The organism is Kineosporiaceae bacterium SCSIO 59966, from assembly GCA_020881835.1.
Classification (GTDB): Bacteria; Actinomycetota; Actinomycetes; order Actinomycetales; family SCSIO-59966; genus SCSIO-59966.
The window spans coordinates 2,011,124-2,472,496 of sequence record CP052876.1 but is presented as its reverse complement, the minus strand read 5'-3'; the positions used below and the strand labels follow the sequence as shown (position 1 = coordinate 2,472,496).

At 73.1% G+C, this 461,373-nt stretch carries 436 protein-coding genes, 9 tRNA genes, 1 other RNA gene, 5 pseudogenes and 1 CRISPR repeat array (2 of these 452 only partly in view); of the genes and pseudogenes, 280 read left to right on the top strand and 171 right to left on the bottom strand.

Features of this window, described 5'->3' with window-relative positions; genetic code table 11:
• Positions 1–444, top strand: partial view of a universal stress protein gene (locus tag HJG43_11570; GenBank protein ID UER55071.1) — the 3' portion only. It extends 24 nt beyond the left edge of the window; the window shows 444 of its 468 coding nt (coding positions 25–468); the start codon falls outside the window, past its left edge; the stop codon is at positions 442–444.
• A gap of 66 nt (positions 445–510) precedes the next feature.
• On the opposite strand, the gene HJG43_11565 is transcribed toward HJG43_11570, so the two are convergent.
• Complete coding sequence (locus HJG43_11565; GenBank protein UER55070.1) at positions 511–1,200, bottom strand: hemolysin III family protein; 690 nt, start codon at positions 1,198–1,200, stop codon at positions 511–513.
• 128 nt (positions 1,201–1,328) lie between these two features.
• Here HJG43_11565 and HJG43_11560 point away from each other — a divergent pair, with 128 nt between their 5' ends.
• Positions 1,329–2,090, top strand: coding sequence for an isoprenyl transferase (locus tag HJG43_11560; GenBank protein UER55069.1), 762 nt, complete (start codon positions 1,329–1,331; stop codon positions 2,088–2,090).
• 317 nt (positions 2,091–2,407) lie between these two features.
• On the opposite strand, the gene HJG43_11555 is transcribed toward HJG43_11560, so the two are convergent.
• Complete coding sequence (locus HJG43_11555) at positions 2,408–3,613, bottom strand: acetate kinase (protein UER55068.1); 1,206 nt, start codon at positions 3,611–3,613, stop codon at positions 2,408–2,410.
• Positions 3,610–5,691, bottom strand: a complete 2,082-nt coding sequence (pta, locus tag HJG43_11550) for a phosphate acetyltransferase (protein UER55067.1) — start codon at positions 5,689–5,691, stop codon at positions 3,610–3,612. Before pta ends, HJG43_11555 begins: the two co-directional genes overlap by 4 nt.
• 182 nt (positions 5,692–5,873) lie before the next feature.
• Between pta and HJG43_11545 the strand changes: the two genes are divergently transcribed.
• Positions 5,874–7,220 (top strand): PhoH family protein, encoded by a 1,347-nt coding sequence (locus HJG43_11545; GenBank protein ID UER55066.1) that lies wholly within the window; start codon positions 5,874–5,876, stop codon positions 7,218–7,220.
• Positions 7,221–7,530: 310 nt separating this feature from the next.
• Here HJG43_11545 and HJG43_11540 read toward each other — a convergent pair whose 3' ends face one another.
• From HJG43_11540 to HJG43_11505, 8 genes are all read right to left on the bottom strand, one after another.
• On the bottom strand, positions 7,531–8,064 hold the full coding sequence (locus HJG43_11540; protein UER55065.1) for a hypothetical protein: 534 nt from the start codon (positions 8,062–8,064) through the stop codon (positions 7,531–7,533).
• Entirely contained in the window at positions 8,061–9,173 is a 1,113-nt protein-coding gene (locus HJG43_11535) for an ABC transporter permease (GenBank protein UER55064.1), read from the bottom strand. Before HJG43_11535 ends, HJG43_11540 begins: the two co-directional genes overlap by 4 nt.
• The gene (locus HJG43_11530; GenBank protein UER55063.1) at positions 9,160–9,792 is read right to left on the bottom strand and encodes an ATP-binding cassette domain-containing protein; all 633 of its coding nucleotides are present in this window, start codon (positions 9,790–9,792) and stop codon (positions 9,160–9,162) included. The genes HJG43_11535 and HJG43_11530 overlap by 14 nt, the downstream gene beginning before the upstream one ends.
• Positions 9,789–10,847: a hypothetical protein gene (locus HJG43_11525; GenBank protein ID UER55062.1), complete on the bottom strand. Its 1,059-nt coding sequence runs from the start codon at positions 10,845–10,847 to the stop codon at positions 9,789–9,791. The genes HJG43_11530 and HJG43_11525 overlap by 4 nt, the downstream gene beginning before the upstream one ends.
• A 113-nt stretch (positions 10,848–10,960) precedes the next feature.
• The gene (locus HJG43_11520) at positions 10,961–11,350 is read right to left on the bottom strand and encodes a hypothetical protein (protein UER55061.1); all 390 of its coding nucleotides are present in this window, start codon (positions 11,348–11,350) and stop codon (positions 10,961–10,963) included.
• Positions 11,351–11,807: 457 nt separating this feature from the next.
• Positions 11,808–13,316, bottom strand: coding sequence for a class II fumarate hydratase (locus HJG43_11515; GenBank protein UER55060.1), 1,509 nt, complete (start codon positions 13,314–13,316; stop codon positions 11,808–11,810).
• Positions 13,313–14,704: a transposase gene (locus HJG43_11510; GenBank protein UER55059.1), complete on the bottom strand. Its 1,392-nt coding sequence runs from the start codon at positions 14,702–14,704 to the stop codon at positions 13,313–13,315. Before HJG43_11510 ends, HJG43_11515 begins: the two co-directional genes overlap by 4 nt.
• Positions 14,701–15,327 carry an IS607 family transposase gene (locus HJG43_11505; GenBank protein ID UER55058.1) on the bottom strand — a complete coding sequence of 209 codons (627 nt, stop codon included), beginning with the start codon at positions 15,325–15,327 and terminating at the stop codon, positions 14,701–14,703. The genes HJG43_11510 and HJG43_11505 overlap by 4 nt, the downstream gene beginning before the upstream one ends.
• Before the next feature lie 188 nt (positions 15,328–15,515).
• Between HJG43_11505 and HJG43_11500 the strand changes: the two genes are divergently transcribed.
• On the top strand, positions 15,516–15,734 hold the full coding sequence (locus HJG43_11500) for a hypothetical protein (protein UER55057.1): 219 nt from the start codon (positions 15,516–15,518) through the stop codon (positions 15,732–15,734).
• On the opposite strand, the gene HJG43_11495 is transcribed toward HJG43_11500, so the two are convergent.
• The 3 genes from HJG43_11495 to HJG43_11485 are packed head-to-tail and all read right to left on the bottom strand — an operon-like array spanning position 15,689 to position 19,048.
• The gene (locus tag HJG43_11495; GenBank protein UER55056.1) at positions 15,689–16,411 is read right to left on the bottom strand and encodes a hypothetical protein; all 723 of its coding nucleotides are present in this window, start codon (positions 16,409–16,411) and stop codon (positions 15,689–15,691) included. The two genes, HJG43_11500 and HJG43_11495, sit on opposite strands and share 46 nt — an antisense overlap.
• Positions 16,395–17,012 (bottom strand): carbonic anhydrase, encoded by a 618-nt coding sequence (locus HJG43_11490; protein ID UER55926.1) that lies wholly within the window; start codon positions 17,010–17,012, stop codon positions 16,395–16,397. The genes HJG43_11495 and HJG43_11490 overlap by 17 nt, the downstream gene beginning before the upstream one ends.
• Complete coding sequence (locus tag HJG43_11485; GenBank protein ID UER55925.1) at positions 17,012–19,048, bottom strand: alpha-amylase; 2,037 nt, start codon at positions 19,046–19,048, stop codon at positions 17,012–17,014. The genes HJG43_11490 and HJG43_11485 overlap by 1 nt, the downstream gene beginning before the upstream one ends.
• Positions 19,049–19,179: 131 nt before the next feature.
• On the opposite strand from HJG43_11485, the gene HJG43_11480 reads away from it, so the two are divergent.
• From HJG43_11480 to ugpC, 4 genes are all read left to right on the top strand, one after another.
• Entirely contained in the window at positions 19,180–20,484 is a 1,305-nt protein-coding gene (locus HJG43_11480) for an extracellular solute-binding protein (GenBank protein UER55055.1), read from the top strand.
• Between the two features lie 110 nt (positions 20,485–20,594).
• Positions 20,595–21,440, top strand: coding sequence for a sugar ABC transporter permease (locus HJG43_11475; protein UER55924.1), 846 nt, complete (start codon positions 20,595–20,597; stop codon positions 21,438–21,440).
• Positions 21,441–22,289 carry a carbohydrate ABC transporter permease gene (locus HJG43_11470; GenBank protein UER55054.1) on the top strand — a complete coding sequence of 283 codons (849 nt, stop codon included), beginning with the start codon at positions 21,441–21,443 and terminating at the stop codon, positions 22,287–22,289. It abuts the gene before it with no gap.
• A gap of 45 nt (positions 22,290–22,334) precedes the next feature.
• Positions 22,335–23,624 (top strand): sn-glycerol-3-phosphate ABC transporter ATP-binding protein UgpC, encoded by a 1,290-nt coding sequence (gene ugpC, locus HJG43_11465; GenBank protein UER55053.1) that lies wholly within the window; start codon positions 22,335–22,337, stop codon positions 23,622–23,624.
• A gap of 29 nt (positions 23,625–23,653) precedes the next feature.
• Here ugpC and HJG43_11460 read toward each other — a convergent pair whose 3' ends face one another.
• Together HJG43_11460 and glpX are read right to left on the bottom strand one after the other, a co-directional pair.
• The gene (locus HJG43_11460; protein ID UER55052.1) at positions 23,654–24,562 is read right to left on the bottom strand and encodes a carbohydrate kinase; all 909 of its coding nucleotides are present in this window, start codon (positions 24,560–24,562) and stop codon (positions 23,654–23,656) included.
• A 1-nt stretch (position 24,563) separates the two neighbouring features.
• Complete coding sequence (glpX, locus tag HJG43_11455; protein UER55051.1) at positions 24,564–25,595, bottom strand: class II fructose-bisphosphatase; 1,032 nt, start codon at positions 25,593–25,595, stop codon at positions 24,564–24,566.
• Between the two features lie 83 nt (positions 25,596–25,678).
• Here glpX and HJG43_11450 point away from each other — a divergent pair, with 83 nt between their 5' ends.
• Positions 25,679–26,266 (top strand): DUF4245 domain-containing protein, encoded by a 588-nt coding sequence (locus tag HJG43_11450; protein UER55050.1) that lies wholly within the window; start codon positions 25,679–25,681, stop codon positions 26,264–26,266.
• A 4-nt stretch (positions 26,267–26,270) separates the two neighbouring features.
• Here HJG43_11450 and HJG43_11445 read toward each other — a convergent pair whose 3' ends face one another.
• Together HJG43_11445 and HJG43_11440 are read right to left on the bottom strand one after the other, a co-directional pair.
• Positions 26,271–26,558, bottom strand: coding sequence for an exodeoxyribonuclease VII small subunit (locus HJG43_11445; protein UER55049.1), 288 nt, complete (start codon positions 26,556–26,558; stop codon positions 26,271–26,273).
• A gap of 10 nt (positions 26,559–26,568) precedes the next feature.
• Positions 26,569–27,804, bottom strand: a pseudogene (locus HJG43_11440) (exodeoxyribonuclease VII large subunit).
• Between HJG43_11440 and HJG43_11435 the strand changes: the two are divergent.
• From HJG43_11435 to HJG43_11350, 18 genes and pseudogenes are all read left to right on the top strand, one after another.
• A complete protein-coding gene (locus HJG43_11435) occupies positions 27,716–28,834 on the top strand; it encodes a 4-hydroxy-3-methylbut-2-enyl diphosphate reductase (GenBank protein ID UER55923.1) in 1,119 nt (372 codons plus the stop codon). The pseudogene HJG43_11440 and the gene HJG43_11435 overlap by 89 nt on opposite strands.
• 30 nt (positions 28,835–28,864) lie before the next feature.
• A complete protein-coding gene (gene ychF / locus HJG43_11430) occupies positions 28,865–29,944 on the top strand; it encodes a redox-regulated ATPase YchF (GenBank protein UER55048.1) in 1,080 nt (359 codons plus the stop codon).
• A gap of 125 nt (positions 29,945–30,069) precedes the next feature.
• Positions 30,070–30,647 (top strand): annotated as a pseudogene (locus tag HJG43_11425) (nucleotidyltransferase domain-containing protein).
• A gap of 132 nt (positions 30,648–30,779) precedes the next feature.
• Entirely contained in the window at positions 30,780–31,022 is a 243-nt protein-coding gene (locus HJG43_11420) for an addiction module protein (protein UER55047.1), read from the top strand.
• Positions 31,019–31,336 carry a type II toxin-antitoxin system RelE/ParE family toxin gene (locus HJG43_11415; GenBank protein ID UER55046.1) on the top strand — a complete coding sequence of 106 codons (318 nt, stop codon included), beginning with the start codon at positions 31,019–31,021 and terminating at the stop codon, positions 31,334–31,336. Before HJG43_11420 ends, HJG43_11415 begins: the two co-directional genes overlap by 4 nt.
• A gap of 254 nt (positions 31,337–31,590) precedes the next feature.
• Entirely contained in the window at positions 31,591–32,775 is a 1,185-nt protein-coding gene (locus tag HJG43_11410) for a DUF839 domain-containing protein (GenBank protein ID UER55922.1), read from the top strand.
• A gap of 368 nt (positions 32,776–33,143) precedes the next feature.
• Positions 33,144–34,922, top strand: a complete 1,779-nt coding sequence (locus HJG43_11405; protein UER55045.1) for an ABC transporter family substrate-binding protein — start codon at positions 33,144–33,146, stop codon at positions 34,920–34,922.
• 201 nt (positions 34,923–35,123) lie between these two features.
• Entirely contained in the window at positions 35,124–36,659 is a 1,536-nt protein-coding gene (locus HJG43_11400) for an ABC transporter permease (protein ID UER55044.1), read from the top strand.
• A gap of 64 nt (positions 36,660–36,723) precedes the next feature.
• Positions 36,724–37,746 carry an ABC transporter permease gene (locus tag HJG43_11395; protein UER55043.1) on the top strand — a complete coding sequence of 341 codons (1,023 nt, stop codon included), beginning with the start codon at positions 36,724–36,726 and terminating at the stop codon, positions 37,744–37,746.
• A complete protein-coding gene (locus tag HJG43_11390) occupies positions 37,746–38,849 on the top strand; it encodes an ABC transporter ATP-binding protein (GenBank protein UER55042.1) in 1,104 nt (367 codons plus the stop codon). Before HJG43_11395 ends, HJG43_11390 begins: the two co-directional genes overlap by 1 nt.
• Positions 38,846–39,904 (top strand): dipeptide ABC transporter ATP-binding protein, encoded by a 1,059-nt coding sequence (locus HJG43_11385; protein ID UER55041.1) that lies wholly within the window; start codon positions 38,846–38,848, stop codon positions 39,902–39,904. Before HJG43_11390 ends, HJG43_11385 begins: the two co-directional genes overlap by 4 nt.
• 40 nt (positions 39,905–39,944) lie before the next feature.
• On the top strand, positions 39,945–40,370 hold the full coding sequence (locus HJG43_11380; GenBank protein UER55921.1) for a (deoxy)nucleoside triphosphate pyrophosphohydrolase: 426 nt from the start codon (positions 39,945–39,947) through the stop codon (positions 40,368–40,370).
• Between the two features lie 91 nt (positions 40,371–40,461).
• A complete protein-coding gene (locus HJG43_11375; protein ID UER55040.1) occupies positions 40,462–42,105 on the top strand; it encodes a BCCT family transporter in 1,644 nt (547 codons plus the stop codon).
• Positions 42,106–42,172: 67 nt separating this feature from the next.
• Positions 42,173–44,053: a translational GTPase TypA gene (typA, locus tag HJG43_11370; GenBank protein ID UER55039.1), complete on the top strand. Its 1,881-nt coding sequence runs from the start codon at positions 42,173–42,175 to the stop codon at positions 44,051–44,053.
• Positions 44,054–44,069: 16 nt separating this feature from the next.
• Positions 44,070–45,023 carry an N-acetyl-1-D-myo-inositol-2-amino-2-deoxy-alpha-D-glucopyranoside deacetylase gene (gene mshB / locus HJG43_11365; protein ID UER55038.1) on the top strand — a complete coding sequence of 318 codons (954 nt, stop codon included), beginning with the start codon at positions 44,070–44,072 and terminating at the stop codon, positions 45,021–45,023.
• Between the two features lie 106 nt (positions 45,024–45,129).
• On the top strand, positions 45,130–47,076 hold the full coding sequence (locus HJG43_11360) for an AAA family ATPase (protein UER55920.1): 1,947 nt from the start codon (positions 45,130–45,132) through the stop codon (positions 47,074–47,076).
• Between the two features lie 23 nt (positions 47,077–47,099).
• Entirely contained in the window at positions 47,100–47,624 is a 525-nt protein-coding gene (locus HJG43_11355; GenBank protein UER55037.1) for a flavin reductase, read from the top strand.
• 63 nt (positions 47,625–47,687) lie between these two features.
• Positions 47,688–49,400 (top strand): hypothetical protein, encoded by a 1,713-nt coding sequence (locus tag HJG43_11350; GenBank protein UER55036.1) that lies wholly within the window; start codon positions 47,688–47,690, stop codon positions 49,398–49,400.
• A 48-nt stretch (positions 49,401–49,448) separates the two neighbouring features.
• On the opposite strand, the gene HJG43_11345 is transcribed toward HJG43_11350, so the two are convergent.
• Complete coding sequence (locus HJG43_11345) at positions 49,449–50,858, bottom strand: short-chain fatty acid transporter (GenBank protein ID UER55035.1); 1,410 nt, start codon at positions 50,856–50,858, stop codon at positions 49,449–49,451.
• A gap of 238 nt (positions 50,859–51,096) precedes the next feature.
• Between HJG43_11345 and HJG43_11340 the strand changes: the two genes are divergently transcribed.
• The 3 genes from HJG43_11340 (at position 51,097) to HJG43_11330 (ending at position 53,935) form a co-directional block, all read left to right on the top strand.
• The gene (locus tag HJG43_11340; GenBank protein UER55034.1) at positions 51,097–51,423 is read left to right on the top strand and encodes a ferredoxin family protein; all 327 of its coding nucleotides are present in this window, start codon (positions 51,097–51,099) and stop codon (positions 51,421–51,423) included.
• Between the two features lie 2 nt (positions 51,424–51,425).
• The gene (dapC, locus tag HJG43_11335) at positions 51,426–52,535 is read left to right on the top strand and encodes a succinyldiaminopimelate transaminase (protein UER55919.1); all 1,110 of its coding nucleotides are present in this window, start codon (positions 51,426–51,428) and stop codon (positions 52,533–52,535) included.
• Positions 52,536–52,648: 113 nt separating this feature from the next.
• Positions 52,649–53,935 (top strand): citrate synthase, encoded by a 1,287-nt coding sequence (locus HJG43_11330; protein ID UER55033.1) that lies wholly within the window; start codon positions 52,649–52,651, stop codon positions 53,933–53,935.
• A gap of 194 nt (positions 53,936–54,129) precedes the next feature.
• Here HJG43_11330 and dapD read toward each other — a convergent pair whose 3' ends face one another.
• Positions 54,130–55,080: a 2,3,4,5-tetrahydropyridine-2,6-dicarboxylate N-succinyltransferase gene (dapD, locus tag HJG43_11325; GenBank protein ID UER55032.1), complete on the bottom strand. Its 951-nt coding sequence runs from the start codon at positions 55,078–55,080 to the stop codon at positions 54,130–54,132.
• A gap of 36 nt (positions 55,081–55,116) precedes the next feature.
• Between dapD and HJG43_11320 the strand changes: the two genes are divergently transcribed.
• From HJG43_11320 to HJG43_11300, 5 genes are read left to right on the top strand one after another with little or no spacing between them, the layout of a single operon-like run.
• Positions 55,117–56,253 carry a succinyl-diaminopimelate desuccinylase gene (locus tag HJG43_11320; protein UER55031.1) on the top strand — a complete coding sequence of 379 codons (1,137 nt, stop codon included), beginning with the start codon at positions 55,117–55,119 and terminating at the stop codon, positions 56,251–56,253.
• Positions 56,254–56,263: 10 nt separating this feature from the next.
• Positions 56,264–57,121, top strand: coding sequence for a TIGR00730 family Rossman fold protein (locus HJG43_11315; GenBank protein ID UER55030.1), 858 nt, complete (start codon positions 56,264–56,266; stop codon positions 57,119–57,121).
• Positions 57,122–57,139: 18 nt separating this feature from the next.
• Complete coding sequence (locus HJG43_11310; GenBank protein UER55029.1) at positions 57,140–57,460, top strand: DivIVA domain-containing protein; 321 nt, start codon at positions 57,140–57,142, stop codon at positions 57,458–57,460.
• Between the two features lie 3 nt (positions 57,461–57,463).
• Positions 57,464–57,961, top strand: a complete 498-nt coding sequence (locus HJG43_11305; protein ID UER55028.1) for an SRPBCC family protein — start codon at positions 57,464–57,466, stop codon at positions 57,959–57,961.
• Between the two features lie 4 nt (positions 57,962–57,965).
• On the top strand, positions 57,966–58,556 hold the full coding sequence (locus tag HJG43_11300) for a DNA-3-methyladenine glycosylase I (GenBank protein UER55027.1): 591 nt from the start codon (positions 57,966–57,968) through the stop codon (positions 58,554–58,556).
• Here the strand turns inward: HJG43_11300 and HJG43_11295 are convergent.
• Positions 58,522–59,328: an enoyl-CoA hydratase gene (locus HJG43_11295; GenBank protein ID UER55026.1), complete on the bottom strand. Its 807-nt coding sequence runs from the start codon at positions 59,326–59,328 to the stop codon at positions 58,522–58,524. The two genes, HJG43_11300 and HJG43_11295, sit on opposite strands and share 35 nt — an antisense overlap.
• Positions 59,329–59,517: 189 nt before the next feature.
• Between HJG43_11295 and HJG43_11290 the strand changes: the two genes are divergently transcribed.
• Both HJG43_11290 and HJG43_11285 read left to right on the top strand, forming a co-directional pair.
• Complete coding sequence (locus HJG43_11290) at positions 59,518–59,685, top strand: DUF3117 domain-containing protein (protein ID UER55025.1); 168 nt, start codon at positions 59,518–59,520, stop codon at positions 59,683–59,685.
• Positions 59,682–61,220, top strand: a complete 1,539-nt coding sequence (locus HJG43_11285) for a leucyl aminopeptidase (protein UER55918.1) — start codon at positions 59,682–59,684, stop codon at positions 61,218–61,220. Before HJG43_11290 ends, HJG43_11285 begins: the two co-directional genes overlap by 4 nt.
• Here the strand turns inward: HJG43_11285 and HJG43_11280 are convergent.
• Positions 61,207–61,845 (bottom strand): O-methyltransferase, encoded by a 639-nt coding sequence (locus HJG43_11280; GenBank protein UER55917.1) that lies wholly within the window; start codon positions 61,843–61,845, stop codon positions 61,207–61,209. The two genes, HJG43_11285 and HJG43_11280, sit on opposite strands and share 14 nt — an antisense overlap.
• 130 nt (positions 61,846–61,975) lie before the next feature.
• Between HJG43_11280 and sigE the strand changes: the two genes are divergently transcribed.
• From sigE to HJG43_11260, 4 genes are read left to right on the top strand one after another with little or no spacing between them, the layout of a single operon-like run.
• The gene (sigE, locus tag HJG43_11275) at positions 61,976–62,533 is read left to right on the top strand and encodes an RNA polymerase sigma factor SigE (GenBank protein UER55024.1); all 558 of its coding nucleotides are present in this window, start codon (positions 61,976–61,978) and stop codon (positions 62,531–62,533) included.
• Entirely contained in the window at positions 62,530–63,498 is a 969-nt protein-coding gene (locus HJG43_11270; protein ID UER55023.1) for a zf-HC2 domain-containing protein, read from the top strand. Before sigE ends, HJG43_11270 begins: the two co-directional genes overlap by 4 nt.
• A 46-nt stretch (positions 63,499–63,544) precedes the next feature.
• The gene (locus HJG43_11265) at positions 63,545–64,774 is read left to right on the top strand and encodes a PDZ domain-containing protein (GenBank protein ID UER55022.1); all 1,230 of its coding nucleotides are present in this window, start codon (positions 63,545–63,547) and stop codon (positions 64,772–64,774) included.
• A 23-nt stretch (positions 64,775–64,797) separates the two neighbouring features.
• A complete protein-coding gene (locus HJG43_11260; protein ID UER55021.1) occupies positions 64,798–65,169 on the top strand; it encodes a Sec-independent protein translocase TatB in 372 nt (123 codons plus the stop codon).
• Between the two features lie 89 nt (positions 65,170–65,258).
• Here the strand turns inward: HJG43_11260 and HJG43_11255 are convergent, their stop codons facing one another.
• The 4 genes from HJG43_11255 to HJG43_11240 are packed head-to-tail and all read right to left on the bottom strand — an operon-like array spanning position 65,259 to position 70,179.
• Entirely contained in the window at positions 65,259–66,392 is a 1,134-nt protein-coding gene (locus HJG43_11255; GenBank protein ID UER55020.1) for an Mrp/NBP35 family ATP-binding protein, read from the bottom strand.
• Positions 66,393–66,420: 28 nt separating this feature from the next.
• Positions 66,421–68,283, bottom strand: a complete 1,863-nt coding sequence (tadA, locus tag HJG43_11250) for a Flp pilus assembly complex ATPase component TadA (protein ID UER55019.1) — start codon at positions 68,281–68,283, stop codon at positions 66,421–66,423.
• On the bottom strand, positions 68,280–68,852 hold the full coding sequence (locus tag HJG43_11245) for a DUF1003 domain-containing protein (GenBank protein UER55018.1): 573 nt from the start codon (positions 68,850–68,852) through the stop codon (positions 68,280–68,282). Before HJG43_11245 ends, tadA begins: the two co-directional genes overlap by 4 nt.
• Positions 68,845–70,179: a magnesium transporter gene (locus HJG43_11240; protein UER55017.1), complete on the bottom strand. Its 1,335-nt coding sequence runs from the start codon at positions 70,177–70,179 to the stop codon at positions 68,845–68,847. The genes HJG43_11245 and HJG43_11240 overlap by 8 nt, the downstream gene beginning before the upstream one ends.
• Before the next feature lie 48 nt (positions 70,180–70,227).
• Here HJG43_11240 and HJG43_11235 point away from each other — a divergent pair, with 48 nt between their 5' ends.
• On the top strand, positions 70,228–71,169 hold the full coding sequence (locus HJG43_11235; protein ID UER55916.1) for a PhzF family phenazine biosynthesis protein: 942 nt from the start codon (positions 70,228–70,230) through the stop codon (positions 71,167–71,169).
• Here HJG43_11235 and HJG43_11230 read toward each other — a convergent pair.
• Positions 71,117–71,623, bottom strand: a complete 507-nt coding sequence (locus tag HJG43_11230; protein UER55016.1) for a hypothetical protein — start codon at positions 71,621–71,623, stop codon at positions 71,117–71,119. The genes HJG43_11235 and HJG43_11230 overlap by 53 nt on opposite strands.
• A 74-nt stretch (positions 71,624–71,697) precedes the next feature.
• Here HJG43_11230 and HJG43_11225 point away from each other — a divergent pair, with 74 nt between their 5' ends.
• The 5 genes from HJG43_11225 (at position 71,698) to HJG43_11205 (ending at position 76,138) form a co-directional block, all read left to right on the top strand.
• Positions 71,698–72,672, top strand: a complete 975-nt coding sequence (locus HJG43_11225) for a CoA ester lyase (GenBank protein ID UER55015.1) — start codon at positions 71,698–71,700, stop codon at positions 72,670–72,672.
• A 69-nt stretch (positions 72,673–72,741) separates the two neighbouring features.
• On the top strand, positions 72,742–73,320 hold the full coding sequence (locus HJG43_11220; protein UER55014.1) for a DNA starvation/stationary phase protection protein: 579 nt from the start codon (positions 72,742–72,744) through the stop codon (positions 73,318–73,320).
• A gap of 127 nt (positions 73,321–73,447) precedes the next feature.
• Positions 73,448–74,647, top strand: a complete 1,200-nt coding sequence (locus HJG43_11215; GenBank protein UER55013.1) for an acyl-CoA dehydrogenase — start codon at positions 73,448–73,450, stop codon at positions 74,645–74,647.
• 7 nt (positions 74,648–74,654) lie between these two features.
• Positions 74,655–75,176 carry a magnesium transporter gene (locus HJG43_11210; GenBank protein ID UER55012.1) on the top strand — a complete coding sequence of 174 codons (522 nt, stop codon included), beginning with the start codon at positions 74,655–74,657 and terminating at the stop codon, positions 75,174–75,176.
• Positions 75,173–76,138: a serine/threonine dehydratase gene (locus tag HJG43_11205; protein UER55011.1), complete on the top strand. Its 966-nt coding sequence runs from the start codon at positions 75,173–75,175 to the stop codon at positions 76,136–76,138. The genes HJG43_11210 and HJG43_11205 overlap by 4 nt, the downstream gene beginning before the upstream one ends.
• A gap of 14 nt (positions 76,139–76,152) precedes the next feature.
• Here the strand turns inward: HJG43_11205 and HJG43_11200 are convergent, their stop codons facing one another.
• Genes HJG43_11200 through HJG43_11190 form a run of 3 tightly spaced genes read right to left on the bottom strand, consistent with a single transcriptional unit; the run spans position 76,153 to position 78,352 of the window.
• Positions 76,153–77,718, bottom strand: a complete 1,566-nt coding sequence (locus HJG43_11200; GenBank protein ID UER55010.1) for an aminopeptidase P family protein — start codon at positions 77,716–77,718, stop codon at positions 76,153–76,155.
• Positions 77,718–78,125 (bottom strand): PIN domain-containing protein, encoded by a 408-nt coding sequence (locus HJG43_11195; GenBank protein ID UER55009.1) that lies wholly within the window; start codon positions 78,123–78,125, stop codon positions 77,718–77,720. The genes HJG43_11200 and HJG43_11195 overlap by 1 nt, the downstream gene beginning before the upstream one ends.
• Positions 78,122–78,352, bottom strand: a complete 231-nt coding sequence (locus HJG43_11190) for an AbrB/MazE/SpoVT family DNA-binding domain-containing protein (protein UER55008.1) — start codon at positions 78,350–78,352, stop codon at positions 78,122–78,124. Before HJG43_11190 ends, HJG43_11195 begins: the two co-directional genes overlap by 4 nt.
• Positions 78,353–78,451: 99 nt before the next feature.
• Between HJG43_11190 and HJG43_11185 the strand changes: the two genes are divergently transcribed.
• Positions 78,452–78,958 carry a MaoC family dehydratase gene (locus tag HJG43_11185; protein ID UER55007.1) on the top strand — a complete coding sequence of 169 codons (507 nt, stop codon included), beginning with the start codon at positions 78,452–78,454 and terminating at the stop codon, positions 78,956–78,958.
• Positions 78,959–78,971: 13 nt separating this feature from the next.
• Here HJG43_11185 and HJG43_11180 read toward each other — a convergent pair whose 3' ends face one another.
• Complete coding sequence (locus tag HJG43_11180) at positions 78,972–79,385, bottom strand: NUDIX domain-containing protein (protein ID UER55915.1); 414 nt, start codon at positions 79,383–79,385, stop codon at positions 78,972–78,974.
• A 107-nt stretch (positions 79,386–79,492) separates the two neighbouring features.
• Between HJG43_11180 and HJG43_11175 the strand changes: the two genes are divergently transcribed.
• Together HJG43_11175 and HJG43_11170 are read left to right on the top strand one after the other, a co-directional pair.
• Positions 79,493–80,140, top strand: coding sequence for a hypothetical protein (locus HJG43_11175; GenBank protein UER55006.1), 648 nt, complete (start codon positions 79,493–79,495; stop codon positions 80,138–80,140).
• Between the two features lie 45 nt (positions 80,141–80,185).
• Positions 80,186–81,043 (top strand): PHP domain-containing protein, encoded by an 858-nt coding sequence (locus HJG43_11170; GenBank protein UER55005.1) that lies wholly within the window; start codon positions 80,186–80,188, stop codon positions 81,041–81,043.
• On the opposite strand, the gene HJG43_11165 is transcribed toward HJG43_11170, so the two are convergent.
• Positions 80,967–81,821 (bottom strand): DUF2236 domain-containing protein, encoded by an 855-nt coding sequence (locus tag HJG43_11165; GenBank protein ID UER55004.1) that lies wholly within the window; start codon positions 81,819–81,821, stop codon positions 80,967–80,969. The genes HJG43_11170 and HJG43_11165 overlap by 77 nt on opposite strands.
• Positions 81,822–81,887: 66 nt before the next feature.
• A complete protein-coding gene (locus tag HJG43_11160) occupies positions 81,888–82,199 on the bottom strand; it encodes an ATP-binding protein (protein ID UER55914.1) in 312 nt (103 codons plus the stop codon).
• 221 nt (positions 82,200–82,420) lie between these two features.
• Here HJG43_11160 and HJG43_11155 point away from each other — a divergent pair, with 221 nt between their 5' ends.
• Positions 82,421–83,215, top strand: a complete 795-nt coding sequence (locus HJG43_11155) for a ParA family protein (protein UER55913.1) — start codon at positions 82,421–82,423, stop codon at positions 83,213–83,215.
• Positions 83,216–83,240: 25 nt separating this feature from the next.
• Here the strand turns inward: HJG43_11155 and HJG43_11150 are convergent, their stop codons facing one another.
• Positions 83,241–84,953: a DEAD/DEAH box helicase gene (locus HJG43_11150; GenBank protein UER55912.1), complete on the bottom strand. Its 1,713-nt coding sequence runs from the start codon at positions 84,951–84,953 to the stop codon at positions 83,241–83,243.
• Positions 84,954–85,008: 55 nt separating this feature from the next.
• Between HJG43_11150 and HJG43_11145 the strand changes: the two genes are divergently transcribed.
• On the top strand, positions 85,009–85,923 hold the full coding sequence (locus HJG43_11145; GenBank protein UER55003.1) for a hypothetical protein: 915 nt from the start codon (positions 85,009–85,011) through the stop codon (positions 85,921–85,923).
• A 70-nt stretch (positions 85,924–85,993) separates the two neighbouring features.
• Here the strand turns inward: HJG43_11145 and HJG43_11140 are convergent, their stop codons facing one another.
• The 3 genes from HJG43_11140 to HJG43_11130 all read right to left on the bottom strand — a co-directional run bounded on the left by HJG43_11140 (position 85,994) and on the right by HJG43_11130 (position 87,343).
• Entirely contained in the window at positions 85,994–86,254 is a 261-nt protein-coding gene (locus HJG43_11140) for a GlsB/YeaQ/YmgE family stress response membrane protein (protein ID UER55002.1), read from the bottom strand.
• 105 nt (positions 86,255–86,359) lie between these two features.
• Complete coding sequence (locus tag HJG43_11135) at positions 86,360–86,584, bottom strand: DUF3107 domain-containing protein (protein UER55001.1); 225 nt, start codon at positions 86,582–86,584, stop codon at positions 86,360–86,362.
• 108 nt (positions 86,585–86,692) lie between these two features.
• Positions 86,693–87,343: a TetR/AcrR family transcriptional regulator gene (locus tag HJG43_11130; GenBank protein ID UER55000.1), complete on the bottom strand. Its 651-nt coding sequence runs from the start codon at positions 87,341–87,343 to the stop codon at positions 86,693–86,695.
• A 153-nt stretch (positions 87,344–87,496) separates the two neighbouring features.
• Here HJG43_11130 and HJG43_11125 point away from each other — a divergent pair, with 153 nt between their 5' ends.
• Genes HJG43_11125 through HJG43_11095 form a run of 7 tightly spaced genes read left to right on the top strand, consistent with a single transcriptional unit; the run spans position 87,497 to position 97,315 of the window.
• Entirely contained in the window at positions 87,497–87,961 is a 465-nt protein-coding gene (locus HJG43_11125) for a hypothetical protein (protein UER54999.1), read from the top strand.
• Between the two features lie 19 nt (positions 87,962–87,980).
• A complete protein-coding gene (locus tag HJG43_11120) occupies positions 87,981–88,799 on the top strand; it encodes a DUF3152 domain-containing protein (GenBank protein ID UER55911.1) in 819 nt (272 codons plus the stop codon).
• Positions 88,796–89,944 (top strand): molybdopterin-synthase adenylyltransferase MoeB, encoded by a 1,149-nt coding sequence (gene moeB / locus HJG43_11115; protein ID UER54998.1) that lies wholly within the window; start codon positions 88,796–88,798, stop codon positions 89,942–89,944. Before HJG43_11120 ends, moeB begins: the two co-directional genes overlap by 4 nt.
• Positions 89,945–89,972: 28 nt before the next feature.
• Complete coding sequence (gene idi / locus HJG43_11110; protein ID UER54997.1) at positions 89,973–90,536, top strand: isopentenyl-diphosphate Delta-isomerase; 564 nt, start codon at positions 89,973–89,975, stop codon at positions 90,534–90,536.
• A gap of 8 nt (positions 90,537–90,544) precedes the next feature.
• Positions 90,545–90,856, top strand: a complete 312-nt coding sequence (locus tag HJG43_11105) for a cysteine methyltransferase (GenBank protein UER54996.1) — start codon at positions 90,545–90,547, stop codon at positions 90,854–90,856.
• Positions 90,857–90,869: 13 nt separating this feature from the next.
• The gene (locus tag HJG43_11100; GenBank protein ID UER54995.1) at positions 90,870–94,025 is read left to right on the top strand and encodes an ATP-dependent helicase; all 3,156 of its coding nucleotides are present in this window, start codon (positions 90,870–90,872) and stop codon (positions 94,023–94,025) included.
• The gene (locus HJG43_11095) at positions 93,986–97,315 is read left to right on the top strand and encodes an ATP-dependent helicase (protein UER55910.1); all 3,330 of its coding nucleotides are present in this window, start codon (positions 93,986–93,988) and stop codon (positions 97,313–97,315) included. Before HJG43_11100 ends, HJG43_11095 begins: the two co-directional genes overlap by 40 nt.
• Here the strand turns inward: HJG43_11095 and HJG43_11090 are convergent.
• Together HJG43_11090 and HJG43_11085 are read right to left on the bottom strand one after the other, a co-directional pair.
• A complete protein-coding gene (locus HJG43_11090; GenBank protein ID UER55909.1) occupies positions 97,292–98,128 on the bottom strand; it encodes an endonuclease in 837 nt (278 codons plus the stop codon). The genes HJG43_11095 and HJG43_11090 overlap by 24 nt on opposite strands.
• Entirely contained in the window at positions 98,125–99,045 is a 921-nt protein-coding gene (locus HJG43_11085; GenBank protein ID UER54994.1) for a phosphotransferase, read from the bottom strand. The genes HJG43_11090 and HJG43_11085 overlap by 4 nt, the downstream gene beginning before the upstream one ends.
• Before the next feature lie 93 nt (positions 99,046–99,138).
• On the opposite strand from HJG43_11085, the gene nudC reads away from it, so the two are divergent.
• The gene (gene nudC, locus HJG43_11080; protein ID UER54993.1) at positions 99,139–100,035 is read left to right on the top strand and encodes an NAD(+) diphosphatase; all 897 of its coding nucleotides are present in this window, start codon (positions 99,139–99,141) and stop codon (positions 100,033–100,035) included.
• A gap of 18 nt (positions 100,036–100,053) precedes the next feature.
• Here the strand turns inward: nudC and HJG43_11075 are convergent, their stop codons facing one another.
• Together HJG43_11075 and HJG43_11070 are read right to left on the bottom strand one after the other, a co-directional pair.
• On the bottom strand, positions 100,054–100,689 hold the full coding sequence (locus tag HJG43_11075) for a uridine kinase (GenBank protein UER54992.1): 636 nt from the start codon (positions 100,687–100,689) through the stop codon (positions 100,054–100,056).
• A 26-nt stretch (positions 100,690–100,715) separates the two neighbouring features.
• Entirely contained in the window at positions 100,716–100,940 is a 225-nt protein-coding gene (locus HJG43_11070) for a mycoredoxin (GenBank protein ID UER55908.1), read from the bottom strand.
• 203 nt (positions 100,941–101,143) lie between these two features.
• Here HJG43_11070 and HJG43_11065 point away from each other — a divergent pair, with 203 nt between their 5' ends.
• The 15 genes from HJG43_11065 (at position 101,144) to HJG43_10995 (ending at position 113,869) form a co-directional block, all read left to right on the top strand.
• On the top strand, positions 101,144–103,243 hold the full coding sequence (locus tag HJG43_11065) for an ATP-dependent DNA helicase UvrD2 (GenBank protein ID UER54991.1): 2,100 nt from the start codon (positions 101,144–101,146) through the stop codon (positions 103,241–103,243).
• A gap of 114 nt (positions 103,244–103,357) precedes the next feature.
• A complete protein-coding gene (locus HJG43_11060) occupies positions 103,358–103,555 on the top strand; it encodes a hypothetical protein (protein UER54990.1) in 198 nt (65 codons plus the stop codon).
• A gap of 106 nt (positions 103,556–103,661) precedes the next feature.
• Entirely contained in the window at positions 103,662–103,967 is a 306-nt protein-coding gene (locus HJG43_11055; protein UER54989.1) for a WhiB family transcriptional regulator, read from the top strand.
• 29 nt (positions 103,968–103,996) lie between these two features.
• Positions 103,997–104,182, top strand: a complete 186-nt coding sequence (locus tag HJG43_11050; protein ID UER54988.1) for a hypothetical protein — start codon at positions 103,997–103,999, stop codon at positions 104,180–104,182.
• A 51-nt stretch (positions 104,183–104,233) separates the two neighbouring features.
• On the top strand, positions 104,234–105,745 hold the full coding sequence (locus HJG43_11045) for a nucleotide pyrophosphatase (GenBank protein ID UER54987.1): 1,512 nt from the start codon (positions 104,234–104,236) through the stop codon (positions 105,743–105,745).
• Positions 105,742–105,945: a hypothetical protein gene (locus HJG43_11040; GenBank protein UER55907.1), complete on the top strand. Its 204-nt coding sequence runs from the start codon at positions 105,742–105,744 to the stop codon at positions 105,943–105,945. The genes HJG43_11045 and HJG43_11040 overlap by 4 nt, the downstream gene beginning before the upstream one ends.
• Positions 105,946–105,957: 12 nt before the next feature.
• Positions 105,958–106,668: an AIM24 family protein gene (locus HJG43_11035; GenBank protein ID UER54986.1), complete on the top strand. Its 711-nt coding sequence runs from the start codon at positions 105,958–105,960 to the stop codon at positions 106,666–106,668.
• Between the two features lie 43 nt (positions 106,669–106,711).
• Positions 106,712–107,827 (top strand): peptide chain release factor 2, encoded by a 1,116-nt coding sequence (prfB, locus tag HJG43_11030; protein UER54985.1) that lies wholly within the window; start codon positions 106,712–106,714, stop codon positions 107,825–107,827.
• Positions 107,828–108,111: 284 nt separating this feature from the next.
• On the top strand, positions 108,112–109,419 hold the full coding sequence (locus HJG43_11025; protein ID UER54984.1) for an LPXTG cell wall anchor domain-containing protein: 1,308 nt from the start codon (positions 108,112–108,114) through the stop codon (positions 109,417–109,419).
• A 94-nt stretch (positions 109,420–109,513) separates the two neighbouring features.
• On the top strand, positions 109,514–110,203 hold the full coding sequence (gene ftsE / locus HJG43_11020; GenBank protein ID UER54983.1) for a cell division ATP-binding protein FtsE: 690 nt from the start codon (positions 109,514–109,516) through the stop codon (positions 110,201–110,203).
• Positions 110,204–110,221: 18 nt separating this feature from the next.
• Positions 110,222–111,133 (top strand): ABC transporter permease, encoded by a 912-nt coding sequence (locus HJG43_11015; GenBank protein UER54982.1) that lies wholly within the window; start codon positions 110,222–110,224, stop codon positions 111,131–111,133.
• Positions 111,134–111,182: 49 nt separating this feature from the next.
• Positions 111,183–112,565 carry a peptidoglycan DD-metalloendopeptidase family protein gene (locus tag HJG43_11010; GenBank protein UER54981.1) on the top strand — a complete coding sequence of 461 codons (1,383 nt, stop codon included), beginning with the start codon at positions 111,183–111,185 and terminating at the stop codon, positions 112,563–112,565.
• Between the two features lie 76 nt (positions 112,566–112,641).
• A complete protein-coding gene (gene smpB / locus HJG43_11005) occupies positions 112,642–113,124 on the top strand; it encodes an SsrA-binding protein SmpB (protein ID UER54980.1) in 483 nt (160 codons plus the stop codon).
• A 132-nt stretch (positions 113,125–113,256) separates the two neighbouring features.
• Positions 113,257–113,625, top strand: a transfer-messenger RNA (tmRNA) gene (ssrA, locus tag HJG43_11000).
• 46 nt (positions 113,626–113,671) lie between these two features.
• Positions 113,672–113,869: a hypothetical protein gene (locus HJG43_10995; GenBank protein UER53203.1), complete on the top strand. Its 198-nt coding sequence runs from the start codon at positions 113,672–113,674 to the stop codon at positions 113,867–113,869.
• A gap of 54 nt (positions 113,870–113,923) precedes the next feature.
• Here the strand turns inward: HJG43_10995 and HJG43_10990 are convergent, their stop codons facing one another.
• Positions 113,924–114,160 carry a hypothetical protein gene (locus tag HJG43_10990; protein UER54979.1) on the bottom strand — a complete coding sequence of 79 codons (237 nt, stop codon included), beginning with the start codon at positions 114,158–114,160 and terminating at the stop codon, positions 113,924–113,926.
• Positions 114,147–114,581 carry a universal stress protein gene (locus HJG43_10985; protein UER54978.1) on the bottom strand — a complete coding sequence of 145 codons (435 nt, stop codon included), beginning with the start codon at positions 114,579–114,581 and terminating at the stop codon, positions 114,147–114,149. The genes HJG43_10990 and HJG43_10985 overlap by 14 nt, the downstream gene beginning before the upstream one ends.
• Positions 114,582–114,799: 218 nt before the next feature.
• On the opposite strand from HJG43_10985, the gene HJG43_10980 reads away from it, so the two are divergent.
• Positions 114,800–115,732 (top strand): magnesium transporter, encoded by a 933-nt coding sequence (locus tag HJG43_10980; GenBank protein UER55906.1) that lies wholly within the window; start codon positions 114,800–114,802, stop codon positions 115,730–115,732.
• A 7-nt stretch (positions 115,733–115,739) separates the two neighbouring features.
• Here the strand turns inward: HJG43_10980 and HJG43_10975 are convergent, their stop codons facing one another.
• On the bottom strand, positions 115,740–117,140 hold the full coding sequence (locus HJG43_10975; protein UER55905.1) for an MBL fold metallo-hydrolase: 1,401 nt from the start codon (positions 117,138–117,140) through the stop codon (positions 115,740–115,742).
• A 34-nt stretch (positions 117,141–117,174) separates the two neighbouring features.
• Positions 117,175–117,954 carry a GntR family transcriptional regulator gene (locus tag HJG43_10970; GenBank protein ID UER54977.1) on the bottom strand — a complete coding sequence of 260 codons (780 nt, stop codon included), beginning with the start codon at positions 117,952–117,954 and terminating at the stop codon, positions 117,175–117,177.
• Between the two features lie 132 nt (positions 117,955–118,086).
• Here HJG43_10970 and HJG43_10965 point away from each other — a divergent pair, with 132 nt between their 5' ends.
• From HJG43_10965 to HJG43_10900, 14 genes are all read left to right on the top strand, one after another.
• Positions 118,087–119,514 carry a GGDEF domain-containing protein gene (locus tag HJG43_10965; protein UER54976.1) on the top strand — a complete coding sequence of 476 codons (1,428 nt, stop codon included), beginning with the start codon at positions 118,087–118,089 and terminating at the stop codon, positions 119,512–119,514.
• Positions 119,515–119,578: 64 nt separating this feature from the next.
• Positions 119,579–121,060, top strand: coding sequence for an NAD-dependent malic enzyme (locus HJG43_10960; GenBank protein UER54975.1), 1,482 nt, complete (start codon positions 119,579–119,581; stop codon positions 121,058–121,060).
• 126 nt (positions 121,061–121,186) lie between these two features.
• Entirely contained in the window at positions 121,187–122,191 is a 1,005-nt protein-coding gene (locus tag HJG43_10955) for an extracellular solute-binding protein (protein ID UER55904.1), read from the top strand.
• Between the two features lie 101 nt (positions 122,192–122,292).
• Complete coding sequence (locus tag HJG43_10950) at positions 122,293–123,792, top strand: iron ABC transporter permease (GenBank protein UER54974.1); 1,500 nt, start codon at positions 122,293–122,295, stop codon at positions 123,790–123,792.
• On the top strand, positions 123,789–124,838 hold the full coding sequence (locus tag HJG43_10945; GenBank protein ID UER54973.1) for an ABC transporter ATP-binding protein: 1,050 nt from the start codon (positions 123,789–123,791) through the stop codon (positions 124,836–124,838). Before HJG43_10950 ends, HJG43_10945 begins: the two co-directional genes overlap by 4 nt.
• Positions 124,835–125,209 (top strand): VanZ family protein, encoded by a 375-nt coding sequence (locus tag HJG43_10940; GenBank protein UER55903.1) that lies wholly within the window; start codon positions 124,835–124,837, stop codon positions 125,207–125,209. The genes HJG43_10945 and HJG43_10940 overlap by 4 nt, the downstream gene beginning before the upstream one ends.
• A 4-nt stretch (positions 125,210–125,213) precedes the next feature.
• Positions 125,214–125,777, top strand: coding sequence for a YqgE/AlgH family protein (locus tag HJG43_10935; GenBank protein UER54972.1), 564 nt, complete (start codon positions 125,214–125,216; stop codon positions 125,775–125,777).
• 33 nt (positions 125,778–125,810) lie between these two features.
• A complete protein-coding gene (locus tag HJG43_10930; GenBank protein ID UER54971.1) occupies positions 125,811–126,110 on the top strand; it encodes a DUF3039 domain-containing protein in 300 nt (99 codons plus the stop codon).
• Between the two features lie 64 nt (positions 126,111–126,174).
• Positions 126,175–126,372 (top strand): ribbon-helix-helix protein, CopG family, encoded by a 198-nt coding sequence (locus HJG43_10925; GenBank protein UER54970.1) that lies wholly within the window; start codon positions 126,175–126,177, stop codon positions 126,370–126,372.
• On the top strand, positions 126,369–126,758 hold the full coding sequence (locus HJG43_10920) for a type II toxin-antitoxin system death-on-curing family toxin (protein ID UER54969.1): 390 nt from the start codon (positions 126,369–126,371) through the stop codon (positions 126,756–126,758). The genes HJG43_10925 and HJG43_10920 overlap by 4 nt, the downstream gene beginning before the upstream one ends.
• 68 nt (positions 126,759–126,826) lie before the next feature.
• On the top strand, positions 126,827–128,614 hold the full coding sequence (locus HJG43_10915; GenBank protein UER54968.1) for a DEAD/DEAH box helicase: 1,788 nt from the start codon (positions 126,827–126,829) through the stop codon (positions 128,612–128,614).
• Between the two features lie 82 nt (positions 128,615–128,696).
• Positions 128,697–129,071 carry a thioredoxin gene (trxA, locus tag HJG43_10910; protein ID UER54967.1) on the top strand — a complete coding sequence of 125 codons (375 nt, stop codon included), beginning with the start codon at positions 128,697–128,699 and terminating at the stop codon, positions 129,069–129,071.
• Between the two features lie 272 nt (positions 129,072–129,343).
• Positions 129,344–131,725, top strand: a complete 2,382-nt coding sequence (locus HJG43_10905) for a pyruvate dehydrogenase (GenBank protein UER55902.1) — start codon at positions 129,344–129,346, stop codon at positions 131,723–131,725.
• Positions 131,726–131,736: 11 nt separating this feature from the next.
• A complete protein-coding gene (locus HJG43_10900) occupies positions 131,737–132,378 on the top strand; it encodes a helix-turn-helix domain-containing protein (protein ID UER54966.1) in 642 nt (213 codons plus the stop codon).
• A gap of 30 nt (positions 132,379–132,408) precedes the next feature.
• Here the strand turns inward: HJG43_10900 and HJG43_10895 are convergent, their stop codons facing one another.
• Positions 132,409–134,205, bottom strand: a complete 1,797-nt coding sequence (locus HJG43_10895; protein UER54965.1) for a diguanylate cyclase — start codon at positions 134,203–134,205, stop codon at positions 132,409–132,411.
• Positions 134,205–134,732 carry an Lrp/AsnC family transcriptional regulator gene (locus HJG43_10890; GenBank protein UER54964.1) on the bottom strand — a complete coding sequence of 176 codons (528 nt, stop codon included), beginning with the start codon at positions 134,730–134,732 and terminating at the stop codon, positions 134,205–134,207. The genes HJG43_10895 and HJG43_10890 overlap by 1 nt, the downstream gene beginning before the upstream one ends.
• 75 nt (positions 134,733–134,807) lie before the next feature.
• On the opposite strand from HJG43_10890, the gene hppD reads away from it, so the two are divergent.
• The 22 genes from hppD (at position 134,808) to HJG43_10780 (ending at position 154,928) form a co-directional block, all read left to right on the top strand.
• Entirely contained in the window at positions 134,808–136,118 is a 1,311-nt protein-coding gene (hppD, locus tag HJG43_10885; protein UER54963.1) for a 4-hydroxyphenylpyruvate dioxygenase, read from the top strand.
• 61 nt (positions 136,119–136,179) lie between these two features.
• The gene (locus tag HJG43_10880; GenBank protein ID UER54962.1) at positions 136,180–136,407 is read left to right on the top strand and encodes an Arc family DNA-binding protein; all 228 of its coding nucleotides are present in this window, start codon (positions 136,180–136,182) and stop codon (positions 136,405–136,407) included.
• Entirely contained in the window at positions 136,404–136,817 is a 414-nt protein-coding gene (locus tag HJG43_10875) for a type II toxin-antitoxin system VapC family toxin (protein ID UER54961.1), read from the top strand. The genes HJG43_10880 and HJG43_10875 overlap by 4 nt, the downstream gene beginning before the upstream one ends.
• A gap of 129 nt (positions 136,818–136,946) precedes the next feature.
• Entirely contained in the window at positions 136,947–138,299 is a 1,353-nt protein-coding gene (locus HJG43_10870) for a homoserine dehydrogenase (GenBank protein ID UER54960.1), read from the top strand.
• 89 nt (positions 138,300–138,388) lie between these two features.
• Positions 138,389–139,459, top strand: coding sequence for a threonine synthase (locus tag HJG43_10865; GenBank protein ID UER54959.1), 1,071 nt, complete (start codon positions 138,389–138,391; stop codon positions 139,457–139,459).
• Positions 139,460–139,467: 8 nt separating this feature from the next.
• Complete coding sequence (locus HJG43_10860) at positions 139,468–140,439, top strand: homoserine kinase (GenBank protein UER54958.1); 972 nt, start codon at positions 139,468–139,470, stop codon at positions 140,437–140,439.
• A gap of 189 nt (positions 140,440–140,628) precedes the next feature.
• A complete protein-coding gene (gene rho / locus HJG43_10855; GenBank protein ID UER54957.1) occupies positions 140,629–142,434 on the top strand; it encodes a transcription termination factor Rho in 1,806 nt (601 codons plus the stop codon).
• A 132-nt stretch (positions 142,435–142,566) separates the two neighbouring features.
• On the top strand, positions 142,567–142,797 hold the full coding sequence (gene rpmE, locus HJG43_10850; GenBank protein ID UER54956.1) for a 50S ribosomal protein L31: 231 nt from the start codon (positions 142,567–142,569) through the stop codon (positions 142,795–142,797).
• Between the two features lie 729 nt (positions 142,798–143,526).
• Complete coding sequence (gene prmC / locus HJG43_10845) at positions 143,527–144,870, top strand: peptide chain release factor N(5)-glutamine methyltransferase (protein ID UER55901.1); 1,344 nt, start codon at positions 143,527–143,529, stop codon at positions 144,868–144,870.
• Positions 144,867–145,520 (top strand): threonylcarbamoyl-AMP synthase, encoded by a 654-nt coding sequence (locus HJG43_10840; GenBank protein UER54955.1) that lies wholly within the window; start codon positions 144,867–144,869, stop codon positions 145,518–145,520. Before prmC ends, HJG43_10840 begins: the two co-directional genes overlap by 4 nt.
• Positions 145,521–145,530: 10 nt before the next feature.
• Positions 145,531–146,628 carry an undecaprenyl/decaprenyl-phosphate alpha-N-acetylglucosaminyl 1-phosphate transferase gene (locus tag HJG43_10835; protein ID UER54954.1) on the top strand — a complete coding sequence of 366 codons (1,098 nt, stop codon included), beginning with the start codon at positions 145,531–145,533 and terminating at the stop codon, positions 146,626–146,628.
• Positions 146,629–146,678: 50 nt separating this feature from the next.
• Positions 146,679–147,095 (top strand): hypothetical protein, encoded by a 417-nt coding sequence (locus HJG43_10830; GenBank protein ID UER54953.1) that lies wholly within the window; start codon positions 146,679–146,681, stop codon positions 147,093–147,095.
• Positions 147,096–147,125: 30 nt separating this feature from the next.
• Positions 147,126–147,362: an AtpZ/AtpI family protein gene (locus HJG43_10825; GenBank protein ID UER54952.1), complete on the top strand. Its 237-nt coding sequence runs from the start codon at positions 147,126–147,128 to the stop codon at positions 147,360–147,362.
• 76 nt (positions 147,363–147,438) lie between these two features.
• The gene (atpB, locus tag HJG43_10820) at positions 147,439–148,224 is read left to right on the top strand and encodes a F0F1 ATP synthase subunit A (protein ID UER54951.1); all 786 of its coding nucleotides are present in this window, start codon (positions 147,439–147,441) and stop codon (positions 148,222–148,224) included.
• A gap of 61 nt (positions 148,225–148,285) precedes the next feature.
• The gene (locus HJG43_10815; GenBank protein UER54950.1) at positions 148,286–148,489 is read left to right on the top strand and encodes an ATP synthase F0 subunit C; all 204 of its coding nucleotides are present in this window, start codon (positions 148,286–148,288) and stop codon (positions 148,487–148,489) included.
• Positions 148,490–148,518: 29 nt separating this feature from the next.
• The gene (locus HJG43_10810) at positions 148,519–149,112 is read left to right on the top strand and encodes a F0F1 ATP synthase subunit B (protein UER54949.1); all 594 of its coding nucleotides are present in this window, start codon (positions 148,519–148,521) and stop codon (positions 149,110–149,112) included.
• On the top strand, positions 149,112–149,930 hold the full coding sequence (locus tag HJG43_10805) for a F0F1 ATP synthase subunit delta (GenBank protein ID UER54948.1): 819 nt from the start codon (positions 149,112–149,114) through the stop codon (positions 149,928–149,930). Before HJG43_10810 ends, HJG43_10805 begins: the two co-directional genes overlap by 1 nt.
• 71 nt (positions 149,931–150,001) lie before the next feature.
• The gene (locus HJG43_10800; GenBank protein ID UER54947.1) at positions 150,002–151,639 is read left to right on the top strand and encodes a F0F1 ATP synthase subunit alpha; all 1,638 of its coding nucleotides are present in this window, start codon (positions 150,002–150,004) and stop codon (positions 151,637–151,639) included.
• 36 nt (positions 151,640–151,675) lie between these two features.
• Positions 151,676–152,584: a F0F1 ATP synthase subunit gamma gene (locus tag HJG43_10795; GenBank protein ID UER54946.1), complete on the top strand. Its 909-nt coding sequence runs from the start codon at positions 151,676–151,678 to the stop codon at positions 152,582–152,584.
• Positions 152,585–152,601: 17 nt separating this feature from the next.
• Entirely contained in the window at positions 152,602–154,059 is a 1,458-nt protein-coding gene (gene atpD, locus HJG43_10790; GenBank protein UER54945.1) for a F0F1 ATP synthase subunit beta, read from the top strand.
• Positions 154,060–154,200: 141 nt separating this feature from the next.
• The gene (locus tag HJG43_10785; GenBank protein UER54944.1) at positions 154,201–154,482 is read left to right on the top strand and encodes a F0F1 ATP synthase subunit epsilon; all 282 of its coding nucleotides are present in this window, start codon (positions 154,201–154,203) and stop codon (positions 154,480–154,482) included.
• Positions 154,483–154,496: 14 nt separating this feature from the next.
• Positions 154,497–154,928, top strand: a complete 432-nt coding sequence (locus HJG43_10780) for a DUF2550 domain-containing protein (protein UER54943.1) — start codon at positions 154,497–154,499, stop codon at positions 154,926–154,928.
• A 19-nt stretch (positions 154,929–154,947) separates the two neighbouring features.
• Here HJG43_10780 and HJG43_10775 read toward each other — a convergent pair whose 3' ends face one another.
• A complete protein-coding gene (locus HJG43_10775) occupies positions 154,948–155,583 on the bottom strand; it encodes a cob(I)yrinic acid a,c-diamide adenosyltransferase (protein UER54942.1) in 636 nt (211 codons plus the stop codon).
• Between the two features lie 39 nt (positions 155,584–155,622).
• On the opposite strand from HJG43_10775, the gene murA reads away from it, so the two are divergent.
• On the top strand, positions 155,623–156,912 hold the full coding sequence (murA, locus tag HJG43_10770; GenBank protein ID UER54941.1) for a UDP-N-acetylglucosamine 1-carboxyvinyltransferase: 1,290 nt from the start codon (positions 155,623–155,625) through the stop codon (positions 156,910–156,912).
• A 30-nt stretch (positions 156,913–156,942) separates the two neighbouring features.
• On the opposite strand, the gene HJG43_10765 is transcribed toward murA, so the two are convergent.
• Positions 156,943–157,227, bottom strand: a complete 285-nt coding sequence (locus HJG43_10765) for a hypothetical protein (GenBank protein UER55900.1) — start codon at positions 157,225–157,227, stop codon at positions 156,943–156,945.
• Between the two features lie 190 nt (positions 157,228–157,417).
• On the opposite strand from HJG43_10765, the gene HJG43_10760 reads away from it, so the two are divergent.
• Positions 157,418–159,532, top strand: a complete 2,115-nt coding sequence (locus tag HJG43_10760) for a protein meaA (GenBank protein ID UER54940.1) — start codon at positions 157,418–157,420, stop codon at positions 159,530–159,532.
• Here the strand turns inward: HJG43_10760 and HJG43_10755 are convergent.
• Entirely contained in the window at positions 159,521–160,699 is a 1,179-nt protein-coding gene (locus tag HJG43_10755; protein ID UER54939.1) for an aminotransferase class I/II-fold pyridoxal phosphate-dependent enzyme, read from the bottom strand. The genes HJG43_10760 and HJG43_10755 overlap by 12 nt on opposite strands.
• Before the next feature lie 17 nt (positions 160,700–160,716).
• Here HJG43_10755 and HJG43_10750 point away from each other — a divergent pair, with 17 nt between their 5' ends.
• The gene (locus HJG43_10750) at positions 160,717–160,962 is read left to right on the top strand and encodes a hypothetical protein (GenBank protein ID UER54938.1); all 246 of its coding nucleotides are present in this window, start codon (positions 160,717–160,719) and stop codon (positions 160,960–160,962) included.
• 25 nt (positions 160,963–160,987) lie between these two features.
• On the opposite strand, the gene HJG43_10745 is transcribed toward HJG43_10750, so the two are convergent.
• Entirely contained in the window at positions 160,988–161,944 is a 957-nt protein-coding gene (locus HJG43_10745) for an FAD-dependent oxidoreductase (GenBank protein UER54937.1), read from the bottom strand.
• Positions 161,945–161,989: 45 nt separating this feature from the next.
• Positions 161,990–162,685, bottom strand: a complete 696-nt coding sequence (gene nucS, locus HJG43_10740) for an endonuclease NucS (protein ID UER54936.1) — start codon at positions 162,683–162,685, stop codon at positions 161,990–161,992.
• Positions 162,686–162,824: 139 nt separating this feature from the next.
• On the opposite strand from nucS, the gene HJG43_10735 reads away from it, so the two are divergent.
• From HJG43_10735 to HJG43_10725, 3 genes are read left to right on the top strand one after another with little or no spacing between them, the layout of a single operon-like run.
• On the top strand, positions 162,825–164,603 hold the full coding sequence (locus HJG43_10735; GenBank protein UER54935.1) for a 3-hydroxyacyl-CoA dehydrogenase family protein: 1,779 nt from the start codon (positions 162,825–162,827) through the stop codon (positions 164,601–164,603).
• Between the two features lie 45 nt (positions 164,604–164,648).
• Positions 164,649–164,975: a hypothetical protein gene (locus HJG43_10730; protein UER54934.1), complete on the top strand. Its 327-nt coding sequence runs from the start codon at positions 164,649–164,651 to the stop codon at positions 164,973–164,975.
• A gap of 38 nt (positions 164,976–165,013) precedes the next feature.
• On the top strand, positions 165,014–165,781 hold the full coding sequence (locus HJG43_10725; GenBank protein ID UER54933.1) for an alpha/beta fold hydrolase: 768 nt from the start codon (positions 165,014–165,016) through the stop codon (positions 165,779–165,781).
• Here HJG43_10725 and HJG43_10720 read toward each other — a convergent pair.
• A complete protein-coding gene (locus HJG43_10720; GenBank protein ID UER55899.1) occupies positions 165,756–166,718 on the bottom strand; it encodes an AI-2E family transporter in 963 nt (320 codons plus the stop codon). The two genes, HJG43_10725 and HJG43_10720, sit on opposite strands and share 26 nt — an antisense overlap.
• A 471-nt stretch (positions 166,719–167,189) precedes the next feature.
• Complete coding sequence (gene ccrA / locus HJG43_10715) at positions 167,190–168,527, bottom strand: crotonyl-CoA carboxylase/reductase (GenBank protein ID UER54932.1); 1,338 nt, start codon at positions 168,525–168,527, stop codon at positions 167,190–167,192.
• A gap of 378 nt (positions 168,528–168,905) precedes the next feature.
• Between ccrA and HJG43_10710 the strand changes: the two genes are divergently transcribed.
• From HJG43_10710 to HJG43_10675, 8 genes and pseudogenes are all read left to right on the top strand, one after another.
• Complete coding sequence (locus tag HJG43_10710) at positions 168,906–170,132, top strand: CpaF family protein (GenBank protein ID UER54931.1); 1,227 nt, start codon at positions 168,906–168,908, stop codon at positions 170,130–170,132.
• 3 nt (positions 170,133–170,135) lie between these two features.
• Positions 170,136–170,993 (top strand): type II secretion system protein F, encoded by an 858-nt coding sequence (locus tag HJG43_10705; protein UER54930.1) that lies wholly within the window; start codon positions 170,136–170,138, stop codon positions 170,991–170,993.
• A 14-nt stretch (positions 170,994–171,007) separates the two neighbouring features.
• Positions 171,008–171,943: a pilus assembly protein TadB gene (locus HJG43_10700; GenBank protein UER55898.1), complete on the top strand. Its 936-nt coding sequence runs from the start codon at positions 171,008–171,010 to the stop codon at positions 171,941–171,943.
• A 48-nt stretch (positions 171,944–171,991) separates the two neighbouring features.
• Positions 171,992–172,183 carry a hypothetical protein gene (locus tag HJG43_10695; GenBank protein ID UER54929.1) on the top strand — a complete coding sequence of 64 codons (192 nt, stop codon included), beginning with the start codon at positions 171,992–171,994 and terminating at the stop codon, positions 172,181–172,183.
• A gap of 18 nt (positions 172,184–172,201) precedes the next feature.
• Entirely contained in the window at positions 172,202–172,600 is a 399-nt protein-coding gene (locus HJG43_10690) for a pilus assembly protein (GenBank protein ID UER54928.1), read from the top strand.
• A 74-nt stretch (positions 172,601–172,674) separates the two neighbouring features.
• The gene (locus HJG43_10685; GenBank protein ID UER54927.1) at positions 172,675–173,079 is read left to right on the top strand and encodes a pilus assembly protein; all 405 of its coding nucleotides are present in this window, start codon (positions 172,675–172,677) and stop codon (positions 173,077–173,079) included.
• On the top strand, positions 173,076–173,534 hold the full coding sequence (locus tag HJG43_10680) for a hypothetical protein (GenBank protein UER54926.1): 459 nt from the start codon (positions 173,076–173,078) through the stop codon (positions 173,532–173,534). Before HJG43_10685 ends, HJG43_10680 begins: the two co-directional genes overlap by 4 nt.
• A gap of 74 nt (positions 173,535–173,608) precedes the next feature.
• Positions 173,609–173,896 (top strand): annotated as a pseudogene (locus HJG43_10675) (CpaF family protein).
• Positions 173,897–174,039: 143 nt separating this feature from the next.
• Here the strand turns inward: HJG43_10675 and HJG43_10670 are convergent.
• Positions 174,040–175,412, bottom strand: a pseudogene (locus tag HJG43_10670) (IS1380 family transposase).
• A 1,117-nt stretch (positions 175,413–176,529) separates the two neighbouring features.
• Here HJG43_10670 and HJG43_10665 point away from each other — a divergent pair.
• A complete protein-coding gene (locus tag HJG43_10665) occupies positions 176,530–176,841 on the top strand; it encodes a hypothetical protein (GenBank protein ID UER54925.1) in 312 nt (103 codons plus the stop codon).
• A gap of 24 nt (positions 176,842–176,865) precedes the next feature.
• A complete protein-coding gene (locus HJG43_10660; protein UER54924.1) occupies positions 176,866–178,059 on the top strand; it encodes an MFS transporter in 1,194 nt (397 codons plus the stop codon).
• Here HJG43_10660 and HJG43_10655 read toward each other — a convergent pair.
• From HJG43_10655 to HJG43_10645, 3 genes are all read right to left on the bottom strand, one after another.
• Positions 178,031–179,359 carry an AarF/ABC1/UbiB kinase family protein gene (locus HJG43_10655; GenBank protein ID UER54923.1) on the bottom strand — a complete coding sequence of 443 codons (1,329 nt, stop codon included), beginning with the start codon at positions 179,357–179,359 and terminating at the stop codon, positions 178,031–178,033. The genes HJG43_10660 and HJG43_10655 overlap by 29 nt on opposite strands.
• Positions 179,356–180,447 carry a thiamine biosynthesis protein ThiF gene (locus tag HJG43_10650; protein UER54922.1) on the bottom strand — a complete coding sequence of 364 codons (1,092 nt, stop codon included), beginning with the start codon at positions 180,445–180,447 and terminating at the stop codon, positions 179,356–179,358. Before HJG43_10650 ends, HJG43_10655 begins: the two co-directional genes overlap by 4 nt.
• A 210-nt stretch (positions 180,448–180,657) precedes the next feature.
• Complete coding sequence (locus HJG43_10645) at positions 180,658–180,816, bottom strand: hypothetical protein (GenBank protein ID UER54921.1); 159 nt, start codon at positions 180,814–180,816, stop codon at positions 180,658–180,660.
• Positions 180,817–180,966: 150 nt separating this feature from the next.
• On the opposite strand from HJG43_10645, the gene HJG43_10640 reads away from it, so the two are divergent.
• Both HJG43_10640 and HJG43_10635 read left to right on the top strand, forming a co-directional pair.
• Positions 180,967–181,776, top strand: coding sequence for an enoyl-CoA hydratase/isomerase family protein (locus HJG43_10640; protein UER54920.1), 810 nt, complete (start codon positions 180,967–180,969; stop codon positions 181,774–181,776).
• 130 nt (positions 181,777–181,906) lie between these two features.
• Positions 181,907–182,449: a M48 family metallopeptidase gene (locus tag HJG43_10635; GenBank protein UER55897.1), complete on the top strand. Its 543-nt coding sequence runs from the start codon at positions 181,907–181,909 to the stop codon at positions 182,447–182,449.
• Here HJG43_10635 and HJG43_10630 read toward each other — a convergent pair.
• A complete protein-coding gene (locus HJG43_10630) occupies positions 182,439–182,951 on the bottom strand; it encodes an Lrp/AsnC family transcriptional regulator (protein UER54919.1) in 513 nt (170 codons plus the stop codon). The two genes, HJG43_10635 and HJG43_10630, sit on opposite strands and share 11 nt — an antisense overlap.
• A 107-nt stretch (positions 182,952–183,058) precedes the next feature.
• Between HJG43_10630 and HJG43_10625 the strand changes: the two genes are divergently transcribed.
• Positions 183,059–184,288 (top strand): PLP-dependent transferase, encoded by a 1,230-nt coding sequence (locus HJG43_10625; GenBank protein UER54918.1) that lies wholly within the window; start codon positions 183,059–183,061, stop codon positions 184,286–184,288.
• Here HJG43_10625 and HJG43_10620 read toward each other — a convergent pair.
• On the bottom strand, positions 184,225–184,833 hold the full coding sequence (locus HJG43_10620; protein UER54917.1) for an NUDIX domain-containing protein: 609 nt from the start codon (positions 184,831–184,833) through the stop codon (positions 184,225–184,227). The genes HJG43_10625 and HJG43_10620 overlap by 64 nt on opposite strands.
• Positions 184,830–186,254 (bottom strand): zinc-dependent metalloprotease, encoded by a 1,425-nt coding sequence (locus HJG43_10615; GenBank protein UER54916.1) that lies wholly within the window; start codon positions 186,252–186,254, stop codon positions 184,830–184,832. The genes HJG43_10620 and HJG43_10615 overlap by 4 nt, the downstream gene beginning before the upstream one ends.
• A gap of 144 nt (positions 186,255–186,398) precedes the next feature.
• On the opposite strand from HJG43_10615, the gene HJG43_10610 reads away from it, so the two are divergent.
• Positions 186,399–187,514 (top strand): NAD-dependent epimerase/dehydratase family protein, encoded by a 1,116-nt coding sequence (locus HJG43_10610; protein ID UER55896.1) that lies wholly within the window; start codon positions 186,399–186,401, stop codon positions 187,512–187,514.
• A gap of 95 nt (positions 187,515–187,609) precedes the next feature.
• Positions 187,610–188,716, top strand: a complete 1,107-nt coding sequence (locus HJG43_10605) for a PDZ domain-containing protein (GenBank protein ID UER54915.1) — start codon at positions 187,610–187,612, stop codon at positions 188,714–188,716.
• Positions 188,717–188,733: 17 nt separating this feature from the next.
• On the opposite strand, the gene HJG43_10600 is transcribed toward HJG43_10605, so the two are convergent.
• Positions 188,734–189,273 (bottom strand): hypothetical protein, encoded by a 540-nt coding sequence (locus tag HJG43_10600; protein UER55895.1) that lies wholly within the window; start codon positions 189,271–189,273, stop codon positions 188,734–188,736.
• Positions 189,274–189,439: 166 nt separating this feature from the next.
• Between HJG43_10600 and HJG43_10595 the strand changes: the two genes are divergently transcribed.
• Positions 189,440–192,451 (top strand): UPF0182 family protein, encoded by a 3,012-nt coding sequence (locus HJG43_10595; GenBank protein ID UER54914.1) that lies wholly within the window; start codon positions 189,440–189,442, stop codon positions 192,449–192,451.
• Positions 192,452–192,514: 63 nt separating this feature from the next.
• Positions 192,515–192,591: transfer RNA gene (locus tag HJG43_10590), tRNA-Met, on the top strand.
• A gap of 235 nt (positions 192,592–192,826) precedes the next feature.
• On the opposite strand, the gene HJG43_10585 is transcribed toward HJG43_10590, so the two are convergent.
• Positions 192,827–193,444 (bottom strand): TetR/AcrR family transcriptional regulator, encoded by a 618-nt coding sequence (locus HJG43_10585; GenBank protein ID UER54913.1) that lies wholly within the window; start codon positions 193,442–193,444, stop codon positions 192,827–192,829.
• 152 nt (positions 193,445–193,596) lie between these two features.
• Here HJG43_10585 and HJG43_10580 point away from each other — a divergent pair, with 152 nt between their 5' ends.
• The 4 genes from HJG43_10580 to HJG43_10565 all read left to right on the top strand — a co-directional run bounded on the left by HJG43_10580 (position 193,597) and on the right by HJG43_10565 (position 198,410).
• Positions 193,597–195,450: a GMC family oxidoreductase gene (locus tag HJG43_10580; GenBank protein UER54912.1), complete on the top strand. Its 1,854-nt coding sequence runs from the start codon at positions 193,597–193,599 to the stop codon at positions 195,448–195,450.
• Positions 195,447–196,652, top strand: a complete 1,206-nt coding sequence (locus HJG43_10575; GenBank protein UER54911.1) for an FAD-dependent oxidoreductase — start codon at positions 195,447–195,449, stop codon at positions 196,650–196,652. The genes HJG43_10580 and HJG43_10575 overlap by 4 nt, the downstream gene beginning before the upstream one ends.
• 100 nt (positions 196,653–196,752) lie before the next feature.
• A complete protein-coding gene (locus tag HJG43_10570; GenBank protein UER54910.1) occupies positions 196,753–198,219 on the top strand; it encodes an alkane 1-monooxygenase in 1,467 nt (488 codons plus the stop codon).
• Entirely contained in the window at positions 198,219–198,410 is a 192-nt protein-coding gene (locus HJG43_10565; protein UER54909.1) for a ferredoxin, read from the top strand. Before HJG43_10570 ends, HJG43_10565 begins: the two co-directional genes overlap by 1 nt.
• Positions 198,411–198,549: 139 nt before the next feature.
• On the opposite strand, the gene HJG43_10560 is transcribed toward HJG43_10565, so the two are convergent.
• Entirely contained in the window at positions 198,550–199,689 is a 1,140-nt protein-coding gene (locus tag HJG43_10560) for a TIGR04053 family radical SAM/SPASM domain-containing protein (GenBank protein UER54908.1), read from the bottom strand.
• Between the two features lie 148 nt (positions 199,690–199,837).
• On the opposite strand from HJG43_10560, the gene HJG43_10555 reads away from it, so the two are divergent.
• The gene (locus HJG43_10555) at positions 199,838–200,551 is read left to right on the top strand and encodes a haloacid dehalogenase type II (GenBank protein UER54907.1); all 714 of its coding nucleotides are present in this window, start codon (positions 199,838–199,840) and stop codon (positions 200,549–200,551) included.
• A 171-nt stretch (positions 200,552–200,722) separates the two neighbouring features.
• On the opposite strand, the gene HJG43_10550 is transcribed toward HJG43_10555, so the two are convergent.
• The 3 genes from HJG43_10550 to HJG43_10540 all read right to left on the bottom strand — a co-directional run bounded on the left by HJG43_10550 (position 200,723) and on the right by HJG43_10540 (position 203,399).
• Entirely contained in the window at positions 200,723–201,295 is a 573-nt protein-coding gene (locus tag HJG43_10550) for a hemerythrin domain-containing protein (GenBank protein UER55894.1), read from the bottom strand.
• 17 nt (positions 201,296–201,312) lie between these two features.
• The gene (locus tag HJG43_10545; GenBank protein UER54906.1) at positions 201,313–202,536 is read right to left on the bottom strand and encodes a hypothetical protein; all 1,224 of its coding nucleotides are present in this window, start codon (positions 202,534–202,536) and stop codon (positions 201,313–201,315) included.
• 227 nt (positions 202,537–202,763) lie between these two features.
• Entirely contained in the window at positions 202,764–203,399 is a 636-nt protein-coding gene (locus HJG43_10540; protein ID UER54905.1) for a TetR family transcriptional regulator, read from the bottom strand.
• A 130-nt stretch (positions 203,400–203,529) separates the two neighbouring features.
• On the opposite strand from HJG43_10540, the gene HJG43_10535 reads away from it, so the two are divergent.
• The 7 genes from HJG43_10535 to HJG43_10505 all read left to right on the top strand — a co-directional run bounded on the left by HJG43_10535 (position 203,530) and on the right by HJG43_10505 (position 210,459).
• Positions 203,530–204,426 (top strand): CoA transferase, encoded by an 897-nt coding sequence (locus tag HJG43_10535; GenBank protein ID UER55893.1) that lies wholly within the window; start codon positions 203,530–203,532, stop codon positions 204,424–204,426.
• On the top strand, positions 204,416–205,591 hold the full coding sequence (locus HJG43_10530) for a thiolase family protein (GenBank protein ID UER54904.1): 1,176 nt from the start codon (positions 204,416–204,418) through the stop codon (positions 205,589–205,591). Before HJG43_10535 ends, HJG43_10530 begins: the two co-directional genes overlap by 11 nt.
• Positions 205,592–205,600: 9 nt before the next feature.
• On the top strand, positions 205,601–206,344 hold the full coding sequence (locus tag HJG43_10525; protein ID UER54903.1) for an SDR family NAD(P)-dependent oxidoreductase: 744 nt from the start codon (positions 205,601–205,603) through the stop codon (positions 206,342–206,344).
• 64 nt (positions 206,345–206,408) lie between these two features.
• Positions 206,409–208,052, top strand: a complete 1,644-nt coding sequence (locus HJG43_10520) for a long-chain-fatty-acid--CoA ligase (protein UER55892.1) — start codon at positions 206,409–206,411, stop codon at positions 208,050–208,052.
• Positions 208,045–208,821 (top strand): 2,3-dehydroadipyl-CoA hydratase, encoded by a 777-nt coding sequence (locus tag HJG43_10515; GenBank protein UER54902.1) that lies wholly within the window; start codon positions 208,045–208,047, stop codon positions 208,819–208,821. The genes HJG43_10520 and HJG43_10515 overlap by 8 nt, the downstream gene beginning before the upstream one ends.
• Before the next feature lie 10 nt (positions 208,822–208,831).
• On the top strand, positions 208,832–209,986 hold the full coding sequence (locus HJG43_10510) for an acyl-CoA dehydrogenase (GenBank protein ID UER54901.1): 1,155 nt from the start codon (positions 208,832–208,834) through the stop codon (positions 209,984–209,986).
• 50 nt (positions 209,987–210,036) lie between these two features.
• Entirely contained in the window at positions 210,037–210,459 is a 423-nt protein-coding gene (locus tag HJG43_10505) for a dehydratase (GenBank protein UER55891.1), read from the top strand.
• 7 nt (positions 210,460–210,466) lie between these two features.
• On the opposite strand, the gene HJG43_10500 is transcribed toward HJG43_10505, so the two are convergent.
• Together HJG43_10500 and HJG43_10495 are read right to left on the bottom strand one after the other, a co-directional pair.
• On the bottom strand, positions 210,467–212,107 hold the full coding sequence (locus HJG43_10500) for an MFS transporter (protein ID UER54900.1): 1,641 nt from the start codon (positions 212,105–212,107) through the stop codon (positions 210,467–210,469).
• Entirely contained in the window at positions 212,104–212,592 is a 489-nt protein-coding gene (locus HJG43_10495; protein ID UER54899.1) for a MarR family transcriptional regulator, read from the bottom strand. The genes HJG43_10500 and HJG43_10495 overlap by 4 nt, the downstream gene beginning before the upstream one ends.
• A gap of 87 nt (positions 212,593–212,679) precedes the next feature.
• Between HJG43_10495 and HJG43_10490 the strand changes: the two genes are divergently transcribed.
• Both HJG43_10490 and HJG43_10485 read left to right on the top strand, forming a co-directional pair.
• Entirely contained in the window at positions 212,680–213,285 is a 606-nt protein-coding gene (locus HJG43_10490) for a TetR family transcriptional regulator (GenBank protein UER54898.1), read from the top strand.
• Between the two features lie 39 nt (positions 213,286–213,324).
• Complete coding sequence (locus HJG43_10485; protein UER54897.1) at positions 213,325–215,691, top strand: MMPL family transporter; 2,367 nt, start codon at positions 213,325–213,327, stop codon at positions 215,689–215,691.
• 38 nt (positions 215,692–215,729) lie between these two features.
• Here the strand turns inward: HJG43_10485 and HJG43_10480 are convergent, their stop codons facing one another.
• Entirely contained in the window at positions 215,730–216,068 is a 339-nt protein-coding gene (locus HJG43_10480; protein ID UER54896.1) for a carboxymuconolactone decarboxylase family protein, read from the bottom strand.
• Positions 216,069–216,259: 191 nt separating this feature from the next.
• On the opposite strand from HJG43_10480, the gene nrfD reads away from it, so the two are divergent.
• The 5 genes from nrfD (at position 216,260) to HJG43_10455 (ending at position 222,224) form a co-directional block, all read left to right on the top strand.
• Positions 216,260–217,219, top strand: coding sequence for a polysulfide reductase NrfD (nrfD, locus tag HJG43_10475; protein ID UER54895.1), 960 nt, complete (start codon positions 216,260–216,262; stop codon positions 217,217–217,219).
• A gap of 42 nt (positions 217,220–217,261) precedes the next feature.
• Positions 217,262–219,505 (top strand): molybdopterin-dependent oxidoreductase, encoded by a 2,244-nt coding sequence (locus tag HJG43_10470; protein UER54894.1) that lies wholly within the window; start codon positions 217,262–217,264, stop codon positions 219,503–219,505.
• Positions 219,506–219,694: 189 nt separating this feature from the next.
• On the top strand, positions 219,695–221,014 hold the full coding sequence (locus tag HJG43_10465) for an IS1380 family transposase (protein ID UER55890.1): 1,320 nt from the start codon (positions 219,695–219,697) through the stop codon (positions 221,012–221,014).
• Between the two features lie 209 nt (positions 221,015–221,223).
• Positions 221,224–221,493 (top strand): hypothetical protein, encoded by a 270-nt coding sequence (locus tag HJG43_10460; GenBank protein ID UER54893.1) that lies wholly within the window; start codon positions 221,224–221,226, stop codon positions 221,491–221,493.
• Positions 221,494–221,495: 2 nt separating this feature from the next.
• Complete coding sequence (locus HJG43_10455; protein ID UER54892.1) at positions 221,496–222,224, top strand: 4Fe-4S dicluster domain-containing protein; 729 nt, start codon at positions 221,496–221,498, stop codon at positions 222,222–222,224.
• A gap of 98 nt (positions 222,225–222,322) precedes the next feature.
• Here the strand turns inward: HJG43_10455 and HJG43_10450 are convergent, their stop codons facing one another.
• A complete protein-coding gene (locus HJG43_10450; GenBank protein UER54891.1) occupies positions 222,323–224,884 on the bottom strand; it encodes a DUF4173 domain-containing protein in 2,562 nt (853 codons plus the stop codon).
• Complete coding sequence (locus HJG43_10445) at positions 224,881–225,576, bottom strand: response regulator transcription factor (protein ID UER54890.1); 696 nt, start codon at positions 225,574–225,576, stop codon at positions 224,881–224,883. Before HJG43_10445 ends, HJG43_10450 begins: the two co-directional genes overlap by 4 nt.
• Before the next feature lie 42 nt (positions 225,577–225,618).
• On the opposite strand from HJG43_10445, the gene HJG43_10440 reads away from it, so the two are divergent.
• Positions 225,619–226,809, top strand: coding sequence for an NAD(P)/FAD-dependent oxidoreductase (locus tag HJG43_10440; GenBank protein UER54889.1), 1,191 nt, complete (start codon positions 225,619–225,621; stop codon positions 226,807–226,809).
• Between the two features lie 82 nt (positions 226,810–226,891).
• Here HJG43_10440 and HJG43_10435 read toward each other — a convergent pair whose 3' ends face one another.
• A complete protein-coding gene (locus tag HJG43_10435) occupies positions 226,892–227,533 on the bottom strand; it encodes a hypothetical protein (GenBank protein ID UER54888.1) in 642 nt (213 codons plus the stop codon).
• Positions 227,534–227,628: 95 nt separating this feature from the next.
• The gene (locus HJG43_10430) at positions 227,629–228,261 is read right to left on the bottom strand and encodes a class I SAM-dependent methyltransferase (GenBank protein UER54887.1); all 633 of its coding nucleotides are present in this window, start codon (positions 228,259–228,261) and stop codon (positions 227,629–227,631) included.
• Positions 228,262–228,294: 33 nt separating this feature from the next.
• Here HJG43_10430 and HJG43_10425 point away from each other — a divergent pair, with 33 nt between their 5' ends.
• The 4 genes from HJG43_10425 to HJG43_10410 all read left to right on the top strand — a co-directional run bounded on the left by HJG43_10425 (position 228,295) and on the right by HJG43_10410 (position 230,026).
• The gene (locus HJG43_10425) at positions 228,295–228,693 is read left to right on the top strand and encodes a rhodanese-like domain-containing protein (GenBank protein ID UER54886.1); all 399 of its coding nucleotides are present in this window, start codon (positions 228,295–228,297) and stop codon (positions 228,691–228,693) included.
• A 70-nt stretch (positions 228,694–228,763) separates the two neighbouring features.
• Complete coding sequence (trxA, locus tag HJG43_10420) at positions 228,764–229,138, top strand: thioredoxin (protein UER54885.1); 375 nt, start codon at positions 228,764–228,766, stop codon at positions 229,136–229,138.
• 42 nt (positions 229,139–229,180) lie between these two features.
• A complete protein-coding gene (locus tag HJG43_10415) occupies positions 229,181–229,570 on the top strand; it encodes a DUF302 domain-containing protein (protein UER54884.1) in 390 nt (129 codons plus the stop codon).
• Between the two features lie 78 nt (positions 229,571–229,648).
• Positions 229,649–230,026, top strand: a complete 378-nt coding sequence (locus HJG43_10410; GenBank protein ID UER55889.1) for a pyridoxamine 5'-phosphate oxidase family protein — start codon at positions 229,649–229,651, stop codon at positions 230,024–230,026.
• A 32-nt stretch (positions 230,027–230,058) separates the two neighbouring features.
• Here the strand turns inward: HJG43_10410 and HJG43_10405 are convergent, their stop codons facing one another.
• A complete protein-coding gene (locus tag HJG43_10405; GenBank protein UER54883.1) occupies positions 230,059–232,710 on the bottom strand; it encodes an ExeM/NucH family extracellular endonuclease in 2,652 nt (883 codons plus the stop codon).
• Positions 232,711–232,902: 192 nt separating this feature from the next.
• On the opposite strand from HJG43_10405, the gene acsA reads away from it, so the two are divergent.
• The 5 genes from acsA to HJG43_10380 are packed head-to-tail and all read left to right on the top strand — an operon-like array spanning position 232,903 to position 238,054.
• Positions 232,903–234,597: an acetate--CoA ligase gene (gene acsA / locus HJG43_10400; protein UER54882.1), complete on the top strand. Its 1,695-nt coding sequence runs from the start codon at positions 232,903–232,905 to the stop codon at positions 234,595–234,597.
• Between the two features lie 14 nt (positions 234,598–234,611).
• Positions 234,612–235,556: a pyruvate dehydrogenase (acetyl-transferring) E1 component subunit alpha gene (gene pdhA / locus HJG43_10395; GenBank protein ID UER55888.1), complete on the top strand. Its 945-nt coding sequence runs from the start codon at positions 234,612–234,614 to the stop codon at positions 235,554–235,556.
• Complete coding sequence (locus HJG43_10390) at positions 235,553–236,536, top strand: alpha-ketoacid dehydrogenase subunit beta (protein ID UER54881.1); 984 nt, start codon at positions 235,553–235,555, stop codon at positions 236,534–236,536. The genes pdhA and HJG43_10390 overlap by 4 nt, the downstream gene beginning before the upstream one ends.
• A 1-nt stretch (position 236,537) precedes the next feature.
• Positions 236,538–237,809, top strand: a complete 1,272-nt coding sequence (locus HJG43_10385) for a 2-oxo acid dehydrogenase subunit E2 (protein UER54880.1) — start codon at positions 236,538–236,540, stop codon at positions 237,807–237,809.
• Positions 237,810–237,811: 2 nt separating this feature from the next.
• Entirely contained in the window at positions 237,812–238,054 is a 243-nt protein-coding gene (locus tag HJG43_10380) for an acyl carrier protein (GenBank protein UER54879.1), read from the top strand.
• Here the strand turns inward: HJG43_10380 and HJG43_10375 are convergent.
• Together HJG43_10375 and HJG43_10370 are read right to left on the bottom strand one after the other, a co-directional pair.
• Positions 238,035–238,712 carry a hypothetical protein gene (locus tag HJG43_10375; GenBank protein UER54878.1) on the bottom strand — a complete coding sequence of 226 codons (678 nt, stop codon included), beginning with the start codon at positions 238,710–238,712 and terminating at the stop codon, positions 238,035–238,037. The genes HJG43_10380 and HJG43_10375 overlap by 20 nt on opposite strands.
• 70 nt (positions 238,713–238,782) lie before the next feature.
• Positions 238,783–238,959 carry a hypothetical protein gene (locus tag HJG43_10370; GenBank protein ID UER54877.1) on the bottom strand — a complete coding sequence of 59 codons (177 nt, stop codon included), beginning with the start codon at positions 238,957–238,959 and terminating at the stop codon, positions 238,783–238,785.
• Between the two features lie 205 nt (positions 238,960–239,164).
• Here HJG43_10370 and HJG43_10365 point away from each other — a divergent pair, with 205 nt between their 5' ends.
• From HJG43_10365 to HJG43_10350, 4 genes are all read left to right on the top strand, one after another.
• Positions 239,165–240,691, top strand: coding sequence for a DUF222 domain-containing protein (locus HJG43_10365; protein UER54876.1), 1,527 nt, complete (start codon positions 239,165–239,167; stop codon positions 240,689–240,691).
• A gap of 280 nt (positions 240,692–240,971) precedes the next feature.
• A complete protein-coding gene (locus tag HJG43_10360; protein ID UER54875.1) occupies positions 240,972–241,211 on the top strand; it encodes a type II toxin-antitoxin system VapB family antitoxin in 240 nt (79 codons plus the stop codon).
• Positions 241,208–241,645 carry a type II toxin-antitoxin system VapC family toxin gene (locus HJG43_10355; GenBank protein UER54874.1) on the top strand — a complete coding sequence of 146 codons (438 nt, stop codon included), beginning with the start codon at positions 241,208–241,210 and terminating at the stop codon, positions 241,643–241,645. Before HJG43_10360 ends, HJG43_10355 begins: the two co-directional genes overlap by 4 nt.
• A 149-nt stretch (positions 241,646–241,794) precedes the next feature.
• Positions 241,795–244,950, top strand: coding sequence for a beta-phosphoglucomutase family hydrolase (locus tag HJG43_10350; GenBank protein ID UER54873.1), 3,156 nt, complete (start codon positions 241,795–241,797; stop codon positions 244,948–244,950).
• Positions 244,951–244,988: 38 nt separating this feature from the next.
• On the opposite strand, the gene HJG43_10345 is transcribed toward HJG43_10350, so the two are convergent.
• The 6 genes from HJG43_10345 to HJG43_10320 form a co-directional block, all read right to left on the bottom strand.
• Positions 244,989–245,324, bottom strand: coding sequence for a LuxR family transcriptional regulator (locus HJG43_10345; protein ID UER54872.1), 336 nt, complete (start codon positions 245,322–245,324; stop codon positions 244,989–244,991).
• Positions 245,325–246,141: 817 nt separating this feature from the next.
• A complete protein-coding gene (hisN, locus tag HJG43_10340) occupies positions 246,142–246,984 on the bottom strand; it encodes a histidinol-phosphatase (GenBank protein UER54871.1) in 843 nt (280 codons plus the stop codon).
• Position 246,985: 1 nt separating this feature from the next.
• Positions 246,986–247,684 carry a CPBP family intramembrane metalloprotease gene (locus HJG43_10335; GenBank protein ID UER54870.1) on the bottom strand — a complete coding sequence of 233 codons (699 nt, stop codon included), beginning with the start codon at positions 247,682–247,684 and terminating at the stop codon, positions 246,986–246,988.
• Positions 247,681–248,712 carry a ribosome small subunit-dependent GTPase A gene (rsgA, locus tag HJG43_10330; GenBank protein ID UER54869.1) on the bottom strand — a complete coding sequence of 344 codons (1,032 nt, stop codon included), beginning with the start codon at positions 248,710–248,712 and terminating at the stop codon, positions 247,681–247,683. The genes HJG43_10335 and rsgA overlap by 4 nt, the downstream gene beginning before the upstream one ends.
• Positions 248,709–250,013 carry a 3-phosphoshikimate 1-carboxyvinyltransferase gene (gene aroA / locus HJG43_10325; GenBank protein UER54868.1) on the bottom strand — a complete coding sequence of 435 codons (1,305 nt, stop codon included), beginning with the start codon at positions 250,011–250,013 and terminating at the stop codon, positions 248,709–248,711. The genes rsgA and aroA overlap by 4 nt, the downstream gene beginning before the upstream one ends.
• Positions 250,014–250,103: 90 nt before the next feature.
• The gene (locus HJG43_10320) at positions 250,104–250,649 is read right to left on the bottom strand and encodes a DoxX family membrane protein (protein ID UER54867.1); all 546 of its coding nucleotides are present in this window, start codon (positions 250,647–250,649) and stop codon (positions 250,104–250,106) included.
• 72 nt (positions 250,650–250,721) lie between these two features.
• Between HJG43_10320 and HJG43_10315 the strand changes: the two genes are divergently transcribed.
• The 4 genes from HJG43_10315 (at position 250,722) to rsrA (ending at position 253,165) form a co-directional block, all read left to right on the top strand.
• Positions 250,722–251,525 (top strand): SOS response-associated peptidase, encoded by an 804-nt coding sequence (locus HJG43_10315; GenBank protein UER54866.1) that lies wholly within the window; start codon positions 250,722–250,724, stop codon positions 251,523–251,525.
• Complete coding sequence (locus HJG43_10310) at positions 251,500–252,162, top strand: hypothetical protein (GenBank protein UER54865.1); 663 nt, start codon at positions 251,500–251,502, stop codon at positions 252,160–252,162. Before HJG43_10315 ends, HJG43_10310 begins: the two co-directional genes overlap by 26 nt.
• Before the next feature lie 125 nt (positions 252,163–252,287).
• Positions 252,288–252,908 (top strand): sigma-70 family RNA polymerase sigma factor, encoded by a 621-nt coding sequence (locus HJG43_10305; protein UER54864.1) that lies wholly within the window; start codon positions 252,288–252,290, stop codon positions 252,906–252,908.
• Complete coding sequence (gene rsrA, locus HJG43_10300; GenBank protein ID UER54863.1) at positions 252,905–253,165, top strand: mycothiol system anti-sigma-R factor; 261 nt, start codon at positions 252,905–252,907, stop codon at positions 253,163–253,165. The genes HJG43_10305 and rsrA overlap by 4 nt, the downstream gene beginning before the upstream one ends.
• A gap of 151 nt (positions 253,166–253,316) precedes the next feature.
• Here the strand turns inward: rsrA and HJG43_10295 are convergent, their stop codons facing one another.
• Positions 253,317–253,979 (bottom strand): hypothetical protein, encoded by a 663-nt coding sequence (locus HJG43_10295; protein ID UER54862.1) that lies wholly within the window; start codon positions 253,977–253,979, stop codon positions 253,317–253,319.
• Between the two features lie 716 nt (positions 253,980–254,695).
• Between HJG43_10295 and HJG43_10290 the strand changes: the two genes are divergently transcribed.
• From HJG43_10290 to HJG43_10275, 4 genes are all read left to right on the top strand, one after another.
• Positions 254,696–255,883: an HD-GYP domain-containing protein gene (locus HJG43_10290; GenBank protein UER54861.1), complete on the top strand. Its 1,188-nt coding sequence runs from the start codon at positions 254,696–254,698 to the stop codon at positions 255,881–255,883.
• Positions 255,880–257,184, top strand: coding sequence for an HD domain-containing protein (locus HJG43_10285; protein ID UER54860.1), 1,305 nt, complete (start codon positions 255,880–255,882; stop codon positions 257,182–257,184). The genes HJG43_10290 and HJG43_10285 overlap by 4 nt, the downstream gene beginning before the upstream one ends.
• A 113-nt stretch (positions 257,185–257,297) precedes the next feature.
• Positions 257,298–258,371: a type IV pilus twitching motility protein PilT gene (locus HJG43_10280; protein ID UER55887.1), complete on the top strand. Its 1,074-nt coding sequence runs from the start codon at positions 257,298–257,300 to the stop codon at positions 258,369–258,371.
• 27 nt (positions 258,372–258,398) lie between these two features.
• The gene (locus HJG43_10275) at positions 258,399–258,785 is read left to right on the top strand and encodes a thioesterase (GenBank protein UER54859.1); all 387 of its coding nucleotides are present in this window, start codon (positions 258,399–258,401) and stop codon (positions 258,783–258,785) included.
• A 10-nt stretch (positions 258,786–258,795) separates the two neighbouring features.
• Here HJG43_10275 and HJG43_10270 read toward each other — a convergent pair whose 3' ends face one another.
• Positions 258,796–259,347, bottom strand: coding sequence for a GNAT family N-acetyltransferase (locus HJG43_10270; GenBank protein UER54858.1), 552 nt, complete (start codon positions 259,345–259,347; stop codon positions 258,796–258,798).
• A gap of 53 nt (positions 259,348–259,400) precedes the next feature.
• Here HJG43_10270 and HJG43_10265 point away from each other — a divergent pair, with 53 nt between their 5' ends.
• Positions 259,401–260,777, top strand: coding sequence for a glycosyltransferase family 2 protein (locus HJG43_10265; GenBank protein ID UER54857.1), 1,377 nt, complete (start codon positions 259,401–259,403; stop codon positions 260,775–260,777).
• Between the two features lie 15 nt (positions 260,778–260,792).
• Here the strand turns inward: HJG43_10265 and HJG43_10260 are convergent, their stop codons facing one another.
• The 3 genes from HJG43_10260 to HJG43_10250 are packed head-to-tail and all read right to left on the bottom strand — an operon-like array spanning position 260,793 to position 263,720.
• Positions 260,793–261,758 (bottom strand): ArsA family ATPase, encoded by a 966-nt coding sequence (locus tag HJG43_10260; protein UER54856.1) that lies wholly within the window; start codon positions 261,756–261,758, stop codon positions 260,793–260,795.
• A complete protein-coding gene (locus HJG43_10255; protein UER54855.1) occupies positions 261,745–262,005 on the bottom strand; it encodes a hypothetical protein in 261 nt (86 codons plus the stop codon). The genes HJG43_10260 and HJG43_10255 overlap by 14 nt, the downstream gene beginning before the upstream one ends.
• Positions 261,993–263,720, bottom strand: coding sequence for a carbon starvation protein A (locus HJG43_10250; protein ID UER54854.1), 1,728 nt, complete (start codon positions 263,718–263,720; stop codon positions 261,993–261,995). Before HJG43_10250 ends, HJG43_10255 begins: the two co-directional genes overlap by 13 nt.
• A 116-nt stretch (positions 263,721–263,836) precedes the next feature.
• Between HJG43_10250 and HJG43_10245 the strand changes: the two genes are divergently transcribed.
• Positions 263,837–264,631, top strand: coding sequence for a pyridoxamine 5'-phosphate oxidase family protein (locus tag HJG43_10245; protein UER54853.1), 795 nt, complete (start codon positions 263,837–263,839; stop codon positions 264,629–264,631).
• A 39-nt stretch (positions 264,632–264,670) separates the two neighbouring features.
• On the opposite strand, the gene sodN is transcribed toward HJG43_10245, so the two are convergent.
• Positions 264,671–265,072, bottom strand: a complete 402-nt coding sequence (gene sodN, locus HJG43_10240) for a superoxide dismutase, Ni (GenBank protein ID UER54852.1) — start codon at positions 265,070–265,072, stop codon at positions 264,671–264,673.
• A 15-nt stretch (positions 265,073–265,087) separates the two neighbouring features.
• Here sodN and HJG43_10235 point away from each other — a divergent pair, with 15 nt between their 5' ends.
• From HJG43_10235 to HJG43_10225, 3 genes are all read left to right on the top strand, one after another.
• A complete protein-coding gene (locus HJG43_10235) occupies positions 265,088–265,468 on the top strand; it encodes a S24 family peptidase (protein UER54851.1) in 381 nt (126 codons plus the stop codon).
• Positions 265,469–265,658: 190 nt separating this feature from the next.
• Positions 265,659–266,849: an NADP-dependent malic enzyme gene (locus tag HJG43_10230; GenBank protein ID UER54850.1), complete on the top strand. Its 1,191-nt coding sequence runs from the start codon at positions 265,659–265,661 to the stop codon at positions 266,847–266,849.
• 49 nt (positions 266,850–266,898) lie between these two features.
• On the top strand, positions 266,899–267,867 hold the full coding sequence (locus tag HJG43_10225; GenBank protein ID UER54849.1) for a zinc-binding dehydrogenase: 969 nt from the start codon (positions 266,899–266,901) through the stop codon (positions 267,865–267,867).
• Between the two features lie 4 nt (positions 267,868–267,871).
• On the opposite strand, the gene HJG43_10220 is transcribed toward HJG43_10225, so the two are convergent.
• The 5 genes from HJG43_10220 to HJG43_10200 form a co-directional block, all read right to left on the bottom strand.
• Positions 267,872–268,459 (bottom strand): lysophospholipase, encoded by a 588-nt coding sequence (locus HJG43_10220; GenBank protein UER55886.1) that lies wholly within the window; start codon positions 268,457–268,459, stop codon positions 267,872–267,874.
• A gap of 20 nt (positions 268,460–268,479) precedes the next feature.
• Positions 268,480–268,659, bottom strand: coding sequence for a hypothetical protein (locus HJG43_10215; protein UER54848.1), 180 nt, complete (start codon positions 268,657–268,659; stop codon positions 268,480–268,482).
• Between the two features lie 25 nt (positions 268,660–268,684).
• Complete coding sequence (locus HJG43_10210) at positions 268,685–272,521, bottom strand: multifunctional oxoglutarate decarboxylase/oxoglutarate dehydrogenase thiamine pyrophosphate-binding subunit/dihydrolipoyllysine-residue succinyltransferase subunit (protein ID UER54847.1); 3,837 nt, start codon at positions 272,519–272,521, stop codon at positions 268,685–268,687.
• A gap of 98 nt (positions 272,522–272,619) precedes the next feature.
• A complete protein-coding gene (locus tag HJG43_10205; protein ID UER55885.1) occupies positions 272,620–273,366 on the bottom strand; it encodes an ABC transporter permease subunit in 747 nt (248 codons plus the stop codon).
• 53 nt (positions 273,367–273,419) lie between these two features.
• Positions 273,420–274,346: an ABC transporter ATP-binding protein gene (locus HJG43_10200; GenBank protein ID UER54846.1), complete on the bottom strand. Its 927-nt coding sequence runs from the start codon at positions 274,344–274,346 to the stop codon at positions 273,420–273,422.
• A gap of 77 nt (positions 274,347–274,423) precedes the next feature.
• Between HJG43_10200 and HJG43_10195 the strand changes: the two genes are divergently transcribed.
• The 5 genes from HJG43_10195 to HJG43_10175 all read left to right on the top strand — a co-directional run bounded on the left by HJG43_10195 (position 274,424) and on the right by HJG43_10175 (position 279,691).
• Positions 274,424–275,875 carry a GuaB1 family IMP dehydrogenase-related protein gene (locus tag HJG43_10195; protein UER54845.1) on the top strand — a complete coding sequence of 484 codons (1,452 nt, stop codon included), beginning with the start codon at positions 274,424–274,426 and terminating at the stop codon, positions 275,873–275,875.
• Between the two features lie 105 nt (positions 275,876–275,980).
• Positions 275,981–277,294, top strand: a complete 1,314-nt coding sequence (locus HJG43_10190) for an HlyC/CorC family transporter (GenBank protein ID UER55884.1) — start codon at positions 275,981–275,983, stop codon at positions 277,292–277,294.
• Positions 277,291–278,340, top strand: coding sequence for an HlyC/CorC family transporter (locus tag HJG43_10185; protein ID UER54844.1), 1,050 nt, complete (start codon positions 277,291–277,293; stop codon positions 278,338–278,340). The genes HJG43_10190 and HJG43_10185 overlap by 4 nt, the downstream gene beginning before the upstream one ends.
• A 712-nt stretch (positions 278,341–279,052) precedes the next feature.
• On the top strand, positions 279,053–279,598 hold the full coding sequence (locus HJG43_10180; protein UER55883.1) for a hypothetical protein: 546 nt from the start codon (positions 279,053–279,055) through the stop codon (positions 279,596–279,598).
• 21 nt (positions 279,599–279,619) lie between these two features.
• A tRNA-Arg gene (locus HJG43_10175) sits at positions 279,620–279,691 on the top strand.
• A gap of 40 nt (positions 279,692–279,731) precedes the next feature.
• Here HJG43_10175 and HJG43_10170 read toward each other — a convergent pair.
• On the bottom strand, positions 279,732–280,178 hold the full coding sequence (locus tag HJG43_10170; GenBank protein UER55882.1) for a phospholipase: 447 nt from the start codon (positions 280,176–280,178) through the stop codon (positions 279,732–279,734).
• Positions 280,179–280,192: 14 nt separating this feature from the next.
• On the bottom strand, positions 280,193–280,615 hold the full coding sequence (locus tag HJG43_10165; protein ID UER54843.1) for a DoxX family protein: 423 nt from the start codon (positions 280,613–280,615) through the stop codon (positions 280,193–280,195).
• A 98-nt stretch (positions 280,616–280,713) separates the two neighbouring features.
• Here HJG43_10165 and HJG43_10160 point away from each other — a divergent pair, with 98 nt between their 5' ends.
• Positions 280,714–281,037 (top strand): helix-turn-helix transcriptional regulator, encoded by a 324-nt coding sequence (locus tag HJG43_10160; GenBank protein UER54842.1) that lies wholly within the window; start codon positions 280,714–280,716, stop codon positions 281,035–281,037.
• Positions 281,038–281,374: 337 nt separating this feature from the next.
• Positions 281,375–290,004: direct repeats of the CRISPR family, unit length 28 nt; unit sequence GGATGACCCCCGCGTGGGCGGGGACGAC.
• A gap of 18 nt (positions 290,005–290,022) precedes the next feature.
• On the opposite strand, the gene cas2e is transcribed toward HJG43_10160, so the two are convergent.
• The 9 genes from cas2e to HJG43_10115 form a co-directional block, all read right to left on the bottom strand.
• Positions 290,023–290,301: a type I-E CRISPR-associated endoribonuclease Cas2 gene (cas2e, locus tag HJG43_10155; protein ID UER54841.1), complete on the bottom strand. Its 279-nt coding sequence runs from the start codon at positions 290,299–290,301 to the stop codon at positions 290,023–290,025.
• Positions 290,298–291,290 carry a type I-E CRISPR-associated endonuclease Cas1 gene (gene cas1e / locus HJG43_10150; GenBank protein UER54840.1) on the bottom strand — a complete coding sequence of 331 codons (993 nt, stop codon included), beginning with the start codon at positions 291,288–291,290 and terminating at the stop codon, positions 290,298–290,300. The genes cas2e and cas1e overlap by 4 nt, the downstream gene beginning before the upstream one ends.
• A 1-nt stretch (position 291,291) precedes the next feature.
• Complete coding sequence (gene cas6e, locus HJG43_10145; GenBank protein ID UER54839.1) at positions 291,292–292,020, bottom strand: type I-E CRISPR-associated protein Cas6/Cse3/CasE; 729 nt, start codon at positions 292,018–292,020, stop codon at positions 291,292–291,294.
• Between the two features lie 6 nt (positions 292,021–292,026).
• Positions 292,027–292,842, bottom strand: coding sequence for a type I-E CRISPR-associated protein Cas5/CasD (gene cas5e, locus HJG43_10140; protein UER54838.1), 816 nt, complete (start codon positions 292,840–292,842; stop codon positions 292,027–292,029).
• Positions 292,842–293,978, bottom strand: coding sequence for a type I-E CRISPR-associated protein Cas7/Cse4/CasC (gene cas7e / locus HJG43_10135; protein ID UER54837.1), 1,137 nt, complete (start codon positions 293,976–293,978; stop codon positions 292,842–292,844). The genes cas5e and cas7e overlap by 1 nt, the downstream gene beginning before the upstream one ends.
• A gap of 28 nt (positions 293,979–294,006) precedes the next feature.
• Positions 294,007–294,618, bottom strand: a complete 612-nt coding sequence (gene casB, locus HJG43_10130) for a type I-E CRISPR-associated protein Cse2/CasB (GenBank protein ID UER54836.1) — start codon at positions 294,616–294,618, stop codon at positions 294,007–294,009.
• Entirely contained in the window at positions 294,615–296,243 is a 1,629-nt protein-coding gene (gene casA / locus HJG43_10125; GenBank protein UER53202.1) for a type I-E CRISPR-associated protein Cse1/CasA, read from the bottom strand. The genes casB and casA overlap by 4 nt, the downstream gene beginning before the upstream one ends.
• Entirely contained in the window at positions 296,240–299,011 is a 2,772-nt protein-coding gene (cas3, locus tag HJG43_10120; GenBank protein ID UER55881.1) for a CRISPR-associated helicase Cas3', read from the bottom strand. The genes casA and cas3 overlap by 4 nt, the downstream gene beginning before the upstream one ends.
• Before the next feature lie 150 nt (positions 299,012–299,161).
• The gene (locus HJG43_10115) at positions 299,162–299,860 is read right to left on the bottom strand and encodes a FadR family transcriptional regulator (protein UER54835.1); all 699 of its coding nucleotides are present in this window, start codon (positions 299,858–299,860) and stop codon (positions 299,162–299,164) included.
• Positions 299,861–299,896: 36 nt separating this feature from the next.
• On the opposite strand from HJG43_10115, the gene HJG43_10110 reads away from it, so the two are divergent.
• Genes HJG43_10110 through lysA form a run of 3 tightly spaced genes read left to right on the top strand, consistent with a single transcriptional unit; the run spans position 299,897 to position 304,223 of the window.
• Positions 299,897–301,147: an MFS transporter gene (locus HJG43_10110; GenBank protein UER54834.1), complete on the top strand. Its 1,251-nt coding sequence runs from the start codon at positions 299,897–299,899 to the stop codon at positions 301,145–301,147.
• Complete coding sequence (locus HJG43_10105) at positions 301,144–302,799, top strand: arginine--tRNA ligase (GenBank protein ID UER54833.1); 1,656 nt, start codon at positions 301,144–301,146, stop codon at positions 302,797–302,799. Before HJG43_10110 ends, HJG43_10105 begins: the two co-directional genes overlap by 4 nt.
• Positions 302,800–302,801: 2 nt before the next feature.
• The gene (lysA, locus tag HJG43_10100) at positions 302,802–304,223 is read left to right on the top strand and encodes a diaminopimelate decarboxylase (protein ID UER54832.1); all 1,422 of its coding nucleotides are present in this window, start codon (positions 302,802–302,804) and stop codon (positions 304,221–304,223) included.
• Here lysA and HJG43_10095 read toward each other — a convergent pair.
• From HJG43_10095 to HJG43_10075, 5 genes are all read right to left on the bottom strand, one after another.
• Positions 304,168–304,761 carry a NifU family protein gene (locus HJG43_10095; GenBank protein UER55880.1) on the bottom strand — a complete coding sequence of 198 codons (594 nt, stop codon included), beginning with the start codon at positions 304,759–304,761 and terminating at the stop codon, positions 304,168–304,170. The two genes, lysA and HJG43_10095, sit on opposite strands and share 56 nt — an antisense overlap.
• Positions 304,761–306,740, bottom strand: coding sequence for a ferrous iron transport protein B (gene feoB, locus HJG43_10090; protein UER54831.1), 1,980 nt, complete (start codon positions 306,738–306,740; stop codon positions 304,761–304,763). Before feoB ends, HJG43_10095 begins: the two co-directional genes overlap by 1 nt.
• Positions 306,737–306,985 (bottom strand): ferrous iron transport protein A, encoded by a 249-nt coding sequence (locus HJG43_10085; protein UER54830.1) that lies wholly within the window; start codon positions 306,983–306,985, stop codon positions 306,737–306,739. The genes feoB and HJG43_10085 overlap by 4 nt, the downstream gene beginning before the upstream one ends.
• A 126-nt stretch (positions 306,986–307,111) precedes the next feature.
• The gene (gene fahA / locus HJG43_10080) at positions 307,112–308,350 is read right to left on the bottom strand and encodes a fumarylacetoacetase (GenBank protein UER54829.1); all 1,239 of its coding nucleotides are present in this window, start codon (positions 308,348–308,350) and stop codon (positions 307,112–307,114) included.
• Positions 308,347–309,240: a hypothetical protein gene (locus HJG43_10075; protein UER54828.1), complete on the bottom strand. Its 894-nt coding sequence runs from the start codon at positions 309,238–309,240 to the stop codon at positions 308,347–308,349. The genes fahA and HJG43_10075 overlap by 4 nt, the downstream gene beginning before the upstream one ends.
• A gap of 81 nt (positions 309,241–309,321) precedes the next feature.
• Here HJG43_10075 and HJG43_10070 point away from each other — a divergent pair, with 81 nt between their 5' ends.
• Both HJG43_10070 and HJG43_10065 read left to right on the top strand, forming a co-directional pair.
• Positions 309,322–310,530 carry a homogentisate 1,2-dioxygenase gene (locus tag HJG43_10070; GenBank protein UER54827.1) on the top strand — a complete coding sequence of 403 codons (1,209 nt, stop codon included), beginning with the start codon at positions 309,322–309,324 and terminating at the stop codon, positions 310,528–310,530.
• 91 nt (positions 310,531–310,621) lie between these two features.
• Positions 310,622–310,771 (top strand): hypothetical protein, encoded by a 150-nt coding sequence (locus HJG43_10065; protein UER54826.1) that lies wholly within the window; start codon positions 310,622–310,624, stop codon positions 310,769–310,771.
• A gap of 85 nt (positions 310,772–310,856) precedes the next feature.
• Here the strand turns inward: HJG43_10065 and HJG43_10060 are convergent, their stop codons facing one another.
• The gene (locus tag HJG43_10060; protein UER55879.1) at positions 310,857–311,450 is read right to left on the bottom strand and encodes an isochorismatase family protein; all 594 of its coding nucleotides are present in this window, start codon (positions 311,448–311,450) and stop codon (positions 310,857–310,859) included.
• A gap of 54 nt (positions 311,451–311,504) precedes the next feature.
• Positions 311,505–312,803, bottom strand: a complete 1,299-nt coding sequence (locus HJG43_10055) for a nicotinate phosphoribosyltransferase (protein UER54825.1) — start codon at positions 312,801–312,803, stop codon at positions 311,505–311,507.
• 65 nt (positions 312,804–312,868) lie between these two features.
• On the opposite strand from HJG43_10055, the gene clpS reads away from it, so the two are divergent.
• The 7 genes from clpS to HJG43_10020 all read left to right on the top strand — a co-directional run bounded on the left by clpS (position 312,869) and on the right by HJG43_10020 (position 318,448).
• On the top strand, positions 312,869–313,168 hold the full coding sequence (gene clpS, locus HJG43_10050; GenBank protein ID UER55878.1) for an ATP-dependent Clp protease adapter ClpS: 300 nt from the start codon (positions 312,869–312,871) through the stop codon (positions 313,166–313,168).
• Positions 313,168–313,728, top strand: a complete 561-nt coding sequence (locus HJG43_10045) for a DUF2017 domain-containing protein (protein ID UER54824.1) — start codon at positions 313,168–313,170, stop codon at positions 313,726–313,728. Before clpS ends, HJG43_10045 begins: the two co-directional genes overlap by 1 nt.
• A gap of 71 nt (positions 313,729–313,799) precedes the next feature.
• On the top strand, positions 313,800–314,603 hold the full coding sequence (locus HJG43_10040) for a glutamate racemase (protein UER54823.1): 804 nt from the start codon (positions 313,800–313,802) through the stop codon (positions 314,601–314,603).
• Positions 314,600–315,385, top strand: a complete 786-nt coding sequence (locus HJG43_10035; protein UER54822.1) for an MBL fold metallo-hydrolase — start codon at positions 314,600–314,602, stop codon at positions 315,383–315,385. Before HJG43_10040 ends, HJG43_10035 begins: the two co-directional genes overlap by 4 nt.
• 117 nt (positions 315,386–315,502) lie before the next feature.
• Positions 315,503–316,222: a ribonuclease PH gene (gene rph, locus HJG43_10030; GenBank protein ID UER54821.1), complete on the top strand. Its 720-nt coding sequence runs from the start codon at positions 315,503–315,505 to the stop codon at positions 316,220–316,222.
• Positions 316,222–316,854, top strand: coding sequence for an RdgB/HAM1 family non-canonical purine NTP pyrophosphatase (gene rdgB, locus HJG43_10025; protein ID UER54820.1), 633 nt, complete (start codon positions 316,222–316,224; stop codon positions 316,852–316,854). Before rph ends, rdgB begins: the two co-directional genes overlap by 1 nt.
• A 43-nt stretch (positions 316,855–316,897) precedes the next feature.
• Positions 316,898–318,448, top strand: a complete 1,551-nt coding sequence (locus tag HJG43_10020) for a molybdopterin-dependent oxidoreductase (GenBank protein UER54819.1) — start codon at positions 316,898–316,900, stop codon at positions 318,446–318,448.
• A gap of 12 nt (positions 318,449–318,460) precedes the next feature.
• On the opposite strand, the gene HJG43_10015 is transcribed toward HJG43_10020, so the two are convergent.
• The 3 genes from HJG43_10015 to HJG43_10005 all read right to left on the bottom strand — a co-directional run bounded on the left by HJG43_10015 (position 318,461) and on the right by HJG43_10005 (position 319,430).
• A tRNA-Leu gene (locus HJG43_10015) sits at positions 318,461–318,542 on the bottom strand.
• Between the two features lie 19 nt (positions 318,543–318,561).
• Positions 318,562–319,032, bottom strand: coding sequence for a peroxiredoxin (locus tag HJG43_10010; GenBank protein UER54818.1), 471 nt, complete (start codon positions 319,030–319,032; stop codon positions 318,562–318,564).
• Positions 319,033–319,058: 26 nt separating this feature from the next.
• A complete protein-coding gene (locus tag HJG43_10005; GenBank protein UER54817.1) occupies positions 319,059–319,430 on the bottom strand; it encodes a hypothetical protein in 372 nt (123 codons plus the stop codon).
• 60 nt (positions 319,431–319,490) lie between these two features.
• On the opposite strand from HJG43_10005, the gene HJG43_10000 reads away from it, so the two are divergent.
• The 6 genes from HJG43_10000 to HJG43_09975 all read left to right on the top strand — a co-directional run bounded on the left by HJG43_10000 (position 319,491) and on the right by HJG43_09975 (position 324,153).
• Positions 319,491–320,543, top strand: a complete 1,053-nt coding sequence (locus tag HJG43_10000; protein UER54816.1) for a cobalt ABC transporter permease — start codon at positions 319,491–319,493, stop codon at positions 320,541–320,543.
• Positions 320,544–320,547: 4 nt separating this feature from the next.
• On the top strand, positions 320,548–321,309 hold the full coding sequence (cbiQ, locus tag HJG43_09995; protein ID UER54815.1) for a cobalt ECF transporter T component CbiQ: 762 nt from the start codon (positions 320,548–320,550) through the stop codon (positions 321,307–321,309).
• Positions 321,306–322,082: an ABC transporter ATP-binding protein gene (locus tag HJG43_09990; protein ID UER54814.1), complete on the top strand. Its 777-nt coding sequence runs from the start codon at positions 321,306–321,308 to the stop codon at positions 322,080–322,082. Before cbiQ ends, HJG43_09990 begins: the two co-directional genes overlap by 4 nt.
• Positions 322,083–322,106: 24 nt before the next feature.
• A complete protein-coding gene (locus tag HJG43_09985; protein UER54813.1) occupies positions 322,107–322,436 on the top strand; it encodes a DUF3618 domain-containing protein in 330 nt (109 codons plus the stop codon).
• A 50-nt stretch (positions 322,437–322,486) separates the two neighbouring features.
• Entirely contained in the window at positions 322,487–322,783 is a 297-nt protein-coding gene (locus tag HJG43_09980; protein UER55877.1) for a co-chaperone GroES, read from the top strand.
• Positions 322,784–322,851: 68 nt separating this feature from the next.
• Positions 322,852–324,153 (top strand): cytochrome P450, encoded by a 1,302-nt coding sequence (locus HJG43_09975; protein ID UER54812.1) that lies wholly within the window; start codon positions 322,852–322,854, stop codon positions 324,151–324,153.
• A gap of 53 nt (positions 324,154–324,206) precedes the next feature.
• On the opposite strand, the gene HJG43_09970 is transcribed toward HJG43_09975, so the two are convergent.
• The 11 genes from HJG43_09970 to HJG43_09920 form a co-directional block, all read right to left on the bottom strand.
• Positions 324,207–324,848, bottom strand: a complete 642-nt coding sequence (locus HJG43_09970) for a cation transporter (GenBank protein UER54811.1) — start codon at positions 324,846–324,848, stop codon at positions 324,207–324,209.
• A gap of 181 nt (positions 324,849–325,029) precedes the next feature.
• The gene (locus HJG43_09965) at positions 325,030–325,410 is read right to left on the bottom strand and encodes a PIN domain-containing protein (GenBank protein UER54810.1); all 381 of its coding nucleotides are present in this window, start codon (positions 325,408–325,410) and stop codon (positions 325,030–325,032) included.
• Entirely contained in the window at positions 325,407–325,652 is a 246-nt protein-coding gene (locus tag HJG43_09960) for a type II toxin-antitoxin system prevent-host-death family antitoxin (protein ID UER54809.1), read from the bottom strand. The genes HJG43_09965 and HJG43_09960 overlap by 4 nt, the downstream gene beginning before the upstream one ends.
• Positions 325,653–325,697: 45 nt before the next feature.
• A tRNA-Lys gene (locus tag HJG43_09955) sits at positions 325,698–325,770 on the bottom strand.
• 46 nt (positions 325,771–325,816) lie between these two features.
• A complete protein-coding gene (locus tag HJG43_09950) occupies positions 325,817–326,014 on the bottom strand; it encodes a hypothetical protein (GenBank protein ID UER54808.1) in 198 nt (65 codons plus the stop codon).
• Positions 326,015–326,115: 101 nt separating this feature from the next.
• Positions 326,116–327,180, bottom strand: a complete 1,065-nt coding sequence (locus tag HJG43_09945) for an ABC transporter ATP-binding protein (GenBank protein UER55876.1) — start codon at positions 327,178–327,180, stop codon at positions 326,116–326,118.
• 14 nt (positions 327,181–327,194) lie between these two features.
• The gene (gene modB, locus HJG43_09940; protein UER54807.1) at positions 327,195–327,872 is read right to left on the bottom strand and encodes a molybdate ABC transporter permease subunit; all 678 of its coding nucleotides are present in this window, start codon (positions 327,870–327,872) and stop codon (positions 327,195–327,197) included.
• Between the two features lies 1 nt (position 327,873).
• On the bottom strand, positions 327,874–328,686 hold the full coding sequence (gene modA, locus HJG43_09935) for a molybdate ABC transporter substrate-binding protein (GenBank protein UER54806.1): 813 nt from the start codon (positions 328,684–328,686) through the stop codon (positions 327,874–327,876).
• Entirely contained in the window at positions 328,683–329,081 is a 399-nt protein-coding gene (locus tag HJG43_09930; GenBank protein ID UER54805.1) for a TOBE domain-containing protein, read from the bottom strand. Before HJG43_09930 ends, modA begins: the two co-directional genes overlap by 4 nt.
• Before the next feature lie 61 nt (positions 329,082–329,142).
• Positions 329,143–330,261: a hypothetical protein gene (locus tag HJG43_09925; protein UER54804.1), complete on the bottom strand. Its 1,119-nt coding sequence runs from the start codon at positions 330,259–330,261 to the stop codon at positions 329,143–329,145.
• A gap of 14 nt (positions 330,262–330,275) precedes the next feature.
• Entirely contained in the window at positions 330,276–330,974 is a 699-nt protein-coding gene (locus HJG43_09920; GenBank protein UER54803.1) for a GNAT family N-acetyltransferase, read from the bottom strand.
• 597 nt (positions 330,975–331,571) lie between these two features.
• Here HJG43_09920 and HJG43_09915 point away from each other — a divergent pair.
• Both HJG43_09915 and HJG43_09910 read left to right on the top strand, forming a co-directional pair.
• Entirely contained in the window at positions 331,572–331,760 is a 189-nt protein-coding gene (locus tag HJG43_09915) for a hypothetical protein (GenBank protein UER54802.1), read from the top strand.
• Positions 331,761–332,131: 371 nt separating this feature from the next.
• Positions 332,132–332,629, top strand: coding sequence for a PKD domain-containing protein (locus HJG43_09910; protein ID UER54801.1), 498 nt, complete (start codon positions 332,132–332,134; stop codon positions 332,627–332,629).
• A 231-nt stretch (positions 332,630–332,860) separates the two neighbouring features.
• Here HJG43_09910 and HJG43_09905 read toward each other — a convergent pair whose 3' ends face one another.
• The 4 genes from HJG43_09905 to HJG43_09890 form a co-directional block, all read right to left on the bottom strand.
• Positions 332,861–334,258, bottom strand: a complete 1,398-nt coding sequence (locus HJG43_09905) for a DUF222 domain-containing protein (protein ID UER54800.1) — start codon at positions 334,256–334,258, stop codon at positions 332,861–332,863.
• Between the two features lie 91 nt (positions 334,259–334,349).
• Positions 334,350–334,425: transfer RNA gene (locus HJG43_09900), tRNA-His, on the bottom strand.
• A gap of 68 nt (positions 334,426–334,493) precedes the next feature.
• Positions 334,494–335,084 carry an oligoribonuclease gene (orn, locus tag HJG43_09895; GenBank protein ID UER55875.1) on the bottom strand — a complete coding sequence of 197 codons (591 nt, stop codon included), beginning with the start codon at positions 335,082–335,084 and terminating at the stop codon, positions 334,494–334,496.
• A 4-nt stretch (positions 335,085–335,088) separates the two neighbouring features.
• Positions 335,089–335,319, bottom strand: coding sequence for a hypothetical protein (locus HJG43_09890; GenBank protein ID UER54799.1), 231 nt, complete (start codon positions 335,317–335,319; stop codon positions 335,089–335,091).
• A gap of 58 nt (positions 335,320–335,377) precedes the next feature.
• On the opposite strand from HJG43_09890, the gene HJG43_09885 reads away from it, so the two are divergent.
• The 5 genes from HJG43_09885 (at position 335,378) to HJG43_09865 (ending at position 341,248) form a co-directional block, all read left to right on the top strand.
• A complete protein-coding gene (locus HJG43_09885) occupies positions 335,378–336,541 on the top strand; it encodes a PrsW family intramembrane metalloprotease (protein UER54798.1) in 1,164 nt (387 codons plus the stop codon).
• Between the two features lie 105 nt (positions 336,542–336,646).
• Positions 336,647–337,531 (top strand): DegV family protein, encoded by an 885-nt coding sequence (locus HJG43_09880; protein ID UER54797.1) that lies wholly within the window; start codon positions 336,647–336,649, stop codon positions 337,529–337,531.
• On the top strand, positions 337,528–339,168 hold the full coding sequence (locus HJG43_09875) for a DAK2 domain-containing protein (GenBank protein UER54796.1): 1,641 nt from the start codon (positions 337,528–337,530) through the stop codon (positions 339,166–339,168). Before HJG43_09880 ends, HJG43_09875 begins: the two co-directional genes overlap by 4 nt.
• Entirely contained in the window at positions 339,113–339,931 is an 819-nt protein-coding gene (locus HJG43_09870) for an alpha/beta fold hydrolase (protein ID UER54795.1), read from the top strand. Before HJG43_09875 ends, HJG43_09870 begins: the two co-directional genes overlap by 56 nt.
• A 39-nt stretch (positions 339,932–339,970) precedes the next feature.
• Positions 339,971–341,248: an MFS transporter gene (locus HJG43_09865; GenBank protein ID UER54794.1), complete on the top strand. Its 1,278-nt coding sequence runs from the start codon at positions 339,971–339,973 to the stop codon at positions 341,246–341,248.
• A 161-nt stretch (positions 341,249–341,409) separates the two neighbouring features.
• On the opposite strand, the gene HJG43_09860 is transcribed toward HJG43_09865, so the two are convergent.
• Both HJG43_09860 and HJG43_09855 read right to left on the bottom strand, forming a co-directional pair.
• Positions 341,410–341,859, bottom strand: a complete 450-nt coding sequence (locus tag HJG43_09860; protein UER54793.1) for a glycerol-3-phosphate acyltransferase — start codon at positions 341,857–341,859, stop codon at positions 341,410–341,412.
• Between the two features lie 161 nt (positions 341,860–342,020).
• Positions 342,021–342,094: transfer RNA gene (locus tag HJG43_09855), tRNA-Arg, on the bottom strand.
• A gap of 65 nt (positions 342,095–342,159) precedes the next feature.
• On the opposite strand from HJG43_09855, the gene HJG43_09850 reads away from it, so the two are divergent.
• From HJG43_09850 to HJG43_09830, 5 genes are all read left to right on the top strand, one after another.
• A complete protein-coding gene (locus tag HJG43_09850; protein ID UER54792.1) occupies positions 342,160–343,908 on the top strand; it encodes an ABC transporter in 1,749 nt (582 codons plus the stop codon).
• Entirely contained in the window at positions 343,905–345,521 is a 1,617-nt protein-coding gene (locus HJG43_09845) for a hypothetical protein (protein UER54791.1), read from the top strand. The genes HJG43_09850 and HJG43_09845 overlap by 4 nt, the downstream gene beginning before the upstream one ends.
• A gap of 136 nt (positions 345,522–345,657) precedes the next feature.
• Complete coding sequence (ssb, locus tag HJG43_09840; protein UER54790.1) at positions 345,658–346,200, top strand: single-stranded DNA-binding protein; 543 nt, start codon at positions 345,658–345,660, stop codon at positions 346,198–346,200.
• A 76-nt stretch (positions 346,201–346,276) separates the two neighbouring features.
• Positions 346,277–347,959 carry an energy-dependent translational throttle protein EttA gene (gene ettA, locus HJG43_09835; protein ID UER54789.1) on the top strand — a complete coding sequence of 561 codons (1,683 nt, stop codon included), beginning with the start codon at positions 346,277–346,279 and terminating at the stop codon, positions 347,957–347,959.
• Between the two features lie 25 nt (positions 347,960–347,984).
• Positions 347,985–349,370, top strand: a complete 1,386-nt coding sequence (locus HJG43_09830; protein ID UER54788.1) for a DUF2254 domain-containing protein — start codon at positions 347,985–347,987, stop codon at positions 349,368–349,370.
• Between the two features lie 675 nt (positions 349,371–350,045).
• Here the strand turns inward: HJG43_09830 and HJG43_09825 are convergent.
• Together HJG43_09825 and HJG43_09820 are read right to left on the bottom strand one after the other, a co-directional pair.
• Positions 350,046–350,942 carry an acyl-CoA thioesterase II gene (locus HJG43_09825; protein ID UER54787.1) on the bottom strand — a complete coding sequence of 299 codons (897 nt, stop codon included), beginning with the start codon at positions 350,940–350,942 and terminating at the stop codon, positions 350,046–350,048.
• A 45-nt stretch (positions 350,943–350,987) separates the two neighbouring features.
• Positions 350,988–352,064, bottom strand: a complete 1,077-nt coding sequence (locus HJG43_09820) for a phosphotransferase family protein (protein UER54786.1) — start codon at positions 352,062–352,064, stop codon at positions 350,988–350,990.
• A 114-nt stretch (positions 352,065–352,178) separates the two neighbouring features.
• Here HJG43_09820 and HJG43_09815 point away from each other — a divergent pair, with 114 nt between their 5' ends.
• The 3 genes from HJG43_09815 to HJG43_09805 are packed head-to-tail and all read left to right on the top strand — an operon-like array spanning position 352,179 to position 353,879.
• Positions 352,179–352,649 (top strand): acyl-CoA thioesterase, encoded by a 471-nt coding sequence (locus tag HJG43_09815; protein ID UER54785.1) that lies wholly within the window; start codon positions 352,179–352,181, stop codon positions 352,647–352,649.
• Between the two features lie 26 nt (positions 352,650–352,675).
• Entirely contained in the window at positions 352,676–353,317 is a 642-nt protein-coding gene (locus HJG43_09810; GenBank protein UER55874.1) for a hypothetical protein, read from the top strand.
• Positions 353,318–353,357: 40 nt separating this feature from the next.
• The gene (locus HJG43_09805; protein UER54784.1) at positions 353,358–353,879 is read left to right on the top strand and encodes a DUF664 domain-containing protein; all 522 of its coding nucleotides are present in this window, start codon (positions 353,358–353,360) and stop codon (positions 353,877–353,879) included.
• An 18-nt stretch (positions 353,880–353,897) separates the two neighbouring features.
• Here HJG43_09805 and HJG43_09800 read toward each other — a convergent pair whose 3' ends face one another.
• From HJG43_09800 to HJG43_09785, 4 genes are all read right to left on the bottom strand, one after another.
• Entirely contained in the window at positions 353,898–355,571 is a 1,674-nt protein-coding gene (locus HJG43_09800) for an alpha-amylase (protein ID UER55873.1), read from the bottom strand.
• Between the two features lie 45 nt (positions 355,572–355,616).
• A complete protein-coding gene (locus HJG43_09795) occupies positions 355,617–356,111 on the bottom strand; it encodes a globin (protein ID UER54783.1) in 495 nt (164 codons plus the stop codon).
• Positions 356,112–356,369: 258 nt separating this feature from the next.
• Positions 356,370–357,590 (bottom strand): mechanosensitive ion channel family protein, encoded by a 1,221-nt coding sequence (locus HJG43_09790; GenBank protein ID UER54782.1) that lies wholly within the window; start codon positions 357,588–357,590, stop codon positions 356,370–356,372.
• Between the two features lie 12 nt (positions 357,591–357,602).
• Positions 357,603–359,780 carry a S9 family peptidase gene (locus HJG43_09785; protein ID UER54781.1) on the bottom strand — a complete coding sequence of 726 codons (2,178 nt, stop codon included), beginning with the start codon at positions 359,778–359,780 and terminating at the stop codon, positions 357,603–357,605.
• Here HJG43_09785 and malQ point away from each other — a divergent pair.
• A complete protein-coding gene (gene malQ, locus HJG43_09780) occupies positions 359,779–362,010 on the top strand; it encodes a 4-alpha-glucanotransferase (protein UER54780.1) in 2,232 nt (743 codons plus the stop codon). The genes HJG43_09785 and malQ overlap by 2 nt on opposite strands.
• 19 nt (positions 362,011–362,029) lie before the next feature.
• Here the strand turns inward: malQ and pepN are convergent, their stop codons facing one another.
• Positions 362,030–364,615, bottom strand: coding sequence for an aminopeptidase N (pepN, locus tag HJG43_09775; protein UER54779.1), 2,586 nt, complete (start codon positions 364,613–364,615; stop codon positions 362,030–362,032).
• A gap of 166 nt (positions 364,616–364,781) precedes the next feature.
• On the opposite strand from pepN, the gene HJG43_09770 reads away from it, so the two are divergent.
• From HJG43_09770 to HJG43_09760, 3 genes are read left to right on the top strand one after another with little or no spacing between them, the layout of a single operon-like run.
• Positions 364,782–365,450, top strand: coding sequence for a disulfide bond formation protein DsbA (locus tag HJG43_09770; GenBank protein ID UER54778.1), 669 nt, complete (start codon positions 364,782–364,784; stop codon positions 365,448–365,450).
• 22 nt (positions 365,451–365,472) lie between these two features.
• The gene (locus HJG43_09765) at positions 365,473–365,943 is read left to right on the top strand and encodes a ribose-5-phosphate isomerase (GenBank protein UER54777.1); all 471 of its coding nucleotides are present in this window, start codon (positions 365,473–365,475) and stop codon (positions 365,941–365,943) included.
• A 1-nt stretch (position 365,944) separates the two neighbouring features.
• Entirely contained in the window at positions 365,945–366,745 is an 801-nt protein-coding gene (locus HJG43_09760) for an Fpg/Nei family DNA glycosylase (protein ID UER54776.1), read from the top strand.
• Positions 366,746–366,752: 7 nt separating this feature from the next.
• Here HJG43_09760 and HJG43_09755 read toward each other — a convergent pair whose 3' ends face one another.
• Entirely contained in the window at positions 366,753–368,000 is a 1,248-nt protein-coding gene (locus HJG43_09755; GenBank protein ID UER54775.1) for a GNAT family N-acetyltransferase, read from the bottom strand.
• Positions 368,001–368,008: 8 nt separating this feature from the next.
• Between HJG43_09755 and HJG43_09750 the strand changes: the two genes are divergently transcribed.
• On the top strand, positions 368,009–369,130 hold the full coding sequence (locus tag HJG43_09750; GenBank protein ID UER54774.1) for a serine/threonine-protein phosphatase: 1,122 nt from the start codon (positions 368,009–368,011) through the stop codon (positions 369,128–369,130).
• A 3-nt stretch (positions 369,131–369,133) separates the two neighbouring features.
• On the opposite strand, the gene HJG43_09745 is transcribed toward HJG43_09750, so the two are convergent.
• The gene (locus HJG43_09745) at positions 369,134–370,600 is read right to left on the bottom strand and encodes a bifunctional diguanylate cyclase/phosphodiesterase (GenBank protein ID UER54773.1); all 1,467 of its coding nucleotides are present in this window, start codon (positions 370,598–370,600) and stop codon (positions 369,134–369,136) included.
• Positions 370,601–370,811: 211 nt separating this feature from the next.
• Positions 370,812–370,882: transfer RNA gene (locus HJG43_09740), tRNA-Gly, on the bottom strand.
• Between the two features lie 99 nt (positions 370,883–370,981).
• Between HJG43_09740 and HJG43_09735 the strand changes: the two genes are divergently transcribed.
• From HJG43_09735 to clpX, 5 genes are all read left to right on the top strand, one after another.
• A tRNA-Pro gene (locus HJG43_09735) sits at positions 370,982–371,058 on the top strand.
• A gap of 119 nt (positions 371,059–371,177) precedes the next feature.
• Complete coding sequence (locus HJG43_09730) at positions 371,178–372,659, top strand: trigger factor (GenBank protein ID UER54772.1); 1,482 nt, start codon at positions 371,178–371,180, stop codon at positions 372,657–372,659.
• Between the two features lie 324 nt (positions 372,660–372,983).
• Positions 372,984–373,625, top strand: a complete 642-nt coding sequence (locus HJG43_09725; protein ID UER54771.1) for an ATP-dependent Clp protease proteolytic subunit — start codon at positions 372,984–372,986, stop codon at positions 373,623–373,625.
• A 34-nt stretch (positions 373,626–373,659) separates the two neighbouring features.
• The gene (locus HJG43_09720; protein ID UER54770.1) at positions 373,660–374,322 is read left to right on the top strand and encodes an ATP-dependent Clp protease proteolytic subunit; all 663 of its coding nucleotides are present in this window, start codon (positions 373,660–373,662) and stop codon (positions 374,320–374,322) included.
• Between the two features lie 146 nt (positions 374,323–374,468).
• Positions 374,469–375,752 carry an ATP-dependent Clp protease ATP-binding subunit ClpX gene (gene clpX / locus HJG43_09715; GenBank protein ID UER54769.1) on the top strand — a complete coding sequence of 428 codons (1,284 nt, stop codon included), beginning with the start codon at positions 374,469–374,471 and terminating at the stop codon, positions 375,750–375,752.
• A 63-nt stretch (positions 375,753–375,815) separates the two neighbouring features.
• Here the strand turns inward: clpX and HJG43_09710 are convergent, their stop codons facing one another.
• The 4 genes and pseudogenes from HJG43_09710 to HJG43_09695 form a co-directional block, all read right to left on the bottom strand.
• Entirely contained in the window at positions 375,816–376,757 is a 942-nt protein-coding gene (locus HJG43_09710; GenBank protein UER54768.1) for a hypothetical protein, read from the bottom strand.
• Positions 376,758–376,967: 210 nt separating this feature from the next.
• Positions 376,968–379,550, bottom strand: coding sequence for a valine--tRNA ligase (valS, locus tag HJG43_09705; protein ID UER54767.1), 2,583 nt, complete (start codon positions 379,548–379,550; stop codon positions 376,968–376,970).
• 74 nt (positions 379,551–379,624) lie between these two features.
• Positions 379,625–381,292 (bottom strand): DNA alkylation response protein, encoded by a 1,668-nt coding sequence (locus HJG43_09700; GenBank protein UER54766.1) that lies wholly within the window; start codon positions 381,290–381,292, stop codon positions 379,625–379,627.
• Positions 381,293–381,773: 481 nt separating this feature from the next.
• Positions 381,774–382,043, bottom strand: a pseudogene (locus HJG43_09695) (helix-turn-helix transcriptional regulator).
• A 37-nt stretch (positions 382,044–382,080) separates the two neighbouring features.
• On the opposite strand from HJG43_09695, the gene HJG43_09690 reads away from it, so the two are divergent.
• The 7 genes from HJG43_09690 (at position 382,081) to HJG43_09660 (ending at position 392,302) form a co-directional block, all read left to right on the top strand.
• Positions 382,081–383,598 carry an AMP-binding protein gene (locus HJG43_09690; protein UER54765.1) on the top strand — a complete coding sequence of 506 codons (1,518 nt, stop codon included), beginning with the start codon at positions 382,081–382,083 and terminating at the stop codon, positions 383,596–383,598.
• A 37-nt stretch (positions 383,599–383,635) separates the two neighbouring features.
• On the top strand, positions 383,636–384,391 hold the full coding sequence (locus HJG43_09685; GenBank protein UER54764.1) for an SDR family oxidoreductase: 756 nt from the start codon (positions 383,636–383,638) through the stop codon (positions 384,389–384,391).
• Between the two features lie 262 nt (positions 384,392–384,653).
• Positions 384,654–387,866 carry an isoleucine--tRNA ligase gene (locus tag HJG43_09680; protein ID UER54763.1) on the top strand — a complete coding sequence of 1,071 codons (3,213 nt, stop codon included), beginning with the start codon at positions 384,654–384,656 and terminating at the stop codon, positions 387,864–387,866.
• A gap of 74 nt (positions 387,867–387,940) precedes the next feature.
• A complete protein-coding gene (locus tag HJG43_09675; protein UER55872.1) occupies positions 387,941–389,230 on the top strand; it encodes a bifunctional folylpolyglutamate synthase/dihydrofolate synthase in 1,290 nt (429 codons plus the stop codon).
• A 26-nt stretch (positions 389,231–389,256) separates the two neighbouring features.
• Positions 389,257–389,601: a DUF4233 domain-containing protein gene (locus tag HJG43_09670; GenBank protein ID UER55871.1), complete on the top strand. Its 345-nt coding sequence runs from the start codon at positions 389,257–389,259 to the stop codon at positions 389,599–389,601.
• A 62-nt stretch (positions 389,602–389,663) separates the two neighbouring features.
• Positions 389,664–390,098: a nucleoside-diphosphate kinase gene (gene ndk, locus HJG43_09665; protein UER54762.1), complete on the top strand. Its 435-nt coding sequence runs from the start codon at positions 389,664–389,666 to the stop codon at positions 390,096–390,098.
• Positions 390,099–390,319: 221 nt separating this feature from the next.
• A complete protein-coding gene (locus tag HJG43_09660) occupies positions 390,320–392,302 on the top strand; it encodes a TIGR03960 family B12-binding radical SAM protein (protein ID UER54761.1) in 1,983 nt (660 codons plus the stop codon).
• Positions 392,303–392,418: 116 nt separating this feature from the next.
• Here HJG43_09660 and HJG43_09655 read toward each other — a convergent pair whose 3' ends face one another.
• The 4 genes from HJG43_09655 to HJG43_09640 all read right to left on the bottom strand — a co-directional run bounded on the left by HJG43_09655 (position 392,419) and on the right by HJG43_09640 (position 395,594).
• Positions 392,419–392,652, bottom strand: a complete 234-nt coding sequence (locus HJG43_09655; GenBank protein UER54760.1) for a biotin attachment protein — start codon at positions 392,650–392,652, stop codon at positions 392,419–392,421.
• The gene (locus tag HJG43_09650) at positions 392,649–393,695 is read right to left on the bottom strand and encodes an alpha-ketoacid dehydrogenase subunit beta (protein ID UER54759.1); all 1,047 of its coding nucleotides are present in this window, start codon (positions 393,693–393,695) and stop codon (positions 392,649–392,651) included. The genes HJG43_09655 and HJG43_09650 overlap by 4 nt, the downstream gene beginning before the upstream one ends.
• The gene (locus HJG43_09645) at positions 393,692–394,693 is read right to left on the bottom strand and encodes a thiamine pyrophosphate-dependent dehydrogenase E1 component subunit alpha (GenBank protein ID UER55870.1); all 1,002 of its coding nucleotides are present in this window, start codon (positions 394,691–394,693) and stop codon (positions 393,692–393,694) included. The genes HJG43_09650 and HJG43_09645 overlap by 4 nt, the downstream gene beginning before the upstream one ends.
• Before the next feature lie 154 nt (positions 394,694–394,847).
• Complete coding sequence (locus HJG43_09640) at positions 394,848–395,594, bottom strand: IclR family transcriptional regulator (GenBank protein ID UER54758.1); 747 nt, start codon at positions 395,592–395,594, stop codon at positions 394,848–394,850.
• Positions 395,595–395,748: 154 nt separating this feature from the next.
• On the opposite strand from HJG43_09640, the gene HJG43_09635 reads away from it, so the two are divergent.
• The 8 genes from HJG43_09635 to HJG43_09600 all read left to right on the top strand — a co-directional run bounded on the left by HJG43_09635 (position 395,749) and on the right by HJG43_09600 (position 403,878).
• Positions 395,749–396,249, top strand: coding sequence for an NYN domain-containing protein (locus HJG43_09635; GenBank protein UER55869.1), 501 nt, complete (start codon positions 395,749–395,751; stop codon positions 396,247–396,249).
• A 67-nt stretch (positions 396,250–396,316) separates the two neighbouring features.
• Entirely contained in the window at positions 396,317–397,063 is a 747-nt protein-coding gene (locus HJG43_09630; GenBank protein UER55868.1) for a DUF2344 domain-containing protein, read from the top strand.
• A gap of 117 nt (positions 397,064–397,180) precedes the next feature.
• On the top strand, positions 397,181–399,991 hold the full coding sequence (locus HJG43_09625; protein ID UER54757.1) for an Rne/Rng family ribonuclease: 2,811 nt from the start codon (positions 397,181–397,183) through the stop codon (positions 399,989–399,991).
• A gap of 127 nt (positions 399,992–400,118) precedes the next feature.
• Complete coding sequence (gene rplU / locus HJG43_09620) at positions 400,119–400,427, top strand: 50S ribosomal protein L21 (protein UER54756.1); 309 nt, start codon at positions 400,119–400,121, stop codon at positions 400,425–400,427.
• 28 nt (positions 400,428–400,455) lie between these two features.
• Entirely contained in the window at positions 400,456–400,713 is a 258-nt protein-coding gene (rpmA, locus tag HJG43_09615) for a 50S ribosomal protein L27 (protein ID UER54755.1), read from the top strand.
• A gap of 112 nt (positions 400,714–400,825) precedes the next feature.
• Entirely contained in the window at positions 400,826–402,379 is a 1,554-nt protein-coding gene (gene obgE / locus HJG43_09610) for a GTPase ObgE (GenBank protein ID UER54754.1), read from the top strand.
• Positions 402,376–403,512: a glutamate 5-kinase gene (locus tag HJG43_09605; GenBank protein UER54753.1), complete on the top strand. Its 1,137-nt coding sequence runs from the start codon at positions 402,376–402,378 to the stop codon at positions 403,510–403,512. Before obgE ends, HJG43_09605 begins: the two co-directional genes overlap by 4 nt.
• A 21-nt stretch (positions 403,513–403,533) precedes the next feature.
• Positions 403,534–403,878 carry a hypothetical protein gene (locus HJG43_09600; GenBank protein UER54752.1) on the top strand — a complete coding sequence of 115 codons (345 nt, stop codon included), beginning with the start codon at positions 403,534–403,536 and terminating at the stop codon, positions 403,876–403,878.
• A 16-nt stretch (positions 403,879–403,894) separates the two neighbouring features.
• Here the strand turns inward: HJG43_09600 and HJG43_09595 are convergent, their stop codons facing one another.
• Positions 403,895–404,497 (bottom strand): protein-L-isoaspartate O-methyltransferase, encoded by a 603-nt coding sequence (locus tag HJG43_09595; GenBank protein ID UER54751.1) that lies wholly within the window; start codon positions 404,495–404,497, stop codon positions 403,895–403,897.
• A 17-nt stretch (positions 404,498–404,514) separates the two neighbouring features.
• On the opposite strand from HJG43_09595, the gene HJG43_09590 reads away from it, so the two are divergent.
• The gene (locus HJG43_09590) at positions 404,515–405,792 is read left to right on the top strand and encodes a glutamate-5-semialdehyde dehydrogenase (protein ID UER54750.1); all 1,278 of its coding nucleotides are present in this window, start codon (positions 404,515–404,517) and stop codon (positions 405,790–405,792) included.
• 581 nt (positions 405,793–406,373) lie between these two features.
• On the opposite strand, the gene HJG43_09585 is transcribed toward HJG43_09590, so the two are convergent.
• Positions 406,374–407,720: an IS110 family transposase gene (locus tag HJG43_09585; protein UER54749.1), complete on the bottom strand. Its 1,347-nt coding sequence runs from the start codon at positions 407,718–407,720 to the stop codon at positions 406,374–406,376.
• Positions 407,721–407,871: 151 nt separating this feature from the next.
• Positions 407,872–408,300, bottom strand: a complete 429-nt coding sequence (locus HJG43_09580) for a Rieske (2Fe-2S) protein (protein UER54748.1) — start codon at positions 408,298–408,300, stop codon at positions 407,872–407,874.
• A 157-nt stretch (positions 408,301–408,457) separates the two neighbouring features.
• Between HJG43_09580 and HJG43_09575 the strand changes: the two genes are divergently transcribed.
• From HJG43_09575 to HJG43_09550, 6 genes are all read left to right on the top strand, one after another.
• Complete coding sequence (locus HJG43_09575) at positions 408,458–408,613, top strand: hypothetical protein (GenBank protein UER54747.1); 156 nt, start codon at positions 408,458–408,460, stop codon at positions 408,611–408,613.
• A 24-nt stretch (positions 408,614–408,637) separates the two neighbouring features.
• On the top strand, positions 408,638–409,222 hold the full coding sequence (locus tag HJG43_09570) for a nicotinate-nucleotide adenylyltransferase (protein ID UER54746.1): 585 nt from the start codon (positions 408,638–408,640) through the stop codon (positions 409,220–409,222).
• Entirely contained in the window at positions 409,219–410,511 is a 1,293-nt protein-coding gene (locus HJG43_09565; protein UER54745.1) for a LytR C-terminal domain-containing protein, read from the top strand. Before HJG43_09570 ends, HJG43_09565 begins: the two co-directional genes overlap by 4 nt.
• 44 nt (positions 410,512–410,555) lie before the next feature.
• Positions 410,556–410,972 (top strand): ribosome silencing factor, encoded by a 417-nt coding sequence (gene rsfS / locus HJG43_09560; GenBank protein ID UER54744.1) that lies wholly within the window; start codon positions 410,556–410,558, stop codon positions 410,970–410,972.
• On the top strand, positions 410,969–411,601 hold the full coding sequence (locus HJG43_09555) for a histidine phosphatase family protein (protein UER54743.1): 633 nt from the start codon (positions 410,969–410,971) through the stop codon (positions 411,599–411,601). The genes rsfS and HJG43_09555 overlap by 4 nt, the downstream gene beginning before the upstream one ends.
• An 81-nt stretch (positions 411,602–411,682) precedes the next feature.
• Positions 411,683–411,755, top strand: a tRNA-Ala gene (locus tag HJG43_09550).
• Between the two features lie 295 nt (positions 411,756–412,050).
• Here the strand turns inward: HJG43_09550 and nagB are convergent.
• The 6 genes from nagB to HJG43_09520 all read right to left on the bottom strand — a co-directional run bounded on the left by nagB (position 412,051) and on the right by HJG43_09520 (position 418,669).
• A complete protein-coding gene (nagB, locus tag HJG43_09545) occupies positions 412,051–412,833 on the bottom strand; it encodes a glucosamine-6-phosphate deaminase (protein ID UER54742.1) in 783 nt (260 codons plus the stop codon).
• Between the two features lie 21 nt (positions 412,834–412,854).
• Positions 412,855–413,739, bottom strand: a complete 885-nt coding sequence (locus HJG43_09540; protein UER54741.1) for a carbohydrate ABC transporter permease — start codon at positions 413,737–413,739, stop codon at positions 412,855–412,857.
• A complete protein-coding gene (locus HJG43_09535; GenBank protein UER55867.1) occupies positions 413,736–414,569 on the bottom strand; it encodes a sugar ABC transporter permease in 834 nt (277 codons plus the stop codon). Before HJG43_09535 ends, HJG43_09540 begins: the two co-directional genes overlap by 4 nt.
• A 146-nt stretch (positions 414,570–414,715) precedes the next feature.
• Entirely contained in the window at positions 414,716–415,984 is a 1,269-nt protein-coding gene (locus HJG43_09530; protein UER54740.1) for an ABC transporter substrate-binding protein, read from the bottom strand.
• Positions 415,985–416,031: 47 nt separating this feature from the next.
• Complete coding sequence (locus tag HJG43_09525; protein ID UER54739.1) at positions 416,032–417,600, bottom strand: Tat pathway signal sequence; 1,569 nt, start codon at positions 417,598–417,600, stop codon at positions 416,032–416,034.
• Positions 417,601–417,631: 31 nt separating this feature from the next.
• Entirely contained in the window at positions 417,632–418,669 is a 1,038-nt protein-coding gene (locus tag HJG43_09520; GenBank protein UER54738.1) for a carbohydrate kinase family protein, read from the bottom strand.
• A 109-nt stretch (positions 418,670–418,778) separates the two neighbouring features.
• Between HJG43_09520 and HJG43_09515 the strand changes: the two genes are divergently transcribed.
• The 9 genes from HJG43_09515 (at position 418,779) to HJG43_09475 (ending at position 430,982) form a co-directional block, all read left to right on the top strand.
• Entirely contained in the window at positions 418,779–419,531 is a 753-nt protein-coding gene (locus HJG43_09515; GenBank protein UER54737.1) for a DeoR/GlpR transcriptional regulator, read from the top strand.
• The gene (locus HJG43_09510; GenBank protein ID UER54736.1) at positions 419,528–420,883 is read left to right on the top strand and encodes a 6-phospho-beta-glucosidase; all 1,356 of its coding nucleotides are present in this window, start codon (positions 419,528–419,530) and stop codon (positions 420,881–420,883) included. The genes HJG43_09515 and HJG43_09510 overlap by 4 nt, the downstream gene beginning before the upstream one ends.
• 177 nt (positions 420,884–421,060) lie before the next feature.
• A complete protein-coding gene (locus HJG43_09505) occupies positions 421,061–421,513 on the top strand; it encodes an Hsp20/alpha crystallin family protein (GenBank protein UER55866.1) in 453 nt (150 codons plus the stop codon).
• A gap of 51 nt (positions 421,514–421,564) precedes the next feature.
• Positions 421,565–422,515 carry a UbiA family prenyltransferase gene (locus HJG43_09500; protein UER54735.1) on the top strand — a complete coding sequence of 317 codons (951 nt, stop codon included), beginning with the start codon at positions 421,565–421,567 and terminating at the stop codon, positions 422,513–422,515.
• Positions 422,516–422,686: 171 nt separating this feature from the next.
• Positions 422,687–425,545, top strand: coding sequence for a leucine--tRNA ligase (locus HJG43_09495; protein ID UER54734.1), 2,859 nt, complete (start codon positions 422,687–422,689; stop codon positions 425,543–425,545).
• Positions 425,546–425,563: 18 nt separating this feature from the next.
• Entirely contained in the window at positions 425,564–426,430 is an 867-nt protein-coding gene (locus HJG43_09490; GenBank protein UER54733.1) for a DegV family protein, read from the top strand.
• Between the two features lie 252 nt (positions 426,431–426,682).
• Positions 426,683–427,522, top strand: a complete 840-nt coding sequence (locus HJG43_09485; protein ID UER55865.1) for a ComEA family DNA-binding protein — start codon at positions 426,683–426,685, stop codon at positions 427,520–427,522.
• Positions 427,519–430,752, top strand: a complete 3,234-nt coding sequence (locus HJG43_09480) for an MBL fold metallo-hydrolase (protein UER54732.1) — start codon at positions 427,519–427,521, stop codon at positions 430,750–430,752. The genes HJG43_09485 and HJG43_09480 overlap by 4 nt, the downstream gene beginning before the upstream one ends.
• Positions 430,749–430,982, top strand: a complete 234-nt coding sequence (locus HJG43_09475) for a hypothetical protein (GenBank protein ID UER53201.1) — start codon at positions 430,749–430,751, stop codon at positions 430,980–430,982. The genes HJG43_09480 and HJG43_09475 overlap by 4 nt, the downstream gene beginning before the upstream one ends.
• A 165-nt stretch (positions 430,983–431,147) precedes the next feature.
• Here HJG43_09475 and rpsT read toward each other — a convergent pair whose 3' ends face one another.
• On the bottom strand, positions 431,148–431,408 hold the full coding sequence (gene rpsT, locus HJG43_09470; GenBank protein UER54731.1) for a 30S ribosomal protein S20: 261 nt from the start codon (positions 431,406–431,408) through the stop codon (positions 431,148–431,150).
• A 312-nt stretch (positions 431,409–431,720) separates the two neighbouring features.
• Here rpsT and lepA point away from each other — a divergent pair, with 312 nt between their 5' ends.
• Positions 431,721–433,625 (top strand): elongation factor 4, encoded by a 1,905-nt coding sequence (lepA, locus tag HJG43_09465; GenBank protein UER55864.1) that lies wholly within the window; start codon positions 431,721–431,723, stop codon positions 433,623–433,625.
• A 12-nt stretch (positions 433,626–433,637) separates the two neighbouring features.
• Here lepA and HJG43_09460 read toward each other — a convergent pair whose 3' ends face one another.
• Positions 433,638–434,150 (bottom strand): GNAT family N-acetyltransferase, encoded by a 513-nt coding sequence (locus tag HJG43_09460; protein UER54730.1) that lies wholly within the window; start codon positions 434,148–434,150, stop codon positions 433,638–433,640.
• Between the two features lie 30 nt (positions 434,151–434,180).
• On the opposite strand from HJG43_09460, the gene HJG43_09455 reads away from it, so the two are divergent.
• A complete protein-coding gene (locus tag HJG43_09455; GenBank protein ID UER54729.1) occupies positions 434,181–435,425 on the top strand; it encodes a coproporphyrinogen III oxidase in 1,245 nt (414 codons plus the stop codon).
• 15 nt (positions 435,426–435,440) lie between these two features.
• Here HJG43_09455 and HJG43_09450 read toward each other — a convergent pair whose 3' ends face one another.
• The 3 genes from HJG43_09450 to HJG43_09440 all read right to left on the bottom strand — a co-directional run bounded on the left by HJG43_09450 (position 435,441) and on the right by HJG43_09440 (position 437,328).
• On the bottom strand, positions 435,441–436,001 hold the full coding sequence (locus tag HJG43_09450; GenBank protein ID UER54728.1) for a DUF4870 domain-containing protein: 561 nt from the start codon (positions 435,999–436,001) through the stop codon (positions 435,441–435,443).
• A gap of 61 nt (positions 436,002–436,062) precedes the next feature.
• A complete protein-coding gene (locus tag HJG43_09445) occupies positions 436,063–436,398 on the bottom strand; it encodes a DUF4870 domain-containing protein (protein ID UER55863.1) in 336 nt (111 codons plus the stop codon).
• 69 nt (positions 436,399–436,467) lie between these two features.
• Positions 436,468–437,328: a DUF3097 domain-containing protein gene (locus HJG43_09440; GenBank protein ID UER54727.1), complete on the bottom strand. Its 861-nt coding sequence runs from the start codon at positions 437,326–437,328 to the stop codon at positions 436,468–436,470.
• A 193-nt stretch (positions 437,329–437,521) separates the two neighbouring features.
• On the opposite strand from HJG43_09440, the gene hrcA reads away from it, so the two are divergent.
• Together hrcA and dnaJ are read left to right on the top strand one after the other, a co-directional pair.
• Positions 437,522–438,553 carry a heat-inducible transcriptional repressor HrcA gene (hrcA, locus tag HJG43_09435; GenBank protein ID UER54726.1) on the top strand — a complete coding sequence of 344 codons (1,032 nt, stop codon included), beginning with the start codon at positions 437,522–437,524 and terminating at the stop codon, positions 438,551–438,553.
• A 45-nt stretch (positions 438,554–438,598) separates the two neighbouring features.
• Positions 438,599–439,711, top strand: a complete 1,113-nt coding sequence (dnaJ, locus tag HJG43_09430) for a molecular chaperone DnaJ (protein ID UER54725.1) — start codon at positions 438,599–438,601, stop codon at positions 439,709–439,711.
• A gap of 268 nt (positions 439,712–439,979) precedes the next feature.
• On the opposite strand, the gene HJG43_09425 is transcribed toward dnaJ, so the two are convergent.
• Entirely contained in the window at positions 439,980–441,086 is a 1,107-nt protein-coding gene (locus tag HJG43_09425) for a hypothetical protein (GenBank protein ID UER54724.1), read from the bottom strand.
• Positions 441,083–441,613 carry a SigE family RNA polymerase sigma factor gene (locus HJG43_09420; protein ID UER54723.1) on the bottom strand — a complete coding sequence of 177 codons (531 nt, stop codon included), beginning with the start codon at positions 441,611–441,613 and terminating at the stop codon, positions 441,083–441,085. Before HJG43_09420 ends, HJG43_09425 begins: the two co-directional genes overlap by 4 nt.
• Before the next feature lie 158 nt (positions 441,614–441,771).
• On the opposite strand from HJG43_09420, the gene HJG43_09415 reads away from it, so the two are divergent.
• From HJG43_09415 to HJG43_09370, 10 genes are all read left to right on the top strand, one after another.
• On the top strand, positions 441,772–442,128 hold the full coding sequence (locus tag HJG43_09415) for an HIT domain-containing protein (protein UER55862.1): 357 nt from the start codon (positions 441,772–441,774) through the stop codon (positions 442,126–442,128).
• A gap of 63 nt (positions 442,129–442,191) precedes the next feature.
• The gene (locus tag HJG43_09410) at positions 442,192–443,211 is read left to right on the top strand and encodes a PhoH family protein (GenBank protein UER54722.1); all 1,020 of its coding nucleotides are present in this window, start codon (positions 442,192–442,194) and stop codon (positions 443,209–443,211) included.
• Positions 443,208–443,663: an rRNA maturation RNase YbeY gene (gene ybeY / locus HJG43_09405; GenBank protein ID UER54721.1), complete on the top strand. Its 456-nt coding sequence runs from the start codon at positions 443,208–443,210 to the stop codon at positions 443,661–443,663. The genes HJG43_09410 and ybeY overlap by 4 nt, the downstream gene beginning before the upstream one ends.
• Positions 443,664–443,683: 20 nt before the next feature.
• On the top strand, positions 443,684–444,958 hold the full coding sequence (locus HJG43_09400) for an HlyC/CorC family transporter (protein UER55861.1): 1,275 nt from the start codon (positions 443,684–443,686) through the stop codon (positions 444,956–444,958).
• Positions 444,955–445,848 carry an EamA family transporter gene (locus HJG43_09395; protein UER54720.1) on the top strand — a complete coding sequence of 298 codons (894 nt, stop codon included), beginning with the start codon at positions 444,955–444,957 and terminating at the stop codon, positions 445,846–445,848. Before HJG43_09400 ends, HJG43_09395 begins: the two co-directional genes overlap by 4 nt.
• Positions 445,836–446,741 carry a GTPase Era gene (gene era, locus HJG43_09390; GenBank protein UER55860.1) on the top strand — a complete coding sequence of 302 codons (906 nt, stop codon included), beginning with the start codon at positions 445,836–445,838 and terminating at the stop codon, positions 446,739–446,741. The genes HJG43_09395 and era overlap by 13 nt, the downstream gene beginning before the upstream one ends.
• 212 nt (positions 446,742–446,953) lie before the next feature.
• Positions 446,954–448,684: a 2-isopropylmalate synthase gene (leuA, locus tag HJG43_09385; protein ID UER54719.1), complete on the top strand. Its 1,731-nt coding sequence runs from the start codon at positions 446,954–446,956 to the stop codon at positions 448,682–448,684.
• Between the two features lie 144 nt (positions 448,685–448,828).
• Positions 448,829–450,400, top strand: a complete 1,572-nt coding sequence (locus HJG43_09380; protein ID UER54718.1) for a GGDEF domain-containing protein — start codon at positions 448,829–448,831, stop codon at positions 450,398–450,400.
• 16 nt (positions 450,401–450,416) lie between these two features.
• Complete coding sequence (gene recO, locus HJG43_09375; GenBank protein ID UER54717.1) at positions 450,417–451,148, top strand: DNA repair protein RecO; 732 nt, start codon at positions 450,417–450,419, stop codon at positions 451,146–451,148.
• Positions 451,097–451,948 carry an isoprenyl transferase gene (locus HJG43_09370; GenBank protein UER54716.1) on the top strand — a complete coding sequence of 284 codons (852 nt, stop codon included), beginning with the start codon at positions 451,097–451,099 and terminating at the stop codon, positions 451,946–451,948. Before recO ends, HJG43_09370 begins: the two co-directional genes overlap by 52 nt.
• A 15-nt stretch (positions 451,949–451,963) precedes the next feature.
• Here the strand turns inward: HJG43_09370 and HJG43_09365 are convergent, their stop codons facing one another.
• From HJG43_09365 to HJG43_09345, 5 genes are read right to left on the bottom strand one after another with little or no spacing between them, the layout of a single operon-like run.
• Complete coding sequence (locus HJG43_09365) at positions 451,964–452,371, bottom strand: transcriptional repressor (protein ID UER54715.1); 408 nt, start codon at positions 452,369–452,371, stop codon at positions 451,964–451,966.
• Positions 452,368–453,339 (bottom strand): metal ABC transporter permease, encoded by a 972-nt coding sequence (locus tag HJG43_09360; GenBank protein ID UER55859.1) that lies wholly within the window; start codon positions 453,337–453,339, stop codon positions 452,368–452,370. Before HJG43_09360 ends, HJG43_09365 begins: the two co-directional genes overlap by 4 nt.
• A gap of 26 nt (positions 453,340–453,365) precedes the next feature.
• Positions 453,366–454,178, bottom strand: a complete 813-nt coding sequence (locus HJG43_09355; GenBank protein UER55858.1) for a metal ABC transporter ATP-binding protein — start codon at positions 454,176–454,178, stop codon at positions 453,366–453,368.
• 2 nt (positions 454,179–454,180) lie between these two features.
• Positions 454,181–455,182, bottom strand: a complete 1,002-nt coding sequence (locus HJG43_09350; GenBank protein UER54714.1) for a zinc ABC transporter substrate-binding protein — start codon at positions 455,180–455,182, stop codon at positions 454,181–454,183.
• A gap of 33 nt (positions 455,183–455,215) precedes the next feature.
• A complete protein-coding gene (locus tag HJG43_09345) occupies positions 455,216–455,515 on the bottom strand; it encodes a hypothetical protein (protein ID UER54713.1) in 300 nt (99 codons plus the stop codon).
• Positions 455,516–455,737: 222 nt separating this feature from the next.
• Between HJG43_09345 and HJG43_09340 the strand changes: the two genes are divergently transcribed.
• From HJG43_09340 to HJG43_09320, 5 genes are all read left to right on the top strand, one after another.
• Positions 455,738–457,123, top strand: coding sequence for a glycine--tRNA ligase (locus HJG43_09340; GenBank protein ID UER54712.1), 1,386 nt, complete (start codon positions 455,738–455,740; stop codon positions 457,121–457,123).
• A gap of 115 nt (positions 457,124–457,238) precedes the next feature.
• Positions 457,239–458,402, top strand: coding sequence for a tRNA dihydrouridine synthase DusB (gene dusB, locus HJG43_09335; GenBank protein UER54711.1), 1,164 nt, complete (start codon positions 457,239–457,241; stop codon positions 458,400–458,402).
• Positions 458,403–458,454: 52 nt separating this feature from the next.
• Complete coding sequence (locus tag HJG43_09330; protein ID UER54710.1) at positions 458,455–459,057, top strand: YdcF family protein; 603 nt, start codon at positions 458,455–458,457, stop codon at positions 459,055–459,057.
• Positions 459,030–460,298: a deoxyguanosinetriphosphate triphosphohydrolase gene (locus tag HJG43_09325; GenBank protein ID UER55857.1), complete on the top strand. Its 1,269-nt coding sequence runs from the start codon at positions 459,030–459,032 to the stop codon at positions 460,296–460,298. Before HJG43_09330 ends, HJG43_09325 begins: the two co-directional genes overlap by 28 nt.
• A 37-nt stretch (positions 460,299–460,335) precedes the next feature.
• On the top strand, positions 460,336–461,373 hold the 5' portion of the coding sequence (locus HJG43_09320) for an FAD-dependent oxidoreductase (protein ID UER54709.1). It continues 180 nt past the right edge of the window; 1,038 of the gene's 1,218 nt are visible here — the first part of the coding sequence; the start codon lies at positions 460,336–460,338; its stop codon lies beyond the right edge, outside the window.

Below are 461,373 nucleotides of genomic sequence, written 5' to 3'. Positions count from 1 at the left end.
TTCAGCCCCCCGATCCGCGGCATCGTCGTCGGGCACGACGGGTCGCCCGCCGCCGACGACGCCCTGAGGTGGGCGATCGAGGAGGCCCGGCTGCGGCACTGCCCGCTGCACGTCGTCCGGGCCTGGGTGCTCGCGACCGCGATCCGGGACACGGGTGTCCCCTACGGCACCGTCCCGTCGATGGAGGAGTGCCAGCGGGCCACCGAGCAGCACCTCGCCGAGGCCGTCGCGGCCGTCGACACCACCGGTGTCGAGGTGCACCAGCACGTCGTCCACGGGCCGTCGGCGCAGGCCCTGATGGCCGCGGCGGCCGACGCAGACCTTCTCGTCGTCGGTGAGCGCGGCGGCGGAGGGTTCGCCGGGCTGCGGCTGGGGTCGGTGGCCGAGCAGGTCAGCCGGCACGCCCCGTGCACCGTCGTCGTCGTCCGGGCCGCCGGGGGATGAGCGAAGCGGTGGCCTCGCCGCTGCTCGAGCCGGGCGACACCGAGCGCCCCGGGCGCCCCGGGCGCCTCAGCCGGGCTCGGCGAGCACCGCGAGCGACACCCCGGCCACGTGGGCGAGGAACGCCGCCACGGTGAGGGCGTGGAACACCTCGTGGAAGCCGAACCAGCGCGGGCTCGGGTTGGGCCGCTTGATGCCGTAGACGACGCCGCCGACGGTGTAGAGCAGCCCGCCCAGGACGACGAGAGCCAGCACGACCGGCCCGCCGCCGCGCAGGAAGTCCGGCACGAAGGCCACCGCCACCCATCCCATGGCGATGTACACCGGCACGTAGAGCCAGCGTGGGGCACCGACCCACAGCACCCGGAACAGCACCCCGGCGACCGCCGTCCCCCAGATCACCCACAGCAGCACCCGGCCGGAGCCCTCTGGCAGCAGCAGCACGGCGAACGGCGTGTACGTCCCGGCGATGATCAGGAAGATGTTGGAGTGGTCCAGCCGCTTGAGCAGCGCGTTGGTGCGCGGCGACCACGTGCCACGGTGGTAGAGCGCGCTGACGCCGAACAGCAGCGCCGCGGTGGTGCCGAAGATCCCGACGGCGACCCGGGTCCGGGTGTCCGGGGCGAGCGCCACGAGCACGATCGCCACGACCACGGCCACCGGGAACGTGCCGAGGTGCAACCAGCCGCGCAGGCGCGGCTTCACCGAGTCGGCGACGGCGTGGGCGACCTCGCCGGGGGAGCGGTGCTGGTGGTCCATGCTCCGACTCTAACCTACGGACCAGTAACCTACGAGCCCGTAGGTGTAGCGCGCGAGGGGCGTCGCGTGCGGCGCAGTAGGTTGAGGGTGTCACGCGCGAGCACGGCGAGCAGGAGGTCGGGACGGTCATGGCGCGACCCCACCCGCTGTACCGACTGTACGAGCGCCGGCTCGCTCGTTCACTGCCTGCGGACCGGGTGCCGCGCCACGTCGGAGTCATCCTCGACGGCAACCGGCGCTGGGCCCGCGCCTCCGGCGCCGACACCCGCAGCGGCCACGAGGCCGGTGCGGAGAAGGTGCTGGAGTTCCTCGAGTGGTGCGAGGAGGCCGGGGTCGAGGTCGTGACGCTGTGGATGCTCTCCACCGACAACCTCAACCGCCCCGCGGAGGAGCTTGCCGCGTTGCTCGAGGTGATCGAGGGGGTCGTCGGTCGGCTCGGGGCGGCGGCCCGCTGGCGGGTGCACCCGGTCGGGGCCCTGGACCTGCTGCCGGAGGCGACCGCCCGTCGGCTCAAGGAGGTCGCCGAGGCCACCCGCGACGTCCAGGGTCTGCACGTCAACGTCGCCGTCGGCTACGGCGGCCGCCGGGAGATCGCCGACGCGGTGCGAGCGCTGCTGCACGAGCACGCCAGCCGCGGCACCACGATCGAGGAGCTCGCCGGCCTGCTCGACGTCGAGCACATCGCCGAGCACCTCTACACCAAGGGTCAGCCGGACCCCGACCTCGTCATCCGGACCTCCGGCGAGCAGCGGCTGTCGGGGTTCCTGCTCTGGCAGAGCGCGCACACCGAGCTGTACTTCTGCGAGGCGCTGTGGCCCGACTTCCGCCGGGTCGACTTCCTGCGGGCGCTGCGCGCCTACGCCCACCGGGAGCGCCGGTTCGGCACCTGACCCCGCGACGCCCAGCCCCCCGTGATCATGCAATCCCGCCACCCCGCACACCTTGTCGTGATCATGCAATCCCGCCACCCCGCACGACACCTTTCGCGCTCGCAGAATGCTGGGTTGCTGGCGCGACACGCCGTGAAAGTGGCGTCGAACCCAGCATTCTGTGCCGGACGCGTGAGACCCCGCCCTCTCCTGTGACCCCGTCGCCGCCCTCGTGAGGGGTGGCGGGATTGCATGATCACGAGTTGGGGCGGGGGAGGGGGTGGCGGGATTGCATGATCACGAGTTGGGGCGGGGGAGGGGGTGGCGGGATTGCATGATCACGGAGTGAGGAGGGAGAGGGTCTGGCGGGCGATCTCGAGCTCCTCGTTCGTCGGGACGACGAGCACCGCGACCGGCGAGGACGCGGTGGAGATCCGCCGGGCACCCTTGTCGGGCCGGGCGTTCGCGTCCTGGTCGAGCTCGATGCCGAGCCCCTCGAGACCCCGCAGTGAGCGCTCCCGGACCACCTGGTCGTTCTCCCCGACCCCGCCGGTGAGCACGACGGCGTCCAGCCGACCGAGGACGGCGTAGTAGGCGCCGACGTACTTGCGGATCCGGTGGCAGTACACGTCGAGGGCGAGCTCGGCGGCGCGGGCCGGCTCGACGTCACCCGAGGCCGCCAGCCGGTGCACCTCGCGCAGGTCGCTCGCCCCGGCCAGGGCCAGCAGTCCGCTGCGGCGGTTGAGGGCCGCGTCGACCTCGTCGATGCCGAGGCCGGCCACCCGCTGCAGGTGCGCCGCCAGGGCCGGGTCGACGTCCCCGGAGCGGGTACCCATGACCAGGCCCTCGAGCGGGGTCAGCCCCATCGACGTCTCCACGCTGCGGCCACCGCGCACCGCGCACGCGCTGGCCCCGTTGCCGAGGTGCAGCACGATGAGGTCGACGTCCTCGGGCGGCCGGTCGAGCAGGCGCGCGGCCTCCCGCGAGACGTAGGCGTGCGAGGTGCCGTGGAACCCGTACCGGCGGACCCCGTGGTCGCGCTGCCACTCCCGCGGTACCGCGTAGGTGTACGCCGCGGGCGGCAGGGTCTGGTGGAAGGCGGTGTCGAACACGGCGACCTGCGGCACGTCGGGCAGCATCCGCAGCGCGACCTCGAGGCCCTCGACGTTCGCCGGGTTGTGCAGGGGGGCGAGCGGCACGAGCGAGCGGACGACGTCGACGAGCTCGGCGTCCACCCTCGCCGGGGCGGAGAACCGGTCCCCGCCGTGGACGACGCGGTGGCCCACGGCGACCAGCCCGGCTTCAGCGAGGCGGGGACCGTGAGTGGCGAAGGCCTCCAGGACGGCGGACAGCGCCGCCTCGTGGTCCGGCAGGTCCAGGTCGGTGACCGCCTCGCCGTCCGGCCCCCGGTGGGTGAGCCGCCCGCCGCCGACGCCGATCCGCTCGGCCAGCCCGGAGGCGTCGACGTGGCCGGAGCCGGGGTCGAGCAGGGAGTACTTCACCGACGACGACCCGGTGTTGAGCACGAGTACCCGGCCACTCACCGGTCCACCCCCACGGACTGCGCCTGGACGGCGGTGATGGCGATGGTGGCGACGATGTCTTGCACCGTGGCGCCCCGGGACAGGTCGTTCACGGGCTTGCGCAGTCCCTGCAGCACCGGACCGACGGCGACCGCGCCGGCGCTGCGCTGCACGGCCTTGTACGTGTTGTTACCGGTGTTGAGGTCCGGGAAGATAAACACGGTGGCCCGGCCGGCGACGGTGCTGTCCGGGAGCTTCGTGCGGGCGACACCGGCGTCGACCGCCGCGTCGTACTGGATGGGCCCCTCGACGTCCAGGCCAGGACTGCGCTCCCGGGCCAGCCGGGTCGCCTCCCGGACCTTCTCGACGTCCGCCCCGGAGCCGGACGTCCCGGTGGAGTACGACAGCATCGCCACCCGCGGCTCGACGCCGAACTGGCGGGCGGTGCGGGCCGAGGAGACGGCGATGTCGGCGAGCTGCTCGGCGGTCGGGTCCGGGACGATGGCGCAGTCCCCGTACACGAGCACCCGGTCCGCCAGCAGCATGAAGAACACGCTGGAGACGACGGAGACCCCCGGCGCGGTGCCGATCACCTCGAACGCCGGCCGGACCGTGTGCGCGGTGGTGTGCGAGGCGCCCGAGACCATCCCGTCGGCCATCCCCAGGTGGACCATCAGCGTGCCGCAGTAGGACACGTCCACGACGATGTCCCGAGCAGCCTCCAGGGTGAGGCCCTTGTGGGCGCGCAGCCGGGCGTACTCCTGTGCCAGCTTCTCCCGCAGCACCGGGTCCTGCGGGTCCTGTACCCGGGCCGCCGACAGGTCCAGACCGAGCCGGGCCGCCCGCGCCGCGACGTCCGAGGGGTCGCCGAGGACGACGAGGTCGGCGATCCCGCGGCGCAGCACCGTGTCCGCCGCCCGGAGCACCCGGTCGTCGTCTCCCTCGGGCAGCACGATGAGCCGGCGGTCCGAGCGGGCCCGTTCCATCAGGTCGTGGGAGAACATCAGCGGGGTGACGACGTCGCTGCGCAGGACGTCGACCCGGTCGAGCAGCCCCTCGCCGTCCATGTGCCGTTCGACGAGGGCCAGGGCCGTCTGCACCTTCCGGTCGCTGCCCGCGGTGATGGCGCCCCGGACGGCGGAGGCGCGCTGGGCGGTCACGAAGGTGTTCCCCGCGGTGGACAGCACTGGCAACGGGGACCCGACGCCCTCCACGAGGCGGCGGATCGGGTCGTCCAGGGGAATGCCGCCGGTGAGCAGGACGCCGCTGAGGCTCGGGAAGGTGTCGGCACGGTCGGCCATGAGCAGCCCGACGAGCACCTCCTCACGGTCGCCCGGGGTGATGACGACGGACTCCTCGGTGAGGTAGTCGAGCACCCGGGGCAGCGTCATCGCGGCGACGACGAAGCCCCGGGCCTCCCGGTGCAGCAGGTCCTCGTCCCCGAAGAGCAGCTCGGCGTCGCAGGCGGCGGCGACCTGGCCCACGGTGGGGGCGCTGAGCAACGGTTCCGCGGGCAGGACCCACACCGGCGCACCGTTCAGCTCGCCGTCGGCGAAGACCGCCCGGACGGCGTCGAGGTCCCGGGGCTCGACCCGGTTGACGACGACGCCGACGACGGACGCGTGCTCCGAGCGCAGCGTCCAGCAGGTGACCTCGGCGGCGGCGTGGACGTCCTCGGCGGAGCGGTCGCCACCGGGGACGACGGCCAGCACCGGAGAGCCGAGGTTGGCGGCGAGGCGGGCGTTGAACGCCAGCTCGGTCGGCGCGCCGACGTCGGTGAAGTCCGTGCCGACGACGAGGACCGCGTCGCTGTGCTTCTCCAGCTCCCGGTAGCGGGCCAGGACGTCGGCCACGGCGCGCTCGGGGTCGGCGTGCACGTCGTCGTAGGTGATCCCGACGCAGTCCTCGTAGGGCACGTCGAGCCGGTACCGGTCGCGCAGCAGCGTGACCACCGGGTCGGGGACGTCCCCGCCACGGACCACCGGCCGGAAGACGGCGGCCCGGCCGACCCGCCGGGTGATGAGGTCGAACAGGCCGAGGGCCACCGCGGACTTGCCGCTCTCGGCCTCCGACGCGGCGAGGTACAGGCTGCTGGCCACGGCGGACACGCTATCGGCGTGTTGCGCACCACACCGGTCCGGACCAGGGCTAGCGTCGGTGAGGTCGGGCGGTCCGGTGCCGCCCGAGCGGGAGGCCCATCGATGGAGCGATCTGTGCTCCGGGAGGCGGGCCGGACCCGGCCGCCGTCCCCGACGGCGGGCCGACCGGACCCCGACCGCGAGTGACCCGGCGCGTCCGCGCCGGACAGGGAGCCGCAGTGGCCACGACCCGCCGTCCTGAGCGCCGCACGTACGTCCTGGACACCTCCGTCCTGCTGTCCGACCCCCGCGCGATGCTGCGCTTCGCCGAGCACGAGGTCGTGCTGCCGGTCGTGGTGATCACCGAGCTGGAGGGCAAGCGCCACCACAGCGAGCTCGGTTACTTCGCCCGCGAGGCCCTGCGGCTGCTCGACGACCTGCGGGTGCAGCACGGTCGTCTCGACGCGCCCCTGCCGGTCGGGGACGACGGAGGCACCGTTCGGGTCGAGCTCAACCACACCGACCCGAACGGGCTGCCGGCCGGCTTCCGCCTCGGGGACAACGACAGTCGCATCCTCGCGGTCGCGAAGAACCTCGCGACCGAGGGACACGACGTCACCGTGGTGTCCAAGGACCTGCCGATGCGGGTCAAGGCGGCCGCGGTCGGCCTGGCGGCGGAGGAGTACCGCGCCGAGCTCGCGGTCGACTCCGGGTGGACGGGTACGGCCGAGCTCGACGTCACCGCCGAGCAGATGGCCGACCTGTACGAGCACGAGCGCCTGGACCTCCACGAGGCCCGTGACCTGCCCTGCCACACCGGCCTCGTGCTGCTCTCACCACGTGGTTCGGCCCTGGGACGGGTCGGCCCCGACAAGCAGGTCCGTCTCGTGCGCGGTGACCGGGGGGTCCTCGGGGTGCACGGACGCAGCGCCGAGCAGCGCATCGCCATCGACCTGCTCCTGGACCCCGACGTGGGGATCGTCTCGCTCGGCGGCCGCGCGGGCACCGGCAAGTCCGCGCTCGCGCTCTGCGCCGGCCTGGAGTCCGTGCTCGAGCGCCGCCAGCACCGCAAGGTCGTCGTCTTCCGCCCGCTGTACGCGGTGGGCGGTCAGGACCTCGGCTACCTCCCGGGCTCCGAGGCCGAGAAGATGAACCCGTGGGGGCAGGCCGTGTTCGACACCCTCGACGCCCTCGTTGGCCGCGAGGTGATCGAGGAGGTGCTCGACCGGGGGATGCTCGAGGTGCTGCCGCTCACCCACATCCGCGGCCGCAGCCTGCACGACGCGTTCGTCGTCGTCGACGAGGCGCAGTCCCTCGAGCGCAACGTGCTGCTCACCGTGCTGAGCCGGATCGGGCAGAACAGCAGGGTTGTCCTCACCCACGACGTCGCGCAGCGGGACAACCTGCGTGTCGGCCGGCACGACGGCGTCGCCGCGGTCATCGAGGCGCTCAAGGGACACCCGCTGTTCGCGCACGTCACGCTCACCCGCAGCGAGCGGTCCCCCGTCGCCGCCCTCGTCACGGAGATGCTAGAGGGCCTGAACCTGTGACAACGACCCTGCTTGCCCCGGTGCCATCCACGGCAGCGCAGTTTCGGAGGGTCAGCGTCACAGCTCGGTGAGTCGCGCCTGCCGCCGTGACAGCACCCAGATCGCTGCTCTTCCTTCTGCAGCCTTCTCCCAGACCACGTCCGCACAGAGTGAGCCAGTCGACGTCAGCGACGGCCTCATCTCCCGGCCTGCCGTAGTGCTCGACGAGTGTCGTCAGGAGCCAGCCCGCGTCCCGCAGAAGCTGTGGAAGCTGGACGGCTCCGAGGCTCCGGTCGACGAAGAAGTGAGGCGGTTCCAACGCATGGCTCCGTCAGCTCTTCTTGTCGCGGTTCCGAATGGCGTCCTCGACCTCCAGCCTGTCGAGACCAAACTCCTGTGCCACACTGGCGATCGACTCGCCAGCATCGAACAAGCTCAGGACGTCCTCCAGCCGTGCACCACCCCGAGCGAAGGTCGGTTGGCCGAACCCGCGTCGCACGTCGGCCACGACATGGGCCCGCGCGAACCCCGGGAGCGGAATCGCGACTGCGTAGCCGTCGGTGCCGAAGGTGATCCGCTGGAGATATTGCTCCACCACCTCGGCGAAGACCCGTTGGTTGTGTCGGACCACGATGAGGTCTCCGACGACCCCGGCCTGCTGGCCGTCGTTGCGCTGTGCGTAGTCGTAGAGCACCTCGGCAGCGTCGGTGTAGAGGCGCTGTGAGGCGAGGGCGTGGTCGATGCCCATCTCTTGGCTGAGTTGCTCCAGCGCCGGACGGATCCGCTGGAGCGGAACCCCTGCTCGCCGACAGACGCCGGATTCCGTCGGCCCGGCGCGCCAGTGGGCCGAGGAGCCGCCGGTCACGGGGTGCGCAGCACGGAGATGGGATCCCGCAGGGCGGCCGCGACCGCGGCGGGTACGGCGGCGCCGACAGCCCCGAGGACAGCGAGTACCGCTGTTCCCGCGACGAAGCTCCAGGCCGGAGCGTGACCTGTCACGCGCCAGGTGAAGATCAGGCCGGCGACGGCACCTACGACGGCGCCGCTCGCGGCGGCGTAGCCGCTCTGGACGACCACGAGGGCGACGATGGTCGACCTCGTCGCACCCAGTGCACGGCGTCTACCGAGGTCTCGTCGCCGGATCAGAACGTGACCCAGGGCAGTGATCCCGACCAGCACCAGTCCGGCGGCAAGGACGGCGACGAGCAGGCCCCGACCGTAGGAGCCGAGATCGCCTTCGACGGCGGCGCGTAGATCGGTCAACGCATGGGGCGACGACACACGCAGCCCGGCGGCGTCTGTCGGGGCGATGGTCTCGACGACTGCCGCGGTGAGCGCAGTGACCTCCGCGGCGCTGTCGGCGGCCACGACGATCCTCTGTACCTCGGTGTCGGCGGCAGAGTCGGCTATCACGATGCCGCCGTCGTTGAGGAAGGACAGGGAGTCCGTGGCCGAGAGCGTGCCCACTGCCGGTACCTGCCGTTGACCGGGCAGATCGACGGCGCCCAGGCCACCGACCCCGCCCCACTTCTCCAGCGCGCCGATACCCACTGCGGCCTGTCCTACCGCGGGACGGCGCGGCAGGCTCACCGAGTCCGGCAGGTCACCGACGACGGGCCAGAAGGCGAGCGGCTCGGCGCCTCCTCCCAGCGCGTGGTTGCGCCCGTCCTGGGGGACCCCCAAACCGATCACCCAGTCGGTGGAAGACATCTGCGCGATGACAGGCAGCACCCGAGAAGGGATAGCCGCCGCTCCAGCAGCGGCAGAGATCTCGATCGTTCGGCTTCCGGCGGAGTCGATCCGGTCGAGGACCTGCCGCTCCGCAGCCGCGGTCTGACCGGTTGTCGCGAGGATGACGGCGGTGACCGAGGCCACGATGATCGCTGTGACGGCGCTGACGGCGGGCTGGGAACGGGTGGCCCTGGCCGCCTCGGACAGCAAGGCGGCCAGTCTCGTGATCTCAGAGGTCGACACGGTTGTCGCACCGCTGGACGACGACAGGGTCGTGAGTTGCTATCACCACGGTTGCGCCGTCGGCAGCGCTGGCGGACAAGGCGGTCAGCACTACGTCTGCTGAGGATCGGTCGAGGTTTCCGGTGGGCTCGTCGGCGAGCACGAAAGGAGGCGAATGGAGTAGGGCGCGGCAGAGGGCGACACGTTGTGCCTGCCCGCCAGAGACCTGACCAGGCTTGTGGTCCCATCGGAGGTCGACGCCGAACTGGTGCAGCAGCTGCAGCGCGCGCTGTTCTGCGACTCGCCTGGGCAGACCCGTGTACAGGGCCGTCTCCGTGACGTTGTCGAGCACGGTGCGGGTTGGATCGAGCGCGGCGTCCTGGAAGACGAAGCCGATCCGGTGAGCGCGCAGCCACGACCGCTGGTCGTCGCGAAGGTTCTCGGTCATCGTCGGCCCCAGGCTGACGCGGCCGTCCGCCGGGCGGAGCAGCAGCCCAAGGATGTACAGCAGCGTCGACTTGCCTGTGCCAGAGGGACCGGTCAGGGCCGTCATGGCGCCGGGCGGAAGGACGAGGTCGAGGTCCGTGAAGAGCTCGGGAGAGCCGGGGTACCCGAACCGGAGACCCTTGACGGAGATCACGACGAACCCCCACTCGCGGTGGGCCTGGGGCTGAGGTCCTGCGCCGTTCGCAGGACGACGACGTCCCCGATGTCGAGGCCATCGACCACGGCAACACCGTCGGACGACGCCAGGACAGAGACCTCCACCACCGTCCCGGTGCTGAGAGTTGCCGTGACCTGGCCGTCAGGGCCGCTCGTCAGCGCGCCGACCGGCACCCCCGGCCCTGTGGTGTCCGGGGTGACCACCACCCGGGCGGGAAGCGACGTCGGTGCGCCGGCTGGAACGGCCGCCGCGCAGGCGGTGTCTGCGCAGACCGACGAGCCGTTCGGACCCTGCAGTGGGATGCGCAGGTCGCCGTCCGGAGCCTCGGTCGGGGTTCCCATGACTGCTCTGTGGTCCTGGCCGTCGACCACAACGACCACATCTGCATCCAGCGGGACGAGGTCCTTCTGCTCCGGGCCCAGGATCAGCGTGAACTGCGGTTGGGGGTCGACGGCTGCGACCGCGTCTTCGCCGCCAGCGACTTCCGCGCCCACCGTAATGGACTCCAGCAGCACGACGTCCGCGGGAAGGCGGGGAAGAGCCACCAGGTCAGCCCGCATCACGACGCCTGTCGGCTCAACGCCCATCTGCTTCTGCCAGGCCACGACGGCTCGTTCCGTCGCCGCCGTGAACTGAGCGCCCGAAGGGACCTCAGCGACGTCTGCGGCACGCAGGAACTCGTGCAGCTGGGCGACGTCTCTTCCGCGGGCGCCGACGGCCAGGTCACGGTAGAAGGGCACCGTGCCCGCAACGGCGACGACCGGACGCTCGTTCACCGAGTAGAGGACTGTCCCGGCCTCGACGGTCCGAATCCCCGGCTCCGCGGCCGTGACCACACCGGCAGCCCCGTTGCGCGCCATCAGCGTCTGCTCGCGTTCCGCTGTGACGGCCAGGTTGAGCGATCTCCCGACCGACACCTCGCGGACGGTGTACGTCAGTGTCTGGTCGCTGGAGACGACCTCGGCTTGGGGGGGCAGAGTCGCCCGAGCCGCCCACCACCCGAGAGCAAGTCCGGCGAGGGTCAGCGCCACGGTGATGAGGAACGGACCGAATCGACGTGACCGTGGGACCTCGGCCCCTTCCTCATCGGACTGGCGACGGCTGCCCGCCGCCTCCATGTGAACGCGGGAGTCTGCCTGCCCTCTCATTCCAGCAGTTCCGCTGCGTACAACTCGTCCGTCGCTGGCTGCTGCGGGCAGGTCTCCACCACCTGTGTCCACGAGCCTCCCACGCCGGCCTGGTTCTGCTCGTACGCCTCGAGGAAGGGACTCCACGACCCCTCGCCGCCGTACGTTTCGACAAATGTCTCCCGGGATGGTGCGACGATATCCGAGAAACCGAGCCGCTCGAGGCACGAAATGGATTCCAGGTAGAACTCGTAGAGGTACTCCCGTTGCGCCTGGGTCAGCGGCTGTTCAAACCTGGGATCGATGGGGTACTTGCGTTGACAGATCTCCGTGGCCTCAGTGACGGCCTCCGCCTGGCTCTCGGGCACGTTCTCGTAGGATATTCCGCCATCGGGCAGAGCGGTCACTGAAAATCCCTCGGCTCGGAGGCAGCCGATGGAGACCTCCTGCCATTCCTCAGGTTGGATGAAGCGCACGAAGTCCGGCGACTGGCCCTCTGTCGTGGCAGCGCTACCTCCTGTTGTGGCGCCGTTGTCACCTGTCAGAGAGCCACTGGACGTCGGGCCCGACGGACGAGGAGCCTGTTCAGCCCCTTCAGATGAGCAGGCGCTCACTAGGACTGCGAGCACGAGCAGGACCGTAGCGCTGACAGAGCGTACGTACGTCATTTTATGCGCCATGGGTTCTCGCTACATGCCGGCAGTTCTGTGAATGAGATCCCGGGCAGAAGGTGCTGGCGTCTGACATATCGAGCGTCCCCGTCGTTGAGATACCCTTGCATCTCGGTTGTGGACCGTACCACCGTGACCCGCATCACGACAACGCTTCGTCGCAGACTCCGCTCCCGCCAACGGCTGGTAGCCGCTACTGCGGTGGCCGCGTCATCGCCAGGACGTCGAGCGCGGCGTCCAGCTGCTCTTCGGTGATCTCACCCCGCTCGACGAAGCCGAGGTCGGCCACGGCCTCGCGGATCGTCGTCCCGGCGGCCACCGCGTGCTTGGCGATCTTGGCGGCGGCCTCGTAGCCGATGATCCGGTTCAGGGGAGTGACCACGGACGGCGACGCCTCGGCGTAGCGGCGGCAGCGCTCGACGTCCGCCTCCAGGCCGGCGACGGTGCGGTCGGCGAGCACGCGGGAGGCGTTGGCCAGCAGCCGCACCGACTCCAGCACGTTGCGCGCCATCACCGGGATCATGACGTTGAGTTCGAAGGACCCGGAGGCGCCGGCCCAGGCCACGGTGGCGTCGTTGCCGACGACCTGGGCGCACACCATGAGCACCGCCTCGGGGACCACCGGGTTCACCTTGCCGGGCATGATCGACGAGCCGGGCTGCAGGTCCGGGATGCGCAGCTCGGCGAGCCCGGTGTTCGGCCCCGAGCCCATCCAACGCAGGTCGTTGCACACCTTGGTAAGGCTCACGGCGATGACCCGCAGGACGCCGGACAGCTCGACCAGCCCGTCCCGGGCGCCCTGGGCCTCGAAGTGGTCACGGGCCTCGGTGATCGGCAGGCCGGTCTCCTGCGCCAGCAGCTCGATCACCCGCTGGGGGAAGCCGGCGGGGGTGTTGATGCCGGTGCCGACCGCGGTCCCGCCGAGCGGCACCTCGGCGACCCGCGGCAGTGCCGCGTGCAGTCGCTCGATGCCGTGCTCGACCGCGGCGGCGTAGCCACCGAGCTCCTGGCCCAGCGTGACCGGGGTGGCGTCCATGAGGTGGGTGCGCCCGGACTTGACCACGTCCTTGAACTCGTCGGCCTTGGCGCGCAGCGTGCTCGCGAGGTGCTCCAGGGCCGGGACGAGGTCGCGGACGACGCCCGCCGTGGCCGCCACGTGCACCGACGTCGGGAAGGTGTCGTTGCTCGACTGCGACGCGTTCACGTGGTCGTTGGGGTGGACGTCCCGGCCCAGCCGCCGGCTCGCCAGGGTGGCGATGACCTCGTTGACGTTCATGTTCGACGACGTCCCCGAGCCGGTCTGGAACACGTCGACGGGGAAGTGCTCGTCGTGCAGGCCCCGGGCCACCTCGTCCGCGGCCTGCGCCACGGCGTCCGCCAGGTCCGGCTCCAGGACGCCGAGCTCGGCGTTGGCTCGTGCGGCCGCCTTCTTCACCCGAGCCAGCGCCTCGATGAGCCCACGCTCCAGCCGGCTGCCGCTGATCGGGAAGTTCTCCACCGCCCGCTGGGTCTGCGCCCGGTACAGCGCCGATGCCGGCACCCGCACCTCGCCCATCGTGTCGTGCTCGATCCGGTACTCCTGCGCCTCAGGTGTCGCCTCGTTGGTCATGTGCTCATCGTGGCCGGTGCTCCGGCGGCGTGCCAGGGTGGGGGGTCCGTGGACTCCCGGTACCGTTGCCAGTGAGTGAGCAGTAGTGCTCATCCCACCAGCACCCCGTCTCGGGGTTGTTCAGCCACCGTGTGGCGGCTTCCCTTCCGCGCTTCACGGCCACCTGCCGGGCGAGGCCCGGTCTTACGGTCGGCTCCACGCTTGACGGCGGCCCCGACTGGGCCGACGGCGCTATCACCCGAAGATGCCTCGTAGCGCGCGAGGTTGATGGCTGCGTTGTCGTCCCGCTGATGCGCGGCACCGCAGCCGTGGCATCGCCAGTGCTCAGCCCACCCGATGTCCTGCACGTGCTGGCACTCGTGGCAGGTCTTCGAGGACGGGTACCAGCGGTCGGCGACCACCAGCGTTGAGCCGTACCAGCCAGTCTTGTAGGCCAGCTGGCGCCGGGCCTGGCCGAGGGCGGAGTCCGACAGGCCGCGCCTGCGTGCTCGTGCCCCGGACAGGCCCTTCTGGCGGAGCATCCCCGCCGCATCCAGTCCCTCGACCACGATCTCGCCGTGGGTCTTGGCAAGCCGTGTGGTCAGGACATGGATGTGATGGGCGCGGATGTCCGCGACCCGGCGCTGCAACCGGGTGATCTGGTGCTGGGTCTCGCGATGTCTGCGCGACCCGATGGTGCGGCGACTACGTTCTCGGCCCAGGTGCCGCAACTCTTTCAACGCCGACTCCAACGGACGCGGGTTCTCGATCCGCTCGACGACCCGGCCTTCGGAGGTGGCGACGGTCGCGAGCACACGCACGCCGACATCGACACCCACCCGCGAGCCGGGACTGGTCACGTTCGGCTGGATCGGGCGCTGAACGAGGACGCGGAAGGCGACCACCAGTCGGGCACCCTTGCGCGACACGGTGGCCGCGAGAATCCGGGCACGGCCCTTGCTGATGAGTCGTTCGAGTCGTCGGGTGTTCTCGTGCACCCGGACAGTTCCGATCCGGGGGAGGGTGACGTGCCTGCGGTCGGGTTCGACGCGGATGGCTCCGGTGGTGAAGGTGACCCGGTCCCGGTCGCGGCCCTTCTTCGCGAACCTCGGGAACCCGACCCGGCGACCGGCCCTCGCGCCTGCACGGGAGGTCTGCCAGTTCCAGTAGGCGTCCACAGCAGCCTTGATGCCGTCGGCGAAGGCTTCCTTGCTGATCTCCGGCCACCAGACCTCTCCGGTCTGAACGTCGCGGCACTCGGTGTCCTTGACCTGGTTCCACCGCTTCCGCAGACCCGGCAGGGACGGCTTCTCTGTCTCGACGCCGGTCTCCCGATAGGCGGTGAGGTCGGCCTTCAAGGTCGCCACGGCCCAGTTCCGGGCCTTCCTGCGACCACCGAACTGACGTCGGACACGGGCGGCCTGCTCGTCAGTGAGGTCGAGGGTGAAGCAGAACGCCTGCGCGGTCCAGCCAGCGGGGATCTCGAAGCGGTTCCTGCTCATGCCTGCTCACCCTGCCTCCCGCCACCGACGCCGGTGAGAACGGCTTGGGGGCCGATGTCCTGCTGGGCGCAGCCGACGGCCTTCAACGCTCGGTTACGCGCCGACCGGCGGCCATACAGGCGGGCGCAGAACGACGTCAGCACCTCCACCATGTCCCGCACCAGATCGTCATCGACCTCCCCGTCGTCAAGCACCACCAGCCTGCGGCCCTGGGCCGACAACGCCGCCTCCACGAGTTCGGTGTTCATCCGCCCGAGCCGGTCACGGTGCTCGACCACCACGGCGGTCACCTTCGGGTCCGCGAGCATCCGACGAACCTTGGTACGGGAACCGTTCATCCCGGACCCCACCTCGGCCTCAACCCGCACCACCTGACCGCCGGTGTCGGCGGCCCAGGACGTGAGGCGGGCGACCTGCCGGTCAAGGTCATCCCACTGATCGTGCGAGGACACCCGCGCATACAGTCCGAACGCGCTCGGGGCCTGGGCGGGTGCGTCCGGTGAGACGAGCACCGAGCGGGAGTTGATCCGCACCGCGGGCACCGGCAGCGTCCCCTCGCGGAACCACCGGTAGGCGGTCTGCGGGTGGATGCCCTGCTGGCGTGCCCACTCGGTCAGATTCACACCAGTGTCCACACTAGAACGTCTGTACGCACGCTATTACTCACTATTCCGTGAACTGCTACAGCCCCTCGCCGCCAGCCAGTTCACCGCGCTGGCCGTGCTCGCCTGGCCGGGCCGGCCGCGCTGGCGGCTGCCCGCCGCGGCCGCCGCCGAGGCAGGCCCGACTGCTCACCAGCGGCCCGTACGCAGTGAGCCGCAACCCGATCTACGCGGGCCTGCTCGTCGGCGGGCTCGGGGTCGCCGTGCTGCAGCGCGGGGTGCGACCGCTGGCCGCCTGGACGTCGCTCGCGGTCGTGCTGCACGTCAAGGCCGGCAAGGAGGAGCAGGCGCTGCTCGAGCGCTTCGGCGCCGAGTACGAGGCCTACCGGCGCCGCGTGCCGCGGCTTCTCGGCGTCCCGCCGAGGTAGAGCAGGTACTCCAGGTCGCGCCCGGACCGTCGCACCGTGAGCCGTTCGACGTCGCAGCGCCCGCAGACGCGCACCAGCCGGTCGGCCAGGTCGGGTGCCTCGTGGCCCGACCACACGGCGAGCAGCCCGCCCGGGCGCAGCGCCGCCCGGGCCACCTCGAGCACCCCGCTGCCGTAGACCCGCGCGTTGCCCGGGTGCACGAGGAAGTGCGGGCCGTTGTCGACGTCCAGCAGGACGGCGTCCAGGGACCCGGGGGGCACCTGGCCGAGGACGTCGGCGACGTCACCGACGAGGACGTCGACACGCGGGTGGGCGAGCAGGTCCGGGTGGTCGGGGACGAGTCCGGCGCCCACCCAGCGCACGACGTCCGGCTCGACCTCCACGACGGTGACCCGCACCGGTCGGGGATCGGCGAGGGCGGCGGCGACGGTGTACCCCAGCCCTAGCCCACCGACGAGCAGGTGCGGGGCCGGCGCGTCGACCCGGGCGAGCACCTCGGCCGCGAGGCGCCGCTCGGTGGAGGTGTCGGCGGAGTCCATCAGCAGGACGCCGTTGCTCACCAGCTCGACGGCGGCCCGCCCGTCGATCCGGCGACGGCGCAGGACGAGCTCGCCGAGGACGCCGTCGGCGCGGGCCAGCTCCACCGGCGCGGCCGGCTGGTCAGTCGGTGAGGTCACCGACGCCGTCGACGAGCCGGGTCCGTCCGTCGGCCAGGGCGTAGGTGAGGCCGATGACCGCGCAGCGCCTCGCCTCCAGGGCGTCGGAGAGCACCACGGACCGCTCCGCGAGGAGCCGGGCGGTGTGCCGGACGTGCTCGGCGACCAGGCCGTGCAGGTCGGTGGCGCCGCCGCGCCGGCCGGTCAGCACCGACGGCAGCACGCGTTCGACGACGTCCCGGACGTAGCCGCCGGGCAGGACACCGGACTCGACCGCCTCGACGGTCGCCGCCACCGCCCCGCAGCCGTCGTGGCCGAGGACGACGACGAGCGGGATGCCGAGCACGTCGACGCCGAACTCGACGGACCCCAGGACGCCGCTGTCGAGCACGTGCCCGGCCGTGCGGACGACGAACAGGTCACCCAGGCCCTGGTCGAAGACGGTCTCGGCGGCAACGCGGGAGTCCGAGCAGCCCAGCACGAGCGCCCAGGGCCGCTGGCCGTCGACGAGCTCGGCCCGTCGCGACGCGTCCTGCCGGGGGTGGGCCGGTTCGCCGTGGACGAACCTGGCGTTGCCCTCCTCGAGGGCCCGCCAGGCCTCGGTGGGTGTCCGGGGCGCGATCACGGCACCGCATCCTGCCGTACTCGAGCGCCGGCCACCCCTCGGCGGCCCGCGGCGCGGCCGCCCGGGGGGCGTTCCTCGTCACGCTCACCGAGCCACCACGCCGCGTACGGCGGCAGCGCCAGTTCGTCGCCGGAGGCGCCCGGCTCGGTGTGCGGGGCGAACCCCGAGACGTGCTCCCACAGCCGCTGGAGCCCGGCGGCGCGGACCCGTCCGGCAGGCACCCGCTGCCAGGCGGAGCTGACGTTGTAGAGCTGGACGAGGGTCCCGGCAGCGTGCCGTCGCAGCAGGGCCAGCACGGCGTCGTTGCCGACGTCCAGCGGTACCGACTCGACGGCCGCGTGCAGCGACGGCAGACCGGCGCGGACCGCGGCGAGGTGCCGCAGCCCGGCGAACACCCGGCCCGGGACCGTGGCGGGGTCGTGCCGCTGCTCGGCGAGCGCCCAGTCCATCTGCGGCCGGTGCACCCACCGGTTGTCCGCCGCGTGGCCGGGCTCGGCCGCCCAGTGCGGGTCGCCGAGGTGCGCGAGCTCGTCACCGCTGTAGAGCAGCGGGACGCCGCCGAAGCCGTAGACCGCGGCGTGCAGCAGGAACAGCCGGCCGAGGGCCAGGTCGACCTCCTCGGCGCTGTCGTGCTCGAGCGCCGCCGCCAGCCCGGCGAGGGCGGCCGCGGACCCGCTGATCCGCGCGTCGCCGGTGGCCGGGTTGTGCTGGAAGACCAGCCCGCGGGCGAAGGAGCCGGGGTACCGGCCGGAGTAGAACGCGGACAGGAACGACCGGTGCGCCCAGCCGGACAGTCCCACCGCGGCGGCGTCCGCGTCGTCCACCGCCCAGCCGATGTCGTCGTGGCACCGGACGTAGGTGGCCCACGCGGTCCCGACCGGCTTGGGCGGCCGTCCCGTCAACGACTGCCGGGCCAGGTCGGCCCGTCCCGTGGCGAGGGCCGACCACAGCTGGACCATGAACGAGTTGTGGTAGGCGAGGTCGCTCACCCGGCCGGCGCGCCGACCGGTGCCCAGGTAGGCGGTGAGCCGGTCCGGAGCCACGATCGCCTCGGCCTTGAACACGACGCTCGGGGCCGCCACCCGGGTCGCCGCCCGTAGCGCCTGGACGATCGCGTGGACCTCCGGCTGCCCCTGGCAGTCGGTGCCCATCCGCTTCCAGATGAAGGCGACCGCGTCCAGGCGCAGGACGTCGACGCCAAGGTTCGCCAGGTCCAGCACGACTCCCAGCATCTCCAGCAGCACCTCGGGGTTGGCCCAGTTGAGGTCCCACTGGAAGGAGTTGAACGTCGTCCACACCCAGCCGCCGCGGCCGCCGAGGAGATCAGGGTCGTGGGTGAAGGAGCCGGGGGCGAAGTCGGGGAACACCTCCGGCAGGGTCCGCTCATAGGCGGCCGGCATCGTCCGGTCGGCGAACACGTGGAAGAACCGGCTCAGCCGTTCGTCGCCTGCGCGGGCGCCGACCGCCCACTCGTGCTCGCGAGCGACGTGGTTGAGGACGAGGTCGACCGTCAGCGAGACGCCGGCCTCGTGGAGCCGGTCCGCGAGGTCGGCCAGGTCCTGCACCGTCCCCAGGTGCGGGCGCACCCGCCGGTAGTCGGCGACCGCGTAGCCGCCGTCGTCACCGCCCTCGGCGGACGGGTCGACGTCCGTGCGCGTCGCCAGCAGCGGCATGAGGTGCAGGTAGCCGACCCCGAGCTCGCGCAGGTAGCCGATCCGGTCGGCGACCCCGCGCAGGGTGCCGGCGAACCGGTCGGCGTAGGCGACGTAGCCGACGACGTCCGGCTGCTGGAACCAGTCAGGGCGCAGCAGCCGCTCGGCGTCCCGGTGACGCAGCGCCGGCCGTCGGGCGGCCGCGGCGGCCCCGACCCGGGCGGCTACCCGCACGGTGAGGTCCTCGGCGTCCGGGTAGACGTCGGCGAGGCCGTCGAGGACGTCCGAACCCCACCGGTGCCAGCGGTCGACGAGCTGCTCGACCACGTGCTCCGGCAGGTCCGAGGCGCTGTCGCGAAGCGCCACCAGCGCCCGCTCCAGCGGGGGGCTCGGGTCGTTCACCGGTGGGACGCTACCGGCGTCCGGGTGGCGCACGGACGCCGAGGGCGGTAGGACCGGGACACACGCCGGCGACGACGCCGGGTGGCCGACGGCTGGCGAGGAGGGGACTCGTGGCACGACGACCTTCGGGACGCAGCGGGGCGGGGGCGGCCGCGGTCGCCGTCGGTGCCCTGCTCACCCTCACGGCGTGCGGTGGTGAGGCGGGCGGTCCCCCGACGCTCACCTGGTACGTCAACCCGGACGCCGGCGGGCAGGAGCGGATCGCCGAGCAGTGCACCGAGGAGTCCGGCGGGGCGTACCAGATCGAGCTGCAGCGGCTGCCGCGGGACGCCCCCGGTCAGCGCGAGCAGCTCGTCCGGCGCCTGGCCGGCAACGACACCTCCGTCGACCTGATGAGCCTGGACCCGCCGTTCATCCCGGAGTTCGCCGCCGCCGGCTACCTCGCCGACGTCCCCCCGGACGTCGCCGACGAGGTGACCGAGGACGTCGTCGAGGGCGCCCTGGCGGGCGCCACCTGGAAGGACGAGCTCGTCACCCTGCCGTTCTGGGCGAACACGCAGCTGCTGTGGTACCGCCAGTCGGTCGCCGAGGAGGCCGGGCTGGACATGGAGCAGCCGGTCACCTGGGAGCAGGTCGTGGACGCCGCGGAGCAGACCGGGACGACGGTCGCCGTCCAGGGCACCCGGGCGGAGTCGATGACGGTGTGGGTCAACGCCCTCATCGAGTCAGCCGGCGGGCAGATCCTGGAGAACCCCGAGGCCGAGGCCACCGAGTACGAGCTCGGGATCGCCTCGGAGGCCGGACGCCGAGCCGCCGAGATCATCGAGGACATCGCCGACTCCGGTGTCGGCGGCCCGCAGCTCGCCACCGCGAACGAGGACATCAACGCCTCGATGTTCGAGAGCGAGGACGCCGGGTTCATGGTCAACTGGCCGTTCGTCTACCAGCGGGCGGCCGGGTACGTGGAGGCCGGCAACCTGGAGCGCTCCGAGTTCGAGGACTACGGCTGGGCCCTGTACCCGCGCGCGGTGGAGGGGGAGGAGTCGCGTCCCCCCTACGGCGGCATCAACATCGGGGTGAGCGCGCTGAGCGAGAACGTCGACCTGGCGTTCGAGGCGGGTCGCTGCATCGTCCAGGCGGAGCACCAGAAGCAGTACTTCCTGTCCGACGGCAACCCGCCCGCCAAGGCCTCCGTCTACGACGACCCGGAGGTCGTCGAGCAGTACCCGATGGCCGAGACCATCCGCGAGTCGCTGGAGAACGCCGCCCCGCGGCCGCAGACGCCGTACTACAACGAGATCTCCGTCGGGATCCAGCGCACGTGGCAGCCGCCGTCGTCGGTGGACCCGCAGACCACCCCGGAGCGCTCCGAGGAGCTCATCACCGACGTCCTGAGAGGGGAGGCGCTGCTGTGAGCACACTGGCCAAGCAGCCGCCGCACGGCGAGGCCGAGAGCGAGCAGGCCGACCGGACGGTGCGCAGGCTGCGCTCCGACCGTGCTCGCGGCGAGCGCCGGCTGGGCTGGATGCTCGCCGGCCCGGCGTTCGTCGTCATGCTCGCCGTCACCGCCTACCCGATCCTGCAGGCGACGTACGACTCGCTGTTCGCCTACCGGCTCACCGACCCGGAGTCCCGGCGGTTCGTCGGCCTCAACAACTACGCGGTCATCCTCACCGACCCGGTGTGGTGGAACGCGTTCGGGGTGACCGTGCTCATCACGGTGGTGACCGTGCTCGTCGAGCTGGTTCTCGGTTTCGCGCTCGCGCTGGTCATGATGAAGGCGCTGCGCACGATCCGGCCGGTGCTGCGCACCGCCATCCTCATCCCGTACGCGATCATCACCGTGGTCTCCGCGTTCGCGTGGTTCTTCGCGTTCGACATCACCAGCGGCTTCGTCAACCCGACCTTCGGCCTGGAGGGCACCGACTGGTTCGCCAGCTTCCCCACCGCGGTCTCGGTGATCATGATGTCGGAGATCTGGAAGACCACGCCGTTCATCTCCCTGCTCATCCTCTCCGGCCTGGCCCAGGTCCCGGAGGACCTGCAGGAGGCGGCCAAGGTCGACGGCGCGACGTGGTGGCAGCGGATGTGGAAGGTGACCATCCCGAACATGAAGGCAGCCATCATGGTCGCCCTGCTGTTCCGCACCCTGGACGCGTTCCGCATCTTCGACAACGTCTTCATCATGACCGGCGGTGCGGCTGGCACCGAGACGCTCTCGTTCGGCGCGTACCGGCAGACCATCTCCCGGCTGGAGATCGGGCTGGGCTCGGCCTACTCGGTGCTGCTGTTCCTCTCGGTGGTGGCCATCGCGCTGGGCTTCATCAAGATCTTCAAAGTGGACCTGTCCCAGGCGAGGGGGGAGAAGTAGATGGACTCGCAGAACTACTCCACGAGGGAGAAGGTCCTCTGGTGGGTGGTCGGTCTGCTGATCGTCGCCTACGCGCTCGTCCCCGTCGCCTGGATCGTCTCGCTGAGCCTCAAGCGCGGCGCGGACCTGTCCTCGCAGACGTTTCTGCCGCCCGACCCGACGACGGAGAACTACGAGCTCATCCTCAGCGGGTCGGCGTCCGACCTCTTCCTGCCGGCCCTGCGCAACTCGATCGGGATCTCGCTCATCGCCACGCTCATCGCGGTGGTCCTGGCGATGTTCGCGGCGTACGCGATCGCGCGGCTCGACTTCCCCGGCAAGAAGGTGATCCTCACCACCGCCCTGGCGGTCGCCATCTTCCCGGTGATCTCGATCGTGACCCCGCTGTTCAACGTGTGGCGGACGATCGGGCTCTACGACACCTGGCCGGGTCTGATCATCCCGTACATGTCGCTGACCCTGCCGATCTCGATCTGGACGCTGTCGGCGTTCTTCCGGGAGATCCCCTGGGAGATGGAGCAGGCGGCCCAGGTGGACGGCGCCACCTCGTGGCAGGCCTTCCGCAAGGTCATCGTCCCGCTCGCGGCGCCCGGCGTGTTCACCACCGCGATCATCGCCTTCTTCATCGCCTGGAACGACTTCGTCTACGGCATCTCGCTCACCTCGACCGAGGCATCCCGGCCGGTGCCCGCCGCGCTGGCGCTGTTCACCGGGGCGTCCCAGTTCGAGGAACCGACCGGCGCGATCTCGGCCGCGGCGGTGATCGTCACGATCCCCGTGGTCGTGCTCGTCCTCATCTTCCAGCGGCGCATCGTCGCCGGCCTGACCAACGGTGCGGTCAAGGGCTGACGCCCGACGCCCCGGGCGACACCCTCGGACAAGGAGAAGCGGACCATGGCAGCGATCGAGCTCAAGCACATCGAGAAGGTCTACGGCGACGGCTTCAAGGCCGTGAAGGACGTCAACCTCGACATCGCCGACGGCGAGTTCATGATCCTCGTCGGCCCGTCCGGCTGCGGGAAGTCCACCCTGCTGCGGATGATCGTCGGCCTGGAGGACATCAGCGACGGCGAGCTGCTCATCGACGGCAAGCGCGTCAACGAGAAGGCGCCGCGCGAGCGGAACCTGTCGATGGTGTTCCAGAACTACGCGCTGTACCCGCACCTGACCGTCTTCGAGAACATCGCCTTCCCGCTCCGACTGGCCAGGGGCAAGCACAGCGAGGAGGAGATCCGGGCCAAGGTGCAGCGCGCCGCCGACCTGCTCGAGCTCAACGAGCACCTCGACCGCAAGCCGGCCAACCTCTCCGGCGGCCAGCGCCAGCGGGTCGCGATGGGCCGGGCCATCGTGCGGGACGCCGACGCGTTCCTGTTCGACGAGCCGCTGTCGAACCTCGACGCCAAGCTGCGTGGGCAAATGCGCACCGAGATCGCCCGGATGCAGCGCCGGCTGGGGACCACGACCGTCTACGTCACCCACGACCAGACCGAGGCGATGACGCTCGGCGACCGGGTGGCCGTGCTGCGAGCCGGGGTCCTGCAGCAGGTCGCCAGTCCGCGGGAGCTGTACGAGCAGCCGGTGAACCTCTTCGTCGCCGGGTTCATCGGGTCCCCGCCGATGAACTTCATGCCCGGGCGGGTGGAGGGGCGAACCCTGCACCTGCCGTTCGTCGACGTCGAGCTCGCGCCGGACGTCGCCGAGCGCGTCGGTGGACGCGACCTCGTCATCGTCGGGGTCCGTCCCGAGCACTTCGAGGACGCCAGCGTCCTGGACGAGGACAAGCAGAGCCGGGGTGTCGTCTTCGAGGCGGACGTCGACGTCACCGAGTGGCTCGGGGACTCGCTGTACGCCTACCTGCCGTTCGAGCCGGACCCGCAGGTGCAGGACAAGCTCGAGGAGCTCGACCGTGAGCTCGACGGCGAGGGGATGCGCACCCAGCTCGTCGTCTCCCTCGACGGGATGAGCCGGGTCCGCGAGGGCGAGCGCGCCCGCCTGTGGTTCGACGCTCGCCGGATGCACCTGTTCGACCCGGAGACCGGCGAGAACCTGACCCGGGACGAGCAGGAGGCGGCTCGGATCAACGAGGAGAACGAACGGGCCCGCACGGAGGCGCTGGAGCGGGCACGGGAGGCCGAGCGGCGGGCCGAGGAGAAGAACGGGGGCGGCGAGCGGCAGAGCGCCTGAGGGCGGGTGCGGTTGCCCGGCCGGTCCCGTCAGGCGACCTCTTCCCGGCGCGGCGGGTCCGCGCCGGGACGGGACACCGTCACGGCGGCCACCCTCGCGGCGTGCTCGACGGCCTCGCGCAGCCGCTGGCAGCCGATCGCCGTCAGGTTCTCCCGCCGGTCCCCGCCGAGCAGTCCCGCCGTCCACAGCGCGTCGAGCAGCCCGGCGGTGAAGGAGTCCCCGGCGCCGACGGTGTCCGCCACGTCGACCGCCGGGCTCGGCACGTCCACCACGCCGTCCCGGCAGACCGCGATCGCGCCCGCGGCGCCGCGAGTCAGCACGACGAGCGCCGGCCCCGTGCCGAGCCACTGCTCGACGAGATGCTCCGGTCGGGTCCCCGGCGCCAGCCAGAGGGCGTCCTCCTCGCTGAGCTTGACGACGTCCGAGGCGGCGACCATGGCCTCGACCTGGGGCCGGACGGCGACCGGCGCGCCCATGAGGTCCGGGCGCAGGTTCGGGTCGTAGCTGACCGTGGCGTGGTGCCGGGCTCCCAGCACGATCCGCTCCACGGTGGCGGCACCCGGCTGGAGCACCGCGGCCACCGACCCGGTGTGCACGACGAGCGGGTCCGGCGGCAGCGGGACGCGCGGCAGCGACCACTGCAGGTCGAAGGTGTACGTCGCCACGCCGTCGGCGTCCAGGACCGCCCGGGCGACCGACGTCGGCGCGGCCGTGACGGAGCCCTCGACCACATGGACCCCGGAGCGGGTCAGGTGCTCGCGGACCAGCCGGCCCCGGTCGTCGTCCCCGAGCCGGGTCAGCAGGTGCGTGGGGCGGCCGAGCCGGGCCAGGCCGAGGGCGACGTTCGCGGGACTGCCGCCGGGGTGCTCGGTGAGCGTCCCGTCGGGCCGGGTGACGACGTCGACGAGCGCCTCCCCGACCACGAGGGCGTCGCCCACCTCAGCGCCACCCGCCGAAGTCCACCGAGGAGAAGGCCGCCAGCTTGCGCACCTGGTGCTCGGCCTCGACGAGCCGGGTCGTCCCGGACTTGGAGCGCATGACGATCGACTGGGTGGTGATCGTGCCGCGCCGGTAGCGCACGCCCTTGAGCAGGTTGCCGTCGGTGATGCCGGTGCCGACGAAGTAGCAGTTGTCGCCGCGGACGAGGTCGTCGGTGAGCAGGACCCGGTCGAGGTCGTGGCCGGCGTCCAGGGCCTTGCGCCGCTCGGCGTCGTCCCGCGGCCAGAGCCGGCCCTGGATCACCCCGCCCATGCACTTGAGCGCGCAGGCGGCGATGATCCCCTCGGGGGTGCCGCCGATCCCGAGCATGAGATCGACGCCGGTCCCCTCCCGGGCGGCCATGATCGCCCCCGCCACGTCCCCGTCGGTGATGAACTCGATCCGGGCGCCGGCGTCCCGGACCTCGCGGGCGAGCTGCTCGTGGCGGGGCCGGTCGAGCATGACGACCGTCACGTCGTCCGCGCTGCCGCCCTTGGCCTTGGCGAGCCGGCGGATGTTCTCCCCTACCGGCAGGCGGATGTCGACGACCTCGGCGCCCTCCGGTCCGGTGGCGAGCTTCTCCATGTAGAAGACCGCGCTCGGGTCGAACATCGAGCCGCGTTCGGAGACCGCCAGGACCGACAGCGCGTTGTTCATCCCCATCGCGGCGAGCCGGGTCCCGTCGATCGGGTCGACCGCGACGTCGCACTCCGGCCCGGTGCCGTCGCCGACCTGCTCACCGTTGAACAGCATCGGGGCGTCGTCCTTCTCGCCCTCGCCGATGACCACCGTGCCCCGCATCTCGACGGTGGCGATGAGGGCCCGCATCGCCTCGACCGCCGCGCCGTCCGCGCCGTTCTTGTCGCCCCGCCCGACCCAGCGGCCGGCGGCCATCGCGGCCGCCTCGGTCACCCGGACGAGCTCCAGGCCGAGGTTGCGGTCCGGCACCCGCGGGTCGACGGCCGGCTCGGCGGGGACGACGGTCTCGGGCATGCGCTGACTCCTCGGCTCGGTACCAGGTCGGCTCGGTGTCGGGTCCGTGGCGATGCTATCGGCGGCGGTGGCACCATGCCGGGGTGAACGAGTCGCCGACGGGTCAGGCCACGACGGGCCAGCCCACGACGGGCCAGCCCACGACGGGTACGGCAGCCCCGCCGCGGCGGGGCCGGCAGACCGTCGCCGACATGCTCCGGTCCCTGGCCGTCGTCGGCGTCGCCGTGGCGGCGCTCGTCCTGCTGCTGCCCCGGCCGGCCGAGCCGCTGCGCCAGCCGGTGGACGTCGCGGGCGCGGTCGAGGTCGCCCGGACCGCCGGCCTCGACGTCGCGGTCCCCGCGGTGCCCGAGGACTGGCGGCCCAACGACGCCCGCTACCGGGAGCGTGGCCCGGCCGAGGTGCCGACGTTCCACGTCGGCTACGTCACCGGCTCCGGGGAGTACGCGGGCCTGGAGGTCACCGACGCGGCGACGCCCCAGTGGCTGGAGGCGACGACCGCCCGCGGTACCGAGGTCGGCACCCAGGTGGTCACAGGTCGGACGTGGAGCGAGCGGCTGTCCGAGGACGGCCGCCGGCGCAGCCTCGTGCTGGAGGACGGGCAGCGCACGACGGTGGTCACCGGGACCGCGACGATGGACGAGCTGGTCCTGCTCGCCGGACTGGTCGGCTGAGCGGTCAGTCCTCTCGCGGGGCGCCGTCACCGGCCACGGTGTCGTCCTCCACAGTGTCGTCCGCGTCCCCAGCGGCGATGGCCGCGTCGAGCCGCCGCCGGGCGCCGTCCAGCCACTGCTCGCACCGGGCCGCCAGCGCCTCGCCGCGCTCCCACAGCGCCAGCGACTCCTCGAGCGTGCCGCCGCCGGCCTCTAGGCGACGGACCACCTCGACCAGCTCGTCGCGGGCCTGCTCGTAGCCGAGGTCGGCGACGTCGTCCGCGGCGTCCCCGGTGCCGGTGCGTTCGCTCACGGCGACCACCCTAGGACGCCTCTCCGGCCGGCTCGGTGACCTGGGCGCCGATCTCGCCCTCTGCCAGCCGGACCCGCAGCCGGTCCCCGGGGGAGACCTCGGCCGGGGAGCGGACGACGTGCCCGTCGGCGCGCTGCACCACCGCGTAGCCGCGCTGCAGCGTCGACGCCGGCGACAGCGTCCGCACGGCCCCCGCCAGGTGCCGCACCTCGTCGCCGGCCCGGTCGAGCCGGACCGACAGCGCCCGGCGGGCCCGCTCCCGCCCCGCGCGGACCTGCTCGGCGCGCTCGGTGACCCCCCGGTAGGGGTCGGCGAGGGCCGGGCGGCTGCGCAGCGCGGTGAGCCGGTCGCCCTCGACGTCCAGCCGGTGGCGCACGGCCTGGCGCAGCCGGTCGCGGGTGTGCGCCAGCCCGGCCAGCTCCTCGGCGACCGCGGGGACCACCCGGCGGCCGGCGTCCGTGGGGGTGGAGGCGCGCACGTCGGCGACGAGGTCGACCAGCGGGGAGTCCACCTCGTGGCCGATCGCGCTGACCACGGGGGTGCGGCAAGCGGACACCGCCCGGACCAGGGTCTCGTTGCTGAACGGCAGCAGGTCCTCCAGGGAGCCGCCGCCCCGGGCGAGCACGATGACGTCGACCTCGGGCAGCGCGTCGAGCTCGGCGAGCGCCGCGGTCACCTGCGGGACGGCGTCCGGGCCCTGGACGACGACCTGCCGGACCTCGAACCGCACCCCCGGCCAGCGGCGCCTGGCCGTGACCACCACGTCCCGCTCGGCGGCGCTGGCGCGGCCGCAGACCAGCCCGACGGCCCGGGGCAGGAACGGCAGCGGCCGGCGGCGGGCGGGGTCGAGGAGACCTTCGGCGGCCAGCACCCGCTTGAGGTACTCGATGCGGGCGAGCAGCTCACCGACCCCCACGGGGCGGATCTCCCCGGCGGTCAGCTGCAGCACGCCCCGCTTCGGCCAGAACTCCGGCTTGGCCCGCACCACGACCCGGGCGCCCGGCTCCAGCTGCACCGGCAGGGCGTCGAGCAGCCGGGTGCCCGCGGTCACCGGCAGGGACATGTCGACGTCGGTGTCCCGCAGGGTCAGGTAGCAGGTGCCCGCACCGGGACGACGAGTGAGCTGCACGACCTGCCCCTCGACCCACACCGGCGGCATCCGGTTGACGTACTCGGTCATCTTCGCCGTCAGCAGCCGGACCGGCCACGGGTGCTCCGCCGAGGTCTGGGCGGCGGTGGCGGGGACCCGGCGGGGCGCGTCGGGGCGGGGAGCGGTGCTCACCGGGTCAACCTACGATGGGTGGGTGACTGCCTCGAGCGACGGAACCACGCGACGGGTGCTGCTCGCGGCCCCCCGCGGCTACTGCGCCGGCGTGGACCGCGCCGTCGTCGCGGTCGAGAAGGCCCTGGAGCTGCACGGCGCCCCGGTGTACGTCCGCAAGGAGATCGTCCACAACAAGTACGTCGTGCAGACGCTCAGGGAACGCGGGGCGGTGTTCGTCGAGGAGACCGACCAGGTGCCCGAGGGGGCTCTGGTGATCTTCTCCGCGCACGGCGTGTCTCCGGCCGTCCACGCGCAGGCCGAGGCGCGCGGGCTGCGCACGATCGACGCCACCTGCCCGTTGGTGACGAAGGTGCACCGGGAGGCGGTCCGGTTCGCCCGGGACGACGTCGACATCCTGCTCATCGGCCACCAGGGGCACGAGGAGGTGGAGGGCACCGCGGGGGAGGCGCCCGAGCACGTCCAGCTCGTCGACGGCCCGGACGACGTCGACAAGGTCACGGTCCGCGACCCCGAGCGGGTGGTGTGGCTGTCCCAGACGACGTTGAGCGTCGACGAGACGATGGAGACCGTGCGGCGGTTGCGCGAGCGGTTCCCGGCGCTGCAGGACCCCCCGAGCGACGACATCTGCTACGCGACCCAGAACCGCCAGGTCGCCGTCAAGAAGATCGCGCCCGAGGCGGACCTCGTCATCGTCGTCGGCTCGGCGAACTCCTCGAACTCGGTGCGTCTGGTCGAGGTCGCCCTCGACCACGGGGCCCGAGCCGCCCGGCGCGTGGACCGGGCCGCGGAGCTCCAGGACGCCTGGCTGGAGGGGGTCAGCACCGTCGGGGTGACCTCCGGGGCGTCGGTGCCGGAGATCCTCGTCCGCGACGTCCTGGACTGGCTCGCCGCCCGCGGCTTCGGCGACGTCCACGAGGTGCGCACCGCCGAGGAGGACCTGCTGTTCTCGCTGCCGCGCGAGCTGCGACCGGCCCGGACCGCGGGCCGGTAGCCGCCCGTGGGCACGTAGGCTCTGCGTCCCGTGGCTCTCACCATCGGCATCGTCGGCCTGCCCAACGTCGGCAAGTCCACCCTGTTCAACGCGCTCACCCGCAACTCGGTGCTCGCCGCGAACTACCCGTTCGCGACGATCGAGCCGAACGTCGGCGTCGTCCCGCTGCCCGACCCCCGGCTCGACCGGCTCGCCGAGATCTTCGGCAGCGCCCGCGTCCTGCCGGCGACGGTGTCGTTCGTCGACATCGCCGGGATCGTCCGCGGCGCGAGCGAGGGGGAGGGGCTCGGCAACAAGTTCCTGGCGAACATCCGCGAGGCCGACGCCGTCTGCCAGGTGATCCGGGCGTTCGAGGACCCGGACGTCGTCCACGTCGAGGGCCGCGTCGACCCCCGGTCGGACATCGAGACCATCAACACCGAGCTCGTCCTCGCCGATCTGCAGACCCTGGAGAAGGCGCTGCCGCGGCTGGAGAAGGAGGTCAAGGGCAAGCGGACCGACCGGGCGGTGCTCGACGCGGCGCTCGCCGCCCAGCGCGTGCTCGAGGAGGGCCGGACCCTCGCCGCCGCGTCCGCCGAGCTCGACCTCGAGCCGCTGCGCGAGCTGTCCCTGCTGACCACGAAGCCGTTCATCTACGTCTTCAACGTCGACCAGGAGGGCCTGGCCGACCAGGCGCTGCGCGAGCGGCTGCAGGCGCTCGTCGCACCCGCCGAGGCGATCTTCCTCGACGCGAAGCTCGAGGCAGAGCTCACCGAGCTGGAGCCGCAGGAAGCCGCCGAGCTGCTCGCCAGCACCGGCCAGGAGGAGTCAGGGCTGGACCAGCTGGCCCGGGTCGGGTTCGCCACCCTCGGCCTGCAGACCTACCTCACCGCCGGCCCCAAGGAGGCCCGCGCCTGGACCATCCGGCGGGGCTGGACGGCGCCCCAGGCGGCCGGGGTGATCCACACCGACTTCCAGCGCGGGTTCATCAAGGCCGAGGTGGTCTCCTACGAGGACCTCGTCGAGGCCGGGTCGATGGCCGAGGCCCGGGCCCGCGGCAAGGTGCGCATCGAGGGCAAGGACTACGTCATGGCCGACGGCGACGTCGTGGAGTTCCGCTTCAACGTCTGAGCCGGCGCGTTGCGCAGCTGTCCAGGTGCTCCGCGACCACATCGGAACCAGCGGCGACCTCATCTTCTGGTGCTGAGCCGGAATGGCCGTTGACTATCTATTTAGTGGAGGATCATCTCGGGTATATGAGAACTGAGGCGCCGCTCCTCGCTCCGATCTCCCGGTCGGACGGTCAGGCGCGACTGCTGTCCACATTGTTGCTCCCGGCGACGAGCTGAGCGTCACCGATCTGGCCAAGCGGGCCGCCTACCCGACCGTGCACCGCGAGGTCGCGCACCTGGTGGCTGCCGGCATCCTGAGCGAGCGCCAGGTGGGCCGCGCGAGGCTCATCCGGGCCAACGACGAGAGCCCGATGGTGGGCCCCTTGCGCGAGATCCTCACGGTCGCGACGGGCCCGGTAGTGATGCTCGCCGACGAGCTCGGCCGCATCGACGGGATCGAGTCGGCGTTCCTCTACGGCTCCTCCGCTGCGCGGACGCTCGGGGATGCCGGTCCGGCACCGCACGACGTCGACGTCATGGTGCTCGGTGAGCCAGACGTGGACGCGGTCTACGAGGCGTGCACCCGGGTCGAGGCCGCTGTGCACCGTCCCGTGCACCCGGCGATCCTCACCTCTGAGGAGTTCGCCGCGCCCTCCGGCTTCCTGGACAACGTGCGCAGCGGCCCGGCGGTCCCCGTGATGGGGGAGCTGCCGTGGCGCTGACTCCGCTCGCCCGGTGTCAGCAGGCGACAGTGCTCGGCCTCCGTGGAGGCACGCCGCCACCACACTGTGCCCGCGGATCGTCTGCGCGGTCTGGTTCCTGCGCCAGCGTCACGGCTGGAGTAGTTTGAGGGCATGCCGCTGAGCGCATCGGAGTTCTACGAGGCGGGCCTTGCCCTACCTCCCTCGGTGCGCAAGGACATTGCCCTCCGGCTACTCGAGTCGGTCGAGGTCGTCGATGACGACTCGATCGAGGAGGCGTGGACGAACGAACTCTCGTCTCGCGTGGACGACATCGTGAGCGCCAAGGTCGCGGCCATTCCCGGTGAGCAGGTGTTCGCCGACATTGCGGCACGTCAGGTCGCGCACGACGCATGACCCTCGCCTTCAGCTTCCACCCGGAAGCCCGGGCCGAGTTCATGGCTGATGTCGAGTGGTACGACGCCCGTGAGGCTGGCGTAGGTGGCCGCTTTGCGGAAGCGGTCCGTGCTGCCATCGACGTCGCCGCGGATGACCCCGCGGCGTCGGCGACGTGGCCTGGTTGGCGGCGTGAGCCGGTGGTGCGGTCGAAGGGCGTGACCGGCTTTCCCTACCGGGTCGTGTACATCGTTGATCACGACGTGCTGACAATCGTGGCCGTGGCTCACGTCAAACGGCGACCCGGCTACTGGCGAGATCGAACCACCCCCTGACGCACCGATGCATCGCAGCGATCCTCTTGTCACTGCCCGGTGAGGTGGTCGGGCAAGGCCGCGGCGGGCTCGACGTGGTGGTGCTGCCGATTCGTCGACCGGAGCCAGCGCAGTCGCCACGCGTGGTTGTCCAGCGGTTCACCACGGCCTCCTAGCGTCCGGACCGTCCTGCTCATCCACCGCTCGACCTCCGTGGAGGAACCGTGTTCAAGCCCACCCTCGCCGCCGGTGTCGCCGGCGTCGCACTGCTCGGCATGGCCGCTCCGGCCGCCGCGAACGGCCCGTTCGACGTCGAACCGATCGCCGGCTCCGCCTACGCCCAGCAGACCGACGCATGGACCGAGCCGTTCGTCGTCCCGGACACCTGCACCCAGCGGCTGGTCGCCGACGAGACCGTTCTGGACATCTATCCAGGGGTCGACGACCTCACCGACATGAACACGCTCAACGAGACCGGCAAGCACGCCGGGCGCTACCTGTACCGCACGCACGAGGTCGGCAGCAACGGCTCGCTGTCGGTGGTGGACCTGCGGACCGGTGAGGCCAAGGTCATCGTCCAGGACGAGGGCTACCGCCGGCTGGACGGGCTGCGGTGGACCCCCTGGGGCACCCTGCTGTTCGCCGAGGAGACGGCCGGTGGCCGGCTGTTCGAGGCGTTCCTCGACCCCAAGGACCCCTCGCAGGTCCTCCGCGTCGAGGAGCGCCCTGAGGTCGGCATCATGCGGCACGAGGGCATCGGCGTCGACGAGCAGGGCACCGTGTACGTCATCGACGAGCTCAACGGCGGTTCGATCTACCGCTTCGTGCCGACCACTCGCGGCGACCTGTCCGACGGCCAGCTCTACGCCCTCCGGCTGACCGATCTCGCACCCGAGGACCAGGAGTACGACCAGGACACGGCGGTCCTCGCCGACCGCGTCGGACCGTACGAGTGGGTGCCGCTGGACATGGAGACCGTCGTGGTCGACGCCGAGCAGGCCGCGGACGACGTGAACGCCACCGGCTTCGGCCGCTCGGAGGACGTCGAGCTCATCGGCAACACCCTCTACGTCGCCAACACCACCGAGGACCGGGTCGTCGCGATCGACCTCAAGACCGAGGTGCTCACCACTTTCGTGGGAGCCGGAGTGAACGTGCCGGTCGAGGACCGCGCGACGGCGACCACCGGCTTCAACGGCCCGGACAACCTGGCCAGCAGCACCAACGGTCAGCTGTTCATCGTCGAGGACAACGTCCCCAGCGACATCTGGGTGGCGAGCAAGCACGACAAGAGCACGAGCGGCGTCGCCGACGACGTCGAGCCGTTCGCCTCGCTGAAGGACCCGGGAGCCGAGGGCACCGGGATCTACTTCGGCAAGGACCCGCGGACGCTCTACGTCAACGTCCAGCACCCCGCCAAGCCCGAGGCCGACGGCACCTGGGCGATCACCTGCCGCTGATCGAGTCGACCCGAAGGCCCGCCGCGGCGGCCCTTCCCCCACGTCGTGCGGGCGTGACGTGGGGTGGGGGGCCGCCGCGGCCACGTCGTGCGGGCGTGACGTGGGGTGGGGGGCCGGCGCGGCCACGTCGTGCGGGCATGACGTGGGGTGCGAGCCGCAGCGGCCAGCTGCGCCGTCTCGACTCGCGGACGCGTCTCGGGTCGGTCTCATCTCGGTAACACCCCCTCGCCGGTCCTTGCCGCTTGCGTCCGGATGGTGTTCGTTTAGGCCCGTCCCACAGCACGACGGCGCTCGAACGCGCGCCCTCGACCGCACCGAGGAGATCCCCGGGCCGGTCACGTGCGACTTCACGAGGGAGGACCCACACCTTGAGCACATCGCGCAAGGGCGCCAAGTTCCTGGCGCTGCTGGTCGGCGGATCGCTGGCGCTCTCCGCCTGCGCCACCGACGACGGCGACACCGGCACCGACACCGAGGCCACCGAGACCGCCACCGACGGCGACACCGGTGCCAGCGGCGAGACGAAGGACGCCACGATCACCGTGGCGCACGAGCAGGAGTTCGGCTCCTACAACAACAACACCGCCGAGGAGAACGCGGTCAAGAACACCGTCGTCCTCAACCAGGTCCTGCGGGGCTTCTGGTTCTTCGGTGAGGACGGCTCCGTCACCCCGGACACCGAGTTCGGCACCTACGAGCTCGTCTCCGAGGACCCGATGACGGTCCGCTACACCTTCGCCGACGAGGCCGTCTGGTCCGACGGCGAGCCGATCGACTGCGACGACTTCCTGCTCGTCTGGGCCGCCAACTCCGGGACCTACACGACCGGTGAGACCGACCCGGACACCGGCGAGGAGGGACTGCTGTTCTCCACCGCCGCCACCACCGGCTACGACATCCAGCAGAAGCCGCAGTGCGCCGACGGCGACAAGGAGATCGAGGTCGTCTACGACGAGCCGTTCGCCGACTGGCAGGGGAACTACGGCGGCAGCCTCATCATGCCTGCGCACGTCGTGGAGGAGCAGGCCGGTGGCATCGACCTCATCGACGCCATCCAGAACGACGACCAGGAGGCCCTGGCCGCCGCCGCCGAGTTCTACAACACCGGCTGGGTGTTCAACCCGGGCGAGATCGACCCGGCCATCACCCCGTCCGCGGGCCCCTACAAGCTGGACTCGTGGCAGGCCGGCCAGTCGCTGACCCTCACCGCCAACGAGAACTGGTGGGGCACCCCGCCCAAGGTCAAGAACATCGTCATCCGCTTCATCCCGCAGGAGGGCCAGGCCCAGGCGCTCGCCAACGGTGAGATCCAGGTGGCCGAGCCGCAGCCGAACCCCGACGTCGTCTCCCAGCTCGAGGGTCTCGGCGACCAGGTGACGATCCTCCAGGGTGACGAGTACACCTACGAGCACCTCGACCCGAACTTCGCCGGCGCCATGGCCGACGAGAACCTGCGTCGCGCGTTCGCCCTGTGCGTCCCGCGCCAGCTGATCGTCGACAACCTGATCAAGCCGGTGAACGCCAACGCCGTGGTGATGAACTCGCGGTACGAGTTCCCGTTCGGCCCGAACTACGAGGACGTCGTGAGCTCCTCGTACCCGGGCGGCTACGACGAGGCGAACGTCGAGGAGGCCCGCACCATCCTCGAGGAGAACGACCTCACCGGCACGACGGTCCGGATCGGCTACCAGACGCCGAACCAGCGTCGTACCAACGCGGTCGACCTCATCCGCTCCTCGTGCAACGAGGCGGGCTTCGACATCCAGGACGCCGGCCAGGAGGACTTCTTCGGCAACGGCCTGGCAGCGGGTAACTTCGACGTGGCCCTGTTCGCGTGGGCGGGCTCGCCGCTGGTCACCGGCTCCTCCTCCACCTTCGAGACCGGTGGCGGCAACAACAACGGCAAGTACTCCAACCCCGAGGTCGACGCGCTCATCGCCGAGCTCAACACGACCCCGGACCCCGACGCCCAGCTGGAGCTGATCAAGCAGATCGAGACGATCCTGTGGGAGGACCTGGCGACGATCCCGCTGTTCGCCTTCCCGGGTGTCGTGGCGCACTCCAGCGACGTCTCGGGCGTGAAGTTCCAGCCGTCGCAGACCCAGGTCACCTGGAACATGCACGAGTGGGACACCACCGCCGGCTGACGCAGCCGTAGTACGGTCGTCACCGACCAGTGACAGGGGGCCGGGAGCCCAGTCTCCCGGCCCCCTGTCCTACGGTCTGAGTCACCTCGTACGCTCTGTCCGCAGCGCCCGCCCACCGGCGGGCCGCACCCTTGGCAGCGCCCGTCACCCCGGGCCGGACCTGCGTCGCCCGCTCCCGGGCGTCACGACCAGGAGGAACGCGTGGTCGTCTTCATCGTGCGGAGGCTGATCGTCTCCTTCTTCGTGCTCCTCGTGGCGACGTTCATCATGTACACGCTGGTCTCCCTGTCCGGCGACCCGTTCGAGGACCTGTACGGCATCCAGAACGTCGCCGACCGCGAGGCCCGGATGGCTGCCCGCGCCGAGGTGCTCAACCTCGACCAGCCGATCCCGCAGCGGTACCTGACCTGGCTCGTCGGGGTGCTGGGCTACCTCGTGCCGTTCGCCGACGGGACCCTCGGCACCAACATCCAGGGCCAGGACGTCGAGGCCCTGCTCGGCCAGGCGCTCAGCGCCACGCTCCAGCTCGTCGTGGCCGCCACCCTGCTGGCGATCATCACCGGCGTCACCATCGGCATCGTCTCCGCGCTGCGCCAGTACACCGCGTTCGACTACTCGATCACCCTGGTGTCGTTCCTCTTCTTCTCCCTGCCCATCTTCTGGGTGGCGATCCTGCTCAAGGAGTACGGCGCCATCGAGCTCAACACCTGGCTCGGTGACCCGGTGATCGCCCCGTCCTGGCTGGTGGGTCTCTCGGTGCTGAGCGGCCTGTTCTGGACCGCCCTGCTCGGCGGCCGGCAGTGGCGACGCCGGCTCACCGTCTTCGGCGTCGCCGCCGTCGGGACCGGAGCCCTGCTGGCGTACCTGTCCGCGGTCCGCTGGTTCGCCCAGCCGTCGCTCGGCGTCCCGGTCATGCTCGTGCTGTCCGTCGCGGTGGCGGTGGGGCTCACCGCTCTCGCCGCCGGGCTCCAGCGCCGGTCGGTGCTGTACGCCGGCATGGCGGCCGGCGGAGTCGCTTTCGTCGTCTACCTGGTCACCCTGCCCATGCTCGAGGACCCGACGTGGCCGCTGCTGCTCGGCGTCATGGTGGTGAACCTGGCCCTGGCCGGTGGCGTCGGCTGGTTGCTCGGCGGGCTGGACCGCGACCAGGCCGTGCGGACCTCGGTGCTCGTCGCGTTCGTCGTCGGCGTCCTCGGGTTCGTCGACCACCTGCTGCGGGTCTTCCCGGACTACGCCGCCCGCCTCGGTGGCCGTCCGATCGCCACCATCGGGTCCAACACCCCCAACTTCGACGGCACGTTCTGGGAGACGTTCCTGGACTCGGCCACGCACATCGTCCTGCCCAGCCTGGCGCTGATCCTCATCTCGTTCGCCACCTACACGCGGTACACCCGGGCCAGCATGCTCGAGGTGATGAACCAGGACTACGTCCGGACGGCGCGCTCCAAGGGGCTCACCGAGCGCACCGTGGTGATGCGGCACGCCTTCCGCAACGCCCTCATCCCGGTGACGACGTTGATGGCCTTCGACTTCGCGAGCGTGCTCGGTGGCGCGGTGATCACCGAGACCGTGTTCGGCTGGCGGGGAATGGGCAACATGTTCCTCACCGGCCTCAACGCCGTGGACCCGGCGCCGGTGATGGGCTTCTTCCTCGTCGTCGGCACCGCGGTCGTCGTGTTCAACCTCATCGCCGACATCACCTACGCCTTCCTCGACCCGAGGATCCGGCTCAGCTGAGCCCTAGTCCGAGCCGGTTGACCGGGTCACCAGACCCGGTCCGACGACAGAGGGAAACCCCCTGATGGCACAAGAACCGGGACAGAACGTCCCCGACGAGCGGGCGGTCACCGTCGAGGACGGCGCCGCGCGGCGGACCTCCCGCGACGACGCGAGCGGTCTGCAGATCAAGGCCCGCTCCCAGGGCGAGCTCGTGCGACGGCGGTTCCTCCGCCACCGTGGCGCCCTCGTCGGCATGGTCATGCTGGCCTTCGTCCTGCTGCTCGCGTACACCTCCATCGGCTTCGCCGGCATCCCCGGCTGGTGGGACAAGGACTACATCAGCACCGCGCCGGTCGTGGACGGCGGACGGCCGACCCTCGACCTCGTCCCCTGGCTCGACGGTGACGGCGTGTCGATCGGGGAGTACCCCTTCGGGCAGGACAACGTCGGCAAGGACTACTTCGCCCTGACGATGCGGGGAGCGCAGCGCTCGATCACGGTGGCCATCGTCGTCGGCATCGTCGCCACCATCGTCGGCTCCGTCATCGGAGCGGTCGCCGGGTTCTTCCGGGGCTGGGTCGAGTCGCTGCTCATGCGGTTCACCGACGTCATGATCACGATCCCGACGCTGGTCATCGCCGCGGTCCTCGGGCGCCGGTTCGGCGAGCTGGGGCTGTACGTCTTCGCCACCGTGCTGGGACTCATCGTCTGGACGTCGCTCGCCCGCCTCGTCCGCGGGGAGTTCCTGTCCCTGCGGGAGAAGGAGTTCGTCGAGGCCGCCCGCGCCATGGGGGCGAGCAGCAGGCGGATCATCTTCCGGCACATCATGCCCAACACCCTCGGCGTCATCATCGTCAACGCGACCCTGACGGTCGCCTCGGCGATCCTGCTGGAGACCGCGCTGAGCTACCTCGGCTTCGGCGTCCGGCCCCCCGACACCTCCCTCGGCCTGCTCATCAGCGAGTACCAGACCGCGTTCACCACCCGGCCCTGGCTGTTCTGGTGGCCCGGCGTGTTCATCGTCCTCATCGCCCTGTCGGTGAACTTCATCGGCGACGGCCTGCGGGACGCCTTCGATCCTCGACAGACCAGGGTGCGTGCCTGATGACCGACTCCTACGAGACCCCCCTGGGCAGCGGCGTGGCCCACCTGTCCCGCACCTCCTCGGCGATCCGCCCGCCCACGGAGAACGAGCTGCTGCGGGTCGAGGACCTGTCGGTGTCGTTCCCCACCGAGGACGGCGTCGTCAAGGCCGTCCGCGGCGTCTCCTACTCGCTGCGCGAGCGGGAGGTGCTCGGCATCGTCGGCGAGTCCGGCTCCGGCAAGTCCGTGTCCTCGATGGCGGTCATGGGCCTGCTGCCGAAGTCCGCGCAGATCACCGGCCGCATCCTGTTCCGGGGGGACGACGTCCTGCAGATGTCGCCCAAGCAGCAGCGGGCCCTGCGGGGCCGGAAGATCGCGATGATCTTCCAGGACCCCATGACGGCGCTCAACCCCGTGTACAGCGTCGGTGACCAGCTCGCTGAGGCGGTGCGCTCGCACGAGGTGGTGTCGAAGAAGGCCGCCCTGCGCCGCGCCGAGGAGATGCTCGACCTCGTCGGGATCCCGCAGCCGAAGCAGCGGCTGCGCAACTACCCGCACGAGTTCTCCGGCGGCATGCGCCAGCGCGCGATGATCGCGATGGCGGTGATCAACAACCCTGACGTGATCATCGCTGACGAGCCGACGACCGCGCTCGACGTCACCGTGCAGGCGCAGATCCTCGAGAAGCTCATCGAGGTCAAGGACGCCGTCAACGCGGCCATCGTGCTCATCACCCACGACCTCGGCGTCGTCGCCGGGATGGCCCACCGGGTGCTCGTCATGTACGCCGGCCGCTCGGTCGAGCTCGGCAGCACGGACGACATCTTCTACCGGCCGCGGATGCCGTACACCGGCGGGCTGCTCGGCTCCATCCCCTCCCTGGAGGGCGACAGCGAACGGCTGCGCCCGATCAAGGGCGCCCCGCCGTCGCTGATCAACCTGCCGTCCGGCTGCCCCTTCCAGCCGCGCTGCCCGCTGGCGACCGACATCTGCCGCGAGGTCGAGCCACCGCTGGCGCCGACCGACGACCACGACCACGCGGCCGCCTGCCACCACTGGGACCAGATGGCCGAGGCCGAGGACCCGACCGCCTTCTTCCGCACCGAGAGCGAGGCGCAGCGATGAGCACTCCGGTCCAGGAGACCACGGGCACCTCCCCGCAGGCGGCCGGCGCCGACCCCGACCGGGACCACCTGCTCGACGTCCGGGACCTGGTGATGAACTTCCCGGTCAAGGGCGGCGGCCTGCTGCGGCGCACCGTCGGCTGGGTGCAGGCCGTCTCCGGGGTGACCTTCCACGTGGACGCCGGGGAGACCCTCGGCGTCGTCGGCGAGTCCGGCTGCGGCAAGTCGACCACCGGCCGGGCGGTGCTCCAGCTGCACACACCCACCTCGGGGTCCGTGCGCTACAACGGCACCGAGCTCGTCGGCCTCGGCGCGAAGGAGATGCGGGCGGTCCGCAAGGAGCTGCAGATCGTCTTCCAGGACCCGTACGCCTCGCTCAACCCGAAGATGCCGGTCAACGACATCGTCGGCGAGCCGCTGCGCATCCACGGCCGGTGGGACAACGACAAGCAGGGCAAGGCCAGGGTGGCCGAGCTCCTCGAGCTCGTCGGCCTCAACCCCGAGCACGGCAACCGCTACCCGCACGAGTTCTCCGGCGGCCAGCGCCAGCGCATCGGCATCGCCCGGGCGCTGGCCCTCGAGCCGCGGATGCTCGTCCTCGACGAGCCGGTCTCCGCCCTCGACGTCTCCGTCCAGGCGGGCGTGGTGAACCTGCTGGAGGACCTGCAGGACCAGCTCGGCCTCGCCTACATGTTCATCGCCCACGACCTGTCGGTCGTGCGGCACATCTCCGACCGGGTCGCGGTCATGTACCTGGGCAAGATCGTCGAGATCGGTGACCGGGACGACATCTACGAACGGCCGATGCACCCGTACACCCAGGCGCTGCTGTCGGCGGCGCCGACCGCCGACCCGCAGGAGGAGCGCCGCCGCGAGCGGGTGATCCTCACCGGCGACGTGCCCAGCCCGCTGAACCCGCCGTCCGGCTGCCGGTTCCGCACCCGGTGCTGGAAGGCGCAGGACATCTGCGCGACGCAGGAACCGGCGCTGGTCCAGCGCGGCGGTGAGCAGCGGGTGGCCTGCCACTTCGCGGAGGTGGACTCGAACGTCGTGTGAGCGCCCCGCCTACAGTGGCGTGGTGATCACCGACCCGCCGCTGCGGGCCGGGGTGCTCGTCGTCGGCGCCGCGATCCTCGACGACCTCACCCGGCCGACCCGGCTGCTCGCCGCCCGGCGCACCGCCCCACCCCGGCTGGCCGGCGGCTGGGAGCTGCCGGGCGGCAAGGTGGACCCCGGGGAGGACCCGGACCAGGCCCTGCACCGCGAGCTGCGCGAGGAGCTCGGTGTCACCGTCCGCCTGGGCCAGCAGGTGGCGCCTCCGGACGGCGGGGACTGGGCGCTGCCTCCGTCGGCGCTGCTGCGGGTCTGGACGGCGCAGGTGCTCGACGGCGAGCCGGCCACCCTCCAGGACCACGACCGGTTGCTGTGGCTCGACCTGGCGGACGCGGTGGACGCCGTCCGCTGGCTGCCCGCCGACGTCCCCGTCGTCCGCACCGTGTGCCGGCTCACCCTCCGCCGCTGAGGGCGGACGTCGCCCGTTTGCCACCGTCGACGAGGTGCGGCAGGGTCGACGACCGGCGACCACCGATCCCCGCGACCCAGGAGGTCCCCTGATGGCGTCCGCCACGGCCACCCCCCCGGGGTCCCGCCGTCGAGGCCCCTCGCTGGCCCCCCGCGTCTTCTACCCCTCCCTCGCCGTCATCGGCGCGTTCGTCCTGTTCGCGGTCGTCGCTCCCGAGGCCGCCAGTGCCGGGATCGGCGCCGTGCAGGGCGGCATCATCGACACCCTGGGCTGGTACTACGTCCTGCTCATCGCCGCCTTCGTCGCGTTCTCGCTGTGGATGGGCTTCAGCCGGTACGGCGACATCCGGCTCGGCCGCGACGACGAGGCGCCCGAGTTCGGCGTCCGCTCCTGGTTCGCGATGCTGTTCTCCGCCGGGATGGGCATCGGCCTGGTGTTCTGGGGCGTCGCCGAGCCGCTCAACCACTACGCCTCGCCCCGGCCGGGGTTCGAGGGCGGGGAGGTCGCCGCCGCCCGCCAGGCGATGACCCAGACGTACGTGCACTGGGGCGTCCACGCGTGGGCCATCTACGTCGTCGCCGGGCTGGCCATCGCCTACGCGGTGCACCGCCGCGGCCGCCCGGTGTCCATCCGCTGGGCGCTCGAGCCGCTGCTCGGCGACCGGGTCAAGGGCTGGCTCGGTGACCTCATCGACATCACCGCGATCGTCGGCACGCTCTTCGGGGTGGCCACCTCGCTGGGCTTCGGCGTCGCCCAGATCGCCGCCGGGCTCGACTTCACCGGCCTGGTCGAGGGCGGTTCCGGGTCCGTCGGGCTGCAGTCGCTGCTCATCGTCGTCATCACGGCGGTCGCGGTGGCCTCCGTGGTCAGTGGCGTCGGTCGCGGGATCAAGTGGCTCTCGAACGTCAACATGGGCCTGGCCGGGGTCGTCCTGCTGTTCGTCCTGCTCGCCGGGCCGACGCTGTTCCTGCTGCGAGAGTTCGTGCAGAACTTCGGGGACTACCTCACCAACGTGCTGCGGCTGACCTTCGACGTCAGCGCCTACCGCGGTGAGGAGGGCGAGGTCTGGCAGGCAGCCTGGACGACGTTCTACTGGGGCTGGTGGATCTCCTGGGCACCCTTCGTCGGGGTGTTCATCGCCCGGATCTCCCGCGGGCGCACCGTCCGTGAGTTCGTCGCCGGCGTCCTGCTCGTCCCGACGCTCATCACCTTCCTGTGGTTCTCCGTCCTCGGCGGCAGCGCCCTGTACCGGGAGCTGTTCGGCGGCGGCGGACTCGTCGGCGAGGACGGCTCGGTCGGTACCGAGTCCTCGCTGTTCACGCTGCTCGACGGCCTGCCGGGCGGGTCCGTCGTCATGGGCCTGGTGATCCTCCTCATCGTGACGTTCTTCGTCACCTCCTCGGACTCCGGCTCGCTCGTCGTCGACATGCTCGCCTCCGGCGGTGACATCGACCCGCCGACGTGGAGCCGGGTGATGTGGGCGGTGCTCGAGGGAGCGGTCGCGGCCGCCCTGCTCGTCGTCGGAGCCGGTGGGCTGGGGGCGCTGCAGACCGCGGCGGTGATCACCGCGCTGCCGTTCAGCCTCGTCATGGTCGCGATGGCGGTGGCCACCGTGCGCGCCTTCCACCGGGAGCACCACGCCCGGCTGCGCCGGGAGCAGGCGCTGCACCTGGAGACGGTCACCCAGCACGTCACCACCCGGCTCAGCGACGGCGCCCCCGCGGACCGTCGTTAGCGTGCTGGCGGTGCGCACCCGTTAGCCTGCGTGAGCACCCCTTCCCGACCGGAACGAGTCCTCCCGTATGCCGCTCCGCACCGATCTGCGCAACGTCGCCATCGTCGCCCACGTCGACCACGGCAAGACCACCCTCGTCGACGCCATGCTCTGGCAGTCCGGCGCCTTCGGCGAGCACCAGCACGTCCAGGAGCGGGCGATGGACTCCGGGGACCTGGAGCGGGAGAAGGGGATCACCATCCTCGCCAAGAACACCGCCGTCCGGTACCGCGGACCGGCGGCGGCTGCCGCGGGAGCCCCGGACGGCGTCACGATCAACATCATCGACACCCCCGGTCACGCCGACTTCGGTGGTGAGGTCGAGCGCGGCCTGTCGATGGTCGACGCCATCGCCCTGCTCGTCGACGCCAGCGAGGGGCCGCTGCCGCAGACCCGGTTCGTCCTGCGCAAGGCTCTCCTCGCGCACCTGCCCGTCATCGTCGTCATCAACAAGGTCGACCGGCCGGACGCCCGCATCGCCGAGGTGGTCGACGAGGTCTACGAGCTGTTCCTCGACCTCATGGACGAGGGCGACGACCAGGCCCTGGAGTTCCCCGTCGTGTACGCCTCCGCCAAGGCCGGCCGGGCCAGTCTCGAGCGTCCCGCGGACGGCGAGCTGCCCGACAGCGAGGACCTCGAGCCGCTGTTCCGCACCATCCTGGAGACGGTGCCGGCGTTCGAGTACGAGGAGGACGCCCCCCTGCAGGCGCACGTGACGAACCTCGACGCCTCGCCGTTCCTCGGCCGGCTCGCGCTGTGCCGGGTGCACGCCGGCAGGATCCACAAGGGTCAGCAGGTCGCCTGGTGCCGCCGGGACGGGTCCGTCGAGCGGGTGAAGGTCACCGAGCTCATGCTCACCGAGGCACTGGACCGGGTCCCCGCCGACAGCGCCGGACCCGGCGACATCATCGCGCTCGCCGGCATCCCGGAGATCACCATCGGGGAGACGCTCGCCGACCCCGAGCACCCGGTGCCGCTGCCGCTCATCACCGTCGACGAGCCGGCGATCTCGATGACCATCGGCACGAACACCTCTCCGCTCGCGGGGCGGACCAAGGGCGCCAAGGTCACTGCGCGGCTCGTCAAGGACCGCCTGGACCGCGAGCTCGTCGGCAACGTCTCGCTGCGGGTCCTGCCCACCGAGCGACCCGACACCTGGGAGGTGCAGGGCCGCGGCGAGCTCGCCCTGGCGATCCTCGTCGAGACCATGCGCCGGGAGGGCTTCGAGCTCACCGTGGGCAAGCCGGAGGTCGTCACCCGCGAGATCGACGGCCGGGTGCACGAGCCCGTCGAGCACCTCACCGTCGACTGTCCCGAGGAGTACCTCGGCGCCGTCACCCAGCTGCTCGCCGGCCGCAAGGGCCGGATGGAGCACATGGTGAACCACGGGACCGGCTGGGTCCGGATGGAGTTCCGGGTGCCGTCCCGAGGTCTCATCGGGTTCCGCACCGAGTTCCTCACCGAGACCCGCGGCACCGGTATCGCCCACCACGTCTTCGAGGGCTACGAGCCGTGGTCCGGCGAGCTGCGCACCCGCCGCAGCGGCTCGCTCGTGGCCGACCGTGCCGGGTTCGCCACGTCCTACGCGATCCTCAACCTGCAGGAGCGGGGCAGCCTGTTCGTCGGCCCGGGCACCGAGGTGTACGAGGGCATGGTCGTCGGGGAGAACTCCCGCGCCGACGACATGGACGTCAACGTCACCAAGGAGAAGAAGCTCACGAACGTGCGCTCCAACGCCGACGAGCTGGAGCGGCTCGTGCCGCCACGGGTGCTCTCCCTCGAGCAGTCGCTGGAGTTCTGCCGCGAGGACGAGTGCGTCGAGGTCACCGCGGACGCGATCCGGGTCCGCAAGGTCGTCCTGGACGCCACCCAGCGCGACAAGGCCCGGGCGCGGGCCCGGCGGGGATGACCTCCGCGGGGCACCGGTGACCAGCACCCGCCGCCTGCTGCTCGTGCACGCCCACCCGGACGACGAGTCGATCTCGACCGGGGCGACCATCGCCCGGTACGCCGCCGAGGGCGTCGAGGTCACCCTGGTCACGTGCACCCGCGGCGAACGGGGCGAGGTCATCCCGCCCGCGCTGGCCGCCCTCCAGGGCGACGGCCCGGCGCTGGCAGCGCACCGCACCGGCGAGCTCGCCGAGGCGGCACGGGTGCTCGGTGTCACCGAGCACCTCTTCCTCGGCGCAGACGCCGGCGTCCGGTACGAGGACAGCGGGATGGCGTGGGGGGCCGGCGGGCAGGCGGTCGCCGCCCCGGACACCGGTCCAGACGCCTTCGCCCGCGCGGACGTCGACGCGGCGGCCCGGCACCTGGCGCGGCTCCTGCGGCGGGTCCGGCCGCAGGTCGTGGTCAGCTACGAGCCGGACGGCGGGTACGGCCACCCCGACCACGTCCAGGCCCACCGGGTCACCGTGCGGGCCGTGGACCTGGCCGCCGCACCCGGACCTGGTGGGGCGCCGTGGCAGGTCGCCAAGGTGTACGAGGTGGTCGAGCCCGAGTCCGTCGTCCGCGCGACGCTGCGCCGGACCCAACCGGTCAACCCGTTCACCGCTCCGGACCCGGACGGACCGTTGCCGTCGGTCGTCGTCCCGGACGCCGAGGTGACGACCGTCATCGAGGCCGACGACCACCTGCCCACCAAGACCCAGGCACTGCGGGCCCACGCGACCCAGGTCATCCTGGAGGGCGGTTTCCTCGCGCTGAGCAACGGGATCGGCCGCCCGCTCACCGGCACCGAGTGGTTCCGCCTCGTCCGGGGCGTCGCGGCACCCGACCCGGCTCGGCCAGACGGCCGGGAGAGCGACCTGTTCGCCGGGACCGAGGTGCCGCCACCGTCAGTGACGGGCTTAGGCCGGACGGGCGACGCTGGCGTGTGACCGCGCGGCACGGGGGGTATGCCTGGCACATCCGTCTGAGTTGGCCTCACATCCCTCTGAGTCGGCCTGGAGGCTGGTCGTGCCCGTCGACGCTGCTGCCCCGCCCCTGCCGCTGCGTGAGCGCGCCGACGTCGGCCGCGTCCGGGAGCGCAACCGGCAGCGCCGCCTGCTGCGGATCGCCGTCCTGCTGTCCCCCTTCGCCATCTGGTTGTGGTGGCGGCTGCTGACCGGCGACCCGGTCGGGGCCCCCCGGCTGCCTGCGATCGACCCGCTGTACCTCATGGCGGGGCTGTTCTTCGTCGTCCTCATCGTCGTCCTGCTCAGCACCACGGTCGTCGCCGGCCGCTCACCGCACGTCACCTACCGGCCCGAGCAGATCGACGTCCGGATGGACGACGTCAAGGGGCTCGCCCCGGTCAAGGAGGACGTCCAGCGCTCGCTCGACCTGTTCCTCGCCGGGCGCACCTTCCGCCGCGACATGGGCGGCACGCCGCGGCGGGGCCTGCTGTTCGAGGGACCGCCCGGCACCGGCAAGACGCACATGGCCAAGGCGATGGCTGCCGAGGCCGGGGTGCCGTTCCTGTTCGTGTCCGGCACCTCGTTCCAGTCCATGTACTACGGCGCCACCGCCCGCAAGATCCGGTCGTACTTCAAGGCGCTGCGCAAGGCGGCCCGGACCGAGGGCGGCGCCATCGGGTTCATCGAGGAGATCGACGCCATCGCCACCGTCCGAGGGGGGATGAGCGCCGTCCCCGCCCCCGCCGGGCTCAGTCCCGCGGTCAGGCAGCTGTCGGTGACGCCGGGTTGCGGTGGCCTGGAGGGGCTGCCCTCGCTCGGTCTGCCGGCCGGGACCCTGGCTCTCGGCAGCCTGCCCGCCGGCACCCTGGTCCACCGGGCCGTCAGCGAGGGCGTCGGCGGAGTCGTCAACGAGCTGCTCGTCCAGATGCAGTCCTTCGACGAGCCGACCGGGTGGCAGAAGGTCCGGGGCCGGGCAACCGACGCGGTCAACCTCCTGCTCCCCGCCGCTCGCCAGGTCCGCCGGCCCCGGACCGAGCCGGTCGACGTCATGATCATCGCCGCGACGAACCGGGCCGACAGCCTCGATCCCGCGCTGCTGCGTCCGGGGCGGTTCGACCGCCGGCTCACCTTCGACCTGCCCGACAAGCGCGGCCGCCGGGAGATCGTCGACCACTTCCTCACCCGCAAGGCGCACGAGGCCGAGCTCGACACCGACGAGCGGCGCGACGCCCTCGCCGGGGTGACCCAGGGGTACAGCCCGGTGATGATCGAGCACCTCCTCGACGAGGCGCTCGTGAACGCCGTCCGCCGGGGCGCCGCGACGATGAGCTGGACCGACATCGAGCACGCCCGGCTCGTGGTGGAGGTCGGCCTCGGGCAGCCCGTCGGCTACACCGAGCACGAGACCCGGCTGATCGCCACGCACGAGGCCGGGCACGCCACCGTGGCGCACCTGCTGGCCCCGCACCGCCGCCTGGAGATCCTCACCATCGTCAAGCGGGCCGGTGCGCTCGGTCTGCTCGCCCACGGGGACACCGAGGACGTCTACACCCGCTCGCGCAGCGAGCTGCTCGCCCTGATCCGGATCGCCTTCGGCGGGCAGGTCGCCGAGGAGCTGTTCTTCGGGGACGTGTCCACCGGCCCCAGCGGTGACCTGCACTACGCCACGAACGTCGCCGCGCAGATGGTGGGCGCGGCCGGCATGTGCGACACACTGGTGTCGTTCGCCGCCATCGAGACCAGCGGCCTGTCCGGGGCCAACCTCGTCGCCCGGGTGCTCGGCGACGCCGGCGGCCGCCGGATGGTCGAGGAGCTGCTGCACGACCAGAAGCAGCACGTGCGCGAGCTGCTCGAGCAGAACCACCACCTCGTCGCGGCCCTGCGGGACGCGCTCGTGGAGCGGCACGAGCTCATCGGGCACGAGATCACCGACGTGCTGCGGGACGCCGCCGCCGCGGTCGCCGCTGTGGAGGGCGAACCGGCGCCGGAGGTCATCGACCTGCGGGAGCCGCAGGGACGTCCGGCGGCCGGCTGAACGGCCGCGCGTACGCTGACCGGGTGGCTGACCCGACCGCTGCCCCGAGCCCGGGGCCGAGTGACGTCGACGTCGCGGAGTTCCGCCGGGCCGTCGGCCGTTTCGTGACCGGGGTGTGCGTCGTGTCCACCTTCGCCGGGGCCCAGGACCATGCGATGACCGCGAACGCCTTCACCTCGGTGTCGCTGGACCCGCTGCTCGTGCTTGTCTGCGTCGAGCAGGACTCCCGGTTCCACGACGCCGTCCTGGACTCGGGCGTGTGGGGAGTCAGCGTGCTCGACGAGCGGGGTCGCGGCACCGCGGAGTGGCTGGCGACCCCGGGCCGGCCGCTGGTCGGCCAGCTCGACCCCGTCCCGCACCACCGCGGACCGGCCACTGGAGTCGCCCTCGTCGACACGTCGCTGGCCACGCTGGAGTGCCGCACCACGGCGGCGCACACCGCCGGGGACCACGTCATCGTCGTGGGCGAGGTACTGGACGTCGGTCTGGCCGCGGACGGGCACGGGCCGCTCGTGTACCACCGCAGCTCCTACCGTGCCCTGCGGTGACCACCGTGCCCTGCGGTGGCGCCGCGCGGACTGCCGGATGACCGTCCCTTTACCATTGCCCGTGTGATCACCGACGAGAGCCGAACGGTGCCTGCCGCCGGGAGGCGGCCGCGGTCCTGGCCCTGGGTGCTGCTCGGCGTGCTCGTCGTGCTCGCGGTCTCGTACGGGGCGGCCGCCTGGGCGCTCTCCGGGCGGGTTCCGGCCGGGGTGGAGGTCGCCGGCGTCCAGATCGGGCACATGTCCCGGGACACCGCCGTCGAGCGGCTCACCACCCGCCTGCACGACGAGCTCACCGCACCGGTCCCTGTGCGCGTCGGCACCGCGGAGACTGCCGTCGACCCGGCCCGCGCCGGGCTGCAGGCCGACCTGGAGGGCACCGTCGACCGGCTCGTCGGCTTCACCCTCGACCCCCGGCAGATGTGGCGGCACGTAGCCGGTGACAGCAGCGTCGAACCGCAGACGGTCGTTGACGAGGCCGCCCTGCAGGCGAGTGTCGACGCGCTCGCGGCCGAGGTCGACGCCGAGGTCGTCGAGGGCGCAGTCACCTTCGCCGACGGGGTGGCCGAGGCGACCCAGGCCCAGCAGGGCCGGGTGCTGGACCGGGACGGCGCGGCCGACGTCCTGGCCACCTCCTGGCTCGACGGTCCCCGACCGCTCGAGCTGCCGGCCGAGGTCACCGACCCGCAGGTGGGCTCCGACGCCGTTGCTGAGGCGATGAGCTCCTTCGCCGTGCCTGCAACGGCCGGCCCGCTGACCGTCCTCGCCGGGGACCGGTCGGTGCGGCTCGAACCCAGCGCGGTCACGCCGGCACTGAGCATGGTGCCCGTCGACGGGCGGCTGGAGCCGCAGGTGGACGGCGAGGTGCTGGCCGCTGCGGTGCTCGGCGCCGACGGCGACCTGGTCACTCCGGCCCAGGACGCGAGCATCCGGATCGAGGACGGCGCCCCCGTCGTCGTCCCCGCCGTCCCGGGCACGACGCTGGACCCGGAGGGTCTGGCCGAGGCCGCGCTCGCCGCCCTGCCGACGCCGGAGCGCACCGCCACCGTCGAGCTCGTGCCCGCCGAGCCTGACGTCACGACTGCCGAGGTCGAGGCGCTCGGTGTCACCGAGGTCATCTCCGAGTTCTCCACGCCGCACCCGCCCGACGCGGCTCGCACCGAGAACCTGCGCATCGCCACGTCGACGGTGAACGGCACCCTCCTGCTGCCCGGGGAGACGTTCAGCCTCAACGGCACCCTGGGGCAGCGCACCGCCGCCAAGGGCTACAACGAGGCCGGGGTCATCATCAACGGCCGGCTCGCAGAGGCGACCGGTGGCGGAGTGTCGCAGGTCGCGACGACCCTGTTCAACGGGATGTTCTTCGCCGGTCTCGAGGACGTCGAGCACAAGACGCACTCGTTCTACATCTCCCGCTACCCCGAGGGCCGCGAGGCGACGGTCAACTGGCCGAACATCGACCTGAAGTTCCGCAACAACACCTCGACCGGGGTGCTCATCGAGGCCTGGGTCGCCGGCGGGCGGGTGCACACCCGGTTCTGGGGGACCAAGGTGTGGGACGAGGTGCGGGCCACGAAGTCCGAGCGGCGCAACGTCACCGAGCCCGAGCGCATCGTCATCACCGACGAGGACTGCGTGCCCCAGTCCCCGGCGCCCGGGTTCGACGTCACCGTCACCCGTGAGCTCGTCAGGGACGGCGTCGTGCAGCGCACCGAGGAGTTCCGGACCCGGTACGTCCCGCAGGACGAGGTCGTCTGCGAGCCGGTCCCGTCGGAGTGACCCGACCCGGCCCCGGCGGACCTGGCGCAGGGCCCCTGGTGGAGCGCGTCAGCCCGCCCCGACGAGCAGCATCGTGCCGGCGAACACCACCCCGGTGACGAGCAGGGCGATCGTCGTGTAACCGAGGATGTCGCGGATCCCGAGCCGGGCGATGGCGAGAACCGGAAGAGCCCAGAACGGTTGGATCATGTTGGTCCACTGGTCCCCGTAGGCGATGCCCATCACTACCACCTCGGGTGCCACGCCGAGCTGCTCGGCCGCCTGCAGGAAGACCGGCGCCTGGACGGCGAACTGCCCGCCGCCGCTGGGGATGAACATGTTGACCAGCCCCCCGGACAGGAACGCCCACAGCCCCAGCGTGGTCGGGGAGGCCAGGTCGACGAAGAAGTCGCTGAACACGGTGATCAGCCCGCTCGTCGTCATGATCCCGAGGATCCCGGCGTACAGCGGGAACTGCAGGAGGATGTCCCCGACGTTGCGAGCTGCGTCCGCCACGAGCGCTCCGAGCTCCACCGGTGAGCGCACCAGCAGCAGGATCGCGGCCAGGAAGGTCCAGTTGACGATGTCCAGGGTCAGCGCGAAGCCCTCCTGGGCGAAGTACGCGACGAGGTAGGCAGCCAGGGCCAGGCCGGCCGCCGTCGTGATCACCCGGGAGCGGTCCACCCGGTCCGCGGGGGTCAGCGGGGTGGCGGCGTCGGCCGTCGCGGCGGTGACCGACCCGGTCGACGACGCGGCCGGTGACCCGGCTGTGGACTTGGCCGACCCGGTCGTGGCCGGTTCGTCGGCGTCCGCCGGCAGCTCGACGACGTCGTCCTCGGCCCGCGGGCGCAGCGACGCCATCGCGGCCACCACGACCACCACGGTGACCACGATCGCGACGAGGTTCCACGGCGCGAAGATCGTCTCGGTCACCGGGATCGTCCGGCCGATCTGCTCCTCGACGAACGAGCCCGGGGTGGCGGCCGCCAGCGGCCCCGAGCCGGAGTAACCCATGTGCCAGACCACGTAGCCGGCGTACCCGCAGGCCACCAGCAGCGGGAAGTGCAACCGCATCCCGCGGGCCCGACCCTGGCGGGCCACCTCCTTAGCCAGCAGCGCGCCGACCACCAGCCCGAGCCCCCAGGAGATCAGGGAGCCGAGGGCCGCGGCCAGGGTGACCCCTGCATACGCCTGTACCGGGGTGCGGGGCAGCGAGCCGGCCCGGACCAGGAGCCGGCCCACCTGACGGGTGTTCGCCAGCGTGTAGCCGAGCAGCAGGATCAGCGCCATCTGGGTCATGAAGGCGAGCAGTCCGGTCAGGCCGTCGCCCCACCCCCGCAGGACCTCTACCGGGGCTGCGTCGGTGAGAGCGAGGGCGAGCACGGCGACGACGCCGGTGAGGACCACCGCGAACACCAGCGCGCTCGGCAACCAGCGCTCCACACCGGCCACCAGAGGCCGCGACAACGTCCGAAGCATGACAAGTCCTCCCGGTTCCGGCGGAAACGACAGGGAGCATGATTGCTACCGGCCGGTAGCGGAAGGCCGGAGCCGTCCGGCGGCGTCGCGTCTCGCCGTCCGGCGGGCGACGACCGACGACACCGCCCCCCGGGGCACGACGGGAGCGGCCCCGTCGGGGATACTGGACGGGTTCCCCGGCCGGACAGCCGGGGCGCTGAGCACCGGAGCGGCCGCCAGGCCCGCGAGGAGGACTGCCGTGACCTACGTGATCGCCCAGCCGTGCGTCGACGTCAAGGACCGAGCCTGCGTCGAGGAGTGCCCGGTCGACTGCATCTACGAGGGTGAGCGCTCGCTGTACATCCACCCCGACGAGTGCGTCGACTGCGGGGCCTGCGAGCCGGTGTGCCCGGTCGAGGCGATCTACTACGAGGACGACGTCCCCGAGCAGTGGGCGGAGTACTACAAGGCCAACGTGGAGTTCTTCGACGACCTCGGCTCGCCCGGTGGTGCTGCCAAGCTCGGTGTCATCCCCAAGGACCACCCGATCATCGCGGCCCTGCCGCCGCAGGGCCAGGGCGCCTGACCATCGGGCCGCGCACCCTCCCTGACTTCCCGTGGGACGCCCTCGTCCCGTTCGGGCGGACGGCGCGCGCGCACCCGGACGGCGTCGTCGACCTGTCCGTCGGCACGCCCGTCGACCCCACCCCGGACGTCGTCCGCGAGGCGCTTCGGGAGGCCGCGGACGCCCCCGGGTACCCGCAGACCTGGGGGACGCCGCAACTGCGGGAGGCGGTGAGCGACTGGTTCACCCGGCGGCGCCGGGTACCGGCGCTGGACCCGGACGGCGTGCTGCCGACGATCGGCTCCAAGGAGCTCGTCGCGTGGCTGCCCACTCTCCTCGGCCTGGGTCCCGGAGACGTCGTCGTCCACCCGGAGGTCGCCTACCCGACCTACGACGTGGGCGCCCGGCTCGCCGGCGCCACCGCGCTTCCCGCTGACGGCACCGCCCGGATCGGACCACGACGGGTCCAGCTGATGTGGCTCAACACCCCGTCCAACCCGACCGGCCGCGTGCTCGGCGTCGACCACCTCGCCAAGGTCGTCGAGTGGGCCCGCGCCCGCGGCGTCGTGGTCGCCAGCGACGAGTGCTACGCCGAGCTGGGGTGGACCCCGCCCTATGACCGCGAGGTCGTGCCGAGCCTGCTCGATCCCCGGGTCACCGGCGGGTCGGTCGAGGGCCTGCTCGTCGTGTACTCGCTGTCCAAGCAGTCGAACCTGGCCGGCTACCGGGCCGGCTTCGTCGCCGGCGACCCGGCGATCGTCCGACGGCTGCTCGAGATCCGCCGGCACGCCGGGATGATCGTGCCCGCCCCGGTGCAGGCGGCCATGGTCGCCGCACTCGGCGACGACGCGTCCGTGCGGCGTCAGAAGGAGCGCTACCGGACCCGGCGGGCGCTGCTGCTGCCGGCCCTGGAGCGGGCGGGGTTCCGCGTGGACGACTCCGAGGCGGGCCTCTACCTGTGGGCCACCCGGGACGAGGACGCCTGGGCGTCCGTCGGCTGGCTCGCCGCGCGGGGCGTGCTCGTCGCGCCGGGGACGTTCTACGGCCCGAGCGGCGCCCGGCACGTACGGGTCGCGCTGACCGCCGCGGACGAGCGGGTCGCGGCGGCCGCGGAGCGTTTGACCAGCCCTTGACCCCGGTTGGCGGCGGGCTGAATCCGGCGGGTAGCGTCGGCGCAGGCCGACGACGTCCCACCACGACGTCGCGCACCGGAACCGCTACCGAGCCACCGCGAGGAGACCGCCCGATGTCCGACGCCGTGAAGCTGCAGCACCCCGGCGGTGAGCTTGAGCTCCCGACCGTCTCCGCCACCGACGGCAACGACGGCATCGACGTGTCGTCGCTGCTCAAGCAGACCGGCCTGGTGACCCTGGACCCGGGCTTCGTCAACACCGCGTCGTGCGAGTCCGCGATCACCTACATCGACGGCGACGCGGGCGTCCTGCGCTACCGCGGCTACCCGATCGAGCAGCTCGCCGAGAAGTCGACGTTCACCGAGGTCAGCTACCTGCTCATCTACGGCCACCTGCCGACCCGCAGCGAGCTCGAGGACTTCGAGGACCGGATCCGCCGGCACACGATGCTGCACGAGGACCTCAAGGGCTTCTTCGCCGGCTTCCCGCGGGACGCGCACCCGATGCCGGTGCTGTCCTCGGCGGTCAGTGCGCTGTCGACCTTCTACCAGGACTCGCTCAACCCGTTCGATCCCGAGCACGTCGAGATCAGCACGGTCCGGCTGCTCGCGAAGCTGCCGACGATCGCTGCGTACGCGTACAAGAAGAGCGTCGGCCAGCCGTTCCTCTACCCGGACAACTCCCTGGGCCTGGTGGAGAACTTCCTGCGGATGACCTTCGGCCTGCCTGCGGAGGAGTACGAGGTCGACGAGACGATGGCCAGGGCCCTCGACCTGCTGTTCGTCCTGCACGCCGACCACGAGCAGAACTGCTCCACGTCCACCGTCCGGCTCGTCGGGTCCAGCCAGGCCAACCTGTTCGCGTCGGTCTCCGCCGGCATCAACGCCCTGTTCGGCCCGCTGCACGGGGGGGCCAACCAGGCGGTGCTCGAGATGCTGCAGAACATCCGGGACTCCGACGACGACGTCGACACCTTCATGACGAAGGTGAAGAACAAGGAGCAGGGCGTCCGGCTCATGGGCTTCGGGCACCGGGTGTACAAGAACTACGACCCGCGCGCGGCGATCATCAAGAAGACGGCGGACGAGGTCCTGCGCAACCTCGGCGGCAACGACGAGCTGCTCGACATCGCGATGCGGCTCGAGGAGATCGCGCTCCACGACGAGTACTTCATCGAGCGCAAGCTCTACCCGAACGTCGACTTCTACACCGGGCTCATCTACAAGGCGATGGGCTTCCCGACGCCGATGTTCACCGTGCTGTTCGCCCTGGGCCGGCTGCCCGGCTGGATCGCACAGTGGCGCGAGATGATCAGCGACAAGCAGACGAAGATCGGCCGTCCGCGGCAGGTCTACGTCGGGGAGACCGAGCGGGACTACGTGCCGATGTCCCAGCGCTGAGCCCTGCCAGGCCTTCGCGCCGAGTCTTGCCCAACCCCACCACCCGCCCCCTCCGTGATCATGCAATCCCGCCACCCTTGGGCGCCCACCCCCCACGTGCAGAATGCTGGGTTGTTGGCGCGACACGCCGACGATGTGGTGCTGAATCCAGCATTCTGTGGTGGGGGGAGTGCCTTGGCGGGGTGCCGTCTCCCTCAGTTGGCGTGCAGGGCCGGGTTCAGCTCCACCCGCCGGCCGGCGCGGGGCCGCGCCTCGAGGGCGCCGGTCAGGGAGTTGCGCCACAGCTGCAGCCCGGAGGAGCCGGACAGCTCGGCAGCCCGGACCGTCCGCGGCTGCCCGCCGCCACCGTCGTGCAGGAGCACCTTCGAGCCGGCGGTGACGTAGCACCCCGCCTCGACGACGCAGTCGTCACCGAGGGAGATGCCGATGCCGCTGTTCGCGCCGAGCAGGCACCGGGCCCCCACGGAGATCACCTCCGTGCCGCCGCCGGACAGGGTGCCCATGATGGACGCGCCGCCGCCGACGTCCGTGCCGTCCCCGACGACGACGCCCGCGGAGATCCGGCCCTCGACCATCGACGTCCCCAGCGTGCCGGCGTTGAAGTTCACGAAACCCTCGTGCATGACGGTGGTGCCTTCGGCGAGGTGAGCGCCGAGGCGGACCCGGTCGGCGTCGGCGATCCGGACGCCGGAGGGCACGACGTAGTCCGTCATCCGCGGGAACTTGTCGACTCCGTGGACCTGCACCCTGGTCCTGGTGGCCGCTGTCAGGCGCAGCCGGGTCGCCTCGAAGTCCGCCGGCGCACAGGGGCCGTGGCTGGTCCACAGGACGTTCGCCAGGACGCCGAAGAGGCCGTCGAGGTTGAGCCCGTGCGGGCGGACCAGCCGGGCGGACAGCAGGTGCAGCCGCAGGTAGGCGTCGCTCGCGTCGGCGGGTGCGGCGTCCAGGTCGATGACGGTGCGCACGACGGTGGTCCGCACCCGCCGGTGCGGGTCGTGGCCCTCGAGCGCCGCGAGGTCGGCCGGGACCTCGAACGGGCCGGCCGCCTCGGGCTCGCCGAGCGCAGGCGAGGGGTACCAGGTGTCGAGCACCGTCCCGTCGTCCGTCGTCGTCGCCAGGCCGTGTCCCCAGGCAGTGCGGCTCATGGGCGGCAAGCGTAGGGCCGGGCTAGGGTCGCGGGCATGACGGGCCAGCCCGCGCCGCCGCACGCCGACCTCGCCGTGCACCACGACCTCGACCTGCACGGGGACGTCGTGGACCTCACCCGCTCGCTGTGCGACATCGAGTCGGTGAGCGGGCACGAGGCCACGCTCGCCGACGCCGTGGAACGGGCCCTGCGCGCACTGAGCCACCTCGAGGTGCTCCGCGACGGGAACGCCGTCGTCGCCCGCACCTCCCTCGGTCGCCCGGAGCGGGTCGTCGTCGCCGGCCACCTCGACACCGTCCCGGTGGCCACCCTCGACGGCCGGCGTAACCTGCCCACGTGGACCACCGGTGCCGGTGACGAGCTCGTCGTCCACGGTCGCGGAACGGTCGACATGAAGGGCGGCGTCGCCGTCCAGCTCGCGGTCGCGGCGGACGTCACCGACCCGGTGCGCGACGTCACCTGGGTGTTCTACGACTGCGAGGAGGTCGAGGCGGAGCGCAACGGCCTCGGCCGGCTCGCCCGCGACCACCCCGACTGGCTCGCCGGGGACTTCGCCGTGCTCTGCGAGCCGACGGACGGCACCGTCGAAGGCGGCTGCAACGGCACCATCCGGGTCGAGGTGCGGGTCACCGGTGTCGCCGCCCACTCGGCCCGGGCCTGGATGGGGGACAACGCCGTGCACCGCGCGGCCGCCGTCCTGGAGCGGCTCCGGGCCTACCAGGCGCAGGAGGTCGACGTCGACGGCCTGCGCTACCGGGAGAGCCTCGGCGCGGTCGGCATCCGCGGCGGTGTGGCCGGCAACGTCGTCCCGGACGAGTGCGTCGTCACCGTCAACTACCGGTTCGCGCCGAGCCGCACGCCGCAGGAGGCGGAGGAGCACCTGCGCGCCCTCTTCGAGGGGTTCGAGGTCACCGTCACCGACTGCAGTCCCGGGGCCCGGCCCGGCCTGGACCACCCGGCTGCGGCCGCCTTCGTCGCCGCCATCGGGCGCGAGCCGCAGCCCAAGCACGGGTGGACCGACGTCGCCCGGTTCTCGGCGATGGGTGTCCCGGCGGTGAACTTCGGCCCCGGTGACCCGTTGCTGGCCCACCGCGACGACGAGCGCTGCCCGGCCGTCCAGATCGTCGCCGCCCGCGACGCCCTGCGCGCATGGCTGGCCGGCGCCGTCTAGCGTGACCGGTATGGCCGCCGAGACACCCCGCCCCGCCGAGGCACCCCGCCCGGACGACGAGACGCCCGGCTACCCGATGGGCCCGGTCACCCTGCGGCGCGGGCAGGTCCCCCGCAGCACGACGGACCAGCGGCTGCTCGACAGCCGCGGCCGTTCCGACTGGCTGCACACCGACCCGTGGCGGGTGATGCGGATCCAGAGCGAGTTCGTCGAGGGGTTCAGCGCGCTGGCCGAGCTCGGGCCGGCGGTCAGCGTGTTCGGGTCCGCCCGGACCCCTCGCGACCACCCGCACTACGAGCTCGGCGTGCGGGTCGGCGCCGAGCTCGCCCGCGCCGGCTACGCCGTCGTCACCGGCGGCGGCCCCGGGGCGATGGAGGCGGCCAACCGCGGCGCGTGCGAGGTCGGCGGGGTGTCCGTCGGCCTGGGCATCGAGCTGCCGTTCGAGCACGGGATGAACGACTGGGTCGACATCGGCGTCAACTTCCGTTACTTCTTCGCCCGCAAGACGATGTTCGTCAAGTACGCCGAGGGGTTCGTCGTCCTGCCCGGCGGGTTCGGCACCTTCGACGAGCTGTTCGAGGCCCTGACCCTCGTGCAGACCCAGAAGGTCACCCAGTTCCCCATCGTGCTCCTCGGGTCCGGGTACTGGCAGGGGCTGCTCCACTGGCTGCGGGAGACCGTGCACGGCTACGGCGCCGTCGCCGAGGCCGACCTCGACCTCGTCACTGTCACGGACGACGTCGAGGAGGCCGTCGAGATCATCCGCTCGGCTCACGTCGAGCGAACCCGGGCCCGCGAGCAGCGGGAGGCCGAGCTGAGCGCGCTGCGCCGCCTCGAGCAGGATGCTGGCGACTCCGCGCCCAGCTGACCGTGGCACGATCGCCCGGTGAGCCTCGCTCTGCTGCTGCTCGCCGTCGTGCTCGTCGGCGTCGTCGCCGCGCTGGCCGCCGGGCGCATCCGCGGTGGGCTGGAGGAGCCGGTGACCAGCCGGCCGTACCGGGAGCCGTTGCCCGAGGGCCCGCTCAGTGCCGCGGACCTCGACGAGGTCACCTTCGCCCCGGCCCTGCGCGGCTACCGGATGGACGAGGTCGACGCCGTCCTCGAGCGGCTGCGCGAGGAGCTGGTCCGCCGGGACGTCGAGCGGGCCCGTTGCGAGGAGCAGCTGGCCGCCCTGCGCGCGGCCAGCCCGCCGAGCGAGCAGGGCTGAGCCGTGGCCACCGTCGTCCTGCGCCGTGACGTCCCCGCCCCGGCTGGAAGGGTCTGGCAGGTTGCCACCGACTGGCCGCGCCACGGCGCCTCCGTGCCGTTCACGGACGTCGTCGTGACTCACGACGCCGGCGGGACCGGGACCCGGTTCACCGGCCGGACCCGGCTCGGGCCCTGGACCGTCGACGACCCGATGGAGGTCGTGCTGTGGCGGCCCCCGACCGACGCCGACGCCGTCCAGCCCGGGCGCCCGGGCCGCTGCGTCGTGGAGAAGCGCGGCCGCGTCGTCCTCGGCTGGGCCGCCCTCGACGTCCTGCCGCTCGGACCACGGCGCTGCCGGATGGTGTGGACCGAGGACGTCGAGATCGCGCCGACCGCGTGGACCGGCTGGGCAGCGCCCGCCGTCCGGCTCGCCTCCCGGGCCGTCTTCGGCGCGCTGCTGCGCCGACTGGCCCAGGACGCCGTCCAGGAGGACGTCAGGTCCCGGGGCGACGGTTCCTGACCCCGTGGCCGAGCAGCGCACCGACGACCTCGTCGTGCCCGCGGACGGGCTGCCCCGGTGCGGCTGGGCCGGGCCGGCCGAGGACTACCGCACCTACCACGACACCGAGTGGGGGCGGCCGGTCCGCGGCGAGCGGGCGCTGTACGAGCGGATCACCCTCGAGGCGTTCCAGTCCGGGCTGTCCTGGCTGACGATCCTGCGCAAGCGGGAGGCCTTCCGCGCCGCCTTCGAGGGCTTCGACCCCGAGCGGGTCGCCCGCTACGGTGACGCGGACCGGGCCCGCCTGCTCGCCGACGCCGGCATCGTCCGCAACCGGGCCAAGGTGGACGCCGCCGTCCGCAACGCCCGCGCGGTCCTCGAGCTGCGGGACGCTGTCGACGGCGGGCTGGACGCGCTCGTGTGGTCCTACGCGGACGACGTCCGGCGGCCGCCGTCCCGGCTCGCGGACGTGCCGGCCCGCACGGCGGAGTCCGCCGCGCTGGCCGCGGAGCTGCGCCGGCACGGGTTCGTCCTCGTCGGGCCGACGACCGTCTACGCGGCGATGCAGGCCTGTGGAGTCGTCAACGACCACCTGGCCGGTTGCGCGTTCCGGTGAACACCGGCTCTCGCTTGGCGAGGAACGCCTCGACCGCCTCGCGGTGGTCGGTGGTGGCCCCGGTGGCCGCCATGTGCTCGGCCTCGTGGACCAGGGACGCCTCGAGGTCGTGGGTGGCGGAGAACGCCAGCGCCCGCCGGATCGCTCCGTAGGCGGCGGTCGGGCCGGCCGCCAGCCGGGCGGCGACCTCGCGGGCCCGGTCGGCCAGCTCGTCGTCCGGGACGACCTCGGTGGCCAGCCCGATCTCCAGCGCCTCCGGGGCTCGCACCGTCCGTGGGCGCAGCAGCAGGTCCCGGGCCCGAGTCATCCCGACGAGACGGGGCAGCCACCACGACGACCCGGTGTCACAGGACAGCGCGATCCCGGCGAAGGCGAGGTTGAACCCGGCGGACTCGGCGACGATCCGCAGGTCGGCGGCCATCGCGATGGCGGCACCGGCACCGGCTGCCACACCGTTGACGCCGGCGACGACGGGCTTGTCCATCGTGGCCAGGGTCAGCGCGATCGGCGAGTAGTGCTCGGTCACGGTGCGCCACAGTGCCGGGTCGCCGACACGCAGCATCTCGGCGTGCTCCCGCAGGTCCTGGCCGACGCAGAAGGCTCGACCGGTGCCGGTCAGCAGCACGCAGCGCACCGCGTCGTCCTCGGCGGCCTCGCGGACCGCGTCGCGCAGCGCCACCTTGGTGGCGGTGTCGAGGGCGTTCATCGCCTCCGGGCGGGTCAGGGTGATGGCCCCGACACCGTCGGTGAGGTCGTATCCGACGTCGCTCATGGGCCTCATCCTGCCCGAGTCCTGCCCGAGTCCTGCCCGAGTCGTGCCCGAGTCGTGCCCGACCGCTCGCGCTCCGGTTTCCCGACCGCTCGCCGACCGGCGATAATGGCCGACGATCACGTCCCGCGGTGCCGTGGGCGCACGCCCGAACGGTGGCAGGGACGCCGCTGACAGGAAGGGGATCGGCCCATGGCCGCGATGAAGCCGAGGACCGGTGACGGCCCGCTCGAGGTGACCAAAGAAGGTCGCGGCATCGTGCTGCGGATGCCTCTCGAGGGCGGTGGCCGGCTCGTCGTCGAGATGACGCCGGACGAGGCCAGCGACCTGGGCGAGGCCATCAGCTCGGTCGTCGGCTGACGGCCGCCGAGGAGGTGCCGACCGTCGCAGCCGACGAGCTGCCGCAGCTGTCCACCACGGCCGAGGTGTCCCCGCCGGCGGCCGACCTGACGGGTGCCGACGTCCTCGCCGTCCCGGTCCGCCGGGACGGCGAGTCGCCGTCCGCGGGGCCGGGCACCGCCGAGGTGCTCGCCGCCGCCGGGCTCGACCTGGGCGGGCTCGCCGACTCCTTCGGGGTCACCGGCAACCCCGGTCAGGTCACCGGTGTGCCCGTGCCCGCCGGCAGCGGCTTGCCGCAGCGGCTGCTGCTCGTCGGGACCGGCGACGGCGGGGCGGTGCACCTGCGCCGCGCCGGTGCCGCCCTGGCCCGCGCTGTGCGCGGCCGCAGCCGGCTGGCGACCTCCGTGGTCGCCGGTGCGGCGCCCGACGTCGTCCGAGCGTTCGCGGAGAGCCTGCTGCTGGCGTCCTACCGGCCACCGCGCACCGGTGTCACCAGCGGCCCCGAGGCCCCGGTGCGGCACGTGGTCCTGCTCGGGGCGCCCGCGGACGAGGACCTGCTGGACGCCGTCCGCACCGCAGCCGAGGCCACCTGGCTGGTCCGCGACCTGGCCAACACGCCGTCCTCGACGAAGACGCCGCAGTGGGTGGCGGACCGGGCCGCTGAGCTCGCCGCCGCCGTTCCAGGCCTGGAGGTGGAGGTGCTCGACGAGCGGCGGCTGGCTGCCGAGGGATTCGGTGGCCTCGTCGCCGTCGGCGGCGGGTCCGCCTCCCCGCCACGGCTGGTGCGTGTGAGCTGGAGCCCCAGAACCCGGCGCGCCGAGCACGTCGTCCTCGTCGGCAAGGGCATCACCTTCGACTCCGGCGGCCTGTCGATCAAGCCGCGTGAGGCGATGGTGCCGATGAAGACGGACATGGCCGGCTCCGCCGTGGTCCTGGCAGCGGTCGTCGCAGGGGCGCGCCGCCGGCTGCCGGTGCGGCTGACCGCGTTGCTGGCGCTGGCCGAGAACGCCGTGTCCGGGTCCTCCTACCGGCCCGGGGACGTCGTCCGGGTGTGGGGCGGCACGACCGTGGAGGTCGCGAACACCGACGCCGAGGGCCGGATGGTGCTCGCCGACGCCCTGGCCTTCGCCGACGCTCGGCTCGCCCCCGACGTCCTCGTCGACGTCGCCACGCTGACCGGGGCGGCCTCCCTCGGCCTGGGACGGCGGCACGCGGCTCTCTACACCGCCGACGACGACCTCGCCGGCGCGCTGCAGGCCGCGGCCGAGGCCACCGGTGAGCTGGTCTGGCGGATGCCGCTCGTCGAGGACTACCGGCCGGCGCTGGACTCGACCCTGGCGGATCTGCGGCACGTGCCGTCGGACCCCAAGGTCGGCGGCGGCTCGGTGACCGCGGCGCTGTTCCTACGCGAGTTCGTCGGCGGCCGGCGCTGGGTGCACCTTGACATCGCGGGGCCGGCCCGCGCCGACAAGGACGAGCACGAGGTGACGAAGGGTGCCAGCGGCTACGGTGCCCGTCTGCTGCTGAGGTGGCTCGAGGACCTCAGCCGGCGCTGACCACGGCGACGAGCAGGCCGTCGCCGCTGGGGAGCATCGCCGGCACGAGTCGCTCGTCGTCGCGGACCCGCTTGCCCAGCTCGCGGATGGCCGTGGTCGTCTCGTCCCGTTGCGCCGGGTCGGCGACCTTGTCGTGCCACAGGGCGTTGTCCACGGTGAGCACCCCACCGGGGCGCAGCAGCCGCAGCGCCTGCTCGAGGTAGGCGTCCAGGTCCTGCTTGTCGGCGTCCAGGAGCACGAGGTCGTAGGCGTGGTCGGTGAGCCGCGGCAGCACGTCCAGCGCCCGACCGGTGATCAGCCGGGTGCGGTTCGACCGGATCCCCGCCTCGGTGAACGTCTCGCGGGCGGCCCGGTGGTGCTCGGGCTCGACGTCGATCGTGGTCAGCACTCCGTCCGCCGGCATCCCGCGCAGCAGGTACAGCCCGGAGACCCCGGTGCCGGTGCCCACCTCGACGACGGAGCGGGCGGCGCAGGCAGCGGCCAGCACGCGCAGGGCGGCGCCCACCCCGGCCCCCACGGGGACGCACCCGAGCTCCTCGGCGCGGGCGCGGGCGCGCTCGGTCACCTCGTCCTCGGGGACGAACTGCTCGGCGTAGGCCCAGCTGGCGGGCTTGGCTGCGCTGATGACGCACCTCCTCGTCGTGGTGGTGACACCCTAGTTGGCGGGGCGGTCGCTCGGCCGCGGGAACCACCGGGCGCACCGCGGCGTTGCAGGAGGCGACACGCCGACCGGACCGACCGGGCCGACCGGGCCGATGACGACGAGGAGGGCCGAGGTGGCCGACGAGCCGTGGGTGCCGCCCACCTGGGAGCAGGTGGTCCGCGAGCACTCCGCCCGCGTCTACCGACTGGCCTACCGACTCACCGGCGACCGGCACGACGCCGAGGACCTCACCCAGGAGGTCTTCGTCCGGGTCTTCCGGTCCCTGTCGAGCTACACGCCCGGCACCTTCGAGGGCTGGCTGCACCGGATCACCGTGAACCTGTTCCTCGACACCGTCCGGCGCCGGCAGCGGATCCGCTTCGACCCGCTCGCGGACGACGCCGCCGACCGGTTGCCGGGCACGGACGTCGGTCCGGAGCGAGCGTTCGAGCACGCTCACCTCGACCACGACGTCCAGGAGGCGCTGAACCAGCTGCCCCCGGACTTCCGCGCCGCCGTCGTGCTGTGCGACGTCGAGGGCCTGTCCTACGAGGAGGTCGGCGCCGCCCTCGGGATCAAGCTCGGCACCGTCCGCTCGCGGATCCACCGCGGCCGGGCCCAGCTGCGCGCGCTGCTCGCCCACCGTGAGGCGGAGGTGAGGTCCCGGTGAACCACCTCGGCGACCGGGTCACCGACCTCGTCGACGGCCGGCTGTCCCCGGACGCCGCCGAGCGGGCCGTCGCTCACCTCGCCGGCTGTCAGGACTGCCGGGCCGAGGTGGCCGCCGAGCGTGCCGTGCGCAACCGGCTGGCCACCGCGGCCGCCCCCGCCCCGCCGGACGGGCTCGTCGACCGGCTCGTTCGGCTGGGCGGTCCTACCGGTCCGCTGCCGCCGCGTACCGACCGGGTGCCCGGGACCCCTGCCCCAGCGCCCGTGCCGTGGCCGCGCCGCGACCCGCGTCGCCGCTCGCTGGCCCTGGCCGGGGCCGGCGCGCTGTCCGCCGCCGTTCTCGGTCTCGTCGCGCTGACCGTGCTCGGCTCGGTGGCCGGAACCGCCCCCGAGCCGGTCGCCGTCCTGGCCGACATGCCTGGCCGGAGCGTGTCCGCCGGCAGCGCGCCCGCCGGGAGCATGCCCGCCGAGGATCTGGACGCCGAGATCCTGGACGCCGAGGATCTCGACGCCGAGGATCTCGACGCCGAGGATCTGGACGCGCTTCGGGCCGAGGGGTGGCCGTGCCCGCCGCGCCTGGACGACCGGCTCCACCTCGTCCAGGCCCGCAGCCTGCTCGTCGACGGCAACCCGGTGCTCCAGCTCACGTACTCCGACGGGCGCGCCACGGTGTCAGTGATCGAGGAGCGAGGCCGGATCGGCCCCGCCGACGCCGCGGCGCGGGTGGCCGTCCTCGACGAGGTGCTCGCCGCGGCGGCTCGGTCCGGCGGAGGGCACCACGTGCCCTGGCACGGGGTGTGGCAGAGCGGGGACGTCGTCGTCACCGTCGTCGCCGACGACGCCCCGCCCGAGGTGCTCGACCGGCTCGTCGAGATCCTGCCGCAGCGCCCGGCGGACGAGCCGGGCCTGTGGGAGCGGGTCGGTCAGGGCGCCGACGTCGTCGGCGCCCTGCTGAGCGGCTCCTGAGGCCGCCCGGCACACTGTGGCCCACGGACGCGGCGAAGGAGCAGGCATGGGCGAGCAGCCACCCCCCGGCGGGAGCACGCCGTCCTGGTGGGACCGACCCCAGGACGGTCCCCTCGTCGGTCACGACGGCCCCGACTTCCCCGACACCGACCCGGCGGGGCAGGGAGGCTCCGTCCCGGCGCACCGGCCACCCCGGCGGCGCGTCGTGCCCGCCCTGCTCGCCCTCACCGCCGTCCTGCTCACCTCGCTCGCGGCCGGGTACGCCGGCGCGTGGCTGCACGACCGGACCACCGGGTCGGCCCCTCGGCTCGAGCTCGCCGAGCCCGCCGACGTCGACCGGCCCGCGGACTCGGTCGCCGGGGTCGCCGCCCGGGTGCTGCCGAGCGTGGTGTCGATCGAGGTGGCGTTCCCCGGCGGGCAGGGCAGCGGCTCCGGCTTCGTCATCGGTGCGGACGGGTACGTCCTGACGAACAACCACGTCGTGGCGAACGGGGTCGACAGCGGCGACATCGTCGTCGTGTTCTCCGACGGGTCCCAGGAAGAGGCCGAGGTCGTCGGCCGCACCACCGGGTACGACCTCGCCGTGCTGCGCGTGGACCGCACCGGCCTGCCCGCCCTCGAGCTCGCCGACTCCGACGCGGTGGTCGTCGGCGACCCCGTCGTCGCAGTGGGCGCCCCGCTCGGGCTGGAGAGCACGGTGACCACCGGGATCGTCAGCGCGCTCAACCGACCGGTGTCGGCCGGCAACGGCGACGAGAGCGCGTTCATCAACGCGATCCAGACCGACGCGGCGATCAACCCGGGCAACTCCGGTGGCCCGCTCGTCGACCTGCAGGGCCGGGTGATCGGCGTCAACTCCGCGATCGCCCGCGCCCCGGGCAGCGGTCTGCAGGGCGCCGGGAACATCGGCCTCGGCTTCGCCATCCCGAGCACCCAGGCGGCCCGGACCGCGCAGGAGATCATCGACACCGGACGGGCCACGTACCCGGTGATCGGGGTGCTGCTCGACAGCAGCTACCGCGGCGAGGGGGTCAAGGTCGTCGAGGAGACCCCGGACGACCGCCCGGTCATCACACCGGGTGGGCCGGCGGACCGGGCCGGTATCCGGCCCGGAGACCTCATCGTCGCGTTCGAGGGTCGCCCGGTCACCGACCCCGACGAGCTCATCGTCGCGATCCGGGCGCAGCGCCCCGGCGACTCGGTCACCCTGACCGTGCGGCGTGACGGGCAGGACCGTGACGTCACCCTCGAGCTCGAGGAGGCCGAGAGTGACTGAGCCGCGCCGGATACGCTGCTGAGGTGTTCGGCATCAACGGCGGCGAGTTTCTCGTCCTGCTCGTCGTCGTGCTGCTCGTCGTCGGCCCCGAGCGGCTGCCGGACTACGCCGCCCAGCTCGGCTCGTTCGTGCGCCGGTTGCGACGGATGGCGCTCGATGCCCGTGAGCAGGTCCGCGAGGAGCTCGGTCCGGATTTCGACGAGGTGGACTGGCGCAAGCTCGACCCACGCCAGTACGACCCGCGGCGGATCGTCAAGGACGCGCTGAGCGAGGCGTGGGACGACGACCCCGGCGCGGCCTCCACCCGGTCGACGTCCTCGGGACGTCGCTACACCTCCGGACGACGTCCCGCGGTCCCCGGAGCGCCGCCACCCTTCGACGACGAGGCCACCTGACCCCCCGATCTCTGGAGGCCTTCCGGGGTCTCAGCCCGCTTCGAGACACCGGAAACCCTCCAGAGATCGCGTCTGGTGGGAGATCGGGGCTAGTGGGCGACGGGGGACAGGCCGAGTTTGCGACCGGCGAGGCCGCGGGCGCGACGGGAGAGCTGGCGCGCGACGCCGCGCAGCGCGACCGCTGCCGGGGAGTCCGGGTGGCCGAGGACGACCGGTGTGCCGGAGTCGCCGCCCTCGCGCAGTGCGACGTCCACCGGTACCTGCCCGAGCAGCGGGACCTCCGCGCCGATCGACCGGGTCAGCCGGGCAGCGACCTCCGCACCTCCGCCGGACCCGAACACGTCCATCCGACTGCCGTCGGGCAGCTCGAGCCAGGACATGTTCTCCACCACCCCGACGACGTGCTGGTGGGTCTGCACGGCGATCGAGCCGGCCCGCTCGGCCACCTCCGCCGCAGCCGTCTGCGGGGTGGTGACGACGAGCACCTCCGCCCCGGGCAGCAGCTGGGACGTGCTCAGGGCGATGTCGCCGGTCCCCGGCGGCAGGTCGAGCAGCAGCACGTCGAGATCGCCGAAGAACACGTCGGACAGGAACTGCTCGAGGGCGCGGTGCAGCATCGGCCCGCGCCAGACCACCGGCTGGTTGCCGGGCACGAACATGCCGATCGAGATGACCTTCACCCCGTGGGCGACCGGCGGCAGGATCATGTCGTCGACCTGGGTCGGTGCCTGCTGCACGCCGAGCATCCGGGGCACGGAGAACCCGTAGACGTCGGCGTCCACCACGCCGACCCGCAGTCCGTCGGCGGCCATCGCTGCGGCGAGGTTGACGGTCACCGAGGACTTGCCGACGCCGCCCTTGCCGGAGGCGATCGCGTAGACACGGGTGAGCGAGCCGGCCTTGGCGAACGGGATCTCCCGCGCCACCTGCCCGCCGCGCAGCTTCGTGCGCAGCGCCTCACGCTGGTCGTCGTCCATGACGTCGAGATCCACCCGCACCGCAGTGACGCCGGGCACCTCGCTCACCGCCCGGGTCACGTCCCGGGTGATCGTGTCTCGCATCGGGCAGCCCGCCACCGTGAGGTAGACGGCCACGTCGACCGAGCCGTCCTGCGCGATGTCCACCGACTTGACCATGTCGAGGTCGGTGATGGGACGGCGGATCTCCGGGTCGTCGACGCGGGCGAGGGCCTCGCGGACGGCGTCCATCGTCGGGGAGGGCATGTCCCCAGGGTAGGTGGTCACCAGCTGTTCAGGGGACGGCGGTCCGGCACCAGGGGCAGACCCGCCAGTCCGGCTCCAGGGCGCGGTTGCAGGAGCCGCAGTGGCCCCGGTCCAGCGTCGTCGTGCACCACGGGCAGACCAGCATGTCGTGGGCGACCGGGCGCTCGCACGCCGGGCAGTGCCGGCCCCCGCTCGCGTCGCTGTGGGTGACCCGGACGGCCTCCTCGAAGGTGGTCTCCCCACGCCGCGCCTTCTCGATCGCCGCCGCCCGCAAGGTCATCATCCCGGCAGCGCGGGCCTGGGCGCCGACCGCGTCCTCCGACGGGTTCTTCAGCAGCACGCTGCGCATACCGGCATCGACCTCGAGCACCTCGAACACCGCGGTGCGACCGCGGTAGCCGGTGCCGCCGCACTCCGGGCAGCCGGTGCCGCGCAGCGGCGTCGCGTCCAGGACGTCGTCGAGGCGCAGCCCGAGCAGGGCCAGGGTCCCCTCGTCCGGCACGTAGCTCTCGGCGCAGGTCGGGCACGGCCGGCGGACGAGCCGCTGAGCCAGCGACGCGGTCAGCGAGGACGCGACGAGGAACGGCTCGACACCCATGTCGACGAGCCGGGTGAGCGCGGCGACCGCCGAGTTCGTGTGCAGGGTGGTGAGCACGAGGTGCCCGGTCAGGGAGGCGCGCAGGGCGAGCTCGGCGGTCTCGGCGTCGCGGACCTCGCCGACGAGCACGATGTCCGGGTCCTGGCGCAGCACCGAGCGCAGCCCGGCCTGGAACGTCATCCCGGTCCGGGTGTTCACCTGCACCTGGGTGATCCCGGGCAGCTGCACCTCGACCGGGTCCTCGAGGGTGACGATGTTCTTCTCCGGAGTGAGGATCTCGGCGATCGCCGAGTACAGCGTGTTGGTCTTGCCCGAGCCGGTCGGCCCGGTGATCAGCACGAGCCCCTGAGGGACGGACAGCGCCGAGCGGAACACCGCGAGCTGGCCGGGCTCGAAACCGACCTCGGCGAGCGGGGTCACCTGGTCACCGCGGGTCAGCAGCCGGATGACGACCTTCTCGCCGTGCAGCCCGGGCAGGCTCGAGACGCGGCAGTCCACGGGGGTGCCGTCGACGACGATCCGGGTGCGCCCGTCCTGGGGCACCCGGCGCTCGGCGATGTCGAGACCGGACATGATCTTGAGTCGGCTGATCACCGAGGGTGCTACCCGGCGGCTCGTGGTCATCACGTCACGCAGCAGCCCGTCCACCCGGAAGCGCACCCGCAGCGCCTCCCGCTGGGTCTCCACGTGGATGTCCGAGGCTCCCAGCCGGACGGCGTCGGAGAGCACCCGGTTGACGAGCTGGACGATCGGGGCGTCGTCGTCCGGTCCGGCCCCCGGCTCGTCGGGGTCGTCGTCGACGGCGTCGCCGAGGATCGCGGTGACACCAGGGTCGTCCTGGCCCAGCGCCCACGCCCGGGTCAGGTGGTCGCGGATCTGCGACTGCCCCGCGACGACGACGGTGACGTCCGCGACCCCGGTGTGCAGCCGGACGTCGTCCAGGGCCATCACGTCGGTGGGGTCGGACATCGCCACGACGAGGGAGTCCCCGTCCCGGTCGACGACGACCGCCGAGCTCCGCTCGGCCACCTGCCGGGGGAGCAGCCGGACGACGTCCGGGGCGGGCGGCGTCCGGCCCAGGTCGATCGTGCCCAGCCCGAGGTGCGCGGCGAGGGCGAGGCTGATCATCCGCTCGTCGGCGTAGCCGAGCTCGACGAGGAGCTCGCCGAGCCGCTTGCGCGGCCCGGGCCGCTCCCGCTGCACGTTGAGAACGGTGTGCAGCTCCTCGACGGTCAGCAGACCGGCCTCGACCAGCACGTCACCGAGGCGCTTACGGACGGTGGGCTCGCTCACTCCTGCGACTTCGGCACGTCGGGCCCCGAGGTGTAGCGGTGGTGCTCCTCGAGCTCCTCGAGGAGGTTGCGCAGCTCCGAGCGCAGGAAGTCGCGGGTGGCCACCTCCCGCATCGCGATCCGCAGCGCGGCGACCTCGCGCGCCAGGTACTCGGTGTCGGCGAGGTTGCGTTCCGCCCGCTGCCGGTCCTGCTCGAAGGCGACCCGGTCCCGGTCGTCCTGCCGGTTCTGCGCGAGCAGGATCAGCGGGGCGGCGTAGGAGGCCTGCAGGGACAGGATGAGGGTCAGGAGGGTGTAGTTCAGCGCCCGCGGGTCGAACTGCAGCTCCGGCGGGGCGAAGGTGTTGTAGGCGAGCCACACCCCGACGAACGCGGTCATGTAGACGAGGAACCGCGGGGTCCCCATGAACCGGGCGATCCGTTCCGACCAGCGGCCGAACGCCTCGGGGTCCACCCGCGGGCGGCGCACCAGGCGACGGCGGGCCTCGCGCGGGGTGTCCAGGCCCTCGCCGCGACGGCGGTGGCCGCGGCGGTGCCGCTCCCGCTGGTCGCGCTCGCGCTCCTCAGCCACCGGAGCCCTCCTGCCCCGGCGCCTGCTCCGGCGCCTGGTCCGGCGCCTGGTCCGGTGGCGCGGTCTGCTCCTCGGCCTCGGCGTGCAGCTCGTCCTGCTCACGCCAGTCGTCGGGCAGGATGTGGTCGAGGACGTCGTCCACGGTGACGACGCCGAGCAGCCGGCCGTCGTCGTCGGTGACCGGCACCGACACGAGGTTGTAGGTGGCCAGGCGGCGGGTGACCAGGCCGAGCGGGGCGTCGACGCCCACCGGTTCGACGTCCGGGTCCAGGATGGCCCCGATCGGCTGGTGCGGCGGCTCCCGCAGCATCCGCTGGATGTGCACGACGCCGAGCAGCCGACCGGTGGGGGTCTCCAGCGGGGGCCGGCAGACGAACACCGCGGCGGCCAGCGCGGGGGAGAGCTCGGAGCGCCGGACGTGCGCCAGCGCCTCCGCGACGGTGGCCTCCGGGCCGAGGATGACCGGCTCGGTGGTCATCAGGCCGCCGGCGGTGTTCTCGCCGTAGGCGAGCAGGCGACGCACGTCCCGGGCCTCGTCCGGCTCCATCAGCAGCAGCAGCTGCTCCTGCTGGTCGGCGGGCAGCTCACCGAGCAGGTCCGCCGCGTCGTCCGGCTGCATCGCCTCCAGGACGTCGGCGGCCCGCTCCCGGCGCAGGGCGGAGAGGATCTCCACCTGGTCGTCCTCGGGCAGCTCCTCCAGGACGTCGGCCAGCCGCTCGTCGTCCAGGGCCGCGGCCAGCTCCAGGCGCCGCTTGTCGGACAGGTCGTGCAGCAGGTCGGCGATGTCGGCCGCCTTCATCTCCTCCAGGGATGCGGCCAGCATGGTCGCGCCCTGCTCGAGCTGGTGGCCGGCCAGGCCGGTGACCTCCTCGTAGTCGAGCAGCAGGGTCTCCCCGCGGCGGCGCAGCCCGCGGTGGGTGCCCTTGCGGACGAAGACCTTGGACAGCTCCCAGTCACGGGTCCGCAGCTGCTCGATCGCGACGTCCTCGACCGTGGCCTCCTCGCCGGTCTCGACGATCCGGACGGTCCGCTCGAGCATCTCGTGGATGACGAGGGTCTCCGTCGGCCGCTGCTCGAACCGGCGCATGTTGACCAGGCCCGTGCTGATCACCTGACCGGCGTCCATCGAGGTGACCCGCGTCATCGGCAGGAACACCCGCCGACGGCCCGGGACCTCGACGACGAGCCCGACCGCCCGCGGCCGACGGCGGCCTGGCCGGAACAGCACGACGGCGTCGCGCACCCGGCCGACCTCGTCCCCGAGGGGGTCCAGGACGCGTAAGCCGGCCAGGCGCGCCACGAACACCCTCGTCGGCGCACCGCTCACACGGGGCAGGCTATCGGCCGCCTCTAGAGTCCCCGTGTGAGCCACACCCTGGCCTTCGAGGTCGTCGACGTGTTCACCAGCGAACCCTTCCGCGGCAACCCGCTCGCGGTCGTGCTCGGCACCGAGGCGCTGGACAGCGCTCAGCTGCAGGCGATCGCCGTGGAGTTCGCGCTGTCCGAGACCGCCTTCCCGCTGGCGCCGACCGCGGCGGAGCGGGAGCGCGGCGTGGACTACCGGCTGCGGATCTTCACCCCGCGCACCGAGCTCCCCTTCGCCGGGCACCCGTCGGTCGGCACGGCGTGGCTGATGGCCCGGCGCGGGCACGTCCCTGCCGGGCGGGTCGTGCAGGCCTGCGGCGCCGGGGACCTGCCGCTGGAGGTGGCGGCCGACGGGGGCCGTGTCGTGCTGACCGGCGGGACGCCGTCACTGGGCCCGGAGGTGGACGCCCAGGCGGTGCTCGAGGCCGTGGGCCTGGCCGCCGCCGACCTGGCCGGTCCGGTTCCGCGGACCGCGGGCACCGGTATCGACTTCTGCTACCTGGCCGTGCGCGCGGACGCGCTCGCGCGGGCGGAGGCCGACGTGCGGGCCCTGCGCGGCGTCGGCAGCGTGCTGCTGTTCGACTGGAACGAGGGGGACCCGGTGCGCGCCCGCATGTTCGCCCCCGACCTCGGTGTCGCCGAGGACCCGGCGACCGGCTCGGCGGCGCTGGGCCTGGGCGTCTTCGCCGTCGCCTCGGGGCTGCTGCCCGCCGAGGGCACCAGCCGGTTCACCGTGCTGCAGGGGGTGGAGATGGGCCGGCCGTCCCACCTGCACGTCGAGGTGGACGCCGCGGGCGGGCGGGCGGTCGCGGCCCGGGTCGCCGGGGACGTCGTCCCGGTCTCCTCCGGGCGGATCGTCGTGCCGCCGCCGGCACCTGGCGGCCCGGTCCCTGCGGACGTCAGCGGCGGCGTCGCCGTCCGCCGAGGTGGAACGGACGCCGCCGGACGGTGACCGCCGGGGTCGGGACCGGAGGGGACGCGCCGGAGGTGTCGTCGTAGCCGCCCGGCTGCTCGGTCGGTGGACCGACCGGGACGAGGCGCAGCACCCGGGAGCCGGTCGCCCACCGCTGCGGCAGGGTCTCGGGGTCGGCGGCGTTGAGCCGCTCGGCCCGCAGCGCCTCCACCGTCGGCGCCCACACCGGGTCGCCCGGGTCGAGCACCTCCACCCTGGCCGGGAACGTCAGCAGCCGGGAGCCGGCCGCCTTGCTCCGGACGACGACCTCGACCTCGCGGACGTCGTCCGGGACCGGGTCCGGCTGCTCCTCGCCGCCCACCACCACGGCGACCGCACCCTCGTGCCACACCGACCACACCGGCCGGGCCGGGCGCCCCGCGGCGCGGACCCAGACCAGCGGGCTGCGGCGGCATGCCTCGGCGACCAGCGGATCCGGCGCCCTCTCGCTCACCCCGCGAGCCTGCCAGACCCGGGCGAGCAAGGTCACGGTGACACCGCCGGGTCCCGTCGGTAACGTCCGGCGCCATGCCGACCTCTGACGCCGCCCGCACGCTGCGCCCCCGCCGGTCCAACCTCGCCGTGCCCGGGTCGAGCACGAAGATGATCACGAAGGCGAAGGGGCTGCCGGCCGACCAGGTGTTCCTCGACATCGAGGACGCCGTCGCGCCGCTGGCGAAGCCGGAGGCCCGCCGGAACATCGTCGCCGCCCTCACCGAGGGGGGATGGGGCGAGAAGGTGCGCACGGTGCGGGTCAACGACTGGACGACGCAGTGGACGTACACCGACGTCGTCGAGGTGGTGAGCGGGGCCGGCGCCGACCTCGACTGCATCATGCTCCCGAAGGTGCAGAGCGCCGACCAGGTCGTCGCGCTGGACCTGCTGCTCACCCAGATCGAGAAGAGCGAGGGGCTCGAGGTCGGCCGGATCGGGATCGAGGCGCAGATCGAGAACGCCCGCGGCCTCATCGCGGTGGACGCGATCGCCGCGGCGAGCCCGCGGGTGGAGACCATCATCTTCGGGCCGGCGGACTTCATGGCGAGCATCAACATGAAGTCCCTCGTGGTCGGGGAGCAGCCGCCTGGTTACGACGTCGGGGACGCCTACCACTACATCCTCATGCGGATCCTCATGGCTGCCCGGGCCAACGACCAGCAGGCCATCGACGGCCCGTACCTGCAGATCCGGGACGTCGAGGGGTTCACCCGGGTGGCGAGGCGGTCGGCCGCGCTGGGTCTGGACGGCAAGTGGGTGCTGCACCCCGGTCAGATCGACGCCGCGAACGAGGTGTTCAGCCCGCGCCAGGAGGACTACGACCACGCCGAGAACATCCTCGACGCCTACGAGTGGTACACCTCCGAGGCCGGCGGCAAGCGCGGGGCGGCGATGCTCGGTGACGAGATGATCGACGAGGCGTCGCGGAAGATGGCGCTCGTCATCGCGGGCAAGGGCCGGGCCGCGGGGATGCAGCGCAGCGACCGCTGGAGCCCGCCGCAGGAGTGAGCACGTCGCGGGGAGCGTCACGCCGCGTCCGAGGTGCACGGTGCCTCGCCCCGGCATACGGTGCCCGGTATGGCTACGAAGAAGAGCGCCGCCGTCCCCGCGTACACCGTCCCCGGCCTGTCCACCGACGACGGAGGCCGCGTCGCCGAGCTCCTGCAGGACCGGCTCAACGCCCTGCAGGACCTGGCGATGACGCTCAAGCACGTGCACTGGAACGTCACGGGTCCGCAGTTCATCGGCGTCCACGAGATGCTCGACCCGCAGGTCGACGCCGTCCGGGCCATGGTCGACGAGACCGCCGAGCGGATCGCCACCCTCGGGGCCTCCCCGGTCGGCACCCCCGGTGCGCTCGTCGCCCAGCGCAGCTGGGACGACTACAGCATCGGCCGGGCCAGCGCGATCGAGCACCTGGGCGCCCTCGACGTCGTCTACACCGGGGTCATCGGCGCCCACCGCGAGGCGATCGAGACGGTCGGCGAGATCGACCCCGTCACCGAGGACATGCTCATCGGCCAGGTCGGCCAGCTCGAGATGTTCCACTGGTTCGTCCGGGCCCACCTGGAGAACTCCGGTGGCGAGCTGTCCACGCAGGGCGCGAGCACCGAGGGCGCGGCGGCGAAGAAGGCGTCCACCCGACGGACCGCGTAAGCGACGAACCGGTGCGGCAGGTCCCGTGCGGCGTGCGGGTGGCCCGCCTCACGTCGTTCCGGGGTCGCCGTTCGCCGGCCGGGCCGCAATACTCCGCGGTGACCGTCGGCGACACTCCGGAGGACGTATGGGCCGTCTGCAGCACACCGAGGGACTGACCGAGGACCAGCAGGAGCTGCTGGCCCTGGTCCGGCAGTTCGTCGACGAGCAGGTCCTGCCCGTCGCCACCGAGCTGGAGCACCGGGACGAGTACCCGACCGAGATCGTCGAGGCGATGAAGGAGATGGGGATCTTCGGCCTGACGATCCCCGAGGAGTACGGCGGACTCGGACAGTCGCTGCTCACCTACGCGCTGTGCGTGGAGGAGCTCGCCCGTGGGTGGATGAGCATCAGCGGCATCGTCAACACCCATTTCATCGTGGCGTACATGCTGCTCCAGCACGGCACCGAGGAGCAGAAGCGGCGCTACCTGCCGCGGATGGCGACCGGCGAGGTGCGCGGCGCGTTCTCGATGAGCGAGCCCGGCTGCGGCTCCGACGTCTCCGGCATCCGCTCCAAGGCCGTCCGCGGCCAGGACGGCGCCTGGACGCTGACCGGCCAGAAGATGTGGCTGACCAACGGTGCGTCGGCCAACCTCGTCGCCGTCCTCGTCCGCACGGACACCGGCGCGGACTCGGTGTACCGCAACATGTCGACGTTCCTGGTGGACAAGGAGCCCGGGTTCGGCGAGACCGCCCAGGGCATCGTCGTGCCGGGGAAGATCGACAAGATGGGCTACAAGGGCGTCGACACCACCGAGCTCGTGCTCGACGGCCACCGGAGCACCGACGACCAGATCCTCGGCGGGCAGCCGGGGCGGGGCTTCTACCAGATGATGGACGGCGTCGAGGTCGGCCGGGTCAACGTCGCCGCCCGCGGCTGCGGGGTGGCCATGCGCGCCTTCGAGCTCGGCGTCGCCTACGCCCAGCAGCGGGAGGCCTTCGGCAAGAAGATCGCCGACCACCAGGCGGTGCTGTTCCGCCTCGCGGAGATGGCCACCAAGGTCGAGGCCGCGCACCAGATGATGGTGATGGCGGCGCGGACCAAGGACGCGGGTGACCGCAACGACCTCGAGGCCGGGATGGCCAAGTACCTCGCCAGCGAGTACTGCGCCCAGGTCGTCGAGGACTCCTTCCGCATCCACGGCGGCTACGGCTACTCCAAGGAGTACGAGATCGAGCGGCTCTACCGCGAGGCGCCGATGCTGCTCATCGGCGAGGGCACCGCGGACATCCAGCGGATGATCATCGGCCGACGGTTGCTCGAGGCCTACCCGAGTAGGGGATGATGCCCGCATGTCGAACGTGAACCCGATGGGCCGCTCACCGCTCGCCGTCCCGACCCCGCCGAAGGGGGTCGAGATCGCGGACTACCCGACGTACCTCGAGGCCCAGAGGGCGGTCGACTACCTGTCGGACCACCAGTTCCCGGTCCAGCTCGTCACCATCGTCGGCGTCGACCTCAAGATGGTCGAGCGGGTCACCGGCCGGCTCAGCTACCCCCGCGTCGCCCTTGCCGGCGCGGCGTCGGGCGCGTGGTTCGGCCTGTTCGTCGGCCTCCTGCTGTCGCTGTTCACCCTTGGTGCGAGCCTGCTCGAGACGGTGCTGCCGGCGCTGCTCATCGGCGCCGGCTTCGGGATGCTCTTCGGGGTCATCTCCTACTCCTTCACCGGCGGCCGGCGGGACTTCACCTCCACCAGCCAGATCGTCGCCGGCCGGTACTCGGTGCTGTGCGCCGAGGAGGAGGCCGGACGGGCCCGCCAGATGCTCGCCGACCTGGCACAGGGCCGCCCGGCAGGCACGCACGACACACCGTGACGACCGGCGGTACCCGAACCGGTGGCACCACCCGCGCCGACGTCGAGGCTGCCCGCAGCCGGGTCGGCGGCACCGTGCGCCGCACCCCGGTGATCCGCGTCGAGCCAGCGGCACTCGGAGGCGCACCGGGTGCCGCGCCGGTCGCGCTGAAGCTCGAGATGCTGCAGCACACCGGCTCGTTCAAGGCCCGCGGCGCGCTGAACGCGCTGCTGGCCGCGGGTGAGCTGCCCGCTGCCGGTGTGGTCGCCGCCAGCGGCGGCAACCACGGCCTGGCGGTGGCCTGGGCGGCCGCCCGGCTCGGTGCGCCGGCGACGGTCTTCGTCCCCGAGACGGCGCCGGACGCCAAGGTCGCCGGGTTGCGTGCTCTCGGGGCCGACGTCCGGCTCGTGGGGAGCCGGTACGCCGAAGCCCTCACCGCGGCCCGGGAGCGCGTGCTGCAGACCGGAGCGCTCGCCGTCCACGCCTACGACGAGCCCGGAGTGGTCGCCGGCCAGGGCACCGTCGGCCTGGAGCTCGCCGAGGACGCCCCGGACGTCGACACGGTGCTCGTCGCGGTCGGGGGCGGTGGGCTGGCCGGAGGGATCGCCGCCGCGCTGCGCGGGGTGGCGCGCGTCGTGGGGGTCGAGCCCGTGGGCTGCCCGACGTGGCACCGGGCCCGTGCCGCCGGGGAGCCGGTGGACGTCGAGGTCGGCGGGGTCGCGGCCGACTCCCTCGGTGCGACCCGGCTGGGCGGACTGGGCTTCGCCGCGCTCACCGAGGCCGGCGCGGGCTCGGTGCTCGTGGACCCGGACGCGGTGCTCGCCGCACGACGCCTGCTGTGGCAGCGGCTGCGCCTCGCCGTCGAGCCCGGCGCGGCGGTGGCCGCCGCGGCCCTGCTGTCGGGGGTCTACCGGCCGCAGCCGCGGGAACGGGTCGCCGTCGTGCTGTGCGGCGCGAACAGCGACCCCGCCGACCTCGCCTGACCGGCGAGCGCCGGCTACCGGGCGCGCAGCGACGCCATCCAGGCCTCGACCTCCTCCGGGCGGCGGGGGAGCATCCCGCTGAGGTTCTCGCACCCGTCCTCGGTGACCAGCACGTCGTCCTCGATCCGGACGCCGATGCCGCGCAGCTCCTCGGGGACGGCGAGGTCGTCGGCCTTGAAGTACAGGCCCGGTTCGATGGTGAACACCATGCCCGGGCGCAGCTCGGCGTCCAGGTACATCTCCCGGCGTGCCTGGGCGCAGTCGTGCACGTCGATGCCGAGGTGGTGGGAGGTGCCGTGCACCATCCACCGCCGGTGGTACCCGCCGCGCTCGGGGTCGAGGGACTCCTCGGCGCTGACCGGCAGCAGTCCCCACTCGGCCAGCCGCTCGGCGATCACCCGCATCGCCGCGCCGTGCAGGTCACGGAACCGGGACCCCGGCCGGGCGACGGCGAACGCGGCGTCCGCCGCCTCGAGGACGGCCGAGTACACGCGGCGCTGGGCGTCGGTGAACCGCCCGTCCACCGGCAGGGTGCGGGTGACGTCGGCGGTGTAGAGCGAGTCCACCTCGACGCCGGCGTCGACGAGCACCAGCTCACCGGGGCGCACCGGGCCGTCGTTGCGGATCCAGTGCAGGGTGCAGGCGTGCTCCCCGGCGGCCGCGATCGTCTCGTAGCCGACGCCGTTGCCCTCCCGCCGTGCCCGGGACTCGAACGCGGTCTCCACCACCCGCTCGCCCCTGGGGTGCCCGACGGCCTCGGGCAGGGCCCGGACGATGTCGGCGAAGCCCCGGGCACTGGCCTCGACCGCGAGCCGCAGCTGGGCCACCTCCCAGTCGTCCTTGACCAGGCGCGACTCGGACAGCGCCTCGGCGAGGGCAGCGTCGAGGTCGGCGTACTCCTCCGCGGTGAGCCCGCTGCCCTGCCGGACGACGGCCACCTCACGCTCCACCGCCGGGTCGGCGTCGGGGACGACGCGGACCCGCACACCGCCCGGGCCGACGTCCTTGCGCAGGGCGTCGGGCAGCTCCTCGACGTGCCGGCAGCGCAGGCCGAGCTCGGCCTCGACCTCGGCCAGGCTGGGGCGGGCCCCCACCCACAGCTCGCCGTAGCGGGAGTCGGCGTAGAACTCCTCGGTGTCGCGGTCCGCGCGCGGCCGGAAGTAGAGCACCGCCTCGTGGCCGCCGCCGTCCGTCGGGTCGAGCACGAGGACGGCGTCCGGCTCACGGTCGGTGCCCAGGCCGGTGAGGTGCGCGAACGCCGAGTGCGGGCGGAAGCGGTAGTCGGTGTCGTTGCTGCGGACCTTCAGCGGGCCGGCCGGGACGACGAGCCGGTCGCCGGGGAAGGCGGCCGAGATGCGCTCGCGCCGGGCGGCGGCGTAGGGGGCGACCTCGCTCCGCGGGGGCAGCGTGTCCGGTCGGGGAGCCCAGTCGGCGGCGATGAAGCGCTTGAACGCCTCGGAGGTGGGTCGCTGGCTGCGGTTGGATCCCCGGTCGCTCAGCGGCTGCTCCGGCGGTGTCTCCGAGGTCTCCGGCGCGTCTGGGTTCTCCGGCGTGCCCGGCTCACGTGTCATACCGGCCATCATCGCGCACCCGGCTGCGCTCTGAGGTCCCTCCACCGCCACGACGAGCCGGGGACGAGAAGCTCCGGGTCGCCGGTCCACAGCATGGCCTCGTGGAGGACAGCAGTGGCGGCCGCGAACGCGTCGGCGTACGCCAGGGGGTGCCCGGCCTTGATGCGGGCGGCTTCGAGGACTGTGCGCTCGTCGGGCAGGACGCAGGTGACGAGCGCACGGAGGTCACGCGTCGCCTCGGCCGCTGCGTCTTCGCCGTGGGCGCGGAGCACGACGTAGTGGACCTCGCCCAGGTTGATCCAGCTCATCACCGGCCGTTGCTCCTCCAGGAGCTGGGCAACGGCGTCGGCGGCTGGTGGGGCGTCCTCGAGGAACCGCAGCACCGCCCACGAGTCGAGGACGACGCTGACGCTCACGGAGCCGACTCGCGGACGCGGTCGGCGGCGCGGTCGGCCTCGAGCTGTGCAGTCAGGTCGGAGCCACGGAACCTGCCACGAAGGTGCGGGCGGTGGACTGCCCGGTAGACCGCGACATGGTCACCGTGACGCGAGAAGCTGACTTCGTCGCCCGGCTGGATGCCGAGCTGGTCGCGCAGGGCCTTCGGGATCACCACCTGCCCCTTGGCCCCGACCCGGTGAGTCATACCTCGCAGTATAACTCTCGTGACTGAGGACACCCACCGCTGGCGCGGTCCCTCCGGCACGATGTGCCGCGGTCGGACCACCCGCGAGGAGGAGCAGCCATGCAGTTCGGTCGCACGTTCGAGGAGTTCGAGGTCGGCGCGGTCTACAAGCACTGGCCCGGTAAGACGGTGACGGAGTACGACGACCACCTGTTCTGCCTGCTGACGATGAACCACCACCCGCTGCACCTGGACGCGAACTACGCGGAGCACACGACGCAGTTCCGCCGGAACGTCGTCGTGGGCAACTACGTGTACTCGCTGCTGCTCGGGATGTCCGTGCCGGACGTCTCCGGCAAGGCGATCGCCAACCTCGAGGTGGAGTCGCTCAAGCACGTCGCCCCGACGTTCCACGGCGACACGATCTACGGGCAGACCGAGGTGCTCGACAAGCGGGAGTCGGCGAGCAAGGACGACCGCGGCATCGTCTCGGTCGAGACCCGGGGCTACAACCAGGACGGGACGCTGGTCTGCGTCTTCCGCCGCAAGGTGATGGTGCCCAAGCAGAGCTACCTCGACGCCCGGGGCGGGGAGCAGCCGGCCCGCCCCGAGCCGGCCGCTGGGTAGTCCGGCAGAGCGCTCAGACCCGAGGCAGCACGTCCCACGCGGTCAGCGCCTGCCGGAGGCCGTCGACCACGGTGAGGGCCTCGAGGCCTGCGGCGTCGACCCACTGGGCGTCCGTGGCGTCGTCCGCGGGCTGCGGGTCCGTGGCGCCGTCCACGGTGCACAGGTAGTCGCGGATCACGTACACGCCTCCGGTCGGGGCGTCCCGGCGGACGGCGCCCAGCAACGGCCCCACCCGGACCCGCAACCCGGTCTCCTCGGCCACCTCCCGGGCGACGGCCCGGACGTCGTCCTCGCCCGCCTCCACCCGTCCGCCGGGCACGGACCACAGCCCGGCGCCCGGCGGGTTCCGCCGCCGGACGAGCAGCAGCCGACCCGTCTCGTCGTGCACCACCGCGCCGACGCAGGGGATCTCGGCGCCAGGAGCCACCTCGTTCACGGCTGGCAGGGTAGGCGGCTGACAGGGGTCGGCGGCTGGCAGGTAAGCGGCACCGAGGTCCCTTGACCGGGGGCACCCGGGACGGGACCGTGACCTGCGTGCGGAACGAACCCTGCTGCCCCCGGTGCGCGGAGCCGGTGCGCCCGCCAGGCCTGCGGGCCAGCGGCTGGACCTGCCCCGCTCACGGCCAGGTCCCACCGTTCCAGCCGCCGCACCCACCGTCCGCCGCGTGGCTGGCCGACGTCGCCCGCCGGTCCACCGTCCCGGTCTGGGTGCCGTGGCCCCTGCCGCGCGGCTGGCTGCTCAGCGGCGTGGGCGAGGCCGGGACGGCGCGGCAGGGGCCGGTCGCCACCGTCGTGGCTGTGTCGGGTCCCAACCCGACACCCAACCCGGCCGTCCCCGCTGAGCATCCCGCCGACGTCCTCCTCGTCGCCGAGGGTCCCGGTGTCGGTCTCGGCGCGTCGCTGGCCGGGCTGGGTGACGTCGACCCCGGCGAGACGGTCGTGACCGGCCGCCCGGACGTCAAGGTCCACGCCCACGGCCAGCACACCCCGTTGTGGCACGTGGACGGCGCCGAGGACCGGGTGGCGTTCGTCGGCGAGTCCCGGGGTGTGTGGCTGTGGGTGCTGGTGTGGCCGGCGTCGGCGTCCGCGCTGCTGCTCGAGCCGCTCGAGCTCGTCGACGTCCGCGAGGGTGGACCGGCGCTGTTCCCGCCCACCGGGGCCGCGTGCCCGCGGTTGACCTGACCGGTGCCCGTCCTTGGTCGAGGGGCCCGGCCGTAGGCTCCGCGGGTGCGCATCGACCTCCACACGCACTCCACCGCCTCCGACGGCACCCAGCCGCCCGCCGAGGTGGTCCGCAGCGCCGTCGAGGCCGGTCTGGACGTCGTCGCGCTCACCGACCACGACACCACCGCCGGGTGGGCCGAGGCGGCCGAGGCCGCCCGTCGGTACGGGATCGTCCTGGTGCCGGGGACCGAGGTCTCGTGCTCCTACCACGGGGTGAGCGTCCACCTGCTGAGCTACCTGCAGGACCCTGCCGCGCCCGGGCTGCTGACCGAGACCGAACGCGCCCGGGAGTCCCGCCTGCACCGCGCCGAGCGCATGGTCGAGCTCGTGGCCGCCGACTACCCGCGCCTGACCTGGCAGGCCGTCCTGGACCACACCAGCGCAGGGACGACCGTCGGGCGCCCCCACCTGGCCGACGCGCTGGTCGACCTCGGCTACTTCCCGGACCGGGACACCGTCTTCCGTGACGTGCTCACCGAGCGGTCCCCGTACTACGTGCCGCACTACGCGCCCGACCCGGTCACGGCGGTGCGTCTGGTCCGCGAGGCCGGCGGCGTGCCGGTCTTCGCCCACCCGCTGGCCAGCCGGCGCGGGCGCACCGTCGGGGAGGACGTCGTCGAGGCCATGGTGGACGCCGGACTGGCCGGGCTGGAGGTCGACCACCGGGACCACGACCCCGAGCAGCGGGAGCACCTTCGGGCCCTGGCGCGCCGGTGGGACCTCATCGTCACCGGGTCCAGTGACTACCACGGGGACGGCAAGCCGAACCGGATCGGGGAGAACCTCACCGCCGAGGAGGAGTACCTGCGGATCCTCGAGCAGGCGACGGGCTCGGCGCCGGTGCGTCCAGGTCAGCCCTAGGCTCGGCCCGCCACGACCGGGGCCCGGTCAGCGTCGTGCGCACCATCCGCAGCGCCGTGTCGACCCCGGCCCCGACCAGGCCCGCGGCGCCGGGCAGCTCCGCCAGGGCGTACATCCGCCGCGCCCAGTCGGGCAGCGCCGCGAACGCCAGTCCGGACACCCCCGCCCAGACCGGCAGCTCGGTGAGGTCCTCGGCGGGGGACACCACCTCCTGGGCCAGGCGGTGGCTCGCCGGGCCGACCGCCAGCTCGGCGCGCGTGCGGTCCAGGTGCTCGGTGAGCGCCGCCACGGTCGAGGGGACGACGTCCGGCTCCAGCCCGCACAGCGCCGCCGCCCGGACCTGTTCGGCGACGTAGTCGTCGGCCTCCTGGTCGGTGAGCCGCAGCCCGCCGCGGCGCACCACGGTCAGGAACGAGTCGACCCGGCAGACGTGCTCCCACAGCAGCAGGTCCTCGTCGTCCCCCTGCCAGCGTCCGCCCACGCTGCGGGACCCGGTCAGCGTCCCGCTGAGGGCCCGGGCCCGGGCCGCCACGGTCAACGCCTCCGCCGCGTTGCCGAAGGTGGTGATCGCGACGGCGTCGGTGAGGTCCCGCAACCGCCCCCACGGGTCGTCCCGCAACCGGGCGCGGGTCAGGTAGTCACGCTGGGAGGTCGCGTCGTCGGCGACCGGGTGCAGGGCTCGTAGCAGCAGGGCACGCAGGCCGGCCAGGCCGACGAGCGGATCGGCGTGCACGCGCCACGTCACGCTCGCCGGCGAGAACAGCCCGGCGTCGGTCATACCCCTACCGTGACGGGGATCGACGAAGATCGCAGGTCGGCGGGCGGCGTCCCTGAGCCGGTCCGCTCAGCGCGCCGGCAGCTCGAACCAGACCCGCTTGCCGCCGTCCGCCGTCCGGTACCCCCACCGGTCGGAGAGGGTCTCCACCAGGTGCAGCCCGCGGCCGTCGACGTCGGTGGGCGCGGCGCGGCGGGGCGACAGGGTGCCGCCGGCGTCGTCGTCGACCTCGACCCGCAGACGCCGGTCGTCCACCCCGGCTCGCACCCGGATCGGGCCGCTGCCGTGCCGGATCGCGTTGGTCACCAGCTCGCTGGTCAGGAGCACCGCCACCTCGGCGGGCTCGCCGTCGATACCCCAGGTGGAGAGCGCCCTGGCCATGATGCGCCGAGCGCGCCCGACCTCACGGGGGCCTGTGCCCAGCTCGGCGATCAGCTCCACGACCGGGATTGTTCCGTATCGGCGGCCCGAGGCGAGAATGGGCCGGGCACCGGCGTGCCGCGTCACCGTCAGGCACCATCAGGCACCCCGAGGCGTCCGCACCGAGGAAGCGCACCGAGGAACCGCACTGAGGAGAGAGAGGCAGGCCCGTGACCCTGACGATGGCGGTGGCCAACCAGAAGGGCGGCGTGGCCAAGACGACGACCGTCGCCTCCCTGGGCGCGGCGTTCGCGGAGCTGGGCCTGCGTCCGCTGCTCGTCGACCTCGACCCGCAGGCCTGTCTGACGTTCTCCCTCGGCATCGACCCGGACGCCGTCGAGGTGTCCATGCACGAGGTGCTCACCGGTGCCGCGACCGCGGCCGAGGCGCTGCTCGAGGCCGACGACGGCGTCGACGTGCTGCCCGCGGCCATCGACCTGGCCGGCACAGAGGCCGTGCTGCTGCCCCGTCCGGGTCGGGAGTACGTGCTGCGGACGGTCCTGGAGCCGGTCGCGGGACGGTACGACGTCGTCCTGCTGGACTGCTCGCCCTCGCTGGGGGTGCTGACCCTGAACGCGCTGACCGCCGCCGACGAGCTTCTCGTGCCGTTGCAGGCCGAGATGCTCAGCCACCGCGGCGTGGGACAGCTGCTCGACACCGTCGCCGACGTCCAGCGCATCCTCAACCGCGACCTCGTCGTCCGCGGTCTGCTGCCGACGATGTTCGACGGCCGGACCGTCCACGCGCGGGCCGTGCTGGCCGACGTCCAGGAGCGCTACGGGCTGCCGGTGCTGAGCCCACCGATCCCCAAGTCGGTGCGGTTCGCCGAGGCACCCGCGGTCGGCCGTTCCATCCTGCGGACGTCGAGGGGCTCCAAGGGAGCCGAGGCCTACCGGGCGGTGGCCGCGGGGCTCGTCCATGCGTGGGGACTCCAGCCGCACGGCCCGGCGGCCGCCGAGGGGCAGGTGCGCCGCTAGCTCGCTCGGCGGCGGACCGGCTCGGTCAGCCCTCGGACTGCTCCCCGCCCGCGCCGCGGCCACCACGGCGACGGCGACGCCGGCGCGGTGCGCCGTCGCCGGTCGACGCACCGGCCGCCGACGGCTCCGCCCCGCCCTCTGCTCGGGCCGCGGCCTGCGGCTCCCCGGCCGACGTCCCCACGGGCTCGCCACTGCGGGTCCGGGTGCGGCTGCGACGGCGACGTGGGCGGTCCCCGGCCTCCTCGCCGTCACCGCCGTGCCGACTGGAGCGTTCGCCCCCGCGGGCACCCCCGCGGCCACGGGACCGGTCGCCGTCCCGGGACCGGCCGGCCCTGTCCCCGGACCGTCCGGCCCTGTCCCCGGACCGGCCGCCCGGGCGTCGCTGCCCGGTCTCCCCGAGGTCCTCGACCTGTTCGGCGTCCAGGCCCGGGCGGGTCCGCGCGGACCGGGGCAGCCGCCCGGTCGTCCCCTCGGGGATGTTGAGGTCGGCGTACAGGTGCGGCGAGGTCGAGTACGTCTCGACCGGCTCCGGGATCCCGAGGCCGAGCGTCCGGTCGATCATCGCCCAGCGGTGCAGGTCGTCCCAGTCCACGAAGGTCACCGCGGTCCCGGTGTTCCCGGCGCGGGCGGTGCGCCCGATCCGGTGCAGGTACATCTTCTCGTCCTCGGGGCACTGGTAGTTCACGACGTGGGTGACGTCGTCCACGTCGATACCACGGGCGGCGACGTCGGTCGCCACCAGGACGTCGATCTTGCCGTTCCGGAAGGCTCGCAGGGCCTGCTCACGAGCTCCCTGACCGAGGTCACCGTGCAGCGACCCGGCGGCGAAGCCGCGCTCGGCGAGCTGCTCGGCGACGTTGGCGGCGGTGCGCTTGGTCCGGGCGAACACGATCGTCAGGCCGCGGCCCTCCGCCTGCAGCAGCCGAGCCAGCACCTCGATCTTGTCCATCGCGTGCGCCCGGTAGACGACCTGGGTGACCGCGGCGACGGTGGCGCCGGTGTCCTCGGGGTCGGTGGCCCTGATGTGGGTGGGCTGGGTCATGTACCGGCGGGCCAGGGCCACGACCGGGCCGGGCATCGTCGCCGAGAAGAGCATGGTGTGCCGCCCGGCCGGGGTCAGGGAGAGCAGCCGCTCGACGTCCGGGAGGAACCCGAGGTCGAGCATCTCGTCGGCCTCGTCCAGGACGACGGCGCGGGCGTACCGCAGCTCGAGGTGACCCTGCTGAGCCAGGTCGAGCAGGCGCCCAGGGGTGCCGACGACGATCTCGACGCCGCGCTGCAGCGCCTCGACCTGCGGCTCGTAGGCGCGCCCGCCGTACACGGTGAGCACTCGCGCAGCCCGGCGCCGGCTCGCGACCTCCAGGTCTCCGGCCACCTGGACGGCGAGCTCGCGGGTGGGCACGACGACGAGGGCCTGCGGCTTGCCGGGCGCCTCGAGGTCGTCCCAGCCGGGCTCGCCCGGTCCGGCCACCCGCTGCAGCAGGGGGATGCCGAAGCCGAGCGTCTTGCCGGTCCCGGTCTTGGCCTGGCCGATGATGTCGTGGCCCTGCAGCGCCACCGGCAGCGTCATCGCCTGGATCGGGAAGGGGTAGGTGATGCCGACCTCGGCGAGCGCCTCGACGATCTCGGTCTGGACGCCGTAGTCGGCAAAGCTGCGCTCGGCCAGCTCGGTGCGGGTGGGCTCGACCGTCTCGGCGGTCTGGATGTCGTTCTCTGGTGTGATCTCGTCGACGGACAGGGGAGGACCTCACATCTCGGGGCGGGGGCCTCGCGCCGGGCGCCGTCTCGTGGGAATGGTCCCGGAGAACGTGGGCGGCGAACGGCCGGCGGGCCTCTCCGCGGTGGGTCGGCAGCCGATCGTGGCGTGCGACCGGTCAACCGAGGTACCCGCCCAGGGTAGCCGCTCGCGCCCCGGAGGGCACATCCGCCGCACCGTCCCGCCGGGACCGGAGCCCACTAGGCTGCCCGCCGTGCCCGCGACCAGCCACCCGCAGGACGCGACGAGTCACCCCGGCGACGTCGAGCCCGACACCGACCGGCCGGACTACACGACCGCCGTCGTCGACCTGCTCGGCGCCCTCGCCTACGGTGAGATCACCGCCTTCACGCGGATGGCCGAGGACGCCGAGCTCGCCCCGACGCTGCTGGACAAGGTCAAGCTCGGTCGGATGGCCGTCACCGAGTTCGGCCACTTCGAGCTGCTCGTCGACCGGCTCGAGCAGCTCGGCGCGGACCCGGAGGCGGCGATGACCCCGTTCGCCGCAGCCGTCGACGCCTTTCACGAGCGGACCGCCCCGAGCACCTGGCTCGAGGGCCTGGTCAAGGCCTACGTCGGTGACGGGATCGCGACCGACTTCTACCGGGAGGTGTCCCGGTACGTCGACGAGGAGACCCGTGCCCTGGTCGAGACCGTGCTGCAGGACGCCGGCCACGCCGACTTCGTGGCCACGACGGTCCGGTCCGCGATCGAGGCCGACCCACGGGTGGCCGGGCGGCTCGCCCTGTGGGGACGGCGCCTGGTCGGGGAGGCGCTCAGCCAGGCCCAGCGGGTCGCCGCTGACCGGGAGGCCCTCGCGGCCCTCTTGGTCGGCGGTCTGGCTGGGGCTCCGACGGTTGCCGGCGCCGACCTCGCGGAGGTGGGCCGGATGTTCACCCGGCTCACCGAGCGGCACACCCACCGGATGCGCCGGCTGGGGCTGACCGCCTGAGTCGGGTACGTCGCAGGCCGCCACCCAGGCGCGGGCAGCGGCCTGCGAGCGCGGCCAGGGGGCAGGGAGGTCACACCCGCCGGCGGCCCCGGACGCCGATGTAGATGCTGATGAACAGGACGGCGGCGACGGTGCTGATGATCCAGCGGATCCAGTCGATGCCGGGAGTGTCCTCCACCCCGAGGACGCCGCCCAGCCAGTAGCCGACCAGGGCACCGAGGACGCCGAGGATGATCGTCCAGAGGATGCCGAGGTTCTGGTCCCCCGGCATGACGAGGCGGGCGAGGGCGCCGATCACGCCACCGAAGATGATGAGCCCGATGAGCTCCATGGGTCTCCCTCCCTGCAGCACGGCTGCGAGTCCGCGTCAGGAACGTCTTTCCCGATCGCGGGGGGAGACTGCCACGGGGTGATCACGGCCGCACCTCGACACCTGTCAGAGCGTCCCGAAGCCCACCCGGCCACGCTCCTCGACGCCGATCTCGACGTAGGCGAGTGCCGGCACCGGGACGACGAGCAGCCGGCCCCGCTCGTCCCGCAGCTCCAGCACCGTGCCCTTCTCGAGTGCAGCGGCGACGACGGAGGCCACCTCGTCGGGGGCCTGCGAGGACTCCAGCACGATCTCGCGGGCCGCGTTCTGGATGCCGATCCGGACCTCCATGGGAGGCCACCTCCTGTGTCGTCGGGTGCTGCGGTGTCTCGTCGGTGGTGCGGTGTGCCGTCGGGTGGTGCGGTGGGCCCATCCCACCACGGCGCTCGGACGGTCCGCTCAGCCCCCGTCCCCACCCGGCTCCCCGTGCTTGGGGAACCCGCCGATCCCGCGCCAGGAGAGCTGCCCGGTCAGCCGCTCGGCCTCCTCGCGGGGGATCGCGCGACCGCACTGCAGCCAGTACCGCGCGGTCACCTGGGCCATCCCGGTCAGGGCGGTGCCGAGCAGCTCCGACTGTGCCCGGGGCAGTCCGGTGTCCTCGCCGATGACGTCGGCGATCGCCTCCGCGCACAGCTGTTCGAGGCGGTCCACCCGCTCGCGCACCGCCGGGTCGTTGGTCAGGTCCGACTCGAAGACCAGCCGGAAGGGGGCGTCCTGCCGGTCGACGAAGTCGAAGTAGGCGCTGATCGTCGCGGCCACCCGCTGCTTGTTGTCGGTGGTCGACTCCAGGGCCCGCCGGATCCCCGCCGTGAGGTCCTCGATGTGCTGGTCCAGGACGGCGAGGTAGAGGTCCAGCTTGCCGGGGAAGTGCTGGTAGAGCACGGGCTTGCTGACCCCGGCCCGGTCGGCGATGTCGTCCATCGCCGCCGCGTGGTAGCCGTTCTCGGCGAACACCTGCTGGGCGGCGACGAGCAGCTGGGCCCGCCGAGCGGTGCGGGGCAGCCGTCCGCCGCGCCTGGCAGGGGCGGCGTGCTGCGGGTCCACGGCCACGTCGGTACCTCGTCTCTTGCTGTCTCTTGCTCGCAGTGCCCGGGTGCTGGGGCCTCCCGGCGAGCCGGAATGGTACGCACCGGTCACTCCAACGGGTGACCTCAGCCCGCACGGCCTGTGCCGGTGTGGGTCCCAGGTGCCACACTCGGCGACGTGGCCAAGACGCTCCGTGACACCTCCGCCGGCAAGGCGGACGCCGAGCGTCCCGCCGCACCGGCGCTGCCGGTCCAACGGTCCCGGCTCGTGCTCGAGCGGGTGCAGCAGGTCACCGGGGCGCACACGGCGTCCTGCACGGTCGTCCTGCGGGCCGGGGAGGAGCACCACACCGGCATCGCGGAGGGCGCGGCCACGCCGGGCGGGGTGCGCCGGGCGCTCGCCACCGCGACGGTCCGGGCGGTGGAGTCCGCCTCGCTCGGTCGGCTCCGGCTGGACGTGGAGGCCGCGGACGTCGTCCCGGTCGCCGGCCAGGACACCGCGGTCGTCCTGGTCACACTGCTCACCACGCGCGGCCCCGAGCAGCTCGGCGGTGCGGTCCCGGTGGGCGCGGACCCGTCCCAGGCGCTCGTCAAGGCCGTCCTCGGCGCCTGCAACCGCCGGGTGGCGGCCGTCCTGCCCTGACCAGCGGGCGTCGTCGCGGCTGTGCCACCGCGCGTGTCATCCTGCTGCGGTGGGACCGACGGGACGGGTGAGGCGACTCCGGCGCAGGCGGTCGCGGCACGCGGTCGCCACGCTCGCCGCGGGTGTCCTCGTCACCGGTTGCGCGCAGGTGTCCGCGGACCCGGCCGCCCGGACCGACACGTCCCCGCCGCCACCACCGGTCTCGGCCCCGCCGACCGCCGCCGTCGCCCAGGACGCCCCCGTGGTCACCGCCGTGCCCCCGCCGTCCCCGGCGCAGCGCGCCGGGCTACGCTCCGACGAGGTCGTCGACCGGGGCACCGGTGGCACCGTGGTCGTCCCCGGCAGCGCCCCGGCCCCCACCGCGGGACGGGAGCGGCGGGTGCGGGTCGAGGTCGAAGGGGGTCTGGACGTCGACGGGGAGGCCTTCGCCGACTTCGTCCTGGACACCCTCAACGACCCCCGCGGGTGGCCGTCGGACGGCTGGACGTTCTCGCGCACCGACGGGCAGGCCGACGTCGTCGTCGTCCTGGCCAGCCCGCAGACCTCCGCGGCGATGTGCCGGCCGCTGCAGACCTTCGGCAAGCTGTCCTGCCGGCAGGGCCCGCGGGCCATCCTCACCATGTACCGCTGGGTGCACGGCACGGACGAGTACGCCCACGACCTCACCGCCTACCGGCAGTACCTGGTCAACCACGAGGTCGGCCACGTCCTGGGCCACGGGCACGTCACCTGCCCGGCCCCCGGCGCGCTGGCGCCGGTGATGCAGCAGCAGTCCAAGCAGGTCGCCCCCTGCGTGCCGAACGCGTGGGTGGAGCCGGACGCCGAGGCGGCGCCGTGAGCCTGCCGCCGCTCGTCGAGCCGGGCCCGCCGCTGCGTGCCGAGCAGGTCGAGCGGTACTCCCGGCACGTCCTGCTGCCCGGGATCGGCGAGCAGGGCCAGCGGCGCCTGGCCGCCGCCCGGGTGCTCGTCGTCGGCGCCGGTGGCCTCGGGGCGCCGGTCCTCACCTACCTGGCCGCCGCCGGCGTCGGGACCATCGGCGTCGTCGACGACGACGTCGTCGACACCTCGAACCTGCAGCGGCAGGTCGTCCACGGCACCGACGACGTCGGCCGGCCCAAGGTGGACAGCGCCGTGGACGCGCTGGCCCGGCTCAACCCGCTCGTCACCGTCGTCCCGCACCGTGAGCGGCTCACCGCCGACAACGCCCTGGCCGTCCTGGGCGGCTACGACCTCGTCGTCGACGGCGCCGACAACTTCCCCACCCGCTACCTGGTGTCCGACGCGTGCTCGCTGCTCGGCGTCCCGGAGGTCTGGGGCTCGGTGTTCCGGTTCGACGCCCAGGTCAGCGTGTTCTGGGCGGGTCACGGCCCGACCTACCGGGACCTGTTCCCCGAGCCGCCCCCGCCCGGGGCGGTGCCCTCCTGCGCGGAGGGCGGCGTGCTCGGCGCGATGGTCGGCGCGGTCGGCTCGGTGATGGCCACCGAGGCGGTCAAGCTCGTCACCGGGGCGGGCGAGCCGCTGCTCGGCCGGCTGCTCGTCCTCGACGCGCTGGCGATGACGTGGCGCACGGTCACCGTGCGGCCCGACCCGCACGCCGCGCCGGTCACCTCGCTGGCCGACGCCGCCGCGAGCTGCGCCCCGGCCCCGCCGGTACTGGGACCGGACGCGGTCGTCGACGCGCCGACCCTGGCCGGGTGGCTGCAGGCCGGTGACGTCGACCTCGTCGACGTCCGCGGCGAGGACGAGGCCGCGCTGGTGTCCATCCCGGGCTCGCGGCTCGTGCCGTTGCCGCGGATCCTGTCCGGCGAGGCGATCGGGGAGCTGCCCCGGGACCGTCGCACGGTGCTCTACTGCAAGTCCGGGGTGCGTTCCGCGCAGGCCCTGCAGGTCCTGCGCGGCCACGGGTACGACCAGGCGGTCCACCTGGACGGCGGGGTGCTGGCGTGGGTCCGGGACGTCGACCCGACCCTGCCCACCTACTGAGCCACCGGCTGCGGCAGCGCCGCCTACAGTGGCCCAGGTGAGCGGACCGGCGGTGGCGAGGCGACCGGAGCAGGTCGTGCTGCTCGACGAGAGCAGGAGACCGGTCGGGGTCGCCGACAAGGCCACGGTGCACACCGCCGACACCCCGCTGCACCTCGCCTTCTCCTGCTACGTCCTGGACGACGCGGGCCGGCTGCTCGTCACCCGCCGGGCCGTGGGGAAGCGCACCTGGCCCGGGGTGTGGACGAACTCCTGCTGCGGGCACCCGGCACCGGGGGAGGACCTGGCGGACGCCGTCCACCGCCGGGTCGCCCAGGAGCTCGGCCTCGTCCTCACCGACGTCCGGGAGGTGCTGCCCGACTTCGCCTACCGGGCCACCGACGCGGGCGGGGTGGTGGAGAACGAGGTCTGCCCGGTGTTCGTCGCCCGGGCCGCCGGTGACCCTCGCCCGGACCCGGCCGAGGTCGCCGAGTGGCGCTGGGTGGCCGTCGCGGACGTCCTCACCACCGCCCGCGCGACCCCGTGGGCGCTGTCGCCGTGGAGCGTGCTCCAGCTCGAGGAACTCGCGGCCGGCGGCCACCTGGTCGGCTGAGGACACCGGTGCGTCCGCTCACCCCGTTCGCCGCCGACGTCCTCGACGTCGTCGAGGCGATCCCGCCCGCCCGGGTGCTGTCCTACGGAGACGTCGCCGAGCTCCTCGGCGCCGGCGGGCCCCGGGCGGTGGGCGCGGTGCTGTCCCGGTACGGCGGTGGGGTGCCCTGGTGGCGGGTGCTGCGCGCCGACGGGACGCCGCCCCCGCAGCACGCCGCCGAGGCCCTCGTCCGCTACCGCGCCGAGGGCACCCCGCTGCGCGGGGACCGGGTCGACATGGCCCGGGCCCGCTGGGACGGCGGCGCTGTCGGACCCCTGTGATGGGATCGGCGGCATGTCGTCCGCCACGCCGGTGCTCGTCCGCCGGACGTCGCCGGCGGTGCTCGCGGCGCACGACCTGGACGCCGAGCAGCGCCGGGTCGTCGACGCACGCCGCGGCAGCGGACCGCTCGTCGTGCTCGGTGGCCCCGGCACCGGTCGGACGACGACGCTCGTCGAGGCGGTCGCCGCCCGGGTGGAGCGCGACGGCGTGGACCCCGAGGCGGTGCTGCTGCTGGCCCCGACGCGGCGGGCCGCGGCCGCCCTGCGGGAGCGGGTGAGCGCCCGGCTGGCCCGCACCGTGCGGTCCCCGCTGGCGCGCACCCCGCACTCGTTCGCGTTCGCGCTGCTCCACCGGCTCGCCGTGGACGCCGGGGAGCCGGCGCCGCGGCTGCTGTCCGGCCCGGAGCAGGACCGGATTCTCGCCGAGCTGCTCGCCGGGCACGAAGCCGGGCAGGGGCGCCCGCCGGACTGGCCCGACGAGGTGCGCCCCGCGCTGGGCCTGCGCGGTTTCCGTGACGAGCTGCGCGACCTGCTCATGCGCGCCCTGGAACGCGGGCTCGGCCCCGCCGACCTCGTCCATCTGGGGCGCGCTACCGGTCGGCCGGCCTGGCCGGCCGCGGCCCAGGTGCTCCAGGAGTACCTCGAGGTGACCGCTCTGTCCTCGCCGGGGGCGTTCGACCCGGCCGCGATCGTGGACACCGCGGCCCGGGCGCTCGCCGAGGACCCCGACCTCAACCGGCGGGTGCGCTCGCGCTGGCAGCTCGTCGCCGTGGACGATCACCACGAGTCCACGGAGGCCACCGGCCGCCTGCTCGACGAGGTCGCCGGCGGGGGCGCCGACCTGATCCTGCTCGGCGACCCCGACGCCACCACCCAGTCCTTCCGCGGCGCGGACCCGCGGGCGGTCACCGAGGCCGCCCGGCGCTACCGCCGCGCCGACGGGCAGCCCGCGGGCGCCGTCGTGCTGCGCACCCGGTGGCGTGCGGGCAGGCCGCTGTGCGCCGCAGCCGACCGGGTCGCCGCCGGCATCGGCACCTCCGGCACCGCAGAGCAGCGGCGCCCCGCCCCCGCGCCGCACGACGGCACGGTGGAGGGGCACGTGCTGCGCTCGGCCACCCAGGAGGCGGCGTTCGTCGCCGGCGTCCTGCGCCACGAGCACCTCGTCGGCCGGACGCCGTGGCGCGCGATGGCGGTGGTCGTCCGCAGCGCCGGACGCACCGGGGGACTGCGCCGCGCCCTGGCCGGCGCCGGGGTCCCGGTCGCGGTGCCGGCCGCGGAGGTCCCGGTGCGGGACGAGCCCGCGGTGCGTCCGCTGCGGCTGGCCCTGCGCGCCGTCCTGCACCCCGGCACGCTGGACGCCGACACCGCCGTCGACCTCGTGCTGTCCCCGCTCGGCGGCGCCGACGCCCTCGGCCTGCGCCGGTTGCGCCAGGTGCTGCGCGCCGAGGAGCGCGCCGGCGGCGGCGCCCGGCGCAGCGACGCGCTGCTCGTCGAGGCGCTCGGCGACCCCGCGCGGGTCGTGTCCCTGCCGCCGGCCGTCGCCGAGCCCGCCCGCCGGGTCGCCGCCGTGCTGGCCGCCGGCCGGGCCGCGGCCGCCGCGGACGGCGCCACCGCCGAGACCGTGCTGTGGGCGCTGTGGCAGGCGTCGGGCCTCGCCGACCCGTGGCGCCGCCGCGCCCTGGCCGGGGGACCGGACGGTGCCCGCGCCGACCGGGACCTGGACGCCGTCGTCGCGCTGTTCGACGCCGCGGCCCGGTTCGTCGACCGCCTCCCGCACGCCGGTCCGGCAGCCTTCCTCGCCCACCTCGACGCCCAGGACGTGCCGGCCGACACCCTCGCCGAGCGGGCACCGGACGACGACGCCGTCGCCCTCGTCACCGCCCAGGGCTCGGCCGGTCGGGAGTGGGACGTCGTCGTGGTCGCCGGGGTCCAGGACGGCGGCTGGCCGGACACCCGGCTGCGAGGGTCCCTGCTCGGCGCCCCCGACCTCGTCGACGTGCTGACCGGCCGCGCCGCCGGCGACCACGTCGCCGCCCGCCGGGAGGTGCTCGACGACGAGCGCCGGCTGCTGCACGTCGCGGTCACCCGGGCCCGGCGCCGGCTCGTCGTCACCGCGGTGCGCGACGAGGACCAGCGCCCCTCCCCGTTCCTCGACGTCGTGGCCCCGGCCCCCGAGGGGACCGGGCAGCGGCCCTTCACCGTGGTGCCGCGGGCGCTGACCCTGCCCGCCCTCGTCGCCGAGCTGCGCCAGACGCTGCTGGCCCGCGGCCCCGCCAGCCCGCAGGGCCGGGACGCCGCCGCCCAGCTCGCCCGGCTGGCCGCGGCCGGCGTGCCCGGAGCCGCCCCCCGGGACTGGTACGGCCTGGCCGGTCCCTCCGACGACGGCCCGCTGCGCGGCCCGGACCAGCAGGTCGTCGTCTCCCCCTCCCGGGTGGAGGCGTTCACCCGCTGCGGCCTGCGCTGGTTGCTGGAGACCAGCGGCGGCACGGCCGGCGACAGCACTTCCCAGGGGGTCGGCACCCTCGTCCACGAGGTCGTCGCCGAGCAGCCGGACGCCGACCTCGACCGGCTCACCGCGCGGCTGGACGAGCTGTGGCCGGGTATCGACCCGCCCCGCGGCTGGGCCGGGGAGCGGGAGCGTCGCCGCGCCCACGCGATGCTCGAGCGGTACGTCGCCTACGTCCGGTCCGCCGGCCGGGAGCTCGTCGCCGTGGAGCAGGACGTCGACGCCGTCGTCGGCCGGGCCCGGGTGGTCGGTCGCATCGACCGGCTCGAGCGCGACGCCGACGGTCGGCTCGTCGTCGTCGACCTCAAGACCGGTCGGACCTGCCCCAAGGACGAGGAGATCGCGGCCCACCCCCAGCTCGGCGTCTACCAGGTCGCCGTCGGCCAGACCGCCGTCGGCCAGGCCGCCGTCGACCCCGAGGGCCCGCGCGAGGTCGGTGGTGCCGCGCTGGTCCAGCTCGGGACCGGCAAGAAGCCCAAGGTGCAGCAGCAGCCCCCGCTGGCCGAGGCACCGGACCCGGACTGGGCGCACGACCTGCTCGCCGCGACGGCCGACGGCATGGCGGGGGCCCAGTTCACCGCGGTGCGCGGCCAGCACTGCCGGGTCTGCCCGGTGCAGCGCTCCTGCCCGGTGCACCCGCGTGGCGGCCAGGTGGTCCGGTGACCCTGTCCGCCCGCCGCATCGCCGAGCTGCTGGACCTGCGGGAGCCGACGGACGAGCAGGTGGCCGTCATCGAGGCCCCGCTCGAGCCGGTGCTGGTCGTCGCCGGCGCCGGCTCCGGCAAGACCGAGACGATGTCCGGCCGCGTCGTGTGGCTCGTCGCCAACGGGCACGTCCGCCCCGAGGAGGTCCTCGGGCTGACGTTCACCCGCAAGGCCGCCGGCGAGCTCGCCGACCGGGTCCGCGCCCGGCTCGCCGCGCTGCACCGGGCCGGGGTCCGGCCCCCGGGTCAGGAGCCGGCGGATGACCCGGACGACGTGGCAGCGGTCCTGGCTGACCCGACCGTCGCGACGTACCACTCCTACGCCGCCGGCGTGGTCGCCGACCACGGCCTGCGCCTCGGCGTGGAACCCGGCTCCCGGCTGCTCGGCGAGGCGGCGGCCTGGCAGCTCGCCACCGAGGTCGTCGAGGCTTGGGACGGTCCGCAGGACGGGTCCCCGGCGCCGGACAAGGCACCCGGCACCGTGGTGGACGCCGTGCTGTCCCTGGCCGCGGAGTGCGCCGAGCACCTCGTGGAGCCGGAGGAGGTGGCCGACCACCTCACCGCGGTCCTCGAGCGGGTCCCCACCCTGCCCAGGGACGACGTCGGTGACCCGCCGGCCGCGCCGTACGCCCCGGTCGCCGCCGTCCTGCGCACCCTGCGCGACCGGCGCGCCGTCGTCCCCCTCGTGCGCGACTACCTGGAGCGCAAGCGCGAGCTCGAGGTGCTCGACTTCGGCGACCAGGTGCGGCTGGCCGCGCAGATCGCCCGTGACGTGCCCGACGTCGGCGCCGGCGAGCGGGCCCGGTTCCGGGTGGTGCTCCTGGACGAGTACCAGGACACCAGCCACGCCCAGCTCGAGCTGCTGCGCCACCTGTTCGGCGGTGGTCACCCCGTGACCGCCGTCGGCGACCCGCACCAGTCCATCTACGGCTGGCGCGGTGCCAGCGCCGGCAACCTCGCCGCGTTCCCCGCGCAGTTCCCGGCCGCCCCCGGCCGCCCCGCGGCGGTGCTGCCGCTCACCACCGCCTGGCGCAACGACCGGGCCGTCCTCGCCGCCGCCAACGCCGTCTCCGCGCCGCTGCGGGAGGCGAGCACCGTCGAGGTGCTGCCGCTGGCCCCGCGCCGCACCGCGGGCGCCGGTGAGGTCCGCACCCGCTACCACGCCACCGTGGAGGAGGAGGCCGCCGCGGTCGCCGAGGACCTCGCCGCGCTGTGGCGCCAGGACACCGAGGTCGTCGCCCGCGGCGGGGTCCGTCGCTCGATGGCGGTGCTGTGCCGCAAGCGGTCCCAGTTCGAGGCGCTGGAGGCCGCCCTGCGCGCCCAGGACCTGCCCGTCGAGGTGGTCGGGCTGGGTGGCCTGCTGAGCCGGCCCGAGGTCGTCGACCTCGTCGCCGCTCTCCAGGTGGTCCACGACCCGCACCGCGGCGACGCCCTCATGCGCCTGCTCACCGGTCCCGGGTGGCAGATCGGCCCGCGGGACCTCGAGACGCTCGCGCAACTCGCCCGCGGCCTCGCCGCACAGGTTCCTGGGGTCCCCCAGGAGGCGGCCGAGGACCGCAGCGTCGTCGAGGCCCTCGACACGCTGCCCCCGCCCGGGTGGGTCGGCCGGCACGGGCGGGGCTTCTCCGCCGAGGGCCGGGCCCGGCTCGCCCGGCTGGCCGCCGTCCTGCGGCAGCTGCGCGGCCGGACCGGGCTCCCGCTGCCGGACCTCGTCGCCGAGGCGGAGCGAGCCCTGCTCCTCGACGTCGAGGTGGCCGCCCGACCCGGGGTGGCCCCCGGCGCCGCGCGGGCCCACCTCGACGCCTTCGCCGACGTCGCCGCGTCCTTCGCCGACGGCGCCGACCGCCCCACGCTCGGCGCCTTTCTCGCCTGGCTGGAGGCCGCCGACACCCGGGAGCGGGGACTGCAGCCGGGTGAGACCGACGCCGAACCCGTCGACGCCCCCGGCGACGTGGAGCCCAGCCGGACCGCCGTCCAGCTGCTGACGGTGCACGCCGCCAAGGGACTGGAGTGGGACGTCGTCGCCGTCCCCGGGATGTCCGAGGGCACCTTCCCCGCCGTGCGGGTGACAGCCGGCGCGGCCGCACCGGACGCCTCCGGCGGCTGGCTGACCGGCCTCGGCGTGCTGCCGTACGACCTGCGCGGGGACGGCGCCGCACTGCCGCGCTGGCCGTGGCGCTCGGCCGCGACCCAGCGCGCGCTGCGCGACGAGCTGACCCGCTTCCGGCAGGACTGCGGCGCCCACGACGTCGCCGAGGAGCGCCGTCTCGCCTACGTCGCGATCACCCGCGCCCGGTCCCTCCTGCTGCTCAGCGGCGCCTGGTGGGCCGACGGCACGACGGCGCGCCCACCGTCCCGCTTCCTCCTCGAGCTCGGCCTCGGCGGTGACCTGGACCCGCCGGAGGGGGACAACCCCCGCCTGGCCGAGCCGCTCAGCGCGGTGTGGCCCACCGACCCGCTGGGTCCGCGGCGCGAGCAGCTCGAGGCCGCCGCGGCGGCCGTGCACGCGGCCCTCGCTCGCCCGGCCACCGCCGACGAGCCGACCGGCGCCGCCGCGGACCGCCGGTCGCGATGGGCGCAGGAGGTGGACCGGCTGCTGGAGGAGCGGGAGGCGCTGCACCGGCCCGGCCCGGCCGGGGTGCCGCTGCCGACGCACCTGTCGGCGTCCCGGCTCGTCGAGCTGGCCGCCGACCCGGCCGCCCTGGCCGCCGCGATCCGTCGCCCGATGCCCGTCGAGCCCCGGCCGCAGGCCCGGCGCGGCACGGCCTTCCACGCCTGGCTCGAGCGCCGCTTCGCTGCCGGCACCCTCGTCGACGTCCTCGAGCTGCCGGGTGCCGGGGACGACGACGCCGCCCCCGACGCCGAGCTCGCCGCGCTGCAGGCGACGTTCGAGGCCTCGCCGTGGGCCGACCGGATGCCGGTCGCCGTCGAGGTCGACGTCGAGACGCCGGTCGGCGGCACCGTGGTGCGCGGCCGCATCGACGCCGTCTTCACCACCGCCGACGGCGGGTGGGAGGTCGTCGACTGGAAGACCGGTTCACCTCCGACGGGGCAGCGCCGGCACGCCGCCGCCGTCCAGCTGGCGGTCTACCGGCTGGCCTGGGCCCGGCTGCAGGACGTCCCCCTGGAGCGGGTGTCCGCCGCGTTCTTCTACGCCTCCACCGGGGAGACGGTCCGCCCGGCCGACCCGCTCGACGAGGCCGCGCTGGAGGCCCTCGTGCTCGACCTACCGGACGCCGCCGCCGGGTAGGTCGAGGGTGGCGGCGACCAGCCGGTGGTCCCCGACGTCGAGCCGGCGGACCACGGTGCCGCTGACCTGGAGTGCCTCGGGGCCGCCGGCGCCCGGCAGTGACGCTGACCCACCGACCGGGCCGACGAGGTGGTCCAGCTGCACTCGGGGGTCGTGGGCCGGGTAGCTCGCCCCGGTGGCGAGCCGCCGCCCGCGCAGGACCCGCTCGACGACCGGTCCGGGCAGGTTGAGGTCGCCGGCGACGACGACCGGGCCGGGCAGCGTCGCGCACCAACGGCGCAGCCGGGCCAGCTGGCGCACCGCCGTGGCCGGGGAGAACGACAGGTGGGTGCTCACCACGGTCAGCTCGTCCAGCACGGCCGCCAGCGCCGTGCGCGGCTCGTCGGGCACCCACCAGGTGCGGGGTTCACCGGTGCGCGGGTCCGGTGCCCGCACCGGCAACCGGCCGCGGCCGTGGCCGAGGTGCTCGACCTGCCACTGGCGCACCGGTAGCCGGCTCAGCACCGCGATCCCGTACCCGGGGCGCCCCGCCGGCAGGTCGGCGTCCGGCAGCACCCGGTGCCAGCCGCGCAGCGGCCCCGGCGTCCCGGCGAGCGTCGGCGCGAACCGCCAGTGCGCCGCGCCGAGAGCCGCCGCGGCGACCGCGGCCTGGTCCACGCCGTGCGAGCGGTCCTGCGCGACGTCCACCTCCTGGACGGCGAGCACGTCGACGTCCAGGCCGGTCAGGGCCGCGGCGAGCCGGTCGGCGGGCAGGTGCCCGGGTCCGGAGCGGCCCGAGGCGAGGTTGAGGGTCGCGACCCGGACCCGGCTCAGAGGGGCTCCTCGCCGACGTCGGCGTCGAGGTCGCGCAGCATCTGCACGGCGTCGTCGACGACCGCGGCGTCGTCGGTCGTCACCCCGTGCAGCAGCCACCGGGTCAGCGCCAGCTCCCCGGCGAGCCGGGCACGGGTGGTGAGGTGCCGGTCCGGCTGCTCGCGGCGGGCCACGCTGTAGGCCTCGAGGACCGAGTCGAGGGCGTCGGCGTCCGCGCCGACCGCCAGCCAGGCCAGGTCGTCGGCGGGGTCGGCGACCTTCGCCTCCGCCCAGTCCAGCATGCCGACGACCGCGTCGTCGACGACGAGGACGTGCTCGGCGACGAGGTCCCCGTGCACCACCGAGGGGTGGAACCGCCAGCGGCCGACGTCCTCGAGGACCTTCTCCCACCGGGTCAGCAGCCGCGCCGGCACGTGCCCGGTCTGCGCGGCCCGGTCCACCTCGGCCAGCCGGCGCTCGCGGTACTCCCCGGCCTCGTACACCGGCAGGCCGGCCTCCTCGACGATCGCGTGGGGGACGTCGTGCAGGCTGGCCAGGGCCCGGCCGAGGGCGGCCGCCAGACCCGGTCCGGGGCGCAGCTCACCGGGGTGCAGCGGGGCGCCGTCCAGGTAGGGGTGCACGACCGCGCGGCCGCCCTCCGGCAGCGCCACCGACCCGGCCGGCTCGGGTACCGCGAACGCCAGCCCGCTGCGGGACCGGTCGGCGAGCCCGGCGAGCAGCCGCAGCTCGGACTCCAGCGCCGCCCCGGCGGCGGCCCGCCGCGGGCACCGCACCACCCAGCGACGGTGACGGTCGTCCTCGACCACGGCGACGTCGAACGCCTGACCGGGCACCTCCGGCTCCCGGACGGCCACCGGCTTCAGGCCGGGCACCGCGGCGGTCGCCAGCGCGGCGAGGACGTAGGCGGACCTGGGCACGGGGCAACCGTAGGGCGCCCGGGCCGTTGACGCGGTCCGGGGCAGACCCGGCGCGTGTCGCCGGGTCGGGTGGCCCCGCCTACGGTGAGCGGCATGCCGCTGGAGCACCTCGCGCTGGGCCGTGCCGCCACCGACCGGGCCGCCCTGCTGCGCAGCGACCCCGGCCTCATCGACCGGCTGCTGGCCGACCCGGCCACCCGGGTGCTGCGGGTGGGCCACGGGCGCACTCCCGTGCGCGAACGGGACGGCGGGCTGGCCCTCGACCTCGTCGGCCCGGGCGACGTCCCGGACGACGCGCTGCGGGTGTTCCTCGGCCGCGACGCCGACGGCACCGGCTACCTGGCCGTGCGCGCCGAGCCGGGTCCGGACTGGGTCGGCCTGCGCCGCCTCGGCGCGGTCCTCGACGACGCGCAGGTCGGTCTGCTCACCGAGGCAGTCGCCCTGCTCGGCTGGCACGAGACGCACACCCACTGCCCGCGGTGCGGGGCGCCGACCGAACCCGCCGAGGGCGGCTGGTCGCGCCGCTGCCCGGACGACGGCACCGACCACTACCCGCGGACCGACCCGGCGGTGATCATGGCGGTCGTCGACGCCGACGACCGGATCCTGCTCGGGCGCAGCCCGGCCTGGCCCGAGCACCGGTACTCCACCCTCGCCGGGTTCGTCGAGCCCGGGGAGTCCCTGGAGGCCGCGGTACGCCGGGAGGTCGCCGAGGAGGTCGGGGTCGTCGTCGGGGACGTCGAGTACCTGGGCTCCCAGCCGTGGCCGTTCCCGGCGTCCCTCATGATCGGTTTTCGGGCGGTCGCGACCGACCCCACGGTGCGGGTCGACGGCGTGGAGATCGCCGACGCCCGGTGGTTCGACCGGGCCGGGCTGCGCGACGCGGTCCAGGCCGGGCAGGTGGTGCTGCCGTCGGGTATCTCCATCGCCCGCCGGCTCGTCGAGCACTGGTACGGCAGCGAGCTCGACGACGGTCCGCAGGGCTGGTGAGCGACGGGCCAGGGGCCGTCAGAGGGGCGGGTGCACCCGGGCGGGGGCGGTCGGCCGGTCGAAGCGCAGGACGACGTCCGCCCGGGACGCCGGGTCGGTCTCGGCGGTGTACCGGGCCCAGGCACCCCTGACCCGGTCCAGGTCGGCCGCGGGCACCCGCCGCGCGATCGCCGCCGGGGAGGTGAGGAGGTGGACGGCGTAGTCCACCGCGTGGACGGTCTCCCAGCGCAGCAGGAACGGGCCGCTGACGACGGCGACCGTGCCCGGACGAGCCGGCACCCGGGCGGCCCGGGTCGCGCGGTCGGCGGCGGCGTCCCAGAGGGCCGGCAGCCAGTCGCCGCGCCCGTCGGGGCCGAGCGGCTCGAGCACCTCACGCAGCAGGGCGTGCCAGTCGTACCAGCGCTCGTAGCCGGCGTCCGGGTCGGCCGGGCCGTGCTCGAGGCGCAGCGAGCGGGGCCGCAGAAAGTCCTCGGCGTCCACGCGGGCGACCGGGCGACCGCGGGCGGTGAGGGCCGCGGCGACCGCGTCGGCGACGTACCGGGTGTCGGCCGGCACCGCGCCGTCCACCGCGACCCGGGGCACGCCGGGCAGGGCAAGCGCCGCGTCGGCCACCTCGGCGGCGACCGCCGCCACGGTCACCGGCTCGACCCGCACCGCATCACCCGTGCCGACGGGGACCCTCAGCGGCCCAGCCGCTCCTGGACGAGGGACAGCGGCGGGTTCGTCGCGGCCGACCCGTCGGGGAACAGCACGGTCGGCACGGTCCGGTTGCCGCCGTTGACGCTCATGACGAACTCCGCGGCGTCGGGCTCCTCCTCGATGTTCACCTCACGGTAGGCGAGGCCTTCACGGTCCATCGCCCGCTTGAGCACTCGGCAGTACCCGCACCACGTCGTGGTGAACATGGTGACCTGCCCCGGGGCGGGGGCGTGCTCGGCGGCTGGCGTGGTCACGGTGGCGTGCTCCTCGTGCTCGGGCGGTCGGCTCGGTGCCGGTCGGCTCGGTGCCGGTCGGCTCCGTGCCGGTCGACTCGGTACTTGACGTCTCAACGATGCCTGGTGACCGGGGACGGCGCGATGTCGGGGGTCCTTGCGAGGATGGGCCCACGATGACCGCCCCGCCCGATGCCGACGCCGTCCTGGCCGCACTCGACCCCGAGCAGCGGCAGGTCGCCACGACCCTGACCGGCCCGCTGTGCGTGCTGGCCGGGGCCGGCACCGGCAAGACCCGCGCGATCACCCACCGGATCGCCTACGGCGTCCACGCCGGCGTGTACGTGCCGCAGCAGGTGCTGGCCGTGACGTTCACCGCCCGGGCGGCGGGGGAGATGCGTTCGCGGCTGCGGGACCTCGGGGTCGCGGGGGTGCAGGCCCGCACCTTCCACTCCGCCGCGCTGCGCCAGCTGCAGTTCTTCTGGCCGCAGGCGGTCGGCGGCGGCGTCCCGGAGGTCCTGGCGCACAAGGCCCAGCTCGTCGCGATGGCCGCCTCGCGGCTGGGGGTGCGGGTCAACCCGGCCGCCGTGCGGGACCTGTCCGCCGAGGTGGAGTGGGCCAAGGTGTCGATGCTGACCCCGGACGCCTACGTCGACGCCGCGCAGCGGGCCGGGCGCGGCACCCCGGGCGGCTTCGACCCGGTGACCGTCGCCCGCCTGCTGCAGGCGTACGAGGACATCAAGTCCGACCGCGGTGTCATCGACTTCGAGGACGTCCTGCTCCTCACCGCGGGCATCCTGCAGGAGCACCCCGACATCGCCCGCACCGTGCGCAGCCAGTACCGGCACTTCGTCGTCGACGAGTACCAGGACGTCTCGGCGCTCCAGCAGCGGCTGCTCGACCTGTGGCTCGGGGACCGGGAGGAGCTGTGCGTCGTCGGCGACGCCAGCCAGACCATCTACTCCTTCGCCGGCGCGACCCCAGAGCACCTGCTCGGGTTCCGCACCCGGTACCCGCAGGCCGCTGTCATCCGGCTGGTGCGGGACTACCGCTCCACCCCGCAGGTCGTCGCACTGGCCAACGGGCTGCTCGACCGGGCGCCGGCGGCGGCGACCCGGGCCCGGGTGCAGCTCGTCGCCCAGCGCGACCCCGGACCGGCGCCGGTGTTCGCCGAGTACGCGGACGACGTCGACGAGGCGACCAGCGTCGCCCGCCGGGTCCGCGAGCTCGTCGACGCCGGCACCCCGGCCTCGCAGGTGGCCGTGCTGTTCCGGACGAACGCCCAGTCCGAGCCGCTGGAGCAGGCGCTCGCCGCCGCGGGGCTCGGCTACGTCCTGCGCGGCGGGGAGCGCTTCTTCGCCCGCCGGGAGGTCCGGGACGCCGTCCTCGTGCTGCGCGGGGCGGCGCGCGCGGACGACGGTGCCGCCGGGCTCGGCGAGGCGGTCCGCGACGTCCTGGCCACCCAGGGGTGGACGCCGGAACCGCCCAGCGGGACCGGCGCCGTCCGGGAACGGTGGGACTCCCTGCAGGCCCTCGTCGCCCTCGGCGACACCCTGGCCGCCACCCGCCCTGGTGCCCGGCTGACCGACCTCGTCGCCGAGCTCGACGAGCGCGCCCAGGCCCAGCACGCCCCGACCGTGGAGGGCGTCACCCTGGCGTCCCTGCACGCCGCCAAGGGGCTGGAGTGGGACGCGGTGTTCATCGTCGGGCTGTCCGAGGGCCTGGTGCCGATCTCGTTCGCCGAGACGCCGGACGCCGTGGAGGAGGAGCGCCGACTGCTGTACGTCGGGGTGACCCGGGCCCGCGAGCACCTGCACCTGTCCTGGTCCCTGGCCCGCACCCCGGGCGGGCGGTCCTCGCGGCGGCCGTCCCGGTTCCTCGACGGGCTGCGGCCGGCGTCCACCGCGGACGGCGGCCGCAGCCTGGCCGCCGCCGGCGCAGGGCGTCCCACCCGCCGCGCCCGGGTGGCGCCGGTCCGGTGCCGCACCTGCGGGGGCCCGCTGGCCACCGCGGTGGAGAAGAAGGTGGGCCGGTGCGCAACGTGCCCGGCGACCTACGACGAGGGCCTGCTCGAGGCGCTCAAGGAGTGGCGGGCACGCACCGCGGGGGAGGCGAAGGTGCCGGCGTACGTCGTGTTCACCGATGCCACTCTCGTCGCGATCGCCGAGACGCTCCCCCGGGACCTACCCGCCCTGTCGCGGATCGCAGGCGTCGGGCCGGTGAAGCTCGACCGGTACGGAGCAGAGGTTCTCGGGGTCCTCGCCGAGCACGGCTGAGGACGGTTGGTCACGGTCCAGGAAAGGTGCAGGAAAATGCGTTGTGCGCTGTCCGGCGGCGGCTCTAGGGTGACGCCCGTCCAACTCGTACCGCATCGAGAGGGGGTGGCAGTGATGGAGAAGTTCCGAATCACGTTCCGCGGCACGCCCGCGGCGCGTCGGCGTGCGTACTGCCTGCTGCCCGCCCCCGTGACCGCCGATGGCGGCTCCGAGGGGACCGGTCTGCTCGCCGTCCGCCCGATCGCCGCCGTCGTCCGCGGCGACGTGCTCGTCCCCGCTCCGGGTTCACCCCCCGGGGGTCCTCCGGCCTAGGTCCACCCGACCAGCGCCGGCACCTCCAGGCCGCGGAACCCGACACCCGGGATCCGCGGCCTTTTCGTCGTCCCCACCCACCCCGTCCAGACCTAGGAGGTGACCGATGCAGCTCGCCGAGCTGCTCGACGCGCTGAACGTCGAGGTCGACGACCCCACCAGAGCGCTCACGCTCGAGGACATCCCCTGCCAGGCCCACGACGCCGAGCTGTGGTTCGCCGAGTCCCCGGCCGACGTCGAGTTCGCCAAGGCGCTGTGCCGCACCTGCCCGGCCCGCGAGGCGTGCCTCGCCGGCGCCCTCGAGCGCCGTGAGCCGTGGGGGGTCTGGGGAGGAGAGCTGTTCCTCGCCGGGGTCGTCGTGCCCCGTAAGCGCCCACGCGGGCGGCCCCGCAAGTGCGAGGCGGCCGCGTGACCCGCGTCCGGACCCTGCCAAGGAGCACCATGATGAACCTGCTGCACGAGGACCTGGCCCGCGCCAGGTGTTACGAGCTGCGCGAGGTCGCTCGCCAGGAGCGGGCGGCCCGCCAGCTGCTGCGCGCTCGACAGGCTGCTCGGCTGGCGCGTCGCGCCCGCCGGCTGGCCGTCGCGGCGAGGGCGTGGCACGACGTGTCCGTCCGCACTCCCTGACGGCACGCCGGTACTACGGGCCACGGCCGGTGAGCCTTACGCTCACCGGCCGTGGCCACTCTGGAGGACCTGCAGGGTCTGGTCGTCGACGCCCTGACCGACCCGGCGCTGGACCGCGTGGTCGACCTCGTCGCCGTCCCCGAGGGGCCCCGCGGCGCGCCGCGCAGCGTCGTCGTCGCCAACGCGCGCGGCGCCGTCCGGCTGCACCCCGGCGGGACGCACGAGGTGCTGCGCGGGGCCGATCCGGTCGCCGACACCGATCCGATGGCGTTCCTGCCCTACGAGCGGGAGGTCGCCGACCCCTCTCCGCCGAACGAGCGGAACGCCTACCCCGAGCCGGCGCGCCGGCTGCTGTCGCTGTTCGGGGACGCCGGACGCAGCCCCGACGTGGTCGTCGTGCACACCCCGGGCCACTACTTCCCCGACGAGGGCGGCCACCGTGGCGAGCACGGGTCCCTGGACGTCATCCAGTCCCGTGCACCGCTGCTCGTCGCCGGTGCCGGGGCGGCGAACGAGGGGCTCGTCGACGGGTACGCCCGGCTCGTCGACGTCGGCCCGACGCTTGCCGCCGCCGCGGGGGTGCCGGCCGGAGCGCTCGTCGACGCCGACGGCCGGGGGCTCGACGGTCAGGTGCTGGCCAGCCTCGTCGAGCCGGGCCGCCGCCGCGTCGTCGGCATCCTGTGGGACGGCGCGCACTGCGGTGAGCTGCTCGCCCTCGCCGAGGCCGGCGAGCTGCCGGGCGTGGCCCGGCTGCTCGAGCGAGGCACCGCCCTGCGCGGTGGCGCGGTCGCGGAGTTCCCCAGCGTGACGCTGACCAACCACACCTCGATCCTCACCGGCGTCGGACCGGGTCGGCACGGCGTGCTGGGCAACGTCTTCTACGACCGGCGGACGGGGCAGCGGGTGGTCCCCAACGACGCCAGCACGTGGCACCGCAGCGCCGAGTGGCTCGAGCCCGGCGTCCGGACGGTGTTCGAGCTCGTCGGCGCCCACCGCGGGGACCTGCAGGTGCCGACCGCATCAGTCAACGAGGCCATCGACCGCGGAGCCGCCTTCTCCACGATGGCGATGGTCCGGGCGTCCGGGTCCGGCAACGGCGCCGCCGGCCTCGGCTCGATGCTGCCGGACCCGGCGGCCTCGCCGTTCCTCGGTCAACGGGCGCACCTCGCCGACGGCTACTACGCGTGGGCCACCCAGGTCGACGACGTCGCCCTGCAGCTCATGCTCCAGCTGTGGGAGTCGGTCGAGGCTGCCCCGGCCCTGTCGTGGTGGGCGAACACCGTCACCGACGCCGGCCACCACGGCGGCGGCCCGCGCTCGGCGATGGCCCGCGACTCCTTCCGGGACGCCGACCGGCGGCTGCAGGCGTTCCTCGACCGGCTGGACGTGCTCGGCGTCACCGACGACGTGACGTTCCTGCTCACCGCCGACCACGGGTTCGAGGGCGCCGACCCGGCGTGCACCGGGTCGTGGCGGCCGACGCTGGAGCGGGTGCTCGGCCCGACCGGAGCGACGTGGCGGGACGAGGGACCAGGCTTCGTCTACCTCGAGCCGGCGGGCTGAGGCCTAGGCTCGGACCCGTGGCCGGGACGACGGTGTGCGCGGTGTGCGGGACGCCCGTCCCACCCGGGACGCCGCCGGGTCAGGTGCCGCTCGGCTGGGCGCTCGGCACCGAGCGCGGCCGGACCACCGCGACGTGCGAGCGGTGCACCCGGGAGAACGCCCGCAGCATCGAGGCCAAGTTGGACCCCGAGTGGTGGTGAGGCAGGAGAGCCATGCGCAGTCACCTGTTTGACGAGGCCCACCGTGAGGTCGACTCCGACCAGACGTGGGCGCTGCAGAGCCCGTACATGCTCAAGGTGCGGCTCGGGCCGGACGTGCTGGCCGCCAAGGGCGCCATGGTCGCCTACCAGGGGCGGGTGGAGTTCCAGCACGAGGGCGCCGGGTCGTTCGGCCGGCTGTTGAAGAAGGTCGTCACCGCCGAGGACACCCCGCTCATGCGGGTCAGCGGGCAGGGCGAGGTGTTCTTCGCCCGGCAGGCCGAGCACGTGTTCCTCGTCCAGCTCGAGGGCGACGGGATCAGCGTGGACGGGGCGAACCTGCTCGCGTTCGACGCCGCCGTGGACTGGGACATCCGCCGGGTGCAGGGGGCGGGGATGATGGCCGGCGGGCTGTTCAACCTGCTGCTGCAGGGGCGGGGCGTCGTCGCCCTGACCAGTGACGGCCCGCCGATGCTGCTGGACTGCTCCCAGCAGCCCACCTCCGTCGACGTCCAGGCGGCGGTCGCGTGGTCGGCGAACCTCTCCCCGCAGTTGGTGTCGAGCGTGCGGATGCGCTCGATGGTGCGCGGAGGCAGCGGGGAGGCCTTCCAGTACCGGTTCCACGGACCCGGGTTCGTCGTCGTCCAGCCCAGCGAGGGCCGTCCGGTGGTCGGGGACGGCGGCCGCAGCGGGGGCGGGGGCGTGCTCGGGGACCTGTTCGGCTGAGCGCGGGGGAAGGCAGGGGGACGGTCGCGTAGGCTCTCAGGACGTGGCTGCCGTCGACTTCCCCGCCGAGATCCGCAACCTCCGCGCGACCTTCGGGTCGATCCGCGAGGTGACGGATCTGGACCGGCTGCGCGCGGAGATCGCCGAGCTGTCCGAGCAGGCCGCCGCCCCGGACCTGTGGGACGACCCGGACGCCGCCCAGCAGGTGACGAGTCGGCTGTCGCACCGCCAGACCGAGCTCGAGCGGGTCGAGCGGATGGGCCAGCGGATCGACGACCTCGAGGTGCTCGTCGAGATGGCCGAGGAGGCCGACGACGCCGAGACCCGTGCCGAGGCGGAGCGCGAGCTCGCCGACATTCGCAAGGCGCTGTCCGAGCTCGAGGTACGCACGCTGCTGTCCGGGGAGTACGACCAGCGCGAGGCGCTGATCACCATCCGGGCCGAGGCGGGCGGGGTGGACGCCGCCGACTTCGCCGAGATGCTCATGCGGATGTACCTGCGGTGGGCCGAGCGCAAGGGGTACAAGGCCGAGGTGATGGACACGTCCTACGCGGAGGAGGCCGGCATCAAGTCGGCGACGATCGCCGTCCACGCGCCGTACGCCTACGGGACGCTGTCGGTGGAGCAGGGCACCCACCGGCTGGTGCGGATCTCCCCGTTCGACAACCAGGGACGGCGCCAGACGTCGTTCGCTGGCGTCGAGGTGCTGCCGGTTGTCGAGGAGACCGACCACATCGAGATCCCCGAGAACGACCTGCGGGTGGACGTGTTCCGGTCCTCCGGCCCGGGCGGGCAGTCGGTGAACACGACCGACTCCGCGGTGCGGCTGACGCACCTGCCGACCGGGATCGTCGTCTCCTGTCAGAACGAGAAGTCCCAGCTGCAGAACAAGGCGGCGGCGCTGCGGGTGCTGCAGGCCAAGTTGCTGGAACGGGCACGCCAGGAGCGGCAGGCCGAGCTCGACGCCCTCAAGACGGACGCCGGTGGCAGCTGGGGTAACCAGATGCGCTCGTACGTGCTCCACCCGTACCAGATGGTCAAGGACCTGCGGACCGAGTACGAGGTCGGGAACCCGATGGCCGTCTTCGACGGGGACATCGACGGCTTCCTCGAGAGCGGCATCCGCTGGCGTCGGCAGCAGGAGAGGCCGGCGGCCTGACGTCGGCGATTGGGTCGCCGGCCGGGGTCATCCGTTCGGGTGAATTTTGGCCTGTAATCGGACAAAGACGGACGATACGGGCTGCTCGGTGTGGACGACGGTTGTGTGCTGCGCGTAAGCAGTCCATGCTGACCCTGCGTAGTCGCGCTTGACGACGCACCGGGGAACTGTGATCCGCGGCGACTGACGGTCACCATGGCTCTGGCCTGAGCAGAGCCGCCGTCGCGGGGAGTGAGTGGTGAGACCGGCCCCATCTCGTGCACGTCCGAGAGGGAGACAGGTCGATGACCCGAACGAACCGAGCGCGCCACCGCCGTGAGACCGGCGGCCGGGCCCTCGCCAGCGTCCTGACGGCCCTGAGCCTCATGCTCGCCGGCCTCGTCGGCCTCGCTGGGCCCGCCGCCGCGGACGAGGAAAATTTGAATAACGCTTCCTCTTGGCAGGAGGAGGGCTGGACGTGCAAGAAGATTGAAGGGGAGCCGCTCAAGACGGAGCAACTCAAGTACCAGTCCGAGGGCGACTTGAAGGAGGGGGAGCTAGTCAAGTACGTGCTCCCTGAACCGCCAACGGGACAGGTGTGGAGCTTGCTCGTTATCAAAGCGAGCAACGATCGGGTGATCTACGGCGACAATGAGGCCGCGCCCAGCGCCGGTAATTCTTACGCCTCGGTCGCCAAGGCGGACGACACAGGGTTTCACGGCATCTCGCACGTGATTCGCTGCTACGAACCGGACTCGGCCCCCACCCCGGTGCCGGTGGTGACGTCGGTGAGCGCTCAGTGTGTTGCTGAGGATGCGTCGGTGTCGGTGGTGGTGGACGCCGACAGTGCGACTGGTCTGGTGGTGCGGCTGGTGCAGGGTGGTTCCACGGTCGCCTCGCAGTCCGTGCCGGCCGATGGGGCGGTGAGCTTCTCTGACGTGGCGGCTGGTGAGTACACGGTGGAGCTCGTGGACGGGAACACCGTGGTGGACACGGACACCGTCACCGTGCAGGACTGCGACGTCCCGGAGCCGAACCCGAATGCCATCACCAACGCGGCAGCGGCGGCCGACATCTGCGTTGACGACGGCGTGCGGGTCGACCTGTCGAACGAGGGATCGGCCGTCAATGCCGGCATCAGCTTCGTCGTCTCAGTGAACGGCGTGACGAAGTCCGTCGAGGTCCCGGCCAAGGCCAAGAAGACAGAGATCTTCGCGGCCGAGGAGGATAAGCCAGTCAGCATCGTCGTCAGCGCCGGCGACAAGGAGGTCTACGAGTTCTCGGGCATGCGCAACTGCATCGCCGTCGCCCCCGGCGAAGATGGTGGGCAGCCCGCGGAGGACGACGCGCCGGTGTCCCCGGAGGAGGAGCAGTCCGCCGAGGAGGAGCAGGCTGTCGAGCAGGAGCAAACTGTCGAGCAGGAGCAGTCGGAGACTGCCGTGCTCGGCACGAAGATCCCGGCCGTCCAGTCCGGCGCGTCCGTGCCGGGCGAGCAGCTTCCGCGGACCGGCCCGGAGCAGACCGGGCTTCTCGCTCTCGCGCTCGGGCTCATCACAGCCGGCGCAGCAGGGATTATCGGCAGCAGCCTGATCGGACGGCGCCGCCGCGCCTGACGGCAGACCACTCACCGGTGGTGGCCCCGGGGGCCCGACACGCGAGTGTCGGGCCGCCGGGGTCTCGTCGTGATCCGCCCGTAGACTCCGGCCAGTGATCCGGTTCGAGCACGTCTCCAAGATCTACGACCGCACGTCGCGGCCGGCCCTGGACGACGTGACCCTGGACATCGAGCGCGGCGAGTTCGTCTTTCTCGTCGGGGCCTCCGGCTCGGGCAAGTCCACCTTCCTGCGTCTCGTGCTCAAGGAGGAGGAGGCCACCCGCGGCACCGTCTGGGTTGCCGGCAAGAACGTCGCGAAGCTCTCCTCGTGGAAGGTTCCGCAGCTGCGGCGCCAGATCGGCGTCGTGTTCCAGGACTTCCGGCTGCTGCCGAACAAGACGGTCTACGAGAACGTCGCCTTCGCGCTCCAGGTGATCGGCAAGTCCCGCCACCACATCGCCCAGACCGTCCCGGAGACCCTCGAGCTCGTCGGCCTGGCCGGCAAGGAGCGCCGCCTGCCGCACGAGCTGTCCGGCGGTGAGCAGCAGCGCGTCGCCATCGCCCGGGCATTCGTCAACCGCCCCGCCATCCTGCTCGCCGACGAGCCGACCGGGAACCTGGACCCCACGACGTCCGTGGGGATCATGCGCCTGCTCGACCGGATCAACCGCCACGGCACCACCGTCGTCATGGCCACCCACGACGACGAGATCGTCGACTCGATGCGCAAGCGCGTCGTCGAGCTGGACGACGGCGCGGTGGTCCGTGACCAGTCCCGCGGCGTCTACGGCTACTCCCGCTGACCCAGGACCTCACCCGCCATGCGACTCCAGTTCATCCTCAGCGAGATCCTCGTCGGCCTGCGCCGCAACCTCGCGATGACGATCTCCGTCGTCCTCGTGACCTTCGTGTCGCTGACCTTCGTCGGCGCCGGCGCCCTGCTGCAGATGCAGATCGGCACGATGAAGGACTACTGGTACGACCGGGTCCAGGTGTCCATCTTCCTGTGCGTGGAGAACAGCGAGGCCCCCACCTGCGCCGAGGGCGAGGTGACCCAGGCCCAGCGCGACTCCATCGTCGCCGCCCTCGAGGGCCCGCTCGACCCGTACGTCGACGTCTACTACTACGAGTCCAAGGCCGAGGCGTACGAACGGTTCCGCGAGCAGTTCTCCGACTCCTCCATCGTCGACAACGTCACCGAGGACCAGATGCCGGACTCCTACCGGGTCAAGCTCGTCGACCCCGAGGAGTACCAGGTGGTCGCCGAGTACTTCACCGGCTACCCCGGAGTCGAGGAGGTGCAGGACCAGCGGCGGCTGCTCGACCAGTTCTTCGCCGTCCTCAACGCCTTCACTCTCGTCTCCGGCATCTTCGCCGCCGTCATGATCGTCGCCGCCGCCTTGCTCATCGCCACGACGATCCGGCTGTCCGCGTTCAGCCGCCGCCGAGAGACCGGGATCATGCGCCTGGTCGGTGCCTCGAAGTTGCTCATCCAGACGCCGTTCGTCCTCGAGGGTGTCCTCGCGGCGACGGTCGGCGCCGCGCTGGCGACGGCCGGGCTGTGGGCCGCGGTGCGCTACGGCGTCGAGGGCTGGCTCACCGAGAACCTGCCGCTGTTCAACTACATCGGCACCAGTGAGGTGCTCCTCGTCGCCCCCGCCCTGTTCCTCATCGGAATCCTGCTCGCGGGCGTGTCCTCCGTCGTCACGCTGGGTCGATACCTCAAGGTGTAGATCGCCACACCTGCGGCATGCCCCGGAGACGGACAAGGAGCACGACCCGATGAGACGACCTCGTCCAGCACGCCTGGCGGGGGCGACCCTCACCGCGGCGCTGGCCGCGGGCCTCCTGGTCGTCACCCCCGCCGCCCAGGCGGCGGACCCGTGGGAGCGTAAGCAGCAGGTCGAGCAGGACATCGAGGACCTCGAGCACGCCCTGGAGGAGAGCTCTGCGGAGCTGCGCGCCGCCGCCGTGGCCCTGCAGAAGACCGAGCAGCGCCTCCCCGTGGCCCAGGCCGAGCTCGAGCAGGCCCAGGCGGCCGCCGCCGAGGCGAAGGCCAAGGACGTCGAGCTGGCCGGCCGGCTGGCCGCAGCCACCGAGTCCGAGGTCAAGGCCGTCGAGGCGATCGCGGACGGCGAGGCCGAGGTGGCCGCCGCGCGCACCGCCCTCGGTCAGATCGCCGCCCAGGCCTACCGGGGCGGGACCATCAACCCCACCCTCGCCCTCGTCCTGGACGCGCAGAGCCCGACCGACTTCGCCGACCGCTACGTGCTCGTCGACACCGCCCTGCGCACCCAGAACGGCGCGCTGGCCCGGCTCAACGAGCAGCAGGCGCTGCGCGCCCACTCCGAGGCCCGGTTGGCCGCCGTCCAGGACGAGATCGAGCGGCTCAAGGCCGAGGCCGCGGCCAACCTGGCGGCCGCCCGGCAGGCCGAGTCGGACGCCGCCGACCGCAAGGCCGAGATCGAGGCGCTCAAGGCCGAGCAGGCCGAGGCGGTCGCCGTCATCGAGGCCCGCCGTGAGAGCGAGATGCAGCGCCTCGACCAGGCCGAGGCGGACCGGGCCGCCCTCGAGGCCGAGATCCGCCGGATCGAGGAGGAGCGCCGCCGCCAGGAGGAGGAGCGCCGGCGGCAGGAGGAGGAGCGCAGGCAGCGCGAGGCCGAGCGCCGTGCCCAGGAGGCCCGCGAGCGGGAGGTCGCCGAGGACCGCGCCCGCTCGCGCGGCCGCAGCGCCGAGCGCGCCCCCGCTCCGGCACCCGAGCCCGCCCCGGCAGCCGACGGGTTGTCCTGGCCGGTGAACGCCCGGATCAGCTCGCACTACGGCTACCGGATCCACCCGATCTACAACACCCGCCGGCTGCACGCCGGCACCGACTTCGCCGCCTCCTGCGGCACCCCGGTGCGCGCCGCCGCCGACGGGACGGTGATCCGGGCCGGGGTGAACGGCGGCTACGGCAACCAGATCGTCGTCCACCACGGCACCCTGCGCGGGCAGGGCGTCGCGTCGTCCTACAACCACCTGTCCGGTTACGCCGTCCGGGGTGGCAGCGTCTCGCGCGGCCAGGTGATCGGGTACGTCGGGACGACCGGCACGTCCACCGGCTGCCACCTCCACTTCGAGGTGTACGTCAACGGGTCGACCCAGAACCCGATGAACTGGCTGTAGCCCCCGGCATAGACTCGCCGACCGGTCCGTTGCTCCTGCACGGACGTCGCCGGACGACGAGGAGAGGAGGGCAGCCGTGCCGAAGAAGTCGCCGGAGGACCGCAAGGTCGTCGCGACCAACCGCAAGGCCCGCCACGACTACCTCGTCGTCGACACCTACGAGGCCGGCCTCGTGCTGACCGGTACCGAGGTCAAGGCCCTGCGCGCCGGCCGCGCCTCGCTCGTCGACGGGTTCGCCTCCATCGACGGCGGCGAGGTGTGGCTGGAGAACGTCTACATCCCGGAGTACTCCCAGGGCACGTGGACGAACCACGCGCCGCGGCGCAAGCGCAAGCTGCTCCTGCACCGCGTCGAGATCGACAAGCTCGCCGGCAAGAGCCGCGAGACCGGCTACACGCTCGTGCCGCTGCAGCTGTACTTCAAGGACGGCCGGGCCAAGGTCGAGATCGCGCTGGCCAAGGGCAAGAAGGAGTACGACAAGCGGCAGACGCTGCGCGCCAGGCAGGACGCGCGCGAGGCCCAGCGGGCGATGTCGCTGCGCGCCAAGATGGGCGAGTGAACCCGCCGCCTCGAGGCGGTCAGGTGCGGCTGGGCGACGGCTGGAATGCCGGGTGCGCCCGGTCCGTTGAGGGGAGTAACCTGCCGTGTCGTCGGGATCCTTGGACGCCGGCGCGGCAGGACAACTCAACAGGGGGGTGACAGGTTTCGACGTCGGATGTCGAACCAGGGGAAGCGGGTCGAGAAGACGGCGTCATCTCGTAAACGCTCGCCGTAAACCATAGGTGCCGATTCCAAGCGCACCGACCTCGCCCTCGCCGCCTGAGCGAGCGTTGAGGTCTGTCAGCCCGGGAGTGCTCTCGGCCCGGTAGCTGGCATCGACTAGAGAGCCACTGCTCGTAGCCTTCGTCGTCGGGGCTACGGGGACACCTAGACGACTGGGCCCGGCAGCGAACTCGCCTGTGGGATCGCTGGGGCCGAGCAGACCGCAACACAGGCTGCACCCGGAGAATCCCTGGGGGTACGACGACGGACGCGGGTTCGATTCCCGCCACCTCCACCCCTGTGACCTGAAAGAACAGGTCATGTACACAGGAAGGTAGCGATCCGTGAACGCGGAGAGCTACCTTCCTGCGTTTCGGCAGGCATCTGGGAACCACCTACTGCTGGACAGATTAGGTCCATCGGCCGACGTGCTCGGTCGGACCACGATGCCGACCGCCGTCATCGCCGTGGACCTCGCCGAGTCGCTCGAGGTAAGGGAGCGGTCGGCTGGCCACCGTGTGCTCGAGAACCTGCTTCGATGACGCCGCGCCGTGTCATCGCGCCGCCTGGCGGCTGGGCGGCCCCGTGGCCGTTCGTCACCGGTGGTGTCGCCTCGCCAGCTCCCACCCGACCGCCGCGCCGACGACCGTCAGCGCGGGTACCGCGTTCCACAGTGCTCCCTGCAGCTCCCGCACTACTCCGCTGCTGCGCTCCAGCACCGGACTGCCGAGGGCGTAGAGCGCCCAGCCGGCGAGCAGCCCGACGACCGCACCGGCCACCACGCCAGCGGCCCGGCGCCCTCGTCCCAGCGTCCTGGTGTCACGCGTCGTCATGGCGGATCACCAGCACCGGGCAGGGCGCATGGTGCACGCAGTAGCCCGCGGTGGACCCCAGGTGCATCCCGGGGATCTCACCGTGGCCGTGGCTGCCGATGACGAGCAGCTCCGCCCCTCGGGCGGCCTTGGCAACCGCCGGTCCCGGCCGGCCCTGAACCATCACCCGCTCGATGGGGACGTCGTCCTCCTCGTCGAGCACCGACTCGACCACCTCGTTGAGGACCGTCTCGGCGGCCTGCTCGTAGGTCTCCTCGGTCGCGGTCGGGGCGAGGTAGACGAACGGCGACACGTCCCACGCCGCCACTGCCCGCACCTGAGCCCCGGTCCGGCGGGCCTGGTCCACCGCCCAGCGCAGTGCCTCTCGACTGCGCGGCGACCCGTCGATCCCCACGACGATCCGGCGTCCGTTGTCAGCCATCTCGGCTCCTCTCCTCGCTTCCGGGGTACGCGCCCGACGGCCGGGCCGCCAGGGTCTGACGTCACCTGTCGCACGGTTCACTTGCTCCCGTCGACCCTGCCGGCGTCCGCGTGGGAGGGTGGCCACCCGTGACGGCAGCCTCTGCGCACCACCCGGGGCAACCCGGTGAAGCCCCGGAGCCGGACGGCGGCGACGACCTCCTACCCGGTGCGATCGAGATGTACCTCGAGCGCGACGTCCCGGTCTGCACCCCGACCGACACAGCCGCCGACCTGCGCGCCCTGCTGACCTCCCGGCCCTGGCCGTCCGTCGCCGACGTCGCCGTCTGCTCCGGGCCGCGTCTGGTAGGGCTCGTCCCCGTCGAGCGGGCCCTGGCCGCGCCGGACGGCGTCACGGCCGTGGACCTGATGGACGACGACCCCCCGGTCGTCGCCGTCCACGTCGACCAGGAGCGCGCCGCGTGGAAGGCGGTGCGGCACGGGGAGTCCTCGCTGGCCGTGTGCGACGAGGACGGACGCTTTCTCGGGCTGGTCCCGCCGGTCCGGCTGCTCGGCGTCCTGCTGGTGGAGCACGAAGAGGACCTGGCCCGGCTCGGCGGGTACCTGGCCTCGACCGCCGGAGCCCGGCACGCCACCGAGGAGCCGTTGCGGGACCGGTTGTGGCACCGCCTGCCGTGGCTGCTGCTCGGCCTGCTCGGCTCCGCGGTCGCGGCGTGGCTCGTCGGCGGGTTCGAGGCCGAGCTCGCCCGCGACGTCCGGCTGGCGTTCTTCATCCCGGGTGTCGTGTACATGGCCGACGCGGTCGGCACCCAGACCGAGGCGCTCGTCGTCCGGGGTCTGTCCGTGGGGATGCCGCTGCGCCGCGTCTACCGGCTCGAGGCGGTCACCGGTCTGCTCGTCGGCCTGATCGTCGCCGCCGCGGCCCTGCCGGCCGTGTGGTGGGCGCTCGGCTCCGCCCGGCTCGCGGTCGCCGTCGCCCTCTCCCTCGTCGCCGCCTGCTCGATCGCGACGGTCGTCGCCATGCTGCTGCCGTGGCTGTTGCACCGCCGCGGCCTGGATCCCGCGTTCGGCAGCGGGCCGCTCGCCACCGTCGTGCAGGACCTGCTGTCGCTGCTCGTCTACTTCGGCGTCGTCGTGCTCATCGTGACCTGAGGCCCGGCTACAGCCGGACCACTTCGCCGGGCCGCGGCGGGACGGCGAGCACGCCGAGCTCGTCCTCCAGCCGGTCCGCCAGGGCGGCCGAGGCGGCCGGTTCCCCGTGGACGACGTAGACGACCGCGGGAGGCCGGGGCGCCCCACGCACCCAGTCGACGAGCTCGCTGGCGTCGGCGTGGCAGGAGAAGTCCCGCACCTCCACCACCTCGGCGCGCACCGGGACGTACCGGCCGTGCATCTTCAGCCGCCGGGCCCCCTCGAGCAGGTCCCGACCACGGGTGCCGGGCGCCTGGAACCCGGTCAGCACCACCGTGTTCCGCGGGTCCGGCAGCAGGTGCTTGAGGTGGTGGACGACGCGGCCGCCGGCCGCCATCCCGGACGCCGAGACGATGATGCACGGCAGCGCCGGGGCGTTGAGCCGCATCGACTCCTCCACCGTGCGTGCCTCCCGGACGTCGCTGCGGTCGAGCAGCGTCCGCGCGTCCGGCCGCACGTCGGGGTGCCCCTCGCGCAGCGCCTTCCGGTAGATCCGCAGCGACGCCAGCGCCATCGGACTGTCGACGACCACCGGGACGTCGGGGATCTCACCGGCGCTCCGCAGCCGCTCCAGCTCGGCGAGGACGAGCTCGGTGCGGTCCACCGCGAACGCCGGGACGAGCACCACCCCGCCGCGCCGCACCGTCCGGCGGATCGCGCCCGCCAGCACCTCAGGGTCCGGCTCCGGGTGCTCCCGGTCACCGTAGGTCGACTCCAGCACGACCGCGTCCACCTCCGGCAGCGGCGCCGGCGGGGACAGCAGGGCGTGCACCGGCCGGCCCAGGTCGCCGCTGAACACCACCCGCCGGCCGCCGGCGACGACGAGGGCCGTGGCCGAGCCGAGGATGTGCCCGGCGGGGGACAGCAGCACCTCCAGGCCGGGAGCCGGTCGCACCCGCTCGCCGAACGGCGTCGGGCGGAGCAGCGCGATCGCCCGCTCGGCGTCCGCGGCGTCGTACAGGGGCAGCGGCGGGTGGTGCTTGGAGTAGCCGGCTCCTGCGGCGTACCGCGCGTCCTCCTCCTGCAGGTGAGCGCTGTCGCGCAGCACGACCGCGACGAGCTCGGCGGTGTCCGGGGTGCACAGCACGGGGCCGGAGAACCCGTCGCGCACCAGCCGGGGCAGGTACCCGCAGTGGTCCAGGTGGGCGTGGGTGAGGACGACGGCGGTCAGGCCGGAGGGGTCCAGCGGCAGCGGCTCCCAGTTGCGTCGCCGCAGCTCGCGCAGGCCCTGGAACAGGCCGCAGTCCACGAGCAGCCGGGAACCCTCCTGCTCGAGGAGGAACTTGCTGCCGGTCACCGTGCCGGTGCCGCCGAGGAACGTCAGCGTGGCCACGACGTCAGCGTGCTCGCGCTCGGCGCGTGGCGGCAGGGCCGGAGGTCTCTCGGCTCGGGCGCGCCGGCGCTCAGACCTGCGGGACCGCCAGGTCCATCCGGTACCCGCCGCGGGTGCTCCACTCGGCGACGACCGCGAACCGGTCACCGCGGACCAGGGTGTCCCGGTACTCCACCGGGTCGCCGTCGAGCTCGCCGGTCCGGGCGATCCTCAGCGCCGCGACGTCCGGGACGCCGGTCAGACCGAGCAGCTCCCGCTCGGCGTCGTCCGGCAGGACCGCCTGGATCCGTTCTCGGCCCCCGTTGAGCCGGACGCCGCTCGCCCCCGCCAGCACGTCGTAGACACCGGTGCGGCTCAGGTCGGCCGCCAGCAGCGGGTCGCCCAGCGGCCGGCACAGCCAGACCCGGTCCAGCGCGAGCGGCTCGTCGTTCGCCAGCCGCAGCCGCTCGAGGTACACCAGCGGCTCGTCGGCGGGCCGGCCCAGCCGGCGGGCGACCTCGGCGTCCGGGCGGACGTCGAGGGCCCGCACCTGGGAGGTCTGCACCATCCCGCGTGCCTCCACCTCGCGGAACAGGGAGTAGATCGCTCCCAGCGGCTGGTCGATGCGGCCCGGCTGGACGAACGTGCCGCGTCCGCGCTCGGCCGACAGCAGGCCGTCGTCGCGCAGCCGGCGCAGGGCGTCGCGGACGGTGTGCCGGCTCACCCCGTACTGGGCCATGAGCTCGTGCTCGGTGGGGAACCGTTCGGTGAAGTCGCCGCCGTCCAGCCGGGCGACCAGGTCGTCGGCGAGCTGAGCCCACAGCGGCAGGGCGGAGGACCGGTCCAGGGCCCTCGTCGGTGCGGCGGTCACGGTGCCACCCTAGCCTCGCGGGCCGCCACGGCCCCGGGGTGAGGCGGGTGCCAGAGCCCGATCCGGTGAATCTGGTACCTCCGCGGGTGCCGTGGGCCGATACTGAGTCCGGACAGGACGGGGACCAGGCCCATGACGACGCCATCGCTGCACCGGCCGACGGCCGGGGACGGCAGCGTCCTCGCCACCGGGGTGACCGGTACCGGCGCCCGCGACGTCCTCGTCTTCCGTCGGGTGGCACCCGGGTCCTGGGCGCACGTCGGCGGCCACGGCCGCGGCGACGGCTGGGCGGGCATCGTCGAGGCGAAGCATGCTGCCGAGCCGCTGCTGCGGCAGGCCCTCGACGACCCGGCCCCGGTGCGGGTCCTCGCCGCGTCCTCCGCTCGCATCGTCGGCCCCTACTACGCGTGCACCGCCGTGCTGCTCCACGTCACCGATGACGTCGTCGTCGTGTGGGGGCACCCAGAGCGCAGCGAGGCGCTCATGGCCACGCCCGCCGACACGTTGCGCGAGGCGTCGCAGGAGATCGCCGACGCGGTCGCGCGCAGCACTGTCGCCCAGCGGCTCGGAGACGAGCTCGAGGTCCTCGGCGCCGTCCAGCGGATCACCGGGGGACTCGGGCGCTCCTTCGGGCGCACCCTCGAGCACGTGGCCGACGTCACCGCCGACGCGATGCTCGCCCCGGTGGTGGTCGTGTGGACCGGCGACGGCCGGTGCGCGGTCGCCGACACCGGCTCCCCGGAGCGCGACCCCGCGGTGGACGTCGCGGACCCACGCGACGGAACCACCACGGCGGACGTCCTCCGGATCGCCCGGGACCTGCTCACTCGTCACCCCGAGGGCACCGTCGTGCAGGACGCCGCCACCGCGCCGCTGCCGGTCCCGCTGTCCCCGCAGGACGGGGTCACCTCCTACCTGTTGCACCCCCTCGGGGAGGACATCGGCGGGGGGCTGCTCGCCGTGTTCCGCGGCTCGGACCACTGCCGGTTCAACGACCTGTGCCGGCGGATGGCGGTGCAGATCGCCGACGCCGCGACCGTCCTGCTCCAGGTGGCCCAGGGCCGCGACCAGCTCGAGGGACGCCTCGACGACATCCGTGCCCGGCTGGAGCGGGACACCCTCACCGGGGTCGCGAGCCGGCACCGTTGGGAGGAGGAGCTCCTCGCCGTCCAGGAGCTCGTCGACACCGGCGTCCCGGTCACCGTCGCCCTGGTCGACCTCGACGAGCTCAAGGAGGTCAACGACACCCACGGGCACGCCGCCGGGGACGAGCTGCTGCGCGCCGCCGCCCGAGCCCTGGGCTCCGGCCTGCGGGAGACCACCGACGTGGTCGCCCGCGTCGGCGGGGACGAGTTCGGCGTCCTCGTGCCTCGCGTCGCGGACGCCGCCGGGCTGGTCCGGCGACTGCGCGCCGCGCTCGCCGAGGCCGTCACCCCGGACGGGCTGCCGGTGCGGGCCTCGGTCGGCGCCGCGTCCGCCGAGCCGGGGGACCCGGTGCAGCGGGTGGTCGAGCGGGCGGACCGGGAGATGTACGCGGACAAGCGGCGCCGCCGGGGTTGACCCGGACGCCGGGACTGAGCAAGGCCTGAGCGACGCCGCGCTGCCGGTCCGCGATGATGGGGCCATGGCCTCCGTACCCAGCGTCTCGTACTCGATCACCGTCCGTCTCGAGGTGCCGGCCCGGCCCACCGCGGTCAGCGAGCTGACGACGGCGATCGAGGGTGCCGGCGGTGTCGTCACCGCACTCGACGTCACCGCCTCCGGCGCCGACCGGGTGCGGGTGGACGTCACCTGCGCGGCCCGCGACAGCGACCACAGCGTCGACCTCGTCGAGGCGCTGCGGGCCCTGCCCGGGGTGAGCATCGGCAAGGTCTCCGACCGGACGTTCCTCGCGCACATCGGGGGCAAGCTGTCGGTGGAGTCCCGGGTGCCGATCCGCAACCGCGACGACCTGTCCATGGTCTACACCCCCGGCGTCGCGCGGGTCTGCCAGGCCATCGCCGAGAACCCCGAGGACGCCCGCCGGCTGACCATCAAGCGCAACACGGTCGCCGTCGTCACCGACGGCACCGCCGTCCTGGGCCTGGGTGACATCGGGCCGCTCGCCGCACTGCCGGTGATGGAGGGCAAGGCGGCCCTGTTCAAGCGGTTCGGCGGCATCGACGCCTTCCCGCTGTGCCTGGACACCACCGACCCGGACGAGATCGTCGCCGTCGTCAAGGCCGTCGCGCCCGTGTTCGCCGGGATCAACCTCGAGGACATCTCCGCGCCGCGCTGCTTCGAGATCGAGCGCCGGCTGCGGGAGGAGCTCGACATCCCGGTGTTCCACGACGACCAGCACGGCACCGCCATCGTCACCCTGGCCGCCCTGACCAACGCGCTGAAGGTGGTCGGCAAGCGGATCGAGGACGTCCGCATCGTCATGGCCGGTGCCGGCGCCGCCGGCACCGCGGTGCTCAAGCTGCTGCTGGCGGCCGGCGCCCGCGACGTCGTGGTCGCCGACGAGTTCGGCGTCCTGCACCCGGGCCGCGACCGGCTCGACGTCTCCACCAGCTGGACCGCCGCGCACACGAACCCGCGCGGCGTCCAGGGCACGCTGCGCGAGGCGCTCGCCGGCGCCGACGTGTTCATCGGCCTGTCCGCACCGAACATCCTCACCGGCGACGACATCGAGACGATGGCCGAGGGCGCCGTCGTCTTCGCCCTGGCCAACCCGGTGCCCGAGGTGGACCCCGCGGACGCCGCCCGGCACGCCGCCGTGGTCGCCAGCGGCCGCAGCGACTTCGCCAACCAGATCAACAACGTGCTGGCCTTCCCGGGGGTGTTCCGCGGGCTGCTCGACGCCCAGTCCACGTCGATCACGACCGGCACGCTGCTCGCCGCCGCCTACGCGCTCGCCGCGGTCGTCACCGACGACGAGCTCAACGCCACCTACATCGTCCCGAGCGTGTTCCACCCGGACGTCGCGACCGTCGTCGCCGACGCCGTCCGGCGGGCCGTGCAGGCCGAGGAGCACGCCGACGCCCCGGCGCGGGTGGTCGCCGGCCGGGCCGCCACGGACGCCGCCGCCGCGGTCGCCGGGGGGAGGGCCTCAACCGGCGCCTGAGCGGTCGCTTGTCCCCGGTTGAACAGGTAAGGCTGTCCTAAGTAGGGTGCCTCCGGCGGTCGCCCTGGAACCGCCGTCCCCGGATCCTGACGAGGAGAGCCTGTGAACGCCCCGCCCCGCACCCGGCTGCGCGCCCCCGTCGCGGCCGCCCTGACCGTCGTCCTCGCCGGTGGCCTGTCCGGCTGCGGCGCCTTCGGCGGGGAGGACGTGCTCACCGTGTACTCCGGGCGCAACGAGAACCTCGTCGGCCCCATCCTCGAGCAGCTCGAGGACGCCGTCGGCACCGAGGTCGAGGTCCGCTACGCCGGCTCCAGCGACCTGGCCGCCCAGCTGCTCGAGGAGGGCGAGAGCACCGACGCCGACCTGTTCTTCTCCCAGGACGCCGGCGCCCTCGGCGCCCTGGCCAAGGCCGGGCGCCTCGCGGAGCTGCCGCAGGACGTGCTGAGCCTGGTCCCGGAGCAGTACGCGGACGACGAGGGGCGCTGGGTCGCCACCTCCGCCCGCGCCCGGGTCGTCGCCTACGACCCGAGGCAGGCACCCGAGGCCGCCGAGATGACGAGCGTCGACGAGGTCCTCGACGAGCGGTACCGGGGGCTCATCGGCGTCGCGCCGACCAACGCGTCCTTCCAGTCCTTCGTCACCGCCCTGCGCCTGGACCGCGGCGAGGACGGCGCCCGCGAGTGGCTCGAGCGGCTCGTGGACCTCGACGTGCAGAAGTACGACAACAACATCGCCGTCCTGGACGCCGTGGACTCCGGCGAGGTGGCCCTCGGACTCATCAACCACTACTACTGGTACGAGCGGGTCGCCGAGCAGGGCGAGGACAACGTCAACGCCGAGATCCGCTTCCTCGACAGCGACGACCCCGGCGCCCTGATCAACGTCGCCGGCGTGGGCGTCATCGCCGGCTCCGAGCAGGAGGACGCCGCCCAGCGGGCGGTGGAGTTCCTGCTCTCCGAGGAGGCCCAGCAGTACTTCGCCGACAGCACCGCCGAGTACCCGGTGGTCGAGGGCATCACCTCCACCGAGCACGACCTCGAGCCGCTCGGCCAGGGCTCGAGCGTGGACCTCAACGACCTCGACTCCCTCGAGGAGACCCTCGACCTGCTCGACGAGGTGGGGCTGACCTGACTCTGATCGACGCGCCGACGGCGCCGCCGACCCAGCGGCGGCGCCGTCGGCGCCCCGCCACCGCCGGCCGCCCGCCGGCGGTCCTCGTCGTCCCCGCGGTCGTGGCCGCCGCGCTCGCGCTGCTGCCGATCGGGTACCTCCTCGTGCGCGCCGTCGAGGCCGGACCGGCCGCGGTCCTCGACACGCTGTGGCGGGACCGCACCTTCTGGCTCGTCGTGCGCAGCCTGGGCCTGGCCGCCGCGGTCACCGCGGCCGCCGTCGTCATCGGCGTCGTGCTGGCGTGGCTCACCACCCGCACCGACCTGCCCGGCCGGCGGGCCTGGAGCGTCGTGGCCGCCCTGCCGCTCGCGGTCCCCAGCTACGTGGCCGCGTACGCGTGGGTGTCGGTCGTCCCGTCCTCGGCGGGCTTCGGCGGCACCTGGCTGGTGCTCACGCTGAGCACCTACCCGTACGTCTACCTGCCGGTCGCCGCCGCGCTGAGCCGCACCGACCCCGCGCTGGAGGAGGTGTCCCGGTCCCTGGGCCGCAGCGCCCTGGCCACCTTCGTCTCGGTCACCGCCCGCCAGGTGCGCCCGGCCGCCGCGGCCGGCGCGCTGCTCGTCGCCCTCTACACGCTGAGCGACTTCGGCACCCCGTCGCTGATGCGCTACGACGTCTTCACCCGGGTCATCTACAGCTCCTACCAGGCCTCCTTCGACCGGACGCCGGCCGCGGTGCTGTCCATCGTGCTCGTCGTCATCACCATCGGCATCACCGTCGCCGAGGCCCGCAGCCGCGGCCGCGCCGAGCACGCCCGGGTCGGTGCCGGTGCGTCCCGCACCCCGCAGCTGCTGCGCCTCGGCCGCGGCCGGCCGCTCGCCCTGGCCGCCACCGGTGGCGTGGCGGCCCTCGCGCTCGGCTACCCGGCCGTCGTCCTCGCCTACTGGGTGGTCCGCGGCCAGTCCGCCGGCGTCGACTGGGGCCGTCTCGTGCCCGCCGGCGCGTCCACCCTGTGGGTGTCGCTGCTCGGGGCCCTCGCCGCGACCGCGCTCGCCGTCCCCGTCGGCGTGCTCGCCGCCCGCTACACCGGTCGCGGGGTGCGCATGCTCGAGCACGCCACCTACGCCGGTCACGCCCTGCCCGGCATCGTCGTCGCCCTGGCGCTGGTGTTCTTCGGCATCCGCTACGCCGAGCCGATCTACCAGCAGACCCCGCTGCTCGTGCTGGCCTACGCCGTGCTGTTCATGCCCGCTGCCATCGGCTCGGTGCGCGCGGCCGTGAGCCAGAGCCCGCCACGTCTGGAGGAGGTCGCCCGCTCCCTCGGGCGCACGCCCGCCGGGGTGCTGCGCGACGTCACGCTGCCGCTGGCCGGGCCCGGCATCGCCGCCGGCTTCGCCCTCGTCATGCTGACGACGATGAAGGAGCTGCCGGCCACCCTCTTGCTGCGCCCGACCGGGGTCGACACCCTGGCGACCGAGCTGTGGACGCAGACCGAGGTCGGCGCGTACGCCGCCGCCGCCCCGTACGCGGTGGCGCTCGTGCTGCTCGCCGCGGTCCCGACCTTCCTGATGTCCAGGGCCCAGGAGACACTGGTGAGCGACGCACGTGGAGGTGAGCGGTGAGGGACCTCAAGGTCCGGGGCCTGTGCAAGGCCTTCGGCAGCACCGAGGTGCTGCACGGCCTGGACCTCGACGTGCCCTCCGGGCAGCTCGCCGCCGTGCTGGGCCCCTCCGGCTGCGGCAAGACCACGCTGCTGCGCGTCGTCGCCGGCTTCGAGCGGGCGGACGCCGGGGAGGTGCACCTCGGCGGCCGGCTGCTGGCCGGGCCGGGGGTGCACGTGCCGCCCGAGCGCCGGGGCATCGGCGTCGTCCCGCAGGAGGGTGCGCTGTTCCCGCACCTCACCGTCGCCGAGAACGTGGCCTTCGGCCTGCCCCGGCGCGGCACCGGCTCCGCCCGGCGACGCCGCGAACGGGTCCGTGACCTGCTCGCCCTCGTCGGTCTCGGCGACCTCGGTGACCGGATGCCCTCCCAGCTCTCCGGCGGCCAGCAGCAGCGGGTGGCGCTGGCCCGCGCCCTCGCCCCCGACCCGGCGCTCGTCCTGCTCGACGAGCCGTTCTCCGCCCTGGACGCCGGCCTGCGGGCCGCCGTCCGGGAGGACGTGCGCACCGCGCTGCGGGCCACCGGCGCGACCGGACTGCTCGTCACCCACGACCAGGAGGAGGCCCTGTCCACCGCGGACCTCGTCGCCGTCGTCCGGGACGGGGTCGTCGTGCAGAGCGCTTCCCCCCAGCAGCTCTACGCCGCCCCCGGCGACCTCGACGTCGCCACGTTCGTCGGCGAGGCCGTCGTGCTGCCCGCCCGGGTGCGCGACGGAGTCGCCGAGACGCCCCTGGGCCGGCTCGCGCTGCTGCGCGGGGACGTCGCCGAGGGCCCGGGCCGGGTGGTGATCCGGCCCGAGCAGGTGCGGATGGTGCACTCCGGGGGCGGGACCACCGCCCGCGTCGTCGGCACCGTCTTCTACGGCCACGACGCGAGCGTCCGGCTGCAGGTGCCCGGCCCCGACGGCGCCCCGTTGCCGGTGCTGTGCCGCACCCAGGGTCCGCTGCCCACCACCGAGGAGATCGGCGTCGTCGTGGCCGGCCCGGTGTCCTTCTTCGCCGACGCCTGACCGTGCCCCCGGCTGGTGCGCCCGGCGCGGCGCGGCGGCGCCGGCTGGTCCTGGGCGTGACGGTCGTCGTCCACCTCGTCGTCTTGTACTGGCCCACGGTCGGCGACGGCTCCGGCCTGCCCGGTCTCGACAAGGCCGTGCACCTGCTCGTGTTCGCCGCCGTCGCCTGGGCCGGGCACCGCGCCGGTCTGCCCACGGGACCGCTCGTCGCGGTTCTGCTCGCGCACGCGGTGGTCAGCGAGGCCGTCCAGCACGTCGCGCTGCCCGGCCGCGGCGGCGACCCGTGGGACGCGCTCGCCGACGCCGTCGGCACCGTGGTCGGCGTGGTCGTGGCGCAACAGGGCGGCCGGCTCCGTCGGCGGGCAGAATGAGGGCATGCGGGGCCAGGACCTGACCGGACGGCTCCTCGTCGCGACGCCGCGGCTCGTGCACGAGGAGTTCCGCCGCACCGTCGTCCTGCTGCTCGACCACGGTGAGGACGGTGCCCTCGGGGTCGTCGTCAACCGCCCCACCGAGATCGACGTGGACGCCGTCCTGCCGGTGTGGCAGCCGTTCGTCACCGTCCCCGGCCGGCTGTTCCAGGGCGGCCCGGTCGCCCTGGACTCCGCGCTCGGCCTGGTGTCGGTCCCCGGCGCGGCGGACGCCGAGCCGCTCGGCGTCCGCCGGCTCACCGGCAGCCTCGGCCTCGTCGACCTCGACACCCCGCCGGAGGTGGTCGTGCCCGAGCTGACCCGGCTGCGGATCTTCGCCGGCTACGCCGGGTGGGCGCCGGGCCAGCTGGAGAGCGAGATCGAGGACGGGTCCTGGTACGTCGTCGACGCCGAGCCGGGGGACGCGTTCACCGACACCCCCGAGCAGCTGTGGGCCGACGTGCTGCGCCGTCAGGGCGGCGACCTGGCACTCGTGGCGACGTTCCCCGAGGACCCGTCGCTCAACTGACGGCAGCGGCGTGACCCCGCCTAGACTGAGGTCATGACCGAGCAGCACCCGCAGCCGCAGCCCGCCTCAGACCCGGGAGAGCAGCGCACGGCCGTGCTCGAGCGTGAGCTCGTCGAGGAGCCGCAGCTGGCCGAGCCCGGCGACCACGAGCGCTTCGCGCACTACGTGAAGAAGGAGAAGATCCTCGAGTCGGCGCTGACCGGCGAGCCGGTCATCGCCCTGTGCGGCAAGGTCTGGGTGCCCGGCCGCGACCCGCAGCGCTTCCCCGTCTGCCCGGCGTGTAAGGAGATCTACGAGAGCCTGCCGGGCGGGGACGAGGGCGCCGACGGCTGAGCATGCTGCTGGCGTCCAGCGACGCGTCCTGTGGTGACTGCTACCACGGTGGTACCGTGCCGTCGTGGCAATGACCCTTCGGCTCACTGACGAGGAGAGCGAGGCGCTGCGCGCGAAGGCCCAGGAGGAGGGGCGTTCGATGCAGGAGGTGGCCCGCACCGCCATCGCGCAGTACGTCTCCGAGCGGCCCCAGCGTCTGGCCGCCGCCATCAACCGGGTGCGCACGGAAGACCATGAGCTCCTCGAGCGTCTCAGCAGGTGAGTGGGGAGGAGTTTGACCTTCTCACCGTCGAGGACCTCCTTGAGATCGCAACGGGTGTGCTTGATGAGGTTGTGGTGAGGGACGCCGGACTCCTCGCCTCCGCGGCCGCACGTCCCTGGGTCACGATCTCGGGAGTTGACGCCTACCCGACCTTTGACGACAAGGCGGCTGCCCTCCTGCACTCACTGGTGCGCAACCACGCCCTCGTCGACGGCAACAAGCGCCTCGCCTGGGCTGCAACGCGCACCTTCTACCTGCTCAACGGGCGCGACCTCGCGTACACCGTCGACGACGCTGAGCGCCTGATGGTTCGCGCGGCCGCCGGCGAGCTGGACGTGCCGGACATCGCCGGATGGCTGCGCACTCACGGCGCTGCTGAGTCGTAGCGTCGCCTTGGCTGCCGGGTGCCCGGGCTGAGCGGCTCCGGTCGCGGCTCGGTTACTCTCGCCGGACCGTGACCTCCTCCTCCACGCCGCACCGCGCGTCGTCCGCCGCCGCCTCGCAGCTCCCCCCGGCGTACCCGGAGCGGGCCCCCTGGGGGACGGCGTCGAAGTTGCGTGCCTGGCAGGCGGACGCCCTCCAGACGTACCTGCGCCGCCAGCCGCGGGACTTCCTCGCCGTGGCCACCCCCGGCGCCGGGAAGACGACGTTCGCGCTGCGGGTGGCCGCCGAGCTCCTCGAACGCGGCGTCGTCCGGCGGGTGACGGTCGTCGCGCCGACCGAGCACCTGAAGTCCCAGTGGGCGGACGCCGCGCACCGGGCCGGGATCCGGATCGACCCCGCCTTCCGCAACAGCCAGGGCACCCACGGCCGCGACTACGACGGTGTCGTCGTCACCTACGCCCAGGTCGCCGCCCGCCCGATGCTGCACCGCGCGCGCACCGAGGCCGCGCCGACGCTCGTCGTCCTCGACGAGATCCACCACGCCGGGGACGCGCTGTCCTGGGGTGACGCCGTCCGCGAGGCCTTCGAGCCCGCGACCCGGCGGCTGGCGCTGACCGGCACCCCGTTCCGCTCCGACACCGCGGCGATCCCGTTCGTCGACTACGTCCCGGACGCCGACGGCGTCCGCCGTTCCCGGGCTGACTACGCCTACGGCTACGAGCACGCCCTGCGCGACGGGGTGGTGCGGCCGGTGCTCTTCCTCGCCTACTCCGGGCAGATGCGCTGGCGCACCCGCGCCGGGGACGAAGTGAGCGCCCGGCTCGGGGAGCCGCTCACCCAGGACATGACCGCCCAGGCCTGGCGCACCGCGCTGGACCCCCGCGGGCAGTGGGTGCCGGCCGTGCTGCGGGCCGCCGACAAGCGGCTGTCGGAGGTGCGCCGGCACGTGCCGGACGCCGGCGGGCTCGTCATCGCCACCGACCAGAGCACCGCCCGCGCCTACGCTGCTGTGCTGCGGCAGGTGAGCGGTGAGCAGCCGGTCGTCGTGCTGTCGGACGACGCGGCCGCGTCCTCCCGGATCGAGGAGTTTGCCCAGGGCGACCAGCGGTGGATGGTCGCCGTCCGGATGGTCTCCGAGGGTGTCGACGTCCCGCGGCTCAGCGTCGGCGTCTACGCCACCTCGGCGTCCACGCCGCTGTACTTCGCCCAGGCGGTCGGGCGGTTCGTCCGGGCCCGACGCCGAGGCGAGACCGCGTCGATCTTCCTGCCGAGCGTGCCGGCGCTGCTCGAGCTCGCCGGGGCGATGGAGGTCGAGCGCGACCACGCCCTGGACCGTCCGCGCAGTGAGGAGCCGCAGGAGTGGCTCGAGGACGGCCTGGTCGAGGCCGCGCAGCGCTCCGAGAAGGCCTCCGGCGACCTGACCGAGGGAACGTTCCAGGCGCTGGAGGCGCAGGCCTCCTTCGACCGGGTGCTCTTCGACGGCGGTGAGTTCGGGTCCCACGCCGAGCCCGGCAGCGACGAGGAGCAGGACTTCCTCGGTATCCCCGGGCTGCTCGAGCCCGACCAGGTCGCCACGTTGCTGCGCCAGCGTCAGGCGGACCACGCCAGGCGCCGGGGCACAGGGCGCCAGGAGCCGGCGGAAGTCACCGACGCCGCCGTGCACCGTCGGACCGCTGCGCTGCGCAAGGAGCTCAACGGTCTCGTCGCGGCGTGGGCGCGGCGTACCGGTCAGCCGCACGCCGTGGTGCACGCCGAGCTGCGCCGGCTCGGCGGCGGGACGGAGGTGGCCCGGGCCACCCCCGAGCAGCTGCAGACCCGCATCGACACGCTGCGGGACTGGTTCGTCGGCCGCCGCTGAGGGCTATACCCCCTGGGGTATGAAGTGCGTCACGTGCGGGCGGTGGTGGAACACCCTGCCGCCGTCCTCGGTTACAGGGACCATGGCTACGACGACGATGACCATGGAGAACCACGACGAGACCGTCCAGGACGGCATCGTCCTCATCGACTTCTGGGCCGAGTGGTGCGGTCCGTGCCGCCAGTTCGCCCCGGTGTTCGAGCAGGTCTCGCAGGAGAACCCGGACGCCACCTTCGCCAAGGTCGACACCGAGGACCAGCCCGAGCTCGCCGGTCGGTACGGCGTGACGTCGATCCCCACGCTGGTCATCTATCGCGACGGCATCCCGGTGTTCGGACAGCCGGGAGCGCTGCCGCGACCGGCGCTCGAGGACCTGCTGCGTCAGGTGCGCGATCTCGACATGGACGAGGTCAAGAAGCAGTACGACGAGCAGCTCAAGGCCGCCGGCCGCGTCTGACCCGCTCCTGATCACCGACACCCCGTCCGTGATCAGTCAGTCCCGCCACCTTCGCGTCCTGCGGGCTTGACGTGCGCCGCGACGACGGTGAGCCCACGTCAAGCCCCCATGACGTGGGCGGGGTGCGGGGGTGTTCGGCTGAACCCAGGCCGGGGCCTACAGTCGCCGCCGTGACCGACGCCGCCACCGCCCCGCTGCCCGGCCGGTTCCCGGTGGACGGCGCGCCGCCGCCGGCCGCGCCGTCCCAGGCCCCCCGGGTCGCCCCCCGGCGGATGTCCGCCGCCGCCGAGCCCGGGGTCGACCTCGACGTCCTCGACGAGATCCAGCGCCGAGTGCTGTGGCTGTCCACCCGGATCATCGACGCGGCGAACCGCGAGCGGGACACCGGCGACGGGGTGAAGGTCGGCGGTCACCCGGCGTCCTCGGCGTCCCTCGTCACGATCCTCACCGCCCTGTGGTTCGCCCACCTGGACGCCGAGGACCGGGTCGCGGTCAAACCGCACGCCTCCCCGGCGTTCCATGCCGTCCAGTACCTGCTCGGCCGGCTCGACCGCCGCTACCTCACCATGCTGCGCGCCCGCGGCGGCCTGCAGTCCTACCCCTCGCGCACCAAGGACCCGGACGACGTCGACTTCTCCACCGGGTCGGTCGGCCTGGGCGCCGCGGCCCCGCTGTTCGCCGCCGCCGTCCGCCGCTACGTCGACGCCCACTTCGGCGAGCGTGAGCCGTCCCGCTTCATCGCGCTGCTCGGTGACGCCGAGCTGGACGAGGGCAACATCTGGGAGGCCGTCGCGGACGCCGCCACCCAGGGCCTCGGTCGGGTCACCTGGGTCGTCGACTTCAACCGCCAGTCCCTGGACCGCGTTGTCCCCGGCGTGCGCATCGACCAGTGGCGCTCGGCGTTCGAGGCCAACGGCTGGCACGTTGTCGAGGTCAAGTACGGCCGGCGGCTGCAGGCGTTCTTCGAGCGCGACGGCGGTGTCCTGCTGCGCGACTGGATCGACGCGATGCCGAACGAGCAGTACCAGTCCCTGTTCGGGCTGACCGGTCCCCAGCTGCGCGCACGGCTCCTCGACGGCGCCCCCGACGGCCTGGCGGACGTCGTCCGGGACGTCGCCGACGACGACCTCGGCGTCCTCGTCACCGATCTCGGCGGCCACGACCTCGGGGCCGTGCTCGAGGCGCTCACCGAGTGCGACGCCGAGACCGACCGGCCCAGCGTCGTGTTCGCCTACACCATCAAGGGGTGGGGACTGCCCATCGCGGGAAACCCGCGCAACCACTCCGCCCTGCTCTCCGGCGAGCAGATCGACCGACTGCGTGAGCAGACCGGCCTGGACACGGCCACCGAGTGGGACCGGCTCGACCCGGCCACCCCGGCGGGGCAGTGGGTCGAGCGGCGCGCCCGCGCGCTGGCCCGGCGGACCCGCTCACCGCGGCTGGCCGGCGTGAGCGTGCCGGACTCCACCGGCGTGCGGGCCACCAAGCCGGTCAGCACCCAGGAGGTCTTCGGCCGGGTGCTCGTCGACCTCTCCCGCGACCCGTCGGTCGCGCCCTACCTCGTCACCACCGCCCCGGACGTCGCGACGTCGACCAACCTCGCCGGGTTCATCAACCGGACCGGTGTCTTCGCCCCCACCGAGCGCCGGTCGTGGAACGCCGACCCCGTGCTGAAGTGGGCCGAGGGCCCGACCGGCCAGCACATCGAGCTGGGCATCTCGGAGATGAACCTGTTCCTCCTGCTCGGCCAGCTGGGTCTGGCGTGGGACCACTCCGGCCAGCCGCTGCTGCCCGTCGGCACCGTCTACGACCCCTTCGTGGCCCGCGGCCTGGACGCCTTCATCTACGGCACGTACTCCGGCTCGCGGTTCCTCGTCGCGGGGACGCCGTCCGGGGTCACACTCGCCCCCGAGGGCGGGGCCCACCAGTCGTCGATCACCGCGTCCATCGGCGTGGAGCTGCCGGGGGTCACGTTCATCGAGCCCGCCTACGCCACCGCTCTGGACTGGCTGATGTGCGACGCTCTCGGCCGGATCGCCACCGGCGGGGAGCGGACGCCGCGCACCGCCGCCCCGCACGACGACGGCGCCTACTACCTGCGGCTCACCACCCGGCCGATCGACCAGTCGCCGTTCGAGGCGGCCCGGGCCCGGGTCGGGGACGCCGTGCTGCGCCGGCAGGTGCTCGCCGGGGCCTACCGGCTCCTTGACGCGCACGTCGCCCACCCCGAGCTCGTCGAGCAGCAGGCGCCGGTCGTCCACCTCGTCGGGTCCGGCGCGGTGCTGCCGGAGGTGCTCGCGGCTGCCGAGGAGCTGGCCGAGGAGGGCATCGCGGCTCACGTCGTCGACGTGACGAGCCTGGACCGCGTCTACGCCGCCTGGCAGCGGACGCTGCGGCAGGGCGTGCGGACGGCGACCGCCCCCTCGGTACCCGGTGTGCTGCGCACCGTCTTCCCCGACCGGGCACCCGTGGTCACCGTGCACGACGCCGCCAGCCACGCGATGGCCTGGCTGGGCTCCGCCCTCGGCGTGCCGGCCGTCCCGCTCGGGGTCGACGAGTTCGGCCAGTCCGGCAGCGTGCACGACCTCTACGAGCTGCACGACCTGCTGCCCGGGTCCGTGACCAACGCCGCGCTCGCCGCGCTCAGCCTGTAGGACACCCACCCGTGGCCGCTGCCGAGACGTCACAGACCCTCGACCGGGCCCTGCGTCTGCTCGAGCTGCTCGCCGAGGAGCAGCACGGTCGCACCGGTCTCACCGTCACCGAGATCGCGGCTGCCCTCGGCGTCGCCCGCCCGGTGGTCTACCGGCTGCTCGGCACGCTTGCCGAGCACCGGCTGGTACGACGCAGCGACGACGGGCGGGTGCGCCTCGGGATCGGCGTGCTGTCCCTGGCCCGACGCGTGCACCCGCTGCTGCGGGAGGCCGCCGCCCCGGTGCTCCGGCGCCTCGCCGACGAGGTGCGGGCCACTGCCCACCTCACGATCGCCGACGGCGGGGAGGCGCTCGCCGTGGTCGTCGTCGAGCCGACTCGCACGGACTTCCACGTCTCCTACCGGGTCGGTTCCCGGCACCCGCTGGACCGGGGGGCAGCCGGGCGGGCCATCCTCGCCGGCCGCCGCGGCGACCGGGACGTCGTGAGCACGGACTCCGAGCTGCAGCCCGGGGCGGTCGGGGTCGCGGCACCGGTGCCGCTCACCGAGCTGGACGCCTCCGTCGGTGTCGTCGCGCTCGGTGACCTCGACCGACCGCTCGCCCACCGGGCGGTCCGGGCAGCGGCCGCCGAGGTCGCGGCGGCGCTCGCCTGAGTGACCGGTCAAGTCATCGCACCGCGCCGGTCAGGCCTGCGCCGGCTGGTAGGTGGTGACCCGGCCCTTGCCCGCGGCCTTGGCGGCGTACATCGCCTGGTCCGCCTCCCGCAGGGCGGCGTCGAAGGTGCTGTCCCGGGCCACCTCGGTCAGCCCCACGCTCACCCGCACCGCGTGCGCCGTCCCGGCGACCTCGACCGGGTGGGACAGCGCGGCGACGACCCGCTCGGCGATCGGGAGCGCCTCGCCGACACCGGCGCCAGGGCAGAAGACGACGAACTCGTCCCCGCCCAGCCGGGAGACCGTGTCGCCGGGGCGGACCACGGCGAGCAGTCGCCGGGCGATCTCGACGAGCACCGCGTCACCGGCGGCGTGGCCGGCGGAGTCGTTGACCTCCTTGAAGTCGTCGAGGTCGCAGAACAGCAGTGCGCCCCGGCCGACCCGCCGGTCCTCCAGGGTCCGGGTGACCCGGTCGTCGAGCAGGGTGCGGTTCGGCAGCCCAGTCAGCGCGTCGTGCAGGGCCAGCTCGCGCAGCCGTCGTTCGCTCGTACGCTGCTCGGTGACGTCGACGATCTGGACGGTGACCACGGATTCCTCCTGGTCAGCCAGCCGGGCCATCGCCATCTCCGCCCACCGCAGGCCCGCACCCACAGTGAGCCGGACGTCGCCCTGCCAGGTCACGTCGTCCGCCTCGAGGACCGCGGTCACGGCGCGGTAGAGCAGGTCGCGGTCCCGCTCGTCGACGAGCTGGCACAGCTCGGACCCGACGAGCTGCTCGGGCCGGCGGCCGAACACCGCCGCAGCTGTCTCGTTCGTGCGTTCGACGAGCAGCCGGGGCGACGCTGATGTCCGGTCCAGGCGCAGCATCATCATCCCGACGAGCGAGCCGTCGAACGTCAGCCGGTAGAGCTGCTCGCTGGACCGCAGCCGGGCCAGGTCCTCCCGGCGCTGACGGGCGGCCAGCACCAGCGGCACGAGCATCGTCGCGTAGGTCGCTAGGTAGAGCTGGACGACGGACACCGACAGCGCGAGGTTGCCGCCGGGGACGTCGAGGAACGGCCCGCGTTGCTGGGCGCTGGCGAAGGAGACCGCGAGTCCGAAGAGCAGCAGCTGGGCGGTGGTGTGCCGGCTGCCCAGACGGACCGCGCCCCAGACGAGGAAGGGCAGCGGAAGGAAGCTCAGTGGGTAGTGGTGCGTGGGCGAGAACACGATCGCGGTGACCACCGTGACGGCCGACCACTGGGCGAGTGCCTCGGCGCGCCGGTGCACCGGGTCGTGCGGGGAGGAGATGGTGAGGAACACGGGAGTGGCGACAAGCACGGCCGCCGCGTGCGCGAACGTGATCGACCGCAGCTCCGTCCACGGCGAGTCGGGCAGGAACAGGCCGGCGGTCAGGGCCGCGACCGTGCCGGCGGCCAGCGCCCCGAGGGCGGCAGCGGAGATCAGCCGGACGGAGTCCTCCACCGTCCGCAGCCGGAACGGCCGGTCCCGGCCCTGCATGAGCCAGCCGGCCGCCACGAGCGGTTCGACGGCGTTCGCCACCCCGAACGCCAGGGCCGTGACCGGCGTCCGGCCACCGACGTAGTTGGCCAGCGCGGAGGACACCAGGACGACGGCGGCGAGGACCAGCCAGTGCCGCCGCGGCGACAGCACCGTCACCGCGACCGCCACCGCGGCCGCCGGCCACCAGACGGCGACGTGCGTACCCTCGGGGCGCAGCATGACCGCCGCCAGGCTCAGCCCGAACACGGCGACGCCGAGCAGCACGGCCCGCGCCGCCAGGTGGTCCCACAGGCGGCGCCAGGCGCGCTGCGTCGACTCCGGCATCACAGGAGCCCATCGGCAGGTGCAGGGTCGTACTTCACGTCTCGTCGACGAACTGGCCCGCCCTCTCGGGCAGCGGCCTGGACGAGCGGCAGGGTGCGGGTGCCGAACTGGGTCTGCAGCGCGATGAGGGTCGAGGACCGCACGACGTGCTCGCCGTCCACCACCTCGTCGATGACCCGCTGCAGGTCCGCGTTGGACCGTGCGACGACCCGGATCAGCAGGTCGCCGGCGCCCGACACGGTGTGCGCCTCGAGCACCTCCGGCACCTCGGCGAGGTGGTCGGCGACCACGCGGTGCCCGAGGCCCTGGCGGATCTCCAGCGTGCAGAACGCGGTGACCGGGTAGCCCAGGGCGGCGGGGTCCACCTCCGGGCCGAACCCGGTGACGACGCCGGTGCGCTGCAGCTTCTCCAGCCGGGCCTGCACGGTGCCGCGAGCCACACCGAGCCGGCGGGAGGCCTCGAGCACCCCGATCCGGGGCTCGGCGTGCAGCAGTGCGACGAGGTCGGCGTCCAGGCGGTCGATCATGGTCGTCCCGTCTCCTCTGCTCACCGGAGGCCACTGGTCATTCTGACCAGCAGCACATCGAAGTCCGGCCCGGAAATGTACACAGTGACCAGCAAAGCGACGGGCTGTTGTCCGAACCGCGGACGTCGGACACCCTTCCGGAAACACCCGTCCGCCACCGCTGCAGGAGGAACCGTGACGACGCACGCCGAGCCCGACCTCACTCCCCAGGAGCGTGAGGCCGACCTGGACCTCGAGCAGCTCAAGCAGCTCGTGGGCCTGGTCGAGTACGACGAGAGCACCGACCCGTTCCCGGTGACGGCGATGGACGCCGTCCACTTCGTTGTCGGCAACGCCACCCAGACCGCGCACTTCTACCAGCTCGCGTTCGGGATGGACCTCGTCGCCTACTCCGGCCCGGAGACCGGCAACCGGGACCACAAGTCCTACGTGCTGAAGTCCGGCTCGGCCCGGTTCGTGGTGTCCGGCGGTGTGCACCCCTCGAGCCCGCTGCTCGACCACCACCGCAAGCACGGTGACGGGGTCGTCGACCTGGCGCTCGAGGTGCCCGACGTCGACCGGTGCATCGACCACGCCCGGTCCGCCGGCGCGACCGTGCTGGAGGAGCCACACGACGTGTCCGACGAGCACGGGACCGTTCGCGTCGCAGCCATCGCCGCGTACGGCGACACGAGGCACTCCCTGGTCGACCGGTCCCGCTACAGCGGGCCGTACCTGCCGGGGTACGAGGCGCGCGAGACCGTCGTCACCCGACGCGAGGGGGCCCCGAAGCGGCTCTTCCAGGCCGTCGACCACGTCGTCGGCAACGTCGAGCTCGGCAAGATGGACGAGTGGGTCGCCTTCTACAACAAGGTGATGGGCTTCGTGAACATGGCGGAGTTCATCGGTGACGACATCGCCACCGACTACTCGGCGCTCATGTCGAAGGTGGTCGCCAACGGCAACCACCGGGTGAAGTTCCCGCTGAACGAGCCGGCCATCGCCAAGAAGAAGTCGCAGATCGACGAGTTCCTCGAGTTCTACGACGGTGCCGGTGCTCAGCACATCGCCCTGGCCACGAACGACATCCTGCGCACTGTCGACGAGATGCGTGCCGCCGGGGTGCAGTTCCTCGACACGCCGGACTCCTACTACGAGGACCCTGAGCTGCGTGAGCGCATCGGTCAGGTCCGGGTGCCGGTGGAGGAGCTGCAGAAGCGGCGGATCCTCGTCGACCGGGACGAGGACGGCTACCTGCTGCAGATCTTCACCACGCCGATCGGCGACCGGCCGACCGTGTTCTACGAGCTGATCGAGCGGCACGGGTCGCTGGGCTTCGGCAAGGGCAACTTCAAGGCGCTCTTCGAGGCCATCGAGCGCGAGCAGGCCCGCCGCGGCAACCTCTGACGCCACCCTTCTAGCGATATCGTGATGGTGATATCGTGATGGTGATATCGGAGGTGGTGTCGTGGAACAGATTCTGATCCGCAACCTTCCCGCCGGGACGAAGGCCGCGCTCCGTGCGCGCGCCGAGGCGCATCATCGGTCGGTCGAAGCGGAGGCGCGCGACGTCCTCACGAAGGCTCTGCAGGGAGAACCGGTCACCATCGTCGACGTTCTGGGCACCGACGAGGGCGCCGACATCGAGTTCGAACCCGAGCGGCTTGGCGTGACCGCAGGCTCAGCGCCCCTGTGAGGTACCTGCTGGACACCAACGTGGTGTCGGCGCTGCGCGTTCGAGGGCGCAACCAGCCCGTCGAGGCGTGGGCCGCGTCGGTCCCGTTGGCTGACCTCTTCGTCTCAGCCTTCACCATCGCGGAGATCGAGCGGGGAGTGATTGCCAAAGAGCGAGCCGATGCCCAGCAGGGCGCCGTCCTGCGTCGCTGGTTCGAGGACAACGTGCTGACCGCCTTTGCGGACCGGGTGCTGCCCTTCGACGTGTCGGCTGCGCGGGTCCTGGCGGCGTATCGTGTTCCCGAGCACGCACCCTTGGACGACGCGCTGATCGCGGCCATCGCCGAGTCCGCCGGGATGACAGTCGTGACGCGGAACACCAAGCACTTCGAACCCCTTGGTGTGGCCTGCCTGAATCCGTGGCACCCGTGAGCGTTCGAGGGCTGCCCCGTTCCCCGGGCGCGGACCCGGGCCGTGGCCCTGGGCACGTCCGGATGGTGGGACGGGGTTCGCCCGAACAACGGGACACGGGAGGATGCCGAGGCACTCGGCGCGGGTCGCGTGCCCGGGCGGGAGCCTGGTCGGCAGGGAGGTACCTCGGCAGGAGGGAACGCGGTGACGGTTCGGGTCGGTCTGCTCGGGTGCGGGGTCGTCGGCACCGAGGTCGCGCGACTGCTGCTGACCCAGGGTGACGAGCTGGCCGCCCGGGTGGGTGCCCCGCTGGAGCTCACCGGCATCGCCGTCCGTCGTCCGGACCGGCGCCGCGACCCCGCGATCCCGGCCCACCTGCTCACCACGGACGCCGAGGCGCTCGTCGCCGACGTCGACGTCGTCGTCGAGGTGGTCGGCGGGATCGAGCCGGTCCGCTCCTTGCTGCTGCGGGCGATGGCGTCCGGCGCCTCGGTGGTCACCGCCAACAAGGCGCTGCTCGCCGAGGACGGCCCGACCCTCTACGAGGCGGCCGCCGAGCACGGCGTCGACCTGTACTTCGAGGCGGCGGTCGCCGGCGCCATCCCGATCGTCCGGCCGGTCCGCGAGTCCCTCGCCGGCGACCGGGTCGAGCGGGTGCTCGGCATCGTCAACGGCACGACGAACTACGTCCTGGACCAGATGCACTCCACCGGCGCCGGCTTCGACGACGCCGTCGAGCAGGCCCAGGCGCTCGGGTACGCCGAGGCCGACCCGACGGCGGACGTCGAGGGGTTCGACGCGGCCGCCAAGGCCGCGATCCTCGCCAGCCTCGCGTTCCACACCCGGGTGCCCCTGGAACGGGTGCACCGCGAGGGCATCACCGGCGTCACCGCCGCGGACGTCGCCGCCGCGCGCGCCTCGGACACCGTCGTCAAGCTCCTGGCCATCTGCGAACGGACCACCGACCCGGACGGCGTGTCCGTGCGGGTCCACCCCACGATGATCCCGCGCGACCACCCGCTGGCATCGGTCCGCGGCGCCTTCAACGCGGTGTTCGTGGAGGCCGCCGCCGCCGGTCCGTTGATGTTCTACGGCCAGGGCGCCGGCGGCGCCCCGACGGCCAGCGCCGTCCTCGGTGACCTGGTCTCGGCCGCCCGGCACCGGGTCCACGGCGGGCTCGGCCCACGGGAGTCCCGCTACGCCGACCTGCCCACCCGCCCGATGGGCGAGGTGCTGACCCGCTACCACGTGCGCCTGGACGTCGAGGACCGGCCCGGCGTGCTGGAGCAGGTCGCGCGGGTGTTCGCCGAGCACGAGGTGAGCATCGAGACCCTCCGGCAGACCGTCGCCGGCGAGCAGGACGACCACGCCACCCGGCGTGCGACGCTGACCATCGTCACGCACACCGCGCGGGACGCCGCGCTCGGCGCGACCGTCGACGCGCTGGCCAAGCTGGACGTCGTCGACGCGGTGGCCTCCGTGCTGCGCGTGATGAGCGACTGACTGGCCGGACGAACCCGACCAGCCGGACGAGACTGACTCAGAACGACTGAGAACGCACCAGACCAGCGAGAACGCACGAGGGAGCAGCCGTGGCGCACCTGTGGCGCGGGGTGATCGAGGAGTACCGGGACCGCCTGCCGTTCGGCGCGGACGCCCCGGTCGTCACGCTCGGCGAGGGCGGCACCCCGCTCGTGCCCGCGCGCCACCTGTCCGAGCGCACCGGCTGCGAGGTGTGGCTCAAGGTTGAGGGCTGCAACCCCACCGGCTCGTTCAAGGACCGGGGGATGACCACGGCCATCACCCGCGCCGCCGAGCTCGGTGCCCGCGCCGTCATCTGCGCGAGCACCGGCAACACCTCGGCCTCCGCTGCCGCCTACGCCGCGGCGGCCGGGATGACGTGCGGGGTGCTCGTGCCAGAGGGCCGCATCGCGATGGGCAAGCTGAGCCAGGCGATCGCCCACGGCGCGACGCTGCTGCAGGTGGCCGGCAACTTCGACGACTGCCTGACCCTGGCCCGCAAGCTCGCCGAGGCGTACCCGGTCGAGCTCGTCAACTCGGTGAACCCGTACCGGATCGAGGGCCAGAAGACGGCGGCGTTCGAGGTCGTCGACGTCCTCGGCGACGCCCCGGACGTGCACTGTCTGCCGGTCGGCAACGCCGGCAACGTCACCGCCTACTGGAAGGGCTACACCGAGTACGCCGAGGACGGCCCGGCCACCCGCCGGCCGCGGATGTGGGGCTTCCAGGCGGCGGGGGCCGCCCCGATCGTCGCGGGCCACCCGGTTGACCACCCCGAGACCATCGCCACCGCGATCCGGATCGGCAACCCGGCCTCGTGGCAGCAGGCCGTCGCCGCGCGCGACGAGAGCGGCGGCGTCGTCGAGGCGGTGACCGACGAGCAGATCCTCGCCGCCCACCGGCTGCTGTCGGCCCGGGACGGCGTGTTCGTCGAGCCGGCCTCCGCCGCCGGTGTCGCCGGTCTGCTCGCCCGCCACGAGGCCGGCGCGCTCGAGCCCGGTCAGCGGGTCGTGTGCACGGTGACGGGGCACGGGCTCAAGGACCCCCAGTGGGCCCTGCGGACGCCGGACGGCGGGGACGTCGAGCCGTTGCGGATCGGCGTGGACGCCTACGCCGCCGCCGCGGCCCTGGAGCTGCAGTGAGGGCGGCGGTGCCACCGCCGGAGCCCGGCGCCTCGGTCACCGTCCGGGTGCCGGCCTCCAGCGCGAACCTCGGACCCGGCTACGACGCCGTCGGTCTGGCCCTCGGCGTCTTCGACGAGGTCGAGGTGACCGTCGGGCGCGACGGTGACCCGGTCACCGTCGAGGTCGACGGCGAGGGAGCCGGTGAGCTGCCACCGGGCGAGGACCACCTCGTCGTCCGGGGTCTGCGGGCGGCCTTCGAGCGCGCCGGGGTGGTCTGCCGCCCCGGCCTGACGCTGCGGTGCCGCAACGCCGTCCCGCACGGCCGGGGCCTGGGCTCCTCGGCCACCGCGATCGTCACCGGGGTCGCCGCGGGGCGGGCCCTGCTGGCGCCGGGCGCGCTCGGCGCCGAGGACGTGGTCGACCTGGCCAGCGGGATCGAGGGGCACCCCGACAACGCCGCCGCCTGCGCGCTCGGCGGGATGACCCTGGGGTGGCAGGAGCCGACCGGCCGCTGGCGGGCGGTGCGGCTCGACGTGCACCCCGACGTCGAACCCGTCGTCTGCCTGCCCGCCGACCAGCTGCCGACGTCGACGGCGCGCTCTGTCCTGCCGCCGACCGTGCCGCACGGGGACGCCGCGTTCACCGTCGGTCGCGCCGCCCTGCTCGTCGAGGCGATGACCCGGTCCCCGGACCTGCTGCTACCGGCGACCGAGGACCGCCTGCACCAGGGGCAGCGCGAAGCGGCCATGCCCGCCACCCTGGCGCTGGTGCGCAGGCTGCGCGCCGACGGGCTGGCCGCCGTCGTCTCCGGCGCCGGCCCCAGCGTGCTCGTGCTGACCACCGTGGACCAGGCCGCGGACGCGGCCGCGCGCGCCGCCGAGGCTGCCGCCGGCTGGCAGGTGCTGCGACCCGGCGTGGCGACCACCGGAGCCCGGGCAGCCGGTCACGGCGCGCCGGGCTCTCCGACTGCGGAAGTACCGGACGCCAGTCGGTGTTAGAGTGATCGTGCACCCGGGGCCCTCGAGGCCCGGGAACTCTCCGAGATCTCGGCCACTCGGCCCCGTGCATCAGCGCCACCGTGGACGTCGCCCCGGCGTCCCCAGCGTGGCTGTTCCCGTACCCGGCGATTCGGCCGGACACCCGCGGTCCACATCTGAAGGACCGCCGACGAGGGGGAAGGGTCCTTCGTGACAGACACCACCGAGACCGTCGAGAGCTCCGCGGCGGCAAGCCCCAGCCTGTCGACGCTGCGTCTGCCCCAGCTGCAGGCGCTGGCCTCCGAGCTGGGCGTGCGCGGCACCGGGCGCATGCGCAAGAGCGAGCTGCTCGAGGCCATCCGTGCGCACCAGGCCGGGCAGCCGCCGGCTGACCGGGGGGACGCCGTCCGGCGGACGCCGGCCCAGCGGTCCCAGGCCGAGGCTCCCGACGCCGGACGACGGCAGGACGGCGACCAGCAGGACGGCACCCACCGGGACGGCGCCTCACAGAATGGCGCCTCGCAGAACGGCGCCTCGCAGAACGGCGCCCCGGAGGGCGGCGCCCCCCAGGGCGGCGCCCCGCAGAACGGTGTGCAGCAGGAGCGCAGCCCGCAGGGCCGGACCGGCCAGCAGCAGGAGCGGCAGCAGAACGACCGGCAGCAGCAGGACCGGCAGCAGCAGGACCGGCAGCAGCAGGACCGCCAGCAGCAGGACCGCCAGCAGAACGACCGCCAGCACGGTCCGGACGGCGACGACGACGAGCGGGGCGGCCGCCGGCGCCGCGGCCGGTACCGCGACCGCAAGCGCCGCGGCCGCGGGACCGACCAGCTGCCCGACGAGGTCCCCGAGGTGTCCGAGGACGACGTCCTCGTCCCGGTGGCCGGCATCCTCGACGTCCTCGACAACTACGCCTTCGTCCGCACGTCCGGCTACCTGCCGGGCCCCAACGACGTCTACGTCTCCCTCGGGCAGGTCAAGAAGAACGGCCTGCGCAAGGGTGACGCGGTGACCGGCGCGGTGCGCGCCCCCCGGGAGAACGAGCCGGAGAACAGGCGGCAGAAGTACAACCCGCTCGTCCGCCTCGACACCGTCAACGGCATGACCCCGGAGCAGGCCCGTCAGCGGGTCGAGTTCGGCAAGCTCACCCCGCTGTACCCCCAGGAGCGGCTGCGGCTGGAGACCGAGCCGGGGATCCTGACGACGCGGATCATCGACCTGGTCGCCCCCATCGGCAAGGGCCAGCGCGGGCTCATCGTCTCCCCGCCCAAGGCCGGTAAGACCCTGGTGCTGCAGGCGATCGCCAACGCGATCAGCGTCAACAACCCCGAGGTGCACCTCATGGTCGTGCTCGTCGACGAGCGCCCCGAGGAGGTCACCGACATGCAGCGGACGGTCAAGGGCGAGGTCATCGCCTCGACCTTCGACCGTCCGGCCGACGACCACACGACGGTCGCCGAGCTGGCCATCGAGCGGGCCAAGCGCCTCGTCGAGCTCGGTCACGACGTCGTGGTGCTGCTCGACTCCATCACCCGCCTGGGCCGTGCCTACAACATCGCCGCACCGGCCTCGGGCCGCATCCTCTCCGGCGGCGTGGACTCCAGCGCCCTGTACCCGCCGAAGCGGTTCTTCGGCGCCGCCCGCAACATCGAGAACGGCGGCTCGCTGACCATCCTGGCCACCGCGCTGGTGGAGACCGGCTCGAAGATGGACGAGGTCATCTTCGAGGAGTTCAAGGGCACCGGGAACATGGAGCTGCGGCTGGACCGGCGGCTGGCCGACAAGCGGGTCTTCCCCGCCGTCGACGTCAACCCCTCGGGCACCCGCCGCGAGGAGATCCTGCTCGGCCGCGAGGAGCTGCAGATCATCTGGAAGCTCCGCCGGGTGCTGTCCGCGCTGGACTCCCAGCAGGCGCTGGAGCTGCTGCTGTCCAAGCTGCGCGAGACCCGCAGCAACACCGAGTTCCTCATGCAGGTGCAGAAGACGACGCCGATCGCCGGCAAGGGCGACGACGACTGACCCGGGAAGGCCGGCCGCGCCCCGTGCGTTTGGGGAGCGTGCCGGTCCCTCTGGCACACTGGACGACGGTTCCGGTTCACGCGTGCGCGCTCGGCGTCGCGACCCGGCGACCTCCACACCGAAGGAGCCCCTGTGAAGAGCGACATCCACCCGGACTACGTGGTGACCGAGGTGACCTGCACCTGCGGGAACACGTTCACCACCCGCAGCACCGCGAAGAGCGGTCAGATCCACGCCGACGTCTGCAGCGCCTGCCACCCCTTCTACACCGGCAAGCAGAAGATCATGGACACCGGCGGCCGGGTCGCCCGCTTCCAGGCCCGCTACGGCAAGAGGACCGTGGCCTCCGGCGACGACAAGTAGCGACCTCACGGCGCCGGCACGCCCCCGACCCGGGGGGTGCCGGCGCCGTCGTCGTCGTCGCGCCCGGTGAGGGCGTCCCACCCAGAGGAGCCAGCATGTTCGAGTCGGTCCAGGGTCTGCTCGAGGAGCACGCCCGGCTCGAGCACGCGCTCGCCGACCCGACCGTGCACGCCGACGCCCGCCGGGCGCGGACCCTGGGCCGGCGCTACGCCGAGCTGGGCGCCGTCGTCGCCGCCTACGACCGGTGGCGCGCCGCCGAGGACGACCTCGCCGCGGCCCGCGAGCTGGCCGCGGACGACGAGGGGTTCGCCGCCGAGGTGCCCGCCTTGGAGCAGGCCCGGGACGACGCCGCCGAGCGGCTCCGCCGGGTGCTCGTGCCGCGCGACCCGGACGACGACCGGGACGTGCTCCTGGAGGTCAAGGCCGGGGAGGGCGGTGAGGAGTCGGCCCTGTTCGCCGGCGACCTGGTACGGATGTACCTGCGCTACGCCGAGCGCCGCGGCTGGCGCGCGGAGGTGCTCGACGCGACCGAGTCCGACCTCGGCGGCTACAAGAACGTCGTCCTGGCAGTCCGCTCCCGCGGGGCCCCCGGCCCCGGCGAGGGGGTGTGGGCGCGGCTGAAGTTCGAGGGCGGCGTGCACCGGGTGCAGCGGGTCCCGGTCACCGAGTCCCAGGGCCGCATCCACACCTCGGCCGTCGGCGTCCTCGTCATGCCCGAGACCGACGAGGGTGACGAGGAGGTGCAGATCGGCCCGAACGACGTCCGCGTCGACGTGTTCCGGTCCTCCGGGCCAGGCGGCCAGAGCGTCAACACCACCGACTCCGCGGTGCGGATCACCCACCTGCCGACGGGGATCGTCGTCTCCTGCCAGAACGAGAAGAGCCAGCTGCAGAACCGGGAGCAGGCGATGCGGATCCTGCGCGCCCGGCTGCTCGCCGAGGCTCGCGCCGCGGCGGACGCCGAGGCGGCCGCCGCCCGCCGCTCGCAGGTGCGCACCGTGGACCGGTCCGAGCGGATCCGCACGTACAACTTCCCGGAGAACCGGGTCAGCGACCACCGCACCGGGTTCAAGGCCTACAACCTCGACCAGGTCCTGGACGGCGACCTCGACCCGGTGCTGCAGTCCTGCGTGGACGCCGACGAGGCCGCGCGCCTGGAGCAGGCGGGTAGCGGTGACCGCGTCGGCTGACCCGCTCCGAGGGCCGACGGCCGAGCGGCTCGACGTCGCGCTGCGCCGGGCCACCGCGCGGTTGGCGCAGGCGGGGGTCGCCACGCCGCGCCAGGACGCCGAGGCGCTCGCCGCCCACCTGCTCGGCTGCCGTCCCGGCGAGCTGCGGGCCGCGGCCTTGCGCGGGGCCGATGCCCCGCCGGGTCTGGCCGACCTCGTCGACGAACGGGTCCGACGGGTGCCGCTGCAGCACCTGACCGGCCGAGCGGCGTTCCGCACCGTCGAGCTCGACGTCGGCCCGGGGGTCTTCGTGCCGCGCCCCGAGACCGAGGTGGTCGCCGGCGTCGCCGTCGCCGAGGCCCGCCGGGTCGTCGCGAGCGGACGGGTCCCGGTCGTCGTCGACCTGTGCACGGGCTCGGGTGCCATCGCCCTCGCCGTCAGCCACGAGGTGCCCCAGGCCGTCGTGCACGCCGTCGAGCTCGAGCCGGCGGCGCACGCCTGGGCGGCGCGCAACCTCGCCGGCACCGGGGTCGACCTGCGGCTCGGTGACGCCGCGGACGCCTTCGGCGACCTCGACGGCACCGTCGACGTCGTCGTGTCCAACCCGCCGTACGTGCCCCTGGACGCCGTGCCCGTGGACCCGGAGGTGCGCGACCACGACCCGGCCGCGGCGCTGTACGGCGGCGGCCCGGACGGCCTCGACGTCCCCCGGGTCGTGCTGCGCACCGCTGCCCGGCTGCTGCGCCCCGGTGGGCTCGTCGTGGTCGAGCACGCCGAGGTACAGCAGCCCGCGCTGCTCGCCGAGCTGCGGCGCGGCGGGTGGCGTGAGCCGGCCGGGCACACCGACCTCACCGGACGTCCCCGCCACGTCAGCGCCCGGCGGTGGGAGAGTGGACCCTCGTGAGCAGCCTGTACGACTGCACTGACGCCGACCAGCGTGCCACCGGTCTGCGGCACGCCGCCGACGCGCTGCGCCGCGGCGAGCTCGTCGTCCTGCCGACCGACACCGTGTACGGGGTCGGTGCCGACGCGTTCACCCCGGCGGCGGTGGCCGCCCTGCTCGAGGCCAAGGGCCGCGGCCGGGAGAAGCCGCCGCCGGTCCTCGTCCCGGATGCCCGCACCCTCGACGGGCTGGCCACCGACGTGCCGGACGACGTCCGGGCGCTCATCGAGCGGTTCTGGCCCGGGCCGCTCACCGTGATCTGCCGGGCCCAGCCGTCCCTGCACTGGGACCTGGGGGACACCGGGGGCACGGTCGCCGTCCGGATGCCCCACCACGAGGTCGCCCTCGAGCTGCTGGCCACGACGGGTCCGCTGGCGGTCAGCAGCGCCAACCGGGCCGGCCGCCCGCCCGCGACGACCGCGGCGGAGGCGCGTGAGCAGCTCGGGGACTCGGTCGCCGCCTACCTGGAGGCGGGGCCGACCGGCCGCAGCGACCCGTCGACCATCCTGGACGCCACCGGCGGGCGGCTGCGCGTCGTCCGGCTCGGGGCGCTCGGGCTCGAGGAGGTACGCGAGGTCGTCCCGGACGTCGACGGTCCCGGCGGGGCGTGAGGCGCCTGCGGTGAGGGCCTACCTGCTCGTCCTCGTCCTGGCCGCGGCCGTCACCTACCTGACCACCCCGCTCGCCCGCCGGCTCGCGGTCGCGACCGGTGCACTGACGCCGGTGCGGGCCAGGGACGTGCACGTCGTCCCGACCCCGCGACTGGGCGGCCTGGCCATGCTCGCAGGTGTCGCCGTGGCGTTCGCCGTGGCGTCCCAGGTGCCGTTCCTCGACCCGGTGTTCGCCGGGCGCGGCCCGTGGGCGGTGCTCGGCGCCGGGGCGCTGGTGTGCCTCGTCGGCGTCGCGGACGACGTGTGGGGCCTGGACGCGCTGACGAAGCTGGCCGGGCAGGTGCTCGCCGCCGGGCTTCTCGCCTGGCAGGGCGTCCAGCTGGTGTCCCTGCCGGTCGGCGGGGTCACCGTGGGCTCCGGGGTGACCTTCCTCGTGCTGACCGTCCTCGCGGTCGTCGTCACCATCAACGCGGTGAACTTCGTCGACGGCCTCGACGGGCTCGCCGCCGGGGTCATGGCCATCGGGGGAGCGGCCTTCTTCGTCTACACCTACCTGCTGACCCGGGACACCAGCGCCGACGACTACTCCAGCCTCGCCACCCTCGTCGGCGCCGCCCTCGTCGGCGCGTGCCTGGGCTTCCTGCCGCACAACTTCAACCCGGCGCGGATCTTCATGGGCGACTCCGGCTCGATGCTGCTCGGGCTGCTGCTCGCCTCGGCCGCCATCGCCGTCACCGGCCAGATCGACCCGACCGTCGTCTCCGACGCCCAGGTCGTCCCGGCCTTCTTCCCGCTGCTGCTGCCCGTCGTCGTCCTGCTGCTGCCGCTCACCGACCTGGCCCTGGCCGTGGTCCGCCGGCTGCGGGCCGGGCAGTCCCCGTTCGTCGCCGACCGGATGCACCTGCACCACCGGCTGCTCGACCTCGGCCACAGCCACGCCCGCGCGGTGCTGCTCCTCTACCTGTGGACCGGGGTGATGGCCTTCGGCGCCGTCTCGCTGGCCTTCGTCCCGCTGTCGGTTGGAGTGCCGTTGTGGCTCGTCGCGATCGTCGCCTCCGTGGCGCTCACCCTCGGACCGCTGCGCGGGAGGACCGCCGAACGCTTGTGATAGCGTTCACAAGCACGCCGACGACCCCCACCGACGGGAGCAGCGACCCGGTGCAGGCCGCCGACCCCTACCTCGCGATGCTGCGGGGGGCCCTCCTGCCGACCGCCGCGGTCGGCGGGGTCGCCCTCGCTGTTGCCGCCGTGCTCGCGGGCGCCGGCGCCGGGACCGGGGTACTCGTCGGCACCGTCTTCGGGGTCGCGCTGGTGGTCGTGTTCTTCGGTCTCACCCTTACCGTCATGCGTGCCGCCCGGAACGTCGTCCCGGAGATGAGCCTGGGCGTGGCGCTGGCGCTGTACTCGACCAAGGTCGCCGTTCTCGGCGCCGTCGTCCTGGGTCTGCGCGACCAGCCGTGGCTGTCCCCGACCGCGCTCGCCGCCACCGCGATGGCGTGCGCGGTCGCCTGGCTCGTCGGGCAGGTCCGCGGTCTGGCCCGCGCCCGGCTGCCGATCGGTGGGGCGGCCCGGTGAGCGTCGTGCGGTGTTACCGTCCCGTCCGCGATGAGCAGCCCACCGGACGACCCGCAGCGCCGCGAGCGCGAGCGGCTGCAGTCCGAACAGGACGCGGCCGCCGCCTGGAGCGTCCCGGCGTACCTGCTGTCCGGGATGGCCGGCTACGGGTTCCTCGGCTGGCTGCTCGACCGGTGGCTGGGGACGAGCTGGCTGGTGCTGGTCGGCGTCCTCGTCGGCACGGCCCTGGCTGGCTACCTCATCTGGCTCCGGTACGGTACGCGGTGACCACTGGCCCGGGGGGACCTGCTGAGCCGGTCGTCACGGCCCCCCAGCACCGCCTGAACCCTCGCGAGGAGATGGTGTGAGCCCGCTTGTGCTCGCCGCGGAAGGCTTCAACCCGCCGACGCCCGGAGACTTCTGGCAGCCGCTCATCGGCGACGGCGCGTTCGCGGTCACGCGGTCGATGTTCGTCATCGCCATCTCCGTCGTGCTCATCGCGTGGTTCATGACGGCCGTCGCCAGGCGGATGGCCGTCGTCCCCGGCAAGCTCCAGTTCGCCGGGGAGGGCGTCTACAACTTCGTCCGGAACTCGGTCGCGATCGACATCCTCGGCAGCCGCAACTTCCGGCCGTTCCTGCCGCTGCTGCTCACCCAGTTCCTGCTGATCCTCGTCAACAACTGGTTCGGCGTCCTGCCTCCGATCCAGTTCCCGACGTTCAGCCGGATCGGCTTCGCGATCGCCGTCACCCTGGTCACGTTCGTCGTCTACCACGCGGTCGGCATCCGCCGGAAGGGCCTCGGCGGCTACTTCAAGGGCCTCATGCCGCCGGGGATCCCGGGTTGGATCTCCCCGTTCGTCTACGTGCTCGAGCTGATGACCTTCTTCATCACCCGGCCGCTGACGCTCGGGATGCGACTGTTCGCCAACATGTTCGCTGGCCACATGCTGCTGCTGGTGTTCATCCTCGGCGGCGAGTACATGCTCCTGCACGGGGGCAACCTGTTCGTCAACCTCAGCAGCGTCGCGGCGTTCGTCATGGCCATCGTCATGACGTTCTTCGAGCTGCTGGTCCAGTTCCTGCAGGCGTACGTGTTCGTCCTGCTGACCGCGCTGTACATCGCCGGCTCCCTGGCCGACGAGCACTGAGCGGAACCCACCGACCGACGCGCCGCCCCGGCGCGCCGACCGAGAGGAAGAGAAGAGAGACATGGAAGGCAGCCTCAACGTCATCGGCTACGGCCTGGCGGCCATCGGCCCGGCCATCGCCGTCGGCCTGATCTTCGCGGCGTACATCAACGGCACCGCCCGTCAGCCCGAGTCCCGCGGCATGCTGCAGCCGATCGCCATCCTGGGCTTCGCCCTGGCCGAGGCGCTCGCCCTGTTCGGCCTGGTCCTCGCGTTCATCCTCTGACCCAGCCCGACACACTGCGAGGAGTCCTCATGCAGACCGAAGCCACCGCGGTCCTCGCCGCGGAGGAGGGGTTCTGGGCCGAGGCCTATCCGATCATCCCGCACCCGGCCGAGCTCATCGTCGGGCTGATCGCGTTCGGCATCCTCTACTGGATCATCGCGACCCGGGTGGTACCGCGCTTCGAGGAGGTCTACGCCGAGCGCGCGGCCGCCATCGAGGGCGGGATGAAGCAGGCCGAGGAGGCCCAGGCCGAGGCCGAGGCCGCGCTGGAGCAGTACCGGGCCCAGCTGGCCGAGGCACGCGCCGAGGCGCAGAAGATCCGTGAGGACGCTCGCGCCGAGGGCGCCGCCATCGTCGCGCAGATGCGGGAGAGGGCCTCGGCCGAGGCAGCCCGGATCACCGAGTCGGCGCACAAGCAGATCGAGGCCGAGCGCCAGCAGGCGGTCAACCAGCTGCGGGGCGAGGTGGGCACCCTGGCTGTGACCCTCGCCTCGCGCATCGTCGGGGAGTCCCTGCAGGACGAGGCCCGGCAGAGCCGTGTCGTGGAGCGCTTCCTCACCGAGCTGGAGCGCAGCGACGCCGACGAGGTGCGGGCCCGGGCCGGTGCGGGGCAGGACGCCTGATGCGCGGCACCAGCAGGCAGTCCCTGGCGGCGGCCGAGGAGCGGGTGGAGCCGCTCCTGGGCACCCTTGACCCGGCCGCTGCCGCCGAGGTCGGCGGTGAGCTGTTCGCGGTCGCGCGGCTGCTGGACTCCTCGGGCGCGTTGCGCCGGGCGCTGACCGACCCCTCCCGTGACGGGCAGGTCAAGGCGGCGCTCGTCGACCGGCTGCTCGAGGGCAAGGTCAACGACGCCACCCGGGCCCTGGTCGCCGGGCTGGCCCGGGACCGCTGGTCGCAGGCCCGCGACGTGGTCGACGCCGCCGAGCACCTCGGCGTCGTCGCGGTCCTCGCCGCCGCCGAGCACCAGGGCGTCCTCGACGCCGTCGAGGACGAGCTGTTCCGGTTCGCCCGGCTCGTCGAGGGCCACCGGGAGCTCGGCCAGGCGCTCGGGAGCCGGGAGGCCCCGCTGGAGGACCGCACGGCGCTGGTCCGCCGGCTCCTGGAGGGCAAGGTCCACGAGCCGACCCTCGTGCTCGCCGTCCAGGCCGTCACCCACCCCCGCGGCCGCTCCGTGCCGGACGCCCTCGACGCCTTCGGCGCCGTCGCCGCCCGGCGGCGCGAGCGGCTTCTCGCCCGGGTCACCGCGGCGGTGCCGCTCACCGAGGACCAGCGCGAGCGACTGGCCCGGCTGCTCGAGCGCGTGTACGGCACGACGATGCGGCTCAACATCGAGGTGGACCCCGAGATCGTCGGCGGTCTGCGGGTCCAGGTCGGCGACGAGGTCATCGACGCCAGCGTCCTGAGCCGCCTCGACGACGCCCGACGCCGGCTCGCCGGCTGACGAGCCACACTTGACCTCACGGCACCACAGACTGCAGGAACCACAGACTTCAGGAAGCAGGGACATCGAAGATGGCGGAGCTGACGATCCGACCGGAGGAGATCCGGAGCGCGCTGGACGCCTTCGTCCAGTCCTACGAGCCCGGCGCGGCCTCCCGCGAGGAGGTCGGGCGGGTCACCGAGGCCGGTGACGGCATCGCCCGGGTCGAGGGCCTGCCGGGCGTCATGGCCAACGAGCTGCTCGAGTTCGCCGACGGCACCCGCGGCCTGGCGCTCAACCTCGACGTCCGGGAGATCGGCGTCGTCGTCCTCGGCGAGTTCACCGGCATCGACGAGGGCCAGGAGGTCCGCCGCACCGGGGAGATCCTCTCCGCGCCGGTCGGCGACGGCTTTCTCGGTCGGGTCGTCGACCCGCTCGGCAACCCGATCGACGGGCTCGGCGAGATCGAGGCCGAGGGCCGCCGCGCCCTGGAGCTGCAGGCGCCCGGCGTGATGGCCCGCAAGTCGGTCCACGAGCCGCTGCAGACCGGGATCAAGGCCATCGACTCGATGACCCCGATCGGTCGCGGCCAGCGCCAGCTCATCATCGGCGACCGGCAGACCGGCAAGACGGCCATCGCCATCGACACGATCATCAACCAGAAGGAGTTCTGGGAGACCGGGGACCCGAGCAAGCAGGTCCGCTGCATCTACGTAGCCGTCGGTCAGAAGGGCTCCACCATCGCCTCGATCCGTGACGCGCTGGAGGACGCCGGGGCGCTGGAGTACACGACGATCGTCGCGGCCCCGGCGTCCGACCCGGCCGGCTACAAGTACATCGCGCCCTACACCGGCTCGGCCATCGGCCAGCACTGGATGTACGGCGGCAAGCACGTCCTCATCGTGTTCGACGACCTGTCCAAGCAGGCCGAGGCCTACCGCGCCGTGTCCCTGCTGCTGCGCCGCCCGCCGGGTCGTGAGGCGTACCCCGGTGACGTGTTCTACCTGCACTCCCGGCTGCTCGAGCGCTGCGCGAAGCTGTCCGACGAGCTCGGCGCCGGGTCGATGACGGGGCTGCCGCTGATCGAGACCAAGGCCAACGACATCTCGGCCTACATCCCGACGAACGTCATCTCGATCACCGACGGTCAGATCTTCCTGCAGTCCGACCTGTTCAACGCCAACCAGCGCCCCGCGGTCGACGTCGGCACCTCGGTCTCGCGGGTCGGCGGCGCCGCCCAGATCAAGGCGATGAAGACGGTGGCGGGCTCGCTGCGCGTGGACCTGGCGCAGTACCGGGCCCTGGAGGCGTTCGCGATGTTCGCCTCGGACCTCGACGCAGCCTCCCGTCAGCAGCTCAACCGCGGCCAGCGCCTGATGGAGCTGCTCAAGCAGCCCCAGTACGCGCCGTACCCGGTGGAGGAGCAGGTCGTGTCGATCTGGCTGGGGACCTCCGGCCAGCTCGACAAGGTCGCGGTCGGCGACGTCCGCCGCTTCGAGACCGAGTTCCTCGACCACCTGCGCCGCTCCACCGACGTCCTGTCGACCATCCGGGAGACCGGCACGTTCGAGGACGACACCGCGGCCACCCTGGAGCGCGAGGTGCAGTCCTTCCTGCAGGGCTTCTCCGGCGGGCAGGACGCCGGCCTCGTCCAGGCCGGCCACGAGGAGGCCGAGGCGATCGACGAGGCCGAGGTCGAGCAGGAGAAGATCGTCCGGCAGAAGCGCTGACGGCGGCCTCGAGCAGACGACGAGAGAGCAGAGCACATGGGAGCCCAGCAGCGGGTCTACCGCGGACGGATCCGGTCGACGCAGTCGATGAAGAAGATCTTCCGCGCGATGGAGCTGATCGCGACGTCGCGGATCGCCCGGGCGCGTCAGGCGGTGACCGCCTCGACGCCGTACGCCCGGGCGATCACCCGCGCCGTGTCGGCGGTGGCGACGTTCTCGGACGCCGAGCACCCGCTGACGACCGAGAAGGCCGAGGTGCGCCGGGCGGCGGTGCTGCTCGTCACCAGCGACCGCGGCATGGCCGGGGCGTACTCCGCCAACGTCCTCAAGGAGGGCGAGCGGCTCGCCGAGCGGCTGCGGGAGAACGACGTCGAGCCGGTCCCGTACCTGTTCGGCCGCAAGGCGGTGGCCTACTACCGGTTCCGCCGGCGTCCGGTCGAGCGGGAGTGGACCGGTTACTCCGAGCAGCCGACGTTCGAGGTGGCCCGGGAGATCGGGGACGCGCTCGTCGACGCCTTCGTGCGGGGCTCGGAGGACGGCGGCGTGGACGAGATCCACGTCGTCTTCACCCGGTTCGTCAACATGGTCACCCAGCAGCCCGAGGTCATCCGGCTGCTGCCCCTGGAGGTCGTCGAAGGGGTCGAGGAGCCGTCGGCGGACGAGCTGCTGCCGCTCTACGAGTTCGAGCCGGACGTCGAGCAGGTGCTCGACGCGCTGCTGCCGCGCTACAGCGGCAGCCGCATCTACAACTGCCTGCTGCAGGCCGCGGCCAGCGAGCAGGCGTCGCGTCAGCGCGCGATGAAGTCCGCGAGCGACAACGCCGAGGAGCTCATCCGCACGTACACCCGACTGGCCAACCAGGCGCGCCAGGCGGAGATCACGAACGAGATCAGTGAGATCGTGGGTGGCGCGGACGCGCTCGCCCAGGCCACCGCGAGCCGGTAGGAGCTGAGAGACACACCATGACCGCCACTCTCCCGGAGACCGACGTCCGCTCCACCGAGCCCGGCGTCGGCCGCATCGCCCGGGTCACCGGGCCTGTTGTCGACATCGAGTTCCCCGCGGACGCGATCCCCGACATCAACAACGCCCTGCAGGTCACCTACGAGCTGCTCGGCGAGCAGACCACTTTGTGGCTCGAGGTCGCCCAGCACGTCGGCGACAACATGGTCCGGGCCATCGCGATGAAGCCGACTGACGGCCTGGTCCGCGGCATGCCGGTGCACGACACCGGCGCGCCGATCAGCGTCCCCGTCGGCGACGTCACCCTCGGCAAGGTGTTCAACGTCGTCGGGGACTGCCTCAACTGCGACGAGCCGCTGGAGGTCACCGAGCGCTGGCCGATCCACCGGACCGCCCCCGCGTTCGACCAGCTCGAGTCCAAGACCGAGATGTTCGAGACCGGTATCAAGGTCATCGACCTGCTGACGCCCTACGTGCAGGGCGGCAAGATCGGCCTGTTCGGCGGCGCCGGCGTCGGCAAGACGGTGCTCATCCAGGAGATGATCGCCCGCGTGGCCCGTGACCACGGCGGCGTGTCCGTGTTCGCCGGCGTCGGTGAGCGGACCCGTGAGGGCAACGACCTCATCGCCGAGATGGAGGAGTCCGGCGTCCTGGGCTCCACCGCGCTCGTCTTCGGCCAGATGGACGAGCCGCCGGGCACCCGCCTGCGGGTGGCCCTGTCCGCGCTGACGATGGCGGAGTACTTCCGCGACGTGCAGCAGCAGGACGTGCTGCTGTTCATCGACAACATCTTCCGGTTCACCCAGGCCGGCTCGGAGGTCTCCACGCTGCTGGGCCGGATGCCGTCGGCGGTGGGCTACCAGCCCAACCTCGCCGACGAGATGGGCCTGCTCCAGGAGCGGATCACCTCGACCCGCGGCCACTCGATCACCTCGATGCAGGCCATCTACGTGCCCGCCGACGACTACACCGACCCCGCCCCGGCGACGACGTTCGCCCACCTCGACGCGACCACCGAGCTCTCCCGAGAGATCGCGTCCCTGGGCATCTACCCGGCCGTGGACCCGCTGACCTCCACCTCCCGGATCCTCGACCCGCGGTACATCTCCCAGGAGCACTACACCACCGCGGTGCGGGTCAAGCAGATCCTGCAGCGCAACAAGGAGCTGCAGGACATCATCGCCATCCTCGGCGTCGACGAGCTGTCCGAGGAGGACAAGATCGTCGTCAACCGGGCCCGCCGCATCCAGCGGTTCCTGTCCCAGAACACCTACGTCGCCAAGCAGTTCACCGGCATCGAGGGCTCGACCGTGCCGCTGTCGGAGACCGTCGAGGCGTTCACGAAGATCGCGGACGGCGAGTACGACCACGTCGCCGAGCAGGCGTTCTTCATGTGCGGCGGTCTGGAGGACGTCGAGCGCAACTGGGCCCGGATCCAGAAGGAGACCGGCGAGTAGCCGCAGTCCCGCACGTCACGGGGCCTGCACCGGTCGACCCGGTGCGGGCCCCGCGTCGTTGTCGTGTCCGGCGGTGGCTATTCTCGGCACCGCACCGCCGCCAGGACCGGCGGCCCCCCCGGACGCAGGAGGCGTGAACCCGTGGCCGAACTCCATGTCGAGCTCGTCGCAGCCGACCGGACGGTCTGGTCCGGCGAGGCATCGCTCGTCGTGGCCCGGACCACGGAGGGCGAGCTCGGCGTCATGCCGGGCCACACCCCGGTGCTCGGCGCCCTCGTCCAGGGTGAGGTCCGGGTGCACCCCGTCAGCGGTTCCCCGGTGACGGTGAGCACGGGCGGCGGGTTCCTGTCCGTCGAGCACGACCGCGTCGTGCTGGTGCTCGACGACGTGACCATGCCGGACGAGACCACGGCCTCCCGGTAGTCCGAGGCGGCCACGTGGAGGAGCTCGTCGTCCCCCTGCTGGCCGCCCTCGGTCTCACCCTGCTCCTCGTCGTCCTGGCCGCCGCGTTCGTCCTGCGCCGGCAGGGGCTGGCCCGGCGTCGGGCGTCCTTCGACTGCTCGCTGCGCCTGCCCGACGGCCACTGGAGTCTTGGCGTCGCTCGCTACGGCTACGACCGGCTCGAGTGGTTCCGGGTGTTCTCGTTCTCGCTGCGACCCAAGGCCACCTGGCGCCGCGGGGACCTCGTGGTGGTCGACCGCCGCCCCACCCAGGGCCCGGAGGTGACCGCGGTCGTCCCGCAGGCCGTCGTCGTCCACTGCCGCCACCGCGGGGACGACCTCGACCTGGCCATGACCGAGGACGCGTACACCGGCCTGGCCTCGTGGCTGGAGTCCGCACCGCCCGGGCAGACCGCCCGCGTGACCTGAGCGCCCGGCGGACCAGGACCTAGGTGTCCTGCCGCCGCGGCCGACGGACCGGCGCCTCCTGGCGGCCGCCGCCGGGCTGCCACAGCACGTCGCCGGCCGACCGGTTGGCGTACCGGGCGAGGATGAACAGCAGGTCGGACAGGCGGTTGAGGTACGTCGCCGTCAGCGGGTTGACGCCGCCGTGCTCGCCGGTGCCGTAGGACTCGATCGCCGCCCAGGCCGCCCGCTCGGCGCGCCGCACGACGGTGCGGGCCACGTGCAGCCCCGCCGAGGCCGGCGTCCCGCCGGGCAGGACGAACGAGCGCAGCCGCGCCAACGGCTCGTTGTAGGTGTCGCAGGCCTGCTCGAGCTCCTCCACCCACTGCTCGCGCACCCGCAGCGGGGGGTGCTCGTAGGTCGGCGCGAGCGGTGTGCACAGGTCGGCGCCGACGTCGAACAGGTCGTTCTGCACCCGGGTCAGCAGGGTGATGACGTCCTCGCCGAGGACGTCGGCCGCGTCCGGGGCGGCCAGCACGACGCCGATCGCCGAGTTGGCCTCGTCGACGTCGGCGTAGGCGACCAGCCGGGCGTCGGTCTTGCGGGTCCGGCTGAAGTCACCGAGGGCAGTCGTGCCGTCGTCGCCGGTTCGGGTGTAGATGCGGGTGAGGTTGACCATGGCGTGACACTACGACGCGCCCCCCTACGATCGCCGGTCGTGGAGCGCATCGAGGTCGCCGGCGGGGCCCGGCTGCAGGGCGAGGTCACTGTGCGCGGGGCGAAGAACAGCGTGCTCAAGCTCATGGCCGGTTGCCTGCTGGCGCCCGGGCACAGCACCCTGCTCGACGTCCCGGACATTCTCGACGTCCGGATCATGGCCGAGCTGCTGCGCCGGCTCGGGTGCACGGTCGAGCACGACACCGACGCGCACGCCGTCACCGTGGACGTGCCGGACGAGCCGGGGCACCGGGCCGACTACGAGCTGGTGCGGGCGATGCGCGCCTCCATCAGCGTGCTCGGCCCGCTCGTCGCCCGGGTCGGCCGCGTCGACGTGGCGATGCCCGGCGGCGACGCCATCGGCTCGCGCGGTCTGGACCTCCACGTCGCCGGTCTGGAGGCCCTGGGCGCGACGGTGCACGTCGACCACGGCTACCTCGTCGCGCAGGCGCCCCGTGGGCTGACCGGCGCCGAGGTGCCGCTGGCCTTCCCCTCGGTGGGGGCGACGGAGAACCTGCTCATGGCGGCCGCCCTGGCCAGGGGCACCACGGTGCTCGACAACGCGGCCCGCGAGCCGGAGGTGGTCGACCTCGCGGAGATGCTCGTCGCGATGGGCGCGCGGATCGACGGCGTCGGCACCGGTCGTCTCGTCGTCGAGGGCGTCGAGCGTCTGCACCCGGTCGAGCACCGGGTGGTCGCCGACCGGGTGGTGGCCGGCTCGTGGGCGTACGCGGCGGCGGCAACCGGCGGGGACGTGCTGGTGCGCGGCGGGCGCGCCGACCACCTGCGGCTGCCGCTGGACAAGCTGCGCGCTGCCGGTGCCGACGTCCTGGCCGACGCCGCCGGCTTCCGGGTCGTCGGGCCGCGCCGCGCGCAGGCGGTGGACGTCGCGACGCTGCCGTACCCCGGCTTCCCGACCGACCTGCAGCCGTTCGCCGTCGCGCTCGGCGCGGTGTCCCTCGGCTCCGCGGTGATCACCGAGAACCTGTTCGAGTCCCGGTTCCGGTTCGTCGACGAGGTCGCCCGGCTCGGCGCCGACGTCCGGGTGGACGGCCACCACGTGCTCGTGCGGGGACGGCCACGCCTGTCCGGGGCGCCGGTCGTGGCGACCGACATCCGCGCCGGCGCTGCCCTCGTCGTGGCCGGCCTCGTCGCCGACGGGGTGACGACCGTCGAGGGGGCCGGCCACGTGGACCGCGGGTACGAGGACCTTGTCGGGACGCTGGCGGGTCTGGGGGCCCAGGTGCGCCGGACCACCGTGGACGACGCCACCGGCCTGCTCGCTCCCTGATCCCGGTGGCCCCTGCGGCCGCCGTACCGGTCAGTCCCGGGGGCCGGGCCGGTCCCCAAGGACGGCCCGGGCCGCGTCGGCGTCCCGGGGGAAGACGAGCACCCGCGGTCCCAGGGTGGTCGGCGCCAGGGTCGCGGTGATCCCCGCCTCGGCGAGCCGGCGGCGCAGCGCCTCGGCCTCGACGAAGGTGGCGGGTTCGGCGACGGGGACGAGCAGGCCGTAGTCCTGCGGGGCACCCGCCCGGGGCGGGGACTCCACCAGCGAGTGGCCGCGGGAGAACGCCCAGCGCAGCAGCAGCGCCAGCACGGCCACCATCCCGAACGCGACGACCGGGCCGAGCAGGTAGGAGTAGCTCTCCCACGACGACACTGGTCCAGTGTGCGCCGCGGTGCCCGGCGGTGCCGCTCCTCGCCCGGTCCGGAAGTGGCCACCCTCACCACCGGTTGACCTCCCGCAACGGCGGTACCGGTCGGTAGCCTCACCGCACCTGCCAGGAGGTCGACCGATGACTGACCCGTCCCAGCCGAGCCGGCCCGAGCGCGACCGGCCGTGGGTGATGCGGACCTACGCCGGGCACTCCAGCGCCCGGGAGTCCAACGCGCTGTACCGGCGCAACCTCGAGAAGGGCCAGACCGGCCTGTCCGTCGCCTTCGACCTGCCGACCCAGACCGGTTACGACCCCGACCACGAGCTCGCCCGGGGCGAGGTCGGCAAGGTCGGTGTCCCGGTCAGCCACGTCGGTGACATGCGCGCCCTGTTCGACGGCATCCCGCTCGCCGAGATGAACACGTCGATGACCATCAACGCGACCGCGATGTGGCTGTTCGCGCTGTACCAGGTCGTCGCCGAGGAGCAGGGGGCGGCACCCGGTCAGCTGACCGGCACCACGCAGAACGACATCATCAAGGAGTACCTCTCCCGCGGGACCTACGCCTTCCCACCCGGGCCCAGCCTGCGGCTCGTCACGGACCTCATCGCGTACACCGTGGCGGAGGTCCCGCGGTGGAACCCGATCAACATCTGCAGCTACCACCTCCAGGAGGCCGGCGCGACGCCGGTGCAGGAGATCGCCTACTCGATGTGCACGGCGATCGCGGTCCTCGACGCCGTCCGGGACTCCGGCCAGGTGCCGCCGGAGCGGTTCGGGGAGGTGGTCGGCCGGATCTCGTTCTTCGTCAACGCCGGGGTCCGGTTCGTCGAGGAGATGTGCAAGATGCGCGCCTTCGTCGAGCTGTGGGACGAGCTGACCCGGGAGCGCTACGGGGTGAGCGACGAGCGCCAGCGGCGGTTTCGCTACGGCGTCCAGGTCAACTCCTTGGGCCTGACCGAGGCGCAGCCCGAGAACAACGTCCAGCGGATCGTGCTGGAGATGCTGGCGGTGACGCTGTCCAAGCGGGCCCGGGCGCGCGCCGTCCAGCTGCCGGCCTGGAACGAGGCGCTCGGCCTGCCCCGGCCGTGGGACCAGCAGTGGAGCCTGCGGATCCAGCAGGTGCTCGCCTACGAGTCCGACCTGCTGGAGTACGAGGACCTGTTCGACGGCAGCCCGGTGGTCGAGGCGAAGGTTCGCCAGATCGCGGACGGCGCGCGCGCCGAGATCGATCGCGTGCTGGCGATGGGCGGCGCCGTCGCCGCCGTCGAGTCCGGGTACATGAAGCAGGCCCTCGTCGCCTCGCACGCCGCCCGCCGGCGCCGGATCGAGACCGGGCAGGACGTCGTCGTCGGGGTCAACCGGTTCACCGGCACCGAGCCCAGCCCGCTGACCGCCGACCTGACCACGGCGATCCAGACCGTGGACCCGGGGGTCGAGGCCGCCGCAGTCGAGGCGGTGCGTCGCTGGCGCTCCGAGCGGGACGCCGACCCGGCCCGGCGGCAGGCTGCCGCCGACGCGCTGCGTCGGCTCACCGAGGAGGCGCGCCGCGACACCAACCTCGTGCCGGCGACGCTCGCGTGCGCCCGGGCCGGGGTGACGACGGGGGAGTGGTCAGGTGCGCTGCGGGAGGTGTTCGGTGAGTACCGCGCCCCGACGGGGGTGTCCGGCTCGGTCGGCACGCCGTCAGTGGCGGACGAGTCCGGGCGGGACCGGAGCGCGCCTGGTGGGGCAGGGGATTCCGCCGGCGAGCTGGCCGCGCTGCGGGAGGCCGTGCGGCGCACCGGTGAGGAGCTCGGCACCCGGCTGCGGATGCTCGTCGGCAAACCCGGACTGGACGGTCACTCCAACGGCGCCGAGCAGGTCGCCGTCCGCGCCCGGGACGCCGGCTTCGAGGTCGTCTACCAGGGCATCCGGCTCACGCCGGCGCAGATCGTCGCGGCCGCGGTCGCCGAGGACGTGCACTGCGTCGGCCTGTCGGTGCTGTCCGGCTCGCACATGGAGCTGGTGCCCCAGGTCCTGCAGGGGCTGCGGGAGCACGACCTCGGTGACGTGCCGGTCGTCGTCGGCGGGATCATCCCCGACGGCGACGCCCACCGGCTGCGCGAGGCCGGCGTCGCCGAGGTGTTCACGCCCAAGGACTTCGGGCTCAACGAGGTCCTCGGCCGGGTGGTCGCCGCGATCCGGCGGGCCTACGGCTTGCCGGAGCTCTCAGCGCACCGACAGTCAGCGCACCAGCAGTCAGCGAGCTGACACCGACCGCCCGTCGCCGTACCAGGCCCGGGCGAGGCGGTGGACCGCCTCGGTCAGCCGTTCGGGGCTCGTCGCCGTGTTGAGCCGGACGTGGCCCTGCCCGCCCGGGCCGAAGGCGAGCCCGTCGTTGACCATGACCCGGCCACGTTCCAGCGCGATGGCCGCCGGGGAGCGGGGCAGGTCAAGGGCCCGGACGTCGAGCCAGGCCAGGTAGGTCGCCTCCATCCGGCGCATCCGGACCCCCGGCAGGTGCTCGGCGACGAGGCGCTCCAGCAGGCCCCGGTTGGCGTCGAGGCGCTCGATCAGGGCGGCCAGCCACGGCCCGCCCTCGGTCCAGGCCGCCGTGTTCGCCACGGTCCCCAGCGGGGAGACACCGTGGTTGGCGACGACGGGCACCCGGCGCAGCGCGGCGTGGTCCGCGGCCGACCCGCAGACGATCTGCGCGCACTTCAGGCCCGGAACGTTGAAGGCCTTACTCGCCGACAGCACGGTCGTCGTGTGCTCCGTGGTCCCGGGCAGCGACGCGTACGGCACGTGCTGTGCCCCGGGTAGCACCAGCGGGGCGTGGATCTCGTCGGAGACCACCCGCGCCCCGTAGCGGGTGACGACGTCGCGCAGGCCGGTGAGCTCCTCCGCCGTGAACGCCCGGCCCCATGGGTTGTGCGGGTTGCACAGCAGCACGGTGCGGGCCCCCGCGGCCAGCGCGGCCGCGACCTGGTCCAGGTCGAGCGCCGCGTGCTCGGCGTCCGGGTCGAGCGGGACGGTGACGAGCTCGCGTCCGGTGAGCGGGACGACGTCGAGGAACGGCGGGTACGCCGGTGTCGGGACGACGACGGGGGCCTTCTCGCAGAGCGTCTCGAGCACGAGCCGGACTCCGGCCATGACGTCCCCGCTGAGCAGCACCCGTGCCGGGTCGACGTGCCAGCCCCACGCGGACGCGCAGTACTCCGCCGTCGCCTCGGGCAGCCCGGTGCGCTCGTCGACGGTGGGATAGCCGAATGCGCCCCGGGCCACCGCCTCGGTGACGGCCTGGTGGACGGGCGGGGCGGGGGCGAAGTCGCTCTCGGCCACCCAGGCCGGCAGCACGTCCGGCTCGGCCAGGTCCCACTTGATGCTCGCCCGGGCGCGCAGTGCGGTGTCGTCGAGGTCTTCGATCACATGGGTCATCGTGGCAGGCTGCCGCCGTGAGTGACCTGCAGTGCCCCGCCCGTTTCGTGCTCGTGCCGGACGGGACGCCGGCGTCGGTGGACCTCGGCCCCACGGACCCCTGGGCCCAGCTGGAGGCCCTGGCGGATCTGCACCGGGGTGAGACGGTCGTCGTCCGCGTCCCGGTCGGCGTCGCAGCGGCCCTGCCCGGTCTGCTCCGGGTGCCCGGGGTGGTCGAGGTCGACGCCGACGGCTGGCGGCGCGTCGGTGACGTGCCGGGGTGAGTGCCGCTCAGCACCCTGCGTGCCGTCAGTGCCCGGTGGCGGCGCGAACCTGCTCGAGCACCTCGTCGGCGCATCCCCACGACAGGGTCACCCCGGCGCCGCCGTGGCCGTAGCAGTGCACGACCGTGCCCTCGTCCGAGTGGGTCGTCTCGAGGCGAACCGCGGAGCGGGCGGGCCGCAGGCCCACCCGGTGGGCCAGCACGCGGGCGCCGCGCAGGCGCGGTTCGACCTCGGTGGCACGGGCGAGGACGGCCTGGGCCAGGTCCGGGTCCGGCACCGGGTCCCAGTCGTCCTCGACCGCGCAGCCACCGACGACGACGGTGTCCGTGCGCGGCAGCACGTACACGAGCCGGCCGTCCGGGGTCTCCTCGTCATCGACGAGCCACCGGTCCAGGCCGGGGTTCTCCAGGACGACGACCTGGCCGCGGACCGGGTGCACCAGCGGGTCGGCGGCGACCGCCCGGGCGGCCACCCCGGTCGCGTTGACGACGACACCGCGCTCGGGCAGCGCCGGCAGCGGCATCCGGGTGACGGTGCCGCCGGCCCGCTCCAGGCGGGCCTGCAGCCACGGCAGGTAGCGGCCCATGTCGACGAGCGGCAACCGCGCGGCGAGCCCGTGCCGGTAACCGGGCGCCGGGTCGGTGACCGGGTGCAGGGAGGTGAGGTCCGAGACGGCGTCGGCCCACGACGGCCGCTGCGGCGGGGTGTGGTGCAGCAGGACGCCGTCCCGGACCAGGACACCCGCCTCCTCCTCGGCGACCGCGAGCCGCAGCAGCTCCTCGAGTGTGACGCGCCCCCAGCGGGCGACGTCGGCGGCCGGCTCGGCCCGGTAGGGGAACCAGAGCGCGCCGGCCACCGCGGACGTCGTCTCCAGCGGCAGCTCGCGGGCCAGGACGTGGGCGTCGAACCCGGCCTCGGCCAGGCGGACGGCGCAGGACAGGCCGATCACTCCGGCCCCGACGACGATCACACGCTGGGTCACCGGGCCAGCATGCCCGCCGTCCGGCGGACTGTCAGCCGTCGGTGCTCAGAAGAGCCTGGACGCCACGTCGTCCACGCCGCGCAACGCGTCGTAGTCGAGCGTCACGCAGCGGATCCCGCGGTCCTGGGCGAGCACCCGTGCCTGCGGGCGGATCTCCTGCGCCGCGAGCACCCCCGTCACCGGCGCCAGCCGGGGGTCCCGGTTCAGCAGCTCGAGGTACCGGGTCAGCTGCTCCACGCCGTCGATCTCGCCGCGGCGCTTGATCTCGACCGCCACCGTCGCCCCGCGCGCGTCCCGGGCCAGGATGTCGACCGGACCGATCGCCGTCGGGTACTCCCGGCGCACGAGGGTGTACCCCTCGCCGAGGGTGGAGATCTGCTCGGCCAGCAGGCGCTGCAGGTGCGCCTCGACGCCGTCCTTGACCAGACCGGGGTCGACGCCCAGGTCGTGCTGGGAGGAGTGCAGCACCTCGTGCACGCGGACGACGAGGCGGTCCTCGCTGCGGGCCGCCTGCACCGTCCACACCTGCTCCACGCCGGCGGCGGCGTCCTCGGGCGCCGGCTCGGCGACGGTCAGCGAGCACGGCGGGCTCATCCAGTTCAGCGGCTTGTAGGAGCCGCCGTCGGAGTGCACGAGCACGCTTCCGTCCGCCTTGACGACGAGCAGCCGGGCGGCCAGCGGGAGGTGGGCGGTGAGCCGGCCCACGTAGTCCACCGAGCAGCGGGCGATGACCAGGCGCACGGCGCGGAGGCTACCGTCGTCGGGCGCGGGTGACCGAGCGCACGGTTCTGCGCCGGCCCGGCCTCTGCGAGGATGCCCGTACCCGCGGCCGGCAGCGCCGGTCCCGCCACGAGAACGCAACGCACTCCCGGAGGACGTCATGGCCCGCGAGATCAGCACGGTCGGTGTGGTCGGCCTCGGCACGATGGGGTCCGGCATCGTCGAGGTGCTGGCCCGAACCGGGCTGGCCGTCGTCGCCGTCGAGGTGGACGACGCCGCCGTGCAGGCCGGCCGCGCCCACGTCGAGCAGTCCACCGGGCGCGCCGTGCGCCGCGGCAAGCTCAGCGAGGAGGACCAGGCGGCGCTGCTCGGGCGGATCTCCTTCACCACCGCGCTGGAGGACCTCGCCGGCACCGACCTCGTCATCGAGGCGGTGCCCGAGCACCTGGACCTCAAGCGGGAGATCTTCGGCAAGCTCGACTCGATCGTGTCCGCCGACGCGATCCTCGCCACGAACACCTCGAGCCTGTCGGTCACCGAGATCTCCGTCGCCACGCACAACCCGCGCCGCGTCGTCGGCATGCACTTCTTCAACCCCGCCCCGGTGCTGCCGTTCGTCGAGGTGGTGCGGACCGTCGTCACCGAGGAGGACGTCGTCGCCGACGTCGTCGAGCTGGCCCGTCGCCTGGGCAAGGAGCCGGTCGTCGTCGGGGACAAGGCCGGCTTCATCGCCAACGCGCTGCTGTTCGGCTACCTCAACCACGCGGTGTCGATGTACGAGTCGCGGTACGCCACCCGCGAGGACATCGACGCGGCGATGCAGCTCGGCGCCGGCTACCCGATGGGCCCGCTGGCGCTGATGGACCTCATCGGCCTCGACACCGCCTACGAGATCCTGGACACGATGTACAAGCAGGGCCGTGACCGGCTGCACGCGCCGAGCCCCATCCTCAAGCAGATGGTCACCGCCGGTCTCAAGGGCCGCAAGAGCGGCCGCGGCTTCTACACCTACGCCGAGCCGGGCTCCTCCCAGGTCGTCCCCGACGAGCTCACCCCCTCGGGCGAGCCGCCGGCCGGGACGAGGCTGCGCGACGTCCGCCGGGTCGGCGTCGTGGGCTCCGGGACGATGGCGACCGGCATCGCCGAGGTGTTCGCCAAGGCCGGTCTGGACGTCGTCCTCGTCGCCCGCGGTCAGGAGAAGATCGCCGGGGTGGTCGCGGCGATGACGAAGAGCCTGGAGAAGGCCGTCCAGCGCGGCAAGCTCTCCGAGGACGAGCGGGACGCCGCCCTGGCCCGGTTCACCGGCAGCACCGACCTGGAGGACCTGCGCGACGTGGACCTCGTCGTGGAGGCCGTGGTCGAGGAGCTCAGCGTCAAGCAGGCGCTGTTCTCCAACCTCGACGAGATCTGCCGGCCCGGCGCCGTCCTGGCCACCACGACGTCCTCGCTGCCGGTGGTCGAGTGCGCGGCGGCCACCGAGCGTCCGCGCGACGTCATCGGCATGCACTTCTTCAACCCCGCCCCGGTGATGCGGCTCGTCGAGGTCGTCCACACCGTCTCCACCGCGGACGACGTCACCGCCACCGTCGTGGACCTGTGCCGCCGGATCGGCAAGCACCCGGTGACCTGCGGCGACCGCGCCGGGTTCATCGTCAACGCCCTGCTGTTCCCCTACCTCAACGACGCGGTGAAGATGCTCCAGGCGCACTACGCCAGCGCCGACGACATCGACCTGGCGATGAAGAAGGGCACCGGCTACCCGATGGGTCCCTTCGAGGTCCTCGACGTCGTCGGACTCGACGTGGCCCTCGCGATCGAGCGGCAGCTGTACCTGGAGTTCCGCGAACCGGGCTTCGCCCCCTCACCGCTGCTCGAGCAGCTCGTCATGGCCGGCTACCTCGGCCGCAAGACCGGTCGCGGCTTCCGCACCTACGCCTGACGCGGGACGGTCAGTCCCGTCATCGCCCTGCGTCACAATCGGTGCGTGCCCCGCAGCAACCGCCCCCGTCGCGGCGGCCGGCGCGCGCCCGCGGCCCGGCCCGCCCCGCTCGACGTCGAGCGGGCGCTCGGATCGGCGCCCCGCCGCCAGGGCGGGGACGGCCGGGAGTGGTTCGTCCGGCCGGTCAGCGGCGCCGGGTCGACGAAGACCTACCGGTGCCCCGGGTGCGACCAGGAGATCCCGCCGGGGGTGGCGCACCTCGTCGTCTGGCCCGCCGACGACCTGCTCGGTGAGGACAGCGCCGTCGCCGACCGCCGGCACTGGCACCGGCCCTGCTGGCAGGCCCGGTCCCGGCGGCGCCCCCGGCGCTGAGCACGACCGGAGCCAGGCGTCGGTAGGCTGCCGCAGCGATGAGCGAACCCATCCGGATCCGGTCGAACACCGTCCTGCCCGCCCGCCGGGAGGACATCGAATTGCACACCGCCGACGGGCTGACGCTCGTCGGCGAGCTGGCCCTGCCGCTGGACCGGGACCCCGTGGCCACCCTCATCACGCTGCACCCGCTGCCCACCCACGGTGGGTTCATGGACAGCCACGTCTTCCGCAAGGCCGCCTGGCGGCTCCCGGCGCTGGCCGACCTCGCCGTCCTGCGGTTCAACCTGCGGGGAGTCAGCAGTCCTCGGGGGACGAGCGAGGGGCACTTCGAGGGCGGGGACGGCGAGCGTTTCGACGTGGCGGCGGCGATCGAGTACGCGGAGTTCCACGACCTGCCGCGGCGCTGGCTCGTCGGCTGGTCGTTCGGCACCGACCTCGCCCTGCGGCACGGCTGCGACCCGTCCGTCGAGGGTGCCATCCTGCTCTCGCCGCCCCTGCGGTACTCCGGCCCGGAGGACCTGCGACGGTGGGCCGACTCGGGCAAGCCGGTGCTCGCCCTCGTCCCCGAGCACGACGACTTCCTGCCGCCGGGGCCCGCCCGGAAGGGCTTCGCCCCGCTGACCCAGGCCGAGGTCGTCGTGGTCGAGAACGCCCGGCACCTGTGGGTGGGGGAGGCGCAGGTGCGCCGGGTGCTCGACGAGATCGTCGCCCGGGTCAACCCCGCGGCGTCGCCGTTGCCGACGACGTGGGCGGGCGACTACGAGATCGTGGACGACCTCAGGCCCGGTTCTGCTGCGGGATGACGACCTCTTCGACGATGAGCAGCAGCCCGGCCGCCAGCGGGATCGCGATGAGGGCGCCGACGATCCCCAGCAGGCTGCCGCCGGCGAGCGCCGCGACGAGGATCACCCCGCCCGGTGCGGAGACGGTGCGGGCCATCACCCGTGGCGCCAGGACGTAGTTCTCGAACTGCTGGTAGGCGATGTAGTAGGCGGTCAGGATCAGCGCCGACGTCAGGGACGTGAACAGCGCCGCGATGACGACGATGACGGCGCCGAGCGTCGCTCCGACGAGAGGGACGACGCCGAGCACGCCGACAGCGAAGGCGAGGGCCTCGGCGTAGGGGATGCCCAACACCGTCAGGACGATCCAGCTGAGCAGCCCGTTGATGGCGGCCAGCAGCAGCTGACCGCCGACGAACCCGCCGATGCGGCGGGTGATCTCGTCGCCGAGCAGCTGGACGCGGCGGCGTCGCGACGCCGGTACGAGGGCGTAGGTCATGGACTTCATGCCGTTGAGCGAGGCAAGGAAGTACAACGTCAGCACGAGCACGGTGACCGTGCTGAACACCCCCGACACCACGGCCTGGCCGGCTCCGAAGATGCCGCCGAAGATGGTCGTCACCGTCTGCCCGCTGGCCAGCACCGACTCCAGCTCGGTGAGCACGCGGTCGGTGACGCCGTACTCCTGGTCGAGCTCGTTGACCCACTCCGAGCGCTGGAGGTACTGCGAGACCTGCTCGACGTACTGCGGGGCGGACGCGGCGATCTCGGCCGCCTGGTTGACCACCGGCGGGATGACGGAGGAGATGAACGCGGTGAACACGGCCAGCAGGCCGACGAACACGAGCGCGATCGCCGCCCCGCGCGGCACCCCACGGTTCTGCATCCCCGCGACGACGGGGTCCAGGCCGAGGGCGAGGAACAGGGAGATCACGACGAGCGTCAGCACCGAGGACATCGCGCCGAGCAGGTTGACCAGACCCCACGCGACGAGGACGCCGATGGCGCCGACGAAGCCGACGTAGAACGGGTGGCCGCGGTTGATCGGCTCGCCGGGTGGTCCGAAGCGGCCCCGCCGACGCTCCGGCCGGCCGGTGTCCGGGCCCAGGGTGGGGGGGCCGTCCGAGGTCGCGGCCGCGGCGTCCGGGTCGTCGCCAGCGATGCCCGGGGAACGTGTGTCCGCGTCGGCCGGCTCCCCACCGGCGTCGTCCGGCGGGGGGTTGAGCAGGGCGTCGAGCGTCGGCACCCCGGTCACCGCCTGTCTGCGGGCGGCGCGCGGGGGACGGGGGTAGCCCGTGGGACGCGGCCGCGCCGGGACGGCGGCCCGCAGCCGGCGGACGCGCTCGCGCCAGCGCCGCACCCGGCCGCCGCCGTCCTCGTTCACGAGCGTGACCCTAGCGACCGCGGGGCGTGCGGCGGCGTCGGCGCGTCACACGTTGCGGAACCGGTTGATCTCCTGCTCGTGGCGGGCGCGTAGCTCCGGGTCCCGGACACCCAGACCCTCCTGTGGCGCGAGGGCCAGCACGCCCACCTTGCCCTGGTGCAGGTTGCGGTGGACGTCGTAGGTCGCCTGCCCGGTCTGCTCGAGGGGGTAGCTCCGGCTCAGCGTCGGGTGGATGAGCCCGCGGGCGATGAGGTCGTTGGCCTCCCACGCCTCGCGGTAGTTGGCGAAGTGGGAGCCGACGATCCGCTTGAGGTTCATCCACAGGTAGCGGTTGTCGTACTCGTGCCAGAACCCGGACGTCGAGGCGCACGTGACGATGGTGCCGCCGCGGCGGGCGACGTAGACACTTGCCCCGAACGTCTCCCGGCCCGGGTGCTCGAAGACGATGTCGACGTCCCGGCCACCGGTGAGCTCCCGGATCCGGGTGCCGAAGCGCTTCCACTCCCGCGGGTCCTGGGTGGTCTCGTCCTTCCAGAACCGGAACTCCTCGGCCTTGCGGTCGATGACGAGGTCGGCGCCCATCGCCCGGCAGATGTCGGCCTTCTCAGCGCTGGAGACCACGCACACCGGGGTGGCGCCGGCGGCCAGCGCCAGCTGGGTGGCGTACGAGCCGAGACCGCCGGAGGCACCCCAGATCAGGACGGTGTCGCCGAGCTTGAGGCCGGCGCCGTTGCGGGAGATCAGCTGGCGGTAGGCGGTGGAGTTCACCAGGCCCGGGCTCGCGGCCTCCTCCCAGGTCAGGTGGGCCGGCTTGGGCATGAGCTGGTTCGCCTTGACGAGCGCGAGCTCGGCCAGGCCGCCGAAGTTCGTCTCGAAGCCCCAGATCCGCTGCTCGGGGTCCATCATCGTGTCGTTGTGGCCCTCGGGGCGCTCGAGCTCGACCGACAGGCAGTGCGCGACGACCTCGTCGCCGGGCTTCCAGGCGTGCACCCCCGGGCCGGTGCGCAGCACGACCCCGGCCAGGTCGGAGCCGATGACGTGGTAGGGCAGGTCGTGCCGCTTGGCCAGCGGCGAGGTGCGTCCGTAGCGCTCGAGGAAGCCGAACGTCGACACCGGCTCGAAGATCGACGTCCACACGGTGTTGTAGTTGATCGCGCTGGCCATGACGGCGACCAGGGCCTCGCCGGGGCCGAGCTCGGGGGTCGGGACGTCCTCGACGTGCAGCGAGCGGCGCGGGTCCTTCTCCTGCGCCGGCAGGCCGGCGAACATGTCGACCTCGTCCTTGTGCACGGTGACCGCGCGGTAGTGGTCGGGGACGTCGAGGGCGGCGTAGTCCTCGCTCGTCGCGGTACCGGACAGGATGGCGTCGAGGATGTGCTGCACGGCGGGCTCCCTGACTGTGTCGGCGTCGTGGTGACCGGAGGCTACTGACGCGTAGCCCCCACCGCGAGGGGCTCGCACCGGTGACGTAGGTCTCTCCCGGTACGCCCCCCACCACCCCCACCCCCTCGTGATCATGCAATCCCGCCACCCCACCCCTCGTGATCATGCAATCCCGCCACCCTGGCCCGCTCGCAGAATGCTGGGTTGGTGGCGCAACACGCCGGTGAACGGGTGCGGAATCCAGCATTCTGTGCGAGACGGCGCAGGCCGCGGTGATCAGGAGGCGTCATCGCGTTATCCACAGGGGGACTCCCGCGGACCGGTGATTCGCCCTACTCTGCCGCCTCGGGGTTGCGGAGAGCGACGAACGGGGAAGTCGTGGACGCGGTGGCGATCGTCGAGGACGAGGTGCGCGAGCTCGTCCGCCGGCGCGGGCTCGACCCGCTACGGGACCCGGTGGCCATGCGCCGGCTCGTCGAGGACGCCGTGGCCGACTACGACGAGCGGTCCTTGACCGGTCACCTGCCGCCGCTGCCGCAGGACGTCGTGCGGTCTGTCCTGGACTCTGTCGCCGGTTTCGGGCCGTTGCAGCGCTACCTGGACGACCCGCAGGTCGAGGAGCTGTGGATCAACGAGCCGGGCAAGGTGTTCGTCGCTCGCAACGGCCAGCCGGAGCTCACCACGACGATCCTGCGACCCGACCAGGTGCGCGACCTGGTGGAGCGGATGCTCAAGACGTCCGGCCGGCGGGTCGACCTCAGCACGCCGTTCGTCGACGCCATGCTGCCGGACGGCAGCCGCCTGCACGTCGTCATCCCCGACGTCACCCGTGAGCACTGGGCCGTCAACATCCGCAAGTTCGTCGTCCGAGCCTCCCGGCTCGACGAGCTGGTAGGGCTGGGCACGCTCACTGCGCATGCCGCGGAGTTCCTGGACGCCGCCGTCGCCGCCGGGCTGAACATCCTCGTCTCCGGGGGCACCCAGGCGGGTAAGACGACGATGCTCAACTGCCTCGCCGCCTCCGTCCCACCGCGCGAGCGGGTGATCACGTGCGAGGAGGTGTTCGAGCTCAAGGTGCCCCTGCGGGACGTCGTCGGGATGCAGTGCCGTCAGGCCAGCCTGGAGGGGACCGGAGAGATCCCGCTGCGCCGGCTCGTGAAGGAGGCCCTGCGCATGCGCCCGAACCGGATCATCGTGGGGGAGGTCCGTCAGGCAGAGAGCCTGGATCTGCTCATCGCTCTCAACAGTGGGCTGCCCGGCATGGCCTCTGTCCACGCCAACTCTGCCCGTGAGGCCATCACGAAGATGTGCACCCTGCCCTTGCTGGCCGGCGAGAACGTCTCCTCGCGGTTCGTCGTGCCGACCGTCGCGTCGTCCATCGACCTCGTCGTGCACGTGACGATGGAGCCGGACGGTCGGCGCGTGGTGCGTGAGATCGTCGCCGTGCCAGGCAGGACCGAGGACGACGTCGTCGAGACGGCAGACCTCTTCGTCACCCGGGAGGGGCGTCTTGTTCGGGCGCAAGGGTTTCCGCCGCACGAGGACCGGTTCCTCCGTGCCGGCGTCGACCTCGCCCGGCTGCTGGCGCCCCGGTCGGGGGTGTGAACGGTGGCCCTCGTCGTGGGACTGCTGCTGGGAGCAGGTGTGTTCAGCATCTGGTGGTCGTTCTGGCCGCAGACCGGGACGAGCGCTCGCCGGCAACGGTGGCGGGACCGCGTCCATGACGCCTTGGCGCAGGCAGGTCTCGGCGCCGTGTCCATCCGGGTGGTGCTCGCGACCTGCCTGGCGACCGCAGGAGCCACCGGTCTGGCCGTGCTCGCCGTGTCTCAGTCCCCGCCGATCGCCGCGTGCTTCGCGGTCATCGCGGGGTGGGCTCCGATCGCCCTCGTCCGGATGCGGGCCCGCCAGCGTCGGGAGCAGCTGCGTGACCTGTGGCCCGAAGTCGTCGACCACCTCTCATCAGGGATCCGCGCCGGCCTGTCCCTGCCGGAGGCGCTCTCCCAGTTGGCCTACCGCGGCCCGGAGGAGCTGCGCCCGGCATTCGGTGAGTTCGCCGAGGACTACCGCGCCTCCGGACGATTCATCGACAGTCTGGCCAGGCTCAAGGACCGCCTGGCGGACCCGGTGGCCGACCGGCTGATCGAAGCGCTGCGCCTCACGCGTGAGGTCGGCGGGTCCGACCTGGGCCGGTTGCTCCGGACCCTGTCGGCGTTCCTGCGCGAGGACGCCCGCACCCGCGCCGAGCTCGAGGCCCGGCAGAGCTGGACCGTCAACGCCGCCCGGCTCGCCGTGGCCGCGCCCTGGATCGTCCTCGCGCTGCTCGCGACCCGCCCCGAGGCCGTCGCCGCCTACAACCGTCCCGCCGGCGTCCTCGTCCTGGCCACGGGTGCCGCCGTCTCCGTGGTCGCCTACCGGCTCATGGTGCGGCTCGGCCGGCTGCCGGAGGAGGAGCGGGTGCTGCGGTGAGCGCGACGTCCTGGCTGTCCACGCCCGTCGGTGGCGCCGTCCTCGGACTGGTCGGCGGTCTCGGCCTGTGGCTCGTGGTCGTCCGGCTGCCTGCGCTGCGCAAGCCGTCCCTGGACGACCGGCTCGCGCCGTACCTGCGGGAAGTAGCCCCTCCGTCCCGGCTCCTGGGCCGCAGTGCGCCCAGCACTCCGGTGGCGGTGCTCGAGCGGCTCCTCGGCCCGGTGCTGGCGGACGTGGTTCGGGGCATCGAACGCCTCACCGGGGGGCCGGCGTCGGTCCGCCGCCGGTTGGACCAGCTCGGCGGCGGCCGTACCGTCGAGAGCTTCCGTGCCGAGCAGGTGCTCTGGGGTGTCGCCGGTGCGGCCGCCGGCGTACTCCTCGCGGTGGCGCTCGCCGCCCGCGGTGGCGTGTCCCTGCTGCTCCTCGTCGCGCTGGTCGTGATCGCCGCAACGGGAGGCGTCCTCGCCAGGGACTACGTCCTCACCCGTCAGGTCCGCGCCAGGGAGCAGCGGATGATGGCCGAGTTCCCGACCGTGGCCGAGCTCCTCGCCCTGTCCGTCGGTGCCGGCGAAGGTGCCGTGGGGGCCCTGGAGCGCGTAGCGCGAACCTGTGCCGGCGAGCTGTCGGCGGAGCTGCGTCGCACTCTGGCCGACGCGCGGGCTGGCGCGTCGCTGGTCCAGGCGCTCGAGGGCCTGGCCCATCGGACGACCCTGCCGAGCCTGGCGCGCTTCGTCGACGGCGTCGTGGTGGCCGTCGAGCGCGGCACCCCACTGGCCGACGTCCTGCGGGCGCAGGCCCAGGACGTCCGCGAGCAGGGACGCCGCGAGCTCATGGAGGCCGGCGGCAAGAAGGAGATCGCGATGATGGTCCCGGTCGTCTTTCTCGTGCTGCCGGTGACCGTCCTGTTCGCCATCTACCCCGGTCTGGCCGTGCTGTCCCTTGATCTGTGACCCCTGAGGAACGCAGTACCCGCCACCTCATCATCGAGAGGATCCGAGATGACCATCCGACTCCTGCAACGAGTCCGCGCCGTTCGCGCCGCCGGCCTCGACGGCGACCGTGGCGACGTGCCCGGCTGGGTGCTCGTCACCCTGATGACCGCCGGGCTCGTGATCGGAATCTGGGCAGTCGCCGGTGACGCCCTGGAGCAGGTGTTCACCGAGGCGATGAACCGGGTCCTCGGCTTCTGAGCACGCCGCGACGGGACGATGGCCGTGAACGTGACGCAGCACCAGCGTGGCGACGGAGGGTCGGCAGTCGTCGACTTCGTGCTCGTCGGCGCCTTCGTCACGCTCGTGTTCGTCGCCGTCATCCAGCTCGCCGCCGTCCAGCACGTGCGGAACACGCTCATCGACTGCGCCGCGGAAGGTGCCCGGTTCGGAGCACTGGCCGACCGGACGCCGGAGCAGGGGGCCGAGCGCACCCGGGAGCTCATCGCCGTGTCGCTGTCGGACCGCTACGCCGAGGACGTGGTGGCCGGGTACCGGGAGGTGATGGGGCTTCCGACCGTGGAGGTGACGGTCCGCGCACCGTTGCCGGTAATCGGTCTGCTCGGCCCGTCAGGGGTCATGTCGGTGAGCGGGCACGGCGTCCGGGAGGACGGGTGAGCGGTCGCCAACCGACGGGACGGCCCCGTCCGTGGTGCGGCCGGCGGGTAGCCCACGGGGACGCCGGGAGTGCGGTGGTCGAGTTCGTCACCCTGGGCGTGCTGCTGCTCGTGCCCGTCGTCTACCTCGTGGTCACCCTGGGCCGGGTCCAGGCCGGGGCCTTCGCGGTCGAGGGCGCCGCCCGCGAGGCCGCCCGCGCGTTCGCGACCGCCACCGACGAGGCCAGCGGCGCCGGCCGGGCGCACGCGGCCGTGCTGCTGGCGCTGACCGACCAGGGGTTCACCGACGTCGATCCGGACGCCGCCCTGGACGTCGCGTGCGAGCTGGACCCGTGCCACCAGCCGGAGGGCCGGGTCACGGTGACGGTGACCTTCGACGTCGTCCTGCCCGGTGTGCCGCGGTTCGTCGACGCGGTCGTGCCGACCCGGGTGCCGGTCTCGGCCGACGCGGTGGCCGTCGTGGACCGGTTTCGCGGATGAGGCGGCCCGCCGGGGACGACGGCCAGGTCCTCCTGCTCATCCTCGTCTACGCGCTCATCGCCCTCGCCCTGGTCACGGTCGTCGCCAGTGCCTCGGCCGTGCACCTGGAACGCAAACGGCTGCTCGCGGTCGCGGACGCCGCCGCCGCCGACGCGGCGGACGCCGTCGACCTCGACGCCTTCTACACCGGCGGGACGAGCCCGCAGTCCGGTGTCCCGCTGACCGACGCGTCGGTGCGCGCCAGCGTCCAGGACTACCTCACCCTCCTCGAGGCGCCGGCCCGGTTCGAGGACCTGGCGGTCGCGCCGGGCACCGGCACCCCGGACGGGCGCACCGCCCAGGTGACGCTGACGGCCCGGGCCCGCCCGCCGCTGCTGAGCAGTGTCATCGCGGCCTTCTCCGACGGCGTCCCGCTCACGGTCACCTCCCGGGCCCGCACCGACCTCGGCGGCTGACGTCGAGCTGCGGTGTGCCCATTGCCAGCGGGTGATCTGTCCGTGTCCGTTGTTCTCGCGGCCTCGCGGTCGAAGTGGAGGACCCTGTGGCCGACTACGACGAGCGGTCCTTGACCGGTCACTTGCCGCCGCTGCCGCAGGACGTCGTGCGGTCTGTCCTGGACTCTGTCGCCGGTTTCGGGCCGTTGCAGCGCTACCTGGACGACCCGCAGGTCGAGGAGCTGTGGATCAACGAGCCGGGCAAGGTGTTCGTCGCTCGCAACGGCCAGCCGGAGCTCACCACGACGATCCTGCGGCCCGACCAGGTCCGCGACCTGGTGGAGCGGATGCTCAAGATGTCGGGCCGGCGGGTCGACCTGAGCCCTGATCCACCGCGCTGATTCGGCTTGGGTGGTTTCGGTGGCCTGATGAGGTCGGTCGGTGTCGTGGGCGTGGCTGGTCCGCCGGCCTGTGCCGGCTCTTCCACGTCGGGTTCCTCGAGTCGCGCCCTGCTGGGGCTGGATGGTCAGGTCGTTGCCAGGGTGGGTGGGCCGGTCGCGGCCGTCCACAGCGACTCCCATCCGGGTGCCCAGGGCCAGTCGCGGGGCAGGTGGAGGTCGAGCCTGCGGGCGGTGGTGGCGATCCTGGCGGGGACGGCGATGATCTTGGTGCGCAGGCTGGCCCATCTGGCCTTGGCCATGTCTGCTGCGACGGCGGTGGCGCGGGCCAGGTTGAACGCGATCACTGCCAGGGCGACCCAGGCGGCGTTCGCCGCGTATCGTCCGCTGGGCAGGTGGGCCAGGGCGTTGTCTTTGAGCTCGGCGATGACCTGCTCGACGATCGCGTGGTCGCGGTGACGTTCGTCGGCCTCGATGGTCGAGAACGTGCTGTTGGTGATGAAGGCGTGGTGGCGGTAGGTGGCGAACAGCTCGCCCTGCTCGGTCCCATCGCAGGCGAACGGCTGGAGGCGTTTCACGCGGCGGACGATGAGCCGGCAGGTGACGTGCTCGCCCCTGCGGCGGGAGGTGAACGCGGTGAACGGGATCTCGGCGACCTCGGCGTGGGAGACCCCCGCTGCTCGGCCTCGTCGTAGATCGCGTCCGGGTACTCGATCGGCTGCCACGCGTCGGCGGGGATGCTGGCGATCGCTGCGGTGACGGTCTTGGTCATCCGGGCGGTGACCGAGAACCACGCCTGGTGCCTGATCGCGGTGCCGACGAACGCCCACCCGTAGTAGGCCGAGTCCGCCCGGGCCAGGATCCGGCCCCTCACGCCAGCGGCGCGGGCGGTGGTGATCCCCTGGGCCAGCAGCCGGCCCGCGCCCGTGGCCGAGGCGGTGTTCCCCGACCGGAGCCTCGCGCCGGCGATCACCGGCGCGGCCAGCGGGGTCGAGACCGTGGCGAGCTGGATGTTCAGGCCACGCTGCTTGGTGTACCCGAACGCGGCGCCCTGCTTGGCGTAGCCGTGGACCTCCCGCACGGTGTCATCGACATCGACCGTGGCGATCCCGCCGGTGTCCGCGCCGGCCAGCAGGCCCGGGACCCGCACCGCCAGGCCCGCCACCAGCCTGGCGTTGACCTTGTCGAGCTGCTGGACGTGCCCGTGGGTGAACGACCGCAGGAACGTGCCCAGCGTGGAGGGCGCGCGGACCCCACCGAACACCTTCGTCATCCCGCCGTGCCGCAGCAGGTCCATGTCATCGATGCAGTCCGCGCCGGCCAGCATCCCGGCCACCACGCACGCCGCCTTCACCGCAGCGTTCGGCGAAGGCACCGTCACCTCCTCCAGGAGGTCGTACAGGCCGGCGGTCTCGGCCAGCCGCAACGCAGGGACCAGGCCCGCCGACGACACCAGGTTCGGGTCATCGAAGACCGGCCGGATCGTGTGAGAAGGTTTCACTTGCGAGGTGCTCCTCTTGAGCGGTTGGACGTAGACGTCGCAATCCACATCCTCCCAGCTCAAGAGGGCATTCTCGCCCTACGCCACGCTCACACCGCCGAACCCGGTCGGTGGATCAGGGCTGAGTACGCCGTTCGTCGACGCCATGCTGCCGGACGGCAGCCGTAGGTGGTTGATCTGGGTCACCTCGTCGGCTCGGAACGCCGGCGTGACGTGGTTGGCGGCGTGCTGTCGGAGCGGTCGGGCAGACCGCTCGTCAGGGCGCGGGACAACTGGTGGCCACTCGGGTACGAGGTGGCACGCCGTAAGTGATGCATTGCCCGTGGGGATCTCGGAGTGATTGTGCCGATCGCTGCTGGAGTGGTTCCGGTACGTGATCTCGGACGTGGCGGACACTATTTCGGTCCCCGGATGGAGCCCTAGCCCTCCTGCGCATTCGACGTTGCCTCTGATCGCCACCGGAGCAACTGTTCGGTGCAGTCCTCGGTGGTTACCCTGGGGCCGTTAGCGCTGAGCCACTCGAAAATGTTCGATGGCGGCACATTAAAACTATCGCCCGTCTTGACGAGGCTTTCTTGAATCAGTGACGGGAGCAAGGCAGCCGCTGGCGGGACGCTGAGCAGACTCGCAGACAATCTTGCCCAGGTCGAGCACCATGTGAATGTCCACGCGGCTGCGAGCAGACGGTTATTCGTCAGCCTAAGAGCACTAATCCTCGTAGGAGCGAAATCACCGTCGAAGCAAATTCGCCACTGTTCCTCCGCGACCCGGCGGAGTTGGGCCATGGGGTCGGGCTCGATCCGACCGCCCCACCGAAGGACCGCTTCCGTCTCATAGAAGGCCAACTGCTCTTGGCTGGCGTATGGGCTCCCCTTCGCCCTTGCGTAGTAGTCAGCCTCGAAGTGCCGTTGTACAGAATCAGCGGTTGACGAACGCTTCCATGCGTCATCATAAAGGCGGTCGTAGAGCCTTTGAAAAGCTCGGTCGTTCCGGCGACCCATCCAATCGGTCAGTCCCACGGCAAGGATCGTAGTGCTCGGCAGCGCTAGAAAGAAGGGGGCTGGTACGCGTCGGTCATATGTTGATCGACGTCTCGCGACATCGTCTCACGTGAACTGTGCTCGACGCGGCGGACGCCGTCGACCTCGACGCCTTTTACACCGGCGGGACGAGCCCGCAGTCCGGTGTCCCGCTGACCGACGCGTCGGTGCGCGCCAGCGTCCAGGACTACCTCACCCTCCTCGAGGCGCCGGCCCGGTTCGAGGACCTGGCGGTCGCGCCGGGCACCGGCACCCCGGACGGGCGCACTGCCCAGGTGACGCTGACGGCCCGGGCCCGCCCGCCGCTGCTGAGCAGTGTCATCGCGGCCTTCTCCGACGGCGTCCCGCTCACGGTCACCTCCCGTGCCCGCACCGACCTCGGCGGCTGACCTCTCCCTGACTACCCTCGCCCGGTGCCCGACGTGACGACCCGCGACCTGCTGCGCACCGACGGCGTCAGCGGCCTGCTCGTCACCGCCCTGGCCGGGTTCGGCGGGTTCGCCCTGCTGCTGTCGGCGCTGCCGCTGTGGGCTGCCCGCGGCGGCGCCGGTGACGCCACCGCCGGGCTCGTCACGACGACCGCCACCCTCGTCGCTACCGTGGCGACCCAGTTCGCCGTCCCCGCGCTGCTCGCCCGGGTGGGCATCAGCCCGGCGCTGGCCGCCGGCCTCGTCGCCCTCGGCGCTCCCGCCCCGCTCTACGCGCTGAGCACCGACCCGGCCGCCCTTGCCGCGGTCTCCGCCGTCCGCGGCGTCGGCTTCGGCCTGCTCACCGTCATCGGCAGCCTGCTCGTCGCCCTGCTCGCCCCCAAGGGCGCGTACGGGCGCACCGCCGGCCTGTACGGCGCGGCGATCGCCATGCCGAACCTGCTCGCCGTCCCGGGCGGGGTGCTGCTTGCCGAGCGGTTCTCCTTCGAGCTCGTGCTCTGGCTCGGCGTGCTGCCCGTTCTCGGCGTCCCCGCCGCTCTGCGCTACGGCGACCTCGGGCGGCGTGCCACGGGCTCCACCGCCCGCCCGTTCGACCCCGCCGCCGCCCGTGGCGCCACCGCCCCCGCGCTCGTCCTCGTCGCCGCCACCCTCGCTGGCGGGGGCCTGCTCACGTTCGTGCCCATCGCGCTCACCGGGGCCGGTGCGCTCGCCGCCGTCGCCCTGTTCGCGTTCGGCGCCACGGCGGCCGTCGCCCGGTGGGCGGTCGGCGGACTCGCCGACCGGCGCGGTCCGGGTGGGCTCCTCGTGCCCGTGGTGCTGCTCACCGCGTCGGGCGTGCTCGTCACCGCCGCCGGCCTCGCCGGCGCCGCCGACCCACCCGCAGCCGCGAGCCCGACGGCCGCCGTCCTCGTGCTGGCCGGCAGCGCCCTGACCGGCGTCGGCTACGGGGCGGTGCAGAACCTCACCCTGCTCCTCGCGTTCCGCCGCGCCGGCCCGGACGGGTCGGCGACCGCGAGCACGGTGTGGAACGCCGGGTTCGACACCGGCACCGCCGTCGGGGCGGCCGCGGTCGGCGGGGTCGCCGGCCTCGGCGCCGGCCTGCCGGGCGCGGTCGCGCTGACCGCCGTGCCGTTGCTCGCCGTGCTGCCGCTCACCCGGCGGCGGGATCCGGCGCCGTGAACTCCGGCAGGTAGGCCTCGAAGACCTCGAGCACCGGCACCTCGCCCTCGAGCTGGCACAGCACCCCGAGCGCGCCCAGCCAGACCCGGTAGATGAGCAGGTACTCCGGCGGCAGGTTGAGCTTGAGCCCGGTCGACCACTGCGGCTTGCGCGGGTCGTTGATGTGCCCGAACAGCTCCTGCATCCACGCCCGGGTGAACCGGAACGTCTCGGTGCGCGCCGGAGCCAGGAACGGCGACAGGTACTCCAGCAGGCCCTCGGGGTCGATGGTCACCGAGGAGCGGATGAACCCCTCCTCCCGCAGGCCCTCGACGACGTCCTCGGCCTGCCCGGCCAGAGCCAGGGAGAGCAGCCGGCCGATCTCCGGCGGCATCCCGTCGGGCAGCCGGTTGACCGCACCGAAGTCCAGGACGCCGAACCGGCCGTCCGGGGTGGTCCGGAAGTTCCCCGGGTGCGGGTCGGCGTGCAGCAGCCCGGCCCGCTGCGGGCCGAGCAGCAGCAGCTCGGCGTACCGGCGGGCGACGGCGTCCCGCTCCTCCTGGGTGCCCGAGGCGATGACCCGCGACAGCGGGACGCCCTCGAGCCACTCCGAGACGATGACGCGGTCGGTGGCCAGGACGACGGCGGGGATGGCGAAGTCCGGGTCGCCGGCGAACGCCTCGGCGAACCGGGACTGCGCCTCGGCCTCCAGCCCGTAGTCGAGCTCCTCGGCGACCCGCTCCTTGAGCTCGGCCAGGATCGGCCCCATGTCCAGGCCGGGGATCCAGCCCGTCGCCATCCGCGCCACCCGGGAGACCTGGTTGAGGTCGGAGATCAGCGCGTCCCCCGCACCCGGGTACTGCACCTTGACGGCGACCTGCCGGCCGTCCTTCCACCGGGCGCGGTGGACCTGGCCCACGGACGCCGCGGCGGCCGGGGTGTCGTCGAACTCGGCGAACGAGCGGCGCCACCGCGGCCCGAGCTGGTCGGCGAGCACCTTGTGCACGGTCGCCGCGGGCATCGGGGGAGCAGCGTCCTGCAGCTTGGTCAGCGTCGCCCGGTACGGGCCGGCCATCTCCTCGGGCAGCGCGGCCTCGAAGACGCTCAGCGCCTGGCCGAACTTCATCGCCCCGCCCTTGAGCTCGCCGAGCACCTTGAACATCTGCTCGGCGGTGCGGGCCTGCACCTCGGCGGCGACCGCCTCCGCGGACTTGCCACCGACCCGCTTGCCGATGCCCCACGCCGTCCGTCCCGCGAACCCGACGGGCAGGCTGGCGAGCTTGACGGACCGGGACAGCGCCTTGCGCGGCAGGTCGCTCACCCCGCCATTGTCCCTGCCGGCGCGCCCGGCGCGACCCCTGGTGGCCACCGGCACCCGCAGCGGGGGTGCGGCGGCCACGGCCGGGCCGCGATCTCGCCGTCCGGCAGCGACACCTCCAGGGCGGCGTCCCGCACCGCCGGCTGCCCCCCGTCGAGGTGGGCGAGCACCTGGACGACGGCCAGGGACGCCGCCAGGGCGGCGAGCGCCGTCTCCTCCGCCCCGGGCGTCCGGCGTCCGGTGACCTGGGCCAGCACCCGCGGCCACTGCGGGTCCCGGTCGGTGCGGTGCAGGTGCTGGCAGCGCAGACAGCCGGTCACCCCCGGGACGACGAGCGGGCCCACCTCGATCCCGCGCTCACCCCACACGACCGGCAGGTGCGGCACGTCTTCGCGCACCAGCGCCTCGCAGCGCACCGGGTCCGCGGCGCCGTGCACGACCAGGACGACGACGTCGGGCCGCGTGCCCGGCGGGGCGGACGTGCGGGTCCCCGGGTACCGGCGGGCCAGGACGTCGCGGGCGGCCTCGACCCGGGGGCGTCCGACGTCCTCGTCCCGCCAGCCGCCGGGGGCGACGTCCGCCGCGGTCACCGGGGCGAGCCGCGCCTGCTCGTCGGGGTCGACGACGATCGTGTCGACCAGCACCGTCCCCACGCCTGCGGCCGCGGCCGCGGTGGCCACGGCAAGGCCGGTGCGGCCCGCTCCGAGCACGGCGACGCAGCGGTCGCGGCGACGGGTCAGCACCTGCCAGCCGTCGCCGTGCGGGTAGGCCAGCCCGAGCACCGCGGCGTCCGGGGTCAGCCGCTGCCGGTCAGCGGCCGGCAACCGTGCGGACGGCGAGCGCCCGGGAGCGGCCAGTGCGCCGGCGGCCCGCAGCTCGGCGAGCAGGTCGTGCACCCGCTGCTCGGGGGCGCCCAGCCGCTCGGCCAGCGCGAGCAAGGACTCCAGCGGCGCCCCGGCGGCCAGCCGGGTGAGCAGCTGCTCGTCGACGGGGGTGAGCCCGTCCAGGACGGTGCCGTGCTCGCCGAGGCCGAGCTGAACCCGGCCCGGGCCGCGCCAGGCCACGGTCAGGCCGGGACGCAGTCGCAGCACGGTCGCCTCCTGGCGGTCGGGACCCGGGGTCGGGACGGGGCTTCACCGGAGGGTGGCACGCCGCGCCCGGTCGCCGCCGGCGTCGTCCACAGCCGCCCGCTCGCCGGCGCACCCCGGACGCGACCGGCGCCGTCCGGCCTTGACGAGGTGGCCGGACGGCGCCGGGACGCTGTTGCTGGGTCGTGCCGTCGTGCTGCGAGGACTGCGGGCTCAGGCCTTGCCGAGGATCCGGTTGAGGTTGGTGCCGCAGACCGGGCACGTGCCCTTGGCCATCCGGCGGCCGTTCGTCTCGACGACGCGGCCCTCCGCCTCGCGCTTCTCCTTGCACTTCACGCAGTAGAACTCGCCCTTGTAGGTCTCCTCGGCCATGACGGCCTCCTTCTGTCGATGTCTGCTGAGGGTCCGCCCGCGCCGCGGTCCGGCGGTGGGCTCCCACGACCGCGGAGCACACTAGCCGAGCACGGGGCCGTGCTCACCCGCGGCGGTGGTCCGGCGCGTCGCAGCCGCTACCGTGCGGCCATGCCACAGGCCCCTGACCTGAACCTCGAGCACCTGCGCCTGGACCGCCGGGACGACGGGGTCGCCGTCCTCACCCTGGACCTGCCCGAGCGGCGGAACATGATGTCCGCGCCGATGACGGCGTCCTGGGGCCGGGCGGTCGCCCACCTGGCCGCTGACCCGGAGCTGCGGTGCGTCGTCGTCACCGGCGCCGGGCCGGCGTTCTGCTCTGGCGGTGACACCAGCTGGATCGGCGCGGACCGCGACGCCGACGTCGCCACCCTGCGGCGGCGGATGATCGGCTTCTACCGGCAGTGGCTCGTGCTGCGGGACCTCGAGGTCCCGACCGTCGCCGCCGTCAACGGAGCCGCCGTCGGTGCAGGTCTCGCGCTGGCCCTGGCCTGCGACCTGCGGGTGGTCGCCGAGGAGGCCCGGCTCGGGGTGCCGTTCACCGCGCTCGGCATGCACGCCGGGATGGCGACGACGTGGTCCCTGCCGGACGTCGCGGGGCTGGCCGTCGCGCGTGACCTGCTGCTCACCGGCCGGATGGTCGACGGCGTCGAGGCGGGCCGCCTCGGGATCGCCTCCCGGGTCGTGCCGGCCCAGGAGGTGCTCGACGTCGCGCTCGCGATGGCGGCCGACGTCGCCGCCCGGGCCCCGATAGCCACCCGGCTGACGACGGTCGCCCTGCGCGGCGGCGGGCACGCCGACCACGCCACGGCGCTGGAGTGGGAGGCGCTCGCACAGGCGGTGACGCTGGCCACCGAGGACCTGCAGGAGGGCCTGGCCGCCCAGCGGGAGCGGCGCCGCCCCGTGTTCCGCGGTCGCTGAGCCGACGCGAGCCTGCGCGTCCCTGGCCTGTGGACGACCGCCGACGCGGGAGTGACGCAGGTAACGTGAGGCCATGGCTGCCCCGTCGCCCCCGGTCCAGGTGCGGCGCAGCCGCCGCCGTCGCCGCACCGTGACCGCCTACCGCGACGGCGGGACGACGGTCGTGTGCATCCCGGCGCGGTTCACCGCGGACCAGGAGGCCGTCTGGGTGGAGCGGATGCTCGCCCGCCTCGCCGCGCAGGACCAGCGCCGGCGGCCCGGCGACGCGGACCTCGAGCGCCGCGCCCGGGACCTGTCTGCCCGCTACCTTGAGGGCCGGTCGGTGCCGACGAGCGTGCGGTGGGCCGGCAACCAGCGAACCAGGTGGGGGTCGGCCACCCCGGCCGACGGGACGATCCGCATCTCCACCAGGGTCCAGGGGATGCCCGGCTGGGTCCTCGACTACGTGCTGCTGCACGAGCTGGCGCACCTCATCGAGCCCGGTCACGGGCCGGCGTTCTGGGCGCTGCTCGACGGCTACCCGCGCACCGAGCGGGCGCGGGGCTACCTCCAGGGGGTGAGCGCCGCCGCCGACCTCGACCTGGCCGACGACGCGGACCTAGCCGACGACGCGGACCTGGCCGACGACGCAGCCCCGGACGACGCAGCCGCCGGCGACGTCGTCAGCCGCTGACCAGGTCGGTCGTGCCCCGGACGTGCTCGAAGATCAGGCTCGTCTCGGCGTGGACGACCGCCGGGTGCCCGGTGAGGTGGTCCAGGACGAAGTCCCGCAGCGCGTCGGAGTCGGCGACCGCGACGTGCAGCAGGTAGTCGTCGGCACCCGAGACGTGGAACAGCGCGACGACGCCGGGCAGGTCCGGAGCGGTGCGGCGGAACCGCTCGACCTCGGCCCGGTCGTGCGAGCGCAACCGGACGGCGATCATCGCCTGCAGGCCGTGCCCGACGGCGGCCAGGTCGACGTCGGCGTGCACCCCGCGCAGCACCCCGCGACGGCGCAGCTCGCGGACCCTGGCCAGGCACGTGGACGGGGCGACGCCGACCCGGGCCGCCAGCGCGTTGTTCGCCAGCCGGCCGTCCTCGACGAGCGCGGCGAGGATCTCCCGGTCCACCCGGTCCAGCGGGACCGACCGGCCTGCGGGCCCTGCCCGCGCACCCCGCAGATTGTTCGGCGTCATCCCCGCACCTCCGCATCACACCAACAACATCGGCGCACCGGACGCCGTGTCACCGAATCATCGTCGACATCCTGGCTATCCGTCAGCGGACTGTTCATCATGCGGACATGACCGCGTTCAGCACCCGCGCCGTCCACGCCGGCCGGTCCGGCCTCACCGAGGCCGGCGTGCACGTGCCGCCCATCGACCTGTCGACGACGAACCCCCTGCCCACGGTGGAGATCGGCGGGGAGAGCTACGACGCCCTCGCCTCCGGCGGCCTGCCGCAGGAGGGCCACAGCCACGTCTACGCCCGGCTGTGGAACCCCACCGTCGCCAGGTTCGAGGAGGCGCTGGCCGACCTCGAGGAGGCCGAGCAGTCGGTCGCGTTCGCCTCCGGGATGGCGGCGCTGTCCGCCGTCCTGCTCGGGCTGGCCGAGACCGGGCACCGGCACGTCGTCGGCGTCCGGCCGCTGTACGGCGGCAGCGACCACCTGCTGGCGACCGGCCTGCTCGGCACCGAGGTCACCTACACCGACCCGGCCGGCATCGGCGACGCGCTGCGCCCCGACACCGGGCTGGTCCTGCTGGAGACGCCCGGCAACCCCACCATGGACCTCGTCGACCTCGCGGCCGTCGCCGCCACCGTCCGCGACCGGGCGCCGCAGGCCGTGCTCCTGGTCGACAACACCTTCGCCACCCCGGTGCTGCAGCGACCCGCGACCTTCGGCGCCGACCTCGTCATGCACTCGGCGACCAAGTACCTCGGCGGCCACGGCGACGTCGTCGGCGGTGTCGTCGCCACCGCCGGACCGCGGGCGGCCGACCTCGCCGCCCGACTGCGCCGGGTCCGTGCCATCACCGGCGCGGTGCTGCACCCGCTCGCCGGCTACCTGCTGCACCGCGGGCTGGCGACGCTGCCGGTCCGGGTCCGGGCGCAGAGCGAGAACGCCGGCAAGGTCGCCGAGGGGCTGCGGGCCCACCCGGCGGTCACCCGGGTGCACTACCCGGGCCTGGCCGAGTGCGACCCGCAGGGCCTCGTCGGCCGGCAGATGGAGTCGCCCGGCGCGATGCTCGCCTTCAAGGTCGACGGCGGCTACGAGGCGGCGTGCCGGGTGGCGGACTCCTGCCGGCTGGTCACCCATGCCGTGTCCCTCGGCGGTGTGGACACCCTCATCCAGCACCCCGCCGCGCTCACCCACCGGCCCGTCGCCGCCGACGCCAAGCCGCACCCGAACCTGCTGCGGCTGTCGGTCGGGCTCGAGGACCCCGAGGACGTGCTCGCGGACCTGCGTCAGGCCCTGGACGCGGCGTCGGCGGCGTCGAAGCCCTCGGCGGCGTCGACGCCGCGGGCGTAGCCCCGCACCGCCGCCACGACCGCCGCCAGCCGGGCCGGCAGGTCCGCGACGGTCCCGGCCGGGAGGGCGTCCACCGGCCACCAGGCGACGTCGTGGCTCTCGTCGCTGACCACCGGCACCGCGTCCGCGGCAGCCACGCCGGCGTACAGGACGTCGAGGTGCTCACGGCACCGCCCGAAGGCGGCCGACAGCGTGTGCCGGTGGAGGTCGACCGGCCCGCCGGGGACGAGGACGACGTCCGGGACGCCGGACTCCTCCCGCGCCTCCCGCAGCGCGGCGGCCGCCAGGTCGGCGTCCGAGTCCTCGAGGTGCCCGCCGAACTGCACCCACACGCCCGCCTTGGCGTGGTGGGTGAGCAGCACGTGCTGGCCCGCTGGGTCGAGCACGGCGCAGGAGGCGGTGAGGTGCGCCGGCGGCCCGTCGCGCCACAGCCCGTCGGGGTGGGCGGCGAGGTGGGCGAGGTAGTCCTCGCGTAGCCGGTCCTGGGCAGCGGAGGGCGCACACCACGCGGTCAGGGCGGCGACCGTCGTGTCGAGCAGCGTCACCCGCGCTCGGTCCCGCCCTCGGCGGGGTCCTCGTCTCCGCCACCGCCGTCATCGCCGTCCTCACCGGCGTCCTGGCCGTGCAGCAGCCGCTCGATGGCGGCGTCGACGTCCGCCGAGGAGGCCTCGGCGTCGCCGCGCCGCGCGGCGAACCCGGCCGGGTCGTCGAGGTCCTCGGCCGTGGGCAGCAGGTCGGGGTGCTGCCAGACGGCGTCCCGGCCGGAGCGGCCGCGCGCCTGCTCGAGCGTCGCCCACAGGGTCGCGGCGTCCCGCAACCGGCGCGGGCGCAGCTCGAGCCCGACGAGCGAGGTGAGGGTGTGCTCGGCCGGACCGCCGACGGCGCGACGACGACGGACCGCCTCGCGCAGCGCCCCCGCGGACGTCAGCCGCTCCCGCGCGGCGGCGTCGACGACCTCGTCCACCCACCCCTCGACGAGGGCGAGCGTCGTCTCCAGGCGGGACAGCGCCGCCTGCTGCTGCGGCGTGCGCTCGGGCTCGAAGAGCCCCTCGGACAGCGCCTGCTGCAGCGCCTGGGGGTCGGTCGGGTCGACGGACTGCACGGCCTGCTCGATGGCCGCCGTGTCGATCCGGATGCCGCGGGCGTAGGCCTCCACCGACCCGAGCAGGTGGGCGGCGAGCCACCCGGCCGCGGCGAACAGCCGGGCGTGCGCCGCCTCGCGCAGCGCCAGGTAGATCCGCACGTCCTCGAGCGGCAGCTCGAGGCCCTCGCCGAACGCGGCGACGTTGGCCGGCAGCAGCGCGGTCGTGCCGCTGCCGGCGAGCGGCAGGCCGACGTCGGTGGCGGAGACCACCTCGCCGGCGAGCGCGCCGACGGCCTGGCCGACCTGCATCCCGAACACGGCGCCGCCGACCTGGCGCATCATCGTCCCGGCGGCGGCGACCATCGGACGCAGCTCCTCAGGGGCCTGCTGGGTCATCGCCTCGGCCATCGCGTCGGCGACCGACGTCGCGACCGGTCCGGCGAGGCGCTGCCAGGTCGGCATCGTCGCCTCCACCCACTCCGAGCGCGACCACGCCCGAGGTGCCGCGCCGGCGGCGGGCAGGTCGGTCACCTCGTCGAGCCACAGGTCGGCCAGGCGCAGAGCCTCGACCGCCGCGCGGCCCTCCCGGTCGCCGACGGCCGGGTCGCCGCCGGCGGCGGCGCCCTGGCGGGCCACGTCGCGGGCCAGCTCCCAGTTGACCGGCTCGTCGCTCGCGGTGGAGAGCATCCGTTGCACCTGGCCGAGGATCCGCGCGAGCACCGCCGGGTCCGACGGCAGGCCGGCCGCGGCCATCTGGGCCGGGTCGAGCCCGGGCACGCCCGGGCCGAGCCCGCCACCGCCGAGCAGCCGGCCGAGCATCTCCGACAGCGGGTCCTGGGGCTCCTCCGGCTCGTCGGGACGGCGATCGCGGTCGTCGGTCATGCGGAGGCCTCCTGGCGGGTCCTGGGTGCGGTGGGCACGCCGGACGATGATGATGGGGATGATGGGGTCCAGCAGACGATGGGATCCAGTAGATGACGGGACCCAGTACACGCTAGGCGGTCGGTGCGGGTGAGCGGAGTCTCGGTGGGGTCCGTGACGGGTCAGGTTCGCTCTGGGCGCAGCGACAGCGGTCCGCTCGTCGCCGTGACCGGCGCGGCGTCCCCCGCCGGGCAGGCCGTGACCCGAGCCCTGCTCCGCCAGGCGGACGCCGGCCGCGTCCGGGCCGTCGTGGCCGTCGACGCGGTCCGCGGCCCGGTGGACGGCGCGCACTGGCGGGTCACCGACCTGGCGGAGCCCACGGTCGCGGAGTGCCTGCGGGACGTCGACGTCGTCGTCCACGTCGCCGCCTCCGACGACCTGGAGGCTGCCCTGGCCGAGCCGCCGGCGCAGCGGCGGGCGCGCGTCGTCCGGACGGCGCAGGCCGTGTTCACCTCGGCGGCTGCGGTCGGCGCCCGCCGGCTCGTCGTGGTCACCAGTGCGATGGTGCTCGGCGCGTCGCCGGACAACCCGGTGCCGTTGCCGGAGGACGCACCGCTGCGCCGGGACGGCGACGACGGCCTCGTCGGCGACATGCTGGAGGTCGAGTGGCTGCTCGACCGGGTGCCGCGCACCCACCCTGGCGTGCGGACCACCGTCGTCCGCCCGGCCGCCCTCGTCGGCGAGGGCGTCGACACCGTCGTCACCCGGCACTTCGAGGCACCGCGCCTGCTCACCGCCACCGGCACCGCGATGTTGTGGCAGTTCTGCCACGTCGACGACCTGGGGGAGGCGGTCGCCACCGCGGTCACCGAGGACCTCACCGGTCCGCTCACCGTCGGCTGCGACGGGGTGCTCACCGAGCAGTCGGTGGCGACCCTCGCCGGGATGCGCCGGATGGAGCTGCCGCTGGCCCTGGCCCTCGGCACCGCCGAGCGACTGCACCGGGCCCGGGTGCTGCCGATGCCGCCGGAGGACCTGGCCTACGTCGTCCACCCGTGGGTGGTGCCCTCGACCCGGCTGCGGGAGGCGGGCTGGCGGCCCCGCTACGACAACGAGACCTGTCTCGGCGTCCTGCTCGAGCAGGTCCGCGGCCACCACGCGCTCGCCGCCCGGCGCCTGGACCGGCGGGACGCGGCCCTCGGCGCGGCGGGCGCGGCCGTCGCCCTCGTCGGCACGGCGGCGGCCTGGCGGCAGGCGCGGGTCCGGCGCCGGCGCCGGTGACCCAGGCACCGGTGACCCTGGCACCCGTCACCCGCACGGCAGTGCTGCTGCTCTTCCCAGGGTGCTCCCAGGGAGCGGGTGTCTAGGCTGTCCCGGTGAGCGCACCGGTCTCCGTCGAGGAGCAGGCGGACGGCGGGACGGCCGGCTCCGCGCGGCACCGCCTGGGGTGGGCGACCCGCGCGCTGCTGCCGGCCTTCCTCGGGATCCTGCTGTTCTCGGTCCTGGCGGTCGTGCCCCTCCCGTTCGCGATCATGAAGCCCGGCCCGGTGCGCGACACCCTCGGGGAGTACCGCGGCGAGCCCCTCATCCAGGTCGACGGGCACTCCACGTACCCGACGGACGGCGCGCTGGAGCTCACGACGGTGTCGGTCTTCGGCGGACCGGGCGGGGACGTCTTCGCCCTCGACGTGCTGCTCGCCTGGCTGCGCCCCGAGGAGTCGGTGCTGCCCGAGGACGAGGTGTTCCCGCCGGACGTCACCGAGCAGGACATCGAGCAGCGCAACACCGAGGAGATGGTGTCCTCCCAGGAGAACGCGACCGCCGCGGCGATGCACGAGCTCGGTATCCCCGTGCCCACGACGCTCACCGTCGCCGGGTTCTCTCCCGGCTCGGACGCCGAGGAGATGCTGGCCGAGGGGGACGTCGTGCTCGCCGTGGACGGCCAGGAGGTGCCGGACCTGCCCCAGCTGCGGGACCGGATGCAGCAGGTGGACCCGGGGGACCCGGTCACGGTGCGCGTCGAGCGCGACGGGGCGCCCGTCGAGGTCGAGGTGACGACGACCCGCGGGCCGGAGGGAGAGACGTTGCTCGGGGTCCTCATCGACCCCCGCTACGAGTTCCCGTTCGACGTCAGCATCCAGATCGAGGACATCGGCGGCCCGAGCGCCGGGCTGATGTTCGCCCTGGGCATCGTCGACAAGCTCACCCCGGGGGCGATGACCGGCGGCGAGCGGATCGCCGGCACCGGCACCATCGACTCCTCCGGGCGGGTGGGCCCCATCGGCGGCATCCGGCAGAAGCTCGTCGGCGCCGCGAGCAGCGGGGCCACGCACTTCCTCGCCCCGGCGGGCAACTGCGACGAGGTCGTCGGAGCGGTTCCCGAGGGCCTGCAGGTGGTGCGGGTCGAGACGCTGGGGGAGGCGCGGGACGCGGTCGAGGCCATCGCCGACGGCGCGGACGCCGACCTGCCGACCTGCCGGTGACGTGAGTCCTCGAGCGGTCAGTCCTCGAGGGTGCGCCGCAGCGCCTCGACCAGACCGGGGACGAGGTCCGTGCCGCTGGCCACGGCCGCGTCGTCGTCGTGACGGCGGGTCCGCAGCGCGCACGCCGAGTGCCCCGAGCGCAGCACGCCGGCCGCCATCCGGACGTCCTCGCGGGCCGGGTGGGCGAGCAGCTGCTCGACGGCGGCGTCCGGGTCGGCCGGCAGGCCCGCCTCGGCCTCCGGCGGCACGACGATCCGCTCGACGACGATCGCCGCGCCGTCCACGGTGGGTGGCCAGGCGATCCGGCCGAGCAGCTCCTCGAGGGTGTCGACCTCGGGCAGTCCCTCCTGCTCCACCGACGTGACGTGCTCGGGGTCGGCGTCGGCGGAGGCGACGAGGTCCGGCGGCAGCTGCTGGCGCAGGCTCGGGTCCCGCGCGATCGCCTGTGCGGTCCGGATCAGGGCGAACACCCGCACCGGGCCGTCCCAGCCGCCACGCGCGACGTGGCGCTCGAGCTCGCGGACGGCGCGGTCCAGGGCACGCCCGGTGTGGTCCATCGGGGCCGGCCCGTCGGACGGGAAGGGCTCGTTGGTGGCCGGGTGCACACCACGATGGTCGCACGTGGGAACCTAGGGGACAGCCCAGCAGTTCCGGTGGTGTCCCGAGCGGCACCGCCGGGTACCGTGCCGATGCCACGCCGACGCCAGTGAGGTCCGACGCCCCGTGACGTTCCCCTCCGACCCCCGAGCCGGCCGCCCCGTGGTCCAGCGCCGTCGGCGCAGCCCGCTGGTGCCCACTCTCGTCGTGCTCGGCGCCATCGTCCTGCTGCTCGTGGTCACCGCCGAGATCTGGACCGAGGTGCTCTGGTTCGACCAGGTCGGGTACAGCCAGGTGTACCGGACCCGGCTGGTCTCCCAGGTCGTGCTGTTCGTCGCCGGCGCCGCGATCATGGCGGCCGCGGTGTTCGCCAGCCTCTCCTTCGCCTACCGCAGCCGCCCGGTCTACGCCCCGGTGTCCCCGGAGCAGCAGAGCCTGGACCGCTACCGGGAGTCCCTCGAACCGCTGCGCCGGCTCGTGCTCATCGCGCTGCCCGCGGGCCTGGGCCTGTTCGCCGGCTCCGCCGCCGCCCAGCAGTGGGAGACCGTGCTGCTGTGGCTCAACCGGACCTCGTTCGGTGCGACCGACCCCGAGTTCGGGATGGACATCGGGTTCTTCGTCTTCACCCTGCCGTTCCTGCGGTTCGTGCTCGGCTTTCTCACCGCGGTCGTGGTCCTGGCCGCGCTCGCCGGTGCGGCGACGCACTACCTGTACGGCGGGTTCCGCCTGCAGGGGCCGGGGGAGCGGACCACGAAGGCCGCCCGGGTCCACCTGGCCCTGCTCGGCGCGCTGCTCGTGCTGCTGCAGGCCGGCTCGTACTGGCTGGACCGGTACTCCCAGGTCATCGACGACAGCGGGCTGTTCACCGGCGCCGGCTTCACCGGGGTCAACGCGGTCATCCCCGCGCGGACGATCCTGGCCATTATCGCCGTCATCGTCGCCGTGCTGTTCGTCGCCACGGCGTTCACCGGAACGTGGCGGATCCCCACCGTCGGCGTCGGGCTCATGGTCGTCTCGGCGATCGCGGTCGGTGGGATCTACCCGGCCGTCGTCCAGCGCTTCCAGGTCCAGCCCAGCGAGCAGTCGCGCGAGGCCCCGTACATCGAGCGCAACATCCAGGCGACCCGGGCGGCGTTCGACATCGACGACGTCGAGGAGATCCCCTACAACGCCGAGGAGGAGGGGGAGCCGGGGGCGCTGCGCGAGGACGCCGAGACGACGGCGTCCATCCGCCTGCTCGACCCGTCGCTGGTCAGCCCTGCCTTCCGCCAGCTGCAGCAGGGTCGGCAGTACTACGCATTCCCCGACACCCTGGACGTCGACCGGTACGACATCGAGGGGGAGACGCGGGACGCCGTCGTGGCGGTGCGCGAGCTCGACCTCGACGGCCTGGCCGACAACGCTCGCAGCTGGATCAACGACCACACCGTCTACACCCACGGGTTCGGCTTCGTCGGCGCCTACGGCAACCAGCGCACTCCCGGCGGGGAGCCGGCGTTCTTCCAGCGCGGCATCCCGCCGGTCGGCGAGCTCGAGCTCGAGGAGCCGCGGGTCTACTTCGGGGAGAGCTCGCCGTCGTTCTCGATCGTCGGCGCACCCGAGGGGGCCGCGCCGCGAGAGCTCGACTACCCCGACGACGAGGCGCCGAACGGACAGCGGAACACGACGTACACCGGGGACGGGGGGCCGGACATCGGGTCGCCGGTCAACCGGCTGCTGTACGCCATCAAGCTGCGGGACTGGAACCTCCTGCTGTCCGACGCGGTGAACTCCGAGTCGCAGATCCTCTACGACCGGCACCCGCGGGACCGGGTGGAGAAGGTGGCGCCGTTCCTCACCCTCGACGGCAACGTGTACCCGGCCGTGGTCGACGGGCGGATCAAGTGGATCGTCGACGGCTACACGACGTCGGACGCCTACCCGTACTCCTCCCTCGAGCAGCTGGGCGACCTCACCATCGACACCCTCACCGCGACGTCCCAGTCGGTGGTCGCGCTGCGGGCGCAGGAGGTCAACTACATCCGTAACTCGGTCAAGGCCACCGTCGACGCCTACGACGGCTCGGTGACCCTGTACGCCTGGGACGAGAACGACCCGGTGCTGCAGGCGTGGACGAACGTCTTCCCCGACATGGTGCGGCCGCTCAGCGAGATCGACGGCGAGCTGATGAGCCACTTCCGGTACCCGGAGGACCTGTTCAAGGTCCAGCGGGAGGTGCTGTCCAGCTACCACGTCGAGGACCCTGACGCGTGGTACTCCAAGCAGGACTTCTGGCGGACGCCCAACGACCCGACCTCGGACCAGGAGGAGCCGCAGCCGCCGTACTACCTGACCCTGCAGATGCCGGGCCAGGACGACCCGTCGTTCTCCCTGACCTCGACGTACATCCCTCGGGCGACGGGGGAGAGCGTGCGCAACGTGCTCACCGGGTTCGTCGCGGTGGACGCCGAGGCCGGCAGCGAGGACGGCGAGCGACGGGAGGGCTACGGCCAGATCCGGCTGCTCACCCTCCCGCGGTCCTCGGTCGTCAACGGCCCGGGCCAGGTGCAGAACGACTTCAACTCCAACCCGGCCGTGTCCGAGTCGCTCAACGTGCTGCGGCTCGGGGAGTCCCAGGTCCTCAACGGCAACCTGCTGACCCTGCCGGTCGGCGGCGGTCTGCTGTACGTGCAGCCGGTGTACGTGCAGAGCGCCGGGGAGACCTCCTACCCGCTGCTGCGCCGGGTGCTCGTGTCCTTCGGGGACGAGATCGGCTTCGCCGACACCCTGGACGCCGCACTCGACCAGGTCTTCGGTGGCGACTCCGGCGCGGAGGCCGGGGACGCCGGCACTCCGGTGACCGGCGGGGACACCGTCCCGCCGGCCGAGGGCGAGGAGCCGCCCGCCGAGGGCGAGCAGCCACCTGCGGACGGCGAGGAGCCGGCCCCGACCACGGCGCCGACCGTGCCCGGGGACGCCCAGAGCCGGCTGACGGACGCGCTGCAGCGGGCCAACGAGGCTCTCCAGGACGGGCAGGCGGCCCTGTCCGAGGGCGACTTCGCCGCCTACGGCGAGGCCCAGGAGCGCCTCCAGGCGGCGATCGAGGACGCCCTCGCCGCCGAGGCCGAGCTGGACGCGGGCGCAGCCACCGACCAGTGACGTCGTCTCGGGGCCGGACGATTTGCCTCCCGGCCCCGGGACGACGTACGGTGGTCTCACCGACGCGGGGTGGAGCAGCTCGGTAGCTCGCTGGGCTCATAACCCAGAGGTCGCAGGTTCAAATCCTGCCCCCGCTACCAATGGTTTCTGCAGGTGGAGCCGGGTTCGAGACGTCTACGAACCCGGCTCCTGAGTTCTCACGGCTGCACACCTGGTCTGCCCGCTCGACCGTGCACCGAGTGTGTGCCGCGACGTGGTGGACGTCATGGAGACGGCGGTCGCCGGATGGGGCAGGACTCTGCTCCGTCGAGGAAGCAGCGGAGGAGCTGATCGACGGCGCCGAGGAGCTGCGCTGATCGGTCGCCACCCCCGAACTCACTCCGCCGTGAGGTCCTCGTCGGGCAGGTCGAGGGCGTTGAGCACCAACCGGGCGAGCCGCCGCCCGATCACGTCGGGGGGCTCGGCGGGCAGCACGATGTGACTCACGGTGAGCCGAACAACGCTGTCGACCACCTCGGCCACATGGTCCGGGTCGAGGTGCGGGTACTGCGCGGTGGCGTAGGCGCACAGGGCCGTGGAGGCGGCATGAAGGACGGGTTCGCTGCGGGTCGTCAGGAGGGGCAGGAGGCTGTCGTCGCCGCCTCGAGCACTGGTCAGGATGGTGCGCAGGAGGGCGTGCTCGGCGGCCCGTTCCAAGGTGTACTCCACCGCTTCGCGAACCCCCTTCCCCAGCGAGCCGGGATGGCGCTCCAGGCACTCGGCGACCCCGTTGAGGAAGTGCTGGGTCTCGCGCATGATCAACGCCTGCCCCAGCGCGTCGCGGGTGCCGAACTCGCTGTGCAACGTCTGCCGGCTCACGCCGACGCGTGCGGCCACGGCTCCCATGCGCAGCCGCTGCCACCCGGCAGTGACGGTGATCTCCCTGGCTGCGTCGAGCAGGGCCTCCCGCAGCTGCTGCCGAGCCGAGGCCCGGATCTCACTCGCCGTCGTCACGCGATCATTCTCGCACGACGACCCAGCCGACCTCTCACCGTGTCTGCCTCATCGCCGACAGTCTTACCGTACTTGACAAGCAGCAGGACAACGCCAAGTCTTCGGTCAAGAGGGCGTCGGCGGACGCGTGGATTGTGGCGCGAAGGAGCACCATGACGGCACAAGCGAACCTCGAGGGCCGCGGCGCTGCAGGAGCCCAGCGGCACCTCGACGGCGATGTCGACCGCACCGCCGACGTCATCGTGATCGGCAGTGGGTTCGGTGGCAGTGTCGCCGCGCTGCGTCTGCGGGAGAAGGGCTACCGGGTCATCGTCCTGGAGGCCGGCCGCCGGTTCACCGACGAGGACCTGCCGGCGACGTCGTGGGACGTGCGCCGCTTCCTGTGGGCTCCGCGCCTCGGTCTGCGAGGTATCCAGCGGATCAGCAAGGTGGGGCGAGTGCTCGTGCTCGCCGGCGCCGGGGTGGGTGGCGGCTCGCTCAACTACGCGAACACCTTGTACCAGCCCCCGGAGCCGTTCTTCCGGGACCGGCAGTGGGGCCACATCACCGACTGGCACGCCGAGCTGGGGCCCTGGTACGAGCAGGCCCGCCGCATGCTGGGGGTGGTGCAGAACCCGGTCCGTACCGCACCAGATGAGGTGATGAGCAAGGTCGCCGACGACATGGGGGTCGGGCACACCTTCCGGCTCACCCCGGTCGGGGTCTTCTTCGGCCGTGACGGCGCTCTCGAGCCTGGCGTGACGCTGCCGGACCCCTACTTCGGTGGCGCCGGACCTCAGCGCACCGGGTGCACGCAGTGCGGGTCCTGTATGACCGGCTGCCGGGTCGGCGCCAAGAACACCCTGGTCAAGAACTACCTGTACCTGGCCGAGCGGGCCGGCGCCAGGGTGGTGCCTGACACGACGGTGGTGGCGGTCCGCCCGACCCCCTCGGGCGACTTCGCCGTGGACACCGTCGCCACCGGCTCCTGGTCGCGACGGCCCTCCTCTACGTACACGGCGCCACAGGTGGTGCTGGCTGCCGGCACGCTCGGCACCCAGCGGCTGCTGCACCGGATGCGCGACACGGGCAATCTGCCGGACATCTCGCCACGGCTCGGGGTGCTGACCCGGACGAACTCGGAGTCCTTGCTGGGAGCACAAACACGGAAGGTCGATCAGGACTTCAGCCGTGGGGTCGCGATCACCTCGTCGTTCCACCCCGACGACGAGACGCACGTCGAGCCCGTGCGCTACGGCCGGGGCAGCAACCTCATGGGTCTGCTGCAGACGGTGATGACCGACGGGGGCGGACGGCTGCCCCGGTGGCTCAAGGCACTAGGGGTGGCGGTGCGGCAGCCCCGCACGTTTCTGCGAATCCTGGTTCCGCGCCGCTGGTCGGAGCGAACCATCATCACCCTGGTGATGCAGACCAAGGACAACTCTCTCACCACGTACACCAGATGGGGGCGACTCACCGCGCGACAAGGCCACGGTGAGCCGAACCCGAGCTGGATCCCGATCGGCAACGAAGTGACCCGTCGGGTCGCCGAGCAGATCGGTGGTATCCCGGGAGGCACCCTCGGGGAGCTGGTGAACATTCCCATGACCGCGCACTTCATCGGTGGGTGCGCCATCGGTGACTCGCCTGAGACCGGGGTCGTCGACCCCTATCACCGACTCTACGGTTACCCGGGCATCCACGTCGTTGACGGCTCCACCATCTCGGCGAACCTCGGGGTCAACCCGTCGCTGACCATCGTGGCCCAGGCGGAACGGGCGTTCGCCTTGTGGCCTAACCACGGCGAACCGGACCTGCGGCCTGCTGCCGGTGAGCCCTACCAGCGCCTCGACCCGGTACCGCCCAGGCACCCGGTAGTGCCGGACTGCTCTCCCGCGGCGCTGTGGACGGCACGCTCCACAGCGGCGCGCCTCGAGGGCGACGAGCACCAGAGCGCGTCGGCGATCGACCGCCACCAGACGCCCACTGGCGTGACGACCCCGGCCGCGGACGGCACGTACTCGTGAGTGTGGCACCGGTGGTCGTCGTGGGCGCTTCCCTCGCCGGCCTCAGAACGGTCGAGGCGTTCCGGCGGGCGGGGTACGACGGTCCCTTGACCCTGGTCGGCGCCGAACCGCACCTGCCCTACGACCGTCCCCCGCTGTCCAAGCGGTTTCTTGATGCCGATGAGCCGCCGAGGATCCCGACGTACCGGGACGAGTCCCACTTGCGTGACCTCGGTGTCGAGCTACTGCTCGGAGTGCCGGCGACGGGCCTCGACACGGACTTCTCCGAGGTGGTTCTGGACGGTTCACGCTTGCCCTACCGGACGCTGGTGATCGCCACCGGCGCCCATGCCCGGGACCTGCCCGGCGTCGCCGTCGACGGGGTGCACACGCTGCGAACCGTTGACGACGCCACAGCGTTGCGGCGAGACCTCGACGCCGCACGCCGCGTGGTGGTCGTCGGAGGCGGGTTCATCGGGTCGGAGGTCGCTGCGGCCGCCCGTAAGCGAGGGCTCGAGGTCACCATCGTCGAGGCGGCACCGCGGCCCTTGGTACGAGCAGTCGGGGAGCAGATGGCCGATGCGTGCTCAAGCCTGCACGCCCGGTGGGGCACCGAGCTGCGTTGTGGAGTCGGGGTGCGGGAGGTCCGTGGCAACGGCCGTGTCGAGAACGTCGTCCTCACCGACGGGACCAGTCTTCCCGCCGACGTCGTGGTGGTCGGTATCGGTGCGTCGCCCACGACCGACTGGCTGACCGGGTCGGGAGTAACCGTGACCGACGGGGTGGTCTGCGACGAGACTCTCGCCACCGGCGTCCCTGGTGTGTACGCGGCCGGTGACGTCGCCCGGTGGACCAACGGACTGTTCGCTCGGGAGATGCGCCTGGAGCACTGGACGTCTGCCTCCGAGCAGGCCACCGCCGTAGCGCGCAACGCACTGAACCCGCATGCCGCAGCTGCCCACCACAGCGTGCCGTACTTCTGGTCGGACTGGTACGGACAAAGGCTTCAGATGGTTGGGACCTGCGACGGCGCCGACGTCGTCCTCTTCGGCGACGTCTGGGCGGACCGGTGGCTGGCGCTCTACCGCGAGGGCGACCGCGTCACCGGTGCGCTGAGCCTGAACCTTCCAGCCCGGATCATGAAGTTCCGCGCGCTCATCCACCGTCGTGCTCCATGGAGGGACGCCGTCGAGCTGGCCGAGACTGTCTGGTCTGTGGTCTGAGGGCGGCATCTGGTCCGAACCTCTTGACATGTGTCCGTAACGTGTCAACCATGGCGTCTTAACCGGTCCACTTGTCAACTGCAGCACAGGAGGTTCTCCCATGGCAGGCGCAGATTCCGCAGATCAGGGGTCGGCCCTTCCGGGCCGGATCGCGGCCACCGGCACGGTTGCCGAGGGGTCGACGGCACAGTGGCGTGACAAGAAGCGTTACCTGTGGCTCCTTGGCCTCGTCGTGCCGTCGTTGGCCTTCCTCGGTATCGGGCTGCACGAGCTCACCGGGTGGGGCGTGTGGCTCTGGATCGGTCCGATCATCGTGTTCGGTGTCGTGCCGGCCGTTGACCTGATCGCCGGTCTTGACCGCTCCAACCCGCCCGACGACGTGATCGAGGCGCTGGAGCGTGACCGCTACTACCGGTGGATCACCTACCTTTTCCTGCCGATCCAGTACGCGGGCTTCGTGACAGCATTTTGGCTCATCGCTCGTGGCGATCTCAGCGTCGTGGACAAGATCGGTCTGGCACTCACGATCGGTGCCATCGGCGGTATCGGCATCAACACGGCCCACGAGCTGGGGCACAAGAAGGAGAGTCACGAGCGGTGGCTGTCCAAGATCGCCTTGGCACAGACCTTCTACGGCCACTTCTACATCGAGCACAACCGGGGTCACCACGTCCGCGTCGCCACGCCTGAGGACCCGGCTTCCAGCCGAGTCGGGGAGAGCTTCTACGCATTCTGGCCACGAACCGTCTTCGGGTCACTCAAGAGCGCATGGGACCTGGAGAGGAAGCGCTATGCCCGCCGGAACCAGCACCCGTTCCGGCTCGGCAACGACGTGCTGAACTCCTGGCTCATGTCCGCGGTGCTCTGGGGTGTCCTCATCGCCTGGCTGGGTATCGAGATTCTGCCCTACCTCGTCCTGCAGGCAGTGGTGGGCTTCTCGTTGCTTGAAGTGGTGAACTACATGGAGCACTACGGCATGCTGCGTCAGAAGGTCGGTGCCCCAGGCCGGCAGCGGTACGAGCGGGTCAACCCGTCGCACTCCTGGAACAACAACAACATCGCCACTAACGTGCTGCTGTATCACCTGCAGCGGCACAGCGACCACCACGCCAACCCGACGCGGCGCTACCAGACTCTGCGAGACTACGAGGAGTCACCCGTCCTCCCGACTGGTTATGCCGGGATGATCCTCATCGCGCTGGTCCCGCCGATCTGGCGTCGCGTCATGGACCGTAGGGTGCTGGCCCACTTCGGCGGTGACATCAGCCGCGCCAACATCCAGCCCAGCAAGCGGGAGAAGGTTCTGGCTGCCTACCCACCGCCAGTGCACGGGCAGGACGACGAGAAGCCAGCGTCCGACGATCTCACCACCGGTGCGGTCGAGGAGGTCATGGCTGCTCGCTGCCCCAACTGTGACTACGTCTACGAGGTGGAGAGAGGCGAGGAGCGCGAGGGATTCCCCGCCGGGACGGCCTGGTCGGAGGTCCCCGACGACTGGTGCTGCCCCGACTGCGGTGTCCGCGACAAGCTGGACTTCGTTCCGTTGGAGAAGGCGGAGGCCGCCTGATGCGGATCGTCGCCGACAGGAGTCGGTGTGAGGGCCTGGGGATGTGCGAGGCCATGGAACCCGAGTTCTTCGAGGTGGGTGAGGACGGGACGGTGGTCGTGCTCGACGACCAGCCCGACGAGGCCCGACGCACTGAGGTGCAGGCTGCTGTGGACTCCTGCCCTGTCGCCGCCCTCAGTCTCCAAGGCTGAGGAGGCCCAACCCGGCTCACGTGGTTCTGTGTGGATGACGCCCCCCGCTCGTGACGACGTCACGAGCGGGGGGCGTCACTCGTGTTCGTGGCCGTCGACGCCGTGCTGCTGGCCCTTCTCCCGTTGGTCCGTCGCGGCGTCAGGTCGTAGCGCGACGCCCTTTGTCGGGCCGGGTCGCGCCGTCGCGCGGCTCGTAGGGGCACAGCGGGTCGGACTCCAGCGGGTCACCCGTCCGGGCCAGCGCCCGGGCCCGGGAGCCGCCGCACCAGCGGGCGTAAGAGCAGCGGCCGCAGCGGCCCTTGTACCGGGTCACGTCGCGCAGGGCGACCAGGTCGGGGTGGTGGCGGTACAGCTCGACGATGTCGTCGGCGGGGACCCTGCCCAGGGGCATCGGCATGAACCCGGAGGGCTGGACCGTCCCGTCGTGGGCGATGAAGACGATCCCGTTGCCGTCCCGGACGCCGAAGCCCCGGCCCAGCGGGCTCGCCTCGATCTGCTCGTCGGTCAGGCCGGCGCGGCGCATCCGGCGCACGGCGACCCGCCGGTACTGCATCGCCTCCACCGTCTTGACCTGGAACGGCGCCTCGGCGTTCAGACCGTGCAGCCAGTGCATGAGCCGCTCGGCCCGGCCCGGTTCGAGCTCCTGCAGGTGGGAGCCGCGGCCCACGGAGATGAGGAAGAACAGGCTCCAGCGCATGAGGGTGTGGTGACGCAGGCGCTCGTAGACCGCAGGGAGGTCGTCCACCGTCTGGGCCGACACCAAGGTGTTGACCTGCACCGGGACACCCAGCGCCGCGGCGTCCTGCAGGGCGGTGACCGTGGCGTCGAAGGTGCCCGCCACCCCGCGGACGCCGTCGTGGTGCGCGGCGTCCGAGCCGTCCAGGCTCAGCGAGATCGCCTGCACCCCGGCCCGCTGCAGCTGACCCAGACGCTCGCGGGTGAGCAGCTCGGTGACCGCAGGGGCCAGTGACACCCCGATGCCGCGGGCGCCGGCCTCGGCGATCAGCAGGTCCAGGTCACCGCGACGCAGCGGGTCTCCGCCGGTGAGCACGACGTGCGGCAGCGGCGAGCCGAACCCGGTCATCGCGTCGAGCACCGACAGCGCCTGTGCCGTGGTCAGCTCCCCAGGCGCCGGGTCCGGCATGGCGGTGGCACGGCAGTGGCGGCAGGCGAGTCCGCAGGCCGTGGTCAGCTCCCAGTAGATGATCATGGGGGCGCGGGAGTAGACCCACCCCTCGGGGCGGACAGCGCCGATGCCGTGGTGCGGGTGAGAGGTCATTCCGAGCCCCTTCGCGAGTGGTCTGCGGCAGCACGGTAGCCCTGTGACGGGAGCGACGACTCGGGGCCCCGGAGCGTACGCTCGACGTCCGCGAGACTGCCTGGACGCTGCAGCGGCCACCGTCGTTCGTCCGTGAAGGAGACTGCCGATGCCCGAGCTCGTCAGCCCCGGCCAGCAGGCGAGCCCCGAGCGGGTGCGGCGTCCCCGCGTGCTGGTGTTCGACGTGAACGAGACGCTGTCGGACATGTCCCCGCTGGCGGACAGGTTCGAGGAGCTCGGCGCGCCAGGGCATCTGGCCACCAGCTGGTTCGCCGGTCTGCTGCGCGACGGTTTCGCGCTCGCCGTCACCGGCCGGTCCCAGCCGTTCTCGCGCATCGGTGAGGAGTCGCTGCGGATCCTCCTTGGCGGCGTTGCGCTGAGGGTTGGCCTCGACGACGCGGTGGCTCACGTCATGGCCGGGTTCGGTGAGCTGAGGGTGCACGAGGACGTGCCGGACGGCGTCCGCGCCCTCGCCGGCCTGGGCATCCGTCTGGTGACGTTGAGCAACGGCGCCGCTTCGATCGCGCACCGGCTGCTGGCGGAGGCCGGCGTGCGCGACGAGGTGGAGCAGGTCCTGTCGGTCGAGGCCGCCGGGATCTGGAAGCCGGCGCCCGCCGCCTACGCCTACGCCCTCGGGAGGTGCGGCGTCGACCCGCAGGACGCCATGCTCGTGGCCGTCCACCCGTGGGACACCGACGGCGCGGCCCGTGCCGGTCTGGGCAGCGCGTGGGTCAACCGGACTGGTGGGGCCTTCCCCGGATACTTCACGGCCCCGGACCTGGAGGTGAGGTCGCTGCTCGACCTCGCTGAGCAGCTGCGCTGAACCAGCCGGCCGTCGCTGGTGCTCCGGTTCGGCCGGCCGGGGTCTGGGACGGGCCCGGGTCCTAGGACTGGCCGGAGTTGGGGGACTGGCCCGGGTCCTGTGGCTGGTTGCCCCGGGTCGGCAGTCCACCGGCGCAGCGGAGCATGGCCGTCGCGACGTCGGCGAGCGCGTTTACGGCCGCCCGTCCTCGCGTGCGCTGCGGATCGCGTCCCGTGCCCGGTCCACGGTCGCCGCCAGCGGACCTAGCAGCAGGTTGGCGGTTGCGGACTCGACCCCGGGATGAGGGCGCGTCGGTGCGGTCCGCTCCGCCGCTTGCACGAGCGTGAGCATGGTCGCCCGTTCCGCCGTCGAGAGGCGGTGGCGAAGATGGTTGAACTCGTAGCGCTGCTCGTAGAGCGCGTGGGTGATGACCGCCTGGCGGAGCCGGGTGAACAGCGGGAGGAACTGCGGGTCGTCGACGTCCATGCCGTCGAGCTGGGCCAGCAGCTCCTTCGCTTCGCGCTCCTCGTCGAGCCGGTCGTCGACGACCTCGCCACCGGCGCCTTGAGCGTGCCGGGCGCGTGGGTGCACGACCTCCTCCTCGGCGGTCTCGTGCACCGACAGCAGGTGCAGCACCTCCCGAAACGCGTGGCGCCGTTGCTCGCCGTCTGTGCGCAGCACCTCGCGCAGCAGGTCCCGGATCCGCATGTGCTGGGCGACGAGCAGCTCGACGACGTCCGGCGGCGGCATCTGTCCGTAGGGCATCTCGATGTGACCGGTGCTCACAACCCACCCCACTGCGCCTCGGCTCGGTCCTGAGCCTCCTGCGGATACGGCCCTGCCTGTTCGGATCGGTAGTCCGCTCCCTCGAAGCGTTCGCGGTGCTGCTCGATCACCATGTCGGAGACCGGTGTCCCGTCGCCCTGGAGCCTCTCCTGCATCGCGACGAACCGCTCATGCTGGTCGCGCACGTAACCCGTGCCCAGCGTGGTCAGGTCCATCTGCGTTGCGAGCAGGTGGCGCAGGTACTCCTTGTTCGGCTCGAACAGCAGCACGTTGGGCAGCTCAGTGGGCAGCAGCGCTTCGGGGTCCCGGTCCTCGTACCGGCGCATCAGGTCGCAGGCGGCGTGCAGCTGCCCGATCTCCATCTGCAGGTGCAGCTCCCAGATCTGCTTCACCTTCGGGTCGACCTCCTGCTCGAAGAACGAGTAGTAGAGGTAGCACTCGTTGTACTCGTGCAGCAGCAGCTTCTCGAACCAGCTCTCGCTGCCGTCCCCCAGCGACTCGTAGTGGGTGACGTGCTCCTCCTCGATGAGGCCGATCTCCTGGTAGAGCTGCCGGGCGATCGGCTCCATGTACTGCGGTCCGACGTTGGCGTAGTAGTTCAGCGTCTGCTGCTCCGCCGAGGTGATCGTGAGCTGGTGGAGCTTCGAGATCGCTGCGGCGCTCTGCTTGTCGTAGTTGTCCCGCACGTTGTCGAACGGGTGGCGGTGGTGCGCCCGGGTCGGTCGACCCGGGATGACCTCCGTCAGCTCGTCGACGATCTTCTCCGCCTTGCGGTGCTCGATCATCTCGTAGAGGTTGGAGTATCGGTAGAGGTGGTCGAAGTCCTCCAGGACGCCGAACTCGTAGGCTTGCTTCAGATACGGGTCGGGCTCGTTGCGTGCAACCCACGCGGTCAGGTCGGTGGCGACCTGCTCGTACGCGATCGTGGTCTCCAGGACCGACGACCAGCCCGGCAGGAGCCAGTTCACCACCTTCTGCTGCTGATGATCGACGTAACGCGACAGCGCGAGCTGGCGTTGCAGGTCCTTGTCGTTGGTGTGCCGGGCGAACTGATGGCTGAAGACGAGTGCCTCGACCTCGATCCCGTTCATCGTGATCACGCGGCACCGGGTGTACGGGTGGACGGCGTCGGGATCGAACGGCTCGACGTTCAGCTCACACCAGCTGCGGATCTGCTGATCCAGGGGTAGGCCTCGTTCTTCGAGGGGGTTGAATGCCACGTTCTCGTCCTCGTCTCGGCGGGTCTGGATTCTCGACGGGTGTGGAGCTACGGCTTGCGGGGTGTTCCAGGCGTTGGTGTTCCAGGCGTTGGAAGCCCGGTGTCCGTCACCAGGAGGTGTACCCACGTCGCCGATCGGGCATGCGGCCGTGGACGAAGATCCCTGAGCCCGGGACAGAGCTGACCAGTCACCGCCCCGCCTCCCCAAAGGGCCCCGGGGCAGGGAGGTCAGTCTCGGTCGTCGGCGCGTGAGGCGTCGAGGGCCAGCTCGACCGTGAGCCGCGGGGGCGTCCTCGACGGGTCGATGTCCTCGGGGAACTCGTGGGAGATGCGGTCGACGAGGGGCTGGAGGAAGAGGCGTCCGAACTGGCGGACCATGATGGTGAGGACCTGCTCGCCCACGGTGTGGTTGGTCGAGGCGACGCCGGCTGCGCGCAGGTCGTGGACCTGCTGTGCGGACAGCTGGCTGAGCCGGCTCACGAGGTCGCCCTGCTCGCCCCCGCCGTCGAGCAGGGCTCTGCGGAGGTAGTCGACGATCGCCGGACTTGCCGCCAGCATGTCGGCGACCGCCTCGTCCCGGGCGGCTGCGAGCCGTCCGGCCGGGCGGCTGTCGAGCGGGACGGACGCGATCGCGTCCGCGAACCTCTCGACGATGGCGAGCTCGACGGCTTCGCGCAGCGCTTCCTTGGTCCCGTAGTGGTGGACGATCAGGCCGACCGTCACGCCCGCCGCCGCGGCGACAGCCCGCAGGGAGGTGCCCTCGACTCCGTCCCGGGCAAACAGCTCGAGCGCGGCGTTCCGGATCCGTGCCTTGGCCGTGATGTCGTCCGCGCGCGCCGTCCCTGCGGGCACCGGTCGCGCCATGTCTCGACCTCGTCCCTGGTGGAGTCCTGCGACAGCCTCGTCGAACTCGTCGATCCTAACCATTGCACGAACGTAACGTTGACTGTACGGTCGTATAGACCCGTGATCGCAAAGGAGCGAGCCCGTGCCCATGACGCCCACCTCCGCCACGCTGGCGGGAGTCGACGTGGTGTCTCTGGCCGTGAACCTGCCGGGGCCGCTGGCGGCCGCTCGTCTCGCGTCGATGGGCGCGACGGTCACCAAGGTGGAGCCGCCGTGGGGTGACCCGCTCCGGGAGGTGGCGAGGAGCTGGTACGACGAGCTCGTCGCCGGCCAGGACGTCGTCACGCTCGACCTCAAGGAGCCGGCCGGCCGGGCAGCGCTGGAGGACCGGTTGGCTGGTGCCGACGTGCTGCTGACCTCGATGCGGCCCTCCGCGTTGCAGCGTCTCGAGCTGGCCAACAGCGTCGAGCGCCACGGTCTCGTCCTGGTCGAGATCGTCGGTTACGACGGTGAACGCTCCGAGGAGGCCGGACACGACCTGACCTACCAGGCCGCCCGCGGCACGCTCACGCCGCCCACGATGCCGCTCGTGCCCTTCGTCGACGTCCTGGGAGCCGAGCGCTCGGTGACCGCGACGCTCGCCGGGCTGCGCCGGCGGACGGTCGAGGGTCGCGGCGTCCGCGAGCGCGTCGTCCTCGACGACGCGGCCCTTGCCGCGTCGGCAGCAGTACGTCACGGGTTGACCGGTCCCGGCAACCCGCTCGGAGGGGGCCTACCCGGCTACGGCATCTACGCCACCAGTGACGGGTACGTCGCCGTGGGCGCGCTCGAACCGCACTTCGCCCGACGCCTCGCCGCGGCCGTCGGGACGACCCGTGAGGACCTCGCCGCCCGTTTCGCCACCGAGGGGAGCGCCCACTGGGTCGCCCTCGGCCATGACCGCGACATCCCGATCGTCGCCGTCGAGGACCTGTCCGGCGGTGGTCCCGGTCCCGGTTCCGCCCACGTCCCATCCACCACCAAGGGGATCCACCATGACTCGTGAACCCGTCATCGTCGACGCCGTGCGCACCCCGGTCGGCAAGCGCGGCGGACAGCTGCGCACCTGGCACCCCGTCGACCTGCTGGCGCACACCCTGTCCTACCTGACCGAGCGCACCGGCCTCGACCCCGACCGGCTCTCCGACGTCATCGTCGGCTGCGCCCTCCAGCGCGGGGAGCAGACCGGTAACGTCGCCCGCAACGCGTTGCTGGGTGCCGGTCTGCCCATCTCACTGCCCGGGACCACCGTGGACCGCCAGTGCGGGTCCGGCCAGCAGGCGGTCCACTTCGCCGCCCAGGCGATCAAGTCGGGGGAGTACGACTTCGCGATCGGTGCCGGGGTCGAGTCGATGAGCCGGGTGGACCTCGGTCCGCTCTTCGTCCCGGGCGGCGGCGGGGGCGACTGGTACGGCGAGCGTGCCCTCGCCCGGTTCGGCGGGCACCTGCCGGCTCAGGGGCCCTCCGTCGAGCTGGTCGCGGCCAAGTGGGGTCTCACCCGCGAGCAGCTGGACGCGTTCAGCGTCGAGAGCCACCGCCGGGCCGCCGCTGCGACGGACGCCGGCTACTTCGCCTCTGCGCTCGTTCCCGTCGACGGCACCGACAAGGAGGGCTCCGTCGCCCCGATGACCCGCGACGAGGGCATCCGGGCCGACATCGACCCTGCACGGGTCGCAGCGCTGCCGCCCGTCTTCTCCCCGGACGGCGTCATCACGGCCGGGAACGCCTCGCAGGTGAGCGACGGCGCCGCTGCCCTCCTGGTGGCCGACCGTTCCGCGGCCGAGGCGGCCGGGCTGCGGCCCAGGGCCCGCATCGTCTCGATGGCGGTCGCCGCGGACGACCCGGTGCTGCAGTTCACCGCCATCGTCCCGGCCACGCAGAAGGCTCTCGACCAGGCCGGGCTGACCATCGGTGACATCGATCTCGTCGAGGTGAACGAAGCCTTCGCACCGGTCCCCCTGCTGTGGCTGGAGGAGTTCGGCTACCCCCACGACCAGCTCAACGTCAACGGCGGGTCGATCGCTATCGGCCACCCGCTCGGCTCGACCGGCGCCCGACTGCTCACCCTGCTCGTGGCCGAGCTCGAGCGCAGAGAGGCCAGGTACGGGCTGCTGACCATCTGCGAGGGCGGCGGCATGGCCAACGCGACCATCGTCGAACGCATCCACTGAGGGAGCAGCATGCAGATCACCGACCGCACCTTCCTCGTCACCGGCGGCGCCTCCGGGCTCGGCGGCGCGACCGCTGCCGCGCTGCTCGAGCGCGGCGCCCACGTGGTCGTCGCAGACCGTGCCGGGACGGCCCCGGCCGGAGCGGTGCTCGTCCAGACCGACGTGACCGACGCCAGTGCGGTGGCCCATGCCGTCGACGTCGCGACTCAGCAGCCCGGTCCGCTGGCCGGAGTGGTCAACTGCGCCGGTATCGGCGTCGCGCAGAAGGTGCTTGACAGGTCCGGACCGCACCCGTTCGAGGACTTCATGAGGGTTCTCGAGGTGAACCTCGGCGGCACCTTCAACGTCATCCGGCTCGCGGCCGCCGCCATGCGCGACGGCGAACCTGGTCCCAGCGGCGAGCGTGGTGTCATCGTCAACACCGCGTCGGTCGCCGCCTTCGAGGGCCAGATCGGCCAGGCCGCCTACTCCGCCTCGAAGGGCGGAGTCGTCGCCATGACGCTGCCGATCGCGCGCGAGCTGGCCCGGTACGGCATCCGGGTGGCCACGATCGCCCCCGGACTGTTCCTCACCCCCATGATGGGCGAGCTGTCGGAGGCTGCCAGGGAGTCCCTGGGGCAGCAGGTGCCGTTCCCGGCGCGCCTCGGTGACCCGTCCGAGTTCGCTGCCCTCGCTGTCCACATCATCGAGAACCAGATGGTCAACGGCGAGGTGATCCGTCTCGACGGAGCCCTGCGCATGGCCGCCCGCTGAACAGGAGACCGTCGTGACATCGACCTTCACCACTCGCCCCGTCGTCACCGGGTACCCGTCCACCATGGGTGACGACGTCCAGCTCAACACGACCACGCTGATCCGGCACGCCGCCCGGACCCACCCCGAGCGCGAGATCGTCTACCGGACCGCGGACGGAGGGTGGGACCGCTACACGTACGCGGCGGCGTACGAGCGCGTCATCCGGGGCGCCAACGCGCTGCGTGCTCTCGGTGTCGAGCCTGGGGACCGGGTCGGCATCCTGGACTGGAACAGCCGCCGGCACTACGAGCTCTACTGGGCCATCCCCGGTCTCGCGGCGGTCATGGTCCAGCTCAACCTCCGCCTCGGCCCGGAGGACCTGTCGTTCGTCATCGAGGACAGCGGCACGTCCGTCGTCTGCGTGGATGAGACCCTGCTGCCGGTCGCTGAAGCCGTTGCTCCCAGACTGCCGGGGGTGCGGGCCTGGGTCGTGATGACCGACAAGCCGTTGTCCGACGTCCAGACCAGCTTGCCCAACGTGCACCACTACGAGGACCTCGTGGCCGCCGCGAACGGGCACATCACCTGGCCCGAGGTCGACGAGCGCTCTGCGTACAGCGCGTGCTACACGACGGGCACGACCGGTCGGCCCAAGGGCGTGTACTACTCCCACCGGGCGATCTACCTGCACTCGTGTGCCATCGCTACGAACGTCGGGATGGTGCTCGACGACTGCACCATGCTGATCACACCGATGTTCCACGGCCAGGCGTGGGGTCTGCCGCAGGCAGCGACCCTGATGGCCAACAAGATCGTCCTGCCCGGTCGCTACACGGCCGAGGACACCAGGCCGCTCACCGACGCGCTCATCGCCGAGGGGGTCACCGTCGCGAACGGGGCCCCAGCGATCTTCCTGCCCATGCTGCAGTACATCGAGACGCTCGAGACCAAGCCGGACCTGTCCCGGCTGCGGATGATGTCCGGAGCGACCGAGCCCCCGCTGACCATGATGCGCGGTTTCCGCGAGCTGACTGGTGCTGAGGTCGTCCACGCCTACGGAGCCACCGAGACCACCCCGCTGGTGACGATGAACCGCTACAAGCCGAGCGTTCGGGAGCGTCTCACCGAGGACGAGCTGCTCGAGCTGAAGCGCAAGCAGGGCCTGCCGGTCACCGGCGTCGACATCCGGCTCATCGACGGCACTGGCAACGACGTGCCGTGGGACGGCGTCACCCAGGGAGAGATCTGCGTGCGCGGGCCGTGGGTGACCACGACGTACCACAACATGACCGAGGAGGACCGGGCCGACCGGTTCCACGACGGGTACTGGCGCAGCGGCGACGTCGGCACGATCGACGCCGACGGGTACCTCAAGGTGACCGACCGGGTCAAGGACGTCATCAAGAGCGGCGGGGAGTGGATCTCGTCCATCGACATGGAGAACCTGCTCCTCGCCCACCCGGCCGTCGCCGAGGCCGCAGTCGTCGGCCTGAGCCACCCCAGGTGGCAGGAGCGGCCCTTCGTGCTCATCGTCCCCAAGCCGGGCCAGCAGATCACTCTGGAGGAGGTCCGCGACCACCTGTCCAGCGCGTTCGCCACCTGGCAGCTGCCCGACGCCATCGAGATCGTCACGCAGATCCCCCGCACGAGCGTCGGCAAGTTCGACAAGAAGCGGATCCGTGCGGAGTACGCCGGCACCTACGGCGGGGAGCAGCTCGATGCCTGAGCGGCTGGTGCTCGCCGAGACGACCGGTGCCGCTCGAGTGCTGACCCTCAACCGGCCCGCCGCTCTCAACGCGTTGAGCCGTGCACTCGTCGACGAGCTCGTCGGCCACCTGGAGCAGGCGGCTGGCGAGCCGGCCGTGCGCGTCGTCGTCCTGACCGGGTCGCAGAAGGCCTTCTGCGCCGGCGCGGACATCGGCGAGATCCCGACCATGGCCGGTGCCTCCCCCCTGGACACGCTGGCGTTCGACCGGCTCTTCGAGACCATCGAGCGGCTACCTGTCCCGACCATCGCCGCCGTCCGCGGTGTGGCCTTCGGCGGTGGGTGCGAGCTGGTCCTGGCCTGCGACACCGCCGTCGCGGGCCGGTCGGCCCGCTTCGCGCTCCCGGAGGTCCGGCTCGGGGTCATCCCCGGTGCCGGAGGCACCCAGCGGCTCGTGCACGCCATCGGCAAGGCCAAGGCCATGCAGATGCTCCTGACCGGCACCCCGGTCGACGCCGCGTGGGCCCACGCCGCCGGTCTGGTCGCCGATGTCGCCGACGACGACGACGTGCTCGGTCGTGCCCTGGACCTCGCGGCGCAGATCGCCGGCAACGCGCCTCGAGCCGTGGCGTACGCGGCGGACTCGGCGCGCCGGGTCAACGACCTGCCGCTCCACCAAGGGCTCGCCCACGAACGTCGCAACTTCCTCCTCGCGCTCGGCACCGCCGACGCCGGTGAAGGGGTCGACGCCTTCATCAACCGACGCACTCCCACCTTCACCGGCAGATAGGAACGGCACCGTGATCCTGGACGACTACCGGTCACCGTGGATGACCGAGGAGCTCGAGGACCTCCGTCAGCTGGCTCGGACCTTCCTCGACAAGGAGGTCGTGCCCCACCAGGCCAGGTGGGCAGAGCAGCACATGGTCGACCGCGACTTCTGGCGCGCCGCCGGTCAGGCCGGCCTGCTGTGTCTCAGCATCCCCGAGGAGTACGGCGGCGGGGGAGGCACGTTCGCGCACGAGGCCGTTCTCGCGGCCGAGCAGGCACGTGCCGCCGACGACGCCTGGGCCAACAGCGTGCACAGCACGATCGTCGCCCACTACGTCAACGCCTTCGGCACACCGGAGCAGAAGCAGCGCTGGTTGCCCGGAATGGCGTCCGGCGACCTGGTCGGGGCCATCGCGATGACGGAGCCGACGACGGGGTCGGACCTGCAACGGGTGCGCACCCGCGCCGTCCGGGACGGTGACGACTACGTCATCAACGGCTCGAAGACCTTCATCTCCAACGGAACCCACTGCGACGTGCTCATCATCGTGGCACGCACCGGTGACGAGCCCGGGGCCAGAGGACTGTCCCTCATCGTCGCCGAGACGGCTGACCTGCCAGGCTTCCAGCGGGGACGGGTGCTCCAGAAGATCGGCATGCACGGCCAGGACACCAGAGAGCTGGCCTTCGTCGACATGCGCGTCCCGGTCGCCAACCTGCTGGGCGCGGTGGAGGGGCGTGGTTTCGTGCAGCTCATGGAGCAGCTGCCGCAGGAGCGGCTCATCATCGCCGTCACGGCGGCCGCCACCGCGGAGGCGGCCGTCAGGCACGCGACCGCCTACGCCAAGGAGCGGGAGGCCTTCGGCGAGGACCTGATGTCCTTCCAGAACACCCGGTTCGTCCTGGCGGAGTGTGCCGCCGACGCCCTCGCGGCGCGCACCCTCGTCGACAGCTGCATCACCCGGCACCTGGCCGGCGACCTCGACGCCGCGGGCGCCTCCCTGGCGAAGTTCTGGTGCACCGACGTCCAGAACAAGGTCGTCGACCGGTGCCTGCAGGTCTTCGGCGGATACGGCTACATGATGGAGTACCCGATCGCTCGGATGTACGCCGCTGCGCGCGTCCAGAAGATCTACGGAGGGACGAACGAGATCATGAAGGAACTGGTGGCCCGAGCCCTGTGACCGATCCCGACCTCGAACCGACCGCGCAGTCGCTCCTGCCCGCCGAGGACATGCCCGTCGGGCAGGAGATCGACTGCGGCTCACACGCCGTCACCGAGCAGGAGATGGTGGCGTTCGCCACCACCTGGGACCCGCAGTACTTCCACGTCGACGGCGAGCTCGCCGCGGCCAGCGCCTTCGGTGGCCTGATCGCCAGCGGCCTGTACACCGCCTCGGTCTTCCAGCGGCTAGCGGTGACCGGCCTCTTCCACCGCTACGACGTGGTCGCCGGTAAGGAGATCAGCAGCCTGCGCTTTCTTCGGCCCGTGCGCGCCGGAGACGTCCTCACGTGCTCGATCACCGTGCGGTCCGTGGTACCGGAGGCGGACGGCCGGTCTCTGGTCACCATGGCCGGCGAGCTGCGCAACCAGCACGGGCGGCCCGTCCTGGAGCTGCAGGTGGAGACGCTGGTGCGGTCGCGGCAGCAGGCCTGATCCGTCGTCACCTCTCCCGAGCACCCTGACCGAGATCGCTACCCGGCTCCACCGACGTCTCGTAGGCCTCGGCGAGGTCCTCGCCGGCCGTCTGCTCCTGGGCGTGCTGCCGCAGGGGGGTCTCCCGCAGGAACAGGATCACGACGAAGCCGACGAGGGCAAACGGCACCGCGGCGAGGAACGTCGTCTGCAGTGCGTCAGCGAAGCCGTTGACCACCGCGGTGTGCACTGGTCCCGGCAGCTGGGCGATCTGCTCCGGGCTGCCGAGCGTGGGGATGCCGCCGGCGAGCTGTTCGACCTGCAGGCCGGCTTCGGCGAGCCGAGCGGGGATCGTGTCGGCGAGACGGTGGGTGAGCAGTGCGCCGAACACCGCGACACCCAGGGCCCCGCCGAGGGAGCGGAAGAACGTCGCGCCGGAGGTGGCGACTCCGAGGTCGCTGCGGTCGACTGCGTTCTGGGCGGCGAGCACGAGGACCTGCATCACCAGACCGAGCCCGACGCCGGTGACGAACATGTACACCCCGGCGACCGGCAACGAGGTGTCGGCGTCGAGCAGGCTCATCAACCACAGCCCGATGCTGGCCACGAGAAGCCCGACGACCGGGAAGACCTTGTACCGACCGGTGGCCGTGATCGCCCGTCCGGAGCTGATGGCGGCGCCCAGCTGGCCGGCCACCATCGGCAGGGTCAGCAGTCCCGACGCGGTGGGCGACTGGCCCTTGACGATCTGCAGGTACTGGGGCAGGAAGATGATCGCACCGAACATGGCGACGCCCACGACGAACCCGGCCAGGCTGGTGATCGCGAAGGTGTGGTTGCTGAACAGGCGCGGCGGCATGATCGGCTCGGGGGAGCGCCGTTCCTGCCAGACCGCGAGTCCCAGCAGCACGGCGGCCGCGGCGCTCAGACCGTAGGTCCACGGCGAGTTCCAGGCGAACTCCTTGCCCCCCAGCGACAGCATCAGCAGCAGTGAGCTGACCGACGCCACGATGAAGAACGCACCGAGCCAGTCGATCGAGTGCTGCCGTCGGGGGAACGGCAGCTGCAGCACCCGCTCGGTCACCACCAGCGCGGCCAGGCCGATCGGGATACCCACCCAGAACGTCCACCGCCAGGACAGGTGCTCCACCAGGAACCCGCCGAGCAGCGGCCCGGCCACGGTGGACAGCGCGAACACCGAGCCCATGTAGCCCTGGTAGCGCCCCCGTTCCCGGGGGCTCACGACGTCCCCGATGATGGCCTGGGACAGCGCCATCAACCCGCCTGCGCCGAGACCCTGGACCGCCCGGGAGGCGATCAGCTGGCCCATGCTCTGGGAGAACCCGCTGGCCAGTGACGCCACCAGGAAGATCCCGATGGCCAGCTGGAACATGATCTTTCGGCCGTACAGGTCGGAGAGCTTTCCCCAGATCGGGGTGGACGCGGTCGAGGTCAGCAGCGTCGCCGAGACGACCCACGCCAGCTGCTCCTGCCCGCCCAGCTCGCCGACGATCGTCGGTAGTGCGGTGGCGACGATCGTCTGGGACAGCGCCGCGACGAGCATGCCGAGCATGAGGCCGAAGAGCACCGTGAGGATCTGTCGGTGCTCCAACCGGGGCATGGCCGGCTGGTCCGCCGTGGCCTGCGGTGGATCCGCGGGTGTGGTCATGCGGGTGCGTTCTCCTTCTCGTGAGCCTGGGTATAGGCGTCGTCGAGCCCTGCGTTCAACCGTGCCAGCAGCACCGCGAGGGTCTGCTGGTCCTCCGGCGGCCAGGAGCCGATGAGCTCGCGCAGGGCGCCCCGACGGGCACGCCGGGTGGACTCGACGGCGCGCCGACCGGTCGGTGTCAGTCGCACCTGGGCCGCCCGACCGTCGTCCGGGTCGGCCTCTCGGGTGACCAGGCCGTCGCGCTGCAGGCCAGCGACATGCCGGCTCACCGTCGAGCCGTCCAGCTGCAGCAGCTCCGCCAGCGCCGTGTTGCGCATCGGGCCGCGGTCGTTCAGCAGGCCGAGGATCAGGTAGGCGCTGCGCTCCAGCGGCTGTCCCGGTGCGTCGGTGTGCAGGGTGACGTGCTGGGCCCTGCGGACCAGTCGGGTCATCTCCCGCTCGACCCGATCGAGCACGTCGCGCGTCTCGTCGGCCTTTAGTTGCATGTGCCAAGCATAACTGCCGAGCGAGTGTGACGAAGTGCGCACTGGGAAACCTTGCTCTTTGGGCAACGTTGGCGGGAGAGTGCCGGCGTGAGCCGGACCGGCCTGCGGGAGAAGAAGCGCGCAGCGACCGCCCAGGCCCTTGCCGAGTCGGCGTTCGAGCTGGCGAAGGAGCGGGGCCTCGACGGCTTCGTCATCGACGACGTGGCCCAGCGGGCGGGGTACTCGCGAAGGACCTTCGCCAACCACTACCCCTGCAAGGAGGCCGCGGTCGCGTCGGTGGCCTACTCCGGTCTCGACGCGGCGAGCGACGCCCTGGAGAAACTGTCCGGCGGGGTCCCGCTGCTCGACGCGATCCACGCCGTCCTGCGCCTGCAGCTGACCAGGGCGACCCTGTCCCGGATGCGGGAGGTCATCGGGCTCTCCCGGAGGTTCCCGTCGCTGGAGCCCTACGTGCACAGCGTCCACCACCGGATGCGCCTCGAGGCGGAGCAGCGGCTCCGCTCCGTGGCGGGGGACCGCTACCCCCAGGCCTACGTCTCCCTGCTCTTCGGTGCCCTGTACGGCATGGTCACCTCCGCGCTGGAAGGGCTGGTCGACGTCCGGTTGCCGGGGGACCGGCGACCGAGCCCCCAGTCCATGGAGTTCGAGCAGTTCCTCGACCTCGCCTTCAGGCACCTTCGGACCGGCTTCTGAGCCGCGTCCGCACATCGAGCACCTACTGAGGAGGACCGCGTGTCCACGTTCCTGTACCGCCTGGGTCGCACCGTCTACGGCAGGCCGTGGCCGTTCATCATCGGGTGGTTGCTCGTGCTCGCAGCGGTCGGGGCCGCCCTGGTGCTGAACGGGGTGAGGGTCACCTCGGAGATGAAGATCGACAACACCGAGGCGCAGCAGGTGCTCGACCGCGTCGCCGAGGAGCTGCCGGAGGCCTCCGGTGGCCAGGCCAGCGTGGTCTTCACCGTGCCGGAGGGGGAGCAGCTGGAGACCCCGGAGCGGACAGCCGCCATCGCCGGGACGGTGCAGGAGGTCTACGCGCTCGAGCAGGTGGTCGACCCCGCGGACCTGGCCCAGGCCGCTGGGCAGTCGCCAGTGGCACCCGGCGCGGAGCAGCCGCCGGGTGGTGAGCAGGCGCCGCCCGCTGCGCAGACGCAGCCCCCGAGTGACCTCGGCGCCCAGATCCCGCCGTACCGGCCGCTGGTCGTCGACGGCGTCCCGGTCCCCGGTGTGCTGGTCTCCACCCAGGCACCCGTGGCGCTCTTCCAGTTCCAGTTCACCGTGCCGTCGACGTCGCTGACGGACGAGCAGGTGTCCTCGGTCCTCGACGTGGTCGAGGACGCCGGAGCGGGCACCGGTCTGCAGGTCCTCCCGAGCGACTCGCTGAAGGCGATCACGATCCCCGTCGGTCCTGCCGAGGTCGTCGGTCTCGCAGTCGCTGCCGTGGTCCTGGTGCTGACGCTCGGCTCCCTGGTCGCCGCGGGTCTCCCGCTGGTCACCGCCCTGGTCGGGGTGGGGATCGGGGTGGGCACGGCGTTCGCGGTGTCGACGACGGTGGAGATGAACAGCTTCACCCCCGTCCTAGGGCTGATGATCGGCCTGGCGGTCGGGATCGACTACGCCCTGTTCGTCGTCAACCGGCAGCGGCGGCTGATCATCGACCAGGGCCTCGATGCCCGGGAGGCTGCCGGCCGGGCGGTCGGTACGGCGGGCAGTGCGGTGCTCTTCGCCGGTCTGACGGTGATCGTGGCCCTCGTTGCCCTGACGGTCATCGGGATCTCGCTGCTCACCACGATGGCTCTGGTCGCGGCGGGTACGGTTCTGCTCGCCGTCCTCATCGCCATGACCCTGCTCCCGGCGCTGCTCGGACTCGTCGGGGAGCGGATCGTCTCCGCCCGGAGCCGCCGCACCGGGCACGCGCGCCGTGAGGCGGAGCGCCGCGGCGTGGCTGACCGCTGGGTCAGCACCGTGGTCCGGTTCCGCTGGCCGGTGATCGTCGGTGTGGTCACGCTGCTCGGGGTCGGAGCCGTCCCGGCGGTGAGCATGGACCTGGGCCTGCCCACGGGTGCGACCGCCAACACCGACACCGCCGCCCGGCAGAGCTACGAGGCCGTCACCCGTGGGTTCGGTGAGGGGTTCAACGGTCCCCTGCTGGTGACCGTGGAGTCCCGCCAGGGTGACGCGCTCGACGTCCAGACCATGGGCGCGGTGACGCAGCAGCTGCAGCAGCGCGAGGAGGTCGTGGCCGCTGTGCCCGTCGGGATCAGCCGGGACGGGCAGATGGCCGTGCTCAGCGTGATCCCCACCACGGGCCCGGACGACGACGCCACCGCCGACCTCGTCGAGAGCCTGCGTGCCCCCACGTCGCCCGTCGCGCAGGCCCACGACGTCGTGATCGGTGTCACCGGCTTCACCGCCATCGCGATCGACATGTCCGATCGCCTCGCCGAGATCGTCCCGGTCTACCTGGCGCTCATCGTCGTCCTGTCGCTGCTCATCCTCCTGGTGGTGTTCCGCTCGGTCGTCGTCCCCGTCCAGGCGACCATCGGGTTCCTGCTCAGCATCCTGGCGACGCTCGGGGTGACCACCGCGGTGTTCTCCTGGGGCTGGCTCGGCTGGCTGGTGGGCATCGACACCGGCGGGCCGCTGATGAGCTTCATCCCGGTGATCGCCACCGGGATCCTGTACGGCCTGGCGATGGACTACCAGGTCTTCCTGGTCTCCTCGATGCGAGAGGCCTACGTGCACGGTCATCACGGCAGCGCCAGCGTGGTGCACGGGTTCGACCAGGCCAGCAGGGTCGTGGTCGCCGCCGCCGTCATCATGGTCTCGGTGTTCGCCGGCTTCGTCTTCACCGACGACGTGATGATCAAGCAGATCGGGTTCGCCCTGGCGATCGGCATCCTCATCGACGCGTTCCTGGTCCGGATCACCCTGACCCCGGCGCTGATGGCGCTGTTCGGCGACAAGGCGTGGTGGCTGCCGCGCTGGCTGGACCGCATCCTGCCCAACCTCGACGTCGAGGGCCACCGCCTGACCCGGATGCTCACCCAGGACCCGGACAGCAAGGAGACGCCTCGGCCCGCTGCCGTGGGGAGGCGGTAACCGCGCCGCGACGGCTGGCTGCGCTGTCGCGGCGGGGCTCAGCCCTGCTGCGGCTGCGCAGCCACCACGTCGTCGACCCACCCGAGGCCGCTGATCGCGGTGGGGAACCCGCACGTCGTCACCGCCAGCATGGCGACCGCCCGCAGCTCGTCGGGGGTGACACCTAGCGAGAGGGCCTTGCGGGCGTTCGAGCGCACTGCACCCTCGGACTGCGAGCCGACGGCGAGGGCCAGCTTGAGCAGCCGCACGGTGCGCTCGTCGAACGGCGCAGCAGCCGTCATCTCCCGTGCCAGGGCGTCCTGGGCCGTGGCGACCGCCGGGTAGCGGTCCCGGAACTCCTGGTAGACCGCCGGCAGGTACTCCGCTGGCTCCGCCATAGTCCTGTGCCTCCTCGTGCCGGGACCTCCCGGACTCCTCACGTCGCGGCGAGGGCCGCCGTGAGCGGCACCCTACCGGCGCAAGGTCGCCCGAGGTTTCAGGGTCCAAGGACCTATTACGAACCTCGGGCCCGGGCCGCGACCCTGGCACCGCAGGCCGGCGACGCCGGCACCCTTGACCGGAGGCAGGCATGACCACACCGACCCGGATCGAACCCACCTTGATCGAACGGGAGCGGACCTACGACCGGTTCGCTCCCCACCTGGTTCCGCAGCCGTACTGGCGGTTTCCGCACGCTCTGTGGTTCTGGGCGATGGGGTTGGGGGCCGGCACGTTCATGGTGCGGCACGCCTTCTCGATCGCCGACACCGGAACGGTTCTCGGACTGTCCCTCCTCGACGTCCTGGGTCTGGTCCTCGTCGGCATCGGCGGGCTGATCCTGATCCTCGACCTCGGTCGTCCGGAACGCGTGCTCAAGGCGCTGAAGCGGCCTGACCGGTCGTGGATCGCACGCGGCGCGATCGCCGACTTCGTCTTCCTCATCGTCGGCGCCGTCTACCTGCTCCCCGGTTGGTTCGAGGCTCTGCCGTGGACCGACGAGCCCTTCCTCGAGGCCAACCTGACGGCACAGGTGATGATCGCCGTCGCCTTCGCCGCCGCTGCGCTCATCATCGCCTACCCCGGCATGGTGATGTACGAGGGACTGTCGATCCGCCTGTGGCACTCCGCGCTGGTGCCGGCACAGTTCATCGCCCACGCGCTGACCTCGTCGATGGGGCTGACGCTGCTCGTGCTCGCCGTGGGGGGACGTCTCGAGCAGGTGCAGACCGAGCTCGCGATCGGCTTCCTCGTCGGACTCGTCGCCACCTTGGGCCTTACCCACATGTACGTCGTCGAGCGTGCCCACGAGCACTCTCCGGCCGCCCGGGCCGGGTTGCACCGCCTGCTGCGGGGGCGCATGGCCGGCCACTTCTGGGTCAGCGTCCTGGTCGGGTACGGCGTCCCGGTCATCCTCACCCTCATCGCCCTCGCTGCTCCCAGCACCGGTGCCGTGCTGCTGGCCACCGGCGGCGCGCTCAGCGTGCTCGGCAGCCTGCAGTTCCGCTACGCCCAGCTCTGCGCCGGCGTCAAGGTCACCCCGCTCGGCTGAACCGCCGCCCCTCGATCGCACCGACCTACTGGAGTCCTTCCCATGACACTGACAGCACCTCTACCGCTGCTGCCCGCCGAGGGTGAGCAGGTCTTCTCCACCGCCTGCACGCCAAACTGCTGGATGAACTGCCGGATCTACGCGCACGTCCGTGACGGAAAGCTCGTGGAGACCACCGCGGCTCCGCTGCCGGACCCGCGGTACAACCGGATCTGCCTGCGGGGTCTCAGCCACCCGCAGCGCGTGTACGGCACCGACCGGATCACCACCCCGCTGCGTCGAGCCGGCAAGCGCGGAGAGAACCTCTGGGAGGAGATCTCCTGGGACGAGGCGCTCGACGAGATTGCCACCAAGCTGACCGGAATCAGGCAGCGGTACGGCAACAAGGCCGTGTGCTTCGCGCCACTGTCCGGCAGCTACGCCATCCTCAACGGCGCACTGGCCGGTGCTGCGCACCGCATGGCCAACGTGCTCGGGGGCACGCTGGCGGTCGACTCCATCGACCTCGGCCTGGCCACTGGCGAGACCCAGGTCGCGGCCAACCTGGCCAGCGGGATGGCAGCCTGGATGCTGGCCCACCAGCCCGAGGACATCGCGAACGCGCGCACCATCATCGCGTGGGGCACCAACGTCACCGAGTCGCAGGTGCACAACTGGCACTTCTTCGCCGACGCCCTCGACAACGGCGCCAAGCTCATCGTCATCGACCCCCGGTTCTCGGAGGCAGCCAGCAAGGCTCACATCTGGGTCCGCCCCCGCCCTGGCTCGGACAGTGCGCTGGCCATGTCCATGGTGAACACGGTCATCGAGGAAGGGCTCTACGACGAGACCTACCTGCGTGCGCACACCGTGGCCACCTACCTGGTCCGCGAGGACAACGGTCTGTTCCTGCGCGCCAACGACCTGGACCCGGCGGCGGACGCGGTCGTGCTGGCTATGGACCCCGGCACCGGGAAGCCGGTCCCGGCTGACGACAACACCGCCACGACGGCCATCTTCGGCACGTTCCAGGTGGACACCGCCGACGGCGCCGTCACCGTCCGGCCGGCCTTCCAGCTGCTGGCCGACACGGCGGCCCAGCACAGCCCCGAGGCGATGTGGGACGTCACCGACGTCGAGCCCGCGCTGGTGCGCGAGGTCGCCCGTCGCTACGCCACCGCTGGACCGTCCTTCATCTACTCAGGGATGGGCATCGACCGGTGGGACAACGCCGATCTCGTCGGCCGGGGACTGGCTACGCTCGGCGTCATCACCGGGCAGATCGGCAAGCCCGGTGCCACGCCACTCGGCTCCCTCATGGGTGGCACCGCGATCAGCATCATCTTCACCCCCGGCGTCCTGGACGAGTGGACGATGCCGACCGGCACCCACACGGCCAAGCTGAACTACCTGCTGCTCTACGACGCCGTGGCCAAGGGCGTCGTCCAGCAGTGGGTACCCGCCGACCCAGACAACCCCTTCGCGGGACCGCGATCGGACACCCCTGAGCCGGTGGAGTGGCCAGTCAAGGCGATCATCTTCAACGCCTCGAACTTCGTCAGCAACTTCCCGAACCAGAACCGCATCCGCAACGAGATGCTTGCCGAGGACAACCTCGAGCTTGTCGTCAGCCTCGAGATGGTCATGAACGACACGGCGCGGATGGCCGACATCGTCCTGCCGGTCACGAGCTGGTTCGAGAACGACGACCTGTGCGCGGGGATGCACCCGTTCCTCATGCGGCAGCAGAAGGCCATCGCCAACGTCGGTCAGGCACGGTCGGACTACGAGATCTTCGGTGCGCTCGCCCAGCGCCTCGGCGTCGGCGAGTACTTCACCGAGGAGCCCACCGTGTGGATCGACCACATCGTGGACAGGATCGCCGAGGTGCTGCAGCGGCCGCAGGTGGCCGAGGAGTTCCGGCGCGACGGAGTGGCCCGGCTCTTTGACGCCGGCTACATCCCGCTGGCCGACGGAGGGTTCATGACCCCGTCCGGCAAGGCGGAGTTCTACGCCGAGGGTGTCATCGTGAACTTCCCCGAGTCCATGCCGTCGCTGCGAGTCCCGGTGACCCGCGGGGTGGACCCGTTGCCGCACTTCGAGCCCCCGTTCGAGGCGTGGCGGGACAACCCCAAGTTCGCCAGGTTCCCGCTCGTGCTCAACCAACGGCACTCCAAGTACCGGGTGCACAGCACCTGGTACGAGGTGCCGGTACTGCGCGAGATGGACCCCGAGCCCCTGGTCGAGCTCAACGAGCGGGAGATGGCCGCCCGTGGTCTCGTCGACGGGGACGTCGTCAGACCCTGATTTTGCAGCCGGCGATGACTTGACGCCCGTGTCGTGACGCGAAAGTGCCCTTGCTGCAAGGGAAGATCGTGGTTGTCGAAGCCGCGATCACCGAGCAGGAAGGGCACCTTCGAGGTGAACGATACCGGGCTGTTGTTCGAGGTCGAGGATGTCGTGCTGGCGCGTCCGGCGCGGCCGGTGCCGGTGCCCGTGGTGAGCGCCTCGGAGGCGGATCTGACGCCGGTGGCGGGGGTGGCGTTGTGGGGTCCGGTGCTGGACCGGCTGAATCTCGTGGCCGAGGCCGACCGGCGCGAGCTGCGCCCGATCGGCCCCGGCGGCTACACCGGGGGTGAATGTTACCGGGCGCTGGTGGAGATGCTGCTGGCCGGCGGGGACTTCCTGTCCGACCGGTACCTGCTGGCCGACCCCGCGACCGCCGCGCTGCGCGGCGCGAACGCGCTGCCGAGCGTCGCCACCTCGTGGCGGTTCCTGGCCGGGGCGGACCTGGGCCGGGTCGTCAAGGCCGCGGCGGTCAACCGGGCGATGCTGCGCCGGGCGTGGGCCTGCGGCGCCGCCCCCGACGGGAACCGGCTGACGATCGACCCGGACGCCACGAGGGTGGCGGTCTACGGGCCGGGCAAGGAAGGCAGCGCGTTCTCCCGGACCGGGCAGACGGCGCTGTCCCCGCTGGTCGGGGTGTGCGGGGAGACCGGGGACGTGCTGGCGCTGCGGGCCCGCGGCGGCGCCGCCAACGACGGCCGCGCGATGGGCAGCTTCATCGACGAGTGCGTCGGCGCCATCCCAACGGGCTGCCGGGGCTCCTATCGACTGTGGATCCGGGTGGACTCCGCCGGCTACCAGGACCAGGTGATCGCGGCCGCCGAACGCCACGACGCGGACTACTCGGTCACCGCCCGCGACTACCCGAACGTCGCCGCCGCGGTGCACGCGCTGGCCAGCGACGACGCCACGGTCTGGGCGCCGGCACTCGGCAACGAGACCGGCAAGGGCAGCCAGGTCGCCGAGACCAGCACGACGTTGCTCGGGCGCACCGTGCGGTTGATCGTGCGCCGCCAACCCAAGGCCGACGGCGAGCAGCTGGCGATCGACGACCTGGACGGCTGGCGGCTGCACGCCATCATCACCAACGTGCCGGGCGAGCGGATGACCGCAGCCGAGGTGGAGGCCCACCACCGGCTGCGCGGCGGGATCCCCGAGGACACCATCCGGGCGCTCAAGAACGACTTCGGGATGATCCACGCACCCGTCCAGTCGTTCTTCGGGAACTGGCTGTACTGGCAGGCCGCCGCGCTGGCCCACAACGTCGCCCTGTGGCTGCGGACCTTGGCCCTGCCCCGGGCGTACCGCCGCGCCCGCGGCAAACGACTGCGGCTGGCGTTCCTGAACGTCGCCGCCCGCCTCGTGCGCTCCGGGCGGCGCCTGCACCTGCGGTTCGCCGCCGCCTACCCCCACGTCGAAGCGTTCACCGACGCGCTCAAACGGATACGGGCCCTGCCCGCCTTCGGCTGACCACCACCGAACCACAAGATCACCGAGCACCCAATGCGATGACACGCGCCCTGATCACCCCCGGACGCCCTCATCAGCAGCAGACAGCAACCCAACGGAGTCAGCGACCGAGCCGACGCCTCAACCGCTGACCCCAACGGGCCCGGAATCGTCGAATCCGATCAAGACAAACCGGGCAGGGCGAACCCGGCTGAAAAATCAGGGTCAGAGTGTTCAACGACCGCGGTGAGGTCTACCTCAAGGTCCGCACCAACAACGCCTACCCCGACAACACCTGCAACATCAACAAGGGGTGGCAACGGCACCAGTTCCTGGCCGGTGGCTACCAGGAGCTCACCCACGAACAAGCCAACGTCCGGCACTACAGCTGCTCGTTCTTCGACGTCCTGGTGCAGGTGGCCAAGGTCGACCCGGCCACGGTTCCTGCCATGCCCGAAGCCCAGCGACGCGGCGCCCCGACCCTCGTGAAGGAGAAGTGACCATGTCGAACGCTTCCACCAAGACACCGGCTCGTTCACGCCGGTGGGGCATGGTGATCGACCTCAACCGGTGCATCGGCTGCCAGAGCTGCTCGGTCTCCTGCAAGATCAAGAACAACCTGCCCGAAGGCGTCTGGTGGAACCGGGTGCTCACGGTCGAGGGCGACGAGATCGACCAGGTCGGCGGCTCGGTCGAGCACCCCGCCCTGACGTTCCTGCCGCTGGCCTGCCAGCACTGCGAGGAGCCGGCCTGTCTGCCGGTGTGCCCCACCGGGGCCACCTACAAGCGCGACGACGGCATCGTCGGTATCCACTCCGACGACTGCATCGGCTGCCGCGCCTGCATCCAGGCCTGCCCCTACGGCGTCCGGATCTTCAACGAGAAGGCGCCCAAGCGCCCCACCGAGCACGCGCTCGGCTCCTCGGCGGTCACCTCAGGGGTCCGTGGCACGGTGGAGAAGTGCGACTTCTGCATCGACCGGATCGACGCTGGAGCGCTGCCGATGTGCATCGAGACCTGCCCGGCCCGGGCCCGGTTCGTCGGCGACCTCAACGACCCGGACTCCGAGGTCTCCCGCCTCATCCGTGAGGAGGGCGCCCTGCAGCTGCAGACGGACATGGGCACGAACCCCAGCGTCTACTACATCCCCGTCCAGCGTCGCGCGGTGCACCGCACGGGCCTCGACACGATTGCGGTCGAGCCGACCACCATCGCCGGGGCGCGTTCCTAGGCGCCGACCGCCCACCCGGCCGACAGGCTGGCCAGACGAGCTGGCCACGGACCGCAACCCGGTCCGTGGCCAGCGGTCGTCCGGGTCAGCCCTGCGGGTCAGCCCTGCGTGTCGGCGCACCGCACGTCGACACCGGGGACACCGGTTGCGGGGACCTCGGCAAGGGCGGCGTGCGCGCGGGCCCACCCGAGGTTCCAGTCCTGCCAGCGGACGGGTGCCCCGTCGTCCCCGGTCAGCACGCACGCCCGCTGACCGGCCGGCAGCTCCACCAGTACCGGCACCGCGTCGGCGGACAGACCGGCCAGGTAGTCCCAGTCCACCTTCCCGGTCGCGGCGTACCGTTCGAGGTTGCGCTCGGCGATCCACGCGTCCGGGTTCAGTGCCACGAGCCCCAGCAGGGCCGCGACGCCGGTCAGCACGGCGAACCGGGGCAGCCAGCTGCCGCGCAGTCGTACGCCGGCGACCAGCACGGCGAGGACGACGAGGCCGAGCCAGGTCTCGAACACCCCTCCGAGCAGGCGCAGCCTGGTCACGCCGTACGCCTCCTGGTACAGCGACAGCCGGTGCAGCGCTGAGGTGACGACGACGAGCGTCTGGGCACCCAGCAGTCCTAGCGAGATCCGCAGCCACAGTCGGTCCTGCCGGTCGTCGACCCGGGCACGCCGTGCGGCGGCCGAGGCCACGAGCAAGGTCAGGGCAGTGACCACGGTGAGCTGTCCGAACCCCTGCCGGGCGTACTCGGCGTAGGTCAGTCCCGTCGTCCGCAGGACGTCGTGGCCACCGAGGAGGACGGTGGTCTGGGCGAGGAGGAACACCGCAAGCACGCCGTCGACGACGAGAACCGGCGCCAGCCACTCGAAACGGTGACCAAGGCGGGCGGACGGACCCCGTGCTGCGGCCCGGTCCACGGGCGGAGGATTGAGCGCGAGGTACGCCGCGGCGAGCACCGCCCCGCCGACTGCGACCGTGACGAAGCCGCGCAGGACGAGCGTGTCCGTGCGGACCGCAGGCAGCACCGCGTTCGCCCACCGCGCCAGCAGCGCGTCCGCGGAGACGAGCAGCGCACCGAACACGACGAGCCCGACCAGGGACCAGACCGTCGTCCGCAGCACGGCGGCCCCGCGGCCGCGGCCGGTCAGCTGTGCCAGCGTGCGCCCCAACCAGGGCAGCCCCCGTAGGCCGGCCACCGGCCAGGCCAGCCCGGACAGCACGGTGCCCGGCACGGTGCTGGTCGCGGTGACGGTGACGACGCACAGGGCTGCGCCGACGACCAGAGCCAGGACGACGACCCAGTCGGCGTCCCGCAGGACGCTCGTCCCCGCCAGCAGGAGGCAGAGCACCGCGCCGGTGAGCAGCGCGGGGGACCGACGGCTCCACGCCGCCGCCAGCACCACCGCCCCGGCCGCCAGCAGCACGAGGAACGTGCCGAGGCCGAGGTCGGGCAGCAGTGCGGCCGCCAGCACTCCGACCGCCGCCGCACCGGCCAGCAGACCCGGTCGCGGGCGCGGGTTCCGCTCGGGCCAGAACCGGCCCAGGGTCTCCTCGACGAGCGGCCGGGCGGTGACGAGCCGCGTCCCGGCGTCAGCGTCCTGGACGCCGTCCTGGACGCCGTCCGGGTCGTCGTCCGGGTCGTCGTCCGGGCCTGCGGCCCGCGCCGTCGCCTCGACCGGCAGGTCCACCCGGACGAGGGCTCCGGGTCCGCCGTCCGGTGGGTCGAGGACGGCGATGCGCCCGCCGTGCAGCTCGGCGACCCAGCGGGCGATGGCCAGGCCGAGGCCGGTGCCCCCGCCGCCCTCAGCGGCCCGCAACGTGCCGAACCGTTCGAGCGCCCGCTGCCGGTCCGTGGGGGCGATGCCGGGTCCGTGGTCGCGGACCTCGAGCCGGTACCGGTCGCCGTGTGCGGTCGCGCTGACGTGGACCGTGCTGCCGGCCGGGGCGTGCCGGGAGGCGTTGTCGAGCAGGTTCGCGACCAGCTGGTGCAGTCGGGCCGGGTCGGCGCGGACGACAAGGCCCTCCGGCCGCACCTCGACCTGGACGTCGACCGGCCGGTCCAGCACCCCGACCTCGGCGGCGGCGTCCTGCAGCAGTTCCGCGAGTGGCACCGGGACGGGGTCCAGCGGCGCCCGCCCGGCGTCGACCCGGGCGAGGTCGAGCAGGTCGGCGACGAGGCGGTTGAGCCGCTCGGCCTGCACGAGGGCGACGGCGAGCGATCGGTCCTGCGGCGTGACGACCCCGTCGGCGACGTTCTCCAGCACGGCGTACAGGCCGGCCAGGGGGGTGCGCAGCTCGTGGCTGACGTTGGCGACCAGCTCGCGTCGCTGGCGGTCGACCGCGGCCAGGTCACGGGCCATCGTGTTGAACGCCCGGGCAAGGTCACCGACCTCGTCCGCGGAAGCCTCGTCGACGCGCACGGTCGTGTCGCCGGTCGCCATCCGCCGGGCCGCCTCTGTCATCTGCCGCAGCGGGGCGATCATCCCCGCGGCCAGCAGCTGGGTCACCGCGAGCGCGACGAGCACCGTCACCGGCAGGCTCAGCCACAACGGCACTCCGGCGGTGTCGCCGAGAACCGCCACCCCGGCGGTGACGAGCACGCTGACGACGACGAGCAGACCGAGCTTGATCTTCAGCGAGGACACCCCGGCCAGCGGCTGACCGGTCACCGCTCCGGCCCGGGGCTCACCGGCTCGAGCGCGTAGCCCACGCCGTGCACGGTGCGGACCCGCTGCGCGCCGATCTTCGCGCGCAGGCCCTTGACGTGACTGTCCACCGTGCGGGTCCCGGACGCACCGGGCCAGTCCCAGACCTCCGTGAGCAGGCGCTCGCGGCTGACGACCGCGCCCGGGGTCGCGGCCAGGTACAGCAGCAGGTCCAGCTCGGTGGGCGTGAGCCGCACCTCCCGGCCGGCGACCCACACCCGCCGGGCGGCGCCGTCCACGCGTAGGTCGCCGAGGTCGCGGGGCCCCTCAACCAGTGCCGCTGCTCGCTCCACCCGGCGCAGCAGGGCAGCCACCCGGGCGACGAGCTCGCGCATCCGGAACGGCTTGGTGAGGTAGTCGTCTGCGCCCGCGGTCAGGCCGCGCAGGACGTCCGCCTCCTCCGTGCGCGCGGTGAGCATGAGCACGGGCACCGGCCGCTGGGCCTGGATGCGCCGGCACACCTCGTGCCCGTCGAAGCCGGGCAGCATGACGTCGAGGACGACGACGTCGGGACAGTGCGCGGCGAACGCCGCGACCGCCGCTGGCCCGTCCACGGCCCGGACCACCTGGTAGCCCTCGGCGACGAGCCGGTCGCTGACCGACCCTGCGATCACCGGGTCGTCCTCGACGACGAGCACGCGGCGGCGGGGTGTCATGGGGGCAGGCTATGAGCACCGCGCCGTCGGAGCGGGGACGCGATGTGCAGATCCTGTGCAGGGACAGCGCCCGGCACCTCGCCGGAGGTGCCGCGCAGCCACGATGGTGGGGTGCCGACCGCAACCTGTGTCGACGTCCTGGTCGTCGGTGCCGGTCTCGCCGGCCTCTCCACCGCCACCGGGCTGGCCCGGCGGGGCCACGACGTCCTGCTCGTCGACCGGCGGACGTCACTGTCCGCAGCCGTCCGGACCACCGGCATCTTCGTGCGTCGAACGCTCGACGACTTCCCGCTGCCCGAGGAACACCTCGGGCCGCCCATCCGGCGAGTCGTCCTCTACCCGCCCGGGATGCGCCGCTCGGTGCCGCTGTCCAGCGGCCGGGACGAGTACCGCGTCGGCGACATGGCCGCGCTCTACGAGTCCGCCGCCCGGCAGGCGACCGCAGCCGGCGTCCAGGTCGCCACCGGGACCCGTTACCGCGGCCGGGACGCGGACGGCGTCGCCTACCTCGAGCGGTCCGGCGTCCCGGACGCCGTCCGAGCGCGGTTCGTCGTCGGCGCGGACGGGGCCCGCTCGCGGGTCGCCCGCGACCTCGGGCTGGACCGGAACACCGCGCTGCTCATCGGCGCCGAGGAGGTCTACCCCGTCGCCGCTCACGACGAGGAGCCCTCGTTCCACTGCCTGCTCGACCCGCGGGTCGCCCCCGGGTACCTGGCCTGGGTGGTCGACGACGGCCAGCACGCCCACGTCGGCGTCGCCGGGTACCCCGACCGGTTCCGCGCCGGGTTGCGACCCGCCCTCGACCGGTTCGCCGCCACCGCGCCCGCCAGGGTCGGCGTCCGGCGCGCCGGGGAGGTCGAGCGCCGTGGCGGGCCGATCCCGGTCGGGGGGCTGCTGCGCCGCATCGCCGGCCCGGACGGGCTGCTGGTCGGGGACGCCGCCGGTGCGGTGTCCCCGCTCACTGCCGGCGGGCTCGACCCGTGCCTGCGTCAGGCCGGTCTGGCCGTCGACGTGCTTGACGACGCGCTGCGCACCGGCCGCCGAGACGCGCTGCAGCGCTACGACGGAGCGAGCCTGCGGACCCGGTTCCGTGGCCGGCTCGCCCTGCGCAGGGTGCTGGCGGGGGTGCGCGACCACCGGACGGTCACCGCCGCGTTCGCCGTCCTGGGCACTCCGGTGGGGCGCTACGCGGCCCGGCGGGTGCTGTTCGGGGACCGCTCCTTCCCCGGCTGAAGCGGTTCGTTCACCGGGCTGGGTGGCGGGATTGCATGATCACGGCGGGGTGGAGGGAGTGTGGGGTGATCGCTCCACCGGTCTACCTGGTCAGGTCGCTACCGACACCTTCCGGGTTCTGGTGTGCCGCAGCGGGGCCCGGGCCGCCGCCGTGGTGCTCGCCGGGCGCCATGCCGGAGTCCCGCAGCAGCTCCGAGACCAGCCGACGGCTCGTCTCCAGGGTCTCGGAGAGCCGTTCCAGGCCGACGTCGAGCCGCCCCGCCTCGAGCGCCCACTTCGCTGACGACATGCCCTGCACGACGGTGTCGTTGATCTCGATGGCGTCCCGGTGACGCCGCGCGGCGGCCTCCAGCGCCGCTCGCTGGCGCTCCGCCGTCCGCAGCCGGTCTGTCGCGTCCCCGAGCAGCCAGCCGAGCAGCAGCAGCGGGACGGCCCGGGAGGCCCAGTCCAGCAGCGACAGCCCTGCCCCCGTCACGCCCGCCCACACGCCGAGCAGCAGCAGCGAGAACAGCCCTGACCAGACACCAGCCTGGCGGCCGAACGCCGCGGCGAGCAGCGTCACCGGAAGGGCGTACAGCAGGGCCACGGTGTCGGAGCCGGCGCCGCCGGCGAACCGCAGCGCGGTGACCGCGGCGAACAGGATCCCGGCGACGGCGAGCGTGAGCGCGGGCCGCTGGCTGAACCAGGGCCCGCGCAGGGTGGAGGACCGGATGGAGGCAGACATGTCCGAACCAGGGTCCGCGGCGTCCCGCGCCTCGCCCCAGGGTCCTTGGTCCCGGTCTGCTCGACCCCGGTCTGCTCGATCCCGGTCTGCTGGGCTCACGGGCGGTCCTCCGGAGGGCGGACCGCGACGACGAGGCAGTCCAGGGCCGTGCGGTCCGGGCCGTCCTCGGCCGGTACCGGACGTCGCACCTGCTCCGCCCGGTGGATCACCAGTCCACTGCCGGCGAGGTCGGCGACGACGTCGTCGGCCGTGTACAGGACGGCCGGGTCCTGAGGGCCGCCGGCACCTGCGGTCAGGTTGTCCCGGTCGTGGGCGACGACGAGCAGTGTCCCGCGGGGGGCGGTGCCGGCGGCGGCGTTGCGCAGGGCGACCCGCCGCTGCTCCGCCGGCAGCTGGAGGTAGGCCACGACGACGAGGTCGAACGCCGCCACCGGCGGCGACCAGCGAGTCACGTCGGCCTGCACCGTGACGAACCGGTCTGCGGCGTCACCGAGCCGGTGCCGCGCGAGCTCGCGAGCCCGCTGCAGGCCGACGGCGGAGAAGTCCACCGCGGTCACCTGCCAGCCCCGCTCGGCAAGCCACAGCCCGTTGCGTCCCTCGCCGGCGGCGACGTCGAGGGCCCTGCCGGGCGTCAGCGGCCCCGCCACCTCCTCGACGAACCGGTTGGGACCGGCCGACCAGACGAGGTCAGCTGCCGCGTACCGCTCGTCCCACCGGGAGCCGTCCATAGGTCCTCCTTCGGAATACATACCCAGGGGGGTATGTTGTCGCACCTGCCGCCGATCTGCTGGAGGACAAGCGTGGGACTGTGGAACCTGTTCGGCAACCGGCTGCCGGCCGTCGACGCCGAGACCGCCCGGGAGCTGGTGGCCGGCGAGGCCGTCATGCTCGACGTCCGCGAGGCCACGGAGTGGCGGGCCGGGCACGCTCCGCACGCCGTCCACGTCCCGCTGGGGCGGATCGCGGAGGCGCCCAAGCGGCTACGGGCGGGCCGGCAGGTCGTCGTCGTGTGCCGCAGCGGCAACCGGTCGCGGCAGGCCACCCGCAGGTTGCGTGAGCTGGGCATCGACGCGGTGAACCTCCGTGGCGGCATGCGAGCCTGGCAGGCCGCCGGCGGGGCAGTCGTCGACGGCCGCAACCGCCCCGGCGTCGTGGCCTGATAGCCCCCGGCGCTGCGCCTGCACCGGGCTTCGACGACACCAACCCCGTCCCGCAAGGAAGGACCCAGCCATGAGCACCGTCGCCCTCACCGTCGAGGACTTCGAGCAGACCGTTCGCGGCAACGACATCGTCCTCGTCGACTTCTGGGCTGCCTGGTGCGGCCCGTGCCGCATGTTCGCCCCCGTCTTCGAGAAGGCGTCCGAGCAGCACCCCGACATCGTCTTCGGCAAGGTCGACACCGAGGCGGAGCGCCCGCTCGCAGCCGCCGCGGGCATCACGTCGATCCCCACCCTCATGGCGTTCCGCGAGGGGATCCTGGTGCACGCCCAGCCGGGGGCCCTGCCCGCTCCAGCCCTCGAGCAGCTCATCGAGGCAGTGCGCGGACTGGACATGGACGACATCCGACGGCAGGTTGCTGAGCGGGACGCCCGGCAGACTGCCTGAGCCACGACCCGATCCCGAACCGAGACCCGAGGAGCAGAGCAGATGAGCTACGGAACCTCCGTCACCGTTGACAGCCCGTTCGAGGAGACCGTGACCGCGGTCCGGGAGGCGCTCGCCGACCAGGGATTCGGCGTCCTCACCGAGATCGACGTCCAGGCCACGTTGAAGAAGAAGCTCGACCACGACATGGACCCCTACCTCATCCTCGGGGCGTGCAACCCGCCGCTGGCCAAGCGCGGCCTGGACGCCGAAGCCGGTCTGGGCCTGCTGCTGCCGTGCAACGTCGTCGTGCGCGCCGACGGTGACCGCACCGTGGTGGAGGCGATTGACCCTCAGACCATGGTCGAGCTGACCGGCAACGACGACCTCAAGTCGGTGGCCGACGAGGCCGCGCTGCGGCTCGCTGCGGCCCTGCGGACCCTGGAGTCCTGACCGGGACCTAAGGCCCTAGGGCACCCGGCCAGCACGGCCCAGCCTGCAGGGGTGGCCCTCACCCGTCGAGTCGAGAGGCTGACCCCTGTCGAGGCTCGGGCGCTTCTCGGCACTGTGTCGATCGGCCGCGTCGTGTTCGCCGACCGCGGTCTGCCCGCGGTCCTGCCGGTGACCTTTCTGCTCGAGGGAGACGCCGTGTTCTTCCGGACGGCGGAGGGCTCGCGGCTGGCCCGGGCCGGGGACGACGAGGTGCTCACCTTCCAGGCCGACATGCTGAGCCCGGCGTCCCGCACCGGGTGGAGCGTGGTCGTCACCGGCAACGCCGAGGTCGTCACCGACCCCTCGACGCGGTCCGCGATGATGGCGCGGCTCGAGCCGTGGGTGCCGGGTATCAGGGACGTCGTCGTCCGGATCCCGCTGACCGTCGTGCAGGGCCGGCGGATCACCGCGCACTGAGCGGGGACCCGCCGGCCCTGGTCGTGCAGACGTCAGCGGCCGGGGGTGAAGCCCTTGCGGTCCCAGCCCTGGTTCGTCCCGACGGCGACGGTGACCGACTCGACCGTGGCGTTCCCGGCGGCGTCCGTCGCGGTGTACGTCAGGGTGTACCGCGTGCCCTTGACCGCCCGCACGAGGACCTCCGTGTCGTCGACGACCACCCATGACGCCTTCGGCGATGTCCACGAGGCCTTCGGCGACGTCGCGGTGACGTCGGTCAGCTCGACGGTGACGTCACCGCTGTCGTCGGAGGCCTCCACCGACACGGACACCGGCACGAGCGTGTTGTTCGGCGGCCAGATCCGCTCCGGGCTCACCGACACGGCGAGCTCCGGGGCCGTGGTGTCGGGGACGTCCAGCCCGACCCCGACGAGGATCGGGTCGTGGTCGGAGGACCGGTACGGGTCCGGCGCCCACAGCGCATCCTGGGCGTCCTCCTTGAAGGTCGTGTCGTAGTCGATGAGACTCACCTCGTCGGCGTTGACGTGCCAGGCGGCGGCGCCGGTCACCTGCTCGGTGAGGGCGGCGCTGGCCAGGGCGTGGTCGAGGTATCCGAGCTGGCCGTCGAACACGTACGAGTAGGCGTACTCGCCGCCGAACGCCTTGACCAGGTCGGTGTAACCGGCATCGACGAACACGTCGACGGCGTCCTCGTGGTCGTAGGCGTTGAGGTCGCCGATGACGAGGTCGTTCGGGCTGCCGCTGCCGGTCGGGTCGCCGGCGATCCAGTCCACCATCTGCTGCGCCGCCGCGGTGCGGACGCCCGCGCAGTTGCCCTGGCCGTCACCGGTGTCCGGCGCCTCCTCGCACGCTGAGCCCTTCGACTTCAGGTGGTTGACGGCGACGTCGACGAGAGCGCCGGTCGCGTTCTCCTGGAAGGTCTGCAGCAGCGTCGGCCGGTTGCGGCCGTCGGCGTAGTCGAGCGCGGCGAACTCTCCGACCGGCGTGACCGTGGCCGGTTGGTAGATGAGGGCGTTGGTGATCTCGTCGCCACCGAGGACGCCGGTCTCGATCGCGGCGTAGTAACCGTCGGTCCCGATGTGCTCGTTGAGCGCGTCGACGAGGTCGAGCACCGCGGTCCCGTTGTTCTCGATCTCCACGAGGCCGTAGACGTCGGCGTCCATCTCCGCCAGGGCGGCGACGATCTTCGCCTGCTGCCGCTCGAGCTCTTCGAGGCTGTCGGCGCCCCGCTTGTCCAGGGTGGTGAAGTAGTTCAGCACGTTGTACGAGGCCATCTGCAAGGTTCCGCCGACCTCCGGGACGTCCGGGCGCGGGTTGCGGGCCTCGTAGCCGGCTGGCTGCGTCGGCTGGATCCGCCACAGGTTGTACCGGTAGTCCAGGATGCCGGTGACGTCGGTCAGGACGTCCCCGCCGCGGAAGAGGTTGTCGAGGGTGAACTCCTCGCCGTTCGGGTGCCGCGCCGGGTCCGGGTTCTCGACGCTCCGGCCGTCGTCGAGGGTGATCCGGTTCTCGGCGTTCGCCGCGGCCAGGGCGGCCGCCTCGGGACTGCCGGGCTCGTGCACCGCGGTCGGCTGGTACTGCCGCTCGGTGCCGAGCGCGATCTCCCCGTACCGGCCGAAGTTGTAGTACTCGAGGATCGTCAGCTCCTGCGGGAACGTCACGAGCATCCCCTCGTAGCGCTCCTCGTCGCCGATCGGCACGCTGAGCTCCAGCGGCTCCGGCACGTCGGCGGCCCCGAGCACCTCGATCTCGTCGCCCCTGCTGCTGAGCTGCGTGCTGCCGTAGTACTCGCCGGCAGTACCGGTGACCCGGACGACGTCACCCTCGGCGACGTCCACCGCACCGCGGGCGTAGACGAAGATGCCGTCGGAGGTCGCCGGGTCGTCGTCCCCGGCGTCCTGGACGAAGAACCCGTCGAACCCGCCGGTCTGGAAGTCGCCGGTCACGACCGCCTCGACGGTCACCCGCTGCCCGTTGAGCGGGGTCGTGTCACCGTCGCCCTGGACGGCGCCGACCGGCACCAGCTGCGGCTCCGGCTCGGGGCCCGGGTCGGTGCCGCCCCCGCCACCAGGGGTGCACTCGGTGACGGTATGGGTGCCGAGACCGTCGAAGGTGTCGGCTGCGAAGCCCTCCCACTCCGCGGCGGGGTCGAAGGCGTCGGCGGTGTTCGTGTCCCCGGTGCAGACCGTCGGCAGACGGCGCAGCGTGTTGTCGGCGGTCGACACCAGATCGGTGCCCCACTGGCTGCCCGGGTCGACGCCGACCTGACCGAGCGAGTCGACGACGGTGTTGCCGCGGGTGAGGACGAGGGCGTCGTCGCCGTTGAACCACCCTCCGCCGACGGTCTGGTCAGCCAGCGCCAGTAGTCCCTCGGAGGCTGCGGAGTTCACCAGCACGTGGACGTCGCCGGCCTCCACGGTGCCGGTCAGGTCCACGGTCAGCCCCGGGGTGTCGTTGCCGTTGAAGTACATCTCCAGCGCGTACGCCGACAGGTCGATGGCGGCGTCCGTGCCGTTGTAGATCTCGATCGCCTTGTTGTACGACGATCCCTCGACGTACTCGCTGATGAGCAGGTCGTCGGTGGTCGCTGCCGCGGCGCTCGTCGCCGTCGCCACCGGGGCGAGGAGCCCGGTGACGAGGAGCGTCGTTGCCGCGGCCACGGTGCGTCGGTGCCGTGTCTGCATGGCCGTCCCTGGGTCGTGTCCGCTGCGCCGCCCGACCGGCGGCACGGACCGCCACGCTAAGGCCGCGAGGTGTCCGGTTTCCACCTATTGGGTGAACGTCCGGTCAGTGCTTGCCGACGGTCAGCAGGACGCCGCAGCGTGCGGTGACCTTTGCCTCTGGCCCGGTGGCCGGGCTAGGTGCTGACTTGACCCATGACGGTCTGGGACGACACGCGGGCCCGTCTGGCCGGCCAGCCGGGTGGGGGTCTCAACATCGCCGTCGAGGCAGTGGACCGGCACGTCGCCGAGGGGCGCGGGCAGGACGTGGCGCTGCGGTTCGTCGGCCGGCACGGTGAGCGGTCGGTGGCTACCTTCGCTGGGCTGTCGGCCGACAGCGGCGCCCTCGCCGATCTGCTGGGGCAGCTCGGCACCCGGCCCGGGGACGCGGTGTTCACCCTGCTCGGCCGGGTGCCGGAGCTGTACGTCACCGCGCTGGGCACGTGGAAGGCGCGGGCCGTGCTGTCGCCGCTGTTCTCGGCGTTCGGGCCGGAGCCGGTCGCGCAGCGGCTGGCTCTCGGCCGTGGTCGCGTGCTCGTCACCACCGAGCAGCTGTACCGGCGCAAGGTCGCCCCGGTGCGCGACCGCCTGCCCGACCTCGAGCACGTGCTGCTCGTCGGCGGGTCCACCGGTGGCGTGCCGGGCGGGACGGCGTTCGACGGGGCGCTCGCCCAGGGCGACCGGGCTTTCGTCGTCCCGCGAACCGACCCGCAGGATCCCGCGCTGCTGCACTTCACCAGCGGCACGACTGGCACCCCCAAGGGCGCGGTTCACGTGCACGAGGCCGTGGTGGCGCACGCCGCGACGGCGGCCGGGGTGCTGGGGCTACGACGCGGCGACGTCTACTGGTGCACGGCCGACCCCGGCTGGGTCACCGGCACGTCCTACGGCATCATCGCCCCGCTCGTGCTCGGCGCCACCAGCGTCGTGGACGCCGGTGACTTCGAGGCGCGGCGCTGGTACGAGCTGCTTGCCGCCGAGCGCGTCGAGGTCTGGTACACGGCGCCCACGGCGCTGCGGATGCTCATGCGGGCGGGGGACGAGCTGGCCGGCGAGCACGACCTGTCGGCGTTGCGGCACGTGGCCAGCGTGGGGGAACCGCTCAACGGCGAGGTCGTGCTGTGGGGCGCCCGAGTTCTCGGCCACCCGGTCCACGACACGTGGTGGCAGACCGAGACCGGCGCGATCATGATCGGCAACCCGCCGGGGGAGGCGCCCGTGCCCGGGTCGATGGGCCGGCCGGTGCCGGGCATCGAGGCGGCCGTGCTGGCACGCGGGGACGACGGTCGGGCCCGCGTGACCGACGGGGCGGTCGAGGTGCTCACGGACCCGGACCAGGTCGGCGAGCTCGCGTTGCGTCCACCGTGGCCGTCGATGTTCCGCGGCTACTGGGGTGCGCCCGAGCGGTACGCCGCGGCGTTCGCGGGTGGCTGGTACCTCACCGGTGACCTGGCGCGGGTGGACTCCGACGGCCGGTTCTGGTTCGTCGGCCGGGCCGACGACGTCATCAAGAGCGCGGGCCACCTCGTGGGACCGTTCGAGGTGGAGTCGGTGCTGATGGAGCACCCGGCGGTCGTCGAGGCCGGGGTCATCGGCAAGCCGGACCCGGTTGCCGGAGAGCTTGTCAAGGCGTTCGTGACGCTACGGTCCGGGGTCGAGCCGGACGAGGCGCTGCGCGCGGACATTCTCGCCTTCGGTCGCCGGCGGCTCGGCTCGGTCGCACCGCGCGAGGTCGACTTCGACCAGAACCTGCCGCACACGCGCAGCGGCAAGGTGATGCGGCGCCTGCTGCGGGCCCGTGAGCTGGGACTGCCCGAGGGCGATCTGTCCACGCTGGAGGGCGTGTCATGAGCGACCGGCTGCACCTGCTGCGGGAGATGCTGCGCGTGCGCCGCTTCGAGGAACGCTGCGTGGAGCTGTACAGCGCGCAGCGGATCCGCGGCTTCATGCACCTGTACGTGGGGGAGGAGGCCGTCGCCGTCGGTGTCTGCGACGCGCTCGACCCGCAGGACGCCGTGGTGTCGACGTACCGCGAGCACGGGCACGCACTCGCCCGCGGGATGCCGATGGAGTCGCTGATGGCCGAGATGTTCGGCAAGGTCACCGGGTGCTCACGAGGCCGCGGCGGGTCGATGCACCTGTTCGACGTCGCACGGCGTTTCTACGGCGGCAACGCGATCGTCGGCGGCGGGCTGCCGCTCGCGGTGGGGCTGGCGCTCGCTGACCGGATGCGGGGGCAGACGCGGGTGACCACGTGCTTCTTCGGCGACGGCGCGGTGGCAGAGGGCGTGTTCCACGAGTCGATGAATCTCGCCGCGCTGTGGCGGCTGCCGGTGCTGTTCGTCTGCGAGAACAACCTCTACGCGATGGGAACCGCGCTCGCGCGGCACCAGGCGCAGACCGACCTGGCCCTGCGGGCCGCCGGGTACGGGATGGTGTCCTGGGCGGTCGACGGCATGGACGTCGACGCCGTCGCCTCCGCCGCCCGGCGCGCAGTCGCCCTGGTGCGCTCGGGTACCGGCCCGTGCTTCCTGGAGATGCGGACCTACCGCTTCCGGGCCCACTCGATGTACGACTCGGACCGCTACCGCGACAAGGCCGAGGTCGAGGCGTGGAAGCAGCGGGACCCGCTGCCCGCACTGGCCCTGCGCCTGCGCGCCGACGGTTCTCTGGACGACGAGACCTGGCAGGCGATGGAGGCCGAGGTGGCACGGGAGGTCGACGCCGCCGTGGAGGCCGCGGAGGCCGCGCCGACCGAACCGGTCGAGGACCTCACCCGCTTCGTCCGCTCCGAGTCGGCGCCGTCATGACGACGACCACGCTCACCAGCTACCGCGTCGCGGTCCGGGAGGCGCTGCGGGAGGCGATGCACCGCGACGAGCGGGTGTTCCTCATGGGCGAGGACGTCGGCGCGTACGGCGGCTCCTTCGGCGTGAGTCTCGGGCTGCTGGAGGAGCTCGGGCCGGAGCGGGTCCGCGACACCCCCCTGTCGGAGGCCGCGTTCGTCGGTGCCGGGATCGGTGCGGCGATCGGCGGGATGCGCCCGGTCGTCGAGGTGATGACCGTGAACTTCAGCCTGCTCGCGCTCGACCAGATCCTCAACAACGCGGCGACCTTGCTGCACATGTCCGGCGGACAGGTGAACGTGCCCCTCGTCGTCCGGATGACGACCGGCGGCGGACGGCAGCTGGCGGCGCAGCACTCCCACAGCCTGGAGGGCTGGTACGCGGCGATCCCGGGGTTGACGGTGCTCGCGCCGGCGACGGTCGCCGACGCCCGCGGCATGCTGTGGCCGGCCCTGCTCGACCCCGACCCGGTGCTGATCTTCGAGCACGGGGGCCTCTACAACGTCGAGGAGCCTCTCGCGGACGACGCCGGCCCGGTGGACATCACCAGGGCGGCGGTGCGACGTCCCGGCACCGACGTGACCCTGATCGCCTACGGCGGGACGCTGTCCGTCGCCCTGGCCGCGGCCGACCTGCTGGCCGACGACGGCGTGGACGCCGAGGTCGTGGACCTGCGCGTGCTGCGGCCGCTCGACGACGAGACCGTCGTCGGGTCGGTGCGCCGCACCCACCGTGCGGTGGTGGTCGACGAGGGCTGGCGCACAGGCAGTCTCGCGGCCGAGGTCAGTGCCCGGATCACCGAGCAGGCGTTCTACGACCTCGACGCGCCGGTGCAGCGAGTCTGCTCGGTGGAGGTGCCGATGCCGTACGCCCGCGACCTCGAGCAGGCGGCGCTGCCTCAGCCCGGACGCGTCGTGGACGCGGTACGTGCGGTGGTGGGCTGACGTGGCCGACTTCGTGATGCCGTCCCTCGGCGCGGACATGGAGGAGGGCACCGTCCTGCAGTGGCTGGTGAAGCCGGGGGACGTCGTCCACCGCGGGGACGTCGTCGCCGTCGTGGACACCGACAAGGCCGCCGTCGACGTCGAGGTGTTCTCGGACGGCGTCGTCGAGGAGCTGCTGGTCCCGGAGGGAACGCGGGTGCCGGTGGGCACTCCGCTCGCCCGGCTCGCGCCGGGCGGCGCGGCCGTCGCAACCGCCCCGACCCCGGCCCCGGCAGCGTCGGCCCCGGCAGCGCCGGCCCCGGCAGCGCCGGCCCCGGCAGCGCACGCGCCGGCGACCTCTCCGCTGGTGCGCAAGGACGCTCGGTCTCACGGTGTGGATCTGGCGCGAGTGCACGGCAGCGGCCCGGGTGGACGGGTGCGACGCGCGGACGTCGGTCGTCCCACCCGGCCGCCGGTCTCGCCGTACGCCAGGCGTCTCGCGCGCGAGCAGGGCGTTGACCTCGCCTCTGTGCGCGGGACCGGCCCGGGTGGTGCCGTGCGGGCCGACGACGTGCGGGCGGCGGCCACGGTCGCGCCGGCCCCGGCCCCGCGTGCGGCGTCACCGATGCGGGTGTCACCGATGCGCGAGACCATCGCCCGCGCCATGACGCGGTCGTGGCGGGAGGTGCCGCACTACCACTTGGCGTCGACCATCGACCTGCACCCGGCCGTGACGTGGCTGCGGCAGATCAATCTCGACCGGCCGGTCAGTGATCGGGTCGTGCCGGCGGCGCTGCTGCTCAAGGCCACCGCCCTTGCGCTGCGAGACGTGCCGGAGCTCAACGGGTTCTGGGCGGACGACGCCTTCGCCGGGTCGCCCACGGTGCACCTGGGCGTGGCGGTGTCGCTGCGCGGTGGGGGACTGGTGGCGCCGGCGCTGCTGGACGCCGACCAGCTGCCGCTGGCGGACCTGATGCGCGGTCTTCGTGACCTCGTCGAGCGAGCCCGGCGCGGCCGGCTGCGCCGCGAGGAGCTCGAGTCGGCGACGGCGACCGTGACCAACCTGGGCGACCTGGGGGTCGAGGTCGTGCACGGGGTCGTCTACGCGCCGCAGGTCGCGCTCGTCGGTTTCGGTCGCGTCGTGGAGCGGCCGTGGGCGGTCGACGGGATGGTCGGTGTCCGGCCGGTCGTCACGGCGACGCTCGCCGCGGACCACCGGGCGACCGACGGGTTCACCGGTGCCCGCTTCCTGGCAGCCGTCGAGAAGTACCTACAGCGTCCGGAGGGGCTGTGAGCATGGGCATCGACGAGGCCGACCGCGTCGTTCGTAGCGCCGTCCTGGGTATCGTGCCGGATGCCGACCTCGACGAGGTCGGGGCCGACGAGGACCTGCGTGACGCGCTCGAGCTGGACTCCCTGGACTTCCTGGCCTTCGTGGAGACGTTGGCCTCGGGCACCGGCGTGCGGCTCGACGAGGACGACTACCCGCGGCTGCGTACGCTGCGCGGGGCGGTGGAGCTCATCGCCCAGCGCAGCTGAGCAGCTGAGGAGCCGTCTCGCGCAGGAATGCCGCACGTTCGTCGGGTCGCTGTGCGGCGAGCTCCTCGACCACGATCTGGAGGGCGCCCGGGCGGGCGAGCCCCAGGATGGGGACGTCCACGTGCGGCCCGTCCGGGCGGGTGTCCAGCGGCACCAGGATCCGCCGGGGTGCGAAGGTCCACGACGTGGCACCGGGGCGGCCGAGGATGCGAACGACGGGCCTGCGCGGACGTGGCACGACGACCTCGGCACCTGTGACATCCTCCCAGGCGAGCTGCGCATCGGCCCCCCAGCCCCGAAGCGCGACGTGCCGGTTCGTCAGCGTGACGTCCGGACGGCGCAGCAGAGCGCGCACGGTGTCCGGGAGGGGCAGGGCGACGAGAAGCAGCACCGGGAGGAGCAGCAGCCCGCCGCTTCGAAGCCCGATCGCGAGAGCGCCGTAGAGCACCAACGCGCTCAGCGCACCCAGGACGAGAACGTTCGCCACCGGCACATGGGGCCGTAAGCGCAGGTGAAGCTCTGGTCCGTCCGCGGTCTCGCGCGTGGTGATCGCGGACTCGACCACACGGGGTGCACGGCCGAAGATCCAGAGCGCGGCAGCCACCGCCAGGAGAACGAGCCCGATCAGCACGGCGGCCGTCGCCGTCTCGTCGCTCATGAGTGGCACGGTGAGCACGAGCACGCCGATGGCTCCCGCCACCCCGGCGCCGACAGAGGCAAGCCAACGCCTAGAAGATCGCATCCCAGGCGTCCTCCGCGAGATCACCCACTGCGGCACCGGTGTCGGCCACCTCCTGCCACCCGTCGACGATCGCATCCCCGACGTCACCGACGCTGTCGGCCCCACTTTCCCGCAGCGAGTCCACAGCTCCCGAAGTGAAGGTGCCGACGATCGTGCCGACCACGGTTCCCCCGACGAGCCTATGGCGGTACCGACCCCATTAGTGCGCTGTCCTCGCAACTTCGCAACTCGGTCGGTTCGGAAGGGCAACCCGATCGACGGGCGGACGCCTGTCGAATCGTCACACGCGCAGTAGATGGGCCGGATGCTTTGCGTCACAGGGTTCTTGCACGATCCTGATTGTCGGTGGTGCCCTCTAGCGTTGCCGCATGACGACGACAACGGCTGTGGCAGAACGACTTCGGCGGGCGCTGCGCCCGGAGCCCGAGCCGGTGGAGCTAGTCCCGGTCGAGGATGCCGAGCAGGGAAGGCGCCTGCAGGACGGTGAGCGGTGGGCGGCGGTCGTGTCGCGGCCGGCGCTGCAGCGCATGGCGCCCGGCCCCGAGGTGGCGGCACTGGTCGCCTCGATGGACCCGGCGCACCTGGCCGGCTACGACCTCATCGAGTACATCGCCGCCCTGGCGCGGCTGGAGGCCTGGGTCGAGGCGGCCAAGGATGTCGCGTGGGCCGAGCTGGCCCGGCGGCGTCCGGCGCCGGTCGAGCCGAACCGGCGGGGCGAGGCGCGCGCGGACGACGAGCGCGGCATCTCGGAGTTCGCCGCTGACGAGATCGCCGCCCGGCTCAAGCTGCCGCGGCGCGCCGTGCAGATCCGGCTCGCGGAGGCGGTCGACCTGACGAGCCGGTTGCCGGCGACGCTGGAGGCCTTGCGGAAAGGGGAGATCTGCCGGGCGCGCGCCCGCGTTGTCATCGAGCACACCGTGACGCTGACGGCGAACAAGGCTCGTGCCGTCGAGGAGTACGTGCTGCGCCGCGCGCCGCAGCAGACTGCCCGGCAGCTGCGGCCGTGCGTGCAGCGGCGAGTGCTGCGCGTGGACCCGGACGCCGCACGGGCTCGGCACGAGAAGGCGCGAGCGCGGCGGGCGGTGTGGCTGCGTCCCGAGCCGGACGGGATGGCGACGCTCGGCATCCACCTGCCCGCGGAGGACGCGATGTCGGTGTTCCACGCGCTCGACGGTCGGGCACGGGCACTGCGTCAGGCAGGTGACGCCCGACCGCTCGACGCGTTGCGTACCGACGCGCTCGTCGAGCTCGCTCGGCACGCGCTGGAGAACTGTCCGACACCGCTGGCCACGCGTCAAGGACGCAAGCCGCAGGTGCACGTGGTCGTGGCCGCCAGCACGCTGCTCGGGCTCGACGACCGGCCCGCGGAGCTGCGCGGCTATGGGCCGGTGCCGGCCGACGTCGCCCGCCGCATCGCGGCGGACGCAACGTGGCGGCGGCTCGTCGTCGACCCGCTGACCGGTCGGCTGCTCGACTACGGCCGCACCACCTACGCGCCACCGCAGGAGCTGCGAGACCACGTCGTGGCCCGAGACGTCACGTGCACAGCCCCGACGTGCATGCATCCAGCGGAGACCGGCGAGATCGACCACGTGGTGGTGTTCCCGGAGGGGCCGACCAGTGCCACCAACACCCATGCACCGTGCACCCACGACCACCGGGCCCGGCACCAGGGCGGCTGGTCCGTGTCCCGGGACGACGGCGGCGTCACGTGGACGAGCCCGACCGGCCACGCCTACCGCACCGACGTCCCACCGGTGCTCGGCGACTGGGACGCCGACGACCTCGGCGCCGCGACGCTCGAGGAGCTGCGCGCAGCCTTGAGCGCGACGGACGCTGCCGGCGCCGGGCCCGAGCCGGCGGACGCCGACGAGCCGGAGGAGCCCCCGTTCTGACCACCTGACCACGAGCCGAGGTCGCTGCCGGTCGCTCGTGCGTGTCGTCCACCTGCAGCGCCACGGGGAGCGCTCCGGCCGCCCGGTGCCTCCACCTCCAGTACGACCACGCGACCGCCGTTCCAAGGCCGGCTGATTCACCACAGGACGGCACCGATCCAGCCCATCACCACGGCCGCGACTGCGAACCAGGAGCCGCAGCCGCCGCACCGCCAGCCGTAGCGGTGGGCCGAGTGCGCCCTAGTGAGCACATCGATGCCTGAGGAGTATGCTTTTCTGCATGCGCACGACTCTGAACCTTGATGACCAGCTCATGCGGCAGGCCAAGGAGGAGGCGGCGCGATCGGGCCGCACTCTCACGTCGGTCGTCGAGGACGCGCTGCGTGAGGCCCTGTCACGTCGCGCGGCTGCGCCGGTCGAGCCGTACCAGGTGCGGCCTTTCGCGGGGTCGGGCCTGTGCCCGGGTGTCGACTTGAACGACTCGGCGGCTCTCCTCGACCTCATGGACGAGGACGCGTGATCCTCTTCGACGTCAACGTGCTCGTACTCGCGCTGCGCGCCGACGCTCCTCAGCACGATCGCTACCGGCGGTGGTTGGAGGAGGCAGTCTCCACGCCTCTCGCGTTCGGACTTGCCGAGATGGTGCTCAGAAGCGCCGTACGGGTCCTCACCCATCCCCGCGTCTTCCAGCCACCGACGCCCCTGGATCATGCGCTGGACGAGCTCGGCAGGCTTCGCGCACGACCGAACTGCGTTCTCGTCGCCCCTGGCCCACGGCACTGGGAGATCTTCGTCGACCTGTGTCGACGGTCAGGCGCCACAGGCAATCTCGTGCCTGACGCCTACCTCGCGGCGCTGGCGATCGAGTCGGGCAGCGAGTGGATCACCACGGATCGCGACTTCGCGCGCTTTCCCGGTCTACGGTGGCGGCACCCGTTCCAGGTCGAGTCGTAGCAGCGAGCGCTGCCAGCACCTCATCGTGCAGTCTCCGCGCATCTGTGCGACACGGCGGCAGGGACGGCTACCACTAACGAGCCCGTCGCACCTGTGGGGAAGTCACCAGCACTAGTGTCGCCGCACCAGATGGAGAGGTCGCTGTGGAGATGCTGCGTCGCTCAGCGGAGCCGGCCGGGGTGGCGCCGACCGGAGCCGTTCCGCCGCAGGACGCGGTGATCTTCGACATGGACGGCGTCGTCACGGACACCGCGAGGGTGCACGCGCAGGCGTGGAAGCAGTTGTTCGACGGTGTCCTGGCCGATCCCCGCGTGGGCGCCGCCGGGGAACCTTTCGACCCGGACGTGGACTATCGCCGTTATGTCGACGGACGGTCCCGGGAGGACGGCGTGGTGGCCTTCCTGGCGTCCCGCGGGATCGAGGTCCCGCTCGGGACGCCCGGGGACGGGCCGTCGGAGTGGACCGTGCACGGCCTGGCGGCCCGCAAGAACGAGATGTACCTGGAGCTGCTCGGCCGGCACGGGGTGCGGGTGTTCGGCGGCACGGTGGCCCTGCTGCGCCGACTGCGCGCCGGCGGTGTGCCGGTCGCCCTGGTCACGGCCAGCCGCAACGCCGCGGCGCTGCTCGCGGCAGCGGACCTGGCCGGGATGTTCGACGTTGTCGTGGACGGTCAGGTCGCGGCGGACGAGGGGCTGCCCGGCAAGCCCGACCCGGCCACGTTCGTGGAGGCGGCTCGCCGGCTCGGGGTGCCGGCGGCCAGGACCGCCGTCGTGGAGGACGCCACGTCGGGCGTCGAGGCCGCGCGTCGTGGCGGCTTCGGGCTCGTGGTGGGCGTGGCCCGGTCCGGTAACCGGGAGCAGCTGGAGCGTGCCGGGGCGGACGTCGTCGTCGAGGACGTCTCCCAGCTCGACCTGGGTGCGCTGCGAACCGACCCGTGGGTGCTCGTCTACGAGGGCTTCGACCCGGCGCACGAGGGGCACCGGGAGGCGCTGACCGCTCTGGGCAACGGGTACCTGGGCACCCGGGGGGCGGCGCCGGAGCACTCCGCCGACGGCGTGCACTACCCGGGCACGTACCTCGCCGGGGTGTACAACCGCGTGACGTCCACGGTGCACGGGCGGCAGGTGGAGGACGAGCACCTGGTCAACGCGCCGAACTGGCTGCACCTGGACCTGCGCACCGACGCCGGTCCGTGGTGGTCCGAGGGCGGTCTGAACGTGAGCCGGGAGCGCCGCGAGCTGGACCTGCGCCGCGGCGTGCTGACGAGACGCGCGGTCCTGACCGACCGAGCGGGGCGCCGGCTGAGGCTGACGCAGCGTCGCCTGGTCTCCATGGCCCGCCCTCACGTGGCCTGCCTGCAGACCACCCTGGTGGCCGATGGCTGGAGCGGCCGGCTGACTGTGGCGTCCGGCGTCGACACCGCCGTCCGCAACCGCAACGTGGCGGAGTACCGGGCCCTGGCGGACCGCCACCTGCGGTTGGTCCAGGCGCAGGAGTGCGGGGACGAGACGTTCCTCGTCGAGGTGGAGACGACGCAGAGCCAGGTGCGCATCGCAACCGCCGTCCGGACGACGGTCGCCGGCGCGGTTCCGGTTCCGACCTGGAGGTCAGGGCAGCGGCCGGGCCACGAGTTCGGCCTGCCGCTGCGGGACGGTGAGCCGGTCACGGTCGAGAAGACCGTGGCGGTGTACACCTCCCGGGACCGGGCGATTGCCTCACCCGGGCTGGCGGCAGTGGGCGACGTGTCGTGTCCGCCCGGGGCATTCGCAGACCTGCTCCCTGACCACGAGAGCGCCTGGGCGCGGCTGTGGCAGCGGTTCGGGATCGAGCTGGACGCCGACCGCCAGACGCAGCTCGTGCTGAACCTGCACGTCTTCCACCTGCTGCAGTCGGTGTCGCCGCACACCGCCGACGTCGACGCCGGGGTACCGGCCCGCGGCCTGCACGGCGAGGGCTACCGGGGCCACGTCTTCTGGGACGAGCTGTTCGTGCTGCCGGTCGTGACCCCGCACCTGCCCTGGGTCGGCCGGGCGCTGCTGGACTACCGCTACCGGCGGCTCGACACGGCACGCCGGGCCGCAGCCGACGCGGGGTTCGCGGGGGCGCTGTTCCCGTGGCAGAGCGGCAGCGACGGCCGCGAGGAGACCCCGCGGCAGCTGTACAACCTGCGGTCCGGACGCTGGATGCCGGACAACTCCCACCGGCAGCGCCACGTCGGGCTGGCCGTCGCGTACAACGCCTGGCAGTACTACCAGGCCACCGGGGACGTCGCCTGGCTGGCTCACCGGGGCGCCGACCTGATCATCGAGGTCGCCCGGCTGTTCGCCAGCATGGCGACATACGACCCGGACCAGGACCGGTTCCACATCGAGGGCGTGATGGGCCCCGACGAGTACCACGACGGCTACCCCGACGCGCCGGGAGAAGGACTGCGGGACAACGCGTACACGAACGTGCTGGCCGCCTGGGTCTGCCGGCGGGCCCGCGACGTCCTGGCCGTGACCGCCGGCCACGACTGCGACGAGCTGCACGCCCGCCTGCGGATCACCGTCGAGGAGCCCGAGCGCTGGGGTCACCTGAGCCGGCGCCTCGCCGTGCCCTTCCACGACGGCGTGATCAGCCAGTTCGCCGGGTACGAGACGCTGGAGGAGCTCGACTGGGACCGCTACCGCACCACCTACGGCAACATCGGACGGCTGGACCTCATCCTGGAGGCCGAGGGCGACACGACCAACCGCTACCAGCTCGCCAAGCAGGCCGACGTCCTCATGCTCGTGTACCTGCTCGGGCCGGACGGCCTGGAGGAGATGCTGCAGCGGCTGGGCTACCAGCCCTCGCCGGACCTGCTGGCCCGCACCGTCGACCACTACCTGGCCCGCACCGCGCACGGCTCCACCCTGAGCCGCGTCGTCCACGCCTCGGTGCTGGCCCGGATGGACCCGGCACGCGCGTGGACGACGTTCCGCGACGCGCTGACCGCCGACCTGGACGACACCCAGGGCGGGACGACGAGCGAGGGCATCCACCTCGGGGCGATGGCAGGGACGATCGACATCGTCACCCGGTCGTTCGCCGGGGTGCAGCTGCAAGACGCCGCCGTGACGTTCGACCCGCGGCTACCCGACGGGCTGGAGGCGGTGAGCTTCACGCTCGTGCACCGGGGCCAGCGGTTCCGGGTGGACATCTCCCAGGAACACGTACAGGTGTCCGCGGACCCGTGTGCCGCCAACCCGCAGGTCCAGGTCAGAGTCGGGTCGCGGAGGCTCGCCGTGTCAGATCGGGGCCACGGAGCCCGCCATGCATGAGGTGCTGGGGATGCTCGACGTGTCGGGTAGACGTCCGGTTAGTGCTTCCCGACGGTCAGCAGGATGACGGAGTCCTCGACCGCCTCTACCCGGTGGCGTTCCTCCGGGACGACGAGCAAGGTCCCGGTCTGCCCCTCGGCGGCGTCGCCGGTCTGCGCGCCGACGAGCCGCACCCGGCCGGACAGCACGTGCAGCGTCGCCTCGCCGGGGTTCTCGTGGTCGTCGAGAGCGGCGCCGGCGCGCAGTGCGATGACGGTCTGGCGCAGGGTGTTCGCCTGGCCGCCGAAGACGGTGACGGCGGCCCGGCCGCTGCCGGCGGTGACCGCGGCCTCGGCCTGCTCGCGGGCGACGGCTCCCAGGTCGACGTGGTCCATCAGCCCACCCTCTCCCACCCGCGCCGCGGCGTCCGGCTGCCGAGGCACAACACGGCGACAAGAACTGGGGCGAACCTAGCACTCCAACTCCAACCCCGCCGTGATCATGCAATCCCGCCACCACGACAGGGTGGCGGGATTGCATGATCACGAGGGGGTGGGGGAGGGTGGCGGCCGTGACCGTCCGTGACCTGGTCCGGCGCAGCCGCCGGGACCTGCTCCTGGCCGCCGGGGTGATGGCCTGGATCGGCGTAGTCCTGTGGCTGGACCGCTCCGGGCCGATGCTCGAGCAGGTGGCGCTCGGCGTCCTCACCTGGGGGGTGCTGATCGCTCTGCTCCGTCGCGAGACCCCGCTCGTGCGGGCCCAGACCGGTGTGGTCGTCGTGCTCGCCACGATGGTCGAGTACACGTTCTCCCCGCTGCTCGAGGCGTACACGTACCGGCTGGAGACCGTGCCCGCGTACGTGCCGCCCGGGCACGGGCTCGTCTACCTCGCCGCGCTGGCGCTCGGCCGCAGCGAGCTGTTCCAGCAGTGGTCCCGCCCGCTCGTCGCGGCGACGGTCGTCGTCGGCGGGGCCTGGGCGGTGCACGGCGTGACGCTGGCCGAGCGGCACGACGCCCTGGGCGCGTTCTGGTTCGCCTGCCTGCTCGGCTTCCTCGCCTGGGGCCGCTCCCGGACGCTCTACGTGGGGGCGTTCGTCGTCGTCAGCTGGCTGGAGCTGGTCGGGACGGCGTGGGGCACCTGGCAGTGGGCCGAGCGGGACCCGGTCCTGGGGGTCGTCACCCAGGGCAACCCGCCGAGCGGGGCCGCCGGCGGCTACGGCTGGTTCGACCTGTGGGCGATCCTGCTCGCGCCGTCCGTGCTGTCCTGGTGGAGCACCCTGAGGACGTCGTCGTGCAGGTGCCCGTTCGTGGCCAGGGCGCTGCCGCCGAAGGGACCGGGGACGCCGTCCAGCGAGGTGAACCGGCCGCCCGCCTCGGTGACGACGGGGACGAGCGCCGCCATGTCGTGCACCTCGAGCTGGGGTTCGCAGGCGATGTCGACCGCGCCCTCGGCGAGCAGCGCGTACGACCAGAAGTCGCCGTAGGCGCGGGTGCGCCAGCACCGACGGGTGAGGTCGAGGAACTGCGGCAGCGACCCGCGCTCCTCCCAGCCGGCGAGGCTCGAGTACGACAGTGAGGCGTCGGGGAGCCGCCGGACGTCGGAGACCCGCAGCCGGGTGGCCGAGGACAGCCGTGGCCCGCTCCACGCCCCGGAGCCGACCGCGGCCCACCAGCGGCGGTTGAGCGCGGGAGCCGACACCACGCCGAGCACCGGCTCCCCGTCGTCGACGAGGGCGATGAGCGTGGCCCACACCGGCACGCCGCGGACGAAGCTCTTCGTGCCGTCGATCGGGTCGACGACCCACTGCCGCGGGCCGTGTCCGGTCGGTGCGTACTCCTCACCGATGACCGCGTCCCGAGGCCGGGTGCGCCCGAGCTGGGCCCGCACCAGCTGCTCGGCGCCGCGGTCGGCGTCGGTGACCGGGCTGAGGTCCGGCTTGGCCTCCACCCGCAGGTCCTGGGCGCGGAAGCGCTCCATCGTCAGGCCGTCGACGGAGTCGGCGATGACGTGGGCCAGCCGCAGGTCGTCGTCGTAGCCTCGGTTCACCCCGTGCACGCTACCGGTGCGCCAGCCGGTCCGCTGCCGCCACGGCGAGCGTGCCGAGGGCGTTCGACGCGGCGTGGACGACGAGGGGTGCGGTGACGCTGCCGCTGCGCCGGTGCAGCGCGGTGAGGAACCAGCCGGCCAACGACGTGCTCACCACGGCCGCCGCGGTCGACCCGGCGAGCCGCCGGGGCGCCCGGACGCCGTCGGCGCGGGCCGCCTCGAGCGCCGGCCGCACGTGCCACAGACCGAACACGACCGCCGCGGCCTGCTCGGCGCGCCGCCGAGGCAGCAGCCGGCCGAGGACCGCGGGCAGGACGGCGCGGAACGCGATCTCCTCCCACAGCGCCGTCCCCACGGGGACCCGCAGCGCGACGTGGTGCGCGACCTCGCGACCGGACAGCTCGGTGATCCGCTCGTCGGCCAGCAGCCGGCGCAGCCCCGGGACGGCGACCGCGGCGGCGATGCCGCCGGCGACCACTGCGGCCAGGGTTCCGCCGAGGCGCAGCCCGGCGGGGACGCGCGCGAGCTCGGTGCCGAGCTCGGCGGGGGTGATCCCTCGGGCCCGTGCCAGGACCAGTAGGCCCGCGGCGGCCGCGCTGTTCGCCGGGACGTAGCGGCGGGAGTGCCAGTCCGTCGCGCCGAGCCCGTTGTTCCAGGCGGCGAGACCGAGGGTGACGGCGGCCGCGGTGACCGCGTCCCCCCGGGTCACCCGTCCGCCTCGGTGCGGCTGCGCAGCAGCCGGCGCAGCGAGTCCAGCCGGGCCCGGCCGTGCGGTCCGGCGTTGCCCGCCTCGACCCACGCGTCCAGGGCGCAGTCCGGCTCGTCGTGGCTGCAGCCGCGGGGGCAGCCGGCGCTGCCGGGCTCGAGGTCCTCGAAGGCGCGCAGCAGGTGCTGCGGCTGCACGTGCGCGAGCCCGAACGAGCGGATGCCCGGGGTGTCGGTCACCCAGCCGGACCGGCCGGGCAGCCGCAGCGCGACCGCCGAGGACGAGGTGTGCCGTCCCCGTCCGGTGACGGCGTTGACGCTGCCGGTGGCCCGGTCGGCGTCCGGGACGAGGGCGTTGACGAGCGTGGACTTGCCGACCCCGGAGTGGCCGAGCAGCACGGTCTCGTGCCCGGCCAGCCGGGCGCGGACGTCCTCCACCCCGTCGATGGAGCCGTCCGGACGACGGCGGGTCACGAGCGTGGTCAGGTCGAGGTCGCGGTAGGCGGCCAGGAACGGGGCGGGGTCGGCGAGGTCGGCCTTGGTGAGGCACAGCAGCGGCGTGATGCCCGCGTCGTACGCAGCGACGAGCGCGCGATCGACCATCCGGTGCCGGGGCGCGGGGTCGGCGACCGCGGTGACGACGACCAGCTGGTCGGCGTTGGCGACGACGACCCGTTCGACCGGGTCGCTGTCGTCGGCGGTCCGGCGCAGCACGGTGGCCCGTGGCTCGACCCGGACGATCCTGGCGAGGGCGTCCGTCGTCCCGCTGACGTCGCCGACGACTCCGACCCGGTCGCCGACGACGATGCCGGTGCGCTGGATCTCCCGCGCCCGCATCGCGACGACGACCCGCTCGGTGGGGCCGTCCTCGTCGACGAGCGTGGTGTACCGGCCCCGGTCGACGGTGAGGACCCGGCCGGTGACGGCGTCCTCGTGCCGTGGCCGGTCCTTCGTCCGGGGTCGAGACCCTCTGGGGTTGGGGCGGATCCGGACGTCGCTCTCGTCCAGGCGTCGCGTCGACCGGGAGGTCACCCGGTGGCCTCCCGGGCGGGCTGGAGCATCCGCGACCACATGCCGGGGAAGTCCGGCAGGGTCTTCGCCGTGGTGCCGACGTCCTCGACCTGGACTCCGGGCACCCGCAGGCCGATCACCGCGCCGGCGGTGGCCAGCCGGTGGTCGCCGTAGGTGTGGAACACCCCCGCGTGCAGCGGGGCGGGGCGGACGACCAGACCGTCGGCGGTCTCGGTGACGTCGCCTCCCAGGCCGGTGATCTCCCGGGCCAGCGCCGCGAGCCGGTCGGTCTCGTGGCCGCGAAGGTGCGCGACGCCGGACAGCCGGGAGGGGGTGTCGGCGAGGGCGGCGAGCGCGGCCACCGTGGGGGTGAGCTCTCCGGCGTCGTGCAGGTCGGCGTCCACCCCGTACAGCTCGCCGGTGCCCCGCACGGTGAGGCCGTCCCGCTCGAGGGTCACCTCGGCTCCCATCGAGTCGAGCAGGTCCCGGATCGCGTCGCCGGCCTGCGTCGTCCACTGCGGCCAGCCCGGGACGGTGACGCGACCCCCGGTGACGGCCGCGGCGGCCAGGAAGGCGGTGGCGTTGGACAGGTCCGGTTCGACCTGGACGTCCAGTCCGCCGATCTCCCCGGGCTCGACCCGCCAGGTGTCCGGCTCGAGGTCGTCGACGACGACGCCGACGTCGCGCAGCGCCTCGACGGTCATCGACACGTGCGGCCGGCTCGGGATCGGCGCGCCGGTGTGCCGAACGGTGAGGCCCCGCTCGAAACGGGCCGCGGCCAGCAGCAGCCCGGAGACGAACTGGCTGGAGTCCGTGGCGTCGATGGCGACCTCGCCGCCGGTCACGGTGCCGGTGCCGTGAACGGTGAACGGCAGACCCCCCCGGCCGTCGTCGCTGACCCGGACGCCGAGAGCGCGCAGGGCCTCGAGGACCGCTGACATCGGCCGCTCGCGGGCGCGGGGGTCCCCGTCGAACCGGACGTCGCCGGCGGCGAGGGCCGCGACCGGGGGCAGGAAGCGCATGACCGTGCCGGCGAGACCGCAGTCGACGGAGCCGCCGTGCAGGGGGGCCGGCGTGACGAGCCAGTCCTCACCGAACGGGGACGCTCCCGGGACGTCCTCGATGCCGGCGCCGAGGGCCCGCAGGGCACCGGCCATGAGCAGGGTGTCGCGGGAGCGCAGCGGCGCCCGGAGCCGGGACGGCTGAGCGGCCAGGGCGGCGATCACGAGGTAGCGGTTGGTCAGCGACTTGGAGCCGGGCAGGGTGACGGTCGCGTCGACGGGCCGGTCCGGGGTCGGCGCCGGCCACAGCGGCAGGCTCATAGGTGGCGAGCCTACGACCCGGTGCGGTGCACGGAACGCTCGCTCTCGGACCCTGACGCCTCGGACCCTGACGTCTCGGACCCCGACGCCTCAGACCCCGACGGCGCTGCCGGCACGCCGCGCCGCCCGCTCAGCCTCCCGGCGAGCCTGCCGCGCCACGGTCCGCGCCTCGCGGCCGGCGTGCCGGGCGGTGCGCCTGGCGTCCTTCGTCGCGTGCCGGGTCCGCCACGCCAGGCCCGGACGGCCCTCGGTGTCGACGGTGGCCAGCAGCACGCCGCCGAGCAGCCCGAGGTTCTTGAGGAAGTGGGTCCGCTGCCGGCGCTTCTCCTCCGGGTCACGCACCGTCCAGAACGGGTGCTCGACGTACGTCGTCGGGACGAGCGTCGCGGCCAGCACGGCCGAGGACACCCGGGGGAGGCGGTTGAGGGCGAGCAGCGCGCCCGCCCCGGCCATCGCCGCGCCGTTGGCCCGCACGAGCGTCTCCGGGTCGTCGGGCAGGCGCAGCGGTCCGGCGACCCGGTGCACGAGCGGGCGCGCGGCATCCGCCTTGGCGGCGGGGTGCCGGGCCTGGTCCAGGCCGGTGGCGATGAAGACGGCGGACAGCAGCGGACGGGCGATGCGGCGGACGAGCGTCATGTGCCTTGTCCTACCGCAGAACGGCCCGTGGCGCGAGACCACCGGGGCTGCGCTGCTGGCAGGCTGGGTGCCATGTGCGGCAGGTACGCGGCGAGCCGGCACCCCGACGAGCTCGCCGAGGAGTTCGAGGTGCACACGGTCGAGCTGGACCCGCCGGCCGCTCCCGGCCGCGACGGCCCCGACTGGAACGTCGCGCCGACCACGGCGAACCCCGTCGTCCTCGAGCGGGACGACGCCCGCCGGCTGCGGCTGCTCACCTGGGGGCTCGTCCCGTCCTGGGCCAGCGACCGCACCGTGGGAAACCGGATGATCAACGCCCGGGCCGAGTCGCTGCTCGACAAACCGGCCTACCGGCGCGCCGCCGCGGTGCGCCGGTGCCTGGTGCCGGCGGACGGCTGGTACGAGTGGCAGGCCAGCCCGGTCGTCACCGACGGGCGGGGCCGGCCGCGCAAGCAGCCCTTCTACATCCGCCCCGCCGACGACGAGGGTCTCGCCTTCGCCGGGGTGTACGAGCTGTGGCGGGACCCCGGCCGGGACGCCGACGACCCGGCGGCCTGGCTGGCCACGTACGCCATCGTCACGACGGACGCCGAGCCCGGTCTCGACCGGATCCACGACCGGATGCCGTTCGTCCTGCCCCGGGAGAGGTGGGAGGCCTGGCTCGACCCGGCGGTCACCGACCCGGACGACGTCCGCGGGCTGCTCGCGCCGGTGCCACCGGGTCGGTTCACCGCCGTCCCGGTCAGTCCGCGGGTGAACAACGTGCGCAACAACGGCCCGGAGCTGACCCAGCCGGCGCCGGTCGAGGAGCTGGTCGGGGTCGTCGACCCGGCGACGGGGGAGCTGCTCGGTGGCCAGGACACCGCGCTCTTCTGAGGTCGAGGTCCCGACCTCGCAGGGCCCGGCGCGGGTCCGGCTGAGCGAGCCTGCCGGACGCCCGGTCGGGCGGCTCGTCCTCGGTCACGGGGCGGGCGGCGGGGTCGACGCCCCGGACCTGCTCGCCGTCCGGGACGCGGCGGTGGCCGCAGGCTGGGAGGTGGCCCTCGTCGTCCAGCCGTGGAAGGTGGCCGGCCGCCGGGTGGCCACCGCACCCGCCCGGCTCGACGCCGCGTGGACCGAGGTGCTGCGGGCCCTGCCCGCTCGCGGGCCGCTCGTCGTCGGCGGCCGCAGCGCCGGGGCGCGGGTCGCCTGCCGGACGGCCGCGGACCTCGACGCGGTGGGGGTGTGCTGCCTGGCGTTCCCCCTGCACCCGCCGGGACGTCCCGACCGAAGCCGGGCCGGTGAGCTTCCGGACGACCGGCCGGTCCTCGTCGTCCAGGGCCGCCGGGACCCCTTCGGCAGCCCGGACGACGTCCGGGCGGCGGCACCCCACGGCCGCGCCGAGGTGGAGGTCGTCGCCGTCGACGGGAACCACGCCCTGGCAGCCGACCCGGACGCCGTGGCCGGCGCCGTCGTCGCCTGGCTCCAGCGGCTGCGGAACACACCCGGTCGCGGTGGTGTTCGCACCGGGTGAGAACGCTGCCCCGTCCCCGTCCGGAGGTCACGCCCGTGCTGGTCAACCTTGACGCCGTGCTTGCCGGCGGGGTCGCCCCGTCGCGGTTCGCGGACGGCTCAGGCGCAGCACTAGGCTCAGCGGCGATGAGCGAGGAGACGACGCGCGCCCCTCAGGAGGAGACCTCCGAGCAGCGCGCTGCCCGCTTCGAGGACGAGGCGCTGCAGTACCTCGACCAGCTGTACTCCGCGGCGCTGCGGATGACCCGTAACCCGGCGGACGCCGAGGACCTCGTCCAGGAGGCGTACACCAAGGCCTTCGGGTCGTTCCACCAGTACCGGCCCGGGACGAACCTCAAGGCCTGGTTGTACCGGATCCTCACCAACACGTACATCAACTCCTACCGCAAGAAGCAGCGGCAGCCGCAGCAGTCGCAGGCGGAGGAGATCGAGGACTGGCAGCTCGCCCGCGCCGAGTCGCACACCTCGACCGGTCTGCGCTCGGCGGAGGCCGAGGCACTCGACCGGCTGCCCGACTCCGACGTCAAGGACGCTCTGCAGGCCCTGCCCGAGGACTTCCGCATGGCGGTGTACCTCGCGGACGTCGAGGGCTTCGCCTACAAGGAGATCGCCGAGATCATGGGCACGCCCATCGGCACGGTGATGTCGCGGCTGCACCGCGGACGTCGCCAGCTGCGGGCGATGCTGGAGGACTACGCCCGGGAGCGTGGGCTGGTGCCCACGTCAGGATCGGGGGAGGACTCGTGAGCTGTGGTCGTCCGCACGAGACGGACTGTCGTGACGTCCTCGACCGGGTCTACGAGTACCTGGACGACGAGCTCACCCACCACGACCTCGTCCGCATCCGCCAGCACCTCGACGAGTGCGCCCCGTGCCTGCGGCAGTTCGACCTCGAGGTGGCGTTGAAGGCGCTCGTGCGCCGGTCCTGTCAGGAGCCAGCCCCGGACAGCCTGCGGACCCGGATCATGGCCCGGATCACCGAGGTCCGCGTCCAGCTGGACTGAGCCCGGACGCCGTCAGGCGTTGGGGCGGTTGCCGTGGTTGGCAGCGCTGTTCTTGCGTGCGCGGCGCTTACGGGCTCGCTTGCTCATCCCGGTCCTCCTCGAGGTGACGGTGGTCTGCGTGCCGGCATCGTCCCACACCGGCAGGGGCGGCTCAGCCGGCGAGGGTCCGGTTGAGGGCGTCGAGCACGGCCCGGGCCACGGCGTCCGGGTGGTCCCCGCGCACGGGCGCGGAGCCCGTCAGCACCTGCTCGCCCACCCGCGGGACACCGAGGACGAGAACGACAAGTGCGACCTCCCGGGTGGCGGTGCGGACCAGGTCCGCGGTCTCCAGCTCGCAGCGCATGCCGAGCAGCTCGCGGAGGGCCGCCAGCGTCGCCGAGGCCACGATGCGTGGCCGGTGAGAGGGCGAGAGCGGTCCGAGCGCGGAGCCGGTGAACGCGTCGTCCCCGGCGCCCAGCGTCACCTCCACCTCGTACTGGCCGCCGGCGGTGCGGGTGGCGATGCTCGTCACGACCACGCGCGCGTGGTCCGGCCGGTCCGTCGTCGCCTCGGCGGCGGAGTCCTCCTCGTGCGTCGCGTCCCGGTCGCCGATCTGGACGACGGACACGATGCGGTGGTCCAGGTCGAGGTCGAACTGGGCCAGGGCGACGGATTGGACATCGCGGACGAGCTGCTTGGCGGGCTTGCCCGGGTTGGCCAGGACGTGGATCTCCTGGGGGCGGGCGTCCGGGTCGGTGACGACGCTCACCGCACGGACGTCGGACAGCTGGCAGAGGGCGTCCTCGAGGTCGGGCAGCAGGCGTAGGGCGGGCACGGCGGGCTCCAGCGGTCGTTGGTCGCGTCGTCGCGGAGGGTAGGGCAGAATGGGCCCGGATCGCGGGACGTCAACCGATTGTCACCCCGTGACCGTTTCGGCGGTACGGCGAACGGGTGAGTCACGCTACGTCAGGGACTGTTCGCTTGACGTGGTGGCTGGCGATCACTTCACTGTACCTGGGCGTCACGCTGGTCACAGGGACCACAGCACTCCCGCGACGCCGAGCCACAACTCCAGAGCGAGCAAGCGGGGCCGACAGCTCAGCAGTCCTGCATGGCCAGTTGTCTTCACCCTCGAACGCGTATCCCACCGAGCGGAGCGGAGCGCGCGCGGACGACCAGCGGTGTCCGTGACATCACGTGAAGGATGTGATGTCGAGATGAAGATCATCGTGGCTGCGGTGGAGCGCATGCTCTCCGCGGAGGCGGTTTGGGCCTGGGAGGGTCGCTGACCCTCGACGAGCTGTCGACCCCGGTTGCCCGCTCTGACCGGAGGGACTCGTGCTTGACTTGCCGCGCGCTGCGAGGGCGTTCATCGCCCTCCTCGTCGTGCTGGACGTCGGCTACCTCCTCGCGGTGGGCCTCGTCGACCAACCGTGGCAGGACCTCCGGTGGGTACCCTTCGTGGGGTTGGCAGTACTGAGTGTTTTCGGTCATTCACTACGGATCTCTGCCCACACTACCCAAAGCATTTCTGCGGTTTTCATCGTCTATTTGGCTGCGATTCCGCTGCTTGGAGTCTGGGGCGCCGTGCTCGTCGCGACGCTGGCCGCCGTCATCCAGATCAACGGCTGGAGCCCGGTTGTTCGAGCCTTCAACGCCGCCCAGTTCGGGCTCGCCACCCTGGCTGCCGCCGTCACGTACCGTCTCGCCGGTGGGTCCTTCGACATCGCGCAGCTGAGTGGGCTGGAGTTCGTCTGGGGCAACGTGCTGCCGATGGCTTTGGCCGCCGCGGTGATGTGCGTAGTCAACGCAGCCTTCGTTATTGGCATCGTGCACTTCCACAAGGGCGTTCCGTTCTGGCAGGCCTTCTGGGGGACGGTACGGCCCGGGGCCGCTCCCTACCTCGGGTACGCCATGTTCGGCGTCCTGCTCGCCGTGCTCTGGGACGGCGCCGGCATCGGACCGCTCTCGGCCGTCCTCGTCCTCGCCCCGCTCTACGTCGCCCGCTGGGCCTGGGCCCAGTACGCCGCCGAGCAGGAGGCGTACGAGCGGACGGTGCTCGCCCTGGTCGGCGCGGTCGAGGCCAAGGACCTCTACACCCGCGGCCACAACGAGCGGGTCTCGCACGCCAGCGTCCTCATCGCCCGCCAGGTCGGCCTGGCGACGGACCGGGTCGAGATGGTGCGCTTCGCCGGGATGCTGCACGACGTCGGCAAGATCGGCGTCCCGACCCGGGTGCTGCGCAAGAGCGGCAGGCTCACCGACGAGGAGTTCGCCGCCATCGCGCTGCACCCGGTCCGCGGTCTGGAGATGGTGCGCGGTATCGAGTTCCTCGAGGACGCCTACTCCGGGATCCTGCACCACCACGAGCGGCTGGACGGCAAGGGCTACCCGATGGGGCTGTCGGGTGACGACATCCCCGAGCTGGCGCGCATCATCGCCGTCGCCGACGCGTTCGACTCCATGACCTCGACCCGCTCCTACCGCCGCGCCCGGGAGGTCGACGAGGCGCTGGTGGAGCTCGAGGCCGGCAAGGGCACGCAGTTCGAGCCCCGGTTCGTCGACGCGCTCGTCGCCGCGCTCGAGCACGAGCCGTGGGAGCCGACCCGCGCACCGGCCGCCGAGGTGGTCGCCGGCGCCGCGGACGCCGGTGGGTTCGACCACGACGATCCCGACGCCCCCTCCTTCCACCGGGGCGCACGTCCGCTGCCGGACGGCGCCGACCTGGGGACGTCGTGACCGGGCGGGCCGGGCCCGCCGTCCCGGGGACGACACCGGCCGGCGTCGTCACCGGGATCGCCGCGCTCGTCACCGTCGTGGCCACCGTGTCCGCCGCGGTGTCGTGGAGCCGCGGGGAGCTCGGTCCCGTCGTCCTGCTCGGCGCCTTCGCCGTCCTCATCGCGGCCGGTGAGCTGCTGCGTCTCAACCTGCCGGGAGACCGCGACGCGGCGCCGATCGGTGCGGCGATGGCGCTCGCGCTGGCCCTCGTGCCCGAGCTCGGTGACGAGCCGTTGACCTTCGGTGCAGGGGCGGTCGTCGCGGTCACCGCCGTCGGCGTCCTCGTCGGCGTCATGCCGCACGCCCTGGCCGGCCGCGCGCCGCGCGCGGACGTGCTGGCCCGGCGGGTGCTCACCGTGGCGATCGCCGCGGTGCTCTTCCGGTCCGTGCCGGTGGCCGGACGCCCGCTCGTCGAGCACGTCACCGACTGGGAGGACCACCGCTGGCTCGCCGCCCTGGTGATGATCGCCGTCGCGCTGCTCGCCGCAGCCGTCGACTCGGTCGTCGCCGCCGCGGTCCGGGCCGCCCGCCAGCACGCCCCGCTGCGGCCCGTGCTGGTCGACGAGGTGCGCGCCGCGGCCGGGATCAGCGCGGCCATCTCCGCCACCGGCGTCCTCGTCGCCCTGGCGGCCCGCCCGATGGACCTGCTGGCCCTGCCGGTGTTCGCCGTCCCGCTGCTGATCACGCAGTTCGCCTTCCGCCGGTACGCCATGGTGCGGCGGACCTACCTGCAGACGATCCGCTCGCTGTCCCGGCTCACCGAGATCGGCGGGTACACCGAGACCCGGCACTCCCAGCGGGTCAGCGCACTGGCCGTCGCGATCGGCCGCGACCTCGGGCTCGGCGAGTCCGAGCTGCTCGACCTGGAGTACGCGGCGCTCCTGCACGACATCGGCCAGCTCTCCCTGACCGACCCCATCCCCGGTGGCGCGACCGTGATGGCGTCCCCCGCGCAGCAGCAGACGATCGCCGAGCTGGGCGCCGGTATCGTCGCCAGCACCGGCGTCCCGGAGGCCGTCGCCGTCGCCGTCGCCCGACAGCACCGCCCCTACCGGACGCCGTCCGACCGGCTCTCCGGGGACGCCGAGGTGCCGCTGGCCAGCAGGATCATCCGAGTCGCCAACGCCTACGACGACCTCGTCGGCGAGTCCGGCGGCGAGGCCGCCCGCACCGTGGCGCTCGAGCGCATCCACCTCGGCCTCGCGCACGACTACGACCCCCGGGTGGTCGCCGCCCTGTCCCGAGTCCTCGCCCGCAGCTGAGCCGAGGTTCGACGGCCAGACGGCGTCCGCTCAAGTCGGCGCCGGAACGCACCGACACTGCTGGGGTGAGCGTCAGTGAGGTGCAGCCCGCCCAGAACGGCGACCGCCCGCCGCTGTCCGTCGTCGACTACCTGCTCGCCCTCGTCGAGCTGGCCGGCTCCGACCTGCACTGCAAGGTCGGCTCCCCGCCGCGGATCCGCATCGACGGCCGGCTGCGCAAGCTGCAGGCCCCGGAGCTGACCCCCGCGGACACCGAGCACATGGTGGCCGAGGTGCTGCGTCCCGACCTGATCGAGGAGTTCGCGGCCACGAACGAGGCCGACTTCGCCTACTCCATGCCCGGCGTCGGACGCTTCCGCGTCAACGCGTTCCGTCAGCGCGGGTCCGCCGGTCTGGTGTTCCGCCGGGTGACCTTCGGCGCCATCCCGCTGGAGGACCTCGGGGTGCCGCCCGCCGTCGGGACGCTCGCCCTCGAGCCGCGCGGTCTCGTCCTCGTCACCGGGCCGACCGGCTCCGGCAAGACGACGACGCTGGCCGGGATGGTCAACGCCATCAACACCCAGCGCGAGGTGCACATCGTCACGATCGAGGACCCGATCGAGGTGCTGCACAGCGACGAGCTCGCCATGATCAACCAGCGGGAGCTGCGGATCGACACCTCCGACTTCGCCACCGCGCTGCGTGCCGCGATGCGGCAGGACCCGGACGTCATCCTCGTCGGGGAGATGCGGGACGCCGAGACCGTCCGGGCCGCACTCACCGCCGCCGAGACCGGGCACTTCGTCATGTCGACCCTGCACACGACGGACGCGCAGGAGACGATCAACCGCATCATCGACTTCTTCCCCCCGCACGAGCAGATGCAGGTGCGGCTGTCCCTGGCCGGGTCCCTGCGCGGCATCCTGTGCCAGCGGCTCGTCCCGCGTGCCGACGGGCAGGGGCGGTGCGTCGTCATGGAGGTCTGCGTGGGCACCGGGCGGATCGCCGACGCCGTCGCGGACCCGGAGAAGACGAGCACGATCTCCGACCTCATCGCCGACGGCGGGTTCTACGGGATGCAGACGTTCGACCAGCACCTCGTCACCTACGTGCGCGACGGCCTGGTCACCCTCGAGGACGCGATGGCCGCCTCGAGCCACCCGCACGACCTCATGGTCGAGCTGCGCCGGCTCGGTCTGGTCACCTGAGCGGACCCCTGACGTAGCCTGCGGTCGGTGAGCAGCGACCCCGTCACCCGGACCTTCACCGTCACCGACGAGGACACCGCCGCCGCACTGGGCAGCGGTGACCTGCCGGTTCTCGGGACGCCGCGGCTGCTCGCGTGGTGCGAGGCCGTCACCTGTGCCGCGGTGCCGGACGCCGTCGCGGCCGGTCGGACGAGCGTCGGCACCCGCGTCAGCCTGGAGCACCTGCGGCCCAGCGCGGTCGGGTCCCGGGTGACGGTCACGGCCGAGGTCGTCGCCGTCGACGGCCGGCTCGTGCGGTTCGCCGTCCGCGCCGAGGACGACGAGCAGGGCCTGCTCGCGGTCGGCGAGGTGACCCGCGTCGTCGTCGACGCCGACCGCTTTCTCGCCCGGGTCCGGGGACCCGCGCAGGGCTGACGCCGGACCGCTATGACGAGCCCCCGCCGTCCTGGGCTGCGTCACCCGTGAGCGGCAGGGCGAGGACGAGCAGGTCCACGCCCGGCACCGGGGTCCAGTCGAGAGCCGGCTCGCGCCGGAACCCCAGGCGGCGGTAGATGCGGTGGGCCGCGTGCGAGTGCGGCTCGGTCGACAGCACGAGCCGGCGGGCGCCGTCCGCACGGGCCCCGTCGATGCACGCCTGCACCAGCGCCTGGCCGACGCCACGGCCGCGCGCGTCCGGGTGGACGCCGAGCATCCGGAACTCCGCCTCCCCCGGTGCGCAGACCTCCGCCAGCGGCGACCCGTGCCGGGCGTACGTCACGCTGCCCACCACCTCGCCGCCGTCCAGCGCCACGAGGACCGTCCCGTGGGCGGCCCGCTTCCTCGCGTTCCCGACGTCCTCGAGGTAGTCCCGGTCCCCGCCGAGCCCGTCAGCCTGGTAGGCGGCGACGACCACCGCCCCGGCCGCGTCCAGCTCGTCGTCCTCGGCCGGCCGTACCCGGACCCGGCCCGTCACCGTCGCGTCGTCCACGGCCGTCATCGTGCCGTACGCGCCCAATTGCCTCTTGAGTGCCGGTTCGCACGTGCCGATGGATGACCGTGGAGCCCGGGAGCGTTCCGTCGCTGCTCACGCCGCTGCGTGATCCGCCCGCGGCGCGTCGGCGGAGCGGGCGGTACCTCAGCGTCCAGGTGAAGTTCACCATCGCCCTCGCCTGGTCCGTGCTGTGGATGGCCGGCTCCGTGTGGCTGTCACTGCCCTGGCTCCGCGACCTCGCCGACCTCACTCACCCTGTCATCGCCGTCCTCGTCATCACGCTGGTGGCGTACCTCCCGGGCGGCGTGGTCGCGTTCCTCGCCGCCAGCCTGGTGCTGGACCGGCAGCCGTCCCTGCGGGTGACCTCCCCGACGACCCCAGTGACCGTCGTCATCGCGGCGCGCAACGAGGTTGCCGGCATCGGGACGACGCTGCGCTACCTGGCGAACCAGGACTACGCCGGGCCGGTGACGGTGGTACTGGCGGACAACGGCTCCGCGGACGGCACCGCCGAGGTCGCCGCTCAGGCTGCTCAGGACCTCGGCGTCCGTCTCGTCGTCGTGGACGCCCCGGTCCCGGGCAAGAGTCACGCGCTCAACGCCGCTCTGGACCGGGTGACCACCGGCCTCGTCGTCACGCTCGACGCCGACACCCTGCTGCACCCCAGTGCGCTGCGGAGCCTGGTGGCGCGCCTGGAGTCCGCCCCGGACGACGTCGTCGCCGTCGCCGGGTCGATCCTCGTCCGCAACAGCCGGGACGGGTTCTGGGCCCGGATGCAGGAGTGGGACTACTTCCTCGGCATCGCCTCGGTCAAGCGGATGCAGGGCCTGTACCAGGGGACCCTCGTGGCCCAGGGCGCCTTCAGCCTGTACCGGGCCGATGCGGTCCGGGCGGTGGGTGGGTGGCCCGACGCCATCGGGGAGGACATCGTCATCACCTGGCACCTCTTGGCACAGCGCGGCCGGGTGTACTTCGAACCCCTCGCAGTCGCCTTCACCGACGTGCCCGTGAGCCTTCGGCACCTCGCCCGGCAACGGGCGCGGTGGGCCCGCGGGATGCTCGAAGGGCTGCGTGCAGTGCCGCCGTGGCGTCAGCACACGCCCATGACCCGGCTGATGACGGGGCTCGACCTCGTCATCCCGGCTCTCGACCTCGGGTACACGCTGATCTGGATGCCGGGGCTGGTGCTCGCTCTGGCCGGCTACTACTGGGTCGTCGGCCCCTGGACCCTGTTCGTCCTACCGCTGACCCTGCTGGTCAACGTCATCCTCTACCGGTTCCAACGCCGGCACGTCTTCGGTCGGCTGGGCCTGCGGGTGCGCCGCAACGCCGTCGGCTTCGTCGCCTACGTCGTGGTCTACCAGATGGTGATGTCGCCGGTGGCCGTGTACGGCTACCTCCAGGAGCTCGTGGGCAGCAGGAGGCGCTGGAAGTAGCGGTCTGTCCCCTCCTTACTCTCGGCCGAGCGCGTCGGCCAGCACCGCCCCCAGGACGTCGAGCGACTGCGGCCCCGGCTCCTCGGGCAGGTGCGGCAGCAGCACCTGCGGCATCTCGCCGAGGTCGGCGTCGATCCGGTCCAGCCACGCGCGCTGACCGCGGACCTGCGCCGCGAGGAACGGGTCCGCGCTGCCGCTCGGCAGCACCCGGTTGACGACGAGCAGGCCCAGCGGCAAGCCGCCTGCTCGCAGGGCGTCCCGTGCTCGTGCGGTCTCCAGCACGGCGAGTCGTTCGGGCACGACGACCAGGTGGACGGCGGACTCGTGCCGCAGCAGATCACGCACGGCGGTGAGCCGGTCGCGTCGCGCCCGCAACCGGGTGGCGACCGGGTCCGGAGCCGGTTCGGCGTCCTCCCGGGCCAGGGCGCGGGCCAGGGAGTCGGTCCGCAGGAACGATTCGCGGGTGCGCAGCAGGCCGTCCACCCAGCCGGACAGCAGGTCCGGCAGGGTGAGCAGCCGCAGCGTGTGCCCGGTCGGAGCGGTGTCTACGACGACCCGGTCCCAGGTGCCCGCGGCCACCGCGTCGAGCAGGACGTCGGACAGCCGGTCGAGCAGCGCGCTCTCCTGGGTGCCGGGGCTGGCCAGCGCCGCGTCCAGGTGCCGCCGTAGCGCGGGCATCACCGCTGCCGGGACGACGTCGCGGGCGTCCTCGGCGATTCGCGCCACGTGCTCGCGGGCCACCTGCTCGGCGTCGATCTCCAGCACCGACCACCGGTGTCCGGCCGGGACCGGGTCGCGCCGGGGGTGCACCCCCAGCAGGTCGGACGTCGAGTGGGCGGGGTCGGTCGACACGAGGAGGGTCCGGTGGCCGTGGCTGGCGAGCAGCCTGGCGAGGGCCGCGGCCACCGTCGTCTTGCCGACCCCGCCCTTGCCGCCGACGAGGTGCACCCGGACGCCGGTGAGCGCCTCAGCAGCAGGCACTGCCGGACAGCCGGTCGATGCCCCGGGAGACGTGCAGCTGGTGGGTGCGGGTCAGCAGCCACGGGTACACCTCGAGGGCGTAGTACGACACCGGGCTCTGGGCCCCCATCGCCTCGAGCAGCAGGACGCCGAGCAGCTCCTCCTCCTCGCGACGCGCCTCTCGCCGCAGCTCCGTGCGCCACCGGGCCACGAAGACCGCGTCATGAGCGGCCTCGAGGCGACGCCAGGCCCGCGTCAGCCGGTCCACGGTCGGTCCGAGACCGGCTCCGACGGCTCGGTGGTGTCATGCCGACGGGCCGAGCGCAGCGCGATCGCCGCCTCGACGATGAGCCAGATCGCCAGGACGAAGATGATCGCGTCCAGCGGGGCGAGCACCCACTGGCCCTCCTCGATGAAGTTCCTGAGGTTCACGACCAGCGCCCACGACGTCATCACCAGCAGGAAGACCAGCGGCACGAGCACGGGCAGGCTCGGCCGCCCGCTGCGGGTCACCCACACCGCGATGACCGCCAGAGCGAGCCCGGCGGTGAGCTGGTTCGTGGTCCCGAACAGCTGCCACAGCACCCCGAAGGTGTAGCCGGCCTCGCCGCCACCGGGCAGCAGCGCCATCACCAGCGGCACGATGACTGCCACCAGGGACGCGAGCGTGAGGTTGCGGGCCAGCGGCCGGAACCCGGCGGACTCGGAGATCTCCTGGATGACGTACCGCTGGAGACGGACGCCGGTGTCCATCGTCGTCGCGGCGAAGCTGATGACGACCACCGCGGCGAAGACGGCGGCGACGTCCAGCGGGACCGCGAGGTTGTTGGCGAAGTTCGCCACGCCCTGGACGAAGTTGTTGGTCGCCCCGCCCGAGGCGGTGGCGAAGTCGACGTAGAAGGCCTCCCACTCCACCTGGGTGGCGGCGAGGCCGGCGGAGACGGCGAGGACCGATCCCATCGCGAGGCTGCCCTCACCGGCCGCGCCGACGTACCCGACGTAGCGGGCGTCGGTGTCCTTGTCGAGCTGCTTGGCCGTCGTCCCGCTCGCCACGAGGGAGTGGAAGCCGGAGATCGCCCCGCAGGCGATGGTGATGAACAGGAACGGGAAGATCGGTGGTGAGCCCTCGGGGACGTCGTTGAGCACCGGGGCGACGATCCGGTCCATCCCGACGAGCATGCCCAGCAGGATGACCCCGAGCGCGATGAACAGCTGGTGGGAGTTGATGTAGTCCCGCGGCTGCAGGAGCACCCACACCGGCAGCCGGCTGGCGAAGAAGGTGTAGACGAACAGGATGATGACCCACAGGTCGCGCGGCCGGTCGAAGCCGAGGTCCGTCGCCAGCGGGGTGATGTCCAGCGGCACCTGCTCGCCGACCCAGATGAAGAAGTACAGGATCGCCACCCCGACGAGCGAGGGCACCAGCGCCGAGCTGCGGGTCCGGTAGATGTACTGCCCGATGCCGATCGCGAACGGGATCGACAGGATCACCGGCAGCACCGCTCCGGGGTTGGCGACGAACAGGTTGCCGATGACGACGGCGAACACGGCGTTCACCAGCGTCAGCAGGAAGAAGATGATCAGCAGGAACAGGATGCGCGCCCGCCTGTTGATCACGTCGCCGGCGAGAGTGCCGATGCTGCGGGCCTTGTGGCGGACCGAGACGACGATGGACCCGAAGTCGTGGACGCCGGCGGCGAAGACGGTCCCCAGCACGATCCACGCCAGCGCCGGACCCCAGCCCCAGAACACCGCGATGGCCGGTCCGACGATGGGTGCCGCGCCGGCGACCGAGGTGAAGTGGTGCCCGAACAGCACGTGCTTGTTCGTCGGCACGAAGTCCACGCCGTCACGCAGCTCGTGCGCGGGCGTCACGAACGCGGGGTCGAGGCCGAAGACGCGCCGGGCCAGGTACGCCGAGTAGTAGCGGTAGCCGACGAGGAAAATGGCCAGGACGGCGACAGCGACGACGATGGCGGGCATCGGAGTCCTCCCGTGACGGTCGGCGGCCCCGTTGTCGCCGAACCTGGCGGCGACGCTAGTGTCCGCCTTGTCCGAGATCAAGGGCTCTGGTGGCGGACGGTCGGGGAGGCGGAGCGGTGCTCGAGCAGCCGGTGCAGGACGTCCTCGTCCGCTCGGTGCGTGCCGCGGCCACCGCGGAGGTGTGCTGGACCGAGGACGCCGCTCCGGCCGGCCGTCCCGTCGTCCCGCTGCTCGACGTCGACCACCCGGTCCTGGCCGTCCCCTACGCCGAGGCGGGTTGGGCGCGTTCCCTGGCCACGCGCCCCCGCGTCGTGCTCACCCTGTCCGACCCCCGCCTGACCGCGTCGGGGTGGGCGCCGCTCGCGGTGACCGCCGTCCCGCGGCTGGTCGAGGACCGGGGCGGCGAGGTGTTCGTCGAGACCCTGCTCGACCAGGAGCTGCGCAAGCACCCGCCGTCCCGGGCCCTTGCCGACTCACCGTTGCTGCGCCGGGAGCACTGGTGGTACCTGCCCCGGCTGCTGGTCCACCTCGACGTCCTCGACGTCCAGCCGTTCACCGCCCGCGCCGCGCCGGACGACGCCCTGCTGGTGACGGCCGACCCCGGCGCCGTCCACGTGCCCCGAGTCCGGCCGGCCCGCGTCCCGCACTGGGGCCCTCCGCTGCAGGTGGAGCCTCTGGACGGTGAGTCGCTGCCTGACTCCGGCACCGCGATGCTCCTCGGGCACGACTTCACCGAGCCGGACCTGGAGCGGTGGTCCTCCTGGACGGTCGTCGGGCCGCTGCGCGACGGGGTCCTGGACGCCGAACCGCCGGCCGAGCGGACCGTCCCCGGGATGCCGGCCCTGCGCGAGCGTGTCCGCCGCCACAAGCGGCTGCGGCGGGCGTGCGAGCAGGGTCTACGGCTCCCGTGAGACGGACCGCGCGACCGGCGGCCGAAGCAAGGCGCGGGATCAGGCCTTCTTGGTCTCCCAGAAGATCTCGGCGATCTCGTCGATCTTCGCCAGCAGCTGGTCTGCCACCTCGACGTCGCTGCTGGCCTTGGTCCCGCCGCCACCGCCGGCGAGCTTCGTCGCCTCGTTGAACAGCTGGTGCAGCTGCGGGTACTTCTCGAAGTGCGGGGGCTTGAAGTAGTCCGTCCACAGCACCCACAGGTGGTGCTTGACGAGCTCGGAGCGCTGCTCCTTGATCATGAGCGCGCGGACCCGGTAGTCGGGGTCGTCGTTGTCGGCCATCTTCTCGGCGATGGCCTTGACGGACTGCGCCTCGATCCGCGCCTGGGCGGGGTCGTACACGCCGCAGGGCAGGTCGCAGTGAGCGCTGACCTCGACCGGACGGAGGAAACGGGAGAGCATGCTGGAGTCCCTTCCATGTTGACGTCGACGACCGGAACGATCTCCCGCGACACTACCTCGGTGCCAGACGTCGTGCAGCCGCAGCGGGGGCTCGGGCTCACCCGGGTCCGTGGCGTGTCGATGGAGCCCACGCTGCGCGAGGGGGACCTGCTGCTCGTCCGGTGGGGCGGCCGTCCCCGGCCGGGGCGGCTTGCCGTCGTCCGCCTGCCCGGGGGACGCCCGCTGTCGGTCAAGCGGTTGGCCCGCCGGGTGCCGGAGGGGTGGTGGGTGGAGCGGGACAACCCTGAGCGCGGCGTCGACTCCTGGCTGGTCGGGGCCGTCCCGGACGACGACGTGCTGGCCGTCGGGCTGTGGCGGCTGCCCCGGTGGCTCAGCGGGCGCTCCCGGGGCCTCTAGCAGCCCCTCCGGGTGTGCTGGATCACGGATCCTCCCGGGTCCTTGGTGAACGTGAGAACTTGTGGCACCCTAGCCACCTCGCGGGTGACCCCCGCCGCCGAGCCGCAGGATCCCGGCCCACCGTGTCGTGATCGTCATCCCGCGGTCGGCACCGCTCAGCGAACCGCTCCAGCGATCCAAGGGGTCACGAATGTCCGCATCCTCCGTGGAACCGGCCTGTACCGGCCACGATCCGAGCCGCCCGGTGTTCCTCATGCACCGTGGCGGCAAGCTCGAAGTGGTGCCGCGCCTGGCGCTGCGCGACCGGGCCGACCTGTCTCTCGCGTACTCCCCGGGCGTCGCCGAGGTGTCCCTCGCGATCGCCGCGGAACCGGCGCTCGTCGACACCTACACGGGACGGGCCAACACGGTCGCGGTGGTCTCCGACGGCACCGCCGTCCTGGGCCTCGGTGACGTCGGCCCGCGTGCCGCGATGCCGGTGATGGAGGGCAAGGCCCTGCTGTTCAAGCACTTCGCCGGCGTGGACGCCGTCCCGATCTGCCTCGACACCACCGACGTCGAGGAGATCGTCGACACCGTCGCCCGGATGGCGCCGACGTTCGGCGGGGTGAACCTCGAGGACATCAGCGCCCCACGTTGCTTCGAGGTGGAGCGTCGGCTGCAGGAGCGCCTGGACGTCCCGGTGTTCCACGACGACCAGCACGGCACCGCGATCGTGACGCTGGCCGGTCTCGTCAACGCCGCGCAGGTCGTCGGCAAGGACCTCGCCGGTCTGCGGGTCGTCGTCTCCGGCGCCGGTGCCGCCGGCGTCGCCGTCGCCGCCATCCTGCGCCGCGCCGGGGTGCTCGACGTCGTCGTCTGCGACAGCCGCGGGGTCGTCGAGCCGGGCCGGGCCGACCTGCCGGACCACAAGCGGCGTCTCGCCGCCACGACGAACCCGCGCGCTGTGGCCGGGTCCCTCGCCGACGCGCTGGTCGGTGCCGACGTCTACGTCGGCGTCTCCGGCGGCACGGTGCCCGAGGAGGCGGTGGCCGCGATGGCCGACGACGCCATCGTCTTCGCACTGGCGAACCCCGACCCGGAGGTGACCCCGGAGGTCGCCGCCCGGCACGCCGCGGTCGTCGGCACCGGGCGCAGCGACTACCCCAACCAGATCAACAACGTCCTCGCCTTCCCCGGGGTCTTCCGCGGCGCCCTCGACGTGCGGGCCCGCCGGGTGACCGAGGGGATGAAGCTGGCGGCGGCCCGGGCGATCGCGGACGTCGTCGAGCACCCGAGCGCCGGGGAGGTCGTCCCGAGCGTGTTCGACGAGCGGGTCGCCCCCGCGGTGGCCGCGGCGGTGGCCGCGGCTGCGCGCCGCGAGGGCGTCGCCCGCCGCTGACCCTGCCCGCCGCTGCCGTCGCCCGCGTCTGTTCGCTAGGTTCGGTCCCGTGTTCGCCGTCTACGCCGCCCGACAGTCGACCGACGACCCGCTGAGCGCGCTCGAGCTCGGCGAACGGCCCGAGCCCGAGGTGCCCGAGGGCTGGGCGCGGGTGCGGCTGCGCGCCGCCAGCCTCAACCACCACGACGTGTGGAGCCTGCGCGGCGTCGGCCTGCCCGCCGACCGGCTGCCGATGATCCTCGGCTGCGACGGGGCCGGGGTGGACGACGAGGGCAACGAGGTGGTCATCCACGCCGTCGTGTCCAGCCCGGGGTGGAGCGGGGACGAGACCGAGGACCCGCGCCGGTCCCTGCTGTCCGAGGTGTACCAGGGCACGTTCGCCGACGAGGTGGTCGTGCCGCGGCGCAACCTCGTGCCCAAGCCCGCCTCGCTGTCGTTCGAGGAGGCGGCCTGTCTGCCGACGGCCTGGTTGACCGCCTACCGGATGCTGTTCACGAAGTCCGGCGCACAGCCGGGCAGCACGGTCCTCGTCCAGGGCGCCGGGGGAGGGGTGGCGACCGCGCTCATCGCCCTCGGCTCCGCCGCCGGCTACCGGGTGTGGGCGACGAGCCGGGACGCCGACAAGCGGGCCCGCGCCCTCGACCTGGGCGCGGAGCAGGTGTTCGAGCCCGGGGAGCGGCTGCCGGAGCGGGTCGACGCGGTGATGGAGACCGTCGGCAAGGCGACGTGGGCCCACTCCCTGCGCGCGCTGCGGCCCGGTGGCACCCTCGTCGTCTCCGGAGCCACCTCCGGCGCTGACCCCTCGGCCGACCTCAACCGGGTCTTCTTCCTCCAGCTGTCCGTCGTCGGCTCCACCATGGGCACCCGGGACGAGCTGGAGCGGCTCGTCCGGTTCTGCGAGAGCACCGGCGTCCGGCCGCTCATCGACGCGACGATGCCGCTGGAGCAGGCGCGGGACGGGTTCGCCCGGATGGTCTCCGGGGACCTGTTCGGCAAGGTGGTCTTCACCCGGCCGTGACGGCTCAGGCGTCCTGGGGGACGCCGAGCCACTCGTGCCAGCCGCCGTGCAGGACCAGCCAGGCGAGCAGCCCGTAGCCGGACTGGCCCGGGTGGGTGCCGTCCCCGCCGGCGAGGTCGGCGAACCACGCGTCGTGCGCTGACAGCGGGCCGAACGCGTCGACGAACGGGACGCCGCGCCGCTGGCACACGTCGGCGAACGCCTGCGACAGGTCACCGAGCCGCGCGTTGACCTCCGTGTCCAGCGTCGGCGGTGGGCCGAGCACGAACGCCGCGATGCCTCGCGACTCGGCGTCGTCGAGGACGTTGGCGAGGTTCAGCCGGCTGCGTGCCGTCGACTGCCCGGCATCGACGTCCGCCCGGCCCAGGCCGACGGCCAGCCGGTTGTCGGCGTCCGCGGCGAACCGCAGGTCGGTCTCCTCCCGCCAGCGGGCGAGCAGGCCGGACGTCGACTCGCCGGGCACCCCGAGCGCGAACACCCCGGTCGCCGGCACCTGCACCGCGGTGCGGGCGGCTACCCGCCCGACCCAGCCGAGCGCGCGGCGGTCACCGACGCCGGCGACGAGCTCGTCCCCGACGACGCAGATCCGCAGCGGCGCCGGCCGCTCCTGGCTCACTCGCCGTCCTCGTCGTCGAGGCGGGCGAGCCAGGTGGCGAGCCGCTCCACCGGAGTCTCGAACTCGGGGTTGAGGTCGACGAACTCACGCAGCCGCTCGGCCACCCAGGCCAGCGAGACCTCCTCCTCGCCGCGCCGGGACTCCAGCTCCTCGATGCCGCGGTCGGTGAAGTACACCGGATGCTCCTCCGTTCAGGGGCGGTCAGCGCTGGAACGCCTCGTCCACCAGCGCCTGCTGCTCCTGCTGGTGCTTGCGGCTGGAGCCGGTCGCCGGCGACGCCGACGCGGGCCGGCTCACCCGGCGCACGGTCCGCCCGCCGAGCAGGTCGGGCAGGGCCAGGGCGGTGGCCGGCCAGGCACCCTGGTTCGCCGGCTCCTCCTGCACCCACACGAGCTCGGCGTCCCCGAAGGGGCTGAGCGCCTCGGACAGCGCCTCGCCGTCGAGCGGGTAGAGCTGCTCGACCCGGACGATCGCCGTCCGGCGGTCGCCGACCCGCTCACGGTGCGCGGCGAGGTCCCAGTACACCTTGCCGGTGCACATCAGGACGCGGTCGACCGCGCCGGGGTCGAGGTCACCGGTGTCGCCGATGACCGGGCGGAACGACCCGGTGGTGAAGTCCTCCACGGCCGAGGCGGCGGCCTTGAGCCGCAGCATCGACTTCGGGGTGAACACCACGAGCGGGCGGCGCGGACGGGCGTACGCCTGCCGGCGCAGCAGGTGGAAGTACGACGCCGGCGTCGAGGGCATGGCGACCGTCATGTTCCCCTCCGCGCACAGCTGCAGGAAGCGCTCGATACGGCCCGAGGAGTGGTCCGGGCCCTGGCCCTCGTAGCCGTGCGGCAGCAGCAGGACGACCGAGGAGCGCTGGCCCCACTTCTGCTCGGAGGAGGAGATGAACTCGTCGATGACGATCTGGGCTCCGTTGGCGAAGTCGCCGAACTGGGCCTCCCAGAGCACCAGGGCGTCGGGCCGCTCCACCGAGTAGCCGTACTCGAAACCCATCGCCGCGTACTCCGACAGCAGCGAGTCGTAGACCCAGAACCGGGCCTGGTCCTCGGACAGGTACAGCAGCGGCGTCCACTCCTCGCCAGTGGTCTTGGAGGTCAGGACGGCGTGCCGCTGGACGAACGTGCCCCGGCGGGTGTCCTGGCCGGCCAGCCGGACCGGGACGCCCTCCATGAGCAGCGACCCGAACGCGAGCAGCTCGCCGTAGCCCCAGTCGATTCCGCCGGCACGGGACATCTGGGAGCGCTTCTCCAGCAGCGGACGCAGCTTGGGGTGGACGACGAAGCCCTCGGGCGGGGAGACGTGCGCGTCCCCGATGCGCTTGAGCACCTCCAGGCTCACCGAGGTGTCCTTCACCTCGGCGACCGGCTCGTGCTGCTGGGCAGCCGGCTTCTCCAGCCCGGCCGGGGCGTCGTCGTCCGCGGGACGGTCGGGGGTCCGCTGCGCCTCGGACTGCGCCTCGCGGGTCTCGGTGAAGACCCGCTCGAGCTGCTGCTGGTAGTCCCTGAGCGCCTGCTCCGCCTCCTCCACGGAGATGTCCCCGCGGCCGATGAGCGACTCGGTGTAGAGCTTGCGGACCGAGCGCTTGGCCTCGATGAGCGAGTACATGAGCGGCTGGGTCATCGACGGGTCGTCGCCCTCGTTGTGGCCACGGCGGCGGTAGCAGACCAGGTCGATGACGACGTCCTTGTCGAACGCCTGCCGGTACTCGAACGCCAGCCGGGCGACGCGCACGCACGCCTCCGGGTCGTCGCCGTTCACGTGGAAGATCGGCGCCTGGATCATCTTGCCGACGTCGGTGGAGTAGAACGACGAGCGGCTCGACGCCGGTGCCGTGGTGAAGCCCACCTGGTTGTTGATCACCACGTGCACGGTGCCGCCGGTGCGGTAGCCACGGAGCTGGGACAGGTTGAGCGTCTCGGCCACCACGCCCTGCCCGGCGAACGCCGCGTCGCCGTGCAGCAGCACGGGCAGCACCGGGAACGTCGACCCGCCCTTGTTGAGGCGGTCCTGCTTGGCCCGGGTGATGCCCTCGAGCACCGGGTTCACCGCCTCGAGGTGCGAGGGGTTCGCGGCCAGGTAGACCTTCGTCGTGTCCCCGTTGTCGGCGCTGAACGTCCCCTCGGTGCCGAGGTGGTACTTGACGTCGCCGGAGCCCTGGACCGAACGCGGGTCCTGCTGGCCCTCGAACTCGCGGAAGATCTGGCCGTAGCTCTTGCCGGCGATGTTGGCCAGCACGTTGAGCCGCCCACGGTGCGGCATGCCGATGCACACCTCGTCGAGGCCCTCGTGGGCGGCCTCGGACAGCAGCGCGTCGAGCAGCGGGATGACGCTCTCCCCGCCCTCGAGGCTGAACCGCTTCTGCCCCACGTACTTCGTCTGCAGGAACGTCTCGAACGCCTCGGCGGCGTTGAGCCGCTTGAGGATCCGCAGCTGCTCGTCGCGAGTCGGCTTGGCGTAGGGCCGCTCCACCCGCTCCTGGATCCAGCGGCGCTGCTCCGGGTCCTGGATGTGCATGTACTCGATGCCGACCGTGCGGCAGTACGAGTCGCGCAGCACCCCGAGGATGTGGCGCAGCTTCATCACCGGCTTGCCGCCGAAACCACCCGTCGGGAACTCCCGCTCGAGGTCCCACAGCGTCAGGCCGTGGGTCTGGATGTCGAGGTCGGGGTGGCGCCGCTGGCGGTACTCCAGCGGGTCGGTGTCGGCCATGAGGTGACCGCGGACCCGGTAGGCGTTGATCAGGTGGTAGACGCGAGCAGTCCTGTTGAGCTCGTCGTCCTCGGACACGAAGATGTCCCGCACCCAGCGGACCGGCTCGTAGGGGATCCGCAGCGAGGTGTAGATCCGGTCGTAGAAGCCGTCCTCGCCCAGCAGCTTGGCGTGGATGATCCGCAGGAAGTCCCCCGACTGCGCGCCCTGGATGATCCGGTGGTCGTACGTCGAGGTCAGGGTCAGCACCTTGCTCACCGCGAGCCGGGCCAGCGTCTCCTCCGAGGCGCCCTGGTACTCCGCCGGGTAGTCCATCGCCCCCACGCCGATGATGGCGCCCTGGCCCTTCATCAGCCGCGGCACCGAGTGGACGGTGCCGATGGTGCCGGGGTTGGTCAGCGAGATGCTCGTGCCCTGGAAGTCCTCGATCGTGAGCTTGCCGTTGCGGGCCCGCCGGACGACGTCCTCGTACGCCGCCCAGAACTGGGCGAAGTCCATCGTCTCGGCGTTCTTGATGGCCGGGACGAGGAGCTGGCGGGAGCCGTCGTCCTTGAGCAGGTCGATGGCGATGCCCAGGTTGACGTGCGGGTTCCGCAGCACGGCGGGCTTGCCGTCGACCTCGGTGTACCCGTAGTTCATCTCCGGCATGTCCGCGAGCGCCTCGACGACCGCGAAGCCGATGAGGTGGGTGAAGGACACCTTCCCGCCGCGGGAACGGGCCAGGTGGTTGTTGATCACGATCCGGTTGTCGACCAGGAGCTTGGCCGGCACCGACCGCACGCTCGTCGCGGTCGGCACCTCCAGGCTGGCCTCCATGTTGCTGACCACCCGGGCCGCCGGGCCCTTGAGCCGGACCGGCTCGACCGGCTCCGCACCGCCGCCCTCCTGCGCCGCGGGGGCGCTCTTCGGCTTGGTCTCGGCCTGCGGTGCGGCCGGGGGCTTGGGGGCCCGCGGCTCGGCGGGCACCGGCGGGGCGGCAGCACCGACGGCCACCGTGTCGTCGGCGCGCCGGAAGTCGCTGTCCGCCGCCTCCGGCCCACGGGCCTTCGGCTCCGGGGCCGGCCCCGGCCGGACCGGCTCGGGCGACGGCTGCTCGACGTGGTCACTGGGTGCGCTGCCCTGGCCGCGGACGCCGTTGCCGCGCTTGTAGTCCTCGAAGAACTCCCACCACGCGCGGTCCACCGAGTTCTTGTCCTCGAGGTAGCGCTGGTAGAGGTCCTCGACCAACCACTCGTTGGGCCCGAAGGCGGCCGCCGCCTCCGGCGGGACGCTCTGCCCAGGTCCGGTGGGACGGGAACCGGAGGAGTCGGTCTGGGACACGGCGGGGATCGCCCTCTTCCACGGTCGTGAGCTGAATGGTCGCCGGTCCAAACCCTAGTCGTCGGCAGGGCTGGCGGGCACGCCGGCCCGCAGGCCGGTCAGGCGACGTCGCGGCGCACCGTGGAGGCCCAGCCGAGCACGAAGAACACGACGGCGTAGCCGGCCAGGACCAGGCCGCCGGCCCACCAGTCGAGCAGCTGGACCGGGCTGCCGACGGTGAGCAGGCTCCCGCCCGCCATCGCGTCACCGGCGGCCCCCGGCAGGTAGCGGGACACCTCGCGGGTCGCCGACCACGCTCCCAGCCCCAGCCGCAGGATCGGCTCCACGAGCTGGGAGAAGGCCAGGACGACGATGACCGCGGCGACCTGGTTGCGCAGCAGCGCTCCGACCCCCACGCCGACCGCGGCCCACAGGCCCATGCCGAGCACGCTCTGCGCCAGCGCGCGCAGCACCTCACCGGTCAGCCCGGCGTCCTCCCCACGCAGCGCGAGCACGCCCGCGGCGCCGCCGAGGCCGGCCAGCACCCCGACGACGCCGAAGAGCAGGCCGACCAGGGTGGCCGAGACCAGCTTGGCCAGCAGCACGAGGCCGCGTCGTGGTGTCGCCAGGAACGTGTAGGTGAGCGTCTGGTACCGGTACTCGGTGGTGATCGAGAGCGTGCCGACGAGCAGCGGGAACACGTACCCGAGCGGCATCGCGACGGTGTAGAGCGCCAGACGCATCTGCTCCGGTGGCAATCGCGGTGGACCACCGGTGGCCTGCGGCCCGGCGGTGAAGGCCAGCGCGAGGAAGGCGGCGATCGCCAGCACGTACCCGGTCATGACGAGGAGCAGCACCCACCACATCCGGGTGGTCGTCGTCTTGCGCAGCTCGACCCGCAGGGCCGTGGGGAACCCGTTCACCGCGCCACCCCTTCGTGGGCGGTCAGCCGGAGGAACGTCTGCTCCAGCCCCTCGTCCTCGGCCCGCAGCTCGTGCAGCTCGATCCCGGCACGGTGCGCCGCGTGGCCGACCTCGGCGGCCGTCATCCCCTGCACCCGAAGTGACCCGGGGGCGCCGTCCACGGTCGTGGCGCTCGCCCCGGCCCCGGTGAGGGCGCCGGCCAGCCGGTCGGCGTCCGGGGAGACCACCCGCACCGTGCGCCGCGCCGTCTCGGCGAGGTCGGCCAGCGACGAGTGCTGCACCAGCCGGCCGCGGGCCATGATCACGACGTCGTCGACCGTCTGCTGCACCTCGGCGAGCACGTGGCTGGATATCAGCACGGTGCGGCCCTCGCCCGCCAGCGCCCGCAGGAACCCGCGCAGCCACGCGATGCCTTCGGGGTCCAGCCCGTTCGCCGGCTCGTCGAGGACGAGCACGGGTGGGTCCCCGAGCAGCGCGGCGGCCAGACCGAGCCGCTGGCGCATGCCGAGGGAGTACCCGCCGGCGCGGCGGTCAGCGGAGTCGGTGAGGCCCACCAGGGCGAGCAGCGCGTCGACGCGGGAGTCCGGGACCCCGGCGGTCAGGGCGAGCACCCTCAGGTGGTCGCGACCGGTCCGACCGGGGTGCACGTCGCTGGCCTCCAGCAGCGCCCCGACGGTGCGCTGCGGCGCCTCGAGGTCGGCGTACCGGCGACCGCCGACGGTGGCCGTCCCTGCGGTGGGGGTGACAAGGCCGAGCAGCATCCGCAGCGTCGTCGTCTTGCCGGCCCCGTTCGGGCCGAGGAAGCCGGTGACCCTGCCGGGTGGCACCGTCACGCTGAGGTCGTCGACGGCCCGCACCGGCCCGAACGTCTTGCTCAGCCCGCGGAGCTCGACCAGCCCCGGGTGGACCGTGTCGGTCGCCATCGCCACCCCCTGACCTCGACGGGCATCCTGCCGGACGACGCGCCGCAGGTCACGGCCGGGTGCCACCATGGTGTGTCGTGCGCTTCCTCGACGGCCGTCCGCCCACCGACCTCACCTACGCGGACGCCTTCCTCGTCCCGAGCCGGTCCGCCGTCGCCTCGCGGCTGGACGTCGACCTGACCCCCACCGACGGCACCGGCGCCACGGTTCCGGTCGTCGTCGCCAACATGACCGCGGTGAGCGGCCGGCGGATGGCCGAGACCGTCGCCCGGCGCGGCGCTCTCGCCGTGCTGCCGCAGGACATCCCGCTCGACGTCGTCGCCGACGTCGTGCGCTGGGTCAAGTCGCGCCACCCGGTGCTGGAGACCCCGGTGACCGTGCGACCCACGGACACCGTCACCGACGTCCTGCACCTCGTGCCCAAGCGGGCGCACGGCGCCGCGGTCGTCCTCGACGACGCCGAGCGGCCCGTCGGCGTCGTCACCGAGGCGGACTGCGCCGGCGTGGACCGGTTCACCCAGGTGCACCAGGTGATGTCGGCCGGACCGTTCACCCTCGAGGCCGCCGACGTGCTCGCCGACGGCGGCCTGGAGCGTGCCTTCGACGTCCTCGACGGCGCCCGGCTGCACCTGGCCCCCGTCGTCGACGACAGGGGCCGCCTCGCCGGCCTGCTGACCCGGCGCGGGGCGCTGCGCTCCCGGCTCTACACCCCGGCCACCGACGCGGCGGGCCGGCTGCGGGTCGGGGCCGCGATCGGCATCAACGGCGACGTCGCGGCGACCGCCGAGGCCGTGCTCGCCGCCGGGGCCGACGTCCTCGTCGTCGACACCGCGCACGGCCACCAGGAGCGGATGCTGGCCGCGCTGCGCACCGTGCGGGCCCTGGACCCGGCCGTGCCCGTCGTGGCCGGCAACGTCGTCACCGCCGACGGGGTGCGTGACCTTGTCGAGGCCGGGGCGGACGTCGTCAAGGTCGGTGTCGGCCCTGGCGCCATGTGCACGACCCGGATGATGACGGCCGTGGGGCGGCCGCAGCTGTCGGCGGTGATCGAGTGCGCGGCCGCGGCCCGTGAGGTCGGTGCCGCCGTGTGGGCCGACGGGGGCGTGCGTCACCCGCGGGACGTCGCCCTCGCCCTGGCCGCCGGTGCCTCCCAGGTGATGGTGGGGTCGTGGTTCGCCGGCACCCTGGAGAGCCCCGGCGACCTGATGACCGACGAGGCCGGCCGGCCGTACAAGGAGTCCTTCGGGATGGCCTCGGCGCGGGCCGTGGCCGCCCGGACCCGCCGGGACTCGGCCTTCGAGCGGGCCCGCAAGGCGCTGTTCGAGGAGGGCATCTCCGCCTCCCGGATGCTGCTCGACCCGCAGCGTCCCGGGGTCGAGGACCTGCTTGACCACATCACCTCGGGGCTGCGCAGCGCCTGCACCTACGCCGGCGCCTCGACGCTGGCCGAGCTGCACGAACGGGCCGTCCTGGGCGTGCAGTCCGCCGCCGGCTACGACGAGGGCCGGCCCCTGCCCACCGGCTGGTGACCTCCGCGGCGGTGCCCGCACGGCTAGCATGGGTGCCGCGATGGACGATCATCCTTCATCTGCGGCCCGGTCCTCATCGGTGTCCGCGCCCGGCGGACCCCCGTGCTGACCGAGTGGCTGCTCCTCGGCCTCGGTGTGCTGCTCACCTTGGGCACCGGGGTCTTCGTCGCCGCCGAGTTCTCCCTGGTCACCCTGGACCGCCCCGCGGTCGAGCACGCCCGGGACGCCGGTGAGCCCGGCGCCGCCGGCGTGCTCGCCGGACTGCGGACGCTGTCCACCCAGCTGAGCGGGGCCCAGGTCGGCATCACCCTGACCACGCTGCTGGTCGGCTACCTCGTCGAGCCGTCGCTGTCCCGGTTGCTGCGCGGCCCGCTGACAGCGGCCGGCCTGCCCGAGGCAGCGGTCGGCGGGACGTCGGTCGGCCTGGGGATGCTGCTGGCCACCGTGGCCTCGATGCTCGTCGGCGAGCTCATCCCGAAGAACCTGGCGCTGGCCGTGCCGATGGCAACCGCCCGCTGGGCGGTCCCGCTGCAGCGGGCGTTCACCTTCGTCACGGGGCCGCTCATCCGGGTCCTCAACGGCTCGGCGAACCGGGTCCTGCTCGCCGTCGGGGTCGAGCCGCGCGAGGAGCTGTCCTCCAGCAGGTCCCCCGAGGAGCTCGCCTCGCTCGTCCGCCGCTCGGCCGAGGCCGGCACCCTCGACGAGGGCACCGCGACGCTGCTGGCCCGATCCCTGGGCTTCAGCACGCGCACCGCTGCCGACGTCATGACCCACCGGGTGCGGATGGTCAGCGTCCGCCGGGAGGACACCGCCGCGGACGTCGTCCGGCTGGCCCGCGCGACGGGGTACTCCCGGTTCCCGGTGGTCGACACCGACCTCGACGACATCGCCGGGGTCGTGCACGTCAAGAAGGCCATCGCCGTCCCCCACCACAAGCGTGAGGAGGTGCCCGCGGCCGCGCTGATGACCGAGGCCCTGCGGGTGCCCGAGACCGTCCGGCTCGACCCGCTGCTCGTCCAGCTGCGCGAGCAGGGACTGCAGATGGCCGTCGTCACCGACGAGTACGGCGGGACCGCCGGCATCGTCACCCTGGAGGACCTCATCGAGGAGCTCGTCGGTGAGGTGGCCGACGAGCACGACCGGGCCCGGGCCGGGGCCCGCCGGCTGCGGGACGGGTCCTGGGTGGTGCCGGCGCTGCTGCGTCCCGACGAGGTCCGTGACCGGCTCGGGGCGGACATCCCCGAGGGACCCTCCTACGAGACCGTCGGCGGGTTCGTCGTGGCCCGGCTCGGCCGGCTCGCCCGGGTCGGCGACGAGGTCGTCGTCCCCGGCGGCGTGCTCCGGGTGGAGCGGCTCGACGGACGCCGGATCGACCGGCTGCGGTTCATCCCGTCGGCGCGGGCGGAGGTGGCGTCGTGAGTGACGGGGCCGCCCTCCTGCTCGGGGTCGCGCTGCTGGCCGCCAACGCCTTCTTCGTCGGCGGCGAGTTCGCCGTCATCTCCGCGCGGCGCAGCCAGATCGAGCCGCGTGCCGAGGCGGGCAGCCGGGCCGCTCGCACGACGCTGTGGGCGATGGAGCACGTGTCGCTCATGCTCGCGTGCGCCCAGCTCGGCATCACGGTCGCCTCGCTCGGGCTCGGCGCGGTCGCCGAGCCGGCGCTCGCGCACCTCATCGAGCCGGTCTTCGCGTGGCTGGGCGTGCCGGAGGACCTGGTCCACCCGGCCGCCTTCGCGCTCGCCCTCGCCGTCGTCGTCTACCTGCACGTCGTCCTGGGCGAGATGGTCCCCAAGAACATCGCCATCGCCGGCCCGGAGCGGGCCGCGCTCCTGCTCGCGCCGCCGCTCGTGCTCGTCGCCCGGGTGGTCTCCCCGCTGATCCGGCTGCTCAACGCGGCCGCCAACTTCGCCCTGCGGCTCGTGGGCGTCGAGCCCAGGGATGAGGTGGTGTCCGCGTACACGGCCGAGGAGGTGCACTCCATCGTCACCGAGTCCACCCGCGAGGGGCTGCTGGAGGACGAGCACGGCCTGCTCACCGGTGCGATCGAGTTCAGCGAGCTCGTGGCGACCGACGTCATGGTGCCGGTGGAGGACCTCGTCACCCTGCCGCTCGGCAGCACCCCGTCGGACGTCGAGCGGCTGGTCGGGCGGACCGGGTTCAGCCGGTTCCCGGTCGTGGCGGGTGACGGCGACCTCGTCGGGTACCTGCACCTCAAGGACGTCCTGTACGCCGAGGACGACGCCCACGACGAGCCGGTGCCCGACAAACGAGTCCGGTCCCTGGTGTCGGTGCGCTACGACGACGAGATCGAGGACGCCCTGGCGAGCATGCAGCGCAGCGGGTCCCACCTGGCGCGGGTGCTCGACGACTCGGGCCGCGTGGTGGGGGTGCTGTTCCTCGAGGACGTGCTCGAAGAGCTGGTCGGGGAGATCCGAGACGTCACCCGCAGGACGCCACTGAACCGGTGACTCCGCTCACCCAGGGTTGCGTCGCTACCCGCCGGTCCCGTTATAGTCCCGTGACCCGTCCACCCTCCGTGGGTCGCGGCCGGTCTCGGGTCGGCCGTGCGGGTCTGCTGTACTGCCTGCCCTGCCCGTTGTCTGCCGTCGTCTCCCGCGGAGGTACTCACCCGTGGCATCGCACCGTGCCAGCGGAACCCCGCTGCGGCGTACGCCCGAGCGTCTCCCCGGTAGTGCCCCCTCCCGTGTCCTCGCAAACCCCACGCCGTCGGGAGAGTTCCCGAGCCGCCGCGAGCTGCGGGCCGCAGAGCGCGCCTCTGGACGGGCTTCTGGCCGTGCGACTGGCCGTGCCGCTGGCCGAGCGGCCCACCGTGCTCCTGAGCACGTCGCTGGGCGGGCCGCCGGCCGGGCCGCGCACCGGGCCTCCCGTCCCGCCGTCGCGCTGACCCGGCGCCAGCTGCGTGAGCTGGAGATCCGCCGCCGCCGCCGCGCCCTCGTCGTCGGCCGGCTGCCTCAGGTCGGGGTCGTCGGCGTCCTGGGCCTGGCCACCATCGTCGCTCCGCTGGCCGGTGACGTCCTGCCCACGACCGACGGGGACGCCGCCACCTCGACGGCGGCGGCCGCCGCCCCCGCGGCGGCGGCTCGGACGGCGTTCCGGGTGCTACCCAGCGTCACCGACGTGGTCGCCGTCCCGGAGGTGCTCGCGGTGGACACCGCCGAGGTGCCCACTGCGGAGGAGCTGGCTGCCGCTCGTGAGCGCGCCGAGCGGGCCAGCCGGGAGCGTGAGCGGGTCGCGCTGGAGCAGGCCCGTCTGCAGGAGGCCGTCGGTGACTGCGACGTCGCGAACATCGACGTCGGTGCCGCCAACGGCCGCCTGCGGGTCAGGGACCTGTGCGAGCTGTGGGGCACCGGCCACCTGCTGCGCGCGGACGCTGCCGTGGCGCTGGCCAAGCTGCGGTTCGCCTACCAGGACCACTTCGGCGAGGACCTCGTCATCACCGACTCCTACCGCAGCTACCGCTCGCAGGTCGCCGTCCGCGCGCGCAAGCCCCGGCTGGCCGCCGTCCCGGGGACCAGCGAGCACGGCTGGGGCCTGGCCGTCGACCTCGCCGGCGGCGTCCAGGTGGCCGACCACCGGTACCGGTGGCTGCGGGAGAACGCCCCGGCGTTCGGGTGGGACAACCCGGACTGGGCCCGCCGCGGCGGTGCCGGCCCGTACGAGCCGTGGCACTGGGAGTACGTGGCCGGGCAGTCAGCCGCCGACTGATAGGCTCACCGAGCACGACCGGCCCCCGTAGCTCAGGGGATAGAGCACCGCCCTCCGGAGGCGGGAGCGCAGGTTCGAATCCTGCCGGGGGCACCGGGTGATCTTCTTTGGCCCGTTCCGGGCCGGGACGCGCTCAGGCCGGGACGAAGAGGTCGTGGGCAGCGGTCACCAGCCCGGCCACGACGTCCAGCTCGGTCTCGTCGCGCGGTGCGTAGAGCATGACGATGGCGTCCGGGATCGGACCGCGACCCGCCAGCGGGTGCCGCTCTGCCCAGCCCGCGTCGATCGCCTCCGCCACCAGTTCTCGCGGCAGCACGGTGTGCACGCTGAAGTCCGGCGCCGGGTGCAGGTGCGCGAACTCGGTGCCCACGATGAACAGCCGGGACGGCCCACCGGACGGGAGCGTCAGCGCCCGCGCACCCGGCACCGAGATCGCACTCGGGCGCTCCACGACGCCCGGCAGGGCGAACAGGCGGGCCGCCAGCTGCTCGCGGATGCTGGGGTCCGTCGGCTGCTGGTCCAGCTGGGTGTGGGGGTTGGACGGCGTGGTGCGCGGGCGCGGCCCCGGCCGCGGCGGCAGTGGGGTGGGCAGCGTCACTCGAACCAGCCGTCCAGCAGCGGGCCGGTGATCGTCAGCCCGAGGTCCGGGGTGGTGGCGAAGAAGGCGAACAGCGCCAGCGCCGCACCGGCCAGGGAGAGGTCCTTGAGGAACTGGGTCTGCTCCATCTGCCGGCCCTGCGGGTCGGTGACGCTCCAGAAGTTGTGCATGAGGAACGCCGTCGGGATCAGGAAGATCACCAGCAGGAGCGCGCCGAGGTCGGCCCAGATGCCGAGCAGCACCATGAGCCCGCCCACCACGATGAGTACACCGCTGCCGATCACCGACGCGCGGGGCGCCGGCACGCCCTTGCTGCCGGCGTACCCGGCCATCGCCTGGGTCTGGGTGAGGTGCCCCAGTCCGCTACCGAAGAACAGCAGGACGAACAGCACCCGGCCTACGAGCACGACCCATTCCATCTCGACTCCCATCGTTGCTATCTTTGGTAACTACCTTGGGTAAGGTAGCGGGGTCGCCGGGCCGATGCAATGCTTGGAGGGTGGTGAGGAGAGAGTTGTTGGACGCCGCGCACTGCCCGAGGTTCCAGGAGTCGATCGAGTTCCTCGGACGCCGGTGGACGGCCTCGATCCTGCGACGCATGTTCGAGGGGCCCGTCCGGTTCACCGACCTCCTCGACGCGGTACCTCACCTGTCGTCGCGACTGCTCACCCAGCGGCTCGAGGAGCTGTGCCGGGCCGGTGTCATCAGCCACCGGCTCCAGGACGGCTGCCCGCGCTACGAGCTGACCGACATGGGCCGGGACCTCGAGCCGGTGTTCCTCGCGATCGATCGCTGGAACCGTCGCTGGAGCGACACCCTGGCCCAGGCGTCGTCGGCCTGACGCGAGCGGACGTGACTGGCGAACTGCCGCCGTCGGCGTTTCCCGGACGTCATCAACAAGCAGGCTCCCGGGCCCCGCACGGCCCGCGTACGGGACCTGCCGAACTCCACCGATGCGGCGTACTCGACGGGATGACCCCCGCGTGGGGAGGACGACACCGCACGGGGCGGAGGTGGCGATGCCGGGTGACGGACGACGCCCGTGTGGGCCCGGAACGACCGGGCAGTTCCCGTGGCCGTCAGCGGGCAAATTTCACCGTCCGCCTCTGGGCAGTTCCTACTGTCCCTTGACAGGCGGGGACGACCAACTCCTCCCGGACACGCGGCAGCGGGTCGCGGGATGACACCCGCGTGGGCGGGGACGACTTGGCGACGACGAGGGCGACGTCGGCGTTGTCGGGATGACCCCCGCGTGGGCGGGGACGACACCCCATGATCGTCCAGAAGGGTCGCTACCGGCGGATGACCCCCGCGTGGGCGGGGACGACCGTGCGTACTGCTCGACCAGGGACGGGACGGAGGGATGACCCCCGCGTGGGCGGGGACGACCGCTCCAGCAACTCCCCTCCGGCGACTGGAAGAGGATGACCCCCGCGTGGGCGGGGACGACATGGTCACCGACTGTGCCGCCGTGTGGCCGTTCGGATGACCCCCGCGTGGGCGGGGACGACTGGCTGCTGCCGACTCCGTCGCCGTGGAAGTCCGGATGACCCCCGCGTGGGCGGGGACGACGAGTCGGACTCCTACGAGTGGGTCATACCGGGCGGATGACCCCCGCGTGGGCGGGGACGACTACCAGGAGCAGTGGGGCGCGTCCGTCGGGTGGGGATGACCCCCGCGTGGGCGGGGACGACCGTCTGCGCGCAGGTACCCCGTTCCCGTACCCGGGATGACCCCCGCGTGGGCGGGGACGACGACAGCTCGACGCCGGCCTCGAACGCGGCCCAGGGATGACCCCCGCGTGGGCGGGGACGACAAGTCACGGAACAGGACGAGGGTGCCCTCGTAGGGATGACCCCCGCGTGGGCGGGGACGACCCCCTACTGATGTCCACCATCGTGGATCACACCGGATGACCCCCGCGTGAGCGGGGACAACGCCAGCACATCTGAGCGGGGAACCTCCCACCAAGGATGACCCCCGCGTGGGCGGGGACGACGAGATACCGCAGCAGCTTCACGGTCTCGTGCGCGGATGACCCCCGCGTGGGCGGGGACGACGTCCTCGTCGCCCACGTAAGGGCGCTGCGCCAGGGATGACCCCCGCGTGGGCGGGGACGACACCGGGTCAGGGAGAACGGGGCCGACCTTCGGGGGATGACCCCGCGTGGGCGGGGACGACGGCCTGGACGCCGGCCCGGAGGCCCTGGGGCAGGGATGACCCCCGCGTGGGCGGGGACGACACTCCTATCACTCGTGTGGTGATGTGGTCTGCAGGATGACCCCCGCGTGGGCGGGGACGACTCGGAGTCCACGAGGTCGTGGTAGGAGCCGGCGGGATGACCCCCGCGTGGGCGGGGACGACGGCGAGACGATCAACCGCCAGCAGGACCAGGCGGGATGACCCCCGCGTGGGCGGGGACGACGTGTACGTGGGGTCGGCGACGTGGACGACGAAGGGATGACCCCCGCGTGGGCGGGGACGACGGGCCGCGGCTGAACAGGGCCGGAGCGACGATCGGATGACCCCCGCGTGGGCGGGGACGACCGGGACACGTCCTCGGGGGCGGTCTGCATGACGGGATGACCCCCGCGTGGGCGGGGACGACCGCGAGCGCCCGGGCCAGGAAGGGGGGGTCGGCGGATGACCCCCGCGTGGGCGGGGACGACCTCCCCCTGCTGGAGGGCATCAACGCGCAGCGGGGATGACCCCCGCGTGGGCGGGGACGACCTCCTCCGCGCTGCTGGGGTGGCCGGAGTTCGGGGATGACCCCCGCGTGGGCGGGGACGACGATAGTGCCGCAGCAACCGCCAGCCCAGGCCACGGATGACCCCCGCGTGGGCGGGGACGACCTCGTGTCGTGGACGCCGGCGACCGTGCTGCCGGGATGACCCCCGCGTGGGCGGGGACGACGGGGGCCTGGGTGGTGGCGACCGCCTGGGTGGGGGATGACCCCCGCGTGGCCGGGGACGACTCAATCTGGGAGGCGTCAGCAACAGATCAGCCTGGATGACCCCCGCGTGGGCGGGGACGACGAAAGCGACGAGCCTGGTGCGCGTGTAGTTCACGGATGACCCCCGCGTGGGCGGGGACGACCAGCCCAGGCTCATCGCGGCGGCGTACACGTGGGGATGACCCCCGCGTGGGCGGGGACGACTGGATCTTCAACCCGTTCACCGGCGCCGTTACCGGATGACCCCCGCGTGGGCGGGGACGACGACAGGAGGAACGTCGGCCGGAACTCGAAGAACGGATGACCCCCGCGTGGGCGGGACGACCTCTTGCGTTTTCTGGCCGTAGCGGGGGTGCGACGGATGACCCCCGCGTGGGCGGGGACGACCGGTCCGACCACTGCCGGGCCTCGCTCAACGCCGGATGACCCCCGCGTGGGCGGGGACGACATGGCGTCCGCCGGGGACCTGCTCCGTGAGTCGGGATGACCCCGCGTGGGCGGGGACGACCTCCCGCCGCGGCCGGTCCAACGACGGCATGACGGATGACCCCCGCGTGGGCGGGGACGACACCTTCGTCCCGCCGCCGATGGCGGCGGCAACCGGATGACCCCCGCGTGGGCGGGGACGACCTCCAGCGTGACCTCCTCCTTGGGACGGTCGGTGGATGACCCCCGCGTGGGCGGGGACGACGTACCGCACCGCCAAGCTGATCTCCGAACGGCCGGATGACCCCCGCGTGGGCGGGGACGACAGCCGTTGCGTCGCAGGATCCGCCTCCGCGAACGGATGACCCCCGCGTGGGCGGGGACGACCCCGGGTGGTCGTGGACCAGGCCGGCTCGTCGCGGATGACCCCCGCGTGGGCGGGGACGACGAGCTGAACAGCCTGCTCGACGCGCAGGATGGGGGATGACCCCCGCGTGGGCGGGGACGACGCGGCTCTCGGTCTGGACGCCGGCCCGGAGGCCGGATGACCCCCGCGTGGGCGGGGACGACGCCGTCATCGCAGGGAACTACGTCGGCCCGTACGGATGACCCCCGCGTGGGCGGGGACGACCGGCTGTCCGGTACATCGTCGGGGGCATGGGACGGATGACCCCCGCGTGGGCGGGGACGACGCGGCCGGGGTCGGCTCCCACACCACCGCGGCGGGATGACCCCCGCGTGGGCGGGGACGACGCCGACCGCGGGTCCGCCTCGTCGAGCAGGCGGGGATGACCCCCGCGTGGGCGGGGACGACGTGACCGACGACGCCAGCCAGCCACACCACTACGGATGACCGCCGCGTGGGCGGGGACGACCGTTCGACTCCGGCGGCTGGCTGATGCCCGGGTGGATGACCCCCGCGTGGGCGGGGACGACAACGACGCGACCGACCCGTCGCAGTACCTGTCCGGATGACCCCCGCGTGGGCGGGGACGACAGGCCCGGCACCTCATCGAGCGCCGAGGTCAACGGATGACCCCCGCGTGGGCGGGGACGGCGCCGTCTCCAACGCGGACTCCCTCTACCCGTACGGATGACCCCCGCGTGGGCGGGGACGACCCATGACCACCAAGACCTTCAACATCGACCCGTAGGATGACCCCCGCGTGGGCGGGGACGACCGCTTCCCGACCGCGACACGCACCGTCATCCGGGGATGACCCCCGCGTGGGCGGGGACGACGCGGCCGACGCGAACCGGTCCAGTGGGACTCACGGATGACCCCCGCGTGGGCGGGGACGACGTAGGCGTCCTGGTCCGGCGTGGACCACACCACGGATGACCCCCGCGTGGGCGGGGACGACGAGTACTCAGCGTCCTATGCCTGGCGCCACTTCGGATGACCCCCGCGTGGGCGGGGACGACCACAACCTGCGAGTCCATGCCCTCCGCGAGCGCGGATGACCCCCGCGTGGGCGGGGACGACGACGTCGCGTTCAACCCGGACTCGGAGGGCTACGGATGACCCCCGCGTGGGCGGGGACGACCCGTCGAGCGCGGCGAGCCGGGCCGACAGTCCGGGATGACCCCCCGCGTGGGCGGGGACGACGAGGCTCACGCCGCCCTGCTCGCCCACCCGCGCGGATGACCCCCGCGTGGGCGGGGACGACCGCCCGTCCGGTGGCGGGTCCTGCCAGACGATGGGATGACCCCCGCGTGGGCGGGGACGACGCGTCACGCGGCTTGGTGGGGGTTGAGGTGGACGGATGACCCCCGCGTGGGCGGGGACGACGCCGCGGCGATGGGCGGGGAGGACCTGGCCGCGGGATGACCCCCGCGTGGGCGGGGACGACAACAGCGCCGCTACCTGCTGTGTGGTGAGGGGCGGATGACCCCCGCGTGGGCGGGGACGACGCCTCGTCCGAGAACCCGGACAGCGACGTCCCGGGATGACCCCCGCGTGGGCGGGGACGACTCACTACAAGACCACCACCCTCGCTCTGCGTCGGGATGACCCCCGCGTGGGCGGGGACGACGCGAAGAGGTACGCGGACTGCGAGTCGCCGGGGGGATGACCCCCGCGTGGGCGGGGACGACTGGGCGACCTTCGACCACTCCTCACCCAACGACGGATGACCCCCGCGTGGGCGGGGACGACGCCATGAGCAACTGGAGCGCCGTCGCCGCCGCCGGATGACCCCCGCGTGGGCGGGGACGACGAGGCTAACCCTGACGGCGACTGCCTCGGGTGCGGATGACCCCCGCGTGGGCGGGGACGACCCGGGGCCGGTCATCGCCGACACGCTCACCGGGGGATGACCCCCGCGTGGGCGGGGACGACCCGGGGCCGGTCATCGCCGACACGCTCACCGGGGGATGACCCCCGCGTGGGCGGGGACGACATGTCGGAGGCAGTTCCGCTCACCCGCGTCCCCGGATGACCCCCGCGTGGGCGGGGACGACAGCGACACGCCGACAGGCTGTCCGTGGCGTGAGGGATGACCCCCGCGTGGGCGGGGACGACAGCGACACGCCGACAGGCTGTCCGTGGCGTGAGGGATGACCCCCGCGTGGGCGGGGACGACAGCGACACGCCGACAGGCTGTCCGTGGCGTGAGGGATGACCCCCGCGTGGGCGGGGACGACGCTATGGCCCGGGCGTGCCACTCTCGGACATCGGGATGACCCCCGCGTGGGCGGGGACGACGTCCAGCGACCACCGCAGCCGGCCGTTCATCCGGGATGACCCCCGCGTGGGCGGGGACGACCGCCGAACCGGACGGACCCGGGTGCTGTTCGTCGGATGACCCCCGCGTGGGCGGGGACGACCTGGAAGCCTGGCGTGCCGTAGCGGATGGAGAGGGATGACCCCCGCGTGGGCGGGGACGACCGAGAGGGAAGTGCGATGAGTGAGAACGAGTCGGGATGACCCCCGCGTGGGCGGGGACGACGACCGGTCGATCACCGATGAGTCCCTGGAGTCGGGATGACCCCCGCGTGGGCGGGGACGACGCGTCCCTGCTGGGTGGTGCGTTCCTGCTTGCGGGATGACCCCCGCGTGGGCGGGGACGACGTCAGGAGTCCAAGCGTCGTGAGGCAGTACCGAGGATGACCCCCGCGTGGGCGGGGACGACGGCGAGACGATCAACCGCCAGCAGGACCAGACGGGATGACCCCCGCGTGGGCGGGGACGACGCCTGGAAGGACACGGACGCCTCGGTGACGACCGGATGACCCCCGCGTGGGCGGGGACGACCATCGATGACCCTCGATCAGTACGCAGGCCTGCGGATGACCCCCGCGTGGGCGGGGACGACGCGCGTCCACTGCCCTCCAGATGGGCGTTGGGGGGATGACCCCCGCGTGGGCGGGGACGACAAACCGGCACAGTTCAGACTGTGCCGTTGGGGGGGATGACCCCCGCGTGGGCGGGGACGACCGTCCAGCGGTGCGACGAACTGGCTGGCCTGACGGATGACCCCCGCGTGGGCGGGGACGACCGGGTGCCGGTCGAGGTCACCGAGCGGGACGCGGGATGACCCCCGCGTGGGCGGGGACGACTGGCGCAACACCAACCGTAGACGCGCGGTGTACGGATGACCCCCGCGTGGGCGGGGACGACGGTCCGCGGACGCGGCGGCCGTGGAGGAGACGCGGATGACCCCCGCGTGGGCGGGGACGACGTCCCGTTGCGGGACCTGCGGACCATCGTGGACGGATGACCCCCGCGTGGGCGGGGACGACGTGTACGTGGGGTCGGCGACGTGGACGACGAAGGGATGACCCCCGCGTGGGCGGGGACGACGTCGCCGAGGGCGCGGTCAAGCCGGAGGCCGCGGGATGACCCCCGCGTGGGCGGGGACGACCTGGGATGCCGCCGACTCCCCGTCGAACCGGACGGATGACCCCCGCGTGGGCGGGGACGACGCCACCGCCGAGCAGCGACAGCACGTCCATCAGGGATGACCCCCGCGTGGGCGGGGACGACGAGCGCGTCGATGAGCGCCCGTGCGCTGGGGAGGGATGACCCCCGCGTGGGCGGGGACGACGCTGCCGCGGGACGTGCGGCTGCGGCCGATGCCGGATGACCCCCGCGTGGGCGGGGACGACTCCCCCGCGGCGAGAGCGCGCTGGAGGGTCCGCGGATGACCCCCGCGTGGGCGGGGACGACCGGGCCTGGCTCGCCGCGCGCTCGTGACGGCCGGGATGACCCCCGCGTGGGCGGGGACGACACGACGAGTGGACGACAACCTGGCAGGAAGAGCGGATGACCCCCGCGTGGGCGGGGACGACGGCAACCCCCCGGGACAGCCGTAGGGGTCATGGGGATGACCCCCGCGTGGGCGGGGACGACCCCAGCAACGTAGACAGCAGCTCCGGCAGGACCGGATGACCCCCGCGTGGGCGGGGACGACGCGAACGCGGCCTTGATGCCCTCGATGGGAGAGGGATGACCCCCGCGTGGGCGGGGACGACTCAGCATCGGCGTCTGACAGCCCGGCGTCTTCGGGATGACCCCCGCGTGGGCGGGGACGACGCCCGAGGCGAGCACGAGTGGGACGACCAGCCCGGATGACCCCCGCGTGGGCGGGGACGACCAGTGCCCCACCCTCGACAACGGGTCGGACTGGGGATGACCCCCGCGTGGGCGGGGACGACCCGTCTCGGCGCAGCACCTCGTAGCGCGTGCGCGGATGACCCCCGCGTGGGCGGGAACGACCTCCCCGAAAAGACCCCCTCCGGGGGGTGCTACGGATGACCCCCGCGTGGGCGGGGACGACACGCTGACGATCCTCACCAACGACATCGCCGCGGGATGACCCCCGCGTGGGCGGGGACGACCCGGTCGTGACGATCGTCGGCTGGCTGGCGCTGGGATGACCCCCGCGTGGGCGGGGACGACCAAGCCGCCGAGCTCGACACCAAGGCCCTCGAGGGATGACCCCCGCGTGGGCGGGGACGACTTCGTCGCCCTGGCCCCCGGGTACTACAAGGGGGGATGACCCCCGCGTGGGCGGGGACGACTCGGACACGTGCTCGACCCGCTGCTGGGCCGCCGGATGACCCCCGCGTGGGCGGGGACGACATCGCCGACAGGGCGATCCGGTCGATCGCCGGGGGATGACCCCCGCGTGGGCGGGGACGACGTCGTCGTGGTCAATGAGGCCCAGGTAGGAGAGGGATGACCCCCGCGTGGGCGGGGACGACCACCTCGTACTCGGCGGCGGGGATGGTGCCGTTGGGATGACCCCCGCGTGGGCGGGGACGACGTCCTTCCTCCCAACCAGGAGATCGAGATCAGCGGATGACCCCCGCGTGGGCGGGGACGACACGAGCGCGGCGTCCAGCTCGGAGACGGTGGCCGGATGACCCCCGCGTGGGCGGGGACGACGTGATCCCGGTGTCCCCGGGGACCCACACGTACGGATGACCCCCGCGTGGGCGGGGACGACCGTCCGCACGTCAGCCCACGGTCGTCCGACCGGGGATGACCCCCGCGTGGGCGGGGACGACGTCAGGATCGCGGCGGTGATCTCCCCAGGTCGCGGATGACCCCCGCGTGGGCGGGGACGACGCGTGCTCGGAGCCGAGGAGTCTCGCGGTCCAGGGATGACCCCCGCGTGGGCGGGGACGACTCGATGCGGGCGCGGCGGACCTCGACCCGGTTGGGATGACCCCCGCGTGGGCGGGGACGACGAGCTCACCGAGTCAGAGATCAGAGATAGGGCCGGATGACCCCCGCGTGGGCGGGGACGACCAGCTCACGCGTCCGTGTGTTGACGTAGAGCACGGATGACCCCCGCGTGGGCGGGGACGACCGCGCCGGCGTGCGGTGACGCGTGGGAGCAGCTGGATGACCCCCGCGTGGGCGGGGACGACACCAGCTCGCCGTGGAGGTGCGCGGCGGCCGACGGATGACCCCCGCGTGGGCGGGGACGACACATGACCCACGAGTGGCAGGCGGTCTGAGGTGGGATGACCCCCGCGTGGGCGGGGACGACGTGCTACCCGACGCCGAAGCGTCGATGAACCGGGGATGACCCCCGCGTGGGCGGGGACGACGCCATGGCTGCGTACTTCCCTTCTGTCGGTGGGGGATGACCCCCGCGTGGGCGGGGACGACATCTCGGTGCGCCACGGCGACCAGTCAGCCCCCGGATGACCCCCGCGTGGGCGGGGACGACGCGATCCCGGTGTCACCCGGCACCCACGTGTACGGATGACCCCCGCGTGGGCGGGGACGACCCCGACAACGACGCCTCCTCCTGAAGCTGACGCGGATGACCCCCGCGTGGGCGGGGACGACCGGTTCGAGACGATGGGTCGCGTCGTCGGCGACGGATGACCCCCGCGTGGGCGGGGACGACAGTGGAGGCTGGTCAGCATCCTGCTGGACCAGCGGATGACCCCCGCGTGGGCGGGGACGACACTTGCTGACCAGGGACTTTACCGACGGGGACGAGCGCTGAGAATCAGTCCGTCATAGTCAACTGGGTGCCAACGGTCGCGGCCGGCGGTACGCACAGTCCAGCGCTGCTCGTTGCGGGCCGGTTCAATCATGATCACCTGACCATCCCCAATCCGGTCCGACAGCACCACCCACAACCGCTCCCTGACCCGCTGGCTGGGGTTGCCGACGAACACCCCAGCTGCCACCTCGACCAGCCACCTCGTGAGATGACCGCGCAGTCCCTCGGGCGCTGCCACGAGGATGACGACGGTCACCAGGGCACCGGAGGCTCGGGGACGTCGGGACCGGTGACTCCGATGAGGGAGTGGGAGTCCCATCCTTCGGCCAGTTCCCGAGCCCAGTTGACGCCGCCCGGGACGTTGCCATCGAACTCGTCCCACAGATGGTGCTCATCGGCCTCTTCTGGGTCGGCCTCCTCACCGAGCAGGAGCGACTTGACGTCCTGCACGATGCGCTTCATCAGATGGCCATCGGCTACGCGGTCCCGGAATGCGGTGCGAATGTCTCGCTCGTCGACGTGCCCCCGGGCGGCGAGGTCGAACGCGAGGGGGATGGTGTACTCCGCCTTGTACAGGTCTGCGACATCCAGCACGAACGACGTCGCACCACCGGTGTGCACAAAGCCCAGGGCGGGGCTCGCCCCGATGCCGACGATCGCCGCATGACAGATGCCGTAGAGGGCGCTGTGCCCGGCAGACAGCAGACGGTTCACGTCGTCGCCAGCGTCGAAGGGCTGCCCCGGCCGGTACTCCCTGCCGGTCCACGGCACTCCGGTCCGAGCGGAGTGTTCCCGGTACAGCCGTTTCACTCGAGCGCCTTCCCTGCCCCGCAGCTGTTGCATCGTGAGGCTGTCCACGTCCTCCCCGGGGAACCTCATGGCGTACATGCGGCGGGCGACAGCGAGCCGCTCCTTGGTTCGTGTCACCAGGTACGCCTGCCGCATCAGCAGTGCTGCGCCACGGCTCGGTCCCAAGCCGGCGGCATACATCCGGACGCCTCGTTCACCGACCCAGCAGATCGCGGTACCGGAGTCGGCGAGAAGACGTACGGCGCCGCTCGTGATCCGCGTCCCTGGACCGATCAGCACGGTTGCGACAAAGGCGGCTGGCACGCGTACCGTCCGCTCGCGATTGACCAGGACGACCGCGTTGTCGTCACGGTCGATGTGGCAGCGTTCGACGTACAGCGTGGACAGCCTGTCCTCGACCCGGTGCAGGTCCTGCGGGTTCGCCAGCCACCACATCTCAGACCTCCGCCCGCGACCTGGACGACACCGGAGCCAGCGTGATCAGACCACAGCCGTAGGCGCGAGCGGGGCCCACTCCCTCCGTGAGGCTCTGCCTGAGCAGGTCGACGTCGGCCACCCGAAGGCGGCCCTCGAAGGTGGCAGTGCTCAGGGTGACGCGGTGCCGCCCGTCGTCACCTCCCTTGGTGAAGGAGATCCTCTCGCGGCCCGTCAGCAGCACGTCTGGGAATCCCGACTCTGTCTCCGGAATGTCGAAGCCCCACGACGCAGTCCGTGAGAGAAACCAGGCGAGCTGGTGCGATGCGGTGCGGTGCGGGACGCGAACGCCGCGGGCCCCGGGCACGCTGAGTTGCTCGGCCTGCGCAGGCGAGGGCTTCGCCGGACGGCGAGTGGCACTGACCGGGTTGGCGCGCAAGCGAAACGCGAACTCCCGGCCACGCTCGACACGGTCCAGCAGTGGCTTGACGCTGCGCACCAAGGTCTGGGACTCCTCAGCCGACGGCCATCCGCCCTGCTCCACCACGTGTTCCCACGACGGCAGTGACCGTGTCAGGACGAGCAGCTGGAGTCGATGCGGGGACTCAGTCTCAAGCCGCCACAGGGGCCGTTCCTCGACGGGTTGTCCCGGCAGGCCGCCCAGAACGGCCGCATGTACCACCTGCGGGCTGCGCAGCATCCTCTGAGTGCCGGTCCGCAGCGGATTCAGCCAGATTCGAGACAGGTACATGCGACGTCACCACCCCAGCAACGAGAAGGGATCATGGGTCTCGGAGCTCGTCGCTCCCTCGATGCCCGACGGGACCCGTACCCAGCCCTGTCGAACGCGGCGGGAGCTGAAGGACCTGCGCAGCGGGTCGAAGGTCGCCGGTACGTCGACGCGGACGTCGTCCCCCATCGGGTCGTCGACGGTTACCGCAAGGTCGACATGCATCGGCGCGCTGCGCTCACGGCGCAGGCGCCGTCGCGTGCCGACGTTGGCCTGCCAGGGCACCTCGGACAGCGCCGCCCCGCAGCCGCCGGCCCACAGACCCTCCTGACCAGCTGATGCCGACGCCGGAGGAGGTGTGAGGACGAGTGGCTGGGTGGGGACGCAGGACCGTCGTCCGAGTGCGAGCGGAAACCGGGGACGTCGAAGGGCGTCGAGAAGCCCCTCCAGCAGGGCGGTCGCGCCGCTGACGGCGGCGACGAAGACGGCGTCCTGCAGGTAGAAGCGCTCGGTGACGTGGGTGGTCTTGGCGGGAGACGTGGGCTCTTGCTTGCCCTTGGCCGAGACCTTGGCCGACAGCAGAGGCCTGCCCCGGTAGTCACTCACCGTGTGGTAGTCCCTCAGCAGAGACCCCGGCTCATCGACACGGACGCCGAGCTTCAGGTCTAGGAGGTCCTCGATCGTGTCCTGGCGACGCCGTCCCTGTGCCGCGGCGAGCAGTCCGATGATCCCGCTCTTGGTCGGCTCAGGTCCCGTCGCGCGCCGATTGAACTGGCTTGCCGTCCCCCACGACTGGATTGGACCCGCCAGCCTCAACAGCAGACTGGCCTCGTCACCGGGCATCAGGACCCCTGCCCCGCAACGTGTCGACGCACGGCCGTGACGGTCTGGTCGACGACGGCCGGGAACGGCCGGGAGTCACCGAGCGCCTGACGGAGGGTGTCGTGGTCCCCTCCGGAGTATGTGGAGGCGACGTTCAACGGCGTGAGGCCCCACAGCGTTGAGGCCTGTGACATCTCCTCGGCCAGCCGCAGAGCGGACAGCTGAGCGATTCCGCGCTCGTCCGCGCGGACCGGCGCCTCGAATGCCGACACGAGGTTGACCGGCTGGTCGTCCCGCACGACGACGCTGACCAGGCTCGGGGTGGTGCGGTGGGCGAACGAGTTCTCGTGGCCCGTGGGCATCGAGGTGACAAAGGCGGAGACGAACACCCGCAGCGCTTCCATGGCAGCCTCGACGTCACCGCCCAGGTTGTCGATGAGCTGGTGGACCCCGACAGTGGCGAAGCGGTAGAGGGTGGCGGAGTTGAACTCGACCGTGCCGATCATTCCGGCGCCGGTGTCCTCCTTCGGGTTCTCGTCGTCCACCGCCGTGTAGTAGTCGAACTCGAGCTCCACCTGGTGCGTGGACAGGGCGTGAGCCACCTGTGTCGCCGCATCGACGTTGAGACCCGGCAGATCCGCCACCATGCGACCGAACAGGGCTACGTCGATCGGGTGGCCGGAGGACAGGATGTCCCGCACGGGCACGTCCTTGAGCGCATCCTTGAGCTGCTCGTCGTCCAGAGCAGCCAGGTCGTCGGCCCGATCGGCGACCTCGTCGACCAGCCGCTCCAGCTGAGGTCTACCGAAGAAGAGCAGGTAGGCCGTTTCTGCTGCCTTCCGACCGGGAGTGATCTTCAGGGGGCTCAGCAACGTGGTGGCGAGTCGGGTCGCGTGCTCCTCCGCCATTCCCGTCCGGGCGATCAGCCGGTCGGAGAGTAGCCCGGAGATCTTCTTGGTCCGTGTCGCCAGCCGCTCCGGGGGGACCTGCTCGGCGAAGGCCTTCCTCGCTGCCCGCTTCCATGCCTGCGAGGAGACACGGGCCCGTCGCACGCCGCCGTAGATGGCCTGTTTGGGGCTCCCGGCGTCGTCGCGGTTGAGGTTTGACGGTGGGACGGTCTGCAGCACGTGGATGTCGACGTACGTGCACGTGGTCATGGGGTCTCCCGTGGGTGAAGGGTCTCGGTCAGGAATCGGCAGAGGTCGGAGTTCCGCTCGTTGTTGTCGCCTCCGGGTGGGCAGCGAAGTAGGCGCTCCCCCATCGACGCCGGACGGTGGGGCGACGCTCCGGGAACTGCCAGTCGCGAAGGTCGCGGAACAGGAGGTCGTAGTCCAGTGGGCGGTCGATGACGCGCAGCTGGCTGATGAGCCCGCGCAGATGGGTGGCGGCCTCGGTGAGCGACGTGGCGGTAGCCGCGGCGGCGAAGCGCCGGTCCACCGCCTCGGCGCTGAACTTCCCATGGGTCCTGAGCGCGGCGAAGGCCTTCCCGACCCCGGCCTTCGGGCGGTGCATGGGCATCGACTCGGACTGCTGGTGGACGCCGTACAAGGTGAGGGCGTGGTGCTCCGCCAAGAGGTCCGCCGACACGTGACCGTCTGCACTCAGGGTGGTGTAGTAGGGCCACATCGCGGGAACGGTGCCCGCCTCTCGACCGATCCCCTGACGCAGAGCCGCCAGGTCGGCACCCGGGGGTCTCTCCTCGCGCCAGCCCCCGGTGTCGTCGACGAACCGGCGCCAGTACGGCGCGCGACGTGCTCCGGCCCGGCTTGCGGGGTGGGCTGTCGTGCTACTCGTCATCGTTGGGCTCCTCGGGGGGAAGTTGGCTCTGCCTGGGTCTGGTCGATCGGGTTCCCCAGCGTCTTGTTGATGGCGTCGCGGAACCGACGCTCTGCGGTGGCCAGACGCAGTGAGAGGCGTTCGGTGACCTGACGGCCGAGAAAGGCCGTGGGTGGAGCGGCGTCCAGGGCCGGCTCGACGGTGGCCAGCGCGAGGCGGCCAGCTGTCTGACGCCAGGCCAGGACGGCGTCGTCGGTGCGCTCTGGCTCCCGTTGCAGCCCCCTCAACAGGCGTCGCACGACGGGAGTCAGCTCCTGCACCAGCGTGTCGCCGAGTCGCTGGCTGCGGTCCCACGGGATCTTGTCAGCTCCGCAGGCGGCACGGATGTCGTCCCCCAGCCTGTTGGCGGCCTCCCGGAGTTCCTCGGCCTGACGGGTCACCTCGAGCAGCACGGCCCTGACGGAGTCGTCCGCGACGAGGGCCACGACGGGTAGTGGGATCTGGTCGACGATGACGTCCTCCACGACCGCCGACTGGTTGCCGTACTCGACCCCCACGGTGAGGACCTGCAGCGGGTAGTCAGGCGGTAGGTGATCCTCGGCTCTCAGATGGGAGATCTGTTGCAGCAGGAGCGGTGCCGTCACCTTGTCGTCGGTGGGGACCGAGGTGGCCAGAAGGCCCGCCAGGCCGCGCCACGCCGACCGTCCTGAGACGTGCCGGACCGGGCGAACCGAGGGCTGACCCGCTGCGGGGCGAGGATTCACGCGCCAGGCGGTGTGCGGCTCGACGTCGACCGGGATCTGGGTCAGCCGGTCGCCCGCAGCGACCACGACCCGGCGTACCACCACGGTGCCGTCACCCGTCGTCTCTGGTACGAGCCGGATTCGGCGGGACTGCCAGGTCAGCAGGTCCAGCAACCCGGTGGCCGGTCGTTGCTGCCATGCGGCGGTCGCGGGCTCGCGGCGCCACTGGGGCAGGTCGTCGGGCGCGAGGCCGTCGATGACGACGGGAGTGTTGAGCAGCAGGGTGTCGCGCAGTGTCGGCCCGATCGGAACGACGACTCCCAGCTGCCCGAGCGGCCCCGTCGGGTTGCCCGTGGTCTTGCCCGCCTTGGCCCTCGGGTCGCCCACCACCCCCGACTTGATGGCGGCGGTGTCCCAGCAGTGGCCGGACACCAGCGCCCGAACCGCCTCGGCCGGTGTCAACGACGGCGGGTCGGCCTCGGTACGCGCGGAGAACAGCGGCACGTTGTTGCCCGCGGCCACGGCAGGCAGGAGCAGGGACACGGGCTTGGTGTCGTCCCGTTCCGTGCGCAGTCCGGCGACCTGGGCGAACGGGGTCGTGTCGTGGAACAGGTCGAACCGGTGGGCGTGCCGGGCGAGGTAGGCCTCGATGCGCTCGCCGTCGAACGCGCCTTCCTCCCACCGCTGTGCCCATTCCTCGGCGGTCTGCGGGGCGCCGAAGGCGTCGAGGAGAACCGGCAGCAGGACCTGCCGCAGGACGGCGACGGCCTGCAGGGCGTCGTCGACGGCCAGCGTCCCGAGCTCGTGCGCCCGCTGCAGTGCCTCCAGCAAGGAGACATCTCGTCTCCTGCCCTCCTCCATCACCGGCACCCACGGCTCGTGGACAAGATCGAATCCGGTCAACGGCGTCCCTCCCGTTCGTGCAGCAGCCCCAGTTCTCGGTCGTAGCGCAGCGCGTACCCGCCAAGCCGCGCCGTGTACTCGGTGTTGAGCACGAGCGCACGGGCTCGGCCCAGCCACGGGTCCGCGGTCCATCCCGGCAGCGGCCTGAGCTCCGTCTGCGCAGCCGAGGTGAGCACTTTCACAGCAGGCAGCCGGATCGTCGCGGCAAGCACCGTCTGCAGCAGTGACGGGTCGCTGACAGCCTCTCCACCCGGCCCCAACGAGCGGCCGTCCAGCGTCAGGTAGCCGCCCTCATCCCGGCGCTGCACCAGCACGACCTCCACCGACGGCTCGCCGTCGCGGACGACCGCGGCGACTGCGTCGTCGTCGTCGAGAGGGGCGGTGGCTCGTGCGTGCAGCCCGTCCAACGTGTCCTTGCTCAGATCGGACGGCCCGCCGAGAAGGTAGCTCTGGGCGTTGTCAGCACGCCGTTCCTGCTCGGTGTCCCACTCCGCGCGCGCATCCGAACCGGCGTCCTGCCACGTCGACGGCCACTGCGGGTCCTCCCCGTAGCCGCGGCTGACGAGGTGCGGCACGTCGGCGGGCACCGACCAACCGGCACCCCCGTCCGCCCCCGTCACGAGGGCGGCTGCCCGCAGCAAGAGGTACCGCCCGTAGACCGCCTCACTACCCGGTGGCAGGTCGGGCGGGCCGGTCGCAGACCGGCGCATCCCGGCCACGACGACCTTCGGGTTCCGTACACGTACCGGCCTGGCAGCTGGTGGACGGTCGTGCCGGTGAAGCCGCCCTGCACGCTGCAGCAGCAGGTCGATGGGAGCCAGGTCGGTCACCAGGAGGTCCACGTCGACGTCGAAGGACTGCTCGGCCAGCTGTGTCGCGACCACCACGAGCCGTCTGGGCCGGCCAGGCCCGGAGGCTGCCACCGGCGGACCCAGCGCGTCGAGCAGTCGCTGGGTACGGTCTGCGCGCTCGCCCGCCGTGAGGCGAGCGTGCAGCAGCACCACGTCGTCTCCCAAGGCATCCCGCAGAGCCAGGTACGTCTGCTGTGCCCTTGCCACCGTGTTGCGAACGACGAGGACACAACCGCCGTCGGTGACGGCCTCGAGCACGAGCCTCGCCACGTCGTCCGGGCCGGCCATCGGCGCCTCGTCCAGGACCTGGACCTGGACGGTCATCGACGGGCGCCAGGGGGCGCTGACGGCGACGTCGAACGAGGCTCCCTCGCCGGTCACGCACACGGACGTCGCCCGTGGATAGCCAGTCGTGTGCGGCAGGCCCTCGACGCCGGTGTCCCGCCGACGGGTCGCCCCTTGCAGGTACGCGCGCACCAGGCGCGCGCGCAGATCCGGTGGCAGCGTGGCCGAGAGCAGCACCACGGGTACCTGCTGCTGAGCCAGCCAGCGCAGGGCCTCGAACAGGAACTGCGACATGTACACGTCGTAGGCGTGCACCTCGTCGAGCACGACGACTCGTCCTGCCAGCCCCGTGTGCCGCAGCATGACGTGTCGGGTTCGGGTGGCTGCGTGTAGCAGCTGGTCGACGGTCCCGACCGTGGCGGGGACCAGAAGTCCGCGTTTGCGGCCGAGAAACCACTCCGCCGGTGCCTGACCTGGCCGGTCGGTGGCGGGGACGGGAGCCGACGTCCCGTAGGAGTCGTCCATCCCGAAGTCGTCTACACCGCAGAAGCGGCCCTGGTCGAGCAGTGCCCGCCACTCGGGGTTGAACTGTCGTTTCCCGTGCAGCAGGGCCAGTGGCACGTCCGGGTCGACCGAGCGCAGCCAGGTGCGAACCCGGGTGAACATCGGGTCGCTGGTGGCCTGGGTGGGCATGCCGACGAAGACGCCGGTCGCACCGAAGCGTCGGGCGAGCACCTCGACCGCTGCCAGAGCGGCCTCGGTCTTCCCCTCGCCCATCGGTGCCTCGAGCAGCAGCAGCCCGGGCGCCTCCATCTGCTCGGCCAGCGCCACTGCGTCGGTTTGTGCGGCACGTGGTGGCTTGCCGAAGCGTCGTTCGAAGGTGCCAGGTCCGCTGCTGAGCCGGCTGACTTGCCATCCGCCGGTTAGCCCGAGGTGACGCCATGCTTCGTGCGCGCGGTGCCGGGAACGCTCCATCGACACGTCGTCCAGCTGGGCGATGCCCGGGAAGTGCTGGTCGTTGCTGGCGATCCAGTCAGCCATGATGACCGCTCCCACCAGGGCCAGCTGGACGCCGCGGGCGGGGGCCGATGAGGGTTCCGCGGACTTGAGGTCCAGCTCCAGTGCGCCGGCCACCCAGGCGACCAGGGCGTCTTGAGCCGCTGGCCAGCGTCCGGGACCCTGGGCACCTCGCTCCGGTGGTTCGCTCCACCGGCTCGCGTCCGGAACGACCCCGTGGTGACCGGCCACCAGGGGCAGTACCCACGACCTCGACTGTCGGCTCCATCCGGCCGACCGCAGGGCACGACGGAGCAGGTGTGCGCCGGCCAGCGTGTGGTGCCAGCGCCCGGCACCTGTTCGGGTGAGCGGCGGCCAGGTGAGCCCGCTGTCGCGCACGCGCTGCGCGAGCACCTCGTCCTTGGACTGGAAGGCCGGGGACGCCTTGCCGACGTCGTGCAGGCCGGCGACCAGGACGAACAGGTCCCGCCCCCGTCCGCCGCAGGACGCGTCGACCTGCTGGGTGAACGAGGGAGCCAGGTAACGGTCCCACAGGACCTCAGCAACGGCAGCGGTGTCGAGCAGGTGCGCCACGAGGAGGTGTGGCTCACCGCCCGCGTTCGACTTCCCCCACAGCACGGCGACGCCGGGTACGGCGCCGGTCTCCAGGCTTCCCCCGTCCACGATCGTCACCCTACGCAGGCCCACCGACACTCAGGGGGTCTCGAGCGGCTCAGGAGGCCTCGAGCGGCGCCGTCCGCGTTCTAAGAGACATCTGCGCGCCGGTCAGCACCCCTCGCCGAGGAGCTCGTCAATGAACCGCGCCGCCTCCAGGGCGGCGCGCTGGGGGTCGCCGTCGACGATCGCCGCGACGAGGTCGGCGTGGTCGTTGTCGGCGGTCCGCAGCCGCACGCCGACGTTGACCCGGACGTTCTCGGCGATCGCGTCGATGAGGTGGTCGTAGAGCTCGCTGAGCACCGGGTTGCGGGAGGCCCGGGCGATCGCCCGGTGCAGCGCGAGGTCGGCGGCGGCGACGTCGTCCAGGTCACCGGCCGTCCGCGCCGCCGTCCGGCGGGCGAGCAGCTCACGCAGCTCGGCGACGTCCGCGGCGGTGCGACGGGTGGCGGCCAGCCGCGCCGCGCCCACCTCCAGGGTGCGGCGGACCTCCAGGACGTCCCGGTTGCGCGCCTCGGCCACCCGGCGGCCCACGGCTACGGCGAGCTCGCTGTCGGCGACCACGTACGTGCCCGAGCCCTGGCGGCGTTCGAGCAGGCCCGCGTGCACGAGCGCCTGCACCGCCTCACGGACGGTGTTGCGGCCGGTGCCGGTCAGCTCGGCCAGCTCGGGCTCGGTCGGGATGCGGCTGCCCACTGGCCACCGTCCCGACCCGAGCTCCTCCCGGAGCACCTCGATCACCTGGTCGATCCGGCTGGCCCGCCGGGCATGCACCGGAGCGGCGTCGGCGTCCGCATCGTGACGCGTCATCGAGTCATCCTATGTTTCACCTCTACCATCCCCGTCGTGTCCCCGCGCCGATCGTCCCAGAGCACGGCCACCCGTGGGGGGCGGGTCACCGTCGCCCTCGGCGTGGTGCTCGTGGCGCTGAACCTGCGTCCGGCCGTCACCGCGGTCTCCCCGCTGCTCGCCGACGTGCGCTCCGACCTGGGCATGTCCGCCACGGCCGCCGGCCTGCTCGGCACCGTCCCGACGGTCGCGTTCGCCGCGTTCGGCGCCGCGGCCCCCGCGCTGGCCCGGCGCTGGGGACTGGAGCGGACCGCGTGGGCCGCCATGCTGCTCACCACCGCAGGTCTGCTGCTGCGGGCCGTCGCCCCCGGCACGGCGAGCTTTCTCGCGCTGTCGCTGCTGGCGCTCGGCGGGATGGGCGTCGGCAACGTCGTCCTGCCGCCGCTGGTGAAGCGCTACTTCCCCGACCGCGTCGGCGCCGTCACCGGCCTGTACGCCATGCTGCTCGCCGCCGGCACGGCGCTGCCGCCGCTGCTCGCCGTCCCGGTCGCCGACCTGGCGGGCTGGCGGGCCTCGGTGGCGACCTGGTCGCTGCTGTCCCTCGCGGCGGCCGTGCCCTGGCTGGTCACCGCGCACCGCGCCCGGCGCGACACCGCGGGCCTGCCCGCGGCCCCGCACGTACCGGCCGGCGCGCTGCTGCGCAGCCCGGTCGCCTGGGGACTGGCCGGCCTGCTGGGGATGACCTCCCTCAACACGTACGCGATGTTCGCCTGGCTGCCGACGTTGCTGCTCGACGCGGGACTCACCGCCGCCGAGGGCGGGACGATGCTCGCCCTGTTCGCCGCCGTCGGGATGCCGATGTCGCTGCTCGTGCCGTGGCTGACCTTCCGGATGCGCAACCCCTTCTGGCTGGTGCTCACCTTCCTCCTCGCCTACGCCGTCGGCTACCTCGGGCTGCTGCTGCGCCCCGCCGACCTCACCTGGCTGTGGGTCGTCGCCGCCGGGGCCGGCCCCGGTGCCTTCCCGATGGCGCTGGCGATGGTCAACCTGCGCTCGCGGACGACGCAGGGCTCCGCCGCGCTGTCCGGGTTCGCCCAGGGCGTCGGCTACACCGTCGCCGGGGCGGGGCCGTTCGTCGTCGGCTGGCTGCGGGACGTGACCGGCGGCTGGGGGGCGGCATTCGGCTTCCTCTCCGCCACACTCGTCGTCCAGGTCCTCGCCGGCTGGGTGATCAGCCGGCCGCGGGCGGTCGAGGACGACCTGCCGGCACCGGCCGTCGTCGTGCCCGCCACTACCCTGGACCGGTGACTCCCGAGGCCCTCGCCCGCGCCGTCCGCCAGTGCCTGCTCGACGCGGTCGCCGCCGGCGACCTCACCGTCGAGGTGCCGGACGACGTCCGGGTGGAGCGGCCCCGCAACCGGGAGCACGGCGACTGGGCCACGAACGTCGCGATGCAGCTCGGCAAGCGGGCCGGGATCCCCCCGCGGCAGCTGGCCGGAGTGATCGCGGCCCGGCTGGTGGAGGTGCCGGGTGTCAAGAGCGTGGACGTCGCCGGGCCGGGGTTCCTCAACATCGTCCTGGACGCCGCGGCCGCCGGGGAGCTGGCCCGCACCGTCGTCGAGGCGGGGGAGGCCTACGGGCGCAACGACGCGATGGCCGGCCGGGTGGTGAACCTCGAGTTCGTCTCGGCCAACCCGACCGGACCGATCCACCTCGGCGGCACCCGCTGGGCCGCGGTCGGGGACTCCCTGGCGCGCATCCTGCAGGCCTCCGGTGCCGACGTCACCCGCGAGTACTACTTCAACGACCACGGCGCGCAGATCGACCGGTTCGCGCGCTCCCTGCTCGCCCGGGCCCGCGGCCAGGCCGTCCCCGAGGACGGCTACGGCGGCGCCTACATCGACGACATCGCCCGCCGCGTCGTGCAGGCCGCGCCGAGCGACCCCACGACCCTGCCGGACGACGAGGCCCAGGAGTACTTCCGGGCCCACGGCGTCGAGCTGATGTTCGAGGAGATCAAGACGTCGCTGCGCGACTTCGGCGTCCAGTTCGACGTGTTCTTCCACGAGGACGACCTGCACTCCTCCGGCCAGGTCGAGGCGGTCGTCGAGGAGCTCAAGGCGAGCGGCAACCTCTACTACGCCGACGGCGCGTGGTGGCTGCGCTCCACCGACTTCGGCGACGACAAGGACCGGGTCGTGATCAAGTCGGACGGCTCCCCGGCGTACATCGCGGCGGACCTGGCCTACCTGCGCGACAAGCGGCGCCGCGGCTTCGACCTGTGCATCTACATGCTGGGCGCCGACCACCACGGCTACGTCGCCCGGCTCAAGGCCGCCGCCGCTGCGTTCGGCGACGACCCGGACGTCGTCGAGGTGCTCATCGGCCAGATGGTCAACCTCGTCTCCGGCGGCGTCCCGGTGCGGATGAGCAAGCGGGCCGGCACCGTCGTCACCATGGAGGACCTCGTCGACGTCGTCGGCGTGGACGCCGCCCGGTACGCCCTGACCCGCTCCTCGGTGGACTCGCCCATCGACGTCGACCTCGACCTGCTCGTGCGGCGCAGCAACGACAACCCGGTGTTCTACGTCCAGTACGCCCACGCCCGCACCGCAGGTGTCGGGCGCAACGCCCGCGACCTGGGCGTGCGGACCGAGGACGGCTTCGACCCCGGACTGCTCGACCACGAGACCGAGACCGAGCTGCTCGCCCGGCTCGGGGAGTTCCCGCGGGTCGTCGCCCAGGCGGCCGAGCTGCGCGAGCCGCACCGGGTCGCCCGGCACCTCGAGCAGCTCGCCTCCGCCTACCACAAGTGGTACGACGAGCGGCGGGTCACCCCGATGGGCGACGAGGAGGTCACCGACGTGCACCGCACCCGGCTCTGGCTGAACGAGGCCACCCGGACGGTCCTCGCCAACGGCCTGCGCCTGCTCGGGGTCGGCGCGCCGGAGCGGATGTAGCCGTGCGCGCCCACGAGGCCGGCGCCCTGCACGCCGAGGGCTACGGCGGGCCGGCCTGGCTGCCGGTGCCCCACGACGTCAACGCCCTGCTGCCGGGGCTGTGGTCGGCGGGCGTGCGCCGCTCGGACGGTGGTTCGCTCGTCGTCGCCGGCGTCGACGTCCACGAGCTCGCCGAGCGGTTCGGCACCCCGGCCTACGTCGTCGACGAGGACGACCTGCGTGCCCGCGCCCGGGCGTTCCGCGCCGCGTTCACCGAGGCGTTCGCCGAGCCGGCCGGGGGAGCGGACGTCTACTACGCGGGCAAGGCGTTCCTGTGCACGGCGATCGCCCGCTGGGTGGCCGAGGAGGGCCTGCACCTGGACGCCTCCACCGGGGGCGAGCTCGCGGTCGCGCTGCGCGCCGGTGTGCCGCCGCAGCGGATCGGGCTGCACGGGAACAACAAGTCCGACGAGGAGATCGAGACCGCCCTGCGCGCCGGGATCGGCCGCCTCGTGCTGGACTCCGCCGAGGAGGTCGGCCGGGTCGCCGACGCCGCCGACCGGCTCGGGCTCACCCGGCCGGTGCCGGTGCTCGTCCGGGTCACCGTCGGGGTCGAGGCCCACACCCACTCCTACATCGCCACCGCGCACGAGGACCAGAAGTTCGGCGTCCCGATGGACGACGCCCCGGCGGTCGTCGCGGACGCCCTGGCCCGCCCCCAGCTCGAGCTGCGCGGCCTGCACAGCCACATCGGGTCGCAGATCTTCGACACCGCCGGGTTCGAGGTCGCCGCCCAGCGGGTGCTGCGGCTGCACGCCGACATCGCCCGCCGCCACGGCGTCGAGCTGCCCGAGCTGGACCTCGGCGGGGGGTTCGGGATCCGGTACACCTCCCAGCACGACCCCCAGCCGGTCGAGGAGATCGCCGCCGGGATGGCCCGGGTCGTCCTCGCCGAGTGCCGGGCCCTCGGCGTCGCCGTGCCCCGGGTCTCGGTCGAGCCGGGCCGGGCGATCGCCGGGCCGAGCACGTTCACGCTCTACCGGGTCGGCACGGTCAAGGACGTCGAGCTCGACGGGGGGCTGCGGCGCCGCTACGTCGCGGTCGACGGCGGGATGAGCGACAACGTCCGCACCGCCCTGTACGACGCGGACTACTCGTGCTCGCTGGCCTCCCGGGCCTCGACCGCGCCGCCGGTGCTCTCCCGGGTGGTCGGCAAGCACTGCGAGAGCGGGGACATCGTCGTCAAGGACGAGTACCTGCCCGGCGACGTCCGGCGCGGCGACCTGCTCGCCGTCCCGGCGACCGGCGCCTACAGCCGCAGCCTCGCCAGCCAGTACAACCACGTCCCGCGCCCGCCCGTCGTCGCCGTCCGGGACGGCGAGGCGCGGGTCATCGTGCGGCGCGAGACGATCGAGGACATCCTCGCCCTGGACGTCGCGGGCTGACCTGCCGCACGGCGACCAGCGCCGGCCACCGCCGTCGCAGCAGCCCCTCGAACCGGGCGTGCAGGGTCACGGCCGCGGCGGGGCAGCCGGAGCAGGCCCCGCGCAGGGTCACCTCGACGACGCCGTCGCGGACGCCGACGATCTCGATGGCGCCGCCGTGCGTCGCCGCGTACGGGGCCACCTCGCCGGCCAGCACCTCGGTCGCGGTCCGGAGCAGCTCGGCGTCCGGCCCGGGCCCGACCGCCACCTCCGGTCCCTCGCCGGCCGGCGTGCCGTCGTCCGTCTCCCAGCCGTCCGCGGCCAGGCAGGCGTGCAGCGCCGTCCGGACCCGGGGGCCCGCCTCACGCCAGCTGCCGGTGGCCAGCGTCGTCCGCACACCCTCGCCGACGACCTCGGCGCGGGACAGCGTGCCGTCCTCCAGCAGGGTCTGCAGCGCCGCCGGAGCCCGCCGGACGACGCCCCGCCGGAGCCGGGCCGCCGCCGGCGTCACCCACGTCAGCGTGGCCGGGTCCGTGGTGGCCACGGGGTGCAGCGGGATCATCCCGTCACCGCGATCGTGATCCACCTGCCGGCGAGGGCGAGGGTCCAGCCGAGGGCGAACAGGTAGCCGAACGCCATGGCGGGCCACCTCCAGGAGCCGGTCTCGCGGCGCATGACGGCGAGGGTGGACATGCACTGCAGCGCGAACACGAACCAGATGAGCAACGCCACCACGGTCGGGGGGTCGAACACCGGTTCGCCGGCGCGGGGCCCGTCGTCGTGGACGAGCGACGCCAACGCGTCCGCGGGGTCGCTGGGGTCGGCGGCCACGACCTGACCCATCGTGGAGACGAACACCTCGCGGGCGGCCAGCGACCCCACCAGCCCGACGTCGATGCGCCAGTCGAAGCCGAGCGGGGCGAACACCGGCTCGATCGCCTTGCCCACGGTGGCGGCGTAGCTGTGCTCGAGCACGTAGGCGTCGGCGGCGACCGGGTCCATCCCGCTGGTGTCCCGGGCGGGGAAGCTCATCAGCGCCCACAGGATCACCGAGGCGGTGAGGATGACCGTGCCAGCCTTGCGGAGGAAGCCGCGGACGGACTCCCACATGGTCAGGGCGACGGTGCGGGCGGTGGGCAGCCGGTAGGGCGGCATCTCCATGTAGAACGGCAGCCCGTCGCTGCGCAGAGCGGTGGCCTTGAGCACCCCGGCCGCGACCATCGACGCCAGGCCGCCGAGCAGGTACAGCAGGAACAGCGTCAGCCCCTGCGCGGACACCGGTCCCCAGCGGGTGCTCGGGTCGACGAGCAGGCCGATGAGCACGACGTAGACCGGCAGCCGGGCCGAGCACGTCATCAGCGGCAGCGCGAGGATGGTCGCCAGGCGGTCCCGGGACGACGGGATCGTGCGGGTCGCCATGATCCCGGGCACCGCGCAGGCGAACCCCGACAGCATCGCGACGAACGAGCGTCCGTCCAGCCCGGAGACCGCCATCACCCGGTCCATGAGGAACGCGGCCCGGGACATGTAGCCGACCGTCTCGAGCAGGGACAGGACGAGGAACAGCAGCGCGATCTGCGGCAGGAACACGAGGACGGCGCCGACGCCGCCGATGACCGCCGTGCCGAGGAAGTCGGCCAGCAGCGGCGGCGAGACCGCTGCGGCGACCCGCTCACCGAGCCAGCCGAACGCCGCCTCGACCGCACCCTGCAGCGGGGCCGCGACCGTGAAGATGACCTGGAAGATGGTGAAGACGACGACGGCGAAGACGAGCACGCCCCAGACCGGGTGCAGCAGCACCCTGTCCACCGTGGCGCTGGGGGCGTGACGCCGCGGCGCGGACCACGACGTCGCCGCCAGGACGGACGCCGCCCAGGCCGCCGCCTCGTCGTCGTCCTCGGGTGGCAGCACGGGCGGCTGCGGCCAGGCGGCCGGGTCGTCGAGGAGCTCGCGCACGGCCCCGGTGCCACGGCCGCGGTGACCCTGCACGGGTACCACCGGGACGCCGAGGGCGGCGGCCAGCGCGCCGACGTCCAGGCGCCCGCCGCGGGCGGCCATCTCGTCGAGCATCGTCAGCACGACGGCGACCGGCCGGCCGAGCGCCATCGTCTGGGCCACCAGCGGCAGCGACCGGCGCAGCGTCGTGGCGTCCAGGACGACGAGGAACGCGTCGGGGGGACGAGTACCCGGTGCTCGGCCGGTGACGACGTCGACGACGACCTGCTCGTCGGGGCTGACCGGGGTGAGGCTGTAGGTGCCCGGAAGGTCCTCGATGGTGACGACGTCGCCACCGGCGGTGCGGGCGGTGCCCACCGTGCGGGTGACCGTCACCCCCGGGTAGTTGCCGGTGCGCGCCCGCAGGCCGGTGAGCCGGTTGAAGACGCTCGTCTTGCCGGCGTTGGGACTGCCCACCAGCGCGATGTCGAGGTGCCTCGTGCCCGTCGGGACGACGTCACTGGCCGGGGCGTCACTGGCCGGGGCGTCGCTGGCCGGGGCGTCGCTGGCCGGGGCGTGGCCGGCCGGGGCGCAGTGGCTCATGCGGCGAGGACGATGGCGCGCGCCTGCGCCGACCGCAGGCAGACGTCGTAGTCGCACACCCGGTACACGGTGGGGTCGCCCAGGGGCGCCGTCCGAGACCGCTCGACGACGGCGCCGGGGCGGAAGCCGAGGGCGCGCAGGCGCTGCGCCTGCGCGGGTGACAGCGAGGCGTCGATCTCGGCGATGCACCCGAGGCAGCCCGGGGGCAGGTCGGCGAGTGTGCGGGGTCCCGCCTGAGCGGCCATGCCACCCTCCTGTGAGGAAAGGATTACCTTCCTGCAGGGTAGGAGCCGGTCACCGGGCGAGGGGTGGGACCTAGGACCTCACTTCCGAGCCGCCGAGCAGCAGGGGTGGTTCAGCAGCAGGGGCCTTCAGCAGCGGGGCGGGAGGATGCGGCCGCGGACCTCGCCGAGGCCGACCCGGGTGCCCTCGGGGCCGGGCGCGGTCGCGGTGATGACGACCTCGTCGCCGTCCTCGAGAAACGTCCGCAGCGACCCGTCGGCCAGGCGCACGGGGTCCTGACCGCCCCAGCTGAGCTCGAGGAACGAGCCGCGCTGGTCCCGCTGGGGCCCCGACACGGTGCCGGAGGCGAACAGGTCCCCGGTCCGCAGGCTGGCGCCGTTGACGGTCAGGTGGGCCAGCTGCTGCGCCGCCGTCCAGTACATCGACGCGAACGGCGGGCGGGCGACGACGGTGCCGTTCCACACCACCTCGAGATCCAGGTCCAGGCCCCACGGCTGGTCCGGGTCGTCGCGCAGGTAGGGCAGCAGCTCGTGGGTGCGAGGCGGCGGCGGCACCCGCGCCGCCTCCAGCGCCTCCAGCGGGGTGACCCACGCCGAGACGGAGGTCGCGAACGACTTGCCGAGGAACGGCCCGAGCGGCACGTACTCCCAGGCCTGGATGTCGCGGGCGCTCCAGTCGTTGACGAGGACGACACCGAAGACGTGGTCGGGCAGCGCGGAGGCGGGCACCGGCTCGCCGAGCGGCGAGGGGGTGCCGACGACGAACCCGACCTCGGCCTCGATGTCCAGCCGGCGGGACGGCCCGAACTGCGGCTCGGGGGCGTCGGCGGGCTTGACCTGCCCGCACGGGCGCACGACGTCCGTGCCGGAGACGACCACCGTCCCGGCTCGACCGTGGTACCCCACGGGCAGCCGCTTCCAGTTCGGCAGCAGCGGCTCGGCGTCCGGCCGGAACAGCCGTCCGACGTTCGCCGCGTGGTGCTCGCTGGAGTAGAAGTCGACGTAGTCGGCGACGGTGAACGGCAGGTGCAGCCGGACGTCGGTCAGCGGGCGCAGGTGCTCGGAGGCCCCGGTCTGCGCGCCGGGGTCGGTGAGCACGTCGGTGACCCAGCGGCGCGCCGCCGCCCAGCCCTCCCGGCCGAGGGCGAGCAGCGCGTCCAGCGACGGGCCCGCGAGCGCCGCTCCGACGTCCGCGGGCAGTCCGTCGCCGGCCGGTGTCGCGGCCAGTGCCGCCAGGTCGAGGACGTGGTCCCCGATCCGCACGCCGGTCCGCCGCGGCCCGGCCCCGACGGAGAACACCCCGTAGGGCAGGGTCTGGACGCCGAACGGCGAACCGTGCGGGACCGGGGCCCAGGTCGTCACGCTCACGCGGGTACCTCCTGGAGGAGTCCGAGGCCGACGAGGTCGCCGACCGGGTCGGTCACGCCGCAGCAGCCGAAGGACGCGAAGGTCGCGCGGACGGCGGCGGCCTCGCCCGGGCCCATCGCGCGGACGGCGGTGACGAGCGGGTCGGCCTCGGTCTGCTCCAGCAGGTCCACGAGGTCCTCCGCCGTCGCCCCGCCGGTCGCGGCGTGCACGGCGCAGATGACGTTGAGGACGCCGTGGTGGTGGGCCCCCGTCGGGTCCGGACCCCGCAGCGCCGTGTGCAGGCCGGCGGTGAGCTTCACCGGGACGCCCACCGCCACCGCCTCGTGCACGAAGGCGGCGAGCTCGGCGGTGGAGGGGAACGCCTGCGCGCTGGTGCCACCGGTGCGCAGCTTGCCGCCGACCTCCGCGCCGGAGTCCGCGATGCGGCGCAGCGCGTCACGCCACCCGTCCTCGCGCTGGACCTCGACCCAGGCGCGCACGCCGCTAGGCAGCGTCTCGCGCAGCCGGGCGAGCAGCCCGGCGGCGGCCTCGCCCTGGTGGGTCCCGCGGGGCAGCGGGACCTCGATGGCGACGGGCTCGGCCCGTCCGCCGTCCGCCAGGTGCCGGACGGCGTCCAGGGCCCCGGCCAGCGGGTCCGCCGAGGTGGGGTCAGCGATCACCCCGACCCGGATCGGCGTCCGCGTCGCGAGCTCGGCGGCGGCCTGGAAGGCGTCGACGCCGGTGACCGGGACGAGGAACGGGCCGACGACGTCGGCGTACCAGGCGGCCCGGTGGTGCAGGTGCGCCGGGACCGCCTCCGGCATCGGCGCGGAGCCTGGCGGGAACACGGCGGCGTCGTCGACGAGGCCCCGGAACAGGGCGCGCGACGGTGCGGCGGTGGCCGTTGACATGTCCGCTGAGCCTAGCGCACTGTATCTCCACAGATACATGGACGTCCGCTCAGCGGACGCGCCTGGTCAGGGAGGATCGTCGTGGCGCACTACCAGCGGGTGGGGGAGGTGCCGCACAAGCGGCACACCCAGTTCCGTCGTCCGGACGGGGGCCTGTACTCCGAGGAGCTCATGGGGGAGGAGGGCTTCTCCAGCGACTCCTCCCTGCTCTACCACCGCGGTATCCCCTCGGCGATGGTCGACGCCCGCGTCTGGGACCTACCGGACCTGACGACCACCCCCAACCACCCGCTCAAGCCGCGGCACCTGCGGCTGCACGAGCTGTTCCCCGGCGAGAAGCCCGGTGAGGGCGTGGACGCCGTCCGTGGCCGGCGGCTCGTGCTGGGCAACAGCGACGTGCGGATCTCCTACGTCGTCGCCCGCGAGGCCAGTCCGTTGTACCGCAACGCGATCGGTGACGAGTGCGTCTACGTCGAGTCCGGCTCCGCGACGGTGGAGACGATGTTCGGCGTCCTCGAGGCCCGCCAGGGTGACTACGTCGTCCTGCCGCGCGCCACCGTGCACCGGTGGGTGCCCACCGGCGGGGACCCGCTGCGGCTGTACGCGATTGAGGCGAACAGCCACATCACCCCGCCCAAGCGGTACCTGTCGAGGTACGGGCAGTTCCTCGAGCACGCCCCGTACTGCGAGCGGGACCTCACCGCGCCGAGCGAGCCGCTGCTCGTCGAGGGCACCGACGTCGAGGTCTGGACCAAGCACCGCGGCAACGGCCCCTCCGGCGTGGTCGGCAGCGTCGTGGTCCACCCGGAGCACCCGTTCGACGTCGTCGGCTGGGACGGCTGCCTGTACCCGTACACGTTCAACGTCGAGGACTACGAGCCGATCACGGGCCGGGTCCACCAGCCGCCGCCGGTGCACCAGGTGTTCGAGGGCTGGAACTTCGTCGTGTGCAACTTCGTGCCCCGCAAGGTGGACTACCACCCGCTGGCGGTCCCGGTGCCCTACTACCACTCGAACGTCGACAGCGACGAGGTGATGTTCTACTGCGGCGGCGACTACGAGGCCCGTAAGGGGTCCGGTATCGGCCAGGGCTCGATCTCGCTGCACCCGGGCGGTCACAGCCACGGCCCGCAGCCCGGTGCGGTGGAGAAGGCGCTCGGCAAGGAGTACTTCGACGAGCTCGCCGTCATGGTCGACACGTTCAAGCCCCTGGAGCTCGGCGAGGGCGGCGTCGCCGTCGACGACGGCGCCTACGCCTGGTCCTGGTCGGGCCGAGGTCCGCAGGGCTGAGCGACGGTCGTCCACGGTCAAGGTGCGCAGGCCCGGAGCAGGTGGGACGCTCGCCGGCGTACGGGGCTGTCCAACTCTCCGGGAGGTAACCGTGTCGCTCTGGCTGCTGCTCATCATCGTCGGGGTCGTCCTGGCCGTCATCGGCTTCGCCGGCGTCGGCGAGATCCTCATCTGGCTCGGCGTCGCCGTCCTCGTCGTCGGGCTGATCCTCTCCTTCACCGGACGACGCGGTCGCGTCTGACGCGGTCGTCGGACGCACGAGGCGGCCGGTGGGAGCGTGTGCTCCCGCCGGCCGCCTCCGGCCAGAACGGTGGTGCGGCGGAGCGCTAGAGCGCCGCCGCACCACGAACGTCAGCCCCGGCGGCGCGCATCTCCTGGACGGCGCGCTCGCCGTCGCCGGGCGACACCTCGACGAACCGGGTGCCCTCCAGCGGCACGACGACGTCGTAGCCGAGCCGGCGACCGTCGAGCACGGTCTCCTTGACGCAGACGTCCCCGGCCAGCCCGACGACGACGATCCGCCGCACGTCCTGCTCGGCCAGGATGGACCCGAGCCGGGTCGCGGACGTCTCGCCCGAGACCGGGTCGCGCACCGAGAACCCCGAGTACCCGTCCTCGCCACCGGTGCCCTTGCGCACGACCGGGCCGTCGACGTCCAGGTCGGGGTGCAGCTCGGCCCCGGGGGTGTCCCGCACGCAGTGCACCGGCCACACGCCGCCGTCGGTGGCGAAGTGCGGTGTGTGCGGCGGGTGCCAGTCCTGGGTGTAGACGACGGGGGAGCCGGCCGCGCGCGCGGCGGCGACGTGCTCGTTGACCACCGGGACGACGTCCTCGCCACCGGCGACGTACAGGCTGCCGCTGGGGTCGGCGAAGTCGACCTGCACGTCGACGACGACGAGCGCCGTCCCGGGCCCGTACAGCCCGGCGGTGCCTGCGCTCTGAGCGGTCACGGTCTGCTCCTCACTGCTGCGTGCTCACTGTTGCGGGGCTGGGATCAGCGTCGTCGGGATCGCCGGCTCGCCGCGGGACAGCTTGATCCCGTCCCACGGGAGCGCCACCCGGGCGGTGCGGTGAAACTCCCGGGCGGCGCGCAGGTCGTGCCCGTCGTCGACCCGTGCCCCCTTGCGCACCAGGGGTACCTGCAGGTCCCGGTCACCGGGACGCGGCTCCGGACGGGCCTGGGAGCGCAGCACCTCCTCGGTGGAGGTGCCGCTGGGACGGTGGCGGCGCACGGCGACCTTGCGCCCACCCTGGGTCGCCTTGCTCAACGACCGTTTCGCCACCGGCCGGCCGTCGACCTCGACGAGCTTGTAGACCATCCCGGCCGTCGGCACGCCGGACCCGGTGACCACCGACGTGCCCGCACCGTAGGCGTCCACGGGCGCGGCGGCCAGCGCGGCGATCGCGTACTCGTCGAGGTCGCCGGACACGACGATGCGGGTCCGGTGCGCGCCGAGCTCGTCGAGCTGGGCCCGGGCCTGGTGGGCGACCACGGCGAGGTCGCCGGAGTCGATGCGGATGGCCCCGAGGTCGGGACCGGCCACCTCGACGGCGCGCCGGATGCCCTCGCGGGTGTCGTAGGTGTCCACGAGCAGGGTGGTCTGCGCGCCCTGGGCCCGGACCGCGGCACGGAACGCGTCGGTCTCGGAGTCGTGCAGCAGGACGAAGGAGTGCGCGACCGTTCCGGCGGTGGGGACGCCGTAGCGGGCCCCGGCGGCGAGGTTGGACGTCGAGGCGAACCCGGCCAGGTAGGCGGCCCGGGCGGCGGCGACCGCGGACTCCTCGTGGGTGCGCCGCGACCCCATCTCGATGACCGGGCGGTCGCCGGCGGCCACGACCATCCGGGCGGCTGCGGCGGCGACGGCGCTGTCGTGGTTGAGCACCGACAGCACGAGCGTCTCGAGCAGCGCGCACTCGGCGAACGTCCCGCTGACGGTCAGCACAGGTGAGCCGGGGTAGTAGACGTCTCCCTCCCGGTAGCCGTCGACGTCCCCGGTGAACCGGAAGTCGCGCAGCCAGCGGCAGGTGCGTTCGTCCACGACCCCCTGCGCCCGCAGGGCCTCGAGCTCGTCGTCGCCGAACCGGAAGTCCTCCAGCAGGTCGAGCAGCCGGCCGGTCCCCGCGACGACACCGAACCGGCGGGTGTCCGGCAGGCGCCGGGCGAAGGTCTCGAACACGCAGTGCCGCTCGGCGGTCCCCGCCTCCAGCGCCGCCTGCACCATCGTGAGCTCGTAGCGGTCGGTCAGCAGGGCGCTGCTGTGGTCCGTCGTCACGACGCCAATCTATTGTCGTGGGCGTGACCGGCGCAGCGTGCACCGCGAGGAGCGGCCCCGTCGTCCTGGGAGTCGCGCCCGTCGAGCTCGACGAGCCGCGCTCGCAGGAGACCGTCTCACCCGACGTCCCGTGGGTCACCATCGTCTGGAACGACCCGGTCAACCTGATGAGCTACGTGACCTACGTGTTCCAGACGTACTTCGGCTACGACCGGGCCACCGCGGAACGGCTGATGCTCGACGTCCACGAGAAGGGCCGCGCCGTCGTGTCCACCGGCACTCGCGAGGAGATGGAACGGGACACCGAGGCCATGCACGGCTTCGGCCTGTGGGCCACCTACTCCCAGGACAGGTCCCCCGCCTGATGGCGGGCCGGTTCCGCCGCACCCGGCACGGGGTCGAGGGCCGCCTCGAGCGCGCCGAGCGCGACCTCGTGGGCCGCCTGCTGGACGACGTCCACGACATGCTGGACGACGGTCGGACGGCCGACGACGACCCGCTCGCCGAGCTCGTCGGGATCAGCGAGGACGCCACGCCGCCGGCGGACCCGGCGCTGCGCCGGCTGCTGCCCGACGCCTCCCGCGAGGACGCCGAGCAGGCGGCGGAGTTCCGCCGGTACACCGAGCGCGGCCTGCGGGCCCGCAAGCAGGAGGCGCTGCGGACGGCGCGCGGCACGCTCGAGCGGTCCGGCCGCACGCTGCGGCTCAGCGACGCCGAGGCGGCGGCCTGGCTCACCGCCCTCACCGACGTCCGGCTGGTGCTGGCCGAGCGGCTCGGGCTGCGCACCGACGAGGACGCCGCACGCCTGCCCGCCGTCGTCGCCGGCGCCGACCCCGACGACCCGCGGGTGTGGCTGGCCGCGGTCTACGACTTCCTCACCTGGATGCAGGAGACACTCGTCGGGGCCCTGAGCGACGGTGAGTGAGCCGCGGCGGTGACGAAGCCGACAGCCGGCGAGGGCGGGGCGGACCCGGCGCAGCGCTTACCCTGCCCTGCGTGGCGGACGCACCCATCGGCATCTTCGACTCCGGCTTCGGGGGCCTGACGGTCGCCCGGGCCGTCATCGACCAGCTGCCGCACGAGCCCGTCCTGTACCTCGGGGACACCGCCCGCCAGCCCTACGGGCCGCGACCGATCGCCGAGGTCCGCAGGTTCGCCCTGGAGTGCCTCGACGAGCTCGTCGAGCGGGGGGTCAAGCTGCTCGTCATCGCCTGCAACTCGGCCAGCGCGGCGGTGCTCCACGACGCCCGTGAGCGGTACCCGGTGCCGGTCGTCGAGGTGATCCGCCCGGCGGTGCGTCGTGCGGTGTCCTCCACCCGCAGCGGTCGGGTCGGCGTCATCGCGACGACCGCGACGGTGACTTCCGGCGCCTACGAGGACGCGTTCGCCGCCGCCCCCCACGTCGACGTGGTGACCCAGGCCTGCCCGCGGTTCGTCGAGCTCGTCGAGGCGGGCACGACCACCGGTCCGGAGGTGCTCGACGTGGCCCGCGAGTACCTGGCGCCGGTACAGGCCGCAGGCGTCGACACGCTCGTCCTGGGCTGCACCCACTACCCGCTGCTGACCGGCGTCCTGTCCTACGTGATGGGCCCGGACGTCACCCTGGTGAGCAGCGCGGAGGAGACCGCGCAGGAGGTGTACCGGGTGCTGGTGCGCGAGGGCCTCACCCGGGCGCAGGGCCTCCCCGCTCCGGAGCACCGCTTCCTCACCACCGGCGAGCCGGAGGCGTTCACCGCCCTGGCCCGCCGGTTCCTCGGGCTGGACGTCCCGGCCGCGGAACTGGTCGCGGTGCCGGTATGAGGCTGACGGTCGTCGGCTGCTCGGGCTCGTTCCCCGGCCCCGACTCGCCCGCATCCTGCTACCTGGTCGAGGCCGACGACACGGCCGGGCGCACCTGGCGGGTCGTCCTCGACCTCGGCAGCGGGTCACTGGGCCCGCTGCAGCGCTACACCCGGCTCACCGAGCTCGACGCGGTCCTCATCAGCCACCTGCACCCCGACCACTTCGCCGACCTGTGCGGTCTGTACGTGGCGCTGCGCTACGACCCTGAGCGCGGCGGCTCGGTGCAGGTGCCGGTCCACGGGCCGACCGGCACCGAGCAGCGGATCGCCGAGGCGTACGGCCGGCCCGAGGGGACCGGGATGGGCCGCCAGCTCGCCGTCCGGGAGTGGACCGCGGGGACGCCGGTCCGGGTCGGCCCGCTGACGATCACGCCGTACCCGGTGCGCCACCCGGTCGAGGCGTACGGGCTGCGCGTCGAGGGCCCCGGCCCGGACGGCGGCACCCGGGTGCTCGCCTACACCGGCGACACCGACGACTGCCCTGGTCTCGACGTCCTGGCCTCCGGCGCCGACCTGCTGCTCGCCGAGGCCGCCTTCGAGGAGGGCCGTGACGACGGCGTCCGCGGCATCCACCTCACCGGGCGGCGTGCCGGCCAGGTCGCCGCCCGCACCGGCGCGCGTCGCCTCGTGCTCACCCACCTGCCGGCCTGGAACGACCCCGCCCGGGCCCTCGCCGACGCCCGCGCGGTCTACGACGGCCCGCTCGAGCTCGCCCACCCCGGCGCCGTCCTCGACGTCTGACCCGCCCCCGCGTCGTCCGACCTCGATCTCTGGAGGTCTTCCGGGGTCTCCGAGGCCTCCGAGACCCCGGAAAGCCTCCAGAGATCGCCCGCGGGTGGGCCGTTACGCTCGGGGTTCATGACCCGACACGACGGCCGAGAGCCGGACCAGCTGCGCGAGGTACGGATCACCCGCAAGTGGCTGGACCACGCCGAGGGCAGCGTCCTGGTCGAGTTCGGCGCCACCCGGGTGCTGTGCGCGGCGTCGTTCACCGAGGGCGTCCCGCGCTGGCTGAAGGGCTCCGGCAAGGGCTGGGTCACCGCCGAGTACGCGATGCTCCCGCGGGCCACCAGCACCCGCAGCGACCGCGAGTCGGTCAAGGGCCGCATCGGCGGCCGGACGCACGAGATCTCCCGCCTCGTGGGCCGCTCGCTGCGCGCCGTCGTCGACACGACCCGCCTGGGTGAGAACACGGTCGTGCTGGACTGCGACGTCCTGCAGGCCGACGGCGGCACCCGCACCGCCGCCATCACCGGCGCCTACGTGGCCCTGGCCGACGCCTGCACCTGGGCCCGCGAGAAGGGCGTGCTGCCCGCCGACCCGCTCGTCGACTCCGTCGCCGCGGTGAGCGTCGGGATCGTCGACGGGACACCCGTCCTGGACCTGGACTACCGCGAGGACGTGCGCGCCGAGACCGACATGAACCTCGTCGTCACCGGCCGCGGGCTGTTCGTGGAGGTGCAGGGCACCGCCGAGCGAGCGCCGTTCGACCGGCGTGAGCTGGACGCCCTGCTCGACCTGGGCACTGCCGGGTGCGCGGACCTGACCCGCCGCCAGCTCCAGGCCCTGGAGGGCTGATGCCCCGGCTCGTCCTGGCCACTCGCAACCGGGGCAAGATCGTGGAGCTGCGGGCCATCCTCACCGAGGCGCTCGGCCGGCACGCCCCAGACCTGGACGTCGAGCGGGACGTCGTGGGGGTGGACGCGTACGACCTGCCGGACGTCGTCGAGTCCGGTGTGACGTTCGCCGAGAACGCGCTGCTCAAGGCGCGGTTCGTCGCCGAGCGGACCGGGCTGCCGGCCGTCGCCGACGACTCCGGCCTCACCGTCGACGTCCTCGGCGGGGCTCCCGGGGTGTTCTCGGCCCGGTGGGCGGGCCGGCACGGGGACGACGAGGCCAACCTGCGGCTGCTGCTCGCCCAGCTTTCCGACGTCCCCGACGTCCACCGCGGTGCCGCGTTCGTCTGCGCCGCCGCGCTCGTCACGCCGCAGGGCGAGGAGCACGTCGAGCACGGCCGGCTGGTCGGGACCCTCGAGCGCGCGCCGCGCGGGGACGGCGGTTTCGGCTACGACCCCGTGCTCACTCCGCTGGGGTACCGGCGGACCTGCGCCGAGCTGGACCCGGCGGAGAAGAACGCGATCAGCCACCGGGGGCAGGCGTTCCGGGCGCTCGCGCCACACGTGGCGCGAGCCCTCGGCGTGGTCGTCTGAGGAGAGGAGCAGCCCCCGAGCGGCCCCGGGGCGCGTCATCGACATGAGAGCCACCGCTCCGTGGCCGCTCGCCGCCGCCGCCGGCCTGGCGTCCGGTGGGCTCGCGCTCGGTGTCGCCGAGGTGCTGGCGGCGGTGATCTCGCCGGCCACCGCGCCGCTGCTGGTCGTCGGGGACGCGTTCGTGGACGTGACGCCCTCGTGGCTCAAGGACGTCGCCATCTCCGCCTTCGGCACGAACGACAAGGTCGCGCTGTTCGTCGGCATGGGGGTCGTCGTGGCGGCGCTGGCCGCCCTGGCCGGGGTGGTGGCACTGCGCCGGCGGTGGGCGGGGGTGGCCGTCGTCGCGCTGCTGGGCGTCGTGGCCGTCGTCGCGGCGACGACCCGCCCCGCGGCCGGGACGCTCGACGCGCTGCCGAGCCTGGCCGGTGTCGCCGTCGGTGCCGTCGTCCTGGTGCGCCTCGTCGACCGGCTGGCCACGGGGGCCGACTCCCGCCGCGACGCCCAGAGCCGGACGACGCCGGCCGCGGCCCGTCGTTCCTTCCTCACCGCGGTCGGGGTCACGGTGCTGGCCGCGGCCACGGGCGGGGTCGTCGGGCGCCTGGTGGGACGCTCCGCACGCGACGTCAGCGCCACCCGCGCGGCGCTGGACCTGCCGCCGCCGGCGCGGGCGGCGGCCACTCCGACGGACGCCGTGACCCTGGACGTGGCCGGTATCACGCCGTGGCAGACGCCGAACGCCGAGTTCTTCCGGATCGACACCGCGCTGGCGGTGCCGCACGTCGACCCGCGCGACTGGCGGCTCCGGGTGCACGGCCTCGTCGAGCGGGAGGTCGAGATCTCCTTCGACGACCTGGTGGCCTCCGACCTCGTCGAGGAGTGGATCACCCTCACCTGTGTCTCCAACCCGGTCGGTGGGGACCTGGCCGGCAACGCCCGCTGGCTGGGGCTGCCGGTCCGCGAGCTGCTGCACCGGGCCCGGCCCGACCAGGACGCCGACATGGTGCTGTCGACAAGCGTGGACGGGTTCACCGCCTCGACGCCGCTCGACGTGCTGATGAGCAGCCCGCAGGCCCTGCTGGCCGTCGGGATGAACGGTGAGCCGTTGCCGCTCGAGCACGGCTACCCGGTGCGGATGGTGGTGCCCGGCCTGTACGGCTACGTCTCGGCGACGAAGTGGGTCGTCGACCTCGAGGTCACCAGGTTCCAGGACGCCACCGCCTACTGGACCGACCGGGGCTGGGCCGAGAGGGCGCCGGTCAAGACCGCCTCGCGGATCGACGTCCCGCGGCCGTCCGCGAGGCTGGAGCCCGGGCCGGTGGTGGTCGCCGGCGTCGCCTGGGCCCAGACCCGCGGCATCGAGCGGGTCGAGGTCAGCGTGGACGACGGGCCGTGGGTGGCCGCGCAGCTGGCCGCGCAGCACGACGTCGACTCCTGGCGTCAGTGGCGGCTGGAGTGGGACGCCACCCCGGGCAGCCACACGCTGCGCGTGCGGGCCACCGACGGCACCGGTGAGACGCAGACCGCCGAGCGGGTCGACCCCGTCCCGGACGGCGCGTCCGGGTGGCACTCGGTCACCGTCACCGTGCTCGGGTGACCGGCTGGTCGGTGCGGGAGGCGGGACTCGAACCCGCACGCCCGAAGGCACAAGATCCTAAGTCTTGCGTGGCTGCCAGTTACACCACTCCCGCGTCGGCCGGGCGAGGGCCGTCAGTCCAGCCCGAGGTCCCGGCGGAGCTTCGCGACGTGCCCGGTGGCCTTGACGTTGTACTGCGCCAGCTCGACCTTGCCCTCCGGGTCGACGACCACGGTCGAACGGATCACGCCGGTGGTCGGCTTGCCGTAGGAGGTCTTCTCCCCGTAGGCGCCGTAGGCGGTCATCACCGCCCGGTCGGTGTCCGACACCAGCGGGTAGGTCAGGCCCTCCTGCTCGGCGAACTGCGTCAGCTTGGCCGGCTCGTCCGGGGAGACCCCGACGACGTCGTAGCCGGCCGCCTGCAGGGAGCCGAGGTTGTCGCGGAAGTCGCACGCCTGGGTCGTGCACCCCGGGGTCATCGCCGCCGGGTAGAAGTAGACCACGACGTGCCGGCCGCGGCGCTCCGAGAGGGTGAAGGTGCCGCCGTCGGCGGTGGGCGCGGTGAAGTCCGGCGCCGGGTCGCCGACCTGGAGTCGTTCGGTCATGCTCGCCAGCCTAGGCGCTCGCGGCGTCACTCCGGCAGTCGGTCCAGCAGCCACGAGGGCCCGACGCAGGTGCCGCCCGCGGCGGTGACCCGTTCGCGCAGTCCGCGGTCGGCGGTCACCACGGTCACGTCGTCCCCGCCGGCGCCGTGCTCGTGCACGGTCGCGACGACCGCGTCGTCCCCGGAGCCCTCGGCGTGCACCGTGCGCACCCGGCCCACCGTGCCCTCGGCCTGCCCGGCGCGGGCGGCGCCCTCGAGCACCAGGACGACGAGGTTCGTGTCGAGGTCCGCCGCGAGGAGGGACGCGTGCAGACGGGCGGCGGCACCGGCCCGGTCGCGCCACCAGCCGGTCGGCCGGCTGCCCACGACGTTCGCGGCGTCGACGACGAGGACGTGCACGCCGCCACGCTACCGGCGCCCTTGTTGCGAAGATGTCGCAACAAGGGCGAGGATGGGTTCGTGCACGTGCCCGACGGGTTCCTCGACGTCCCCACCTCCCTGGCCACCGGCGCCGTCGCCGCCGGTGCGGTCGGGCTCGCCCTGCAGCGGGCTGGCTCGCAGCTGCGTACCGCGGGCGCTCCGATGGCGGGCCTGACTGCGGCATTCGTATTCGCCACCCAGATGGTCAACTTCCCCGTCGGGCCCGGCACCAGCGGTCACCTCATGGGCGGCGCCCTCGCCGCCGCGCTGGTCGGGCCGTGGGCCGGTCTGCTCGCCGTCGCCGTGGTGGTCGTCGTCCAGGCCCTGCTGTTCGCCGACGGCGGCCTGACCGCCCTGGGCACGAACGTCACCCTCATCGCCGTCGTGACCGTCGCCGTGGGGTGGGCCGTGACCCGGGCCGTGCTGGCCGTGCTGCCGCCCCGCCCGGGCAGCGTCGTGCCAGCGGTCGCCGTCGGGGCCTTCGTGTCGGTCCCGGCCACCGCCCTCGCCTTCACCGGCATGTACGCCGTCGGGGGAGCGGTCAGCATCCCGATCGGCACGCTGGCCGCCGCGATGCTCGGGTGGCACACGCTGATCGGGATCGGGGAGGCCGTGATCACCGCCGCCGTCGTCGGCGCCGTCGTCGCCACCCGCCCCGACCTGGTCCACGCCGCCCGCCACGTCCGGCGCCAGCTCGTCCTCGTCGACGCCGAGGGCCGGCAGCGGACGGTCACCGCGGACACCGTCCCGACCGCAGCCGAGCAGCGGTCCGGTCGCGGCCTGCTGGCCACGCTGCTGGCGGTCAGCCTGCTCGTCGGTGGCGGGTTGAGCCTGCTCGCCAGCGGCAACCCCGACGGCCTGGAGTACGTCGGCGAGCGGCTCGGCTTCGCCGGGACCGCCCGAGACTCGGCGGTTGCCGGCAGCCCGCTGGCGGACTACGGCGTCAGCGGGCTGGGGAGCCTCGGCGCCGTCCTCGCCGGGGTGCTCGGCGTCCTGATCACTCTCGCTGTCGCCGCCGGCGTCGGACGCCTGGTCGCCGCCCGTCGCCGCCCGCCCGATCGGGCCGAGGACGTCCGCCGGGTTGGGCGCTGAGCCAGTGGCCGCCGCCGACGGGCTCCTGGTGCCGGGGGACACCGCCGTCCACCGGCTGCCCGCGCACGTCAAGGTCGTCGCCCTGCTCGGCTTCGTGGTGGCCGTCGTCCTCGTCCCGCCCCGGCAGTGGTGGGCCCTGCTCGCCGCCGCGGCCGTCCTCGCCGTCGTCGTCCGGATCGCCCGGCTGCCCGCCGTCGTCGTGGCCCGGCGGATGGTGGTCGAGGTGCCGTTCGTCGTCTTCGCCCTGCTGCTCCCGGTGCTGGCGACCGGGCCGCGGGTCGACGTCCTGGGCGTCCCGCTCGCCGTCGAGGGGCTGCTCGGCGCCTGGAACCTGCTGGCCAAGGCCACCATCGGCGTGGTGGCGGCCATCACCCTGGCCGCCACCACGACCCCGCGGGACCTCGTCGCCGGCCTCGAGCGCCTTCGGGTGCCGGACGCGCTGGTGCAGATCGTCGCCTTCATGCTGCGCTACCTGACCGTCGTCGCCGACGACCTGCACCGGATGCGCATCGCCCGGGAGTCCCGCGGCGCCCCGCCCGGCTGGTGGGGCCAGCTGCGCGCGGTCGCCGCGACCATCGGGGCACTGTTCGTGCGCACCTACGAGCGTGGAGAGCGGGTGCAGCAGGCCATGCTGGCCCGCGGCTGGACCGGGCGCAGCGTCCTGGTCCAGGGCCGGGCCGCCACTGCCGCCGAGTGGGCCGGCGCCGCCGTGCTGCCGCTGGCCGCTGCCGTTCTGGCCGTGGTGGCGTGGAGCGTGGCAGGGTGACCGGCGGGACCCCGGCCGTCGAGGTGCGGGAGCTCGCGTTCGCCTACCCGGACGGCCGCCAGGCCCTCTACGGCGTCGACCTCGTCGTCCAGCCGGGGGAGCGGGTCGCCCTGCTCGGCCCCAACGGTGCCGGCAAGACGACGCTCGTCCTGCACCTCAACGGCATCCTCGGCCCGGTGTCGGGGGGCACCGGGACGGGCACCGTCCGGATCGCCGGCCTGGAGCTGACCCGCGAGCACCTCGCCGGCGTCCGGCAGCGGGTCGGCCTCGTCTTCCAGGACCCCGACGACCAGCTGTTCATGCCCACGGTGCGCGACGACGTCGCGTTCGGGCCGGCCAACGCGGGACTGCGGGGCGATGAGCTCGACGCGCGGGTGCGTGAGGCGCTGGAGCGGGTCGGGATGCTCGAGCACGCCGACCGGCCTCCGCACCACCTGTCCTTCGGGCAGCGCCGTCGGGTGGCGGTGGCCACCGTCCTGGCCATGCGGCCCGACGTGCTCGTCCTCGACGAGCCGTCGAGCAACCTCGACCCGGCCAGCCGACGCGAGCTCGCCGACATCCTCACCGGGCTCGACGTCACCGTGCTCATGGTCACCCACGACCTGCCCTACGCCCTCCAGCTGTGCCCGCGCTCGGTGCTGCTCGACGACGGCCGCGTCGTCGCCGACGGCCCGACCCGCGACCTGCTCGCCGACCGCCGGCTGATGAGCGCCCACCGGCTGGAGCTGCCCTACGGCTTCGACCCGCTGTCCGTGCCCGGAGCGCAGGCGTGAGACGTCGGCGCTAGCGTGACCCCCATGAGTACGCCCGCTGCCGACGCCGCGTCGACGCCGCCGCCGAAGGTCCACATCCCGAGCGACCCGGAGGCCATCGAGCGCGAGATCGCGCTGCGGCAGGCCAGGCTCGCCGCGACCGTCGACGAGCTGACCGCCCGCCTGAGCCCCAAGGAGGTCGGCCGTCGTGCCGCTGCGGGTGCCCGGGGCAGGGCCGTCTCCGCCGTCACCGCCGAGGACGGTTCGCTGCGGGTCGAGCGGATCGGCGCCGCTGCGGCCGCCGTTCTCGCCGTCGTCGTCCTCGTCGTGCGTCGCCGGCGTCGTCGCCGCGACCCGTTGGCGCAGTACCGCTGACCGCGCCGGTGAGCGAGCAGAGCGCCCCGGACAGCCGGCTGCCGATCCGGATGCTGCACGACCGCGTCCTCGTCGCCCTGGACCGGGACAGCGGGGAACGCCGGTCCTCGGCCGGGATCGTCATCCCCGCCACGGCCGCCGTCGGACGTCGTCTGGCCTGGGCCGGTGTCGTCGCGGTCGGCCAGCACGTGCGCCAGGTCCGGGTCGGGGACCGGGTCCTGTTCGACCCCGAGGACCGCGGTGAGGTGGAGCTCCAGGGCCGCGACTACGTGCTGCTGCGCGAGCGGGACATCCACGCCGTCGCGGCCCCCCGGGTCGAGGACGGCAGCACCGGGTTGTACCTCTGAACGCTCCCAGCCGGCGGCGTAACGCCCGCTACACCCCGCTGGACGCCGACGGGCCGCTGCCGGCGGAGATGGTCCGCGCCGTCCCGGCGATCCGGCGGGACCCGCTGGCGTTCCTCGCCGGCCTCGTCGGCCGGCACGGCGACCTCGTCGCCTTCCCGATGCCCCGCACACCGGTGCTGCTCGCCAACACCGTCCCCGCCGCCCGACGGGTGCTCGTCGAGCGGCACGCCGGCTACACCAAGCGAACGGCCCAGTACGGCGCGCTGTCCCTGGTCACCGGCACCGGCCTGCTCACCGCCGACGGCGAGGAGTGGCGCCACCGCCGCCGTATCGACCAGCCGGCGTTCCACCACTCCGGCCTCGAGGAGGTCGCCGCCCAGGCGGTGGCCGCCGCCCAGCGGGTCCGCGCCCGGGTCCCCGCCGGTGGGGGAGTCGTCGACGTCGACGCCGCAGTCCTCCAGGCCACCCTCGAGGTGGTCGGGCGCACCCTGTTCGGCGGTGCGGTCGCGCAGGACGGCGAACGGGTCGTCGCCGCCGTCCTGGAGGCCCTCGACGTCGTCGTGTCCCGCGTGCGCACGCCCGCGGTCGTCCCGGCCGCCGTCCCGACCCCGCGCAACCGGCGGTTGGCGCGCGCCGTCCGGACCCTCGACCAGGCCGCGGCGGACGTGGTCGCGCACCGGCGCCAGGCCGGCGTCCGGGACGGCGACGGCGACCTGCTGGCCCTGCTGCTGCGGGCCGCGGACGCCGGCGAGCTCACCGCCACGCAGGTGCGCGACGAGCTCGTCACGATGGTGATCGCCGGCCACGAGACGGTGGCCTCGGCCATGTCGTGGACGCTGCACCTGCTCGCCACTCACCCGGGCGAGCAGGCACGGGTGCACGCCGAGCTCGACGACGTGCTGGGCGGGCGGGCGCCGGCGTGGGCCGACCTGCCGGCGCTGGCGCGCACCCGCGCCGTCGTCGACGAGTCTCTGCGGCTCTACCCCCCGGCCTGGGTGGTGAGCCGTCGCGCCGTGGCGGACGACGACATCGACGGCGTCGCCGTCCCCGCGGGCACGCTCGTGATCATCAGCCCGTGGCTGCTGCACCGGCGCCCGGACGTGTTCGCCGATCCAGAGGCGTTCCGGCCGGACCGGTTCCTCGGGGACGCCGCCCGCACGGTCCCGCGCGGGGCCTACCTGCCCTTCGGTGCCGGGCCGCGGCTGTGCATCGGCCGGGACTTCGCCCTGGTGGAGAGCCTGCTCGTGCTCGCCGAGCTGCTGCGTGACCACGCCGTGCTGCCCGTACCGAGGCACCAGGTCCGCGCCGAGGCGCTCGTCACGATGCGCCCGCACGGCGGTCTGCCCCTGCGAGTGCTGCCCCGGGGATGACCGGCGCGCGGACCGACGGTCACTGGCGTCCTGGCCGCCGCACCCGGGTTGGGTCAGTCGATGGGCTCGCCGGCCAGGGCCTTGGCGGCCAGCCGCTCCTCCTCGCTGGCCTCCCACACCTCGTAGGCGGCGTGCAGCGCCAGCAGGATGATGAAGCAGCCGAGGATCAGGTCGGGCCAGCCCGACGCGGTCCAGACGGTGAGCACCGCCATGGCGATGATGGCGACGTTGACGAGGACGTCGTTGCGGGCCGACAGGAACGCCGCGCTGCTCAGCGAGCCTCCGTGGTGTCGCACGCTGACCAGCAGCCACGCGCTCGTGCCGTTGACGACGATCGCGCCGAGCGAAGCGAGGACGACGGGCAGGACGTCGGGCGCGACCGGGTCGGTGAACCGCTGGATCGCCGTCCAGGCGGCGACGCTGGCCGGCCCGAGGATGATCAGGGCCATCGCCTTGCCCATGACCGCTCGTCTGGCGAGCTGCCAGCCGAGGGCGACGAAGATCAGCAGGTTGATCGCGGTGTCCTCGAGGAAGTCGACGCTGTCGGCGAGCAGGGACACCGACCCGGCCACCAGCGCCACGCTGAACTCGACGAAGAAGTACGACAGGTTGAGCATCGCCACGATCAGCACGGCCCGCCGCAGTCGGCGCGGGTCGACGTGGTCGCCGGTGGCGGGCGGTTCGCTCGGGTTCATCCTCGGATGGCGGGCTTCCAGTCAGTGGTGCGCGGCGTCAGTGGTAGGCGGCGGGGATCACGGTACGCCGGTCCGGGCGCCGGCCTCGTGTGGTGGAGGGGTCCGGTGACGTGGGAGACGCATCCGGTGACGCCTGACCGGTTCGAGGACTTCGCCGACGTCATCAACCGGTTGAGCGCCGCTAGTGCGGGTGGCGAGCGTCGACCAGGTCCTTGATGATCTCGAAGTCGGCGAGGTCGTAGGTCAGCAGCGGAACCTTCTCGACGTTGGCCGTTGCCGCTATCGCGAGATCGATCTGCCGGCGCCGTGGGTTGCCGCCTCGTCGCGTGACTGCGGCGGCGAGCCGGCCCCATGCCCGGGCCACCTCGACGCTGACGGGCAGCGGGTCGAAGGCCGCCTCGATCGACGCCAAACGGTCCGTGCGGCGGGCCCGCTCGTCGTCGTCCGCGGCTACCAGAACGCCGAAGTGCAACTCGGTGATCGATGCGACGCTGATCGCCGCCTCCACGTCCCCCGGCGCCTCCGCGCCGATGAGCACAGAGGTGTCGAGAACCGCCCTCATCGGGCGAACGGGTCGCTCAGCTCGGCGCCGAGTCGCGTCAGGTCGTCATCCATGTCTCGTGGCGGCGGACCCTGCCAGATCTCGGCGAGCGCGCGTCCGCTGACCCAGCGGCGCCGGTGCGCCGGTCCCAGTTCGGCCACGGGCCGGCCGGCAACGGTAACGGTGAAGGTCTCGCCGGCTTCGACGCGACGCAGCACATCGCCCACCTCGTTGCGCAGCTGCTTCTGTGGGATGGTCGTCACAGCGCGATGGTAGCAGTAGTGCTACTTCCGGTCCGCCAGTCAGAGTGCGCCATCAGGGACTCGAACCCCGAACCCGCTGATTAAGAGTCAGCTGCTCTGCCAATTGAGCTAATGGCGCGCGCCGTAGACTCTAGCAACCCGCCCGAGCCTCGACGAAATCGCCGTCAGGGCTGCTCCCACCAGGCCTCCTCCGGCTCCCCCTCCTCGTCGAGGATGCTCTCGGAGTCCGGGCCGGCCGGTGCGGTGAGATCCAGCAGGAGCGACACCGGGACGCCCTCGGACAGCAGCTCGAGCACCTTCTCGGGGTGACCCTCGGGGGGCGACGGCTCCTCGTCGCTCGGGACGGTCTGCGGTTCGTCCACCGTGCCTCCTCTCCGGCAAGGAGCCGGTTCCGTGGAACCGCCCGGGCGGACGGTGAGCCGGTACATCGGCATGAACCGGACAGAACTTGAGCCCCCCCAGTCTAGGCCTCGTCCCGGGGGATGAGGTGGACCGCGGGTGCCTTGACCGACGCGGTCACCTGCACCCCAGGGCGCAGACCGAGCTCCTCGAGGGCCGGCCGGGTGATGTACGCGGCCAGGGGAAACCCGCAGTCGAGGTCCACCCGGACGAGGCCCCGTTCGGCCACGACGTCGCGGACGACGGCCGGCAGGTGGTTGCGCGGGCTCGTCGTCCGGGACCCACCGGGGGCCTCCAGCGCGACGTCCTCGGCGCGCACGCACACCAGGACGCCGTCCCCCGGCCCGGCGGGGGGGTCGTCGCCGGTGGCGGCGGTGAGCAGCTGCCCGCCGACCGCGACGGTGGTGACGCCGTCCGCGACCCGGCGCACCACACCGGGCAGGACGCTCTCCACGTCCACGACCCGGGCGACGTCCGGGTCGGCGGGCCGGTCGAACACCTCCGCCGGACCACCGACCTGCCGGACCGTCCCGTCGACGACGACGGCGACGCGGTCGCCCAGGGCGAGCGCCTCGGTGCGGTCGTGGGTGACGAGCAGGGTGGGCAGGGACCGGGCGACGAGCAGCCGGCGCAGGTCTGCGCGCAGCACCGCCCTGGTGGGGGCGTCCAGCGCGGACAGCGGCTCGTCGAGCAGGAGCAGCCGCGGGCCCGGCGCGAGTGCGCGCGCCAGCGCCACCCGCTGCGCCTCCCCTCCGGACAGCTCGGTCACCCGTCGTCCGGTGAGGTGCCCGGCGCCGGCGGCCGCGAGCGCCTCGCGGACGACGTCGGCCCGCCGGGGCCGGGGGACGACCCCGGCCAGGCCGTAGCCGACGTTGGCGTCGACGTCGAGGTGGGGGAACAGCGCCGGCTCCTGGGACAGGTAGCCCACTCGCCGCCGGCGGGCGGGGACGAACCGAGTGCCGTCGTCCCAGGTTCGTCCGTCGACGACGACCCGGCCGCCGGCGCGGTCGAGGCCCGCCACCGCGCGCAGCACTGTCGTCTTGCCCGCTCCGGAGGGGCCGAAGAGCACGGTCACGCCGTCCAGCGGCACGTCGAGCCGGACGTCGGCGGTGTGCCGCCTGACGTGCAGGTCCAGGCGGCCGGTCACGGTCGCGGCCACACCGGCACCTGGCCGCGACGTTGCAGGGCGTAGGTCGCGGTGAGGACGAGCAGGGAGAAGGCGAGCAGCAGCAGACTGGTGCGGCCGGCCGTCGCGTAGTCGAACGCCTGGACGGCGTCGTACACGGCGATGGACACCGTCCGGGTCTCCCCGGGGATGTTGCCGCCGACCATGAGGACGACCCCGAACTCCCCGACGGTGTGCGCGAAGGTCAGCACCGCGGCGGTGGCCAGACCGGCGCGGGACAGCGGCAGCACGACTCGCAGGACGGTTGCCGCGGTGCCGCGGCCCAGGACGGCCGAGGTCTCGACGAGCCGGCGGTCCACCCCCGCGAACGAGGCGAGCAGCGGCTGGACGGCGAACGGCAGGCTGTACAGCACGGAGGCCACGAGCAGGCCGGTGAAGCTGAACGCCAGCGGCGTCCCGACGGTCTGCTCCCACCAGCGGCCCAGCGGGGAGCGGCTGCCGAGCGCGACGAGCACGTAGTAGCCGAGCACCGTGGGCGGCAGCACGAGCGGCAGCGCGACGACCGCCTCGACGAGTACGGTCCAGCGGCGGCGGCTGAACGCCAGCCAGGCCGCGAGCGGGACGGCGACAACGAGGAGGATCGCCGTCGTCGCCGTCGCCAGCCGGATGCTCAGCAGGACGGCCTGCCAGTCCACCTCAGCCCTCCCCGGCCTGCGGCGCCGGTCCGAACCCGTACCGGCGCAGGATGTCCTGACCCTCGGCGGAGAGCAGCGCCTCGCGGACGGCGTGGGCGGCCTCGACGTCGCGCGCCCCGGACAGCACGGCACCACCTTGGACCAGCGGGGGGTGGGCGGAGGGGGGCAGCTGCCACCACCGTCCCTGGTCGGCCATCGGCCCGGCGGCGACGAGCGACGCGGCGACGATGCCGGCGTCCGCACCACCGGAGGCGACGAGGTCGAGGGTCTGCGAGACGTTCTCCCCGAGCACGATCCGATCGGCGAGGTCGTCGTCCAGGCCGGCGGCCGTGAGCGCTGCGGCGGCCGCCCGGCCGTACGGGGCGTGCTCCGGGTTCGCCAGCGCGACCCGGCGCACACCCGGGTCGGTGAGGACGTCGAGGCCCTCGTTGGGGTCGATGGGGGAGGCCTGCGGCACCCACAGGACGAGCCGGCCGGTCGCGTAGGTGAAGGTGTCGGCGTCCTTGGCTGCCTCGGCCTCGACGAGTCGGTCGACGTAGCCGGTGTCGGCAGACAGGTAGAGGTCGAACGGGGCTCCGTTGACGATCTGCTGCACGAACTGGCCGGAGGACCCGTACGTCACCGCCACCTCGACGTCCGGGTCGATCTCCTCGAGCACCTCGGGCAGGGCCAGCTGGAGGTCCGAGGCGGCCGCCACCCGGACGACCGCCGGGTCGGCGGGGGAGGACGCGTCGTCGGCGGGTCCGCACCCAACGGCCGCCAGCGCGAGGAGGACGGTCCCGGCCAGGGCGGCCAGCCGTCGCGGCGGCCTCACCGGCGATCGCCCGCCTGGACGACGACGGTGGTCGCCTTGACCACCGCAGTGGCCGGGGTGCCCGCTTCCAGGTGCAGCTCGTCGGCCGCCTCGCGGGTCATCAGCGACACCACCCGGAACGGGCCGGCCTGGATCTCGACCTGGGCCATCACTCCGTCGCGGAGGACCTCGGTGACGATCCCGTCGAACCGGTTGCGTGCGGACTGTCGCCAGGTCCCGTCCGCGTCGTCGTCCCGCTGGCGGCGCACCATCGCGGCGACCTCGGCCCCAGGGACGACCATGCGCCCAGCGTCGTCCCGGCCTGCGGTGAGCCTGCCCTGGTCGATCCAGCGCCGTACCGTGTCGTCGCTGACCCGGAGCAGGGCGGCGACGTCACTGACTCGCAGATTCGTCACATCCGGACTCTAGTCGCCGCAGTCGCGGAGCGGGCACCGGCATCGCGTCCGCAGCTGCGGGTCAGCCGTCGACTGGTGGGGCGGTCGTCGTCGGAGTGGGGTCGAACTGGTCTTCGGTGAATCCCAGGTGCAGGTGGTCCTGGTGCACGGCGTCGGTGAAGTACGGCCGCCGGCCCCGGACGCCGTCGAGGTCCTCCGGGCCGCCGGCCTGGCCGGCGCCGGCCGCGACCGCCGCCTCCATCACCTCGCGCCACGGCGAGTTCTCGTGGTCGATCACCGGGATGCCGTTCAGTGCCCAGAGGTCGACCGCCCGGCCCTTCGTGTGGTTGGACTGCCGGCCGGTCATGAACACGTCCCAGGGATGGCCCGAGCTCAGCACCTGGACGTCGAGTCGCCAGGTCTCCGCGAGGGTCAGCAGCAGCTCGCAGACGAGGTCGTCGACGAGACGCGCCTCGATGTCCCGGCGCGCGGGGTCCGGAAGGATGATGTTGTCGTGGTCGATGACCGCCTGGCCGGCCGCGGTCGGACCGGTCGGCTCGGGTCGCTGCGGCAGCAGCATCTCGGTCACTGTCCACGCGCCGTCCTGCTTGGCGAGCCGGACGTCGACGATGAGACCGCGCTCCTTGGCCTCGCCGTCCTGCGGGACGATCTGTGTGCCGGTGACCATGACGCTGGCCTGACTGCGGTCCGGGAGCATCCCGCCGTACTGCGGGTAGGTGACCCGCAGCGACGACCAGCGCTCGCCCACCAGCGCCGGCGCCAGCGTCGTCGCGGCGGCCCCGGTGATGCCGAGCGCCGCGAGCCGGTCCACCGCGGCCTGCATGCCGGTCTCGCCGTCGCGCCACGTCAACGCGGTCTCCAGGCTGCGCACCGCAGCCGTCTTGCACTCCGGCTCCACCTCCCCCGGGAGCACCGTGTACGGCTGGATGTCGACCGGCGGGACGGCGGTGTCCTCGGGCTCGGGCTCCGGCTCGGGGACGGGCTGACCGGTGGGGGCGGCTGACGGGGTCACCTCGGGGTCCGGCCAGGTGGCCTCGGTCGAACCGGGCTCGCTCTCGCCGCCGACCGTGCCGCAGCCGGCCAGCAGCAGACCGCCGGCAGACAGCTGGAGCAGCCGGCGACGGGAGAGCAGCACTCGGGGCTCGGTGGCGGTGGGGGGCCGTCGGCGGGGAACCGTCATGTCACCAGTGTCCGTCATGAGGCGGTGCGCCCCTGGGGAGGAGCGTCGTCCGACAGTGTCTTGGTGAACAGCAGCACGCGTCGCCCGTCGCGGTTGAGCCGCTCCTCGGTCTGTACCCAGCCGAGTCGCCGGTAGAACTCCGGGGCGTCGCCGTCGGCGTCGGTGACGAGCTCGAGCCGGGTGACTCCGGCCTCGGCGGCGCAGGTCTCGAACTGGGCCAGCAACCGGCGTCCCACTCCCCGGCCGCGGGCCTGCTCGGAGGTCACGATGGCGTGGACGACGGCGACCGGGGCCTGCGAGGCGTCGTCCGCAGTCGTCCCGCCTGGGGCTGCTGCTCGCTGGCGACGTCCGAGGCCCAGTAGCCGGCGGGCGTAGGGGCGTCCGCGGGTGCGCACGAAGTGGGCAGCCAGACGGGGCCGGACGGCGAGCCCGAGGGCCCCCAGCGCCATCAGCGACCACTTGTCCGAGCCGAGCGTGGCACCGACGTACCGACGCTGGTCGGTGGCGGCCAGGATGAACCCGAGGAGCTCGCCGTCGGGATCCGTGACGACGTGGGCGCAGCCGTACGGGTTGTCGATGAACGTGCGGTGCCAACGGCGGACGAACTTGGGACCGAGGTTGAGGAACAGCCCCTGGCCCAGGTGCTGCCGGTGCAGCCGGGCGGTGGCGTGGACGTCACTGCGGCGCAGCGGACGGCAGTCCGGCTCGGTCACGGCGGTCAACGTAACAGCAGCCGGTGCGGGTCCCAGGTACCTGAGCGTGGTGCGCCGGACGGCCTGAGCTGAGCCAGCGTTCACGGGCTGGGCGGCAACGGGAAGCCGTTGTGCACAGGTGAGTTGCCGGGTCTCGCCAGGTCGCGGCTCTGGAAACTACTGTCTGCCGCCATGGGTCGACGGGGAACCACGCTGGCGCTCGCGCTGGGCCTGCTGCTCACGGGGTGCTCGGGGGAGGAGCCGGAGGCGGCTCCGAGTACGCCGAGTAGTCCGAGTACTGGAAGTACTGGCACGGCTGCGCCGTCGTCGAGTGGGACATCTACGACGTCTGCATCGGAGACTGCGGCGGCGACCAGCACGCCTGCTCCGCCGGAGATGCCGCCTGAGGCTCGTGAGCTCACCGCCGCCGGGGCGGAGGCTTTCGCACGCTACTTCTTCGAGGTGCTGGAACACGCCTATGAGACTGGTGACGTTCAACGCCTCGAAGAAGTCGCGACCTCCGAATGTGGTGCTTGCTCAGCAGCGAGGGACGAGATTCGGCGGGCCTACGATCTAGATCAGCGATTCTCAGGCGTGCGGTTTACGGTTCATACTGCGGTGGCGACGGAGCCGGAGACTGCTGGTTCTGTTGTCTCCATGTCCGTAACCGAATCTGCGTCGCAAGTCCTGTCCGCGGATGGTGCCCTTGTCAATAGCAGTGATATGGCTGCTGAGAAGCCCATAGACCTTTTTCTTGTCTTCGAGCAAGATTCGTGGAAGGTGTTCGGCGTGGGTGTTGAGCCGTGAGAAGCAACCAAGCGTTGCGGGTACTGGCGCTGATCCTAGCGTTCGGAATCGTCTCGCCGTCAGCAAGCGCTGAGCCATCGGTCGGATCGTATGGCGACCCGCGATTTTTTGCAGAAGCAGAGAACTCGACTCTTCTGCTTGAAGCCTGGCGTCAGCGAAGCTTCTCGGCATCTACCGACGCTGACAAAGCAGCCCGGGTGTCTGTTCCACAGTACTCTTACACGCACGTCCCTGCTTGTGCCGGGAACACGCCGTCCTTGGAGAACGCTGACGCTGGGTGCGTCGAAGCCGACTTGGCGTGCCCAGACCTTGAAGTCCGTTATTGGCTGTTCCGTCAAGAGCTTGGCGCAGCCGATTCGGAGTGGGGTTTTGTGGGCAGTCGATGCCTGGGGCCCGCCGAAGCCGCCGAGACCGGGCGCGAGTTCCCTGGCTTCACGCAGGCAGATTTCCAGCGGCTCCCGCTACCCGCTGGTCGTCCGGTCATCGAGCCGGGCAACGGCTACACCTTGGTCGGCGTCCCGACGAACGTGTACGCCGACGCGGAGCCGGTCACGCTCGGTACGTCGCTGCTGGGGTTTCCGGTGCAGGTGCGGGCGACGCCGTCGCGCTACGAGTGGGAGTTCGGCGACGGCAGCGGTCACGGGCCGACGTCCGACCCGGGCAGCCCGTACCCGGAGCTGTCCATCACCCACGAGTACGCGGCGGCCGGCGCGTACCCGGTGACGTTGGTGACGTACTACGTGGGGGAGTACTCGGTAGCAGGTGGACCGTGGTTGCCGATCGTGGGCGAGGCGGCTGTGCGCTCGGACCCGGTGACCGTGGAGGCGCTGGCCGGCCGCAACCAGCTCGTGGCCGGCGCCTCCGGTTGAGCCGGTGTAACACCTGCCCACGCGGCCGCGATGTAGTGCTCGGAGCCGGCGGCGTCCCCTCCCCCCCTGAATGGGACGCCGCCGGGTCCTTGGATCTGACGGCCGCGCGCCGCACCCCACCGACGGCCACGCGCCGTCCCCAGCCGACAGCGCTGCACCGCGCGTGCAAGAAGCGACGCACAGCGCGCCTCTCTCTTTCACGTCTCGTCTCGGACGTCGGTGTGGTCGGGGTCACCGGGGTGGGTCCGGCCCGGTGTCGTGGTTCGGTCCAGGTGGTGGGTCGTCGATGGCGAGCTGGCGGGCGAGCCGGTGAGCCTGGTCGATGTGGTCGTGGACGTTGTTACGCAGTGGGGTGCCGTCGGGGTCGATCCACGGGGGCGGGATGAACCATGGGACACCTTCGCGCATCTCGACCCGCCAGGTCTCGCAGTGGATCTCGGTGTGGTGGCGGGGGCAGAGCAGGACGAGGTTGCCGAGCTCGGTGGTCCCGCCGCGTGACCACCACACGATGTGGTGGGCATCGCAGCCGGCTGCAGGGACGTCACAGCCGGGCCAGGCGCAGCCGCGGTCGCGGGCGGTCAGGGCCCGGCGTTGGGCTCGGGTGGCGAGTCGTTGGGGGGAGTGCAGCTCGACGACGGCGCCGTGACGATCCAGGACGACGGTGTGGAGCACCGCGTCGCAGGCGGCGCGCTGCAGCAGGCCCGGGGAGACGGCGCCGGTCTGCTGGCAGCTCGCCAGGCCGGGGTTGCCGGCGTGCGCGGCGGCGAGCTGGTCCACCGTGGTCACGATGAGCAGGTGGGCGGGTTCCCCGCCCCGGGTGCCGGCGGTGTCGGCTGCCTGGGCGATGCGGAAGACGCTGGCGAGCGCGTCGGCCCGCCGTTGCGCCGGTGTCCGGTCGTCGGTGATGCCTGGGAGCGGTTCGGTGCCGTTGACGTGGTGGCCGGGTGCGGCGAAGTGGTCCAGGACGGCCTTGGCGGTAGCGGCGTCCAGCCCCTCGAGCAGGAAGCTGCCGCGCAGGACCCCGGCCCGGCTCAGCGTGTAGTCGCAGAACCGGCGCTCGCGCAGGTGCGGGTCCAGGTGGTCCTCGCTGGCGGGTGCCAGTGCGCCGACGAGGTGCTGGCACACGGTGCCCATCTGGTGGTCGTTCAGGGACGTCGCCGCGTTGGTGAGTGTCTCGTCGATGGCCTGGCGGTGCTGGGCGAGGGCACGGGCCGGGATCTTGTCCACCGCCCGACGCGCCTGGTCCAGGTGGCCCAGCGTCGTCTGCCCGGCCGCCAGGGCGCGGCCGAGCCCGCGCAGCATCCCGTCGTCCGGGTCGGCCAGCCGCGCCCCCTCGACGAGGGAGCGGGCCTGCCCCGCGGTCATCCGCAGCTGGGACTGCAGCCACTGGCGGGTCTCCCGCTCGGGCACGCTGCCGTCGTCCCGGGCGACGCAGGCGCGCACCAGGTGCAGGCGGACGGCGTCCAGGGCGCGGGCCAGCTCCTCGGCCGCGCCCAGGGCGTCCCGGACCTCGACCTGGGACAGCGACCACGGGCGGGTCGACAGCACGGCCGCGACCCCTTCGGCGATGAGCGCGAGCCCGCGCTCCACCTCGTGCACCCCGCCACCCGGAGTCCGCGCCGTCACCATGAGAGGAACATACGTTCGACCACCGACAACCGGGTCGAGCAGGCGGCGACGTGCCATGGCCCCCGGATCGAGGCCGGGTCTACGGCTTACGTGGGGTGAGTGACGGGACTTGAACCCGCGACATCCTGGACCACAACCAGGTGCTCTACCAGCTGAGCTACACCCACCACGGCCGACGTCCTGGACCTGGCCCGGCGTCGGCGGCGCCCCGTCAGCATACCGGTCCGGCGGCTGGTCACTGCCCCGCGGCAGCCAGACGCTGGGCGACGGCGCGCGCGGTGTCGCTGTCCGGGCCGGGCGGGGGGACGAACACCGTCTCCCGGTAGTACCGCAGCTCGGTGATGCTCTCCCGGATGTCCGCGAGCGCCCGGTGGCCGCCCGCCTTGACCGGGGCGGCGAAGTAGGCCCTGGGGTACCAGCGGCGGGCCAGCTCCTTGACCGACGACACGTCGATCATCCGGTAGTGCAGGTGGGCGTCCAGATCGGGCAGGTCGCGGGCGATGAACGCTCGGTCGGTGGCGATCGAGTTGCCGGCCAGTGGCGCCCTCCCAGGCTCGGGGCACCAGGTGCGGACGTAGTCCAGCACCCGGGTCTGCGCCTCCTCGAGCGTGACGCCGGCGGCGAGCTCGTCGAGCAGGCCTGAGGTGGTGTGCATCTGGCGCACGACGTCGTTCATCTGCTCGACCGCGGCGTCCGGTGGGCGGATGACGAGGTCCATGCCCTCGTCGAGGACGGTGAGCTCGGAGTCGGTGATGAGGACGGCGACCTCGACCAGGGCGTCGGCCAGCAGGTCGAGCCCCGTCATCTCGCAGTCGATCCAGACGATGCGGTCAGCGTTGGCGGCGGGCACGGGCGCTCACTCTACGCAGCCGGGACAAACCCCACACGAGAGCGAACGCGAGTGCGGTCAACGCGCCGACGGCCAGTGCCGTCGACCAGCCCACCCCCACGAGCAGCAACGTGATCACGGTCAGCGGGACGACGAACGCCCCCCAGGCGGCGAGATCGTTCCCCGCCGGCGTCCCCGGGGGGTCCTCCGCCGGTGCCGCGTGCCGCCCCACGCCTGGCAGCGTAGAAGCCGGTCCCCTCCAGGGGTGGGACGTCGCTACCCTCCCGGCCATGTCGTCGACGCCGCCCGGCGCCACCCAGCCGTACCGCCCGCCGGTGCCGCAGCACCCGGTCGTGCCGTGGCGGGTCCGGTTGGCGCGCTGGGCGGCCGTCGTCGCCGTCGTCGTCCTGCTCGGACTCGCCGGCCTGCTCACCGTCCTGGCGGTCAGCACCGCGACCGGCCCTCAGGGGCTCGTCGTCGGTCTCGTGCTCGCCGTCCTGCCCGTCGTCCCGGTCGTCGCGGTGTTCCTCTGGCTGGACCGCTACGAGGCCGAGCCGCCCGAGCTGCTGGTGGTCGCGTTCGGCTGGGGAGCGGCTGTCGCCACGCTCGTCGCCCTCGTGCTCAACACCGCCTCCATGGAGGTGATCGCCGCCGCCGGCGGAGACCCCACGTGGGCGGCGGTGCTCGTCGCTCCGTTCGTCGAGGAGGGCGCCAAGGGCCTCGGGGTGCTCGCGGTGTGGCTGCTGCGCCGGCGAGAGTTCGACGGCGTCGTCGACGGCATCGTCTACGCCGGCCTGGTCGGCATCGGCTTCGCCTTCATCGAGAACGTCCTGTACCTGGGGACGGCGTTCGTCGAGGGCGGCGCCAGCGGGGCCGCCACCGTCTTCGTCGTCCGGGCAGTGTTCTCCCCGTTCGCGCACCCGCTGTTCACGATGGCGATCGGCGTGGGAGTCGGGCTCGCCACCCGGCGGGGGGGTGCCTGGTGGCTCACCGTCCCACTCGGCTGGGTCGTCGCCGTCGTGCTGCACGGCCTGTGGAACCTCGCCGCGATCAGCTCGCTGTCCGGGTTCGTCGTCGGCTACGTCCTCGTCCAGGTGCCGCTGTTCGGGGCCGCGATTCTCCTGGCCGTGCTGGCCCGCCGCCGCGAGGGTCGGCTCGTCGCCCGGCACCTCGGCGTCTACGCGGCGACCGGCTGGCTGACCCCGGGAGAGGTGCGGATGCTGGCCTCGCTCCCGGAACGGGCGGCGGCGCGGTCCTGGGCGCACCGCACCCTGGGGGAGGACGCGCGGGTCGCCATGCGGGACTTCCAGGAGCTGGCCACCGAGCTGGCCTTCCTGCGCGAGCGGGTCGCGCACGGCACCGCCCCCGCGGACGCCGCCGAGACCGAGCGGCGGATCCTGCACACCCTCTGGCACACCCGGACCCGGTTCCTGCCGCAGCGGGTCACCCGCTGACAGACTGGGGTCTGCCCAGGCCCGTTGGTGGCGTGAGCCTGCCGAGCAGTTGACCCGGCCCACGCTGCGGCCGTTGCGTGGTGCGGGGCGGCTACGGTACCCGCCATGGGTACCTCGCGGGTGGGGATCGTGACGGAGAGTGTCGCGACGGTCCCAGCGGCCGACGTGCAGCGCCTCGGCATCGAGGTGGTGCCCTTGCCGGTCCGGTTCGGTACCGAGGAGTTCCTCGACGGAGCCGACCTGTCCGCCGAGGACTTCTACCGCCGCATGGTCGCTGACGAGGTGGTGCCGACCACGTCGGCGCCGTCGCCCGATGCCTACGAGCAGGCGTGCCGTCGTGCCCTCGCCGCTGGGGCCGACGAGCTCATCGTGCTCACGCTCGCGGCCAGTCTGTCAGCGGCGCACGAGGCGGCCGTGGCAGGTACCGCCGACCTCGAGGTGCCGGTGCACGTCATCGACACCGGCACCGCGGCGGCGGCGGAGGGCATCCTGGTGCGCTACTGCGCGGAGCTCGTCGCCTCCGGGGCACCGGCGGCCGAGGCAGTCGCCGCGGTGGAGCAGATCAGAGACCGTGTGGTGCTGTACGCGGTGATCCCTACGTTGACCTACCTGCGCCGGGGCGGCCGGGTGGGACGGTTGCGAGGCTTCGCCGGGGACCGGCTGGGCATCAGGCCGTTGGTCTGTCTGCGCGGAGGAGAGGTCGGCGGGAGCGGCGTCGTACGGCGGATGGACGCCGGGTTCGACCGGATGGTCGAGCTGGTACGACGCGCCGGCCAGGGAGCCGCAGGCCTCGAGGTCGTCGTCACCCACGCCAACGCCCCGGAGGATGCGGCCACCCTGGCGGCCCGCTTCGACGGGGTGGGGCTGCGCCGGCCGGTCGACGTGGTGCCGTTCACTCCGGTGATGGGCGCGCACACCGGTCCTGGTGCCGTGGGGCTCGCCTACGGCGCGTTCCCCGCCCAGGCACCTCTCCCGCCCGTGGCGCGATGACCGCGATCTCCGGCGCGGTCGTCGCAGCCGCACTCTCGACGTACCGCACGCTGCTCGCCACGTACCGCGGGCGTCTCGACGAGCTGAACGTCTTCCCGGTGCCTGACGGGGACACCGGCTCGAACCTGCTGAGCACGGTGGCTGATCTCGCCGCGATCGACGTCTCCTCCAGTGACGGCGACCTCGACGCGCTGGCATCCCGGCTCGGCGCGGCGGCGGTCCGTGGCGCTCGGGGGAACTCCGGCATTGTCCTGGCCGAGGCCCTGCGTGGGTTCACCGGTGCGCTCTCCCCCCAGCGGCACGGCGACGGCGTCGCGGCCGCGCTGCGTGAGGCGGCCCGCATGGCACGGGAGGCCGTCAGCGACCCGGTCGAGGGCACCATCCTCACCGTCGCCGATGACGCGGCGCGTGCCGCCACCGAGCGCGCCGCGGCGGGCGGCAGCGAGCTGGACGTGGCCCGCGCAGCGGCCGACGAGGCGTGGCAGTCGCTGGCTCGCACGCCGACCCTGCTGCCGGCCCTCGACGAAGCCGGCGTGGTCGATGCTGGAGGGGCGGGTTACGCGCTGTGGCTCGATGCGCTGGTGGCCGCCCTCGGCGGAGAGCTGCCCCACCGTGCGCCGCCGCCTCCCAAGTCGTCGGCGCCGGCCGGTGCGGCCGCGAGCCCCCCACGGCGTCATGAGGACGTGGCCGGGCCGCGCTACGAGCTCGTGGTGGTTCTGGACGCCGAGACCCCCGCCGTGGAGGAGCTTCGCCGGCTCTGGGCGGGACGGGGCGACTCGCTGGTCGTGGTCGGCGACGCCGGTCGGTGGCGTGCCCACCTGCACACCGACGACCCCGAAGCGGCGCGTGCTCTCGCCGAGGACCTCGGCACGATCCGCGACGTCGAGGTCACGGATCTGCACGGGCAGGTGGCGGCCCGACGCTCCTCGCACCGCCACGCGGCGACCGCGACCACGGCAGCGGTTGCGGTGGCAGCCACCGATCAGCTCGCCCACCTCTTCGAGATGCTGGGTGCCAGCGCGGTCGTCGCCGGGGGGCGCGGCGCACGACCCTCGGGCGGGGAGATCATCGACGCGGTCGACCGGACCGGGGCCGAGGAGGTCGTCGTCCTGCCCGACGACGGTCCCACGATCGGCGTGGCGCGCCGAGCGGTGCTCGAGGCCCGACGCCCTGCCGTGGTGGTCCCTGCCGCCTCGATGGTGGAAGGCCTGGCAGCGATGCGTTCGTTCGACGCCGGGCGCCGGGCCGCGGAGGTGGCGGAGCGGATGAGCGAGGTCATCGGCCGCGTCTACTGGGCGGAGGTCCTGCCCGTCATCCGGTCATCGTCGGTCGACGGCCACGACGTGGTACCCGGCGACTGGGTGGCACGAGGTCACCGCCCGCCCTTCGCCCTCGCCGCACGTGATCCGCTGGACGCTGCTGTCCTCGCGATCGACGAGCTCGTGGAGTCCATCGACGGGGGGACCGGCGACCTCCTCGAGAGCGTCGCCGTGTTGCGCGGGTCATTGGGCGAGCGGCACGATGTTGAGGCGTTGCGCGACCATGTCCAGAGCCTGTTCCCCTCCGTCGTCGTGGAGACCCATGACACCGCAGAGCGAGACGTCGCGTACTCCGTCGCTGCTCGACGCCGTCCCTGACCTCGGCCCGGGATGGCGCCGCGAGGTTCTCCACACCGCCGACCGTCTTCGCCTTGCCGCGTACGTGCGCCAGCCGGCCGGAGCACCACGTGCCGCCGTGGTGCTCGTGCACGGCTTCACCGCCACCGGGCAGCATCCGGAGGTCCTTGCCCAGGCTGACGTCCTGGCCGACGAGGGATTCGCGGTGGTCACCTACGACGGGCGGGGCCACGGCGCCTCGGAGGGCTGGTGCACGATGGGTGACGACGAGCGCCACGACGTGGCCGCCGCCGTCGCCCTGGCTCGGTTGCAGCATCCCCAAGTGGTCCTGGTCGGCGCGTCGATGGGTGCCGTCGCGGCGCTCCGGTACGCCGCCTCGGACGGGGCCGACGACGCCGTCCGCGGTGTCGTGGCGGTGAGCGCCCCCGCCCAGTGGCGGCTGCCGTTCACGGTGATCGGGGCGCTCAGCGCCCTGCAGGTCCGCACCCGGGTGGGGCGCTGGTTCCTCGCCCGCCACGCCTCAGTGCGGGTCTCCCCGCACTGGGCCTCGCCGGAGCCGCCCCATGTGCTGGTGTCGCGGCTCACGATGCCGGTCACGGTGCTGCACGGCATGCTCGACCACGTCATGCGTCCGAGAGCCGCTCGTCTGCTGTACGCGGCGGCTGGTGAGCCCCGCCAGCTGGTCCTCGTCGACCGGATGGGCCACGCCTTCGACCCTCAGGCCCGCACCGCGATCTCCGCCGCTGTGCGCTGGACGCTCGCGGCGGCTGCGACACCGGTGTGAGCGACCGGTCTGCGGGTCGTCACGACCACCGGTCCCGACGTGGCTGAGGCTGTAGCGGGGCCGGGGTCGCCGCTGCTGGGGCGTAACGACTACACGAGGCTGTTGGCCGGCCAGGCCGTCTCGGGTCTCGGGGACTGGATGGCGACCACGGCGTTCATGGCGCTGGCACTCGACCTGACCGGATCGACGACCGCCGTCGCCGGCGTCCTGGCCGTACGGCTACTGCCCGGCATCGTGGCCGGTCCGATCGCAGCGAGGGTCAGCTCGCGCTGGGCGGCCCGTCGCACGATGCTCGCCATGGACCTGCTGCGCGCCGGCGTGGTGGCGGCCATCCCGTTCGTCGGCACGCTGGGGTGGCTCTACGCCCTGGCGTTCGCGCTCGAGGTGGCCAGCCTGGTGTTCCTGCCGGCCCGCGACGCGTCCGTGCCCTACATCGTGCAGGAACACCACCTCCCTGCGGCCAACGGGCTGATCCTGGGGTCCTCCTACGCCATGATCCCGCTGGGTGCCGCCGCATTCTCCGCAGTCACCGCATTCGGCGGGGACTCGGTCCCGCTGGCAGACAGCTACTCGCTGGTGTTCTGGGTCGACGCCGCCACGTTCCTGGTGTCCTTCCTCCTCGTGTCCCAGATCAGGCATCTGCCGGACAGACGGCCCGCAGCCGAGGAGGAACCCCGGACGCGCCTGCGCGACGCCCTGGACATCGGCATCGTGCCCGCCGTGCTCCCCGCCGCCGTCGGGGCGTCCCTCGGCCTCGGTGCCCTGTTCTCGGTGGGCATCGTGCTGGTGCAGGACGTGCTCGGAGCGAGCCAGGCGGCGTTCGGCCTGCTCATTGCTGCTTTCGGCGTGGGGGCCGTCCTGGGCGTGCTGGTGGTCCAGACACGAGGCGGTTCACCGCAGCTCCGCTGGGCGCGCGACGGGATCGCCGTCGCCGGACTGAGCATCATCGCCATCAGCGTCCTGCCGAGTCTGCCGCTGGCCTACCTGGCGGCCCTCGTCCTCGGCGGCAGTGTCGCCTACGGCCTGGTGGGCGGCATCAGCTTCCTGCAGTCGGCCTTGGAGGGCGACGACCGGGTCCTCGCCTTCACGGTGTTCCACGTCGCGATCCGCCTCTCCCTCGGGGTGGCGGCTCTCGCCACCGGCGCCGCCGCCGACGTCGTCCCGGACGTCGAGGTGGCCGGGGTGGGCACGGTCGCGTCAGCCCGGTTGGTGCTCGCCGGTGCCGGTACCGTCGTCGTGGCCGCCACCGCCCGGGTCGCGGTCGGCGTCCGCACCGCCCGTGGTGGCCACGGACCCACCGGGGACCACCGGCGGTGACCCGCTGGCTCTCGGTGGGTGCTCGTCCGCGTCGAACAAGAGGCGGCTCACCAGCACCCGCCCACGAGACGTCCCCGGGGGCGGCGCGTTACCGGTGAGGCGCTTGGCGAGCATGGGCACCAGCACTGCCACCCCCGCCGCCACCCCGTTCAGGCCATGGGTCAGCGCCAGGACCGGTACCAGCGCGAGATCCGCGAGGAACGCACCGAGACCCGTCTCGCGCGCCAGCCGGCCGGCGGCGAGCCGACCGCCAGCACCACCGCCCCCGGCCACGCCAGCACCGCGAGGGCGCCCATCGCGGGCGAGATCCCCCGCCCGCCGGCCCCGCGCAGGAAGACCGACCAGCAGTGCCCGCACACCGCGGCGCCCCCCGCCAGCGCACCGAGCCCTGGACGGCCGTCCGCGAGCGCCGCGGCCAGAGCGCCCTTGGCGACGTCGAGTCCGCCGGCTACCGCCAACGGTCCGAAGCCGGCCACCCGGTACAGCCCGGTCCCCGACACCGTGCCCGTCCCTACCGTGCGGAGGTCGACGTGGCGCAGACCCCGAGCGAACAGGTTCGAGAACGGGACGGCACCGATCAGGTACGCGGTCACCACCACGACTACCGCCACGCCTCACCGCCGTTCGCTCACCGAGCAGGTCACGACCGGAGCGGTGGTCACACGGCCACCGCAGCCAGCACGCTACCGAAGCCTTCGGAGCTCTCAGCCGCCCTCGCGGAGGTCAGGACGACGGTCGCCGGGCCGACGCCGGGCGCTGCAGGTCGGCGCGGTGCCCCCGAGAGGACTCGAACCTCCGACCGGCGGATTAGAAGTCCGCTGCTCTGTCCAGCTGAGCTACGAGGGCGTACAGGTTCACGGTACCGCCGACCCCGGCGCGCCGATTGGTGAAGATCAGTGCCGGTGGAGAGGATGGGCGCCGTGAGCGGCGGTGACGGTGCGGGCGGTCCGGACGTGCTGCTCGCCGCCCTCGAGCGCCTCCGCGACGACGTGGAGGCCCTCGACCTGCCCCTCGAGGTGCCCGACGTCGCACGGGCACGCACCGACCGCGCCCGGATGCTCCACCAGCTCGAGGACTACCTGCTCCCGCGGCTGCGGGAGATCGAGGCCCCGCTGCTGACCGTCGTCGGCGGATCAACCGGCGCCGGCAAGTCGACGCTGGTCAACTCCGTCGTGGGACGTGAGGTCAGCCGGTCCGGCGTCCTGCGCCCGACCACCCGCTCCCCGGTGCTCGTCCACCACCCTGACGACGCCGGCTGGTTCATGGCCTCCCGCGTGCTGCCCTCCCTCGCCCGGCTCACCGGCGACGAGGCCGAGCCGGACCGCTCCGGGACGACGCGGATCTCCGGCATGCGGCTCGTCCCCTCCGAGTCGTTGCCGGCGGGCCTCGCCCTGCTCGACGCCCCGGACATCGACTCCGTCGTCGAGACGAACCGGGAGCTCGCCGCTCAGCTGCTCGGCGCCGCCGACCTGTGGCTGTTCGTCACCACCGCTGCCCGCTACGCCGACGCCGTCCCGTGGGACCTGCTGCGCACCGCCGCCGAGCGCGGGACCAGCGTGGCCGTCGTCCTGAACCGCGTCCCGCCCGGGGCGATGAACGAGGTGCGCACCGACCTCGCGCAGATGCTCCGGGACGGCGGGCTCGCCACCGCGCCGGTGTTCACCGTGCCGGAGACCACGACGACCGGCGGCCTGCTCCCCGACGCCGTGATCGCTCCGCTTCGGACCTGGCTCACCGGACTGGCCGCTGACGCGCGGTCCCGGCAGGTCGTCGTCCGGCGGACCCTCGGCGGAGCCCTGGACTCGCTCGCGACCCGGGTGCCCGCCCTCGCGGAGGACGCCGACCGGCAGGCGACCGAGGACGCCGCGCTGCGCAAGGACCTGCGCAGCGCGTACGCCGAGGCCGACCGCGAGCTGGAGAGGGCGCTGTCCGACGGCACCCTGCTGCGCGGGGAGGTGCTCGCCCGCTGGCAGGAGTTCGTCGGCACCGGGGAGTTCTTCCGCGGACTGGAGTCGGCGGTCGGCCGCTTCCGCGACCGGGTCGTCGCCGTCGTCCGCGGCCGGCCCTCGCCCGCCGAACCGCTCGGCCGTGCCCTGCAGTCCGGGGTGCACTCCCTCGTGCGGGCCCAGGCCGAGGAGGCCGCCGAGCGCGCCGCCCTGCGCTGGCGGGCCCGCCCGGCCGGGACCGCCCTGCTCGCGACCGCCTCCACCGAGCGCGACATCACCCGCGTGCCCGCCGACGTCGACGAGCGGATCGAGCGCGCCGTCCGGGACTGGCAGCGGTTCGTCCTCGACCTGGTCCGACACGAGGGACAGGGGCGACGCACCCGGGCCCGGGTGCTCTCGGTCGGCGTCAACGCCCTCGCCGTCGTCCTCATGCTCGTCGTGTTCGCCGGCACCGGCGGCCTCACCGGCGGCGAGGTCGCCATCGCCGGCGGGAGCGCGGCACTCGCCCAGCGCCTGCTCGAGGCGATCTTCGGCGACCAGGCGGTGCGCACTCTGGCCGCGACTGCCCGCCGCGACCTGTTGGCCCGGGTCGACGCGCTGCTCGACGCCGAGCGCTCGCGCCTCGAGCGACTCCTGGACGCCGCTGGGGTCGACCCGGCGGCCGGCGACCGGCTGCGTGCCGACGGCAAGGCCGTCCAGGAGGCCCGCTCGTGAGGCAGGACAAGGGTCGGGTCGTGGACCTGGCCGGGTGCGCGGACGCCGTCCGGACCGCCGTCGACGTCGGCGGCGACCGCCTCGACCCGCGGGCGGTCGCCCGGGCGGAGGAGGTGCTCGCCCGCGCCGACCAGCGGATCCGGCTCGGGGTCGAGGAGACCGTCGTCGCGCTCGCCGGCGCCACCGGCAGTGGAAAGTCCAGCCTGTTCAACGCGCTCGCCGGTCTCGACATCGCCGCCGTCGGGGCTCGGCGCCCCACTACCGCCAGTCCCGCCGCCTGCGTGTGGGGTGACGGCGCCGACGAGCTCCTCGACTGGCTCGACGTCCCCCGCCGGCACCGCACCAGCCGGGAGAGCGAGCTGGACGCCGAGGACCAGTCCGACCTGCACGGGCTCGTCCTGCTCGACCTGCCCGACCACGACTCCACCCAGGTGGACCACCGGCTCGAGGTCGACCGCCTCGTCGGCCTCGTCGACCTCCTGGTCTGGGTCGTCGACCCGCAGAAGTACGCCGACGACGTCCTCCACCAGCGGTACCTGCGCCGGCTGACCGGCCACCAGGGCGTCATGATCGTCGTCCTCAACCAGATCGACCGCCTGGCGCCGGACGAGGTGGAGACGATCCGGCTCGACCTGGAGCGGCTGCTGGTCGCCGACGGACTTCCCGACGTCCGGGTCGTCGCGACGTCCGCACTCACCGGTGAGGGTGTCCCTGAGCTGCGCCGCCTCGTCGTCGAGGCGGTCCGGGCCCGCGACGCCGCGGTGCGCCGGCTGGCAGCAGACCTCGACCAGGTGGCGGCCGCACTCGCCGACGGCGTCGCCGCCACGGAGCCGGACCCCGAGCGTCTCCAGGGCAGTGACGGGCTCGTCACGGCGCTGGCGGCCGCGGCCGGGGTGCCGGCCGTCCTGGACGCCGTGGAGGCCGACTACCGTCGCGGCGTCCACGGCTCGGTCGGCTGGCCGTTCACCCGCTGGGCCCGCAGCTTCCGTCCGGACCCGCTGCGCCGGCTCCGGCTCGGCCAGACCGGGGAGGACCTGCACCGGTTGACCGCGTCCTCCCTGCCGGAGCCGACGCCCGCGCAGCGCGCGGACGTGGAGCTGGCTGCCCGGCGGGTCGCCGAGCGCGCAGGCGACGGGCTCCCGCCCCGGTGGGCGGACGCCGTCCGGGAGGCGACCGTCCCCGTCGGCGAGGACCTGGCCGACGCCCTCGACCAGGCGGTGACCGGCGTCGAGCTCGACCGGCGCCGGCCGCTGTGGTGGCGGGTGGTCGGTGCCGTGCAGCTGCTGCTGGCGATCGCCGCCGTGGTCGGCGGACTGTGGCTGGTCGCCCTTGCCGTCGTCGGGTACCTGCAGCTTCCCGAGCCGCCCATGGTGCGTGTCGGTGAGGTTCCCCTGCCCACCGTGCTGCTTCTGGGAGGCCTTGCCCTTGGACTCCTTCTCGCCCTCGTCGGGGGCTGGTTCGGACGACGGGGCGCGCGTCGTCGTCGCCGTCGTGCCGAGGCGAGACTGCGCGAGGCGGTCGTCGGTGTGGCACGTGAGCGGGTGCTGGAGCCGGTCGCTGCAGTGCTGCGCGACCACCGGACGGTGCGCCGGTCGCTGCGTCGCGGCGACTGACCGCCGGACCTGTCCCGCACACCCCGCCCCGGACCGCCGTCCGTCCACAACCGGGGGCAGCGGACGACGCGGCGTCGGCGCGCCGGCGCAGCCTGTGTCCCGGACCCGCAGGGTGCGGGGGCGAGGAGGACGCAACGTGCTGGACAACACCGTGGTCATCGTGGGCAACCTCGGGGCGAACCCGGAGTACCGCAGGCTCGACAACGGGATCGAGGTGGCCAACTTCCGGGTCGGGTCGACGCGGCGCCGGTACGACCGGGCCACCGGCCAGTGGGTGGACGGGCCGACGAGCTGGTGGCGGGTCACCTGCTGGCGAGGTCTGGCCGCGAACGTCGCGCACTCGTTGCGTCGCGGCGAGCGGGTGGTCGTGGTCGGCCGACCTCAGGTCGTCCCGTGGGAGACCGAGGACGGGCGCTCGGGCACCTCCGTGGAGGTGGAGGCCCAGGCGGTCGGCCACGACCTGGCCTGGGGCACCTCGACCTTCGAGCGGGTGGTCCGCAGCGAGCGCCTGGACCTGCCCGGGGGCCGGGACCCGGAGACCGGGCTGCGGGTGTCGGCCGACGGCGAGATCCTCGACGACCGCACCGAGGACGGTACCGAGGACGGCGCCGAGGACGGCGCCGGCAGCGGGCTGCGCTCCTCCGGTGGACGGGAGGCCGGGGAGGCCGTCCGGGTGTGAGCGCGAGGCGGTCGGGGTGTGCCGCCGGGGCGTCGGCGCGGACGGGGCACCCCGACCCGGCCACTAGCCTGAAGGCATGGCGGAGTTCATCTACACGATGTACAAGGCGCGCAAGGCCCACGGCGACAAGGTGATCCTTGACGACGTCACGATGTCGTTCTACCCCGGCGCCAAGATCGGCATGGTCGGGCCGAACGGCGCCGGGAAGTCGACGATCCTCAAGATCATGGCGGGGATGGACCAGCCGTCGAACGGTGAGGCCAGGCTGTCGCCCGGGTACAGCGTGGGGATCCTCGAGCAGGAACCGCCGCTCAACGAGGACAAGACCGTGCTCGGCAACGTCGAGGAGGGCGTCGGGGAGATCAAGGCCAAGCTGGACCGGTTCAACGAGATCTCGCAGCTCATGACCGAGCCGGACGCCGACTACGACTCCCTGCTCGCCGAGATGGGAGAGCTGCAGGAGGCGCTCGACCACGCCGACGCGTGGGACCTGGACTCCCAGCTCGAGCAGGCGATGGACGCACTGCGCTGCCCGCCGCCGGACGCCGACGTCACGGTCCTGTCCGGTGGCGAGCGGCGCCGCGTGGCCCTGTGCAAGCTGCTGCTCAGCAAGCCCGACCTGCTGCTGCTCGACGAGCCGACCAACCACCTGGACGCCGAGAGCGTGACCTGGCTCGAGCAGCACCTCGCCGGGTACCCCGGCGCAGTCATCGCCGTCACCCACGACCGGTACTTCCTCGACAACGTCGCACAGTGGATCGCTGAGGTCGACCGCGGCCGGCTCTACCCGTACGAGGGCAACTACTCCACCTACCTGGAGAAGAAGAGGGAACGACTCCAGGTGCAGGGCAAGAAGGACGCCAAGCTCGCCAAGCGCCTCGCCAGCGAGCTGGAGTGGGTGCGCCAGAACGCCAAGGGCCGGCAGGCCAAGTCCAAGGCCCGCCTCCAGCGCTACGAGGAGATGGCGGCCGAGGCGGAGCGGACCCGCAAGCTCGACTTCGAGGAGATCCAGATCCCGCCGGGGCCGCGGCTCGGCAGCCTGGTGATCGAGGTGCAGGACCTGCGCAAGGGCTTCGGCGACCGGGTGCTCATCGACGGCCTGTCGTTCTCGTTGCCCCGCAACGGCATCGTCGGCGTCATCGGCCCCAACGGCGTCGGCAAGACGACTCTGTTCAAGACCATCGTCGGCCTCGAGGAGCCTGACGCCGGCACCGTGCGGATCGGCGACACCGTCAAGATCTCCTACGTCGACCAGAGCCGTGCTGGCCTCGACCCGCGCAAGACGCTCTGGGAGGTGGTTTCCGACGGCCTCGACTACATCAAGGTCGGGAACGTCGAGATCCCCTCTCGCGCCTACGTCTCCCAGTTCGGGTTCAAGGGTCCGGACCAGCAGAAGCCGGCCGGCGTCCTGTCCGGCGGCGAGCGCAACCGGCTCAACCTCGCGCTGACGCTCAAGGAGGGCGGGAACCTCCTGCTCCTGGACGAGCCGACCAACGACCTCGACATCGAGACCCTCGGTTCGCTGGAGAACGCGCTGCTGGAGTTCCCCGGCTGCGCCGTCGTGATCTCCCACGACCGGTGGTTCCTCGACCGGGTGGCCACCCACATCCTCGCCTGGGAGGGCACAGAGCAGAACCCCGGTTCGTGGTACTGGTTCGAGGGCAACTTCCAGGCCTACGAGGAGAACAAGGTCGAGCGGCTGGGGCCCGATGCGGCGCGCCCGCACCGGGTGACGTACCGCAAGCTGACGCGCGACTGAGGGGCCCATCTGCCACGCTGCCGCCGTGAACGTGCTGCAGCGCCTGCAGGAGCGCTTCTGGTTCGTGCCCACCGTCCTCTCCCTCGCGGCGTTCGTGCTCGCCCAGGGGCTGGTGGCTCTCGACCGCGTCCTCGAGGACGCCGTCATCCCCTCGTGGCTCGGCGTCCTGCTGTTTCGGGTGGGGGAGAACGGCAGCCGGGACATCCTCGGTGCGGTAGCGAGCTCCAGCCTGGCGGTCGCCGGGACGACGTTCTCCATCACGATGGCCGTGCTCGCGCTCACCTCGTCGAGCTACGGCCCACGTCTGGTGCGCAACTTCATGGCCGACCGGGGCAACCAGGTCGTGCTGGGGGTTTTCGTCGCGACGTTCCTCTACAGCCTGCTCGTGCTCCGCTCGATCCGGGTCATCGGGGACCCTGGCGACCAGGAGGCCGAGGTGTTCGTGCCGCACCTGGCCGTGAACGGGGCCGTGCTGCTCGCCGTTCTCAACGTCGGGGTGCTCGTCTACTTCATCCACCACATCAGCGACTCCATCCAGATCGCCACCCTGGCCCGGCAGGTTCGCACCGACCTGCGCAGCACCGTCGAGCGGCTCTACCCGACCGGGATCGGGCACGACCAGCGCGTCCTCGACGGTGCCGACGCCGAGGCAGACCTGCCGGACCGTCTCGACGAGGAGGGCGCACCGGTCACCGCCGGGCGGCCGGGGTACGTCCAGTCGGTTCGGGAAGAGGCCCTTCTCGCCGCGGCCTGCGAGCACGACGTCCTCATTGCGTTGCGGACCGAGCCCGGCCGGTACGTCCTGGACGACACCCCGCTCGCCATCGTGTACCCGCCGCAGCGGCACGGCGTGGACCTGCAAGCCGCGGTGCGCTCGGCTGTCGTCGTCGCCGATGCTCGCAGCCCCTACCAGGACGTCGCGTTCGCCGTCCAGCAGCTGACCGAGATGGCGGTGCGGGCGTTGTCTCCCGGCACGAACGATCCGTTCACCGCCGTGAACGCCCTCGACGACCTCGCCGCCGGACTGACACTGCTGGCGGCGAGGGAGCTGCCCTCCGCCGCCCGGTACGACGACGACGGCGTGCTGCGGGTGCACGCGCCGCGCTCGTCGGTGGTGGACCTGGTCAGCACTGTGCTCGACAACATGCGGTGGTACGCGGCGGACGCGCCGGCGGTCATGCACGCGGCGCTCCAGCTGGTGGAGCGGCTGGCGGGGCACGCCCGTCACCGTGAGCTGCGGGCCCGGTTGCTGACCCAGGTCGGCCTGCTGCGCGAGGCGTTCGAACGGGCCGGTCACCAGGAGCACGACGTGAGGGTGTTCGCCGACCACGCCGACCGGGTGACCCGAGTCATCACTGCCGCCAGCCAGACGTCCCTTGGCCCTGGCCGGCCGACACGCCCCTCTTCGTGATCAGTCAGAACCCTCTTCGTGACCAGTCGAAACCCCTCTTCGTGACCAGTCGAAAACCCTCTTCGTGATCATGCAATCCCGCCACCCACGTTGCGCGTGATCCGCCCAGCCCCCGTCCGTGATCATGCAATCCCGCCACCCACGTTGCGCGTGATCCGCCCAGCCCCCCGTCCGTGATCATGCAATCCCGCCACCCACTTGCTCGCCGTCCGGCTCACAGAATGCTGGGTTGGTGGCGCGACACGCCGGCCAAGCCGTGCCGAGCGCAGCATTCTCTGGTCGGGACGCCTGACCCGACGTGGGCTGCCATGGCCACCAGCGGTGATCAGGGGTCCACGCAGTTCGTCACCCCGGCTGCCACCGTTCGCCCGCGGACCGCTGCGTTCACGACGCGCCGCATCAAGGCGCCTACCCACTCCATGTCGTGCGGCGTCTCGCGGTGTCTTGCGGCGGTGGCTCGGGACGGATCAGAAGGGGCCCCGGGACGCCGCGACGACTGCCATCGTCCGACGCGGCCTTGCAAAGGTCGCGAGAGGTTCAGGTCATCTCGTCACTCGAACGGGGTGGCGGGATTGCATGATCACGGGTGGGGCGCGTGGGGTGGCGGGATTGCATGATCACGGGTGGGGCGTGCGGGGTGGCGGGATTGCATGATCACGACGGGGGTTCGAGTGGTCACCGGGGGACGCGGATCATGCCCTCCTGGGCGATCGAGGCGACGAGGACGCCGTCGGTGTCGAACACCCTGGCGATCCCGAGCCCGCGGGCCCCGGACGCCGAGGGCGTGCCCTGGACGAACAGCAGCCACTCGTCGGCGCGCACCGGCCGGTGCCACCACATCGCGTGGTCCAGGCTGGCCATCCGCAGTCCCGGCTGGGTCCAGGCGATCCCGTGCCGGCGCAGCACGACCTCCAGCAGCGTGTAGTCGCTCGCGTACGCCAGCACCGCACGGTTCACCAGGTCGTCGGCGGGCAGCCGGCCGTTGGCCCGCATCCACACCGCCTGGCGCGCCTGACGGGAGCTGTCTCCCTTGAGGTACAGCGGCTGGTCCACGTGCCGGATGTCGATGGGCCGGCGCAGCGCCCAGCCCTGGGCCATCGGGTGGTCGATGTGCCCCAGCAGCTCGCGGGCCGACGGCAGTGACTCCGGGTCGGGCACGCCGGCGGGCATCTCGTCCTGGTGGTCCAGCCCTTCCGCGGGCTCCTGGAACGAGGCGATCATCGACAGGATCGGCTTGCCGAACTGGATGGCGTGCACCCGGCGGGCGCTGAACGAGCGACCGTCACGCAGCCGCTCCACGGCGAAGGTGATCGGCGCCATGGCGTCACCCGGTCGCAGGAAGTAGCCGTGCATGGAGTGCAGCTGCCGCCCTTGCGGCACGGTCCGCCCGGCGGCGACCACGGTCTGGCCGAGGACCTGCCCGCCGAACACACGGCCGTGCGGCTGCTGCTGGCTCTCGCCGACGAAGAGGTCCTGCCCGCGGTCGTCGAGACCCTCCGGGCGCAGCTCGAGCACCGAGAGCAGCTCCTCAAAGGGGTCCCGAGTCTTCTGCCCACCGTCCGTCACCGTCACCGGCCTCCTTGTCGCCGTCCGTGCCCCGCGCAGTATGGCGGGGGGTCACTCACGGGGTTGCCGGGCCCCCATCTGGTCCAGGGTGGTCAGGCCGGCCGCCACCACGCCCCGGACCAGGTCGGCGTCCGGGCGCCGTCCTGGCTCGCCGGAGGTGCGCAGCTCCTCGAGGGCGACGGCGATGCGGAAGTACCCGCACGCTGTCGCCCAGCGCAGCGCGGCCAGGTCTCTCTCGTCGAGCCCGGTCCGGGCGGCGTACCGCTGCGCGAGCTCGTCCGCGGGCGGGAACCCGGGGGCGGCGGCGAGCCCGAACCCGTTGCCCACGACCGCCGAGCCGGTCGACGCGGTGACCCCCTCGGTGGCCGCCAGCAGGAGGCCTACGTCCGCGAGTGGGTCGCCCACGGTCGCGAGCTCCCAGTCCAGCACCGCCCGGACGGCGAGGGTCGCGTCGTCCAGGACGAGGTTGTCGAGGCGGTAGTCACCGTGGACGATGCCGTGGCGGGCAGGCGACGCGGACGGCGCCGGCACGGACCCGGCCAGTCGCACCCGCAGCACGTCGATGCCCGGAACGGCACGGCTGCGGTGGCGGTCCAGCTGCTGCCCGAGCCGGCGCAGGTACCGGCCGAGGTGACCGTCCCCCCGAGCCAGGTCGCCCAGCCCGACGGCGTCCGGGTCGATGGTGTGCAGGTCGGCCAGGACGTCGACCATGGCCAGGGCGACAGTGCGGCGCTCGGTGGGGGACAGCCGGGCGAGGTCCGCACGGGTTCGGACGACGAGGCCCGGAACCCGCTCGGTGAGCAGGAAAGGGGCCCCGGTCACCGTCGGGTCCGTGCACAGCGCGACGGGCCGGGGGACCGGCACCTGTCCGCCCGCCAGCGCACTGAGCACCCGGTACTCGAAGGCGACGCCGTGGGCCCGCGGAGCCACGTGCCCCGGCAGCGGGCGGCGCAGCACCCACTCGTGGTCGTCGACGTCGAGCAGGAACGTCACGTGGGTGCGTCCGCCGCTGACCCGCTGGACCCGGGGCTCGCCGGAGGCAAGGCCCTGGGCGCGCAGCCAGTCGCGCAGCGCGGGCAGGTCGAGCTCGGGCGGCTGGGCGTCCGGGTGCGTCGTCGAGGGGACCACGGCGCGACGCTACCGCCGCGCGGCGTGACTCGTCGGATCAGCCGGCACGGGATGGGGCAGCACGGGATGGGGCAGCACGGCATGGGGCAGCACGGCATGGGGCAGCATGGGGCCATGCCTCGCTTGCACTTCCCGATGGCCCTGCGCTGGTCGGACATGGACGCCTACCGCCACGTCAACAACGTCGCGTTCCTGCGGCTGCTCGAGGACGCGCGCGTCCTGGCGTTCCACGGGCACGACAGCGACGACGGCGGGAGCATGCTCGACAACGGTGTCCTCGTCGCCCGCCACGAGATCGACTACCTCGCTCCGCTGCACTGGCGACCCGAGCCGATCCGCATCGACCTGTGGGTCACCGACATCAAGGGGGCCAGCTTCGACATGGGGTACGAGGTGCTCGACGACTCCGACGGTGACGGCGCCCCCGTGGTCTACGCCCGTGCGGAGTCCACGCTCGTCGTCTACGACCTCACGCAGGGCCGGCCGCGGCGGCTCACCGACGGCGAGCGGGCCCGGTTGGAGCGGCTGCGCGACGCGCCGGTCGACCTGCGCCGTCGGCGGACCCAGGAGCGGGCCGGCCGGTGACCGACGAGCACGACCGCCCCGGGACGCTGCCCCTGGTGGACGAGGAGTCCTGGCGCGACCTGGAGACCTTCCTCGGACGGGCCAAGTTCGTCGACCCGGACGGCGCGGCCCGGCTGCGCGCCGACGGCGACGTCCTCGCCGTCTACGTGTCCCCCGTGCACGGAGGCGGCGGCGTCGACGTCCTCGGACTTCGGGTCTTCGCCCTGTCCGAGCCTCGCGAGCTGGACGTCGTCGTCGAGCTCGCGGCTCTGACCGACCGACTCGCGCGGGAGGCCGCCGCACCCGTCCTCGCCGTGCCCCCGACCCAGCTGTCCGGGGTCGCGTGGGCCGGTGTGGCGCCGCCCCGCGGCGGGTGGGCCCCGGTGGCCGACGTGCCGGCCGCCGCCGTGCGCGAGGTCGCCCGCCAGGGAGTCGCCGAGGTGGCGGCCGGTGCCCCGGACGTCGCCGGCGCGCCCGCGGTGAGCCGGCTGCGGGCGCGGGTGTGGTCGCGGCCGATCACCCTGGTCGCGCTGCCTGCCGGCGCCGATGTGCCGGCCGGTGCGGCCTTCGCCGCCGAGTCCCTGGGCTTCCTCACCGGCGAGCCGGTCGCCGTCCGCGCCGCCGGGCCCTGGCGGCGGCTGAGCACCAGCGCCGGGCACGTGCTGACCCGCCGGCCGCTCGGGACCTGAGTCCTTTCGCCTCAGCGGGCCAGTGCGGCAGGCTAGGGCGGTGGCCACCACAGCGGACCTTCTCGTCGACCTTTTCGGCCGGGTGCGCGAGCGCACCCTCGCTACGCTCGCGGACCTGACGCCCGACGAGCTCGCCGTCCGGATCGACCCCGAGGCGAACACGGTCGGCTGGCTGGTCTGGCACCTCACCCGCGTCCAGGACGACCACGTCGCCGCGGTCGCCGGCACCGAGCAGGTGTGGACGGCGCAGGGCTGGGCCGGGCGCTTCGAGCTGCCGCTCGACCCCGCCGACATCGGCTACGGGCACACTCCCGAGCAGGTGGCCGTCGTCCGGGTGAGCGACCCGGACCTCCTCGCCGGCTACCACGAGGCGGTCCACGCGGCGAGCGTGCGCTACCTCAGTGGGCTCAGCGACGCCGACCTCGACCGGGTGGTCGACACCTCCTGGGACCCGCCGGTCACCCTCGGCGTCCGGCTGGTCAGCGTCGTGGACGACGACCTCGAGCACGCCGGCCAGGCCGCGTTCCTGCGCGGTCACCTGCTGCGGCGGCGCCGGGAGTGAGGCGGCTGTCGCGGGGCGTCAGGCGCGTACCCAGGCGGTGACGTCGGTCGGCACCGCGGGCCGGCCGTCCGGGCCGGCGACCAGGTCTCCGGAGACGAGCAGCACCTCCGCACCTGCCGGCAGCGACACCGGCTCCTCGCCGAGGTTCGTCATGACGAGCGCGGGGCCGTTGGCGAAGGCCACGACGTCCGGACCGGCCTCGGTCCAGGTCAGGTCACCGGTACCGAGGCCGAGGTCGCGGCGCAGCCGAAGCGCGGCGCGGTACATCTCGTACGTCGACCCCGGCACGCCGCGCTGGCGGTCCAGCGCGTAGCCGGCGAACTCCGGCGGCTGCGGCAGCCAGCTGCGGCCGGTCGGGGAGAAGCCGTAGGCCGGTGCGTCGTGCTGCCACGGAAGCGGCACCCGGCAGCCGTCGCGACCGATCTCCTCGCCGCCGGTGCGGTGGAAGGCCGGGTCCTGGCGGACGTCGTGCGGCATCGTCGTGTGGTCGGGCAGCCCGAGCTCCTCACCCTGGTACAGGTACGCCGACCCGGGCAGGGCGAGCATGAGCAGGGTGGCGGCGCGGGCCCGGCGCAGGCCGAGCTCGGCGTCCGGCTGAGGGTCCTGCGCGGCGATCCCGTGCGGGCGCGGCGTCCCGACCGGCAGGCCGAGGCGGGAGGCGTGCCGGACGACGTCGTGGTTGCTCAGCACCCACGTCGTCGGGGCACCGACGGACCCCATCTCGGCGAGGGAGTCCGTCACCACCCGGCGCAGGTCCGCCGCGCGCCACGGGGCGACGAGGAAGTCGAAGTTGAAGGCCTGGTGCATCTCGTCGGGCCGGACGTAGCGCGCCAGTCGGTCCGCTGGAGCCACCCAGGCCTCGGCGACGAGCATCCGGTCGCCGTCGTACCCGTCGAGGACCTTGCGCCAGGAGCGGTAGACGTCGTGGACGCCGTCCTGGTCCCACATCGGCGGACGCTCGCCGTCGGCGTTCGCGCCCTCGATCATCTCCTGGTCGTGGTCCCAGTCCGGCAGGCCCGGGGCCTTGACCAGTCCGTGCGCGACGTCCACCCGGAAGCCGTCGACGCCGCGGTCCAGCCAGAACCGCAGCACGTCCTCCATCTCGGCCCACACGTCGCCGCACGTCCAGTCCAGGTCCGGCTGCTTGGTGTCGAACAGGTGCAGGTACCACTGGCCGGGTCGGCCGTCGGTCTCGATCACCCGGGTCCACGCGTCGCCGCCGAACACCGACCGCCAGTCGTTCGGCGGCAGGGCGCCGTCCGGTCCGCGCCCGTCCCGGAAGATGTACCGAGCCCGCTCGGGGCTGCCCGGTCCGGCTGCCAGCGCGGCGCGGAACCACGGGTGCTCGTCCGAGGTGTGGTTGGGCACCAGGTCGACGATGACGCGGATCCCCAGCTCGTGGGCGCGGGCCAGGAGGGCGTCGGCGTCGGAGAGCTCGCCGAACACCGGGTCGACGTCGCGGTAGTCGGCCACGTCGTAGCCGGCGTCCGCCTGGGGGGAGACGTAGAACGGGCTCAGCCACACGGCGTCCACGCCCAGCTCGGCGAGGTGACCGAGCCGGCTCGTGATCCCTGGCAGGTCCCCGACGCCGTCCCCGTCGGCGTCGGCGAAGGAGCGGGGGTAGATCTGGTAGATGACGGCGGAGCGCCACCACTGGCGCGGCTCGGGAGTCACGGCCACGAGCCTAGGCAGCGGCCCCGGGGTGCTCGCAACTCCTTGCGCTTCGTGGAAGGGCTTTCAGCCGAGCCGGTTGACCATGCTGTGGGCCGCGCGCTCCAGGTAGTCCCACAGCATCGACTCGTACAGCGGGGGGAGTCCGAGCTCGTCAACGGCGACGCGCATGTGCCGTAGCCATCGGTCCCGTGCGTCGGCGTCGACGACGAACGGCGCGTGCCGCATCCGCAGCCGCGGGTGCCCGCGTCGTTCGCTGTACGTCGTCGGCCCGCCCCAGTACTGCTCGAGGAACATGCGCAGTCGTTCGGCGGCCGGCGCGAGGTCCTCCTCGGGATACATCGCCCGCAGCACCGGGTCGGCGGCCACGCCCTGGTAGAACCGGTCGACGAGCCGGACGAACGTCTCGTGCCCGCCGACCGCCTCGTAGAACGTCTGCTGCCGGGGGGCAGGGTCCTGGGGCCGGTGAGCAGGCTCCTCGGGCCGGACGGCGTCACTGGGCCGGTCGGTGGCCTCCTCGGGTCGGGCGGCGTCGGTGGGCCGGTGGGTGGGGTGAGTCACGGCCTCATTGTCCGCCCTCGCCGCACCCTCGTCACAGCCCCCACCCACGTCCCCTCCGTGATCAGTCAAGACCCCCCCGTCGTGATCATGCAATCCCGCCACCCGCACCACCGTCCCTCCGTTCGCAGAATGCTGGGTTGGTGGCGCAACACGCCGGCAAAGGTGTGACGGATCCAGCATTCTGCGGCAAAGGGGGTCGGGGTGGCGGGATTGCATGATCACGGACGGGGTCGAGGAGTGGGCGGGGGGAGAGGGATGTCAGAGGCCGGAGTCGTTGCGGGGCTCGATCTCCTGGGCGACCTTGGACTCCCCGCCAGGGGGCTGCTCGTGGCGCTCCTGCTCGCTGCCGCCACGCCGTCCGTCGTCCTGCGTCCGCATCCAGACGGTCCGCTGCGGGAACGGGATCTCGATCCCCTCCCGGTCGAAACGGGCCTTGATCCGGCGGCGTAGCTCCCGGGCGACCCCCCACTGCTGCAGCGGCGCCGTCTTGACGACGAGCCGTACCACGACGGAGTCGGCGGCCAGCGCCTCGACGCCCCAGACCTCCGGCTCCTCCAGCACGAGCGGTCCCCAGTCGGCGTCCGCGGCGAGCTCGGCACCGACCTGGCGCAGCAGGTCCTGCACCCGACCCACGTCCTCGCCGTAGGCCACGGCGACGTCGAGGACGGCGCGGGCCCAGCCCTGGGACATGTTGCCGACCCGCAGGATCTCCCCGTTGGGCACGTACCAGACCGTGCCGGAGACGTCCCGCAGGCGGGTCACCCGAAGGCCGACGGCCTCGACGGTGCCGTTGGCCTCACCGACGTCGACGACGTCGCCGACGCCGTACTGGTCCTCGACGATCATGAACATGCCGGAGAGGAAGTCCTTGACGAGGGTCTGGGAGCCGAACCCCAGGGCGACCCCGACGATGCCGGCGCCGGCGATCAGCGGACCGACGTTGATGCTCAGCTCGGAGAGCACCATGAGCACGACGACGACTCCGACCACGCCGGTGCTGATGCTCTTGAGCACCGACCCGATCGTCTGGGCCCGCTGCACCCGGCGCTCGCCGGTCAGTGGGGACTCCAGCAGCGCCGTCGCCGAGCTCCGCCGGCCGGACCGACCCCGCTGCGGCGCGCCGCCGGGTGCCGTCGCCCCCTCCACGATCCGGTCCGTGAGCCGGGTGATGCCCCGGTGCAGCAGCCAGCGCAGCACCAGCCCGACCAGGACGATGAGCAGGATGCTCGCCAGCGTGCCGAGGATGCCCGACACCCAGCGGGACAGGTCCTGGTTGCCCGTCCAGTCGTACAGGACGCCGCAGAACGACCCGTCCTCGACCCGGCAGGGGGTGCTCTCCGGGTCGACTCGTTCGAGCAGCCCGCCGGTCTCGGTCGGCGTGGGCGACGGCTCGGCGGTCGGCGGGACGCTCGGCGGGACGCTCGGCCCGGTCGCGGGCGGGGCCGACGCCGCCAGGGCAGGCGTGAACGAGGAGTGCATCGGTCCTCGACCCTAACCGGCTGCCGGGCCGCCGAGGTCCAAGCCGGTGTGGAACGCCGCGAAGGCGAGGGTGTCGGCGACGAGGTCGACGGTGCGCGACACCGCCCGGGCGCCGTGTCCGACGTCCTTCTCCCGGCGGACCAGCACCGGCGCCTCGTCCACCGGGGCGCTGGTGGCGTGCTGGAGCGCGGCCGCGAGCTTGCGGGCGTGCAGCGGGTCCACCCGGGTGTCGCCGTCGAACACGGTGAACAGCGTCGCCGGGTAGCGCACCCCGTCGCGGACGTGGTGGTAGGGGGAGTACCCGAGCAGCCACCCGAGCTGCTCGGGGTCCTCGGCGTCCCCGTACTCCTCGCTCCAGGTGACTCCCAGGCCGTGCAGCTGGTAGCGCACCATGTCCAGCAGCGGGGCGGCGCACAGCACGGCCGCGTAGGCGTCCGGCCGCTGGGTGAGCGCGGCGCCGACGAGCAGACCGCCGTTGGAGCCGCCGGAGACGGCGAGCTGACGGGGCGTCGTCCAGCCGCCGGCGACGAGAGCGTCGGCGCAGGCGTGGAAGTCGTCGAAGGTGTGCTGCTTGGCCGCCATCATCCCGTCGCGGTGCCAGTCCTCGCCCTCCTCGGCGCCGCCCCGCAGGTTCGCCACGGCGTACACACCGCCCGCCTCCACCCAGGCCAGTGCGGTCGCGGAGTACCCCGGCGTGAGGGAGACGCCGAAGCCTCCGTAGCCGTACAGGATCGCCGGCGCCGGCCGGCGCGGCCGGCCGTCGTCGTCGAGGAGGTCTGCTCGGGCGATGACGAACATCCGCACCGTCGTGCCGTCCGCGCTGGTCACCTCGACCTGCTGGGACACCGTCGTCGGGACGTCGCTGACCTCGCCGGGCGGGGCCGCCCACAGCGACACCTCGCCGGTGCGGGCGTCCCAGCGGTGCACGTGCGGGAGCGTCGTGTGGTCGGTCCAGGTGAACCACAGCTCGTGGCCTCCCTCGGGCCGCGAGAGCAGCCCGCCGACGGTGCCCAGTCCCGGCAGCGGGATCTCGCCGCGCCGCTCACCGGTCGCCAGGTCGTGCACGGTCAGCTCCGAGACGGCGTGCCGGGTCCACGCGGCGACGAGCAGCGGGGCGTCGCCGAGCTCCGGGCCGTCGAGCACCGCGTAGTCCTCCAGGACGGCGTCCGCGCGCTCGGGCAGCAGGTCCCGCCAGCCGTCCCGGCCGGGGCGGGTGGGGTCGGCGACGGCCAGCCGGCCTCGCGGGGCGTCCAGGTCGGTGGCGACGTACAGCCGGCCGTCGCGTCCGACGTGCGCCGAGGTCTGGGCGTCCAGGCCGACGGCGACCTCGACGAGCGCAGGCCGCTCCGCTCCGGTCGCCGTGAGGTCGGCCAGCCAGACGTCGGTGCGCGGGGCGGTGCCCTCGGAGGCGCTGACGACAAGCCAGCGGCCGTCGAGGGAGACGCTCACCCCGTAGTAGGAGGTCATCGGGCGCCCCGCGCCGAACACCTCGACGTCCTGGGCGGGGTCGGTCCCGACGGTGTGCAGCCACACCCGGCGGTGGTACTGCCGCTCCTCCGGGGGCACCAGGTCGGGGTCCACCCGGCGGACGTAGTAGAACCGTTCCCCACCCGGCAGCCATGCCACCGGGGAGTACCGGGCCCGGTCGACGGGACCGTCGAGCAGCTCGCCGGTCGCGACGTCGAGGACGTGCAGCACGCTCTCCTCCGTGCCCCCCGCCGACAGCTGGTAGGCGAGCCGGTCGCCCTCCTTGCTCGGCTGCCACGCGTCGAGGGTGGTGGCGCCGGACGGGTCGACCGCCATCGGGTCGACGAGCACCCGCTCGCGCTCGCCCCCCGCGCCGTCCGGCTCCACGACCAGCAGGACGCCGTGCTCCTGGTCTCCGCGGCGGCGCATGACGAACCGGCGCTGGCCCCGCCACACCGGCGGCCCGATGCTGCCGGCGCCGAGCAGCTCGCGGACGCGGGCCGCGACCCGGTCGCGGCCCGGCCACCGGGCGCGGTGCTCGGCGAACAGCTCGTCCTGCGCTGCGGACCAGGCGACGGTGCGCGGGTCCTGCGGGTCCTCCAGCCACCGGTAGGGGTCGGCGACCCGGTGGGTGGGGGCTGTGCGCGGAAGCGTCTCGACGAGGTCGAGCCGCTCGGCGACGGGATACCCGGTGGGCCGGGTGGACGGCGCGGCAGCGGACATGGGGCCCGAGGGTAGCCACGCGGGGCGCTGCCACCGCGTCACCGGCCCCGGTCTGGCAGGATCCCCGCGCGTGAGCGACACACCGAGCGGCCCCGCGGTCGGCGACATCCCCTCGGCCCGGCTGGTCGAGCTGGCCCGGGCCCACGGGGTGGCCACCGAGTTCTGGGACTGGCGGGGCCAGCACGTCCCGGTGCCCGCCTCGACCATCACCGCCGTCCTGCGCGCCCTGGACGTCGACGCGTCCACCGAGCAGGCCGTCGAGGCAGCCCTCGAGGACGTCGAGCTGGCGCCTTGGCGCCGGACGCTGCCGCCGGTGGTGGTCGTCCGGCAAGGACGGCGCCCGTGGGTGCCGGTGCACGTGCCGCACGGCGAACCGGCCCGGTTGCACGTCGTCCTCGAGGACGGCCGCCGTCGTGACCTCGAGCAGCAGGACCGGTGGGTCGACCCCCGCGCGGTGGACGGCGCCCTCGTCGGCGAGGCGACCTTCGAGGTGCCCGCGGACCTCCCGCTCGGCTGGCACGTTCTGCGGGCCGAGTCGCCCACCCGGACGGCGACGTGCCCCCTGGTCGTCACCCCCGACCGGCTCGAGCTGCCGGAGGCGCTGCGAGAGCGCCGCCGCTGGGGTCTGATGGCGCAGCTGTACTCGGTGCGCTCCACGTTGTCGTGGGGGCTGGGCGACCTCGCCGACCTCGCCGAGCTCGCCGACTGGGGGGGACGCGACCTCGGGGCGGACTTCGTCCTGGTCAACCCGTTGCACGCCGCCGAGCCGGTCGGCCGGATGGAGCCGAGCCCCTACCTGCCGACCACCCGCCGGTTCGTCAACCCGGTCTACATCCGGGTGGAGGACGTGCGGGAGACCGCGTACCTGCCCTCGGCGGACCGCGCACTGGTCGAGTGGCAGGCCGAGGAGCTGCGGGCACGGAACACCGACCCCGGCGGCCTGGACCGGGACGCCGTGTGGGCCGCCAAGCGGACCGCGCTGGAGACCGTGTACCGGGCCGGGCGCAGTCCGGCCCGGCAGGCGGACTTCGAGGCGTTCTGCGCCCGGGAGGGGCAGGGTCTGGAGGACTTCGCGTTCTGGTCGGCGCTCGCCGAGCACTTCGGTCTGCCGGCGTCCACGTGGCCGCCGGAGGCGCACGACCGGGACTCGGAGCTGCTTGCCGGGCTGCGCAGCGACCTCGTCGAGCGGACGACGTTCCACAAGTGGCTGCAGTGGGTCGCGGACTCCCAGCTGGAGGCGGCCCAGCGCACGGCCCGGCGCGCCGGGATGGCCTTCGGCGTCGTCCACGACCTCGCCGTCGGCGTGCACCCGGAGGGCGCCGACGCCTGGTCGCTCAAGGGCGTCCTGGCCGAGGCCGTCACGGTCGGCGCCCCGCCGGACGCCTTCAACCAGGTGGGACAGGACTGGAGCCAGCCCCCGTGGCGGCCGGACGCGCTCGCCGAGGCCGGGTACGCCCCGTACCGGGACATGCTGCGCACCGTGCTGCGGCACGCCGGCGGCATCCGGGTCGACCACATCATCGGACTGTTCCGGCTGTGGTGGGTGCCGGACGGTCAGGGCCCGGCGGCGGGCACGTACGTCCGCTACGACCACGAGGCCCTCGTCGGCATCCTCGCCCTGGAGGCCCACCGCGCCGGTGCCTTCGTCGTCGGCGAGGACCTCGGCACCGTCGAGCCGTGGGTGCGGGACTACCTGCGCGAGCGCGGCGTGCTGGGGACGTCGATCCTGTGGTTCGAGAAGGACGCCGAGGGCCGCCCGCTGGAGCCGGGGCAGTGGCGTGAGCTGTGCCTGGCCACGGTGACCACCCACGACCTGCCGCCGACCGCCGGCTACCTCGCCGGCGAGCACATCGAGCTGCGCGAGCGCCTGGGGCTGCTCACCCGGCCGGTGGCGGAGGAGCTGGCCGTCGACACCGCCGACCGGGAGGCGGTGATGGATCAGCTGCGCCGCCTCGGACTGCTGCCCGAGGACGCCATCGAGCGGGAGCGGGTGGAGGCGCTGCACCGGTTCCTCACCCTCACCCCGAGCCGGCTGATCGGGGTGTCCCTGCCGGACGCCGTCGGCGACCGGCGCACCCAGAACCAGCCGGGCACCAACGAGGAGTACCCGAACTGGCGGATGCCGCTCGCCGACGGGGCCGGGTCCGTCGTCCTGCTCGAGGACCTGCGCAGCCGGCCCCGGGCGCTGTCGCTGGCCGAGGTGATGAACCGGGGCCTGTCCAGCTCCTGACCCGGGTAGCGCCGGCGGGTCAGCCCTGCGGCTCGCGCTCCCGGGCGCGCCGGTCGCACTCCTGGGCGCGCAGCGCACGGGCGACGCCGTCCCGGTTCTCCAGCACCAGCCGGCGCAGCGCAGGCAGGTCCTCGCCGGCCGCGGCGAGCCACTCGTCGGTACGCCGCAGCGTCTCCTCGGTGGCGAGCCGGGTCGGGTACAGGCCGGTGACGATCTGCTGGGCGATCTCGTTCGTCCGGGTCTGCCAGACGCGGCGCAGCGCGGCGAAGTACGGCTCGACGAACGGTTCGAGCAGCGCGGTGTCGTGGACGTGCCCGAAACCGCCGATCACGGCGGCCTGGACGGCGTTCGGCAGCTCGTCGGAGTCGACGACGGAGGCCCACGCCTCCGCCTTGGCCTCCGGGGTGGGCCGCGCCGCTCGCGCGGACGCCGCCGCCCGTCGACCGGCCGCGGTGTCGTCCCGCCGCTGCTCGGCGTCGATCTCGGCGTCACCGGCCCGGCCACCGGCGACGAGGGCACCGAGCAGGTCCCAGCGCAGGTCCGTGTCGACGCTCAGCCCTTCGGGCACAGCGCTGCCGTCCAGGATCCCCGCGAGGACGTCGAGGTGCTCGTCGGTGACGGCGAGCCCGGCGAACGCCTTGAGCAGCTGCAGCTGGGCGTCGCTGCCGGGCTCGGCCGCGCGCACGTGCCGCAGCAGCCGCCCGGCCACGTCCCGCTGGACCTCCCGACGGTGCTCGGGGGCGGTGTAGAGCAGCACCGCCGAGCTGAGCTGGCGCAGCAGGACCAGGACGACGGAGGAGTCGGTCTCGGCGTCGAGGTTGGACAGCACGAGGTCGATGAAGTCACGGGCCGGCAGCTCGGCGTCCCGGGTCATGTCCCACGCCGCGGCCCACACGAGGGTCCGCGGCAGCGAGTCCTCGAACGCGCCGAGGTGACCGACCGCGGTGCGCAGCGAGGCGTCGTCGAGGCGGATCTTGGCGTAGGCGAGGTCGTCGTCGTTGAGCAGCAGCAGGTCCGGCCGGGGCCGCCCGACCAGGTCCGGTACCTCGGTGCGCTGCCCCTCGACGTCCAGCTCGACGCGGTGCGTGCGCTCCAGGCGCACGCGTCCGCCGTCCTCGACGAGGTCGTAGCAGCCGATCGCCAGCCGGTGCGGCCGCAGCACGGGGTGCTCCTCGGGCGCCTCCTGCGCCACGGCGACGGCGGTCAGGACGCCGTCGGCGTCCGTCTCCAGCACCGGCCGCAGGGTGGTCACCCCGGCCCGTTCCAGCCACAGGTCCGACCACGCGGTGAGGTCCCGCCCGGAGGTGCGCTCGAGCTCGACGAGCAGGTCGCGCAGCTCGGTGTTGCCCCAGGCGTGGGTGCGGAAGTACTGCCGGACGCCGGCGACGAACTCCTCCCGGCCCACCCAGGCGACCAGCTGCTTGAGCACGCTCGCGCCCTTGGCGTAGGTGATGCCGTCGAAGTTCACCTCGACGTCCTCGAGGTCCCGGATGTCCGCCACGATCGGGTGCGTGGAGGGCAGCTGGTCCTGCCGGTAGGCCCAGGACTTCTCCATCGAGGAGAACGTCGTCCAGGCCGAGCGCCACCGGGTGGCCTCGCTCATGCACAGGGTCGAGGCGTACTCGGCGAACGACTCGTTGAGCCACAGGTCGTCCCACCAGCGCATGGTGACGAGGTCCCCGAACCACATGTGCGCCAGCTCGTGGAGGATCGTCAGCGCCCTCCGCTCGTACATCGCGTCCGGGACCCGGGAGCGGAAGACGTAGGTCTCCAGGAAGGTCACCGCGCCGGCGTTCTCCATCGCCCCGGCGTTGAACTCCGGCACGAACACCTGGTCGTACTTCTCGAACGGGTAGGGCAGGTCGAACGTCGACTCGAAGAACTCGAACCCGCGGCGGGTGATGTCGAAGATCTCCTCGGCGTCGAGGAACTCGGCCAGTGACGCCCGGCAGAACACGCCCAGGGGCACGCTGCGTCCGTCCCGGCTGGTCAGCTCGCCCCGCACGACGTGGTACGGGCCGGCGACCAGCGCCGTGACGTAGGGCGCGAGCCGGGGGGTCGGCGCGAACCGCCAGGTGGCCCGGCCCGGTCCGGACGGCGTGGGGCTGGGTGTCGGGGAGTTCGACACCACCTGCCAGTGGTCCGGCGCGGTGACCGTGAAGGAGAACGTCGCCTTGAGGTCCGGCTGGTCGAACACGGTGAACACGCGCCGGGCGTCGGCGACCTCGAACTGGCTGTAGAGGTACGTCTCGTCGTCCACCGGGTCGACGAAGCGGTGCAGCCCCTCCCCGGTGTTCATGTACGCGCAGTCGGCGACGACCCGCAGCTCGTTGTCCGCGGCGAGGTCCGCCAGGTGGATCCGGGTGCCGTCGGCCACCTCGGCCGGATCGAGCCGGCGGCCGTTGAGCTCCACCTCGTGCACGGTGGGGGCGACGAGGTCGACGAACGTCGACGCGCCGGGCTCCGCGCACGCGAAGCGGACCACGGTCGTCGAGCCGAACGTGCCCCCGTCGCCACCGAGGTCCAGCGTCACGTCGTAGGAGGTGACGTCGAGCAGCCGGGCGCGCTGCCGGGCCTCGTCGCGGGTGAGGTTCAGACCGGGCACGCAAGCCCCTTCCGTCGTCTCGGATCGTGGTCGGGCGGGAATCCTCGCACGACCGGGCACGCTGTCGCAGGCGACACCCGGTCGGTGCTGCGCGCCGGCCGCTTCGCCGCCGTTCCGCTCACAGACCGCCCTGAGACCCAGACCGCCCTGAGACCGAGGAGCAGCAGTGCCGCAGACAGATGTCAGCACGGATGCCAGCACGGATGTCAGCACGACCACGGACCAGGCCTCCGACCCGACACCCGTGGACTTCTGGTTCGACCCGGTGTGCCCGTGGGCGTGGATGACGTCCCGGTGGATGGAGGAGGTCGAGCGGGTCCGGTCGGTGCGGGTCCGCTGGCACGTGATGAGCCTGGCCGTCCTCAACGAGGGGCAGGACGTGCCGGAGGAGTACGCCGCGCTGCTGCAGCGCGCCTGGGCCCCGGTGCGGGTGATCACCGCCGCGCGCGAGCTGCACGGCGAGCGGTACGTCAAGGAGCTGTACGACGCGATGGGCACCCGCATCCACCCCGGCGGTGACGACGACTTCGAGGGAGTCGTCGCCAAGGCCCTCGCCGAGGTGGGCCTGCCCGCCGACCTCGCCCGGTACGGCGCGCTGGACACCTTCGACGCCGCGTTGCGGGCCAGCCACGAGCGCGGCATCTCCCTCGTCGGCCAGGACGTCGGCACGCCGGTCATCGCGGTCCAGGGCGTCGCGTTCTTCGGTCCGGTCGTCACCCCGGCGCCTCGCGGACAGGACGCCGGGCGCCTCTGGGACGGCGTGCTCGCCGTCGCCTCGACCCCGGGCTTCTACGAGCTGAAGCGCAGCCGCGAGCAGGGACCGGTCTTCGACTGACCCGGTGGGTCACACTGGCCCCATGCGCGTGCACATCGGCGGCGACCACGCCGCCTACGACCTCAAGGTCCACCTGCAAAAGCACCTGGCCGCCGCGGGGCACGACGTCGTCGACCACGGCCCGTTCCGCCTCGACCCGCTCGACGACTACCCGGTGTTCTGCCTGCGCGCCGCCGCCGCGGTGTCCGCTGAGCCCGGCAGCCTCGGCGTCGTCCTGGGCGGCTCCGGCAACGGCGAGCAGATCGCGGCCAACAAGGTCACCGGTGTGCGCGCCGCGCTGGCCTGGAGCACGCAGACGGCGCAGCTGGCCCGCCAGCACAACGACGCCAACGTCGTCTCGGTGGGCGCCCGGATGCACTCCCTCGAGGACGCGACCGCGATCGTCGAGGCCTTCCTCGCCGAGCCGTTCAGCGGGGACGACCGGCACCTGCGCCGGATCGACATGGTGAGGCTCTACGAGGAGCGCGGCGAGCTCCCGCCGCTGCCGCACTGACGTGCCCGAGGGGCACACCCTGCACCGGCTGGCCCGCCGCTTCCGGCGGGACCTCGCCGGGGAACCGCTGCGGGCCGCCAGCCCCCAGGGCCGCTTCGCTCAGGGGGCGGCGCTCCTCGACGGGCTGGTCCTCGAACGCACCGAGGCGCACGGCAAGCACCTGTGGCTCGGTTTCGCCGGCGACCGGTGGGTGCACGTGCACCTCGGCCTGTACGGGACGTGGACGTTCGGGGCCGGGCAGGCCCCCGAGTCGCGCGGCGCCGTCCGGCTCAGGCTGCAGGGCCAACGGTTCTGGGCGGACCTGCGCGGCGCCACCGCGTGCGAGCTCCACACCCCCGCCGAGAAGGCCGCCGTCCACGCCCGGCTCGGGCCGGACCCGCTGCGGCGCGACGGCGACCCGGGCCGGTTCGTCGCCCGGCTCACCGCCTCGCGGGCGCCGGTCGCCGGCCTGCTCATGCAGCAGGACGTGATCGCCGGCGTGGGCAACGTCTACCGGGCTGAGGCGCTCTACCGGGCGGGACTGGACCCCTACCTGCCCGGGCGCGCGGTGCCGACCCGGACCGCCGAGGACCTCTGGGCGGACCTGCGCGGCCTGCTGCGGGACGGCGTCCGCCGGGGGCGGATCGTGACGACCCTGCCGGTGGACCGCACCCGGCCCCGCGGTCGGGTCGGCGTCGAGGACGCCCACTACGTCTACCGACGCACCGGACTGCCGTGCCGGCGGTGCGCTGGGCCCGTGCGCACCGCGCAGCTGGCCGGACGCAACCTCTACTGGTGCCCGGTCTGCCAGCCGGCCGCCTGACCCGGCCTCAGAACACCCACCCGCAGTACGCCGCCACCGACCAGGCGAACGCCTGTCCGGCGCGTTCCAGCGACCCGGGCGTGTGCTCGACGACCCGACCCGCCGCAGCCAGCTGGTGCAGCGTCTGGCCGCCGAGCCACGTCGCCCCCAGCGCCCGCACGTCGACGTCCAGGTCGGCGGTGGCCGACGTCCGGTCGCACCGCGCGCCGTCCGGGCCACCGCGCAGCCGCCACCGGCCGGTGTTCCACGGGCACAGCGGGTCCTCCACCCCGAGGACGACGTCGACGTCGACGGTGTAGCGGCGCGCCGCCAGGGCGGTCGGCAGATCCACCAGGCGCACCCACAGGCCGTCGGTGACCCGCGGGGTGGTAGCCCGCACGTCGTGCAGCAGGTGCACGAGCGGGTCGTCCACCGGACGCATGTCGGTTCGCACGCTCGCCATCAGGTCCAGGTCGCTCAGCCGTGCCCAGAGCACCCGGGTGGCGGCCGCGTCGACGGCGTGGGCCTCGCGGACGAGGACCTCGCCCCGTGGGCCGGCCTCCTCCCACTTCTCCTTGCGACGGAACAGGGCGTACCCGCGCGGCGCACCGTCGCCGTCCCGGACGACGAGCAGCCGCAGCCGCTCGGCGCCGTCCCGCCAGGCCGGCGGGTCCAGCAGGACGCGCCGGGCCAGGTCGCCGTCCCGGGACACCATCCCGGGTCGCCGGGCCCGCACCGCGTCGTAGAGGTCGGCGACGAGACCGGTGTGCGCCTCGACGTCGGCCTTCTCCACGGACACCGTCAGCCCCTCGGTGCCGTCGACCTCGTGCAGCCCCGCCCGGCGCGGCAGGGTGAACCGCAGGCCGGCGCTCGCCTGGCCGTACCCGAACCGGCCGTAGATGGCCGGCTCGGCGGCCCACAGGGCAGACACCGGCTCACGTCCCGCCTCGTGCACGGCGTGCAGGTGGTGGCGCACCATCGCGGTGAGCAGGCCGCGGCGGCGGTGCTGCGGGTGGACTCCGACCCAGGTGAGCCCGGCGGTCGGCACCTGGGCGCCGCCGGGCGCCGGGGTGCGCAGCGAGAACACCGAGTGGACGCCCGCGAGTCTGCCGTCGACCTCCACCCCGGCGGTGCGGTCCCACTCGAAACCGGTGAACGACGCAGCGGCGTCGCCCTGGTCCTCCACGAAGGCGAACGCCCACTGGTCGAGCTCGAGCACCTCCTCCTGCCGGTCGGCGCCGAGGGGGACGATGCGGGTGCCGGGGAAGGAGCTCATGGGAGAGCATGGTGGCAGCCGGACCTGCGCCGACTCGACCGGTTTACCGGCTGGGGGCCGGTAAGGTCCGCCAGGTGTGGCAGACCGTGCGACGACGCGTGCTGCCGACGCAGGCGTTCCTGCTGCTGCTGCTCACGGGGCTCGCGGTCGGCGTCGCGCTGCTGAGCGTCGAGCACGCTCGCTGGGTGCCGGTCACGACGATGGTCCCGGTCATGCTCATCGCCGCCTTCCTGCTGCGGGTACGGGCGATGGTGCTGCTCTACCTCGTCGTCGCCGCCGGCGTCCTCTACAGCGCCGTGGAGCGCACCGGCCAGCAGCCGATCGGTCCTGGCTCGCTCGCGGTCATCGGGGTGACCGCCGTCCTCACCCTGCTGTTCGCCCGCAGCCGTGAGCGCCTCGGCGTCCAGGGGACCCTCGGGGAGTCGATGCTCGTCGACCTGCGGGACCGGCTGCGGGCCCAGGGCAGCATCCCACCGCTGGCGCGGGGCTGGGACGTCGAGACGGTGCTGCGCTCGGCGTACGGCGACTCCTTCTCCGGAGACTTCCTCGTCGCCAGCCCGGAGGGCTGCTCGGCGCTGGAGATCGTGCTCGTCGACGTGTCCGGCAAGGGCCAGGCGGCCGGCACCCGGGCGCTGCTGCTCTCCGGAGCCTTCGGCGGGCTGCTGGGCGCGCTGAGCCGGGAGACGTTCCTGCCGGCGGCCAACGCCTACCTGCTGCGCCAGCAGTGGGACGAGGGGTTCGCCACCGCCGTCCACCTCGCGGTCGACTTCGCCACCGGTGACTACCGGATCGCCTCCGCCGGTCACCCTCCGGCGGCCCACTTCCACGCAGGGTCCGGCCGCTGGGAGCTGCTCGAGGGTGAGCACGGGCCGGCGCTCGGCGTCGTCGAGGGGGCCTCGTTCCCGGCGCGGACCGGCCGGCTCGACCGGGGGGACGCGTTGCTGCTCTACACCGACGGCATGGTCGAGACTCCCGGGCGCGACCTGGCGCTCGGCATCGACCGGCTCATGGGCATGGCCGAGCAGCTCGTCCGCCGCGGCGGGTTCTCCGGGGGCGCCCAGTGGCTCGTCGACGCCGCCGGCACGGGGGAGTCCGACGACCGCGCCCTGGTGCTGCTGTGGCGGTCGTGACGGTCAGTGGCTGCCGGCGCGCTCCGGCGGCTCGGCCGGCAGTCCCGGAAGCTGAGCCCGCACCTGCGGCAGCTCGGCCCGCACCCGCTCGGCGTTCCACCGGACCACCTGCGAGCCGGGGATCGGTCCGGAGAACCAGTACCCCTGGAGGTCGTCGCAGCCGAGCTCGGTGAGACGCGCTGCCACGGCTGAGTCCTCGATCCCCTCCGCGACCACCTCAAGACCCAGCCGGTGGCCGAGCTCGATGATCGAGGCGACGATCGCTTCGTCGATACCGCCACGGGTCAGCTCGGTGACGAACTGCCGGTCGACCTTCAGCTGGCGCACGTGCAGACCGCGCAGCTGGCCCAGACCGGTGAACCCGGCACCGAAGTCGTCGACGGAGACCTGGACGCCACGGGCACCCAGCGCCGCCACCACGGCCCGCGCCTCCTCCGGGTTCTGGGCGATGGCCGTCTCGGTCACCTCCAGCATGAGCAGCTCCGCGGGCCAGCGGTTCAGGGTCAGGGCCTCCTCGACGATGCCGAGGAGGCCGGGCTCGAGCATGGTGGCGCTGACGTTGACGTTCATCACCGTGAGGAGGCCTTCGGAGCGCCAGCGCGACGCCTCGCGCAGTGCGGTCAGCAGGACCCAGCGGGTCAGCGGCCGGATCAGGCTGGTGCGCTCCGCCAGCGGGACGAACTCCGACGGCGGCAGCTCGCCTCTGGTGGGGTGCCGCCAGCGCAGCAGCGCCTCGCACGCGGACAGCGCTCCGGTGCTCGCCGTCACGAGCGGCTGGTACAGCAGGGACAGCTCGCCGGAGTCCATGGCCCCTCGCAGGCGCGCGAGCGTCGCCAGGCCGTCGGTGGACACGGGGGACAGGTCGCCGGTGAAGCAACAGACCCCGGAGCGGGTGCGCTTCGCCTCGTACATGGCGACGTCCGCGTGCCGCAGCAGGTCGGACAGGTCACGCCCGGCCTGCGGCGCCAGGGCGATGCCGACGCTCGCCCGCACGTCCAGGTCGACGCCGCCGGCCACGAAGCCGCCCGCTCCGAGGCCGGCGAGCAGGCGCTTGGCGAGTACGGTCGCCTCGGCCGTCGTCGTCGGCTCTGGCACCAGCACGGCGAACTCGTCGCCGCCCAGCCGGATCACGAGCGCGTCGTCCGCCGACACCGCCGCAAGCCGGGCCGCCACCTGGGCCAGCACCGCGTCGCCGACGGCGTGCCCGAGCGTGTCGTTGACGTCCTTGAAACCGTCGAGGTCCAGCACCATGAGCGCCGGGCCCCGGCCGTCGTCGTCCGGGGCGAGGTCGCCGAGAACCTTCTCGGCCCGCTCCGCCAGCACGAGCCGGTTGCCCAGGCCGGTGAGCGGGTCGACCCGTCCTCGCCGGGTGTGCTCCCGCTGGTGCCGGACGAGCAGAAGCCCGAGCAGCGTCAGCACGAGGGCGGCCGACAGCACCACGAGCACCGTCGTGTGCGTCCCTGGGTCCACTGGTCGCCCTCCTCAGGCGCACCATCGGCGTGCCGACGGGCACCTTGAGGCCTCAGCGGCACGCAGCCACGAACGGTCCGGTGCCAGAGGCCCAGGTGACTGCACCCGAAAAGGCGTGAACAACCCCAAACCCGAGCAGAACGGTGGGGGGACCTGGATGGCCGGCCGGCACGCCGAGCGGGCGGCGGTGCGGAGCGGGCGGGCGGTGCTGAGCGGGTGACGGGAATCGAACCCGCATGACCAGCTTGGAAGGCTGGGGCTCTGCCATTGAGCTACACCCGCACGGCCCGGGTCTGTGCGTCCAGGGCGCGGCGGTCAGCCTACCGGGACCACTAGCCTGGTGCCGCGAGCACCGCTCGCGCCGGCGCCGCAGGGACCGGCCGGGGTATGGCGCAGCTTGGTAGCGCGTCCGCTTTGGGAGCGGAAGGTCGCCAGTTCGAATCTGGCTACCCCGACCATCTAGCATGGGCCGCCGTGCCCTGCGCCGGGCCCGCCCGCCGCCGTGCGCCGCCGTGCCCGAGAACAGCCCGACGAACAGCCCAACGACCCACCTACCGCGACCCAGGAGTACGCCCCCGTGAAGAGCGCCGTCGAGACCCTCAACCCGACCCGGGTCAAGCTGACCGTCGAGGTGCCCTTCGACGAGCTCAAGCCGAGCATGGACAAGGCGTACCGGGAGATCGGCTCGCAGGTCCAGGTGCCGGGCTTCCGCAAGGGCAAGGTGCCGCCGCGGATCATCGACCAGCGCTTCGGGAGGGCCACCGTGCTCCAGGAGGCGGTCAACGACGCCCTGCCGCAGATGTACGCCAAGGCCGCCGAGGAGCACGAGCTGCGCCCCCTGGGGCAGCCGGAGGTCGAGGTCACCGAGGTGCCCGACCCGGCGAAGGGTGGTGACCTGAAGTTCACCGTCGAGGTCGACGTCCGGCCGACCCTCGAGCTGCCCGACTTCTCCACCCTGTCGGTCACCGTGGACGACGTCGAGGTGACCGACGAGGACGTCCAGCAGCGGCTCGACCAGCTGCGTGAGCGGTTCGGCACCCTCACCGGTGTCGACCGCGGCGCCCAGGACGGAGACTTCGTCTCCCTCGACATCAGCGCCACCATCGACGGTGAGGAGATCGACACCGCCAAGGGTGTCTCCTACCAGCTCGGCAGCGGCACGATGCTCGACGGGATGGACGAGGCCCTGGCCGGCGCGACGGCGGGAGAGACCCGGACCTTCACCGCGCCGCTCGCCGGTGGCGAGCACGCCGGCGAGGACGCCGAGGTGACGGTCACCGTCCAGTCGGTCAAGGTGCGCGAGCTGCCCGAGGCCGACGACGAGTTCGCCCAGCTGGCCAGCGAGTTCGACACCATCGAGGAGCTGCGCGCCGATCTGCGCAGCCAGGCCGAGCGCGCCAAGGCCATGGAGCAGGGGGTGCAGGCCCGGGACAAGGTCCTCGACGCGCTGCTCGAGGCCGTCGACGTCCCGGTGCCCTCCAAGCTGGTCGACGACGAGGTGCACCGTCACCTCGAGGCCGAGAACCGGCTCGACGACGACACCCACCGCGCCGAGGTCGCCGAGGAGGCGCACAAGGCGCTGCGGGTGCAGTTCCTCCTCGAGGCCATCGCCGAGCAGGAGGAGGTCCAGGTCAGCCAGCAGGAGCTGATCGAGTACCTCGTCGCCGCGGCGCCGCAGTACGGGATGGACCCGAACGCGTTCGCCAAGGCCCTCGACGAGGCCGGTCAGATCCCGGCCATGGTCTCCGAGGTGGCTCGCCGCAAGGCCCTCGCGGTCGCGCTCGAGCGGGCCACCGTCACCGACGCCTCCGGGCGGACCGTGGACCTCGACGCCCTCGTGCCGGGCGCCGAGGGCGAGGAGCAGGCGTCGCAGGCGTCGGAGGCGTCGGCAGACTCCGCAGACTCTGCTGATTCTGCCGACAGTGCCGACAGTGCCGACAGTGCCGACAGTGCCGAGTCTGCTGACTCCGCCGACAGTGCCGACTCTGCCGACAGCGCCGATCGTGCAGACTCTGCGGACAGCCCGCAGCCCACGGACCGCACCGACTCGCCGTCCTGATCGTCAGCGACGCCCCCGTCCCACCCCGCGCGGGGCCGGTGCCCCCTTCCGTGATCATGCAGTTCCGCCACCCTCCCGTCCCCCGCTGGACCGGCGCTCCTCTCGGTGATCATGCAGTCCCGCCACCCTCCTGTCGCCCGGCGTGCCGGGTCGGGGGTGTCGTCGTCCGGGACCGACGTGCGCCGACAGCGAACAGGCCCTGGTCCGGGGACTCGGCCGTCGGGCCCCCGCGTTAGGGTCGCTGAGACCGTCCGGCGCGGGCCTTCGCCGCCCGGACCCGACTGCGACACCAGATGTCCTCGACATGGATGGAGCCCCGAACCGATGGAGCGCACCAGCACGAGCGAGCCGACGACCGGCGCGCCGCAGGCCCGCGGCACCGGCCAGGCGATGGGCCTGGACGACCACATCTACCAGCGGCTGCTCAAGGAGCGGATCATCTGGCTGGGGTCCGAGGTGCGTGACGAGAACGCGAACGCCATCTGCGCGCAGATGCTGCTGCTCGCCGCGGAGGACCCCGACAAGGACATCTTTCTCTACATCAACAGCCCCGGCGGTTCGGTGACCGCCGGCATGGCCATCTACGACACCATGCAGTACGTCAAGCCCGACGTCGCCACGGTGGCGATGGGGCTGGCCGCCTCGATGGGGCAGTTCCTGCTCTCCTCGGGCGCCAAGGGCAAGCGGTACGCCACCCCGCACGCGCGGATCATGATGCACCAGCCCTCGGGCGGCATCGGCGGCACCGCCAGCGACATCCGGATCCAGGCCGAGCTCATCCTGCACATGAAGACCCAGCTCACCGAGCTCATCGCCGGGCAGACCGGGCAGACCGTCGAGCAGATCACCAAGGACGCCGACCGCGACCGCTGGTTCACCGCAGCGGAGGCCAGGGACTACGGGTTCATCGACCACGTGGTGGCCAGCGCCGGCGACGTCAGCGGCGGCGGCGGCACGAACGCCTGAGCCCACCGGACCACTTCTAGCGAGGAGCACCCCCGTGAAGATCGACCCCCGCCGCCCGGGCCACTCCGCCGCCCCGGCACCGACGAGCCGCTACATCCTGCCGCAGTTCGAGGAGCGCACGGCCTACGGGTTCAAGCGCCAGGACCCGTACACGAAGCTCTTCGAGGACCGCATCATCTTCCTCGGCGTCCAGATCGACGACGCCTCCGCGGACGACGTCATGGCCCAGCTCCTCGTGCTCGAGGCACAGGACCCCGACCGCGACATCATCATGTACATCAACTCGCCCGGCGGCTCGTTCACCGCGCTGACGGCGATCTACGACACCATGCAGTACGTCAAGCCGGAGATCCAGACCGTGTGCCTCGGGCAGGCGGCGTCCGCCGCGGCGGTCCTGCTGGCGGCCGGCGCGCCGGGCAAGCGGCTCGCGCTGCCCAACGCCCGGGTGCTCATCCACCAGCCGGCGATGGCTGGCGGCGACTACGGCCAGGCCTCTGACATCGAGATCCAGGCCAACGAGGTGCTGCGGATGCGCACGTGGCTGGAGGAGACCATCGCCCGGCACTCCAACCGGACCGCCGAGCAGGTCCGCCAGGACATCGAGCGGGACAAGATCCTCACCGCCGACGCAGCCCTCGACTACGGCCTGGTGGACCAGGTGCTGGCCAGCCGCAAGGGTCCCGTCGGCGTCAGCTGACCGGGCTGCCGGCCGCCGGGGCGGGCCCATCGGGCGACAACACGCCGACGGACCCGCCCCTGCCGCTGACACGGCGGCCCCGGTGGTGTGCAATGGGGGTACCGAGTCCGCCGGCAGGCGGACCCGCGACAGGAGGGAACTCGTCCGTGGCACGCATCGGAGACGGCGCGGATCTGCTGAAGTGCTCGTTCTGCGGCAAGAGCCAGAAGCAGGTCAAGAAGCTCATCGCCGGTCCCGGCGTGTACATCTGCGACGAGTGCATCGATCTCTGCAACGAGATCATCGAGGAGGAGCTGGCCGAGGCCAGCGAGCTCGGCCTCGTCGAGCTGCCGAAGCCGAAGGAGATCTTCGACTTCCTCGAGGAGTACATCGTCGGGCAGGACGCCGCGAAGAAGGCGCTCGCGGTGGCGGTCTACAACCACTACAAGCGCATCCAGGCCGGTGAGCCGTCCCGACGGGGCGAGGAGCAGATCGAGCTCGCCAAGTCGAACATCCTGCTCATCGGACCCACCGGGTCGGGCAAGACCTACCTGGCCCAGACACTGGCCAAGATGCTCAACGTCCCGTTCGCGATCGCCGACGCGACGGCGCTGACCGAGGCCGGCTACGTCGGCGAGGACGTCGAGAACATCCTCCTCAAGCTGATCCAGGCGGCCGACTACGACGTCAAGAAGGCCGAGACCGGGATCATCTACATCGACGAGGTCGACAAGATCGCCCGCAAGTCGGAGAACCCGTCGATCACGCGCGACGTCTCCGGGGAGGGCGTCCAGCAGGCGCTGCTGAAGATCCTCGAGGGGACGACGGCGTCCGTCCCGCCGCAAGGAGGCCGCAAGCACCCGCACCAGGAGTTCATCCAGATCGACACGACCAACGTCCTGTTCATCGTCGGCGGGGCGTTCGCCGGTCTGGAGGACATCGTGTCGGCCCGGATCGGCAAGCGCGGCATCGGCTTCGGCGCGTCTCTGCACAACCCCGCGGAGACGCCCGACCTGTTCGCCGAGGTGATGCCGGAGGACCTGCTGAAGTTTGGACTCATCCCCGAGTTCATCGGCCGGCTGCCAGTCATCACCACCGTGTCCCACCTCGACCGCGACGCGCTCGTGCGGATCCTCACCGAGCCGCGCAACGCGCTCGTCAAGCAGTACCAGCGGATGTTCGAGATCGACGGGGTCGAGCTCGAGTTCACCCCCGACGCCCTGGGCGCTGTGGCCGACCAGGCCATCCTGCGCGGTACCGGTGCCCGTGGACTGCGGGCGATCATGGAAGAGGTCCTCCTGCCGGTCATGTTCGACGTCCCCTCCCGCGACGACGTCGCCCGGGTCGTCGTCAGCCGTGAGGTCGTCCTGGAGAACGTGCTGCCGACGCTCGTGCCGCGGGAGAAGACGACGACCCCGCGCAAGCGCGAGCGCCGCGAGAAGTCCGCCTAACTTCGTGATCATGCAGTCCCGCCACCCCGCCTGACCCACCCGTGATCATGCAGTCCCGCCACCTCACCAGGTCCGCCGGCTGATCTGCGGCTCCATCCCGAGCAGCTCGCCCACGCCGCGCTCGAAGGCGAGCGAGGAGCCGAGGACCTCGCCCAGCCCCACCCCGACGACGTGCCAGCCGAACCGGCGGGCCAGGTCCTCGCGTCGGCGTCGGTCGTGCTCGACGTGCTCAGGCCGGGAGTGAAACTCCCTGCCGTCGTACTCGATCGCGATGCGCCGTCTCGACCAGCCAAGGTCCAGACGGTACACGCCGGTGCCGTTGTGGTCGCGGATCCAGACCTGTGTCTCCGGTGCCGGGAAGCCGGCGTCGACGATGCGCAACCGTGTCCACGACTCTCCCGGCGACTCGCTGCGCGGATCGCACAGTCCGACGAGCCGGCGAGCTCGTGCGACGTTGCGTCCACCGCTCCAGTCGTGCAGCCGGGACAGCATCTCCGTCGGGTGGCACAGCCCGGCGCGGGCGATCGCGTCGAGGCAGCCGAGGGCGACGAACGGCCGCAGGTACCGGGCGAGGTCGCACGCGGTCCGCAGCGGCGTAGTCACCGGAACCCCGTGCGCGAGCGCGATGTCGTCCTCGGGCAGCGAGGCCTCGTACGCGCGCACTCCGGCCCGGCGCGGCGGCGTGGTCCCTGCCCGGACGACGACCTCGAGGGGGAGGGGGACGTCGAGCTCGCCCGGCCCACGGGCGTCCACTCCGTGCACCCAGGCAGCGGTGCGGCGTCCCACCGCCGCGTTCGGCGGCAGGACGAGGCTGACGGCCTGGGCGCGACGAACCGGGTCGCTCACTGCACGGGCGTCGAGGTAGACCCCGCGGACCGGCTGGACGACGGTGCCGGCAGCGAGCAGTGCGTCGAGCTCGTGCCGGCTCAGCAGCAGACCGGGAAGGTCACGTCTGCGAAACGGCGGCAGCACGTCGGCGGACAGCTGCGGTGTACGGATGACCATCCCTGCAGGGTGCCGCGGGTTCGCTGAAGGCGTCGGCGGTCATCCACAGGGACGGGACTGCTTGCAGCTCCATAGCCCGGGGGTGGCGGGATTGCATGATCACCGAGGGGGGCGGTGAGGGTGGCGGGATTGCATGATCACCGAGGGGGGCGGTGAGGGTGGCGGGATTGCATGATCACCGAGGGGGGTGAGGGTGGCGGGATTGCATGATCACCGAGGGGGGGCGAGGGTGGCCTCCCGGACGGCGAGGGCGTCACCGTCGGCGACGAGCCGCAGGTCCGCGACCCGACCCGCCGCCCGCAGGTCGGAGGCGGCCCCCTCGAGCAACGCCATGTCACCGGCCGGCCCGGCCACGACCACGCGCTCCACCTCGGTGCGCTGGGAGACCTTGGCCTCGGACTTGGCCTTGCGGACGCCGGCCAGCGCCGTCCCGACGACGCCGAGCAGCCGCGGGTCGGCGTCGCCCGCCGCGGCCCGCAGACCGGCCGGGTCCGGCCAGGACGCGCGGTGCACCGAGCCCTGCCGCCACCACGACCAGACCTCCTCGGTCGCGAACGGGATGAACGGCGCCAGCAGGCGTAGCAGGACGTCGAGCGCTCGCGCCAGCGCCGCCCGCGCCGACGCCGCGGCCTGCTCGCCGTGCCCGCCGTACGCGCGGTCCTTGACCAGCTCGACGTAGTCGTCGCAGAACGTCCAGAAGAACGTCTCGGTGACCTGCAGCGCGCGGGTGTGGTCGTAGGCCTCGAACGCCGCGGTGGCCTCCTCGACGACGTCCGCGAGCGCGGCCAGCGTGGCGCGGTCCAGCGGCTCGGTGACCTCGGCGTCGGGGTCGACCGCGCCCATCGACAACGCGAACTTGCTCACGTTGAGCACCTTGATCGCCAGCCGGCGACCGATCTTCATCTGGCCTTCCTCGAACGCCGCGTCGGTGCCGAGGCGGGCGCTGGCCGCCCAGTACCGCACGCCGTCCGAGCCGTGCTGCTCCAGCAGGCCCATCGGGGTGACGACGTTCCCCTTGGACTTGCTCATCTTCTTGCGGTCCGGGTCGAGGATCCAGCCGCTGATCGCCGCGTGCCGCCACGGCAGCGACCCGTGCTCCAGGTGGGAGCGCACGACGGTGGAGAACAACCAGGTGCGGATGATGTCCTGACCCTGCGGCCGCAGGTCCATCGGGAACACCCGCTCGAACAGGTCCGGGTCGCGCTCCCACCCGCCGGCGATCTGCGGCGACAGCGAGGACGTCGCCCAGGTGTCCATGACGTCCGGGTCGGCGGTGAAGCCACCCGGCACGTCGCGCTGGTCCTCGGTGTACCCGCGCGGGACGTCGCTCGTCGGGTCCACCGGCAGGTCCGCCTCGTCCGGGACGAGCGGGTCCTCGTGGACCGGCTGCCCCTCGTCGTCCAGCCGGTACCAGACCGGGATCGGGACGCCGAAGAACCGCTGCCGGCTGATCAGCCAGTCGCCGTTGAGACCGTTCACCCAGTTCTCGTAGCGGACACGCATGAAGTCGGGGTGGAACTGCAGCTCGGCGCCCCGGGCCAGCAGCTCGGCGCGCAGGTCCGCGTCGCGGCCTCCGTTGCGGATGTACCACTGCCGGCTGGTGACGATCTCCAGCGGCTTGTCGCCCTTCTCGAAGAAGTTGGCCTTGCGCTGGGTGGGCTGGGGCTCCCCGTCGAGGTCGCCGGACTCCCGCAGGTGGGCGACCATCGCCTCCCGGGCCGAGAACGTCGTGCGCCCGGCGAGGTCGGCGTACGCGGTCGCGGCCGGCTCGTGCGCCAGCCACGGCGGCGTCTCGCGCAGCAGGCGGCCGTCCCGGCCGATCACCGAACGGGTCGGCAGGTCGAGCTCGCGCCACCACTGGACGTCGGTGAGGTCACCGAACGTGCAGCACATCGCGATCCCGGCGCCCTTGTCCGGCTCGGCGGCCGGGTGCGCCAGGACCGGGACCTCGACCCCGAACACCGGTGTCGTCACCGTCGTGCCGAACAGGTGCTGATAGCGCTCGTCGTCGGGGTGGGCGACCAGGGCGACGCAGGCGGGGATCAGCTCGGGCCGGGTGGTCTCGATGTGGACGACGCCGCCGTCCGGGCGGTGGAAGGCCACCCGGTGGAAGTGGCCGGGGTAGTCCCGGGCCTCGAGCTCTGCCTGGGCCACCGCGGTCTGGAAGGTGACGTCCCACAGGCCCGGCGCCTCGGCGCTGTACGCGTCCCCGCGGGCCAGGTTGCGCAGAAACGCTCGCTGGGAGGCGGTTCGGGCGACCGTGTCGATGGTCTGGTAGTGCTGGGTCCAGTCCACCGACAGGCCCAGGTGGCGCCACAACGCCTCGAACTGCTTCTCGTCCTCCGCGGTGAGCCGCTCGCACAGCTCGACGAAGTTGCGCCGGCTCACCGGCACCTGGTCGGCGGCCTTGACGCTCGTGGCCTCCCCGGCGTGCGGGGGCGTGAAACCAGGCTCGTACGGCAGCGAGGGGTCGCAGCGGACGCCGAAGTAGTTCTGCACCCGCCGCTCGGTCGGCAGGCCGTTGTCGTCCCACCCCATCGGGTAGAAGACCTCGCGCCCACGCATCCGCTGGTAGCGGGCGATGAGGTCGGTGTGGGTGTAGGAGAACACGTGCCCGACGTGCAGCGAGCCGGAGACCGTGGGCGGCGGGGTGTCGATGGAGTAGATCTCCGCACGGCTGCGGCTCCGGTCGAACCGGTAGGTGCCCTGCTCGCGCCACACCGCGTCCCACTTGCGCTCCAGGCCCTCGAGGGACGGCTTGTCCGGGACGTTGGGGGCGCAGTGCGTGGTCATGCGGGGAATCTTCCCAGACCAGCCGCCGGGTCCCCGAACCGGTTTCTGCCAGGACGCGCGGGACGAGGCGCCCGCTAGTGCCGGTCCAGGATCGACTGCAGGTCCGCCCCGGCAGGAAGCACCCCGTACAGGTGACCGCGGTGCTCGCCGAGCCGGGTGCCGATGAACGTCTCCGCCACCGGGGCCGGGGCGGTGCGCACGAGCAGGGAGGCCTGCAGGGCCAGGGCCAGGTCGGCCACCAGTTGCCGGGCCAACGGTGCGGCCGCGTCGGTGCCGCCCGCACGCAGCCTGGCAGTCACCTCGCCCACCAACCGGCGGGTGTCCTTCAGGTGCGCGTCCAGCAGCGGGTGGGCGCCTGCCGCCAGGGAGACCTCGGCGTCGAAGGCGTCGATAGTCTCGGGCTGGCGGACCATCGCGCGCAGGACGTCCAGGGCGATGACGTTGCCGGAGCCTTCCCAGATCGCCATCACGGGCTGCTCCCGGTAGCGGCGGGCCAGCGGGAAGTCTTCGGTGTAGCCGTTGCCACCGAGGCACTCCATCGCCTCGTAGGCGTGCTCCGGGCCGCGCTTGGTCACCCAGTACTTGGCCACCGGCGTGGCCAGTCGCCGGAACGCGACCTCCGCCTCGGAGGCGTCGGCGTCGTGGGCCCGGGCCAGGCGCAGTGCGGTGGCGGTCGCGGCCTCCGACTCCAGGGCCAGGTCGGCGACCACGGCCGTCATGGCCGGCTGGTCCACCAGGTGCGCACCGAATGCCGCACGGTGGCGGACGTGCCACAGCGCCTCGGCGACCGACTGCCGCATGCCGGCGGCTGCGCCGTACACGTTGTCGAGCCGGGTCCGGTCAACCATCTCGATGATGGTGCGCACCCCGTGGCCCTGCTCACCCACCAGCCAGGCCAGGGTGCCGGCGAACTCGACCTCGGCCGAGGCGTTCGACCGGTTGCCCAGCTTGTCCTTGAGTCGCTGGATGAGGAAGGCGTTGCGGGTGCCGTCGGGCAGCACCCGGGGCAGCAAAAAGCAGCTGAGCCCGCCGGGGGCCTGCGCGAGCACGAGGAACGCGTCGGACATCGGCGCCGAGCAGAACCACTTGTGGCCGGTCAGCTGCCACATCTGGTCCCCGACGGGGGTGGCGGCGGTGGTGTTGGCGCGGACGTCGGAGCCGCCCTGCTTCTCCGTCATGGCCATGCCGACCATCGCGGAGGGCTTGTCGGCGTGCAGGGTGGGGTCGTAGTCCCGGCGCAGCAGCCGGGGCACCCACTCGCGCGCCAGGTCGGGGGCCCGCTCGAGGCTGGGGACTGCTGCGTGCGTCATCGACACGGGGCAGGCGTGCCCGGGCTCGACCTGCGCGAACAGCATGAACTGTGCTGCCCGGGCGACGTTGGCGCCCGGCCGTGGCTGTGCCCAGGCGGACGTGTGCGCGCCGGCGGCCACGGCGGCCGCGAGGATCCGGTGGTAGGCGGGGTGGTACTCCACCTCGTCGAGGCGGTGACCGGACCGGTCGTGGGTGCGCAGCACCGGGGGGTAGGCCTCCGCCAGCTCGCTGTCGTGCTGGACGTCGGCGGAGCCGACGAACCGCCCGGAGGCGTGGAGGTCCTCGAGGGCCCAGTCCGCCCCGTAGCGACGCACACCCTCGACCAGGGGAGTGTTGGTGGCGAACTCGTCGACGTCGACGCGAGGCGGCACCTGGTTGGTGACCTCGTGGGTCGATGTGACTGGGCTGGTGGAACGGTCAAGAACTGTCATCGCAGGCCTCCAGGTGAGTCGGTCGTGCCGGGTCGAGGAACGGGGCGGGGCGGTCCGCGCCGACGGCCCGCAGGCACAGCAGCCGGACCGAGGTCAGCACGTCCTCGATCCCGTGGTCCACGGGGTTCTGGCGCTCGGCCTGGTGCAGTGGCGACAGCGGGCCGATGAGCGCCTCGGCGATGGCACCCACGACGGCCGGTCCGCTCACCTGGGGGTCCTGCACCGGCAGCTCACCGGTGGCGACCCCGTCGGCGACGATCCGCACCACGGTGTCGGCGTACGCGCGGTGGAACGCCAGCCGCTCGGCGTCGATGAGGGGGCTGACCGGCTCGGCGAGCAGGGCCCACGCGAGCCGCCCGCTGCGGACCGCTCGGCCGGCGAAGGTGTCCACCAGGGCGGCCAGGCGGGCAGCGGCGCTGTCGGGAGCCTCGTCGACCGCCTCTCGGACCACCTGCAGCTCGACGGTGGCCGCCTCCCGGAACACCTCGGCGAGCAGCTCGTCGAGCGTGCCGAAGTAGCCGTACAGGGTGCCGGGGCTCACGCCTGCCCTGGTGGTGATCGCCCGGACGCTGGCCGCCCCGAAGCCCTGCTCGCTGACGATGGCTCGGGCGGCGCCGAGCAGGGTCCGCCGGCGCGCGGCGAGCGCGGCGCGCTGTGACGGCGTCTGCCGGTAGGGCACCTCCGGCTCCTTCGCTCGGTCCGCGGGCGGCGCCGACGTCGGCGGCGCCCCTTCCCCCAAGCAGTAAACCATGGTTCAATCCTTCGCGTCGATCATGGGAGGCACTGACATGGACCTGACCGCCATGCTGGAGAGCACGGCCCACAAGTTCCCTCGCAAGCCCGCCGTCGTGGCCGGCGAGACGGCCTTGTCCTACGAGGAGCTGCTGGACGCCTCGAAACGGGCCGCCGCCGTGCTGCGGGACGCCGGTGTCGGTCGAGGCGACCGGGTGGGCGTCATGATGTACAACACCCCGGCCTTCGTGGTGGCCGCGTTCGGCATCTGGCGAGCCGGCGCCGTCCTGGTCCCGCTCAACCACAAGTACGCCAGCGCCGAGGTCGCCTACGTGACCAGGCACGCCGGCATCCGGGTCGCCGTCGTGGACGCCGGGCTGGCCGCTACCGCGCAGGCCGACACGGCGGACACCCGCTGGCTGGTCACCACGGACGACGGCTCCGGGGAGTTCGACACGCTCGTGGCCGCCACCTCACCGTGGGACGGGGTGGCAGTCGACGACACCGAGATCGCCGAGCTGCTCTACACCTCCGGCACCGTGGCAGAACCCAAGGGCTGCCTGCACTCCCACCGCGGCATCCACTCGGTGGCCGCGTACACCACCGCCACGATGGGGCTGCGCCGTACCGACCGCTTCCTGATCTCGATGCCGATCTGGCACGCCTCACCGCTGAACAACTGGTTCCTGTCCATGATGTTCGTGGGCGGCACGGTGGTCCTGCAGCGCGAGTACCAGCCGCTGGAGTTCCTGCGCACGGTCAGCGAGCAGCGAGTCACCGCGTTCTTCGGCGCCCCCATCGCCTACCTCGCCCCCCTGCAGGCCGCCCCCGCCGCCGGGGTGGACCTCGCGGACTTCGACCTCTCCAGCGTCCGCGCGTGGATCTACGGAGCGGCCCCGCTGGGCGCCGACACGGTGCGGCGACTCCAGCAGGTCTACCGGTCGGACGCCTTCTACCAGGTCTACGGCATGACCGAGATGGGTCCGGTGGGCACCGCGCTGTACCCGGAGGACCAGGTGACCAAGGCCGGGTCGGTGGGAGCCGGCGGGATGCCCGGGGTCGACGTGCGGGTGATGGGCCCGGACGGCGCACCGGTGGCGCCCGGGCAGCCCGGGGAGGTGTGGATCCGTTCCGACACCCGGATGGTCGGCTACCTCGACGACCCCGACGCGACCGCGGCCTGCTTCGAGGGCCCCTGGTACAAGACCGGCGACCTTGCCGTCGTGGACGAGGACGGCTACCTGTTCATCGTCGACCGGCTCAAGGACATCATCATCACCGGTGGCGAGAACGTGTTCTCCCCGGAGGTGGAGGAAGCCCTTCTGCAGCACCCGCACGTGCGTGACGCGGCGGTCGTCGGGCGCCCGCACCCCGAGTGGGGCGAGACCGTCGTCGCGTTCCTCGTCACGGACGGCACCCCGGTGGACGTCGAGGAGCTGAGGGAGTTCCTGGCCCCGCGGCTGGCCCGTTACAAGATCCCCCGGGAAGTCGTCGTCCGCGACGCCCTGCCCCGCAACCCGTCTGGCAAGATCACCAAGCACGTCCTGCGGAGGGACCTGCAGCCGTCGGGGTGACGCCCAGCGGGTGGATCGACACGTCGCGGAGGGGATCATGAGGGACGACGTCCTGCGGGCCGTGGTCACCGGTGCCAGTTCCGGCATCGGGGCGGCGACCGTGCGCCAGCTGACGGCGCTGGGCTGGGACGTGCTGGCCGTCGCCCGCCGGGAGGACCGGCTCGCCGAGCTGGCCCGGCAGACCGGCTGCGAGTACCGCGTCGTCGACGTCACCGACCCTACGGACGTCGAGCGCCTCGGCGTCGAGGCGTCCGCGCGCGGTCCCGTGCACGCGCTCGTCAACAACGCCGGCGGAGCGGTCGGCGCGGAGCCGGTCGCCGACGCCGACCCGCGCGACTGGCAGGCGATGTTCGAGCTGAACGTGCTCGGCACGCTGCGGGTCACCCAGGCGCTGCTGCCCGCCCTGCGCTCCTCGGGACGCGGCGACGTGGTGGTGATGTCGTCAACCGCGGGGTTCGTCGCCTACGAGGGCGGCGGCGGGTACGTGGCGGCCAAGCACGCCGAGCACGCGCTGGCCGCCACGCTGCGCCTCGAGCTCGCCGGCGAGCCGGTGCGGGTGATCGAGATCGCCCCCGGGATGGTCCGCACCGAGGAGTTCTCGGTGAAGCGGTACCGCGGCGACGCGGAGCGCGCCGCCGCCGTGTACGCCGGCGTCCGGGAGCCGCTCACCGCCGACGACGTCGCCGACTGCGTCGTGTGGACGCTGACCCGCCCGCACCACGTCAACGTCGACCTGCTCGTCGTCCGGCCCCGGGCCCAGGCGGCCCAGCACAAGGTGGTCCGGGACCAGTGAGCGCACGGCGGTGGACGCGGCCCCTAGACTGGGCGCACAGGCACTGACCCGGCCATCACCGGTGAGCCTCCGGAAGAACAGGGCACGTCCCGTGACGGGCCCCCAGTAGAACCGGACGGGTACGGCCCGTGACAGCCGTCGAACGAGCGGCCGGGCACGCCCCGGCAAGCGAGGTGGTACCGCGGTGCTGCCGGGACCGGCCCGGTGACGTCGTCCTCGCACCATGATCGGCACGAACTGCAAGATCACGGTGAGGGCAGAGATGACGTACCCGAAGGCCACCCACGGCGACCCGACCGACGGCGTGCCCGCCACCCCCCGGTTCCCGGAGATCGAGCGGCGGGTGCTCGACTACTGGGCCGCCGACGGCACGTTCGAGGCCTCCGTCGAGGCCCGGCCGGCTGGGGAGAACGGCAGCAACGAGTTCGTCTTCTACGACGGCCCGCCGTTCGCCAACGGCCTGCCGCACTACGGCCACCTGCTGACCGGCTACGTCAAGGACGTCGTCCCCCGCTTCCAGACGATGCGCGGGCGCCGGGTGGAGCGACGCTTCGGCTGGGACTGCCACGGCCTGCCCGCCGAGGTGGAGGCCGAGAAGCAGCTCGGGATCGCGAGCAAGGACCAGATCGAGCAGATGGGTGTGGCCGAGTTCAACGCGGCCTGCCGGACGTCGGTGCTGCGGTACACCGACGAGTGGGAGGACTACGTCACCCGCCAGGCGCGCTGGGTCGACTTCGACAACGACTACAAGACCCTCGACCTCGACTACATGGAGTCGGTCATGTGGGCCTTCAAGTCGCTGTACGACAAGGGTCTGATCTACGAGGGCTACCGGGTGCTCTGGTACTGCACCCGGTGCGAGACGCCGCTGTCCAACACCGAGACCCGGATGGACGACGTCTACCGGACGCGGCAGGACCCCGCGGTCACCGTCGGCTACCGGTTGGAGACCGGCGAGCTGGCGCTGATCTGGACGACGACGCCGTGGACGCTGCCCAGCAACCTCGCCATGGCGGTGCACCCCGACCTGGAGTACGTCGTCGTGGAGAGCGGCGGGGAGCGGTACGTCCTCGCGGCCGAGCGTGTCGCGCACTACGCCCGGGAGCTCGCCGGCCCGGACGGCGAGGAGCCGCGGGTGGTGCAGCGCCTGCGGGGCACCGACCTGCTCGGACGCCGTTACACCCCACCGATGTCGTACTTCCTCGGCCGGCAGAACGCCCACCAGGTCCTGGCCGCCGACTACGTCACCACCGACGAGGGCACCGGCATCGTGCACATCGCGCCGGCCTTCGGCGAGGAGGACAAGGTCGTCACCGACGCCGCCGGGATCGAGGCGGTCGTCCCGGTCGACGCCCAGGGCCGGTTCACCGCCGAGGTCCCCGACTACGCCGGCCGGCACGTCCTGGAGGCCAACGCCGACATCATCCGGGACCTCAAGACCGGTGGCGGGGCGGTCACCGAGGGCACCGTGCTGCTCCGGCACGAGACCTACGACCACCCGTACCCGCACTGCTGGCGCTGCGACACCCCGCTCATCCAGCGTGCGGTGTCCTCGTGGTTCGTCAAGGTCACCGCGTTCCGGGACCGCATGGTGGAGCTCAACGAGCAGATCACCTGGGTGCCCGAGCACGTCCGTGACGGCTCGTTCGGCAAGTGGCTGCAGAACGCCCGGGACTGGTCGATCAGCCGGAACCGCTACTGGGGCAGCCCCATCCCGGTGTGGGTCAGTGACGACCCCGCCTACCCGCGGGTCGACGTCTACGGCTCTCTGGAGCAGCTGGAGCGGGACTTCGGCGTCCGGGTCACCGACCTGCACCGGCCCGCGGTGGACGAGCTGACCCGCCCCAACCCTGACGACCCGACCGGCCGCTCGACGATGCGCCGCGTGCCGGAGGTGCTCGACTGCTGGTTCGAGTCCGGGTCGATGCCGTTCGCGCAGGTGCACTACCCGTTCGAGAACGCCGACTGGTTCGAGCATCACTACCCCGGCGACTTCATCGTCGAGTACATCGGCCAGACCCGCGGCTGGTTCTACACGATGCACGTGCTGGCCACCGCGCTGTTCGACCGGCCGGCGTTCCGCACCTGCGTCGCCCACGGCATCCTGCTCGGCGACGACGGCCGCAAGATGAGCAAGTCGCTGCGCAACTACCCCGACGTCAACGAGGTCTTCGACCGGGACGGCGCGGACGCGATGCGCTGGTTCCTCATGTCCTCCCCGGTTCTGCGCGGCGGCAACCTCGTGGTGACCGAGCAGGCGATCCGCGACGGCGTCCGCCAGGTGATGATCCCGTTGTGGAACGCCTGGTACTTCTTCTCCCTGTACGCCAACGCGGCTGCCGGCGGGGCGGGGTACGAGGCGCGGTGGCGCACCGACTCCGGGCACGTCCTGGACCGGTACCTGCTCGCCAAGACCCGTGATCTCGCGCAGACCGTCGGCGACCAGCTCGAGGGCCACGACATCGCCGCGGCCTGCGAGTCGGTCCGCGGGCACCTCGACGTCCTGACGAACTGGTACATCCGCCGCTCGCGGGACCGGTTCTGGCAGGAGGACGCCGACGCCTTCGACACCCTCTACACCGCCCTGGAGGTGCTGACCCGGGTGGCGGCGCCGCTGCTGCCGCTCACCACCGAGGAGATCTGGCGCGGCCTGACCGGTGGGCGCAGCGTCCACCTCACCGACTGGCCGAACCCCGAGGAGCTGCCCGCCGACGACGACCTGCTCGCCGCGATGGACGACGTGCGCGCCGTCTGCTCCACGGCCCTCGGGCTGCGCAAGAGCAGCGGGCTGCGGGTGCGCCAGCCGCTGCCCGGGCTCACCGTGGTCAGCCCACGGGCGAAGGTCCTCACCGGTTTCCGGGACCTGGTCGCCGACGAGGTGAACGTCAAGGACGTCCGACTCGTCGACCTCGCCGCGGCCCACGAGGAGGACTTCGGGATCCGGCACCGGCTGGTCGTCAACGCCCGGGCCGCCGGGCCGCGGCTCGGCAAGGACGTCCAGGTCGCCATCCGCGCCGCCCGCGCCGGGGACTGGAGCACCGAGGAGGACGGCGTCGTCGCCGGCGGAGTCCGCCTGCTCGAGGGCGAGTACGAGGTGCAGACCGTGGTCGAGGACGACGCCGGCGGGGCCTCGCGCGCCACCGGCACCCTGCCGGGGGAGGGGTTCGTCGTCCTGGACACCACCGTGAGCCCCGAGCTGGCCGCCGAGGGCGTGGCCCGGGACGTCGTGCGCGCCGTCCAGCAGGCCCGTCGGGACGCCGGGCTGGCGATCGGTGACCGGATCCGGCTCACCGTCGCCGGGGAGCCTGCCGTGTGGGAGGCGCTGGTGGCTCACCAGGACCTCGTGGTCGGGGAGACCCTCGCCGAGTCCTTCGGTGCGGCCGGCGACCTCGACGCACTGCCGGCCGAGGACGGCGTGACGCAGACGACCGTCGGCGACGGCCTGGCCGTACGGATCCGGGTGGAGCGGTCGTGAGTGACGAGCAGAGCCCCGAGGGCCGGCTGCGGCAGGTGTTCGCCGAGCTCGTCGCCCGCACCCCCGAGGACCGGATGCAGCCGCGGCTGGACCCGGTCCGCGAGTGCCTTGCCCTGCTCGGCGACCCGCACCTGGCCTACCCGGTGATCCACGTCGCCGGCACCAACGGCAAGTCCTCCACCACCCGGATGATCGACCGGCTGCTGCGCGAGCACCACCTGCGGGTCGGCCGGTTCACCAGCCCGCACCTGGTCAGCGTGACCGAGCGGATCAGCATCGACGGCGAGCCGGTCACCCCCGAGCGGTTCGCCGAGGTGCACGAGGACGTCGCCCCGTACGTCGCCATGGTGGACGGCCGGCTGCGGGCGGCCGGGCAGCCGGCCCTGACCTACTTCGAGGTGCTCGCGGTGATGGCCTTCGCCGCGTTCGCCGACGCCCCGGTGGACGTCGCGGTCGTCGAGGTGGGCCTGGGTGGGACCTGGGACGCCACGAACGTCGTCCAGCCGCAGGTCGCGGTCATCACCCCCATCTCCCTGGACCACACCGAGGTCCTCGGGGACTCCCTGGAGGAGATCGCCGCCGAGAAGGCCGGCGTGGTCAAGCCGGGGGCGCTCGTCGTCCTGGCGCGACAGCCGGACGCCGCTCGCGACGTCGTCCTCGAGCGGTGCCGCCAGCTCGGCGTCCGGGTGGCCCGGGAGGGGGTCGAGCTCGGTGTCGCCGAGCGGACCCTGGCGGTCGGCGGCCAGCTGCTCACCCTGACCGGGACCGCCGGGCACTACGAGGAGGTGCTGCTGCCGCTGCACGGCGAGCACCAGGCCCGCAACGCCGCGCTCGCCGTCGCCGCCGTCGAGGCGTTCCTCGGGGGAGGGCAGACCGCCCTGGAGGCGGACGTCGTGCGCGCCGCGCTCGGCGACGTGGACTCCCCGGGGCGCCTGGAGGTGCTGCGGCCCAGCCCGACGATCCTGGTCGACGCCGCGCACAACCCGGCCGGGACGGCAGCCCTCGTCGCCGCGATCGAGGAGGAGTTCGCGTTCAGCCACCTCGTCGGCGTCGTCGGGGTGCTCGCCGACAAGGACGCCGGGACGATGCTCGAGCTGCTCGAGCCGGTGCTCGACGAGATCGTCGTCAGCCGGTCGCTGTCCCCGCGCGCGGTGCCGGTGGAGGAGCTCGCGGTGCTCGCCGAGGAGATCTTCGGCGAGGACCGGGTGCACACCGCCGAGGCCCTGGACGACGCCCTGCAGCTGGCCGTCAACCTCGCCGAGGCCGGCGCGGCGGACGGTCTGGGTGCCGGCGTCCTGGTCACCGGTTCGGTGACCGTCGTGGGGGAGGCCCGGGCCCTGCTGGTGCGGGAGCGGCGGTGGTGACGCTCGTGCCCCCGCCGACCCGGACGGTGTCCCGGCTGGCGGCGACGTGCCTGGCCCTGGAGTCCCTGCTCGTGCTCTTCGGCGTCCTGGCCGCGATCGGGCTGCTCGACGTCCCGGACGCGACGGTGTGGACGGCCGGCGGCGTCCTGGCCGGGGCGTGCCTGCTCGGCGCGGGGCTGGTCCGGACCCGGGCCGGGCTGTGGTTCGGCACCGGGCTGCAGGTCGTCCTCGTCGCCACCGGGTTCTGGGTACCGGCGATGTTCTTCCTCGGGGCGGTGTTCGCCGGCCTGTGGGTGTGGTTCCTGTGGCTCGGGCACCGCGTCGACACCGAGGCCGCCGCCCGGGACGCCGCCCCACCCGTCGATCGGTAGGGTCACCCCGCCAGTAGCCCCCGTCAGGCCTATCGTCCCCGCCCGCGGTCAAGGAGCACCTCATGAGCGAGCCGACCACCGAGCGCAGCCTCGTCCTCGTCAAGCCCGACGGGGTCCGTCGCGGGCTGACCGGCGAGGTGCTGCGCCGGGTGGAGGCCAAGGGGTACTCCCTCGTCGCACTGCGGGTCGTGCGCGCCGACCACGACCTGCTGTCCCGGCACTACGCCGAGCACGAGGGCAAGCCGTTCTACGAGCCGCTGCTGGAGTTCATGTCCTCCGGCCCGGTCGTCGCCGCGGTCATCGAGGGGCAGCGCTGCATCGAGGGGTTCCGCTCCCTGGCCGGCGCCACCGACCCCACGCTGGCCGCGCCCGGCACCATCCGCGGCGACCTCGGCCGCGACTGGGGCGTCGCCGTCCAGCAGAACCTCGTGCACGGCAGCGACTCCCCGCAGTCCGCCGTCCGTGAGATCGCCATCTGGTTCCCCGACCTCGCCTAGGCGCCTCGACCACAGACTCGACCACAGAAACAGCTCGACCACGGAACAGCTTGACCACAGAACAGAATGCTGCGTCCGGCACGGCTTTGCCGGCGTGTCGCGCCACCAACCCAGCATTCTGGGAGGCGGACCGGTGACGTCGGGCCCGGCGGTGCAGGCGGCGCGCGGGTTACCCTGGTGCCTCCCCCTGATGAACTGGCCCCTGCGGAGGCGTTGCCACCATGCTCCAGCCCACCAGGACCCACCGCTGCGGCGACTCCGTCTTCGACCGGCTCGAGCCGCTGCTGCCCAAGGTCGGCAAGCCGATCCAGTACGTCGGCGGTGAGCTGAACGCCACCGTCAAGGCGTGGGACTGCGGCGGCGAGAGCACCGTGCGCTGGGCGCTGATGTACCCGGACGCCTACGAGGTCGGCGTGCCCAACCAGGGCGTGATGATCCTCTACGAGGTGCTGAACGAGCGTCCGGACGCCCTGGCCGAGCGGACCTACTCGGTGTGGCCGGACATGGAGGCCCTCATGCGTGAGCACGGGGTGCCGCAGTTCACCGTCGACGCCCACCGCCCGGTCGGCGACTTCGACGTCCTCGGCGTGTCGTTCGCCACCGAGCTCGGCTACACCAACCTGCTCACCGCCCTCGACCTCGCCGGCATCCCCCTCGAGGCCCGCGACCGCACCGACGACCACCCGCTCGTGCTCGCCGGCGGGCACGCGGCGTTCAACCCCGAGCCGGTGGCCGACTTCCTCGACGCCGCGATCATCGGGGACGGCGAGGAGGCCGTGCTCGCCGTCACCGACGTCATCCGGGACTTCAAGGACGAGGGCCGCCCGGGTGGTCGCGAGGAGCTGCTGCTGCGCCTGGCCCGGAGCGGCGGGGTCTACGTGCCGCAGTTCTACGACGTGCACTACCTGCCCGACGGGCGGATCCAGCGCGTGACCCCGAACCGGCCCGGGGTGCCGTGGCGGGTCGCCAAGCACACCGTCATGGACCTCGACGAGTGGCCCTACCCCAAGCAGCCGCTCGTCCCGCTCGCGGAGAGCGTGCACGAGCGGATGAGCGTCGAGATCTTCCGCGGCTGCACCCGCGGCTGCCGGTTCTGCCAGGCCGGCATGATCACCCGTCCGGTGCGGGAGCGCTCCATCGAGGGCATCGGCCAGATGGTCGAGCAGGGGCTGGCGGCCACCGGTTTCGAGGAGGTCGGTCTGCTGTCGCTGTCCAGCGCCGACCACTCCGAGATCGCCGACCTCACCAAGCAGCTCGCGGACCGCTACGAGGAGTCCAAGGTCGGGCTCAGCCTGCCCAGCACCCGGGTCGACGCGTTCAACATCGACCTGGCCAACGAGCTGAGCCGCAACGGTCGGCGCTCCGGCCTGACCTTCGCCCCGGAGGGTGGCAGCGAGCGCATCCGCAAGGTGATCAACAAGATGGTCACCGAGGAGGACCTGATCCGGACCGTCGCCACGGCGTACGCCAACGGCTGGCGGCAGGTGAAGCTCTACTTCATGTGCGGTCTGCCCACCGAGACCGACGAGGACGTCCTGCAGATCGCCGAGCTCGCCAAGCGGGTCATCGCCACCGGGCGGGAGGTCTCCGGCCGCAGCGACATCCGCTGCACGGTGAGCATCGGCGGCTTCGTGCCCAAGCCGCACACCCCGTTCCAGTGGGCCGCCCAGCTCGACCACGAGACCACCGACGCACGGCTGGCGAAGCTGCGGGACGCGATCCGCGCCGACCGCCGGTACGGCAAGGCCATCGGCTTCCGCTACCACGACGGCAAACCGGGCATCGTCGAGGGCCTGCTGTCCCGCGGCGACCGGCGGGTCGGGCGGGTCGTCCGTGCGGTGTGGGAGGACGGCGGCCGGTTCGACGGCTGGAGCGAGCACTTCTCCTTCGACCGGTGGATGCAGTGCGCCGAGCGGGCGCTGGCCGACGAGCCGGTGGACGTCGACTGGTACACGACCCGGGAGCGGGACGTCGACGAGGTGCTCCCGTGGGACCACCTGGACTCCGGCCTGGACAAGGACTGGCTGTGGGAGGACTGGCAGGACTCGCTGTCCGGCGTCGAGGTGGAGGACTGCCGCTGGACGCCGTGCTTCGACTGCGGCGTCTGCCCGCAGATGGACACCGAGATCCAGATCGGCCCCACCGGACGCACCCTGCTGCCGCTGACGGTCAGCAAGCGCACCGACGTCCGAGAAGGCGCCTGAACGCCCTCCTGACCGTTGCCCGGTCGGCACAGAATGCTGGGTTCGTCACGCCATGGACGGCGTGTTGCGCCACGAACCCAGCATTCTGTGCTCTGCTGACTGATCTGCGGGCGGTGCTACTCGATGCGCGCGATGGGGCTTCCCTGCGTGACGGCCGCCTCCTCCTCGACCAGACGCCGGACGACGCCCGCCACCGGGGCGGGGACCTCGGCAGCCACCTTGTCGACCTGCACCTCGGCCAGCAGCTCGTCGGCCTCCACGTGCTGGCCGTCGTCGACGAACCAGGTGGACAGCACCCCCTCGGCGTCCGGGGTCTCCTTGGACAGCTGCGGGAACAGGACGTCCGTCATGCGGCCACCGCTCGGCGGATCGCGGCCTCGATGCGGTCGTGCCGGGGCAGCACGGCGTACTCCAGCGGTCGGGCGTACGGGATCGGGACGTCGGGGACGGCCACCCGCTGCACCGGCACCCGCAGCAGGCCCGGGTCGTGGTCGGTCACCGTCGCGACCACCTCACCGGACACGCCGAAGGACTGGTAGTCCTCGTCGACGACCACGAGCCGCCCGGTCTTGGCCACCGAAGTGAGGATCGCCTCCCGGTCCAGCGGGACCAGGCTGCGCAGGTCGAGCACCTCGACGTCGATGCCCTCGGCGCTCAGCGTCTCGGCGACGTCCAGCGAGTGGTGCACCGACAGCGACAGGGTGACGACCGTGACGTCGTTGCCCTCGCGGGCTACCCGCGCCTTGCCGATCGGCACCTCGTAGTCGCCGTCGGGGACGTCGTCGGTCGCGCGCGGGTTCTTCGCCATCCACGGCAGCCCCATCACGCCCTTGTGGAACATGTACACGACGGGGTTGTCGTCCCGGATCGCGGCGGTCATCAGCCCCTTCGCGTCGGCCGGCGTGCTGGGCACGACGACCTTCATCCCCGGCAGGTGCGCGAACGTGCCCCACAGGCACTGCGAGTGCTGCGCGCCGTCGGAGTAGCCGCCGCCGACCGCGGTCGTCAGCACCATCGGCACCTTCACGACCCCGCCGGACTCGTAGTGGATCTTGGCCATGTGGTTGTAGATCTGGTCCAGGCACACGCCGAGGAAGTCGGCGAACATCAGCTCGACGATGGGACGCATCCCCTCGACCGCCGCGCCGATACCCAGGCCGATGAAGGCGGTCTCCGAGATCGGCGTGTCGATGATCCGGTCCGGTCCGAACCGGTCGAGCAGGCCGGTCGTGGAGCTGAAGATGCCGCCGTAGGAGCCGACGTCCTCGCCGAGGTAGACCACCTCGGGGTTGCGCTCCATCTCCTGGGCGATGGCCTCGACCATCGCCTTGGACGTCGTCAGCCGCCGCTTGGCGCGTGGCGCCGGGACGGTGGGGGTGTCGGTGACGGTCATCGGGTGCCTCCTGCGGACGGTGCGTCGGTGAAGACGTAGGCGGTCGCGGCCGCCGGGTCGGGGAGCGGGCTCTCCTTGGCGAAGCGGATCGCGTCCTCGACCCGCTCGCTCGCGGAAGCCTTGACGCGCTCGACGGCGGCGTCGTCCAGCAGACCGGCGTCGCGCAGCCGCCGCTCGTAGCGCGGGATGGGGTCGTGCGTCGGGGCGTCGGCCAGGTCCTGCCGGTAGCCCTGGGCGTCACCTTCGAAGTGGCCCCACAGCCGCAGCGTGTGGACCTCGATGAGCGAGGGCCCCTCGCCGGCCCGCGCCCGGGCGACCGCACGCCCGACCGCTGCGTAGACGCCCTCGACGTCGTTGTCCTCGACGCGCTCACCGGGGATGCCGTAGGCGGCGGCCCGCAGGGCGTTCGAGCCGACGGCCGTGGACGCCGTGCGCGGCACGGAGATGCCCCAGTCGTTGTCCTCGACGACGAACACGACGGGCAGGCTCCACAGCGCCGCGAGGTTCAGCGACTCGTGGAAGGCGCCCTGGTTGGCGGCGCCCTCGCCGGTGACCGCGGCGGCGACGCGGTCGGTGCCGCGGCGCCGGAACGCGAAGGCCTGCCCGAGCGCGGGCGGGTAGCCCTCCGCGATGATGCCGGAGCAGGAGAAGTGGGTGCTGGGGTCGAACAGGTGCATGTGCCCGCCTCGGCCCCGGCCCAGGCCGGTCTCCCGGCCGAAGATCTCGGCGGTCATCCGCCGCAGGTCGACCCCGTGGGCGATGGCCAGGTGGTGCGGCCGGTGCGTCGCCGTGATCGCGTCGTCCCGGGTGAGGTGGGCGCACAGGCCGGCCGCCACCGGCTCCTGGCCGGCGGACAGGTGCATCTCACCGGGGACGAGCCCCTTGCCGATGTCGAAGCCGGGCCCCTTGTCGGCGTGGTACTCCCGCAGGATGGCTTCCTCGTAGGTCCGGCTCAGCACCATCGTCTCGTACAGGCTGACGCGGGTCTGGGCGTCGATGCGTGGCGCAGACCCGGCCTGTGCCGGGACGGACGCCGACGCTGACTGTGTTGTCATGGGTCCTCCAACGGCTCGCGGTTGCGTGTCTCGCAGCCTGCGCCGGTGGGGGTCGCCGGGCAACGGTAAGAAGTTCAGATGGTGATAGACGCGCCGGTCACTGGCCGTCGGGCCCGGCGTAGGCGATGAGCCGGGCGGCCCGCCGCAGGGCCTGGCGGCGGTCGATCACGCGCCGCAGGCTGGTCGCGGGCACGGACACGGCCACCGCCGCCGAGAACGTGGTCGAGGGCACCGGGACGGCGACGCAGGCGGTGCCAACGGCGTACTCCTCCCGGTCCATGGCGTACTCGGACAGCGACCTCAGCTCGTGCAGCAGGACCCGCCGGTCGGTGACCGTGTGGCGGGTGAGGTCGGCCAGCTCGTGGGTCTCGACGTACTCGCGGCGGGTCTGCTCCGGCAGCGTGGACAGCACCGCCTTGCCCAGGGCGGTCGCGTGCGCGGCGTCGTGGAAGCCCACCCACAGGTCCGTGCGCGGCGCCTCGGGGGAGTCCACGACGTCCACGAGCCGGATCTCACCGTCGTCCAGCACCGACAGGTACGCCGCGGCGTGCAGCTCGTCGTGCAGGTGCTGGAGCACCTGGTGGGAGCGGGACACCTGCACGACGCTGGGGGTGGCGCGGCCCGCGAGCGCGTCGGCGCGGTCGCCGAGCACGTATCCGGCCTCGGTGCGCCGCAGGTACCCCTCGTGCACCAGGGTGCGCAGCAGGTGGTAGGCCGTCGGCAGCGGGACACCGGTCTGCCGGGCCAGCGACTTGGCCGGCACCGGGCGCGCTGCACTCCCCACCGCGTCGAGCAGCGACAGGGCACGGCTGACCGAGCGGATCAGGGTGGGCTGGGTGGACATCGTTGACCCTCCAGAAGATCACCCTAGGTGGGCCGGGCGACGGTGACAACGACTTGGCCGTACCTGTCGACCTAGGGTGTCCGCCGTGGACCAGCTTCCCCAGCGCCCGACCTACCTCGTCGTGGACGGCGAGAACATCGACGCCACCCTCGGCATGAGCGTGCTGGGACGTCGCCCCCAGCCTGAGGAGCGGCCGCGGTGGGACCGGGTCCGCGAGTTCGCCGCCGCGGTGTGGGACCAGCCGGTCACCGCCCTGTTCTTCCTCAACGCCAGCTCCGGGCAGATGCCGATGGCGTTCGTCCAGGCGCTCATCGCGCTGGGGTACCGACCCATCCCGCTGGCCGGGTCGGTTTCCGAGAAGGTCGTCGACATCGGGATCCAGCGGACTCTGGCGGCGATCGCCGACCGGGACGGCGACGTCCTGCTGGCCAGCCACGACGGGGACTTCGTCGACCAGGTGAGCGCACTGCTCACCCCCGGGCGCCGGGTCGGCCTGCTGGGCTTCCGCGAGTTCGTCAGCTCGAGCTTCACCGAGCTGGCCGGACGCGGCCTGCAGACCTACGACCTCGAGGACGAGGTCGGCTGCTTCACCGCCCCGCTGCCACGAGTGCGGATCATCCCGCTGGAGACCTTCGACCCGGTCCGCTTCCTGTGACCGCGACCCGCTGAGCCGAGGAGGACACCCCGTGCCCAGGCCCGACGGCCCCCCGCCGCCGCCGCCGGTGCAGCGGCTCCGGCTGCGCTACGCCAAGCGCGGCCGGCTGCGCTTCACCAGCCACCGCGACTTCCAGCGCGCGCTGGAGCGGGCGCTGCGCCGCGCCGAGGTCCCGATGGCCTACTCGGCCGGGTTCACCCCGCACCCCAAGGTGTCGTACGCGAACGCCGCCTCCACCGGCGCGGCGAGCGAGGCCGAGTACGTCGAGCTGCAGGTCGCCGAACGCTGCGACCCGCGGGCCGTGCGCGACGCGCTCGACGAGGCGCTGCCGCCCGGGCTCGACGTCCTGGAGGTCGTCGAGGCCGGCCCCGGGTCCGTCACCGACCGGCTCGAGGCCAGTCACTGGGAGATCGTCCTGCCGGGTGCGGACCCCGGCGAGGTGGCAGCCGCTGCCGCCGTGTTCCTGGCGGCCGAGCACGTCGAGGTGGAGCGGCTGACCAAGTCCGGACGACGGATGCTCGACGCCCGCGAGCCGGTGGTCCGGCTCGATCTCCTCGAGGCAGACCGGGCCACCTCCGAGCTGGGGCGCGTCGCCGCGAAGGCGAGCCGCCCGTGTGCGATACTGCAGATGGTCGTGCGGCACGCCACACCTGCCGTCCGGCCCGACGACGTCCTCGCCGCCTTGCGCACCGTGGCCGACCTCGCGCCGCCGTCACCGCCCCAGGTGACCCGGCTGGCGCAGGGGCCGCTCGACGAGGCGACCGGCACCGTGGCCGACCCACTGGCTGCGGACCGGGACGCCGCCGGCACCTGAGGCCCCGCGCCCCGCACCTGTGGAGGGCGCGAGCGGACGGTGCGTCCATGACGACTTCCGCCGTCCGACGGCGGCTGACCACCCGAGCGGTACCGAGGTCGTGGCCGGTGCCCCGGGATGACGGGAGCACCACCCGTGACCACCGAGACCGGGTCCACCGGCGAGCAGTCCACCCCCGAGCAGTCCACCCCCGAGCAGTCCAGCGCCGAGCAGCGGCCGCGTCGCCGCCGGGCCGCCAGCCGGCCGGCCGGCCCCCCGCAGGCCGACACGCCGTCCGCTGGCACCCCAACCGCTGAGACTTCGGGCACTGACACCCCGGCTACCGACGTCCCGGATGCCTCCCCGGCGGCTCCGGCCAAGAGGCCGGCGCGCAAGCGGGCCGCTAAGAAGACCGCGGCCGTAGCCGAGCCGGCCCCGGCCCCCGCGCAGGAGGCTCCGCAGGAGACAGCGGCGTCCCTGGGGGAGCAGCCGGTCGCAGAGACCCCCGCGCCGCGCAAGCGGACCACCCGCAAGCGGGCGGCAGCGAAGACCGCCCCGGCCGCGTCGGAGCAGCCGGACGAGGCCACCGCCGCCGGCGAGCAGGCCCCGCAGCCGGCCGCACCTGAACCGGACCAGGCCACCGCCGGCGCCCAGGACGGGACCACCACCGGCGCCCAGGACGGGACCACCACCGGCGCCGCGACCCCCGTGGGAGCCGTCCCGGCCACCGCGGTGCTCTTCCAGCCGCCGGACCCGGCAGCCGCTCCTCGCCGGCGTCGGGCCGCGAGCCGGCCCGCAGGACCGCCGCAGGTGCCCTCCGAGCCCGCCGCCTCCGAGGAGCAGGAGCAGCAGGAGGAACAGGAGTCGGCTGGTACGGCGCCCAGTGCCGCGGCCAGCGAGGTGACCGGTCCGGCCGGGCAGCCGGGCGCCGGCCAGGACGCCGGGACCTCCGCCGGTTCTGGTGCCGAGGCGGGGGACCGCGACGACGGCCCGGACGACGGCGGGGACGGTGCGGAGACCCGTCGGCGCCGTCGGCGCCGCGGTGGCCGCGGACGTCGCCGCCGCTCCGGTGAGGACTCCAGCGCCTCCGCGGTCGAGACCGACGACGACACGGACGACGACGTCCGTGACGGCACGTCCCCGGGCAAGCCCAAGGACAAGTCCGAGGGCAAGCCCAAGGACACGTCGGAGGGCAAGCCCGAGGACAAGGCCGACGGGGACACGACCGAGGACGCCGGCCCCGGCGTCGGCGAGGTCAGCGACTACGTCAGCGGGGACGACGACACCGGGGACGACGACAGCGGGGACGAGGGCTCTGGCTCCTCCCGCCGGCGGCGCCGGCGGCGGCGCCGTTCCGGTGAGGCCGACGACTCGGCCGTCGAGGAGTCCGGGCGCGCCAAGCAGGGCCGTAAGCCCTCCGACGACGTCACCGCCGTCAAGGGCTCGACCCGCCTGGAGGCCAAGCGGCAGCGCCGGCGGGAGGGCCGCGACTCCGGCCGTCGCCGTCCGGTGATCACCGAGTCGGAGTTCCTGGCCCGGCGCGAGAGCGTCGAACGGGTCATGGTCGTCCGGGAGCGGGAGGGCCGTACCCAGATCGCAGTCCTCGAGGACGGCGTGCTCGTGGAGCACTACGTCGCCCGCAAGGAGCAGTCCTCCCTGATCGGCAACGTGTACGTCGGTCGGGTGCAGAACGTGCTGCCGAGCATGGAGGCCGCGTTCGTCGACATCGGCAAGGGCCGCAACGCCGTCCTGTACGCGGGCGAGGTCAACTGGGACGCCGCCGGCCTGGAGGGCCAGCCGAAGCGCATCGAGGTCGCGCTGAAGTCCGGGGACCCCGTCCTCGTCCAGGTCACCAAGGACCCGGTCGGGCACAAGGGTGCCCGGCTCACCAGCCAGGTGTCGCTGCCCGGGCGCTACCTCGTCTACGTGCCGCGCAGCTCGATGACCGGTATCTCCCGCAAGCTGCCCGACACCGAGCGCAACCGGCTCAAGAAGATCCTCAGGAGCGTGCTGCCCGAGGACGCCGGGGTCATCGTGCGGACGGCCGCCGAGGGGGCCTCGGAGGAGGAGCTCTCGCGCGACGTCCAGCGCCTGCAGGCGCAGTGGGAGGACATCGAGAAGAAGGCGAAGGCGGTCAGCCCGCCGGCGATGCTCTACGGCGAGCCCGACCTCATGATCAAGGTGGTCCGGGACGTCTTCAACGAGGACTTCACCAAGCTCGTGGTCGCCGGCGACCACGCCTGGGACACCGTTTCGGAGTACGTCCAGTGGGTGGCCCCCGACCTCGCCGAGCGGCTCGAGCGCTGGGACGGCGAGGACGACGTGTTCGCCGCCCACCGGATCGACGAGCAGATCGCCAAGGCCCTCGAGCGCAAGGTGTGGCTGCCCTCCGGCGGCTCGCTCGTCATCGACCGCACCGAGGCGATGACCGTCGTCGACGTCAACACCGGCAAGTTCACCGGCTCCGGCGGCAGCCTCGAGGAGACGGTGACGAAGAACAACCTCGAGGCCGCCGAGGAGATCGTCCGCCAGCTGAGGCTGCGGGACATCGGCGGCATCATCGTCGTCGACTTCATCGACATGGTCCTGGAGAGCAACCGCGACCTCGTGCTGCGCCGCCTCGTCGAGTGCCTGGGCCGCGACCGCACCAAGCACCAGGTCGCGGAGGTCACCTCGCTCGGTCTGGTCCAGATGACCCGCAAGCGGGTCGGGCAGGGGCTGCTGGAGGCGTTCAGCGAGACCTGCGAGTGCTGCAACGGCCGTGGCGTCGTCCTGTTCGACGAGCCGGTCGAGAAGAGCCAGCACAACGGCGGGCGGACCAAGGGGGAGCAGCCCGGCTCGCAGCAGCGCCGCAAGGGCGGTGTCAAGGAGGTCGCCGCGGCGACGCTGCGTGCGGGCGGCTCCGCGGACGACGCGGGGGAGGTGCCGGCGTCCGCCGAGCCGGTTTGACCCGGACGTACGCCGCTCCGTACCCTGGACCGCGGCACGCCCTCGGCGTGCCCTGCTGTGTGCGCTCGGCCCCGCCCGACCGCTCGTCACCAGCAACTGTCGAACGACGTCAGAGAGTGAGCCTCACGTGTACGCGATCGTCCGCGCCGGCGGCCGGCAGGAGAAGGTCGCCGTCGGCGACGTGCTGACCATCGACCGAGTCACCGGCGACGCCGGCACCACGGTCGAGCTCAAGCCGGTGCTCCTCGTCGACGGGTCCACCGTCACCAGCGACGCCGACGCCCTGGCCAGGGCGACGGTGACCGCCGAGGTCGTCGACGCGACGAAGGGGCCCAAGATCACGATTCTCAAGTACCGCAACAAGACCGGGTACCGCAAGCGCCAGGGCCACCGCCAGAAGCTGACCCGCATCAAGATCACCGACATCAGCAGCTGACCCGCGACACGAACGAGGACCCACAGACATGGCACACAAGAAGGGCGCCAGCTCCTCCCGGAACGGGCGCGACTCCAACGCCCAGCGGCTCGGTGTGAAGCGCTTCGGCGGGCAGGTCGTCAACGCCGGCGAGATCATCGTCCGTCAGCGGGGCACCCACTTCCACCCGGGCGTCAACGTGGGCCGGGGCGGCGACGACACGCTGTTCGCGCTCACCGCCGGCGCTGTCGAGTTCGGCACCCGTCGCGGGCGCAAGGTCGTCAGCATCGTCCCGGCCGGCGAGTGAGGCTCACCGTCGACTGACGACGCAGACCTGACCAAGGGGCGAGCCGGGACGACCGGCTCGCCCCTTCGTCGTCCACCCGGCCCCGGCCGGGCCGATCGAGGAGGTGACCGGCGTGGCACAGTTCGTCGACCGCGTCGTCCTGCACGTCGCCGCCGGGGACGGCGGCCACGGCTGCGCGTCGGTGCACCGGGAGAAGTTCAAGCCCCTCGGCGGCCCGGACGGCGGCAACGGCGGCAAGGGCGGCGACGTCGTCCTGGAGGTCGACCCCTCGACCACGACCCTGCTGGAGTACCACCACTCCCCGCACCGCCGCGCCGGCAACGGCCGTCCCGGGCAGGGTGGTCTGCGGCACGGCGCCGACGGCGAGGACGTCGTCCTGCGGGTACCGGCCGGCACCGTCGTCAAGCGTCCCGACGGCGAGGTGCTCGCCGACCTGGTCGCCCCGGGGGACCGGTTCGTCCTGGCGGCTGGCGGCCGGGGTGGCCTGGGCAACGCCGCGCTGGCCTCCCCGCGCCGCAAGGCCCCCGGTTTCGCCCTGCTCGGCGAACCCGGTGACGCCGGGGACGTCGTCCTCGAGCTCAAGACCGTCGCCGACGTGGCCCTGGTCGGCTACCCCAGCGCCGGCAAGTCCAGCCTCGTCGCCGCGCTCAGCGCCGCCCGGCCGAAGATCGCCGACTACCCGTTCACCACCCTGGTGCCCAACCTCGGCGTCGTCCAGGCCGGCGACGTCCGGTTCACCGTCGCGGACGTGCCCGGCCTCATCCCCGGGGCCAGCCGGGGCAAGGGGCTGGGACTGGAGTTCCTGCGGCACGTCGAGCGCTGCGCCGCCCTCGTCCACGTCCTGGACTGCGCCACCCTCGAGCCGAACCGCGACCCGGTCAGCGACCTCGAGGCGATCGAGGCCGAGCTGCGGGCCTACCCGGTGGACTCCGGTGACGGCGAGACCCCCGTCCCGCTGACCGAACGGCCACGGCTCGTCGCGCTGAACAAGGTCGACGTCCCCGAGGCCCGCGAGCTCGCCGACATGGTCCGCCCCGAGCTGGAGCGGCGCGGCTACGAGGTGCACGAGGTGTCCGCGGCCAGCCACGAGGGCCTGCGGGAGCTGTCGTTCGCGATGGCCCGGCTCGTCGAGGCCGCCCGCCGCGCCGCGCCGGCCCCCACCGCCCGCCGGGTCGTCCTGCGGCCCCGGCCGGTGGACGACCCCGGGTTCACCGTCACCCCGGAGACGACGGCTGACGGACCGGTGTACCGGGTGCGTGGGGTCAAGCCCGAGCGCTGGGTCCGTCAGACGGACTTCGCCAACGACGAGGCGGTCGGCTACCTCGCCGACCGGCTGGCCCGCCTCGGCGTCGAGGACGCCCTGTTCGAGGCCGGCGCCCGCGCCGGTGACACCGTCGTCATCGGCGGGCAGGACGGAGTGGTCTTCGACTGGGAGCCCACCCTCGTCGGCGGCGCCGAGCTGCTGGCCGGTCCACGTGGCAGCGACCTGCGCCTGGAGGACTCCCGGCGACCCACCCGGGACGAGAAGCGGGAGGCCTACGCCCAGCGGCGGGAGGCACGCTCGGCGGCGCGCGCCGAGCTCGACGAGGAGCGCCAGGCCGGTCACTGGACGGCGGACGCCGAGGGTGACTGGACGGCGGACGCCGAGGGCGACCCGGGCCGATGACGCCGTCGGTGCTGCGGACCCGCGCCGAGCTCGCCACCGCCGGGCGGGTCGTCGTCAAGGTCGGGTCGTCGTCGCTGACGACGCCGCAGGGCCGTATCGACGCCGGGCGGCTGCACGCCCTCACCGACGTCCTCGCCGCCCGCCGCGCCGCCGGGACCGAGGTGGTGCTCGTCTCCTCCGGTGCGATCGCGGCCGGCCTCGGCCCGCTCGGGCTGGTCCGCCGTCCGCGGGACCTGGCCACCCAGCAGGCGGCGGCCAGCGTCGGCCAGGGGGCGCTGCTCGCCCAGTACACCGACGCGTTCGCCGAGCACGGGGTGACGGTGGGTCAGGTGCTGCTCACCGCCGACGACGTCGTCCGGCGCAGCCACTACCGCAACGCCCAGCGGACCTTGTACCGGCTGCTGCGCCTCGGCGTCGTCCCGGTGGTCAACGAGAACGACACCGTCGCCACCGACGAGATCCGGTTCGGTGACAACGACCGGCTGGCCGCCCTGGTCGCCCACCTCGTGCACGCCGACGCGCTCGTCCTGCTCTCCGACGTCGACGCCCTGTACGACGGACCGCCGCACCGCCCGGGTGCCCGCCGGATCGCCCAGGTGGACGGCGAGCAGGACTTGGCCGAGGTCGTCGTCGGCCGCACCGGCCCCGCAGGGGTCGGCACCGGCGGCATGGTGACCAAGCTGGAGGCGGTGCGGATCGCCACCGGGTCCGGGATCGGGACGCTGCTCACCTCCGCCGACCTGGCCCGCGACGGGCTGTCCGGCGCCGACGTCGGGACGTGGTTCGTGCCCACCGCGCCGCGGACGTCGACCCGGCTGCTGTGGCTGGCGCACGCCGCCACCCCCCTGGGCCGGCTCGTCCTGGACGACGGCGCGGTCGCCGCCGTGGTCCACCGCCGGGCCTCGCTGCTGCCTGCCGGTGTGCTGGAGGTGCACGGACAGTTCGAGGCCGGCGATCCGGTCGACCTGTGCGACCGAACCGGCCACGTGCACGGCCGGGGGCTGGTCAACTACTCCTCACAGGAGGTACCGAGCCTGATCGGCCGCTCCACCAGGGAGCTGGGCGACCGGCTCGGGCCCGGGTACGACCGGGAGCTCGTGCACCGTGACGACCTGGTGCTGCTGAGGACCTGACCCGGACGCGAGGAGGTAGCGGTGGACCCGCCGCTGTGGCACGTCACCGTGACCCTCGCCGGTGAGCCTGCCGACCGTGAGCAGGTCCGGCTGGGCCTGGAGCAGCTCGTCCGCGAGAGGCCGTTCCTGGAGTCCGCCCGCTACGGGGACGACCGGGCCGAGCTGCGGTACTGGGACGAGGCCGAGGACGTCGACGACGCCGCAGCCATGGCCCTGCGGCTGTGGGCGGACCACCGCGACAGCGCGGGGCTGCCGCCGTGGACGGTCGTCGGTCTCGAGGTGCTCGACCGCGGCACGGTCCGCGAGCGCGGCGCCCGCGGACTCGTCGCGCCGGCCCTGGTGCTCGGCGACGTCCGGCCGCTGTGACAGCAGGTCAGCGCAGTCAGCGCAGCGGCACGAACGAGTACGCCCCGTGCCGGTGCACGGTCACCTCCCCGACGTCGTCCCGGACGACGAGCAGCATCGTCCCGGCGACCGGTACCACCATCCGGCCCGGCCGGGCGACCTGCTCGACGAGCTCCTCCGGGAGCCGAGAGGCCATGGCCGACACCAGGATCCGGTCGAACGGCGCGAGGTCGGGCCGGCCGAGCACCCCCTCCGTGGCCGGTTCCAGGGACGCCCACGGCATACCGGCCCGGGCCAGGTTCTGCGCCCCCCACTCGGCGAGCCGCGGTTCGAGCTCGACCCCGACGACGCGCCCGGTCGGCCCGACGAGCCGGGCGAGCAGCGCGGTCGTCCAGCCGGAGCCGGCGCCGACGTCGAGCACCCGTTGACCGGCCTGGACGTCGAGCAGCGCCAGCATCGCCCGGACCGTGCTCGGCTGGGAGCTCGTCTGACCCTCGCCGATCGGCAGCGGCCGGTCCTGCGCGGCGTACGGGCGCTGGTCCTCGGGGAGGAACTGCGCCCGGGGCAGGGCTGCGAACGCGTCGTCGAGGCGGCGCTCGGCCGCCGCGACCGACCGTCGCCCCGGGCGGTGCCAGGTCACCGCCCTACCCTGGACCCATGTCGACGCCGAGCACCACCCAGGACGCCGTCCTGGCCGTCTGTGGCCGGGCCCGGGAGGCGTCCCGTGCGCTGGCTACCGCCACCCGCGCCGCGAAGGACGCGGCCCTGTACGCCGCCGCGGACGCCCTCGTCGCGGCGACCGACCGGGTGGTCGCCGCGAACGCCCTCGACCTCGAACGGGGCCAGACCGACGGCCTCGCCGCGGGGCTGCTCGACCGGCTCCGCCTGGACGGGGGCCGGGTCGCGGCGATCGCGGACGCCGTCCGGGAGGTCGCGGCTCTGCCCGACCCGGTCGGCGAGGTGGTCCGCGGCCGCACCCTGCCCAACGGCCTGCGGCTGCGACAGATCCGGGTGCCGATGGGCGTCGTCGGGATGGTCTACGAGGCCCGGCCCAACGTCACCGTCGACGCGGCCGTGCTCGCGGTGAAGTCCGGCAACGCGGCCGTCCTGCGCGGCGGGTCCGCGGCGCTGGAGACGAACACGGTGCTCGTCGAGGTGCTCCGGGAGGCGTTCGCGGGGGCCGGGCTGCCCGCCGACGTGGTGCAGAGCATCGACGAGCACGGGCGGGAGGGGGTCCGCCACCTGATGCGCGCCCGCGGGCTGGTCGACGTGCTCGTCCCCCGCGGTGGGGCCGGGCTGATCCGCAGCGTCGTCGAGGAGGCCACGGTCCCGGTCATCGAGACCGGCGTCGGCAACTGCCACGTCTACGTCGACGCCGGCGCCGACCCCGACCAGGCGGTCGCCATCGCGGTGAACTCGAAGACCCACCGGCCGAGCGTCTGCAACGCCGCCGAGACCGTCCTGGTGCACGCCGACGCCGCCGAGGCGGTGCTGCCCCGACTGCTCGCCGAGCTCGCTGCCGCAGGGGTACGGCTGCACGGCGACGACCGGGTGGCCGCCCTGGCGCCCGACGGAGTCGAGGTCGAGCCGGTGACCGACGAGGACTGGGCGACCGAGTACCTGGCCCTGGAGCTCGCGGTCGGCGTGGTCGACGACCTCGACGCGGCCCTGGCGCACATCCAGCGCTGGTCGAGCGGGCACACCGAGGCCATCGTGACGAGCGACCTGCGTTCCGCCGAGCGGTTCACCACCGAGCTCGACTCCGCGGCGATCATGGTGAACGCCTCCACCCGGTTCACCGACGGCGGCCAGCTCGGGCTCGGCGCCGAGATCGGGATCTCGACCCAGAAGCTGCACGCCCGCGGGCCGATGGGGCTGGCCGAGCTGACCACGACCCGCTGGCTCGTGCACGGCGACGGCCACGTGCGCCCCTGAACCACCACCACCCCCTCCCGTGATCATGCAATCCCGCCACCCCGCTCGACCGTTTCGTGATCATGCAATCCCGCCACCCAGTGGGCCCCAGCGCCCGCCCAGGATGCTGGGTTGTCGGCACGACACGCCGGCAAAGCTGCGCTGATTGCAGCATTCTGTGGTGAACCCCGCCGACTCGACGTGGGTTGCCACGGCCGCTGAGGCCCATCGTGATGTCCGAGGTGGCCCCGCCAGCGGGTCATGAGGTGTTCGTGCAGACCCGCCGCCCCGCACGACCCGGACAGTGGCATGGGCAAGGTGGCGGGATTGCATGATCACCAGCGTAAGAGGTTTCACGTCAAGGTCTTGGGTCGTGTTGATCTTGTTGGTGGTGTGTGGGGTCCCCGCCGGGGGGGTGGCCGGGGTCGGGTTCCTCGTCTCTACGTAGCTGGCAAGTGGGCTTGGGGTCCCAACAGCGTTCAAGCGAGCTTGTGAGGTTCCCTGGCGGCCTGGCGGGGCTGCTCATGGTGATCATCGAGGTGGAAGGGTTTCCCCTCTACGAAGGTGCGAGCTCGCCCCGCCGGGGTCGGCGGGTGTGCTGGTCAGGCGGCCATGGGGGCCTCGGTGGTGGGGCCGGCGGCGATCCGGGGGTCCCAGCGCTGCCCGGTGGTGGTGACGGCGTAGATCCAGCGCAGCAGGGTCGTGGCGCAGGCCACGTGGGCCTGTGCGCGGGTGAGCCGGTTGTGCTGGCGGCTGGTCAGGTGGGCGTGGCGGGCGGCCAGGACCGGGTTGTGCCGGATCACCGTCCAGGTGGCACGCCAGGCGGCCAGCCGCAGCCCGGGGCGGCCGCGTTTGGAGGTGCGGGTGCGGCCGCGGAAGGTGGCCGAGGTGTTCTCCACCGGGTTCAGCCCGGCGTGCTTGACCAGGGACCGTGCGCTGTCGAAGCGGGTCGGGTCACCGGCCTCGGCGAGGATCTGCGCGGCAGCCGGCAGGGACAGCCCGGGGATCGAGGCCAGCGGGTCACTCAGGCCCAGGGCGTCCACGGCGGTGAGCATCTCCTGCTCGACGGTCTGCTGCTGGGCGCGGGCGGCGCGCAGGTCATCCACCGCCCAGGCGGCGCGTTTGAGCGCCCCGGCGCGCTGGCGGGCCACCGCGCCGGTGGTGTCGTTGAGGGCGGCGAACACGCCCTCGACGATCCGGCGGCGGATCTTGCGCCCACCCCAACGAGGCAGCTCACGGCGCACCGCGTCGGTGAACCGGGCCAGGCCCATCCGCCGCAGCCGGGCCGGGTCACCGTTGCAGCGGTCCAGCACCACCGCCACCGACGCCTGCCAGGTCATCGACTCGAACGGCTTGCTCGCCGCCGTCAGGACCGTGGGCCAGCCCACCGCGAGCAGGTCACGCAGCTGCAGCACCGCCCGGGTCGACCGGGTGATCAGCTCACCACGACGGCGACCGAGGTGCCGCAGCACCGCCCACTGCTCCTCCACACGTTCGGGGACGTAGCAGCGCAGCTCACCGGCCAACCGGGCGATCAGCACCGCATCCTTGTAGTCGGACTTGTCCCGGGTGTAGTCCTCCTCCTCCCGGGCCCGGGCCGCGGCCAGCGGCTGCACACACACCACCAGCAGGTCCCGCTCGAAGGCGGCGTCCTGCACCGCCATCCACCGTGACCCGGTCGGCTCACACGCCAACGTCACCGCCGTGAACCCGGCCCGCGCAGCCTGCTGCACCGCCCAGTCCAGGACCGGCCCCAGCTCCCACGCCTTGCCCTTGAACACCCGCCGGGCCAGCACCCGGCAGTCCCGGTCAGTGACCACCACCATCTGGGTGTCCTCCCCCAGATCAACCCCCACCACCGCAGCCGACGCCGGCACCGCCGCACGCAGCCGGGCCCGCCGCTCGTTACGCCGCCGATCACCCCGAGTCAAACCCGTACCATTACCCATGGACGTCCTCCTGTTCATCGCGTTGGGACACCAAGCCCGAGACGTGTACACAGGAGGACGTTCTATGCGAACCCCCTCCCAGAACGCCATTACTACGAAGGGTGCGACGGCAGCCCAGGGTGGCGGGATTGCATGATCACGAACGGGGGTGTCAGAGCGCGCGGATCTGCCCGTCGACCACCTCGACCTGCGCTGCCGCGAGCGGTGCCGGCGCCGGACCGGAGACGTTGGTGCCCGTCGCCAGGTCGAACACCGAGCCGTGACACGGGCAGCGCAGATCGCCGTCCCCGGGCGCGACCGTGCAGCCCTGGTGCGTGCAGACGGCACTGAACGCGACGACCTGCCCCTCGGTGGGCTGCGCGATCAGCAGGGGGCCGCTCGGACCGGTGGCCGAGACGGCACCGCCGACAGGGACGTCCGAGACCTGCGCGACCACGTCCCCGGCCGCGACGTTCGTCGTCGGTTCGTCGTCGCCGGAGCATGCGGTGGTCAGCGAGGCCACTCCCGCCGCACCCGCCAGGACGACGGCACGGCGGCTGGGGGCGCAGGGTCGGTTCACGTAGCGCACAACGGGGATCATGCCGCGTGGGTTCACGGCTGCGCCCGCCCGGCCCCTCGGCGTGCCCAGTCCCGCTCACGCACAGACGGCGCCCACGGCACGACGGGTGGCCGAGTCTGACAGGATGTGCCGCGGACCACGCCGGTCCGCGACCTGGACGACGCAGGAGAGAGCAGCGATGGGGTTCCTGGCGAGCACGGCGGCCGAGACCGAGACGCACTTCGAGATTCCGTTCCCTCCCGAGGTGTACGGCATCAGCGCCTTCGTGCTGCTGCTCCTGCTGCTCGCGCTGACCTTCGCGTTCCGCAGCGTCGGCTCCCGCGACCGGCGCTGAGCCGCGGTCGCCGGGGAGCGCGCGGTGCGCCTCGGGGTGATGGGCGGCACGTTCGACCCGATCCACCACGGCCACCTGGTCGCGGCCAGCGAGGTGGCCAGCGAGTTCGACCTCGACGAGGTCGTCTTCGTGCCAACCGGCCGGCCGTGGCAGAAGGACGCCCGGGAGGTGTCGCCGGCCGAGCACCGCTACCTCATGACGGTGATCGCGACCGCGTCGAACCCGCGGTTCACCGTGAGCCGGGTCGACATCGACCGTCCCGGTCCGACGTACACCATCCACACCCTGCGAGACCTGCACGCCGAGCGGCCCGACGCCGAGCTGTTCTTCATCACCGGCGCCGACGCGCTGGCCCAGATCCTGTCCTGGAAGGACGTCGAGGAGCTGTGGTCGCTGGCGCACTTCGTCGGCGTCACCCGGCCAGGGCACGTCCTGTCGGGCACCGGCCTGCCCGAGGACGGCGTGAGCCTGCTCGAGGTGCCGGCGATGGCGATCTCCTCCACCGACTGCCGCGCCCGCGTCGCTGCCGGTGAACCGGTCTGGTACCTCGTGCCGGACGGTGTCGTGCAGTACATCGCCAAGTACCACCTGTACCGGGACGACCGGTGAGCGGCGAGGAGCCGGCACCGTCCTCCCGGCGGGAGCGCCGGGCCAGGGGCACCGGCCCGGTCGCCCCCGGTCCGCCGCTGCCTCGTCCCCCGACGCAGGTCCTGCCCCGACGCGCGCGACGGGGTGCCCGGCGCCGCGGCGCGTGGGTCGCGGTCGTCGTCCTCCTCCTCGTGGGCGCCCTCGTCGCGGCGGTCGTGCTGCTGGGCCGAGACCCTGCTCCCGGCGGCACCGACGACGCCGGCGCCGCGGGCCCGACCGACACGCTGCTCGCCACCCTCGCCGACCGCGGTCGGGTCACCGGAGCCACCCTGCTGTCGGTGGGGGAGGAGGAGACCGCCGCCCTGCTCGTGCCGAGCCGGCTGCTCGTCGACGTCGCCGGAGGCGGGCGGGCCGCTCTGGCCGAGGCGCTGTCGGTCTCCGACGACGCGCCCGCGGACGCCGTCGCCGACGCTCTCGACGTCCGGGTGGACCTCGGCTGGGTCCTCGACGCGGCCGGGCTCGCGGCTCTCGTCGACGCCGTCGGCGGTGTCGTCGTCGACGTCGACGCCGACGTGCGCACCGCGGAGGTGTCCCTGGCCGCTGGGCCGCGCCAGCGTCTCGACGGCCGACAGGCGGCCGCCTACGCCACCCACCTCGCAGCGGCCGAGGCCGAGGCGGCTCGGCTCGCCCGCCAGGAGGAGGTGCTGACCGCGCTCGTCGCCGGTCTGCCGGACGACGTCGGGCAGGTCGAGGAGGTGCTCGCCGCTGTGGGACCCCTCAGCCGGCCAGTGGGCGGCGACACCCGGGCCGTCGCCGGCCTCCTCGTCCGGGTCGCCGAACACCTGGAGCGGGACGGCGGGTACGGCGCGTCCGTGCTGCCGGTGCGGGAGATCGCCACCGGCGGCGACGAGGTGCTCTACGGCCTGGCGGACGCCGAGGCCGCCGAGGTGCTGGCCGCCCGGTTCGCGGGCGCTCGCCGGTCCGGGACGGGGGAGACGGTGCGGGTGCTTGTCCAGAACGGCGCCGGGACCCCGGGGCTGGAGGACCTGGCGAGGGAGCGGCTCGTGGAGGCCGGCTTCCGGTTCGTGGGCGGCGGTAACGCCGCCGTGCTGGGCCGGCGGACGTCCGCGGTCCTCGTCCCGCAGGACACGCCTCGGCTGCGGGAGGCCGGTCTCGGGGTGGTCGAGGCCCTCGGGCTGCCGCAGGACGTGCTCGCGGTGGGCCGGGAGGCGCCGACCACCGCGGACGTCATCGTCGTCCTCGGCACCGATTTCGCGGAGGTCGCCGCCGGGGCGGGAGGCGACTCCTGAGGGCGTGAGAACCTGTCCCGACCAGGCCCACCCGGAGGAGACCCGTGCCCGCCACCGACCGCGCCGTCCAGCTCGCCACCGCCGCCGCCGAGGCGGCGGCCGACAAGCTGGCCGACGAGATCATCGCCCTCGACGTCAGCGAACAGCTGGTGATCACCGACGTGTTCGTCGTCGCCTCCGCGGACACCGACCGGCAGGTCCGGGCGATCGTCGACGAGGTCGAGGAGCGGCTGCGCGGCCTCGGCGCCAAGCCGGTGCGCCGCGAGGGGCTCAAGGAGGCCCGCTGGGTGCTGCTCGACTTCGTCGACGTCGTCGTCCACGTCCAGCAGACCGAGGACCGCCGGTTCTACGCCCTCGAGCGGCTGTGGAAGGACTGCCCGGCCCTCGACCTGCCGGTCACCGGGCGCCCCGACGGCGCCCGTACCGGCCGGGACGGCGGGGACGGCGGGGACGGAGCGTGAGCGCGGCCCGCGTCGTCCTGTGGCGGCACGGGCAGACCGGTCACAACGCCGCCGACCGGTTCCAGGGGCAGCTCGACGTCCCGCTGGATGACGTCGGACGGCGGCAGGCGCACCGGGCGGCGGAGATGCTGCGCGGTCTGGCGCCGACCCGGATCGTCAGCTCGGACCTGTCCCGGGCCGCGGACACCGCCGCAGCGCTCGCCGCGGTCACCGGGCTCGAGGTGGAGACCGACGCCGCCCTGCGGGAGCTGTTCGCGGGGGAGTGGCAGGGGCTCACCCGCGCCGAGATCGAGTCCCGCTGGCCGCAGGAGTTCGCCGCCTGGCGTAGCGGGGAGGACGTCCCCGTCGGGGGCGGGGAGCGGCGCAGCGAGGCCGGCCGGCGGGCCGCCGCGGCGATCGGGCGGCACGCCGCCGCCACCCCGGACGGCGGGGTGCTCGTCGTCACCGGCCACGGTGGGGCGCTGCGGGGGGCCATGCTGAACCTGCTCGCCCTGCCGCTGGCGGCCTGGTCGGCGTTCGGAGGGCTGGCCAACACGCACTGGGCGCTGCTCGTCCCCCGCGGGACGGGGTGGTCGCTGGCGGAGTACAACGTCGGCCCGCACGGCGCCCACGTCGGCTCGGAGGGATGACGGCGCCTGCGTCGGGACGCCGGGGGGACCCGATTTCGGGATGCTCGGCTCGTCGGTCTAGACTCCCTGCCGTTGTCCCGCGGGGCTGTGGCGCAGCTGGTAGCGCACCTCCATGGCATGGAGGGGGTCAGGGGTTCGAGTCCCCTCAGCTCCACCCTGCGATGTTCCCCACCGGAGCAGCGCACCTAGTAGGACCGTCGAACCACCAGCGATGAAACCGAGGGCGGCGACCCGCCCGACGGCGCGAGTCGGCAGCGGCATCCCGTTGCGGATGGTTACGCTCGGTCCGGGCCCCACCCGGTCCACGACCACACGGGAGGACGACCCCGTGGGTCAGGGAGACGAGAGCCCCGGCGAACCGCGGCCGGGGTTCCACCTGGGGGTCGAACGACTGCACCGCGACGCCCAACGGCACAGGAACGCCAGCGAGGTGCAGAGGCCCCGTCGGCTTACCGAGGCCGGGCGCCGACCGACCGACCGACCTCGTCGTACCTCTCACGCACCTCCAGGTGCTGGGCCGCGGCAGGGTCGAGGAAGACGGTGACGTCCGTGTGCCACTGGAGCACGGTCGCGGGCCACCGTGCACTGACCGGACCCTCGACCATCTGGGCGACGGCACGTGCCTTTTTCTTCCCCGTCGCGATGAGGACGATCCGGCGAGCGTCGAGGATCGTCGCGAGGCCCTGCGTGAGACAGGTCGCCGGTACGGCGTCGGGGTCGTCGTCGAAGAACCGCGCGTTGTCCCGCCGGGTCTGAGGTGTGAGACGTTCGACGCGCGTCCGGGACGCCAATGACGAGCCTGGTTCGTTGAACGCGACGTGCCCGTTCGATCCGATCCCGAGAATCTGGAGGTCGACGCCGCCGGCCTCGACGATCGAGTGCTCGTACCGGGCACACTCCGCGTCGAGATCGGCCGCCGTCCCGTCCGGGCCGCGGACGGCTCCGTCCGCGAAGTCCAGACCGGCGACCAGCTCGCGCTCCATCACGGACCGGTAGCTCTGCGGGTGGACCCGGGGCAGCCCCACGTACTCGTCGAGCAGGAAGCCCCGGGTGGACGCGAACGACAGCCCGCGCTCCTGGTGGCGCCGGCGCAGCTCGGCGTAGACGGCGAGCGGGCTTGACCCGGTGGCCAGCCCCAGGACGGTCGCAGGGTGGTCTCGGACGAGCGCCTCAACCTCGTCCGCGACGAGGCGGGCGAGGTCGGTGGCGGTCGGGCGGATGACGACGTGCACGGTGCTCCTGGTTCTCTGCGGTCAGCCCTTGACCGCACCGGCGGTGAGGCCCGCGACGATCCGGCGCTGGAAGACGAGGGCGAGGACGATCATCGGGACGGTGACCACGACCGAGGCTGCCGTGATGGTGCCGATCGGCCGCTGGAACTCGATGGCCCCGGTGAAGGACGCGATCGCGACCGGCACGGTCTGCGCCACCTCCGGGTTGCGCGGGGCGAAGGTGCTCGCGAGCAGAAACTCGTTCGCCGCGGTGACGAATGTGATGATCGCCGACGAGAAGACCCCCGGTGCCGCCAGCGGCAGCACGATACGCCAGAAGGCTTGGAACGCGGACGCGCCGTCCGTCTTGGCGGCTTCGACCAGCTCACTGGGGATGGCGGAGAAGAACGTCGTGAGGATGAAGATCGCGAGCGGCAGGCTGAACGACAGGTAGGAGATGTACAGCCCCTCCCAGGTGTTCAGCAGCCCCGCGGTACGCCACATCTCGTACAGGGGCGGGACCAGGGCGACGGGGGGGAAGAGCGAGGCTGCCAGGACACCTCCGAGCAGCAGCGTCTTACGTCGTAGCGGGAGCTTGGCGAGGGCGTACGCGGCGAGCGCGGCGACTCCCGTGCACAGCAGGGTGGTGATCGAGGCGATCGCCAGGGTGTTGCGCAGGTTCAGCCCGAAGTCCTGCTGGAAGACGGCGATGTAGTTCTGCAGCCCGAAGGGGCCCTGCAGCAGGTCCGGGCTGTTGAGCGCCCGGTCCCCCTGCTTGAGGCTGGTCGTGATGAGCCAGACGAAGGGGGCAAGACACCAGAGCAGGACGATGCCGAGCAGCCCGCTGCGCAGAAGGGTGGACCTGCGCTCCCCCCGGGTACGGGACCCGTGCGCCGACCGGCTCGCTTTCGTGGTGAGGACGCTCATCGTTCCTCGCTCCCTTCCGAGATGACGCTTTTGCCGATCATCGAGACGAACACGACGCCGACACCGAGCACGATGAGGAACGTCAGAGTGGACAGCGCGGAGCCCAGACCCGGGTCGGGCGTCTCGACGATGTAGCGGCGCACCGCCATGGACAGCGACTCGGTCCCGAACGCGCCCCCGGTCATCACCTGCGGCAGGTCGTAGACCCGCAGGGCCTCGACCGTCCGGAACAGGAGCGCCACGAGGATCGCCGGCCGCAGTAGGGGGAGGGTCACGTGCCAGAACCGCTGAAGCGGCCCCGCACCGTCGACGCGGGCGCTCTCGTAGAGCTCCGCCGGGATCGTCTGCAGGCCCGCGAGGAGCAGAAGCGCCGCGAACGGCGCCGTCTTCCACACGTCCGCGAACACGACGGCGAACGTGGCCCACCCGCTCTGGCCGAGCCAGTTGAAGTCCCCGAGGCCGAACAGGCTGTTGATGAAGCCCGGGGTGACGTTGAACATGAACGCCCACATCTGCGCCGCGACGACGGTGGGGATGACCCAGGGGATGAGAATCGACGCTCGCGTGACCCCACGCCCCCGGAACCCTTGGTTCATGATCAGCGCGAAGCCGAGCCCGATCACGAACTCGGCCCCGACCGACGTCACGGTGAAGACCGCGGTGAACCACAGTGCATCCCAGAAGTAGGAGTCCCCGAGGACCTCCTGGTAGTTCGCCAGGCCGGCGAACCCTTCGTGCTGTCGGCGGGTGTACGCCTGGAAGCTCGTGTAGACCGCGTAGAGCACGGGGAACAGCACGACGAGGGCCATAACGGCCAGCGACGGGGTCATGAACAAGCGGGCGAGGGCGACGTCGGACAGCTGGCGACCCGGGCGGCCGCGTCCACGAGGGGCGCGGCCGTCCGGGTCGGCCGAGGCCGACGTCGAAGCACTGGAGAAGGTGGACACGGTCCAGCCTTCCTTCCGTCGGGCTGGGATCAGCGTTCGATAGTCCCGTCGAGGAACTCGCGCACGGTCTGCGCGGCCTCGGCCGGGTCGGCGTCGCCGTTGTAAGCGGGGAAGAGCGCGTCCTGCATCGCGAGGCTGATCGCGCTCCACTGTGGGACGGACGGACGCGGGCGGGCGCTCTGCAGGATCTCGCCGAGCTCGGCGGTCAGCGAGTCGTCCGGAACCTCGTCGTAGTACGCCTGCAGCACAGGCAGCACGGCGTCCTCCGCGAGGATCTCCTGCGCGGCCATGTCGGTCGCCGCCCAAACGATGAACTCGGTGGCGAGGTCCGGGTGCTCGGAGAACGCGCTGACCGCGTTGTTGAAGCCGCCGATCGCGGCCACACCCTCCCCGGCGTCACCAAAGGCCGGGATGGGAGCGACGGCGGTGTTGCCGTGCGCGGGGCTCTCGGTGTCCTCCTCAATCAGCGCGTACGGACCGGGCCAGTTGCGCATGAAGACGACGTCGCCCTGCTGGAAGGCGTTGCGCGACTCCTCCTCCATGGCCGTGTTATAGCCCGGCGCGAAGCACCCGCCGGCGAGCGCGTCGGCCATGTAGGTCGTCACCTCGGCCGCGAGATCAGGGTCGAAGAGCACCTCCGACTGGTCCTCGTTGTAAATCTCGCCGCCGGCGCTCCAGTAGAGCTCGAGCCAGTTGACGACGAAACCCTCGTACTTGGCTCCCTGGCCGATGTAGGGGTGGTAGCCGTCGATGGCACCGGCGTCGCAGATCTCCTGCCAGGACTGCGGAGGTCCGTCAACCAGGTCCGTGCGGTAGTACAGGACTCCGGTGTTGGTGTTCAGCGGGACGCCCCACAGCTCACCGCCCCACGAGGCCGACTCGAGCGGTCCGGGGAGCAGGTCGTCCTCGAGTTCTGGGCGCACGTCCTCGAGGCTGGCGAGCCAGCCGTTTTCCACGTACTCGCCGGTCCAGACGACGTCGAGCCCGAGCACGTCGAACTCCGAGCCCTGGGCCTGCAGGACGAGGGCCTGCTGCTCGCGAGCGCCGTCGGCCGCCTCGGGCAGCACCTCGATCCGCACCGGGGTGTCGGGGTTCTGCTCGTTCCAGAGGTCGGCGATCCGCGTGTTGGCGCCGCCGGGCTGCGAGCGGGCACCCCCGACCGCCCAGACGATCTCTGTCTCACCGGATCCGTCGGCGTCGCCACCGCCGGAGCTTTCGCCCGGCGTGCAGCCAGCGAGTCCGACGAGCGCGAGAGCGCCCAGCACCGCGGTCGAGCGACGAACTTCTCGTGCCTTCATCATTGATCCTCTCGAGTTCCTGCCGGGGGTCGGGCGTACGGGGTGATTCATGGACGGGCTCCGTGGGGGGAGGCCCGGCGCACCCAGGTGGGTGAGCTCCAGGCGTGCTGGTCGTTGTGCTGGCGTACGCGCACGAGGTACCAGTCCTCGGCGGCGCCGGTGCCCTCGTCCTCGAGCTCCCAGGCGAGCGTCAGGGCCGCGTCCGGCTGGGCCCGGTTCATGACCAGCGCGCCGGACAGGAAGCCGCCCACGTAGTGCGACCGCGGGCCGTCGAGCAGCTCGGCCACCGTGTGGCGGTAGGTCTGCCCGGCTGTCTCCACGACGAGCTCGGCCCCGAGGGGAGCGTCCACGTGCAGCGCGAACTCCTGTGTCGCGTCGGTCGTGACAGTCGGGTTGCCTCGTGTTCGGGTCCGCAGGGCGACGTCCCGCTCCCCGACTTGCTGCCAGTGGGAGAAGGAGTAGCTGTCGGTCTCCCCGGCCTGGTCGGCAAGGGTGTCGTAACCCCGCAGCCGGGGCTCGAGCGCGCGGAGTCGGCCCTCGGTGAGGCGCAGGCGCACGTCCCAGTCGACCGGGACACCCACCTCGCCCCAGCCGAGCGCCACCGACAGGACGCCACCGAAGTCCCTCGCGGGCGTCGCCACCCGGTGCGGTGAGGTCCTCGCGACGGGGGTGCCGTTGCGGACGAGCTCGACGTAGTCGATCGAGTCACCGGCCCGGACGTTGACCTGGACCTCGACCGGCTCACCCGGCCGCGCGGTCGCCTCGCCGCCCATCGGGACGCTGTCGATCGTGGTGGCGAGCATGATGCTGTCCCCTGTGACCGCGTAGGTCCGTCGCGCCTGGATGGCCGCCCAGATGCCCTCGCGCGTCAGCTCGTCGGCCCAGACCATCGCCCGCCCCCAGCCGTGGCTGCCCGGGTGGGCGCTGTGGTGGTCGGTGGAGCCGATGACCCCGAACCGGCGGCCGAGGGACAACCCGTGGAACGCGGTGCTGCCAGCGTCACGCGGACCCATCGTATGCAGGTAGGGCCGCGGCGCCTCGTCGGACTCCCCGCTGCCGTGCATGGAGACCAGCTCCACGACAGGGGAGAGCTCCTCGTCGAAGGTAGACCAGTTGATGCCCCGACGACCGGCCTGGTAGCCGATGTGGTGTGGCACGACCATTCCGGACAAACCCTGCGCGGCCAGGCCTCGGAGCTCACTCCGCAGCGCTTCGAGCGACGGCGCCTGCGCGATCTCGAGCGGGCCGCGCCCGGCTGGGAAGTACACGCAGTGGTCGCCGTAGGTCATGCTGTGCCACTCGAACGACAGCAAGGACACGAATTCGCCGTCCTCGTGCGCGGCCTCGGTCACGTCCTGCACGTGGTCCCAGGACCGGCGCAGCCGTTCGAACCCCTGGGCGTGGTAGGCGTTCACGTGTGCCGGCTCAGCTGGCATGTCGTGCCACGCCGCGTGACCGGTGACGGAGGCGAAGTCCAACTGCAGCCGTGCGTTCCGGTAGGCATCCTGGATGCTGCCGTGCCCGTAGCTAATCCCGCAGTGGTTGTGGATGTCGCCGGCGTACGCGGTCATGCCACGGTACGCGGGGTTCGTCGTCGTGGGGCGGTACACGGGCACAGTGGACTCCTGGGAGGGGGCGGACGGAGGGTCAGCGGGCGTGGGGGGCCGCGAGGACCGTCACGGGTTCGAGGTCGTCGAGGAAACCGAACCGGCGGCGAAGGTCCTGGGCCCGGAACTCACCGGCGGCGGCACGGGTCACCGTCGTGGACCACCAGTCAGCCAGAGACCGCAGCGACGGGGCACCGAGGGAGCCGGTCGGCTCGCGAACCGAGAGGCTCGAGCACAGCACGGAGAGCTCGACGCGGTGGACCAGGGGCAGGTCCCAGCCGCTCGCCGCGGTAAACGCCGCCACAAAGACGTCGCCCGCGCCGGTGGTGTCGACGACGTCCACCGGCACGCCTGGTACGTCCGCGGTCTCACCCGTGGTCTGGTCGACGGCCACCGCACCGTCCGCACCACGGGTCACCGCCACCACAGGGACCCGCTCGGCCAGAGCGGCCGCAGCCCGGGTCGCGGAGTCGGTCCTGGTGTAGGCCCTCGCCTCTGCCTCGTTGGGGAGGAAGGCGTGGCACGCGTCGAGGTCGTCCAGCAGTGCGGTGTCCCACTTCTGCGAGGGGTCCCAGGCGACGTCCGCGAAGACGCGCGTCCCGGAGCGGGCCGCGGTGCGCCACCACTGCCCCGCGGCGGCACGGCTGCCCAGGTAGAGGATGGCCGCCGACGGGTGGGAGTCCGCGGGGATCATTGCGTCGACGTCGACGACGGCCTGCTCGTCGTACGTCACCATCGCGCGGTCGCCGTCATAAACGAGGGAGGCGGTCACCGCGGTGCGCCCGCCCCCGATCCGACGCGACGAGCTCAGATCGACGCCCTCCTGCTCCAAGCAGTCCCACGTCCACACGCCGAAGAGGTCATCCCCGAAGACGGCCGACATCGCCGGCCGCAGTCCCAGCCGCGCGAGAGCGACCCCCATGTTGGCGATGCCCCCCGGGGCGATGGCGAACCCGGTCGACCATGTCTCGGTGCCAGGACGCGGCGCACTGCGCAGCCCGGTGAACACCAGGTCAGCGAAGACGTCACCCGCGAGCAGCACGTCGATCCCTGCCGGGACCTCGGGCCCTTGTCGCATGCGTCAGCCTCCTCCATTGGTGCTCGAAGGTGACCGTACGCGGCGCACGACAGTGCGCGCAAGTGCTTAGTCTTGCACGTTTGTGGCGGCGCGGTGCTACCTTCGGTCCATGCTCACCTCGACGCGGCGCAGCTCGATCATCCAGGCGCTCCAGGCGTCCGGCGAGGTTTCAGTAACGGCACTGGCCGACGAGTTCGGCGTCAGCCCGTCGACGATCCGCCGGGACCTCAACGCACTCAGCAAGGAGGGGCGCCTCATGCGCGTCCGCGGCGGAGGGGGAGCCATCGAAGCTGATCCCCAGCCGTTCCACGAGGTGGCGCCGACGCAGGCGCGCGAGAAGGAGCTGATCGGTGCCGCCGCCGCAGCCCTCGTCCAGGACCGCGACGTGGTGATCCTCGACATCGGCACTACCGTCCAGCACGTCGCACGGAACCTGCGCGGCCGGCCCGTCACCGTCGTCACTGCGTCCCTGGCCGCCGTCGACGTCCTGCGCGACGACCCCGTCGTCGAGCTCGTCGTGCTCGGTGGCGTGCTGCGGTCGTCCTACCTGTCTCTGGTCGGGGCGCTGACCGAGCAGGCCCTCAGCCAGATCACCGCCGACATCTGCTTCCTCGGCGCGAGCGGCGTGCGCGACGACGGCGCGGTGCTGGACTCCACGAGCATCGAGGTGCCGGTCAAGCACGCGATCCTCCGCGCCTCAGACCGCACCGTGCTTGTGGCGGCGGACGACAAGTTCCCCGGGTCCGGAGTCATGGCCATCTGCGGCCCCGACGAGATCGACACCGTAGTCACGACGAGGTCCGCGACCTCGTCCGGCCTCGAACACCTACGCCGCACCGGCACGGAGGTCATCACAGCGTGAAGCTCACTATCATCGGGGGCGGCGGTTTCCGCGTCCCCCAGATATTCGCGGCCCTGGCCCAGGGCGACCAGGGCGTGATCGACGAGCTCTGCCTCCACGACGTCTCTCCCGAGCGTGTGGCTGCCATCGGCTCGGTGCTCACGGCCATGTCGGGAGAGCTGCACCGCCCCCCACGCGTCACCGTCGAGCACGACCTCACGACGGCGCTCACCGGTGCCGGCTTCGTCTTCTCCGCCATGCGGGTCGGTGGGACGCACGGGCGCATCCAGGACGAGCGCATCGCGCTCGACCACGGGCTCCTCGGCCAGGAGACGATCGGACCCGGCGGACTCGCCTACGCCCTGCGCACCCTGCCGGAGGCCCGCCGGATCGCCCAGGAGATCCGACGCGTGGCCCCCGAAGCCTGGGTCATCAACTTCACCAACCCCGCCGGAATCATCACCGAGGGGATGCGCGCGATCCTCGGCGACCGCGTCACCGGCATCTGCGACACCCCGATCGGGCTGGTCCGCCGGGCGGCGCGCGCCGCCGGTCGCGACGTGACCTCCGTCGAGTTCGACTACGTGGGGCTCAACCACCTCGGTTGGCTCCGTTCGCTGTCCGTCGACGGCACTGACGTCCTCCCACGACTGCTGGACGACCCCGTCCTGGAGTCGATGGAGGAGGCGCAGATCTTCGGGACCGACTGGCTGCGGGCCCTCGGCGCGATCCCGAACGAGTACCTCTTCTACTACTACTTCACCCGTGAGACGGTTACTCGCATTCGGAGTGGTGGCCAGACACGTGGTGAGTACATCCAGGCGCAGCAGGACGACTTCTACAGCGCGGCGCTGAGTGAGCCGGCGCGGAGCCTCGACCTCTGGCGCGCCGCGCGCCACGATCGCGAGGCCAGCTACATGGGTGAGACTCGGGCGGAGAAGGACCGCTACGCGCGCAACGCCGACGATGTCGAAGAGGGCGGTTACCAGCAGGTCGCGCTCGACCTCATGACGGCGCTCACCTCGGATCGCCCCGCCACGATGATCCTCAACGTCCCCAACTCGAGTGCCGAGAGTGGGCTGCTGGTCCCGCAGCTCCCCGACGATGCCGTCGTCGAGGTCCCGTGCCGCGTCGACCAGGCGGGTATCCACCCGCACCAGGTGTCCGCGGTCGGCGGGGAGCTGGCCGGCCTCATGGTCCAGGTTAAGACCTCGGAGCGACTGGTCATCGAGGCTTCCGCGACGAAGTCCGCGCAGCTCGCCTGGCGCGCCTTCGCGAACCACCCGCTCGTCGACTCGGTCGACGTCGCCAAGGACCTCCTCGGGCGGTATCGGTCCGAAATCCCGGAGGTGGGAAGGGCGCTGGAAGGCTGAGTCATTTTTGACGGAGTCTTAGAGCGGCGCGATGCCGGAGTCTCACTCATGTGTCACGTGGCTGCCCGCAACGCCTGGGGAAGTAGTGGCTCGAGGGGTCGGTCCGGGAATAAAACTTGAGTCCGTAGCGCTCAACTTTACGTCCATACTTCAGAGGCGTGAAGGAGGTGAGGGATGATGGCACTGCCGGCTCGACGCAGCACTGAACTGCAGACCTGGAATCCCTTCCGCGAGCTCGACGACCTGCACGAACGGATGTCTCGGCTGATGGAGTCGACCTTCGGTGAGACCCGAAACGGTCTGACCGGCTGGGTTCCTGCCGTCGACATCGAGGAGACAGACGAGGCGTTCCTCGTGGAGGCGGAGCTTCCGGGGGTGAAGCGCGACGACGTCACCGTGGAGCTTCGTGACAACGAGCTGACCATCCACGGTGAGATCAAGGAACGCGAGCGCACCGGCGTCCTGCGCCGCCAGACCCGCCGCACGGGCCAGTTCGACTACCGCGTCGTCCTGCCTGGGGACGTCGACGCGGACAACGTCGAGGCCAACCTTCAGGAGGGCATCCTGCGGGTCACCGTCCGCAAGGCGGAGCAGACCAAGCCGCGGCGTATCGAGATCACCGCGGCCTGACAGCCGCGGTCATCACAGCCCAGAGGGGGAGCGATCGCTCCCCCTCTTCGCATGTCACCAGGCGACCGGCTCACCCACCCCCGAGCCGTGCTTGCCGCGGAGCCGGTCCCGGACGTCGTGGACCGGGCCGGCGTCCCGCGGCACACTCGCCGCGTGCACGACGAGCGGACGGCCGCCGAGCCGTCGCCGTCCGTCAGGTCGGCCACCGGCCTGCTGCGGGCCGCCCACCCGCTGCCGGCGGCCGCCGTCACGGTGCTCGGGACCGCACTGGGCGTCGCCGCGGGGCTGAGCGCCCCCAGGACGCTCCTGCTCGCCGCCGCCCTGCTGGCCGGGCAGCTGTCGATCGGCTGGGCGAACGACGCCGTCGACGCCGCCCGGGACCGGCTCGCCGGCCGCCGGGAGAAACCCGTCGTCGCCGGGCACGTCGCGGCGCGCACCGTCCACCGGGCCGCCGTGGCCGCGCTGCTCGCCAGCGTCCCGCTGTCGTTGGCCCTCGGCCCCGTCCCCGGGGTGCTCCACCTGCTCGCCGTCGCCTCGGCGTGGGGCTACGACCTGTGGCTCAAGACCACCCCGGTGAGCCCGCTGCCCTACGTCGTCTCCTTCGGCCTGCTCCCGGCGGTCGCCGCGACGGCCGCCGGGGTCGACGTCCCCGCCGCGCTCGTCGCCGCGGCCGCCCTGCTCGGTGCCGGCGCGCACTTCGCCAACACCCTCCCCGACGCTGCCGCGGACGCGCGGACCGGCGTCCGCGGCCTGCCCCAGCGGCTCGGCGTCCGGGCCTCCCGGACCGCCGGCGCCGCCGGTGTCGTCGCCGCCTGCGCCCTCCTCGTGCTGGTGCCCGACCCGGACGTCGGGCCCCCGGCGGTAGCCGTCCTCACCGTCGCCGCGGTCGTGGGCGCCGCCGGCGGGCTGGCCCCCGGCCGTGCCTCCTTCCGGCTGGTGCTCGCCGCCGCCGGGATCGCGGTCGGCGGGGTGCTCCTCGCCGGTCCCCGGCTGCTCGGTTGACGACCCTGTACCCTGACCCCGTGCGGACCGGCCTGCTCCTTACCGAGCCGCGCTGAGGCCCGCTCCGGCGACGGAGCGGCACCAGCGCGGCGACCCCTTGCGTGCAAGGGGTTTTTTTCTGCCCCGGCACGGCAGCCCGGACGACGAACCAGCGACGAGGCGAGGACGACGATGACCCAGCAGACGCCCGAGACCACCCCGGCGTTCCGGTACGACGCGCGCCTGGCGGAGCAGATCGAGAGCCGCTGGCAGGACCGGTGGGAGGCCGAGGGCACCTTCCAGACGCCGAACCCGGCCGGGCCGTGGGCGGACGAGTCGGTACGCGGGCGCGACAAGATGTTCGTCCTCGACATGTTCCCCTACCCGTCTGGCGCGGGCCTGCACGTCGGCCACCCGCTCGGGTACATCGGCACCGACGTCCTCGGCCGCTTCCAGCGGATGCGCGGCAAGAACGTCCTGCACGCCCTGGGCTACGACGCCTTCGGCCTGCCGGCCGAGCAGTACGCCCTGCAGACCGGTCAGCACCCGCGGGTCACCACCGAGGCCAACATCGCCACCATGCGCCGGCAGCTGCGCCGGCTCGGGCTCGCGCACGACCCACGCCGCTCGGTCGCCACCACCGACGTGGAGTTCTACCGCTGGACCCAGTGGATCTTCATCCAGATCTTCAACGCCTGGTACGACGAGTCCGCCGACGGCGGCCGCGGCCGGGCCCGCCCGATCGCCGAGCTCGTCGCCCAGTACGAGCGCGGCGAGCGCACCGTGCCCGACGGCCGGGACTGGGCCGACCTGGACGCCGTCGAGCGGCGCCGGGTCATCGACGCCCACCGGCTGGTGTACGCCTCCGACGCGCCGGTCAACTGGTGCCCGGGCCTGGGCACGGTGCTGGCCAACGAGGAGGTGACCGCCGAGGGCCGCAGCGACATCGGGAACTACCCCGTCTTCAAGCGCAGCATGCGCCAGTGGATGATGCGGATCACCGCGTACGCCGACCGGCTGCTCGAGGACCTGGACCGCCTGGACTGGCCCGAGGCCATCAAACTCATGCAGCGCAACTGGATCGGGCGCTCCCAGGGGGCCACCGTGCGCTTCCCGGTGGACGGCGCCGAGCCGGTCGAGGTGTTCACCACCCGGCCCGACACCCTGTTCGGCGCGACGTTCATGGTCGTCGCCCCCGAGCACGCACTGCTCGACGGGGAGCTGCCCGCCACCTGGCCGGACGACGTCCCGGCGTCCTGGACCGGCGGGTACGCCGACCCGGCGTCCGCCGTCGCCGCCTACCGCCAGGAGGCCGCCCGCAAGACCGAGCTGGAACGCCAGACCGAGGGCCGGGACAAGACCGGCCGGTTCACCGGCCTGTACGCGACGAACCCGGCCACCGGCCGGCGCATCCCCGTGTTCACCGCCGACTACGTGCTGATGGGCTACGGCACCGGCGCGATCATGGCCGTCCCCGGCCAGGACGAGCGGGACTGGGAGTTCGCCGCCCGCTTCGACCTGCCCGTCGTGCGCACGGTGCAGCCGCCCGAGGGCTGGCAGGGCGAGGCGTTCACCGGGGAGGGCCCGGCCGTCAACTCCGCCAACGACGAGATCAGCCTCAACGGCCTGGGCGTGCAGGAGGCCAAGGCCCGGATGATCGACTGGCTGTCCGCCAAGGGCCTGGGGCAGCCCACGACGACGTACAAGCTGCGCGACTGGCTGTTCAGCCGCCAGCGGTACTGGGGCGAGCCGTTCCCCGTCGTCTGGGACGAGCACGACGTCCCGCACGTGCTGCCGGAGGAGATGCTGCCGGTGACGCTGCCGGAGCTGGAGGACTACCGGCCCGAGGCGCTCGACCCGAACGACGAGCACAGCCAGCCGACGCCGCCGCTGGGCCGCGCCGAGGGCTGGACCGAGGTCACCCTCGACCTCGGCGACGGCGAGCGCACCTACCGGCGCGAGCTCAACGTCATGCCGCAGTGGGCCGGCTCGTGCTGGTACGAGATGCGCTACCTGGACCCGGCCAACACCGAGCGGTTCGTCGACCCGGAGGTCGAGCGGTACTGGATGGGCCCGCGCCCGGAGGTGCGCCCCGACCACCCCGGAGGGGTGGACCTGTACGTGGGCGGCGTCGAGCACGCCGTCCTGCACCTGCTGTACGCCCGGTTCTGGCACAAGGTGCTGTTCGACCTCGGCCACGTCTCCAGCGCCGAGCCGTTCTACCGGCTGTTCAACCAGGGCTACATCCAGGCCTACGCCTACCGCGACGCCCGCGGCCAGGTCGTGCCGGCGTCCGACGTCGAGCAGACCGAGGACGGCCGGTACCTCTACCACGGGGAGCCGGTGACCCGCGAGCACGGCAAGATGGGCAAGAGCCTGAAGAACGTCGTCACCCCCGACGACATGTACCAGGCGTACGGCGCCGACACCTTCCGTGTGTACGAGATGTCGATGGGCCCGCTCGACGTGTCCCGGCCGTGGGAGACCCGTGCGGTCGTCGGGTCGCTGCGGTTCCTGCAGCGGGTGTGGCGCAACGTCGTCGACGAGCAGACCGGCGAGCTGCGGGTTGACGAGGAGCCGGCCGACGAGCAGACCCGGCGGCTCCTGGCCCGCACCATCGACGGGGTCACCGCCGACATGGAGGGCATGCGGTTCAACACCGCCGTGGCCAAGCTCATCGAGCTGAACAACCACCTCACCCGGACCGGGCGCTCCCCGCGGGAGGTGGTCGAGCCGCTCGTGCTCATGCTGGCGCCGCTCGCGCCGCACCTGGCCGAGGAGCTGTGGTCCCGGCTCGGGCACGACCGGACGCTGGCCTACGAGCCGTTCCCGCAGGCCGACGAGCGGCTGCTCGTGGAGGAGACCGTGACCTGCGTCGTGCAGGTCGCGGGCAAGGTCCGCGACCGGCTCGAGGTGCCCGCCGACGCCGGCGAGGAGGACCTGCGGGAGCGGGCGCTGGCCAGCGACGCGGTCCAGCGGGTCCTGGACGGCCGCGGCGTGCGCACGGTCGTCGTCCGGGCCCCGCGGCTGGTCAACGTCGTCCCGGCCTGACGTCGTACCCTCCCCGGCATGGCGAACGCGGTGCGGGTCCTCACCGACTCGACCGCCTACCTCCCGCAGGAGATCCTGGACCGGCACCGCCTGACCAGCGTGCCGCTGCAGGTCGTCGTCGACGGCCGCTCCTACGACGAGGGAGACCTCGGCGGCACCGACGTCGCCGAGGCGCTGCGCCGGCGCCGGCCGGTCACCACGTCGCGGCCCTCGCCGGCGCGGCTGCTGGCCGCGTACGAGCGGCTCGCCCACCAGGGGGCCACCGAGATCGTGTCGGTGCACCTGTCCGCGGCGGTGTCCGGCACCTACGAGGCCGCCGGGCTCGCCGCCCGTGACGCGCCGGTGCCGGTCCACGTCGTCGACTCCCGAGCGCTGGGGATGGCGCTCGGTTACCTGGCCGTGTCCGCCGCCGAGCTCGCCGAGCGCGGCCTGGACGGCGCCCAGGTCGCGGACGCCGTCCGCCGGCTCACCGCCGGGGTCCGGGTGTACTTCTACGTCGACACCCTCGAGCACCTGCGCCGGGGCGGGCGGATCACCGCCGCGCAGGCCCTCATCGGCTCGGCGCTCGCCGTCAAGCCGCTGCTCACCCTCGAGGACGGACGCATCGTCCCGCTGGAGAAGGTCCGGACGGCCACCCGGGCCCTGGCCCGGCTCGAGGACCTCACCGTGGCAGCCGCCGGGCACGACGCCCGGGTGGCGGTGCACCACCTGGACTCGGCGCAGCGGGCCGACGCCCTCGTCGAGCGGCTGCGGGCCCGGCTCGGCCCGGGCCCCGAGCTGGTGTGCAGCGAGATCGGACCGGTCATCGGGGCCCACGTCGGTCCGGGCATGGTGGGCGCCGTGGTCGTGCCCGCCACCCCCGACCTGTCCTGCACAGGCGGCTGATCGGCGGCGGTCTCCACAGGCCCGGCTCGCCGGCAGGGCAGGACGTCCCCGCCTCGTCGCACCCTCGGCGGCGTGCACCCAGCCGACCGCGAACCCCTTGCCCGCCTGGCCGCCGGCTCCCGGGAGGCAGTGCGTGTCCTGCCGCCGGCCGGGCCGCCGCGCCGCGGCAGGCGCAGCGCTGGGTGGGGGGACGACGACGTCGCCTCGCCGCATGTCGCCTCAGCTCCCGGACGCGACGACCCGGTCGCCGGGCTGCGCCCGGCCGCTGGACTGCGGGGCCGGCTCCGCGAGCGGCTGCCGCAGGCCTGGCAGGAGTCCCGGTGGGCGCTGCCGCGCTCCGCCGGGGTGGTGGCCGTCGTGACCGCAGCCGTCGCCGTCGTCGTCGTGGTCGCCGTAGCGCTGGTCGTGGCGCCGCGGGACACCCCCGAGGTGCAGACCGTCCCCGCTCGGGGCGATGAGGCACCGGCTGTTGCGCCCGGTGATGCTGCGGTACCGGGTGATGCTGCGGCGCCCGCGCCCTCGCCGACGGACCCGTTCACGGTGCCGCCGTCAGGTCCGGCCCCGGCGGGGACGGCGCCGCCCTGGGGGGCCGCGGCCGGAGGGCCCGGTGGGCAGGACGCGGCCCTGCTCGTCGTCCACGTCGTCGGTCAGGTCGGCGCACCTGGTGTGGTCCGCCTGCCCGCCGGGGCCCGGGTGGCCGACGCGGTGGAGGCCGCCGGCGGACTGACCGAGGATGCCGACGTCACCCGGGTCAACCTGGCCCGTCTGGTCGTCGACGGGGAGCAGGTGGTCGTGCCCCGGCCGGGGGAGGAGCTGCCCCCGCCGGCACCCGGTGCCGCGGCCGGCGGGCCTGGGGACGGCGGTACTCCCGGCGGGTCCGGCGCCATCGGTGGAGCCGAGCAGCCGGTCGACCTCAACACGGCCACCGCCGAGCAGCTCGACACCCTGCCCGGCGTCGGGCCGGTGCTCAGCGGACGCATCCTGGACTGGCGGGCCGAGCACGGCCGGTTCAGCCGGGTGGAGGAGCTCCTCGAGGTGCCCGGTATCGGGCCGACGCTCCTTGAGCGGCTCCGACCGCTCGTGCGGGTGTGACCAGTGCCGCCGGGCCGGACCTGCGCCTGCTGCCGGCCGCGGCGTCCGCGTGGGCGGCCGCAGGCTGGGCGGTCGGTGCCCGCCCCGGTCCGGTGCTGCTCGCCGCCTGCGGGACTGGTCTCGCCGTCGCGGTCATCGCCCGCTGGTGGCGTGCCCGCGGCGCCGGCGGGTGGCTGGTCGCCGGCGCCGCGGTCGTCGTCGTCCTCTCCTCCGTCCTGGTCCACGGCGCCGTCCGGACCGCCGGGCCGCTGCCCGCGCTGGTGGAGCAGCGGGCGGCGGTCTCGGTCGACGGGCTCGTCCTGGAGGCGCCCCGCCCGGTCCGGGCCGACCCTGCCCGGCCGGACGACCCGCCCCGGTACGTGGTCCGGCTGCTGGTGACCGCGGTCGACGGGCGCGGGCAGCGGTCCGCCGGTCGCAGTCCCGTGCTCGTCATCGGCCCGGCCGCGTGGGCGTCGCCGAGGCCGCACGAGACGGTGCGCGCAACCGGTCGGCTCGCCCCCGCCGACCCTGGCGACGACGTCGTGGCCCTGCTCCTGGCCGCCACCGGACCCCAGGTGGTGAGCGCCGCGCCGACCTGGGCCCGCGCGGCGGAGTCACTGCGCGAGGGGTTGCGCCGCGCGGCGGCGCCGCTGCCTCCGGACGCCGGAGGACTGCTGCCCGGTCTCGTCGTCGGGGACACGAGCACCCTGCCGCCCGACCTCGAGGAGGACATGCGGGCCACCGGGCTGTCGCACCTGACCGCCGTGTCCGGGGCGAACACGACCATCGTCAGCGGTGCGGTCCTGCTCGCTGCCGCGGCGGCCGGAGCCGGACGCCGGCTGCGACTGGCCCTCGCCGGCGGCGCGCTCGCCGGCTTCGTCGCCCTGGCCGGCCCAGAGCCCAGCGTCCTGCGGGCCGCGGTCATGGGTGCCGTCGGGCTCGCCGGGCTGGCCGCCGCCCGGCGTGGGCGGGGCGTGCCGCTGCTGTCCGGCGCCGTCGTCGCCCTGTGCGTCATCGACCCGTGGCTGTCCCGCTCCTTCGGCTTCGCGCTGTCGGTGCTGGCCACCGGTGCGCTGCTGCTGCTCGCCCGGCCGATGGCCGCAGCCCTCAGCCGGGTCCTGCCCTCCGTCGCGGCCCACGCCGTCGCCGTCCCGGCGTCGGCGCAGGCCGTGTGCGGACCGGTCGTCGTCCTGCTCACCCCGCACGTGCCGCTGCTGTCGGTCCCGGCCAACCTGCTCGTCGCCCCGGCGGTCGCCCCGGCCACGGTGCTCGGCGTCCTGGCGACGGTGCTCGCCCCGCTGTCCCCGCAGGCCGCCGAGCTGGTCGCGCGCGTCGCCGGTGTCGCCACCGGGTGGATCGGCGGTGTCGCCCGTGCCGCCGCCGGTCTGCCGGGAGCCACGCTGCCGTGGCCCGCGGGGGTCACAGGGGCGGTCCTGCTGGCCGTCGTCACCGTCGCCGGGCTGCTGCTGGCCGCCGCCGTGCTGCGGCTGCCCCGGCCGCTGCTCGTCGGTGGCCTGGCAGGTGCGCTCGCCGGCGTCCTCGTCGGCGTCCTCGTCGCCGTCCCGCTCGTCGTCCTGCCCGGGGCCCTGCGTGGGCTGCGAGGCCCCGCCTGGCCGCCGCCGGGATGGCTGACCGTGGCCTGCGACGTCGGCCAGGGCAGCGCCCTGGTCACCCGCAGCGGCCCGTCGTCGGCCGTGCTCGTCGACGCAGGGCCCGACCCCGCGGCCGTCGACCGCTGCCTCGAGGACCTGGGCGTGGACTCGCTCGACCTCGTCGTCCTGAGCCACTTCCACGCCGACCACGTGGCCGGCCTGGCCGGCGCGCTGGACGGGCGGTCCGTCGGCCAGGTCGTCACCAGTCCGCTGGCCGAGCCGGCCGACGGCGTCCGCCAGGTGCAGCGCGTTCTCGGCAACCACGGGGTGCCGGCGGTGCCCGGCGGCGCCGGGATGGCCGGCACCGCCGGGCAGGTGCGGTGGCGGGTGCTGTGGCCCGCCGGGCCGCCCGGTGACGCGGCACCCGGTGACGCGGCGTCCGGGGAGGGGTCTTCCGGGGAGGGGTCGTCGGACGGGTCGCGGGTCAACGACGCGTCCCTCGTCGTCCTGCTCGACGTCCAGGACCGGACCGTGCTGGCGACCGGTGACGTCGAGCCCGCGGCCCAGCAGGGCCTGCACCGGGCGCTGCCCGCCGGGACGCGGCCGGACGTCGTCACCGTGCCCCACCACGGGTCCGCGGCCCAGGACGACGACCTCGCCCGGGCGCTCTCGCCGCGGGTCGCGCTGGTCAGCGCCGGGGCCGGCAACGACTACGGGCACCCCACGCAGCGGGCACTGGACCTGTACCGGTCCACGGGGGCACTGGTCCTGCGCACCGACGAGTCCGGGGACGTCGCGGTCGGTAGCACCGAGGGACGGCTGTGGACAGTCGGCCGGGCTGGTGCCGTGCCGTCCGCCGGCCGTGGCAGGCTGGCGCCGTGGCAGGACGACGGACGACCGGTGGCGCGGCCACGACGGTCGGCTGGCGGGAGGTCGCTCCCGCGCCGGTCGTCCTCGTCACCGGGACCGAGGAGTTCCTCGCCGAGCGGGCGCTGGACCAGGTCCGCGAGCTCGCCCGCCGCGACCAGCCCGACCTCGAGGTGGTCGACGTCGACGCCGCCCTCTACGAGAAGGACCAGCTCGCCACCTGGACGAGCCCCTCCCTCTTCGGCGAGCCACGCCTGGTCCGCGTGGTGGGCGTCGAGCAGGCCTCCGATGCCTTCCTCGAGGACGCCGTCGCCTACCTCGACCACCTGCAGGACGACGTCGTGCTGCTGCTGCGCCACGCCGGCGGGCAGCGGGGACGCAAGCTCCTCGAGGCGGTGCGGGCCACCCCGCAGGCGCTGGTCGTCGACTGCGCCCCGCTCAAGGCCTCCGACCGGGTGGACTTCGCTGCCACCGAGCTGCGGCTCGCCGGCCGCCGGTTCGACTCCCAAGCGGTGCGGGCTCTCGTGGACGCCGTCGGCAGCGACCTGCGCGAGCTGGCGGCCAGCTGCGCACAGCTCCTTGCCGACGTCCCGCCCACCCGGGCCATCGAGGTCGCCGACGTCGACCGGTACCACGGCGGGCGCGCGGAGGTCACCGGCTTCAAGGTCGCCGACGTGGTGGTCGCCGGCCAGCGTGAGCACGCGCTGCTGCTCCTGCGTCAGGCACTTGACGCCGGCACGGACCCGATCCCGGTGCTCGCCGCCCTGGCGGCCAAGGTGCGAACGCTGGTGAAGGTGGGCTCGGCCGGACCGGGTCGGCCGGCCGACCTCGCGAAGCAGCTGGGCATGGCGCCCTGGCAGGTGGAGCGGGCGCGCCGGGACCTGCGCGGCTGGACCCCGCAGGGCCTCGCCGCCGCCCTGCACGCGCTCGCCGACGCCGACGTCGCCGTCAAGGGCGGTGGCCGGGACCCGGTCTACGCGGCGGAGAAGGCCGTCATCGCGGTCGCCGCCGCCCGCGGCTGAGGCACCGTCGCCGGGTGGCCGGCAGCCGGCTGCTGGTAGACGACCGGCTCCTGGTAGACGACGGACGGCCCCGCCCCGGGCGGGGCGACGCCGTCACGCCGGCAGGCCGTTGGACGGACGTGCCGGGGACGTCGCGGGACGCCGTGTGGACGTCTCGCGAGCGGGTCAGATCCGGCTGGCCGCCTTGGCCAGCGCCGACTTGCGGTTCGCGGCCTGGTTCTTGTGGATGACGCCCTTGCTGGCAGCCTTGTCGAGCTTACGGCTAGCGACCCGCAGGGCCTCGGCGGCCTTGTCCTGGTCACCGGCGTCGGCGGCCTCACGGAAGGCGCGCACGAGGGTCTTCAGCTCCGACTTCACGGCCTTGTTACGCAGCCGGCGACGTTCGTTCGTGCGGTTGCGCTTGATCTGGGACTTGATGTTCGCCACGAGTGGACTTTCTCTGCGTTCGGACAGGTCGGTGAGGGCGGTGCTCGGTGTGAGCCGCGCGGACCTGACTGACGGTGGTGGGGTCACCGGTGGCGGTCCGTACGACGTGCGCGCACGACCTGGGCGCGCACGCGACGTCTTAGGCTACCAGCCACCTGCCTCCCCGTCAGGTTCGCGCACCCAGTGGCGGTGAATGAGCCTCGAAACCGCCGGGATCGCAGCCACGGCGGGCGCGAACCCTGGGTAGGGGGGTGGCGTGGGACGATGGCCTCTGCCCCGACGTCGTCCTGGAAGGTGCCCCGCGTGTCCCCGATGGCCAGCCCCGCCACGAGGCGCACGATCGAGCCCGCCGCCACCGCGCCGGAGCAGATCCGTAACTTCTGCATCATCGCCCACATCGACCACGGCAAGTCGACCCTCGCGGACCGGATGCTGCAGATCACCGGCGTCGTCGAGGCCCGCCTCATGCGTGAGCAGTACCTCGACCGGATGGACATCGAGCGCGAGCGCGGTATCACGATCAAGAGCCAGGCGGTGCGGATGCCGTGGGAGCTCGACGGCACCGCGCACGCGCTCAACATGATCGACACCCCTGGCCACGTCGACTTCACCTACGAGGTGAGCCGCTCCCTGGCGGCGTGCGAGGGCGCCGTCCTGCTCGTGGACGCCGCCCAGGGGATCGAGGCGCAGACGCTGGCCAACCTGTACCTGGCGATGGAGAACGACCTCGAGATCATCCCGGTGCTCAACAAGATCGACCTGCCGGCCGCGCAGCCGGAGAAGTACGCCGACGAGCTCGCAGGGCTCATCGGCTGCGACCCGGGCGACGTCCTGAAGGTGTCCGGTAAGACCGGCGAGGGGGTCGAGGCGCTGCTCGACCACATCGTGCGCCGGGTCCCCGCCCCGGTGGGGGACGCCGACGCGCCGGCCCGGGCGATGATCTTCGACTCGGTCTACGACAGCTACCGCGGTGTCGTCACCTACGTACGGGTCATCGACGGCCACCTGTCTGCGCGCCAGCGGATCGCGATGATGTCGACCCGGGCTCACCACGAGCTGCTCGAGATCGGCGTGATCTCCCCGGAGCCCACGCCGTCCCAGGGACTCGGGGTCGGCGAGGTCGGCTACCTCATCACCGGGGTCAAGGACGTCCGCCAGTCCAAGGTCGGCGACACGGTGACCGACGCCGCCAGGCCGGCGTCCACGCCGTTGGCCGGGTACCGCGAACCCCGGCCGATGGTGTTCTCGGGCCTGTACCCGATCGACGGCTCGGACTACCCGCTGCTGCGCGACGCCCTGGACAAGCTCAAGCTCAACGACGCCGCCCTCGTCTACGAGCCGGAGACCTCCGCGGCGCTCGGGTTCGGGTTCCGCTGCGGCTTCCTCGGCCTGCTGCACCTGGAGATCGTCCGGGAACGGCTCGAGCGCGAGTTCGACCTCGACCTCATCTCCACGGCTCCCAACGTCGTCTACCACGTGACGATGGAGGACGGCTCCGAGGTCGAGGTGACGAACCCCAGCGAGTTCCCGGCCGGCAAGGTCGCCGAGGTGCGCGAGCCGGTGGTGCGCGCGACGATTCTCGCCCCCAGCGAGTACATCGGCGCGGTGATGGAGCTGTGCCAGCAGCGGCGCGGGTCCCTGCGAGGGATGGACTACCTGTCCGAGGACCGGGTCGAGATGCGGTACACCCTGCCGCTCGCCGAGATCGTCTTCGACTTCTTCGACCAGCTGAAGTCGCGCACCCGCGGCTACGCGTCCCTGGACTACGAGCCGGACGGCGAGCAGACCGCCGACCTGGTCAAGGTGGACATCCTGCTGCAGGGCGAGCAGGTCGACGCGTTCAGCGCCATCGTGCACCGGGACAAGGCCTACGCCTACGGCGTCATGATGGTGGGCAAGCTGCGCGAGCTCATCCCGCGCCAGCAGTTCGAGGTGCCCATCCAGGCCGCCATCGGCTCACGGGTCATCGCCCGCGAGACCATCCGGGCCATCCGCAAGGACGTCCTCGCCAAGTGCTACGGGGGAGACATCACCCGTAAGCGCAAGCTGCTCGAGAAGCAGAAGGAGGGCAAGAAGCGGATGAAGATGGTCGGGCGGGTCGAGGTCCCGCAGGAGGCGTTCATCGCCGCGCTGTCCTCCGACGCCGACAGCGACAAGGCCAAGGACAAGGCCAAGGACAGGCCCAGGGACAAGCCTCGGGACAGGGCCCGGCGGTAGCCCGCAGGTCAGTCAGCCGCCGCGCGGGACCGGTGCGACGAGGACGTGCTGCGGCCCGGCGTCCCCGCCGAGGTAGGTGACGCCGGTGTCCCGGAAGCCCGCGCGCAGGTAGGCGGTCACCGCGGCCGGGTTGGCGGTGTTCACGGTGAGGACGACGAGGTCGGCGTCCGGGTGGAGCGCACCGGCCAGCCCCGGTACGAGGGCGGCGGCCCGGGTCCCCAGGCCACGGCCCTGGTGCTCGGCGGCCAGGTAGAACCCGCGCAGCAGCACCGCCCGCTCCGGGGCGTCGACGAGCTCGTCGAGGTAGCCCTCCCGGTCCAGCACGCCGAACCCGACCGGGGCGCCGTCCCGCCGGACGACGAAGGGCGTGCGCGCCGGGTCGGCGAGGGCCTCCGGGAGGGTCCGGGCCGCGGTGGCGGAGAACACCTCCTGCTCGGGTCTGGGGCGCAGCGCGAGCACGGCGAGGCGGAGTTCCTCGTCCTCGGCGGTGACGACGTCCAGCCGCACCTCGGGGTCGGCGCTCACCGCGCGGACGGTAGCAACGACACTGGGGCGGTGAGTCCCTCGACGCCGCCGGACGGCGACCCCGCCCCCGACGACGGGCTGCTGCCGGCGTCCGCTGCGGCCGGCGCCGAGCGCAGGGCGCTGGGCCTGTACGCGCACGTGCCGTTCTGCCGGGTGCGCTGCGGCTACTGCGACTTCAACACCTACACCGCCGAGGAGCTCGGCCCCTCCTCCCTGCCCGGCGCCGGCCGCGCCGGCTACGCGCAGGCGCTCGTCGACGAGCTCGCCGTGGCCGCCCGGGTGCTCGAGGCGTCCGGCGTCCCGCACCGCGACGTCTCCACCGTGTTTCTCGGTGGCGGCACGCCCACGCTGCTGCCGGCGGCCGACCTCGCCGGCGTCCTCGACGGTGTCCGACGCCACCTCGGGCTCGCGCCGGGGGCGGAGGTCACCACCGAGGCCAACCCCGACTCGGTCGACGCGAGGTACCTCGACGCGCTCGCCGCGGCCGGTTTCACCCGGGTCTCCCTGGGGATGCAGTCCGCCGTCCCGCACGTCCTGGCGACCCTGGACCGCACTCACCGGCCGGAGCGGGTGCCGGACGTCGTCCGCTGGGCGCGTGAGGCGGGCCTGCAGGTGAGCCTCGACCTCATCTACGGGACGCCGGGGGAGTCCCTGCAGGACTGGCGGCGCAGCGTGGACGCCGCGCTGGCCTGCGAGCCCGACCACGTCTCCGCCTACGCCCTGGTGGTCGAACCGGGGACGCGGATGGCGGCCCAGGTGCGCCGAGGTGAGCTGGCGGCGCCGGACGACGACGACCTGGCGGCGAAGTACGAGGTCGCCGACGCGGCCCTCGAGGCTGCCGGCTACCGGTGGTACGAGGTGAGCAACTGGGCTCGCGGTGCCGACCGCGTGTGCCGGCACAACCTGTCCTACTGGCGCGGGGACGACTGGTGGGGCGCCGGGCCCGGAGCCCACAGCCACGTCGGCGGCGTCCGGTGGTGGAACGCCCGGCACCCCGCGGCCTGGGCGGCGCGGCTGGCCGAGGGCCGCAGCCCGGCGCAGGGCCGGGAGGTGCTGGACGACGAGGCCCGCGACGTCGAGCGGGTGATGCTCGCCGTCCGGCTGGCCGACGGCCTGGAGGCCGACGCCGTTCCGGCGGCGGGCCGGGAGCGGTTCGGGGACCTCGCCGCCCGGGGGCTGCTGGACCGGCAGGCAGCCGCCCGCGGCCGGGTGGTGCTGACCCGGCGCGGGCGGCTGCTGGCGGACGCCGTCGTCCGCGACCTGCTCGGCTGGTGACGGTCGAGTGACCGGTCAGGTGACGATGCGCCAGGCGAACGGGTAGCGGTAGTTCTCGCCCTTGTTCACCGCGATCGCGGCGAGGATCGGGAACACGATGTTCAGCACGCCGAGTGCGAACATCACCAGGCCGCCGACGAACACCGTGGTGAGGACGGCGCCGACGACGTAGCCGATGACCAGGGTGATGTTGAAGTTGAGCGCCTCGCGGGACTGCTCACGCACGAACGGGCCGCGGTCCTTCATGACGAGGTAGACGACGAGCGGCGCGAGAAAGCTGAAGAGGATCGCGCCGAGGTGGGCGAGCATCGACCACATCCGCTGGTCGGCGGGGCTCAGCTCGTTGGTGTAGCCACCGGCCGGTGGGGCGCCGGCGCCCGGGTACGCCTGGTAGCCGCCGGGCTGCTGGCCGTACGGTGGTGGCTGCTGGCCGTAGGGCGGTGGCTGCTGGCCGTAGGGCGGTGGCTGCTGGCCGTAGGGCGGTGGCTGCTGGCCGTAGGGCGGTGGCTGCTGTGGCTGGTCGGGGCGCTGGGGCGGCTGCTCGGGCTGGTCGGGACCGGTCGGGTGCTGGGACATCTGACCCCCCTGTCGGGTACCGAGGCGGCGTCCGCTGCCTCGTGGTCACCCTAGTGGCTGGTCAGCTGATGAAGCGGATCGTCAGCGGATACCGGTAGGTGCGCCCGTCGGCGGCTGCGACGGCGGCGAGGACGACCAGGACGGCGTACGCGATCCCGACGACGGCGAGCAGGGCGATCCCCACCAGGACGACGACGAGGAGCGCAGACACCAGGATGTAGATGAGCCAGGTCAGGTTGAAGTTCAGCGCCTCCACGGCGTGCGACCGGACGTAGGGGGACTTGTCGCCCTGGACGAGCAGCACGACGAGGGGCCCGAGAAAGCCCAGGGCGACGTAGGCGGCGACGAAGCTCGTCAAGTGGGCGGCAACTGCCCAGTTGCGTTCCCACCGCGAGATCACGCGCTCACCGTAGGCCCTCCAGCCGTCCGTCGCTCCCGGGCCGCGCCGGTCTGGGCGTCCGGCACCTCAGCCGGGGTCGGCGGTGACGAAGTCGATGAGCTCCTCGACCCGCCCGAGCAGGTCCGGTTCGAGGTCGGCGTAGGACCGCACCGAACCCAGGATCCGCCGCCAGCCGGCGGCCACGTCGGCCGGTCCGTCCGCCGGCCAGCCCAGGGCCTCCAGCACCCCCTCCTTCCACGGCCGCCCACGGGGCACGGTCGGCCAGGCGTCGACACCGATCCGCTGTGGTCGCACGGCCTGCCACACGTCGACGTACGGGTGCCCGACGACGAGGACGTGGTCGGCGTACCGGCCGCCGCGCAGCGCCTGCTCGGCGATCCTCGCCTCCTTGCTGCCGGCCACCAGGTGGTCGAGCAGGATCCCGAGGCGGCGCCCCGGCCCGGGCGCGAACTCCTCGACGGCGCTGGGCAGGTCGTCGACGCCGTACAGCGGCTCGACGACGACGCCCTCGACCCGCAGGTCGTCACCCCAGACCCGTTCGACGAGCTCGGCGTCGTGCTGGCCCTCGACCCACAGCCGCGACCCTCGGGCCACCCGGGCCCGGGCTGCGGGCACGGCCACCGAGCCGCTCGCCGTCCGGGCCGGGGTCCGGGCAGCCGCGGGTCTGCGGGGGGCCACGAGCCGGACGGGAGAACCATCGAGCAGAAAGCCGGGCCCGAGCGGGAAGGCGCGGGTACGCCCGTGGCGGTCCTCGAGCTGGACGACGTGCACCCCGCCGGCCTTCTCGACCCGGACGACGGCGCCGCACCAGCCGGTCTCGACGTCCTCGACGACGAGACCGGGTTCGGCGACCGCGTCCGTGCTTCGCCCCCGCCGGGGGCGGCGCCAGTCCGTGGCCAGGACGTCGGGCCCGTAGCGGTCGCTCACGGCGGGCGACGTTAGCGCCGGCGCGCGACGACCGCGTGCCTGACACGGCCGCGGACCGCCACTCGCCGCCCGGCCGGCTCGCCCAGCACCCGGCGCGTTCGGCGGCGCGGCGTCCCGGGACGTAGACTTGGCACTCACCAAGCGGGAGTGCCAGTACGCCTGCGCACGGGCCGCACTGCGAGGAGGTGTGCCGATGAGCGACGAACGCCGGCTGGCCGTGCTGCGCGCGATCGTCGAGGACTACGTCGACACCCACGAGCCGGTCGGCTCCAAGGCCCTCGTGGACCGCCACAACCTCGGGGTGTCCCCGGCCACCATCCGCAACGACATGGCGGTGCTGGAGGAGGAGGGGCTCATCGCCCAGCCGCACACCAGCGCCGGCCGGGTGCCGACGGACAAGGGCTACCGGCTCTTCGTCGACCGGCTCTCGGAGGTCAAGCCGTTGTCCCCGGCCGAGCGCCGGGCCATCACCACGCTGCTGCAGGACGCCGTGGACCTCGACGACGTGCTGGAGCGCACCGTCCGGCTGCTCGCTCAGCTGACCCACCAGGTCGCCGTCGTCCAGTACCCGTCACTGACGCGCTCGCGGGTCCGGCACGTCGAGCTCGTCCCGGTCGGAGCCGGACGCGTGCTCGTCGTCCTCATCACCGACACGGGCCGGGTCGAGCAGCGCACGGTCGAGGTCGACGCCGACCTCTCCGAGGAGCTGGTGGGCCAGCTGCGTGCCCGGCTCAACGAGGCGGCGGCCGGTCACCCCTTGCAGGACGCCGTCACTCGGCTGGAGCCCCTCGCCGAGTCCGTGCGACCGGAGGTCCGCGAACCGGCCCGCCGGGTCGTCGCCGCCCTGCAGGGGGCACTGCGCCAGCAGCGCGAGGACCGCATGGTGATGGCCGGCGCGGCGAACCTGGCCCGCGCCGGCATCGACTTCGCCGCGATCGGGCCCGTGCTGGAGGCCATCGAGGAACAGGTCGTGCTGCTCCGGCTGCTCTCGGAGATGGCCGACGACCCGGCCAGCGGGGTCTCCGTGCGAATCGGGCACGAGAACCTCTACGAGGGGCTCGTCACGACGTCCGTGGTGTCGAGCGGGTACGGCGTCGCGGCAGGGGACGCCGGATCGCACGTGGCCCGTCTCGGCGTCCTCGGGCCCACCCGGATGGACTACCCGACGACGATGGCGGCGGTCCGCGCGGTGGCCCGCTACGTCTCCCGCATCCTGGTCGGCTGAACCCGACCGTCCCGAACCGATCCGACAGGAAGCGACCACTTACCGGTGAGCGACCACTACGACGTGCTCGGCGTCAGCCGTGACGCCACGCCCGAGGAGATCAAGAAGGCCTACCGTCGGCTGGCGCGCAAGCTCCACCCGGATGTCGGTGGACCCGACTCCGCGGAGCGGTTCAAGGAGGTGTCGGCCGCCTACGAGGTGCTGTCCAACCCCGACAAGCGCCGCGCCTACGACATGGGGGCCGACCCCAACGGGACCGGGGGCGGGTTCGGGCCCGGCTTCGGCTTCAGCGACATCTTCGAGACCTTCTTCGGCGGCTCAGCCGGCCAGCGCGGGCCGGCGACCCGGCAGCGCCGGGGCCAGGACGCCCTCGTCCGGCTCGAGGTCGACCTCGCCGAGGCGGTCTTCGGCTCCGAGCGGGAGCTCCAGGTCGACACCGCGGTGCTGTGCCCGACCTGTCAGGGCAGCTGCTGCCGGCCCGGTACGTCCCCGCGCACCTGCGACGTCTGCGGCGGCCGCGGCCAGGTGCAGCGAGTGGCCCGGTCCTTCCTCGGGCAGGTGATGACGACGACCCCGTGCCCGAGCTGCCAGGGGTACGGCACCGTCATCCCCGAGCCCTGCCTGGAGTGCTCCGGGGAGGGGCGGGTGCGTTCGCGTCGCAGCCTCACCATCAAGGTCCCGCCGGGGGTGGACTCCGGCACCCGCATCCAGCTCACCGGTCGGGGCGAGGTCGGCCCGGCCGGCGGGCCCCCCGGTGACCTCTACGTCGAGATCGCCGTCCGGCCGCACGAGACGCTGACCCGGCGCGGTGACGACCTGCACTGCACGGTCACCGTGCCGATGACCGGCGCCGCACTGGGGACGACCATCGAGCTGGAGACCCTGGACGGGACCGTGCCGGTCGACGTCCGGCCCGGGACGAGCTCCGGGGAGGTCGTCACCCTGCGAGAGCACGGCGTGACTCGGCTGCGCGTCGGCGGGCGTGGGGACCTGCACGTGCACATCGAGGTGCAGACCCCCACGAAGCTGGACGAGGAGCAGGAGCGGCTGCTGCGGGAGCTGGCGCGGCTGCGGGGCGAGGAACGTCCCCAGGGGCGGGTCGAGTCCGCGCAGCAGAACGTCTTCTCCCGCCTGCGCGACCGCTTCGCCGGTCGCTGACCCCGCTACCCCCTGCGCCCGCTCCGCGGTCAGTCGGACCTCAACCCCTCGTCGTGATCATGCAATCCCGCCACCCCAGTCCTCGCCCGCTCACTCGCAGAGTGCTGGCTCGCAGGCGCGACACGCCGGCAACGATCCTCCGGGCGCAGCATTCTGTGAGAGGAGGGTGGCGGGATTGCATGATCACGGAGGGGCTGAGGGGTGGCGGGATTGCATGATCACGGTGGGGTTGAGGGGTGGCGGGATTGCATGATCACGGTGGGACGGGTCAGTCGACGGTGAACTCCTTGGTGTCGGGGTACATCCGCGGGCCCTCGGGGGACTCCCCGTCGCTCATGTCGCCCTGGTAGACCTCGAGCACGTAGTCCCCGGGCGCGAGGTCGTCGAGAGTGAACTCGAAGTCCCCGTAGGTGCCCATCGACCCCTCACCGGTGACGAAGCCCTCCTGCACCACCTCGTCGGTGCCCGCGTCCCGGACCTCCCAGCTGAACGTGGCCTCGAACGCCGTCCCGTACCCGACCACGTGGACCGGGTTGCTCACCGTCTCGCCCTGCTCGGGCTCGATGATCCAGGTCGAGGCCTGGACGTCGACCTGCGGGGCCCGGTCCATCGGCTCGCCGACCTCGAGCACACCCCACACCTCGGCGGGCTCGCCGTCGACGAGGACGGTCACCGGCCCGTCGGACTGGGCGGCCGCTGTCGCGGTGTAGACGAGCTGCTGCAGGGCGAGTGCGGCGAGCTCGCTGCCGACGTCGGTGCCGGAGAACGCGTCCGCGGACAGGTCCACGGTGATCGCGTCGCCGTCCCGGGTCACCTCGATCCGCTCGGCGGGCTGCCAGGGGTTCATGTAGTCAGGGTCGAGCGGCTCCTCGCGGGTCATCGCCGCCACCGCGGAGGTCACCGGGTCGCCGAGGTCGGGCACGTCCCGGAACTCCCGGTACAGCCAGAACGACGTCTTCGACGGCCCCACCCAGTAGACGGGGGCGTTCTCCACGACGCCGGTCGCGGCGTCGGTCGTGGACCCCGGGCTCGTGGGCGAGGTCGTCGTGGGGGGTGTCGTCGTCGGCTGTGACGTGGGCGTCGGGTCGGTGGTCCCGGTCGCTGCCGGGAGCGGCTCGTCGTCGTCCGTCCCGACGATGCCGCCGACGACGAGGCCGACCACCGCAGCGGCCGCGACGGCCGCCGCCCAGGGCACCCACCGGCGTCCACCGCCCTGCCCCTGGTCCTGCCCTGCCGTGCGTCGCCGGATGTCCTCCATGCCGTCGCGCGGTTCCACCATCTCGGCCTCCCTGGTCAGGGCGCGGCGCAGCAGCCGCACCGTCTCGTCGTCCGGCTCGTGGCCGGGGTCGTGCAGGGGGACGGTCTCGTCGTTCACCGCAGCCCCTCCTCGGTCAGGGCCGCCCGCAGGGCGGCGACGCCACGGTGAGCGTGACTCTTCACGGCCCCGCGGCTGACCCCCAGCGTGTCGGCGATCTCGGCCTCCGACGCGTCGGCGTAGTAGCGCAGCACGAGCACCTCCTGCTGCCGGCGTGGCAGCCGGCGCAGCGCTGCGAGCACCCGGGCGTCCTCCTCGGAGCGCAGCGCGCGCTCCTCCGGTCCCGCCGGCTCCGGCGACCCCGGCTGGCGGCGGCGGACCTCGACGTCCCGGTGCCGGCGCACCGACCTGCTGCCGTTGACCACGCTGGCCCGCAGGTAGGCCGCAGCCGCCTGCGGGTCCCGCAGCCGGGGCCACCGGCGGTGCAGGCCGACGAAGGCGTCGGCGACGACCTCCTCGGCGGACGCCGTCTCGCCCATCAGCAGAGCGGCCAGGCGGACCATCGGCCGCCAGTGCACCGCGTACAGGTTCGCGACCGCGGTGTCGGCGTCCCAGTCCCGCGGGTCACCGGCGACGGGCTCGGTCACGCGGGCGGCCTCGTCCACGGTCCACCTCGCCTCCGGTTCCGTTCCCACCAGCACGCTCACACGACGTACACGCCCCAGCCTGCCGTCCGGTTGACACGACGTCCCGCAGGCTCGCCGTCCTGCAGGCTCGCCGTCCCGATAACCTGGCGGGCGTGAACCTGTCGAGCCCAGACACGGACCCGGAGTGCCTGTTCTGCCGGATCGTGGCCGGGGACCTGCCTGCCGACGTCGTGCGCCGGGACGAGCGGGTCGTCGCCTTCCGGGACGTCGACCCCAAGGCCCCGGTGCACGTCCTCGTGGTGCCGGTCGCGCACTACCCGGACGTCGCCGCGCTCGCCGCCGCCGACAAGGACCTGCTCGCCGACGTCGTCAGGGTGGGTGCCGAGGTGGCCGCGGACGAGTGCGACGGGCAGTTCCGGCTGCTGTTCAACACCGGCCGCGCGGCCGGGCAGAGCGTCTTCCACGTGCACGGTCACGTCCTGGGCGGGCGCTCCATGCAGTGGCCCCCCGGCTGACCGCGCGTAGCATGGGCGGGACACGTCGCCCCGACCCCGAGGAGCAGGGCCCCGCGCCCGACCATGGCCGAGCAGCCCCAGCACCAGTCCCAGCACCGGATCGTCGTGCCTCCCGAGGTGCCGATGGTGGCTCTGCTCGGAGCCCGCGACGAGCTGCTCACGGTGATCGAGCGCGCCTTTCCTCGCGTCGACGTGCTGGCCCGCGGCAACGAGGTGACGCTCACCGGGGACCCCGGTGAGATGGCCCTCGTCGAGCGGCTCGTCGACGAGCTGCTCGCCGTGCTGGAGGCGGGCCACGCGCTGAGCCCGGACGCCGTGGAGCGCTCGGTCGCGATGCTGCGTCAGCAGCTCACCGAGCGGCCCGCCGACGTGCTGACCCTCAACATCCTGTCCGCACGGGGCCGGACCATCCGGCCCAAGACGCTCAACCAGAAGCGGTACGTCGACGCGATCGACGACCACACCGTCGTCTTCGGCATCGGCCCGGCCGGCACCGGCAAGACCTACCTGGCCATGGCCAAGGCCGTGCAGGCGCTGCAGGCCAAGTACGTCAACCGGATCATCCTCACCCGGCCCGCGGTCGAGGCGGGGGAGCGGCTCGGCTTCCTGCCGGGGACGCTGACCGAGAAGATCGACCCGTACCTGCGGCCGCTCTACGACGCCCTGCACGACATGATGGACCCGGAGGCCATCCCCCGGCTGATGGCCGCGGGCACCATCGAGGTGGCCCCGCTGGCGTACATGCGCGGACGTACTCTCAACGACGCGTTCATCATCCTCGACGAGGCGCAGAACACCTCCGCCGAGCAGATGAAGATGTTCCTCACCCGCCTCGGCTTCGGCTCCAAGATGGTCGTCACCGGCGACGTGACCCAGGTCGACCTACCCGCCGGGACGACGTCCGGCCTGCGCGTCGTCCAGGAGATCCTGGACGACGTCGAGGACGTCCACTTCGCCTCTCTGACCAGCCAGGACGTCGTGCGGCACAAGCTGGTCAGCGACATCGTCGACGCCTACGGTCGCTGGGACGCCGCCCGCGTCGGTGGCGGGCGCGGCCGGCCCGCCAGGGGCTCGGCGACGTGAGCGTCGAGGTCCTCAACGAGTCCGGCCGGGACGTCGACGAGGCAGAGGTGGGCGCCCTCGCCCGGTACGTGCTCGACGAGATGCACGTGCACCCGCAGGCCGACCTGTCGGTGCTCCTCGTCGACACCGAGACCATGAGCCGGCTGCACGAGCAGTGGATGGACGAGCCGGGCCCCACCGACGTGCTGTCCTTCCCGATGGACGAGCTGCGCCCCGGGACCGAGGCGGAGCCGGCACCGGCCGGGTTGCTCGGGGACGTCGTCCTGTGCCCCGAGGTGGCCGCCCGCCAGGCCGCCGAGGCAGGCCACTCCACCGCCGAGGAGCTCCTGCTGCTCACCGCCCACGGGATCCTCCACCTGCTCGGGTTCGACCACGCCGAGCCCGAGGAGGAGAAGGAGATGTTCGCGCTGCAGCGCCGGCTGCTGCTGACGTTCCTGTCCGGCCGCCGGTGAGCAGCGCCCCGGCCGGCTGGATGGCCGTGCTCGCCGTCCTGCTCGTCGTGCTCGCCGGGGTGCTCGCCGCCACCGAGGCCGCGCTCAACCGGCTGACCCGGCCGGAGGCGGCCCGGCTCGTGGCCGAGGGCCGCCGCGGCGCGCCCGCCGTCCAGCGGGTGCTCGCGAACTACCCGCCGTTCATCAACGTGTCCACGCTCGTGCGGGTCACCGCGGAGACCGGGGCGGTGGTGGCCGCTGCGCTCGCGCTGGCTGCGCCGCTGCGCGAGTGGCCGGCGCTGCTCGTCGTGACGACCGCGGTGATGGCGGCGGTCACCTACGTCCTCGTCGGTGTCGCGCCCCGCACCCTGGGTCGTCAGCACCCCGCGGGCATCGCGCTCGCCGTGGTGCCGCTGCTCGGCCGGGTGCTGCGCGTGCTCGCTCCGCTGGCGCGGGTGCTCGTCGCCCTCGGCAACCTCCTCACCCCCGGGCGGGGTCTGCGCGAGGGACCGTTCTCTACCGAGAACGAGCTGCGTGAGCTCGTCGACCTGGCCAGTGAGTCCCAGGTCATCGAGGCCGGGGAGCGGGAGATGATCCACTCGGTGTTCGAGCTCGGCGACACCCTCACCCGGGAGGTCATGGTGCCGCGGACGGACATGGTCGCCATCGACGCCGGCACGCCGCTGCGCAAGGCGATGAACCTCTTCCTGCGGTCCGGCTTCTCCCGGGTCCCGGTCATCGGTGAGTCCCTGGACGACATGCTCGGCGTCCTGTACCTCAAGGACGTCACGCGGGCGGTGCACGAGGACCCGGACGCCGCCGACCGGCTCGCGGTCGAGGAGCTCATGCGCGAGCCGGTGTTCGTCCCGGACAGCAAGCCCGTCGACGACCTGCTGCGGGAGATGCAGCGGGACTCGACCCACGTGGCGATCGTCGTCGACGAGTACGGCGGCACGGCCGGGCTCGTCACCATCGAGGACGTGCTGGAGGAGATCGTCGGCGAGATCGTCGACGAGTACGACCGGGAGACCCCGGGTGTCGAGCCGCTGGAGGACGGCACCTACCGGGTCAGCGCCCGCCTCCCGATCGACGAGCTGGCCGAGCTCTTCGACGTCGAGATCGACGAGGACGAGGTCGACTCGGTCGGCGGGCTGCTCGCCAAGGCGCTCGGAAAGGTCCCGATCCCGGGGGCGCGCGCGGTCACCGGCGGGCTGGAGCTCGTCGCGGAGCGGCGCGGCGGCCGGCGCAACCGGATCGCCACCGTGCTGGCCCGGCGGGTCGACGCCGCGGACGGCGAGCCGGGTCCGCCGCGGTGAGCCAGGCGACGGCGGTCGCCCAGGTCGTCGCCGGCACGGCCCTGTTCGGCACGGTCGGCACCGTGCGCACGCTCGTCCCGGAGGCCTCCGGCGCCTCGGTCGGCGCGGTCCGGGTGCTCGTCGCCGCCGTCGTCCTCGTCCCGCTCGCCGCCTGGGCCGGCGAGCGCTGGACCGCCGCGCTCACCCACCGGGCGGTGTGGGTGGCCGGCGCCGCGCAGGCCGCCTTCCAGCTGACGTTCCTGTCCGCGGTGCTGCTCACGGGGGTCGCCGCCGGCACCCTGCTCGCCATCGGCTCGGCGCCGGTGTTCGCCGGGCTCCTGCACCGGCGCACGACCCGGGCCTGGGCCGCGGCCACCGCCGTCGGCGTCGCCGGTCTCGTCCTCCTGGTGGCCGGGGGGTCGAGCGTCCGGCTGCAGCCGGACGGCGTCGTCCTGGCCCTGCTCGCCGGGCTCAGCTACGCCGCCTACACGGTCGCGACCGGCCGCGCCGTCGTCGGCGGGCCCTCCCACCGGCCCGCCCCCGGACCGCTGGCCGTCACCGCCGGCACGTTCGTCGTCACCGCTGCCCTGCTCAGCCCGGCGCTGCTGAGCACCGACCTGTCCTGGCTCGGGTCCGTCGAGGGGGTCGGGGCCGCGCTGTGGCTCGGGCTCGCCCCGACGGTCGCCGGCTACCTCCTGCTCGCTCGCGGGCTGCGCCGGCTGGCGGCACCGGTGGTGTCCACGCTGGGACTCACCGAGCCCGTCGTCGCGACCGGACTGGCCGTCGCCGTGCTGGGGGAGCGGCCCACCCCGGTCGGCTGGGCCGGCGCCCTGCTCGTGCTCGTCGGCCTGGCCCTCACCGCGCTGACTGCGACCACCCGGCCGGCCCGGGTGAGAGGATCCACGGCGTGACCGACCCCCACCGTTCCGGGTTCGCCTGCCTGGTCGGCCGACCGAACGCGGGCAAGTCCACGCTGACCAACGCCCTGGTGGGGACGAAGGTGGCGATCACCTCCAGCCGACCGCAGACGACGCGGCACACGGTCCGCGGCATCGTCCACCGGCCCGACGCCCAGCTGGTGCTCGTCGACACCCCCGGGCTGCACCGGCCGCGGACCCTGCTCGGCCGCCGGCTCAACGAGCTCGTCGTCGACACCCTGGCCGAGGTCGACGTCATCGGCTTCTGCCTGCCCGCCGACCAGCGCGTCGGCCCGGGTGACCGGTTCATCGCCGACCAGCTCGCGGGGATCCGGGGCACGCCGGTCGTGGCCGTCGTGACGAAGAGCGACACGGTCGACCGGGCCCGGCTCGCCGAGCACCTGGTCGCGGTGAGCGGACTGGGTGACTGGGCGGACGTCGTCCCGGTGTCGGCCGTCGACGGCTACCAGGTCGACGTCCTGGCCGACGTCCTCGTCTCGCACCTGCCCGAGGGTCCCCCGCTGTACCCGGCCGGCGAGCCCACCGACGAGCCCGAGGTCGTCATGGTCGCCGAGCTCATCCGGGAGGCCGCGCTCGAGGGGGTGCGCGACGAGCTGCCCCACTCCCTGGCCGTCGTCGTCGAGGAGATGACGCCGCGGGAGGGCCGGGAGGACCTGCTCGACGTGTACGCCTGGCTCTACGTCGAGCGGGACAGCCAGAAGGGCATCATCATCGGCCGTGGCGGCGCCCGGCTGCGGGAGGTCGGCACCCGGTCCCGCCGTCAGATCGAGGCACTGCTGGGGACCCGCGTCCACCTCGACCTGAGGGTCAAGGTCGCCAAGGACTGGCAGCGCGACCCCAAGCAGCTGGGCCGGCTCGGGTTCTAGCCGCCCGTCTCGGTACGCGGGACGTCGGACCAGGCGCTGGACACGCCCGGTCGGTCCGGGAGTACGCTTCCGGCGTGCGGACGGCGCGCCTCCTCCTTGGCTGCCGCGGCGAGGGCCTGTAGTCCAGGCCGGCCCCCTCGTCGCGGAGTGCCGTCGTCCCCGGCCGCCGCCCGAGTCCCCGGGCGTCCCGCACGAGCGGAAGGCCACAACCCATGCGCAACCCTCAGCAGCCCTCGGGCATGCCCGTCCACCGGTACCGCCCCTTCCACGAGCAGATCGTCGTCGACCTGCCCGACCGCACCTGGCCGCAGCGCCGGATCACCACGGCCCCACGCTGGTGCGCCGTCGACCTGCGGGACGGCAACCAGGCCCTCATCGACCCGATGAGCCCCGAGCGCAAGCGGCGGATGTTCGAGCTGCTCGTCCGGATGGGCTACAAGGAGATCGAGGTCGGCTTCCCCGCGGCGAGCCAGACGGACTTCGACTTCGTCCGTCAGCTCATCGAGGAGGACCTGATCCCCGACGACGTGGTGATCCAGGTGCTGACGCAGTCCCGGGACCACCTCATCGAGCGCACCTACGAGGCCATCCGGGGCGCCAAGCAGGCGATCGTCCACCTCTACAACTCCACGTCCGTGCTGCAGCGTGAGGTCGTATTCGGGATGGACGAGGACGGCATCGTCGACATCGCCCTCCAGGGCGCCCGGCTGTGCCGCAAGCTCGAGGAGACGGTGCCCGGGACCACCGTCTACTACGAGTACTCCCCGGAGTCCTACACCGGCACCGAGCTGGAGTTCGCCGTCCGGATCTGCAACGCGGTGCTGGAGGTCTTCGAGCCGTCCCCGGAGCGCAAGGTCATCATCAACCTCCCGGCCACCGTGGAGATGGCCACGCCGAACGTCTACGCCGACTCCATCGAGTGGATGAACCGGCGCCTCGCCCACCGCGAGAACGTCGTGCTCAGCCTGCACCCGCACAACGACCGGGGCACCGCCGTCGCGGCCGCGGAGCTGGGCTACCTGGCGGGCGCCGACCGCATCGAGGGCTGCCTGTTCGGCAACGGGGAGCGCACCGGCAACGTCTGCCTGGTGACGCTGGGTCTCAACCTGTTCAGCCAGGGCATCGACCCGCAGATCGACTTCTCCGACATCGACGAGATCCGGCGCACCGTCGAGTACTGCAACCAGCTGCCGGTGCACGAGCGGCACCCCTACGGCGGCGACCTCGTCTACACCGCCTTCTCCGGCTCCCACCAGGACGCCATCAACAAGGGGTTCGCGGCCATGGCGCGTCGGGCGCAGACCGAGGGCCGGGACGTCGACGAGCTGGTGTGGGGTGTGCCCTACCTGCCCATCGACCCGCGGGACGTCGGGCGCAGCTACGAGGCCGTCATCCGGGTGAACAGCCAGTCCGGCAAGGGCGGCGTCGCCTACCTGATGAAGACCGAGCACCACCTGGACCTGCCCCGCCGGCTGCAGATCGAGCTCAGCCAGATCGTCCAGCGGCGCACGGACGACGAGGGCGGCGAGATCTCCGCCGACGAGATCTACGCCATCTTCGCCGACGAGTACCTCCCCGCTCCCGAGGGCGAGCGCGGCTGGGGGCGGTTCGCACTGCGTGGCATCCGGCAGTCCACCGAGGTGGAGGGCGCCGACCGGCTCGCCGTCGACCTCCGGGTGGACGGCGAGGAGCGCACCCTCGAGGCCACCGGGAACGGGCCGATCGCCGCGTTCGTCGCCGCCCTGGCCGAGGTGGGTGTCGACGTCCGGGTGCTGGACTACCACGAGCACGCGATGGGCGCCGGCGGCGACGCGACCGCCGCCGCCTACGTCGAGTGCGCCGTCGGGGACCGGGTGCTGTGGGGCGTCGGCCTGGACTCCAACATCGTCACCGCCTCGCTCAAGGCCGTCGTCTCAGCGGTCAACCGTGCGGCAAGAGGGTGAAATCCGCGTCGTCGTCCACAGTCGTCCGGTGCGGGTGAGGGCGGACATCGTCCGGACCTGGCAGAGTGTTACCGGATGGTACCCGTGGTGCCGTGTCGGAACGGGGGACGTCTCCGCCGGTGGCGGAGCAGACCGGGGGCGGACGTGGAGGAGCAGCAGAGCGCGCTGGTGCGGCTGGACGGCTTCGGGCCGTTCCAGCCCCTCGTCGTGCGGGCGCACCGGTTCTACATCGACGGGATGAGCGACGAGGCGGTCCGCGCCTGCAGGGAGGCTCTCCCGCTCGCCCAGGCGGCCGGGGACGGGGCGAGCGTGCGGTTCCTGCGCTACGTCGAGGGCGTCGCCCTGCTGGAGTCAGGCCGGCGGCGCTCCGCGGTGAGCGCCGCGATGGACCTGCTCGACGAGCTCGCCGTGGACGACGAGCCGGAGTGGCGGGCCAAGGGCCTCGCCCTGCTCGCCGAGTCGGCCGCGGCCAGCGGCGAGCTCAACCGGGCGCTGGACGCCCTCGCCGAGGCGGTCTGGCAGGTGCCCCGGCTGGCGCGCGGCAGCTACAACGCGATGTCGGCGCGGATGGCGGTCGCGATCGCGCTGCGCGAGGTGTACCTGTACGAGGAGGCCGAGGCCCTGCTCACCACGCTGTGGGAGACCGACGTCGACGACGTCGAGGTGCACCGCGCCCAGGAGTGCGCCGCCCTGTACGCCCGGTGGGGCGCCACGCTCGAGCTCGTCGGCGACGGCGCCGGAGCCCGCACTCGCTTCGTCCGGTGCGCACAGGAGGCCCGCCGGATGTCCCGGCACGCCACCCGCCTCGGTGACGTCGAGCTGTGCGCCCGGGCCGACGTCCTGGAGGCCTTCGCGGTGTCCCGGCTGGGGGAGCGGGCCCTGGCCGCGGCCCGCGTCCGCGGCGTCGAGAACGCGTTCCGGCTACGCGACGAGCTCGTCGAGACCCAGCTGCGCTGGCTCGTCCTGGGCGGTGAGCTGCTGGAGGCCGGTGACTACGTCGCCGCCCGCGAGCCGTTGACCGCTGCCTACGAGGGCGCCAGGAGCGCCCACCGGGACGTGTGGATGGCGACCGCCATGTACGCGGTTGCCGACGCCTACGTCGGCGAGCTCGGCAAGCACCCGGCCGTCGAGATCTGGGAGGCGATGGCCCGGGAGGGCTTCGCCCGCAGCTGGGGGGAGCGGGAGTCACGGTTCGCCGCGCTGACCGACCGGCAGCGGCTGTGGGAGCTCACCGAGGAGCACCAGCGGGTGGGGCGGGAGGTGCTCGCCGACCCGCTGACCGGGCTGGGCAACCGGCGGGCGCTGACCGAGGCGGTGTCGCGGGCCGGTGAGCGGATGTGCGCCGTGTTCGTCGACATCGACCGGTTCAAGGACGTCAACGACGTGTACTCGCACGCCGTCGGGGACAGCGTCCTGCTGGAGATGGCCGACATCCTGCGTCAGCACTGCCGGGCCGGTGACACCGTCATCCGCTACGGCGGTGACGAGTTCGTCGTCCTGGTCACCGACGACGGCGTGGAGGCCGCCGACGACATCGCCCACCGGCTGCTGCACGCGGTCCGCGACCACGACTGGCAGCGGCTGCACCCCGGGCTGGAGATCACCGTCTCTCTGGGCGTGGCCCGCGCCGCCGACCCCGACGACGCCCTCACCGCCGCCGACCAGGCGATGCTCGCGGCCAAGCGCGCCGGCCGGGACCGGGTCGTCATCTCCTGAGCGGGATGATGCTGCGGTGAGCCTGTACCGCGACGAGGCCGTCGTCCTGCGCACCCAGAAGCTGGGGGAGGCCGACCGGATCGTCACCCTGCTCACCCGCCACCACGGCCGGGTCCGCGCCGTCGCCAAGGGGGTCCGTCGGACGTCCAGCCGGTTCGGGGCCCGGGTCGAGCCGTTCATGCACGTCGACCTGCAGCTCTACACCGGGCGCTCGCTCGACATCGTCACCCAGGCCGAGACACTCTCCCCGTACGGGCGCACGATCGCCGAGGACTACCCGTTGTGGACGACGGCGACCGCCATGGCCGAGACCGCCGAGCGACTGACCGCCGAGGAGCGCGAGCCGGCCACCCAGCAGTACCTGCTGCTCCTGGGCGGGCTGCGCACCCTCGTCCGCCGCGAGCACGACCCGGAGCTCGTCCTCGACGCGTTCCTGCTGCGGTCGATGGCGGTGGCCGGCTGGGCGGCCAGCCTCACCGACTGCGCCCGTTGCGGCGCCCCCGGGCCGCACCGAGCGTTCGCCGTCGCCCTCGGTGGCGCCGCCTGTCCCTCGTGCCGCCCGCCCGGTGCAGCGGCTCCTGCCCCCGCCACCCTTGAGCTGTTGGCAGCGCTGCTCTCCGGCGACTGGGCGCTGGCCGACGCCAGCGGCCCCCGTGAGCGGCGTGAGGGCAGCGGCCTCGTGGCTGCCTACCTGCAGTGGCACCTGGAGCGCGGCGTCCGCTCCCTGCGGCTCGTGGACCGCCCGTGAAGGGCGCGCGTGGTCGACCGGTGACCCCGCCGCCACCGCACCCGAGCGGGGCGCGGCCGCCTGCCGTGCCTGCTGCCCTGGTGCCGCGGCACGTCGCCGTCGTCATGGACGGCAACGGCCGGTGGGCCAACTCCCGCGGGCTGCCGCGGACCGCCGGCCACGAGGCCGGCGAGGCCGCACTCCTGGACGTCGTCGCCGGAGCGATCGAGATCGGTATCACCCACGTGTCCGCGTACGCGTTCTCCACCGAGAACTGGAAGCGCTCCCCGGAGGAGGTGCGCTTCCTCATGGGGTTCAACCGGGACGTGCTGCGCCGACGACGGGACCAGATGAACGCCTGGGGGGTGCGAGTGCGCTGGGCCGGACGCCGGCCGCGGCTGTGGGCGAGCGTCGTCCGTGAGCTCGAGGAGGCCGAGCGGCTCACCGCCGGCAACGACGTCCTCACGCTCACGATGTGCGTCAACTACGGCGGGCGGGCCGAGCTCGCCGACGCTGCCCGGGCCATCGCCGTCGACGCGGCGGCCGGCAGGCTCGACCCCGCGCGGGTGGACGAGAAGACGGTCGCCCGGTACCTCGACGAGCCGGACCTGCCGGACGTCGACCTGTTCATCCGCACCAGCGGTGAGCAGCGGACGTCGAACTTCCTGCTGTGGCAGTCGGCCTACGCCGAGCTCGTCTTCCTCGACACGCTGTGGCCCGACGTGGACCGCCGGCACCTGTGGCGGGCCGTCGAGCACTACGCGCGCCGGGACCGTCGGTACGGGGCAGCGGTGGACGCGGTGGACACCACGGACGGCTGACCTGCCGGGAGGATCTCAGCCGGTCCGGCGCCGGGCACAGTCCGCGCAGGTGCCGAACACCTCGACGACGTGGTCGACGTCGGCGAAGCCGTGCTCGGCGGCCACCTGCACCGCCCACCGCTCCACCGGGCGGCCCTCGACCTCGACCGTGCGCCCGCACACCCGGCACACGAGGTGGTGGTGGTGGCTGGTGCTGCAGCGTCGGTAGAGCGCCTCGCCGTCGTCGGTGCGCAGCACGTCGACGGCGCCCTCCTCGGCGAGCGACTGCAGGGCACGGTAGACCGTGGCCAGGCCCACCCGGTCGCCGCGCTGGCGCAGCCGGGCGTGCAGGTCCTGGGCGCTGGTGAACCCCTCGGTGCTGCGCAGCAGGTCCTCGACGGCCACCCGCTGCGGGGAGGCCCTGCGCCGGGCGGCGGGGCTCATGGTCGGCCTCCGGTCTGCTGCTCCTGGCCGTAGGTGTGCTCGTCGTAGTGGTCGCCGTGCGGGGCGTGCCGGTGCCCGTCGTGCAGGTAGTCGACGTGGTCGTCGTGCGGCAGCGCCTCGTGCCCGCAGTCGGGCCCGTGCTCGTGCTCGGAGTGCCGTTCCGCGCTCCGGTGCCGCCGGGTCGCCACGGCGTCCCGGACGGCGCGGGCCGCAGTCGCGGCGACGAACACCGCGATCCCGAGCAGGACGATCGTGCCGCCGCTGGGAGTGTCCGCGTAGAACGACACGACGACGCCGCCGGTGCTCGTCACCAGTCCGATGCCCACCGCGGTGAGCAGCGCCGCCCGGAAGCTGCGGTGGATCTGCTGCGCGGCGGCGTTCGGCACGACCATGAGGGCGCTGATGAGCAGCAGGCCGACGGTCCGCATCGACACGACGACCGTGGTGGCCACCAGGACGGCCAGGATGACATTGACGGTGAACGGCCGCAGCCCGGCAGCCCGGGCGAACTCCTCGTCGGTGGTGACGGCGAACAGCCGTGGGGTGAGGATCACGGCAGCAGCCAGGACGACGGCGGTGAGCACGGCGAACACGGTGACGTCGGAGGCGCTCGTCGTCGTGATCGACCCGAACAGGTAGGCGGTGAGGTTGGCCGCCGACCCCTCCGGTGACAGGCTGATCAGCACGACGCCGCCGGCGATGCCCCCGTAGAACAGGACGGCGAGCACGACGTCCCCGCTGGAGCGGCCCCCGGCGCGCACCACCTCGATGAGGACCGCCGCGCCCACCGCCGCGACGAGCGCCGTCCACACCGGGGCGGTGCCGGTCAGCAGGCCCGCCGCGACCCCGGCCAGGGCGACGTGCCCGAGGCCGTCGCCGATGAGCGCGAGGCGGCGCTGGACGAGGAACACCCCGACGAGAGGGGCGGCCAGGCCGACGAGCAGAGCGGCGAGCAGCGCCCGCTGCATGAACTCGTACTGGAGGATCTCCGGGGTCACGGCGTCCACCGTCCGAGTGGCTGGTCGAGTCCGGCCACCCGCTGCGGGTCGGTGCCCGGCGCCGGGTCGTCGTCGTGGTGGGCGTGGTCGTGGTCGTCATGGTCGTGGGCGGTGGCCCCGAGGTCCTGCTGGCACGGCCCGTCGTAGACGATCCGGCCGTCGCGCACGACGACCGCGCGGCGCATCACGCTGCGGAGCGGACCCACGTCGTGCGTGACGACGAGCAGCGTGACTCCGCGGGTCGCGAGCAGGCGCAGCGTCTCGGCGAACGCCTCCTGGTTGGCCACGTCCACCCCTGCCGTCGGCTCGTCCATGACCAGCACCTCCGGCTCGGCCGCCAAAGCCCGGGCGATGAGCACCCGACGCTGCTGGCCACCGGAGAGCTCGTGCACGCTCGCCGTCGCCCGGTCCGCGAGACCGACGGTGGCGATCGCCGCGTCGACGGCGGAGCGGTCCGCGGCGCTCGCCCGTCCGAACCAGCCGCGCCGGGCCAGCCGCCCCGTCGCGACGATCTCCCGGACAGTCGCCGGCGCCCCGGCACCGAGGGTGTGCCGCTGCGGGACGTAGCCGATCCGGGCGCGCTCGGTGAACTTCTCGGCGGGCACGCCGAACAGCGTGAGCCGGCCGCCCATCAGGGTGGCGAGGCCGAGGATGCCCCGGACCAGGGTCGTCTTGCCCGACCCGTTGGACCCCAGCACGGCCAGGGTGTCGCCGGCCCGGACGACGAGGTCGACGTCCCGGACGACGGGAGTGTCGCCGTAGCCGACGGTGAGCCGACGGGCCTCGATCACCGGTGCTCCCGGGGTCAGGCTCACGCGCACTCCTGCCCTGCACGCAGCACCTCGAGGTTCGCGCGCATCACCGAGGGGTAGTCGTCGCCGGCGCTGGCGTCGGTCAGGCCCTCCAGCGGGTCGAGGACGGCCACCTGGGCCCCGGCCTCGTCCGCGACGGTCTGCGCCACAGCAGGGTCGACGAGCGTCTCGGAGTACACGGTTGTCACCCCTCGCTCCTGCACCAGCTCGGCGACCTCGGCGACGGTGCGCGGGTCCGGCTCGTCCTCCGGGCTGAGCCCGCTGATCCCGACCTGCTCGAAACCGTAGCGGTCGGCGAGGTACCCGAAGGCGTTGTGGCTGGTGACGAGCACGGGCACCCGGCAGTCCGACAGTCCGGCTGCGAGCTCGGCGTCCAGGGCGGTCAGCTCGGCGGTGAGGTCCTCGGCTCCCGCCGCGTACTCCTGCGCACCGGCCGGGTCGACCTCGGCGAGCCGCTCGGCCACCGCCTCGCCGACCGCTGCCAGCCGGAGGGGGTCGAGCCAGAAGTGCGGGTCGACGGTCTCCTCGCCGTCCTTGTCGTCGGCGTGCTCGTCCTCGTCGGCGTGCCCGTCGTCCTCGGGGTGCTCGTCCTCGTGGGCGCCCGGGCGGTACGTCAGGGACAGGTCGGCGGCCTCGGTGACGTCGAACGCCACGACGTCCTCGGCGGCGACCGCGTCGTCGACGGCGGGCTGCATCCCGGCCAGGTGGACGACGAGGTCCGCCTCGGTCAGCATCGCGACGTCCCGGGGAGCGAGCTCGAGGTCGTGCGGCTCGGCACCGGGACGGGTCAGGTTCGTCACGGACACCCGGTCCCCGCCGACGGCCTCTGCCACGTAGGCGAGCGGGTAGAAGCCGGCCGCGACCTCGACGACCCCGCCGGTCGCCGCCGCGGTCGTCGTCGGCGCGGACGACGGCGCGGCGTCGTCCGCGCAGCCGGCCAGCAGGAGGGCGCCGGCGGTCAGGCCGAGGAGGTGCAGGTGGGAGCGCTGACGGCTAAGCATGAAAACCATTCTCAGTTCGAGGGCTCCCGGTCGTCAAATCGCCGGTCCCTCCGCTGCTCGGACGAGCAGCCACGCGGTGAGGGCGCCGAGGACGATCAGCCGGACTGCCCGCTCACCCCCGCTGAGCCGCGGCCAGGCCAGGTAGGCCAGCCAGCCGAGCACCGCCAGCACCGGGACGAGCAGCAGCGTCGACCACCAGCGGCCGGTGACGAGGGCGACGGCGAGGAGCAGTCCGACGACGGCGGCGAGCAGCCACCGCGGGTACCCGGCGAGGCGCCTGAGCACGGGCACGGAGGCGGCCTCGATCCGGCGGCGGCGGTCGGGGACGGGCATGCGAGCATCCTGGCCCGTGGGCCCCGGGGTTCGCACACCTACAGGCTGGGGAACCGGCTCGATTCGGGCCGGATCACCGCCGCTGGGTGTGCGAACCCCGCACTGGCCGGCCTGACAGGTGGGCTCAGGGTGGAACTGGGCACGGGCGCGGTCGTGCCGCCGGGTAACCTGACCCGCCTGCTTCCAGACCCACCGACACCCAGCCGGATGGAGTGATCCTGCGTGGCCAGTCCCAGCAGCCGCATCGACACCGTCGTCAGCCTCGCCAAGCGCCGCGGCTTCGTCTTCCCCAGCGGGGAGATCTACGGCGGGACGAGGTCTGCGTGGGACTACGGCCCGCTCGGTGTCGAGCTCAAGGAGAACCTCAAGCGGCAGTGGTGGCAGTCGATGGTGACCGGCCGGGAGGACGTCGTCGGCCTGGACTCCTCGGTGATCCTGCCCCGTCAGACGTGGGTCGCCAGCGGCCACCTGGAGGCGTTCCACGACCCGCTGACCGAGTGCCAGTCGTGCCACAAGCGGTTCCGGGCCGACCACATGCTCGAGGAGTTCGCGGAGAAGAAGGGCCGCCCGGCGAAGGACCTCAGCGAGATCGCGTGCCCGAACTGCGGGGTTCGGGGGGCGTGGACCGAGCCACGTGAGTTCAACATGATGCTCAAGACGTACCTCGGGCCGGTGGAGGACGAGGCGGGTCTGCACTACCTGCGCCCGGAGACCGCGCAGGGCATCTTCATCAACTTCCTCAACGTCATGACGACGGCGCGCAAGAAGCCGCCGTTCGGGATCGGCCAGATCGGCAAGTCGTTCCGCAACGAGATCACCCCCGGCAACTTCATCTTCCGCACCCGCGAGTTCGAGCAGATGGAGATGGAGTTCTTCGTCGAGCCCGGTACGGACGAGGAGTGGCACCAGTACTGGATCGACGAGCGGATGGCCTGGTACGTCGACCTGGGCATCGCCCGAGAGAACCTCCGGGAGTACGAGCACCCCAAGGACAAGCTCTCCCACTACTCCAAGCGAACCGTCGACATCGAGTACCGGTTCGAGTTCCCCGGCTCGCCGTGGGGGGAGCTCGAGGGCATCGCCAACCGCACCGACTTCGACCTGTCCACCCACGCGAAGCACTCCGGCGTCGACATGTCGTACTTCGACCAGAGCCGCAACGAGCGCTGGACGCCGTACGTCATCGAGCCCGCGGCCGGCGTGGGCCGGCCGATGATGGCGTTCCTGCTCGAGGCCTACGCAGAGGACGAGGCGCCCAACGCCAAGGGCGGCGTCGACAAGCGCGTGGTGCTACGTCTCGACCCCCGACTCGCACCCGTCAAGGCAGCCGTACTGCCGTTGTCGCGCAACGAGTCGCTCTCCCCGAAGGCGCGTGACCTCGCCGCCGAGCTGCGGCGCAGCTGGAACATCGAGTTCGACGACGCCGGCGCCATCGGACGGCGCTACCGCCGCCAGGACGAGATCGGCACGCCGTTCTGCATCACGGTCGACTTCGACACCCTGGACGACGACAGCGTCACCGTCCGCGAGCGCGACAGCATGCGCCAGGAACGGGTGAGCCTGTCCCAGGTGCGCTCCTACCTCGCCGCCCGCCTCGGTGGCTGCTGACCTCTGCGCCGACGTCACGGTGCGACGCCGTGGTGCCCGAAAGGACGTCGCGATGCCGCACCCTCAGCTGCCGCAACCTCAGATGCCGCAACCTCAGCTACCGCACACTAGGGGCATGCCCACCGCCTCCGAGGCCCTCGCGCGTCCACTGCGGATCGGTCCGCACACCGCCCCTGTCCCGGTGGTGCTCGCGCCGATGGCCGGTATCACGAACCAGGCCTTCCGCCGCCTGTGCCGGGAGTTCGGCGCCGGGGTCTACGTCAGCGAGATGGTCACCTCACGTGCGCTTCTCGAACGCACCCCGGAGTCGATGCGCCTCATCCGGCACGACCCGGACGAGAGTCCCCGCAGCGTCCAGCTCTACGGCGTCGACCCGGTCACCGTCGCGGCCGCCGTCCGGATGCTCGTCGAGGAGGACCTGGCCGACCACGTGGACCTCAACTTCGGCTGCCCCGTCGCCAAGGTCACCCGCAAGGGCGGCGGCTCCGCGCTGCCGTGGAAGACCGGGCTGTTCACCGCCATCGTGCGCGGCGCCGTCCGGGCCGCCGAGCCCGCCGGTGTCCCGGTCACGGTGAAGATGCGCACCGGCGTGGACGACGAGCACCTCACCTACCTCGAGGCCGGCCGGGCCGCGGAGGGCGAGGGCGCCGCAGCCGTCGCTCTGCACGCCCGGACCGCCGCGCAGTTCTACTCCGGCACCGCGGACTGGACGGCGATCGCCCGGCTCAAGGAGGTCGTCACCGACGTCCCGGTCCTCGGCAACGGTGACATCTGGTCCGCCGAGGACGCCGTCGAGATGGTCCGCGCGACGGGGTGCGACGGCGTCGTCGTCGGCCGCGGGTGCCTGGGCCGCCCGTGGCTGTTCGCCGACCTCGCCGCCGCGTTCACCGGCGACCCGGCCCGGGTCCGACCCGACCTCGGCACGGTCGCGGACACCCTGCGACGGCACGCGCACCTGCTCGCCGAGCACTACGGCGAGGAGCTCAAGGCCTGCCGGGACATCCGCAAGCACGTCGCCTGGTACCTCAAGGGGTTCGTCGTCGGCCAGCAGACCCGTGCCGCGCTGGGCCTGGTCGAGTCGCTCGCCCAGCTCGACGACCTGCTGGCCACGGTGGACCGGGACCAGCCGTGGCCCGGGGCGCCTGCCGAGGGGCCTCGCGGGCGCACGGCCGCGGCCAAGCGGGTCGCCCTTCCCGACGGCTGGCTGGACCACCGTGAGCTGACCGGGCCGGCCCTGGACGTCGTCCGCGACGCCGAGCTGTCGGTCAGCGGCGGTTAGCCTGCCTCTGCCCGGCGCCGCCCCGTCCCGCCGGGATGCGGAGAGGAGCACGATGCGGCTGGTCGGACTGCTGGCCCGGCTGGTGACGGCCGTGGTCGTGGTCGGCGTGCTGGTGGCCGGGGTGGTCGCCACCCGGATCGTGGTCGAGGCCCGCTCGGACGACCGCCGGCCCGCGGACGCCATCGTCGTGCTCGGCGCCGCCCAGTACGACGGCCGCCCGCAGCCCTACCTCGCCGCGCGACTCGAGCACGCCCTCACGCTGCACCGTGAGGGCGTCGCGCCTCGCGTCATCACCGTCGGCGGCGCCCAGCCGGGCGACCGGTTCACCGAGGCCGAGGCCGGTCGTGACTGGCTCGTCGAGCGTGGGGTGGCGCCGCAGGACGTCGTCGCCGTCCCGGTCGGGGGGAACACCCTCGCGTCGATGAGCGCGGTCGCCCTCCGGATGCGGGACGAGGGATGGGACAGCGCGGTCGTCGTCACCGACCCGTGGCACGAGCTGCGGGCCACCGAGATGCTCCGCCAGCAGGGAGCCGAGGCGTTCGGCTCGCCCACCCGCACCGGGCCGTCCAACGACGGGCTCGGCGCCGCCGTCCCGTACGTGGTCCGCGAGACCGGCGCCTACCTGTACTGGCTGTGGCAGCGGGTGACGACGTGAGCGCCGCGCCGGACCCGTACTCCGGGTCGGACCGGCGGCGGTGGGTGGTCGAGCCGGTCAAGCGGTCCACGCGCGGGGACTTCGCCCGCGACCGGGCGCGGGTGCTGCACTCCTCGGCCCTGCGCCGGCTCGGCGGCAAGACCCAGGTCGTGGGCCCGGGCACCGACGACTTCGCCCGCACCCGGCTCACCCACAGCCTCGAGGTGGCCCAGGTGGGCCGGGAGCTGGCGGCCGCGCTGGGCTGCGACCCCGACGTCGTCGACGCCGCCTGCCTGGCGCACGACCTCGGGCACCCGCCGTTCGGGCACAACGGCGAGCGCGTGCTGAACCGGCTCGCCGCCGGTGTCGGGGGGTTCGAGGGCAACGCCCAGACGCTGCGGCTGCTCACCCGGCTCGAGCCCAAGGTGGTCGACCCGCGGTCCGGTCGGCCGGCTGGGCTCAACCTCACCCGCGCCAGCCTCGACGCCGCCACCAAGTACCCCTGGCGGCGGGGCGAGGACCCCCGGGGCGGGGAGAAGTTCGGTGTCTACGCCGAGGACGAGGACGTGTTCGGCTGGCTGCGCGACGGCGCCCCGCCTGGACGCCGCTGCCTGGAGGCCCAGGTGATGGACCTCGCCGACGACATCGCGTACTCCGTGCACGACGTCGAGGACGCCGTCGTGTCCGGCCGTCTGGACCCGCGGGTGCTCGGCGACGGTGAGGTGGTCGAGCGGGTCGTCGACCTGACCTGTCGGTGGTACCTGCCAGGTGCCGACCCCGCCGCACTCGCCGACGCCCTCACACGGTTGCGCGCCGCGCCCTACTGGGTCGGCGAGTTCGACCACGGACGGCGAGGCCTCGCCGCGCTCAAGGACGCCACCAGCCAGCTGATCGGCCGGTTCAGCGCGGCCGCCGAGCGGGCCACCCGGGCCGTCACCGGCCCCGGCCGGCTCGCTCGCTACGGCGCAGACGTCACCGTCCCGACCACGACCCTGCACGAGATCGCCGTCCTCAAGGGCCTCGCCGCCGTGTTCGTGATGACCGCCGACGACCGTCAGCCGGGCTACCGCCTTCAGCAGGAGCTGCTGGAGGAGCTCGTCGCCGCGCTGCTCGACCGCGCACCCGACGTGCTGGAACCCGCCTACGCCGACGACTGGCGAGCCGCCGAGGACGACGGCGCCCGGCTCCGGGTGGTCATCGACCAGGTGGCCGCGCTCACCGACGCCAGCGCGGCCGCCTGGCACCGGCGTCTGTGCCGCTGACGCGCCCTCTCCGGGCCGAGTCTGGGAGAGTAGGAGGATGAGCCGGCAGACGTACGTGATCGTGGGCGGCGGGCTGACCGCGGCGCGGGCCGCGCAGGCCCTGCGGGAGTCCGGCGAGGACGGCGACGTCGTCCTCGTCGCCGAGGAGCCCTACCGTCCCTACGAGCGACCCGACCTGTCCAAGGCGTTCCTCGCCGGGGAGAAGGACCGCGACGAGCTCGCCGCCCTGGACGCCGACTGGTACGACGAGCACGGGGTCGAGCTGCGGCTCGGCGTCACCGCGACCCACCTCGACACCGCCACCCGCCAGCTGCGGCTGTCCGACGGGAGCCCGCTCGGGTACGACCGCCTCCTGCTCGCCACCGGCAGCACCCCCAACCGGCTCGGCGTGGAGGGCTCCCGGCTGCGGGGCGTCCACTACCTGCGAACCGTCGACGACAGCGAGGACCTGCGAGACGTGCTCGCGCAGGGCGGTCCGCTCGTCATCGTCGGCGGCGGGTGGATCGGCCTGGAGGTCGCCGCCGTGGCCCGCACCCGTGGGGTCGAGGTCACCGTGCTGGAGCAGGGATCGGTACCGCTGCGCCGCGTCCTCGGTGACCCGATGGGCGGCTGGTTCGCCGACCTCCACCGCCGCCACGGGGTCGACGTCCGCACCGGGGCCCGGGTGGCGCGCCTGCGCGGCGACTTCGACGTCGAGGCGGTCGTCACCGAGGACGGCGAGGAGATCCCGGCCCGGGCCGTGCTCGCTGCCGTCGGGGTCGGGCCCCGCTCGGAACTGGCGCTCAGCGCCGGGCTCGAGGTCGTCGACGGGATCGTCACCGACGGCCGCCTGCGCACCTCGGACCCGTACGTGTGGGCCGCCGGGGACGTCGCCAACGCGGACAACGCGTGGGCCGGGCGGCGGCTGCGGGTCGAGCACTGGGCCAACGCGCAGGACCAGGGCGCCTTCGCCGGCCGCTCGATGGCCGGTGCGGGGGAGGAGTGGGCCCGGCCGCCGTTCTTCTTCACCGACCAGTACGACGTCGCGATGGAGTACCGCGGCTGGGTCGATCCTGACGAGGCCGACCTCGTCGTC

Excerpts from the sequence above, each read along its gene's own strand:
- HJG43_11565 (UER55070.1), bottom strand. The coding sequence starts at position 1,200 with ATGGACCACCAGCACCGCTCCCCCGGCGAGGTCGCCCACGCCGTCGCC.
- HJG43_11560 (UER55069.1), top strand. The coding sequence starts at position 1,329 with ATGGCGCGACCCCACCCGCTGTACCGACTGTACGAGCGCCGGCTCGCT.
- HJG43_11515 (UER55060.1), bottom strand. The coding sequence starts at position 13,316 with ATGAGCACTACTGCTCACTCACTGGCAACGGTACCGGGAGTCCACGGA.
- HJG43_11510 (UER55059.1), bottom strand. The coding sequence starts at position 14,704 with ATGAGCAGGAACCGCTTCGAGATCCCCGCTGGCTGGACCGCGCAGGCG.
- HJG43_11475 (UER55924.1), top strand. The coding sequence starts at position 20,595 with ATGCTCGCCGGCCCGGCGTTCGTCGTCATGCTCGCCGTCACCGCCTAC.
- HJG43_11470 (UER55054.1), top strand. The coding sequence starts at position 21,441 with ATGGACTCGCAGAACTACTCCACGAGGGAGAAGGTCCTCTGGTGGGTG.
- ugpC (UER55053.1), top strand. The coding sequence starts at position 22,335 with ATGGCAGCGATCGAGCTCAAGCACATCGAGAAGGTCTACGGCGACGGC.
- glpX (UER55051.1), bottom strand. The coding sequence starts at position 25,595 with ATGCCCGAGACCGTCGTCCCCGCCGAGCCGGCCGTCGACCCGCGGGTG.
- HJG43_11420 (UER55047.1), top strand. The coding sequence starts at position 30,780 with ATGCCGCTGAGCGCATCGGAGTTCTACGAGGCGGGCCTTGCCCTACCT.
- HJG43_11415 (UER55046.1), top strand. The coding sequence starts at position 31,019 with ATGACCCTCGCCTTCAGCTTCCACCCGGAAGCCCGGGCCGAGTTCATG.
- HJG43_11410 (UER55922.1), top strand. The coding sequence starts at position 31,591 with ATGGCCGCTCCGGCCGCCGCGAACGGCCCGTTCGACGTCGAACCGATC.
- HJG43_11395 (UER55043.1), top strand. The coding sequence starts at position 36,724 with ATGGCACAAGAACCGGGACAGAACGTCCCCGACGAGCGGGCGGTCACC.
- HJG43_11390 (UER55042.1), top strand. The coding sequence starts at position 37,746 with ATGACCGACTCCTACGAGACCCCCCTGGGCAGCGGCGTGGCCCACCTG.
- HJG43_11385 (UER55041.1), top strand. The coding sequence starts at position 38,846 with ATGAGCACTCCGGTCCAGGAGACCACGGGCACCTCCCCGCAGGCGGCC.
- HJG43_11375 (UER55040.1), top strand. The coding sequence starts at position 40,462 with ATGGCGTCCGCCACGGCCACCCCCCCGGGGTCCCGCCGTCGAGGCCCC.
- typA (UER55039.1), top strand. The coding sequence starts at position 42,173 with ATGCCGCTCCGCACCGATCTGCGCAACGTCGCCATCGTCGCCCACGTC.
- HJG43_11345 (UER55035.1), bottom strand. The coding sequence starts at position 50,858 with ATGCTTCGGACGTTGTCGCGGCCTCTGGTGGCCGGTGTGGAGCGCTGG.
- HJG43_11330 (UER55033.1), top strand. The coding sequence starts at position 52,649 with ATGTCCGACGCCGTGAAGCTGCAGCACCCCGGCGGTGAGCTTGAGCTC.
- dapD (UER55032.1), bottom strand. The coding sequence starts at position 55,080 with ATGAGCCGCACTGCCTGGGGACACGGCCTGGCGACGACGACGGACGAC.
- HJG43_11320 (UER55031.1), top strand. The coding sequence starts at position 55,117 with ATGACGGGCCAGCCCGCGCCGCCGCACGCCGACCTCGCCGTGCACCAC.
- HJG43_11315 (UER55030.1), top strand. The coding sequence starts at position 56,264 with ATGGCCGCCGAGACACCCCGCCCCGCCGAGGCACCCCGCCCGGACGAC.
- HJG43_11295 (UER55026.1), bottom strand. The coding sequence starts at position 59,328 with ATGAGCGACGTCGGATACGACCTCACCGACGGTGTCGGGGCCATCACC.
- HJG43_11290 (UER55025.1), top strand. The coding sequence starts at position 59,518 with ATGGCCGCGATGAAGCCGAGGACCGGTGACGGCCCGCTCGAGGTGACC.
- sigE (UER55024.1), top strand. The coding sequence starts at position 61,976 with ATGACGACGAGGAGGGCCGAGGTGGCCGACGAGCCGTGGGTGCCGCCC.
- HJG43_11265 (UER55022.1), top strand. The coding sequence starts at position 63,545 with ATGGGCGAGCAGCCACCCCCCGGCGGGAGCACGCCGTCCTGGTGGGAC.
- HJG43_11255 (UER55020.1), bottom strand. The coding sequence starts at position 66,392 with ATGCCCTCCCCGACGATGGACGCCGTCCGCGAGGCCCTCGCCCGCGTC.
- HJG43_11225 (UER55015.1), top strand. The coding sequence starts at position 71,698 with ATGCCGACCTCTGACGCCGCCCGCACGCTGCGCCCCCGCCGGTCCAAC.
- HJG43_11220 (UER55014.1), top strand. The coding sequence starts at position 72,742 with ATGGCTACGAAGAAGAGCGCCGCCGTCCCCGCGTACACCGTCCCCGGC.
- HJG43_11215 (UER55013.1), top strand. The coding sequence starts at position 73,448 with ATGGGCCGTCTGCAGCACACCGAGGGACTGACCGAGGACCAGCAGGAG.
- HJG43_11210 (UER55012.1), top strand. The coding sequence starts at position 74,655 with ATGTCGAACGTGAACCCGATGGGCCGCTCACCGCTCGCCGTCCCGACC.
- HJG43_11200 (UER55010.1), bottom strand. The coding sequence starts at position 77,718 with ATGGCCGGTATGACACGTGAGCCGGGCACGCCGGAGAACCCAGACGCG.
- HJG43_11190 (UER55008.1), bottom strand. The coding sequence starts at position 78,352 with ATGACTCACCGGGTCGGGGCCAAGGGGCAGGTGGTGATCCCGAAGGCC.
- HJG43_11185 (UER55007.1), top strand. The coding sequence starts at position 78,452 with ATGCAGTTCGGTCGCACGTTCGAGGAGTTCGAGGTCGGCGCGGTCTAC.
- HJG43_11165 (UER55004.1), bottom strand. The coding sequence starts at position 81,821 with ATGACCGACGCCGGGCTGTTCTCGCCGGCGAGCGTGACGTGGCGCGTG.
- HJG43_11160 (UER55914.1), bottom strand. The coding sequence starts at position 82,199 with ATGGCCAGGGCGCTCTCCACCTGGGGTATCGACGGCGAGCCCGCCGAG.
- HJG43_11155 (UER55913.1), top strand. The coding sequence starts at position 82,421 with ATGGCGGTGGCCAACCAGAAGGGCGGCGTGGCCAAGACGACGACCGTC.
- HJG43_11145 (UER55003.1), top strand. The coding sequence starts at position 85,009 with ATGGTCCCGGAGAACGTGGGCGGCGAACGGCCGGCGGGCCTCTCCGCG.
- HJG43_11140 (UER55002.1), bottom strand. The coding sequence starts at position 86,254 with ATGGAGCTCATCGGGCTCATCATCTTCGGTGGCGTGATCGGCGCCCTC.
- HJG43_11135 (UER55001.1), bottom strand. The coding sequence starts at position 86,584 with ATGGAGGTCCGGATCGGCATCCAGAACGCGGCCCGCGAGATCGTGCTG.
- HJG43_11100 (UER54995.1), top strand. The coding sequence starts at position 90,870 with ATGTCGTCCGCCACGCCGGTGCTCGTCCGCCGGACGTCGCCGGCGGTG.
- nudC (UER54993.1), top strand. The coding sequence starts at position 99,139 with ATGCCGCTGGAGCACCTCGCGCTGGGCCGTGCCGCCACCGACCGGGCC.
- HJG43_11070 (UER55908.1), bottom strand. The coding sequence starts at position 100,940 with ATGTTCACCACGACGTGGTGCGGGTACTGCCGAGTGCTCAAGCGGGCG.
- HJG43_11065 (UER54991.1), top strand. The coding sequence starts at position 101,144 with ATGACCGCCCCGCCCGATGCCGACGCCGTCCTGGCCGCACTCGACCCC.
- HJG43_11060 (UER54990.1), top strand. The coding sequence starts at position 103,358 with ATGGAGAAGTTCCGAATCACGTTCCGCGGCACGCCCGCGGCGCGTCGG.
- HJG43_11055 (UER54989.1), top strand. The coding sequence starts at position 103,662 with ATGCAGCTCGCCGAGCTGCTCGACGCGCTGAACGTCGAGGTCGACGAC.
- HJG43_11050 (UER54988.1), top strand. The coding sequence starts at position 103,997 with ATGATGAACCTGCTGCACGAGGACCTGGCCCGCGCCAGGTGTTACGAG.
- HJG43_11035 (UER54986.1), top strand. The coding sequence starts at position 105,958 with ATGCGCAGTCACCTGTTTGACGAGGCCCACCGTGAGGTCGACTCCGAC.
- HJG43_11025 (UER54984.1), top strand. The coding sequence starts at position 108,112 with ATGACCCGAACGAACCGAGCGCGCCACCGCCGTGAGACCGGCGGCCGG.
- HJG43_11015 (UER54982.1), top strand. The coding sequence starts at position 110,222 with ATGCGACTCCAGTTCATCCTCAGCGAGATCCTCGTCGGCCTGCGCCGC.
- HJG43_11010 (UER54981.1), top strand. The coding sequence starts at position 111,183 with ATGAGACGACCTCGTCCAGCACGCCTGGCGGGGGCGACCCTCACCGCG.
- HJG43_10990 (UER54979.1), bottom strand. The coding sequence starts at position 114,160 with ATGACGACGCGTGACACCAGGACGCTGGGACGAGGGCGCCGGGCCGCT.
- HJG43_10985 (UER54978.1), bottom strand. The coding sequence starts at position 114,581 with ATGGCTGACAACGGACGCCGGATCGTCGTGGGGATCGACGGGTCGCCG.
- HJG43_10980 (UER55906.1), top strand. The coding sequence starts at position 114,800 with ATGTACCTCGAGCGCGACGTCCCGGTCTGCACCCCGACCGACACAGCC.
- HJG43_10965 (UER54976.1), top strand. The coding sequence starts at position 118,087 with ATGACGACGCCATCGCTGCACCGGCCGACGGCCGGGGACGGCAGCGTC.
- HJG43_10960 (UER54975.1), top strand. The coding sequence starts at position 119,579 with ATGGCCTCCGTACCCAGCGTCTCGTACTCGATCACCGTCCGTCTCGAG.
- HJG43_10935 (UER54972.1), top strand. The coding sequence starts at position 125,214 with ATGCGGGGCCAGGACCTGACCGGACGGCTCCTCGTCGCGACGCCGCGG.
- HJG43_10930 (UER54971.1), top strand. The coding sequence starts at position 125,811 with ATGACCGAGCAGCACCCGCAGCCGCAGCCCGCCTCAGACCCGGGAGAG.
- trxA (UER54967.1), top strand. The coding sequence starts at position 128,697 with ATGGCTACGACGACGATGACCATGGAGAACCACGACGAGACCGTCCAG.
- HJG43_10905 (UER55902.1), top strand. The coding sequence starts at position 129,344 with ATGTCCGCCGCCGCCGAGCCCGGGGTCGACCTCGACGTCCTCGACGAG.
- HJG43_10895 (UER54965.1), bottom strand. The coding sequence starts at position 134,205 with ATGCCGGAGTCGACGCAGCGCGCCTGGCGCCGCCTGTGGGACCACCTG.
- HJG43_10890 (UER54964.1), bottom strand. The coding sequence starts at position 134,732 with ATGATCGACCGCCTGGACGCCGACCTCGTCGCACTGCTGCACGCCGAG.
- hppD (UER54963.1), top strand. The coding sequence starts at position 134,808 with ATGTACACAGTGACCAGCAAAGCGACGGGCTGTTGTCCGAACCGCGGA.
- HJG43_10825 (UER54952.1), top strand. The coding sequence starts at position 147,126 with ATGAGCAGCCCACCGGACGACCCGCAGCGCCGCGAGCGCGAGCGGCTG.
- HJG43_10815 (UER54950.1), top strand. The coding sequence starts at position 148,286 with ATGGAAGGCAGCCTCAACGTCATCGGCTACGGCCTGGCGGCCATCGGC.
- HJG43_10810 (UER54949.1), top strand. The coding sequence starts at position 148,519 with ATGCAGACCGAAGCCACCGCGGTCCTCGCCGCGGAGGAGGGGTTCTGG.
- HJG43_10805 (UER54948.1), top strand. The coding sequence starts at position 149,112 with ATGCGCGGCACCAGCAGGCAGTCCCTGGCGGCGGCCGAGGAGCGGGTG.
- HJG43_10800 (UER54947.1), top strand. The coding sequence starts at position 150,002 with ATGGCGGAGCTGACGATCCGACCGGAGGAGATCCGGAGCGCGCTGGAC.
- HJG43_10795 (UER54946.1), top strand. The coding sequence starts at position 151,676 with ATGGGAGCCCAGCAGCGGGTCTACCGCGGACGGATCCGGTCGACGCAG.
- atpD (UER54945.1), top strand. The coding sequence starts at position 152,602 with ATGACCGCCACTCTCCCGGAGACCGACGTCCGCTCCACCGAGCCCGGC.
- HJG43_10775 (UER54942.1), bottom strand. The coding sequence starts at position 155,583 with ATGGTCAACCTCACCCGCATCTACACCCGAACCGGCGACGACGGCACG.
- HJG43_10765 (UER55900.1), bottom strand. The coding sequence starts at position 157,227 with ATGGTGGCCGTGCTGGCGCTGCTGCTGCGCTGGGCGTTCTCCCGCGGC.
- HJG43_10760 (UER54940.1), top strand. The coding sequence starts at position 157,418 with ATGACTGACCCGTCCCAGCCGAGCCGGCCCGAGCGCGACCGGCCGTGG.
- HJG43_10755 (UER54939.1), bottom strand. The coding sequence starts at position 160,699 with ATGACCCATGTGATCGAAGACCTCGACGACACCGCACTGCGCGCCCGG.
- HJG43_10735 (UER54935.1), top strand. The coding sequence starts at position 162,825 with ATGGCCCGCGAGATCAGCACGGTCGGTGTGGTCGGCCTCGGCACGATG.
- HJG43_10725 (UER54933.1), top strand. The coding sequence starts at position 165,014 with ATGAGCGAACCCATCCGGATCCGGTCGAACACCGTCCTGCCCGCCCGC.
- HJG43_10720 (UER55899.1), bottom strand. The coding sequence starts at position 166,718 with ATGTCCTCGGTGCTGACGCTCGTCGTGATCTCCCTGTTCCTCGCCCTC.
- HJG43_10695 (UER54929.1), top strand. The coding sequence starts at position 171,992 with ATGACCATCCGACTCCTGCAACGAGTCCGCGCCGTTCGCGCCGCCGGC.
- HJG43_10690 (UER54928.1), top strand. The coding sequence starts at position 172,202 with ATGGCCGTGAACGTGACGCAGCACCAGCGTGGCGACGGAGGGTCGGCA.
- HJG43_10680 (UER54926.1), top strand. The coding sequence starts at position 173,076 with ATGAGGCGGCCCGCCGGGGACGACGGCCAGGTCCTCCTGCTCATCCTC.
- HJG43_10645 (UER54921.1), bottom strand. The coding sequence starts at position 180,816 with ATGGCCGAGGAGACCTACAAGGGCGAGTTCTACTGCGTGAAGTGCAAG.
- HJG43_10640 (UER54920.1), top strand. The coding sequence starts at position 180,967 with ATGCCACAGGCCCCTGACCTGAACCTCGAGCACCTGCGCCTGGACCGC.
- HJG43_10630 (UER54919.1), bottom strand. The coding sequence starts at position 182,951 with ATGACGCCGAACAATCTGCGGGGTGCGCGGGCAGGGCCCGCAGGCCGG.
- HJG43_10625 (UER54918.1), top strand. The coding sequence starts at position 183,059 with ATGACCGCGTTCAGCACCCGCGCCGTCCACGCCGGCCGGTCCGGCCTC.
- HJG43_10615 (UER54916.1), bottom strand. The coding sequence starts at position 186,254 with ATGACCGACGACCGCGATCGCCGTCCCGACGAGCCGGAGGAGCCCCAG.
- HJG43_10600 (UER55895.1), bottom strand. The coding sequence starts at position 189,273 with ATGGACCACACCGGGCGTGCCCTGGACCGCGCCGTCCGCGAGCTCGAG.
- HJG43_10580 (UER54912.1), top strand. The coding sequence starts at position 193,597 with ATGACGGCACAAGCGAACCTCGAGGGCCGCGGCGCTGCAGGAGCCCAG.
- HJG43_10570 (UER54910.1), top strand. The coding sequence starts at position 196,753 with ATGGCAGGCGCAGATTCCGCAGATCAGGGGTCGGCCCTTCCGGGCCGG.
- HJG43_10565 (UER54909.1), top strand. The coding sequence starts at position 198,219 with ATGCGGATCGTCGCCGACAGGAGTCGGTGTGAGGGCCTGGGGATGTGC.
- HJG43_10560 (UER54908.1), bottom strand. The coding sequence starts at position 199,689 with ATGACCTCTCACCCGCACCACGGCATCGGCGCTGTCCGCCCCGAGGGG.
- HJG43_10555 (UER54907.1), top strand. The coding sequence starts at position 199,838 with ATGCCCGAGCTCGTCAGCCCCGGCCAGCAGGCGAGCCCCGAGCGGGTG.
- HJG43_10550 (UER55894.1), bottom strand. The coding sequence starts at position 201,295 with ATGCCCTACGGACAGATGCCGCCGCCGGACGTCGTCGAGCTGCTCGTC.
- HJG43_10540 (UER54905.1), bottom strand. The coding sequence starts at position 203,399 with ATGGCGCGACCGGTGCCCGCAGGGACGGCGCGCGCGGACGACATCACG.
- HJG43_10535 (UER55893.1), top strand. The coding sequence starts at position 203,530 with ATGACGCCCACCTCCGCCACGCTGGCGGGAGTCGACGTGGTGTCTCTG.
- HJG43_10530 (UER54904.1), top strand. The coding sequence starts at position 204,416 with ATGACTCGTGAACCCGTCATCGTCGACGCCGTGCGCACCCCGGTCGGC.
- HJG43_10525 (UER54903.1), top strand. The coding sequence starts at position 205,601 with ATGCAGATCACCGACCGCACCTTCCTCGTCACCGGCGGCGCCTCCGGG.
- HJG43_10520 (UER55892.1), top strand. The coding sequence starts at position 206,409 with ATGGGTGACGACGTCCAGCTCAACACGACCACGCTGATCCGGCACGCC.
- HJG43_10515 (UER54902.1), top strand. The coding sequence starts at position 208,045 with ATGCCTGAGCGGCTGGTGCTCGCCGAGACGACCGGTGCCGCTCGAGTG.
- HJG43_10505 (UER55891.1), top strand. The coding sequence starts at position 210,037 with ATGCCCGTCGGGCAGGAGATCGACTGCGGCTCACACGCCGTCACCGAG.
- HJG43_10500 (UER54900.1), bottom strand. The coding sequence starts at position 212,107 with ATGACCACACCCGCGGATCCACCGCAGGCCACGGCGGACCAGCCGGCC.
- HJG43_10495 (UER54899.1), bottom strand. The coding sequence starts at position 212,592 with ATGCAACTAAAGGCCGACGAGACGCGCGACGTGCTCGATCGGGTCGAG.
- HJG43_10480 (UER54896.1), bottom strand. The coding sequence starts at position 216,068 with ATGGCGGAGCCAGCGGAGTACCTGCCGGCGGTCTACCAGGAGTTCCGG.
- nrfD (UER54895.1), top strand. The coding sequence starts at position 216,260 with ATGACCACACCGACCCGGATCGAACCCACCTTGATCGAACGGGAGCGG.
- HJG43_10470 (UER54894.1), top strand. The coding sequence starts at position 217,262 with ATGACACTGACAGCACCTCTACCGCTGCTGCCCGCCGAGGGTGAGCAG.
- HJG43_10455 (UER54892.1), top strand. The coding sequence starts at position 221,496 with ATGTCGAACGCTTCCACCAAGACACCGGCTCGTTCACGCCGGTGGGGC.
- HJG43_10445 (UER54890.1), bottom strand. The coding sequence starts at position 225,576 with ATGACACCCCGCCGCCGCGTGCTCGTCGTCGAGGACGACCCGGTGATC.
- HJG43_10440 (UER54889.1), top strand. The coding sequence starts at position 225,619 with ATGTGCAGATCCTGTGCAGGGACAGCGCCCGGCACCTCGCCGGAGGTG.
- HJG43_10435 (UER54888.1), bottom strand. The coding sequence starts at position 227,533 with ATGTCTGCCTCCATCCGGTCCTCCACCCTGCGCGGGCCCTGGTTCAGC.
- HJG43_10430 (UER54887.1), bottom strand. The coding sequence starts at position 228,261 with ATGGACGGCTCCCGGTGGGACGAGCGGTACGCGGCAGCTGACCTCGTC.
- HJG43_10425 (UER54886.1), top strand. The coding sequence starts at position 228,295 with ATGTTGTCGCACCTGCCGCCGATCTGCTGGAGGACAAGCGTGGGACTG.
- trxA (UER54885.1), top strand. The coding sequence starts at position 228,764 with ATGAGCACCGTCGCCCTCACCGTCGAGGACTTCGAGCAGACCGTTCGC.
- HJG43_10415 (UER54884.1), top strand. The coding sequence starts at position 229,181 with ATGAGCTACGGAACCTCCGTCACCGTTGACAGCCCGTTCGAGGAGACC.
- HJG43_10405 (UER54883.1), bottom strand. The coding sequence starts at position 232,710 with ATGCAGACACGGCACCGACGCACCGTGGCCGCGGCAACGACGCTCCTC.
- acsA (UER54882.1), top strand. The coding sequence starts at position 232,903 with ATGACGGTCTGGGACGACACGCGGGCCCGTCTGGCCGGCCAGCCGGGT.
- HJG43_10390 (UER54881.1), top strand. The coding sequence starts at position 235,553 with ATGACGACGACCACGCTCACCAGCTACCGCGTCGCGGTCCGGGAGGCG.
- HJG43_10380 (UER54879.1), top strand. The coding sequence starts at position 237,812 with ATGGGCATCGACGAGGCCGACCGCGTCGTTCGTAGCGCCGTCCTGGGT.
- HJG43_10375 (UER54878.1), bottom strand. The coding sequence starts at position 238,712 with ATGAGCGACGAGACGGCGACGGCCGCCGTGCTGATCGGGCTCGTTCTC.
- HJG43_10365 (UER54876.1), top strand. The coding sequence starts at position 239,165 with ATGACGACGACAACGGCTGTGGCAGAACGACTTCGGCGGGCGCTGCGC.
- HJG43_10360 (UER54875.1), top strand. The coding sequence starts at position 240,972 with ATGCGCACGACTCTGAACCTTGATGACCAGCTCATGCGGCAGGCCAAG.
- HJG43_10350 (UER54873.1), top strand. The coding sequence starts at position 241,795 with ATGCTGCGTCGCTCAGCGGAGCCGGCCGGGGTGGCGCCGACCGGAGCC.
- HJG43_10345 (UER54872.1), bottom strand. The coding sequence starts at position 245,324 with ATGGACCACGTCGACCTGGGAGCCGTCGCCCGCGAGCAGGCCGAGGCC.
- aroA (UER54868.1), bottom strand. The coding sequence starts at position 250,013 with ATGAGCCTGCCGCTGTGGCCGGCGCCGACCCCGGACCGGCCCGTCGAC.
- HJG43_10320 (UER54867.1), bottom strand. The coding sequence starts at position 250,649 with ATGACGCTCGTCCGCCGCATCGCCCGTCCGCTGCTGTCCGCCGTCTTC.
- HJG43_10315 (UER54866.1), top strand. The coding sequence starts at position 250,722 with ATGTGCGGCAGGTACGCGGCGAGCCGGCACCCCGACGAGCTCGCCGAG.
- HJG43_10305 (UER54864.1), top strand. The coding sequence starts at position 252,288 with ATGAGCGAGGAGACGACGCGCGCCCCTCAGGAGGAGACCTCCGAGCAG.
- HJG43_10270 (UER54858.1), bottom strand. The coding sequence starts at position 259,347 with ATGACGGCCGTGGACGACGCGACGGTGACGGGCCGGGTCCGGGTACGG.
- HJG43_10265 (UER54857.1), top strand. The coding sequence starts at position 259,401 with ATGACCGTGGAGCCCGGGAGCGTTCCGTCGCTGCTCACGCCGCTGCGT.
- HJG43_10250 (UER54854.1), bottom strand. The coding sequence starts at position 263,720 with ATGCCCGCCATCGTCGTCGCTGTCGCCGTCCTGGCCATTTTCCTCGTC.
- sodN (UER54852.1), bottom strand. The coding sequence starts at position 265,072 with ATGCTCTCCCGTTTCCTCCGTCCGGTCGAGGTCAGCGCTCACTGCGAC.
- HJG43_10235 (UER54851.1), top strand. The coding sequence starts at position 265,088 with ATGTTGACGTCGACGACCGGAACGATCTCCCGCGACACTACCTCGGTG.
- HJG43_10230 (UER54850.1), top strand. The coding sequence starts at position 265,659 with ATGTCCGCATCCTCCGTGGAACCGGCCTGTACCGGCCACGATCCGAGC.
- HJG43_10205 (UER55885.1), bottom strand. The coding sequence starts at position 273,366 with ATGTGGTGGGTGCTGCTCCTCGTCATGACCGGGTACGTGCTGGCGATC.
- HJG43_10200 (UER54846.1), bottom strand. The coding sequence starts at position 274,346 with ATGGCGACCGACACGGTCCACCCGGGGCTGGTCGAGCTCCGCGGGCTG.
- HJG43_10165 (UER54843.1), bottom strand. The coding sequence starts at position 280,615 with ATGGAATGGGTCGTGCTCGTAGGCCGGGTGCTGTTCGTCCTGCTGTTC.
- cas1e (UER54840.1), bottom strand. The coding sequence starts at position 291,290 with ATGTGGTGGCTGGCGAACCCGCAGGACCTGCACCGGGTCGAGGACAGG.
- cas6e (UER54839.1), bottom strand. The coding sequence starts at position 292,020 with ATGTACCTGTCTCGAATCTGGCTGAATCCGCTGCGGACCGGCACTCAG.
- cas5e (UER54838.1), bottom strand. The coding sequence starts at position 292,842 with ATGCCCGGTGACGAGGCCAGTCTGCTGTTGAGGCTGGCGGGTCCAATC.
- cas7e (UER54837.1), bottom strand. The coding sequence starts at position 293,978 with ATGACCACGTGCACGTACGTCGACATCCACGTGCTGCAGACCGTCCCA.
- casB (UER54836.1), bottom strand. The coding sequence starts at position 294,618 with ATGACGAGTAGCACGACAGCCCACCCCGCAAGCCGGGCCGGAGCACGT.
- HJG43_10115 (UER54835.1), bottom strand. The coding sequence starts at position 299,860 with ATGACGCGTCACGATGCGGACGCCGACGCCGCTCCGGTGCATGCCCGG.
- feoB (UER54831.1), bottom strand. The coding sequence starts at position 306,740 with ATGAGCCACTGCGCCCCGGCCGGCCACGCCCCGGCCAGCGACGCCCCG.
- HJG43_10085 (UER54830.1), bottom strand. The coding sequence starts at position 306,985 with ATGGCCGCTCAGGCGGGACCCCGCACACTCGCCGACCTGCCCCCGGGC.
- HJG43_10075 (UER54828.1), bottom strand. The coding sequence starts at position 309,240 with ATGTCAACGGCCACCGCCGCACCGTCGCGCGCCCTGTTCCGGGGCCTC.
- HJG43_10045 (UER54824.1), top strand. The coding sequence starts at position 313,168 with ATGGCGGGCCGGTTCCGCCGCACCCGGCACGGGGTCGAGGGCCGCCTC.
- HJG43_10035 (UER54822.1), top strand. The coding sequence starts at position 314,600 with ATGAGGCTGACGGTCGTCGGCTGCTCGGGCTCGTTCCCCGGCCCCGAC.
- rph (UER54821.1), top strand. The coding sequence starts at position 315,503 with ATGACCCGACACGACGGCCGAGAGCCGGACCAGCTGCGCGAGGTACGG.
- rdgB (UER54820.1), top strand. The coding sequence starts at position 316,222 with ATGCCCCGGCTCGTCCTGGCCACTCGCAACCGGGGCAAGATCGTGGAG.
- HJG43_10020 (UER54819.1), top strand. The coding sequence starts at position 316,898 with ATGAGAGCCACCGCTCCGTGGCCGCTCGCCGCCGCCGCCGGCCTGGCG.
- HJG43_10010 (UER54818.1), bottom strand. The coding sequence starts at position 319,032 with ATGACCGAACGACTCCAGGTCGGCGACCCGGCGCCGGACTTCACCGCG.
- HJG43_09985 (UER54813.1), top strand. The coding sequence starts at position 322,107 with ATGAGTACGCCCGCTGCCGACGCCGCGTCGACGCCGCCGCCGAAGGTC.
- HJG43_09980 (UER55877.1), top strand. The coding sequence starts at position 322,487 with ATGCTGCACGACCGCGTCCTCGTCGCCCTGGACCGGGACAGCGGGGAA.
- HJG43_09975 (UER54812.1), top strand. The coding sequence starts at position 322,852 with ATGGTCCGCGCCGTCCCGGCGATCCGGCGGGACCCGCTGGCGTTCCTC.
- HJG43_09970 (UER54811.1), bottom strand. The coding sequence starts at position 324,848 with ATGAACCCGAGCGAACCGCCCGCCACCGGCGACCACGTCGACCCGCGC.
- HJG43_09965 (UER54810.1), bottom strand. The coding sequence starts at position 325,410 with ATGAGGGCGGTTCTCGACACCTCTGTGCTCATCGGCGCGGAGGCGCCG.
- HJG43_09925 (UER54804.1), bottom strand. The coding sequence starts at position 330,261 with ATGACGGTTCCCCGCCGACGGCCCCCCACCGCCACCGAGCCCCGAGTG.
- HJG43_09905 (UER54800.1), bottom strand. The coding sequence starts at position 334,258 with ATGGTGACGGCGCGGACTCCGGGTGGCGGGGTGCACGAGGTGGAGCGC.
- HJG43_09885 (UER54798.1), top strand. The coding sequence starts at position 335,378 with ATGTCGTCGACGCCGCCCGGCGCCACCCAGCCGTACCGCCCGCCGGTG.
- HJG43_09880 (UER54797.1), top strand. The coding sequence starts at position 336,647 with ATGGGTACCTCGCGGGTGGGGATCGTGACGGAGAGTGTCGCGACGGTC.
- HJG43_09875 (UER54796.1), top strand. The coding sequence starts at position 337,528 with ATGACCGCGATCTCCGGCGCGGTCGTCGCAGCCGCACTCTCGACGTAC.
- HJG43_09870 (UER54795.1), top strand. The coding sequence starts at position 339,113 with ATGACACCGCAGAGCGAGACGTCGCGTACTCCGTCGCTGCTCGACGCC.
- HJG43_09850 (UER54792.1), top strand. The coding sequence starts at position 342,160 with ATGGGCGCCGTGAGCGGCGGTGACGGTGCGGGCGGTCCGGACGTGCTG.
- ettA (UER54789.1), top strand. The coding sequence starts at position 346,277 with ATGGCGGAGTTCATCTACACGATGTACAAGGCGCGCAAGGCCCACGGC.
- HJG43_09815 (UER54785.1), top strand. The coding sequence starts at position 352,179 with ATGCCTCGCTTGCACTTCCCGATGGCCCTGCGCTGGTCGGACATGGAC.
- HJG43_09790 (UER54782.1), bottom strand. The coding sequence starts at position 357,590 with ATGCACTCCTCGTTCACGCCTGCCCTGGCGGCGTCGGCCCCGCCCGCG.
- malQ (UER54780.1), top strand. The coding sequence starts at position 359,779 with ATGGGGCCCGAGGGTAGCCACGCGGGGCGCTGCCACCGCGTCACCGGC.
- HJG43_09785 (UER54781.1), bottom strand. The coding sequence starts at position 359,780 with ATGTCCGCTGCCGCGCCGTCCACCCGGCCCACCGGGTATCCCGTCGCC.
- HJG43_09765 (UER54777.1), top strand. The coding sequence starts at position 365,473 with ATGCGCGTGCACATCGGCGGCGACCACGCCGCCTACGACCTCAAGGTC.
- HJG43_09755 (UER54775.1), bottom strand. The coding sequence starts at position 368,000 with ATGAGCTCCTTCCCCGGCACCCGCATCGTCCCCCTCGGCGCCGACCGG.
- HJG43_09750 (UER54774.1), top strand. The coding sequence starts at position 368,009 with ATGGTGGCAGCCGGACCTGCGCCGACTCGACCGGTTTACCGGCTGGGG.
- HJG43_09725 (UER54771.1), top strand. The coding sequence starts at position 372,984 with ATGGAGCGCACCAGCACGAGCGAGCCGACGACCGGCGCGCCGCAGGCC.
- HJG43_09710 (UER54768.1), bottom strand. The coding sequence starts at position 376,757 with ATGGTCATCCGTACACCGCAGCTGTCCGCCGACGTGCTGCCGCCGTTT.
- valS (UER54767.1), bottom strand. The coding sequence starts at position 379,550 with ATGACCACGCACTGCGCCCCCAACGTCCCGGACAAGCCGTCCCTCGAG.
- HJG43_09700 (UER54766.1), bottom strand. The coding sequence starts at position 381,292 with ATGACAGTTCTTGACCGTTCCACCAGCCCAGTCACATCGACCCACGAG.
- HJG43_09690 (UER54765.1), top strand. The coding sequence starts at position 382,081 with ATGGACCTGACCGCCATGCTGGAGAGCACGGCCCACAAGTTCCCTCGC.
- HJG43_09685 (UER54764.1), top strand. The coding sequence starts at position 383,636 with ATGAGGGACGACGTCCTGCGGGCCGTGGTCACCGGTGCCAGTTCCGGC.
- HJG43_09680 (UER54763.1), top strand. The coding sequence starts at position 384,654 with ATGACGTACCCGAAGGCCACCCACGGCGACCCGACCGACGGCGTGCCC.
- HJG43_09675 (UER55872.1), top strand. The coding sequence starts at position 387,941 with ATGCAGCCGCGGCTGGACCCGGTCCGCGAGTGCCTTGCCCTGCTCGGC.
- ndk (UER54762.1), top strand. The coding sequence starts at position 389,664 with ATGAGCGAGCCGACCACCGAGCGCAGCCTCGTCCTCGTCAAGCCCGAC.
- HJG43_09660 (UER54761.1), top strand. The coding sequence starts at position 390,320 with ATGCTCCAGCCCACCAGGACCCACCGCTGCGGCGACTCCGTCTTCGAC.
- HJG43_09655 (UER54760.1), bottom strand. The coding sequence starts at position 392,652 with ATGACGGACGTCCTGTTCCCGCAGCTGTCCAAGGAGACCCCGGACGCC.
- HJG43_09650 (UER54759.1), bottom strand. The coding sequence starts at position 393,695 with ATGACCGTCACCGACACCCCCACCGTCCCGGCGCCACGCGCCAAGCGG.
- HJG43_09640 (UER54758.1), bottom strand. The coding sequence starts at position 395,594 with ATGTCCACCCAGCCCACCCTGATCCGCTCGGTCAGCCGTGCCCTGTCG.
- HJG43_09635 (UER55869.1), top strand. The coding sequence starts at position 395,749 with ATGAGCGTGCTGGGACGTCGCCCCCAGCCTGAGGAGCGGCCGCGGTGG.
- HJG43_09625 (UER54757.1), top strand. The coding sequence starts at position 397,181 with ATGACGGGAGCACCACCCGTGACCACCGAGACCGGGTCCACCGGCGAG.
- rpmA (UER54755.1), top strand. The coding sequence starts at position 400,456 with ATGGCACACAAGAAGGGCGCCAGCTCCTCCCGGAACGGGCGCGACTCC.
- HJG43_09605 (UER54753.1), top strand. The coding sequence starts at position 402,376 with ATGACGCCGTCGGTGCTGCGGACCCGCGCCGAGCTCGCCACCGCCGGG.
- HJG43_09590 (UER54750.1), top strand. The coding sequence starts at position 404,515 with ATGTCGACGCCGAGCACCACCCAGGACGCCGTCCTGGCCGTCTGTGGC.
- HJG43_09585 (UER54749.1), bottom strand. The coding sequence starts at position 407,720 with ATGGGTAATGGTACGGGTTTGACTCGGGGTGATCGGCGGCGTAACGAG.
- HJG43_09580 (UER54748.1), bottom strand. The coding sequence starts at position 408,300 with ATGATCCCCGTTGTGCGCTACGTGAACCGACCCTGCGCCCCCAGCCGC.
- HJG43_09575 (UER54747.1), top strand. The coding sequence starts at position 408,458 with ATGGGGTTCCTGGCGAGCACGGCGGCCGAGACCGAGACGCACTTCGAG.
- HJG43_09540 (UER54741.1), bottom strand. The coding sequence starts at position 413,739 with ATGAGCGTCCTCACCACGAAAGCGAGCCGGTCGGCGCACGGGTCCCGT.
- HJG43_09535 (UER55867.1), bottom strand. The coding sequence starts at position 414,569 with ATGACCCCGTCGCTGGCCGTTATGGCCCTCGTCGTGCTGTTCCCCGTG.
- HJG43_09530 (UER54740.1), bottom strand. The coding sequence starts at position 415,984 with ATGAAGGCACGAGAAGTTCGTCGCTCGACCGCGGTGCTGGGCGCTCTC.
- HJG43_09520 (UER54738.1), bottom strand. The coding sequence starts at position 418,669 with ATGCGACAAGGGCCCGAGGTCCCGGCAGGGATCGACGTGCTGCTCGCG.
- HJG43_09515 (UER54737.1), top strand. The coding sequence starts at position 418,779 with ATGCTCACCTCGACGCGGCGCAGCTCGATCATCCAGGCGCTCCAGGCG.
- HJG43_09505 (UER55866.1), top strand. The coding sequence starts at position 421,061 with ATGGCACTGCCGGCTCGACGCAGCACTGAACTGCAGACCTGGAATCCC.
- HJG43_09500 (UER54735.1), top strand. The coding sequence starts at position 421,565 with ATGTCACCAGGCGACCGGCTCACCCACCCCCGAGCCGTGCTTGCCGCG.
- HJG43_09495 (UER54734.1), top strand. The coding sequence starts at position 422,687 with ATGACCCAGCAGACGCCCGAGACCACCCCGGCGTTCCGGTACGACGCG.
- HJG43_09490 (UER54733.1), top strand. The coding sequence starts at position 425,564 with ATGGCGAACGCGGTGCGGGTCCTCACCGACTCGACCGCCTACCTCCCG.
- lepA (UER55864.1), top strand. The coding sequence starts at position 431,721 with ATGGCCAGCCCCGCCACGAGGCGCACGATCGAGCCCGCCGCCACCGCG.
- HJG43_09450 (UER54728.1), bottom strand. The coding sequence starts at position 436,001 with ATGTCCCAGCACCCGACCGGTCCCGACCAGCCCGAGCAGCCGCCCCAG.
- hrcA (UER54726.1), top strand. The coding sequence starts at position 437,522 with ATGAGCGACGAACGCCGGCTGGCCGTGCTGCGCGCGATCGTCGAGGAC.
- HJG43_09410 (UER54722.1), top strand. The coding sequence starts at position 442,192 with ATGGCCGAGCAGCCCCAGCACCAGTCCCAGCACCGGATCGTCGTGCCT.
- HJG43_09400 (UER55861.1), top strand. The coding sequence starts at position 443,684 with ATGGCCGTGCTCGCCGTCCTGCTCGTCGTGCTCGCCGGGGTGCTCGCC.
- leuA (UER54719.1), top strand. The coding sequence starts at position 446,954 with ATGCGCAACCCTCAGCAGCCCTCGGGCATGCCCGTCCACCGGTACCGC.
- HJG43_09365 (UER54715.1), bottom strand. The coding sequence starts at position 452,371 with ATGAGCCCCGCCGCCCGGCGCAGGGCCTCCCCGCAGCGGGTGGCCGTC.
- HJG43_09360 (UER55859.1), bottom strand. The coding sequence starts at position 453,339 with ATGCAGCGGGCGCTGCTCGCCGCTCTGCTCGTCGGCCTGGCCGCCCCT.
- HJG43_09350 (UER54714.1), bottom strand. The coding sequence starts at position 455,182 with ATGCTTAGCCGTCAGCGCTCCCACCTGCACCTCCTCGGCCTGACCGCC.
- HJG43_09345 (UER54713.1), bottom strand. The coding sequence starts at position 455,515 with ATGCCCGTCCCCGACCGCCGCCGCCGGATCGAGGCCGCCTCCGTGCCC.
- dusB (UER54711.1), top strand. The coding sequence starts at position 457,239 with ATGCCCACCGCCTCCGAGGCCCTCGCGCGTCCACTGCGGATCGGTCCG.
- HJG43_09330 (UER54710.1), top strand. The coding sequence starts at position 458,455 with ATGCGGCTGGTCGGACTGCTGGCCCGGCTGGTGACGGCCGTGGTCGTG.